Source organism: Devosia sp. XK-2 (assembly GCF_037113415.1).
In the GTDB taxonomy this organism is placed as follows: Bacteria; Pseudomonadota; Alphaproteobacteria; order Rhizobiales; family Devosiaceae; genus Devosia.
This window is the reverse complement of record NZ_CP146608.1, coordinates 450,172-904,177: the sequence shown is the minus strand read 5'-3', so window position 1 is coordinate 904,177 and position 454,006 is coordinate 450,172. Positions and strand designations below refer to the sequence as shown.

Sequence of the window (454,006 nt, the reverse complement as noted above, 5' to 3'; positions counted from 1 at the left end):
GATGATCGGGACTAGCGCCCCTGTCCGCTGGCTCAAGGCAAGGCGGATGGCCTTGAGCTCTGCATCATCGCCGAACCAGGCGACCGCGTCGAACTGACTTCCCGATTGGAGCCGCTCGATATCCATTGGGGCCGTTTCGGCCCGGCAGCCGGCCTTTTTGGCTATTTCAATCTGCGCCGCCACGTCATCAGCCGTCGGCCCCAGGCACAAAAGCGTGCCGCGCGGCGCGACATGCAGACAATTGTTCTCGCCGGTCGGGCCGGGCAGGTCCCGCACGCCGTCCTGCAGGTCGCTGCCACCCTGGGTGAAGCGCGGCAAATAGTGCGGCCCGCCCGCCTTGGGGCCCGTTCCCGACAGACCCTCGCCACCGAAGGGTTGGCTGCCGACAACGGCGCCGATCTGGTTGCGGTTCACATAGATATTGCCGGCATGGACCATTTCGGTCAGCCGTTTCACGCGCGAGGAAATGCGGGTATGCATGCCAAAGGTCAGGCCGTAGCCGGAGGCATTGATGGCCGCAATGACCCTGGGGAGCTCGTCGCCCTTGAATGTTGCCACATGCAGCACCGGGCCGAATATTTCCTCAGGCATCTCTTGGATGCCGCTCACTTTGAGCACTGTGGGCGCCACGAAAGTGCCGCCCTCGGGCGCGCGCAATTGATGCAGGACGCGATCCTTCCGTGCCTCGATATAGGCCATGATCTTATCGCGGGCCGTCGCATCGATGATCGGGCCGACATCGGTCGAGAGGTTCCAGGGGTCTCCCAGTACCAGCTCATCCATCGCACCCCTGAGCATGTTCAGAGTATGTTCATAAACGTCCTCCTGGACGTAGAGAACGCGCAGCGCCGAGCACCTTTGCCCCGCGGACTGGAAGGCCGAGGCAATAATGTCGCGAACCGCCTGTTCCGTCAGCGCGGTGGTATCGACCACCATCGCGTTCAAGCCGCCCGTCTCGGCAATCAATGGGGCATGGGGCGAGAGATGCTCGGCCATGGCTTGCTCGATCCGCCTCGCCGTCGGCAGTGAGCCGGTAAAGGCGATACCGGCGACCGACGGATTGGATGTCAGCCGGGCGCCGACCGCCGGGCCACCCGGCAGGAGTTGCAGCGCGTCTGCGGGCACACCGGCCTCATGCATCAATTGCACAGCGCGGAAAGCGACAAGAGGCGTCTGCGGCGCGGGCTTGGCGAGAACTGGATTGCCCGCTACCAGCGCAGCGGCGATCTGCCCGGTAAAAATGGCGAGCGGAAAGTTCCAGGGCGAAATACAGACAAAAGGCCCGCGTGGCGGTGCCGTCAATTTGCCGGCCTCATCGGCATAATAGCGCAGGAAGTCCACCGCCTCGCGCAACTCGGCCACCGCATCGGCCCAGGTTTTCCCAGCTTCACGCGCGAGCAGGGCGAAGAATTCGGCGCTATTGGCCTCGTAGAGATCCGCGACACGTCGCATTACGGCGGTCCGCTCGGCCACGGGCACCATCGCCCAGGTCGAGCTCGCTGCCGCCACTACAGCCTCATCAACTTGTGTGGCGCTGGCTTCGGCAACACTGCCAACAAAGTCGCCATATCTGGCCGGGTTGATCACCCGTTCGGCAGTTCCGTTGCCCGCAATCATGGCGCCGAGCGGCGCGGCTCGCCATTGCGCGCCGGCAAACGTGCCGCGCGCATCTTCCATGGCCCCGAAGGCAATGGGGTCGGTCAGGTCAAGCCCCTGGGAGTTCCGGCGCTCGCCGAAAATGCGCTCCGGCGGGGCAATGGCCGCGTTGGGAATAGCCTGTCCCAAAGCCAGCAGTTTTCCGATGGGGTCTTCGGCAACCTTGGCGGCCGGAATATCCTCATCGGCGATCTGATAGACAAAAGAGCCGTTGGCGCCGTTCTCGAGCAGGCGGCGCACCAGATAGGCCAGGAGGTCCTTGTGCGCACCGACCGGCGCATAGATACGGGTGGTGGTCTTGTGGTTCTTGCGCAGCACTTCATGCAGTTGCTCGCCCATGCCATGCAGGCGCTGGAATTCATAGCTGTCATTGGACCGGCCCGCTTCCGCAGCCAGATGCAGCACGGCCGCCGCCGTATGCGCATTATGCGTGGCAAACTGCGGATAGATATGGGCGGCGTCGAACAGCCTGCGTGCCGCCGCGATATAGCTCACATCGGTTGCGGCCTTGCGGGTATAGACCGGATAGCCGGGCAGCCCCATCACCTGCGCACGCTTGATCTCGGCATCCCAATAGGCGCCCTTAACCAGGCGCACCATGATGCGCCGGTCCAGTCTGGCCGCCAAGGCTTCCAGCCAGTCGATCAGTGGCAGCACCCGCTTACCATAGGCCTGAACCACGACACCAAAGCCGTTCCAACCAGCCAACTCCGGCGTTTCCAGCACGGCCTCGATCACGTCGAGCGACAGATCAAGCCGATCGGCTTCCTCGGCGTCGATATTGAAACCCATATTCGCCTTGGCGGCAGCCAGGGCGAGTTGGCGCGTGGCCTGGACCAGTTCGGTCATGACCCGGTGGCGCTGCGCGACCTCATAGCGCGGGTGCAATGCGCTTAGCTTGACCGAAATGCCGGGATTATCCCGTACCGAGCCATGGATGCAATGCGGCGCCAGCGCGTTGATGGCATTGAGATAGGCATCGAAATAGCGGCGCGCATCGGCCGCCGTGCGTGCCGCCTCACCCAACATGTCGTAGGAATAACGGTAGCCGAGCGCTTCGGGCTTCCTGGCATGGACGATGGCCTCCTCAATGGTCCGCCCGAACACGAACTGGCCGCCCAGCAGCCGCATGGCATGGCTGACGGCGGTTCGGATCACCGGCTCGCCCAAACGGGCCACGGCGCGGCGAAGCGCGGATTTCGGTGCAATCTCTGGATCGCCCAGCACGTCGGATGTCAGGCTCAGCGCCCAGGACGAGAAATTGACCAGGGGGCTTTCGGAGCCGCCAAAATGAGCGGTCCAATCGGCACCACCGATCTTGTCATGGATGAGAGCATCGACGGTCTCGCTGTCCGGCACGCGAAGTAACGCTTCGGCCAGCGACATCAGCGCCAGACCTTCTTCGCTGTCCAGGCCATATTCGGCCAGAAAGCTCTCCATAAGCCCGAGTCTGGTGCTGGCCCGCACGGCTTCAACGAGGTCCACGGCCCTGCCCGAAATCCGGTCACGCTCGGCCTCGTCAAGGCCGGTCTCGACGATAAGATCGTGAACAAGAAGGGTTTCGTCGGCATAGAGCCTGTCGCGAAGGTGTTGGCGGGGCGAAGTTTCCGGCATGAGCGTCAATCCTGGTGAACAGAGCCATGATGCCAGAAGTGCTTTAGTCGTTTCGCCCTATCTGGTAACACTTTCCAGTCTCTTTGCTCTCAGATGAGCTTGATACTGAGTGAAATTCCTATGAAATCACCATCTGCCAGTCTATTGGACCATATCGACAAGCGCATCATTGCCGAATTGGCCAGCAATGGCCGCATCAGTGTGGCCGAGTTGAGCCGTCGGGTAAATCTCTCCAAAACGCCTTGCCAGGCGCGCATAAAGCGCCTCGAGCAGGAGGGCTATATTCTGGGTTATCGCGCGGTTATCGATCCGACCCGTCTGGGCCTGCCGCATGTGGCCTTTGTCGAGGTGCGCCTGAGCGACACGCGTAAGGCCGCGCTGGACGCTTTCAACAAGGCCGTGCGCGCGCTGCCCGAGGTCGAGCAGGCGCATATGATCGCCTCCAGCTTCGACTATCTGCTCAAGGTGCGCACCAAGGACATTGCCGCTTACCGCGAGGTGCTGGGCGAGAAGATTTCCGCCTTGCCCCATGTGGCACATACATCGACCCATGTATCCATGGAAGCGGTCAAGGACGATGCAGAATAGCATTGCCTTGCCAGGGCTTTGAGGGTCTGCCATTTCCAGATAATCACTGGTTCGAGGGCCAGCCATGAAAACCATTCTTGTCATCGGGATCGGCATGGGCAGTGCCGAACATCTGACCGTCGGCGCCGTGGAAGCGCTAAACCGGGCCGATGTGCTGTTCGTGCCGGAAAAGGGTGCCAATAAGTCCGACCTGGCCGACATACGCCGCAGCATTATTGCCCGTTTTGTCCGCAAGCCCAATCCGCGCCAGATCGGCTATATGGTGCCGCGCCGCGACGCGCAGAGTGCCGATTATGGCCAAGGCGTCGCCGACTGGCACCAGGCCCTCGCCGATATTTATGCCCTTCTCATCTCGGACATACCGGCCGATGGCACGGGGGCCTTTCTGGTTTGGGGCGATCCGAGCCTTTACGATTCCACCTTGCGCATTCTCGAATACGTTTCCGAGCCCATAGAGGTGGAAGTGGTACCCGGCATCACTGCTATCCAGGCACTCACCGCCGCGCATGGCATCACGCTCAACCGCATCGGCGAGCCGGTACTGGTCACCACCGGACGCCGCTTGGGCCGGGTCGAAACGGACACGGTCGTGATGCTCGATGGGCAGATGGCGTTCCGCGAGGCCGATCCGAACCTCGAAGTCTTCTGGGGCGCCTATCTTGGCTCACCCGATGAAATCCTGGTGGCCGGACGATTGGGCGACGTTGCCGAAACGATCGTGGAAAAGCGCACGCTCGCCCGCCAGCGTCATGGCTGGATCATGGACACCTATCTCCTGCGCAGGCCGGAGTAGTCCTGCTGCGCGCAGGCTGATAGAATTGCATTTATGCAGGACAGGTGAGTTCGGTGTGACGCAGCTCGGCGCAATCGTGGGTTCTTTCGGCGCCGCCCGGCGCGGCGCCTGCCCGACGCTGCACGAGCCGATGCAAACCGGCGATGGCTTGTTGGCGCGCCTGCGCGTGACACGGCGCGTGCTCGCCCCCCGGCAGCTTTTGGAGATCGCGCGGCTGGCGCAGATTCATGGCAATGGATTGGTTGAAATCACCGCTCGGGGCAATTTGCAGGTGCGCGGCCTAAGGCCTGATACCGCAAAGATATTTGCAGAAGCCGCCTCGCAGATAGTCGAGGTCGAAAGCGGTCTTGTCATTGACCTATCGCCCATTGCCGGAAACGATCCGCAGGAGCGGGCGGATCCCAGAGCGCTTGCCGGCCGGATCGGCGAGGCGGCCAAGGCGTTTGCCGGACGGCTTGGGCCAAAGGTAAGCGTTGTGCTCGACGGCGCTGGCCAGGTGTCGATGCACCGCTTGAAGGCAGATATTCGGCTCGTCGCCCAGGATGGGGAGCATTGGGTCATCACGCTGGGCGGCAGCAAGCCGCAGGTCGTGGATGAGGACGCAGCTATCGCGACCACCATAGCCGTGCTCGGCGCCCTGGCCGCGATCGGCCCCGACACACGGGCAACCGACCTGTTTGCGGGACCTGTCGGTCGCGATGCAGATGCCGACCCTGTGCAGGACTGGCGGGCGAAAGTGACGCTGGCACAAGGACATTGCCGCGCCGTGGCCCTGCCTTTCGGGCAAATGGAGAGCGCCGCTCTGGTGGCGCTTTGCGACAGGGCGGAAAGTGCCGGCCTATCGACATTGCGGCTGGCGCCGGACCACACGCTACTCGTCGACCATGCACCGGATCATTTCATCGAAGGCGCGGCCCGGCTCGGCTTCATCACCGATCCGAACGATCCCCGCTGCCGCATCAGCGCCTGCATTGGTAATAAGGGTTGCGCATCCGGCCTCATCGCGGCCCGCAAGATTGCCGCCAGGCTCGCGCCAAATGTCCCGCCGGGCCAGCATTTGCACGTATCGGGCTGCAGCAAGGGCTGCGCTCATCCACGCAGCACCGATATGACCCTGGTCGGTCGGGCGGACGGGATTGGTCTTGTCATCAATGGCCGGGCGGGCGATACGCCTCGCAGACTTCTGGACGAGGCGGCGCTTTTTGCCGGCACCGGTCCATTTCAGGACGGGCAATGACCCAATATGACTACATCAAGGATGGCGAGAGCATCTATCGCCAGTCCTTCTCCATCATTCGTGCCGAGGCCGATCTGACCGGCTTTGCCGGCGATGAGGCCGAACTGGCCATCCGCATGATCCATGCCGCGGGGATGATCGAAGCGGCGCAGCATTTTATGTTCAGCCCCGGTTTCGTCGCCGCTGCCCGCATCGCCCTCAATGCAGGCGCACCAATCCTGTGCGATGCGGAGATGGTGGCACGCGGCGTCACCGCCGCGAGGCTCCCGGCAGACAATGCCGTGATCTGCACCCTGCGCGATCCGCGCACACCGGCCATCGCCACGAGCATCGGCAATACCCGTTCGGCTGCTGCCCTGCATCTTTGGGACGAGCATATCGAGGGCGCCGTCGTCGCCATAGGCAATGCGCCGACTGCCTTGTTTCATCTGCTCGAAATGCTGCGCGATGGCGCTCCGAAGCCGGCCGCAATTCTGGGGATGCCGGTCGGCTTTGTCGGCGCCGCTGAATCCAAGGACGCGCTGGCGGCCAATTCTTACGGCGTGCCCTATGCCATTGTGCGGGGGCGTCTGGGTGGTAGCGCCATCACGGCAGCCTGTCTGAACGCTTTGGCGAGGGCGGGATTGTGAGCGGGAAGCTGTTTGGCGTCGGCACGGGTCCCGGCGATCCGGAACTGCTGACGCTCAAGGCCATCAGCGCCATAGCGTCGGCCGATGTCGTGGCCTATTTCGCCAAACGCGGCAATCCGAGCAATGCCCGCGCGATTGTCGCCGAATACCTGCGTCCCGACCACGTTGAGGAAGCGCTGGACTATCCAGTGACCACGGAGATCGATCGGCGTGAGAACGGCTACAAGATGCAGATAGAGGCCTTCTACGCCGAGGCGGCTGACCGTATTGCCATCCACCTCGATGCCGGCCGCACTGTTGCCGTGCTCAGCGAGGGCGATCCGCTGTTCTATGGCAGCTATATGCACCTGCACCTGCGCCTGGCGCCGCTTTATGATACCGAGGTCATACCGGGTATTACCGCCATGTCGGGCTGCTGGTCCGATGCCGGTCTGCCGCTGGTTCAGGGCGACGATATCCTCACCATCCTTCCCGGCACGCTGGACCGCGACGAGCTCGCGCGGCGGCTCGGCAATACCGAAGGCGCGGTGATCATGAAGCTCGGCCGCAACCTGCCCAAGGTTCGCGCTGCGCTGGCGGATGCCGGACGGCTGAACAACGCCGTCTATGTCGAACGCGGCACCACGGCCGCCGGACGGTCCATCGCCCTCAGCGACAAGCGCGATGACGAGGCTCCCTATTTCTCGTTGATCCTGGTGCCCGGCTGGAGCGCCAGGCCATGACCGGACGCCTCGTCATCATCGGCACCGGACCGGGCAATCCGGAACAGATCACGCCGGAGGCGAGCGCCGCCATTGCCACAGGCGAGCAGTTCTTCGGTTATGGGCCCTACCTTGATCGCCTGACACTCCGGCCCGATCAGCATCGTATCGCGTCCGACAATCGCGAAGAGATCGATCGCGCCCGCGCCGCGCTGGATGCGGCATCCAAGGGCGCATCGGTATGCGTCGTGTCGGGTGGCGACCCCGGTGTCTTTGCGATGGCTGCGGCGATTTGCGAGGCGGTGGAAACCGGTCCCGAGACCTGGCGGCGCCTCGAGATAAAGGTGTTGCCGGGCGTGACCGCCATGTTGGCCGCCGCGGCGCGGGCCGGTGCACCGCTCGGCCACGATTTCTGCGCTCTCTCGCTTTCGGACAATCTCAAGCCCTGGGAATTGATCGAGCGGCGGCTGCGCGCGGTCGCTGAGGCCGGTCTGGTCATCGCGCTTTATAATCCGATCTCCAAGGCCCGCCCCTGGCAATTGGCCACCGGCTTCAAAATATTGCGCGAGGTTCTGCCGGTGACGACGCCGGTCATTTTCGGCCGCGCCATCGGCCGTCCCGATGAGCATTTCGTGGTGGTGCCGCTGGGCGAGGCGCATCAGCAAAAAGCCGACATGGCCACCTGCGTCATCATTGGCTCGACACAGACTCGCATTATCGACCGGCCCGGCATGGACCCACTCGTTTATTCACCCCGGAGTGCCGAGCCATGACCGAACCATGGCTCTCCATTGTCGGTATTGGCGAAGATGGGCTCGACGGTCTGTCGCTGGGTGCACGCGCAGCGATTGCAGGGGCCACGCTGGTGTTCGGTGGCGAGCGGCACCTGGCCCTGATGGCGCCAATCATTTCGGGGGAGGCCCGTGCCTGGCAATCGCCCTTTTCGACCTCCATCGAGGAGGTGCTGGCGGCAAAGGACAGCAAGGTCTGCGTGCTCGCCTCGGGCGATCCGTTTCACTACGGGGTCGGAGCGACCTTGGCCCGACAGATCGATCCGACGCAAATGCAGGTTTTCCCGCAGCCTTCGGCTTTCAGCCTGGCCGCCGCGCGGCTTGGCTGGCCATTGCAGGAGGTTGTGAGCCTTTCCTTGCATGGCCGGCCGATTGACCTTATCCGCCCGCACCTGCATCCGGCGGCGCGCATTCTGGCGCTGACCTCGGACGAACATGGGCCGGGGGCTCTGGCGGCGCTTCTGGTGGAAGCCGGATTTGGCCGCTCGATCATCACGGTTCTCGAGGCCCTGGGAGGGCCGGATGAACAAATGCGGTCGCAAATGGCCGATGGCTTCATGCTGACCGATATCCATCCGCTCAATATCTGCGCCGTTACGGTCGCGCCCCTTCCCGGCGCGCATATTCTTCCCCTGACGCCGGGGATCGATGATGACCTGTTCGAACATGACGGACAGATCACCAAGCGCGATATCCGCGCTCTCACGCTTGCCGCCCTGGCGCCACGTCGCAATGAAACGCTCTGGGATATCGGCGCCGGTTCGGGCTCTATCGGCATCGAGTGGATGCTGGCCGATCCAAGCCTGCGTGCCATTGCCATAGAGACCGATCCGGATCGCGCCGCCCGCATTGCGCGCAATGCCCGCAAATTCGGCGTGCCGGAGCTGCGTGTGGTCAATGCCATGGCGCCGCTGGCCATGGCGGGCTTAGCCCCGCCGCATGCGATCTTTGTCGGCGGCGGCGGCACCGACCCGGGCGTCATGGACGCGGCGCTGGATGCCCTCCGCCCCGGCGGCCGGCTGGTTGCCAATGCTGTGACCCTGGAGATGGAGCATGTGCTCCTGACGCTCCTTGGCGAAAAAGGCGGCGACCTGGTCCGGCTGTCCGTCGCTCAGGCAGCTCCGCTCGGCACCATGCAAGGTTGGCGTCCAGCCATGCCGATCACCCAGTGGCGGTGGACGAAACCATGACCGTTCATTTCATCGGCGCCGGCCCGGGGGCCGCCGACCTCATTACCGTGCGTGGCCGCGACCTGCTGGCGCGCTGCCCCGTCTGCCTTTATGCCGGCTCCATTGTGCCGCCGGAAATGCTCGGCTGGTGTGGAACCGATACGCGCCTTGTCGATACCGCCCCCATGTCTCTCGACGAAATCGAGGCCGAATATGTCAGAGCGCATGAGGCGGGCGAAGACGTCGCGCGGCTGCATTCGGGCGATCTCTCCATCTGGAGCGCAGTGGCCGAGCAAATGCGGCGACTCGACCGACTCGGCATTCCCTATACGCTGACACCGGGGGTTCCGGCGTTCGCCGCTGCAGCCGCCGCCCTGGGACGCGAACTCACCATCCCAGCGGTCAATCAATCGCTCGTATTGACCCGCATTGGCGGCCGGGCTTCACCCATGCCAGAGGGAGAAACGCTTGGCGGTTTCGCCGCCACCGGCGCCACACTGGCTATTCACCTGGCCATCCATTCGCTGGCCCGCATCGTCTCCGAATTGACGCCGCTTTATGGTGGCGACTGCCCCGTGGCCATCGTCGCTCATGCCAGTTGGCCGCAAGAGGTGATCATCCGGGCGACGCTTGCAACCGTTGAAGAAAAGCTTGGCCCCGGCATCGAGCGCACCGCGATTATCTTCGTGGGCAGAGGCCTGGCCGCCGAGGACTTTCGCGAAAGCGCGCTTTACGACCCCGACTATCAACGCCGGTTCCGCGGACGCGATGGCCTATAAGAAGCTTTCATGGCGGCCTGGCCACCCCACCTCAAGGCCGTCCTCATCGCTGATGCCTCGGCAGGCATCAACAGGCATCCGCGCCTGTCAGAGCTTGGGATTTTTGGGCGGCACCGCCTTCAGGTGCTCCAGCAGATAGGTGTGGGTGGCCGCATTCGCAACGACAAGGCAACCAGTGCGTTCAAAGACATCCGGCCCCCTGCCCCACCAATCGGTAACAATGCCGCCCGCCTCTTCAACGAGCAGAATGCCGGCGGCGGTATCGACAAAGCCGGTTTCCTCGAAATAGCCGGTAAGCCGCCCGCAGGCGACATAGGCGCAGCTATTGGCGGCGCTGCCCACCACACGCACTGCGCCGATAGGGGCGCGAATAGCGTCGAGCCGATCATAGGCACCCGGATAGAGCTGCAGGTTCGGGGTCGGCAGGCCCGTGCCGATACACATCATGGCCACATCGCGCGAGGTGCTGACATGCAGGCGCTCGCCATTGAGGAAGGCTCCACCGCCCTTTTTGGCCGTGAACATCTCGTCGGCAACCGGGTTATAGACCAGACCGCATAGGGTCTGGTTGCCGCGCCTGAGAGCAATGGTGATTGTATAGTGCTGGCCGTTGAGGAAATTGGTGGTGCCATCAATCGGGTCGACAAGCCAGCGATGTTCGGGATCGGAGCCATCGACCGGGGCGAATTCCTCTCCCGTCAGGCTCCAGCTCGGGTCGATTTCAAAGAGTCGCTTGCGGATCAATTGTTCGGATTCCCGGTCCGCGTCCGAAACGAAGTCGCCGGGGCCCTTCACCCCGATCTCAAGATCGCGAAACCGCCGGAAATGGGCCTGGGTCAGCGCCCCGGCCTCGCGCGCCGCGGCGACCATGGTGTCGAGAGTGGCGTCGTAATCAATGCTCATGATGTGAGGGCCGCATGCAGCCCCTCCGGATCGTCGGTGGTTATCTGATCAACCTTGAGGGCTAGCAGCCGCTCGACCTGCGCAAGGCTTGTGGGCGTGACCTGGCGGATGGTCCAGGCATCGATCGCTTTGCCGGCCGCATGGATCGGCGCGACAATGTCAAACCCTGCATCCTGGGCGGCAAGCACCAGTTCAAAAGCCAGGTAGATCATGTCTGCCTGCGGAGCGGCCTCCACGGCTTCCCCTATGAAACCGGCGAAGTCGCTCGTGGCCTGCAGCCGTGCCAGGGATTCGCCATAGCATGGGTCATATCCGGTTCTGAGCGCGGGAACGGCGCGGGACAGCGCCCGAACGGCGCCTATATCTCCGCCCGACAGAATGAAGTGGTCCGCGATGGGGCCGACACTGTCGGCAAAATTGGCAATGGTTCGCTCGTCCAGCGCCGCCAGGTCTTCCTTGAAGTCCAGTTGCAGCAGCGCGCCTTGTTCAGGCTTCTGCCGGACCAGCAAAGCGCAAAGATCCTCGAGCAACATCACCTTGTCGGGCAAGACCTTGCCGTCATTGTCCCGCAGGTTCAGGGACCGGAGCGTCTCGGCCGAGGTCCTGCGGACCTGACCGCTGCCGGTCGTCTCCTTGTCCAGCTCGAAATTGTGCAGCACAGCGCAGCCGTGATCGGCATGTATGACCAGGTCGACCTCGACGCTGGCGCCCAGCCGCATGCCGTCGAGAATGCGGGCGCCGGTGAAAACCGGATCGGTCTGCCGGCGACGCGCCCTGTGCCATTTGAGCCGGGTCCTGTGCCCATGGCGGTCGATATGGAGCGGATCGGCCATGTCAGCTCCGATAAACGCGCGCATTGTCGCGATAGGCCGCAACGGCCTGCGGCAGCAGGTCTACCTTTTGACCTGCCTTGAACAAGTCGGGATGCGCGACCATGGATTTAAGGCGCGTGCCGTCCTGGAGATCGAGATCGACCAGTCCATGGGTGCCGTAATCGGTGACGCGGTGGACCATCGCCACGCCGGTATCGGAGGCGGACAGGTCCAGCGCTTCGGGACGTATGGCCAATGTGGCCGCGCCATTGGCAATGGGCACGTCTAGGCCGAAGCCGGCCCTGGCGAAGTGACCATTGCTGACCTCGCCCTCGATCAGGTTCATCGTGCCGACAAAGCCGGCGACAAAGGGCGTCTGGGGCTCACGATAAACCACATCGGGCCGGTCGATCTGCTCGATCCGGCCATCGCGCATCACCACGATACGGTCGGCCATCGCCAACGCTTCGTCCTGGCCATGGGTCACGAAAAGCGTCGTGATCTTGAGCCGCTGCTGGATGTCGCGCACTTCCTCACGCAGGCGCTCGCGCAAATGCTGGTCAAGGCTGGCAAAGGGCTCGTCGAGCAGCAGGATTTTCGGTTCCAGAACCAGCGAACGCGCCAGCGCCACGCGCTGCTGCTGTCCGCCGGAAAGCTGGTTGACGCCGCGCGTGCCATAGCCGGACAGGCCCACCAGATCGAGCACGGCCTCGACCTTGTGCCTGATCTCGTCAGAAGGCAGGCCGCGCAGCTTCAGGCCAAAGGCCAGGTTCTTGAACACATTCATATGGGTCCAGAGCGCGTGGCTCTGGAACACCATGCCGGTCGGCCGCCTTTCCGGCGGCAACTGGGTGATGTCTTCACCATCAATGGTCATGAGGCCGGAGGTGGGGCGCTCGAACCCGCCCACCATGCGCAACAGGGTCGACTTGCCCGAGCCTGACGGCCCGAGCAGGCAGACCAACTCGCCATCGGCGACGTCGAGCGAGAATTTGTCTACCGCGACCGTCGGACCGGCAAAGATTTTGGAGACGTCGGTGATTTTCAGAACGGACATATTATTTCCCTAGCCGCCAAAACCGCGGGCGAAGGCGCCGCCACCAATGACGCGGCGGGCGAACATGAGAGCGATGAAGGAAGGCACCCACAATATGACGGAAAGCACCGCGCCATATTGGATGACCATCTGATTGTTGATGAAGGAAATCATCAGTACCGGCATGGTGCGGATGCCTGGTGCCCCGATCAGCCAGGCGCCTTCGGTTTCGTAGAAGGTGCCGACGAAGCTGAGCAGCAGCGCTGCGGCGATTGTGGGGCCCGCCTGGGGCAGAGTGATCGACCAGAAGACGCGCAGGGGACCTGCCCCGACATCGCGCGCTGCTTCCTCCATGCGCCGGTCGACCGCTTGAAAGGCCGCCACCGGAATCCAGATCATGAACAGCAGGGTTCCGACCAATTGAATCAGTACGACGCCCCAGAAGGTACCAATGAGATTGAGCTGGAGGAAGATGGCGGCAATTGCGATCAGAAGACCGAATTTTGGGAAGGCGTGGCCGGCAAGGAACGAGAAAAACAGTATTGTCCGGCCGGGGAAGTCCATACGGGCAAAGGCATAGGCTGCCGGAAGGCATATGGCCGCCGACAGCAAGGTGACGACCGTGGACAATTGCAGGCTGAGGGTCAGCGCGGCCCAGACATCTGGCCGGGTGAGCGTCTGGTTCCAGAACCGCAGGCCGAATTGCTGCGGTATCACATTGGGATAGCGCCAGACCTCAGTAAATGCCCACGTGCCCACCACAACGAGTGGCAGGATAATGGCCAAGGACAGCAGGGCCGCAAATCCGACGCCGGTCCAGTCGAGAGGCGGGCGCGACGGCCTGGGGACCGTCGGGACAGTGGTAATTGGAGCAACGCGTTCCATCTCACTTCCCCTGATTGCGTGCGACCGAGCGCACGTAGAACAGCCCGAAGGCAATACAAAAGCCGAAGGTAACTACGGCCTGGGTGACGGCATTGATCGGGTCATTCACCTCGCGGAAGGTGCGGTTCATGAATGGCCCCATCATTTCGGGTGAGGCTGGCCCGAGCAGATAGGGCAGCGTGAAAGACGAGAAGATGCCCAGCACCGAGAAGGAAATGGCGACAAGGATCGAGTTCGAAATGCGCGGCAGGATGATGTGCCAGAAGACCTGCAGGCGGTTGGCGCCGACATCGCGCGCGGCTTCGATGGCATGGTTGGCAACAGAGCCAAGGCCGGAAAGCAGGATCAGCACGGTCAACGGAATATTGTCCCAGACGAGCCCGATCACTGGCCCCCAAGGGGTCAGGTAAGGCGTTCTGATCTTGGGCAGGCCCACCGCATTGAGCAGTATATCGACCATGCCATTGGGCCCCAGCACGCGAATGAAGGCGTAAGCCAGAATGATCGAGGGCACGAACATGGGAAAGATTGCCAGCGCCTGCACATAAGCGGGCAGCCGCCCCTGCGAGAAGCGCAAATAGAGCGCGATGGGCAGGCAGATGGCGAGCAGCAGGATGGCGCACATCAGTGTCGTCCACAGCGTGATCGCCAGATTGTCGATGCTGTACTGATCGGAGAAGAAGAAGATGTAGCTCGATAGATCGAAGCCGTAACTGCCCTCGGCGTCTGGCCGCCACATGGTGCGGCCAATGGCGTTGATGATTGGCCAGATGATCAGCCAGGCCATCAACAATACAGGGATGGCGACAAGCAGGAGGCCGGTTGGCCTCCTGCTGTCGGACTTTTCCATGAGCGGACGAACCGCTCCTTCAGCCGCTTCGGTGGTCACGAGTTGCGATCAACGTTTGGTGCAACATTGCGATACCAGCCATCGTTGATGGCGGCGCCCCAGTCCCCGCCCGGGAAGGTCGGGATGGAGGTGGGGACGATGTCGGCAAAGCGCTCGCGCAGTTCGGGGGAGACATAGTCCCAGCTGACGCCGGGGAAGCCGCCCAGTTCGGTCAGGATGGCGCTCTGGATTTCTTCGGTCAGCACGAAATCAGCCAGCTTGAGGGCAGCGTCGCGGTTGACGCCATTGTCGAGGACCACAGCGCGGGAGAAGCCGCCGGCCAGCGCAAGGTCCTGCAACTGAACCAGACCGGTATCTTCAGGCAGAACGCCCTGGCTGATGGCCTGTAGCACCTGGTCGGACCAGACCGGGGTCATGGTGACCACGCCCTGCGACAGCAGCTGGATCGACTGCGTATTGCCCGAGGAGTAAGCGCCATTATCGTAGAGCGACGGGGCGATGTCCTTGAGGATTTCCCAGGTCTTGCCCAGCGTCTCGTTGGCATATGCTTCCGAGTAATTGTCCAGGGTGAAGGCAGCCGGGTCGAGCCCATTGGCCTGATGGATGGCGCGACGAACGAAATTGCCGCCCGAACCACCCTTGTCGGGACGGTTGTAGACGAATTGGCCCGGATTGGCCTTGATCCAGGTGACCAGATCGTCCCAGTTTTTGGGTGCATCGGCGGCCTTGAGCTTGGTGCTGTCATAGGCGAGCAGAACCTGGCTGCCGCGATAGGGCAGCGAGTAATCGCCATCGAAGGCCAGCGGATTGACCTTGTCGTAGTTCGACAGGCCCGCTTCCTTCATGTTGACGTAAATGCCCGCGTCGATGGCGCCATTGGGCTGGTTGGGATCGTGGGTTTCGAAATAGTCGGCCTGCGGATCGGCACCGGACTGCTTGGCGGCGATGGCACGCTCGGCAATTGCGTTGATACCGGCACCGTCGCCTGCGTCCACCAGATTGATCGAAACGCCAGGATTGGCAGCCTCGAAAGCCGGCTTGACCGTATTGGTCCAGAAATCGAGAATATTGCTGTCCGAGCTGGTGTACCAGTCGATCACGCCTTCGGCAGCGAAGGACATGCGGGGCAGAAGGGCCATACCGGCCACTGTGCCCGCAGCGGAAATCATGAAGTCACGACGTTTCATGTTCTTTTCTCCCATCATGGCGACCGGGGCGGCCACCGCGCTAACTTGCTTGTCGCGCCTCCTGACCGGAAACGCTCCATCGTTGCCGAGTGCGGAGGCAGCGTATCGGCAAAGCCGAGATGACGACCCCGGATCGGCACCGGTTCGCCCGCCTCATGGGCCTCCTCCCTCTTGCTTTGGCGAACGGAAGGCGGTCCCAATCTCGTGCTGGGTTGCACCTGCCGCGACATGCCATCGCTTCAGCAAGACAACACCGATTAGCGATTGCACACAAGTGCATTTTCTCGCTGTCTCGAAGGAGTAAATAGGCGGCTTACATAACGCTTTGATGACACAGGAATTTTGCACACCTGTGCAAAATTTCAGGAACTATGTTGCAAGGCGCTCGTGACGCAGAAGAAATCGCGCATATTCGGGAGCCTATTGAGATACCCTAGGCCGCTCAGCAGGGACGCATACGAGGCCCTGACAGGCGGCCGACAAGCAGCCGCGTTTCACGTTCAGCCGGCCGCCATTGTCAGGCCCGCCCTCCCTTTGGGCGAGGGCGGCCGCGGGGCCGGGCCGAAGGTGGATGAACTAGAGCTTGCCCGGGCGAACCGACCGTCGCCAGACCGGTATGGGTTCGATCATGCGCCGCTCCGAAACGGCTCGACCAGGCTGGAGCAGCAGGTCCACGACTTCGTCAGCCATCGGGTCCAGCGGTTGGCGGAAAGTGGTCAATTGATAGGACGCCCAGCCCGCCTGCTCGATGTCGTCAAAGCCGATGACGCACAGGTCCTGCGGTATGGACAGCGCGAAATCCTGCCGCGCCACATCCATGAAGCCGAGCGCCAGCAGATCGGTAACGCAGAATACGCCGTCGGGCGCTTCGGATCGTCCGAAAACCCGACGGGCCGCTTCCTGCCCCGATCCATAGCTGGTCGGCCCGGCCTCGGTCACCACCACGGAAAGGCCCGCCGCCTGGGCGGTCTGTACAAAAACCTTCTCGCGCTCCACCAGGCTCGCGGTTCGGGCATTGGAGGTGATGAGGCCGAGCCGCTCGCAACCGGCGCGGCGCAGCAGGAACAGCGCCTCCCGCGCGGCCATGGCATTGTCGACGCCCAGATTACTGGACCCCTGCAACCGCTCGTCGCGGTTGATCAGCACCACCTGCTGACCATTGGCAAGGCAGGTTTCGATGAGCGAGGCGGGCGGTGTGCCGGACAGCACGACGGTCGCGTCAGCCCGATAATTGAGCGTCTGCCGGAGCGCGGCGGAGACGCTCTGGGTGTCGGTCCCGGTATTGATCACCATGGTGATCTTGCCCGCGGCCTGCAGCTTGCGCGTCAGGACATCGACCATGCGGGCCCTGATCGGCGTGGTCATGTCGGCCACAACGAGACAAACGATATTGCTGCGCTCCCGCAGCCCACGCGCCAGGTGATTGACGTGATAGCCCAGCGCATCGGCCGCTTCGAGCACTTTGCGCCGCGTGGCCTCGGAAACGCTGGCACCATCGGTAAAGGTGCGAGAAACCGCCGAGCGCGACACACCGGCCCGGTCGGCCACCATTTGCGCGCTGACAAAGGACGGAGGTTTCAAATCGCTCATGGAATAGCCGTGGCACAGGTTGGCCGCGATAGTGAAGTGAAAACCGCTGCACTCAGCAATCCCGCTAGAGCGGCAGCACTCGCGAGAATTTCACCGCGCCCAATGAAAAGCTGCTTTCGATCGAGGCGACGCCATCGAGCTGGGTCAGCTTCTCACGCAGAAAGTGCTCGTAGGATTCAAGGTCGGCGCAGACGACACGCAGCAGGAAATCGAACTGTCCGGTCATGAGATAGCATTCCATCACTTCCGGCCAGAGGCTGATGGCGGCGCCGAATGCATCGAGATTGCCGGCGCGCTGCTGCTCCAGCTTGATGGAAATGAACACCGAAACCGGCAGGCCGACGGCCTTTTGGTCAATATTGGCGCTATAGCCCGAGATCACCCCTGCCCGCTCGAGCTGACGCACACGGCGCAGGCAGGGCGAAGCGGAGAGACCAACCTTGTCGGCGAGCGCCTGAGCGGTCATGCGCCCGTCTTCCTGCAAGGCCCGCAGGATTTTCCGATCGGCTGCGTCGATCCCCGGCCTGGTTGATTCCGCCTCAGTTTGCGCCAATTTCGCTCATATCCTGCGCCGACTGCCATTTTGTTGGTCAGAATAGACGGAAATCGTCCTTCGACAAGTCGTAATGTCAGACATATCGATTGGAGGGGCGATATGGCAGGCAGGAGCATGGACCGCATCGAGGCCATTGAGGCGCTGACGAAGAAGTCGCTCTGGCTGGCAAGCTGGATGGTGCATCATGCCAATCATATCCGCCCCAATCCCGATGGGGTAAAGGTCGGCGGTCACCAGGCCAGTTCGGCATCCATGGCGGCCATATTAGCCACGCTCTATTTCGGCGTGCTGAAACCGGAGGACCGGGTTGCGGTCAAGCCGCATGCCGCCCCGATCTTTCATGCCATACAATATCTGATGGGCCGCCAGACCCGACAAAAGCTCGTCGATTTTCGTGCCTTTGGCGGCGCCCAATCCTATCCATCCCGCACCAAGGACACCGACGATGTCGATTTCTCGACCGGCTCGGTAGGCCTGGGCGTTGCCTTCACCGCCTTTGCCTCCATGGTGCAGGACTATGTGCGCGCCAAGGACTGGGCCGGGAAGGATCGCCCTGAGGGTCGCATGATTGCCCTCGCCGGAGACGCCGAGCTCGACGAAGGCAATATCTATGAGTGCCTGCTTGAAGGCTGGAAGCATGGCCTCAGAAATTGCTGGTGGGTCATAGACTATAATCGCCAGAGTCTCGATGGCGTGGTGCGCGAGGGTCTCTATGAGCGCATCGAATCCATTTTCAAGGCCTTTGGCTGGAAGGTGGTCACGCTCAAATATGGCGCCCTGCAGCGCACGGCCTTTGCCGAGCCAGGCGGCGAGAAACTCAGGGCCTGGATCGATAACTGCCCCAACGATCTCTACTCAGCGCTGATGTTCCGCGGCGGCGCGGCCTGGCGCGAACGTCTCAGCGACGAGATCGGCGATCAGGGCGAGGTGTCCGCCCTCCTTGCCCGCCGCAGCGACGAGGACCTGGCCACCCTCATGGCCAATCTGGGCGGCCATTGCGTTGGTAGCCTGCTCGACCAGTTCGAGAGCGCCGACAATGAACAACCGACGGTTTTCATCAATTATACCGTCAAGGGTTGGGGTACGCCCCTGGCGGGGCACAAGGACAATCATGCCGGGCAGATGACCTCCGCTCAGATCGAGCAATTGCGTGCCAGCCACAAAATCCGCGACGGGCATGAATGGGATCTCTTCGAGGGACTCGACGAGCCGGAGGCGCTGGCGTCCTTTGTTCAATCCGTCCCATTCAACACCTCTGCCTCGCGGCGCCTGACAGCCGCAGCCGTTCCAACGATCGGTCCCCAATTCATCGGCACCGGCACGACCTCCACCCAGGCCGCTTTCGGTCGCATTCTGGATGCTATCGCCAAATCGGACAGCGAGATGGCCCGCCGCATCGTCACCACCTCCCCTGACGTGACGGTCTCGACCGGGCTCGGCACCTGGGTCAATCGCCGCAATCTTTTCGCCCGCAAGGAGACAGCCGATCTGTTCCAGAAGGAGGCGATCCCCTCGACGCAGAAGTGGCGCTTTACCCCCGATGGGCAGCATCTGGAGCTGGGCATTGCCGAGATGAACCTGATGCTGATGCTGGGCGCCGCGGGTCTCTCCCACTCGCTCTTCGGTGAGCGGCTTTTGCCCATCGGCACCCTTTATGATCCGTTCATTTCGAGGGGCCTGGATGCTCTCAACTATGCCTGCTACCAGGACGCCCGCTTCCTGCTGGTCGGCACTCCATCGGGCGTGTCGCTGGCCGGCGAAGGTGGCGCGCACCAGTCCATTGCCTCGCCGCTGATCGGCATGTCGCAGGACGGGCTGGCCAGTTTCGAGCCGGCCTTTGCCGATGAACTGGCGGTGATCATGGATTGGGCTTTCGACTATATGCAGCGCTCCGGGGATGCCCGGCCTGACCTGGCGGACTGGCCACGCGATGTAACCGGGGGATCGGTCTATCTGCGCTTGTCCACACGGACACTGGATCAGGTGCCCCGAACGATCACGCCAGACCTGGCCGGTGACATCATACGCGGGGCCTATTGGCTGCAGCCGCCCTCCCCGCAATGCGAAGTTGTGATCGCCTATCAGGGCGTCCTGGCCAGCGAGGCCATCGAGGCGGCCGCGCGCATTGGCGGCGACAGGCGCAATGTGGCGGTGCTTGCCGTTACCTCGGCCGACCGGCTCAATGCCGGCTGGCAGGCCTCGCTGCGGGCGCATCTGCATGGCGACCATGCCGCAACGAGCCATATCGAAACCTTGTTGGCCAGCATCCCGCATCGCGCCAGGCTCGTTACCGCCATTGATGCGCATCCGGCCACACTGGGCTGGCTGGGCAGCGTTCTGGGTCATCGCACAATAGCGCTGGGTGTCGAACATTTCGGCCAGACGGGTACGGTCTCCGACCTCTACCGCCATTTCGGCATTGGTGCCGATACGATCGAATATGCCTGCCGGCGGGCTTTTAGCGGTTAGCCGGCAATTGCCCCGCCCGCCCTGGCCAACAGGCCATCACCGACCAGCGAGGAAAGGAAGATAGCAGACTTGCCAAGTTTGGATTGATTTGTCAGACATATGTCATATGGCAGATTTCGGGAACAATCTGCCTGTCGTGGCTACGGCGACGACAACACAAAGTGACCAGACCCGAGGGGAAGGGCCTGGCGCATCAGGGAACGCCTATTGCTCTGCACAAGGAGGGAGCTCATGCATATTTCACGGAAATTCGCCGCCACGCTGGCTATCGCCACGGCGCTGACGCTGCCGGCAATGGCCCAGGCCACAATCGTGGCGCCAGGCCAATCCACCACCGGCACCTATATGGACTACATGAAGACGGTCTATGACCGTGCTACCTTTGCCGAATTGCTGCAGGTGCCGATCGCAACCTTCGACAAGGAATTCGAGCTGACGCCCATGGCGGCGGAGAGTTGGAGCCAGTCCGAGGATGGCCTCACCTGGACGTTCAACCTGCGCAAGGACCTGGTCTGGTCCGATGGTGAACCCCTGACGGCCGAAGACTACGTCTTTGCCCTGCAGCGCGCTGCAACTTCCGGCTATGACTTTGCCTGGTATTGGGATTTTGCCGGCGGCATCAAGGGCTGGAAGGAAGTCACCGAAGGCACCGCCGATGTGTCCGCTCTCGGCCTTGTCGCGGTTGACGACCACACGATCGAGGTCACGACCACCGCGCCCAAGCCCTATCTGCCCTCGGTCACCAGCCTCTGGTACCCCGTGCCCAAGCACAAGGTCGATGAGCTGGGCGACGATTGGGCGCTCAATGTCGACACCATCGTTTCCTCTGGCCCCTTCGATCTCGAAAGCTGGGAGAAGTCCAACAATTCCGTCGCCCTGACCAAGTCCGACACCTATGTCGGGCCCTGGCAGGCCCAGATTGACCGGTTGGAAGTCGATCCGAGCCTCGGCGCGCCGGAAGTCGGTCTGCCCGCCTTCCTTGCCGGTGACACCGATTATTCCTTCCTCAATACCGGGCAGGTGCCGGTGGCCATGGCTGCCGATCCCGACGGCATCCGCAAGAACGCCGTCTTTGCGACCTCCTACCTCTCCTATGACCTGGAATCCGAGCCCTTCAACGACGTCAATGTCCGCCGGGCCTTCTACTATGCCATCGACCGCGACGAGCTGACCTCCACGGTTCTCAAGGACATTGCCATTCCGGCCGGCTCCATCCTGCCGCCCGGCTACCCTGGCTACAATCCGGACGTGGTCGCGCAGGCGACCTTCGACCCGGAGAAGGCCAAGCAGTTCCTGGCCGATGCCGGCTACCCGAATGGCGAAGGCTTCCCCGCGATCGAAATCTGGATTCGCGAGGAAGGCGGCTATAATGGTGCCATCGTTCCCGCCATGGCCCAATATCTGCAGGCCGAATTCAAGGATGTACTCGGCATTACCGTCGATATCCGCCAGCTACCGGGTGCGGATTGGATGGACGGATTGCGTGGCGCGAAGAATAATATCTTCATCGCCCCTTATGAATATGACTATCTCGATCCGTCCAACTTCTACGGCATCTTCTACAATGGCGGGCGCCACAATTATTTCGTGCCCGAATATGACGACCTGGTCGCCCAGGCGGATTCCGAGAGTGATTGGGACACCCGCTACGACCTCTATGCCCAGGCCGAACAGGTGATGATCGACCAGGGCCTGATCGTGCCGCTCGTGCATCCGATCACCACGGCGATCATTTCCAGCGATCTCGGCGGCGAGGCCTCCGAGCCCAATTCGCTGGGCTTTACGCCCCTGGACCGTCTCGGCCACTACTTTTTCACCCACCTGACGAAGTAATTGTCGATTGGCGCATCACACGATGCGTCAGCGTTCCAACAGGCGCCTCCCGGGCATTCCCAGTCGGGGGGCGCCGCCCAAGCGGGTCCCAGCCATGTCCCTCGTTGAAATCGAAGACCTGCGGGTCAGTTTCCGCCAATATGGCGGCACGATCGACGCCGTGCGCGGCATCAGCTTTACCGTTGAACCCGGCGAGAGCCTCGGGATCGTAGGGGAAAGCGGCTCAGGTAAATCGGTGTCATGCAGCGCGCTCATGCGGCTCTTGCCCGCCACGGCCGAGGTCAGTGCGAAAAAACTGGCGCTGGATGGCGTCGATGTCGGCAGGGCCAGTCGCGAAGACCTCGCCCGCCTGCGCGGCCGCTCCGCCGCCATGATTTTCCAGGACCCGATGACGGCCTTCGATCCGGTCTTCACCATCGGCCACCAGATCGCCGAGACCATTCAGGCGCATCGCAATGTCTCCAGGCGCGACGCGATCAGGGAAGCGGAGGAGCTCTTGCAGCGCGTCGAGATCAAGAACGCGGCAGACGTCCTTAACTACTATCCGCACCAGCTTTCCGGCGGCATGCTGCAGCGCGCCATGATCGCCATGGCCCTGTCCTGCCGGCCCAAAGTGCTGATTGCCGACGAGCCGACCACCGCGCTTGACGTCACCATCCAGGCGCAGATCCTGCAGCTCATCAAGAAGGTGCAGGCGGAGTTCGGCATGGCGCTGATCATGATCACTCACGACCTGGGCGTCATCGCCGAAACGGTCGACCGGGTGCTGGTCATGTACCGCGGCGAGGTCATGGAACAAGGGCCCGTGCAACAGATTTTCGATGCGCCGCAGCACGCCTATACCAAGCAGCTCCTCGCGAGCCTCCATGCCCGGTTCGAGCCATCGCGCGGCAGCGACAGCGACACACCCGCGCTCGAACTCAGGGGCCTCGCCAAGGCCTATCGCATCCGGCGCCGGCGCGGCCTGTTCACCGACTATGCTGATTTCCATGCGGTTAGGGAAATCAACCTGGCCCTGCCCAGAAACCGCATTGTTGCCATTGTCGGTGAGAGCGGATCGGGCAAGACCACGACCGGCATGATGGCCATGCGCCTCACCGATGTGACGCGCGGCCAAATCCTGGTCCATGGCCAGGACATTTCCACCTTGTCGCCCGAAGCGCTCAAACCCTGGCGCAGGAAAATGCAGATCGTCTTCCAGGACAGCTATTCGGCGCTCGATCCGATGATGACGCTGACCCAGATCATTGCGGAGCCGCTGCATATTCATGGGGTCGGCACTACGCGCGAGCAGCAGGAGATCGCCCTCTCCTGGCTGGAGCGTGTCGGCCTAGACCGATCCTTTGCCAATCGCTATCCGCACGAATTGTCTGGCGGGCAGCGCCAGCGCGTGGCCATAGCCCGGGCCCTCGTGCTGGAGCCTGACGTTCTGGTGGCCGACGAGCCGACGTCTGCGCTCGACGTCACGGTGAAGGCGCAGATCATAGGCCTATTGAAAAAGCTTCAGGCCGAGATGGGTCTTTCCATGCTGTTCATCAGCCATGACCTGTCCACGGTCAAATCCCTCACTGACAGCGTTGTGGTGATGTATCGCGGCCGCGTGGTCGAGGAAGCACCGACCGAACGCATTTTCTCGGACCCGCAGCACCCCTATACGCGCGCCCTGCTCGATGCTGTGCCGGCGACCAATCCACGCGACAAGCGCGCCCGCACGTTCCTCAGTGCCGAAGAAATCGATGCCCAGACCCCGCGCCTCACCACGCTGCAGGCGGGCGTGGCCCCGCATAGCGAACCCAAACTCGTTTCCATCGCCCCGGATCACCGGGTCGAGGCCTATGTGACCAATTGAGGGGATGAGGCCATGCTAAGCTATATCCTGCGCCGCCTCGTTTCGGTCGCCTTCACTTTCATTGTGGTCTCCCTCATCATCTTCCTGATGATGCATGCCGTGCCCGGTGGCCCGTTCGACGCTAATGACATGCCGGTTTCGGAAGCCGTTCGCGCCAAACTCATGGCCCAGCTCGGTCTCGATCAGCCGCTCTATGTGCAATATCTGCGTTACATGTGGGGCGTGCTGCAGTTCGACTTCGGCGTGCCCTATCAGAGTCCGGGCGAAAGCGTGCTGCAACTCCTTTCCCGTGCCTGGGTGCCCAGCCTCATTCTGGGCGGCCTCGGCGTGCTGATCGGCGCGCCACTTGGCATCCTCCTCGGTATGGCCGCCGCGCTCAATCGCAATAGCTGGATCGACTATCTCGCCTCGGCCGTCGCCACTTTGGGCCTCACCATTCCGGTCTTCGTCACCTCAATGCTGCTGATCCTGGTCTTCGCGGTCTGGCTCAAATGGCTGCCCGCCAGCGGCTGGCCGCAGCCGGAGCGTTGGATATTGCCGATTATCGCCTACGCGGCCATCCCGGTTGCCACCTATGCCCGCTACACGCGCTCGGCCATGCTCGACACGATGAGCCGGCCCTTCGTCACGGTGTTGCGGGCCAAGGGTCTCAGCGAACGCCGCATTGTCTTTCAGCATGTGCTGCGCAATTCGGCCATTCCGCTGGTTACGGTCTTCCTGCCCATGTTCATCGGCACGGCCACTGGCTCGATTTTCGTCGAGGCCATGTTCCGCGTGCCGGGCCTGGGCGCCTATTTCGTCTCCTCCATCGAGACGCGTGACTATCCGCTGGAAATGGCGCTGATGCTCATGATCACCTTCATGTACTGCATCGCTTATCTCGTCTCAGACATCGTCTATGCGCTGATCAATCCGCGTATCCGCGTAGGAGGCGCAGAATGACCGACACCATCGTTCCGCCAGCAGTTGAAGCCGCCCCGCCGCGCCAGCGCAGCCCGCTCTGGTTCGCCTGGCAGCGTTTCCTCTCCAACAGGGCAGCCGTCGCCGGCGGGATCGTGATGAGCGTGCTGATCCTGATGGCGATCTTTGCGCCGCTGATCACGCCGGTGCCGCCCGAGGCGCAAATGTTCCTCACCCAATCTCTGGCCTTTCCCTCGCCCGAGCACTGGTTCGGCGTCGATAATCTGGGGCGCGATTTTTATACGCGCATCGTCTATGGCGCGCGCGTATCACTTTCCATCGGCTTTATCGCCGCCGGCTTTTCGGTGCTGATCGGCATCCCGCTGGGGGCTCTGGGCGGCTATTTCGGTGGCCGGACCGACTGGGTCATCATGCGCGTGATCGAACTGTTTTCGGTGGTGCCGCCGCTGCTCGCCGCCATGCTGCTCGGCACCCTCACCCGCGGGGGCTACACTTCCATCGTCGCCATTGCCGCGCTGTTCGGCTGGGTGCAGGTGTGCCTTCTGGTGCGCGCGCAGGTCAAAGCCTTTCGTGAGAAGGAGTTTGTCCGTGCGGCCCAGGCGCTCGGTGCCTCACCCTGGTACATCATCCGCCGCCACCTCATCCCCAATTCCATCAGCCCGATCATCGTGGGCTTCGTGCTGGCCATCCCCCTGGCCATGATGCTCGAGGCTTCGCTGAGCTTTCTGGGCATCGGCGTGCCCCCGCCGACCCCGACCTGGGGGCAGATGATCAACGAGGGCATCAATTTCATGTTTTATTACTGGCATCTCGCCGTTTTCCCGACGGCGGCGCTGGCCATCACCGTGCTCGCCACCTCGCTTTTCGGCGACGGTTTGCGCGATGCTCTCGATCCCACCCTGAAAGGTCGCTGAACCGTGTCCGACAATCTCGCCCGGCATTTCCTCCTGCGTGAGGATGTGACCTTCCTCAATCACGGCTCGTTCGGCGCCTGCCCGCGTCCGGTATTCGAGGCCTATCAGGCCTGGCAGCTCGAACTCGAACAGGAACCCGTTGAGTTTCTGGGCCGGCGCCTGCATGACCTCTTGCGCGTGCCGCGTGAAGCGCTGGCGGAGGAACTCGGTTGCGATGCCAATGACATTGTCGGCGTGCTCAATGCCACGAGCGGCCTCAATATCGTCGCCCAATCGCTCGATCTCAAACCCGGCGACCAGATCCTCACCACCGATCACGAATATTCGGCGCTGGAAAAGACCTGGGCCTATATCTGCCGCAAGACCGGCGCCGAGATTGTCATGGTCAAGGTGCCCATGCCGCTCACAAGCGAGAAAGCCTTCACTGAGGCCATAGTCGGGGGCATGACGGAGCGCACGAAAGTGCTGTTCCTCAGCCATATCACCTCGCCCACGGCCCTGCTGTTCCCCATCGAAAATGCCATCAAGGAAGCGCGCCGGCGCGGCATATGGTCGGTGATCGATGGGGCGCATACACCCGGCCATATAAGGCTCGATCTCGACGCTATGGGTGCCGATTTCTATTCGGGCAATTGCCACAAATGGATGATGACCCCCAAGGGTTCGGCATTCTTGTATACGCGGCGCGACATGCAGGGCCTTCTTAATCCGCTGGTCATCAGCCACGGCTGGACCAAGGATTCCAAAGAGCCAGGCGCCCAGGGCGCCTTCGGCAATTCCCCCTATATCGACGAAATCGAAATCCAGGGCACGCGCGACCCCGCACCTTGGCTGACCGTCCCGGCGGCGATCCAGTTTCGTAATGACAATGAGTGGTGGGCGGTGGCCGACCATTGCCGGGCGCTGGCGCAGGACACGGCGCGACGCCTGGGCGAGTTGACCGGGCTCGCCCCCCTTAGCAGCCCCGAATTCTGCGCCCCACAAATGGTCGCCATGCCCATTCCCGAATGCGATACACTGGAGGTGCACAAGACCCTTTTCGATCGCTATGGCATCGAAATTCCGGTCTTTAAGTGGCAGGACACCTGCATCGTCCGTCTCTCGGTGCAGGGCTATAATTCACGACCGCAAATGGACAGGCTGATCGCCGCGCTGACCGAATTGCTCGACCTCAAAGCACCGCCGCTGGCGGCGCAAGGCTGACAAATCGGCAAAGATATGGTGTGAGTGGCCGATAAGCTGCCGCCACACCGGGAGGAATGGGCACCGATGAGTCGGGAAACCGCCCTGAGCTATCTTGAGCCGCTGGAGAACCGCACGCGCAATGTGGCGGTGCTGGATGCACTTGCCGAAATGGTGGAGCGTGCCGGGCTCAAGATCGGGGATCGCCTGCCGCCCGAAGTTTCATTGGCCGCCTCATTGGGCGTGGGGCGATCCACCATAAGAGAGGCGCTCAATCGCTGGGAGGGGCTAGGTATCATCCGCCGTCGCCGCGGCGATGGCACCTATCTTGCCGCCCGCGTCCAGACCTCGCGTGGCCTTGTGCCCACCATGGTGCGGCTGGAGGGCGAAGCGCTGCTGCGGCTGCTCGAAATCCGCCGGACGCTGGAAAATGACGTGGTTCGCAAGGCAACGCTGCATGCCACGGCCAATCAGCGCCGCGAAATCGGCCGTCTATGCGATGTGCTCCTGGCCGATGTGAATAGTGGCCGCCCCTGGCGCAAGGCCGATCATGCCTTCCACAACGCCATCTACGACGCCTCGGGCAATCCCATGTATGGCCAGATCCTGACCAATCTGGATCACGCCCTTGAGCGGGGTGAAATCTCGCCATTCAACCGCGACGCCTTCGGGCTTGATTCCTTCCCCATCCACCGCGATCTGGCCGACGCCATCGTCGCCGAAGATGCCGATCAGGCTGTCGCGGCCATCAATCGCATACTGGATTCGGTGGAAGATGAGGTCCGCGCCATCATCGCGGATGGCAAGCTGGTCTAGCTGTCTCCCAAGTCGCGTTTCCGAACCGCAAAACCGTTGCCACTTTTGCTGGAAACGCTCTACGGCAGCCAGCGCGCACTGCCGGGCAAAGGCATGCGCTCGACCTCGCGCAGCACCTCGATCATGCCGGCCACATTGCGCTCGGCGATGAGCCGCCCTTTCTCCGCCGTGGCCAGCGCCGCCTCGCCCACTGCCCCGCCCGGATTAATATCGGAGGCGATCCAGGCATAGACGTGCCCGAAAGCGCCGGTGGGCCGGAGATATTTGAACTGCTGCTCGTCCCGTGCGGCGATAGAGGGGAAATTTCCGGCGCGCGCCATATCCACCAGGTCGGGCCGGAAATGCAGGATCAGCGAGGTTTCCGAATCCCCGCCATGGATACCGTGGCGGCGTTCGAGATCGCTGAGCACCCCCTTAGGCGCGCCGAAGCGCCAGCCACTCTTGACTGCCAGCATGCCGGCCTCGACCCGCAGCTCGCGCGCGACGATGCCCATGATCTCTTCATTGCCGCCATGGGAATTGACGAAGACGATCTTCTTCACCCCGGCCCGCGCCACTTCGAGCCCGATCTGGGTCCAGGCATCGATCAGATTGGTTGCCTTGTGCGAGATTGTACCCTTGGCCCAGATATGTTCGTTGGACTTGCCCACGGCCTGCACCGGCAGGATGCGGATATCCATGTCGTCCGGTGCCTGCGCGGCGAGCAGTTCCATCATCGAGGTATTGATGATGGTATCGGTGCCCACCGGCAGGTGCGGGCCGTGCTGCTCTACCGCGGCAATGGGCAATATGGCGATGGTCTTTTCGGGGTCGAGATTGTCGAATTCGCGGGCGGCGAAATCGGTCCACCAGATCTTGCGCATTCTTGAAGTTCCTCAGGCAGGGCCGGCGGCAACAGCTTCGATCTCGACCAAGAATTCGGGGCGGGCGAAGCCGGAAACGATCATCAGCGTGGAGGCGGGATGGGGTTCGGCGAACAATGCATTGCGCACGGCCATATAGTCCGCCAGATGCTCCCGCCCGGTGACATAGGCATTGATGCGCACAATATCTGCGAGGCCCAATCCCGCCTCAGCGAGGATCGCAGCAATATTGTCAAAGCACAGTCGCGCCTGACCAGCACAATCAGGCGGAATGTCGCCGTCGGCTCCAATCCCCAACTGCCCCGAACAGAATACCAGCTTTTGCCCCGCAGGCACGACCACCCCGTGGCTATAGGGCGCGAAGGGCGGATGAATACTCTTGGGGGAGAGGGGTGTGAACATGTGGTCTCGTCAATTTAGACGCGAATGCTAGTGGCGCAATGCCGACCTGACCAGCCCTAGCGCTACCCACTGCACGCATAGCAGGCATTCCCTCAAAATGCCTAAATTTTAGCTTTCCATCTGCGCGCGCATGTCGAAAGGTAGGGTTTCGGCGGCCCCAGCCGTCAAACCACAAGCCGCGACGAGGGATTGCGGCACAGGGAGCGCAGAATGCAGATTTCAACCAAGACCATTCTCCTGGCCGCTTTGGCACTGGCTGCCTCGCCGGTTGCCGCCCAGGAACTGGACAAAGTCACCTTTGCCACCAATTGGCTCGCACAGGCCGAACATGGCGGCTACTACCAGGCCATTGCCGACGGAACCTACGCAGAATACGGCCTCGACGTCACCGTCATGCAGGGCGGACCACAATCGCCGGGCCGGCCGATGCTGGTCTCGGGCCAGGTGCAATTCTACATGGGCGGCGCGTCCGGCGCGATCAACGCCGTCAAGGAACAGATTCCCACCATTACCCTGGCCGCCATCTTCCAGAAGGATCCGCAAATCCTGATGTCGCATCCGGGCAAGTTCGCAAGCTTCCCCGAACTGGCGGGCGCCAGCAAGTACATCCTGGGCGCGGACGGGTTCACCTCCTATTTCTCTTGGATGAAGACCGAATGGCCTGAATTCGTGGAAGAGAAATACGAGCCCTATCAGTTTAATCCCGCTTCGTTCCTGGCCGACGACATGGCCATCCAGCAGGGCTATCTCACCTCCGAGCCGCTCGCCATCGAGCGCGAGGCCGGCTTTGCACCCGATGTGTGGCTACTGGCCGATCAGGGCTATACCCCCTATTCCACCACGATCGAAGCGATGAAGCCCTGGGTGGACGAGAACCCGGACATCGCCAAGCGCTTCGTCGAGGCTTCGATCATCGGCTGGTACAATTATCTTTATGGCGACAATGCCGCCGCCAATGAGCTGATCAAGGCCGACAATCCGGAAATGACCGATGATCAGATTGCCTATGGAATCGAGAAGATGAAGGAATACGGTATTGTCGTTTCCGGCGATGCCGAGACCAAGGGCATTGGTTGCATGACCGACGCCCATTGGACCGAATTCTACGACAAGATGGTGGAAGTGGGTGTCTACGAGGCGGGCCTCGACATCTCCACAGCCTACACGACCGAATATGTCTGCCAGGGTCTTGGCATGGACCTGATGTAAGCGATCGTCCTGCGATCCGAGGCGCGGGCAATCCCGCCCGCGCCACTCTGACCCTAGCCCGGGTTTGGTATTTTGACTGATCTGATTGAACCGGCCACGCAAACGGCCGCGACCGCTCCCGAGCGCACCGTCGTGTCGATGCGCAATGTGAGCAAGCTGTTTTCCAATGGAACGTTGGCGCTCAAGGATATGACCCTTGATGTGCGCCGCGGCGAGTTTCTCAGCCTTCTTGGCCCTTCAGGATGCGGCAAGTCCACCGCACTGCGCATCATTGCCGGTCTGGGCGCTGCCTCTTCGGGCAGCATCGACTGGCCCAGTTCCCGCATCAATGCCCGGGGACTGCCCGAGGGCGATGTCGGCTTTGTCTTCCAGGAACCGACGCTCATGCCCTGGGCAACTGTCTTGGACAATGTCTATTTGCCGCTCCGCCTGACCGGGGTCAGCAAGAGCGCCGCTCGCCCCCGTATCATGGAAACCTTGGCATCGGTTGGTCTGGCCGATTTTGAGAGCTCTTATCCGCGCGAGCTTTCGGGCGGCATGAAGATGCGCGTCTCAATCGCCCGTGCGCTGGTCACCAAGCCGCGCCTATTGCTGATGGACGAGCCCTTTGCTGCCCTCGACGAAATCACGCGGCAGAAGCTCAATGACGACGTGCTCCGGCTCTGGCGGGAGAGCGGCATCACCGTGATTTTCGTCACCCATTCGGTGTTCGAGAGCGCCTTTTTGTCCAACCGCATCGTCGTCATGCGCGCCCGGCCGGGCCAGGTTTGCGCTGACCTTTCCATCGAGACGTCGGCCACACGCGACGCCAATTACCGCACCTCGGAGGAATATCGCGCCACCACAGACCGTGTGTCGCGGGCCCTTCAGGACGCCATCATGCTGGGAGCGCAGGGGACATGACCGACGCCGTCCAGACCGCCAATATTGCCGAAGCCGGCACCGACAGCGCCGTCGCCATCGCCGTGGCGCGCACCAGCACGATCGAGAAGATCCTGCGCATCGCCATTCCGTTCATCATGGTGGTCCTGGCTATCGGCCTGTGGCAATTGCACATCGTGGTCAACCAGGTGCCGCGCTACATTATGCCAGCTCCGGGCGACGTGATTACCGCGCTCTACACCGACTGGAGCACGCTTTCGCCATCACTGCTCGTCACCCTGCGCATCACCTTTCTGGCCCTAGCCATCGCGTTGATCGGCGGCGTCGGCCTTGCCATCATTCTGGTCCAGAGCAAGTGGATCGAACTGGCGATCTTCCCATTCGCCGTCATCCTGCAGGTGACGCCGATGATCGCCATCGCGCCCCTCCTCATCATCTATATGCCGGACACGCAGTCGGCGCTGCTGACCTGCGCCTTCGTGGTCGCCTTTTTCCCGATCCTGTCCAATATGGTGGCGGGATTGAAAAGCGTCGATCATAACCTGCTCAACCTGTTCGAGCTTTATGGCGCCAATCGCTGGCAAACGCTTGTCTATCTCAAGCTGCCCGCCTCCCTGCCCTATTTCGCCGCCGGCCTCAGGATCGGTGGTGGTCTCTCGCTCATTGCCGCCGTTGTGGCCGAATTCGCGGCCGGTTCAGCCGGCAAGGGCTCGGGCCTTGCCTTCCGGCTGCTTGAATCGGGCTATCGCCTCAATTATCCCCGCCTCTACGCCGCTTTGATCCTTCTGATGATCACCGGTGTCGCGATCTTTGCCGCGACCTCGCTCATCGCCTGGCTGCTGCTGCATCGCTGGCACGAAAGCGCGATGAAGCGGGAGAATTGAGGATGACCCTACCCATTCCCGCTGACGGCCACTATGTCCTGGCCAATGCCGCCGTCCCGACGGCACTCATGGGTGATCCGGTCTCCGGGGCCCTGGAGCTGGTCGATATCACCATTGCCGATGCAAGGATCGCCGCCATCGGCCCCGCTGGTTCGGGTACCTTACCGCAACGTATCGATATGCGCGGCGATATCGTCCTGCCGGCCTTCGTGGACCTCCACACCCATCTCGACAAGGGCCATATCTGGCCGCGCAAGCAGAACCCCGACGGAACGTGGATCGGCGCGCTGATGGCCGTTCTGGAAGACCGCGAAGCCCATTGGGCCTCTGCCGATGTCGAGCGCCGCATGGATTTTTCCCTGCGCTGCGCCTATGCCCATGGCACAGCCGCCATCCGCACCCATCTCGACATGGCCCCACCCCAGCATGAGATTACCTGGGACGTGTTCGAGGCCATGCGCACCCGCTGGGCCGGGCGGATCGAGTTGCAAGGCGCCGGACTGCTGGGCCCCGACACCATCCTCGACGCGCCAAAGCTGCGGGCCGTTGCTGAGCGCACCAAGGCTGCGGGCGGCATATTGGGTGGCTCGACCGCCGTGCATCCAGAAAATCCCACCATTATGCGAACGCTGGTGGCCATGGCGGGAGAACTCGGCCTCGATATCGACCTCCACACCGACGAATCGCCCGATCCGACGGCCAATGCCCTCGAATGCCTCGCCGATGCCGTTCTCGAAAGCGGCTTCACTGGCTCGGTCGTGGCCGGCCATTGCTGCTCGCTGGCAGTGCAGGATGAGAAAACGGCAAAGCGGGTCATCGACAAGGTCGCCCGCGCCGGCATTGCCGTGGTCTCGCTGCCCATGTGCAATATGTACCTGCAGGATCGGGACAATGCGTCCGGTGTGCGCACGCCCCGCTGGCGTGGCGTGACGCTGCTCAATGAACTCAAGGCTGCGGGTGTAAAGGTCGCCATTGCCTCGGACAATACCCGCGACCCCTTCTATGCCTATGGCGATCTCGATGGCTTCGAGGTCCTGCGCGAAGGCGCCCGCATTGTCCATTTCGATCATCCGCAGATCGATGCTTTTGCCTGGACACGATCGGTCTCGGCCGATCCCGCGGCCATTGCCCGGTTTGCTTTTACCGCGGAGCTAAAGCCTGGCGCCCCGGCCGATCTAGTGCTGTTCAAGGGCCGCAATTGGACCGAGCTGATGTCCCGGCCACAATCTGATCGCACCGTGATCCGCGCCGGCAAGTCATTGGATACGACCCTACCCGACTATCGAGAACTCGACGACCTGATGGGATTATCATGAGCATTGCAGATTTCCGCGCTGAACTGGGTGACATCCCGCAGGAAGACAATCCCCGCATCGTCCAGCAACGCAGCCGCGACCATTACTGGTATTCACCGGTCCTGAAAGCCAAGCTCGACCACGTCACTGCCGAAGTCGTCGTTTCGCCACGCTCCACCGAAGATATCAAGACAGTGCTGCGCGCTGCGTATAAGCATAGCGTCGCTATTACCCCACGCGGCGCGGGCACCGGCAATTACGGCCAGGCCATGCCGCTCTCGGGCGGTGCGATGCTTAATCTGATGAACATGGACAAGGTGCTCGAGATCAAGTCCGACCGTGTTCGGGCCCAGGCTGGCGCTGTGCTGGAGAAGCTCGACCACGAGACCAGGGCCGCGGCGGGTGGGGAATTGCGCTTCCACCCCTCGACCTATCGCATGGCCTCGCTGGGCGGTTTCATCGCCGGCGGCTCCGGCGGCGTCGGTTCGGTCCGTTGGGGCGGGCTGCGCAATCTGGGTAGTATTCTTGGGTTGAAGATCGTCACCTGCGAGGCCGAGCCGCGCGAACTCGATCTCAAGGGCGAAGACATTCTCAAGGTCGCCCATGCCTATGGCACCAACGGCATTATCGTCGAGGCCGAAATGCCACTGGCCCCGGCCTATGACTGGGTCGACATGATTGTTGGCTTCGACCACTTCATGGATGCCGCCGCGTTCGCCGAGGCCGTCGCCTTGCAGGACGGGCTGCTGGTCAAGGAGGTCGCGCCCTGCGCCGCGCCCATTCCGGAAGCCTATTTCAACCGCCACAAGCCCTATCTCAAGGACGGGCAGTCGGTCGTCCTCCTGATGGTGGCACCGGTTTCGGTCGATGCCATGGAGCTCTTCGTCCAGCATCACAAGGGCGATCTGGTTTTTCGGGCTGACCAGGTTCCAGACGAGGAAAAGCGCCGCCTGCCACCGGTTTACGAACTGGCCTGGAACCACACCACACTGCGTGCCCTCAAGGTCGATCCGGCCATCACCTATTTGCAGACGCGCTATCCCAGCCTCGAACATGTTGGGAAAATCGTCGGCATTCTGGGCGACGAATTGCCCATGCATATCGAAATGACCCGCCAGGATGGCCAGGTGACCTTCGCCGGTCTGCCCCTGGTGCGCTATACGAGCGAAGAGCGCCTGGAAGAGATCATCCGCATCCATGAGGACAATGAGTGCAATGTCTTCAATCCACACCGCTATACGCTCGAGGAAGGCGGGATGAAGCGCACCGATCTTAAGCAGCTTGCATTCAAGCGGGAGGCTGATCCCAAGGGCATGCTCAATCCGGGCAAAATGGTTGCTTGGGAGAATCCTGATTTCGACTTCAACGCCGGCAAAGTCTGGCTGTTCGACGGGCTCAATACGGTGCGGCAGAGCGCCTGATGCGAGTTCACGTCATTCATGCTCATCCGGTCGAGACAAGCTTTAACCGCGCCTTGTTTCACGCCGCGGTCGACAGCCTGGAGCAGGCCGGGCACGGCGTGGATGCGCTCAACCTTTACGACGAGGATTTTCCGGCCGTGCTCAGCCGCGAGGAGCGGTTGGGCTATCACGATGTTCCGGGCAATCTGACCGAACTGACCAGGCCCTATGTGGACAGGCTTACCGCGGCTGAGGCTCTGGTCTTTGTCCATCCGGTCTGGAACTACGGCTATCCGGCGATCTTGAAAGGCTATTTCGACCGGATTTTCCTGCCGGGCGTGACTTTTACCATGCAAGGCGGCGGCGATCGCGGCAAATTGGTGCCCGGTTTGTCCAATATCAGGAAGGCCGCGTTCATCACCACCTATGGCGGCGATCGCTGGCGCACCCTGGTCATGGGCGATCCACCGCGCCGCCTCGCCATGCGCTGGGGTTGGGTGACGTTCCAGACCAGGCCGAAATATCTCGCGCTTTACGACATGAACAATGTCACGCAGCAAAAGCGGCAAGCGTTTCTTGGACGGGTTAAAAAGGAAATGGGACGGTTCTAGCTGGCTGCCCATCTCCCTTTGGAAATCTCGTTGGCGATCGCGGGTCGCCGCGCTCATGCCGCTGCCTCTCTTAGCAAACTGCCTGCCCGTCTCAGCACCCGCCCGGCCATTGCCCACATCGTTCAAATCGTTCAGTATGAATTGAACGATACTTAGAGGTTTGGATTGAAGGCGAGCACACGCTTCATCGAACAAATGGGATTGATGGCCCAGGAGCGTGGCGAGCCGCGGATTTCAGGGCGGATTCTGGGACTACTGACCGTGGAAGGGCGGGAGCTGAACCTGGTTCAGATCAGCGAGCGGCTGGAGATCAGCCGGGCCAGTGCCAGCACCAACGCTCGTGACCTGGCACGCAAGGGCATCCTCAAGCTGACAACCCGCACTGGAGATCGGCAGGACTATTACCAGCTCGCGGGCCTGTCTCCACTGGATGTGGTGGGCGACCTGGCCGCCCAGTTCGAGCGGCAGGCGCGATCCATCAAAGGCTGTGTCGAGGACATGCGAGCGGAAGATTCGGCGGCTGCGCAACGCGCCGCGGCGGTGCAGAGCTTTCTGGAGAAGTCTGCCGATATTCTTGCACATTGGGCGAAGGCGCTCGGCGAAGCGGAAGATCATGAAAAGGACGGGAAATGACCGACGCGCATAAGAAGCCTGAATGGGCGCAAAGCCGCCGCGAAAAGGAAAATGCCGCGCGTATTGCCCAAGGGCTGAAGCCAAAGCGGCGGATAACACCCTGGGTGGTACTGGCCATCATCGTCGCGGCCATTACCGGCTTCGTAGTGCTGCGGTTGCAGGACACGCCGGTTCCCGAGCCGGCGAACGCAGAACCTGTGACCATGCAGATCCGTCAGTCCGAGACGACAGTCATCGAACCTGCGACTTTACGTGAGACAGTCAAGGTCACTGGCACATTGGTGCCCGCCCGCCAGTCCGATGTGGCCTCGCAAGCCTCAGGCCGGGTGATGGCCGTGATGGTGCGTCCGGGTGACGAGGTCAACGAAGGCGATGTGCTGGCGCAGATTGACAGGGCGCCGCTCGAATTGCAGCTCAACCAACAGCGCGCCACCGCCAATGCCACCCGGGCTCAACTCAATTCGTCCGAACAGAGCCTGGAACGGACCGAGGAATTGGCCCGACAGGGGCTTGCCAGCCCTTCGACACTCGAACAGGCGCGCTCTGCGACCGAAGCGCTGCGCGCCAATCTGACAGCGCTCGAAAGCGCAGTGGCCGCTGCCGAACTAGCGCTTAACAATGCGACCGTGCGGGCGCCGCTCGACGGCATCGTTTCCTCGCGGTCAGTTGATACGGGCCAGACCGTGGCGGCCGGCACGGCGCTCTTTACCATCGTGAACCTGGATGAGATGGAGTTCGATGCGACCGCATCGGTCACCTCGAGCGCCCGCGTCACGCGCGGCCAACCGGTGAAAATCGGCGTTACCGGCCTGGACGGGCAAGACTTTGACGGCACGGTTACGCGCGTCAATCCGGTATCGTTGAGCGGCACGCGCACCGTGCCGATCTATATCGAGCTGAGCAATGAGGAGGGCATGTTGAGGGGTGGCATGTTCGCCACGGGGCACATCACGGTCGATCAGGCGGACAATGCCATTGCCGTTCCGGCCGCAGCGCTACGCGAGGACGCCGAAGGCCAATTCGTACTCAAGCTGGTCGAGGGCACGCTGGAACGCCAAGGCGTGGCGCGGGTGCGCGAATGGGAACGCGGGCGGTTGATTGAAGTCACCGGACTGGGCGTGGGAGACACCATCGTTTCGGCACCGCTGTCTGAGCTTGAGGCCGGAGATAGCTACACGCTCGTGGAGGGCTGATCGATGTTCCTGACCCGTATCAGCGTCAACCATCCCGTTTTTGCCACCATGATCATGGTGGCGATCCTGGTGTTTGGCATCTACTCGTATCAACGCCTGCCAATCGAGCAATTGCCCGATATCGATCTGCCGGTCGTTGCTGTGGTCGTGAGCTATCCGGGAGCCTCGCCCGAGGCTGTCGAGGCCGACGTCATCGAACCTATTGAAGATGCCGTCAACACCATAGCCGGGCTCGACACTATCCAGTCCACGGCCCAGTCTGGCCAGGCCATGGTACTGATGATCTTCAACCTGGAATCGGACTCCCAGCAGAAGGCGCTTGATGTTCGCGACAAGCTCGACCCGATCAAGGCCAGATTGCCGGACGGCGCGGGCGACCCACGCGTGCTGCGCTTCGACCCCAGCGCCTTGCCGATACTGTCCTTGGCGGTCAGTTCCAATACATTGTCGGACCGTGATCTGACGGCGCTGACGGAAGATGTCATCGCGCGACGCATCTCCAACATTGACGGCGTGGGGAGCGCCACGGTGGTGGGCGGCGTGCCGCGCCAGCTTAATATCGAGATCGATCCTGATCGCCTCGCCGCCTTCAATATCAGCCCTGGTGCCGTGGTTTCAGCCCTGCAGGCCGCCAACAAGGATCTGGCGGCCGGTTCCATCACCCAGGACAGCCTCGTGCAATCGATCCAGGTGCTGGGACGGCTGGAGGACGAGCAGGATTTTTACGATGTGACCGTCGGCAATCAAGGCGGCCAGCCAGTGACCCTGCGCGACGTGGCCACCATTGTCGATGGCACCGGCGAGGCGGCAAGTCTGGCTATCCTCAATGGCCAGCGCGCCCTGGCCGTGGACATCCTCAAGACCCAGGGTGCTAATACGGTGGGTGTCGCCGAGGACATTCGGCATACCATCGACCAACTCCTCGAGAAGGAATTGCCGGCCGGCGAAGTCCATATTGAGATCGTGGTCGACAATGCCGAACCGGTGGAGAACTCCTTCCATGCGGTTCAGAACATGCTGATCGAGGGCGCCGCCCTGGCGGTCGTCATCGTCTTCCTTTTCCTCAATTCCTGGCGGTCGACCGTCATCACCGGGCTGACACTGCCGATCTCGATCATCGGCACGATGATTGCGCTCAACTTTTTGGGCTTCACCCTTAACATGATGACGCTGTTGGCTCTGTCCCTGGCCGTGGGCATTCTGATCGATGACGCCATTGTAGTGCGCGAAAATATCACGCGGCATCTGCATATGGGCAAGTCGCATCGTCAGGCGGCATTGGACGGCACCAATGAGATCGGATTGGCGGTGATGGCGACGACGTTGTCCATCGTGGCCGTGTTCCTGCCCGTGGCCTTCATGGACGGGATCATGGGGCGCTTTTTCCTGCAGTTCGGCGTGACGGTCTCGGTTGCCGTGCTGATCTCGCTGTTCGTGGCCTTTACCCTGGACCCGATGATGTCGAGTGTCTGGCATGACCCAGCGGCTAATCCGAACACGAAGCGCGGCCCGGTCGGACGGCTAGTGGCGCAGTTCGACCGCCTGTTTACCTGGACTACCGGAGGTTATCGCCACCTGATCCGCTGGGGATTGAAATTCCGCAAAACGGTATTGCTCATCGCCCTGATGTCGTTTGTGGGCACGTTCATGTTGTTTCCCCTGGTGGGGGTCGAATTCGTGCCGGTAACCGACAACGGCAATTTTACCGTGGCGGTCGAAACATCGGCCGGTTCGTCCAAGGAGGCGACCGCCGCTAAACTTTATCAGGCGGAGACGGTCATCAAGACATTCCCGGAAGTCAAAACGATCTATTCGACCGTCGGGGGCGGTTTGTCGGCCGCGGGCGCCAATAGCGGTACCATGACCGTCACCCTGGTCGATAAGGCGCTGCGCAGCGTTACACCTGTCGAACTGATGCCAAGCGTCAGAGCGGCGCTGGAGGCTATTCCCGGCGCGAAATTCCAGGTGTCCGCAGCGTCCGGTGTCAGCGGCAACGCGGCCCCCGTTTCGGTGACACTCTATGGCGACAGTTTCGAAGTGCTTGGACGGTTGGCCGACGAGCTTGAAGCCAAGCTGGCGGAAGTGCCGGGCCTGATCGATATCACGTCGAGCCTGGATGAGGCTCAGCCAGTGGTGGGTATCCGGATCAATCGCGATCTGGCCGATAATCTGGGTGTGTCCATGGGGCAGATCGCAGCCACGCTGTCACCTCTGATCGCCGGCGAAGACGTGGCCGACTGGACGGCGCAGAACGGCCAGGTCTATTCGGTCGTGGTTCGCCTGCCTGAAGGGCTGCGCAACGATGCCTTGGCGCTTGGCAATCTGCCCATTGCGCAGTCGGGCGCTACCGGATCGAACCAAATGATCACGCTCGGCCAGGTCGCTGACATTGTCGAAAGCGTTGGCCCGGCGACGATTAGTCGCCAGGATCTGCAGCGCGGCGTGACGATCGAAGCCTATCTGGAGGGCGTCGAGCTGGGCTCGATCACGCCGCAATTGCAGGCTGTTGTTGCGGCGCTGGATCTACCGACGGGCTATCGCACATCGTTCGGCGGCGATGTCGAACAGATCGCCGAGACCATGGGCGCCGTCGGTTCGGCGCTGCTGCTGGCGGTCATCTTCATCTATCTCGTGCTAGCGAGCCAGTTCGGCAGCTTCCTGCAGCCATTGGCGATCATGGGGTCCCTGCCCCTGGCGCTGATTGGTGTGATGGCAGGCCTGCTGGTGGGCGGTTCGACGCTCAATATGTTCTCCGCGATCGGTTTCATTATGTTGATGGGCCTGGTGGTCAAGAATGCCATTCTTCTGGTCGACAATGCCAACCAGCACATCAGAGAGGGTTGGAACCTCTATGAGGCCCTTGTGGAAGCCGGAGCGACCCGCTTCCGCCCGATCATCATGACCACTCTGGCCATGATTTTCGGCATGCTGCCGCTGGCGCTCAACCTGCATGGCGGCAGCGGCGAGAACGCTCCGATGGCCCATGCGGTGATCGGAGGGCTCGTCAGTTCCACCGCTCTGACACTCTTGGTGGTGCCGGTGCTGCTGACCTATATCGACCAGTTCAGCGCCGCGACGCGCCGTTTCCTGCCCAAAGCGCCAGACGATGGCACGCACGTTCATTGATCCGCGCCTATCACCCTGATGCGGAGATCTATGTCGGCTGTGCAGACTATCGCGTTCTAGAATTTCAAGGCGCAGACTGGCCGCTGAAGACAAGCAGATTCCTGCAGGCTATGGCCTATATCCGGCCAATATCGCCGCCCTCAGCGCCTCTGCGGCGGCACGTGCAGCCACCTCACTGGCTCCTTCACCGGACGCGAGATCGACCGGCGTTAGCTTGCCACCCTGATAGGCCGTGTCGGCAAAGCGCCGGGCCTCGAACACGGTCTCATTGTTCCGCCTGATCGTCACCGTTGCCTCGACGCGCACATTGACGGGACGCGCCACAGCATAAGCGTCGGACATTGAATTTTGCGGCGCGCTGACGGCCGCAGCGATGTCCAGCGTCGGATCGGACGGGAGCGCCGGTTCGGGGAAGGAGAGTTTGAGCCGATTGAGGATGATCTGCTCGACGCGGCTGTCCGGCGCTGCAAAATTGAAGCGGGCGGAGGCCATGTCGCCACCCGTTCGATCGCCATAGACCGGCGCAAAGCTGGTGCATCCGGCCAGCGTTGCGGCAAGAATACCGCCTGCCAACGCCGCTCGAAGACCTCGACGCATCACAGCTCCCCCAGTCATTTGATCAGATTGCCCACGGGTACGGCCCCCGAATAGCCGACATCAAAGCCCGCGGGTGCCAAGAGACGGAAGGTCGCCGTCGCGCGCAGGTCATTGGGCGAACTATGGGTCGGACCGGTGCGGGTGATACCTGCGGCGACGACCAGATAGCCGTCATTATAGGTCAGGCCACCGCCCGCCTGCAGGTAGCTATTGGCCGAAAGATCCCAATAGGCATTGCCGTTGGCGCTCCAATATTCGGTCAGAGGCACCGATATCTCGGCGCCAATTTCGTGCATGTCACGGATATTGCCGGTAGCGGGTGTGGCGGCAGCGTATCGGTAATTCAGGGCGCCCGACCAGCCATCGTAACTATAGCTCATGCCGAGTCCGGCCCGCGCAATATCGAATGTGCTGGTGTCGATCTGCAATTTGCCGCCTGCCTTGAGGGTATCGGCGAGCGCACCATAGGCGCCGATCACGGCATAAGATGCTGCATTTTCGAGGCCCGATCCCACCCCGACCTGCTGCTGATTAGGGAGGTCAAAGACGTTGGTACCGGCCAGTTGGAACGATTGTCCGCCCACCAGTTCAAGATAGCTGCCATCGGCGAGGCTCGCCAGATAGCGGCCACCTAAATTGAGCCGCAGCCCCTCTTCCTGGCGGTCCATCCCGGTAAAGCGGTTGTAGGTGAAAATATTGTTGTCGTCGAAGATCACGCTCTGGGAATCTTCATTGGTGATGCCAGGCATATTGCTCGCGGCACCGCGATAAACGATCTGGCCAATAGGCTCCACCAGGTGGGTGACGCCATTGCCATAGGCGGCCAGCGGATAGCGCACATCGAGCGCCGCAATTGGCGTGACGCCCAGCATCGTCTGCGCTGCCGGCGCCGAGGCTAGCGCGCTGCCGCCATCATAGCCAGCACCGTCGAGCCTTAACCCCAGAAAAGGCGTCACGACGGCTCCTCCAGCAATCCATTGGTTCTGCCAGCTTGCCTGGGCCATGCCATGCACCCGACTGCCGGCATAGCCATAGTCATAGGGAATCCCGTTGACCGTGGTGGAATAGTCCAGTTGGCGCGTCATGCCCAGGAGCCGCGCTTCCACTTCAATCCGCCCGCTGCCAGGTGGCAGGGTGAAGCTGCGCTCAACGCGGATATTGGGCAGCGCGATGCCCTGCTGCTCGCGCACTGAGCTGGGATTGTCGCCCAGCATGTTAAATTGCTGAATGCGCGCATCGATATAGGTGTCGGCGGTCAGATGTGTAGCATAGACCTCGTTGACCGCGGAACGCCGTGGATCGAGCAGGTAGTCGGCGAAATAGGCGCTGTCGGTAAAGACCGAATAGGCCGCGCCAACGGTCCAGTCCTCAATCGGCCGGAACTCGCCCTGTGCCTGGACGGCACCGCGCCAGTCGCGCTTGGCATCGGCAAAGCTGAAAGCAGTTTGATCAAACTGGTAGAGACCCGAAGCCTTGATGCGGAACGAGCCCTTGTCGAAACGCTGGATCCATTCGGCACCCATCAAAAAGCCTTGTCGGCTCAACAGGGTGGGGGAAAGAATGACGCTGGTGTTCGCAGTCGAATAGACCGTAAAGGGGACTTCAACCTTGACGCCAATTTCCTCAGAGTAACCTAGGCTGGGCTTGGGAATGGAATCGAGCGCCTCATTGCTCATGTCGGGCAGCCAGAGATAAGGCAACCAGGCGACCGGAATGCCGAGCAATGCCAGGCTAGGCTGTTCTAGGGTTATGGAGTTGTCCTGGGCATTCTGGACGACCCTGGCGGCGCTGATGGACCAGCCGATCCGCTGCCCCGAGGAATCGATGCAATCGCCACAAGGGGCGTAGCGCATATTGGTGAGAATGGAATTGAGGACCTGATCGAATTCCGCGCTGTCGGCGGTAACGCGTGACCCGTCATGGGCGGTAAGGGTCATGCTGTCGAGGACGACGCGTTTCAATCCGCCTGTCAGGTCAAGCCGATCGCTATGGGAGGTATTGCCCGAGGGATCGATGACGACGACATTGCCGATTAGCTCCATCTCGCCGTCAGCGCGCCGATAGACAAGACGATCCCCGGATAGCACATAGCCGCTAACGCGCAGGACCACATCGCCGCGGGCCGTTATCTGGTTGTGCACCGAGTCAAAGACAAGTTCTTCAGCCTCCACCGCCGTTGGAGCGGCCGGATCGATTGGCGCGTTAAAAAAATCAGAAGGCAACAGGCCCTGCGCGCTAGCTGGGATAGTAGCGCCGGCAGACATCAGGGCCAGCATGCAGGCCCATGCCAGCAGAGCGCCCTTGCCGGACCCCATCAGCGGGTACCCCTTGCGTTTCGAGCCTCAGAGCTTGGGGTTGCCATGACCACACTACGCCAAAATCAGAATTCGCAACGCCGTCCAAAGCCGATACGCCCGTGGCCGACAAACTACCGACCAATCTAGGACCGGGCAATGAAGAATGTGCAAACTCCCGGGCAGTGTGACCCATATATCGCGATGGAGTGGCGATGTGACCTTGGGTCGGCGGCTCGCAAGGTTCAGCGCATGCTTGTGGATACTGGGAGGCGAGGCTAATGGGTTTGTCATGACCCTCACCTTTAAAAACGCCATTCCATTCATCTGCCTTATCGCCGCGCTGGCTATGGCGCCAGTCGCGCCCGAGGCCAGCAACGCTCTGTTTCTCGTCGCCAGCGCTATCGGGCTATTCCTGATCTGGCCGCAGGTTACGATCGAGTTCGGGCGACCGATTATGTGGATGCCATTGGCAGGCCTCCTGCTAATCGGCCTGGCCTATGTGATCAGTGCGGGGCCGGCTGGCCTGGAGGGCCTTCTCTATTTTCTCCCGCTGCTTGCCATTGTGCCGCTGGTGACATTGCTGAAAGGCTTCGAAAGTTCGTCGCTTGCGGCCTGGACAGGCTTACTTGCGCTATGTGGCACGGCGGGCGCAGCAGTGATGGCGATATTTGAAGTGCAAACGACCGGGACGAACAGGGCAGGAACACTAGTGGCCAACCCGATCCACTTCGCGGACGTTGTTCTTCTTGTCAGTTTCTGCGCCCTTGTCGGTGTGTTATCGAGCCGGCACTGGGCTCGCTACCTGTTCCTTTCTGTCCCGATCGTTGCCGTCGTCCCAATCATCCTGTCCGGCACGCGTGGCGCTATCGTTGCTGCCGTGGCGATGTTCGGCGTGATGGCTCTTGTCGCTGCCTTAACGCGCCTGTTGCCACGCAGGATCGTGCTGTTGGGCATTGTCGCGCTTGTCATTCTCGCGGTCCTGGCGCTCGCGCTGGGGGCCAGCAGCCTTTCGGGTGTGCAGAGGGTATTGATCGACATTTCGGACACCTTCGCCCACGGCGCTCCGACCGACTATTCGACGGACCTGCGCCTCCAGATGTATCTTGGTGGATTTCGCGCCTTTCTAGACGCTCCTATTTTTGGTCACGGACCATTTGCGTTCACTACCGTGGCAAATTCTATGGCCGATGGTTCTTTTGCCGGCACGCCCCACCTGCACAACGACCTGATTGATCTGGCGGCGAGCGCCGGCACTCTCGGGATCATTGCCTATGGGCTGATCGTCCTGGCTCCAATTGTCGAAGCATTGCGTATGCCAAAGTCGACGCTGCGCCGCTGGACCATAACGCTGACCACGACGTTGATTTCCGGATTTGTCGCCATGGGCCTGACCAATGCCATGTTTGGCATTTTGGCTGTGACTATCGCCTTCGCGACCATCTGCGTGCTCACCGGGGTCATAGCCGGCTGGGGAGGGAGCGAAGCAGAACACCACGCATCCTAGAACGGCCGCCACGGGTGCCACGCGGTGGGGAATAATCCAAGCACTCAGGACCGACGATCCTCGCCGGCGCCGTGATGTTGTGCATCGCGCTGAAACCAATGTTCATTTGAGCGCGTCTGAACGGTCTTTGCCGTTCAGTGTCGCAAATCTGTAGTCAAAGCGGCCTATTGCGGCTGCGTTCACACAGACAAAGACCTCTTATGACCCATCCTTCCGACATCGGCCCTGCCCCTGGTGAAGTCCAAGCGCATCGCGGCGCTTCTGCCATAGCCCCCGAAAATACGCTTGCGGCTTTTCGCCTTGCGGCCGAACAAGGTGCCAAATGGGTGGAGTTGGATGTAGCCCTGAGTGCCGATGGCACTTTGGTGGTTATTCACGATGACAGCGTGGACCGGACCAGTTCAGGCAAGGGCCCGCTTGGTAATCTGAGCCTAGCCCAGATTGCGGCGCTTGATGCGGGCAGCTGGTTCGACCAGCGCTTTGCCGGCGAACGCATTCCGACCCTGGCTGAAGTCATCTCGGCCCTTGGCGAACTCGGTCTCAGCGCCAATGTGGAGATTAAGCAGCACAAGCATCACAAGCATCACAAGCATCACAAGCATCACAAGTCGCTCGACCAACTGGTTCATGCGGTTCAAGCCGATATTTCCCAACGTTCGGCGCAGACCGAGATCATGATTTCGAGCTTTGATCCCGAGGCGCTCAGGGCCATGCATGGGCTCGAGCCCGATCTGGAAATGGCTATGCTCTGGGGCCGTCCACCCGAGGATTGGGCCGGCCAATTGGCGGCAATCCCAGCTACCACCATTCATATGCATTACAAGGCGCTTAGCATTGGCATGCTCGAGGAAACAACCCGGCGCGGTATCAAAGTGCGCGCCTGGACCTGCAACGATCCAGTGCAGTTGATTTCGTTCTGGGGCGCTGGCCTGACCGGGGTCATCACCGACAACCCTGCCCTCTTCCTGGAATAGCAAGACGATGGTGGCAGAGGTGATGCTGTCAGGGCGGCAACGCGACATCCTGGCGCTTATCGAGACAGAAGGCGCGCAATATATCGACCACCTGGCGGCGCGCTACGCGGTAACCACGCAAACTATTCGCCGTGATATCAACGCATTATGCGACCTTGGCTATGCGCGACGGTTTCATGGCGGGGTGGATGCTCCCGTCGAGGTGCGCAACATCTCCATCAATGCGCGTTCAATTCTCAATAGTGGCGCCAAGCGGCGCATAGCGCATCGTATTGCCACAACGATCGAACCGGGAGCGACCGTGTTCATGGGCATTGGCAGCACGGTGCAATTCGTGGCCGAGGCACTGCGCGGGCATAATGGGCTGCGCGTCGTCACCAACAATATCGATGTGGCGCTGGCCCTGTGCAATGCGCCGCAGATCGAGGTTCATATGACGGGCGGGCTGTTGCGGCACAATGACCGTGATGTGGTCGGCGCGGACTCACTGCTGTTTTTTGAGAAGTTTTACGCCACCTATGCCGTGGTCGGCGCCGGCGCTCTCGATCCGGAAAAAGGCCTTCTCGATTTCAGCTATTCCGAGGCACAGACCACAACAACCCTGATCGAGAATTCTCGGACCAGATTTCTGGCGGCCGATCACAGCAAATGGACAAGGGATGCTTCGGTCCGCGTGGCGCCGTTCAGCCGCATAACGACCTTCTTCACGGACCTTTTGCCGGACGACGGGCTTGCCGCAGCGGCGCTGTCGGCGGCCGGCACGGATGTCATTGCCTGCGGGGCAGAGGGCGTTTGAGTCGCGGAAATAGCCGCGCTCTTGCTACCCGGGCCCTATTCGCGCCTTTGGGCCTGCCCGGCGCTGATCTCTGACGGACCGAAAAAAGGTATTTCATTAACAGCCCATTAGCGCCATTCTGGACCCGACGAGACGGCAATGCCATCTGCGGACCCATGACATGGTGCCCAGCGTTGCTGCACGTAATATGGCGAGGTACGCCTGCGCCTGTGTGTGCGAGGTCGGGGAAGGTCATTGGGCAGGAAGAGTACGACGCTTATGGAAGTCGCGCGGCTCGCCGGGGTGTCGACCGCCACCGTGAATCGCGTCCTCAAGCAACAGGGCTATATTTCAAGCAAGGCGCGCGAAAAGGTGCTGGCCGCCGTCGAGGCGACGAACTATCGGCCCAATGTCGTGGCGCGCGGCCTGCGTATCCAGCGCACCTACACTATCGGCTTGATGCTGACGGCGATAACGGTCAATCCACTTTTTGCCGGCGTTGCCCGAGCGGTCGAGGCGGCAGCTATTGCGGCGGGCTATCGCGTGGTGATCTTCAATCACGGGGGCAGCGAAAGCCACGAGCGTCACGGCGTCGAAACCTTCATCGCCCAGCGCGTGGATGCGGTGCTGTTCTGCACCACCGCCAGCCCGGACAATGTGCACGTTTTAAGCGATGCCGGCATTCCCGCCGTCGAGCTTGAACGCTCGTTGACTGGCACGGCCAGATCCGTGCGCGTCGACAATTATGTCGGTGCGCGAGCGGCCGTCGACCACCTTGTTGGCCTTGGGCACCGCCGCATCGCCTTTGTAGGGGGCGATCCAGCGATTTATCCGCGCGATCTCGCGCGCCAGAGGTCGGTGGAGGACGACCGCCTCGCTGCTTATCGCGACGGCATGGCTGCGCACGGGCTCACACCCGATCCCGGCTATATTCGACTGGGCACCTATTATGATCTGGACGCAGAAGTTTCGGGGGTGGAGGGGCAACAGCATGCCGATGCACTGATGGCCCTGCCGAGACCGCCTACCGCGATCTTTGCAACCTGCGATATCCTGGCCACGGGTGTGCTGCAATCGCTGTATCGAGCCGGCCGGCGCGTGCCACAGGACGTGTCTGTGGTCGGGTTTGATGACACGATTGCAGCCTATCTTGCTCCGGAACTGACCACGGTGGCCCAACCGATGGCGGCGCTGGGGTCCAGCGGGTTCGAATTGGCCCTGGCGGCTATAGAGGATCGCGACGCGCCGGAGGAAATCGTTCTGGAGACAAGTTTGATCATCCGGCATTCGACGGGGCCCGCGCCTGACGGTGAGGCAGTTTGACACAGGTGTTAGGCGCGTGTTAACTATTCAATATGTCAACGATGACATATGCGCTTCTTGGGAGAAGGCGCCACTCGTAACGTTCGAGTTTCGTGGGAGGGACTTTATGCGGTATGCCCTGCTGGCGGCGACAGCGCTCGCCTCTACTCTGGTTGTGACCCCTGCCTTGGCGCAGACAGTCACGTTCTGGCAGTTTTCGACCAATCCCAATGACATTGCCGCCTGGGAGAACATTATCGAGGCCTTCGAGGCCAGCCATGACGGCGTCGATGTGGTGATGGAGATCGTGCCCTGGTCCGAGCAACAGCAGCGGCTGGTGACGGCGCTAACAACCGGCGGCCTGCCCGACGTGTCGATGCTGGGCAACAACGTCGTCGCCCAGTTCCAAGCCATTGGCGCCCTCGCGCCGCTCGACGATGCCTTTGCCGCCTACGACGCGGAACACGGCACAGATGTTGCCGCCAATATCTGGCCGGGTGACAAAGGCTATTACAATCTCGGCGGTCAGTGGTGGGCCTCCCCTATCGCAGTGGAAACCCGCGCGCTTTACTATCGCCGTGACCTTTTCGAGCAGGCGGGCCTGGACCCCGATATGCCACCGGCGACCTGGGACGAATTGCGCACAATGGCAAAAACCCTGACCGAGGGCACGCCGGACGGCATCTATGGCATCGGGCTTTCCACGAGCCTGGACTATTTCACCGTCCATAATTTCATGAGCGCCTATCTCGGCTATGGCGCGCGCATGCTTGCCGAAGACGGAACCTGCGGCTTCGATTCCCCCGAATTCAAGGATGCGCTTGCCATCTATACCGGTATCGCCTTGGATGGTTCGACCCATCCCGATGCGGCTAGCATGGACGGCAATACGTTCCAGCGCGGCTTCCTGGATGGGCGCTATGGCATGATCCTGATGCATCCCAGCCTTTATCGCGACCTGGTCGCCGAACAGCCGGAATGGTTCGATGCAGTCGACATCGCCATGGTTCCGGCCGGCCCCGTCAATCGTTCGGGTTTCCTGGGCGGCTGGCCGCTGGTGATGTGGAACGCGTCGGACGCTAAGGAAGCGGCCGGTCAGTTCATCATGTTCGCCACGCATGGGGAGGCATTCAAGGAACTCGCCATCGCCGGAGGCTTCATTCCCGGCAGCATATCGCTGGCAAAGGAAGCGCCTTGGACAGAGTTCCCGTACCCGCTCTTTGTCGAGCAGTTGCAGGATGCCCGGCCCTACCAATATCCGAGCGAAGCCATTGCCCAGATGGGGCAGCTTGAGGTTGATACCATCCAGAGGGCGGTTCAGGCCGTAGCCCTAGGCCAGAAAGATATTGACCAGGCGGTGAGCGATCTGTGCACCGACATCAATACGGTCCTCGCGCGCTAAGGCGCCCCCCGGACGGCTGCGACCTCCCGCTGTCCGGGGCTTTTTCTTCCTCACCCAAGACCGGTTCATGTTCACATCCGCTGCAGAGCACAAGCCTCGGGCCCTGAGCAAGCTGGCCCTGCCCTATATACTTGTGGCGCCGGCCGTTTTCGTCGCCCTCGCCATAGCCGGTCTCCCTTTGCTCTACGCGTTGTGGCTATCGTTTCAGGACTGGTATCTGCTGCGCAGTCCGCAACCAGTCTGGGGCGGACTGGTCAATTTTCAGGCCCTGCTGACCGATTCCGCGTTGTGGCGCGCCTTCTGGCGCACCTGGATATGGACACTGGGCACAGTTGCCGTCGAAATCGCGCTCGCCCTGCCGCTGGCCTTGCTGCTCAATCGCGACACGGCGATCGCCCGTCTGGCCTCGGCGCTGATCCTCCTGCCCTGGGTCACGCCCTTCATTGTCCTGGGCTATGGTTGGCGTTTCCTGCTCGACAGCGAAGTGGGCATTTTGCATGCCGTGCTGCAACTTCTCGGCCTGGCCGGCAACAGCTCCATTCTCAACGACCCGAACATGGCATTGGCGGTCATCACCTTCATTTCGGGCTGGAAGGGCATGCCGTTCATGGTGCTGGCGCTGTTGGCCGCATTGAAATCAATCCCAGTCGAACTCTACGAGGCGGCAGCGATCGACGGTGCCAGCCCCTGGCAACGATTTGTGGGCATCACTCTGCCCTCAATCCAAAATACCATACTGATCATAGGGTTGGTGCTGGGCATTCTGGCCTTTTACAGCTTCGACCTGCCCTGGATCATGACCCGCGGCGGACCGCAGGATGCAACCACCATACTGGGCATCACCATGTTCAAGGCGGTATTCACCGACCTGCGCCCCGCCTATGCGGCAGCCATCAGCATCGTCATGCTGGTCATTCTGGCCACGGCCTCCTTCCTTATTCTGCGATTGCGGAGGCAGGAATGACCGCACGCGGGAGGCGTTTTCGCGATATTGTTCTGGACCTGGTCACTGTGCTGCTGCTGGCGTTGGTGCTTTTGCCCATCACCTGGGTCTTTATTGCCTCGGTGCGGCCCGACGCCGACATTATGACGCGTAGCATGGTCCCCACGCGGGTCACCTTGGACCACTTCACCGCAATCTTTTCGCGCGGCGACTTCCTGATTGCGCTGCGCAATAGCCTGATCGTGGGCAGCATTGTTGCTGTCGGCACGATGCTGATAGCGGTCCCTGCGGCCTATTCGCTGAGCCGGTTCACCTATCGTGGCCGCGACGTCGTCGGCTTTCTGATCCTGGCCACGCAGATGCTGCCCGCCGTAGCCGTACTCGTTCCCCTAGTGGTCATCGTCCGCGCGCTGGGATTGGCCAACACACTGACAGCATTGACCTTCATGCATCTCGCCCTTGGCCTGCCGATCGCGGTCTGGATGCTCAAGGGCTATATCGATGCGGTGCCGCGCGAACTCGAAGAGGCGGCGGTCATCGATGGCTCGTCCCAACTCGGGGCTATGGTACGCATCACCCTGCCTCTGATCCGTCCGGCCGTCGTGGCCGTAGGCACATTTGCTTTTGTCCTGTCCTGGGGAGAATATCTGCTGGCCTTGGCGGTCATCACGAGCACCGAGGTCAAGACCTTGCCGCTGGCCCTGCAGACCCTGTTTGACCCCTATTCATTCAGCTGGGGGGTGGTCATGGCCGGCGGCGTGGTTATCGCGGCGCCGACGGTCCTGTTGTTTCTTCTCTTCCGCAATCAACTTGTCGGTGGCCTGACCGCTGGCGGCATCAAGGGGTGACGAACGTGTCCGTGACGACCCAATCGCTCTATTTTACCGGTCCGCGCGCTGTTGAGGTGCGCTCCGAAGAGCTTGCTGCCCCCGGACCGGGCGAAGTGCAGCTCGATCTGGTGGTCTCTGGCATCAGCGCGGGCACAGAGCTGAATGTATTTCGTGGTCTCGCGCCGCAATGGCGTCAATCCATGCACCCGAAAACGCGTCTATTCTCGGATGCCAATGGATCGGACTGGCACTGGCCAGCGCGCTACGGCTATGCAGCGGTGGGCCGCATCGCCACTTTGGGTGCAGGCGTCATCCATCTCGCGAAGGGCGAACTGGTATTTGCCTACGTGCCGCATGGCCGGAATGCGGTTATTGACGCGAAAGCCGTTGTGCCGTTGGGCGATATCGACGATCCTGAGATCGGTGTTTTCTTTGCCAATCTCAACACCGCCTATAATGGCCTGCTAGACGCCAATATCGCGCTGGGCGCTGACGTGGTGGTCAGCGGATTGGGTGTGATAGGGCAGTTGGTCACGCGGCTGCTACGGCGCAATGGGGCCCGACAGATCATCGCCGTCGATGGCATTGCAGGACGGCGGCAAGCCGCTCTTGCGGGCGGAGCGACAACGGTGATCGACCCGGCGTCGGGGGAAATTGCCGAACAGGTACGCGACCTCACGCAGGGTCGCGGCGCGGACACGGTGATTGAGGTGTCAGGTGCCGCTCCTGCGCTCAATGAAGCCATCCGTATTGCCGGCTTCAACGGCACGGTGGTCGCCATGTCCTGGTATGGCGGGACTTTTGAAGGCCTCAGTCTATCGGGCGAATTTCACCACAATCGGCCGCGTATCATCTCATCGCAGGTGGGTGCGGTGAACCCTTTCCTCGGACCACTCTGGTCTGTGGAGCGACGTGGCACAATTGCGCTGGAATATCTCTCTGCCCTGGCCCCCGACCTCAAGGGCTTCATTACTCACCGCGTGCCGCTTGCCGAAGCGGCGCAAGGTTATAGCCTGCTCGATCAGGGTTCGCCCGAGGTCATGCAGGTCCTGATCGATTATCGTTGAACGCGAACCTATTGGGTCGAGATGATACTGTCTGCCTGCATTGAATGGCTGTTTTCCGAGGCCAGCGACGACTTCGCTAACCGTATTCGCCTAGCCAAGACGGCCGGTCTTGACGCCGTCGAATTCTGGTTCTGGTCCAACAAGGACATTGACGCTGTGGAAGCGGCGCTCAAGGAAACGGGACTGCCGCTGAGTGGTTTTGTTGCCGAGCCAATGATTGCGCTGACCGATCCGGCAAATCACGCAGCCTTCCTTGCCGGCCTAGCCACGTCAGTAAAGACGGCGCAGCGGCTGGGCGCAAAGGTTCTGATCGCCCAGGCGGGTGACGATCTTGAAGGCCGAACGCGCGAGGAGCAGCACAAGGCTCTGGTGGACTGCCTGTCTGCGGCGGCGACTGTGCTGGAGGGCAGCGGGGTCAGGCTGGGTGTCGAGCCGCTCAATACCTTTATCGATCACAAGGGTTATTACCTCTCTTCGACCCGCGAGGCGCTCAACATTGTCGACGAGGTCGGGCGGCCGGAAATCGGCATCATCTATGACCTCTATCATTCCTATGTCATGGGCGAGCGCATAGAGGATGTACTGAACCAGCGCGTTTCACGCGTCGTCCACGCCCATGTCGCCGACCATCCTGGCCGCAACGACCCCGGTCTGGGTGAGATCGATCTCGGCCAGCGCCTCACCTGGCTCTATGCAAACGGCTATAATGGCGCTGTGGGACTTGAATATCGACCGGCCGAGGGGACGGCGCAGGGCCTTGATAAGGTTCGGGCCGCTTTGGGCGCAGCCGGCTAAATCCGGCATGCGCCCCCAAACCGATCAGATCAGACAGCGCGCTCGGTCTCGGCATCAAACAGGTGGACGCGCTCGGGCGCGATGGAGAGACCGACCCGGTCACCGGCCTTGATGTCACTGCGGCCAGTGATGACGACTGTCAATTCCGGCGTAGCGCCCGTGGTCAGATATGTGAGCGAGCCGGTCGATTCCACCACCGCCACAGGCTGACTAATCTGCCCCGTCGCGCCGGTGCCCACCTCAATGTGCTCTGGGCGCAGCCCCACAATCACCTTCCGTCCCGGCTCCAACTGCCTGCCAATTGGCAAGGCGCCGGTATCCTGCATATCGAGCAGGATGCTCCGGCCGTCGGCCGCGATGGTTCCGGAGATGAAGTTCATGGCCGGCGAGCCGATAAAGCCGCCAACGAAGCGCGTGGCGGGGCTGTCGTAAAGCTCGAGCGGGCTACCCTGCTGCTCGATCACGCCATCGCGCATGACCACAACATGGTCGGCCATGGTCATGGCTTCGATCTGGTCATGGGTCACATAGACGGACGTCGCGCCGAGCCGATCATGCAGCGCGCGGATTTCCTTGCGCATGTGGACGCGCAGCGCGGCATCGAGGTTGGACAATGGTTCGTCGAAGAGAAAGGCCTTGGGGTGCCGAATGATTGCCCGGCCCATGGCCACGCGCTGGCGCTGGCCGCCTGATAGCTCGCGCGGATAGCGATGCATCAATTGCTGCAGGCCGATCGTTTTGGCGACCTCGTCCGCGGCCTTTTTCGCCTCGCCCCTGGGGACGCGCTTGAGGCGCAGGGAATAGGTGAGATTCTGCTCCACGGTCATATGCGGGTAGAGCGCATAGGACTGGAAGACCATGGCCACGTCGCGCTTGCGCGGCGGTACGCCGTTCATGACCTCACCGGCAATCTTCATGGTACCGCCGGTAATGCTTTCCAGCCCCGCCAGGGAGCGCAGGAGGGTAGACTTGCCACAGCCCGAGGGGCCGACCAGCGCCACGAACTGGCCCTTGGGGATAACGAGGTCGATATTTTTAAGGGCGTGGAAATTGCCGTAGTGTTTGTCGATAGCGACGAGTTCGATCTGCGGTTGGGCACTCATTTGAGGGCTCCCGAAGTTAGGCCGGATACGATGCGGCGCTGCAGGATGACAAAGGCGGCCAGGATCGGTGTCACGTAGATGGCCGAATAGGCCATGATGCCGCTCCAGTCGCTGGAATTGGGACCGAGGAAGCCAGACAGACCAACGCTGGCGGGCTGCAAGTTGGGACTCTGGATGATCGACTTGGAGTAGATGTACTCGCCAAAGGCGCTCATGAAGGTCAGGATGGCGCAGACGAGAATGCCGTTCCGCGCCAGCGGCAGGACGATGGAGAAGAAGGCCCCGATGCGCGAGTTGCCGTCGACAAGTGCGGCCTCTTCCAGTTCACGCGGCACGCTCATAAACGTCGCACGCACCAGAACCACGAAAAAGGGCATGGCCTTGGCCGCCGCCGCCAGCACCACCGCGGTACGGGGATAGCTGAGCAGGCCAACCTGGTTGAAACCCACAAAGAGCGGCGTGACCATCACAGACGCCGGCAGAACCTGGAGCATGAGCACGCAGAACAGGCCGATATCGATCCAGACATTGCGGTAACGTGCCAGCACATAGGCGCAACCAGTGCCCAGGATCACGGTGATGGCCGTGACGCCCGAGGCGATAACAACCGAGTTCCAGAGATAGACCGGCATGGTGCGCCGCGCCCAGACCTCGGGATAAACGGACGTGTCGGGATCACGCGGCCAGAAGGTTGGTGGATTGGCGAAGATCTCCGAGCTGCCCTTGAGGCTGGTGACATACATCCAGTAGAGCGGAAACAGGTAGACCGCCGCCAGGGCCAGCGCCACGGCCAGCAGGAACCAAGGAGTATAGGGCTTGGTCATCCGCGCACCTCATGACGGGTCGATCGCACATAGACGACCGAGGCAAACAGAACGAGCAGGAACATCATGACCGACACGGTCGCGCCCTTGGCGAAATCGTAGAGCTGGAAGCTCAGCTGCCAGGACCAGAACCCGGCCACGTTGGACGTATTGGCCGGCCCGCCTTCGGTGAGCGCTGGAAACAGGTCGAATTGCTGCAGGGTGCCGATAAGACCCAGAGACAGCACAGCGCCAATGGTTGAGCGCATCATGGGCAGGGTAATGGTCCAGAAGCGCTGGAAAGCGTTGGCGCCATCGAGTTCGGCGGCCTCGTAAAGGTCGCGCGGAATGGCAGCCAGTCCGACGGACAACAGCAACATGTTGAAGGCCAGGCCGAGCCAGATATTGGCGATCACGACCGCCCAGATGGAGAAATTCGGATCCGACTTCCAGAAGATATTGGTGTCGATGATGCCGAAGGTCTTAAGGATAACGTTGAGCACGCCAAAGTCACCGGCCAAAATCCAGCTCCAGATGGCGCCGACCACGAGGCCGGGCATGACCCAGGACACCAGAAACAGGCCGCGAATGGTTGCCGCGCCGGGAAAGCGCTGCGCAAAAAACAGGGCCAGGGCAAAACCAAGCACGAATTGCCCAGCCATGGACCCAAAGACGAAGATGAAGGTGTTGCGCGTAACGAGCCAGAATTCAGGCTGCCGCACCACCGCGACATAGTTGTCGAAGCCGACAAAGGGCCGGAAGAGCGCACCCAGGGTGAACATGTCGACCTGCTGGAAGCTCATCAGCACATTATAGAGCAGCGGCGCCCCAGCCAGGGCGAGCAGGAAGATGAGGGCTGCACCGACCAGCAGGATATCAAATCCCACTCCATCGCGCAGGGCATTGAGAATTCGCGACACCGTACTCTCCAATAGGGTTGGAAAATGCTGGCCGGAGCGAGCCCCGGCCAGCCAGTCGGGAGGACGGATCAGTAAATGGTGTCGATCGTGGCCTGAGCCTGGTTCAGGGCGTCCATGGCAGACATCTGACCGGTCAAGGCTTGCTGCATCGCATCATAGATGGCTTTGGAGATCTTCTGCCATTCCGGATGCGGACCGCGCGGCTGTGCATATTGCAACTGCTCCTGGAAGACCTTGAGCGCAGCGTCTTTCTTTTCAATGCCGGTGGCGGGCAGCTCGATATCGCCACGTGCCGGCAGGTTGCCGAATTCAGGGAACAGGCGATCTTCCTGGCTCACATAATATTCGAGCAGGCGGAAAGCTTCATCCGGATGCTGAGTGCTGGCCATGATGCCCCAGTTAAAGCCACCCAGCGCCGAGGACCGTTCGCCACCTTCGGTAATGGTGGGCAGCAGCGCTACGCCCCAGTCGAAGTCGGCGTCTTCGAGCATGCGGTCGATTTCCCACGGGCCGGAAACGGCCATCGCGGCATTGCCGGAGTTGAACACACCGGTCGAATCCCACTGACCAAGGCTAAGGACGTCACGCGAGGCCCAGCCATTGTCAATAATGGTCTTCCACAGGTCGAGTACTTCAGCAGCGCCCTCGGTGTTGACCTTATTGGCGTCGCCACCCGACATCTGGATGATGGGCAGGAACTGGAACGTGCCTTCTTCGCCGGCGCGGGCCGAGAAGGTAACGCCATAGACGTTGTTGGCCGGATCGGTGAGCTTTTCCGCATATTCGGCCACTTCGGCCCAGGTAGTCGGCGGCTCGGTGAGGCCTGCGGCGGCCATGAGATCCTTGTTATAGAAGATGCCGATAGTGTCGGTATATTTCGGCACACCATAGAGCTTGCCATCCCAGGTCACCGAATTAAGCGGGCCCTGGAAATATTCAGCCTTGCCGATGATCTCGGAATTGGCGACCCGGTCGGTAATGTCGAGCATGGCACCGCGCGACGAGAACAGAGCAAAGTCGGGATTGTCGAATGAAACGATGTCGGGCGCATTGCCAGTGGCAAAGGCGCGCAGCGTTTCATTCACCAATTCGTCGAATGGAATGTACCGATATTCCACGACGATATCGTCATTGGCCTCGTCGAATTCCTTGGAGAAGGTATCGGCGATGCCCGGGCGGTCATTGCCATCGATGGACCAGACCTTGAGCGTCACCTGGGCCTGAACGGGCGTGGCTGCGACCAATGCGCTCGCCGCCAGGCTCGCGAATAGACCGAGTTTAACAAACTGCATTATATCCTCCCTTTGCGGCCCTCGGGCCGCGCTCTTGCCGCTCGGGTTTCCTCTTTCCCTTGCGGCCCTTCCTCGCTGCCATGGGCGGTGCAAACGCCCGTGGCAGCATCTCAACTCTCCTGAAGCGCCACTCCCTTTTCGCGACCAGCGAACATGTCGCCGCCGCAGGACTGACGCACCACGAGCTTGCAGGGCAGCGCGCGAATGCCTGGTTCGGCTGACTTGCCTTCGGCAAGAGCCAGGATCAGGCGGCCCGCTTCGCGGCCGAGTTCCTTAAGATTCATATCGACAGTGGTCAGCGGCGGACGCGTTGCCGCCGCCACGATCTCCCAATTGTCGAAACCGATTACCGAGACATCCCCCGGCACGGCGATGCCGCGCTCGCGGAGCGCGTCAACGACGCCCCGGGCGATCTGATCATTGCCGCAGAAGATGGCATCGGGGGGCAGATCGTTCGAAGACCAGAGCCTGGCGACGGCCTCATGCCCCCAAGCCTCGGACCAGGGACCATGCAAAACGGGCCGGCCGGCCCCGGCGACGGCGTGGAAGGCGGCAGCGCGGGCCGTCACAGAGGCGAATGCCTCGGGGCCGGTAATGTGAGCGAGGTGGGTTCGTCCCAGCTGCAGCAGCCACTCGCAGGCTTCCCGCGCGCCCTCCGCATCGTCGGAAACCAGGGTTACCGCATCCTCGGGCCCTTCGGTAAAAGCATAGACCACAGGAATAGGCAGATGAGACAGATCCACCGGCAGGCGCCGGTCAATACGTTTGCCGGTGGCGATGATGCCGTCGACCTGTTTGTCGAGCATGGCGTCGACATGTAGCTTGGCCAGCGCAGCGTCATCCTCGATGCCGCAAAGGAAAACCGAGACGCCTTCATCGACCAGCGCCTCGGAAATGCCCGCCATGACCGGCAGCGTGAAGCGACCATAGGTGTCATTGGTGAGAAGGCCGATGGCAAAGCTGCGCTGCTGGGTGAGTGCCCGGGCCATGGCATTGGGCCGGAAGCCCAGCGCCGCCGCCGTCTGCTTGACGCGGGTCCGGGTCTGCTCGGTCATACGACCCGTATCATTAAGCGCCTTTGAGGCCGTAGCGACGCTGACGCCAGCAACACGGGCGACATCGTAGATGCGGATGCGCTCAGCTTTTGCCACGTCCTCGTACCTCAAAGGAAAACCCTTTTCTCACATTTGATAAAACGGTTTCTCAACACCAGTCAATAGTCATACTTATCCCGCGACAGCTACATACTCACCGCCGCGCGCGGCTTTGAGATGGTTGAGGGCATGGATCTGACCGGTCATTTCCAACGCGTCGCGATAAACCGGGTCGTGCCAACCTTCGATGTCGATCGATCCGGACCAACCGACCAGACGCAGTTCGGAAATAACATCGGTCCAATTGCTGTCGCCAAAGCCCGGCGTGCGCATGAACACAAACGGATGCTTGCCGAAAATGCCATGTTCGCGGATCACATCCCAGCGGATCGTGGCGTCCTTGCCGTGCACATGGAAGATCTTGGGGGCCCATTTGCGGATCTGGGGGAGCGGGTCAATCAGATAGACCATCTGATGGCAAGGCTCCCATTCGAGGCCGATATTATCGTCCGGCGTCTCGTTGAACATCAGCTCCCAGGCGTCTGGATTATGGGCAATGTTCCAATCGCCGGTCTGCCAGTTGCCATCCATGGCACAGTTTTCGAAAGCAATGCGAACGCCTTTGTCGGCCGCACGCCTAGCCAGTTCAGACCAGACTTCCTTGTATTTGGGCAAACTGTCGGTCAGCGGCTTGCCACGGACACGTCCGGTAAAGCCAGCCACGCAGGTGGCGCCGAAATGGTGGGCATTGTCGATGCAGTCTTTCCAACCCTGCAGGGTCTGGCGGTCCAGTTCCTGGTCCTCGAGCGGATTTCCAAACATGCCGATGGTGGAAATGGTGATATCGCGATCGCCGATAGCGTCCTTGCAGCGCTTGCCGAGTTCGGCAATGTCCTGACCGCTGGTGGTCTGCCAGAAGAAAGGCTCAAAGCTTTCAAAGCCCAGATCGGCGATCTCGGCGATGCGCTCCGCTGCTTTTCCGGCCGTAGCCGAAACCATAGTGCCGATACGGATGGATTTTGCGGGGTCGCCCATTCAAAAAAGTCCTCAAACTGCAATGGAAACGCGCTGCCTGGTTCGCGCGCTCTCAATCGCGGCGAGAACCATGGCCAGGCTTTTGATGTTGTCGCTGCCGGCCGTTTCAGGCGTCCGGCCGGTTTCGATGGCGGCCAGAAAATCGGCAATGACGCTGGCGTGGCCGTGTGTCTGGTCTTCGTCGGCTGGTGGCGGAACCTCGATATCCTTGAGATCACGAAGGAAACCTGTGTCTCCAGCAACCACATGAGCCTCGAAGCGCTCATGACCGTCCCATAGCAGCGTGCCTTTGGTGCCGATGATGCGCCAGGCGCTTTCCCAACTGGTATTGGCCCCTTCCGCGCACCAGGAGCCGCGATAGTTGAAGACTAGGTCGTCCTCGAACTCGAAGATGGCATTGGCTGCCGCGCCATGGCGATACCATGAGCCGCGCGGATTGGTTTCGAGGCAATAGACTGCCTTGGGAGCCCTGCCCGCCATGAAACGCGCGGCATCGAGCGTATGAATGGCCATATCGAGCAGAAGAACATTGTCCATCTCCTCGCGGAACCCACCGAAATGCGCGCCAATGAAAAAATCGCAGTTGAGGCTGGTGATCTCGCCCAGCGCCCCGCTTTCGATTAGGTGGCGGATGCGGCGTACGCCGGAGATGAAGCGCCGGTTCTGGACGACAGCGTGCACGCGCCCGGCGGCCTGCGCCTGAGCGATCATCGCCTTGGCCTCCTGCAAGGAGGTTGCCATCGGCTTTTCGGTCAGCACATGGCAACCGTGGCGTAAGCCCGTTTCAACCAGCCCCGCACGCGCCGAGGGCACCACCACATCGAATAGGAGTTGGGGTTCGATCTCGGATAGAACGGCATCCAGATCGGCCCCGATAACGGCATCTGCCAGCCCGAACTCATCAGCCCGCGCGGCGGCCGTCGCCGGATCCAGATCCACCAGTCCGACGATTTTCACCCTGCCTTTGAGCAAGGGATGGTCGGATATGGCCGACAGCCAGCCTTTGGACATGCCGCCGCAACCGGCGAGCACAGCGGTGAATACCAAGATGACCTCCCACTGGACTTTGATGGCCCCTTGCCATCTTGTGTGGCCTGGGGGCAGAAAGTCCCGTAAACGTTTACGACGATATCGTTGACGTGTTTTGGCTGTCAACAGGATTCCATAAACGTTTTCGGAAGCCGCTCGGCCTGTGGGGAAAGACTGTAAAACATGACCGGCATCAAAGCGTTGGCGCAACATCTCAATCTGTCCATCGGCACGGTGTCGCGCGCCCTCAATGGCAAGCCGGATGTTAATTACCAGACGCGGCAGCGCGTATTGGAGGCTGCTTCGGCCATGGGTTATGTGCCCAACCAGGCCGGACGGGCGCTGCGCAAGGGGTCCACGGGGGTCGTCGGCTTCATGATGCAGACCGGCTCGGAAATCACCGGTGAAGGCGATGTGTTTTTTATGAGCGTGTTCGATGGTGTGCAGACCGTCTTTGCCCGCCACCAACTGGATCTCGTGGCCCTGCTCTGCTCGTCAGAGGAAGATCCCGATGCCTATATGCAGCGCGTCGTGGCGCGAGGTTTCGCCGATGCGCTGATCATTTCGGCAACCAAGCGAGAAGATCACCGCATCGACTTTCTTGCGGAACGCAAGATCCCTTTCATTGCTCTTGGCCGGTCGGAAACCGATGCCGGTCATCCCTGGCTCGACCTGGATTTCGAGGGCATGGCGCAGGTCGGCGTCGCCCGGCTGGTTGCCAGGGGCCATCGCCGCATTGGCATTTTCGCACCGTTGGACGACACCAATCTGGGTTATGTTTTCATCGACGCTTACAGGCAGGCCCTGGACCGGCACGGAATCGCCTTCGATCCCGATCTGATCTTCCGCGCCCATCCCAATGAACGTGGCGGCCATGACATTGCACATGCCATTGCCGCCATGCCGCCGGCCAAGCAGCCCACCAGCTTCATCCTGACCAACGAATTGATGATTCTAGGCTTTTACAATGGACTCAACCAGGTCGGACTGACGCCAGGTGAGAAATTCGCCGTCATCAGCCGGGACAGCCCGCAAGCACACTTCCTGGTACCCAAGCTTACCAGTTTCCGTCTGTCCCTGCGCGATCTTGGGATTACTCTGGCCGAGGCGTTGCTGGCGACCATGCCGGCTTATGCAGAGCATTATCCGCTTGGAGTGGTGCGCAAAATCGTGCCGCTCGAACTGGTCGAGGGCGACAGCGATATGCCCTTGGCGACGCGCTGATTAAGAGCGGCTCGACACTATCGGATTGACTCATTGCTCGCCTGAAGCGATGTTGGCGTGACTCGGAAAAGCTTTTCCGAACGAGTTTGAGGCGGTTTTCCGCACGCGTCGAGAATTGTATGTCCGAGGAAAAATCTCCGAATCGCCACACGCTGCGCGATGTTGCACGCCATGCCGGGGTCAGTCTGGGCACGGCGTCGAAGGCGTTGAACAAGTCCGGCACATTGCGCCAGGAGACCCGGGACCGGGTCCTGGCTGCCGCAGATGAACTGGGTTTCCGTCCCAACGACCTCGCCCAGGCCCTGCATCGGGGCCAGAGTTTTACCGTCGGCCTGATCTCCAATGACAGCTTTGGCCGTTTCACCATGCCGATCATGGAGGGATTGGAAACCGTGCTGCATGAAGCAGGCATTGCGCTGTTCATGTGCAATGCCACCGATGACCCGGAGCGGGAGAAGCGACATATCGACCAGCTTCTGGGAAAGCGGGTAGACGGCCTTGTCTTTACCGGCCGCCGCGCCGACCGGCGCCCTGTTCCGGGATTGGCATTGGGCAATCTGCCCAAGATCTATGTGTTTTCGCAAAGCGACGAGCCGGGCGCCGTCTGCCTGTTGCCCGACGACGAAGGGGGCGCGCGCCTGGCCACGGACCATCTGCTGGCCCTGGGCCGCAAGCGGATTGCGCATGTGACCGGCCCCGAAGATTTCGAGGCGGTGCGTCTTCGGCGATTGGGCTATGAAAAAAGCTTGGCCCGGATCGATCCCGACCTGATCTTGCATGGCGACTGGTCCGAGGCCTGGGGTCGTCAGGCGGCAGCGCAATTGCTCGCGCTGCCGGATCGGCCGGACGCGATCTTCGCTGGCAATGACCAGATCGCCCGCGGCATTGTCGAGGCCCTTGTCGAACAGAGCGTCGCTGTGCCGAACGATATTGCCGTTGTCGGTTTCGACAATTGGACGGTGATGACCGACGCGGCGCGTCCACCCCTCTCCAGCGTCGACATGAACCTCAAGCTGCTCGGCGAGGAGGCCGGGCATCGACTGATCCGCATGATCCAGGGCGAAGAGCATGCCGGTATTTCCCGCCTACCCTGCACGCTCGTCCCGCGTGCCAGCACCATTTCCACCCCATAAGCATGGCCGATCAAGGCCGGAGGAGAACCAAGAATGCGCCGCTATTCCCCTGTCGATTTTACCCGAGTAAGCCTTACCGGCGCTTTTTGGGCCGAACGGCTCGAAACCGTTCTCACCCGGACCGTGCCGAGCCAATATAAAAAGCTCGATGAAAGCGGGATCCTCGAGTCGCTTGAGTTGAAAGACCCGCCGCCGCCTCTGCGGATACCCCGCAATGCCGGTGGCTTCACGACCCAGTTCTTCTGGGATTCCGATATCGGCAAATGGATCGAGGCCGCCGGCTATGCCTTGCGCCACCGTCGCGATGCAGAAATCGAACGCCAGGTCGACGAGATCGTGGACAAGCTCGAAGCGGCGCAAATGCCCGATGGCTATCTCAATCTCTGGTATCAAGGGCATGAGATCGAGAACCGCTGGACCAATCTGCGCGACCGGCATGAGCTCTATAATATCGGCCACTTGCTCGAAGGCGCGATCGCCTATTACCAAGCCACGGGCAAGCGCAAATTCCTCGACGTGATGGAGCGCAGTCTCGAGCATATCCGCACCACATTCGGCACCGGACCGGGTCAGAAGCGCGGCTATCCCGGCCACCAGGAGATCGAGATTGCTCTGATCCGACTTTACCAGTTGACAGGGGACCGCAAACAACTCGACTTGGCTGCCTATTTCATCGATGAGCGGGGGCGCCAACCGCATTACTTTGATGAAGAAGCAATCGCCCGTGGCGATGACCCCAAGAAGTACCATTTCTACAATACCGGCAACTACGAATACGGGCAGGCCCATAAGCCCGTGCGCGAACAGGACAAGGTGGTCGGCCACGCCGTTCGCGCCATGTACATGTATACCGCCATGGCGGACCTGGCGGCGGAACTTGACGATGACAGCCTGCGCCACGCCTGCGAAGTGCTTTGGAAGGACGTGACCACCACGCGCATGTACGTCACCGGAGGCTTTGGTCCGTCAGCCTCCAATGAGGGCTTCACCACCGATTACGACCTGCCCAATGACACGGCCTATTGCGAAACCTGCGCCTCGATCGCTTTCGTGTTCTGGGCCCAGCGCATGCTCAACCTCGAACTCGACGGGCAATATGCCGAACTGATGGAGCTGGCGCTCTATAATGGCGTCCTCTCGGGCCTCTCCCGCGATGGCGAACTCTATTTCTACGAGAACAAGCTCGACAGCGACGGCAGCCATCGCCGCTGGCCGTGGCACCCCTGCCCCTGCTGCACCATGAATGTCTCTCGCCTGGTTGCCTCGGTCGGCGGCTACTTCTATTCCGTCGGGCCCGGCGCCATCGCTATCAACCTTTATGGCGGCAACAGCGCCGAGCTGGAGCTGGAGGGCCGCCGCGTTCGCATTGTCGAAGAGTCGAACTATCCCTGGTCGGGCAAAATCAAGGTCAGTGTGCATCCTGACGGGCACGGCCCTTTTGCGCTCAAGCTGCGTATTCCGGCCTGGGCCCGCCATGCCGTTGCAACGGTAAACGGCAACCCGGTCGATGTGCCCGGCCAACTGTCGGATGGCTATCTCGTTATCGAACGCGACTGGATCGACGGCGATGCGGTGGAGCTTGATCTGCCCATGGCCCCGCGCCGCATCTATGCCAATCCCAAGGTGAAGATGGACCGCCACCGCGTCGCCCTGGCACGCGGACCTTTGGTCTATTGCGCCGAGCAGGCCGATAATGAAATACCGGTGCCCGATCTCATGCTCTCGCGCGAGGTCGCAATCACCGAGGAGAACCGGGCCGATCTGTTCGACGGGATCGTCGCCCTCAAGGCGCCGGCAAAAACAATCGGCAATGACGATTGGGGACTGGACCTTTATCGAACGAGCCCGCCTGCGGCCTCCGCAGCCACGCTCACCGCCGTCCCCTATTATTTGTGGGCCAACCGGGAGGCAGGCCCCATGCAGGTCTGGTTGCACGAGGTATAGGCCGCAAGGCTAACGGCCGCTGCTGCCCCGGATCACGGCGTTCGGCGTTTTCTTGAGCGGGGCGGCGCGGCCTCTTCGCTCAGGAACCGGTCGATCAGTTTGGCCTGTAGGCCCAGCATATGTTTTTCAGCTTCGGCCATATGGTCGGCGAGGATGGCGGACGCCGCCGCGGCGTCACGGCGGCGCATGGCCGCGATAAGATCGCGCTGATGCTCGATGCCGGACTGGCGCAGGACCGGCTCCGGCTGCACATAAATGTCCTGAGCGATGGCTAGGTCCTTGAGCAGGCGCTGCAGGAAACGGCAGATAAAGGCCAGGATAGGATTGTCGGAATATTCGGCGACCACGCCATGGAAATCGAGCTCGGCCATGCGCTGGTTCCAGCGTTCGGTGGCGTCGGCTGGTTCGTGGTCATAAACCGAGATAATAGCCTCGAGACGGTTAAGGCCGGCCTCGTCGATATGCGGAGTGGCACTGGCGGCCACCAGAGGCTCGAGCGCTTTGCGCATCTCGTAAATATTGGCGATCGAGAGGTTCTTGGCGAAGAGGAAATTGGACAAAAGGCTCATGGCCCTGCCCTCGGACATACGCTCGATAAAGGCTCCGCCGCCGGGCCCCGTGCGCACCGAGATCAGGCCTTGAACCTCTAGTGCCTTGAGTGCCTCGCGCACCGTACCCTTGCTGGCGGCAAACTGGCTGATCAGCTCGCGTTCCTGCGGCAGCCGGTCGCCCGGTGCCAGTCCATGTTCCACGATCATCCGCTTGATGGCATCAACGATCTCGTCGGTCCGCTTGCGGCGGGGACGCTCGTCCATGCTTGGGTCTATCTCGTTCATGCGGCATCCGATGTAGTCAGGCGAGGCGCACTGGCAATCAGCGCCCGAGTATAGTCATGTTGCGGCGCGGCAAAGAGCTGCGCAGCAGGGCCAACCTCCACCACTTCTCCCAGATACATCACGGCGACACGATCGGAAATGGATTCGACCACGGCCAGATCGTGACTGATGAAGAGATAAGAGAGGTCCAGATCGTCGCGCAATTGCCGCAGGAGCAGCAGGACTTGAGCCTGCACCGAAACGTCGAGGGCGCTCACCGGTTCGTCCAGCACGAGAATGCGCGCTTCGGCCGCCATGGCTCGAGCAATGGCGATGCGCTGTGCCTGACCGCCGGAAAATTCGTGCGGAAAGCGCTCGAGCGTATCGAGCGGCATCTGCACGGCGTCGATCAGATCCTTCTTGCGGCGCTTGCGCTTGTCGCTGTCATAGCCGCAAAGAAGGTTCAGGGGCACGTCCAGAATGTCACCGATGGTCTTGCGCGGATTGAGCGAAGCAACCGGGTCCTGGAAGACATATTGGATGGTGCGCCCAAAAGCCCTGGACCCGGCCGATGCCAATTCCTCCCATGGCTTACCATCAATGGCCATGGCGCCTGACGTGGGTCTTTCGAGACCCACGAGCATGCGGGCCAGGGTCGATTTCCCCGAGCCGCTTTCGCCCACGATGCCGAGTGTTTCCCCGCGCTTGAGATCGAGTGAGATATTCCTGACCGCGTGAACTTCGCTGGCCTTGCGGCCGAAGAGATTGCGGCCCCCACCGAATGTCTTGACCAGATCGCGGATTTGAACGGCGTTTTCACTCATGACTTGGCCTCCGAAAACAGGGGGCGCACGCGCTCGAGGAAGGCCTGGCCTTCGCCCAGTTCCGGCACGCAGGCAATCAGGCGCTTGGTATAATCATGCTGTGGATCGCGCAGCACGGCGCCGGTATCGCCCTGCTCGACGATTTCCCCATTTTTCATGACGGCCACCCGGTCGCAGACCTGGGCAACGACGCCAAAATCGTGGGTGATGAGCAGGAGCGCCAGGCCGCGTTCACGGCGCAGATCCTGCAGCAGTTCGAGAATGCGGGCCTGGACGGTAACATCCAACGCGGTGGTGGGTTCATCGGCGATGATGATGTCGGGATCATTAGCCAGCGCCATGGCGATGCCGATGCGTTGTCGCTGGCCGCCGGAGAGTTCATGCGGATAGGCATCGGCACGACTCCGGGCGTCACGAATGCCCACGGTTTCCATCAGCTCGATGGCGCGGCGATAGGCTCTGGCCTTGCCGACGCTTTCATGCACCAGAATGGCCTCGGCAATCTGCTCGCCGACCCGAAACAGCGGATGGAGCGTGGTCAGCGGATCCTGGAACACATAGGCTACCCGGCCGCCACGCAAACCGATCAATTCCTGCTCGCGCAGGGCGAGCACGTCCCTGCCCTCCACATAGACACCGCCCCCGGTGATGACGCCAGGCGGCGAGGCCACCAGGCCCATGAGCGAAAGGGCCGTGACGGATTTGCCCGAACCGCTCTCGCCAATCAGGCCAAGGCACTCGCCCTTGCCGAGACGGAAGCTGATATTTTTGACGGCCGCTGCAATGCTGGCGCCGTCATCAAAGCCGGTGGAAAGATTGTCGACGACCAGGGCCGGCGCGTCTTCGAGCGTTGCTGCGGGTTTGGCCTTGCGGTCGATCCTGGTCACCGGCATTGGCCGATCCAACGCGCCTGAGCGCAAACGCGGGTCGAGCACGTCACGGATGCCGTCGCCGAGCAAATTGATGCTCATGACCAGCACGAAGATCATGATGCCGGGAATGATCGAGGCATGAGGTGCGGTGAAGAGTTGCGCGCGGGCCTGGCCGAGCATGGAACCAAGATCGGAAGTGGGCGGCTGTGCGCCAAGGCCAAGGAAGCTGAGGCCCGCAGTTTCAAGGATCATCCAGCCCACGGTAGTGGACATGGTAATGACGATGACGGGCAGCACATTGGGCAACACTTCGGTGAACAGGATCGCCGGATGGCTCTTGCCGGACAGGCGAGCCGCATCGACAAATTCGCGATTGCGGATCGAGACCGTGACGCCGCGGATGTTGCGTGCAAAGAAGGGGATATTGACGATGGAGATGGCATAAAGCGCGTTGAGCAGCCCCGGTCCCAAGGCCGCCACGATGGCTATGGCGAGCAGGATATAGGGAAAAGCCATGAGCATATCGACAAAGCGCATGAGCACGCTGTCGGTGGCGCCGCGCGAATAGCCGGCGACGAGGCCGATCAGCGAGCCGAAAATCGCCGCCAGGGCCGTGGCGCTGACGCCGACCAGCAGCGAGACCTGGGTGCCCCAGATGAGCCGCGAAAGAATGTCCCGGCCCAGATGGTCGGTGCCTAGCAGATGCCCGTCACTCAAGGGTGGCAGGAGCCGGTTGGGCTGGTCGGTAATGTCGGGATTGGGCAGCGGCAGGATTGGGGCGAGCACGGCCAGCACCACGATAAAGCCGAAAATGAAGAGACCCGCGGCAGCAAGCCGATTGGCCATGAGCAATTGCCAATTGGTACGGCGCTTGCGGGGCTCGGAGGCAGTCAGGGTCATGTCGGTCATGCTTTAAGCCTCGGATCGAGCATGGCCTGTGCGACATCGGCCAGAAGGTTGACGAGGACATAGACGGTGGCGGCGACCAGAACGCCGCCCTGGACCAGCAGCAGGTCGCGGGTGGACACGGCCTTGACCAGCATCTGCCCCAGGCCAGGCCACTGAAACACGGTTTCGATATAGACGGCGCCGCCGAGCACAAAGCCGGCCTGGATGCCGATCACGGGAATGATCGAGACCAGGGCCGCGCGGAAGGCGTGGCGATAGATCACCGCATTCTCACTCAGGCCCTTGGCACGGGCTGTGCGGACGAAATCCTGGCGCAGGACTTCGAGCATGGCAGCGCGAGTGAGGCGCGCGACAACACCAGTGGCGACAATGGCAAGGGTGCCGGCTGGCAGGATCAGATGGCGCAGCAGATCGGGCAGGTCGCCGCCGCCATAGACGGCATACATGCCCGAGGCGGGCAATAGGCGCCATTGCACCGCAAAGAGCAGGATCAGCACGAGGCCAAGGAAAAAGGCCGGCATGGAAATGCCGATCAGCACAAAAAAGGTGACGATGCGGTCAGTCCAGCCGAATTGGCGAACGGCCGAGACAATGCCGGCGAGAATACCGAGCACCGAACAGATAATCAGCGAGGAGCCGGCCAGAATGAGCGTGGCTCCAAAGCGCTCCAACACCTCATCGAGGACGGGGCGGTTGAGAATATAGGAGCGGCCGAAATCGCCCTGCAGCAGATTGCCGATCCAGATGACATATTGCTCGGGCCAGGAGCGGTCCAGACCCAGGGCGCGATTGATGCGTTCAACATTTTCGGGCGTGGCATAGGAGCCCAGGAGCGCCTGTGCCGGGTCGCCGGGGATGAGCTTCATCACCAGGAACACTATGATCGAGAGGCCCAGAATCACGGGGATCGCGGCCAGAAGCCGTTTGCCGATATAGGTGGTCATGTCTGATCCTCCTCTAATCCCGGGGCGTGGCGGCATCCCCTCGCCGACCAGCGTGGCCAAAGGGCCGGATGGAGGCTATGCCCCCACCCGGCAACAGCCCTAGGGCTTGCTCACGTCCCGAAGGACCAGACCGAAATCGGGCTGCAGCTCGAAGTTCTCCACGGCGCTGGTAACCACGGCATTCTGCTTCCAATTGGCCACGAAGAGCCATGCGGCATCTTCATGGGCAATTTCTTGCACCTTTTTATAGAGCGCGGCGCGTTCCTCCTGATCGGTCGAAACGCGGGCAGCGTCGAGCAGTTCGTCCACTTCCGGGTTGGAATAATAGGACGAGTTGAAGCCACCTTCTTCGGGCCACGCGGCGGTACGCAAGGTGAGGAAAGGCAGCGTATCGGGATCGGAGGTCATCCAGGCCATTTCGGCCATGTCAGCCTTGCCTTCTAGGCCCGGGTTCACTTCGGAGAGGAAGGTGTTCCACTCATAGGTCTGGATTTCGACGTCGAGCCCGACGGCGGCCAGATCGGCCTGGATGGCCGTGCCCATGGGCACCGGATCGAGCATGCCCGAACCGCCTTCGGTGACGAGGAAGGTCAGCGAAGCGCCTTCCGCGCCGGCTTCGGCGAGCAATTGCTTGGCCATTTCGGGATCGTAGGGATAGGGGTCGATCTCCTCATTGTAGGCCCAGTTGAAGGCCGGCGGGATGGGGCCGGCCGAAACCTCGGCGGTGCCTTGCAGCACGTCGTTGACAAGGCTCTCCTTGTTGACCGCGTAGTTCACCGCCTGACGGACACGCACGTCAGCGAAGGGACCTTCCTTGGCATTGAGCATGACGTACCAGACATGCGGCCCGACGGCCTCGACCACTTGATAATTGGCGTCATCGCGGAACTGGGCGACATTATCCGGCGGCGTTTCGAGCAGTACATCGATACCGCCCGAAAGCATTTCGGCCACGCGGGTATTGGCATCGGTGATCGGGCGGAAAATGGCGGCTTCCAGAGCCGGAGCGCCACCCCAGTAGTCCTGGTTGCGCGAGGCGACCACGCTTGTATTGGACTGCCATTCCTCGAATTTGAACGGGCCCGTACCGACCGGATTGCGGCCATAATCGGCACCGAATTGCTCGACCGCCGCCGGCGATACGATCAGGCCGGTTGGCGAGGCAAGGTTGGACATGAAGGGCGCATAGGGCTCGCTGAGCGTGAACTTGACTGTCAGGTCGTCGATCACCTCGACCTTGTCGACCGAGGAGAAAAAGAAGGATAGCGGGAATGGGCCCGTATCGGCGAAGGGATGGGTTTCATCCAGCATGCGGTCGAAATTGAACTTGACCGCTTCGGCATTGAACGGCGTGCCGTCGTGAAAGCTGACGCCTTCGCGCAGGTTGAAGGTATATTCCAGCCCATCGTCGGAGATGGTCCAGTCGGTTGCCAGCGCCGGTTCGATTTCGAGCGTGCCGGACTTGTTGCGCACCAGACCGTCATACAGGTTCACCGCAATGCGGAAATCATTGGCGGCGGTAGATACGTGCGGGTCCAACGATGCCGGCTCGGCAATCTGACCAACAACCAAAACGTTAGGCGGTGTTTGCGCGGCGACCGGCGATATGAGCGCCAATGCGGTGGCGGCAAGTAGCGGCGCCAAGCCGTACCATTTGGATTTCATCGAAACCTCCTTGCGTTCCCTCAACCATTGCCTCCCGGCCCTTACCGTGAGACAAGGCATTTGCAATTTATCATCATAAATACGCCATCCCGTCAATTTATGATGATAAATTTATAGGAGGAATTTCCCGGCATGACGTTTTCGATTGTTGCCCGCGATGCCCGAACCGGAGAACTGGGTGTGGCCACCGCAACGGCCGGTCCGGCAGTCGGCTCCCTTGTTCCCCACGCCCGGAGCAATAGTGCCGCTATCGCCACGCAAGCCATGACCAATCCCTATTTGGCCTTCGACATGCTCGAACAGGTTGACGATATGGGGGTGGAAGCGGCCATGACAGCTGCTTTGTCGGCCGATCCGGAAAGCGAAAGGCGGCAAGTCATCGCCATCGATGCGCAGGGCCGAATGGCGGCCTGGACTGGCGCGCATTGTCAGGACTACGCCGGGCACATCAAAGGCGACAATGTCGCCGTCGCTGGCAATATCCTGGCCGGTGAAAGGGTCTTGCAGGCCATGTTGGAGGCTGCATCCACCCCCGCCCCGTTGACCGATAGACTGCTCGCAGCACTACTCGCGGGCCAGTCCGCCGGCGGGGACAAGCGCGGCATCAACTCGGCCGCGCTCAAGATTTATGGCCGCGAGGCCTATCCCGATGTCGACCTGCGGGTCGACTGGTCTGCCGCACCCCTATCCGAGCTGTCCGGGCTCATGGAGCGCACCCTGAAGGGCGGCTATGCCGACTTTTTCGGCGAGGTCACCAGGCGCGGCATCCCCCATCCCCCGGTTTAGCGGAGCCCATGGCGGCGCGGTTCAGCTACCAACTCACCGCAATATATTTAGTCTCGCAGAATTCGAGAATGCCATGGTGGGCGCCCTCCCGGCCCAGGCCGCTTTGCTTGGTGCCGCCGAAAGGCGCCGCCGGATCGGAAGCCAGGCCACGATTGAGGGCGACCATGCCGGACTCGACCTTCTCCGACACCCGTAGCCCCCGCGCGAGATCGCGGGTGAACACATAGGCAATCAGGCCATATTCAGTGTTATTGGCCAGGGCAATAGCCTCTTCCTCGGTCTTGAACACCGCAATGGGCGCGACCGGGCCAAAGATCTCCTCACGCATCAATTTTGCCTCGGCCGGAACATCGGCAAGAACCGTGGGTGAGAGAAAGTAACCAGCGTTGCGGCCGGTTTGGCCGCCGGTCAGCACCCTGGCGCCTGCCCGGACCGCTTCATCAACCCAATTATCGATACGCGTGACCGCATCGCGGTTGATCAGCGGACCGCATTGGGTCGCGGGATCATATCCGGGGCCAACCCTTAGCGCCTTCATGCGTTCAACCAAGCCGGCGGAAAAGGCCTCAGCTATGCCCTCCTGCACATAAAAGCGATTGGCCGCGGTGCACGCCTCACCGCCATTACGCATTTTGGCGACCATGGCGCCATCCAGCGCTGCGTCGAGGTCGGCATCGTCAAATACGATGAAAGGCGCATTGCCGCCCAGTTCCATCGAGCAGGAAATGACCGTATCGGATGCCTCGCGCAGCAGGCGGCGCCCTACTTCGGTAGACCCGGTGAAGGACAGCTTGCGCACACGCGGATCGTGCAGCATGGCGCTCACCGTGGCGCCCGCCTGCGCTGTGGTGATGACGTTGACCACGCCGTCGGGAACGCCTGCCTCGCGATAGATTTCCGCCAGTGCATAGGCGGTCAACGGGGTTTCGGTCGCCGGTTTCAGCACACAGGTGCAACCGGCTGCTAGAGCCGGCGCGATTTTGCGCGTTGCCATGGCGGCGGGAAAATTCCACGGGGTGACGAGTACCGCCACGCCGATCGGCTGGTGTTGGACCAGAATGCGGTTGGCGCCGCTTGGGGCGATGGAAACATCCCCGTTAAGGCGCACCGCTTCTTCCGAAAACCACCGGAAGAACTCGGCGGCATAGGTTACTTCGCCTTGTGCGTCGCCGAGGGCCTTGCCGTTTTCAAGCGAAATAAGCTCTGCCAGCATTTGCTTGCGCTCGATCATCAGCTCGAAACAGCGGCGCAGAATTTCGCTGCGCCGGCGCGGCGCCGTGGCGGCCCATGCCGGCAAGGCATTGTGAGCGGCGGTCACCGCGTCCAAGGCATCCTCGACACTGGCATTGGCAACCCGGGTGATAACGGTGCCGGTGGATGGGTCAATAACATCAATATCATCGCCGCCTCGACCCTGTCGCCACTGGCCCCCAATGAACAAGCGGTCGGGTACGCCGGCAGGATCGAAACTCAGGTGTGGGGAAATCTGGGTGTCAGCGGTCATCTCATTTCGCCTCTCGTTCCAACTGGCCGTCTTGCAGCGCGTCGCGATCGCCGCGATATGCAGCCAAGACCAGCCGGGTCATGGATTGGGTGTCAAGCGGCCGCGCGTTGTTCTTGACGAGCCTAGTAGCGGCCAGCGCCTGTTCCACTACCCAGCCAAGTTTGTCCTCTTCAAGACCCAACGTCTTAAGGTCTGTGGGGATGCCGATATCGGCGAATAGCGCGGCCACGCCATCGACGGCGGCGAATGCGCGTTGCCTCTGGGTAAGGCCATCGACTACCAGGCCGAGCGCGACGGCGATTTCGGCCAGTTCGGGCGTGATGGCTGGCAGATTGAACGCCATGACATAGGGCATCATCGCCGCCACGCCCAGGCCATGCGCAGTGTGGGTCAGCGCGCCGACCGGATATTGCACCGCATGCGCGGCAGCAGTTCCAGCCGTACCGAAGGCCAGTCCCGCCAGGGTTGCGCCCAGCATCATGTCGGTCCGCGCCTTCTGGTCACTACTATCACGCACTGCTGGCGCCAGACTGCCACCGATCAGCCGGATCGCCTCAAGCGCATAAAGGTCGCTTAGCGCGTTTTTGCCCAGAAACACGTGATCGTGGGCGATTGACCCAGCCGGCTCGCGGCGTTTGGTGGTGAACGCCTCGATGGCATGGGTAAGCGCATCGGCGCCCGAAACGGCGGTTAGTCCGGGCGGGCAGCCATAGGTCAATTCCGGATCGCAGATGGCGGTGTGCGGAATAAGGTGCGGACTGGCAATACCGACCTTGACGGCCCTGCTCCGATCCGAAACCACCGCCACCGGCGTAACCTCCGAGCCGGTTCCGGCCGTCGTGGGCACGGCGATGAGCGGCACGATCGGGCCAGGCACCTTGAACTCGCCGTAATAGCTAGAAATATCGCCGCCATGGGCCAGCAACAGGGCGATGACCTTGGCGGCATCGAGGCAACTGCCGCCGCCTACGCCAATGATGACATCGGCGGCAATATCGGCGCCCTGGGCGAGGCCCTTCGCGATACAGTCGGCAGGAAGTTCGGCCTGGACGCCGCTGAAAACGGCGACGGAAGTACCGGCTTCTTCCACGTCGCGGACCATTCGATCAAAGACCGGTTCCCCAGCCATGCGGTCGTCGGTGACGAACAGGGCACGGCGCCCCAACGCCTTGGCATATTGTGCCAGCGCCGCGCGTTGCCCCGCACCGAAAACAAGGTTTCTAGGCCCTCTGACCACGCCAAATGGTGTTTCCATCGCCTAGGCCCCTTCCTGTTCAGCCGCCAGCCGCTGCAAGTCGCTCCACAACGGCTCGGCCAGCGGCACGCCAATGCGCAAACGCTCAGCCCGGCAGGCCCGTCCGCGCTCACCGGGAATGAGCACTTTTTCGACGCCTTCGGCAGGCTCGGCCTGGCGCAGCATATCCAGATAATCATCAAGCAAGGCGTTCGGGCCATCGATGACGATGAACAGATCGCCCTTATTGCAGATGGAGTGCGAATCCAGTGTTCCGTGCACGTCCCGGCCGAGCGCCGCGCCGGCAAGACTGGATGCAAGGAGCCCGAATGCCAGCCCCAGCGCATAGCCCTTGGCGCCACCAAAAGGTGCCAGCGCCCCGGCCTTTGCCGCGGCGGCATCGGTGGTGGGATTTCCTTGCGCATCAAGAGCCCATCCCTCCGGCAGAGGCTCGCCGCGGCTGGCATAATCATGGACCTCGCCCATCGATACAATGCTGGTGGCCGTATCCATGACGAAGGGTTCGCCCTGGGTGGGAACCCCTATCGCTATGGGATTTGTGCCAAGCATAGCCTTGCGACCGCCCCAGGGATGCACCAGGGCCTCGCTGGTGGAGAAGGCCAATATGGTTTGCCCGGCCTGGGCGATGCGTTCGGCATAATAACCGAGCATGCCGATATGGTTCGAATTGTGAATGGCGGCCACGGCAATTCCCGTTTGCCGGGCGCGGATCGCAATCTGATCGAGCGCGGCCAGGGCGACAACCGGCCCAAGCCCCATCTCTCCGTCGACCTCAAGAAAAGCCTCGCGGCGCCAATAATGCCGCCCGACACTCGCGGGATTGGCAACGCCGTTTCCAATGCGCTCGACGACGCGGCGCAGACGCAGCAGTCCGTGGGACGGCACACCACGCAATTCGGCCTCTAGAAGCAGATCCGTCTGCGAAGCCGCACTGGGCTCGGGAACCCCGGCATGGATCAGAATTTGCGTCGAGAGTCGGCGCAAGGTCTGCGCATCGATAAGGGGCACAGTAAATCCTATAGGATATTTGATTGTTCGCAGTGCATAGTGGTGGTAGCTTGTCGCTCATGTCAAGTTTGGGAACGCAGATGAATTCGCTGACCGATATCAGGCGGCCTGTCGCGTTGACCGAGGAGGTCTACGCCCGGCTCTTCGACCAGATGATGACGCATGGCATCGCCCCGGGCACCAAACTGTCGGTCGACGCGCTGGCTCGGACGCTCAATGTGTCCCAGACCCCCATTCGCGAGGCGCTAGCACGGCTGGAGGCGCAGGGTCTTGTGGTCAAGGTGCATCTGGTGGGGTATCGCGTGGCCGAGCGCCTGGAGCACGGCCGCCTGGATCAGATCTACGAGATGCGCCTATTGACCGAGCCTCATCTGGCGGCTTTGGCGGCCAGGAATATCGGCGAGAAGGAGCGGGCGGAGCTGTCCGCACTTTGGCAGAACATGGATACTGGTGCCGCCTTTCGAACCCCCGAGGATTACACCCGCTTTTCCCGTCTGGACGAGGAATTTCACGGTAGCATTGCGGCCGCCAGCGGCAATAAGGTTATCGCCGAGGCGCTTTCGGCCCTGCATGTGCATGTCCACCTGTTCCGCATGTCCCAACCGCTGACGGCGATCTCGGACGCTATTGTGGAGCATCGCCGAATAGCGGCGGCCCTTGCCGCCGCTGATCCCGATGCCGCCGCGATGGCCATGCGTGATCACATTCTCAATTCACAGAGGCGTTTTGCGCAGGAATGAGCGCCGGTATCCGCGACAGGCGCGCTTTGCTGCCGACATGCCGAAGAAAATTTCCCTGGGCTCTGGACCAAGAGGACAAGCTCACGCAATTTCTGCGGCGACGCATCATAGAGTTTAACCAATTGCCGATCATCCGTCCGAGTCTTGAAAGCGCCCTTCTCTGCGCTCGCATGCCCGCAAGGGACCGGGCTGTTGGATAGGTCTACGCCCAAAGGCCTGCGATCGTTGACGCTTGTCACCATTGCGCGACTGGGCGTCCTTGTCTTGCTAGTGCTCGGTTGGACACTTGCCTCGACACATGTCAGCCGCAATATCATCCCCTCGCCGCTCGACACCCTGGCGGCCGCCATGCGCCTATGGCAGCAGGGCCGTCTGCCCATGGCGATAGCGATAAGTCTGGGCACCTATCTCGGCGGCTTTGGCCTGGCCATCGTCGTGGCACTGCCGCTTGGGATCGTGATGGGCGCCTTCGGCCTTTTGGGCCGGACACTGGAAGTCTATGTCTATGCCCTGGCCGCGACGCCTCGCGTGGCCTTCATTCCACTGATCATTCTGTTTCTCGGCCTTGGCATCGAAGCCAAGCTGTTCGTGGTGTTTCTCGGTGCCGTGATGCCAATCGTCATCAACACCTATGCGGGGGTGCGTCAGGCCGATCCGGACCTGGTCGAAATGGCGCGCAGCGTGGGGGCCGGCCGATGGCGTATCTTTGCGGCAATCGTGTTGCCGGGGGCCTTGCCCTATATTCTGACCGGTCTGCGCATCGGCGCCACCATTGGCCTCATCAATACCGTGGTGGCCGAGCTTTATACCGCCGTGACCGGGCTTGGCGGACTTCTGGCGCTTTACGGCAATACATTCCGCATGGCCGAATATTTTGTCGTCGTGCTGACCCTGTCCCTGATTGGCGTGGTGGTCACCGAACTTTTGCGCCTGCTCGAAATCCGGCTGGCGCGCTGGTCTGACTGACCAGGGTCGATCCGGCGGGCTGGAATTGTCACCTGCCTTCGATTACTTTCCTTCGTCCACAAGCTCTTCGGCGACGGGATTACCTCTGCCATGGTCCAGAAGCACACCCGCCGCGCGTCGTCCCATCCCTGGATCGACACGGTCTGGCAAACCGTATCGCTCGAAGATGGGATCTATCGAGCCACACCGGATGGATCCTGGGACCTGATCCTGAGCTACGGTCCGGACGGACAGCCAAGCCTGTGGCTTACCGGGCAATCGACAGAACCAGTCGACGTCCCCTATCGGGGCGGGTCGCATGCCATCGTTATCTCCTTTGCCGCCCATGTATTTCTGGTGCACGAAAAGCAGGTTCTGACCGGCGCGACGGTGCGATTCCTACCCGTAGAAGGGGACCATTTCACGCTCGATGGCGTCGAACTGCCGCTCCCAACATTTCTCGAGGCAGAGCAGCTTGTCGACCAGATGATCGCTGCCGGCCTATTGCAGTCCAATGACGTGGTCGCGCGGGCTTTCAGCGAAAATCCGAGGGCGGCCTCCAGGCGGACGGTGCAACAGCATTTCAAGAAGACGACCGGGATCACCCAGAAGGATTTCGAGCTCATCCGCCGGGCGCAGGAAGCGGTGCGCCTGCTAAAGGCGGGTGCGAGCGCGGCGGCGGTGGCCGTTGAGCTGGGCTATACCGATCAGCCGCACATGATCAAATCTATCAAGAAGATCATGGGTCATCTCCCGTCCAACCTGGACCCGGTACACAAAATCTGAGCCGCGCGGGGCCGGGCTGACGTCGGTTATGCCTATTGGTTCTGACCGATCGGTTGTTCCCAGAAATGCGAGAGGCGCGCCAATTGCGCCTGGACCAGTTCAGACGCGACCACCTCAGGATCGCCAACAAAGTGCAGATCGACCCGCCCCGATTTTGTACCCAGCGTCTTTTGCCAGGAGCCGACGAGACGGCCATTGAGGAGGACGCTTGGTCTGAAGAAGGTGATCGCCTCGTCCGGCGCGCCAGGAACGCGATCATAGGCGGCACGGTCCTTATAGGCGACCAGCAGTTCGTCGAAGGGCGAAAGCAGGTGCAGCAGGCCATTTGGAGCAGGCCGGTCTGGCGGCGCCATGTCCAGCGACCACAGGGTCATGTCGCCCGAGACACTTTTCCGAAGTCGTTCGCCCACCAACGCCATCGCCTCGCGCGCCATTGTCAGGGTTAGGCCGGACCACCAGGCAAAATCCCGATCAGTCGCCGGCCCGTGGCTCTGGAAATAGCGCAGGGCCAGCATTTTCAGCGAGCCTTCACGATCAAGAGACCGGCTATCGACACCGGCAAGCCAATCATCGAGCAGCACAAAGGTCGGCTGCTTGCCCCGATGCGGTCCGAAGCAGATCAACCCCGCCTGCGCCCAATAGCCAAGAATGTGCAGGCCGGCGCCTTTTTCGGTGACAATCCCCTGGCTTTCGAAGTGGGCGTAGATTTCGGGCCGGGTCAGTGCATGGTCGCGCAGGGCCGTTTCAAGCACTTTGCGACCGGCCTCCAGGATCGCCAAATCGAGCCCCATGCTGCGCAAGACCGACCAGGAGCGCTCGTTCTGGCGAGCGCCCGTCAGCGCCAGCATCCAGCGCACATCCGCCGCCGGGACGAAGTGGATCGTCCCGCGCAAGGGCCAGGTCCGCACGATCTGCCGGTCGGCCACGGCCTGGTGGACCTGGCTAGCGGTCAGGTCCGCGGACCTCTGCCCGATAGCCCAGAGTGCACCACCAAAATCCTGCGCCTGGACGGCACCGAACCATTGAACCGCCTCGAGTACGGAAGCAAAGGGCGCTCCGGCGAGGCGCTGGGTGTGGCAGCGGATAAGGGCAAGGTCCATGGTCATGGTTTGGGGTCCCGGTGACGCAAGCCGAATTAGGCGCGAAGCGTGCCGAAAAACAAGCGCAGGTCACCAACCAGCCGATCGGGATGCTCCATTGCCGGGAAATGGCCACCATCTGCATATTCGGTCCAGTGCGACAGCGCTTGCATCGGGTCGATCAGCGGGCGCGTGAGATCGTCGGCATGAAAGGCAATGACACCTTTTGGCGTTGCGGTCTGCGCGCCCCAGCCCATGGCCCGGAAACTTTCCCAGATCGCGTTAGCCGAACCGGCGCCGCCGCCCCCAAACCAATAGGTCGAGGCGATCGCCAGGAACTGGTCGATATCGACAGCGTCCTCGATCAGGGCCTTGCCGGGATCGGTCCAGGCGGCAAATTTCTCGGCGATCCAAGCCAATTGCCCGATGGGAGAGTCGTTAAGGCCATAGCCAAGCGTCTTGGGCCGCGACGATTGGATGGCGAGATAGCCGTTCCTGTCCGCCATTCCGGCGAAGCGTTCGTTCAGAATGGCCTTCTGTTCCTCCGAGAGGTCCGGGCGGGCCAGGGTGACGTCCTTCATGAAGGACGCGACGGCTACGGCGGTATCGCTATCGGTGCCGGTATGGACACCAATGGCGCGACCGGCCGAGAGAGCATCGAGTTCGCCCGCTATGCCGGCGCCCATATCGGTGCCGTGGATGGCGAAACGCTCGTAGCCAAGCGCCGAAACCAAGGCCAATACGCCGCCGGCGACCCTGGCCATATTCCATCCGGGCGTCGTCGGGGCCGGTGACAGGCCAAATCCCGGAATTGTCGGGGCTATGATGTGGAAGGCATCACTGGCCTTGCCGCCATGGGCGGTCGGATTAGCCAGCGGCCCGAGAATCTTGAGATATTCCAGGCTGGAGCTGGGCCAACCGTGAAGCAGAACCAGCGGCATGGCTCCGGGTTCGGGCGAGCGAATGTGGAAGGCATGAATGTCTTGCCCCTCATGGGTAAACAGCACCTGCTCGAACCGATTGATCCGCTCTTCATGCTCCGCCCAATCGAGCCGGGCCCAGCGTTCTGCGAGCTGGCGGAGATAGCCGCCGGGAATACCGCGCTCCCAGCTTTCCGGCCCCACCTCAACGGGCCAGCGGGCCTGGGCGAGGCGGTCACGGAGCAAGACGGTGTCCTCGGTCGGTATAGACAGACGGTGGGGCTTGAGATTGGACATGGGGTTCTCCTGTGAGAATGCCGGCAGGCCCAGAAGGCTGCCCAGCACGGTTGATGCGGCGATGGCATTGAAATGGCGTCGCTTCATCTTGTTGCTCCTTGGTGGATCGTCCCCTGCAGACTAGAAAATGCCCCCTCGTGCGGCTTGTAAAAAAGCGCACACTTTCAGCGACGGCGCTATCGACGCCGAAAAGCCAACTTGTACCGGACAGGCCGGATGACCTTCGGCTTTGGTCGGGAAAGATGGCCATGCTCCGGGCATGACACGCGATCGTTCGGAGACCGGGCATAAGCGCGGTGAGGCACAGGCAGTAATTCTAAGGATTGCTGGCTGGGGCGCCAGGATTCGAACCTGGGAATGGCGGTACCAAAAACCGCTGCCTTACCACTTGGCGACGCCCCAACTTGGTGCCGGTTCCTACACGGTTCGAGCGCGCCGCGCAACACGATCTGAGCAGTCGATAAAAGGTTGTGACAACCGCTTGAACACGGAAGGGACCGCGGCTATAAAGCCGCCACATCGCGACGGGTCCGGTGCATTTCCGGTCTGATATTTCCCGATATGTCGCATGTCTGACGGAGTATAGCGCAGCCTGGTAGCGCACCTGCTTCGGGAGCAGGGGGTCGCGTGTTCGAATCACGCTACTCCGACCAATCAGCCCCGGCATCCTCGGATGTCGGGGTTTTTCGTGTCTTAAGGTACTCGGTAACTGCTGTGGCAGTTACATCGCCAATCGGCCCAGCGGGCGGGCTGATCGATCAGGTGAGACCCGGATTATGTCCGTTTCTGGCCATTTGGCGTTCGATTTCTGCCAGGAGGCCAGGCAGTTCGCCGGGGCTGCGGATGGTGAAGCGGGGCACCTCGTCGGCGCTGGCGGGCACACGGCTGCGTCGATGCGACCAGCTCTGCCAGATAGACACGATGCCCAGGCGATTGGCGCCGCCGATATCGCGCTCGAGATGATTGCCGACCATTACCACGGCGCCAGCATCCGTGGCCTCCAGGCCAAGACCCCGCAATGCCTTTTCGAACATGCGTCGATCCGGTTTCTGGCACCGTTCGGTCTCCGAAATCACCTTGACTTCGAAATGGGGATAGATGCCATGCCCTCCCAGCACGGTCTCGAAGCTGCGGACATGGCCATCGGCCACCAGGGCGAGGCGATAACCTTCCGCGGCCAGCGCCTCGACCATTTCCAGGGCGCCGGGAATGAGCTCGGCCCCGGTCACATAACCGTCTGCGTCCAACACTTCGCTGCCTTCATCAACCAGGGTGTCGCCGCTGTCGAGCAGCACCGCCTTGAGCAGGGGTTGCTCGGCCCGCACTTGGGCGAGCACGTCGCGGACGCGGCCGGGTATCCAACTCGCCAGTTCCGGCCAAGTGCAAACGTCCAGCTCGGCCAGATCGACGGCCTGACCGAAACGGAAGACCGGCGCGAAGGGCCGCGCCTGAAGATAGCGTTTGACTGCGCGATGGTCCTCGGCCGTGACCGGTCCAATGGCGGTGCGGAACATGTCATTGATCAGCACACCGCCACGGCCGGCCAGTTCGCCGCAGCAGAGTTCGGTCTGCTCGCGGGCTTTGTCCTGCCCGGCCACCGTGGCCGTGAAGGCATGCTTGCCCGGGGTCGATATCAGTGTGATGCGACCATCGACCAGCGGCAGACCGCCATCGGAGCCGGTCATGGCGAATTTCCCGCCATGAGAGCTTGCCTCAACCGCGACGATCCGGTCGGCGGCGTCCAGCATGAGCCAGATATGCTCCAGCTCGTAGAGGTGCTGCACGTCCCAATCCCACCAGATGGCGTATTCGATAATGCGATGAACACCTGACTCGAAAGCGATATCCAGCCCGGTCGAGGGCGACGGCCCCGGAGCGTCCAGCACGCTAACCCCCACCCTGCTGGGCAGGAACGGCTCATTGTCCGAAAACAGAATGACCGGCGCCAAATCTCGGGCCAAGGCAAGCTGGGCGGCAGAACTGGAGGCAGGCGACGTGTCCGTGACCTGGGCAATGGATTGCATGACAATGGCTCTTGAATACGTTTTGGCTGCGGTCTTCTAGTCGGGTTTGGCGGTTCCATACAAGGCGCAGAGCCGACGATGGAAATTAGCGGCCGCCTTCTCCCGGCCCCTGCCCTACAAGCGGCGGCAGGAGGTGCCCGGCACGAATTTTGGCGCAAACACAAAGTTCTGCGCCGGCTCGGCGCCTGCATCGGGATCGGTGATGCGGTGCAACAGGCGGCGAGCAATAGTATTGCCCAATTGCAGCGTATCTTGCACGACCATGGTGATGCGTGGCGTGATCACCGAACTCCACTGTACATTGTCGATCATGGCGAGCGAGATGTCGTCAGGACAGGAAAAGCCCAGCTCCTGCAGGGCCTGCAGGGCCGCCAGCGCCACTGCATTATTGGCACCCAATATTGCCGTGGGTCGCTCTGGCTGAATTAAGAGCCGCATGGCCGCTTCATAGCCGGCGGTCCGGGTGAATTGCCCATCGACGACGAAATTGGGATTCACCTCGACCCCGGCGCTGGCCATGGTTTCCACGAAGCCGCGATGACGCTCGCTGGCCGTGTGCATATGCTTGGGTCCGGCGATAAAGGCGATCTTGCGATGCCCCAGTTGCAGCAGATGCTCGGTCAGCATGGCGCCGGCCAAGTAGTTGTCCGAACCCACAAAGTCCCGCTCGATGCCCGCCACCTTCTGGTCGAAGCAGACCATGGGCACTTTGATGGACTGGATGAAGTCCACATAGTCCTGCCCGAAACTGGAGGGCGCCAGAGCCAGCCCCGCGACCTTGAGACCGATCAGATGCTCGAGCAATGCCCGTTCACGCTCAGTCTTGCCCGATGAGTCGGTGACCAGCACGAAATGATCGTGCTCAAGCGCATAGTTTTCCAGCTCGCGACGAATGTCGCCGAAAAAGGGATTACCCACATTGCCAACCACGAAGCCGATCATGCGGCTGCGGCCGCGCGCCAGGCTCTGCGCCAGCGGGTCGGCGACATAGCCCACGGCTGTCGCGGCGGCACGAATTTTCTCCAGCGTTCCGGCGCTGACCCGGCTCGGATTGCTGAAGGCCAAAGACACTGTCGAAACAGATACTTGGGCTAGTTTGGCGACGTCCCTGATGTTGGCCATTCAGCCTTTCTCGAACCGCTTCTACGCAACTGTAACATGGGCCAAAGGTCGTCTCCCGCGTCCCTTGGCAGCGAAATGCGTAGCATTTGCTGTCCTTTTTGCAAAGCAATATGCGTGGCGCAGCCGGTTTTCCGATTGCTGTTGACAAGCGCCATAACGGATTCAATGATATCTATCGAACCGGTTCGATCAAATCCGGAGGAGGAGCAGTTGGAAAACGCTATGACAATTGGCGGTGGCATGGATGCGAGCGAAGGCAAGGCTTGGTTCACTCAGGACCGGTTCGGGATGTTTATCCATTTTGGGCTCTATGCCCTGGCCGCACGACATGAGTGGGTGCAGCATCGCGAGGAAATTTCGCCGGCTGATTATCGGAAATACTTCGAGAATTTCGACCCGGACCTATACGATCCGCGCGAATGGGCGCGCCGGGCACGCGAAGCGGGCATGAAATATGTGGTGCTGACGGCCAAGCATCATGAAGGCTTTTGCCTCTGGGACAGCAAGCATACTGACTACAAGGCCACCAATACGCCATACGGCAAGGATCTGCTGAAGGCCTATGTGGAAGCGTATCGCGCGGAGGGCCTCAAGGTCGGGTTCTATTATTCCCTCATCGACTGGCACCATCCCGAATTTCCGATAGACGGCATCCATCCGCTGCGTAATCACCCCGATGCGCTGGAGATGAACAAGAGCCGCGATGTGCGCAAATATGCCGAATATATGCGCAACCAGGTCACCGAACTGCTGACCGATTTCGGTGAAATCTCGGTGATCTGGTTCGACTTCTCCTACCCCAAGCGCGACTATCGCGGCATGCCCGGCAAGGGGCGCAATGATTGGGAAAGCGAGGAGCTGGTCGGGCTGGTGCGCAAGCTGCAACCCAATATCATCGTTGGGGACCGGCTCGATCTGCCGACCGATGGCAATTTCCCCAAGGATCTGGCGACGCCCGAGCAATATACGCCGCGCGTGGCGCCAACGGTGAACGGCAAGCCCGTGCGTTGGGAGGTGTGTCACACCTTCTCCGGCTCGTGGGGCTATCACCGTGACGAGACCACGTGGAAGGATGCGGCCCAGCTGATCAACATTCTCGTGGATACCGTATCTCTGGGCGGCAATCTGCTGATGAATGTGGGGCCGACAGCTCGCGGAACCTTCGACGCACGCGCCAATAAGGCTCTTGAAACATATGGCGAATGGATGCGGCTCAACAGCCGGTCCATCTACGGGGCCGGCCCGTCCGAATACGTGGCGCCGACAGGCTGCAAGTTCACCCAGAGGGGCAATCGGCTCTATCTTCACATCCAGACTTGGCCGTTCCGCCATATTCATATCGAGGGGCTCGGGCGCAAGGTCAAATATGCCCAGTTCCTACACGATGCCAGCGAGGTTCACTGGCTCGATCCGGATGCGGACGTGGACTCCAACATTGGCGTTGCCGTGGGCAATGGCATGCTGACCCTGGAACTGCCGGTGCTCAAACCCGACGTGGTGTCGCCCGTGGTCGAACTGATCCTTAAGGACTGAGAGGAGAGCGGCCCGCCCGGTGCACAACGCCATGAGCCAGGAAGCCGAATTGATAGCCGCGATGACCCCGCTCATTGCGGACCTGGCCGAGAACGGCAGGGGCGCTGTCGCCCTTGCCGGCTCGCGGGGCAAGGGGCGGGCCGATGCGCAATCGGATTACGACTTCCGAGTCTATGCCCACGACTATCGGGCGCCGGACATCAGACACACCGAGCAATGGAACCGGTTCGAAGCGGCGCGGCTGGACTGGGAGGCAAAGGGCATTCGCATGGATGGCGTCTGGATGCGCTCCTATGCGGGTGTGCATCGCGACCTCGCCGCCTGGGTCGATGGCACGCCAGTGCCCAAGGAATTCGAATGGACGATCTGGGGGTATCAACTCCCCACGGACCTGTTCAACCAACAGATCATCTATGATCCGGAAGGGCAGCTTGCCGATTGGCGGGCGCAATTGGCCACCTATCCCGAACGATTGCGCACCGCCCTGTTGCGCCATTATCGCGAAATCCTGGCCTATTGGGCCGGTGACTATCATTTTGCCAGCAAAGTCGTGCGGCGGGACCTCGTGTTCCTGGTCGGCCTGACCGGCAAGCTCGCCAATGCCATTCTGCAGGTCGTTTTTGCGCTCAACCGCGTCTACTACCCCGGCGACGGGTGGAACCTGCCCATGGCGGCCGAACTGCCCCTTGTTCCCAAGGATTTCATATCGCGGATGGAGGCCATTGTGTCGCCGGGGCAAGACCCAGGCGCCTGGAGCCGCCAACGCCAGAACATCATCGCCATGGTCATGGACCTGGAGGCGCTGATCGTGGCCGTCGATGGCCAGAACTACCAAACCGGTCCCACAGAAGGCCGGACCATATCAACCAAACAGATTTCACATCACGCCGCTGAGGAGAAACTGCCGTGAAGTTCAATCTTTTGCTCGCCGCTGGCCTTTTGGCCGGCAGTTCGCTGATATCTGCCAGCCAGGCTCAGGACCAGATCAATCTGACCTGGCAGATGTGGGGCGATGAGAACGATACCGCCCTGTGGCAAAGTCTGGCGGACCTGGTGACCGAGGAATATCCCAATATCACCGTCACTCCGCAGATCTCGGGCTGGACCGACTATTGGACCCGCCTGCCGGTGCTAGCCTCGTCAGGCCAGATTGCCGACCTGGTCGCCATGCAGTCCATGCGTATGCCCAGCTTCTATTCGGTTCTGGAGCCTCTCGACCCCTATTTCGAAAGCGACGGCTTCGACACGTCGGTTTTTGAATCCTCAATTATCGCCGGTCTTGGGCATGACGGCACGCAATATGCCCTGCCCTACGATGTGGGCCCCTGGATGGTCTACTATAATCGCGACAAATTTGCCGAGGCCGGTCTGGGCGATCCGGCGCTTGACTGGACATTCGACGACTTCAAGGCCGCCGCCAACGCGCTCACCGAGGGTGAGAACTACGGCTATGCCGTTCAGGCCTTCGACTTCGTGGCCGGTCCGGTGGCCCTGGGCGCCGAATATTTCGATGACGGCAACAATTTCGCCGTGACCAATCCGGGCTATTCCGAAGCCGTCGGTAAATTCGTCGACCTCGTCGCGGTCGATCATGCCTCCCCGGTCTTTGCCTCGGGCACCGGTGCCATTACCGGCAGCGGCCGTTTCGCTTCGGGCAACGCGGCCATGTATATCGATGGGCCCTGGGTGCTGCTCAACACCAAGGACAGCGTGGATTTCGAAATCGGCGTGGCGCCGCTGCCGCGCGGTGAAGGCGAGTCCCGCTTCATTACCGCCGGTTCGGGGTGGGGCATTTCGGCCACCAGCCAGAACAAGGAAGCGGCCTATAAGGCCCTGCAGGTCCTGACCGGCCCGAAAGCGGCCGAAATCCTGGCTTCAGCGGGCCGAGCGCTGCCGGGCCGTCTGGCAGAACAATCCTATTGGTATGATGTGGCGGCGCAGGACGTGCACAGGACACACGAAGTCCTGGCCTATATGTTCGACCACTCCACCCCGTTCCGCCTCAACGAATATTGGAACGAGTTCGAGAACCTGATCACCCAGTATATGCCGCTGGCGCTCAACGGCGACTCCACCACCGATGCGGTGCTGACCGATATCCAGAACCAGTTGCCATTCTAAGGATGGGTGCCCGGCCGGCACGTCCGGCCGGGTTCCCGCACTGACCGGAGGGGAGGAGCCCAATGACGGCCATAGAGGACACTGCGGCGCCCGCGCCGCTCATACGATCCCGGCACAGAAGCCGGCTTGACCGGCGGGAAGGGCGCGCGGCGTTCTTCTTCCTGCTGCCCGGCCTTATCGGCATGGTGCTCTTCCTGATCGTACCGATCATCGCTTCGGTCGTTCTGAGCTTCACCAATTGGAAGCTGCTGGGCACGCCCGAATTCGTGGGCATCTCCAATTATGTCCGGCTCTTTACCGCCGACCCGCAATTCTGGCCGGTCGTGCGCAACACGCTGTTCTTCACCGCCGAATATCTGGTGCTGAACATCGTGATCTCACTGGGGCTGGCTGTGTGGATATCCAGCCTCAAGATGGGACAGCGATGGTTCAGGGTGATCTTCTTCCTCCCGACCTTCACCCCGGGCATCGCTGTCGCCATCGTCTGGATGCTCATCTTCTCGCCGGGCGGGTTCTTCGATTATGTGATGGGTGCGCTTTCGGTGCAGGTGCCCTCCATGCTGACCGACCAGACCCTGGCCATGCAGGCGGTCATCATCGTCTCGATCTGGGCCGGCGTGGGCTACAATACCGTGCTGTTCAACGCCGCCCTCGACATGGTGCCGCAAAGCTATCTCGAAGCGGCCCGCATCGATGGCGCGACCGCTTGGGACCGGTTCTGGAAAATCCGCCTGCCGCTGATCTCTCCCACCCTGTTCTTCGGCACGGTGATGACGGCGATCACATCGCTGCAGGTCTTCGACCAGATCTATGTGATGACGCGCGGCGGCCCCGGCAATGCCACCTCCACGCTCGGCTACGCTATCTATCAGCGTGGCTTCCAGAATTTCCAGATGGGTTACGCCTCGACCATCGCCTGGGTGATGTTCGCCATGATCATGGCACTGACGGCGGTGCAGTTCTGGCTCCAGCGCAAATGGGTGCATTATGACAACTAGAACCCGTTCCGGTCGCGCCCTGGCGCTCGATATTCTCAATCATGGCGCACTGACACTTGTGGCGCTGCTGTTCCTGTTTCCATTCTTCTGGATGGTGTCCAATGCCGTGCGCAGCAATGCCGAAGTGTTGGCCATTCCAGTTCGCCTGCTGCCCAATGTGTTCGAGTGGGACAATTTCGCCAAAGCCTGGACACAACTTCCGTTCGGGCGCTTCTTTCTCAACAGCATGATCGTTTCGGTCAGCGTTACCCTGATCACAGTGGTGGTCTCGTGCCTCTCCGGCTATGCCTTTGCCCGGCTGAAATTTCCGGGCCGTGACGCGCTGCTGATGGCCTATCTCGGCACATTGATGGTGCCGGCCATCATGCTGATCATTCCGCTTTTTCTGATCGTGAACAATATGGGCATGGTCAACACCTTCCAGGGCGTCATCCTGCCGGTCTCGTTTGGAACGTTCGGCGCTTTCCTGATGCGGCAGTTTTTCCTGTCCATCCCCATGGAGCTGGAAGAGGCGGCCCGCATCGACGGGGCCTCGCGCCTGCGGATTCTCATCAGCATCATCGTGCCGCTGTCCATGCCCGCCATCGGGCTGCTATCGCTCTTCACCTTTATCGGGCAGTGGAACAATTTCCTCTGGCCGCTGATCGTGATGACGGGATCGGACAATGCCACCCTGCCGGTGGGCCTGACCTATTTCCAGTCGCAGCAGGGCACGCAGTGGAACTTCATCATGGCGGGCGCCGCACTCTCGATGCTGCCCGGCATCATCCTGGCCATCCTGCTGCAGAAGCTGATCTACAACTCCATTGCGCTCAACGCCGGCATGGGCGGCCGCTGAAACATTGTTTTCGCGCCTCCGCTCAGGTCAGTTCGCGCCTGTCCGGAGACGCTCCAGGGAGAGGAGGCCGATATGGCCAGTGTTACAATCCGCAATGCCATCAAGACCTACGGCGCGTTCGAAATCCTGCATGGGGTTTCTCTGGCCGCACGGGACGGCGAATTTGTCGTGCTGGTCGGACCTTCGGGCTGCGGCAAGTCCACGCTTTTGCGCATGATTGCCGGGCTCGAAAGCATCACGGATGGTGAAATCGAGATCGGCCGCCGCGTCGTCAACGAGCTCGAGCCCAAGGAACGCGACATCGCCATGGTATTCCAGTCCTATGCGCTTTACCCGCATATGAGCGTGCGCGAGAACATGGCCTTCTCCCTGCGGTTGGCCAAGCGGCCTCGCCTGGAGATCGAGGCCGAGGTGAACCGCGCGGCTGAAATCCTAGCCCTTGAACCGCTGCTCGACCGCTATCCACGCCAGCTCTCGGGCGGACAGCGCCAACGCGTCGCCATGGGCCGCGCCATCGTGCGCAACCCGGCCGTCTTCCTGTTCGACGAGCCCTTGTCCAATCTCGATGCCAAGCTGCGCGTGCAGATGCGCGGCGAGATCAAGGCGCTGCATGCCCGGCTGGGCGCGACCATGATCTATGTGACCCACGATCAGATGGAAGCGATGACCATGGCCGACCGTATCGTGGTGATGCGGGCCGGCCAGATCGAACAGGTCGGCTCGCCGCTCGATATCTACGACAACCCTGCCAACAGCTTCGTTGCCAGTTTTATCGGTTCGCCATCGATGAATCTGATCGACGGAACCGTAATCGAGCACGACGGCGCTGTCGTCATGCGCGATGACAACGGCAGCAATTGGCACCTGCCCTCCGGCGCGCGCAAGCATATGGGCCGCGCGGTCACCATCGGCATACGCCCCGAACATATCGTGGCCGCCGATGGTGCTATTAGCGGCATCGTCAGCAGTATCGACCCGACAGGCTCGGAGACACATCTGCAGGTGGCTGTCGGCTCCGGCGAGATAACCGTGGTTCTGCGAGATCGGTTTACGGGCACGGTGGGCTCGACGCTCTCCATCGCCAACAATCCTGATCGTGTCAGCCTGTTCAGCCGCGAAACCGGCGCGCGCCTCGACTGGTGACGACGCCGTCTGCTGCCGCGGCGCTTTGGGGTCAGATCGTTTCACATTCGCCTGGAGCGCAGACCAATGGGACACGCCATACGCGTCGTGCAAGGCCCTGGTATCAAGGCCAGTTTTTCCCGACCCACATATGATACGGCGTCGATACTTCAGGCGGAACAAGAAAAGGCCCGCATCGCTGCGGGCCTTTCTCATTCGATTGTGTCTGCGCTTAGCGCTTGGCGCCAAACAGGCCCCAGAGCCCGGTGACGGTCAGTGCGGCAAAGGCCATTTTGAGCGTGTCCCAGACGAGGAAGGGCTGGACAGCCTTGGCAAAGGCGGAGGCCACGACATCGTTCTGGTCGACCCAGGTGGCCTGACCGGCCATGGTCACGAGCCAGGCAAAGCCAAAAGCATAAAGAACGGCGGTCGCGACAAGCATCGCCCCAAAGAGCGTAAGCGGGCGGCTGGAGGCGCCACGGTCGGCCGCGTAGCCGATGATAGCGGCCTGGGCCAGGAAGCCGATCAGGAAGCCGCCGGTCGGGCCGACGAGATAGGCCATGCCGCCGCCGGTCGCGAAGACGGGCAGGCCCATAGCACCTTCGATCAGGTACGCGGCGACGGTGGCGACGCCGATGCGCATGCCGAAGGCAGCGGCCAGCGCGGCGATGGCAAAGCTCTGCAGGGTCACCGGAACCGGCCAAACCGGGACGTTGACCTTGGCGGCAGCAGTGATGAGCATCGTGCCGAGCAGGACGATTGCGGCGTTGGTTGCCAGCTTGGCGACACTGCCCTTGGGCTGGAATGCACCGAGCAGTGTGTTGGGCGTGGTCAAAGTCACAGCCATTTCATACCTTCCGTAATTGATAGGGACCAACCCCCTCCCGGGGTGGTCTGGTCCGGACCAAAGCTTATTACGGTTTCGTTACACGGCGCGCAATGGCCAGCACTTTCAGACCCATCCAGTTCGATACCCGGTTCGACCCCCAAACGAGCCGGCCGGTCGCCCTGGCGGCCGGCATAGTCAGGGTCACCGCCCCCAATGCCTCGCCCTATACGTTCACCGGCACGAACTCATTTATCGTTGGGCACCATCGACTTGCGCTGATCGATCCCGGGCCTGACGATGCCGCCCATGAGGCCGCTCTTCTCGCAGCCATCGGGGGGCGTCCGGTTACAGCAATCCTTCTCACGCATACCCATCGCGACCACAGCGCATTGGCAAAAGCATTGGCACGTAGGCTCGATGCACCGCTCTGCTTCGGCGGACGGCATCGCCTCTCACGCCCTTTGCGGCGATTCGAACGCAATCCGATCCGCAATTCCTGCGATTGGGATCTGGCGCCGGACCGGACCTTGCGTGATGGGGAGACAATTATGGCGGGTGACTTGAACCTATCGGTCCACACGACGCCCGGTCATTGCGCCAACCATCTCGCCTTTGGCCTCACCGACCGCGACATCCTCTTTTCCGGCGATCATGTCATGGGCTGGAATTCCACTCTGGTTTCGGTGCCTGATGGCTCGATGGCGGACTATTTCGCCTCATTGGACAAGGTCATCGCCTTGCCCTATCACCGCTATCTGCCTGGCCATGGTGGCGAAATCGCCGACGGACCGGCACATGCAGCGGCCCTTAAAGCCCACCGAGAAATGCGAAATGAACAGTTGCTCGAGGCTGTCCGCAATGGGGCACACACAATTGGCGCTGTCGTCGACGCCATCTATCCCACCCAGCCGGTCAAGGTGCGAATGGCCGCGCGCATGACCATGATGGCGCATGTGGAATATCTGGAGGGGCTGGGGAAGCTGAAAGTGAGACGCGGGATTTTCGGGATGCGGCTCAGTCTCGCCTGACCACCAGAGCGCTCCCTCCCCTTAATGGGGAGAGTAGCGTCCCTTGGTCCACAGGACCGTAGCAAAGGGGGGCGGGTGACTCATCAGAGTGGAGTGCGAGGTTCACCACACCCTCATTCCCTCCCCATCAAGGGGAGGGAGGCGATGAACATGGGCATGGTCGCCGGACGCTCGTTCTGGCCCGCCATTCGAGCATAGCTCTCCTGGCCTTCTCGCCTTGCTGGGCTCCACTGGAGCCTTGCATCGGCTAGAGCCGACCGCCTTCGAAGCCCACCGCCCCCTCGCGCCCGGTCTGCCCGCGGTGCCGCAGCATGTGGTCGGCCAGAACCAGCGCCATCATAGCCTCGCCCACCGGCACCGCGCGGATGCCCACGCAGGGATCGTGGCGGCCTTTGGTGATGATGTCGGTGTCCTCATTGGTGGTGGTCACCGTCTGGCGCGGGGTCAGGATCGACGAGGTCGGCTTGACCGCGAAACGGCAGACAATCGGATCGCCATTGGAGACGCCGCCAAGAATGCCGCCGGCCTGGTTTGAGAGGAAATAGGGCTTGTCGGCCCCGGCCCGCATCTGGTCGGCGTTCTCGACACCGGTAAGGCTCGCCGCCTCGAAGCCGGCCCCGATTTCGACGGCCTTGACCGCATTGATGCTCATCATGGCCGAGGCCAGATCGGCACTCAATTTGCCATAGATCGGTGCGCCCCAGCCGGCGGGTACACCTTCGGCGACCACTTCGATGACGGCGCCGACCGAATTACCTTCCTTGCGCAGAGCATCGAGATAGTCCGCCCAGAGCACGGCGGCTTTGGGATCGGCGCAGAAGAACGGGTTTTCGCCAACGATGTCCCAATCGAAATTGGCATAGTCGATCTTGTGCGGCCCCATCTGTACCAGGCTTGCGCGGATGGTGATGCCGGCCAGCACCTGGCGCGCCACCGCGCCGGCAGCGACACGGGCCGCCGTCTCGCGGGCCGAGGTACGGCCACCGCCGCGATAGTCGCGAATGCCGTATTTCTGGTCGTAGGTATAGTCTGCGTGGCCGGGACGGTATTTGTCGCGGATGTCCGAATAGTCCTTGGAGCGCTGATCGGTATTCTCGATCATCAGCGAGATCGGCGTGCCGGTGGTGCGCGGCCCGTCGGTGCGTTCGTCCTCGAAAACGCCCGAAAGAATCTTCACCTCGTCCGGCTCACGGCGCTGGGTGGTGAACTTGGACTGGCCGGGCTTGCGGCGGTCGAGATCGCGCTGGATCATTTCAGGCGTCAGTGTCAGCCCCGGTGGGCAGCCGTCGATGACGACGCCGAGCGCCGGCCCATGGCTTTCGCCCCAGGTGGTGAAACGGAAAAGATGCCCGAAAGTGTTGAAAGACATGGCGCGGTCCCGGTTATGCGGGCGTTTTAGGCGGCGCTGCCTTCCCGGTCAATCGATGCCGGTGTCCCAGGTGTTTTCGGCCGAATACAAAACCATCCGCCCGCCGACGAAATGGGCGATCGCCCCTTGCGGCGGCGGCCAGTTGAGGACGTCGCCTCGTGAGGTCCCTTCCACGAGATGACGCAACACGCGCAGCACGCCGCCATGGGCCACAACCACGGCGTGGTGCGTCAGCGTATGGGCAAAATCGATGAGCCGCGCGGCTACGTCGTCGTAGTTCTCGCCGTCCTGCGGGCGGAATTGCCAATAGCTTTCGTCGCGCTCGCCCGGCGCAAGGACCGCATGCTCGCGCGCAATTTCGGCGTGCAGGCGTCCCTCGAATGTCCCAAAGGAGATTTCGATCAGCCGCTTATCATGAATGACGGGAGGCAGCTCGACGTCAAAAGCGGCGCGCATCCTGTCCATAGTCTCGGCGGCGCGGCTCAGTGGCGAAGCGAACCAGTTCAGCGAGGCGGGATCGACGCCTTCATGCTCGAGCAGGTCGCGCAGCAGCACGCCATTGGCATCTGCCTGCAATTGACCTGTGCGATTGAGCGGAATGTCCCGGCTGCCCTGGTAACGCTGTTCGCGATTCCACTCGGTCTCACCGTGGCGCGCAAAGTAGAAGTCGGGCCATTGAGGGGCAGTCATGGACATTTCCGCGCCGGACCAGCGCAGCCTTTACAAGTCTGGAGTCGTCGCCTCGCTTGTGGCACATGGAAGGTCGGGCGAGCAAGCGCAACGCCTTCATAGCTCATCTGTTTTGGAGTTCTGCCATGTCCCTGAGCACCGCGGAGATCGCCACCGCATTGGGTGAGCGTGTGGGCGGCGACAATGTCGTCACGGATCCTGCGCAGATGGGCGCCTGGCTCAACGAACCGCGAAAGCGTTTCCACCAGACGGCCGTGGCGGTGGCGACGCCATCCAGCGTTGCGGCCGTGCAGGCGGTTATGGGCTGGGCCCACGAGAACCATGTCGGCATCATTCCGCAGGGCGGCAATACCGGTCTTGTCGGCGCGCAGGTGCCCCTCTCGGGCAAAGAGGTAATCCTCAGCCTGCGCAAGCTTGACCGCGTCCGCTCGGTCGATGCCACCGCCGGCGTGATGGTTGCCGAGGCCGGCGTGATCCTTGAAAATGCGCATAAGGCCGCCGAGGCGGCCGGCGCCATGTTCCCGCTCTGGCTGGCCTCGCAAGGATCGGCAAGCGTGGGCGGCGTGCTGTCCTCTAATGCCGGCGGCGTCAACGTGCTGGCCTATGGCAATGCGCGCGAACTGACCATGGGCGTAGAAGCGGTCCTGGCCGATGGACGGCTTTATAAGGGTCTCAATGCCCTCAAGAAGGACAATACCGGCTACGATCTGAAGGATCTGCTCGTGGGGGCGGAAGGCACGCTGGGCATTATCACCGCGGCAAGCCTCAAACTGTTCCCACTGCCTGAGGACTATGAGACCGCCATCGTCAATGTGGCCTCGCCCGCGGCCGCGCTCGAGCTTTTCCAATTGATGCGCCAACGCATGGGCGCGCGGCTTAATGCTTTTGAACTGATCCCGCATATTGGCCTGGACATCCAACTGCGCCACGGCATGCTGGACGCCGACCCGACGGCCAGCGCTTCACCCTGGTATGCATTGATCGAATTGACCCGCATGGCGGGGACCGAGCCGGGATCCCTGCAATCGGCGCTGGAAGCGGCCTTCGAGGAAGCACTCATCTCAGACGCCGTGCTCGCCGAGTCGCTTTCGGACCGCACCCGCATGTGGGCATTCCGCGAGCAGATGAGCGAGTGCCAGTCCAGGGAGGGCGCCTCGATCAAACACGATGTTTCCGTACCCATTGCAGCTGTGCCGGCCCTGATTGCCGAGGGGAGCGCGGCGGCCGAAAAACTGGTGCCCGGCATTCGCCCGGTCCCGTTCGGGCATATGGGCGACGGCAATATTCACTTCAATTTTTCCATGCCGGTGGGTGCCGATCCGAAGGCCTTCATGGCCCAAAATGACGAGGCCATGCATGAAGTTATCTACGAGGTCGTGCTGCGCCATGGCGGGTCGGTTTCGGCCGAGCACGGCATAGGTCAACTCAAGGTGGACCTGCTCAGGCGGGTCAAGGACCCCGTGGCACTCGAGATGATGCGGGCGATCAAGACTGCGCTCGATCCCAGGGGAATTTTGAATCCCGGAAAAATGCTTGGTTAGCCGCCCTCATGGTGAGATGGGCGCGCAGCGGCCTTCGAAGCACGCGGGTGATTGAACTGGTCCCGGTCACTCCCATGTGCCTTCTTGCGCGGGGCCACTCCTGGACCCCATTTATGAACGCATGCTGCTTAAAGACATTCAGTTCCTCGACGACGCCACGCGTCCTGCCATTCCCAAACTCGATGGTGTGACCGAAGCGCAGAAACAGCCCGGCGAACATCTCAGGATGATCCACGACCATCTGCGTGAGAACATGACGGTGCTCGGGCGCCTGATCGAACGCGCCTTTGAAGGCAAGGCCAGCGCTGAAGAGGTCAGGACGGAAACCGCCGATCTGGTCATGGTTTCCAACTACCGGCGCTTCGGCACCCTTTGCGGGCAATATTGCCAGTTTGTGCACGGCCATCACTCCATCGAAGACTATGCGGTCTTTCCGGGCATTGCGGCGCAAGGTCCGGCCTTCAAGGCCATTGCCGACCGACTGCAGGCCGAACATGTGGTGGTCCACCAGCTCCTCGAACGCTTGATCGACGCCTTGATCAAGTTGGCCGATGCGCCTGGCCAATCCAATTTCGCGGATGCAGTGACCGTGTTCCGCGCATTGGAAAAAGTGCTGCTCAGCCATCTGAACTACGAAGAAGACGCCATCGGCGACGCGCTGGGCTATTTTGACATCGGCGTTTAGCCGCAGGCCTCCATACCATCTATTCTTCTGCCCTCGGGGAGAGGAATAAGGCCGCGGTCCAGCTAGAACAAATCCATCTGCCCGCCGCCGGCAAGCTTTTTCGGCTTCACCGCGGCCGGCTCGGGCTTCCCCAGCTCCACAGGTTCGATCAGGCCCGCATCGTCGTCACGGGCGGAATTGACCCGCGTCGAAACCGGATGGAATTTCAGCGCCCCATCCTCAAGCGGCAGCGCCATCTGCGCCGCTTCATGCGCCCGCACATCACGCACATTGAGCCAATTGTCCTGCTGGTTTTCGCTCAGCAGAATGGCTGGCATGCGGTCATGGATCACCGAAAGCTGCGGATTGGCGGCGACCGTGATGGTGGCAACCGTGTCGACCTCTTCGCCATTGGGGCCGATCCAGTTTGAATAGAGACCCGCCAGCGCCATGGGCTGCCCGTCGACGCGGGTGATGTAGTAGGGATGCTTTTTCTTGTCCGGCCCGGTGTGCCATTCGTAATAACCGCTGGCCGGGACGATGCAGCGGCCATGCTTGACGCGGTCGCGAAAGGCCGGCTTTTCGGACATGCTTTCGGCGCGGGCATTGATCAGAAGCGGAAATTCGCGGGGGTCCTTGACCCAATTCGGCACGAAACCCCAGCGCGCGAAATGCGCCTCGCGCCGCCCCTCGGCCTCCCAGATGGCCACGATGGGCTGGGTCGGGGCGATATTGTAGCGGGGCACCATCTCGACACGGTTCAGCAGCTTGAACAGTTCCGTCATCATTTCGGGTGGCAAGGTCGAGGCATAACGTCCGCACATGGCGTGTCTCCTTTGCTCGGGGAGAGGTAAGCTCTTGGCACACGAATCGCAAACCGGCATCCCATGACCCAGACCCATAAAGGCGCCAGCGTCGGCATTGTCCGCGATGGCAGGATTCTGCTTATCAAAAGAGCCTATGCCCCCTTCCAGCACTTGTGGAGTTTTCCCGGCGGCGGCTGGGAGGACGGGGAAAGCATAGAGGCCTGTGCCGCCCGTGAGGTCGGCGAGGAACTGGGACTGGCTGTCCGCAATCTGCGCCATGTCATGACCCAATCCGTAGGGCGCGAGGGCTCCTATCGCATCGCTGTTTTCACCACGACCGATTTTTCCGGTGTCATACGCCCCTCCGACGAGATCAGCGACCACAAATGGGTGGACCCCGGCATGCTCATCGCCCTCAGGACTACGTCGCGGCTCGATGAGGTGATCAAAGAGTGCTTCAAGGTGTTGGGGCAAAGCTGGTAAGAGGGCGGCATGGACGCGTTGAACTCTTCACTTCCGGCGTGCGGCCCCACCCCACCCACGGCACCTCCCCATCGAGGGGAGGGAAGCGCAGGGTGCCGACGCTTTGGTTCATCGTTTCCCTCCCCCTTGTGGGGAGGGATCAAGGGCGGGGGCCTGCTCGGCGTGCTCCTCGCCCTTCTCCTCGCCACCCCCGTCTTCGCCATAGACCCGCTTTACCAGCGGCAGATGGAGCGGCTGACCGAGATCATGGGCAGTCTCTATTTTCTTGAGCCGCTGTGCGGCACCGGTACCGAGGACTGGCGGCAACAGGCCGCCGAGCTGATCGATCTGGACGAGCCGGACGAGGACCGCCGGCAGCGCCTGGCCGGGGCCTTCAATACCGGCTATACCGCCTTTTCGCGCCTGCACCGGCAATGCACCCCCTCTTCCCGGGAGGCGTTGACGCGGCTGTTGAGCGAGGCGCAGAAGCTGGCGCGGGACATTCATACGCGCTTTGCCGAATAGGCAATCTCCGCAGGTCCTTGCAATTGCCTACCCGGCGTTAACCTTCGGCTTACTTCCCCCAAGCCGCGGCAGACAGGGCATGTTATGCCCGAGATATGAGTACGCCCAAGACCATTTTCTCGCCCGCATCCGGAATCGGCCCGTTCGACCGTAGCCAGTCGGAACGGCAATTGGCGCTCGAATATCTGGCGGAGGCCTGGAACAGCGCCGAAGACGATGGGCTCGAACCGGCCTCGCTGGCGCATGCCTCCCTGTTCGCGGCGCTCGCGACCTTCGTGAAATTGCATGGCGATGAAGCAACTGCCGACCTCGTGGCGCAACTGCCGGACCGCATTCGCAATGGCGAATACAATCTGGAGCGCATTCTGCAGTAGTGCCGGTTAATCCTGCTTGCCAGCCCGGATGATAGGCCCGATCCTTGGCGCAAGGAGGATTGCCCATGCGCCTGATCGCCCTGCCGCTTTTCGTGCTTTTCGCTGTGCCGGCCCCGGCCCAGGACGATATAGAGACCTATCCATATCCGCTCTATGAGATCAGTAGCGATCTCAGTGCCCTGCCCGCGCCGGTCGCACAGACGCGCCAGCGCCTTATCGATGCAGCGCTGAGCGGGGATATCGAAGCCTTGCGTCCCATTATTGCCGAGCAGAAATTTCCGCCCACCGTGTCCTATGGAGAACCGGACGACGCGGTGGACTACCTCAAGACCTATTCGGCCGATGGCGAGGGGCTGGAAAACCTGGCCATCCTGCTCGATCTGCTGAACGCGCCCTATGCCGTGTTCGACACAGAAAGCGACGATCCCAGCTATGTCTGGCCCTATCTCGCCGTTATGGAAGATCTTTCCGCGCTGACCCCGGCGCAGAAAGTCGACGCCTATCGCATCGTCACCCATGAGCAGCTCACCGAGCTCGTCGAGCTGGAGGCCTGGTATTACTGGCGCGTCTATATCGGCAAAGATGGCGAATGGCAGGCCTTCGTCGCCGGGGACTGAGGGCGCCGCGCGCCTTCGCGTCGCCCCCTCCTCTACAGCGCCTCCAAAAACCGCATGGGCTGGCCTTTGCTTGGGGTCACCAATTCGCCCTGCCACATGACCTTATTGCCGCGCACGATGGTGCCAACAGGCCAGCCGGTCACCGTCACGCCGTCATAGGGCGTCCAGCCGGCGCGGCTTTTGATCCAGTCATTGGTAATGGTCTCGCGGCGCTTCATATCGACAATGGTCAGGTCGGCGTCGTAGCCGACGGCGATGCGCCCCTTATTGGCTAGGCCGAAGAGGCGATTGGGACCGTGGCTGGTCATGTCGACGAAACGCTGCAGGCTCAGCCGCCCGGCATTGACATGGTCGAGCATGGTCGGCACCAGCGTTTGCACACCGGTCATTCCCGAATGGCTTTGAGGATAAGGATGGTCCTTTTCCTCGCGGGTGTGCGGTGCGTGGTCGGAGCCCAGGATATCGGCAACGCCATTGGCGACGCCCTTCCAGATGCCTTCGCGATGCTCCTTGTCACGTATGGGCGGGTTCATCTGCGCATAGGTACCGAGGCGGGTATAGGCGGTTTCGTCCAGCGTCAGATGGTGCGGGGTCACCTCGACCGAGGCCACGTCCTTATGGTCGGCGAGATAAACGATCTCTTCCTTGGTCGAGATGTGCAGCACGTGGATGCGCTTGCCGGTCTTGCGGGCAAGGTTCACCAGCCGCTTGGTGCAGCTCATGGCCACTTCCGGCGAGCGCCAGACCGGGTGGCTGGACGGATCGCCGGGAACCCGCAGGCCCTTGCGTTCTTCGAGCATATATTCGTCTTCCGAGTGGAAGGCAGCGCGGCGGGAGATGGCGCGCAGAATGGCTTCCACCCCGGCATCGTCCTGCACCAGCAGCGAGCCGGTGGATGAACCCATGAACACCTTTACGCCCGCGCAGCCAGGCAGTTTTTCGAGCATAGGCAGTTCGGCGACGTTGTCGTGGGTGCCGCCGATATAGAAGGCAAAATCGCAATGCATGCGATTGGTGCCGGCGGCAATCTTGGCCTCGAAGGTCTCGCGGGTGGTGGTCAACGGATTGGTATTGGGCATTTCGAAGACGCCCGTCACGCCACCCATGACCGCACCGAGCGAACCGGTTTCAAGATCTTCCTTGTGGGTCAGGCCCGGCTCGCGGAAATGCACTTGAGTGTCGATGACGCCGGGCAGGATATGGAGGCCTTTGCAGTCCACGGTTTCGGCGGCGCTGCCCTCGACCGAACCGAGCGCGGCGATCCTGCCATCCTTGACCGCAATATCGGCCAGACCCTCGCCGTCCTGATTGACCGCAGTGGCGTTCTTGAAAATCGTGTCGTACTGCGCCATGTCTCGGGTCCCGCCTGTCTGCTTTGTATGGTTTGTAAGCCTACAAGAGCGACATATCGGACGGCAGCTTTGCAAGGCAAGTCACTATGACCATTCATCTGCGGGCCGACCGCGCCCTGTTCCGCTTTTCGGGGCCTGATGCCCACAGGCTGCTCAACGATGTCGTGACGGGGGAAATCCCCAGCAGCGGCAAGGGGGACGGGGACGTGGCGGCCGCCTGGGCCCTGCTGTCCCCTCAGGGGAAAATCCTGGCCGAGGGGCTCGCAGGATATGCCGAGGATGCACTCTGGCTCGATGTCCACCAATCGGTGGCCGACGACTTCTTCAAACGCATGAAAATGTATCGGTTGCGCGCCCAGGTGGTGATCGACGATCTGCGCGAGACCCATCGCGTAGGATTTGCACAGGATGCCGAGCCCGACGGCATCCGCCACACCGACCGCATGGGTCCGATAGACATGGGGTGGCGCGCCATTGCACCTGTCGAGGCCACCGGCGGCTGGGTGCAGCACGATACACTCTATCAACAAGAACGCATCTCCTGCGGTATCCTGCATCAAGGCAATGACTTTCCCGCCAATGACGCCTTCGCCCATGATATCGGCATGGACCTGCTCGACGGCATCGACTTTGCCAAGGGCTGCTATGTCGGGCAGGAAGTCGTCTCGCGTATGAAGCATCGCGGCACAGCGCGGCGGCGACCAGTCATCGTCTCGGGGGTCGAGGCGCCAGCGGGCAGCGTGGTGATGGCCGGTGGCCGCGAGGCGGGGGCTGTCGGCCAGGTGGTCGATGGCCAGGCCGTCGCCATCGTCCGGCTCGACCGGATCACCGACCCCGACGACGTGACGGTCGCCGACAAGCCTGTGCAGGTCGCCTTGCCGGTCTGGGCAAATTACCAGTTCGGCGGGCCTCAGACGGACGAGTAGCCATCGTTCTCGAATCGGCGTCATCTGCTAAGGTCAGCGCCAACAGTCTGCTAACCCGTTCGTACCTGATGTCCCGCCAAAGCTCCCGCGCCTGGCAGCGTATGCTGTCTGGTCGCCGCCTCGACATTCTCGATCCCTCGCCGGTCGATGTGGAACTGAGCGATATTGCCCATGGCCTTGCGCGCGTGGCCCGCTGGAACGGGCAGACCGTGGGCGATTATCCCTTTTCGGTGGCGCAGCATTCGGTGCTGGTACTGGAGCTGTTCCGGGCGGCCAATCCGGAAGCCGAAGCCACCGCCCAATTGCAATGCCTTTTGCATGACGCGCCCGAATATGTCGTGGGCGACATCATCTCGCCTTTCAAGGCGGTGATCGGGGGGAGCTACAAGGATGTTGAGAAAGGGCTGCTCGCCGCCATCTTTCTGCGCTTCTCGCTGCCTGCCACCATGCCGGCAGCCATCAGTAAGCTGGTGAAGAAGGCCGATCAGGAAGCGGCCTTTTTCGAGGCTACCAATCTGGCCGGATTCGATCCGCCCGAGGCGCGGCGGCTGTTCGGCGTGCCCAGCCAGTCGGCCTTCGATGTCGACGCGTTCGACCGGCTCATTCGTCCCTGGCCGACCCAGCAGGCCCATGAGCGTTTTATTGTGGCGTTCGAGGAGATTAGCGGCAACATTCCGCCCGCCTGATCACCCTGTGCAGATTAACCCTAAGGCGGGTTTGCTGTTTGCGCGCGGGCTCCGAATGGTTACTGATCCGTTAAGGCCCCTGTGCCGAAGTGGAACAGTCAGGAGTGCTCGCCATGAACCTGCCAACGCGCCATATGCTGATGGGCATGACCCTGGGCGCCATTTGCGCGACCGCCCTGGCCGTGATCGGTCCGGGCTATGTGCTGGACGTTCTGGCCGACGAAATGCCGGCCGGCTTCGATACCGACAAACTGGTGAAGTTCGACGATCGCGACTATCGCATCGAATATGCCGACTGGGTTTCCACCGATCCCATTTCGAGCGCGGTGGTGAAGAAAATCGAGGCGGGCCGGGTGAGCTATGTCAATATTGCCACCACGGCCACCGGCACCTATTCGACCGACGGGCTGACCTCAAAGCATGTGCTTTATCCGGGGATCGATGTGACCGAGGTGGCGCCGGCGCCCCGCAATTTCGTGCGCTTCTGGTCCAATGGCGACTGGTTCGCCCTGACCACTCGTGCCGGCAATTCGGTGATCCGCCTGTTCGGACCGGCCCTGCCCTAGGCGCCTATCCGAACAGCCAGCCGCGCTTGAACTTGTAAAAGACGTGCAGGCCGATCTGGGTCACCTTGGACATGCGTGGTGCCCAGGCGGGCCGCACATAGGTGGCGTGATAGTGGGTCGCGTCGCCCACTTCGGTCAGATAGAGCTCGCCACTGGTCACCTTGGTGGCGATTTCTTCTGCCTGCTCCCAAGGCTTGCGCTCGGTCACCGTTTCGGGAATGCCGTCGCAGGCAAAGGAGAACTGGCAGGCGTTGCGGCGGTTCTGGTTCTGGAAAACGACGCCGCAAATGGTGTCGGGATAGCGATGGTCCTTGACGCGGTTGAGCACTACCTGCGCCACCGCCACCTGGCCGCGATAGACCTCGCCGCGCGCCTCGAAATAGACCGCCGTCGCCAGGCACCAGAGTTCCTTGTCCGAGAGACCGGCCATGGGCTCGCCCTGCAATTGCGTGACCGTGGCCGGAGCGGTGGCGCGGGCATAGGCCAATTGCTCTGGAACCGAGACCGGCAGGGCTACATCGGCAAGGGTCTCGCCATCCATTTTGGGGGCAATTCCGGCAATGGCATCAAGGGCCGCTGCAGCATTGGGGTGGAGCGAAGCCACGGAAATGCGGGGACCGCTTTCAGGTTGGGGGCTTTTGTCTGCGTCGGCGATGCTGGACTGGCCCAGCGCAGCCGGATCGGCGGGCGCACGCAAGGCGGCAATCTGCAGGCGCGCGGCTTCAAAGCTTTGGGCAATCGTCATGGCATCGACCACCGGACGCACCCGATCGGTCTTGATGGCGCGATTGGGGCCGGTAAAGCTGGCGCTTTCAAACAGATGATCGACCGAGCCGGTAATGATAGGATCGACGCCGGAATAGGTCAGGCTGGCATGCGCGACGGCCACGGGTTGCGGTGCTTTGCCGGGCAATCCGGCATTGCCGAGCGGCGCGGAGCCCGGGCCCAAAGCTGCGCCGGCCAGGCCGATATAGGCAAGCGGGGCCAGCAGCAGCATCGCAATCGTCCGTGCGACAACGGCTTTTCGGCTAACCGCTCTGACCGGGCGAATGGACGCCACCGGCCGGTGGGAAAGGGCCATAAACTTTACTCAACGCTACGCAACACAACTCAAGCGCGGCAAATGTGACGCTCAAATGCCGACAGTTGTGATGATCGGTTATTAAGGTTAGCGCTGGGTAAATGGGGTTCGGGGCGCGCAGAAGGCGCGTTTATGGCGCCGTCAAGGCGCGGGGTGCGGCAAAGTGTTGCCTGGTGACGCTATTGCCCGCAGGCGGCAATAACCGGCGCGACTTCCTGGGCAAAGGCATCGACGCGGAACCGCACCGAGAGCGTGCGGGTGCTGGCAGGCGTCACACGGACGGTAAGATTGGTGACACCAGCCAGGTTATCGATAAAGGCGAGGGCGTCGCGCGTATTGTCGATGAGCACGGCAGTATTTTCGGAATTGACCGGCAGAGTGCTGCTGCGGCGAGTAAGATCGTATTGCAGCGTGATGCCGGTATCGCGGCCCAGCGCCGACATGGTGTTGCCGGCAAAGCCAAAGGCGACCTTGAGCTCAGCCGCCTCACAGAACACGGTGATGGTGGCCGGCTGGCGTCCGCTGGGGTGGGCTGGGATCAATTGTTCCGACAGCAGTGTTACGGCGTCTTTGCCCTCGGTTGGGTTATCGGCTCTGAACACATTGTCGTAGCAGGCCAGGCGCTCGACATCATCGGCCAAGGCGGCGCACTGCGCGCCGGACTGGGCCGAGGCCGGCAGAGCGAGCCCCAAAACGAGCGGCAGCGCCAGGACAAGTGCTGAACTTCTGACCAATGCAGGGCCCTTCCCGTCTTTCCCGGCACGTCCCGGCCGGCTCTCTGTTACTATCGCATATAGGTATGCAACCGCAGCTATTTAAGCCGAAGTCTGGGCCAAGGTCAGCCGAGCCACGGGTACACGATAGGGTGAGCAACTGACATAGTCGACACCGAGCCCGGCAAAGAATTGCAGCGATACCGGATCGCCCGCATGTTCGCCGCAAATGCCCACCTTCAGACGCGGATTGGCGGCCCTGCCCCGGGCAATGGCAATCTCTATCATCTCGCCGACACCCTTTTCGTCGATGGTGACGAAAGGATCGCGCTCATAGACGCCCTTGCGCTGATAGGCTGCCAGAAAGGCGGGCGCATCATCGCGCGAAATACCAAAGGTCGTCTGGGTCAGATCGTTGGTACCGAAGGAAATGAAGTCCACCATGGAGGCGATATCGCCCGCGCGCAAACAGGCACGCGGCAATTCGATCATGGTACCGAACGAGAAACGTACGCGGTCCGAACGGGTCAGGCCGGAATTGTCCAGCATGGTGAACACACGCTCCCGCACCCATGAAACCTCGGTGGCAGTGGATACGAAAGGCACCATGACTTCGATGACCACGGGTTCTGCCTGCGCCTCGCTGGCAGCACGCGCGCCGGCAAGAACTGCCTGCATCTGCATTTGCAGGATTTCGGGATAGGTTATGGCGAGCCGCACGCCACGGTGACCCAGCATGGGGTTGATTTCAGCGATCCGCTCCAGCCGTAGGCGCAGGGCGCGGACGGCGACGCCGAGCGAGGCCGCCGTCTCCTCGATTTCCTCATCCGTGCGCGGCAGGAATTCGTGCAAAGGCGGATCGAACAGGCGCACCGTCACCGGCAGGCCCTTCATGGCCGAGAACAGCGCCGAATAATCCCCGGTCTGGTAATCCACGAGGCCCGCAATGGCGCGCGAACGCGCGTCTTCATCCTCGGACAGGATCATGCGGCGCAGGGCCACCATGCGTTCGGGCGAAAAGAACATGTGCTCGGAGCGCGCCAACCCGATACCCTCAGCCCCGAAGCTCAAGGCCGTTTGCGCGGACTCCACGGTTTCCACATTGGTGCGCACGGCGATCTTGCGGCTGGCATCGGACCAGCCCAGAAGTGTGCCGATAGCGCCGCCGATCTGCGGCTGAGCCAGCGGCAGATTGCCGAGATAAACGGCGCCATCGGTGCCATCAATGGTGAGGCGATCACCGGCGTGAAATTCCCGGTCGCCAATGCGGCAGACCATTTCGAGCGTGTCAACGCTGAGGCTGCGCACGCCGGCAACGCAGGGCTTGCCGGTAATGCGCGCGATGACGCCGGCATGGCTCGACATGCCCCCGCGCGCGGTCAGAATGCCCGTTGCCGCCTTCATGCCCTCAATATCGGCGGGGCCGGTCTCGTTGACCACGAGAATGCAATGTTTGCCCCGCGCCCGCAGCCGTGCCGCATCGTCCGGGTTGAAGGTGATGATGCCGCTGGCCGCGCCAGGCGAGACGCCCAGACCCATGGCGATAGGGGTTACCTCTTCGGGCGACTTGAGACGCGGATGCAGCATCTGGGCAAGCCGGCCCGCATCGACCCGGGAGACTGCACCCTGCGGTGTCCAGACCTTGCGTTCGACACGATCCACAGCCGCTTCGAGCTCAGCGCCGGCGCTGGCCTGCACCGGCCTTGCGGAGAGAAAGGTCACCTTGCCGCGATTAATAGCCACAAGGCAGGCCATGTGCCGACCCGCCTTGGCGTCAAGCAATTCGACCAATGCGTCGACGTCGGCCGGCAGGCGCGGCAGCGGACCGCCATTGAGTGGCGCCGGCCCCATGGCGCCGGTTGCGGCATTGCGAGTGAGAAATTGCTCGATTTCGCCTTCAGCGACGGCCTGCACCAGGACGATCTGGCGGGCGCGGTCATCCTCCTGGCGCGGTGCCGTCCAGCCACGCCCAAAAAAGCCGTAGCTCTCGAAGGCCTGCTTGATGGCCTTGGCCAAAGGCCGGGACGGATCGACCGAATCCTCGGGTGCGGCTGGCGCGGCAATGCCCAGGCGGGCAGGCGCCAATCCGCTATTGTGCGAGGAGGCCGAAGTGCGCACCACCAATTGCGGCTTGGGTCCGTCCCCCGTCACCAGCTTGTAGAGGCAGGCAACCCAATGGGTACGCAGGCGGGTGTCGCGTCGCGTGCGCTCGGCCTGCAACTCCTCCCAGGCGGCCCTGGTAATGGCGATGGTGGGAACGGTGGGGAAGCCCGCCTCGCAGACCCGGAAAATCCAGCGGGACTTGCCGGTGAGCAGCTTGAGCTGTCCAGCGCTCAGGTTCGCCTTCCCCGTTGCCGGGGCAATCGCAAACATTTCCTGCGCCAAACTCACCTGGAAACCGCCCTGGTCACACTCTTGAGATGCATATTGCCTATGCCCTGCCCCGGCTGCAACAGCACTTGACTTGTCGAGGCGAGGAAAGCATCTGATCTGGCATGGAAAAAAGGCCGCATCTCGACATTCTGCTCTGCGCCCCACGTGGATTCTGCGCCGGCGTGGACCGCGCAATCCAGATTGTGGAGCTGGCGCTCGAAAAATACGGCGCGCCGGTCTATGTGCGTCACGCCATCGTCCACAACAAATATGTGGTGGAAGGTCTCAAGGCCAAGGGCGCGGTGTTCGTCGAGGAACTGGACGAAATTCCGGAGACCGAGGCCCCAGTGGTGTTTTCCGCCCACGGCGTGCCCAAAAGCGTGCCGGCCGATGCCAAGGCGCGCAATATGTTCTTCCTCGATGCCACCTGCCCACTGGTGAGCAAGGTACATGTGGAGGCCTCGCGCCATTTCGAGGAAGGGCATGAGATCGTCTTGATCGGTCATGCCGGTCACCCCGAAGTCATCGGGACCATGGGGCAGCTTCCGGCCGGCGCCGTTACGCTGATCGAAACGGTCGAGGACGCCAATCGCTTCACCCCGAAAGATCCCGAAACCCTGGCCTTCGTCACCCAGACCACCCTTTCGGTCGACGATACGCGCGAAATCGTGGCCGCGCTCAAGGCGCGCTTCCCGGCGATCAACGGGCCGCATAAGGAAGACATCTGCTACGCCACCACCAATCGGCAGGAGGCGATCAAGGCGGTGGCGCCCTTGGTCGATGCCATGATTGTGGTGGGTTCTCCGCATTCGTCCAATTCGCAGCGCCTGGTCGAAGTGGCGCTGCGCAATGGGTGCAGGATCGCCACGCTTGTGGATCGCGCCAGTGAGATCGACTGGTCGATTTATGGCGATCTTACCTCGCTGGGCATCAGCGCCGGTGCCTCGGCCCCCGAAAGCCTGGTGGAAGAAGTGATCGACGCCTTTGCCGAGCGCTATGACGTCCGGGTCGAGACCAGGACCACCGCCGAGGAGAATATCGCCTTTAACATTCCGCGCATCCTGCGCAATCTCGAAGCGGCCTCGGGCCGATGAGCCTTGACCTTTTCGAGACCGAGCGGCTGGTGCTGTCCGGCTGGCGGATGGATCAGCTCGATGATCTGGTGGCGCTGCATGGCAATCCCAATGTCTCTCGCTATCTGACAGCAAGCGGCGCGCCCTGGACGCGGGAGCAGGCCGAATCCGCCCTCAAGGGCTGGATTGACCTGTTCGACACCCGGCAATTGGGCAAACTGCGTCTCACCCGGAAAAGCGACGGAAAATTTATCGGCCGGGCCGGCTTTGGCATTTATCCCCGCACGGGCGAACCCGAGATAGGCTACGCCCTGTTCGAGGACTTTCACGGGGCGGGGTATGCGATGGAAGCGGCGGCAGGCTTGCGGGACTGGATTTTCCGGGAAACCGACGCCCCCCATTTCATCGGCTTCGCCGACACAAGAAACGCCCCGTCCCTCGCCATCCTCAAGAAGATCGGCATGGAAGAAACGCATGTCGAAACCGAGCCGGGCGGGCTTACCTGCCAGTTCCATATCTACCGGCGGCCAGTCCATGGCTGATGGCGTCATCATTCACACCGATGGTGCCTGTTCGGGCAATCCCGGCCCTGGCGGCTGGGGCGCCATTCTGCAGTTTGGGCCGCACCGCAAGGAATTGAAGGGTGGCGAGGCGCTGACGACCAATAACAAGATGGAGCTGACCGCCGCCATCGAGGCCCTTAATGCCCTCACCCGCCCCTGCAGTGTGGAGCTCCATACCGACAGCCAATATGTGAAAAACGGCGTGCAGAGCTGGATGCATGGCTGGAAGCGCAATGGCTGGCGCACAGCCGACAAAAAACCGGTGAAAAATGTCGAGCTGTGGCAGGCCCTGGACGAGGCCACCAAGCGCCATGACATTTCATGGCACTGGGTAAAGGGCCATGCCGGCGACGAGCTCAACGAGCGCGCCGACGAGCTTGCCCGCGAAGGCATGGCGCCGTTCAAACGCAAAAAGGCCGAGGGCTTTGCACCGCCGTTCTGAGCTCTTGTTACCATTTTCGCAAGAATGGTAACAAGTGACTTGTTACCACCTTCACAAAAGTGGTAACAAGACAGCATGAAGCTTCTGGATCCGGCCTACGCTGTTCTCTACTCCGAACTGTCTCAACGGAGCCTCGATGCTGCGTTCGAGAGCGATTTCTCGATGAGTGGCAGATTCGTTCGCGTGACCGCCAATGAGCGGACCTATTGGTATTTTGATACCGCCAAGGACGGAAAAAAAATACGCCGCTATGTCGGTCCAACGGCCGATCCTGAAATCAGCAAGCGCGTGGAAAACTTCAAAAATCTCAAAGCCGATTTCCGCGCCCGGCGAAAACTGGTCTCCACCCTGATTCGCGACGCCTACCTGCCAGCCCCGCCGCCCAAAGTCGGCGCGGTCGTTGAAGCCATGGCCAATGCGGGCTTTTTCCGTCTACGAGGCGTTCTGGTCGGCACGGTAGCTTTTCAATGCTATGCGGCAGGGTTGGGGGTCAGGTTTCCGGGGGCGGCATTGCAAACCGGCGATGCCGATTTTGCGCAATTTCACTCTATCTCCGTCGCCGTCGGAGATAGCATGCCCGATATTCTTGAGGTCCTGCGGGGAATCGATCCCACCTTTCGGGCGGTGCCGCGTCTGGGACCCCACGAGGCCCCTACCCAATTGGCATCGCGAGACGGCTACAAGGTCGAATTCCTTACCCCCAACACGGGAAGCGAGGACCATAACGGACGGGCCGCCCCCATGCCTGCTCTTGGCAACATTGCGGCGGAGCCGCTTCGTTTCCTTGATTTCCTGATTTACGAACCGGTTCGGGCTGTTTTGTTGCATGGCGCCGGTGTCCCGGTTCTCGTCCCTGCGCCCGAACGCTTCGCCGTCCATAAGCTCATCGTCGCTACGAAAAGGCTGCAAGATGCAAACGGTCGCGACAAACGCCAAAAGGACCTGCGACAAGCCGGCCTGCTCATGCAGGCCATGATTGCCACCAATCAAACCCTCCCCCTCGCCGATGCTTTCATGGAGGCGTGGCACCGAGGACAATCCTGGCGGAATGCCGTCGCGCAAGGGCTGGCATCCGTGCCTGATACTGCAGAAATAAAAACGAAACTGGCTGAGGGCGTCAGAACTCTGGGGCATGATCCCAAGGAGTTCAATTTCTAAGCCCGCCTGGGCACCAGCCCCTTCACCACACGCCAGAGCGGGCTGATAGCGTAGCCGACAACTGGGATCAGCACCGCACCAAGGGCCAGGCCGATGATGAAATCGGCCAGCGCAGTGGCCACCCAGCCGGCGATGGACGCGATGGCGGGAAAAGCGCCTTCGGCCCAGTGGGCCGCAGCTTCGATGACATGTTCGGGGCCGGCGATGCCAAATTCATAAAGGCCATGGGCAATAATGCTGCCGCCGACCCAAGTCATGGCGGCGGTGCCGATCAGGCCGAGAGCGTGCATGAAAACCGGCATGGCCACCACAATGCTCCGGCCAAGAGCACGGCCAAAGCCGGTGCGCGCCACGCGGGCCAGCCACAGCCCGAAATCGTCAGCCTTGATGATCAGCGCCACCGCGCCATAGACGAGGATGGTAATGCCGACCCCGGCCAGGGCGAGCACGGCGGCGCGCGTCCAGAAATCGGGGACCTCGACAGCGGCGAGGATGATGGTCATGATCTCGGCGGAGAGGATGAAATCGGTCTTGATGGCGCCGGCCACTTTGCGATCTTCCAAAGAGGTCGCCGCCAGCGCGGTATGCTCGATCGAGGCCTCGTGCTGTTCGGCCTGGTGCGGCGCGAACAGGTGGAAGACCTTCTCGGCGCCCTCGTAGCACAGATAGGCACCGCCGATCATCAGCAGCGGGGTGATCAGCCAGGGCAGGAGGATCGAGAGCACGAGGGCAGCGGGCAGCAGGAACAGCAGCTTGTTGCGCACCGAGCCCCAGGCAATCTTGCCGATGATGGGCAATTCGCGGTCGGCAGTGAAGCCCTTCACATAGGCCGGCGTCACGGCCGCATCGTCGATCACGGCGCCTGCCGCCTTGGCGCTGGCCTTGGCCGCCTGGCCGGCGACATCGTCCAGCGAGGCGGCTGCGACCTTGACCAGGCCGGCCACGTCATCGAGAAGCGCAAGAAGACCGACCGACATGAAAAACCTGCATCCAGAGGGTTGGAAGGAAGACAAGCCGGGCCGAGGCCGCCCGGCTGTTCAGGCTAACCGGCGACCTTTCCAAAATCTGCCACCAGATGCATGGTGTCGCGCAGGCGCGCCAGCAGATTGAGGCGATTGGCGCGGACGGCCGCATCGGCGTCGTTGACCAGAACAGCCTCGAAGAAAGCGTCCACCGGACCACGCAAGGTAGCAAGCTCGGTCATGGCGCCCTTGTAGTCATCCTTGGCGACATGGGCCGCCACGGCCGTGTGAACAGCATCCACCGCAAAGGCGAGAGCCGTTTCTTCGGGCAGTTCCAGCGCCGCCTGGTCGACGGTGCCGGCATAGGCCCTGCCGTCCTTCTTCTCCTCGGCGGCAAGGATATTGGCGGCGCGCCTATAGCCCGCCAAAAGGTTGGCGCCATCGTCGGTGGCCAAGAGGGTCGAGAGCGCCTCGGCACGCTGGGTGATCTGGAGAATGTCGTTGCTGTCGGCGGAGATGACGGCATCGACGAGATCGTGGCGTGCGCCGGCGTCGCGCAGCGACACTTTCAGCCGATCGTGGAAAAAGGCCAGAAGGTCCGGCTCCACCTCGAGAGGGAATTTCAGGCCATTCTCGGTGATGATGCGGATGACACCCAAGGCAGCGCGCCTCAGCGCAAAGGGATCGCGCGAGCCGGTGGGCTTTTCGTCAATCGACCAGAAGCCGGAAAGCACATTGAGCTTGTCGGCCAGGGCCACCGCAATGGAGACCGGCTCGGTCGGCACGCGGTCGGAGGGCCCAAGCGGCTTGTAATGCATCTCGATGGCATTGGCGATTGCCGCCGGTTCCTTCTGCGCGGTCGCATAATAGCGCCCCATCAACCCCTGCAGTTCGGGAAATTCGCCAACCATGCCGGTGACCAGATCGGCCTTGGCCAGCATCGCGGCGCGTTTGGTCAGTTCGACATCGGCGCCCACCTTGGGGGCGATCTGGGCGGCGAGATGCACCAGGCGCTCGACCATGGCGAACTGGCTGCCCAGCTTGGCGTGGAACACCATGTCCTCGAGCTTGGGCAGGCCGTGCTCAAGCGGAATGGCAAGATCGCCCTGATAGAAGAACGCCGCGTCGGAAAGACGGGCGCGAATAACGCGCTCATTGCCCGCCACCACAACCGCACCGCCATCGGCGGGGATGGTGTTGGCCGTGATGATGAAATTGGGCGCCAGCTTGCCGGACGCATCGCGTAGGCAGAAGCATTTCTGGTTGGCGCGGATGGTAGCGATGATGACTTCCTCTGGCAGTTTGAGGAAGTCGGGATCGAACGATCCCATCATCACATTTGGCCACTCGACCAGCCCAGCCACTTCTTCAAGCAGCCCCTCGTCATGGATCACCGAAAGGCCCTGCGCGAAGGCGAGATTGTCCGCGTCGTTGCGGATGATGTCCTTGCGGCGGTCGATGTCCAGCACCACCTTGGCCCGCTCCAGCGCGATCTGGTAGTCCTCGAGTCGCTTTACGCGGATGGCGTCGGGCGCCAGGAAACGATGGCCGAAGGTGGTCTGGCCCGCTTCCAGCCCGGCAATGCCGAAGGGCACCACAACGGGTTCGTCATTTTCGGTGCCGAAGGTTGCGGTAATGGCGCGCAAGGGCCGCACCCAATTGAAACTGCCCGAGCCCCAGCGCATGGACTTGGCCCAGCCAAAACCGGTCATGACCTTTGGCAGAATGGCGGAAAGCAGGTCCACCGCGTCGGCGCCGGGCTTTTCGATGACCGCGACATAGAATTCGCCCTTTTTCGGGTCGCTTTCGATCTTGGCCTGATCGAGCGAAGCCAGCCCGGCGGAACGCAGGAAACCATCAATGGCGGGCTGGGGGGCACCAACCTTGGGCCCCTTCTTTTCCTCGCGCGTATCGGGTGAACGGGCCGGCAGGCCGGAAACGGAGAGTGCCAGGCGGCGTGGCGTCACAAAGGCCTTGGCGCCTTCATAGACCAGACCCGCATCCACCAGCGCATTGGTGACAGCTTTCTTGAGGTCCTCGGCCGCACGGCGCTGAAAGCGGGCGGGAATTTCCTCGGAAAAAAGTTCGAGCAGCAGTTCGGGCATGGAGAGCAACCGGTGTTTGAAGGCGTGTGCGTGCTTAGCGTGAGGGCGGTGCGTTGTCTACCAGCCGCCACCGCCGCCACCGCCACCGCCGCCGCCGGAGAAGCCGCCACCACCCGAACCCGAGGAGCTGGCCTGCACCGGCTGTGCCGCCACCATGGCCGCGGCCATGCCGGCGGAGGCGCCTGACACAGCCCTGGCGATATTGCCCGAATTGAAGGACCGGCTACCCGAATACCAGTGGGGTGAATATGTGCCACTCTCGGCGTCCGGCACGGCATGGCGCGCCAGTTCGGCCTCGAAATGCTCCGACCATGGCTTCTCGACGCCCAGCGCAATGGCATAGGGCAAGAGGCGCTCGAAACGCTCGATGGTCAGGGGCGGTTCATCGACAATATTGAGCCGGTTCTTTTCCGCCGTTTCCAGATAGAGCTTGAGGCCGTCGATCTGGTCCATCAGCTTGCGGCCCTGCACGGTGGGCGCGCGCAGCAATACGGTGAAAATGACGCAGATCAGCACCATGGACCCGGCAGCCAACGCCGCGGAATTGATGGTGATGCCGGTAAAGGTTTCGAGCGCCCCACCCGCGAAATTGAATCCGAAGATGGCGATAAAAGCCAAGGCGATAAACCGCTGAACGGCGCCGCCAGACTTGATCACACCAAAGACCACGCTGCCGATCACGCCCAGGAAGACGCCGGCGAAAATCGCAACGAACAGCCAGACCGGCTCAAGCACATCGAAAACGACCATGCCCAGGATCATCAGGGCGGCCAGCACAAAGCCGAAGCCGGCAAAACCCCAATTATTGTTGAACCAGGTCTTGCGGTTCTCGCTGGCTATGGCGCTGATAAATTCACCGCGCTTGGTGCCCAGGTCCTTGCCATTGACCTTGTCGAAGGTCACCGCCCCTTTGCTGTCAAAATAGGAAAACAGCACCTGTTCGCCTACCGGCAGCTTTTCGTCCGAATCTTTGCCGGTCACCACAACGGTCAATGTCTTGCCCGGATTGCGGATCGTCACCAGCCCTTTCACGCCCAGGTTGAAAATGGCGGCCGTCATGGCCGTCCAGCCGGAATTGGAGAAGCCCCATTTGTGCACATAATGGGTCAATGCCGGCGAGAAATCGCGTGGCGGATGAAAGAGTGGAATAACGGTGCCCTTGGGCGGATCGCGACCCACACGCATCCAGGCGGTGAAATTGTAGACCAGCAGCACGATCACCGCGAGCACCGGCAACCAGACTTCGCGCAGGTCGGACGCGGTCTGGAGCAAGGCGTCCACACCCTCTGGATAGCTGACAATGCCCTTCTGAAAGGACAGGGCGAAGCTCATGCCCTCTCCCGGCGCCAATTCGCGCTGTGTGCGAAAAATGGCAGTGTTGTCGCTTTCGCGCGTCATGGACACATCGCGCCCGGTCGATCCGGCCACGCCGGTATAGGCTGCCAGATCCTCGATGATGGCACCGTCAGGCAGACGCACCCGTGCCACCGAAGTCACGATGGGAAAATCCCAGTAATTGCCCGTGGCGTTCCAATAAAGCTCATCGCCCGTGCCGTCGGCCGTGGGGCGCGCCATACGATCCATGGCGTAATCAATTGTATAGCGGTGCTCGCCTATGCGCAGGAACACGTCCGGATCGCCAATCCAGATGCGCTGGAAATCGCCCATGCGTTCGACGCGGAACATTTCCGGCTGGCCGTCTCGCGTTACCGCATTCACCTCGAGATCGATGTGGATCTTGTTGCCGCGCTCCCCCACCATGGTCACGGGAATATCGCGATAGATACCACGCCGGATATCGATCCCCTCGGCATTGATATCGATGGTTTCGAGAACCTCGACCGACCCGTCGGCCAGCAATTGCACATCGCTGGCAAAGGCGCGGATTTCCTCTCGCGCCGAAGCGGGCACAGCCAGCGCAATAAACAGTGCAAGAGCAGCGATCAGGCGGTGCAGAACGGACATGCGGCTCAGAACTTGACCTGAGGCACGGCGCGGTCGGCCTCGTTCTCCAGCTCGAAATATTCGGCTTGCTCGAACTTGAAGGCATTGGCGACCAGGTTGGAAGGGAAGCTTTCCACCTGGATATTCAGATTGCGCACGGCGCCATTGTAATAGCGGCGTGCCATCTGAATTTCGTCCTCAACGCCCTGCAGCGCGGTTTGAAACTCAAGAAAGGTCGTATTGGCCTTGAGGTCGGGGTAGGCCTCGGCAATGGCGAGAAGGCGCCCCAGCGCCGCTGAAAGCTCGCCCTCCGCCTTGGCACGGACCTCAGGGCCGGCCGAGGCCGCGCTGGTGGCCTTGGCGCGGGCATTGACCACGGCGTCAAGCGTTTCGCGCTCATGGGCCATATAGCCCTTCACCGTCTCCATCAGATTGGGGATGAGATCGGTGCGGCGCTTCAATTGCACATCGATGCCCGACCAGCCTTCGCGCACCATCTGCCGGTTCGAAACCAGCCCGTTATAGATAACGATGGCGTAGCCGACGACGCCGACCACGATAAGCAGAATGACCCATTCCATGATTGCGCTCCCTCAAGCGATCGTGCGCCGCAAAATTGCATTGTGGCGATGGCTTTGCAATGTCGGCCTGATCGCCGGCCTTGACTTCCTGTCACCAATGCCTAGCTTTTGAAGCATGAACACGCGCCAATGGCATCGCTGCAGCTTCCTTCACGCAAGCCCATAACCCTAGGCATGCCCGCGCCGGAGCCTGCTTAGGGCTCCAGAACGCTTTACGTTCCCGCCGCCGGCGCACAGTTCTCCACTTCCCATTTTTCAAGCCTTTGAGCGCTGCGCCACCGCGCGCGCCGGGCGCCCTTTTTGAAAGGACACTTCAATGACTGAAATCCGCCGCGACCTGACGCCGCCGCTTACCTTGGGCAAGGCCGATCATGCAAAGCTCTATGCCTTGGGTGAGGCCGCGCTCGACCGCAATCCGGACCTGGCGGAAGTCCTGCTCACCGAGCTTGATCGCGCCAAGATCGTGAGCGACGACAAGTTGCCCGAAGGCGTGGTGCGCATGGGGTCGCGCGTATCCTATCAGACCAATGCCGGTCAGGAACAGACCGTAACCCTGGCCTATCCGGCTGACGCGGATATCGCCCAGGGCCGGATTTCGGTGCTGACGCCCATTGGCGTGGCCCTGATCGGCCTCAAGCCAGGCCAGTCCATCACCTGGCACGACCGCGCCGACAAGCGGCACAAGCTGACCGTGGCGGCGGTGGAGAGCCCCGCGCTGGTTTGACCAGTAGTCGGGCAGGCAAGGCCCCAAGCTGCCGGTCGCACACCTCATGTGAGCGACCGGCAATTTTTATGCTTGTATATTTAATGAGCACTCATTAAATATATGACCATGATGACAGAACCAAGCAGACGGGGCCGCCCCCGAAAGACAGAAGGCCCGGATACCCGCGAGAGGCTGCTGGCGGCAGCGCTCGACCTATTCGCGGCGCAGGGCTTTGCTGCCACCAGCGTGCGGCAGATTGCTGAGGCCGTCGGCGTTCGCGACAGCGCTATCTATGGTCATTTCGAAGGCAAGCAGGCCATTCTCGATGTGCTGATGCAGCGCGCAGGTCCGGGCGTACTCAAACTCTCGGGTTTCGATCCGGGGGCAATGGCTGCGGGGCCTCCGGACAAGACCCTGCCCGGCCTCTTCGGCCGCATCGTTGCGCACTGGGCCGAGCCAGAGGTGCGCAAATTCACCTCTATGATGCTGCGCGATGGCGCCGATGGCGCAGGCCAGGCCGTCGATAGTGTGGTGCAAACACTGACCCCGCTGTTTGGCGCCTGGCAGATGGGCGGGCATTTTGACGACCGGTTCGACGCCGGCTGGCTGGCCTGGGAGGCCATTGCGCCGCTGGCCACCATCCGCCTAACCCTCATGAGCAGCACAGCCACGCCCGACGATCTCAACCGCGCCCGACAGATGGCCGAGCGCCACGTCGCCCATTTTCTCGCCGTTCATCTCAAGTCAGGAGTTTTGCCATGAACAGCATGAACCATCCGCAAGAGGCGGACATCACAGTCGTCAACACCCATCTCAATTTTCCCAAAGTGCATCTGATCGCGCCCAAAAGGGCCGGCTATATCCACATTGCCGCCGAAATCGATCCGATCCGCCCTTTTGGCATCGGGCCGGAAAGCCCCCGCAAGGCGGAGGCAAGGGCGCTGGCCAAGCGGCTTGCCGCATGTCTGGAGCGGGAGGCCAATATTGTTCGTGCCACCGTCTTCGTCGCGCGCTTCATTCCCCCAGGGACTCATCATCCCGAAGGCGTGCATAAACCGGCATTCGACCTTGTCGTGCTGATCGAAACCATCGACACGGCTGCGGCCGAGGCGCTCACGGACACACCGCTCTATAGTGAACTCATCGAAGGCCTGAGGGCCCGGTCCAACTATCTGCACGTGGTGCGCGCCCATAATGGGCGGCGTATCGGCTCAGTCGATTTCTCGAAAGACGGGATCTTTCTGTTCAACTACTTCCACGGCGAGGCGCCCAATAAGCTCATCCCGATCTGGGAATATACCGCGGGCTGGTTCGAGGATCGCACCGCGCTCGACAATTCCGAACTGCTGGTACCCGAGCCCGGACAGCAAAGCGAATATGGCCTGATCAACCATTGCCGCTGGGATCATTGGCACGATGTCCTGCCGGACCTGGCGCTGCGGCCGACGTTCAAGAGCTATGTGCTGGACAATTTCGCCGCCAATGGCGTCTCGCCTATGCCCATTCTCTACTCGCTGGCCTGACAACACGCCAACCGGCGCGGATTTACTCCGCGCCGCCGCCCGCCGTCTGCAACCAGGCTTCGCCGCAGGCTTTGGCCAGTTCGCGGATGCGCAGGATGTAACTTTGGCGTTCGGTGACCGAGATCACGCCGCGCGCGTCGAGCATGTTGAAATTGTGCGACGCCTTGACGACGTGCTCATAGGCGGGAATGGCCATGGTCTGCCGATTGCCCTCGGCGCCCTTTTCGAGAATGGCGCGGCATTCCTTTTCCGCGTCCTCAAAATGGCGGAACAGCATGTCGGTGTCGGCCGCCTCGAAATTGTATTTCGAGCTCTCCTGCTCATTCTGCAGAAAGACGTCGCCATAGGTGACCTTTTCGTCGCCCGTCCGGCCATTGAAATTGAGGTCATAGACGTTTTCGACGCCCTGCACATACATAGCGAGGCGTTCCAGCCCATAGGTGATCTCGCCCGGCACGGGTGAACATTCAAAGCCGGCGACCTGCTGGAAATAGGTGAACTGACTGACTTCCATGCCGTCGCACCAGCATTCCCAGCCGAGACCCCAGGCGCCAAGGGTCGGGCTTTCCCAATCGTCCTCGACGAAGCGGATATCGTGAACGGACGCGTCGAGCCCGATGGCGGCCAGCGAGTCGAGATAGAGCTGCTGGATATTGTCCGGCGAGGGCTTCAGGATCACCTGGAACTGGTAATAATGCTGCAGTCGATTGGGGTTTTCGCCATAGCGCCCGTCCGTGGGCCGGCGGCTGGGCTGCACATAGGCAGCCTTCCAGCGCTTCGGTCCCAGAGCGCGCAATGTCGTCGCCGTATGGAAGGTGCCGGCGCCCATCTGCATGTCATAGGGCTGCAGAATGACACAACCCTGCTCGGCCCAGAATTGCTGCAGCGTCAGGATCAGACCCTGAAACGAATTTTTCGGGTCCATATGGGCGGGGCGGTCGGTCATGTCAAAAGTCCTGCAATGAAGCGGACAAAGCTCTAGTGGCGCGGGTCGCGGTGGTCAATGGCGCTTGTCGGCGTCGTCCTTGTTCCCCGGCCGGTAGGTACCGTCCTCGCCGCGCTTGAGGTCGATGACGCCGGGCTGGCTGCGTTCGGCGCGGTCGCGCTCGCGGGCGATGCGTTTGGCCTCTTCAGCGTCGTGGTTGAACTTGTGGGTCCAGTCCTTCCAGATGCGGCGGATGCCGAAATAGATGAGCAGGCCAAGACCGACAAAGAGCAGTATGCGCAGCAGCATTTGCGAAACCTAGAGACCCAGTCGCGCCCACCAGGCGCGATCCTCGAGGGAAATTGCGATGTCGTCTACCATGCCCTGGGCGGAAAATCCCAGACGCGGCAGAGCAAAGAATGGGCGCTTTGGTGCAATGGTCTTGAGCACCACGTCGGGCCCAAAGCGCTGGCGCAGGGTCGCGTGCAGATCGCCGATGGCATCGGCGAGCCCCAGTTCGATCCCGCGCAAACCCGTCCACCACTCGCCGGTGAAAAGCGTATCGTCATCGGCCTTCAGGCGACCCTGTCGTCCCGCCTTGACGTGGTCGATGAAGACCTCGTGAATATCGAGTTCGAACCGCTTGATCCGCTCCACGTCCTCTGCCTTTTCGGGCAGGAAGGGGTCGAGCGTCGATTTGTTGCGGCCTGCTGTGTGCACGCGACGCTCGATGCCCAGTTTGTCGAGCGCGCCGACGAAGCCGAAGGTCGCCATAATGACCCCGATGGACCCCACAATCGAGGATGGGTCGACGAAGATTTCATCTCCGGCAACAGCGATGAAATAACCACCGGAGGCGGCGGCATCCTCGACAAAGACCAGGACAGGCTTGTTGTGTTCGTTGGCAAGGTCGCGAATGCGCTTGGAAATGAGGCGGCTTTGTACCGGCGATCCACCGGGCGAATTGATAACAATGGCCACGGCGGGCGCCGATTTCATGCCGAAGGCCTTTGCCAGAAGCGGCTCGACCGTGGCGATATTGAGCCGGCCCGGGCGCTGGTCGGCAGCAATCACACCCTGGAGGCGGACCACGGGAACAACCGGCGGACGGTGGATCAGGCGGCTCAGCCAATTGCGTTTGCCGGCAGGCGTCTCGGTCATGTTCGCTCCCCAGGGATTTTGAGGTGATTTAGGCAGGCATGGCCGCTTTTACCAGTCCAGCACGGCCGTGCCGCGCAGAATCGCGTCGAATTCGGGCGCAAATCCATTGCCCTGGGGCCCATGCAGCGCTCGCGACGCCAATAGGGTCAGCGGCGCCCGCGACCCCTTGATACCGCGGACCAGGACACGCGTTGCCGAGGCGCCGGGGCGCGCCGTCAGCGGCAGCACTACCAGACCGCCGAAACGGCGGTCGAGGGCGGCAAGCAGCGGCGAAAGGCCCTGGGCTGGATAGATGAAGATGGCCAAGCCTCCCGCCTTGGCGGCCGATGCGGCGCATTTGACCCAGCCATCGAGCTCATCGGCGGCCATATGCCGGGCGGCGGCGCGCGACCTGTCGGGCGCGTTCGTCCCCTGCCCCGCGCCAAAGAATGGCGGATTGGCAATCACGGCGTCATAGCCATTGTCGGCGAGGCCCGACGCACGCCGGTCTTCGCCCTTGGCCAGAATATCGAGCATCAACACACGGGCCCTGCGGGAAAAACCGTTTTGTGCGACATTGTCACGCGCCAGGGTAGAAGCGGCTTCATCCCGCTCGACCAGGTCAACTCTTGCCGCGCGCTGTATGGCCAACGCCGCAAGTCCCGCCGTGCCGACACCAGCCCCGAGATCGAGCAGATTCTGCGTGTCTTTGGGGACCGCCGCAGCCAGGAGAACACTGTCCAAACCGGCGCGAAAGCCGCTTTGGGGCTGCGACAGAGTGAGCCGCCCGCCCAAAAAGGCGTCGCGGGTTATGGTTTGAGGTTTTACAAAATCGCTTGGCTGGTCTAGGGACATCGCATCCGGACGGCTGGTTTGCACGAGACCATATATGGCTCGGCATAACGGTCTCAACCCGAATTGCCCTTCAGGCATCAAGGACTTTATGGCGGTGTCAGTTCTGCCCCAGATCAATCAAACGCCAGAGATGAACCCGGTTGACCGGCTGATGGCCGCCACGGCCGAGGATATGGCGCGCGTCAATACGATGATCCTGGATCGCGCCAAAAGCCATGTCGACATGGTGCCCGAGCTGGCCCGCTATCTCATCGAAAGCGGTGGCAAGCGACTGCGGCCCATGCTCACGGTGGCCGCGGCGATCCTGTTCGGCAAGGGCAATGGCAGCGCCATCAATTTCGCCGCTGCCGTCGAGTTCATGCACAATGCCACTCTGCTCCACGACGATGTTGTCGATGAGAGCGATATGCGCCGCGGCAAGCCGGCGGCCCGCATGGTGTGGGGCAACAAGGCGTCGATCCTGGTGGGCGATTTCCTGCTCGGCCAGGCTTTCATGATGATGGTTGAAACGCGCGACGTGGACGCGCTCGGCGTGTTGTCAGCGGCATCGGCCGTCATGGCCGAAGGTGAAGTTTTCCAGCTTGCCAAAACGGGCGATCTCACGACCAGTGTCGACGATTATGCCGAGGTGATCCGCGCCAAGACCGCGGTGCTGTTCGAAGCCGCCTGTGAAGTGGGTGCCATGTCGGGCGGTGCGGACGAGGCCGGGCGCAAGGCCCTGGCGCTCTATGGGCTTGAGCTGGGCAATGCCTTCCAACTGGTCGATGATGCGCTCGATTATGGTGGTCAATCGGGCACTTTGGGCAAGAATGTCGGCGACGACCTGCGCGAGGGTAAGATGACGCTACCGGTCATCCTGGCCCTGCAATCGGCCAGTGAAAGCGAACGCACGCTCATTGCCTCGGCGCTGGGCAATGCGGAAGCGACTGATCTCGAAGTACATCAGGTGGTGGCGATCTTTAATCGCTATGACACACTGCAAAAGACGCTGGAAAAGGCACAGGACCATGCCAAGGCGGCGATTGCAGCGCTGGACGGTCTGCCGGAAAGCGAGATGAAGTCCATTCTCGCCGATGTGGTGGTGCATAGCGTCAGCCGCGCCAGCTAGGCGAATATTCCGCGCCGCCTCCGAATAGGGCTGCCCTTAGAAACCCTGGCGGTAGGACACCATCAGACCCGAACCGCTTTGCCCGGCAATGTGACCGGCACTGATGGCATGCTTGAGCCCAAAGCCAAATGAGGCCTGATTTGGCAAACTCGCCTGATAGGACAGGTTGAGATCAACCTGCCGGCCAGATGCGTTCAGTTCGGCACGCGATGTCTGGTTGACGATGCTGCCATCAGCTGTGCGAGCGATCGGGCGGGTCATCTCAATCGTTCCCGATTCGATGCGCAAGGGCTGCGACAGTGACAGGGTCAGACGATCGCCGCTGGTGAGGGTATCAGCAAAACTCGCTCCAATCTCCATGCCCGAAAATGTCAATCCCGACAGGTCCGAAACCAGGCCTGCCCCACCACCCTGACGTGCCGCTGCGCCGTATTCGAACCGCCCGAAGAGCGACACTCCGGGCGCTAAAGGCTGCTCCGTGCCCAGGCTCAACGCACCGATGGCGCTGCCGGAGCCAAAGTCGAAGGCAGACCCGCCATCGAGCCCCATGACCGCGCCCTGCTCTTCAGCAAAAGTCGCGCCGAGCCGAACCTGCCCGCTCCCCGTCGGCAGAGAAAGGGTAAGGCCAGCGCCTGTCAGGCTGCCATGGTCTGTTGCGCCATGCTCGGCGGCAAAGCCATAGGCGGTCAGTTCCGCTGTCGAACCAATAGGCGCAATGGAGGCAAAGAGCAGGCCCTCTCCCGCCATCGAGAGCACGGAGGCCCGCCCACCGACGCCGGAAAACCCGCTTACGGCACCGGCGAGGTCGCCCGTGTGGAGGAGATTAAGTCCATCCTGACCCTGGTCGATGCTGGCCCGGTCCAGCAGGTGCGGCAGCATGGCAACGGGCGTGTTCTGCACCGCCGTGGCCGAAGACACCGAAAAGGCCCGATTAAGAGCATCGAATACGGCGATCTCCTGCGGGGCCATCGCCAGGGTCAGCGAGTCACCGAAGCTCGACGGCGCGACAATGGTTGACTGAGGCAGGCTATAGCGTTCTGCGCTGGCGATGCTGGCGCCGCTCAGCACCGAGACCGAGCCGATGGGGCTGAGGGCGGCTTTGATGTCCAGGACACCATGGCCCCATTCAGTCGAATAGGCGTGGGTTACGCCATTGCCATAGTCAATGGTCCCGGCGACTGGCACGCCCTGCGCGCTGAACCATGAATTGTCGGCGCTGGCCAGAAGGCGCTGCGCCCATTCGGAGGGCGTCATATCCGGAAAGGCCTGGGCCAGAAGCGCCACGGCACCCGATACCTGCGGCGCCACGAAGGAGGTGCCGTAGCTGCTGACATAATCGGCATTGCCGGTGTTCCAGGCGCCGGTGGTAATGCCATCGCCGGCCAGACAGAACTTTGCTGCCAGGCCACAAGCCGCCGACAGGCGCACTGCCCGGGTAATGTCGCCGCTGCCATTGACCTCGAAATAGCCATTGGCCGCCGCGATCCAGGCCTCGGCCAATCGTGGCTCGAAATAGGGCAATGCGGCCATGACATCGCCCCCGGTATAGGCGTTGTTGTTGGACAGCGCCCAGACAATGACACCGCTATTCTGGAAGCTGTCCAGGGCGTAGATGTAGTTTTGCCAATTGGTCGTGCCATGGCCGACGATGGCGTTCAGCGCCTGCGCCGTGCTGGCACCGGGATTGCTGGCAAAATAGGTCTGTAAGTTTCCCGTTGGGACATCGAAGCCCCAGGAATTATTCTGGGCCACCGCGTTCAATCCGGCCGCCGCCAGGGTGCCCGCGGTGACATTGGCGATATCGAAGGCCGAGCCACCCGGCGCAAAAGAGGTCAGATGCAGGCTGGCGTCGGGCGCAACGCCGTGAATGCCCACACCGTCTTTTTTGCCGGCGGCCAGCGAGGCCACATAGGTTCCGTGTCCCTTAACAGGGATCGTGCCGGTGGTCCAAATTGTCTTGCCGGCCAATTCCTGATGCGTCTGCAAAAAGCCATCGTCGACAATGGCGATCGTTTTGCCGGCACCGGTCAGCCCCGCGGAATGCGCCCAGTTGACGCCATGCAAAACGAACGGGGACGACTGCGTTCCGGTGGGCGTCACGCCACAGGTATGCGCAGAGCAGGTTGCGTCCGTGGCGCGGAACTCGGCAGAGGCGGCAAAGGTGGCCGCCAGGGCCGCATTGAAGGTCACGCTTCGCGTGCCCCAATTGGCGCTGGGCGCCGGGGTAAAAACCGAAATCGGTCCGGTGCTGGAACTACTCGAACTGCCTCCGCCGGGCGGAGAGGAGCTGCCGCCCGAGCAGGCAGCCAGTGCCGTGGCAAAGCCCAGGCAGATCAGCGCCTTGGAAATGGTCTGGAAAGTCAACTTTACGGGGCCCACGCCTAGCTTGTCGCATCCGGCGCATGCCGGATGCCCTTCAATAAGTGCGCCCCGCGCACTTATTAGCATCAAGCCGGTATTTGAGAAATCATGTTCCGGTCACGAAACGATCACATTTGAACCCGGACTAACGCGCCGTGCTCAATAGCGGCGCCGTGCCCACCCAGAAGTCCGGATGCAGGCGCCGCATTTCGCTGGCCGCCTCATGAGCCTGCCCTTCTGAGCCAAAAAGCCCAAAAACAGTGGCACCAGAGCCCGACATGCGCGCCAGCATGCAACCCGGACTTTCGGCCAGTTCCTCGATGAGCAGGCCGATCTCAGGCACAAGCTTGACCGCTGGCGGCTGCAGGTCATTGCGCGTTTCGTTCAGCCACAGGCCGAGCTGGGCCGGGCGGGTCAAGGGTTCGGGCAGAGCCGGCAATGGATAATTGTCATGGGCCCGCAGACGGCGGAAAATATCGGCAGTCGCCACCGCAATGCCGGGATTGACCAGCGTCACATAGAGCTGCGGGAATTCGGGCAACGGCGAGAGAATTTCCCCCACGCCCCGCGCGACGAGCGGCCGGGAGAGCAGGCAGGCGGGTATGTCGGCGCCCAGCGTGGCGGCCAGATCGGCCAGATCCGCCACGGCGACCGGTTCTGGAGCAAGACCTGCCAGGATGCGTAGGGCCGCGGCGGCATCGGCAGAACCGCCACCAATTCCCGCGGCAACCGGCAGGTTCTTGACCAGATGCAGGCTGAGGCCGGGTGGCGCCAGGTCGGGCCAGCGCGCCCGAAAGGCGGCCACGGCCCGCAGGACCAGATTGGTCGGGCCAGCGCCAAGGCCGGCCGCAAACGGCCCGGAAATGGTCAGGCTATCGGCATCGGCGGGCGAGGCCTCGAGGTCGTCGAAAATATCGGCGAAGACGACAAGGCTTTCCAGGTCATGATAGCCGTCTTCGCGCCGGCGCGTGACGTGCAGCGCCAGGTTGATCTTGGCGGGGGCAGTCTGGGCAATGGCCTCGATCATGCCCGATTACGGCGTCTTGGCGGCCGGCGCCAATCCCTCGGCCAATTTGGGCCCGACCCGTTCGGCCACATTGCCGGTCTCGTCCACCGAGCGCGCAATATTCCATTGGAACCGTGCTTCGAGCTTGCGCCCGACCTTCCAATAGGCATCGCCCAAATGGTCGTTGATCTCGGGGTCATTGGGCAGCAGCATGACGGCGCGCTCGAGCGTTTCCACCGCTTCATCCATGCGATCGAGCTTGTAGAAGGCCCAGCCCAGGGAGTCGATGATATAGCCATCCTGCGGTTGGGCCGCGACGGCCTGCTCAATCATCTCCAGGGCACGATCGAGATGCATGTCCTGGTCGATCCAGCTATAGCCCAGATAGTTCAGGACCTGGGGTTGGTCCGGATTGAGGTCGAGTGCCTTGAGAAAATCGGCCTCCGCCTTGGACCATTGCTTGGCGCGCTCATAGGCGATGCCGCGCACGTAATAGAACCGCCAGTCGGCCGGCGATTCGCCGCCGGTAATTTCCAGCGCCTTCCCATAGGCGTCGGCGGCCGCCAGGTAATCCTCGTCATAGCGCAGCAGGTCGCCGAGCGCGGAAACGGCATCGAGGTCGTGCGGGCGCGTCGCCACGATATTCCTCAGCCGCCGTATGGCCTCGGCACGGTCCCCCGTTGCATCCAGATTCTGCGCCACGCGTACCACGGCCATGGGCTTCATCGGCGAATTGACCGGGATGGCATCGTAAATCCGGTTGGCGGCCTGGTGCTGGCTGGCCACGTCGAGCAACTGACCCAGCGCAAGGGAGATCACGTCGGAGCCAGGGTCGAGATAGACGCCGAGGCGGAGAAAGACCAAAGCGAGATCGGCGCTGCCATCGCGCGACAGGGCCACGCCGATACCATGGAACATTTCGGCGGCACCGACCTGCACATTGGCGGCGAAGACACCGGGACGGCGGCCGGCCTCGACCGATTCGCGTACGATGGAAATGATCGGATGGGTCAGCCCTTCGCTTTCGAAGGCATCGAGCACGTCGAGAGCCTCGTCGAACCGGCCGGCATTGGCGAGCATGCGGGCATAGACTTCGGCCATGCGGGCCACATAGGGCTCGGCCTCGAAGGCACGCCCTGCCAGTTCCAGCGCCAGTTCGGTATCGCCGGCAGCTTCGGCCATCAAGGCCCGGTGGAACACCAGGAATTCATCGAGTCCATTGGCACCGATTTCTTCCATCAGCGCCTGCGCTTCGTCGGCGCGATTGTCGCCGATCAGCGCCCAGGCGCGCAGGATTCCGGCGGTAATGCCGCTAAAGCTGTCCTGGGAAATTTTGCTCAACTGGCGCCCGGCGGCGCCATAGCGGCGCTCCTTGAGCGCCTCGGCGGCCACGACGAGTTCGGCCAGTTCATTGGCCGGATCGAGTTCGAGCATATGGCGCGCGGTCGAAGAGGCCTTGCCGATCTGGCCGTCTGCTGCCAGCGCGATGAAGGCGCGCTCGACAAGGACAGGATTGTCCCAGTCGCTCTGCGCCGCATCGGAAAAATACCGCGCGGCTTCGTCGGTGCGCAGGTCCTTGAGCGCCTGCTGGCCGGCCATATAGGAACCCGTGACACTGGGTCGGAACAGCTTGAGCATATCCTGCGCGGCCTGGCGCAGGCCCATGCTGGCGTCGCTCTGGGCCGCGAGGGGCGAGGCCAGAAGCGCAAGCAAGGCCGCCATGGTCAGGCGCCATGCCCGTCGATTGGAAAGCAGGGTCACGTGCTCAAATTCTCCCTATGCCGATACCGGCTGCATTTGGGCGCAAAGATTGTCCGTTTTGCGACTGCACCGCAAGGGCAGCGCGTCTTCGGCGCCGTCACATTCCGCTGTAATTGGGCCCGCTGCCACCCTCGGGCGGCACCCAGGTGATGTTGCGGGCCGGGTCCTTGATGTCGCAAGTCTTGCAGTGCACGCAATTGGCCGCATGGATGCGGAAAACCGGCTCTCCGCCCTCTTCGGCCATTTCATAAACGCCGGCAGGGCAATAGAGCGGCGCCGGCTCGCCATAAAGCGGCAGGTTTTCGCCCACCGGCACGGTCGGATCGGCTAGTCTGAGATGGATTGGCTGGTCCTCGTCATGGGCGAGATTGGACAGGAACACCGAGGCGGACCGATCGAAGGTCGTCTTGCCATCGGGCCGTGCATATTGGCGCGGCGTGACGGCATCGAGCGGCTTGAGCCTGGCCGAATCAGGCGTCGACCAGCGCTGTGTGCCAAAGGGAGAGAACCGCAACACGGCCTGGCACCACATGTCGAAACCGCCGAGAAAAGCGCCGAGCAAAGTGCCAAAGCGACCCCATAGCGGCTTCAGGTTCCGCACGCCGGTGAGCTCTTTTTCGATGCCGGTGGAGAGAACGTGGTGCCCGAAATCCTCGATGCGGTCGTGCTGCCGCCCGGTCGCTATGGCCGCGCCCACGGCGTCGGCCGCGCCAATGCCGGAAAGGATGGCATTATGAATGGCTTTGAGGCGCGGCGCGTTCATGAAACCTGCCGCACAACCGATCAATCCGCCGCCTGCAAAAGCCAGGTCCGGAATGGCCTGCAAGCCGCCGGCCGTCAGGGATCGCGCGCCATAACTGATGCGGGTCGCGCCTTCGAGTAGCCGGGCAATGGACGGATGGGTCTTGAAGCGTTGGAATTCGTCGAAAGGCGACAATGTGGGGTCGGTATAATCGAGATGCACGACCAGCCCCAGATAGAGCTTGTTGTCCTGGGCGTGATAGGCAAAGCCGCCGCCGCCCGTGCCATTGTCGAGGGGAAAACCGAGATAGTGATCGACCTTGCCCGGCGCGTGCCGGTCCGGGGCGATTTCCCAGACCTCCTTGATCCCGAGGCCGAATTTTTGCGGGCTGGCATTCTTGTCCAGCGTGAAATCGCCAATAATCTGCTTGGCCAGCGAGCCGCGCGCACCTTCGGCGATCAGCGTATATTTGGCTTCGAGCGCAATGCCCTGGGCGTGACCGGGTTTGGGATTACCCTGGGCGTCCAGACCCAGATCGCCAGTGATAATGCCGCGTACCGGCCCGTCGCCCGACCGCAGCACATCGACCGCCGCCGTCATCGGAAAGATATCGACGCCAAGCTCGGCCGCCTGTTCGCCGAGCCAGCGGACCAGATCGCCCAGACTGACGATAATACCGTTCCTCGTGCGCATTTGCGGCGGCACCAGCGCATGGGGAAAGGCAAAATCCCCCGTTCCGGTCAGAAAGTGATAGGTGTCCCTGGTGACGTCCGGACCGACCGGAGCGCCTTTGAGGCGCCAGTCAGAGATCAGCGCATCCAGGCCCACCGGGTCCATGACCGCGCCGGACAGAATATGCCCGCCGATCTCGGCAGCCTTTTCCACCACCGTCACGGCGAGGTCAGGATGGCGCTGCTTGAGCCGAATGGCCGCTGCCAGTCCGGATGGACCGGCACCAACAATCAGCACATCGGTGGGAAGCGTTTCACGATTGCCGGCATCTGCCATTGGAAATGCACCTTTGGGGCCTTTGGGGCGTCTGGTCGCCTCGCACGGGGTGTGACATAACAGGCCCAATGTCTCAAGATCGACCGCTCAACAATGCCGAATTGCTCTCGGTGCTCGACTGGTATCGGGCTGCCGGGGTGGATCTGGCTGTGGTCGATGAGCCGGTGGACCGCTTTGCCCAACGGCCTCCCGCGCCCAGCGCCCCGGCACAGCGCGCAGTCGCTGTGGCTGAGGTTACCCCGCCCGCCACGCCCTCGCCCGGCCCGATAGGCGGCGATCCCGGCGAAGCGCGGCAATTGGCGGCCTCGGCGCAAAATCTGGACGAGTTGCGCGACATTCTCGAACGCTATGACGGCTGCGGGCTGAAATTCCGCGCCACGCAGCTGGTCTTCGCCGACGGCAATCCGGACGCCAAGATCATGTTGATCGGCGAAGCGCCGGGCGCGGAAGAAGACCGCCAGGGCAAGCCTTTTGTCGGCCGCTCGGGCCAATTGCTCAATCGCATGCTGGGCGCCATCGGGCTGGACCGGACCAAGGTCTATATTGTCAATACCGTGCCCTGGCGCCCGCCCGGCAACCGCACGCCGACGCCTGAGGAAATGGAACTGTGCCTGCCTTTCCTTAACCGGCAGGTGGAACTGGTCGCCCCAAAGCTGGTCATGACGCTTGGCGGCCCCGCCATGCAGACGGTGTTCAAGACCACCAATGGCATCATCAAAATGCGGGGCAAGTGGCAGGAGGTCAGCATCGGTGCGCATGAGGTGCCGGCGCTGCCCACGCTGCATCCGGCATATCTCCTGCGCAATCCGGCGGCCAAGCAGCAGGCCTGGCGTGACCTGATCAGCTTCAGGCAACGGCTGGACGCGCTTGGTCTGGGCTGATCTTGGATTGAGGGGCTAGGCAGAGCAACTTGACGCGCTATGGTCGCGTTGAGCTGATTTGCAACGTTCCTCTATGTCATCCGAAGGCCGCATCGCGTCATGGCTTCCGTCATCAAGATTTATGCCCTGTTCCTGGGTTCCGCGCTGCTCATGTTCGGTGGTGGATTGCAGGGGCTCCTGTTGTCCGTCCGTGGCGCGGAAGAAAATTTCTCGTTGCTCGCACTGGGCCTGATCGGCACCGGCTGGTCGGCCGGCTTCGTCGCCGGCTCGCTGACCGTACCGCTCGTCGTGCGCAAAGTGGGGCATATTCGCGCCTTCTCGGTCATGGCCGCCATCGGCACCATTACCATTCTGCTCAACCTGCTCTGGATCAACGATATCGGCTGGATCGTGCTGCGCGCCCTTTCCGGCTTCTGTTTTGCCGGCGCGGCAATGATCGTTGAAAGCTGGCTCAACGAGGTGGCCGACAATCGCAGCCGCGGCACGATCTTTTCGATCTATGTGACCATCAATATGGCCGCCTCGACACTGGGCCAGGTCGCCATGTCGGTGACCGGCACAGCCGGCTATATTCCCTTTGTCATCGGCGCCATAAGTTTCATCTGTGCGGTCCTGCCGACGGCCCTCACCTCAAGCCCGCAGCCCAAGCCGCTGCAATCAGCCAAGCTCGATTTAGGCCTGCTCTATCGCACCTCCCCTGTCGCTGCCATTGCCGCCTTTTCCTGCGGCATGGCCAATGGCGCCTTTGGCACGCTGGCCCCGGTCTATGGTTATGAACAGGGCCTGGATGCGGGCGGCATTGCTCTGCTGTTCGCGGTTGCCGCCATTCTGGGCGCCATTGCCCAGGTCCCGTTCGGCCGCTTGTCGGATCGCATCGACCGGCGACTGGTGCTGATCGGCCTGTCGGGAACCGCGGCATTTGTGGGCGCGCTGACCGTGCTGATCAATCCGGGCGCTGGCTGGGGCATGTATGTGCTGTTCGCCGCCTATGGCTTTGCCGCCAATCCCATCTATGCCGTGGCCGTGGCCCACGCCAATGACTTTGCCCGCGACGGCGACTTCGCCAAGATCGCGGGGGGCATGCTGCTCATCCTGGGTATCGGTCTTGCCATCGGCCCGGCCCTGGCTTCCATCGTCATGGGCGCCTGGCATCCGGTGGGCCTGTTCGTGATCACGGCCACCTTCCACGGGGCCCTGGCGGGTGCGGCCTATCTGCGCATGCGGGTGCGCAAGGGCGTGGATGCGGCCGAACGGGCGCCATTCCAGGCCATGAGCGACAAGCAGGTGACACCAGAGAGCTTTGTTCTCGACCCGCGTGCTGATAATGAGGCGGACGATATCGAGGTCATGGGCGAAGCGCCTGTGCCCGAGGAACTGATCGAGACCCTGGAGGAGAATGGCGATGTTCAAGACGGAAAGGTTTGAGGATCGCCCGTTCAAGCCCCTCTCCATTGCCGTCATTGCCGTTTCCGATACGCGAACGCTCGAAACCGATACCGGCGGGGCCCTGCTCAAGTCCCTGCTCGAGGCCGACGGCCACACCTGTTTCGAGCGGCAAGTGGTCCGCGATGAAATCCAATTGGTGCGGGCGGCGGTCCAGGCCTATGTCGCCAACCGCCAGGTCGATGTGATTCTCACCACCGGGGGCACCGGCTTTTCCGGCCGCGACATCACGCCGGAAGCCATCGAGCCGCTGTTCGACAAACGCATGGAGGGCTTTTCCGTGCTCTTCCACCAATATTCTGCAACGACCGTCGGTACCTCTTCGCTGCAGTCGCGCGCCACGGCGGGCCTGATCGGCACCACCTTCGTGTTCTGCCTGCCTGGCTCGCGCGGCGCTTGCCGGGATGCCTGGGAAGGCATCCTGACACACCAGCTCGACTACCGGCACAAGCCGTGCAATTTCGTCGAACTGATGCCCCGGCTGGACGAACGCTGAAATTGAAGAAGGCGCCGGATCGCTCCGGCGCCTTGTTTTAGTCCGGGCATTGGACGCCTTAGTGCCCGCCATGCCCCGGTGCGCCGCTCTCAGGCTTGCGGATGAAGAAAGCCGCGACAATAGCAAAGAGCGAGATTATCGCGCCGACCAGGAAAGCGAGGCGGATACCGCCGGCCAAGGCCTCGACCGGGTCGACACCTTCGCCTGCCAGCGTCGCAGTGCGAATGGTCATCAGTGCGATGAACAGCGCAATGCCCGCCGCGCCCGCCAATTGCTGGATCGAGCCCAGCACGGCCGAAGCATGCGAATAGAGCTCCATGCGCACCGACCCCATGGACGAGGTGAAGACGGGCGTGAAGATCAGCGCCAGGCCGACACTGAGCACCATGTGACCGGCCAGGAGCGCCCATGGCGAAGTGTCCTGCCCCACCATGGTCAATGCCCAGAGCACGGCCGAGACCAGAATAGCGCCGGGCACGGCCAGGACCGTGGGACCCACGCGGTCGAACAGACGACCGACCACCGGGCCGAGAAGGCCCATAAGCAGGCCGCCGGGCAGGAGCAGCAGGCCGGTCTGCAGCGTATCGAGCCCAACCACATTCTGGGTATAGATGGGCAGCAGGATGACCGTGCCGAACAGCGTCATCATGGCGATCAGCATCATCGAGACCGAGACCGTGTAGTTGCGCGACTGGAAGACGCGCAGGTCGAGCAGGGCCTTGTCCTCGCGCTGCAGCACGAATTGACGCCAGATGAAAAGCGCCATAGCAACCAGACCCACGGCAATCGGCGCCCAAAGCGGCATGACCGTTGCTTCGCCGCCATGCGCAAAGCTCTCACCAAAGCTGGACAGGCCATAGACCAGGCCGCCAAATGCGAAGGCCGACAGGATCACCGACAGATAGTCCAGCGGCGCATAGCGCGGGGTCGAGACATTGCGAATGCGCAGCGCACCCAGAACCAGCGCCGCAATGGCGATGGGCAGGGTGAAATAGAACATGAAGCGCCAGTCGAAATTATTCAGGATGAACCCGCCAATGGTCGGGCCGATGGCCGGCGCCACCGACATGACGATGGAGATATTGCCCATGGTCTTGCCGCGCGCTTCTGGTGGCACCAGGGTCATGACCGTGGTCATGAGCAGCGGCATCATGATGGCCGTGCCCACCGCCTGGATGACGCGGCCAGCAACCAGGAATTCGAGGCCGGGCGACAGGGCGCAGACCAGCGTCCCGGCAGCAAAAATGCTGATCGCCAGAAGGAAGATCGGCCGCGTATTGAGCCGTTGCAGCAGGAAACCGGTGATCGGGATCACCACCGCCATGGTCAGGAGAAAGGCGGTCGTCAGCCATTGGGCGGCGCTGGCGGTAACACCCAGATCGCCCATCAGATGGGGAATGGCCACGCTCATGATGGTTTCGTTGAGAAACACCACGAAGGTCGATATCAGCAGGATGGCGATAACCAGCCGATTGCGGGCCGCATTATCAGGATGGTGTGGCGCGATTTCCATCGCGTCGTCCATGGTCGCTTGCATTGTCATTCTCAACATCCTCGGTTTGGTGCGGCGTGTCGCCCTCATGACGGAGCAGGCCGTCAGCTTTCGACACTGATTTCCAAAATTTCTGCGACAATGGCTGTCAGCAGAGAGCAGTATGGCGAATGTTCCGCCTCCCTTTGCGGGTGCGGGCTAAAATTTCGGTGGAATTGAAGGGCCTTTCGGGGCCCGGTTTCCTACGCTCACAAACGCGTGACGTAAAGTCTTGTAATGCATGGGTGCCATACCGATATCTGTTCCGGCAGCGGGTGAAACCGCATGCGTGTTCTTGTTCTGTTCTCAATAGCCTGATAGCATTTGCTGGTGCTGGAGGAATAGCGATTCCCTCCGGCGCGCAGTCAGGAGACAGGACCATGGCCCTTTATCAGGCGCCCTCTTTTGAAGCCCTTGAACGCTTGAGCCGCAGCCGCGATGCCGACCTGGCGCGGCGCGAACTCGTGCAGCCCGATCGCATTCGCGGTCGCGGCGCGCAGACCAATCGTTCGGGCCGGTTCGAGCCGCATCAGCGCGACAGTTTTGACGATGGCTGGGGGAGCGTCGAACCGCTGCCGCTGTTCGAGACCGTCGAGCATATCGAGCGCGCCAAGACTATCATCACCACCAATGACAGCCCCGATATCGGCTTTGAGCGCTCGATCAACGCCTATCGGGGTTGCGAGCATGGCTGCTCGTACTGTTTTGCTCGCCCCACCCATGCCTATCTCGGCCATTCGGCAGGCGTGGATTTCGAGCGCGACATCTATGTCAAAGCCAATGCGGTGGAAGCGCTGCGGGCCGAATTGTCCGCCAAGAGCTATCGCCCCAAGCCAATCGCCATGGGCACCAATACCGATCCCTATCAGCCGGCCGAGCGCACCCATAAGCTGACGCGGGGCATTCTCGAGGTCATGCTGGAAACCCGGCATCCGGTGATGATCACCACCAAGTCGGCGCTGATCGTGCGCGATCTCGATATCCTGACCGAGCTGGCAAAGCTGGGCCTGGTCAAGGTCGCCATTTCGGTGACCTCGATGGATCATAAGCTGAGCCGCAAGATGGAGCCGCGTGCCTCCTCCCCGGCACGGCGACTGGAGGCAATCCGGCTCCTGTCGGAGGCCGGCATTCCCACCGCCATTTTCGCCTCGCCCATGATCCCGGCGATCAATGATATGGAACTTGAGCGCATTCTGGATGCCGGCAAGGCGCAGGGCGCCATCAGCGCGTCGATGATCCTACTGCGCCTGCCCGGCGAAGTGCGGGACGTGTTCCGCGAATGGCTGCTCAGGCATTTCCCCGACCGGGTGCGCCATGTGCTCTCGCTGGTCCGCGACACTCGTGGCGGCAAGGACTATGACGCGCGCTGGGGGACACGCATGACCGGTGAAGGCCCATATGCGACGCTGTTGCGTCAGCGCTTCGAGAAAGCGCGGGAGCGCTATGGGTTGGACGCCAAGCTGCCACCTTTGCGGATCGACCTGTTCGAGTCGCCCAAGGTGGACAGCCCGCAGTTGAGCCTGTTCTAGACCCTAATATTGGGCCACTTTGCGCGCATAGGCCGACATGAAATCGAGTGAGGCGAGCACCCCGCGCAGCGACAGCCAGGTTTGGACCGGCTGCTCATGGCCCTTGAGCGGCACCGAAAGCGTCACTGCATTGCGATCCTTCATCATTTCGATGATCGCCTCGAGGCGGGCGGGATCGGCAATGAAAAACTGGTTGATCGTATTGTGGCGCGTCTCGATATCGGTGCCGAAATCGAGAACGATCGGTGCTTCGCCGCCAAATTGCAGGCTGATCGGCCGGGCGGGATCATACTCGCCGTCGTCGGAGGCGACGGTTATGGCTAGGTCGAGCGCGCCATCGAGCCGGTTGCGGATCAGGGTCAATTTATAGGCCGGCAGATTGGCGCCGTTCAGTTCCTGGCTGCCAGTGCTGGCAAAGCAGGAATGGAAGTAATAGCCGTCGGCATCTTCATTGATCAGGTCCGGGCAGGCAGCCAGCCAGTCCCGGTGGTATTCGCGCCATTCGCCAAAAGAGTGGTGGAAGGGTTCAGCCGAAACGGCACCGGTCAGCAGCACAAGTGCCGCAAGGCCAATTGCTTTGCGCATCAAAGTCTCTCTCGCCTTTGCCCCCCGGCTCAGACTCTTGTATCAGCTAGAGCCTGATCGGGAATAGTCCTGACCGGTAGAGCGGCCGTGCCGGATTGGCGGCACGACGTCTAGGCCGAATGGAAAGTCGTAAATTTATGTCCGTCCAGACCACAAACGGCACCAGGCTCTATTTTGTTGCGACCGAGGGTCCGGCCCTCAGCAGCGAGCAGGATGCGCTCGATCTCCTGGGCGAAATCTATGGCACGGAAGCCGACATGATCGTGGTGCCCGCCGGTCGTTTCGCGCCGGGCTTTTTCGATCTTTCGACCAAAATGGCCGGCCACTTCTTCCAGAAGCTGCAGAATTATCAAATGCGCCTCGCCATTCTGGGCGATATTTCCGCGCATACCGCCGCCAGCAAGGCGCTGCACGACTTTGTCGGCGAGACCAATCGTGTCGGCCATCACCTTTTTGCCCAGGACAGGACGGCGCTCGAGGCCCGCCTCGAGGGCAAGGATTGACCATGGCGCGGCGGAATAACGGCAATTCGGCCCTTGGGGAGCTGTTCGCCGCAGAGGCCGGCTATCCCGATTTCAGCCACGAGGAAATGTTGATGGCTCGTGGCGCGCGGTTCGTTGCCGGCGTGGACGAGGCCGGGCGCGGCCCCCTGGCAGGCCCGGTCGTGGTGGCCGCGGTGCGGCTCGATCCGGCCAATATCCCGGCCGGCCTCAACGATTCCAAGAAACTGACGGCGGAGAAACGCGACCTCCTTTTCGACGCCATCGTTCGCTCGGCCGAGGTGGCAATTGTCTCGGCACCGCCCAGTGACATCCTCTTGCGCAATATTCGTGGGGCCACCCTGGCCGCCATGGCGAGGGCTGTGGCCGCCCTTTCCTGCCGGGCCGACAGGGTGCTGGTGGATGGGCGCGATGTGCCGCCCGATCTCCCCTGCCCGGGCATTGCGCTGATCGGCGGGGATGGACGCAGCGTTTCCATCGCGGCGGCCTCAATCGTCGCCAAGGTCACCCGGGACAGGATGTGCGCCATCATGGATGGCGATGCGCCCCATTTCGGCTTTTCGGGGCATAAGGGCTATGGCACGGCGGCCCATCTCGCGGCCCTGGGCCTGCATGGACCCTGTCGCCACCACCGTCGCGACTTTGCGCCGGTCGCCGCGCTTCTGACCGACAAAAACGTCCTCGGGACAGTCGATTAACCCCTCGCTAATCCCTTGCGAACGCTCCATTAACCTCGGCGCTCTATAACGGTCTTGTTAGTACTGCGTTAGGGTTAAGTGCATGTTGCGTACCGCGCGTACGGCCCGTCAGGCCGATGCGGAAAGGCAGGCCACGCGCCTGCCGATCGATACTATTCTCATGGGCGATTGCATCGACCATATGAATAGCTTGCCGGCCGGCTCCATCGATCTCATTTTCGCAGATCCCCCATATAATCTGCAGCTCGAACAGGGTCTTACCCGCCCCGACCAATCCAAGGTCGATGCGGTGGATGACGACTGGGACAAGTTCGACAGCTTCGCCCATTATGATGAATTCACCCGCGCCTGGATGGCGGCGGCGCGGCGGCTGCTCAAGCCCGATGGCGCCATGTGGGTGATCGGCTCCTATCACAATATTTTCCGGGTCGGCACGGCGCTGCAGGACCTCGGGTTCTGGATGCTCAATGACGTCATCTGGCGCAAGGCGAACCCGATGCCCAATTTCCGCGGCACGCGCTTTACCAATGCGCATGAAACGCTGATCTGGGCCGCCAAAAGCCAGAAAAGCCGCGTCACCTTCAATTATGAAGCCATGAAGCTGGCCAATGACGACACGCAGATGCGTTCGGACTGGCTCTTTCCCATCTGCACCGGGTCGGAGCGCCTCAAGGACGGGGACGATGGCAAACTCCATCCCACCCAGAAGCCCGAGGCGCTGCTGTTCCGCATCCTCAATGCCACGACCAAGCCGGGCGATATCGTGCTCGACCCATTCTTCGGCACCGGCACAACCGGCGCCGTCGCCCGCAAGCTCGGGCGCCATTTCATCGGCATAGAGCGCGAACCCGACTATATTGCCGGCGCCCGCCAGCGCATCGCCACTATCCGTCCCGGAGTTTTCGAGGCCCTGCAATCGGTGACTCCAAAACGCAAGGAAGCCCGCATTCCCTTTGGCTCGCTGGTCGAGCAGGGCGTGCTCGATGTGGGCACGCAACTCTTTGACTCCGCGAAACGTTACTCGGCCATGGTTCGTGCAGACGGCTCGCTCGTCTCGGGCCCGCATCAGGGGTCGATCCACAAGGTTGGCGCCCTGGTTCAGGGTTCTGAGTCATGCAATGGGTGGACCTTCTGGCATCACGAACAATCAGGACGAATGGAGCCGATCGACACGCTTCGCGCCGACATTCGTCAAAAACTTGATTTGCTTTCTGCCTGATCCTGACCTCCAATCAAACTTCAGGCTCTAGAACTGGCCGCCGGGATAACCGGCGGCCTTTTTGTTTGGCTACTTATCCCCGGTACTGCGATGTGAACCGATACTGCTCTCCAGATTCCAAGGAGAGCAATATGACAGACGACTATGGTGAAAGGTCGAAGCGCCTAATTCTGGACTTGCGCGCAAAGATCGCGATCTGGCGCGCCGAAATGACGGTCAAGCGCTTCGACCCCAACCAGCCTCGCGTTCCGGCTGGCAGGCCCGACGGCGGGCAGTGGACTGATGATACTCGGACAGCAATGGGGAGGCGTTTGTCTGCGGCGGAGTGTGACGACCTGTTTGATAAGGACAACTTCCACTGTAAAATGGTGGGTCTGAGAAGCTGCTACCAACAAGCCACATTCAGGTACGGGGATTGTTTGGCGGGCAGAACGATACGTCCGTTGAGCTATTGAGGGCTGACGATGCTCATTGCTACCAGGACCCTATATGTCAGGACCGGTGCCGGAGCCGAAGAAGGGTTCGAGGTTCGTGTCTTCAAGCCTGAACAAGACGGCAGCGCCTGGCGCTGCCGATACGAAATCGACTGGCCGCGCGGCATGCGCAAAAGCTTCGGCCAAGGCGTAGATGGCGCCCAGGCGATCATCATCGCGTTGCAGAAGGTGGGAGCAGAGTTATACACCAGCAACTATCACGCCAAAGACCTGTTGCGATTTGAAAAACCAGGCGATGGCTATGGTTTTCCCGTACCGAAACCCATGCGCGACATGCTTGTGGGGGGCGACGCAGTATTTGAGGGCAACTAGAGGGATCACCCTCCTAGCCCAACCTCCGCCAAGACCTTCCTGAACAGCGTGGGCAGCGCTTCCCCCTCAAGCGCCCCGGGCGCTGCCCACCAGCCATTGTCCAGTCCAGCCGGTGCCACTTCGGCCGTCCATACCTCCAGCTCCAGCCGGAAATGGGTGAAGACATGGACGACCTGGCCATGGCGCCGCCAATCCCCTTTGGCGGGAAAGACCGGCTCGCCCGGTTCATCGCCCCAGTCCGAAGTCGGCACTTCCGTCATGCCAGCGAGCAGGCCCTTGCCCGGCCTTGACTGCAAATAAACATCTCCGCCCGCATCGCGCATGACGAAGGCGTGGCCCTTGCGCACCGGCCGCTCGGCCTTGACCGGCTTGATCGGATAGCGCGTCGGTTCCCCCTCCCGCCGCGCTTCGCAGCCATCATGCAACGGGCACACCAGGCACAGGGCGGCGCGCGGCGCGCAAATGGTGGCGCCCAGATCCATCATGGCCTGGGCAAAATCGCCCGCCCGTTCAGGCACGGCAATCTGCAGGGCGCCGCGCAATGCGTCCTTGGCCTCGCGCACCGGTACGCCCAGCGCATGATAGCGCGCCAGCACCCGGTCGAGATTGCCATCGAGCACGGCAACGCGTTCGTCGAAGCAGATCGCGGCAATGGCGGCACTGGTATAGGCGCCGATGCCGGGCAGGCTCTGCAATCCAGCGGCGCTATCGGGGAAAATGCCGCCATGCTCGTCCACCACCGCCTGGGCGCAGGCATGCAGGTTTCGCGCCCTGGCATAATAGCCGAGCCCCGCCCATTCGCGCAGCACGCTGTCGAGTGGTGCGGCCGCCAGGTCCTGGACCCTGGGCCAGAGCGTGGTGAATCTGTGGAAATAAGCCTTCACCGCCGCCACCGTCGTCTGCTGCAGCATGACCTCGCTCAGCCAGACGCGATAGGGATCGGGGCGGATGCCGGCCTGCCTGTCCTGCGGCGGCACCCGCCAGGGCAGGTCGCGGGCATGATTGTCATACCAGGCAAGGACGGCCGCGGAATCGATGGGATGGGGATTGGCGAGGGGCATGGCCCGTCATACCGTCTCCAGGCGATCAATGCGCGCCAAAAAATTCGGCCATGACAGGGGCGATTGCGTCGACGCTGACATCGTGCCCCTGCCCCGCCAATATGCGCCGCTCCGCCCCCGGCACGCCGGCCGCCGTCCACGCCGCTCCGGCTTCGATGAAGGGAAAACTGCTGTCGCCATTCACCACCAGGACGGGCACGGCGATATTCTGCCAGCGAGCCGGCTGTCGGTCCCCGTCAATGGCCTCGGCCATGACCCGATAATCGTGTTCGATGGTTCCGCCCACCGCGGCAAAGGCCGGCCAGGCGGGCGATTGCTTGAAGCCTGCAAGGTGCTCGGGCGGCATGAATGCGCTCATGAACCGGCTCATCATCTCCTCGGTCTCTCCGTGCTCGGCCAACGCCACCATTTCGGCATGCCGCCTCCAGGCGTCTGCCGAAGACTGTCCCACATCGATAGGCGGCTCGTAGAGCAGCACCGAGGCCACCTTGCCGGGCAGGGCGACCCCTGCCTCGAGCGCCAGCACCGCTCCGGACGACATGCCATAGAGATGGGCGCGACCGCCAAAGGCGTCGATCAGGGCCCCGATGTCCTCGATTTCCCGGGCGACCGCATAGGGTGCGGTATCGGTGGATTCGCCGCGGCCACGACGGTCGAAATTGACCACGGTAAACTGTGCCGACAGCCGGTCGATCAGTTTGGGCGTCGTCTGGTCAACAGCGCGATATTGGGTAGCGCCGGCTACCATGATGATAACCGGTCCGCGGCCTTTGGCTTCATAGCCGATAGTGGTGCCGTCCTTCGAGGTGAGCGTAGGCAATGTAGTCAACTCCTGTGCATTATACCAAAGCGACGAACCAGGGGCTCCAATTTCGACATGGATCGGTCAGGCTTGTGCTTGGGGCATTGGCGGCGATATCTGGTGTATGGCTAAAGAAGAGCTTCCAGAACCGAAACGTCGCAACAAGACATTGTCCGTGTCCGATGCGCTTTCTGGCGCGCTCGATCCAGTGCTGAAAAAGCGCGGCTTTGCCGGGCGCGACATTATCGCCCAATGGCGCCATATCGCGCCGCCGCCGTTCGACCAGACCACCTTGCCCGATAAATTAAGCTGGCCGCGCAGCAATCACGGCGCCGAGGGGGCGACGCTTTACCTGCGCTGTGCACCAGGACAGGCGCTTTTCGCCCAGCACGAGGCGCCCGCCATTGCCGCGGCGGTCAACCGCTATTTCGGCTATGTCCTAGTCAATGATGTCAGATTGTCGGCAGAGCCATTCACACCCGGTTCAGGCCAGGGGGTGCAAAAACGCTCTCAACCGAGCCAGAGCGATATTGCAAAGGTCGGCAAAGCGACCGAAATGGTCGAAGATGACGATCTGCGGGAAGCGTTGAGGACATTGGGTCTGGCGCTCTCCGGCAGGTCGCGGAAAAACGGCAATTAGCCCGTTCACCCCCAAGTGATGAGCATGCCTACTTGCCGACAGCATCCCCATGTGTAGTGTCGCGCAGCGAAAAAATTCAGGAGCCCGAAACGTGAAATTCAACCGCCGCGAAACCATTATCCTGGCCGCAGCCGCCTCGGCGGTCAGCCTTTCGGGCATTTCCGCATCGCAGGCCGCTGAAGGTGACATGATCGATGAGGCGGCGCTGATGGCGCCTGCCGGCGGCCTGACCGACAAGGTCGAGGGCAGCGCCGATGCGCCGGTCACGGTCATCGAATATGCCTCGCCCACCTGCCCGCATTGCGCTGCCTTCCACAACACGGTCTACGAACCGTTCAAGGAAGCCTATGTCGAGACGGGCAAGGTCAAGTTCATTGTCCGCCCCTTTGCCCGCAATGCGCTGGATGCGGCCATCTTCCTCCTGGCCGAGGCGGCCGGGGAAGAGAACTACCACAATGTCATCGCCACCTATTTCAAGACCCAGAACGAGTGGGGCATGTCCGACAAGCCGCGTGACGCCATCTATACGGTGGCCCAGCAGCTCGGTTTTACAGAGGAAAGCTTCTCGGCTGCCTTGACGAATCAGGAGGTGTTCACCGGGATTGAAGCGCAGCGCGAACAGGCATTGGATGAGTTCGGGCTGACGGGGACGCCGACTTTCTATGTCAATGGCAAGACGCTTTCGGGGGGCAAGACGATCGAGCAGCTCGCTGCCGAGATCGATCCGCTCGTGCCCGCCGATTTCGTTGCGCCCGCAGCCGCCGAGGAACCCGCCGCCGATGCAATGGCTCCGGCCGATGACGCCATGGCCCCTGCCGCCGACGCAATGGCTCCGGCCACTGACACAATGGCACCCGCGACCGATACGATGGCCCCTGCCAACGAGATGGCGCCTGCGCAATAGGCAAATGCTCCGGCCCCTGCGCCTCCCTCCCCTTGAGGGGGAGGGATTGAGGGTGGGGTGGGGCCGCCAGCTCCGGGCTTTGTGGCACAAATCACCCCACCCAGCTTTGCTACAGCCCTACGGGCCTAGCGACGCTACCCTCCCCCTCAAGGGGAGGGATACTGCAGCATCCGGGGCGGCGAACGCATGAAGTTCTCCCGCCTCAAGCTCCACGGCTTCAAATCCTTCTGTGACGAAACCGTCCTCGTCATGGAGCCGGGCCTGACCGGCATTGTCGGGCCCAATGGCTGCGGCAAGTCCAATCTGGTCGAAGCCATGCGCTGGGTCATGGGCGAAAGCTCATATAAGGCCATGCGCGCCTCGGGCATGGATGACGTCATCTTTTCCGGCTCGGGCAATCGGCCGGCGCGCAACAGCGCCGAAGTCACGCTCGTGCTCGACAATTCCGACCGCACCGCCCCGACCGCCCTCAACACTGCCGATGTGCTCGAGGTCACCCGTCGCATCGAACGCGAGGCGGGGTCGGTCTATCGCGTCAATGGCAAGGAAGTGCGCGCCCGCGACGTGCAATTGCTCTTTGCCGATGCCTCCACCGGCGCCCATTCCCCCGCCATGGTGCGCCAGGGCCAGATCGGCGAGCTGATCGCCGCTAAGCCCACCGCCCGCCGGGCCCTGCTCGAAGAGGCTGCCGGCATTTCTGGCCTCCATTCGCGCCGCCACGAAGCTGAACTCAGGCTGCGCGCGGCCGAAGGCAATCTCGAACGCGTCGACGACGTCATTGCCCAGGTCGAAAGCCAGCTTGAAACGCTCAAGCGCCAGGCTCGCCTCGCCAATCGCTATCGCGGCCTTTCGGGCGATATCCGACGGGCCGAAGCGACCTTGTTCCATATTCGCTGGGTCGCCACCCGCGCCGCGGAAAAGGAGAACGAGGCCAATCAGGCCGTGCTTGTGCGGCAATTGGCCGATGCGACCCATGCCGAGCGTGAAGCGCAAAAGGCGGTCGAAACCGCCGAGGCAGCGTTGACGCCATTGCGCGAACGCGAGGCGGTCACCGGCGCGGTGCTGCAACGCTATACGATCCTGCGTGAGCAATTGGCCGATGAAGCGCGCCGCATGAGCCAGCGCCGGGCCGAGCTGGAAGACCGGTTGCGCCAGATCGCCTCGGACGGCACGCGCGAGCGCGAATTGGTCGGCGAGGCGGAAATGACGCTGGCCGCTTATGCGGGCGAACAGGCCCAGTTGAGCGCCGAGCAACAGGCCGCCCAGGCCGAATTCGATGCGGCGCGCGTCGAGGCCGATGCGGCCAGGCAGGCGGTCGGCGAAGCGGACGCGGCTGCCCGCGAGGCCGCCGACGCCCTGGCGCAATTGCGGGCTCGCCGCGCCCAGGCCGGGCGCAATCTGAGCGATGCGCGCAGTCGCCGCAGCCGGCTTGCCCAGCAACTCTCCGAGATCGAAGCGGACCGCGCCAAGGTCGCTGCGGCGCTCGATGCCGATGAAACCGTTGCCGCGCGCCGTGCTGTACTCGACGCTGCGCAGGCCGAAACCGCCGCCGCCGAAAGTGCCGCGCTCGCTGCCGAGGAAGCGGCCGGAACCGCCCAGACCAGTCTCGATGCCGCAAGGCCGCGTCTGGCAGAACTCGACGCCCTGGTTACCCGGTTGGAAGCGGAAGCTTCGACGCTGGGCAAAATGCTCAATACCGGGGCCAGCCTCTGGCCAGCCGTAGTCGATGAATTGTCCGTCGAGCCGGGTTACGAAACCGCGCTTGGCGCTGCCCTGGGCGACGATCTCGAAGCCTCCTCCGATGCCGGCGCGCCCATGCATTGGTCCATTGCCATTGACCTCTATGACGATCCGCCCCTGCCCCAGGGTGCCGAGCCGCTGTCGCGCCATGTCACCGGCACCGAATTGCTCGCGCGTCGCCTGAACCAGATTGGTCTTGTCGATGCGGTAGACGGCCCCGCGCTGATGAAGGCGCTGAAGCCTGGCCAGCGTCTGGTGACGCTCGAAGGCGCGCTCTGGCGCTGGGACGGATTCGTGGCCGCCGCCGATGCGCCCAGCGCCGCCGCGCAACGCCTCGCCCAGCGCAATCGTCTCAACGAACTGGACGAGGAAATCCTGCGCGCCAAGGGCGAACGCAATAGCTGGAAGCGCGACGTCGATGCGCTGACCGCCACCCTCGACGAGGCCAGGCAGGCCGAGCGCGCCCGTCGCGAAGACTGGCGCAAGGCCCAGCACGCCATCAGCGCCGCACAATCCGAGCTAGACAAGGCGCAACGCGCCATGGGCGATCTCACCACCCGCCGCTCGACCCTGGAAGAGGCCCATGCCCGCCTCGCTGCCAGCGTGGCGGAGGCCGATACCATGCTGTCCGATGCCGAGGCCGCGCTGGCCGGCGCGGGCGATGAAACCGAAATGGCCGCCGCCGCGGCACAGGAACAGCAGCGCCTGACGGCCCTGCGTGAAAAGGCGGATCAGGCCCGTCTCAAATTGAGCACGGTGGAAGCGGCGGCTCGCATGCGCGGGGCCCGTCTGGACCAGCTCGGCCGCGATAGCGCGGCCTGGCAGCGCCGCCGCGATGGCGCGCAGGGGCAATTGGCCACGCTCGACCAGCGCATGGCCGAGGTCGAGGCGCAATTGACCAATCTGGCCGAGGCCCCCGAGGGTTTCGAGAGCCGCAAGGCCCAGCTGGACGACCAGATCGAAACGGCCCAGGCCGATCACAAGATGTCGGGCGACCGGCTTAACCAGGCCCAAACCGCCTGGCGCGAGGCGGACAAGGCCCTCAAGGTTGCAGGCGACAGTCTCAACGCCGTCCGCATCGAATTGACACGCATTGAAGAGCGCCTCAAGGGCGCCATTGCCCAGCGCCAGCAGATCGAGCGACAGGTCGAGGAATCGCTGGGCATTCCCGCGTCCCGCACGCTTGAAGCCTCCGGCATCCGCCCCGAAGAGGCGCTGCCCAATGAACATGCCATTGAACAGAAGCTCGACCGCCTCAAGGCGGAGCGCGAGCGTCTGGGTGGGGTCAATCTTTCGGCCGAAAAGGAGGCCGAGGAGGTTCAGGAAAAGCTGGACACCATGGTGCGCGACCGCGACGACATTATCGAGGCCATCGCCAAGCTGCGTGGCGGTATTGCCGCGCTTAATCGGGAGGGCCGCGCCCGCCTCAACGAGGCCTTCGGCAAGGTCAATGCGCATTTCCAGGAGCTGTTCACCACGCTGTTCGGCGGCGGCACGGCCGAATTGACCTTTGTAGAAAGCGACGATCCGCTCGAAGCGGGCCTTGAGATCATCGCGCGCCCGCCGGGCAAGAAGCCGCAGACCATGACTCTACTCTCGGGCGGCGAACAGGCGCTGACCGCGATGAGCCTGATCTTTGCGGTGTTTCTCACCAACCCGGCGCCGATCTGCGTACTCGACGAAGTCGACGCGCCGCTCGACGACGCCAATGTGGAGCGCTTCTGCAATCTCCTGGACTCGATGCGCCAGCGCACCAATACGCGTTTCATGGTCATCACCCACAATCCGATCACCATGAGCCGGGTCGATCGCCTGTTCGGCGTCACCATGGCCGAGCGCGGCGTCTCGCAACTGGTATCGGTCGATCTGACGACCGCCGAGAGCTATCGCGAAGCGGGGTAGCCCGATATCCGCGCGAAGGGCAGAATCCCCCCACCCTGCCCTGACTCTGCCATGATCGGCGTGTGGACAGCATGCCGCACCCCCGATACGGCCAAAATCCTCCTGCTAAAACAGATACTTACACATCACCCACCTGCCTTGACACCAAATGGGGCCACCACTATGTTGCGCGCGACTTAAAAGGGCGCCCCGGAATTACGGGATCTGCCGGCCAAAAGGGAGCAGCGGATGACCAGTTCGCCAGACGACCATGGCCAGCCAGACAGCGCCCGGGGGGTGACGCGTGATCTTGCATCGCGCATTGCCTCCGCCAAGCGGGAGCGCGACCGGGAGGACAACAGATCCGCCCGAGATGCTTCCCCGGAGATGAGCGGTCTGGCGCGCGGCATGCGCATCGGTACCGAATTCATCGCCGCGGTCCTGGTGGGTGCCGGTCTCGGCTACCTCATCGACCTTGGCCTGGGAACCAGCCCCTGGGGCTTGCTCATCCTTTTGCTGATGGGCTTTGCCGCTGGAATCCTGAACGTCATCCGAGTGGTGGCGGAAATGAATGCCGCCTCGCCTGCCCCCAAGGGTGCCGATCTTGGCCCCGAGGTGGAAGACGAAGAGCGGAATTGAGAATTGATGACGCTTAGAGGGCTCCATGGCCGGTACTGACCCGATCCACCAGTTTGTCATCACGGACATTTTCGAGCTGTTCACCCTTGGCGGTGACGGCACCGAAGGGTCGGGCACGACCTTCGCTTTCACCAATTCGGCACTGTTCATGGTGCTGACGGTGGCGACCATCGTTGCCTTCCTGCTGATTTCGACCTCGGGCAAGAAGCTGATCCCGACCCGCGCGCAGCTGACAGCGGAACTGCTTTACGAATTTGTGGCCGGAATGGTGCGAAGCAGCGCCGGCACTGCCGGCATGAAGTTCTTCCCGCTGGTGTTCTCGCTGTTCACCTTTATCTTTGTGGCCAACATGTTTGGCATGGTGCCCTACTTCTTCACCGTCACCAGCCACATCATCGTCACCTTCGCCCTTTCGATGCTGGTGTTCCTCACCGTCATCATCTACGGCTTCGTCAAGAACGGTCCGAAGTTCCTCAAGCTCTTCGTTCCCGCCGGTGTGCCGGGCTATATCCTTCCCATTGTGACGCCGATCGAGGTCATTTCCTTCCTCTCGCGTCCCATCAGCCTCTCGGTCCGTCTGTTCGGCAATATTCTTGCCGGCCACATCACTCTCAAGGTCTTCACCGGCTTTGCGGTCATGATGATCGGCGGTCTGGGTGCTCTGGGCTGGCTCGGCGCCACCCTGCCGGTTCTGATGGCAATCGCCCTTACCGGTCTCGAGTTTCTCGTCGGTGCGGTTCAGGCCTATGTCTTCGCGGTCCTGACCAGCATGTATCTGAACGACGCGATCCACCCGTCCCACTAACCACCCATTCCCGGTGGATGACCCACCGGAACCTAAAAAGTCGCTTGAAAGGACATTAAAATGGAAGCTGAAGCCGCAAAGTTCATCGGTGCCGGTATTGCTACCTTCGGTATGGCTGGCGCCGCCCTGGGCGTGGCCAACATCTTCGGCAACTTCCTCTCGGGTGCCCTGCGCAACCCGTCGGCTGCTCCGAGCCAGTTCGGTAACCTGATCTTCGGCTTCGCCGTGACCGAAGCTCTGGGCATCTTCTCGTTCCTGGTTGCCCTGATCCTGCTGTTCGTCGCCTAATTCGGCACGACACCAAGATTTCCGCAGCCGGACATAAGTTCGGCTGCGTTCCCTTCTTCAGTCAATAACGACTGGACGACCGGATTTAACGGGACCTCGACCAGATGGTAACGCAAGCCTACGCTCAAGAAGCGGAAACCCCGGTAGACGACCACGGCGCAGACGCCGCTGGCGCCACCGACACCATGCATGTCGAGGACGGCGTTCACGCCGATCCGACCGCCGACACGCATGCCACGACCGAAGCGCATGGCGATGCCGGCCATTCGGACGTGTTCCCGCCCTTCGACCCGGCCACTTTCCCCAGCCAGCTCCTCTGGCTCGCCATTACCTTTGGCGCGCTTTATTTGCTGATGAGCAAGCTGGCCCTGCCCCGCATTGGCAGCATTCTGGACAACCGCAAGACGCTGATCGACACCGATCTGGCGGCAGCCGATGCGGATCGCCAGAAGACCGACGCGGCCATTGCTGCCTATGAAAAGGCTCTGGCGGAAGCCAAGGCCAAGGCCCAGGGCATTGCCAATGAAACGCGTGAAGCCATCCAGGCTGATCTCAGCGCCAAGCGCGCTGCCGCCGAGGCCGGTCTTAGTGCCAAGGTCAGCGCTGCCGAAACCAGCATCGCCAAGACCAAGGCCGAGGCGCTCACCCATGTCGATGAGATCGCTGCGGAAACGGCCCAAGCCGTCGTCGGCCAGCTTGTCGGCGATGTCTCCGCCGACAGCGTTCGCGCTGCCGTTGCCAAGGTTAAGGGGTAAGTCCGATGCCCGAATGGTTAGATAACAGCTTCTTTGCCTTTGTCGGCCTGGTGATTTTCATTGCGCTGCTCGTCTATTTCGGCGTGCCGCGGATCATCGCCAAGATGCTCGATGGTAAGATCAAGCAGATCGAAACCGACATTGCCGAGGCCAAGCGCCTGCGCGAAGAGGCCGCCGCCCTGCTCGTGGAATATGAGCAGAAGCGTGTTGCTGCCGAAAAGGAAGCCGAGGGCATTGTTGCCGCGGCCAAGGAAGAGGCCGAGCGCCTGACCGTGGAAGCTCAGGCCTCGCTGGCCGAACTCGTCGCCCGCCGCACTGCTGCGGTGGAAGACAAGATCGCCCAGGCCGAAGCCCAGGCCGTCGCCGAAGTGCGTGCCCGCTCTGCGGACATCGCCATCGAGGCTGCCCGCACCGTTCTCTCCGACGAGATGAACAAGAATGGCGGCAAGGTCGTCGACGCCGCCATCGCCGATGTGGCTGGCCGGCTGAACTAATCCGGTTTCCAATAAACTGACTTTCCAATAAACTGACAAAGGCGGGCAGCGATGCCCGCCTTTTTTGTTCCGGTCAGATCGACCGCGCCTGCGCTGCCAGATGGCGTCTCAATCCTACCGCGTAGCCGTCGCAGATTTTCTGTACATTTGTTTCCGGCGATTGACGCCCGCCAGAATCTCCACCATGGTGCGCGGAACTGCGGGAGAGACTGGCTTTGCCAGCGCCGAAGGAGCAACCGCCCCGGAAACTCTCAGGCCAAAGGACCGCAGTTGGGTCACAAACTCTGGAAAGCAGGCTGATCCAGCCTCTCCGAAGGAGCAACCGGCGCTCAGCCGGGAAATCTCTCAGGGCAAGGACAGAGGGGGCACGCATATTCCGCCATATGGCGGAGCCTTGTCGTGTCGCCTTTGAACCCGAGTGTGCCCATGGCCGAAGCCAAACCCGAAGACCTCCAGCAGACCCCGCTTTTCGAGCGCCATCAAACCGCCGGCGGCCGCATCGTGCCTTTCGGTGGCTATGCGCTCCCCGTCCAATATCCCACCGGCATCATGGCCGAGCATAAATGGACGCGCGAGCAGGCGGGTCTGTTCGATGTCAGCCATATGGGTCCGAGCTTCCTGACACTCAACGCCCCCACCGGCGATGCGGAGGCTGACCACGCGGCCATCGCAGCCCTCATCGAGCCGCTGATCTGTGGCGACATTGCCGGCCTCAAGCCCGGCCAGATGCGCTACACGCTACTGCTCAACGCGCAAGGCGGCGCCATTGACGACCTCATGGTGGGGCGCCTCGCCGACAGCCCCGGCACCCTCTATATCGTAGTCAATGCCGGCACCAAGGAAAACGACTTTGCGTTGATCGCCAAAGCGGCCGGGGACAAGGCAGCGCTCAGGCGCGCCGATGATGGTGGTCTCCTGGCCCTGCAGGGACCGGAAGCCGTCGATGTCATGGCGGCGCTGATCCCCGATGCCACCCAGCTCGGTTTCATGCAGGTCCGAGAATTCGACTGGAACGGCGTACCAGTGACAGTTTCCCGCTCCGGCTATACCGGCGAAGACGGGTTTGAAGTTCTCGTCTCCAGCCATATGGCGGTGGCATTGTGGGATGAACTGCTGGTGGATCCCCGCGTCAAACCCATCGGCCTTGGCGCACGCGACAGCCTCCGCCTCGAAGCTGGTCTGCCGCTCTATGGCCATGACCTCGATGAAACGGTTTCGCCCATCGAAGCCGATCTCGGCTTTGCAGTTTCCAAGCGCCGTCGCGAGGCAGCTGATTTTCCCGGCGCGCAACGCATCCTTGCTGAGCGCGCCGGCCAGCTCTCGCGCAAGCGTGTCGGGCTGATCGTTGAGGGTGCACCGGCCCGCGAAGGCGCCGAGATCCTCGATGCCACCGGCACCGCCATTGGCGTGGTCACCAGCGGCGGCTTTGCCCCCTCGCTGGGCAAGGCCATTGCCCTGGGCTTTGTCCCACCCGACCATGCCGCCATCGGCAACAAGCTTCAGGTTTCGGTGCGCGGCCGCGCCCAGCCCGCCGAGATCGTGCCCACGCCTTTCGTCCCCCACCGCTATTTCCGCAAGTCAGCCTGAGGCCCCACCCATGACCACCAAATTTACCCCCGATCACGAATATATCCGCGTTGACGGTTCGACCGGCATTGTCGGCATCACCAATTATGCCCAGGAGCAATTGGGCGACATTGTCTTTGTCGAACTGCCCAAAGTGGGCAAGGTGCTCAAGAAGGGCGACGAGGCCGCCGTGGTGGAATCGGTCAAGGCCGCCTCCGAGATCTATGCTCCGGTCTCCGGCACCGTCACCGAAGTCAACGAAGCCCTCACCGGCGAACCGGGCCTGGTCAATGCCGATCCGGAAGCGGGCGGTTGGATGTTCAAGATCGCCATCAGCGATGCCGGCGAACTCGACACCCTGCTCAACGCCGACGGCTATGCCGAACTGACACTGTAGATCGAATTGAACGGTGCGGGCGCCTTCCCTTCTCCCCTGAAGGGAGAAGGTGGCCCGATAGGGCCGGATGAGGGGTTCAGCCTCGCGATCCTGCCGAGGGGCTTTCACCCCTCACCCCAACCCCCTCCCCTGGAGGGGCGAGGGGGCGGAAGAGCCGATCCTCCCGTTCGCCTGCAATTGCTCTCTGCTTTCAGCAAACTGGAACCTCCCATCCATGCGCTACCTCCCCCATTCCGATCATGAACGCGCCGAGATGCTCGGCGTGATCGGCGCCAGCGATATAGACGCGCTGTTCTCTGCCGTACCGAAATCGGCGCTCAAGAGCTTTGAACTCGACCTGCCGGACCATAGTCCCGAATTTCTGGTCGAGGCGCATATGCGCGCCCTTGCCAATCAGAACCATGCAGCGGGCGATGGCCCGTTCTTTGTCGGCGCCGGCGCCTATCGGCATCATGTCCCCGCCACCGTTGACCACCTCATCCAGCGGTCGGAATGGCTGACCGCCTATACGCCCTACCAGCCGGAAATCTCGCAGGGCACCTTGCAGATGCTCTTCGAGTTCCAGACCCAGGTGGCCAAGATCACCGGCATGGATGTGGCCAATGCCTCGCTTTATGACGGCTCGACCGGCACTGCCGAAGCCGTGCTGATGGCCCGCCGCCTCACCCGCCGCAACAAGATCGTGCTCTCGGGCGGGCTCCACCCGCATTATCGCGATGTGGTCAAAGCCTATCTCAAGGACGACCCGCATCTGGAATGCCTCTCCCCCTCCCCCGAGGGCCAGGGCGACATTCTCGACCATATCGACGCCGACACGGCGGCCATTGTCATCCAGACTCCGGATTTCTACGGCCATTTGCGCAATGTCGAAGCGGCCGCCGAGGCCGCCCATGCCAAGGGCGCGCTGCTGATCGTGGTCGTCACCGAAGTGGTGTCGCTGGGCCTGCTCGAAGCGCCCGGTGCTCTGGGCGCCGACATCGTTGTGGCCGAGGGCCAGTCCATCGGCAATGCGCTCAATTTCGGCGGCCCCTATCTGGGGCTGATGGCGACGAAGAAGGAATTCATCCGCCAGATGCCGGGCCGGCTCTGCGGCGAGACCGTCGATGCCGATGGCAATCGCGGCTTCGTCCTCACCCTCTCAACCCGCGAGCAGCATATCCGTCGCGAAAAGGCGACCTCGAATATCTGCACCAATTCGGGCCTCTGCGCCCTCGCCTTCTCGATCCATATGGGTCTGCTCGGCGAAGCGGGCTTTGTCCGGTTGGCGCGGCTCAACCACGCCAATGCGATTCTGCTGGCCGATGCCCTGAACGGCGTGCCGGGCGTCACCGTCCTCAACAAGACCTTCTTCAACGAAATGACCATTCGTGTCACCGAACCGGCCGCGGCTCTCGTCGAACGGCTCGCCCGGCGCGGCATTCTGGCCGGCGTGCACGCCAGCCGCCTCCTGCCGGGTGATCCGGACGTCGAAAACCTCATCATTCTGGCGGCGACCGAGTTGACGACCGAGACCGATATCGCGGCCCTCTGCGCGGCCCTGACGGAGGAACTGGCATGAGTTCTGTAGAAAATTGGAATGCTGAACTGGCTGCGGAACTCCCCGGCAAGACGGTTCTGGTTGGCATCACCTACGCAAAAGCCGATGGCACCAACACGGATGACCAGTTTTTTGGCGAGATAGTCTCTGCCACACCGAATGGGATCCTCTTGTCGCTACGAGGGGAGCGAACCGGTCAGGAGTGGAACATGCCGCCAATGCTTGATGGCCTACGGCCAGCGAACCCGGGAAACTATCGCCTCAAGAGCACGGGCGAGGAAGTTGTCGATCCCGACTTCACTGCGGTCTGGACTGTCCGCGACGCGGACAACTAGGAGGTTTGCCAATGAGCATGAACACACAAGGCCGCCCCACGGGCGTGGGCACTGCCGGCACTTCGGCCTCCGGCTCGGCCCTTTTGCCCGACGAACCGCTGCTGTTCGAAATCGGCGACAATGAACATTCGGGCGTCGATCTGCCCGAGGTCGATCTCGCCAGCGATCGCCTCGGCGGCTTTGCGCGCAAGAGCAAGCTCGATCTGGCAGGCCTGACCGAACCCGAGGCCATGCGCCACTATGTGCGCCTCTCCCGGCTCAACCATTCGATCGATAGCGGCATGTATCCGCTGGGCTCGTGCACGATGAAGCACAATCCGCGCCTCAACGAGAAGATGGCACGCCTGCCCGGCTTTGCCGATATCCACCCGCTGCAGCCGGTCTCGACCGTGCAGGGGACGCTGGAGCTGATGAACCAGCTGTCCTACTGGCTGATGACGCTCACCAACACGGCCGCCGTCGCCCTGTCGCCCAAGGCGGGCGCCCATGGCGAACTTCTCGGGATGATGGCCATCAAGGCCGCGCAGGAGGCCAGGGGCGAAGCGCATCGCAAAATCGTCCTGGTCCCGGAAAGCGCCCATGGCACCAATCCGGCCACCGCCGCCTTTCTCGGCTACAGCGTGAAGCCCGTTCCGGCCCGCGATGACGGCACGGTCGATGTGCAGGCGGTCAAGGATGCACTGTCATCTGACGTCGCCGCCATCATGCTGACCAATCCCAATACCTGCGGCCTCTTCGAGCCACAGGTGATCGAGATTGCCAAAGCCGTGCACGATGCGGGCGCGTTCTTTTACTGTGATGGTGCCAACTTCAACGCCATTATGGGTGTCGTTCGCCCGGGCGACCTCGGCATCGATGCGATGCACATCAATCTCCATAAGACCTTCTCGACGCCACATGGCGGCGGTGGTCCGGGTGCCGGTCCGGTGGTGCTCTCGGAGGCGCTTGCGCCTTTCGCGCCCATCCCGTTCATTCGCCGGGGCCAGGAGGGTGGCCTGGAGCTGGTCGAGCATATCGAAGGGGAGGCCCTGGGTCGCGTCACCGCCTTCCACGGGCAGATGGGCATGTATGTCCGCGCGCTGACCTATATGCTCAGCCACGGCGCCGACGGCCTGGCCCAGGCGGCGCAGGATGCCGTGCTCAACGCCAATTATGTCAAGGCGCGGCTGCAGCACCTCTTCTCGGTGCCGTTCCCCGATTATCCGACCATGCACGAGGCGCTGTTCGACGACAGTTTCCTCAAGGGCACGGACATCTCCACACTCGATTTCGCCAAGGCGCTGATCGACGAGGGTTTCCACCCCATGACCATGTATTTCCCGCTGGTCGTGCATGGCGCCATGCTGATCGAACCGACCGAGAGCGAGAGCAAGCAGACGCTCGATCACTTCTGTGACGTCATGGCGGAACTGGCCGATGACGCCAAATCCGGCAATGCCGAGCGTTTCACCGCGGCCCCGATGAAGGCACCGCGTCGGCGGCTCGACGAAACCCGCGCCGCGCGCCAGCCCATTCTCAAATGGGAAAAGCCGGCGGACTTGCCCTAGGCCGCCGAATAGACATCATTTCTGTTGTCAAAGCGTACCGCCCTCGGACACGATCCGAGGGCGTTCCTGTTTGGATAACCCCCGTTCTACTCCAGCTTCACTGCCCGCAAGCCGAGAAAGAGGGGGAATTCCCGCATGGCCCGTCTATCGGCCCGCGCGTCCTGTTTGCCGGGCAAATCCGCTACCTCCCTGATCGCCGTGACGACGAGACCCGCACCGGTCAAGGCGGCCATATAGTCTTCAAGTGGCCGATGATAGCTGCGTGTGCTGCCAGCGCCATGCACCTGCATAGGTATGGCGAGCCGCGAGAGATAGGTATCCACTCGCCGATAGGTCAGCCCCCGACCCTCGTCATGGCCCCAGCCGCTTTGCCGCGGAATGCGGAAACAGGGATGGAGCATGACGATACCGAGCCGCCCGCCGGGGCGCAGCAGCCGCGCAGCCTCGGCGACGGCTTGTTCGAGCGGATTGATATCCTGGATGGAGAGCAGAAAACTGGCCGCGTCAAACGCGCCTTGAGCAAGCAATTTGTGCTGTGGCAAGGCGGTTGCGTCGCCGACCAGGAAGCGGCCATATCGCGCCTGATTGCGTCGCGCCTCGGCGACGAGGCGGCCCGAGAGGTCCACGCCGAGATAGCGCGCGCCGGTACTTGCGATCGATGGTGCCAAAATGCCGTGGCCGCAGCCCAAATCCAGCAATTGCTCCCCACCCTTGGGTGCCAGAAGGTCGAGCATGAGCGGTACGGCAAACGTGCGATGATAGTGGCTGCCATTCTGGCCGGCCCAGCCGGCATACCAATGAGCAACAGGGTCCCAGCTCTGCGAGCGGGCGCGAAGAATTGTCTTTCTGGGTTTCATATTCGGTCTCGATGTTCTCGAAGCTGTCGAGGTACGAGACGGTGTCGTTTCGGAGGTCAGGCCCACAGCCCTTCGGCCGGAACCCCGCATGCCACATCACGCCGCTGGCTGATTAAGCCAGCGACTGGTCAATCATGGACCGACACCGCCCTCAGGCGCTGCGGATGCGGATGTAAAAAGTTGCCACGGGGGCCTCCGGGATCGAACTATCCCCTGGTGTCGAAGCCGACCCAGATGGTGATGCTCTCCCCGCCAAGATAGGGGATGGTGACGTTCTCAACAACCTTGACGAATTCCGCGGTCTGGCTGGGCGGTACGATCGGCACGATGAGCGTGTATTTTTCCGAGAAAATGGCCTGTCCATCGCGTTCAACGGCAAAGCGGATCGGGGCATTGATCGAGGTTTGCGACCCGGCGGGGCCGAGCAGAACGCGACCGGTAACACCCATATTGACGGTGATCTGACCGTTCGAGACCACGCAATTGCGCGAGGTCTCGTCGATCACGCCCTGATATTGCAGCGATTTGGCGTCACCAACGCGACCGCCGCCATAATAATACATGGCCTCGCCGCCCAGGCGCACTTTGATCGGCGGGCATTCGGTGGCAATCACCGGCAAGGCGCTGGTCTGGGCCTGCGCAACAGCCTGGGGCGTCGCCGTGGCATTTTGCAGATTGGCATTGGATGCGGTGCCACCGCCGAACATGGACCCCATGGAACATCCGGCCAAGAGCACAGCCAAGCCTCCAAGGGCAGAAAAACGCAGAGTGGACGTCAGGGTCAGGGTCATCGTCTTGTTTGGCTCCTGGCGACTAAGCAGCGGCTTCGAGAGCCATGAGAATAGCGGGTGCGCCGCTGGCCGTCACGCCGGGCGCATCTTCGACAAAAACGGCATCGACTATACCGTCTCGAATAATCATGGCCGCGCGGGCAAAGCGCCGGCCCAAACCGGTGCCCGACATGTCCTTGTCGAGCCCGAGCGCCTGGGCCAATGCGGTGTTCCCGTCGGCAAGGAAGACAATATCGTCCAGCGCATTGGTGGCCTCGGCCCATGCTTTCATAACGTGATGATCATTGGTCGCCGCGCAGACAATGCGGTCGACCCCCGATGCGCGCATCTTGGCCGCATTGGCAACGAAGCCGGGTAGATGATTGACGTGGCAGGTCGGTGTAAAGGCGCCGGGCACCGAAAAGAGTACGACCGTCCCCTGCCCCAGCGCCGCGTCGCTCGTGGTGTCTTCGACACCGGCCACAGTCACCAGCTTGATCCCGACGGACGGAATCCGATTGCCGCTTTCGATCATTGGTGGAATTCGCCCCATATCTGGCGGCCGGGCCGCCTACTCCATCTACTCTAGGCACATGCGATATGCGGCATTGCCGGCCGGCACAAGGGTGAGGCCCACTTTAGTCCAGCGCTTCCACATCCGCTTGGGTGCCGGCTTCTAGCGTCCGGCTGACCTGATAGGCCCCCATTGGCGTCATGAAGGATAGTTCGACCTCCATGTCATCCAGGGCACTATTGTCGGTTTTACCCAGTATGGGAAGCAGCACTATATCGTCTTGCGGGCTTTTTTGCGGCGCGCCGAACAGGGGACCGTCGGGATCGGCGGCGGCGATAAGGCTGTCGGGGTCGATGACGGCCTGATCGACCTGAACGGCGAGCGCGCTGCCATCGGGCATCAAATGGACCGCGCCAATGGGCTCCTCGCCCTGGTCCCAGGGGATCGGGACATTGGCGAGGGCCTGTTTAATGCGAAGGTCATTGGCCCGATCCGATCCGGGATCGGTGGCCGGCAGGCTGAGCCTGGCCTGTGCGGGCACGCAGATATCGGAACAGATCCCCAGCGTCGCCTCGAGCGCCACCATGCCGTCGGGATCGGCCACGTCCAGTTCGAGTGGCAGCACGGTATGGCCGAAATAGACATAGTCGAGATAACCCGAAACCTGCTCGCGTTCGGGGAAGGGCCAGAACTGGCCGTTCAGGCTCACGCCTTTCGACCCGGCAAAATTGAGCTCCAGGGGCAGGCCGGTCTCTCCGGGCACCCGCCAATAGGTCCTTGTATCCTCCGGCATATCGATTTCGAGCGCGAACAGGGCTTTGCCCTCTGCGTCGAGCGCACCGGCACTGATCAGCCGGACCGAAACGCCCGGCGCCAATTCCTGCCAGGCAGACTCGCCGGCTAGGACGGGCGCCGCGACAAGACTACTGGCTATGGCAAGAACGATTGAAACGCGCATGGCATGGCATTAGCGCAGCAAAAGATGAACGGCCAGATAGCGCCACATCAGGCCTTCGTGATAGCCGTGACGGCCCGCGTGCTTGGCAGGCCTGCGTCGGGAGCCTACAATTGTCCCATGAACTCGCTTGAAGGACAATTCCTGGTTGCCATGCCCGACATGGCCGATGAACGCTTCGCCGAAAGCGTGATCCTGATCGTGGGTCATGGCGCGGAAGGCGCCATGGGCCTGGTGGTCAATCACGAATTGGCCAATCTGCGCTTTGCCGACATTCTCGACGAACTCGACCTGGGCGATCCGGACGCGGTCATTCGCCTGCCCGACAGCATTCGCGACCGCGCCGTCATGCGCGGCGGGCCGGTCGAAAAAGGCCGCGGCTTCGTGCTGCATTCGGGCGATTATCACAGCGGCAATACCTATAAGGTCACCGAGGATATCGGGCTGACGGCAACGCTGGATATTCTCAAGGCCATGGCCTTTGGCCCGGTCCCGCGGGCGGCGCTGTTCGCCCTGGGATGCTGCGGCTGGTCGCCCGGCCAATTGGAAGACGAGATCAGCGCCAATGGCTGGCTGACCATCCCCTTCGATCGCCAATTGCTGTTCGAAGTTCCCGTCGAGCGCCGCTACGACAAGGCTTTGGCCAGCCTTAACATCACCCGAGCCACATTGAGCACCGAGGCCGGACACGGCTGAGCCTTGACCATTTGGCCTATTGGTTCCGGCGGCGCGCCCCGACGCAGGACGTTCGCCGCTATTTACCCATCTGTGTCGCGAGCTTCTTGCCCAGCTCTGCACCAACAATGGCAGTCCCGAAGGCAAAGCCCTGCGCATAGCGGCAATTGAGCTGGCGCAGGCGCTCGATTTCATCCAGGCTTTCGACGCCTTCGGCAACCACCATCATGTCCAGATCATTGGCCAGCGCCACGATAGAGCGGATAATCGGCGCCTGGGTATGGGCAATGCCATTATCTGTGCCCATGCGCACGAAAGGCGCCGGGATTTTGATGGTATCGACCGGGAAGCGGTGCAGATAGCTCAGCGAGGAGTGCCCGGTGCCGAAATCGTCCAGCGCCAGGCCCAGCCCCATATTGCGCAGCGCCTCGAGCATATAGGCCGAATGCTCGGGATTGGTCATCGCCTGGCTCTCGGTAATCTCAAGCTTGAGATGCCCGGCCAGATCGCGGTCCTGCGACACCAGATTGCGCATATCGGTGAGCAGCGTTTCGGTAGCCAATTGGGCTGGCGACAGATTGACCGAAATGAAGAACCCCTCCGGCAGCCCGATGGTAGCCAGCCAGTCCTTGGCCTGTGCGGCGGCCTGTTCGAATGCCAGCCGGCCCAGTTTTTCGATCTGGCCGGAGCGCTCGGCCAAGGGCACAAATTCGTCCGGGGTCACCACGCCGCGCGTGGGGTGGTTCCAGCGCATCAGCGCTTCGGCCCCGGCAATCCGGCCGGACTGGATATCCATGATGGGCTGGAATTGAACATGCAATTCCCCCTGCTTCAGACCGCGCTCGAGGTCTTCCTCGCTGGCCTTGCTATAGGAGGCGATCGAACGTGCCGAGGCGCGATAGGCTTCGATCCGGTCCCCGCCCAGGCGCTTGGCGTAATACATGGCCAGTTCCGCATCACGCAGCACATCGGCGGCGGTCGAGGGATTGCTGTCATAGATGGTGACGCCGATCGAGGCGGTCAGCACTAGGTCGCGGTCGCCAAAGTTGAACGGCGCTTTGAGCGCCTTGCGGATCTGCTCGGCGGTTTCGGCGATCTTGGCGGCAGCCTGTTCGGAGGCGAGGATCACCGCAAACTGATCGCCGCCGATGCGGGCGACAGTGTCGAGCGGACGCATGATGCGCGAAATGCGCCGGGAAATGGCGAGCAGGACGGAGTCGGCCGCCGAGTGGCCGATCCGTTCCTCGAGCTCCATAAAGCGGTCAATGTCGATGAGGAAAACTGCCGGCTTGGTGCCGCCGGGCGTGCGGGCGCGCACCAGGGATCGTTCCAGGCGATCCAGGAAAAGCTGGCGATTGGGCAGGCCGGTCAGGCTGTCATGCACCGCATCATGCAGCAGGCGCTCGCGGGCCGCACGATCCTCGGTCACGTCCTGCAATGTGCCGACGATGCGATTGACCTGGCCATCGCCGCCCAGAACCGGCTTCACGCGCATGCGGAAGGTGCGGAAATTGCCATCGTGCCCGGCAATGCGCATATCGGCCGAGACCTTGCCGCGCCGTAATTCCACCAGCGTATCGAAGGCCGTCCGGAAGCGGTCCCGGTCGTCAGGGTGCACCCGGTCGAGCCAGCGCTTGATGGCGCCGCGCAGGGCGCCGCGTTTCTCGCCAAGGCGGGTTGCCAGTTCATCGCTGACGCTGACGCGGTCGCGCTCGATGTTCCAGTCGAAAACAAAGTCGCCCGAGCCGGTCAGAGCTAGCGCCCGGCGCTCCACCTCGCTCAGCGTACCAATGGTCACCTGGCCCTCGGAGAAGGCATGCTGCACCGCCGTGAAGCCGAGCAGCATGACGATGAGCACGAGGCCGCCGCCCACCGCCGGCTGGGCCACGTCATTGGTCACCTGACCCGAAATGACCAGCCAGGAATAAAACAGCCAGGCGATGAAAATGATCCAGGTGGGCACCAGCAGCACAGCGCGGTCATAGCCGCGCAGCGCCAGCAGCAAGATAAGGAAGAAGCCCGAAACGCCCAGCAGGGCGAGCACCAGGCGGGCAATGGTTGCGGCTATGGCAGGCTGGAAGAAGGCAAAGAGGAACAGCGCCAGGAACAGAGCGGCAAGGCCCAGGGCCAGGTGGATAAAGCGCAGATGCCAGCGATGCAGATTGAGATAAATGAACAGGAACCCAGCCAACGTTGTGGCGATACCTGCCTCGGCCGCGGCGCGCCAGGGCTGCATGCCGCTGGCCGAGAGGCCCAGAATGCGCCCCAAAAGGCCGAAATCGATCAGCAGATAGACCAGCACTGCCCAGGCGAAGGCCGCCGTGGCCGGAAACACGCCCCTACCCTTGACCACGAACATGATGGTCAGAAACACCGAGGCCAGGGCCGCGACGCCCAAGACCACACCCCGGAACAGGGTGAAGGCGTTGACATAGTCGCGATAGGCGTTGGGTTCCCAAAGGTAGAATTCGGCCAGATCGTCCGAGGCCAGTTCCACAATCACCGTCATGGTGGCGCCGGGGTCGAGCGTCACCTCGAAGACATCGGCCTCCGGATCGGGCAGGCGCTCGGGGCGGATGCCGGCGCTTGGGGTGATGGCGGTGATGCGGTTCTCGCCCAGATCGGGCTGGAACACGCCCGAGCCGGGCAGCCTGAAAAACGGCGCCACGAGCAGGCGCTGGATCTGCTGGTCGCTGTCATTGCGCAACGCGATCAACGCGAAATAGGGATTGGTAGTGGTATCGCTGGCCAGCACTTCGATGCGACGGATGATACCGTCGGCGTCCGGAGCCGTGGACAATTGCACACGGCCGCCCTGGCCAGGGACGATTTCCACCACATCGGACAGGTTGACCGCGTTAACGTCTTCGGGAACCGAGATCACCTCGAAGCCCTGGGCGGGCGCAAGGCCGAACAGCGCGAACGCTAGACAGAACGCGAATGCAAGAAAATGACGCATCAAAAGCAGTTAAATCCGGCGCTAGGCTTCTTTGTGGCGGCAGTCCGGCAATAGCTTGATCGGGCCGGACAGGCCCTTGTCTTTTTGATCCTCCAGCGGAACGTTCACTTGGTACGGGAGATTGAGGCTTGCGACAAGCGCCCTTGTCTGTTGCCGAGGCGCAACACACAGACAATTGGTCTCAGGCCATCCAGGATTGACCGATATGGTGCCCGCCAAGCCGCATCGTGTCCCAGCGCTCCTTGGTGAGCCCCATCAGGACATGATCCTCCCAGCGACCATTGATCTGCAGATAATGCTTGGCAAAGCCCTCCTCGACAAAGCCGTTCTTTTCCAGCACTCGGCGCGAGGCGGTATTGGAGGGCAGGAAGGCGGCATGGATGCGATGCAGATCGAGCGCCTCGAAAATGAAGGGCACGACCACGCCCACGGCCTCGGTCATCAGGCCCTTGCCGGCATAGGCCTGCCCCATCCAATAGCCCAGATTGACGAATTGGGCGGCGCGGCGCCGGATGTTGGACAGGGTGATGCCACCCACCAATTGCGCCTGTTGCCCCTCGCCCAGGAAGATAAAGAAAGTGTAGTCGGTGCCCTCTTCTACCTCCTGGCGGGCCCGGCGGACCCGCATGGCATAGACCCGACGGGCTAGGTCAAGCTCGGTCCAGCGCGGCTCAAAGGGCCGCAGGAAGTCCTGGCTCTCCCGCCGCAATCTGGACCAGGCTTCGTAGTCGCGCATTTGCGGCAGGCGCAGCAATACCCGCGCGCCCCGCAGCGTGACCAGAGGCGCCGGCGAGGACCAGGGCCAGAACATGAGCTTAGCGCTTGAGGGTGTCGCCAATGCTTTCAACATCGGCGAGGCGGTTGATGGGGCCAATGCCGGCCAGGGTCGGCGTGCCTGCGGTGAAGATTTGCTCGGCCACGTCGCGGACCCGCTGGGCGGTGATGCGATTGATGCGCTCCACCGTCTCCTGCATGGGGATGGGCCGGCCCCAGAGGATCTGCTGGCGGGCCAATTGCCCAGCGCGAGCCGAGGGGCTTTCGAGCGACATCAGGAGACCCGCGCGAATCTGATTGCGCACCCGAACCACTTCCTCATCGGTGATGCTCTCGGTGGCCCGGCGCAGTTCGTCGAGAATGACGGGCACCAGTTCGCTGACTTCGTCTTCGCCTGTTGCCGCCGCAACGCCGAAAACGCCACTATCGGCAAAAGCCCAGTGGAAGGCATAGACCGAATAGCACAGGCCGCGCTTTTCGCGAATCTCCTGGAACAGGCGTGAGCTCATACCGCCACCCAGGATCGAGGCCAGCACCTGCGCGGCATAAAAGCCATCCGAATTATAGGCACGACCTTCAAAGCCCAGCACAATATGAGCCTGTTCGTGATCGGAAATCAGACGCTCCTGGCCGCCCTTATATTCGGCGCGTTGCGGATCAGGCGCGCCATTGGGCGCCAGTTCGGCAAAGCGCTGTTTGGCCACATGAACCAGTTCATCATGGTCGACGTGTCCGGCGGCGGCGATCACCATGTGGTCGCCCACATAATTGCGGCGCATATATTTGCGCACCGTTTCAGGCGAAAAGGCGCGCACCGAATCGACCGTGCCCAAAATGGTGCGGCCAATAGGCTGGGTGGGATAGGCCGCCTCCTGGAACAGGTCGAAGACGTGATCGTCGGGATTGTCGCGCGCTGCGCCGATCTCCTGCACAATCACCTGTTTCTCGCGCGCCAGCTCGCTTTCATCGAAGGTCGAGTTCTGCAAAATATCGGCCAGAATGTCGGCGGCCAGCACCACGTCATCCTTGAGAACTCGGGCGAAATAGCCGGTATGCTCGATGGAGGTCGCCGCATTGAGGTCGCCGCCGACATTTTCTATCGCCTCGGCAATTTCCAGTGCCGTACGGGTCTGGGTGCCCTTGAAGGCCATATGTTCGAGCAGATGCGAAATGCCGTGCTCGGCCTTGCGCTCGGAGCGGGCTCCCGCCTTCACCCAGACGCCAAGAGACGCGCTTTCCAAATGCGGCATGTCATCGGTGAGCACCACCATGCCGTTTTCCAGGGTCGTCGATCTTACGCTCACACTGGTCCTCCTGAACCGGCGGCCTGAAACGACCGCGGCTTTTCCGTGTCGTTCAGGCGCGGCTACGCGCCGCGATGAAGTCCTCAATCTGGCGCTGGTCATTGGCCAGCACCGTGACCCGTTCGGGCCGCTCATAAAGATCGCTCAGCCAGGCCGGCAGCGTCGGTTCGACGCCGGCGGCCTCGGCAACCGCCGCCGGGAACTTGGCCGGATGCGCGGTGGCAAGGGTGATCATAGGAATTCCACCATGCACCTGTTGCCGCGCCACGCCCACGCCCACCGCCGTATGCGGATCGAGCAGATAGGACGAGGCCTTGTGGGTCTCAGCAATCACCGCCCGTGTCGCCGCCTCATCGGTTGTGCCGGCGGCAAAGTCGCGGCGGATGGCGGCAATGGCGTTCTCCGGCAGCTCGAAGCCACGCGACTGCTTCAGGCCTGCCATCATGCGGGTGACCGCATCGGCATCGCGTCCGGCACTTTCGAACAGCAGCCGCTCGAAATTGGAGGAGATCTGGATGTCCATGGAGGGGCTGATGGTGGGGGCGACACCCGCCATCTCATAGCGTCCGGTATCGAGGGTCCGCCTCAGAATATCATTGGCATTGGTGGCGATCACCAGCTTGTCGATGGGCAGGCCCATCTGTCGGGCACAATAGCCCGCAAAAATATCGCCGAAATTGCCGGTCGGCACGGTGAAACTGACCTTGCGGTGCGGACTGCCCAGCGACACGGCCGCCGTGAAATAGTAGACGATCTGCGCAACGATGCGGCCCCAATTGATTGAGTTGACGCCGGACAGGCGCACTCCATCGCGGAAGCTATGATTGTTGAACATGGCCTTCACCGCGTCCTGACAATCGTCGAACGTGCCTTCGAGCGCGATATTGTGGACATTGGCGTCCAGTACCGTGGTCATCTGCCGGCGCTGCACTTCCGAGGTGCGCCCCAGTGGATGGAGAATGAAAATATCGGTGGTGTCGCGACCGCGAAAGGCCTCGATGGCGGCCGAACCAGTATCGCCCGAGGTCGCGCCGACAATGGTTGCCCGCAGCCCGCGCTCGGCCAGGATATGGTCCATGATGCGGCTCAGGAACTGCATCGCCACGTCCTTGAAGGCCAGTGTCGGGCCGTGGAACAGTTCGAGCACGAAATGGCCCGGCTCCAGCTCAACCAATGGCGTCACCGAAGGGTGGCGGAAGCTGGCATAGGCCTCCTCGATAATGGCCTTGAGTTTGTCCGCGGCAATTTCCTCGCCGGTAAAACGCGAGATGATCGTATAGGCCACATCGGCATAGGGTTTCCCGGCGAAGCCGGCAATTTCGTCGGCGCCGATCTGCGGCCAGGAGGCGGGAACATAAAGGCCGCCATCTGCGGCAAGACCTGCCAGAACTGCGTCGGAGAAGCCGAGCGCCGGCGCCTGGCCGCGCGTGGAAACAAACTGCATCGGGGGGAAGAGCCCTTTTAGAATTGGTGCAACCTAGTCAAAGCGGACCGTGGCCGCAAGGTTTTGGCGTCACTGAACCGTCTTGTCGGCCCGTCGCGACTGCCGCCACAGCCAGAATCCGAGCATGACCACGGCGACTATGGCAAAGCCATACCAGGTCAGGGCATAGCCGAAATGGTTGTTGGTAAAGGTAAAAACCGTCTCGCCACCTTGGGGCAGTGCATCGGCCCCGGACGACAGCAGATCGACATAGAAGGGCGCGATGGGCGCCAGGGCCGGATCGACCATGGCCGCCAGGCGCTCGGGATTGCGGACCCACTCGATACGATCGGACATATTCGCATCGGGCACCATGAAGCCGACCGCCTCGCCCGGCCGGAACAATCCCACAATGGTCACTCTGCCCGGATCGTCGCCATGCAGATCGCCCAGCGCCGCCTGTTCCTGGTATTCCTGCGGCACGAAACCACGATTGACAAAGACCGTGCCGCCCCCCGTCAACTCGAAAGGCGTCACCACCCAATAGCCGGGCCCGGAGAAGCGTCCGTGCGGATTGGCAAGGCTGGTGAAGACGGTCACAGTCTGCGTGTAGCGATAGCCGCCTGTCAGAGTAACGGGCCGGTAATTCCACTGATCGAGATCGAGGTCGTTCCATTCGGCCCGTCCTGGGACCGCGACCGGTTCGGCCGACAATCTGGTATCGACCGCGGCAATCAGCGCTTCCTTTTCCGCCAGGCGGGCCATCTGCCAATTTCCCAGGAACATGCATGCGACGGCCAGGGCCAGCATCAGCGCTGCAAAGAGCCAGTCGCCCCAGCGCAAACCACTCGGCCTGATTGCGCTCACAACCGGCCCTCATGGGCATCGTTGGAATATTGCAGATCGATCAGCACGCCTTTGAAAGGCGGCAGCAGCGCCAGGCTGAGAATGACCGTTGTTGGCAGCCACAGGACCAGATGCATCCAGGGTTGGATGGTCCAGAGCGAACCCACGATCAGAGCCAGAATGATCACCAGCGGCGCCACGAGAAAAATCACGAAAACCGCCGGCCCGTCGCCGCTATCGGCAAAGCTGTAATCGAGCCCGCATTGGGTGCAGGCCGGTGCCAGCTTGAGATAGCCGGAAAACAGCCGCCCCTTGCCACACCGCGGGCAGCGACAGGTCAGGCCGGCCAGGATCGGGTTTGGCGCGTCCATGGCATTCCCTCCAGGATCAACGAAAAAGGGCGCAGCCACGCCGCGCCCCTTGTGCATTTCTGGCTGGCCCTTAATGGCTCAGCGGCACGCCCCAGCTGCCCCAGACATAGATCGAGGCAAACAGGAACAGCCAGACCACGTCCACGAAGTGCCAGTACCAGGCGGCGAATTCGAAGCCCAGGTGGCGTTCGGGGGTAAAATGACCCATTTCGGCGCGCACCAGGCAGACCAGCAGGAAAATGGTGCCGATCAGCACGTGGAAGCCGTGGAAGCCGGTCGCCATGAAGAAGGTGGCGCCGTAGAAATTGCCCGAGAACGAGAAGGCGGCGTGGCTATATTCAAGGATCTGCACGCAGGTGAAGAGCGCGCCCAGGGCAACGGTCAGCACCAGGCCCCAGCGCAGGCCCTGGCGATCGTTTTCCAGCAGCGCATGGTGCGCCCAGGTTACAGTGGTGCCCGAGGTCAAAAGGATCAGCGTGTTGAACAGCGGCAGGTGGAACGGGTCGAACAGTTCGACACCCATCGGCGGCCAATGCCCGCCGGTAGCGGCGACGCGCGCATATTGTTCCACGTCATCGAGGCGGAAGAAGCCATCGAAATAGCCCCAGAACCAGGCCACGAAGAACATCACTTCGGAGGCGATGAACAGCATCATGCCATAGCGATGGTGCATCTGCACGACCGGGGTATGGCTATGCCCGTCATTGGCTTCCTTGATGACGTCGGCCCACCAGGCATAGAAGGTGTAGAGCACGCCAGCCAGGCCGATAAAGAACAGCCATGGCGTCCATTCCTGCATCCAGGCAACGGCGCCGATCATCATTACGAAGACCGAAACCGAAATTACGAACGGCCAGGGGCTGGGTTCGACCATGTGATAGTCATGGTTCTTCTCAATGGCAGCCATGGTCAGCTTCCCTCACTGTCTGAAGCGTAGAACGTATAAGAGAGTGTAATCTCTTTGATGGTGTTGAGCTCGTGGTTTTCCGCGATATCGGGATCGACGAAAAAGACGATGGGCATTTCGACGGTTTCGCCGGGCTGAAGCGTCTGCTCGGTGAAGCAGAAGCATTCGATCTTGTTGAAGTAGAGACCCGCCTGATCCGGCACCACGTTGAAAATCGCCTGGCCGGTGATCGGCTTGTCCGAATTATTGGTGGCTATGTAATTGACCGTATCCACCCGACCGATCTGATCGGTGATGGATGCGGCGGGGGTCACGGTCCAGGGCAGGCCATGATCGACATTGACGTCGAAACGCACCTTCATTTCGCGGGCGATAACACCCTTGGGGTTGTCGGTGGCGACCTGGGTAGTGCCGCCATAGCCGGTGACCTGGCAGAAGATCTGGTAAAGAGGCACGGAGGCGAAGGCCAGGCCCACCATGCTCGCCACCACGCCGGCCAATATCACGGCCACGCGCGTGTTGCGCTTGCCGTGCTCCGTCTCGTGAAACTGTGCGCTGGTATCGGCCATTACATTGCCCGGTCGAACAGGGCCGGACCCATCTTGACGATGGTCAGCACGTAAAAGGTCAGGGCGAACAGTGCCAATGCCGCGGCCAGGGCCAGCGAGCGCCGGCGGCGCTGTTTGCGGAAGGCAGCCTCCTGTTCGGGGGTCATGCCATTGGGGGCGAGCTTGGCGCCGGTTGGTTCGGCCATTTCAGATCACTCCCAGCCGCAAGGCGATATTGTCGGTCAGCAGCGCCAGAAACAGCACGAAGAGATAGCTCAGCGAGAAGGTAAACACGGTTCGCGCGGTCCGGCGCATCGACACATTGCCCTCCGCCCGCAGGAGCCGCAGGGCGAGCCAGACAAAGCTCAGGCCGCTTAGGGCGGCGACAGTGCCGTAAATCCAGCCCGAAAAGCCGAGCCAGACCGGCAGCAGGCTTGAGGCGGCCAGGACGACCGAATAGCCGAAAATCTGCCACTTGGTGGACTTTTCGCCCGCCACATTGGGCATCATGGGGATACCGGCGGCGCCGTAATCCCCCTGCTTATAGAGGGCCAACGCCCAGAAATGGGGCGGCGTCCAGAGAAAGATGATGAGAAAGAGTGCAAAGCTCTCCCAGCTCAGCGTGCCCGTAACGGCAGCCCAGCCCACCATGGGTGGGAAGGCGCCAGCCGCGCCACCGATAACGATGTTCTGCGGGGTCGAGCGCTTAAGCCACATCGTATAGACGACGGCGTAAAAGAAAATGGTGAAGGCGAGGAACCCGCCGGCAAGCCAATTGGTGGCGAGACCCAGCAGGGTCACCGAAAAGACCGAAAGCACGAGCCCGAACGCCAGGGCCTCGCCGCGGGTTGCGCGGCCTGCCGGGATGGGCCGGTTCTGGGTGCGGCTCATAATGGCGTCGATATCGGCATCGTACCACATATTGAGCGCGCCCGAGGCCCCTGCCCCGATGGCGATGCAGACAATGGCGATCAGACCGACAAAGGGATTGATGCCGCCCGGCGCTACCAGCATGCCCACCAGGGCGGTGAACACGACCAGCGACATGACACGAGGCTTCAGCAGCGCGAGGTAATCCTCGACGCGCGCACCGCCGGTCAGGGCGGGAACATCACTGCTGTTGTCGATATAGGCCACGGGTCTTTCCTTGAAAGGCGGACCGCGCCGGGGCGCGATCCGCTTATCTCGTCTCCGGAGCGCTTAGTGCGCGTCCTTGGAGTCGATCTTGGGCAGTGTCGAGAACTGGTGGAACGGCGGGGGCGAGGACAGGGTCCATTCCAGCGTCGTTGCACCTTCGCCCCAGGGATTGTCACCGGCGGGACGCTTTTTCCGGCTGGCTTCCCAGGTGGCATAGAAGAAAATGATCATCGCCACGAAGGTCACATAATAGCCGATCGACGACACGCGGTTCCACATCGCAAAGGCATCGGGATAGTCGATATAGCGGCGCGGCATGCCAGCAAGGCCCAGGAAGTGCTGCGGGAAGAAGATCAGGTTCACACCGATGAACATGACCCAGAAATGCAGCTTGCCCAGGAACTCGTTGTACATGTAGCCGAACATTTTCGGGTACCAGTAGTACCAGCCCGCAAAGATCGAGAACACGGCGCCCAGCGAGAGCACATAGTGGAAGTGCGCGACCACATAATAGGTGTCGTGCAGGGCACGGTCCGCACCGGCATTGGCCAGCACCACACCGGTCACACCGCCAACGGTGAACAGGAAGATGAAGCCGATGGCCCAGAGCATGGGAATGCGGAAGGTGATGGAACCGCCCCACATGGTGGCGATCCAGGAGAAGATCTTCACGCCGGTCGGCACAGCGATGACCATGGTGGCGGCCACGAAATAGCGCTGCACGTCGAGGCTGAGGCCGGTGGTGTACATGTGGTGCGCCCACACAACGAAGCCGACAAAGCCAATGGCGACCATTGCATAGGCCATGGCCATGTAGCCGAACACCGGCTTGCGGCTGAAGGTGGCCACGATGTGAGACACAATGCCGAAGCCGGGCAGGATCATGATGTACACTTCGGGGTGACCGAAGAACCAGAACAGGTGCTGGTAAAGCACTGGATCACCACCGCCATCGGGCGCGAAGAAAGTCGTGCCGAAATTGCGGTCGGTCAGCATCATGGTGATGGCGCCGGCCAGAACCGGCAGGGCCAGCAGCAGCAGGAAGGCAGTCACCAGCACCGACCAGGCAAAGAGCGGCATTTTGTGCAGCGTCATGCCCGGAGCGCGCATGTTGAGAATGGTGGTGATCAGGTTGATCGCGCCCAGGATCGAGCTCACGCCCGCCACGTGCAGCGAGAAGATCACGAAATCGGTTGCCGGGCCCGGATGACCGACCGTCGCCAGCGGCGGATAAGCCGTCCAGCCGCCACCAAAGCCGAGCATGCCCGCCGGACCTTCGAAGAACATCGACAGGACCGTCAGCAGCAGCGCCGGCGGCAGCAACCAGAAGGCCACATTGTTGATGCGCGGGAAGGCGGTATCGGGCGCACCCACCATCAGCGGGGCGAAATAGTTGGCAAAGCCACCCATGGTGGCCGGCATAACGGTGAAGAAGACCATGATCAGCGCGTGGGCCGAGACGAACACATTGAACATGTGCTTGCCAGCGTCGAGCGCCGAGTCCCCTTCCAGGCCGTAAGCCATGGCGGCCAGGCCGTGGAAAATCTGAATGCCCGGCTCCTGCAGTTCCAGACGCATGGCGCCCGAGAGCAGACCACCGATCACACCGGCAACAATCGAGAACACGAGATACATGATCCCGATGTCCTTGTGGTTGGTCGAATAGACCCAGCGACGCCACCCGGTGGGGGTGTGATGCTCGTGAGCGGAATGGCCGTGCCCGGTGGCATGGGCTTCGAGGTTAGCGGTATTTGCCATTGTCTTGTCCTCTGACCCTTTTCTTAGAGTGCCGGCAGCACGGCGGCTGCAGTGCTGTAATTGCGGCTATCCGCCAGGGCCTTGATGAAGGCGTCATATTCCTCGGCGGTCACAACCCGGACGGCGATCGGCATGAACGCGTGGTCCTTGCCGCACAATTCCGAGCACTGGCCGTAATAGATGCCGGTCTCACGCACGTTGAACCAGGTTTCATTCAGGCGACCGGGAACTGCGTCGACCTTGACGCCAAAGGAGGGAACGGCGAAGGCGTGAATAACCCCAGTCGGGCTAGCGGTGACCTGCATGCGGACCGTGGTATTGACCGGCACGACCAGCTCATTGTCGACCGCAAGCAGGCGCGGCTGATCGGGCTTCAGGGTCGGACGATCAACACCATCGGCGCTGGTTTCACCCAGAATGTTGGAGTCAAAGCCAATGCCCTGATCCACATATTCGTAATTCCAGTACCACTGCTCGCCGGTTGCCTTGATAGTGATCGAGGCCTCGGGAACGTCAACTTCGCCAAGCGAGAAGATGTTGGAACCCAGATATTTGCGCTGACCGTCCGGCACGGTCATCTGGTCGGTGAGTACGCCGAAGGACGGAATGGCGATCACCACCAGGATCAGGATCGGCACGACCGTCCAGATGATTTCCACCAGGGTATTGTGGGTGAAGCGCGCCGGCACAGGATTGGCCTTGGCGTTGAACCGCACGATCACGATGACCAAAAGGGCCAGCACGAAAAGCACGATCAGGGAGATGGTCCACATCAGGATTCCATCATGGAAGGCCGTGATGGAGTCCATGATCGGCGTAACGGACTGCTGCAGGTGGAACTGGCCCGGTTCAGGATGGCCACGACCGACTTCCTGGGCCGATGCCATTGCCGGCACCAGCGCCATTGCGGCCGCACTAACGGCGCCCATCTTGGTAAAGAACTGCCCGGTCACCATATACCCCCTATCGACACGTTCTGGCGGCGTGCACCGAAGCAGGATGGGTTTGATAGCGGCATAGCAAACGCCGCCCCGACTCAACTTCGGAGCGCAAAACTCGTGTTTGACCTAAATCACATTGCTCGACGTGAGTCTATTGCGGCCTTGGGCCTGTAGAGTGCGGCAAATTGGTGCCTGCGCAGGCCGATACCGCCTCATGCGCGCCGCAGTTTATAAGGACAAGGGGCCGGAATACCGGGGGTTTGGTTGACAGGTCCGGATGTCTGTCGGAAACAGGTCCAACCCACGGGCAAAACGTCGATTCGGCGGGAGAGTTGAAAGAAGTGATGGTCTGGGCAAAGCGGCTTGGTGTGATTGGTGCATGTGCAATGGCCCTGCTGGCTGCCCCAGTTCAGGCACAGGGCACGGTGCGCGCCGAATATGGCGACTGGCAGATGAGCTGCGATACACCGCCCGGTGCCAGTTTCGAGCAGTGCGCCATCATTCAGAACGTGCTTGCCGAAGACCAGCCCAATGTCGGCCTCTCCGTCATCGTTCTGCGCACGGCCGACCGCGAGGCGCGCCTGTTGCGGGTACTGGCTCCGCTGGGCGTCCTGCTCCCCAACGGACTGGGCCTTAATGTCGATGGCACCGATATGGGCCGGGTGGCCTTCGTGCGTTGCCTGCCCAATGGCTGCGTCGCCGAGGTCGAACTCGATGACGAGATCATCAATGTGCTGTCCGAAGGCACCAATGCCATTTTCGTGGTCTTCAAGACCCCAGAAGAGGGCGTGGGCATACCCGTATCGCTCAATGGCTTTGCCGAAGGCTTTGCGGCCCTTCCCTGACAGCGAGGCACAGGCCGGTGAGCCAGGACGAGCGCAAGACACAGCGGCACCGCACCCTCAAGGGCGGCAAGATCGTCTTTAACGATCGCCGCTCGGTCTACGACTGCACCGTGCGCAATCTTTCCGAGACCGGCGCCAAACTTGCGGTGACCAGCACCCTTGGCATTCCCCAGCGCTTCGCCCTGACCCTGGCGGACGGACGCAATTTCGATTGTGAAATTGCCTGGCACACCGAAACCGAAATCGGCGTCCGCTTCCTCTAGCCCGCGCTACCGAAAAAAAACCGGGCTCATGCAAGCGCATGGCCCGGTAAGTTTTCAGGAAACGGGGCCGGCGGGAAACCGACCCGGGAGATGAGACGCCCACAGGCAAAAGTGATCGTCCCAACTGGGGGAGGGAGCGTGGCCGCATGCCAGGCCGGCAATGCTGTCCGGAACGAGCGGAGGGTTGGCCACGCAGCCAAACGGGGGGTGGCGGCCGCCACGAACGGCCGCAGATTTTGACTGACTGAGTTAGCTCTTTGCGTTGCGCGACCGGGCCGCGTTCAGGATCATGCCGGCGGCCCGGCCATTGGTGGCCTGCATGGCATCCACGATATCGCTATGCTTGAGGCCGAGATCCTTGAGCCGCGCAGTATCGAGCGCCAGCAGCTCCTGGAGCGTTTTGCGACGGGCGCGCAGAGCCCGAGCCCGGGCAATCCAGGCAACGAGGGCGCGAACAGGGTTGACGCGCGAGCCGGCCGCAACTGACCGCTCGCCGGGTAGCGAGAGAGCCATTTTCTTCTCCAATGAGCAGGGCAAGCCGCCGGAGGGAGACCGGCGGTTTCGATACGGCTTTGTATCGATGGTCGATAGATAGGCTCTGGACACTCATTCGTCCAACAAATAGATTTCATCCCAACGATCAATTTGGGTGATGGAAAGTCATGACAGCTCCCCTCGACCTCGATCAATTGCAAAGTTTCTGCGCCATTGCCGATTGCGGCAGCTTCACCGAAGCGGCGCGGCGCGTGAACAAAACCCAGTCGGCCGTGTCGATGCAGATCAAGCGGCTCGAAGAAAGGCTGGGGCAAACCTTACTGACGCGGGACGGCCGCAGCGTCAGCCTGACCCATCATGGCGAAGTGCTCTATGAGCGGGCGCGCAAAATGCTGCGCACCAATGCCGAGATTCTGGACCACTTCAACGATAATGACCTGGCCGGCTCGATCCGTTTCGGGGTGCCGGACGATTATGCGGTGCGCCTGTTGCCGGTCATTTTATCCAGTTTCCAGCGTACCCATCCCAAGATCGCCGTGGACGTGTCCTGCATGGCTTCGGAACAATTGCTCGAGGGCATGAAGGCGGGGCGCTACGATCTGATCGTGTTCACGCAAGGCACCGATCACAATTTCGGCGAGTTGTTCCGCACCGAGAAGATGTTCTGGGTCTCGAGCCATGGCGGGCGGGCGCTTGCCAGCGACCCCCTCGCCATTGCCTGCGGTCCCAATTGCTGCATCTGGCGCAAGGACGCGATGGAGCAGCTCGACCGCAGCGGGCTCGATTACCGGGTGGCCTATACCTCTTCCAATGCGACGGCCATTTCCTCAGCGGTCCTGTCGGACCTGGCGGTCGGCTTCCTGCCCGAAAGCGCGCTGCAGCCGGGCATGCGGGTGGTCGGGGACGAATATGGCCTGCCTCACCTGGCCGATGCACAGATCGCGCTGACCCGCGCCAGCCATGCCTATGGTGGCATTTACGATGCGCTGGCCAATCACATTGTGCAGTCCATGGGCAATCTGGAAACAACCGTTCACGCAGAAGCCGCCGAGTAGCGACTTGACCCTGTGCCGGCTTTGTCGCACCAGAGACTCTAGTTTTGTCGCGTTTCCGAAACGCAAAACCGTTACCACTTTTGCTGGAAACGCTTCATGTCTCAGCCTCTGACCAATGCCGCCGAGTTCACCGTTTCCGAAATCGCCCAGGCGGTCAAACGCACGGTCGAGGACGAATTCGGCCATGTGCGGGTGCGTGGGGAGATTTCCGGCTTTCGCGGCCAGCATTCCTCCGGTCACGCCTATTTCACCCTCAAGGACGATGCCGCTTCCATTGATGCGGTGGTCTGGAAGGGCAATTATGCGCGCCTGGCATTCAAGCCCGAGGAAGGGCTTGAGGTTATCGCCACCGGGCGGCTGACCACTTTTCCGCGCTCGTCCAAATATCAGATCGTCATCGAAAATATCGAACCGGCCGGCGCCGGAGCGCTGATGGCGCTGCTCGAGGAGCGCCGTAAGAAGCTCTTGGCCGAGGGCCTGTTCGCGCGGGATCGCAAACGCCCCCTGCCCTATCTGCCCCGGGTTATTGGCGTGGTCACCTCCCCCACCGGCGCGGTTATCCGCGACATCCTGCATCGGCTCGATGATCGTTTCCCAAGCCATGTCCTGGTCTGGCCGGTGCGGGTGCAGGGCGACACCTGCGCGCCCGAAGTGGTCAATGCCATTGAAGGCTTCAACGCGCTTGTGCCCGGCGGCCCGATTCCGCGCCCCGACCTCTTGATCGTCGCCCGTGGCGGCGGCTCGATCGAGGATCTCTGGGGCTTTAACGAAGAAGCGGTGGTCCGCGCCGTCGCCGGGTCCGACATTCCGGTCATCACCGCTGTCGGGCACGAAACCGATACCACGCTTGTCGATTATGCCTCCGATATGCGGGCGCCCACACCGACCGCAGCAGCCGAGGCCGCGGTCCCCGTGCGTGCCGAGCTGATCGCCTATGTGGAGGACCAAGGCGCCCGGCAGCGTCAGACCATGCGACGCGGCCTGATGAGTCTCAAGGATCGATTGCGCGCCGCCAGTGCAGGCCTGCCCCGTCCCGCCGACCTGGCTTCAACGCAGCGCCAAAGCCTTGATCTGGCCAGCAGCCAATTATCGAGCGCATTGCGGCATTTTGTGCAGGCCCGGCGCATTGCCTTTTCCAATCTGGCTGCATCGGTGCAGCCGCGCCTGATCAGGCAAAGCCATGCCGAACTCTCAAGGGGGCTCGATGTGCTCGAACGGCGCGGCCGGGCTGGTCTTGCCGCCAACCTCGAGCGCGCCCGCCTGACCTTCGCGCCGCGGGCGCGCCAATTGCCCGCGGCGGCCGCCACGGCCTTGGAGCGCAAGCAGGCAGCGCTTGCGCGCCTCGTCCCCCGATTGTCCGATAAGCCCTTGCGGGCCGAATTGCGACATGCCCAGAGCCATATTGCGCCCCTGGGGGCACGGCTCGATGCCGCAGCCGGTCAAGCGGCGCGGGCCCGTCGCTCACACTGGGCGCAATTGGGAAAGCTTCTGGAAACCCTGAGCTATCGCAATGTCTTGGCACGCGGCTATGCTTTGGTGCAGGACGAAGCCGGACAGATTGTCACCAGCCAGGCGGGTGCCAGGCCGGGCGAGGCGCTCAAGCTCAGCTTTGCCGATGGCGAGGTTGGCGTCGTGGTCGCCGGTGCGCCGCCGACGCGCCGCAAGCCCAGCCGGTCCGGGCCCGATGACGGTTCACAGGAAAGTCTCTTTTGATGAGCATTTCGGTCCGATATAAGTGCAGAACAGCCGAGGACGAATGTCATGAACATCTTCGATAAGGGGTTTGCGCCCGCGGAAGCGAGCCTGCGCTATCTCGATGGCGACTATGTCGTGCTCAAGCCCGGCAGCTTCGTGCGCTGCGCGATTACCGGCAAGCCGATCCCGCTCGACGAGCTGCATTATTGGAGCGTTGACCGGCAGGAGCCCTATGTCGATGCCATGGCGGCAAACGAGGCGCTGGAACGCTTCGGACGGGGCAATTAAGGGTGATCGATGCGGCGCCGCGTCAGCGCTTCCTGATCATTTCCAACGGACATGGCGAGGATGCCATAGCGGCCCAGCTTGTGGCCCGCCTGCCCGATCATGTGTCGGCCGACGCCTATCCGATGATCGGCAGCGGCAAGGCCTATGACGGCATCTGCCCCGTTGTTGGCCCGCGCGCTACGCTGGCCTCGGAAGGCTGGCGCAATGTCAAGGGATCGCTGCGCCGAGACGTCATCAATGGCGGGCTGATGACTATACCGCCGGCCCTGCGTTTCCTGCGTTCGGTGCGTGGCCGCTACGATCGCGTGCTTGTCGTGGGCGACATGGTCGGGGTCTTGGCCTGCCTGGCCACCGGCCATCGCGACCTTGTCTATATCGATGTCTACAAGACCGGGTCGGCCCGGCTCTATTCGGCCCTCGAGCGTCTTGCCATCCGGCGCTCATGCGCATTGGTGTTCTGCCGCGCCGACAATCTGGCCGAGTTGCTGCGGCAGTCCGGTGTGGATGCGCGCAGCGCCGGCAATCTGATGATGGATACCATTCCATATGGCGATTACGACGCTGCCTCGCGCCGGACGCATCGGCTTGGCGTCACGTTGCTGCCCGGCAGCCGGGCGCTGACCTCGGAGAGCTTTGCGCTGCAGATTGCCGCCCTGCGCCAGCTTCCTCCCGATCTTCGGCCCGATATCTTTCTGGCCGTCGCCGGGAGCGTCAGCATTTCGGAACTGGCCAAGGCTGCGGGGTTGCAGCGCAATTCCATGCTCAGCGCCGAGCCCGACGATCTGGGGCAGTTGAGCGACGAAACGCTGACCGTTCACATGGCGCGTGGCCGGGCCATGGGCAATCTGCTGGCGGCCTCCGATCTGGTGCTGAGCCAGGCCGGCACCGCCACCATTCAGTCTTTGGGATTGGGCAAGCCGGCCATCACCTTCATCAATCCGCGCGACCGCCGGTCCCGTTTTGAGGATGAACAGCGCCTGTTCGGGCCGGCCCGGGTGGTGGTGGAGGCCTATCCCGACAAGCTCACGCCAGCGCTTGCGGCCCTTCTGGGCAATGACAGCGGGCGAGCCGAACTGGGCGCTGCAGGGCAGGAGCGGATTGGCGGCCCGGGTGCCTTGGCCGCCATTCTCGACGCTTTGGGGCTGGACGCGGCCTAACCCCTTGTGGTGTCGGTTGTGGGGTCCAGCAGGCGATGCAGATGCACGATGAAATAGCGCGTCTGGGCGCTATCCACGGTCTGCTGTGCCTTGGCGCGCCACACCTTTTCGGCCGCGGCGTAGTTGGGATAGACGCCAACGATATCGACCTGATCGAGATCGGCAAAGGTCACGCCCTCGCCGCTGGCGAGTTCGCCACCAATCACCAGATGCAAGAGTTGCTTGTCGGTCGTTTCAGCCATCGGTCAGTCCCGCGTTTGAGGCAATTGAGTTTGAGCTGCATCGGCACCATACAGGGTCTGGGGGCAACCATAGACCTTGATCAGCGCCGCATGCACGAGGGGTTTTAGGCTCATGTCGCCCAGGGCCGCAAGCGCCCCGTGGCGCACATCTCGTTTGTTCAATTGTGGGAACCCGGTGCACACATCGGCAAAGTCGAGGCCGCATTCGGCCAGAATGACCGCTGCTCCGGCAATGTCCCAGTCCTGCGAGCCGCGACGCGCCACGGCGGCGTCGAGCCGGCCCGTCGCCACCTGCACCAGCCGATAGGCCAGGGACGGGAATGCCGGTCCGCGCGTATAGTCGAGCCCGGCGGCCTGCAATTCCTGATGCACCGCACCCGGGGCGGGAATGAGCGGAGCCGTCCCGGCGCGGCGACTGCGCATGAGGGGCTTGCCATTGAGGCGGGCGCCACCGCCTTTGGAGGCTTCATAGAGCTCGTCGCGGGCCGGGGCATAGACAACGCCGGCAACCGGCACACCATGTTCCACAACGGCCAGCGAGACCGTCCAATAATCCTCCCCGCGCAAAAAGGCACGGGTGCCGTCAATGGGGTCGACGACAAAGACGCGCTCGCAGTCCAAACGTGAAGGATTGTCGACCGTCTCTTCACTCAGCCAGCCATAATTGGGGCGCGCCTGCAGGAGATTGGCGGCCAGAAACCGGTCCACCACGATGTCGGCTTCGCTGACCGGCGAGGCATTTTCCTTGGTCCAGGACTTGATATCGCGCCGGAAATAGCTCGAGGCGATGATGCCGGCTGCCACCGCGGTCGAGCGGAGCAGTTCGAGGTCATCATCGTAGGGTGGGGCGAAAGCCGGCATTATGCGGGCCTTTTAGGCTGCGGGCGGCCATTCCACAAGGGCGCATCCAGCGCCGGCAAATATGGCAGGGTAAACAGGCTCGCAAGACACGGGGTTAACCGCTTCTGACTAGGTGCAATACCCTGCTAACCCTCCGGGAAAACAACATAAACTTAACCCAACCGATTAAGGGCGTGGGTAAGGGGCTGGGGTAGATTGGCCTTACAAACGGAGCACAAAAACAAGCTCTCGAAGTTACAGGAAGGCATCAAAAATGGTTCATGGCGTTGCGATGGAAGGCTCGTCAGTCGTTCTGGCCTTTGGCCGCCCGGTCCTGGCCGAGCGCCGCTTCATGGCGGCAAACGACAATGGCCCCAAGGAGCCGGTCAAAACCGTCACGGTCCGCAAAATGCTCGAACAGAGCGGCGTGGCCATCAAGATCAAGGTGCCGGTGACTGAATTTATCGGCGTAGCCGTGGCCACCGCCATTTCGGAAGACGGCATGCTGACCAGCTCGATCGAACTGGTCCATTCCGATGCCGAGCTCAATTACAAAGTCTTCGAGGAAGAGGGCAATCACAACGTCGTCGCCGAATGGCAGAACTGGGGCAAGAAGCTCCGCCTGCCGCTGTTCATCAAGGCCGGCGATGGTGCCTATATGCCCTATAGCCAGCAAGTCGATGGGGTCATGCTGGGCAGTCCGACCCCGCGCCGCAAGCTTGCCGCCGATGCCTCGCGCCGCCCCCGCTTTCTCAATCGCCGCAAGCCCGGCCAGGCCGACGCGCACTAAATCATTGCTCTCCAAAGCAAGCCGAAAAGGGTCGACCGGTGGTGCGGTCGACCCTTTCGGCTTTTTTAGATCAATCGTCCGAACTGATATGCCGGTCCTTGCGCCCCTCGCCCCTCAGGGGAGAGGGACGGGGTGAGGGGTGAATGCCCTTCGGCAGGACCGCGAGGTCGAACCCTTCATCCGCCCCTATCGGGCCACCTTCTCCCCTCAAGGGCGAAGGGAGGGTGCCGCAGACGTTAGAAAGGCATTCCGAACCCTGCTACCAAACCCAATCGGCCAGCAGCGCCAGGGTCAGCGCCATGCCGACATAGTGGTTGTTGTAAAAGCGGCTGTACGGATTGAGCGGCACGTCCTTGTCCAGCGTCCAGAGCTGCCAGGCCATGAGACCGGCAGCGACCAACGAAATGGCGGCAAAGATGATGCCGCCGCCGGCCATGAGTGAAGCCACGTTCCAGAGCAGAAATGCCCCCGCATAGAGCACGGCAACGGCGGGGCGCACATTGTCACCGAACAGGCGCGCGGTGGATTTGACGCCGACCAGCGCGTCGTCCTCGATATCCTGCAGCGCGTAGATGGTGTCATAGCCGATGACCCAGAGGATGGTGCCGACATAGAGAACCACCGGCGCCCAGCTCAGGCCCCCGGTCTGGCTCGACCAGCCCACCAGCGCGCCATAGGAAAAGGCCAACCCGAGGAAAAGCTGCGGCCACCAGGTGATGCGCTTCATGAAGGGGTAGATGGCCACCAGCACCAGCGAGGCAATGGCAGCCCAAACGGTAAACCGGTTGAACTGGAACAGAATTGCCGAGGCGAGCAAGGCCTGGGCAATCAGGAAATAAAAGGCCTCGCGGGCCGTCACCTGGCCAGACGGGATAGGTCGCGACCGCGTCCGCGCCACCTGCATATCGATGTCGCGGTCGACAATGTCGTTAAAGGTGCACCCCGCCCCGCGCATCAGAATGGCGCCAATGAACATCAGGATCGCCGCCCACCAGCCGAAGCCGAATTCGGGCTGCGCCAGGGCCGCCAGCCCGATGCCCCAGGCGCAGGGCCAGAACAAAAGATAAAAGCCGATCGGCCGGTCCCAGCGCGCCAGGCGGCCATAGGGCTTGACCGGCTCGGGCGCATAACGATCGAGCCAATTGTCCTTTTGGGCGTCGGCGACGGTGCCAGTGGGATGGGGGGTGTTCATGCTTGCAGGCCTCGGCTTTAGTCGCGCAATTCATAACGGTCCAGCGCGCGACGCACCACCCCACCCTCATTCCCCCTTGTGGGAAGGGAATGAGGGTGGGGGTTGCCGGTCCGGTCACAACAACTATGTTGGGCCCGCAATTAACCAGCGACCATCCATGCCCCGCAGTCACGCCTCCCTTCCCCGCCTATTTGTCGAGCCGGACCTGGCCGCGAAGACACAGATTGCGTTGAACAAGGATCAGTCCCTCTATCTCGCCGCAGTGCTGCGCAAAGCTGTTGGCGACGAGGTAGTGTTGTTCAATGGCCGGGATGGCGCCTGGCTCTGCCGGCTGATCAGCGACTCGAAAAAATCGGTGACGCTGGACGCAGTCGAGCAAATCGCTCCGCAAACCCCGCCATCCGACCTCTGGTATGGTTTTGCACCGCTCAAAAGCGAGCGGCTCGATTATGTGATCCAGAAAGCGGTGGAAATGGGCGTCGGCATCATCCAGCCGGTCATGACCCAATTTACCCAATTGCATCGGCTCAAGCCCGAACGGCTCAGCGCCAATGCCATAGAGGCCGCCGAGCAATGCGAGGTCCTCTCGGTGCCGCAGATTGCGCCGGAAACCAGCCTTGAGGCTCTGCTCGACACCTGGCCGGGCGTGCATGGGGACCGGATATTGCTCTTTGCCGACGAGGCCGAGGCCTCGGCCTCGCCTGTTGCGGCGCTGGAACGTCTTGCGGACAGGCGCATTGGCCTTCTGATCGGTCCGGAAGGCGGTTTCTCCGATGCCGAGCGGGCAAAGCTGCGCGCATCGCCCTTCGTCGTTCCCATCAGCCTGGGCCCCAGAATCCTCAGGGCTGACACGGCTGCAGTGGCCGGCCTGGCTGTTATACAGTCGATCATCGGTGATTGGCGATAAAAGGCGATTGCTTTCCGCCTTGCTCTCGCTATTTTGCCGCCCCAGTCTCTATCCCTCAGCCAAGAGGACCACATGGCCGGCGTCGACACCCTCTCGCCCCAGATCGAATCGCGCAACGACCTGATCGAGGCGATGGAACGCGGCGCCAAGCCGGCGGACCAGTGGTGCATCGGCACCGAGCACGAAAAGCACGTATTCCACACCAATCCGCTGCGTCCGGTTGCCTATGAGGGTGAGCAGGGCATCAAGGCCCTTCTGGCCGGCATCGAGAAGGAGACCGGCTGGCACCCTTTCTATGATGGCGACAATCCCATTGGCCTGAGGAATAACGAGATTGCCGGCGGCATTTCGCTTGAGCCAGGCGGGCAGTTCGAGCTCTCCGGCTCGCCCATGACCGATCTGCATGGCACCGCGGCTGAACTTAGCGAACATATGCGCGTCACCAAAAAGGTCGCCGCACCGCTCGATATTCATTTTCTGGGCCTGGGCGTCACCCCGCTTTGGGCCGTTGAAGATATCAAGGCCATGCCCAAGTCGCGTTATGGCATCATGACCAAATATATGGGTGAAACCGGCACGCTGGGCACCTCGATGATGTACCGCTCGGCCACGGTGCAGACCAATCTCGATTTTTCGAGCGAGATCGACATGGTCAAAAAGCTGCGCGTCTCGCTGGCCTTGCAGCCGGTTGCAACGGCGCTTTTTGCCAATTCGCCTTTCGCCGATGGCCGCGATACCGGCTATCTCAGCTTCCGCAGCGAGATCTGGCGCAATACCGATGACGACCGCACCGGCATGCTGCCTTTCGTGTTCGAACCCGGTTTCGGCTTTGAGCGCTATGCCGATTATGCGCTCGATGTGCCGATGTATTTCGTCATCCGCGACAAGAAATATATCAATGTCGCCGGCGAGAGCTTCCGTGATTTTCTCGATGGCCGCCTGCCGCAATTGCCGGGCGAGAAGCCGACCATCAAGGATTGGGAGGATCACCTATCCACCCTTTTCCCCGAAGTGCGCTTGAAGCAGTTCCTCGAAATGCGCGGCGCCGATATGGGCGACGAGGCCCATGTGGTGGCCCTTTCCGCATTCTGGACGGGCCTGCTCTATGATGAGACCTCGCTGGAATCGGCGTGGGAACTGGTCAAGAACTGGACCGATGAAGACCGCGAGCATTTGCGTCGCGAGGTGCCGCGGCTCGGTCTCGATACGCCGTTCGACCGCTCATCGATCTTCGACATTGCCGCCCAGGCGGTCGGGATCGCCGAAGCCGGCCTTGTCCGCCGCAACCGGCTCAACGCCCAGGGGCAGGACGAAACCATTTATCTCGCCCCCCTCGAAGAAACCATCCGCACCGGCAAGGCCCCGGCCCAGCGCTGGCTCGAGAAGTTCCATGGCGAATGGAACCAGAGCGTGCTGCCCATTTTCAAGGAAGCCGAGCTCTAAAGCGCTTCGCACGGAAGGACAGGGAAGAGCCGAGCGCCCGCCTACTGCTGGTCAAACGGATCGTATTGCAGCAGCCAGGAATATAGCCACTTTTCGCCCGCGCCGACCGAGGCCACGTCGTCCACCTTCCAGGTGCCATCGTGTACCATGGAGACAGTGAGCACGGTGGGCTGTCCGGCGCGCTCAAAGCTGACCAGGGCAACGGCATTGTCCCCCTGCACGATGGGTTCGCTGACAAAGAGCGCATCGACTGGCGTTTCCGGCCCGTTCAGGAACGGATTGAAGGCGGGAATTCCGGGCGCACCCGGATCGACCTGGACACCGCTGGCGTCAACCACATTGGCCTGAAGATTATAGACCACCAGTGACTGCAGGTGATCGGTATAGTGTTCTTCGAGATTGATCTGCTGCCCGCTCTGGCGCGGCCGATAGATTTCGTCCAGCAGCGCGCGTGGTGAATCGGCAGGGGCGCCACCAAAAATCATCGGCACCAAGCCGAACAGCGTCCAATCCATCTCTTTCACTCCCACCGCGTCTGACCTCTGCGTTGCGCAAGAAACAAGCCAAAAGTGAGGCGAACTGCTTGCCTCACCTGCCCGTCTCGTGCATCACGCCCGCAACAGATCACGGAGGCAGGATATGCGCGTAATGGTCATTGGTTCGGGTGGGCGCGAGCACGCATTGGCCTGGAAGATCGCGCAGTCACCGCTGGTGGATGCCCTCTTAGTGGCTCCGGGCAATGGCGGCACCGGGGCGCTGGCCACCAATATCCCGGTCGACATTACCGACCATGCGGCCGTGATTGCCGCCGTAAAAGAGCACGCCGTGGATTTTGTCGTGGTCGGCCCCGACGCGCAGGTGGTGGCAGGCCTGGGCGACGATGTCCGCGCCGCTGGCATTACCTGTTTCTGTCCCTCCAAGGTTGCCGGGCAGCTCGAGGGCTCCAAGAGCTTCACCAAGGCGCTCTGTGACGAATTCGATATCCCCACCGCCGCTTATGGCCGCTTCGAGGACGAAGCCTCGGCCCTGGCCTATCTCTATACGCAAGGCGCGCCCATCGTGATCAAGGCCGATGGCCTGGCCGCCGGCAAGGGCGTCACGGTGGCCATGAGCATGGAGGAGGCCGAGGCGGCCATTATCGATTGTTTTGCCGGCACGTTCGGGCAATCGGGCGCTGCGGTGGTCATCGAGGAATTCATGGAAGGCGAGGAGGTCAGCCTTTTCGTGCTCAGCGATGGCGAAACCATCCTGCCGCTGACCACCGCCCAGGACCACAAGCGCGCCTTCGACGGCGACAAGGGCCCCAATACCGGCGGCATGGGCGCCTATTCGCCCGCTCCGGTAATGAGCAAGGCCATTTATGACCAGACCATGGCCCGCATTGTCGAGCCGACCATACGCGGCATGGCCCAGCGCGGCATGCCCTATGCCGGGGTGCTCTATGCCGGGCTGATGCTGACCGAGGATGGTCCCAAGCTCGTCGAATACAATGCCCGTTTCGGCGATCCGGAATGCCAGGTGATGATGATGCGCCTGGAAAGCGACATTGTTCCCCTGCTCCATGCCGTGGCCACCGGCACCCTGGCCGGGCATGACGTGGCCTGGAAAGACGACTTTGCCCTCACCGTCATTATGGCCACCAAGGGCTATCCGGGCGATTATGACAAAGGCAGCGAGATCAAAGGCGTCGACGGGCTCGACAGCGATACGCTGACCGTGTTCCACGCTGGAACGAAGCGTGATGGCGAACGTTTACTGGCCAATGGCGGGCGCGTGCTCAATGTCACCGCGCTCGGGGCATCGGTCAGAGAGGCACAGGAACGTGCTTATAGAGGCGTGGACGCAATTGTTTGGCCAGAAGGCTTTGCCCGACGCGATATCGGCTGGCGGGAAATCGCCCGCGAAAGCTGAACCTTTCTTCAATCTAAAAACCCTACCCTATCTACGAACCGTCTTTGATGCGCCGCCGCCCGAGCGCAAGTTGACGCCGCTGCAACGGCGTGGGCTGGCTTTGGCGGACAGGCTGCGCAGGAAAGGTGCGGAGCGTGGCAGGATGAACGAGAGCGGATTACCCAGAATCGGGGTCGCCCTGGGTGGCGGGTCGGCCCGTGGACTGACGCATATCCCCTATATCGAGGCCATGGATGAGCTTGGCCTCAAGCCTGCGGTCATTTCGGGCACCTCAATCGGCGCGCTGATCGGTTCGGGCTGGGCCGCCGGAATGAGCGGCAAGGAGCTGCGCGAGCATTCCTTTGAAGTGCTGGGCACCTTGCGCACCATTGCGAGCCGGCTCTGGGCGACCCAGATTCGTGGGCTTGGCGGCCTGTTGAAAAATGGCATCTCCATGCAGATCGAAGCCACCAATGTGGTGGACGCCTTTCTGCCCGACAATTTTCCGCTCGAGTTCCGCGATCTGAAAATTCCGCTCTATGTCGTGGCCACCGATTTTCAGTCCTGGCATCAGGTGGTGTTCAATTCGGGCCTGCTGCGCCCGGCCATTGCCGGCTCCCTCGCCATTCCCAGCTTTTTCAAGCCAGTCGTTTACAACAACCACCTTCTGGTCGATGGCGGCGTGGTCAATCCGCTGCCGCTCGATCAGGCCGATATCGACACCGATTTCCTGATCGGCATCGATGTGGCGGGCGATCCTTCGGCCAATCTCACCAAGACCGACCACAAGGCCATCGATATCTGGTTCGGTTCGGCCCAGATCATGATGCATTCGCTGACCGCCCATATGATGGCCGCCTATCCGCCGGACATCTATATCCGCCCGCGTGTCTCCCATATCGGGGCCATGGAATTCTGGCGCGTGCGGGAGATCATCGCCCATGCCGATGCGGAGAAAGACCGGTTCAAGCGCATGCTCGCGCATAAGATCGAGGCCTATATTCAGGACCGCATCGAGCCGATCGACTCCAATCCCAAGGACTGAAGGGGCAGGACTTCCCGGCGCTATTGCGCCAGGAAGGTTTCGCTCAGTTGGCCAACCTGGGTGGTTTCGAGGATATTGTAATGCGTGTGTCCCGGCACGATAGCCAGTTGCGCCTGGGCCCGCTGTGACCCGTCGAGCCCGCCATCGCGTTGAAAGCCGCCAAGCGCGCGATACATGGCCAATATATGATCGCCAGTCACGCTGTCGGCATCGGCAAAGACCAGAAGCGTGGGCGCGGTGATCCGGGCGAATTGGTCGCCATAGTCGTGGGACTGGCTCTGCAGCTCGCCCATTTTGCGAAACGCGGTTTCCCAATCGATGTCGGGATACATGCTTGCCAATGGCGAGGCGGCCATGCCGGCCCCGATCTGGGCGGCATTGTCGGCCATGGCCGGGAAAGCGGCCTGCACCTCGGGATATTGGCCGCCATTATCCATGGTGCCGCTCACCAGGATCAGCTTGCCAACCTTGTCGGGATGCTGGACCGCCAGATGGGCCGCCACGCTGGCACCCATCGAATATCCCAGCACATCGGCCTGCGGCATGTTCAAATGATCGAGCAGGCCTGCCGCGTCATCGGCGAATTGCTCGAGGTCATAGGGCCGATCGATATCCTTGGTAAAGCCGTGTCCCTGCATATGGGCGACGATAACCTGACGATTCTGGGCCCATAGCGCGATATTGGGGCCGAACTGTTCGGTGGCGCCGATACCGCCATGCAGCACCAGCAGGGGCGAGCCGGAGCCATGGATTTCGTAATAGAGCTCAAGGCCGTTAACGAGGGCAAAGCCGGTTTGGGGCTGGTCGGTCATGGCGGTTTGTTCCTCAGCAAAGGATGTGACCTGGAGCGAGAAGATCGCCGCCGTAGCAGCGAGAGCGACAAAGATTCTGCGCAACATCTTTATATCTCCATTTGGTTATATAGCTAATCGCTATTTCATAACCGAATGGTTGTCAACACCCTTTCACGCTCGGCGCTACTACCTCCACCACGACGCTGCCGCGCTTGTGCCCCGTATCGGCCAATGCATGGGCGGCGGGCATGTCCTTAAAGGCAAAGACCTTGCCTATAAGCGGCCGGAATTGCCCGAGAGCGGCCAGCCGTCCCAGTTCCTCGATATCCTCGCGGCGCTCGGCGGCAGGCCCGGCAATCATGCGCTTGCCCTGGGGACCCCGGCGCAGGCTGCCCAATAATTCCTTCATGCCGCCGGCAATGGCGAGGTAACGACCGCCCGGCTTGAGCAGTTTTTGTGCCCGCGCGAAATCGAGGGCCGCCACAGTGTCGGCAATCACGTCGAAGTCTTGTTCGAGCCCTGTCACATCGGTGCTCTTGTAGTCGATCACCGCATCCGCCCCCAGGACACGCAGCAGGTCCAGATTAGCGGCGCTAGCCGTGGCGTTCACATGCGCACCCCGCATCTTGGCCAATTGGACCAGCGCCGAGCCGACAGCCCCGGCGCCGCCCAGCACCAGCACCGTTTCCCCGGCATGCACATTGGCCTTGCGCAGATAATGCAGCGCTGTCGTACCGCCAAAGCAGAGCGCGGCGGCGGTCTGCATGTCCACACCCTCCGGAATAAGGGCGATGGGCCCGTCTTCCTTGAGCAGAACATATTCGGCATGGGCACCCTGTCTGGCACCGGTAAAGGCGTAGACCGCATTGCCGGGTTCAAACCGCATCACCCCCTGCCCCACGACCTCGACAATGCCGGCCAGCTCAGTGCCCAGAATAGGCTGGCGCGGGCCGCTCCAGCCGAGAGCCAGCCGGCCCATCAGCGTCATTCCCGACGGCAGGTCGCAGGCGCGGATGCGGTGGTCGGCGGAACTGACCGTGGTGACATGAACCGCAACCAGTACCTCGCCCGGTCCGGGAACGGGCTTGGGCAGCTCTTCAAGGCGCAGCACATCGGGTCCGCCATAGCGGCGGGCAAACCAGGCATTCATTGTTGAACTCCTTACGGGTCAGGAACCGGATTGCTGGCCGGCCTTCCACTGAAAAACCTCGCCGATGTCGACGCCAAACACTTCGGCAATCCGAAAGGCGGCCTCCAGGGACGGCGAATATTTGTTCTGCTCGATGGCCGCGACCGTCTGCCGGGTCATGCCGATGGCGTCAGCCAATTGCTGCTGGGTCATTTCGCCATGATCGAACCGCAGCCGGCGAATAGTGTTGGAAATGGGTGGAGGGGCCGGCATCAGGCGTATTGCCGATATTGGATGATGACGATGATCTCGCGCATCAGGGCCGCGAAGGCGCTGACCAAGAGGATGAGGTTGATCAGCATGACCGCCGTCGCCCCCACCGGATCGATGGTGAAATCGGCGCGCGCTATATCGGTGATCCATTTGCTCGCCAGCACGATGACGACCAGCAGGACTTCCAGCAGCGCCAGCCCGTAGCGGTTGGAGATGGCCTGGATCCGCACTTCCATCTCGTCAGCCGGCGGATCGAATTCCTGCCCGCCCAGGCGCGCCGCGATCAATGCCGCCGGCAGCATGATGACGAAGGCGATGCCCAGGCACCAAAGGAACCGCCAGAACAGCGCGTCGCCATCCAGCGTCCGCGCCGCGAAGTCGACCCAGACGCTCCAGAAATACCAGCCAAAGACCACCAGCGTGGTCAACACCGAGATCCAGGCCACTTTCTCCCGCATCGTCATGCGAAGCACTCCAAATGGAAAATTTCATTGCCTTGATATCGATCATCCCGAACATAATGTCAATAATTTTTAACATAGCGTTCGAAATTTCAGCCATTTGCCACCCTGGGGCGGCACCAAGGAATTGTCTTCCAATTCCTTCCCACCCACAGCGGTGCCCGGAGGGCTGCGGCGTTTGTCAGTCCCGGAGCTTGCGGAAAAATTGGGTCAGCATCGCCTCGGCCCGGCCGGCCGAGAGCCCGCCGACCACCTCTGGTCGGTGGTGACAGGTGGGCTGGTCGAACAGCCGAATGCCGTTTTCCACCGCCCCGGCCTTGATATCCTCGGCGGCAAAATAGACGCGGCGCAACCGGGCATGGGCGATGGCGCCGGCACACATGGCGCAGGGCTCCAGCGTCACATAGAGATCGCAACCGTCCAGACGGCCGCTGCCGCGGATTTCAAGCGCCTTGCGGATCGCGAGGAATTCGGCATGGGCAGTGGGGTCCTTGAGCGCCTGCATGCGGTTGCGCTCGGCCGCCAGCACGTGATCGCCCTCCATGACCACCGCGCCAACCGGGGCCTCACCATGGGCGGCGGCGTCTTCGGCCAGGGCCAGGGCCAGTTCCATGCGGCTAAGGCCTGTCTGGTTTGTCACAGGCTTCTCCTGCCTCATCCGGTTCGTTGGGCCCGCCTGCGCCCTGAAAGCAGCGTCGCCAGCGCAATGCCACCCAGAATCAGGACGGCAGCGATGACCAGCCTCAGGCTCGATGCCTCCCCCAGAAGGGGAATGGCCGCGACGGCGGCGATAACGGGCACGGAGAGTTGAATAACGGCAGCGCGCGTCCGGGACAATGCCGGGAGCGCGCCATACCAGACCGCATAGCCCAGGCCCGAAGCGATGGCGCCCGACATAATGGCATAGGTCACGCCATCCGCCTGCGGCAGCTGTCCCACCAGCCCCATGCCCAGGATTGCCAACGCCGGCGGCAGACAGCGCAGGAAATTGCCGGCCGTGTCCTCGAGCGGATGGGCGGAGCCGCGTCCGAGCAGCGAATAGGCGGCCCAGCACAGGCCCGCCAGGATCATCAAGGCGCTGCCCAATGCGTCCGGTGCACTGAGGCCGGGGGATACGAGATAGACAAAGGCACCGCCCGCCAGGGCCAGACCGAGCCATTCGAATGGACCGGGCCGGTCGCCCGCGACGATGGCGCGGGTCACCATGCCGATCTGGACGCTGGCAAACAGCACCAGCGCGCCCATGGCCGCGCCCAGCCGGACATAGGCCAGCGAAAAGGCCAGGGCATAGCCGAACAGGGCGAGCGCCTGTTTCCAAGTACCGGACCGATAGAGGGGACCGGCATGGTCACTCCGACGCAGTCGGACTAGCAACGCCAGAATGAGCGCGCCGGACAGCAATCGCAGCCCGGTATAGGTCAAGGGATCGGTGCCATTGCCGACCAGCGCCAGCCGCGCCAGGAGCGAATTGGCGGCAAAGGCGATCATAGCCAGGCTGGACAGCAAAAAGACGCGCATAAGCCCTCTTCATGCACCAGGCCCCAGCCTGTGTCACGGCGTAAATGGGGCGTAGTCCTGCGGGTCGATTGCCTGTTTCAGGGCTTCCAGGCCGGCGGTTGTCCAGCCCGGCGGCTGGGTCACCTGCACCCAGGCATCAATATAGTCGGCCGGCGCATAGACATGCCCATAGCCCACCGGCGCGGTCTGCGCCAATGCCGCATCCAGCGCCAATTGCAGGAAGGTCACCACCGGATACCAGTTGAGCGCCGGAGACACATCGGGTCCGCGCGGTGGGCGCAACCAGTCGGGGCTGCGCCAGTCGCTATTGAAGGAGAAAAAGACGATGGGGTCGGAGGCATATTGCAAAAAAACGATGCGCATAGGCCCCCAGGACAGGCCCTCCCAGCCTTTGGCGCCGGACTGGTTCATGAAGCGCACGGCCGAGGAATTGCCGAAGCGTGGCAGCCAGGCGGGGCTGCCGGGTTGGCGGTTCTCGGTCATGCGGCTCCAGATGGGGCTGGAAAAGGGCGGCCCGGCCCAAAGCGCGCCGTCGAAAGGATCGGCCAGCACATCGTAGACCGTGGTGGAATTCTGCGAGGCCTGCGCGCCCAGGCTCAGGCCGTGCAAATAGAGCCGGGGCCGCTTGTCCCTGGGCAATTGCGTCCAATAGGCATAGACGGTGTTGAACAGGACCTGGGCCGTTTCCGTCCCCAGTTCGGGCTCGATCCAAAGCGAGAGCACGCTGGTGAGATAGGAATATTGCACTGCAACGCTCGCCACATCGCCATGGTGCAGATATTCGAGCGTGTCGATGGCCGCGCGGTCCACCCAGCCGGTTCCCACCGGCATGACCAGCACCAGGGCCGAACGCTCGAAGGCGCCGATCCGCACCAGTTCGGCCAGGGCCAGGTCGGCCCGGTCCTGAATGGTCGGCGCAGATCGCAGGCCGATATAGGTGCGCAGCGGCTCCATGGCCGGTTTGCCAGTCATGGCCTCGATGGCGGCCGCATCGGGTCCGGACTGAATATAGACGCGCGAATCCCGCCCGATCGTATCCCAATCGACCAGTGAGGCGGCGCTGCCGGTCTGGTACCAATGGGCGGGCGGCTCACTATCGGTCGATACCAACGCATCGAGCCGTTCGTAGAAATTGTCGGCGGCGCGCAATGCGGCGCGCAGGAACAGGGTATTGACCAGAATGCTGGTCAGCATCAGCACCAGCGCGGTGGCCAGAACGAAGGCGGCCCGGGGTGGCATATGCGGCGTCAGCCAGCGCCAGACCAGCCGGATGATGGTCACCATTACCTTGCCGGCAATCAGGATGACCGCAGCAATGGGCAGCGCCGCCGAGGCAATGATCAATGGCTGGTTCTCATCGACCGGCGCCATGCCCATGACCGAGCGCACCGAATTCTGCCAGCTATTGGAATAAAGTAGCGCCGTCAGCACCAGCCCCAGGCAAACCAGGCCGACCAGCACGCCAAGCAGGCGCGTGACCCGTCCGGGCGGAACCTTGAGCCCCAGAAAACCCCAGAGCCAATGGGCCAGATTGCCAAAGCCATAGCCCACCGCAAAGCAGCATCCGGAGAGAATACCCTGCACCGCTTCGGTGCGCGGCAGAAGCGACGGCGTCAACGACAGCGCAAAGAAAATAGACCCCACCAGCAATCCGGGCGGCGAGAGATGATAGGCCACCGCATCCCATAGAGCATCCGCCCGCTGGGCCCAATCCTTCGGCACGCGGGGATGGGTGGTCGTCATGACCTTAGGTGAACCCGGATGGGGCGCCGGGTCAATGGCGGGGTTGGGGTGGGAAGGGGACTGTCCGATTCTGGACTTTCAAGATTAGTTAGCGGACGTATATCCAATCGGACACCGGGACGGCTCGGCCTCTATCGTCGCATCTGAGAGCCGTACGGGAGCGATTACCGGCACGTTTCACCGCTAGCGGCGAAGCGTCAATTGGTCAAGCTTCGGGATGGAGACTGGTATGTCAAACACATCGATAGTCGGCCGGATGCGCGATGTAGTTGACGCGCTAAGAAACCGAATGATCAGCAATGTGGAAGCAGAAGGCTCGCTTGAGAGCCACGCGTCGGCATTGGAGGGCATGCCAGAGGATCTGCGGCGTGAGCTCCGATCTCTCACGTACGAACTAGTACAATCCGATTGGGAAGAAGACAGGCAGTTCACACTTCCTCTGACCCAAGAGGTAATAGTTCGTCTTGAGAACTGGTTGGACAAGGTACCCTCTTGAAGAGCACGAAGCCGATCACCGCAGATGTATGTCTGGTGACCGGCGCCCGCAAGGTGGCCTTAAACGACCGCAATGGGGGCGATAGCTGCCATCTGGGTCACGGACAGCACCCCCACCCTTGGTCCCTCCCCACAAGGGGGAGGGAGAAGATGAGCACAAGCGCTGCGGCCCTGCGCTTCCCTCCCCTTGTGGGCTTCAAACCGGCCGGAGGCAATTTCGCTCCGGTGGAGCCGGGCCAGGCAAGAAGGCCTTGAGCGCTATGCGCGAATGGCAAGCGTTCCCAAGACGGCTTTCGTCTCAGTTTTTTAGTTTCAGGGACGGCAGCCGTCTCGGGACTCCGCGCTTTTCCTCACAACCGCGAGGCCACATGGCTGGGCGGTAATCTGGCTTGGGTACAAACACCGATGCGGGTCGGAATGGCGGACACCCTGCCTTATATTGCATCTTCAGGAGAATCGCCCTTGCCCATCCGCCAGCTACCCGAAGACCTGATCAACCGCATTGCCGCCGGCGAGGTGGTCGAGCGCCCGGCCAGCGTGGTCAAGGAACTCATAGAAAATTCCATTGATGCGCGCGCGCGCCGCATTACCGTGACCACGGCCAATGGCGGCATGGACCTGATCCGCATTGCCGATGACGGGCAGGGCATGGATCGCGACGATCTCTTGCTGTCGGTTGAGCGGCATGCCACCTCCAAGCTCGGCGCCGACGATCTCGACGATATCCGCACGCTGGGCTTCCGTGGCGAGGCGCTGGCCTCCATCGGTTCGGTGGCGCGGCTCTCCGTCGCCTCGCGAACAACCGACGCCGAAACCGGTCTGGTGCTCATGGTGGACAATGGCCGCCGGTCCGGCCCCATGCCGCAAGCCATGAATCGGGGGACGGTCATCGAGGTCAAGGACCTCTTCGCCCAGGTCCCGGCACGGCGTAAATTTCTCAAAAGCGCGCGGGCGGAAACCGGCGCCATCACCGATGTGGTCAAGCGTCTCGCCATGGCCAATCCGCAGGTGCATTTCGTGCTCGAAGGCTCGGACCGCACCGCCTCGAACTGGCCGGCGGTAACCGGCGAAGGCGCGCTTGGGGCCCGGCTCGGCCAGGTCATGGGCGCTGATTTCGTTGAAAACGCGGTGACCCTGGCCACAGCCCGGCACGGCATTGTGGTGGCTGGCATGGCGGGCCTGCCCACCTATACGCGCGCCAATTCCCTTTCGCAGTTCTATTTCGTCAATGGCCGCTCGGTGCGCGACAAGGTGCTGGTCGGCGCCGTGCGCGCCGCCTTTGCCGATTATGTGTTCCGCGACCGTTTCCCGGTTGTCGCGCTCTATCTCGCCATCGACCCGGCGGAGGTAGACGTCAATGTACATCCGGCCAAGGCCGAATTGCGCTTTCGCGATCAGGGCGCGGTGCGCGGCGCCGTGATTAAGGCCATTGGTACTGCCCTTGCCAGCGCCGGTTTCAAGGCGTCGACCAGTGTCGCCGAGGATATTCTGGGGGCCTTTTCGACACCCGAAATGGCCGAACCGGATGCGCCTGCGCCCGTGGCTCCAGCGGGTCAGGCCTATCAGCCGCAGCGTTACGCCATCCCCATGGACCGCGCGCCACTCAATCTCGACCGCCGGCCCGGCCAGCTCGTGGGCTTCACCGAGCCCAGCGCCCGGGTCGAACCGATCGAGATCCCGGCCGAACCGGCGGATTACCCGTTGGGCACCGCGCGGGCGCAGATGTTCGACAATTACATCATTGCCCAGAACGGCACCGGCCTATTACTGGTCGATCAGCATGCGGCCCATGAGCGGCTGGTCTATGAGCGGTTCAAGGCGCAGCTCGCCTCCGGCCCGGTGCCGAGCCAGGCGCAGCTCATTCCGGTGATCATCGAACTGCCCGAAGAGGATTGTGCCCGCCTCGAAGAGGCTGCGTCCGAACTTGAACGCTTTGGACTTTATCTTGACCGTTTCGGTCCGCGCGCCATCGCTGTGCGCGAGACCCCTGCTCTGCTCGGGAATACCGATATTTCCGGTCTCGTCCGTGACCTGGCCGACGGCCTTGCGGAATGGGATAGTACCGCGGCCCTCACCGAACGCATGGAGGCCATTATCGGCCGCATGGCCTGTCACGGCTCGGTTCGCTCCGGGCGGCGCCTGCGAGTGGACGAGATGAATGCCCTCTTGCGCGAGATGGAAGCCACACCCCATTCCGGCCAGTGCATCCATGGCCGCCCCACCTATGTCGAACTCAAGAAGGGCGATATCGAACGCCTGTTCGGCAGAAGTCGTTAACGATTTGTGATTGACTCATGAGAACAAAAGCGCAACCTTTGCTTTAGGAACAAAGGGGGTACAGAAATGCGCATAGTCTGGGGGCTGGTCTGTTTATTGTTGTTCTGCGCATCGGCAGGCGCGATTGAGGATATTGTCGTTCATGCGGGATGCAATGGTCCGGCGCCAAAGGTAATGCCCGGACCGGCCGGCAAAGACGGTGGAAATGGCAAAGATCCAAATCTCTGGCTGCCCAAGCTCGAACCGGTCATCAAGGCGCCTTTGCGCGCTGGCGGGCCCTGCTCCGGATGATATAGGCCGGCTGCAAAGACCGATTAAGCCGCCTTCGGACCCACATAGCGCGATTGCGGGCGGATGAGGCGACCGGTTTCGACCTGTTCGCATGCATGGGCGATCCAGCCGCCGACCCGGCCGGCAGCGAAAACGCCTGTGAATGCCTCGCGCGGGAAGCCAAGGGCTTCGAGCAGCAGGGCGGTGAAGAATTCCACATTGGTCTCGAGCACCCGATCGGGCTTGGCGGCGCGCAGGGCAAGCAGCGCCTCGCGTTCCACCGCCTCGGCCAGCGCCAGTCGATTGGGGTCCCAGCCGCCCGCGGCACCGAGCTGATTGAGCGCGGCCTTGAGTGCATCGGCCCGAGGGTCGCGCACCCGGTAAATGCGGTGGCCGAAGCCCATGAGCCGCTCACCCCGCGTCAGGGCTGCATCGACCCAGGGCGCGGCCTTGTCCGGCGCACCAATGGCATCGAGCATGTCGAGCACGGGTCCGGGCGCACCGCCATGCAGCGGCCCCTTGAGCGCCCCCAGGGCCGCCAGCACCGCCGAGGCATAGCCGGCGCGGGTAGAGGCGACGACACGGGCGGTGAAGGTCGAGGCATTGAGCCCATGGTCGGAGACCGTGACGAGATAGGTGTCGAGCGCCCTGACCTGTTCGGTGCTGGGCACATTGCCCGACAGCATGGCCAGCATATCGGCCGCGTGGCTCAGCCCCGGATGCGGCGGCATCGGCTTCTGCGCCCGTTTCGCGCGGACCAGCGCCGGCACGAAGACGGCAGGCGCCGCAATCTGCAGCAGGGCCACGGACTTATCCTCGCCATCTGGCAGGCGTGCCATAAGGGCACGAAGCGCTTCGGTGAGGGAGAGAGAGACTAGATCGGCATCCAGCCTTGAAACTTCCCGGAACGCCCGGAGCCGTGCCTGCGCCAGTTCTGCCCGCACCACCTCCCTATTGGCCGATAGCAGGCCGGGCAGCAACAGGGCCAGAACCGCCTCGTAACTGACCCGCCCGGCCAGTGCGTCCAGGCTATGGCCGCAGATCACCAGGCGCCCATTGGCGCCGTCGACCTCGCTGAGGCGGGTTTCAGCGGCAATGACGTCATCAAGACCGGACATACTGCGTCTCCTTGTTGTTCGGCCCTAGATCATGCTAAGCAAGATTGACGTCAATCTTGATGTTATTGATCAATGCGAGGCGGACATGAATTGGCTGACGGCGGACGAAGCGCTGGCACGGTTGGGCACCAAGCCGCAGACACTTTATGCCAATGTCAGCCGGGGGCGGATCACCGCGCGGCCGGACCCGAGCGATCCACGCAAAAGCCTCTACCGGCAGGACGATGTCGAGCGGCTGGCCAGCCGCCGACAGGGCCGCCGCCCGGCTCGCATCGTGGCTGCCGAGTCCATCGCCTGGGGCGAGCCGGTGCTGGAAACCGCGATTTCCACCATCAGCGCCGACCAATTGCTCTATCGGGGCGAAGATGCGGTCAAGCTGGCGGAGACCGCCACATTGGGCGCCGCAGCCCGGCTGCTCTGGGCTTCGGATGAGCGACCCGACTTTGCCAATCGGGCGCAGGCGCGACAGCCCGGCATTGCCGCGGCCTATCGGGCCATGGCCGAGTTGGCCGCCACGGCGATGCCGACAAGCGGGCGGCATCGGGCGGTGCTGCTTGAGGATGCGGCCCTGGTCGTGTCCTTCCTCAGTGGCGCCCTGGCCGCGCCCGGCAGCGATCCGCTGCATGAACGCCTGGCGCGGCAGTGGCAGCGGCGCGATGCCGCCGATCCGCTCCGGCGGGCACTGGTGCTGCTGGCCGAGCATGAGCTGAACGCCTCGACCTTCGCGGCGCGCGTCACCGCCTCGACCGGCGCGCCCCTGGCCGCCGCCGTCCTGTCCGGGCTGGCAGCCCTATCGGGCCCGCTGCATGGCAATGCCAGCCAGAGCATGGCAGGTCTGGTCGATCAGGCGCAGAGGCTGGGAGCCGATGCAGCGATTGCAGCGCATTTGCGCCAGGGCGGTGCCCTGCCCTGTTTCGGTCACCGCCTCTACGCCAAGGGCGACGCCCGCGCCGCGACCCTTCTAGCCGCATTCACCGTGCCGCAGGTCTTTGCCGAACTGGCCATGGCCGGCGAACGCCTGACCGGAGAGAAGCCGAATATCGACTTCGCGCTGGCCGCGATGACAGCCGCATTCGGTCTGCCGGACGATGCGCCGCTGCAGGTCTTCGCCCTGGCCCGCAGCGTGGGCTGGATTGCCCACGCGCTGGAACAGGTCGAAACAGGTACGCTGATAAGGCCACGGGCGCGATATACCGGCCCGAGGCCCCAGATCAGTTGAAAACGCTCGCGCCCTTGTCGGCCACGCCCACCAGGCTGCGGAAGCCGGCGAAAAGTTCGCGGCCCATGCCGAAATGCTGGGGCCGCAGGTCTTCGGTGGCCGGCGTGCGAGAGAAAAATTCTTTCTCATCGCCCAGGAAGGTCAAAGTGCCGTCATTGGCGTCAAGACGGATCATGTCGCCGTCGCGGATCTTGCTGATCGGGCCGCCATCCATGGCTTCTGGCGTCATGTGGATCGCCGCTGGCACCTTGCCCGAGGCGCCGGACATGCGGCCGTCAGTGAGCAGCGCCACCTTGAAGCCGCGGTCCTGCAGCACGCCAAGCGCCGGGGTCAGCTTATGGAGTTCGGGCATGCCGATGGCCTTGGGGCCAGAGAAACGGACCACGGCGATCATATCACCGGTCAATTCGCCGGCCTTGAAAGCGGCCTGCAGGCCTTCCTGGCCATGGAAGACACGGGCTGGGGCCTCGACCACGCGGTGTTCGGGCTTGACCGCCGAGACCTTGATGACCGAACGGCCCAGATTGCCCTTGAGCAATTTGAGACCGCCTGTCGGCTGGAACGGCGCCTTGGTGCTGGTGAGAACCTTGGGCAGGGCGCTTTCTTCGGGCGCCTGTTCAAAGCTCAGCGCGTCCTCGATCAGCTTGGCTTCAACAGTGTATCCCGAAAGCCCAGTACCCCAGACGGTCTTGACGTCTTCGTGGAGATAGCCGTCGTTCAGCAGTTCCTTGATGAGGAAGCCCATGCCGCCCGCTGCGTGGAAGTGGTTCACGTCGGCAACGCCATTGGGATAGACGCGCGCCAGCAAGGGGGTGGCATCGCTGAGGTCGCTCATGTCGTCCCAGGTGACCTGCAGACCGGCGGCGGCGGCCATGGCGATCAGATGCATGGTGTGGTTGGTCGATCCGCCCGTCGCATGCAGGCCGACCAGACCGTTGACGATAGCCTTCTCGTCCATGATATGGCCGATAGGCGTGTAATTATTGCCCAGAGCCGAGAGCGAAAGCGCGCGCTTGGTGGCCTCGCGGGTCAGAGCGTCACGCAAGGGCGTACCGGGATTGACGAAGCTGGCGCCGGGCAGGTGCAGGCCCATGATTTCCATGAGCATCTGGTTGGAATTGGCGGTGCCGTAAAAGGTGCAGGTGCCGGCCGAGTGGTAGGACTTGCTTTCGGCCTCGAGCAGCTCGGCGCGGCCGACCTTGCCCTCCATATAGAGCTGGCGGACCTTGCTCTTTTCATCATTGGGCAGGCCCGATGGCATCGGCCCGGCCGGGATGAACACCGCTGGCAGGTGGCCGAAATTGAGGGCGCCGATGACCAGACCCGGCACGATCTTGTCGCAGATGCCGAGGTAAACGGCTGCGTCGAACATGTTGTGCGAGAGGGAAATGGCGGTCGCCATGGCGATCACGTCGCGGGAGAACAGCGAGAGGTCCATGCCTGGCTGACCCTGGGTGACGCCGTCGCACATGGCCGGAACGCCGCCCGCCACCTGGGCGGTCGCACCGATCTCGCGGGCCGCTTCCTTGATGATTTCGGGGTAGAATTGGTAGGGCTGATGGGCGCTCAGCATGTCGTTATAGCTGGTGACAATGCCCAGATTGAGCGTCTTGTTGCCGGCGAGAGCCGCCTTTTCGGAGGGCGAGCAGGCAGCAAAGCCGTGGGCGAGATTGCCGCAGGACAATGCGGCGCGGTAGACGCCCTGCTCTTTGGCGGCATCGAGGCGTTCGAGGTAATCCCGGCGGCTGTCGCGGCTGCGCGCGGCAATGCGGTCGGTCACATCCTGGATGGCCTGGCGGACGGTCATGGCAAGTCTCCAAAGCTAGGCAAGGGCACGCCAGAAGGGGGCCGCTGGCGCGGTAATCCTTGCATCAACAAACCAGTATCCGTCAGCGGCCAGGGCGGTCGATTGGGGACCGCCCCAGGAGCGTCAAGGACACCAGTAAACGGTCACCGGCGCACCGGAGCGCAACACGGCACGGATCGGCATGTCTTCGGCCGGTCCATCGCCCAGCGCCGTCTCAAGCACCTCGGCTTTGCTCTCACCTTCGATATGAAGGTAGAGGCCGTCGGTCTCGAGCAGGCGCGGCAAAGTAAAGGTCACGCGCGGTTCACCAGCGCCCGGCGCGCGAATGGCAAGGGTCGGGCCCGCCTCAGTCAGCGCCGCGGCCAGTGTGTCGCCGCCGGGGAAGAAACTGGCCGTATGGCCATCATTGCCCATGCCCAGAATGACGGCTGCAAAGGGCTGCGGCAATTCAGCCATCAGCGCATTGGTCTTGGCAATGGCGGTATCTGTCGGCGCGTCGCCGCCCGAATAAAGCGGAAAGAAGCGGGCCGTGGCCGCTGGGCCCTGCAGCATCTTTTCATTGACCAGCGCCGCATTGGAGCGGTCACTAGTTTCATCGACCCAACGTTCGTCGACCAGCGTCACCACGACCTTGGACCAGTCTATATCCTTGGTCTTGCCCAGCGCCTGAAAGAACTTTCCGGGCGTCGAGCCGCCGCTGACGGCAATCGCCGCCGCACCACGTTCGGCAATAGCTGCGCGAATGCGGTCGGCAACGGCCTCGGCCAATTCCTTGGCCAGGGTCGATTTGTCGGCAAAGCTGCGGCGTTCGATTGTCATGCCCCGTATCTTTCGCTCATATGGGTTCCTGTGCCTCCTGCCCGATGGTGGGCAAGGCGGGCAGGAACAGGCCATCGGAGATGGCCAAACGCGTCACGAATTCGGCCCCTCATACCAGGTACGACCGTCACGCTCGATCAAGGCCACGGCGCCGCTCGGGCCCCAGGTGCCGGCAGTATAGGTCTGGGGCGGCTCGGGCGAACGGTCCCAGGCCTGACGGATCGGGTCGACCCACGTCCAGGCCGCTTCCAGCTCGTCGCGACGCATGAACAGGGTCTGGCTGCCGCGCACCACATCCATCAGCAAGCGCTCATAGGCTTCCGGCGTTCGCTCGGTAAAGGTCTCGGCAAAGCTCAGATTGAGAGGTACCTGGCGCAGGCGCATGCCGCCCGGGCCGGGGTCCTTGATCATCATCATCATCTTGACGCCCTCGTCGGGCTGCAGACGGATGATGAGCTTATTGGCCTTGGGCGCCCCCTCGGCATGATCGAAGATCGAATGCGGAATGGGCTTGAACTGGATGCAGATTTCCGAAACGCGCTCGGCCATGCGCTTGCCGGTCCGCATGTAGAACGGCACACCGGCCCAGCGCCAATTGTCGATCTCGGCCTTGAGCGCCACAAAGGTCTCGGTATGGCTGCCCTTCTTGTCCTCGGGCAATTCGTCCTGATAGCTGGCAACCGAGGCGGTTTCGGACGTCACGCCGCGATATTGGCCGCGCACGGTCTTGGTGGCCACTTCGCCATTGGTAATGGGGCGAAGCGCGCGCAAGACCTTGAGTTTTTCATCGCGCAGGGCATTGGCGTCGTCGCTGGCGGGCGGCTCCATGGCCACAAGGCAAAGCAATTGCAGCATGTGGTTCTGGATCATGTCCCTGAGCGCGCCGCTCTCATCGTAATAGCCGCGCGTACCGGCGCCGACGCTTTCGGCCACCGTGAGCTGGACATGGTCGATATGGGCCGAATTCCAGATCGGTTCGAACAGGGTATTGGCAAAACGCAGGGCGAGCAGGTTCTGCACCGTCTCCTTACCGAGATAATGGTCGATGCGGTAAACCTGATCTTCCTTAAAGATCTTGGAGACGCCGTCATTGATCTCGATCGACGAGGCCAGATCGTGGCCGAGCGGCTTTTCGATGACGACGCGCGCGTCGCGACGATAGACCTTGGTCTTGGCCAGTTGCTCGGCAATCGGTTCGAACAGGTCCGGCGCCACGGCGAGATAGAAGGCGCGCACCACATTGGAGTCGTCGCGCAGCGCCTTTTTGATATCGCCCCAGCCGGCCTCGTCGGAAACATCGTTGACCACATAGGAGAAGATGGTCAGGAAGCGCTTGATGATGGCGGCGTCCTGATAGTCTTCCTCGACAAACTGGGCAACGGCATCGCCGGCGAGCTTCTGAAATTCAGCATTGGTGAGCTTGGAGCGCGACACACCGATGATGCGGCTCTGCTCGTCGAACTGCCCGTCCTTGAAACGATGGTAAAGCGCGGGGATCAGCTTGCGCTTGGTCAGGTCGCCGGTGGCGCCAAACACCACATAGTCGAACGGCTGGACGGGAATGATGCGGCTGGACACGTGGGCAGGTCCTCTAGTTTGACGCGAAGTTCTGTTGGGCGAGGATCACCGCGCCGTGCAGAGGTTCGTATTTGGGCAGAGCGACAAAGTCACCATAGCGTTGCTGCAGGGCCGGGAACAGGCGCTGGCCCAGTCCGCCGACAATGGCCATGACCGTGGCGCCATGACCTTTGAACCAGCGCACATAGGTGTCGACATAGCCCAATTCGATGTCGAGAAGCTTGAGAGCCACCGGGTCGTTGCGCTCCAGGTGATCAAACCAGAGCGGCATCAACTTGCCGAATTCGCCCGGCGCGCGGCCGACCAGCGCATCGTCGCAGCCTTCGGTGCCGTCGCGGCTCAGCAGTTTCAGGTCCATTTCGGTGGCAAAAGACCATGTCATGACGGCCTGATTATTGCCGCCCAGAGCCGCGATCACCGCCTTGGTCAGGGGGGAGGTTTCGGCAAGGCCGTCTTCGGCTTCGATAGAATAGCGGACCAGTTCACGGCCCAGAATGGCGCCGCTCATCTGGTCGCCGATATGGAACCCCCAACCGCCGGCCTGGTGGCGGGTGCCGCCAACGATGGACATGGCGGCCGAGCCGGTACCGATAATGACCACGCCGCCCTCGCCGCCGCCCAGCGCGCCGGCATGGGCAATGTCGATATCGTCATAGACTTTGACGCCGGCAAAGGGCCATGGCCGGGCTGCAAAGGCGTGACGGGCCGAATCCATGCGCCCGCCTGCCATGCCGAAACAGGCATAGGTATTTGCGGCCTCGGCAAAATCGAGCCCGGCAGCCTCGAAGACGTCGCGGGCTCCGGCACTGATGGCCTTATAGGCCGGCTCGCCGCCATCAATCTGCAGGTTGGAGCGGCCGTTCTTGACCTCTGCCAGCGTTTCGAGCTTCTCGTTGGCCAAGCGTATGCGGCAATTGGTACCGCCTCCGTCAACGCCAAGGTAATATCGCAGCACGAAAAGCATCTCCGTGAGTGTGTGGGAATCAAAAGACGCCGAGCGCGAAAGCCCCGCCCTGTCGCTCCCAGACTAGGTGGTCAATTCGGCGCGGACCATAATGCGAAAGGCGCTAAGACGAAAGTAGTAGGCCCAAGAAAATGTCGTTGCCGTACCGCCCGCTTGCTTAACCCCTCTGCAAATGCGGAATCGAGCGGAACGGGTTGCCATCACCGTTCGTTTGGAGCCAAGATTATCAGGACGGGAATGGGCCGCAGCGGCGCCCGAAAGAGAGCTCTCCATGACGCGACATTGCCTTGTGCTGGGCGGGGCCCGCTCGGGAAAAACCGCATTTGCCGAAAGGCTGGCGCTGCATGCTGGCGCCAAACCTGCCTATCTGGCGACGGCCACCGTTCTCGATGCGGAAATGAATGAGCGGGTGAGCAGCCATCAGGCCGTCCGAGGCGAGCGCTTCACGACGATCGAAGAACCGCTCGAATTGTCCCATGCCATCCTCAAAGCGGGCAAGGCCCATGACGTCATCCTGGTCGACTGCCTGACGCTATGGATCACCAATCTGCTGCTGGCCAACGAGGATGTCGCAACCGCTGTCAGCGAACTCTATGCCACACTCGCGGAAATCCAGCAGGCCAAGGTGATTCTGGTATCGAACGAAGTGGGCCTCGGGATCGTGCCCGACAATGCCATGGCCCGCACCTTCCGCGACCTGGCCGGATCGACCCATCAGCGATTGGCCGAAATCTGCGACGATGTCTATTTCGTTGCCGCCGGATTGCCCTTGACCCTGAAGGGCAATGCGCCCGACCCGGTCAGCTGACAAGCAGCATCAGGGCAATGATACTGCCGAAACCGAGCAGCACATCGAGGGTGCGGCGATAGAGCAGCAGCGCCAGCATGATATCGCTGGCGCCCAGCGCCGCCTTGCCGGTTCCGAAGACCGGCAGGTCCACCAGTTCGCCCTCATAATAGCGCGGTCCGCCAAGTTGAAAATTCAGCGCACCGGCAAAGGCCGCCTCGGGCCAGCCGGCATTTGGAGAATCGTGCTTTGCAGCGTCCCGCCGGGCCGTCGCCCAGGCCTTGCCCGGACTGGCACCAGGGGTGAAAAAGCAGGCCAGCGTGATAAGCATGGCGGTCAACCGCGCCGGTATCCAATTGAACACGTCGTCGAGCCTTGCGGCGGCCCAGCCATAATCGCGGTAACGGTCATCGAGATGGCCGATCATGGAATCGGCTGTGTTGACGGCCTTGTAAACGGCAATGCCCGGCAGGCCGAAGAGCAGCAGGAACAGCCAGGGCGCAACGACACCGTCCGATGTGCTTTCGGCCAGTGTTTCGACCGCGGCCCGGGCGACACCCGCCTCGTCAAGGGTTTGCGGATCGCGCCCGACAACGTGGCTGACGGCTTCGCGTCCGGCAGCGAGGGATGTGCGCAGGGCCTCCGAGACCGCCTCGACAGCTCGTCCCAGTTCCTTCTGTGCCAGAAATGTGGTGGCCAAAAGCATTTCGACCACCCAGCCCAGCGGAATCCAAGACAGAATGGTGCGGATGCCGACAGTGACGATCAGGACGGACAGGAGCAACAAGCCCAGAGCTACAACGCCTGCAAGCTTGCGCTGGGAAGGTGTGCGGCTGGTGGTATTGAGGCGCTTCTCGCAGAAATCGATCAGGGTGCCGAACCACATGACTGGGTGGCCAATGGTATTGGCAAGCTTCTGCGGATAGCCAAACTGCCGTTCAATAGCGAGCGCCAAAGGCGATATCAGAGGGTCCATGGGCTAGATCTCTATCGGCGCGGCAAGCGCCAGCAACTGGTCAATATCGATATGGGTTTCGAGATGGTTCGCAAGACCATCCAGCGCCATTTCCACGCCCGCCTCGAAGGCCAGGTCGGCGTTGGCATGGGCCCCCAGAAAGGCGCGACGGAAGCTGTCGGCGGCAAAAAGCCCGTGGAGATAGGTGCCCATGACGCGGCCATCGGGGCTCACAGCACCCTCGGGTGTGCCGCCGATCTGGGCAAACGGTCTTTGCGTATCCGGACCCGAGGTTACCCCCATATGCATATGGTAACCGGTCAGCGGCTCATTGGTGAGCAGATGCACGGCCTGCTCGATCCGCAATTGCTTGGCCGGCGCCAGGACCGTGTCGACAGCGAGCAGGCCAAGACCCTCGCTCGTGCCAGGGGCGCCCTCGATCCCTTCAGGGTCGGCTATGGTTCTGCCCAGCATTTGATAGCCGCCGCAAATGCCCATGACCTGCCCGCCCGAGCGGTGGTGCGCGAGAATGTCGATGTCCCAGCCATTGGCGCGCAGGGCGGCCAGATCGGCGCGCGTGGCCTTGGAGCCCGGCAAAAGAACAAGATCGGCATCGCGCGGAATAGGCCGACCCGGTTGTACCAGGGTCAGCGTGATGCCCGCTTCGGCACGCAATGGATCGAGATCGTCGAAATTGGCAATGCGCGGCAGCCGCGGCACGGCGACGTGGAAACGGCCGGAGCCGCCGGAATAGGCATCGAGCGCCAGCGCATCCTCTGCCGGCAATTTCGCGGCATCGGCAAAATGAGGCACCGGGCCAAAGCAGGGCCGCGCCATGCGTTCGGCCAGAAACGACTTTCCCGCCTCGAACAGGGCCGGATCGCCAAAGAAGCGGTTGATCAGGCTGGCCCGGACCAGGTTTGCATCCGCCGGGTCGATCACCTCCAGCGTCCCCACCAGGGCGGCGATGACACCGCCGCGGTGGATATCGCCAATCAAAACGACCGGCACATGGGCCGCCTGGGCAAAGCCGAAATTGGCAATATCGCCCTCGCGCAGATTGACCTCGGACGCGCTACCGGCCCCTTCGACCAGGATATAGTCCACTTGCGCGGCCAGCTCCGAAAATGCGGCCAAGACTTCAGGCATGAGCTGGGCGCGGTCCGCCCAATATTGCCGCGCGCTGAGGCTAACGCGCCGCCGGCCGCGCACGACCACCTGGGAACCGGTCTCCCCCTCAGGCTTGAGCAGGACCGGGTTCATCGCCGTAACGGGATCGCGTCGCGCTGCCCGGGCCTGCAGCGCCTGGGCGCGGCCGATTTCGCCGCCATCGCTGGTGACGGCGGCATTGTTGCTCATGTTCTGCGGCTTGAACGGCGCGACCCTGAGGCCCCGATTGGCCAGGGCCCGGCAAAGACCGGCCACAATCAGTGACTTGCCTACATCGGAGCCGGTACCCATGAACATCAAGGCTTTGGTCATATTAACACCCCGCCATTTGAGCATAGCTCAAATGGCCTCCTTGCCTCCAATCGCGCCACCGGCCCGATTGGCCCTTCGGGACGGCGCGGAGCCCATGAACATCAAGGCTCTGGTCATGGTAGTCTTATGCACGTGAGATGACGTGGGCGTAAGACCCCATGACCCGGCCCGCAACCGCCCCCATAGACGGCTGCCGGATGCCTTCGGCATCGAGCGCTTCGAAAAGCGGCGGCAAGCCGGTCTGTTTGGCGGAGGAGTAGTGGAACTCATGGCCATTGAGCCCGGCGGGCCAAGGCAAGGCGCTGTCGTGCAACAACCGGCGATACCCCAATATGCGCTTGGGCCGGTCGATACGCGTGGTGACCGGCAAAAGGCCGCTCATGGTGTGTGTGGTCCCGTCCTTGTCGACCAGCGCCTCTCCCATAACCATGAAGCCACCGCATTCGCCATAAATCAGCGCCCCCCGATCTTTGGCCCTATGCAGACCCGCATGAAACCGGCCGGCCGCACTGAGGGCGCCACCATGCAGTTCCGGATAGCCGCCGGGCAGGAAGATGGCGTCCGCCGCATCGGGTGGGCCCTCATCGGAGAGGGGCGAGAAAAAGCTCAGTTCGGCACCCCCGGCGCGCCAACCATCGAGCAGGTGCGGATAGAGAAAGGCAAAGGCCTTGTCGCGTGCAATGGCCATGTGTTGCCCCAGGGGCGGCAAAGCCGCAGGTGGCATTCCCTCATCCGACAAGGACGTCGAGAGGGACAGAATGGCGTCGAGATCGACAAAGTCGCTGACCACCTGGGCGGCGTGGCCAAGAAAGGCGGAGAAGTGATCTATTTCCGCCGGCAGAACCAAACCCAAATGCCGTTCCGGCATGGCCAGTTCCGGCCGCCGGGGGATGGCGCCGAGACAGGGCAGGCCGGTCCCCTTCAATGCAGAAACCAGCATACGCTCGTGCCGGGCGCTGGCGACGCGATTGAGTATGACGCCCGCAAGGCGAACACCCTGCCGCCAATGAGCAAAACCCGAAACCAGCGGCGCGACCGATTGACTGTGCCGATCGGCATCGACGACAAAAACAACCGGCAGTCCAAGTATTTCGGCCAGATCGCCGGTGGACCCATTTCCGTCCGCAGCGGCATCGAACAGGCCCATGGCACCTTCGACCACCAGCAGATCGGCGCCGGTCGCCTGCTGGGCGGCGAGAGCCCGCAACTGGGGGTGAGACATGGCCCAGGGGTCGAGATTAATGGCCTCGCGCCCAGCGGCGAGGCCCGAAAAGTGCGGATCGATATAGTCAGGGCCCGACTTGGCTGGCGCCACCAGCAGCCCGCGACGGCGCAGCGCCGCCAGCAGCCCAAGGGTCAGAACCGTCTTGCCGGAGCCCGAGCGGGGTGCGGAAATGATAACGCCTTTAGCCAAAGACATGTCTGCGCACCTCAGCGACATACCAGTGTAATGCACCGCGATAGCGGGCAACCGGGCCTATAACGATGATGGCCGGAGTGGGCACATCGACGAGTGCGCCGGCTTCGCCCAAACTCGTTTCAAGAACCGACTGGTCTGGATGCGCGAGATTGGAAACAATGGTCACAGCCTCATCGGCCCTGCGCCCGGCGGCAAGCAATTGCGCCGCAATGGTTGGAAGGTGCCTGACCGCCATATAGAGGACAATGACCGGGGCAGCCTGGGCCACGGCCGGCCAGTTGACGGTGCCGGGAACGGCGCCGGTTTCGTCGTGGCCAGTTACAAAAATGACGGCGTGATTGGTTTCGCGGTGCGTGACCGGAAGGCCGGCATAGGCAAGGCCGCCCAAGCCCGCTGAAATGCCTGGGACAATACGAAAGGGAATATGCGCCTCGGCTAAGGCCCCGGCCTCCTCACCCCCGCGTCCAAACATGAAGGGGTCGCCGCCCTTGAGGCGCAAGACCCGCTTGCCCGCCCTGGCAAGTTCGATCAGACGTATGGTGATGTCAGCCTGTTTGGGCGAAGGCTTGCCGCCGCGCTTGCCGGCATGGATACGCTCAACGCGATCCGGCGCCAATGTCAGAATGTCAGTCGAGACCAGTGCATCATGTATGATGACATCGGCCTGGGCCAGCGCGTGAAGAGCCAGAAGCGTCAACAGACCGGGGCCACCCGGGCCAGCGCCGACCAGCCAGACGCTACCGGGTTCGAAAGGCGGAAAATCGGCTTTGTCCAGACGGGCGAAGAGTGCTTCAGCCATATCTGCGCTCCCGCACTTGAGCGTAGCAGGCGCCACGGGCAAATTGGGACCAAGCAATGGGTCGCGTAGAATGAAAATCCTTATCCTGGGTGGTACGAGCGAGGCGCGGCAACTGGCTGACCGCCTGACCAGCCTGGGCCACGACGTCATCACCTCGCTTGCCGGCCGCACGCAGGATCCGATATTGCCCGCGGGCCGGTTGCGCATGGGCCATTTTGGTGGCGTTCAGGGGCTCTGCGCTTTTCTCCGCGCTGCCAATATCGAGTGTCTGGTGGATGCTACCCATCCCTATGCCAGCCAAATATCCGGCAATGCCGTGGCCGCCGCAGCGGCGACGGGTATCAGGCTGGTGCGGTTGCTGCGGCCGGCCTGGGCACCGCTGCCGGGCCAGCATTGGACGGTCGTCCGCTCGGCTAAAGAGGCCGCAGATGCCCTGCCCCGCCACGCCAATGTCCTGCTGACCACCGGACATAGCGGGCTCGCAACCTTTCTCGAGCGGCAGGATTGCCAGTTCTTTGTGCGCCTCATCGAACCGCCCAATGTGGCGATGCCGAAAAATGCGCAACTGGTCCTCGACCGTCCGCCCTACAATCTGGCCGGGGAACTGACGCTCATGCAACGTCATGGCATCACCCATCTGGTCAGCAAGAATTCCGGCGGCGGGCAGACGGCGGCGAAGCTGGAAGCGGCGCAACAATTGGGGGTGGTCGTTTTGATGGTCGCACGTCCCATTTATGACCCCGCAGAAGAGGTGGAAACCGTCGAAGCCGCCATTTCTGCCTTGAGCGCGGCGGGGGCATAGCGGCATTGCGCCAAGGCGCAGGTGACATTGGCGCCGCGGCGTTTTTCGACCAGCAAAGGACCAAAGTGCAGGGCCGCAGCCTCGGCCACCGAGCCATGTCCGATATGACCGGCCACCTGCAAAGACGGGTTCGGGACGGGGGTGAGAAGGTTTACCGCCGCGACCGGCAGGATGGGCACATTCAGGAGGCCAGCCACCTCGGCCAATGCCGGATACGCCTGCTTGCGATCCAGCGTCGCCAAAGCCAGGATATCGGAACGGGCCAAACCGGCTTCGGCAAGGCAGGTGTCGAGCAGGTCCAGGAGGTCCGCGCCGCTGGCCTTCAGACGCAGGCCGATGCCGGCGACGATGCCAGCATTGGCGCGAGTGGAAAAAACCGGCCGACCACCGGAGATTTGATCGATCATGATCGCCTCGTTCGAACGAGGCAGCTTCACTCAAAAACCGGAGCAGCCCCGGGCTTGGCCCCGCAAATTGGTCGACCGCACCGGGCTCTGTTTCAGTTCCATCATGGGAACGCTGCGCTGGTTCCGGTTGTAAGAGGGGGAAAGTGCTTGGTCAATCAATGGCTTGCAACAAAGCCACGCAGATCGGAATGCTTCTGAAAATCGTTCGCAAATACAATGGCTTGCGAGCAGGCCAGGTGTCCGCTAAGGCCTCCATTCGGGACACAAGGAGAGCACCATGGCGGCCAACCGCACCCTGGCCATAGCCGCATCGAGCATTGTCGTCGGGCTGATCGTTCTGGGCCTGAAATTTCTCGCCTGGTGGCTGACCGGTTCTATCGCGCTCTATTCGGACGCGCTTGAATCGATCGTCAATGTAGTGACAGCGGTGGCTGCATTGATCGCGGTCCGCCTGGCCCAGCGGCCTGCCGATGCCAGCCTGCCCTATGGCTATCACAAGGCAGAGTATTTCTCCGCCGTGCTGGTTGGGGTGATGATCATCGTGGCTGCGATCCTCATTCTGCGCGAAGCGGTGAACGGCTTTATAGCGCCGGAAATGCCCGATGCGCCGGTGCAGGGCTTGGCCGTCAGCGGCGTGGCCACTGCGATCAACCTGGTCTGGGCGCTGGTGCTGCGGCGTCAGGGCCGAATTGCTAGATCGCCAGCCATTGCCGCCGATGGCAAGCATCTGATGACCGATGTGATCTCGACCTTCGGCGTGCTGGCGGGGCTGGCGCTGGTCTACCTGACCAGTTGGGCCCGGCTCGACGCCATTTTGGCCGTCCTGGTGGCGCTCAATATCCTCTGGTCTGGCTGGGGCGTCATCCGCGATAGCGTCGGCGGGTTGATGGATGTGGCCGTGCCCGAGGACACGCAGAAGGTCATTCGCGAGGTCATTTCGGTCAACGCTGACGGCGCCATCGAGGCCCATGACGTCCGTACGCGGCAGGCCGGCAAGATGACCTTCATTGACTTTCACCTGGTGGTGCCGGGAACGATGAGCGTGGATGCAGCGCATACGATCTGCGACACGATAGAGGCCAAGCTGCGCGAGGCCGTCAGGGACGTGCAGATCACCATCCATGTCGAGCCCGAAGAGAAGGCCAAGCATGCCGGAATTGTGGTTCTCTGATAGCCTTGCCGACAGGCGTGGCCGCAGGCACAATTCGCGCATGCGCGGCCTCGTCCTTTTTGCCCTATTGCTGGTCACCTTCCCCGCCCTGGCACAGTATTGGGATCACTACGCCAATGCGCGTTTCGGCTATGAAATCGACGTGCCGCCCGATTTCGTCGGGCAGGGCGCGAGCGACAATGGCGATGGCCAGCTATTTTACCGCCTCAGAGCGGAGCAGGAGCTTGCCATATGGGGCGGACAGCTCCTGGAAAGCTTCGAATCCGAGGTTGCGCAGCGGCAGAGCTTTGCCAGCGCGGAGAACTGGGCACTGACCTATCAGGCGTCGACGCCGCAATGGGCCGTATTTTCCGGCCAGAGAGACCATCGTATCTTCTATCAACGAATGATCGCGCTTTGCGATGAAGCAAGCTATGCGGCCTATCGCGTCGAGTACAATATCCGCGACCTGGCCGATATGAACGCTATTATCGATGGGCTGAATCGTTCTCTGCAGGCGACCGGCTGCTAGAATTCGACCCCTTTTTGCGCTTTCACGCCGGCGCGGAAATGATGCTTGATCTCGGTCATTTCGGTGACGAGATCGGCGATTTCGATCAACTCGTCCTTAGCATTGCGCCCGGTGACGATGACATGCTTGTCCACAGGCTTATTGCACAGGGTTTCGAGCACTTCGTCGAGCGGCAGGTAGTCGTAGCGCAGGCAAATATTGAGTTCGTCGAGCAGGACCATGTCGTAACCGGGATCGGCGATCAGCGCCTTGGCCTGATCCCAGGCCTTGCGGGCGGCGGCCAGGTCGCGCTGCCGATCGGCGACATCCCAGGTGAAGCCCTCACCCATAGCATTAATGGTCACCTGGTCGGGGAACTTGTCGAGGACCGTGCGCTCGCCGGTGTTCCAGACCCCTTTGACGAATTGCACCACGCCCACCCGCATGCCGTTGCCCAGCGCACGGAAAACCATGCCGAAGGCGGCCGTCGACTTGCCCTTGCCCTTGCCGGTATGGACAATGAGCAGGCCCTTTTCCTCGGTCTTAGTTGAGAGGATCTTGTCCCGCGCCGCCTTCTTTTTCTTCATCTTTTCAGCGTGATAGGCGTCACGCTCCGCCTCGGTCATGAGGTCGGTCTTCTTGGCGGGTTTGTCAGTCATGCAGAGTGCTCCGCGTGTTCGATGATCATTCGCGCCGCTTGTTCGGGCGCAATATCGGTCGTGTCGATGGTCAGGTGATGGGGATGGGCGATGCGCAGCAATTGGCGCGTCTCGCGCACATTTCTGGCACCAGCAGCGTCCGTCATTTTGAGGCGTTGCTCGCGCTCAGGGGACGGGATGCGGATGTCATGTGCCGAATCGGAAGCCACAAGGGTCACGGGCACAAAACAGGCGCGGCGTTGCTCGGCCGCACTTTGCACCTCGGCAAAGGCCTGCCTGTCCATTGGGTCAGCGTCCATCAGCGCGTTGGTCAGAACGAAGCTGGCATCCGGGCGAGCCAGTTCTGTCATGGCGATCAGGGCTTGGCGCCTGATGGTCATGATCAGGTCCCAGGCGCGCTGCGGTATCTTGGTTCGTCCATCTTCCCGGATCAGCGAAAAAATGACGTTGTTCGCCAAATGGTTGTCAAAGACGCGGGCGCCGGTGGCCTCGGCAATGGCGCGGGCAATCGTCAGCTTGCCGACACCATAGTGGCCAATGAGATAAATGACGGTGTTGTTCATGCGTCCCCCGACAGCAAAGCATAAGCGGAATTGGTCCGGGGCGACCAGAGTCCGCGTTCGCGCGCCTCATTGAACTTGGCAATCAGCTCTTCATAGCCATGGGCGTTCGCCTGTTTGAGCCAGTCGCGGACGGCGCTGTCGTCAATGAAGGCTTCGAAGGCGAGGTCGAAATGGTGTGTCTTGACCGCGCCGGTGGTGGCGGCGAAGGCGAACATGAAGTCGACCGTGGCGATGACTTCGAACGCGCCGCGATAGCCGTGGCGCATCACCCCGGCGATCCATTTGGGATTGACCACACGGCTGCGCATGACATGGCTAACCTCTTGTTCCAGCGAGCGGATTTTTGGCGTCTCCGGGCGGGAATGATCGTTGTGATAGGCTGCGGGCCTGTGGCCGGAAAGGGTTTCAGCGGCGGCAGAAAGGCCGCCTTCGAACTGGTAGTAATTGTCACTGTCGAGCAGATCGTGTTCGCGATTGTCCTGATTGTGAACGACCGCATCGATCCCGCCGAGGCGGGCGCGGAAACGGTCATGCATGGGGATGCCGGCGGCGGTGGCGCCATAGGCATATTGGCCCCAGGCGAGGACCTGATTGCCGAGGTCAGCCTTGTCCGACCAGTTACCGGTATCGATCAACTGGCCCAGACCGACGCCATAAGTCCCTGGTTTGGAACCGAAAATTCTCGCACCGGCGGCGAGTGACGCTTCACTTTCCGACTTACCCTCCGCCATCAAACCTAGTGCCTCGGTGCGCATTCTTGCGGCGATTGGGTTGTCGTCCTCGGGCTCGTCAAGGGCGCCGATGGCGCGGATGGCCCGATCGAACAAGGCGATCTGGGCTGGGAAGGCATCGCGAAAAAAGCCGGAAATTCTGAGGGTTACGTCGACTCTCGGCCGGCCAAGCCGGGGCAGAGGAATGATCTCATAGCCCGCGACGCGGAGGGAGCCGGGGTCCCAGGTGGGGTGGGCGCCGATGAGGGCCAGGGCCTGGGCGATGTCGTCGCCGCCAGTGCGCATATTGGCGGTGCCCCAGACCGAAAGCGCGACCGATCTGAGGTGGTGACCATGGTCCTGAAGGTGGCGAAGAACGAGGCTTTCGGCGGATTTTCTTCCGAGTTCCCAAGCACTTGGCGTGGGGACAGTGCGGGCGTCGATGGAGTAGAAATTGCGGCCGGTGGGCAAAACATCGAGGCGGCCGCGAGAGGGGGCGCCGGAGGGGCCGGGGGCGACGAATTTGCCGTCCAGCGCGTCGAGAAAGGCCACCATTTCAGCCGGCCCGGAGGCAGAAAGTCGTGGTTTTATAAGGGTTTCGACCGTATCGAGAACGGCACGGGTGACGGGCCAGTCGGGAGGGCAGGTGCGCGCGCCAGATACCAGGTCGGCAGCGATGAGTTCGAGCTGTTCGACCACATCGCCGACCCGGCGCAGGGGTCCTGGAGCTGCTTGATGAATGGATTGTGAATGCGGCAGGGCGGGACCCGACCACGGCTCGCCCAATTTGGCGGCGAGCGGGTCGAATCCAAGCTTGAGATCGTCGGCCAAAGCCCGGATCAGCGAGTTATCCCCGGGGGCGTCGCCGCGCGGTATTCTGGCCAATGCGACGGCAAGGTCTCGTGCGAAGCCTCCCGCGGGCGAGACCCCGAAGACATGCAGGCCATCGCGAATCTGCGCTTCCTTCAAGTCACACAGGAAGTTGTCGATCTTGATCAGGGCCTCGGTCTCGCTTTCGGGCAGGCCGATGTCCTGATCGAGCCGGCTGTCGCGAGTGAAATCGAGAATGCGGCGCTTGAGATCGTTCAGACGGCGCCGGTCCATGCCGGAGGCAGCGTAGTATTCATCAAGCAGGGCCTCAAGGTCCTTGAGGGGGCCATAGGTTGCAGCGCGAGTCAGCGGCGGCACAAGATGGTCGATGATGACCGCGCCGGTGCGCCGCTTGGCCTGGGTGCCCTCGCCCGGATCGTTGACGATGAAGGGGTAGAGGTGGGGCAACTGGCCCCAGAGTGCGTCCGGGTAACAGTCAGCGTCGAGGGCGGCGGATTTGCCGGGCAGCCATTCGAGCGTACCGTGCTTGCCATTGTGAACAAGCGCATGGGCGCTGAACCCGTGACGGAGCCAGAGATAGGCGGCGATATAGGCGTGGGGCGGGACCAGATTGGGATCGTGGTAGCTGGCGGTCTCGTCGAGGTGCCAGCCGCGCGCCGGCTGAAGCAGAATCACGACATTGCCGAAGCGGTGTGCAGGCAGATGGAAGGCTGCGTCGCGGACGAAGGGATCGGTTGCCGGATCACCCCAGCGGGTGGAGACGGCAGTGCGGATTTCTTCGGGGAGTTGCGCGAAGAGCTCGGTGTAGCGGGTGAGCGGGAGGATGGCATCGGAGGTGCCGCGCTGGGGGTTGGCGTTGGTGGGGCCGGATTGGAGGAGAGCGATGAGATCGGCGGAGGTGTGGGGGTAAAGTGCCGGCTCAGCACCCCCACCCCAACCCCTCCCCTCAAGGGGGAGGGGCTTTAGGCCGGTGGACGATAGCGCATACCCCGCCTTCTCCAGCTCCATCAGCATGCGCACCGTGCTTTCTGGGGCGTCGTAGCCGACGCCGTTGGCGAGGCGGCCGTCGCGGATGGGGTAGTTGGCGAGGACGATGGCGATGCGGCGGTTGGCGCGGGGCGTGTGCCGGAGGCGGGCCCAGTTGAAGGCGAGGTCGACGGCGCGTTTGATGCCGCCGCGATCGGGGGCATAGGCGGAGAGCGGGCATTGGGTGCGCTCATGCCAGACGGCATCGGATTTGTGACCGACAAGGATGCCGCCGATACGGCCGTCGACTTCGGGCATGACCAGATACATGGCCATGTCCTTGGAGGAGAGGCCCTGCGGATCGGCGGCCCACTGGGCCTCGGAGCGGCCGGACTGGATGAGCTGGATGACCGGGGCGTCGGTGCCGGAAAAGGGATTTGCTTTTTCGTCGAGATCGCCCACGCCCAAGGCAAAGGCCGTAAGGTTGAAAATGGCAGAGGGCGGGAAGGCAGCCAGCGCGTTCTGGACGAAGCGGGTGCAGGCGGCTTCCTTGAGCGACGAGACGAGCAAGGGCACGGGGGCCAGGCCGCGGGCTTCGAGTTCGGCAATGAGCGCTTCGAGGGTAGCGGTGCCGGCGCCTTCGAGGGCAGCACGATAGAAGAGGATGGGGATGTGGGGGGGCTTCTCCACGCTCGCAGTACCTGCCAATCGAGCAAAGCTCTCATGGCCTTCTCTCCTCAAATCGCTCCGCTGGAGCGATTTCCCCTCCGGGACGGCTCGAAGCCCCTCATCCGGCGCTGCGCGCCACCTTCTCCCCGAGGGGGAGAAGAATGGGCTGGTGCCTGCCGAGCTATCGTGGAGCGCGCGCAGACCCGCCTCGTCGGTGATGCCGGTGGCGGGATGCCAGAGGCCGAAGCGGGGGAAGGGTTGGGGTGATGTGTTGGTAAGGACCGCGCGCGTTTCACCCCCCACCCCATCAGCCAGTCGAGCACAGCTCTCCTGGCCTTCTTGCCTCAAATCGCTCCACTGGAGCGATTTGCCCTCCGGGACAGCTCGAAGCCCCTCAAGGGGGAGGGTGGGCAGGAGGGCGAGTTCGATGAAGCCCTTCAGAATCGCGTCGGCATTGTCGGGGCCGCCGGCGATGAACAGGCGGTGGAGCGTGGTCCAGTCGTCGGGGTGGATGCTGGAGCGATCGCGCAGGATGGGATCGGGATTGGCGTCGCCGGGGAGGAGAACGAGCGGAATTTTGCGGTTGGCGCAAAGGGCGGTGAGTTCATCGACGCCATATTGGAAATAGGCAATACCGCCGATGAGCCGCAGGACGACGAGACGGGCATGGGCCACCGTCTGCTCCAGCCACATATCGACCGAGAGATTATTGGAGAGCCGAAGGGTATTGGCTAGCCTGAGGCCATTCTCCCCTGCCCGGTCGGCGGCACCTGCCAACATGGCCAATTCGCTATCGGCCGAGGACGCGAATATATAGTCGCCGGGCGACTGCGCGAGGTCGATGGCCTCGCCCTCTTGCTGGATGGCACCGGCCTGGGCGGAGAGGAGATGCATCAGCGTTTCCGGCTATAGGGCATAGCGAGGATCGGGAGCGCCAGGGCGCCGCCAAGCGCAGACAAAAATCCGGCGGTGGGCTCGAACATGAAGAACTTCTCTGAAAATAGAGCGATCGGCAGTTGGGCGCCTAGTCCGCCGCAGAGTGCACCAATGGCCAAACACGCGCCAACGTGTTGCCAAACAGAGCCTATGACAGGCGAGACCCACCGATAGACAAAGGCGCCAACGAGCGCAGGTACTATCCCAAGCAGATAGGCGCCTGACAGCAACGCCCCGGCGGCTCCCCAGAGCGAGACCCAAATGCTGTACGACCAGCCAAAGAGAACCTGCATCCCGACGATGACCGGCAAGACTAAGGCAAAGATTATGCCCACCATTGGTCCAACCGCCACAATCAATGCCAAGCGCGCCTTGCCAGGCCGCACGATGTAGGCGCCAGGCGTCGTCACGCCGCCGCCTGCTCCAGGCTAGCCGTGATGGCAGCCCGATCAAGCGGCTGTTCGCCGATGACGACGAGGGCAGTCTCGCGCTTTTCGTCTTCCTTCCAGGGGCGGTCGAAATAGGCGGTGACGCGGGGGCCAACGGCCTGAATGGCGAGGCGGGCCGCGGCGCCGGGGATTGCGGCGAAGCCCTTCAGCCGCAGGACGTCATGGGCTTTGATGGTCTGCTCGATGGTGGCCAGCAGTTGATCCTTGCCCTGAATGCTGGGCAGGGTCAGCGAGAAGCTGTCGAAATCGTCGTGCTCATGGGTTTCGCCGCCATGCTCCAGTTCGTGATGGCTGGGGCGGTTGGCGATGTCGTCCTCGGAGGACATGCCGAGCCCTAAAAGCGCAGTGATATCGACATGACCATTGGCGGCGCGGACGATGCCGACGCCGGGACGCAGTTCTGCCTTGATGTTGTTCTCGACGGTTTCGAGCATGGCGGCATCGACAAGATCGGTCTTGTTGATGATGACCATGTCGGCGGCAGAAAGCTGATCTTCGAAGAGTTCGCCCAGGGGCGTTTCGTGATCGAGCATCTCATCCTTCCGCCGTTGTGCATCGACGGCGGCTTCGTCACTAGCAAAGCGACCCTCGGCCAAAGCGGCGGCGTCGGCGACGGTGACGACGCCGTCAATGGTAACCTGGGCCTTGATTTCGGGCCAGTTGAAGGCGCGGATGAGCGGCTGCGGCAGGGCCAGGCCAGAGGTTTCGATGACGATGTGATCAAACTTTTCGTCGCGGGCGAGCAAAGCCTGCATGGTGGGGATGAATTCATCGGCCACGGTGCAGCAAATGCAGCCATTGGACAGCTCGACCATATCCTCTTCGCGGCAGGTTTCGTCGCCGCAACCGGCCAGAATGTCCTTGTCGACGCCCAGATCGCCAAATTCATTGATGATAAGCGCTATGCGCTTGCCCTTGGGAGCGTGCGCCAGCATGTGGCGGACCAGCGTGGTCTTGCCGGCGCCGAGAAAGCCGGTGATGACGGTGGTGGGGATTTTGGCGCTCATGCGGTGGCTCCCTTTGCGGCGGTTGTTTCGGACATGGTCAGCCAGTCGTTGAGCTTGCCGAAGACCATGCCGAGAAGAAGCCAGAAGACCATGGATGTGCCCAGAGTGACGGCAGCAAATTCGGTGGCCAGATGGGCGGGAACGGCGCTGGGTTCATCGGGCGCGGCGGGCGCGCCGATGATATGGGGCGCGGCGACAAGCGCGACTGCCAGGGCGATAGCCCAGGCGGTCCGGGTTTTGGCCAGAACCAGGCAGGCCGCCCCGGTGGCCAGCACCGTGCCGGCCCACCAGACCTGGCGGGCGCCCAGATCGGCCGCGGGCATGCCGGGCAGTTCGGGTGCGAGGCCATAGGCGGGGGCCAAAGAGAAGGTGACGAAACCGGCAAAGCCCCAGAGCAGGCCATTGGCGAAGGTGATGGGAATCCCGGCGAACATGGAGACGGCGCCAATGATCAAGGCGAAGCCGGCAGCGGCCAGAACGGTGGCGAGGGTGGTATAAGCAGTGCGCTCGAAACCATCCTGCGGGACCCATTCTTCGGCCTCTTCTGTAGGCACTATGGCCTCGTCATGGCTATGCGCCGGCGTGCCCGCGCCATGGCTGTGGCCGCCTTCTCCCTCGAAGGTTTCGGCATGGAGGATCAGCGGGGTGACGCGGAAATGCTGGAGCGCCGCCGTGATCAGGCCAGCACAAAGGGCTGCGACCAGCGCAGCGAAAAACAGATTGCGAAACATTTTTATTCCCTGATTCTTTTGCTGTCGCGCGTGCAGAAGCCGGGCGGCATCCAACAGGCGCGATGGCCTGCCTTAGTGGCAGGGGAAGCCCATGGCGTGGCGGGTGTCGTGCGCGCCATTGTGCAGGCGATAATCACCAGCAAAGCCGGTGCCCACGAGCAGGGTCAGACCCAGCATGAGGGCAAGACCACCAGCAATGAGACGCTGGGACAGGGAAAGAGAGACCAGACCGGTCGAAACGGCGGAATTATTCATGTGGCACCCTCCGTGCACGGAATATGACAGGGCGAAATTGCCCGGTTTTCCTGAACTATCAGGGTGAAGGCAGGTCTCCTGGCTCACGGTGAATACAGCGCCCCCGCCTTCCCCGGCATATTGAATGCCGAGTGGCATTGGAGGGCGCCCACCGCTTACAGTTGCGGGGGCAGCCACGGAATTGGCCCCTGATGGGTACGCCACACCGTGTTCCCTATTAATCCCCTTGCCTTTTCGGGCGCGGGGAACCGTCACGGATCAAGACCTACGCCGGGGAGGGTTTGGGGTCAATCGCGGAAGTCGGGATGGGGATAGCCAATGGCGACGAAATCGACCCGCGCATTGACCGTTTCCAGCAGTGGATTGTCGGAACTGACCTCGCGATCGCCCGTGATGGCATCGATATCGACGCCCTGGGGATAGCTATCGGGGCTGAATGTCAGGGAGAGAATGCAGCCGCCGGGCAGGTCGGCCAGGGCCCCGCTCTGAAACCCGGCATGGCCGCCATAATCCCAGCCGAAGCCGCTCATGGTGAAGGGCTCGCCATTGATGGCCCGGACTTCGGCCACGCTCATGCCGGCGCGCACGCCACCGGGCCCGGCCAGCTTTGGCGGCAGTTCGGCAAAGCTGAGATCGGTGCGGTCTTCCTCGTTCCACCAGACAAATTGCAGGCGGCGCTTGGGATTGTCGCGGAAGACCTCGGTGGCGAGCATTTCGGTGCCTTCAGGGCCAGGAACCATGCCGGTCCAGACATTTTCAGCGCCATAAATCTCGATCAGCCTAGCCTCGGACGTATCGATGGCAAAGGCGCCCTCACAGGCGATTTCGGCTGCGGCGGCAGGCAGGGGCAGCAAGAGCAGTGCAACGAGGCAGGGGCGAACGGGCATGGCGTGATCTCCTCAGACGGCGCCAGAGTGGCGCGAAGCAAACTGGGGAACAAGAGGCGACTCGGTCTATGAACGGGCGCTGAAGAGAGGAGCCAGCCATGAAGCCGATTACGTTCAGCCGCGAGGAAACCAAGGCGATTGTAGCCGATATCCAGGACTATTTCCGCGAGGAGCTGGACCAGTCAATCGGCGCCATTCCGGCCGAAATGCTGATGCAGTTCTTTGCCGAGAAGATGGGGGCCTATTTCTACAATCGCGGGCTCTATGATGCGCAGGCGCTGGTGCGCAAGAAAATCGACGATGTGAGCGATGAGATCTTCTCGCTCGAGCAGGTGACCGGCTCGTCGCGCTAAAGAGCGAATGCAGGGCAGGTTTGCGCGGCGGCGCTTGCCAGCGGGACGGCGGAGGAGGAGATAAGCGAGACAGCCCCGGACCGGGGGCGATTCGGTTTTCCCTCAGGTGCATAATTGGGTTTCAACCTTGCCACGCTGGCCCCTATCGGGCTGCTGATTGCCTCGAACCTGTTCATGACCTTTGCCTGGTATGGGCATCTCAAATTTCCCGGCGCCACGCTGTGGATGGTGGTGCTGGTGAGCTGGGGCATCGCCTTTTTTGAATATTGGCTGGCGGTGCCGGCCAACCGGATCGGCTATGGGACCTATTCGGGGGCGGAGCTCAAGACCATTCAGGAGGTCATTTCCCTGACGGTCTTCGTCTTGTTCGCGGTGTTCTATCTGGGAGAGAAATTCACCTGGAACCACGGCATCGGCTTTGCGCTGATCGCGTTGGGCGCCTTTTTCATCTTCAAGGGCCCTTTGAAATAGGCCCCTCTCCCGCAAGGGGAGAGAGGCAACAGGGATATCAGCCCAGGCAATCGGCAATGCTGGCCGCCAGGCCACGCAAAAGCTCGGGATAAAGGTTCGGCCCTTCAGTGAGGGCGGCGCCCTCGGGATCGAGCGTGGCGGATTTGGCCCCGGTGCCTTCGATGATGGTGGCGACAATGGCCGGCTCGAAATTGGGTTCGGCGAAAACGCAGGTGGCGCCCAATTCCTTGACCCTGGCGCGCAATTGATCGATGCGGGCGGCGCCGGGCATGGCCTCGGGCGAGACGGTGATGGACCCGGCGACCGTCAGGTCAAAGCGGTTCTCGAAATATTGGTAGGCGTCGTGAAAGACGATGAAGGGCTTGCCTTCGACGGGGGCGAGGGTCTGCTGGAGTTCCTCGCTCAACAGATCGAGCCGCTCGAGCTCGGCCTCGGCATTGACCTGATAGGTCGTGGCATTGTCCGGATCGGCTTCGGCAAGGGTGGCGGCGATTTCCGTCACCATCAGCTTGGCATTGTCCGGGTCGAGCCAGAAATGCATGTCGCCTTCGCCGTCTTCGTGATCCGCGTGATCTTCGTCGTGGGCATGATCATGGTCGTGGTCATGGTCGTGGTCGTGGTCGTCGTGGGCATGGCCATCGTCATCGTGCATATGCGCTTCAAAAGTGCCGCCCTCGCGAACGGGGAGCAGATTGATGCCGGGCGCTTCGGCCAATTCGATGACCCTGGCATCGGTCGACAAAGTCTCAAGCGCATCAGCAAGGAAAAGCTCCATGCCGTGGCCGGTCCAGAAGACGATATCGGCGCTTTCCAGCGCAGCCGCATCGGAGGGGCGCAGGGAATAGGTGTGAGGGGAATTGGCACCCTTGACCAGAAGCGTGGGCGTGCCCAGATCGCCCATGACGGCGGCGACGAGCGAATGAATGGGCTTGGTCGAGGCGACAACGGCCGGCGCGGCCCAGGCGGTACCCGTCAACAGAATGGATGCGAACGCGGCGAGGGTGAGAGGGGTGCGGAACATCGTCTGGCCTCTTGGCAAGGGGGAAATCGGAAGCGATATGTTATGTTATTACGCTTGCGGCGGTGTTATGCTATAACGTATTCAATGCCGTCAAGAGTGCATTTGCGGTCGCGGGGTGATGTTTGCCCTCCAGGCGCCCGGCCGCAGCACCCCTACCCCGACCCTCCCCTTGAACGGGAGGGAACGAAGGAGCCGAGCCGCCCGATGCTGCAGCGAGCCGATAGAGAAACTCTCATTACCCTAGCCGGTGCCGGTGTGCGCCGGGGTGGGCGCGTGCTGGTGGAAGGGGTGGACCTGACCATTGCGCGCGGCGAAATCGTGACGCTGATCGGGCCCAATGGCTCGGGCAAATCGACCACGGCCAAGATGGCGACGGGCGTGCTCAAGCCGAGCACGGGCACAGTGACCCGCAAGCCCGGGCTGAGGGTGGGCTATGTGCCGCAAAAGCTCAGCATCGACTGGACCTTGCCGCTGACGGTGGAGCGGCTGATGACGCTGACGGGGCGATTTTCGCCCCAGGCCATTATGGCGGCGCTGGACGCGGTGGGCGCAACCCGGCTGCTCAAGGCCGCCGTGCAGGAACTTTCGGGCGGCGAGTTTCAGCGCGTGCTGTTTGCACGGGCGATGATCCGCAAGCCGGACCTGCTGGTGCTCGATGAACCGGTGCAGGGCGTGGATTTTTCCGGCGAAGTGGCGCTGTACCAGTTGATCCGGCAGATCCGCGACACGACACAGGCCGGTATATTGATGATTTCCCATGACCTGCATGTGGTGATGGCGGAGACCGACACGGTGATCTGCCTCAACGGGCATGTCTGCTGCCGGGGCACGCCCAGTGCGGTCAAGACCAGCCCCGAATATCTGCGCCTCTTCGGCGATCGCGCCGGCTCGGCGCTGGCGCTTTACGAGCACCACCATGACCATGAGCATCACGACGATGGGTGCGTGGTGGGCGCGGAGCATGGGCACGAACATGTGCATCACCACCATGAACATGGGGAGCATGGTCATGGGCATTGAGATGATCGTGTCACCCCCGCCCAACCTGCCATTGGACGAACAGCGCTCTAAATACAGCACGGCACTTTCCGCATCGCCTCCCTCCCCTTTGAGGGGAGGGATCGAGGGCGGGGGTCCGTCGGTGGAACACCGTACCACCCCCCACCCCAGCCCTCCCCCTCAAGGGGGGAGGGAGCAGCAGAACTCCGAGGTTTGGCGCGGAAGGGCAGAGCATGTTCGGTGATTTCTTCTCGCGAGCTCTCATCGCCGGTGTCGGCCTTGCTGCCGTGACCGGGCCGCTGGGCTGTTTTGTCGTCTGGCGGCGCATGGCTTATTTCGGGGATACGATGGCCCATTCCGCGCTATTGGGCGTGGCGCTCTCGATCCTCCTCTCGGTCAATGTGACGCTGGGCGTGTTCGCCGTGGCCGCGCTGGTGGCCGGGGCACTGCTGCTGCTGCAAAAGCAGAACACGCTGTCCACCGACGCTCTATTGGGCATCCTCAGCCATTCGAGCCTGGCGGTCGGCCTCGTCATTGTCGGCTTCCTGACGCAAGTGCGGATCGACCTGATGGGATTTCTGTTCGGCGACATTCTGGCCGTGTCGGTGGAGGACATTGCCATCATCTATGGTGGCGGCGCCGCGATCCTGGCCATTCTGGTGCTGAACTGGCGGCCCTTGCTGGCAGCAACAGTGAGCCCGGAGCTGGCCGAAGCCGAGGGATTGAAGCCCGAAGTCAGCCGGATCATTCTGATGGTGCTGATGGCCTCGGTCATCGCCATTGCCATGAAGCTGGTGGGCGTCCTGCTGATCACCTCATTGCTCATCATCCCCGCAGCGACGGCGCGACGGCTGAGCGCGACGCCGGAAATGATGGCCATGGTTGCGGCGCTGCTGGGCGGCCTGTCGGTTGTTGGCGGCTTGTTCGGATCGCTGACCTGGGATACCGCTTCGGGACCGTCCATCGTGGTGATGGCGCTAGCGCTGTTTCTCGTGTCGCTGGCGGTGCCGACGGCGCGGCTTTTTGGCAGGAGAGAACATAATGGCACATGACCATCCCATGCCGGCGGACCTGACCCGCAACCAGGAACTGGTGCTGGGCACGCTCAACCATGCCCCTGCGCCGCTTTCGGCCTATGACATTCTCGACCAATTGCGCGGCGAAGGCCTGCGGGCGCCACTACAGATCTACAGGGCACTGGACAAACTGGTTGAGCGCGGGCTGGCGCATCGGCTGGAATCGCTCAATGCCTTCGTTGCCTGCGCCGACGAACATTGCCATCGCAAAGGCCTGATTGCCTTTGCCATCTGCGAGGCCTGCGGCAAGGTGGACGAGTTCGCCGACGCTGTGATCGAAGAGCGGCTGGGCGACTGGGCCGGACGGACCGGCTTCAAGGTGGAGCGCACGACCATGGAAATTCGTGGGAAATGCGCGGAGTGCCTCAAGGCGGCCTGACGGGGAACGGTGCTGCCATTCTCGAGCAGAACGCTCCACCTTGCTCGCTCCAATGGATTTAGCCACGGCCAATTTCGGCCTTGCTACCAGCCATTCGAGCCGCCACTCGACCGCAGGTCTCGTGGCCTACTTCCCTCTGGGCATGCCACCGGCATGCCCAGCCCTGCGGGACGGCGCGGAGTCTCATGGCCTTCTCCCCTAGAGCTTGTTCGATTTGATCGGAATCGGTGGGTCCTGCGCCTCCCTCCCCCTTGAGGGGAGGGATCGAGGGAGGGGGTGGTTTTGTGGGTCACCGATGGCCCCCCACCCCCAACCCCTCCCCTCAAGGGGGAGGGGAGCAACTAACCGCGCGTTTCCGCCAGAAACTGACAGAGTCTAGCCGACAAAGCTCAGGAAACGTATCGCCGCCGCGCCATATTCGCGGGTGTCTTCCAGCTCGAAGCCGGGCGGAATGGTGACCTCGGCATCGACGGCTTCTTCCCAGACAATGGTGGCGCCAGGGGCGATCCAGCCATTTGATGCAAGTTCGGCCAGCGCCTTTTCGCCCAGGCCCTGATTGTAGGGTGGATCGAGAAAGATAAGGTCGAACTGTCCGAATGTGCCGGGCGTGCCGAGGGCCGTCGCATCGCGGCGCAGCAGCTTGGTAATGCCGGCGACGCCAAAGGCCTGAATGTGATCGCGGATCAGGCCGCGGGACTCAGCGCCGGTATCGACGAAGGTGACGTGGTCGGCGCCACGCGACAATGCTTCCAGGCCCAGGGCGCCTGTGCCGGCGAAAAGATCGAGCACACGCTTGCCAGCAAGGGCCGGACCGAGCCGTGAGCCCAATATGTTGAACATGGATTCGCGGGCACGGTCCGATGTCGGACGAATGCTATCGTCCGATGGCGAAGTCAGCTGCTTACCGCGAAATTTCCCAGCGACGATGCGCACGACCTAGCCCCGCGGCTTGCGGGGGCCTGTCGGGCGGCCTCCTGCGGGACGACCACCGGTGGGGCGATTGCCCGATGGGCGACCACTTGCGGGCCGGGCACCGGGCTTACCACCAAACGGCTTGCCGCCGGGGCGCCCGCCCTGGGGGCGATCACCAAAGGGTTTGGCGCCATCGCGCTTGCCGGCAAAGGGCTTGCGATCGCCGAAGGGCTTACCGCCCGGAGCACCATCGCGGCGCGGGGGACGGCCTTCAGATCGACCTTCGGGACGCGGACCGCGCGCCGGCTTATCGCCATAGGGGCGCTGGGACCGATCGCCAAAGTCGCGTTTGGGACGATCTGAAAAGCCGCCACGGGCCGGCTTGTCCCCAAAGTCGCGTTTTGGGCGATCGCCAAAATTGCCGCGAGCGGGCTTGTCGCCAAATGCACGTTTCGGTCGATCTTCGAAGCGACCTTCGGGACGCGGACCACGCGCCGGGCGGTCACCGAAATCGCGTCTTGGACGGTCGCCGAAATCACGCTTGGGGCGATCACCATCAGGCCGGCGGCCTTCGCCGCGATCTGGCCGATCCCCGCGGTCGGAACGAGCAGCGGGTCTGCCGAAGCTGCGGGCAGGCTGGTCGTCGCGATCGGCGCGCTGACGACCGGGTCCTTTGGGCTCGTAGGCCTCGGGGGCGCGGCCCTCATCGTTTTCGAAGTGTACGCGGCGGACGCGGACGGGCCGCTCTTCACGATCGTCGCGGGAACCGCGGGGACCGGCATCGCGGCCGGCAGGACGCGGACGCAGCGGCGCCCTGTCGCGCGGGGAGCGGACCGGACGGTCGTCGCGCGGGGCGGGCTGGACCATGTCGGGCGCTTCGCTTTCAAAATCGACGCCGGCGGATTCGGCCAGTTTCTTACCGAGCTGGTCGCGCAGCATGCGGGATTTGACCATTTCCACGCCGCCTTCGGGCAGATCGCCCAACTGGAACGGACCATAGGAGATGCGGATCAGGCGATTGACCTCGAGGCCGAGCGAACCCAGGACGTTCTTGACCTCGCGGTTCTTGCCCTCGCGCAGGCCCAGAACCATCCAGACATTGGAGCCCTGCTCGCGCTCGAGCGTCGCGGTGATCGGGCCATATTGGACGCCATCGACGGCGATGCCATGCTTGAGACTATCGAGCTGGGCCTGGGTGACCTGGCCAAAGGCGCGGACGCGATAGCGGCGCAACCAGCCGGTGGATGGCAGCTCGAGCACCCGTTTCAAACCGCCATCATTGGTGAGCAGAAGCAGGCCTTCGGTATTGATATCAAGGCGGCCAACGGTGAGCACGCGCGGCAGGCCCTTGCGATCCAGCTCCTCGAAAATGGTGGGGCGACCTTCGGGGTCCTTTTCGGTGACGACCAGACCGGCCGGCTTGTTGTAGAGCCAGACACGCGTGCCCTGTCGCGCTGCGAGCGGCAGGCCATCAACTTCGATCTTGTCACGGCTGGTGACGTTAAAGGCCGGGGTCAGGACGGTTTTGCCGTTGACGGCCACGCGGCCATCGGCAATCCAGCCTTCAGCATCGCGGCGGGAGCAGAGGCCGGCCCGGGCAATGACTTTTGCCAGACGATCGGCGGTTTCGGGCTGTTTGGATGTGTCGCTCATTGGAGCACTTTCTGACATGCGGGACCCATAATGTCCGCAGCGGGGATCGCTGGGACGGGCGGCGCGGTAAAAAGATAAAGCGGCCGGATGATCCGGCCGCCGATAGTCTTGAAAAGGCCCGGTGCCCTAAAGACCGGTTTCGGTCGTGCTCAACTTGGCATCCTGCGTGCCCAAAATTGACGAGGTTGGCCCCTGGACCTGCAGCGCCTTGCGCACATCGGCGGGGCAGCGGTCGTCGCGCAGCGAAACCAACTCGCCCGAGGCCGCGCGGCAAACCAACTGCGCATCGCCCACGCGGGTGAAATATTCAGCCGGCGGCAGATAGAGCGGACGATCATTATTGGCGGTGACGGTCATGTTGGCCCGCTGCATGCGCGCAGTGAGTTGCCGCGCTTCGGCTTCGGTCAAGGGCCGGCCGCCGAGCGTGCGCATATCCACCACGCGCGCATCGCGCAGCAGGCGAATGTCGGCTTCGCTGAGATTGGAGGTGTCGATCTGCACGGTGTCGCTATTGGCGGGCAATTGCGCCGCGGCCACCTGGGTGGTCGGTGCGGGCAGAGCGCCGGTGGATTTGGGCAGGACCAGAGGCGCGCGCGCCGCGGTCAAATCTTCCTTGGGCGGATCGCCGGGGATGAGGCCAACGCCGCGGGCCGTGGTATTGAGTACTTCGCGCTCGAAGGTGCCGAAGTCGCTGAGCGCATTGGTGCCTTCCACCGTGGTGCAGGCGCCAAGTGCCAGGGTCGCAACGAGCCCCAGGGCCGCCAGACCCGCACGCGCGGCGGCAGAAATGGCAGCACTCTGCCTGGACAATGCAATAGGCATGCAAATTCCCTTACGATATCGGCGGCTTCTATAGCGCATTCCCAGAGCTAAGACCAGATTCTGGCAGCATGGTGATTGCGGGCGCTAAAGCGCTTGCTTTGGGCGGCCTTTGAACAGGCCCAGAAGATCGACGAAGAGCAGGACCACACCAAGGGTGATGGCAACATCAGCCAGGTTGAAAATATAGAAGGACCAATTGCCCCAGTGGAAATGAAAAAAATCGGCCACGGCGCCAAAGATCAGCCGATCCAGGGCATTGGAGAAGGCTCCGCCGATGCACAGCGCCAGCGCCAGGCGGATGACGAAATCGCGGGCGCGCCACCACCAGACGGATAGGGCAAAAATGGCGACCAGCATGATAACGCCCAGGCTCCAGACCGGCAGGCTATCGAACAGGCCATAGGAAATGCCGGTATTCCACACCAGCACGTAGTCGAAGAACGGGGTTACGGACAGCATTTCGCCGCCGCGCCAGCCGGTCATTGACAGCGGCTCGAAGAAATAGGGCACGCTGGTGCATATGGCCTGGCCGATGGCGTAGCACTCGGCGGCGATATGATAGGCCTTTTGCGCGCGATCCAGGCCAAAGGCGATGATCGCCACCATGAGGGAGGCGATCACCGAGGGATTGAAGCGCTGGATTGCGGCCAAGGTCAGAGACCCGCAGCGGCGCGTTCGCGCAGCGCCTGGGCGTCGCGCGGGGAGACATCGGGATATTCGGGGTCCGAACCAACCTCGGGCAGCACTTTCCACGAGCGGGCGCAGCGCCGTCCTTCGGCCAGGGCCGGCACGACCGAGACCCCGGGCACGTCCTCAAGGCGGAAGGCCTCGGACGGGCCCTCGTTCTGCTTGACCGAAATGGCCGAGGTAATGGCGATTTCGGCCAGGTCCTGACCTTCCAGCGCCACGATATAGCGGGCGTCGGCGACATAGACCTGCGGGGCCGCTTCAAGCGAAGAGCCGATGCGCTTTTCACGACGCTCGATTTCGAGCGCGCCGGTGACGACGCGACGGACGGCGCGGATGAGCTGCCACTTGGCCGCTAGATCATTGTCGAGCCAGGTTTCCGGAATGTCGGGGAAGAGCCGGAGGTGGACGGACGAGCCCTCTTCGGGATGCCGTTCGAGCCAGCATTCTTCCATGGTGAAAACCAGGATGGGGGCGAGCCAGGCGGTGAGCGCGTTGAACAGGTGATCGAGCACGGTCAGGGCCGAGCGGCGCTTGATCGAGGAGATCGGGTCGCAATAGAGCGTGTCTTTGCGGATGTCGAAGTAGAAGGCCGAGAGCTCGATATTCATAAAGTTGGTAAGGAGCGTCACGACCTTGCGGTAGTCATATTCCTTATAGGCAGCGCGAACGCCGGCATCGAGCTGAGCCAGGCGATGCAGCATCAACCGTTCAAGCTCGGGCATGTCCTTGGCGTCGACAACATCGTCCTTCTTGAAATGGGCAAGATTGCCCAGAAGCCAGCGCAGGGTGTTCCTGAGCTTGCGATAGCTATCGACGGTGGTCTGGATGATTTCCTTGCCCAGGCGCAGGTCTTCCGAATAGTCGGACGAGGCGACCCAGAGCCGGAGGATATCGGCGCCGTATTGCTTGATGATATCCTGCGGGGCGACGGTATTGCCCAGCGATTTGGACATTTTGCGCCCTTCTCCATCCATGGTGAACCCATGGGTGAGGACGCTGTCATAAGGTGCGTAGCCATTGGTGGCGCAGCTTTCGAGCAAGGACGAATGGAACCAGCCGCGGTGCTGGTCCGAGCCTTCGAGATACATCGAGGCCGGGAATTTCAGATGCGGCCATTTCTGCTTGTTGCGCAGCACGAAGGAATGGGTCGAGCCAGAATCGAACCAGACGTCGAGAACGTCGCGGATCATCTCGTAGTCATCGGCCTTGTAGCCGGACCCGAGATAGCGCTCGGCGGCACCGGGCTTGTACCAGGCGTCGGCGCCCTCTTCCTCGAAGGACTGGGCGATACGGTGGTTGACCGTTTCGTCGCGAAGGATCTCGCCGCTTTCCTTGTGCACGAAGACCGTGATCGGCACGCCCCAGGCGCGCTGACGCGACAGCACCCAATCGGGGCGGTCGGCAATCATGGCCCGCAGACGGTTCTGCCCGGCAGCGGGGTAGAATTTGGTCTTGTCGATGGAGGCCAGCGCGCGGGTGCGCAGGGTATCGCCGGCAGCGCCGCCAATATCCTTGTCCATATAGACAAACCATTGCGGGGTGTTGCGGAAGATGACCGGCTTTTTGGAGCGCCAGGAGTGTGGGTACTGATGCTTGACGCGACCGCGGGCAATGATGTTGCCGTGCTCGGCCAAGGCGGTGATGACTTTGCTGTTGGCGTCGCCCTTTTTGCCATTGTCATCGATAACGCGGGCGCCATCGAAGCCGGGAGCGTCCTTGGTGTAGAAGCCGCCATCGTCCACGCAATAGGGGATGGTGGGGTCGATACCGCGATCCTGCAGGAGGCGGGTGGATTCCATCCAGATGCCAAAGTCGTCGAGGCCATGGCCGGGCGCGGTGTGCACGAAACCGGTACCGGCATCGTCGGTGACATGTTCGCCATCGAGCAGGGGCACGTCGAAATTGTAGCCATCGGCGAGGCCGCGCAGCGGGTGGTGCGCCGAGATGCCCGAAAGAACCGAGGCCGGAACAGACTGCAGGCGCACGAATGTGGCAACCTTGGCCTTGGCGAAGACTTCTGCGGCCAGCTTATCGGCAAGGATCAGCTTGTCACCGACCTTGGCCCAGTTTTCTGCTGGTGCATCGGTGACTTCGTAAAGCCCATATTCGATGCGGCTCGAATAGGAGATGGCGCGATTGGCCGGGATGGTCCAGGGGGTCGTGGTCCAGATGACGACAGAGGCGCCGGTGAGATGCTCGCGATGGGCGATGATCTCGTCGGTGTCGTGGCCGTCGACCGACTGGATGCGGGAGACGGGAAACTTCACCCAGATGGTGTCGCTCTCGTAGTCGGCATATTCGATTTCGGCTTCGGCGAGCGCGGTGCGCTCGACCACCGACCACATGACCGGCTTGGAGCCGCGATAGAGCTGGCCGGTCATCGAGACTTTCATCAGCTCGCGCGCGATCTGGGCTTCGGCATCGAAGCTCATGGTCAGATAGGGATTGTCCCATTCGCCCAGAATGCCGAGGCGCTTGAATTCCTCGCGCTGGACATCAACCCATTGCTCGGCAAAGGCGCGGCATTCCTGGCGGAATTCCACCACCGGAACCTCGTTCTTGTCCTTGCCCTTGGCGCGGTACTGCTCCTCGATCTTCCATTCGATGGGCAGGCCGTGACAATCCCAGCCCGGCACATAGGCCGAGTTGAACCCCAGCATCTGCATGGAGCGCGAGACGATGTCTTTCAGCGTCTTGTTGAGCGCATGGCCGATATGGATATTGCCATTGGCATAGGGCGGGCCGTCATGCAGGGTAAAGAGCGGGCGATCCTTGGCCTGCTCGCGCTGACGCTCATAAATGTCCATGTCTTCCCAACGCTTGAGCCAGTCGGGCTCGCGCTGGGGCAGGCCAGCACGCATCGGGAATTCGGTTTCCGGCAGGAAGAGCGTGGCCGAATAGTCTTTTTCGGTCGCGCTTTGAGCGGTGTCGTTCATGGATCGGCAATCGGTTTGGCAGAAGTCGCGCGCCTTTTAGCAAGGCGAAGCCAATGGGGCAAAGGGTGATTTGCCGCGATCAGGCCAGGAGCGGTTCCACCCTCTGACGCACGAGACCGGCAATATCGCCAAAAAGATCGGGATAGAGCGAAGCTGAAAGCTCCCGCACGCGCTTGTTGCGCGCAAGGTCGTGATAGAGCGACCGAACCCGGTCGACGATTTCGCTGGCATTCAAGCGCTCGTGCGGCACGATATCGACGGCGCCCAATTGGGCGGCGCGCTGGGCGTGATATTCGTGCTCAAGATGCTGGGGAAAGGCCAATTGCGGCAGGCCGAGCCCCAGACCCATGCAGAGCGAGCCGTGCTGGCCGGCATTGAGGGTAATGCGGCTGCGACGGGCGATCAACTCAACCGGAACCGGCGCGGTTTCGACCAGAACACCTGCGGCGGAGAGGCGTGCCGAAATGTCGGGCGCAACACCCGGCAGATAGGCGCGCGTGGGAAGACAGATCTGACAGAGGGCATCGACCAGCGGTTCATAGGCGGTTTCGGCGGTGGAGAAATAGACGAAGATTTCGTCGCCCCCCGGCTCGCCACGCGGTAGCGCCTCGTTGAGGGGCGGCAACAGCGGCTGGCTGCGCAACCCATCATAGGGGTCGAGCTGCCTTATGGTGCGCGGCATGGAAACCGACGCCTGATAGATATCGGCAAAGTGCTGGAGCGGCGGCACGCCAAACTCGGACAGGATGGCATTGGCATTATCGCGCAACAAGGCTTCGTCATGCACCAGCGTGTCGTATTGCGGGAGCAGTACGGGGAAGCTCGGCATGCCCGGGGGCGGCACTGAATAGCCCGTGCCGACACAGACAAAAGGTATATTCAGGGCGCGAGCGGCCAGCATGGACACGGGGGCAAAATCGGCAATGACCAGGTCGATCTGCCTTGTGCGCAGAACCTCAACCCACCAATCGAACTGGAGGCGCAAACGGTCGGGGAAAGCGAAGACCAAATCTCCCAGAAAATCGCCCCAGGTCGCCGTGCCGGGGGCGCCTGCCGCCTTGCGCATCTTGCGATGATTGTAGAGCGCGGCCGAGGGGTAGACCGCCGTGCAAAGATGGGAAAGCTCGGCGGCGTGATCCATTCGGCAGAGCGCCGCATCGTACTCATATTGCGGGCCCAGAGCCTCAGCCATGACTTTGAGGGTGACGATATGGCCACGGCCAGCGCCACCCTCCCAGGCGAGCAGAACACGCCGCTTCAAAATCAGGCTTCCGGATAAGCGCAACCGCAGGGCGTGGGCTCCTGACCCGATGGACACTCGTCGTCGTCTTCCTCGACCGGAGGCACCGGTGGGGTCGGCGCCGGCGGCAGTCCCGCACTGCCACCACTATCGGACAGCGAATTGGTTATCGTCGGAATGGGCTGCGGATTGCACACTTCGACATGTTTGGCCGGATCGGTCCACATGAGAAAGTAGCAATTAACCTGGAAGTTGATTTCGTCCGTGACGGCGGGATCAAAGGCTTTGGCTGGCATTGCCGTGCCCAGCATGAGCAGGGCAGCGACGGCCCTGATCAGCCGCGACCGGCGGGCAGCGTTATTCTGGTTCGGCATGGGGCGTTCCTTCACACTGACATTTGGAGTGAAGCCAAACTGGCTTCACACAACAAAAATCAGGCTGGCCGGCATAGAAACGCGCGTTAGAACTTCAGACCAGGGCGCCAATTCTTCTGTGCCGACTTAACCATTTGTTGACCATTTCACCCTAGCGGCCGCAAAAATCTGCTACATCGGACGTGTGTTCTAAGCCTCAGGACATGCTTAACGGCAGTGTGCGCGCATGGATTTGCTTGAGCGACTACGCGACGACCTTCATGCCATGGCAGCGTCAGCCACGACCTGGCCCGATGTCTTGATCAAGCTTGCCGATCTGATCGGTGCGACGGAGGCGGCGCTTGGTGGCGCGTTGCGCAAGGGACAGCTGGACATGTTCGCGCCGCGGACCGATCCAGCACGGATCAGTACCTATCGCGAGACATTTCATCAGCAGAACGCGATGATGCGCGCAGTCGCCAGACAGGGGATCGGCACAATAACGCTGGCCGATGACTTACCGGAGATCACCGATTTCTGGCGGAGCGACTTCTATAATCTCTGGTGCGTGCCGCAGAAGTTCAATCACGGTGTTGCCCTGAATGTTGCAAGCAGCACGGGCTGGGCTGGAACCCTGGTGATCAACACGAGAAACGCGGTCACATCGGCTCAGGTCGAGCAGTTACACTCCATTGCGCCAGAGATGCAACGCACGGTGGAACGATGGCAATGGTTGACGCAATTGCAGCTTGCCAACCGGGCCACATTGGACGCTTTGGATATAGCCGGCCAGGGCGCGATATTCCTTGACCATTTCGGACGGGTTCTGGACTGCAACCGGGCGGCGCAGGCCATGCTGACCGACGGACGGATACATATCCGCAATGGGCAGCTCGGGTGCACCGCTGCTGGGAACCACAAGAGCCTGACCGAACTGGTTGCGCGTTGCCTGACACGACCAGATCAGGACGCCGGCCGCGTGCAGATCGTGGGGGAGGACTGGGCGCTGAATGTGCAATGCGCGCCCTTCCCTGCAGAGCTCACCTATTCGTCGCCGCAGCGACCATCCGCGATCTTGATGATAACCGATCCAAAGCGGCGACTGCGCCAGCGCATGGTCGAGCTGACACATCTCTATGGACTGACCCGGGCCGAAATCGAGCTGGCCCTTGCCGTGGTTGAAACCGGCAGCCGCAAGGCCGCGGCGGATGCAAGGGGAGTATCAGACGCGACGGCGCGGGCGCAATTGACCAGCATATTCGACAAGACCGGCGTGCGCCGGCAAACCGAACTGGTTCGCCTGCTGATGTATGATGGCTAGAGTATTTCACAGTTTCGCTGAAACGCTGAAATTGCTCTAATTTCTTGTTTTATCGCGCTTCCGATCCTCGGGTCGAAGCCCGAGGAGCAAAACCGTTGCCACTTTTGCTGGAAACGCTCTAGCCGAAAAAGCCCAGGGCACGATCGAGCGAACTGATTGGCTGCGCGTCAGCCAACATGGCCCGGGCCTTTGTGCGGTCCCGATCCATGGCAGCGATCAGCTCGTCGAGGCCTGAAAACACTTCCTGACCGCGGATATGGCCAAGCAGGGCCACCTCAAGGGTCTGGCCATAAATGTCCTCGTCGAACTCGAACAGATGCGTTTCAAAAGGCGGACGCTGATTGTCGAACATTGGCTTGCCATAGGCGGCGACGCCATCGAGCAGACGACCCCCCAGCCGAGCCCGCACCGCATAGACGCCCTGGGCGAGCTGGAAGCCGGTGGGCGTCATGGTATTGGCGGTGGGAAAGCCAAGTTCCCTGCCCCGCTGGTCGCCTTTGACCACGCAACCTTCAAAGAACCAGTGATAGCCCAGAAGCCGGTTGGCTGCCGTAACCGCGCCTTCGCTGAGGGCGGCGCGAATGCGCGATGAGGAGATGGGCTCGTCGCCCTCGTCCATCAGATCAAGAATTTCGACATCGAAGCCAAGGCGCTCACCAGCGGCCCGCAGAAAAGCCGGCGTGCCGCGCCGCTGGCGGCCGAAGTGGAAATCGGCACCGACGGTGACACTGCGTACACCGAGCTGCTCGACCAGCATGCGTTCGACGAAGACTTCCGCCTCGTTCTGTGAAAAGGCGCGGTCGAAGGGCAGAATGATGATGCCATCGAGGCCCATGGCCTCGCCCAGGCGCGCCTTGGCATCGCCCTGGGTGAGGCGGAACATGAACGGAGCCGGCGCGAAGACATCGCGCGGATGCGGTTCGAAGGTCAGCATCAGGGCGGGGACACCGGCCGCCTCGGCACGGGCGCGCAGGGCGGCAATGATCGACTGATGGCCGCGATGCATGCCATCGAAATTGCCGATCGCCACGCAGGCGCCGCGCAGATGGTCCGGAAGGTCATCGAGGCTGGAGAGGCGAGTGAAGGTCAAGAGCGAAATCCTGGCAGACCAGAGGGACCCCCTCCCCAGCTTTGCTACGGCCTTCCGGCCTAGCGCCGCTACCCTCCCCTCAAGGGGGCGGGTGGGAAGGAGCGGCAAATTCGTTTCAGCTTACCACGAGAGCCGCGGCAGGTAGCCGGCGACGCGCGCCCGGCTCGGGGCGACCAGATCGGCGATTGCCTGCGGGTCGGGCTTGCCGAATGCGTCGAGTTCGGCGGCATGGATGGAGCCGGTGACGAACAGCAGATCGACACCGAATTGGGCCGCGCCGGCGGCATCGGTCCGCACGCTGTCGCCAATGGCCAGGACCCGCGACTTGTCGAGACTGTGGCCGGCAGCCTCCTCGGCCAGGGCGAAGGCCTGCTCATATATTGGGGGATAGGGCTTGCCGGCCATGTGCACCATGCCGCCCATGGCCGAATAGAGATCGCCCAGGGCGCCGCCGCAATAGATGATCTTGTCGCCATGTTCGACCACACGATCGGGATTGGCGCAAATCATGGGCAGCTTTCGCGACAACCAGAGCCTGGCGCGGTCGCGATACATTTCTGGGGTGTCGTCATCGGTATCGAGATCGGTCACCACCACGACCTCGGCTTCCTCCGCGCCGGTGCGGCGCACATCAAGACCTTCGTAAAGAGCATCGTCTTCGGTCGGCGGGCCAACATGATGGATGGGCTTGCCCCGATATTTCTCGATCATGGCGCGGGTCGCATCGCCCGAGGACACGATAGCGTCATAGGCGTCGCGCGGGACCCCAAGGCGGTCGAGCATGGCAATGATGGGCGCGGAGGGCCGCGGCGCATTGGTGATCAGGACCACCCTGCCCCCGCCCTGCCGGAACGTCCGCAGGGCCTCGACGGCTTCGGGAAAAGCCGAAACACCATTGTGAACGACGCCCCAGACATCGCTCAACACGGCATCATAGCGGCCGGAAAGATCTGAAAGGCCGGATATGGTCGGCAAGGGCGCAGTCATGGTTTGCCTTCGAACTGGTGGGGCACTGAGAGCCTGAGACCTATGTGGCAGTTTGCAGCGATGGATCAAGCAAAAAGCGGATATGGCAATGCTGTGACAATGGCAGAGTCGCTTCGTTAACCACTGACTTTTTATGGTTTGCCAATGTTTCGGCGGCGGAGGGAGGGCCGCTGCCGAAAAGGCTTATCCGGTGCACAGCAAAGTCAGGTACGACCCTTCTATGATCGGCAAATTGAAACTTTCGCTCCGTCTGCCCATTCTGGTGGTTGGCATTGCGGTGGCAACCGGCGCCGGCCTGGGGCTCGCGGCCTATTTCAGCGGCGATGCCATCGTCACCAGCCAGGCCGAGCAGAGGCTGAACTCGGCGGCGGATAATGCGACCGCGGCGCTGGATGCCTATCTCTCGGAAGTACGGCAGGACCTGACGCTGTTTGCGGGCCGCAAGGACGTGGCCGCGGCGATCTATTCGTTTACCGGGGCGGTGCATTCGCTCAAGAACCAGGGCGATCCTGCAGAGCTGTTGCAGAACGCCTATGTGGCGAACAATCCGCACCCCGAAGGCGAGCGGCTGCTGCTGGACACATCCGACAAGCTTTCGGTCTATGACCAGATCCACCGGGGCCAGCATAACGAGTTCCGCAATCTGCTGCAGACACGCGGCTATTACGACATTTACCTGTTCGACCTCAGCGGGCAAAATGTCTATTCGGTGCAGAAGGAAACCGATTTCGGCACCAGCTTTGCGGAAAATGGCGGGCCCTGGGCCGACACCGATCTGGGCAAGGTGGTGCGCGCGGCAATGGCGGGCAATCCGGGCGATGTGTTCCTGACCGATTTTGCGCCCTATGGCCCGGCCGGCAATGCGCCGGCCAGCTTTATTGCAGCGCCGGTTTACGACCAGGGCCTGCAGGCTGGGGTCTTGGCCTATCAGATGCCGCTGGGCCGCATCAGCGAAGTGCTGAGCCGCACCAAGGGACTGGGCGCAAGCGGCCAGGTTTACCTGGTGGGGCAGGACGGGCTGGCGCGCAACGATCCGCCGGAGACCGATGTCGATGAAGCGCTGAACCTGACGGTGAGCGGTCCGGCGATCACGGCGGCGCTGGCGGGGGAAGAGGGTATTGGCATCCTGCCCGATTTCAACGGCGCATCGCATGTGGCCTCGGCGCGCCCATTGTCGTTCGGTGGATCGGACTGGGCGGTTGTAGCGCTTGAAAACACTGCCGAAATCTTGGCGCCCTCGGCCGGGTTGCGCAATACCATGCTGGTTATCGGCGCGGTGCTGCTGGCGCTTTCGACCCTTCTCAGCGTGCTCATTGCACGCACGATCACCCGGCCAATCGGCCGTTTGACCAGCGCGATGACCGATATTGCGGGCAATGATCTGGACAAGGCGGTACCGGGGCTGGAGCGCGCCGACGAGCTGGGCGACATGGCGCAGGCGGTGGAAGTGTTCCGCCAGAACGGGCAGCGCATCGCCCAATTGCGGGCCAGTGAAGACAGCATGAACGAAGAGCGCGCCGATCAAGCCCGCCGCATGCAGGCCTTGCAGGCCGATATCGATCGCGTGGTGGGCGCGGCCATTGAAGGGGATTTCACCTTGCGCGCCGAAACCGCGCTTTCGGACCCGGATCTCGAGCGCCTGGCCGGCAATATCAATGAATTGTTGGCGACGGTCGATAGGGGCATTGGTGAAACCGGCGAGGTTCTCTCGGCGCTGGCCAGGGCCGATCTCAGCTTGCGGGTCACCGGCGAATATAAGGGCGCCTTTGACAAGCTCAAGACGGACACCAATGGCGTCGCCGAGCAATTGGGCGAGATTATCGTGCAATTGCGCGAAACCTCGGGCGCGCTGCGGACGGCCACGGGAGAAATCCTGTCGGGCGCCAATGATTTGAGCGAGCGTACCACGCGCCAGGCCGCCACCATTGAGGAAACCTCGGCCACCATGGAGCAATTGCGCGACACCGTGGCGCAGAATGCCGTGGAGGCCGCCAATGCGAGCAAACAGGCCCAGACGGTGTCCGCCGATGCAGAGGCCAGCGGCTCGGTAATGGGCGAGGCCAATCAGGCCATGGGGCGCATTACCGCCTCCTCGGAGAAAATCTCCAATATTATCGGGCTGATCGACGATATCGCCTTCCAAACCAATCTACTGGCGCTCAACGCTTCGGTGGAGGCGGCACGGGCCGGAGAGGCAGGCAAGGGTTTCGCGGTGGTAGCGGTGGAAGTGCGGCGCCTGGCGCAAAATGCGGCCGAAGCCTCGTCCGAGGTCAAAGTGCTGATCGAGCAAAGCGCCAATGAGGTGCAGGGCGGCTCCAAGCTGGTGGCGCAGGCCGCCGAGCGGCTGATTGCGGTGCAGAGCGGGATCAGCGCCAATGCGCGGCTGCTCGAAGGCATGGCCCGGGCCAGCCGGGACCAGGCCTCGGCCATAGAGGAAGTCAATGTCGCGGTGCGCCAGCTGGACGAAATGACCCAGCACAATGCGGCGCTGGTGGAAGAGACCAATGCGGCGATCGAGCAGACCGAGGCGCAGGCAAGCGAACTGGACCGAGTGATCGGCTCGTTCACCCTGAGCGAGGCAAGCGCTGCACATAAAGCGGGCGTGGAGCCGGCAGAAACCGGAGCGCGCGCCTTATTGGGCGGGCTCAAACGGGCCGTGAACGGATTGGGCCGGCGCTAGAGCTCGGCGCGCCGCAATTGCTGGCCCGCGGCGCGGGCCGGTTCCAGCAGAAGGTCGTTGCGTATGGGACCCGGGGCGGCAATGTAGTCGCCCTGAACCAGGACGATGTCGTTGTCGAGCAGCTCGACGATCTGCCGTTCATTGGCAATGCCGGTCGCCAGCAGTGACACCTCGAAACGGGCCATATAGTCCGCGATGTCGGACATGTGGAAATCGGTGAACTTGTCGGGCGCGGCGATGAAACGGGCGGCGTCGACGCGCATGGATCGCACGCCCAGCGCCGCCATATCGGCGATATCGACGCGCAGCGAATGCATGCGCGCAATGGAGAAACCGGCGCCCTTGCGCGTCATCTGCTCAACTATGGCGCGCTCGCGCGTTGTCAGTTCGAGCCATTGCGCCTCACTGACCAGGAAGGTCAACGCGCCGGCGATGGCCCGGTTGGCGTCGAGTGTGGCCAGAACCTGTTCCACCGCGCCATCGTCGCCCAGACTGGCGCGCGAGAGCGGAATATGCAGCATGGCCGGCTGACCGGCCGTGCGGGAGCGGCGGGCAATGGCGACCGCCTCGGCCAGTCCGGCGCCCTCGATGAGCCTGACAATATCCTTGCCGCCGCGGCGGGGCACGAAATCGGGCGCATCGGCCAGTTCGCCATCTTCCAGCATCAGCCTGGGGACGAGGTCGTAGGCCACGGCCCGGCGCTGCGGCAGGCGCACCACAGGCTGAATGTGGTGGATGAGGCGATTTTCCTCGATGGCCTGGCGCAGGACTTCGAGCGGAATGACGGGTTCGGGTTCAGAGGCGGCGGCGGGCGCCGCCGGGGCGGGCGGTGGTGCCGCAATCATGCGGGTATCGGCCGATTTCGGGTTGGCCGAGGACCTGGCATTGGCCTGTGCAACCTTGTCTTCGACTTCGGCCACGGCCTCGGCGACCTGCCGGATGACGGTGCCCAGGACCGAAATATCGGCTTCGACGGTCTCGAGGCGCTGGCCGGGATTGAGATCGGCTATGGCGTTGATCCGCTGACCGAGCACAGCCCCGGCCTGCGCATCGGTAGCCAGGAGCCGCGAGAGATCCTCAATGGCGCGCTCGAGGCGATTTTCGGCACGCTGGCGCAGGACGCGCTCCATCAATACGAAGCAGGCGCAGGCAAAGACCACCGCAACCAGAATCGCATTGGCCGGCGTGAAGGTCAGGCCGAAATAGGCCAAGGCCCCCAGTCCAGCGGCGGAAAGCGCAATGAATGAATATACAAGTGCCTGCACGGCGGCCCTGAAACCCCTCGTCATTCGCCGGGATTCGGCCCCGAATACTTAGCATCCTAAACAATAGGTAAAAAGCACCGCAAAGATGCTCTCCCCGGCCTATTTGTCCTGTTCGGGGTCGAACAAATCCCAGGCGCGGGAGAAATGCCGGCGGAACAGCAGCAATTGCGCCGCACCGAATGCGGCCGCCGACGGGCCGGCCAGACCCGCGGTCAGCCTTGGCAGATGCGGCAACAGGACCGGCAGGGCATCGAGATGGGCCTGGGTGGAGGCCAGGAGCCGGGTCAGAATCTGTTCGGGCAGATCGCCATTTAGGGTGACGATGTCGATTTCGGCCATGGCGGTGGTGGTCAGGATGGCCTGCGCCAAGCCGTGGCCGGCATCGTCCAGCCAGGCCGCCACCATGGGTTCGATGGCCCGCCAGTCCCACCGGCGGGGCGAACCGGCCGGCACGCTCTGGCCTGCATCGGCCACCCGCAGCACCAGGGCGTGGAGCGAGGCGATCAGGTGCAGATAGGCCGGGCGGCCGACCCGGTCATGAACGATGATGGCGCCCAGATCGGCGGCATTGCCGTAGGGCCCCTCCATCAATTCGCCCCGGGACACGATGCCGCCCCCCACAAAGGCGCCGACAAAGAAGCTCGCAATGCCCTTGGGACGGGGGGTGGGAAAGGCCATTAGTTCGCGCCAGGCGCCGGCGCTGCCATCATTGACCCAGAATGCCGGCAGTGCGGTTTCCAGCGCCAGGCGCGGTCCGATATCGATGCCGGCCCAGGCATCGACGACGCTTTTGGGGGCGCCGAGCTGGACAAGCAGGGGGCCGAAATTGCCCGGCGTGGTGACGCCAATGCCCGCCAGGCGGCTGCGCTGCTCATTGGGCAGGCTGGACAATACGGTTTCGACATCAGCCGCGATCTCGGCAAAGACCGTATCGGGATCGGGATAGTCGTAGCTGCGCCGGGTGACGGCAACCGGCTGGCCGGTGATGTTTTGCAGCAGCACCTCGAAATGCTGCCAGCCGATTTCCACGCCGAGCGAAAAACCGCCCAGAGGGTTAAGGCTATAGGGGGTGGCGGGTTGCCCGCGCCGCCCGCGCAATACCTCGCCGCGAATGATGAGATCGCGCGCTTCAAGATCGGCCAGGATGCGCGCCGTGGTCTGCGGCCCAAGCCCGGAGCGCCGGGCAATGTCGGCATTGGAAACGCCCGGAATGCCTGCAATCAAGGTCAAGACGGCGCGTTCATTGGCCAGCCGCACCCCCGATTGGGTAATGCCGCGCACGATTGGCTCGAAGACATCTTGTTCAGGCTGTTCACGCATGGCGCAGAGATAAACGCTGTTTGGACGGACGGCGCAAGAACGGAATATTTACCCTAAGCCGTAATTATTAGGGCAACGAGAAGAACGGTCCGGTTGCGGACGAAACCAGGATATATTGCGGCATGACGACGACGAGCGGAAGCGAGAATGCGCTGTGCGGCCGGCTCCTGCTGATCGACGGCGATGCCGCATCTGCCCGCCAGACCAGCATGGAGCTTTCCGGGGCCCTGCTTGTCACCCCCCAGATCACGCTTGCCACCAGGGGGCGGGAAGCGGCCGAATTGCTACGCAAGCTGCGCTTTGACGTGGTGATCTGCGAGCTTACCAGCCTCGATGACCTGGCCGAGAATGTGGAAGATGCCATGAGCCGCCTGGTGCGGCTGGCCAATGGCGCGCTGATTCTGGCCGTGGCCGATAGCGGATCGGTCAGCGCGGCCCTGGGCGCCATGCGGGCAGGCGCCCATGACTATGTGGCCAAGCCGGCCAATGGCAGCATTCTGGCGGGACGCCTGGCGGAACTGGCGCAACGCCATGGCCGGCCGCGCTCCCTGGGCGTCGAGGCCGGGCCCGAACCGGAAGTGGCCGACTTTGCGGGCTTTGTGGGCGCGTCCAGTGCCATGCAGTTTCTCTATGAGCAGATCGGCAGGGTTGCCGCCTCCTCCGCACCGGTCTTCATTACCGGCGAAAGCGGAACGGGCAAGGATGTGTGCGCCGAGGCGCTGCATGCCAAAGGGCCGCGCGCGGCCAGCCGGTTCGTCGCTATCAATTGCGCGGCCATTCCGCGCGACCTCATGGAAAGCGAATTGTTCGGCGTGGTGCGCGGCGCCTTTACCGGTGCGCATGAAGACCGCAAGGGCGCTGCCGAACTGGCCGATGGCGGCACGCTGTTTCTCGATGAAGTGGGCGAACTGGACCTGTCGCTGCAATCCAAGCTGCTGCGCTTCCTGCAGACGGGCAGCCTCTCCCGCGTGGGCGAGACAGCGACGCGAAAGGTCGATGTGCGCGTCATCTGCGCGACCAATCGCAATCCGATGCAGATGATTGCCGAGCGGCAGTTCCGCGAGGACCTATTCTACCGCCTGCATGTGCTGCCCATCCACTTGCCGCCGCTGCGGCAGCGGCCAAGCGACATCATATTGCTGGCGCGGCACTTCCTCGGCCATTATGCCCATGAGGAGCACAAGAGCTTTTCAGGGATTTCGCCCGAAGCGGCGCAGCAACTGACCGCCGCCGACTGGCCGGGCAATGTGCGCCAATTGCAGAACCTGATCCGCCGCCTTGTGGTGATGTTCGATGGTGGCGAGATTAGTGCCAGCATGCTGGCCGCCGCCGATATCGAGTCGCGGGTGGCCCCGCCCGCCCCGGTCGAGGCGCCTCGGGCCGAGCGCCGCCTGGTTCTGCCCATGTGGCAGCAGGAACAACGCATTATCGAAGAGGCGATTGCGACATTTGGCGGTAATATTTCCATGGCCGCCGCGGCACTGGAAATCAGCCCCTCCACCATTTACCGCAAACGCCAAAGCTGGTCGGAAATGGCCGCGGCCGGCTAAGGAGCCGCAGCTTCACCCCATACCGCGCGGCGTCGTCGGGCTTGTATCGAGGGTCCTTCACCCGGCGATGCTGTTCCAGGATCACCCCATTCGGGTTTTGTCGCTTCATAGCGCCCCCGCCAAAGTCCCAAAGTACAGAGCCCTCGGCTCAAGGCCGAGGGTGACAGCCGGTGGGGGAGCGATATCGGAGCAAGACTGGAGGGCGGGTTACGACCTCATCCCGACCATTCAGTGTCAGGGCGTGTTGGCTTCCCGCGATTTGGAGCGGTCGAGGCCAAGATAGCGTTCGCGCAGGATGACGGCGATGCCGGAGGCAACGATGATCAGGGCGCCAATAATCATGGCGATCGTGGGCACGTCGGCAAAGATAATGTAGCCGATGACCAGCGTGAGCAGGAGCGAGACATATTCAAAGGGCGCGATGACCGACATGTCGGCATAGCGATAGCACGAGGTCAGCAGCAATTGGCCGATGCCGCCGAAGAAACCGGCCCCCACCAGCAGCGCGGCCTGTTCGGGCGTTGGCCAGACCCAGCCGAAGGGAATGGTGAAGAGGCTGATGACACTGGCGCTGATGAAAAAATAGGTGACGATGGCCTCGGTCCGCTCGGTCTGGACCAGAGTGCGCACCTGCAGCATGGCAAAGGCAGAGAAAATTGCGCCGGCGAAGGAGGCCAGCGCCCCCACGGCCTCGGCATTGCCGATGCCCTCGCCCGAAAAAACGGTGAGGCGCGGCCAGAGGATGACCAGGACACCGGCCAAGCCGACCAGAACGGTGGTCCAGCGAAAGACATGCACCCTTTCATGCAGCAAGACGGCAGACAGGATAACGATAATCAGCGGCGCCGCGTAGCCGATAGCCGTCGTTTCGGGCAAAGGCAGGCGCGTGAGGGCGAAAAAGCCCAGGCTCATGGCCGATACACCGATCAGGCCGCGCAGAATGTGGCCCAGAGGACGGCTGGTGTGAAAGGCGAGGCCCAGATTGCCCTTCCAGGCCAGGAAAGCCAGGACCGGCAGCATGGCAAAGAAGGAGCGGAAGAATACCATTTGCCCAGAGGGCACGGTGTGCGTGGCCTTGAGCATGGTCGCCATGACCACGAAGCAGCAGACCGACGCGACCTTGAGCGCAATGCCGCGTAGCGGATCACCTTTAGCAAGCTCGGCGGATGGCGCGGTCAATTGGGTCCTGTCCCGGGGTGGAGCATTTTCTGTTTTGGCTGAAACAAAACAGATGCTCCGCCTCTTTGTCTGTCGCGTTTCCGAACCGGATAGGTGGTGGGCACCTATCCGGGAAACGCTTTATTTGCCCGCAGCTTCCAGCTTTTCCTTGGCGATGCGCGCGGTGGCAAAGGCCTTGTGCTCGGGACCAACGGCGCTGCCGGACTTGACGACCTTGCCCGCAGCGTCCTGGACCTGCCATTGCCAATTGGTGTTTGCACCCACGCCGCCAGTGCGGCGCAGCTTGATCTGATAGGAAGATTGTTCGCTCATGGCTGTGCTTATGGCCCAGACTGCGGGCCGGGGAAAGGGGGAATATGCGGCTTTGCCCCCCGCCGCCCTCAGACCTCGGACACCCGCAGCTCCACGCGGTCGCCGCCAAAGGTCAGCATATCGCGAATGGGCGCATAATCGCCATCGGCATAGGGGTAGTACCAGGCCTCGTCGGCGCCGTCGGCGGTCAGGGTCTTGATCGTATAGAAATGGGCCACCCCCGGACCATCATCCTGCCGCGTGGTGTCGGACGCTTCCAGAATGCCGGGATGCACGTCATCGAGCGGCACGAAAATGATCGGTTCGGCGCCCTTGCGCTCGAGCCGCATGGCCTTGACCGAGGAGGCGATCTCGGCGTCGTCAAAGCAAACATGCACCCGCCCCGCGACCGGGGCGATTTCGGGTGCTGATGGGTTCGCTTGAGCCATGGCAAATACCTCGTCGTGCTTGTGTCTTGCTGGGGTGATAACGCATGAGCAAAAAGTTCGGTTCACGCTTCTTGACTCAGAAGCAGGACGATCCCTATATCCCCGACAGCCTGTTAGCACTCGCCTTGCGTGAGTGCTAACAGGTCCGAAATTGCATTCAGAAATGATGCCAAGAGGAACAAGATATGGGCTTCCGTCCCCTGCATGACCGCGTGGTCGTCCGTCGCGTCGACAGTGAAGAAAAGACCAAAGGCGGGATCATCATTCCCGATACCGCCAAGGAAAAGCCCTCCGAGGGTGTGATTGTTTCCGTGGGCCCCGGCGCCCGCGATGAGAGCGGCAAGGTTGTCGCCCTCGACGTCAAGGCCGGTGATCGCGTGCTCTTCGGCAAGTGGAGCGGCACCGAGGTCAAGCTCAATGGCGAAGACCTGATCATCATGAAGGAAAGCGACATCATGGGCGTGATCGAAGCGTAATCCGGCTTCTCACGTCTTTTTTGTTGTCCCCAAAACCAGATATTCTCAAGGAGCCATAAATGGCCGCCAAGGAAGTCAAATTCTCGACCGATGCCCGCGAAAAGATGCTGCGCGGTGTCAACGTCCTCGCCAATGCGGTGAAGGTCACCCTCGGCCCCAAGGGTCGTAACGTGGTTATCGAAAAGTCGTTCGGTGCTCCGCGCATCACCAAGGACGGCGTCTCGGTCGCCAAGGAAATCGAACTGGAAGACAAGTTCGAAAACCTGGGCGCGCAGCTGCTGCGCTCGGTCGCGTCCAAGACCAATGATGTTGCCGGTGACGGCACCACCACCGCGACCGTTCTGGGCCAGGCCATCGTGGTCGAAGGCGTCAAGGCCGTCGCCGCGGGCTTTAACCCGATGGACCTCAAGCGCGGTATCGACCTGGCTGTGGCCGACGTCGTGGAGAGCCTGAAGGCTTCGTCCAAGAAGATCACCTCATCATCCGAAGTTGCCCAGGTCGGCACCATCTCGGCCAATGGCGAAACCTCGATCGGCGACATGATTGCCGAAGCGATGCAGAAGGTCGGCAATGAGGGTGTGATCACCGTCGAGGAAGCCAAGACCGCCGAAACCGAACTCGATGTCGTTGAAGGCATGCAGTTCGACCGCGGTTACCTCTCGCCCTATTTCGTGACCAACACGGAAAAGATGACGGCGACCCTGGAAGACCCGTACATCCTGCTACACGAAAAGAAGCTTTCCAACCTGCAGGCCATCCTGCCGATCCTGGAAGCCGTTGTGCAGTCGCAGCGCCCGCTGCTGATCATCGCCGAAGACGTCGATGGCGAAGCCCTGCCGACCCTGGTCGTCAACCGCCTGCGCGCCGGCCTCAAGGTTGCCGCCGTCAAGGCTCCGGGCTTTGGTGACCGCCGCAAGGCCATGCTCGAAGACATCGCCGTCTTGACCGGCGGCCAGGTGATCTCCGAAGATCTCGGCATCAAGCTGGAAAACGTGACCCTGGACATGCTCGGCACTGCCAAGCGCGTCGAGATCACCAAGGAAAACACCACCATCGTCGATGGTGCTGGTACCCAGGAAGACATCCAGGCCCGTGTCGGCCAGATCAAGGCCCAGATCGAAGAAACCACCTCGGACTATGACCGCGAGAAGCTGCAGGAACGTCTGGCCAAGCTCGCCGGTGGCGTTGCCGTGATCCGCGTTGGCGGTTCGACGGAAGTGGAAGTCAAGGAACGCAAGGACCGCGTCGATGACGCGCTCAACGCAACCCGTGCTGCCGTTGAAGAAGGTATCGTTCCGGGTGGTGGCGTTGCCCTGCTCCGCGCTGCGGCCGCCATCAAGGCCAAGGGCATCAATGCCGACCAGGAAGCCGGTATCTCGATCGTCCGCCGCGCCCTGCAGGAGCCGGTGCGTTGCATCGCCAACAATGCCGGCGCCGAAGGCTCGGTCGTGGTTGGCAAGATCCTCGAGAACTCGGCCGCGTCCTATGGCTACAATGCCGCTACGGGCGAATATGGCGACCTGGTGACCCTGGGCGTTATCGACCCGGTCAAGGTGGTTCGTACCGCTCTTGAAGACGCCGCTTCGGTTGCTTCCCTGCTGATCACCACCGAGGCGACCGTTGTGGAGGCCCCGAAGGAAGCTGCGCCGGCAATGCCGGGCGGCGGCGGCATGGGTGGTATGGGCGGCATGGATTTTTAATCCACGCTCAGCGCACAAGCTTCCAGGATCGTTTCTTCCCAGTCACGATCTTGGTGGAAAGCCCCGGTGGAAACACCGGGGCTTTTTTGCGTGCACGGAGCTATGGTGGCAGTATCAACCAGAAAGGACACCGGATGCGAACACCACGGCGTAGCAGCGCCCTCGATCAGGCCGAAGCCGCCTTCAAGGCTGCAACATCCAATCCCGAACGAAAGCCGGCCAAAATCACGCCGGCGCCAGAGGGTAAGGAAATGGTGTCCTTGCGGCTCGACCGTTCGGTGCTGGAGCATTTCCAAGAAGATGGTCCGGGCTGGCAAGACCGGATCAATGCCGCGCTGCGCAGGGCGGCGGGGCTGGAGTGATCAGGGGAACAGCAGCAGCTTTATCGCCATGGCGATCGAGACCAGGACGACCAGCGGCCGGATGACCTTGGCGCCATAGCGGATGCCGGTGCGGGCGCCGATATAGCCCCCGAGCAATTGCCCCAGCGCCATGACGATGGCGACCGGCCAGACGACATGGCCCTGGGGGATGAAGATGAAAAGCGCGGCGAGGTTGGAGGTGAAGTTGAGGGCCTTTGTGCTGCCGGTCGCGCGGGTCAGGCCCAGCCCGAAAAGCAGGACAAAGCCGATGGTGAAGAAGGAGCCGGTGCCCGGCCCGAAAATGCCATCGTAAAATCCCACAAGGAAGCCCATGACCGGCACGAGGGGGCCGAAGGGCAGCCGCGCGGCCTTGTCCGCATCGGACAGTTTGGGCGCAAACAGAAAATAGAGGGCAATGCCGATCAGGGCTACCGGGACGGCAATGTCGAGCACGCTGGTGTCCAGCCCACTGACCGCAAGGGCACCCAGCAGGCTGCCTGCAAAGGTCAGGGCGATAGCCGGAACAAGGCTGGAAAGCTTGATGAAGCCACGGCGCCAGAAGGTCAGAACGGCCATGGCGGTGCCAACCACGCCCTGCATCTTATTGGTGGCCAGGGCCGCGACGGGCGGCAGGCCGGCAGAAAGCAAGGCGGGCACAGCGAGCATGCCACCCCCGCCGGCAATGGCATCGACAAAGCCGGCCAGCATGCCGACCCCCATCAGGGCGAGAAGCGTGAAAGGATCGGGCATGGAGTGGTCAGGCCTTGTCGGAGCGGCGGCCGAAACGGTCGTCGGGAACGACCTGGTCGGCCAACCGACGTTCATAAATGGGAATATTGATCATCGAGGACATGAACGCACTCATCATCAGCTGGAAACCGGTGACCAGGGCGGTCATGGCCAGGATGACAGCGCGCAGGGTTGCCGAGGATGTCAGCGGGCCGAAATCGCGTTTGGCCCATTCCCAGAACCCCCAGCCCATGGCCGCGAAACCGCCCAGCATGAGCAGGACGGCAAAGAGCAGCAGGCGCTCGAGCGTGAGGCTTTCCAGCGCCTTGTCATAGACCCCGGATCGCGGAATGAAGCCATAGCGCGAGGCAAAGCGGCGGCCGATAATGGCAAAGGCAATCGACTGCGTGCCCATGATGACGCAGAGCGAAGCCACGAGCAGCGTATGGACACTGAAGGAGACGCGGCCGATCTGCACGGGCCCGCCGAGCAGCGCGGCGCCGACAACCAGGCCAACAAGCAGCAGGGCCAGGCCGGGATAGAGGAACAGCCAGCGCGGCGAGAACAGCAGCAGGAACCGCAAATGGCGCCAGCCGTCGCGGAAGGACCGCAGATGCGGGCGGCGCGAACGCCCGTCGGGCTTGAGACTGGTTGGAACCTCTCGAATATCGAGCCGCGCCAGCGTCGCCTTGACCACCATTTCGGAGGCAAATTCCATGCCGGTGGTGCGCAGATTGAGGCCCAGAATGGCATCGCGCGAAAAACCGCGCAGGCCGCAATGAAAATCGCGAATGGGGGTCTTGAAGAAGAGACGTCCCAGGAAGCTGAGCACCGGATTGCCGATATAGCGATGATGCCAGGGCATGGCGCCGGGTGCGATGCCGCCGGCAAAGCGATTGCCCATGACCAGATCGGCACCCTGCCGCAGCGCATGGATGAAAGCATCCAGATGGGCGAAATCATAACTGTCGTCGGCATCGCCCATGACGATAAACCGACCGCGCGCCGACGCTATACCGGCGGCCAGCGCCGCGCCATAGCCGCGCTGCTCCACATCGACCAGGCGCGCGCCATTGTCCCGGGCAATAGCCTGCGAACCGTCAGTCGAGCCATTGTCGGCAATCAGCACTTCGCCAGCAATGCCGGACCGCGCCAGAAAGGCCCGCGCCTTTTGAATACAGACGGCCAGCGTTTCCGCCTCATCAAGGCAGGGCATAAGGATGGTCAGTTCAATTGTCTCGGCCATGACGCCCCCTGCCGGACCTTTGCGCCCTTGTGCCGCGATTTGGCCATGGCGCGCAATGGTCCGTCTCAGTCGCCCTCGGCGCCACCGTCCGGCCCGTCCGCCGATGGGGCCGGGGGTGCAGGCTTGTCGCTATCAAGGTTCTGCCGGGCAAGCCCGGCATAGACAATCGCGCAGACGCCGCAAACGACCAGCAGCATGACAAAGGCCAGATCCACGTTCAGGCCTCCAATTGCGCCAGCAGCGCATCGAGGGTCTTGCGGCGGTCATCGGACCAATCGGCCGTGCGCGAGACGATGAGATTAGCCTCGCTTTTGAGCATAACCCCGTCTTCGAGCACGCGCAGGCCATTGGCGGCCAGGGTTGAGCCGGTCGAGGTGATATCGACCACAATATCGGCCACGCCAGAAGCCGGGGCTGCTTCGGTGGCGCCCAGGCTTTCCACGATGCGGTATTCGGCAATGCCGGCCCGGGCAAAGTGCTGGCGGGTAATGGTGATATATTTGGTGGCGATGCGCAGCCAGCGCCCGTGACGGGAGCGGAAATCGGATGCCACATCGGCCAGGTCGTGCATATGGGTGACGTCGATCCAGGCATCGGGCACGGCAATGACCACATCGGCATGGCCGAAATTCATATTGCGGGCAAAGGTGACCGAGGCCGGCCCGGCCTCGCTGGTCTCGTGGATCAGGTCACGGCCGGTGACCCCCAGATCGATATTGCCGCGGATCAGTTCGCGGGCGATCTCCGAGGCCGGGAAAAAGCGTACGGTGACATCGGGCATGCCCTCAATGGCGCCGAGATAGGAACGGGCGCCGCCGGGGCGGGTAATGGTCAGGCCGCGATGGGCGAACCAGTCACGGGTGAGCTCTTCAAGGCGACCCTTGGAGGGGACGGCGAGAGTGATGGTCATTTCGGCCACTCCGCTTCGAGACGGTCGACCCAGAGGGCGCAGCCGGAGGCAGCGATGGGGGCAGTGGCGCCCAGACGTTCCAGCAGGCGGTCATATTGCCCGCCCGAGGCAAGGACGGTGTCCCCCTGCCCGCGCATTTCGAAGACAATGCCGGTGTAGTAATCGAGGCGGGGCGAAAAGCTGGCGTCGAAGGTGACGCGGGCTTCGCCCAGGCCGTCGAGATGACGGCGGATGGCCTTGATAGGCGGGCCCAGGAACAGACGGTGCTGTTCGGCCAGCATCTCGACCTGGCGCAGGGCCGAAAGAGCGTCACCCTTGATGGCGAGAAAGTCGCGCAGCAGCTTCAGCGTCGCGGCCGGAACATGGGCGGCATCGAGCGCCTGCTGCTCGGAAAAGCGGTCGACAATTTCTTCGGGCGAGCGGCCTTCCGAAAGGCTGAGGCCGGCCGCAACCATGCGCGCGGTGACATCTTCAATGAGCTCGTCGCGGCCGGGCTGCTCGGTGCGGGGCGCGTCCGGCGCCTGCTCGAGCCGGGTCAACAGCCGGTCCATGGCCTCTATGTGACCGAAGCGATGGCGGATGCGCGGACGCCAGGCATCAGGCATATCGGCCTGGGCCAGCAGGGCCTCGAACAGGCCGACACCGCCCAGGGTTACCCGCGGGGTGATGCCATAGAGCGAGAGGGCGGCGCGGGCGAAGGTCAAGACCTGATCGAGCGCCACATCGCCATCGGGCTGGGCCAGAAGCTCGATGCCGGCCTGATCGAATTCGGCGGGGCCGCTGCTGCGCTGGCGAAAAATGGGGCCGAGATAGGAAAAGGCCGCCGGAGCCCCTGCCCCATCGGCAATGTAATCGGCGGCGATAGGCAGGGTGAAATCGGGCCGCAGGCAATATTCGGCGCCCGCCAGATCGGTCGTCAGCAGGAGACGGCGGCCGAATTCCTCTCCGGCAAGATCGAAATATGGATCGGCCTTGAGCAGGAGCGGCGGGGTGGCGCGGCAGCCGCCCTGGGCTTCGACGAGGGATTCGAGTTGGGACCGGCGATAGGCGGCGTTGGTCATGGGGTCGCTCCCAGGCCCGTCGGCGCCATCGCCTCCCTCCCCCTTGAGGGGGAATGAGGGTGGGGGTCCATCAGTGAACAACAGCACCACCCCCCACCCCAACCCTCCCCCTCAAGGGGGGAGGGAGCGCGGGAGCTGACAGAGCTTGCCTGGTCGAATGTCATTGCTCACTCAGCAGTTTCTTGACCGCCGAAACCAGGTCTTCGCGCTTGATTTCGAACTGGCCGGGACGAGCGGCTTTCCATTCGGCATTGTCGGTAATGGCCTGGGCGGCCTGCTTGCCGGCGATGAGGTCCTTGACCTGCAAAATGCCCTGCTCGCGTTCCTGGCTGCCCTCGATGATGACGGCGGGGGAATTGCGCTTGTCGGCATAGGCGACCTGCTTGCCGAAATTCTTGGTGGAGCCCAAAAACATTTCGGCGCGGATGCCGGCCTGGCGCAGCTCGGACACCATGGCCTGGTAGCGGGCGGTTTCGGCCTTGTCCATGACGAGGACGACGACCGGGCCGGCCGGTTCGGTGGCGCCAAGATTGCCAGTGAGTTTCAATGCATTGGCCAGGCGCGAGACGCCGATGGAAAAGCCTGTGGCGGGCACGGGTTCGCGGCGGAAACGGGAGACGAGCCCGTCATAGCGGCCACCGCCGCCGACCGAACCGAAGACCACGTCCTGGCCCTTCTCGTTCTGCACCTTGAAGGTCAGTTCGATCTCAAAGACCGGGCCGGTATAATATTCGAGGCCGCGGACGACGGAGGGGTCGATCTTGATGCGGTCGGGGCCGTAGCCACTGGACAAAAACAGAGTGGCCATCCTGCTGAGCTCAGCTAGTCCCTCAGTGAATGAGGAACTCACGCGTTCCAGATAGCTGTTAAGAGGGAAATGAACGTTTGGCCGCAACGCTTCACCGCCCTTAGGTCCACCGATGCGCTCGACGTTGCGTTCTCCGGCGATGCTTGAATGCAAGACACCAAGGATGAATGCGGATTGTTCATCGTCGAGACCCGCGCCCTCTGTATAGTCGCCGCTTTCGTCCTTTCGACCTGCACCCAATAGGAGCTTGACGCCCTCAGGCCCTAGGCGATCCAACTTGTCGATTGCCCGCATCACGACCAAGCGACGCGCCGGATCGTCTGCCAGACCGATCGCGTCGAGCACGCCATCCAGCACCTTGCGGTTGTTGACGCGGACGACGTACTTGCCCTGGAGGCCGAGCGCATCCATCACATCAGCCATCATCATGCACATTTCGGCGTCCGCTTCCGGGCCGGGGGCGCCGACGGTGTCGGCGTCGAACTGCATGAACTGACGGAAGCGGCCGGGGCCGGGCTTTTCGTTGCGGAAGACATAGCCCTGCCGATAGGAGCGGTAGGGCTTGGGCAGGGTTTCGAAATTTTCGGCAAAGAAGCGGGCGAGCGGCGCGGTCAGATCATAGCGCAGGCTCATCCACTGCTCGTCATCGTCCTGCAGGGAGAAGACGCCAGCATTGGGCCGGTCGGTATCGGGCAGGAATTTGCCCAGGGTCTCGGTATATTCGAAGAGCGGGGTTTCGACGGGGTCGAAGCCATATTTCTCATACACGGCCTTGATCTTGTCGATCATGGCGCCGACGGCGGCGATTTCGCCTGGGCTGCGATCTTCGAACCCGCGCGGCAGGCGGGGCGTGATGAGCTTGGTTTTTTCGGTCATTTCTTCGCCCTGGAAAGTCGGTCGTTTGCTTAGACGATCAAAGCCTGAGAGACAATGGCGGAGGTCGGCAGCCGGGGCGAACCCCGGCTGCCCTTATTCATCTCCTGATATCCTGGTCCGGCGGGTGGAACTGCCAGAGCTGCGCGGGCACCGAATAAAGATTGCGATATTCGTCCGCCGGCGGCAGGCCGACATCTGCACGCAGATAGTCGGGCACCTCGGGATAGCGCACGGGCCGCTGGGCCCACCAGGCACGGATGGCGGCCCCGACAACGGGGACCAGACCGCGCTGCTGGACGGCATCGGCAATGGAGAATTCAAGGCGCAGCACGACGCTGCGCTCATTGAGCACGTTCGAAGACATTGCTGGTTCCGGCAGATGGCTCTGCCGGCCTCTATGTTAAAGACGGAAGAGAAAGGCGGAATCCGGACGCAATAGGGGCCGGGTCAGCATTTCAGGTTTGAGTGGTGGGGGTGTCCGCGAGCCGCGATGCGGCCGAAGGTACCGTCAATGGGACGAGATCAGGCTCGACCGAGGTGATGGCAATTTGGCCCCGAGTGGCGGGCTACAGTTTTATACATGAAACGCCTCCCTCTCTTGGCTTTGCAGACAAGGGGGGCATAACTCACGACATCGTGAGCCGCAAGCATGGATGTGGCAGTCTGTCGCACATTCCATCAAGTGTTGCCCTGAGGACACGGTTGAGGCGCTGGGGTGTCAAGTTCTTCGTGGCACACAGCTTTATGGCAAGGCCGGACACACAGCCTGTGACTCGGCGCGCTGCCGGACTTCACCGGATTGACAGGCGCGCGACGGCTGCTATCCAGCAGCGCTATCTGCAGACCGGCGTATATTTTCCGATCGCTTCGAGGGGCGAGGCGCCGTGCAGCGCGGGGGGCGAGGCGGCATGATCATTCCGGGACAATTGCGGGCGCTGGTGGTGGACGACAACACCTATGCGCGCGCCATCTGCACGATGGGCCTGAAAAAGCTGGGCATCAGCAATGTGGAAGAGGCCGATGGCGGTGGCGAGGCCATTCTCAAGCTCATGCAGACGCCCTTCCATTTCATGCTGATGGATTGGTACATGCCGGATGTGAACGGGGCCGGCGTAATGCAGGTATTGCGCGATGGCCGGTTCGGCGCGCCATCGACTATGCCGGTTATCCTGATGACGGCCTACCCTTCGCAGGACAATCTGGCCCGCGCCCGCAAGTTGGGCATCAACGAAATCCTGCCCAAGCCCTTTACCACCGAGCAGTTGGGCATGGCCGTGCGGCGGGTGCTGCCACCGGCCGAGAGGCTGGACGATTCGGTCTTTCTCTAGAGCCGTATCCATTTCGATTGAATCGAAATGGAGCTCCAAGTCCTTGTATCGTCGCGTGATCGAACCGCAAAAGTCTGCAACTTTTGCTGATCACGCGGCTCCAAGTCCTTGTATCGTCGCGTGATCGAACCGCAAAAGTCTGCAACTTTTGCTGATCACGCTCTAGCAGGGGCATAACGCTTTGTTAGCCTTTCAGGCGCACGCGCGGTTAACCACGCGGCTTGACCTCTCCTTTGCGCTTGTCGGGGAAAATACGGCCAAACGCATCTTTGGGGGCTGCTGGCCATGACCGTTCACATTCTACGCAAGCTGGCCGTTGCGCTGGCCTGCCTGCCACTCCTGAGTGCAACGCTGCCCGTGCAAGCGGAAACGTTCCGTCCTGGCTGGCGCTTTGCGCCGCCACCGGGGGTCACCATAGTCCAGGGGCAACCGCGCCACGCGCTGGCAATGCAGGGCAATCCCTATGTCTCGCCGGTCTATCTGCGGCAGGTCGTGCCCTATCGCACTCCTGAACGCAGCGGCACGATCGTGGTCGATACGCGGACGCATTTTCTTTATTTCGTGCTCGGTGACGGGCGGGCGCTGCGCTATGGCATCGGGGTGGCGCGGGACGGCTTTGAATGGAGCGGCACCCACCGGGTGAGCCGCAAGGCGGAATGGCCGAGCTGGACCCCGCCGGACGAGATGCGCCGGCGCCAGCCGGGCCTGCCCGCGCATATGGCGGGCGGCCTCAACAATCCCTTGGGTGCGCGCGCGCTTTATCTGGGTTCAACGCTCTACCGTATCCACGGCACCAATGAGCCCTGGTCGATCGGTCAGAATGTGTCTTCGGGCTGCATCCGCATGACTAACGAGGATGTGATCGATCTGTATGGACGCGTACAGCTAAACACCAAGGTGGTTGTGCTTTCCTAACGGATTTGCGCGAGGGTGCACGCATCCGCGTTCCTGAGGCGAGCTAGGTGCCATAAATGTCTAATTTCGGTCCGCTGTTGCGGCGATTTGCCAGGGATGAGAGCGGCGTCTTCGCCGTTCTGTTCGGGCTCATGGCCATTGTGCTCATCGCCCTGGGCGGCGCGACGGTGGACTATGTGACCCTGGAACAGACCAGGCAGCGCGCGCAGGTGGCGCTGGACGCGGCGGCGCTGGCCCTGCAGCCGGAGATTTTCAAGCCGACCTATAGCGAGGCCAATGTAAAGGCCGCGGCCCTGGCCATGGTCAGGGAGCGCGTCGCCGACCCCAGAATCGTCGATAGCATCGCGATTTCCCAGGCCGTCGCCAATACCACCGATGGCTCGCTCTATCTGCAGGCCCGGTTCACCATGCCCACGATATTCGTTTCGCTGGTGGGCGTTCCCGAACTCAGCGCGAGCGTGGTGGCAGAGGCCACAAGGAAGAAGCTGGCGCTGGAAGTCATCATGGTGCTGGACAATTCCGGCTCGATGGCCAACGAAAGCCGCATGACCAATCTGGTCGCGGCAGCCAAATGCGCGACCAATATCCTGATGTATTCGGAGACCGTGGACAGCGGAAATACCTGTGTCCCGGCGCCCGGCGCAAAGCTGGTGGAAGACGTCAAGATCGGCATCGTGCCCTTCACCATGTTTGTGAATGTGGGCACCAGTAATGCCAATGCGAGCTGGATGGACCGGTTCAACAACGCCGCCATTGCCGACGACAATATGGACAATGATGACGACGACACGACCGGCCTGTTGTCGCTGCCGGGTTATTCGATGCCGACCTCGTGGGACCTGTTCAATGCGACGGGCGAACCCTGGCGCGGCTGCGTTGTGGCCCGTCCCCACATCAAGACCGGCTCATCGGCCTCCGAATATCTGGATACTGACGATACCCCGCCCAGTGGCGCTAATACCCTGTTCGTGCCGTTGTTTTCGCCGGACCTGGTCGATGGCGTGGGCAATAACAGCTATTTGTCGGACAGCCCCGCCGTGTGCGATCGGCCGGGCTCCCCGACAACAACCCGTTGCGACTTTGTGGAGCGCCGCACGGCGAGCTGGTGGGGCTGGAGCAGTCCCACGATCATCAGCAGCAAGCCTAAAGGTCCGGAAAACTTCCTCAGCACGGCGCTGTTTCCCAAGGGCATCTATGGCAAGCTTCCCGAAGGCTGCGCCTGCCGCAATCCGAGCTATTCGAACTGGACCGGCAATAGTTGGGAGCAGACGCGCAATGGCTGGTGCACCGGCAGCTTCATTCCGACCGGGTTGAGCTATCGCGAATTGCAGGAGCGTGTATGCAAGTATTACGCGGGAGTGGGTTCGACAGGCTACTCCTGGGGACCGAATGCGGATTGCACGCGCACCGCAATCCTGCCGCTGACCACCAATCCGGCCACGGTGATCAGCACTATCAATGGCATGCAGGCCCAGGGCGGCACCAATATTCACACCGGGGTTGTGTGGGGGTTCCGCGCCTTGTCGCCAACCGCACCCTTTAGCGAGGGCGCCCCTTATGACGAGGCCACAAGCAAGGTCATGATCGTCATGACCGATGGCGAGAACACGGCCTATCACTACAACTGCGGCACGCAGGCAAGCCTGAATGGCAATTGCTACCATTCGGCCTATGGATTCCAGTACAATTCAAACAATAGCTCGACCACCACGAGCAGTGGCGGCAACATTCCGCGCATGGGCAATCCAAGCAATGTGGACAACAGCGTATTGGTAACCGAGATGAACCAGCGTACGCTCGATAGCTGCATCAATGCCAAGGCTGCGGGCATCAGCGTCTACACGATTGGCCTGGCGACCGATTCCGTGTCGCAAAGCACGCCCGAAACGGTCCGCACGATGCTCAAGAACTGCGCGACCAGCGCCGCGGATGCCAAATTCCCCAACTCCGCAAGCGAGCTCAAGGGGACCTTCCAAGACATTGCCAATGAATTGTCGGCTCTGCGGTTGGCGCAGTAAGGCCATGTCCGGACACGCCACGAATAAAGGGAGTGGGTGGGTGGTACCGCCTCTCCGGATTGAACGGAGGACCTCTAGATCCACAATCTAGCGCTCTAACCAACTGAGCTAAGGCGGCAGGACCCGCAACGGAGCGCTGCCCGAGGGCGGCATCCGAAAGCGGGCGGAACATAGGTCGAGATCGCCCTGATGACAAGCACCGATTTTGACCTGTGGACAGAGCCATAAAATGGCGGCCGCGCCAGCAATTTATGTGAGCTGGCGTGACCAATCCTTAGGAAAGGGCACTTAACCATTGTCCCAGAGTTCGATCAGGGGCGAGCGGCCGGGCTGGATTCGCTCCGCGCCGCACTATATTGAAGAACACTTAAGGAACCTCGGACATTTGTGCCGGAATGGCACAAGCCAACGAGGTCGCGACCAGACAAAGGCAGTCCATGGATGACCGCTGGAACAATTTGCCCGATGCGCGCCGCGTGCAGCAGCATGAGGATGATTCACGCCCGGCCTGGCTCTGGTCGCAGGATGGCCAACGCCTGATCTGGTCCAATGCCGCCGCCGCGCTGTTCCATGCCAAGGTCAAGAAACATGGTCTCAAGCGCGCGGCGCCCGCAGCACCGATCAAGGGGCAGGTCGCACGGATCATCCGCCTGGGCTCGATGGGACGCACCAGCCTTGCCCGTATTCAGTTTCTGGCCGGAGAAAAGCCGCTATCGGCCACCTGCGCCACCACACCGCTCAATTGGGAGGACCATGAAGCGGTGCTGCTGATCGTGGGCGTCGACCCGATCGCGCCGGACGTGCTGGAGGCCGCGCAGGCCGAGAGCGCGCAACTGCCGGCCGCCGAGCTAGCGGAGAAGACCGACGCCGAACCGGGCGATAGTGCCGCAATGGCACAGGAGGCCGTGGCGCCCGAGGGCACAGCGGCGCCCATTGCCGAGGACGCCGCCTATTTACGCGAGCTGCAGAGCTGGCAGGAAGGCGATGCCGAAACCGCCTATGCGCCGGCTGAGCCGCACCAGCCGCCGGCGGGCACCGACGATCCCGAACACTGGTCCGACGCCCTGGACGAGCAGGAGGCGGACAGCGCGGCAGCGGCGCCCGCGGAAGTGACGAGCATTTTCGAGGCGATTGCGGCTGTGGCCGAAGACCAGGCGCTGGACGAGGACGCGCCCGAAGAAGCGCAGGAGACCGGACCGGCGCCGGACGGGGCGGAGGAAGACTTGCGGGGGGTATCGCGACGCCTGAGCGAGCTGGTGGAAAAGCTGGCCGACGACGAGGCGCTCTACACGCCGCTGACCGAGGCCGACGATACGCCGCCCATGCCGGTCGAGACACCCAAAGAGTCGGCGGAGCCGGAGACGGAGGCACCGGCCGATGACCTTGTCCAAGCACTGACGACGCAATTCTATAAGATAACCGGACGCGGATTTACGCCGGGCGCCGCGCATGAGGCCGAACCGGCCCAGACCGCCACCGAGCCGCCGCCGCCCGATCCCGAGCAGGTCGAGCGGGTATCGCGATACAATTTCGACGAGTTGTCGCGTATTCTCAACGACCGGGTGGGCGAGCGCAGCCAATCGGCCGCGGCGCCGGCCGAACCGGCTTTACCGGCGGGGCAATCGCCAGGCAATTCGGGCGCGTTGGTCAATCTGGGCGGCGAAACGCTGGTGCTTAACCGCTTGCCGCTGGGCATATTGGTGTTCCGCGACCAGCAGGTGCTGTTCGCCAATCGCGCCATTACCGAAATGGTCGGCTACGACTCGGTGGAGAGTCTGCGCCATGCGGGGCTGGGCGCCATATTCCCGGTGATGGGGACCGAAGGACGAGAGGCCGGTCCGGTCAACCATCTGGTACAGCGCGACGGCACGCTGGTGCCGGTTACGGCGCGGCTGCAATCGATCTCCTGGCATGGCCGCCCTGCCCTGATGCTGTCGGCCAGCACCACCGAGGTGCGCACCGGCCACGAGGATGCGGTCAAGGCCTTCGCCCAGACCTTTGCCGATATTCGCGGCGACGGATTTCTAGAGGCCAATCGCAATGGCATGGTGAGCGCGGCCAGCGCGGCGGCCACTGCCATGCTGAGCGGCGGCAAGCCGATGACGGGCCGGCCGATATCGGCGCTGGTGGCACGGGACGACGCGGTTGCCCTGAGAGCATTTCTGGAACGTCCGGCCCGCTTTGCCGAAACCGCCCGCCCCTGCCTGACCTTGCGTTCGGAAGACGGCAAAGCCGATATCCTGCTGTTTGCCCAAGGGCAGGCCGGCGTGGTCTCGGGCTATTTCGGGCTGGTCAAGCTGCGCGACATCTCCCCGGCCCGCATCGGCTCGGCCAGCGATATCGATCCGGCGCTATTGGGCCGGATCAGCCGTGGCGTGCGGCGCCCGCTCAATACCATTATCGGGTTCTCCGACATTATCCGCTCCAAGGCCTTCGGCGAATTGGAGAATGAGCGCTACGCCGCCTATGCGGACGATATTGCGCAGGCGGGCCAGGAAATCGCCGCCCTGGTGGACGAGCTGGACGATTATGCGCGATTGCGCGATGGCCGCTATCTGCCGCAGCGCGCGAGCCTGGACATGACCGGCCTGCTCGAGCAATGCGTGCTGCGCATTCGCGACCAGGCCAATGGCGCGCGGGTGATCGTGCGCAATGCCATTTCCGAAATGCTGCCGCGCGTCACCGCCGACCGCGCATCGCTGGCACAGGCGGTGTTGAACCTTTTGGCCAGCGCCATCGACCAGACGCCCATGGGCGGCGCGGTGGTTATCTCGGCGCAACGGCATGACGATGGCTCAATTGCCATTCATGTACGCGACGGATCGGCCAATGCGGTCGACATGGCTGAGCGCTTCGTGGTGTTCCGCGATGGCGTGGGACGCGAAGGACAGATTTTGCGGCCGGTGCGCTCAAGCGTGGGCCTGGCGCTGACCCGTTCCTTGCTGGCGGTCAATGCGGTATCGCTGTCGGTCGATCCGGCCGGTGCAGAGGGCATGCTGTTCACGCTCAAAATTCCCGCCGATCTGGTCGATGAACGGCGGCTGATCGAAGCGAGCGAGGACGCAGAAGAGGCCGAGTAGCCGCGCTACACATGGCCCCGTGCGTTCTCTATATCTGTTGTCCGGACACAGGCCTTTTGGAGGAACCATCATGATTGCGCGCAAGACCCTGGCACTGGCGGCGGCAGGCCTGATGCTGGCAGCAGGCCCGGTTCTGGCCCAGCCCACCGAAATCCGCATCGGGGTCGCCCTCGAGCCGCCGGCGCTGGACCCGACGGCGGGGACCGCCGAGGCTATCGACGTGGTGGTCTATCAAAATGTCTTTGAGGGGCTGGTGCGGATCGACCAGACCGGCGCGGTGCAGCCGGGGCTGGCGAAAAGCTGGACCATTTCCGATGATGGGCTGACCTATCGCTTTGACCTGCACGAGGACGTGACCTTCCATGACGGCACGGCATTTGACGCCGAAGATGTGAAATTCACCTTCGAGCGATTGCTGGCCGAGGACAGTGTCAACGCGCAAAAGGCGCTCTATGAGCCGATCTCTGCGGTGAGCGTGGTGGACCCGACCACTGTGGAATTTAACCTGTCGCGGCCCGATGGACTGTTTCTGTTCAATCTCGGGCGGGGCGATGCGGTGATCGTGGCGCCGGAAAGCGCAGAGAATAATGGCGCCGAGCCGATCGGCACGGGGCCCTTCGCCTTCATCCAATGGGATCGCGGCAGCCGGGTGGTGCTGGAGCAATATGGTCCCTATTGGGGCGAAAAACCGGCGCTGACCAAAGCCAGTTATGTGTTCATTTCCGATACGGCAACGCTGACCAATGCGCTTTTGGCCGGCGATGTGGATGGCACCAATAATTTCGCCACCGAGGCCCTGGCGGTGTTTGAGAACAATCCGCAATTCAAGGTGCTTGTCGGTTCGACCGAGGGCGAGACCATCCTGTCCACCAATAACCGGAAAGAGCCTTTCACCGATCTGCGGGTGCGCCAGGCCATGGCGCATGCGCTGGACCGGCAGGAAATCATCGATGGCGCCACCTATGGCTATGGCGTGCCTATCGGCACGCATTTTGCGCCGCACCATCCCTATTATCTCGACCTCGTCGACACCTATCCGCACGACGTGGAAAAGGCCAAGGCGCTCTTGGCCGAGGCCGGCTATGCGGATGGATTTTCCGCGACGCTGAAATTGCCGCCGGTCGCTTATGCGCGGCTATCGGGGCAGATCATTGCCAGCCAGTTCGCCGAGGTCGGCATCAGGCTGGAACTGATCAATATGGAATGGGCACAATGGCTGGAAGATGTGTTTGCCAACAAGGATTTCGACCTGACCATCATCAGCCATGTCGAGCCCTTCGATATTGGCATCTATGCCAACCCCGACTACTACTTCGGCTATGACAATCCTGAAGTTCAGTCGCTCAATGAGACGCTCAACGCCACGACTGGCGAGGCGGAGCGCAAGCGGCTGGCGCAGGCCATCCAGACCATTATCGCCAAGGATGCGGTCAACGGCTATCTGTTCGAACTGGCCCAGACCGGGGTGTGGAACGCCAAGCTCGAAGGCATGTGGCAGAACGCACCAGTGGAAGGCGTGGTGCTGCGCGATATTCACTGGGTGGAGTGATCCGCTCCGGCGCCACTCCGCCGTCGCCACAATTGCCGCGCCGCCCTCGGACGTGATCCGAGGGCGGCTCCGTGCTTATGCAGGCGAAGCCGCATGACCCTTTTCCTCATCCGCCGCATTGCCGGATTTATCGCAACGCTGCTTGTCGCAGCATTGATCATCTTCCTTCTCCTCGACCTGCTGCCCGGCGATCCGGCACGGTTCATTCTGGGCATCAATGCCACACCCGAGGCGGTCGCGGCACTGCGGACACAGATGGGGCTCGATGCGCCTGCGCATATGCGTTTCCTGCGCTGGGTCGGAGGGATGCTGGCGGGGGATTTCGGCCTTTCCACCACTCAGAGACTGCCCGTCGCCGGGCTGATAGCCGACCGGATGGCGGTGACCCTGCCGCTCTCGCTGATCGCCATGGTGGTTTCGGTGGCCGTCGGCCTGCCCATCGGCATTCTGGCCGCGATGCGGCGGGGCAAGGCGACCGATACCGCGCTTATGGTGCTGGCACAGACAGGTGTTGCAGTTCCCAATTTCTGGTTCGGCATGTTGCTGACGCTGGTCTTTGCGGTGACGCTGCGCTGGCTGCCTACTGGCGGTTTCGTGCCCTGGAGCGAGGATGCGGGGGCGGCTCTTAAAGGCCTGATCCTGCCTGGGCTGGCGCTGGCGCTGCCGCAAGCCTCGATCCTGGCGCGGGTGATGCGGACGGCGCTGGTCGATGTGACCGAGCAGGATTTCATCCGCACGGCGCGGGCCAAGGGCATGACCAAGAGCGAGGCGATCTGGCGGCATGGAGTGCGCAATGCCCTATTGCCGGTGCTGACCATATTGGGTCTGCAATTCGCTTATCTGATCGCCGGTACGATCATTGTGGAGAATGTGTTCTACCTGCCCGGGCTGGGGCGGCTGATCTTCACCGCCATTTCCGAAAGGGACCTGGTGCTGGTGGGCGGCGCGACCATGGTGCTGGTGGTGGTGACCACGGCCACCATGCTGGTAACCGATCTCTGCTACGCCCTGGTGGACCCACGACTGAGGGGGCGGGACGCATGAACTGGCAGACGATCCGGCACCATCCCGGTCTCGCGGCAGGCCTGGCTGCGGCCCTGATCTTTGCCCTATTGGGCGTCGTCTCGCTGTGGTGGACGCCCTATCCCATCGAACAGATCGCTATTGCGCGGCGCTTCATGGCGCCGGGGCCGGAGCACTGGCTGGGCACCGACCATTTGGGACGCGACATGCTTTCCCTGGTGATGAGCGGCACGCTGACCAGTTTCGTCGTCGCCTCGCTCGGGGTCGTGATCGGGGCGGGGATCGGGGTGCCGCTGGGGCTGGCGGCGGTGGCCTGGGGCGGCGCGGTGGAATGGCTGGTGTTGCGCCTTTCCGATCTCACCTTCGCCTTCCCGGCCGTTGTGGTGGCCATTCTGATCGCGACACTGGCCGGGCCGGGTGCGACCAATGCCACCATTGCCATCGGCATATTCAATGTTCCGGTTTTCGCGCGGGTGGCGCGGGGCGGCGCCCTGGCCATCGCGACGCAGGACTATGTGGCCGCGGCGCGGCTGGCCGGGTTGGGACGCGCCGCCATCGCCGCGCGGCACTTGCTGCCCAATATTATGAGCCTGTTGATCGTACAGGGCACAATTCAGCTCTCACTGGGCATTCTGGCCGAGGCGGGCCTGAGCTATATCGGGTTGGGAACACAGCCGCCCGAGACGAGCCTGGGGCTGATGCTGCGCGACGCGCAGAGCCTGTTTCTGATCCATCCCAGCCTCAGCCTGGTGCCGGGGCTGACGATCGTCTTGATCGTCATTGCGCTCAATATTGCCGGAGACGGATTGCGCGATGCCATGGACCCGCGCCTCAGACATGAAGGGCTGAGCCATGGCGCTGGTTGATATCACAGACCTCACCATTGCCTTTGGCCAGAACCTGGCGGTGGCGGGGCTGTCGCTGCAAATCGCGCCCGGCGAACGGTTCGGCATCATTGGGGAAAGCGGATCGGGCAAATCGCTGACGGCATTGGCGATTGCCGGGCTGGTGCCTGAGGCTGCGCGCCTTTCCGGCGCGGTTCGGTTCGACGGCGTGCCCCTGCCCCAGGCGGAGCGGGAGATGGCGCGGCTGCGCGGTAAGCGCATCGGCATGGTGTTCCAGGAACCGATGACCGCGCTCAATCCGCTGATGACGGTCGGCGCGCAAATCCAGGAGGCGATGGGCCTGGCCGGCGCCGATGACATGGCGGATCTGCCCGATCTGCTGGACGAGGTGGGGCTGGATCCGGCGCATGGCGGGCGCTATCCACATCAGCTTTCCGGCGGGCAAAGGCAGAGAGCGATGATCGCCATGGCCCTGGCCAGCCGCCCGGACCTGATGATCGCGGATGAGCCGACCTCGGCCCTCGATGTCATCACCCAGCGCAAGGTGCTCGATCTGATCCTGGAGGTATGCCGACGCCGGAACATGACCTTGCTCTTTATCAGCCATGACATAAGGGCGGTGGCGGCGCTGTGTACACATGTCGTGGTGATGCGCGCCGGGCAAGTGGTCGAGGAAGGCGAAGCCGACACGGTCTTTAAGAGCCCGCGGGCGGATTATACGCGCCAGCTTCTGGCCGCAAGCCGGATGGTGCGGCGCGACATAGCGCCCGCGGCACAGCAGACAGATGAGGCGCCGCTCCTGCAGGCGGAGGCTGTGAGCCGTGTCTATCGCCAGGGCGGGTTCTGGCTTTGGCGCAAGGCACCCGTACATGCCGTAAAGGCCGTGGACCTCGGAATCGCGACAGGCGAATGCGTGGCGCTTGTGGGCCCCTCGGGCTGCGGCAAAACCACATTGGCGCGCATGATCGTCGGTCTGGACGATGTGAGCGGGGGGCGCCTAGTTTTCGACGGCGCCGCCTATCGCGGCCGCGACCTGCCGCCGCTCCTGCGGGCCGGCATGTCGCTGGTGTTCCAGGACCCGTTCAGCAGTTTCGACCCGCGCATGACAATCGGGGCGTCCTTGGGCGAGCCGCTGCATCTGCTGGGCCAGATGTCGCGGCAGGCGCATGAGGCGCGGATGCATGAAGCCATTGAAGCGGTGGGACTGCCCAGGGACATGCTGGCACGCTATCCGCACGAATTTTCGGGCGGGCAGCGGCAACGACTGGCCATTGCACGGGCGCTGGTGACGCGACCGCGGCTTTTGGTGCTGGATGAACCGGTTTCGGCGCTGGATGTGTCAGTGCGCGGCGAGGTGCTCGCCCTCCTGTCCCGCCTGCGGGCGGAACACGGCCTGACCTATCTCATCATCAGCCACGACCTAGACATGGTCGCCGCCATGGCCGACCGGGTGCTGGTGATGGAAAAGGGGCGGATTGTCGAGGCGGCAACGCCGGAGCAGCTATTTGCCAAGCCGCAGCATCCACTGACCAAGGCCCTGATGGAGGCGCGGCTGCCCGAAGTCGCCTAGGGCATTTTGTTTGTCGCGTTTCCGATCCTCGGGTCGAGGCCCGAGGAGCAGAACCGTCGCCATTTTTGCTGGAAACGCTCTAGTTCTGCTTGTGCAGCCGATAGAGCAGCACGGCAACCTGCGCGAGCACTTCGGGCATGGCGCTCATGGCGGCGTCATATTGCGCCCAATCGTCGTCGCTCGCCGTATCGTCGGGATGGTTGGTCGGGTCGGACAGCATCAGGCCGGAGGCCAACCCCATGGCCGCCTCGCCCCGTTCGTCATCATCGGTGTCGCGCAGCAGCGCATCCCAAGCGTCATAGCGGAGCAGCATGGCCTGCTGGAAGCCTGCGATCCAGGCCTGCCAGATGATTTCGCCGGTGTCGTCGTCCACCTCATAGAGCGGGCCATATTCGCCGGCGGCCAATTCGGTTTCGATATCGACCAGGCGCGCATCGACCAAGGCCTCGAACTCTTCAAAGCCAGGCAATGGCATGCCGCGCTCATCGGCGGCCCAGTCAAAGGGCCAATATTCGGATTTGGCAATCGGCCCCGGACTGACCGCAATGGCGCAGAGAAAACCATCCAGCTCGGTGAGGAGCATGGCGTCATCGCCGCCATTGAGCAGCACGTCGTCGAGACGAAGAAGGGATTCTGGCAGATCGCCGAATTCTGATGTCATGACGGTCGGGCTCTTGAACGGAAAGCCCGACCTTAGACCTGATCAACGGGAATTGTGCAACAGGCCCTGGAACGCCCGATAGCTGGATTTGGGCGTGCGCTTCTGGGTCTGGTAATCGACATGCACCAGACCGAAGCGCTTGTTATAGCCCTCGGCCCATTCGTAATTGTCGAGCAGCGACCAGGCAAAATAGCCGCGCACATCGGCGCCGGCATTGCGGGCGGCGAGCACGGCCTTGAGGTGATCCTCGTAGTATTTCACGCGCCGCGGATCGTTATCGCCCTCGACTTCGGCCATGCCGTTTTCGGTGACGTAGATGGGCAGCTTCGTATAGTCGTTGGCGACGCGCATCAGCAGATCGGTGAGGCCCTGGGGATAAATCTCCCAGCCGATATCGGTCTTTTCCAGCGGGCCCTTGACCTGTTCCACCGGCCGGCCGGGCTGGGTCGATGCGGTATAGAGACCACGGGTATAATAGTTGATGCCCAGCCAATCGAGCGGGCGGGACACCACGGCCATATCGTCCTGGTAATTGGCCGGCAGATAGGGCGCCAGCCAATCGGTCATTTCCTTGGGATATTGGCCCTTGAGTACGCCGCCGAGATACCAGCGATTGAACGAGGCATCACCGAAATTGGCAGCCGACTTGTCGGCTTCGCTGTCGGTCGCCGGTTCGGCTTTTTCGAGGTTGAGCACGATGCCAAGATTTTTTGTCCCGGCCGCACGCAGGGCATCGATAGCGGTGCCATGGGCGAACAGCACGTGGTGCATCGCGCGGGCCGCAGCACGAAAATCGCGATAGCCGGGGGCGTGCACGCCCAAGAAGTGGCTGAGGAAGGCCACGCACCAGGGCTCGTTGATGGTGGCGGTGGCTTCAAGCCGATCGCCGAACTTGCTGGCGACGAGCGCGGCGTAATCGGCGAACCAATTGGCGATGTCGCGGTTCATCCAGCCGCCACGATCCTGCAGCGCCGAGGGTAGATCCCAATGATAGAGGGTGGCATAGGGCTTGATGCCGCGTTCGAGCATGCCGTCGATCAGGCGGTCGTAAAAGTCGATACCTGCCTGATTGATCGCGCCCGTGCCCTCGGGAATGAGGCGCGGCCAGGCGAAAGAGAAGCGATAGGCGTCAAAGCCGCCGTCGCGAATGAGATCGAGATCCTGAGGCCAAAGCTCGTAGTGGTTGCAGGCATTGAGGCCCGTATCGCCATTGTGCACATTGCCAGGTGTGGCCGAGAATGTGTCCCAGATGGATGAGCCGCGCCCGTCGCCCTGCCCGCCTTCAATCTGATAGGCGGCCGTGGCGACGCCAAAAGTGAAATCGGCACCGAAATCGCGGCGGTCAAACGAGAACATTTCCCCTCCATAGCGGCGGCTTGTCGCCTGTTGTTGGAAGGCCGATAGCATCGCTTGCGCGGCTTATGCAATCGATTTCAGCAATCGATACAAATGGTGTACGTGCCTCAACATTGCGGGAGATGAATCATGAGAGACTCGTCACTAGCCTATGGGCAATCAGGCGGTAGGCATTGGCCTCGGGGCCATCGGGGGCGGCCGACATCGGCGGTGTGCCGGCATCGGAGCCCTCGCGAATAGACATGACCAGCGGGATCGGACCGAGGAAGGGAATTTCGAGCCGCGCGGCTGCTTTTTCGGCACCGCCAGTGCCGAAAATGTCATACCGATTGCCGGTATCGGGGGCGATGAAATAGCTCATGTTCTCGACCAGACCGAGCACGGGCACGGACATGCGACGCAGCATGTCGATGGCCTTCTGCGCGTCGATCAGCGCCAGGTCCTGCGGGGTCGAGACGATGACGACGCCATCCACAATTGTCTGCTGGAATAGCGCGATATGGATATCACCAGTGCCGGGCGGCAGGTCGATGATCAACGCATCGAGCCCGCCCCAATCGGTTTCGCGCAGGAGCTGGCGCAGGCCGGAGGTGGCCATGGGCCCTCGCCAGACCACGGCCTGACCCGGTACCAGCATGGAGCCGATGGACATGACCTTGAGGCCGAAGGCCTCGTGCGGGGTGAAAATGCCATCGTCGCGAATGGCCGGCTTGCCCTCGATGCCGAGAAGCTTGGGCACAGAGGGGCCGTAAAGATCGGCATCGAGCACGCCCACCTTGAGGCCCTCGGCGGCCAGGGCCAAGGCGATATTGACGGCCGTCGTCGATTTGCCGACGCCGCCCTTGCCGGAGCCAACGGCGATGATGCGCTTGACACCATTGACCCGCGTTTTGCCCTGCGGCTGGGCGCCACCGTGACCGAATTTGGGGGCATTGGACTTTTCGGCGGTCAGCGACACCATGACCTTGCGCGCCCCGCCAAGGGCCTGGGCGCGCTTTTGCGCCTCTTCGCGGGCCGGGCCGAAGGCCGCCTCCATGCCGGGGGCCACCGCGATGGCGAAAGCGATGGCTCCGGGCGTGACGATGATGTCGGAGAGGCCGCCATAGCTGGCCAGATCGCCGCCGCCGGGGATTTCCACCTCGGCGAGAGCATTTTTGATCTGGGCAGAAAGGTCGGTGTCGGCCATGGCGAAATCTCGAAAAAGCAAGACCTCACCCATGCGCTTGTCGACGGGCGAGGTCTTTGTTCCGTCTCAAGGTTCGACAAGCGCGCCTTGAGGACTTCCGATAGGGACGGAGCCTAAAGGATCGACTGGCCGGTGGCCTTCCAATCCTTGAGGAAGCCTTCAATGCCCTTGTCGGTCAGCGGGTGCAGGGCCAGCTTCTTGATGACATCGGGCGGAATGGTGGCTACGTCCGCACCGGCGAGAGCGGCCTGAGTGACGTGGTTGGCCGAACGGATCGAGGCCGCCAGGATCTGGGTTTCGAACTGGTAGTTGTCATAGATCTGGCGGATGTTCTCGATCAGCTCCATGCCGTCGAGATTGATGTCGTCCAGGCGGCCGATAAAGGGCGAGATATAGGTCGCGCCGGCCTTGGCGGCCAGCAGGGCCTGATTGGCGGCAAAGCAGAGCGTGACATTGGTCTTAACGCCCTTTTCCTTGAAATATTTGGTCGCCTTGAGGCCGTCCATGGTCAGCGGCAGCTTGATGACCACGTTGGACGCGATCTTGGCCAGGGTTTCGCCCTCGGCGACCATGCCGTCAAATTCCAGGCTTGCCACTTCGGCCGAGACGGGGCCCGGCACGATGCCGCAAATCTCGGCGATGACTTCCTTGAAGTCGCGGCCGGATTTGGCGATCAGCGAGGGGTTGGTGGTCACACCATCGAGAAGCCCGGTATCGTGAAGCTCCTTGATGGCGGCGGTATCTGCAGTGTCGACGAAGAACTTCATCGTTCCCTCCTAAAAACTCGAATTCTGTCTGGCGCTTAGACCAGATGTAGACATGCCGGCGGGCCGCCGCAAGCGCTGGGATCAGCGTATGGCGGCCAAAACGGCATCGGCCAGATCACCGACGCGATCTTCGGGTATGCCGGCAACATTGATGCGACTATCGGAGGTCATATAGACCCCGTTTTCGGCCTTAAGATGGTCGACCGCCGCAACCGGAAGGCCGAGAAGCGAAAACATGCCGCGATGGTCGGCGACGAAGTCAAAATCGCTTGAATTGGAGCGTTGGCGGATCGCATCGGCCAGTTTCTGGCGCAGGGTGATCATGCGGCCGCGCATTTGTGCCAATTCCGCTTCCCAGTCGGCGCGCAGGTCGGCGTCCTCAAGAATGGTGCGGATGATCTCGGCACCATGGTCAGGCGGTTGCGAATAAGCTCCGCGAATGATGTTGAGAAGCTGGGAATTGGTGATATCGGCCTGTTCGCCATCGCGGGCGACGAGAATGGCGGCGCCGATGCGTTCGCGATAGAGCCCGAAATTCTTCGAGCCGGAGAAAGCGATGAGCGCTTCGGGAACGGCAGAGAGCACCTTGCGGGTGCCATAGGCGTCGGGTTCGATACCGTCGCCGAAACCGAGATAGGCCAGATCGATAAGCGGCAAGACACCGGTGCGCGCAAGCGAGGCGGCAACCTGATCCCATTGCGCCTCGGACAGATTGGCGCCGGTCGGGTTGTGGCAGCACCCATGCAGCAGCACGACATCGCCCGCGCCGAGCGCGTCGAGCGCGGCCAGCATCTCGTCAAATTTCACCGCTCGGGTGGCGGGATCGAAATAGGGATAGGTGGCGACCTTGAGACCGGAGCCGATGGCAATGGGATTGTGGTTGGCCCAGGTGGGATCGGACACGTGAATGGTGGCGCCGGGGCGTGCGCGGTTGATGAGCTGCATCAAAACCCAGAGCGAGCCGGTGCCGCCGGGCGCCTGGGCGACGCGGACACGGGCGCGATCGACGCTGCCAGCCAGCACCAGATCGAGCACGGCGGTGCCGAAGCCCTTATTGCCGGCAATGCCGAGATAGGTCTTGGTTTTCTGGTTCGAAAGCATGCGCTCTTCGGCCTTGCGGACCGAAGACATGACCGGGGTCACGCCTTTTTCGTCCTTATAGACACCGACGCCGAGGTCGATCTTGGTGGGACGCGGGTCGGCAGCATATTCGCCCATGAGCGCCAGAATCTTGTCGCCAGGGGCCTTGGAGAGGGTTTCGAACATTTTTTCCGAAGATCCGGTGAGAAGGCGCGGCCTTTATAGGCGGCTCATGACATTTTGCAATTGGAGTTGAGGAAAAGACCCCTTGGCGGACGCTAGCGTTTGAGGCCCGATTTCTCCAATTCGGCGGTCAGTTGCGGCAGAATCTCGAAAAGATCGCCGATCAGGGCCAGATCGGCGATCTTGACGATAGGCGCTTCGGGATCGGTATTGATGGCGATGATCTTTTTGGCGCCTTGAATGCCGGCCAGATGCTGCAGCGCGCCGGAAATGCCCACGGCGATATAGAGGTCCGGCGCGATGATCTTGCCGGTCTGGCCAACCTGCCAGTCATTGGGTGCGTAGCCCGCATCGACTGCGGCGCGGGTGGCGCCAATGGCCGCGCCCAGCACATGGCCGAGCTGTTCGACAAGCTTGAAGCCTTCGGCCGATCCGACCGAAACACCGCCACCGACAACGATCTGCGCGGTAGAAAGATCGGGAATGTCGCTTTGGGTGCGATGGGCGGCGATGAAGCGGGCCGCCGAGGCGATTTGGGCGTCCAGCGGCTGGATGGGTGCGGCATTGCCCGAGGCAGCCGGGCGGAAGGCCGAGGCGCGGAAGGTCAGGACATGCTTTGCCTGGCCGTCGGTGACGGTTTCGAGCGCATTGCCGGCATAGACGGGCCGCACGAAGCGGTTGGGCGCCTCGATGGCGACGATATCGGTGACAGGCTGGATGTCGAGCTTGGCGGCCAGGCGCGGCATGACGTCCTTGCCGGTGGTCGAGGCGGCGGCCGCGATGACCGTGTAGGGCTCGGCCAGTCCGGCGAGCAGATTGGCTAGGCCGTCTGCCAGCACGACCTCTTTGGCGTGAATGACCTTGGCAATGCCGGCAATTGTCGCGGCCTGATCGGCGGCGGCGGCGGGCCCGGGGACCAGGAGATCGACCGGACCGAGTTGGGATGCTGCAGCGACGATCCGGGCGGTGGACGCCGACAGAGCGCCATTATCGAGCTCGGCGAGAACCAGAACGCTCATCAGATCGCCTCCATCTCGTTGATGTCGGCAGCGATGGCGGTGGCGAGCTCGGCAACGGAATTGACCCTTTTGCCGGCGGCGCGCTCGGGCGGCGACGCAACCTGCTCGACCTTGAGACGCGGCGTCAGATCAACCCCGAATTCGGCGACCGGACGGACGGCCAGGGGCTTGGAACGAGCCTTCATGACCATGGGCAGGGCCGCGTTGCGGGGGGTATTGAGCCGCAAATCGGCGGTGACAATGGCGGGCAGCGGCAGGGCAATGGTTTCGCGGCCCGAATCGACCTCGCGGGTAACTTCGAGCGCATTGCCATCGAGCTTGATTTCGGACGCAAAGGTGGCCTGAGGACGATCGGTCAGGGCCGCCAGCATCTGGCCGACATGATTGCTGTCGTCGTCCACCGCCTGCTTGCCGAGCAGCACCAGATCGGGCTGTTCCTCATCGACGATCCTGGCCAGAAGCTTGGCGATAACCAGAGTTTCAAGCGACTGATCGCTTTCCACCAGAATGCCGCGATGGGCGCCCATGGCCAGAGCGGTCAGAATGACGTCATTAGCCGCTTTTGGACCAATGGACACGATCACGACTTCATCGGCCGAACCGGCTTCGGCCAATTGCACGGCCGCTTCCACGGCATGCTTGCAGAAGGGGTTCATGGACATGCGCACGCCATTGGTCTCAACGCCCGAGCCGTCGGGCCGGACCCGGATGCGGACATTGTGGTCAACCACGCGCTTGACGGCGACGAGGATTTTCATAGCCAACCTTTTTCTGGGCAAGACCCGGTCATGGCGCCTCAAATCGCAAAATCGGCCCGCCGGGGCAAGGCGCAGAGGGGGAAATTCGGTTCGGTCTGAAACGAAAGATTGGAAAGCGGTACCGGCGGGCGCAGGTGCCGCAGGGGGACCGCCTGCCCATACCCGCCCAAATCAGCTAAGGTTGACGCGCATGAAAAGGGCAGAAACATTGTCCTGCCCCTCCCGACCCCGGATTATTGAATGCCTGTTCTCAATCGCATTGCCGAATTCCAGCCCGAAATTGCCGCCTGGCGCAAAGATTTTCACGCCCATCCCGAAGTGCTGTTCGATGTGCACCGGACGGCGGGTATCGTTGCGGACAAATTGCGGGCGTTCGGCTGCGACGAGGTGGTGACCGGGATCGGCCAGACAGGCGTTGTCGCGGTTATCAACGGCCGCGGAAAGGGCGGCAGGACCATTGGCCTGCGAGCCGATATGGACGCCCTGCCCATGACCGAAAAAACCGGGCTGCCGCATGCCTCCACGGTCGCGGGAAAGATGCATGCCTGCGGCCATGACGGGCATACCGCCATGCTGCTGGGCGCGGCGAAATACCTTGCCGAGACCCGCAATTTCGACGGGCGGGTGGCGTTGATCTTTCAGCCGGCCGAAGAGGGCGGCGGCGGCGGCAAGGTGATGCTGGACGACGGGCTGATGGACAGGTTCGACATTGCCGAAGTCTATGGCATGCACAATTGGCCGGGCATGGCAGTGGGCACATTCGGCATTCGCGCCGGTGGCATCATGGCGGCCACGGACCGGTTCTATATCGATATTACCGGCAGGGGCGGCCATGCGGCCCGGCCCCATGTGACCGTCGACCCGATTATCGTGGCCGCCCAGATGGTGACGGCGCTGCAGACCATCGTGTCGCGCAATCTCGATCCGCTGGAGAGCGCGGTGCTCAGCGTGACCATGGTCGAGGCCGGGGAGGCCGACAATGTCATTTCCCGCACCGCCAAGATCACCGGCACCGTGCGCACGCTCGATGGCGATGTGCAGGATTTCATCGAAGCGCGGCTCAATGAATTCGTGCCGCAATTTGCCCAGAGCTTCGGCGCGGAGGCCAGCATGCGCTATGCGCGCGGCTATCCGGTGACGGTCAATGCCCCGGCGCAGACCGATTTTGCTGCATCAGTGGCGCGCGAGATCGTCGGCCCTGAAAGAGTGGATGCGGACGCTGCGCCCTCAATGGGCGGCGAAGATTTTTCCTTCATGCTCAACGAGCGCCCCGGGGCCTATATCTTCCTGGGCAATGGCGACTCGACCGAGCTGCACACCGACACATATGACTTCAATGACGAGGCCATTCCGGTGGGCGTGAGCTATTGGGTGCGACTGGTGGAAAAGGCGCTGCCCGCCGACGCAGGATAAAGGAGGTATCGATGAGCAACTGGCAGATCAAGCGGCTGGGACCGGACGATATCGGTCTGTTCCGGCAGATGAACGGCCTGTTTGCGGAGGTCTTCGAGGACGAGACGACTTACCTGGCCACGCCGCCCAGCGATCGTTATGTGCGAGAGCTCCTCGCAAAGGAGACGGTTCACGCGCTGATGGCGATCGAGGCTGGCGCCGTTATCGGCGCGTTGGTGGCCTATGAACTGTCCAAATTCGAAAGCGAACGCGCCGAGGTCTATATCTACGATCTGGCCGTTTCGGCAGCCCAAAGACGCAAGGGCATCGCCACCGAACTGATCGGGCAGCTATGCGATATTGCATCCCAAAGAGGCGCCTGGGTGGTCTATGTGCAGGCCGACTATGTCGATGAGCCCGCCGTTGCGCTCTATACCAAGCTGGGCACCCGCGAAGATGTGATGCATTTCGATATTCCGGTGCGTCCCGCCCCAGCGGGGCGGGCATCGGGGGCCGGGCGCCCATATTGATCCTTGCGATCAATCTTTTGCCCTGGATCGGGATGGGGTAAGGCCTCAGCCGTCATGCCCTTTCCGCTGAATATCCGTTCCGATGTCCCGGCCGTCCTGCTTACCCTCGTCATTTCCGCGGCGGGTGGAGGCCTGGCCATGTTGCTCGGGCTGCCGGCAGGCTGGCTGATGGGCGGCGCGCTGGCTGTCACTATTACCGCCATGCTGGGTGCGCCGGTGACCATGCCGGAGGGGCTGCGCAATGTAGCCTTCGTGCTGATCGGCATGTCCATGGGCGCCAGTGTTGCGCCGGACAGCCTGCGATTGCTGGGAAGCTGGCCCATTTCGCTCACCGCACTGGCCATCGAACTGGTGATCATTATCGCCACGACCGGCTGGATGCTGACCAAGATTTTCAAACTCGATGCCGGCACCGCCTATCTCAGCTCGTTTCCAGGACATTTGTCCTTCGTGATGGGGATTGCCGCCACCGGCGTGGGCAATGCGCGGCAGATCGTGATCATCCAGGTGATCCGCATCCTGATGCTGACCATTGCCGTCCCGATCGGCGCGGTTTTCCTGCCGATCGATCATTTTGCGACGCAAGCCGCTTCGGCCTTTCTCAACCCGCTGCAATTGCTGGTTCTGGCGGCAGGCTGCGTGGTCATGGGGTTGGTGTTCATGGGGCTCAAAGTGCCCGCCGGCATGGTCCTCGGCGCCATGGCAATGGCTACGGCAGCCAAACTGGGTGGCCTTTATACACAGGCCATGCCCGTACCGCTGGTGATCTGCACATTCGTACTGACCGGGGCGCTGATCGGGTCGCGTTTTGTCGGCATCACGAGACGCGAATTCATGGCCGCCGCGACCGGTGGGCTGATCGCCACGGCCATGACCGTCAGCATCGTGACCATGGTGGCGCTGGTGGTGACGCAATTGGTGGATATGCCGTTCGGGCAAATCTGGCTGGCGCTGTCGCCCGGCGCCCTTGAGGGCATGGGCGCGCTGGGCATTGCGCTAGGCTATGACACGGCCTTCATCGCCGCCCACCATGTCATCCGGCTATTGATGCTGAGCTTTGCGATACCGGCGGTGGTCATGCTGATCCGTTGGCAGGAAAAACGGACGCAAGGCAGCCACAATTTGCGGTGAAACTTGCCCAAAAGGAGACCCGAAGATGATCCGAACCGGCATTGCCCTCATGCTCACGCTGGCACTTGCAGGGGGCGCGCAGGCCTCCACCGTCCAGTGTCAGGTGTCCCGGCCGGGCGTCAGCATTTCCTTCGGCGTCAATATCGGCGGCAGCTTCACTGAAAGCGAGAAGAACGAGTTCAACCTGATGACGCTGCGGCGCCTTGGCGTTGATGCCACCTCGGCTGAAATGTGGGGCGGCTGCATCCGCGCCTTTGTGCGCAAGCCCGGCGGTGGAGAGGAAATGCAGTTCTTCCACCCCGACAGCTTCGAGCGGGTCTATATGTGAGGCGCCGTCCCGGAGTTTTCCCCGGGACGATATTCATTCAACCAAGGTTAGCGGGCCTTGAAGCTGACTTTGCCCTCTCCAGCCGGGGCGGGGAGAATGGCGAAGCCATTGGGGCCGAGCTTGAGACTGGCACCATCCAATCGGGCATTGTGGCTGACAGGCTCCAGCGTCAACTCGACCTTGGAGAGCTTCACGACGCGGTCTTGGGCCGACAAATTGAACACGCAGATCAGGTCCTTGTTTCCGGCGGAGCGCGAGAAGGCGAGGACCGGCTCGTCGCATTTGAAGAAACGGATATCTCCGGTGACCAGGGCGGGATGGCTTTTGCGCCAGGCCAGAATGGCGCGGTAGTAATTCAGCGTTGAATGCGGATCCTTGTCCTGCAGGTCGACGCTGAGAGCGGACTGGGCATGCTTGACGGGCAACCAGGGCGTGCCGCTGGTGAAGCCGGCATGAGCCAGGTGATGCTGCCAGGGCATGGGCGTGCGGCAGCCGTCGCGTCCCTTATCCTCGGGCCAGAAGCGCATGCCGCGCGGATCGGTCAACTCCTCGTAGAGAATATCGGCCTCGGGCAGGCCCAGCTCCTCACCCTGATAGAGACCCACCGAGCCTTTGAGCGTGAGGGCCAGCGCCGCGGCCTGGCGGGAGAGATCGGCCGGATTGACGCTATGCGGCGCCCAGCGCGTCACATGGCGAATGACGTCGTGGTTGGAGAAACTCCAACAGGGCCAGCCGGTCTCCCCGCCGGCAAAGAAGGCCTCCACCTTGGAGCGGAAGTGCTTGGCGGTGAATTTGGGGCCCAGAAAATCAAAAGAATAGCATTGGTGCAGCAGGTCGGTGCCGGAGGTATATTGCTTCATCAATTCCAGGCCACGCTCGTCGTCGCCGACTTCGCCCACGGTGGTGGCACCGGGATATTGGTCGAGAAGCTTGCGCACCTTTCTCAGCCAGCCGACATTTTCCGGCTGGCTCTTGGAGAATTTGTGGCTCTGCATGTCATAGGGATTGGTCGCCGGCTGGCCCTTCAAGGATTTGAGCGGCGGATTGGAGCGCAGTTTGGCGTCGTGGAAATAGTAATTGACCGTGTCGAGCCGGAAGCCATCGAGCCCGCGCTCGAGCCAGAAGCGCATGACTTCGAGCACCGCATCCTGAACGGCGGGATTGTGGTAATTGAGATCCGGCTGTGAGGTCAGGAAATTGTGCAGGTAATATTGCTTGCGCGCAGTATGCCATTCCCAAGCCGAGCCGCCAAAGACCGAGAGCCAGTTATTGGGCGGGGAGCCGTCTGGCCTGGCATCGGCCCAGACATACCAATCGGCCTTGGCATTGTCCTTTGACAGGCAGGATTCGCGGAACCAGGGATGCTGGTCGGAGGTGTGGCTGACGACCTGGTCCATAATGACCTTGAGGCCCAGGGCATGGGCGCGCTCGATCAGGAGATCAAAGTCCTGCAAAGAGCCGAAAAGCGGATCGACCTCGACATAGTCGGAGACGTCATAGCCCATATCGGCCTGGGGCGACTGGGTGATGGGCGAAAGCCAGATACAGTCCACGCCAAGGCCGGCAATGTGATCGAGCCGGTCGATAATGCCGGGCAGGTCCCCTATCCCGTCGCCATTGCTGTCCTGAAACGAGCGCGGATAAACCTGATAGATCACTCCGCCGCGCCACCAATCACTCATCAAACCGCTCCTTGGGCCCAAGGGGACCCTATCAAAGATGGGCCGAAATTACCGGGTTCCGGGCGCGGTGTTAATCGGAGAGAATGCAGCTCTAATCTGCGCGTGGCGAGAGGATGACGATTTCAACAGATTTACTGGCCGATCGCGCGGACCTGATTGCGCCCCTGACCCGGCTGATGGAACGGGAATGGGCGGACTGGTACGGGACGGGGCAGGCTTCGGCGCGGCACGACCTGGAACAAAGATCGGTGCGCGACCGGCTGCCGCTCGGGATTGTCGCCCATCTCGACGGAGGGCTGGCGGGCACCTGTGCGCTGACCGAGACGAGTGGCGAACTGGTCACCGACCGCAGGCCATGGATTGGCGGGCTGCTGGTCGACCCGGCGTGCCGCCGCCGCGGCGTGGCTAGAAGCCTGCTCAACCGCGCGATAGTGGAGGCCCGCAAGCTCGGTTTTGGCCGGCTTTTCGCCTTGAGCGCTCATGCCAGGCATCTGTTCGAGGCCGAGGATTGGCAATTGATTGAAACCATTACACTCGATGGTGAGCCACATGGCATCTACATGGTCGAGACAGCATGATGTCGAAAGCGGCCCTGGCCGCCCGTCATGTCGCAAAGGAGACATTTCATGACCCATATCCTGCGCGCTGCCGACCGGCCGAAGTCGAAAAGCCGGACTATCAAATTCGAAGGAGCGGCCTATGACACGCCGATTTCCTTTTTCGCGGTGGACAATGAGCCCGGACAAGGTCCGGTGCTGCATGTCCATCCCTACCCGGAAACCTGGGTGGTGCGGCGCGGCCGGGCCGAAGTCATTATCGGCGAGGAACGCTTCGAGGTCGGGCCGGGCGACATAGCCATTGCACCGGCCAATACCCCCCATAAGTTCACCAATCTGGGGCCGGACCGGCTCGATATTGTCTGCATCCACGCGGCGGGCACGATCAGCCAGGTGGACCTGGAGTGAGTGCAAGGCGAACGCTGTCTATTCTTCTGCCCCGATGGGGGGAAGAATAGAAGGCTAAACCACCGCTGAAATCAGCGGCTCGCCGGCGAAATGCCGTTCGAGATTGGCGACCAGCAATGCGCCCATGGCGTCGCGCGTCTGGTGAGTGGCGCTGCCCTGGTGGGGCGAAAGCACGACATTGTCGAGATCGAACAATGCGGCGGGGACCTGCGGCTCGTTTTCAAAGACATCGAGCGCCGCGCCGCCCAGGCCGCCATTTTGCAGCAGCTCCACCATGGCTTTTTCATCAATGAGCGTGCCGCGCGCCACATTGACCACGCAGCCTTTGGGGCCCAGGGCCTCCAGCACTTTTCGCGACACAATCCCCTCGGTGCCCTTGCCGCCGGGCGCGATGACCACCAGCCAGTCACTGTCGCGAGCCATATCCTCGAGATTGTCATAGTAAATATGGGGCATGGCCTTCTGGTGATGCCGGCCATAATAGACCACGCGCATTTTCATGGCCTGGGCACGGGTGGCAATTTCCTTGCCGATGCGGCCAAGCCCGAGAATGCCCACCGTCTTGCCGGTCAATTCGGAGAAGAGGCCAAAATTGGCATTGGGCCATTTGCCCTGGCGGACGAACTGGTCCGATTGCGGAATGCGCCGGGCGAGGGAGATCATCAAGCCGATGGTCAATTCGGCGACCGCATCATTGAGGACGTCGGGCGTGTTGGTGACACGGATATTGCGGGCCTTGGCGGCGGCAATGTCGATATTGTCGTAACCGACGCCGAAACTGGCGATGATTTCCAGATTGGGCAGCGCATCCATCAAATCGGCCCGCACGCCCGAGCCGGCATGGGCGCGGATGCGCGCGCCATTCTCGGCCAGCCAGCCAGCTTTGTCGGACATATCGTGGAGTTTGTGGACGACGTAACGCGCCGACAGGGCCTCTTCACAGGAGGCCAGCAGAGGCTGGGTTTGGAGAATTTCGATGGTCATAGCGGCGCGACTCCCTTTGACGGGGAGACTAACGACGGGGTGCGACCAGGCCAAGGGCGGGAGGTGGGAAATGGGTTCGGAAGGCCTCGCCCTCATCGAACACCGGGCCGCCCTCGGACTGGATCCGAGGGCGGCGCCGTGTATTTGGGATGACCAGTTTTCTACCCCACTCCAACGCTGGTTGGTGCCCGGTTTGCATGCTCCTGATCGGTGAAAACGCGCGACCGGGTCAGAAACCGCTGTTCCGTGCCGTTATCCAGACTGAACATGCCGCCGCGACCGGGAATAGCATCGATGATGAGCTGGGTGTGCTGCCAGTAGTCGAACTGGCTGGGCGACATGTAGAAAGGAAAACCGCCGATCTCGCCCATTTTCACATCGCGGTCGCCGATGATGAAATCGTCTTTGGGATAGCACATGGGCGAAGAGCCATCGCAACAGCCGCCTGACTGGTGAAATAGGATATCGCCATGGCGCGCGGTGATCTGGCTGATGAGGGCGAGAGCAGCATCGGTGGCGATGACACGTGGCACGGGATTGGTCATGACAGACTCCCTGGGAAGAAGGGCCATTCCGGCCTGCAACGCCAATGGGGGAGAGACGGGGTTGGTGTCTCGGGCGACAGGCCGGAATGGAGATGTGCGCCCGGGGGAGGTCGGCCCCGGGCGCTGCGCTACGGGAGGAGCGCGGCTTAGAAGAACCCGAGCTTTTTGGGGCTGTAGCTGACCAGCATATTCTTGGTTTGTTGGTAATGATCGAGCATCATGCGGTGGTTTTCGCGACCGATGCCGGACTGCTTGTAACCACCAAAGGCCGCGTGAGCCGGATAGGCGTGGTAGCAATTGGTCCAGACACGTCCCGCCTGGATGCCGCGACCGAAGCGGTAGGCGCGGTTGGCGTTGCGGGTCCAGACGCCGGCGCCAAGGCCGTAAAGCGTGTCATTGGCAATGGCGAGCGCTTCATCTTCATCCTTGAAGGTGGTGACCGAGACCACCGGGCCGAAGATTTCTTCCTGGAAGATGCGCATCTTGTTGTTGCCGGCAAAGACGGTCGGTTTGACGTAATAGCCACCGGCCAATTCGCCTTCGAGCATATTGCGCTCGCCACCCGTCAGCACCTTGGCGCCTTCCTGACGGCCGATATCGAGATAGGACAGGATCTTTTCCAATTGCTCGGATGAGGCCTGCGCGCCGATCATGGTTGCATCGTCCAAGGGTGAACCCTGCTTGATCGCCTCAACGCGCTTGATCGCCCGTTCCATGAAGCGGTCATAGATGCTTTCCTGGATCAGGGCGCGGCTGGGGCAGGTGCAGACTTCGCCCTGGTTGAGGGCGAACATGGTAAAGCCCTCAAGCGCCTTGTCGAAGAAGTCATCGTCTTCCTCGAGCACATCCTTGAAGAAGATGTTGGGCGACTTGCCGCCCAGTTCGAGCGTAACCGGGATGAGGTTCTGGCTGGCATATTGCATGATCAGCCGGCCTGTCGTGGTCTCGCCGGTAAAGGCGATCTTGGCGATGCGATTGGACGAGGCCAGCGGCTTGCCCGCTTCAAGGCCAAAGCCATTGACGATGTTGACGACGCCGGGCGGGATCAGGTCCTCAATCAACTCCATGAGCAAGAGGATGGAGGCCGGGGTCTGCTCGGCGGGCTTGAGTACGACGGCATTGCCTGCGGCCAGAGCCGGGGCGAGTTTCCAAACCGCCATAAGGATGGGGAAGTTCCAAGGAATGATTTGACCGACCACGCCCAAGGGCTCGTGGAAGTGATAGGCGACGGTGTCGTGATCGAGCTCGGAGATGCTGCCTTCCTGGGCGCGAATGGCGCCGGCGAAATAGCGGAAATGGTCGATGGCCAGGGGAATGTCGGCGGCCTTGGTTTCTCGGATCGGCTTGCCATTGTCCCAGGTTTCGGCGAGAGCGATGAGATCGAGGTTTTCCTCCATGCGATCGGCTATGCGATTGAGCATCAATGCGCGCTCTGCCGGTGACGTGCGACCCCAGGCCGGAGCGGCCTTGTGGGCCGCGTCGAGTGCACGCTCAATATCGGCGGCCTTGCCGCGGGCGACTTCACAAATCACCTGACCGGTGACGGGAGAAGTGTTGTCAAAGGTTTCGCCATCGGCGGCGTCCACCCATTGTCCGCCGATATAGTTGCCGTATTTGGCCTTGTAGGGTGACTTAGTGCGCTGGCCAATAAATTCGGGTTTGTTCAAGGCTTCCTCCCTTGGTTCTTGAATGGAAGCCTCATCAGCAATGGGCGTGCCAGTTCAGCCAAGGGCTTGATTTTAAAGCGCAAGTCTTGGTGACGCGGGTTTTGCTTTACGACCCCGATCCGTGGTGCAACACTTTGCAACAATCAGAGACGATGGGAGATGCAACACTTGTTGCAAACTGCCACATCTGAGGTGGAGGATTGGAATGGATATATCGTCTGATCTATCACTTGCGCGGGCGCGAGAAAAATTCTTCTCCGGGCAGACGCTGCCTGAAGGCCTAGTGCCAGCGCCGATCCTCAGATCGTGGCAGCGCTGCGCCGAACAGGGCCTGGACGTTGGCGACCGGTTCAGCGCCGAGCCCATGACTGCCGCCGAACTGCGCCAATTGCAGCAACAGAACGAAGCGCTGCGGCTCATGAGCCGCCCCGAACTGTCGACCTTGCGTGCCGAAGCCAAGCATACGTCCAGCGTGGTCATCCTGACCGACGCGAGCGGGACATTGCTCGACGTGGTCGGCAATTCGGAATTTGCCGGTGAGGCGGCACGCGTCGCTTTGCAACCGGGCGTCGCCTGGACCGAGCAATCCACCGGCACCAATGCTATCGGTACGGCACTGGCGGAACGGCGGGCCATAGCGGTGCATGGCGCCGAACACTTTTACGAGCCGCATGAAATTCTCCATTGCGCGGCGTCGCCCATTTTCGATCCGTTCGGCAAGCTGGCCGGGGTGCTGGACATGTCCGGTCACGCGTCAACCGAACATACTCATGCCTTGGGGCTGGTGCGGCTGGCGGTGGAACAGATTGAACACCGCTTCTTCGCCAAGGGCTTTGAGGGCAAGACCATTGTGCGCTTTCACAAGGCCGCCGATATGCTGGGGACACCCCGCGAGGGTGTGCTGGTGTTCGATGGCGAGCAGCTTGTAGCGGGCAATCGGCGAGCCCTGAACCTGTTGCGGCTCGAGCGCCTATCGTTCCGCAAGACCCGTCGTGGCGACCTGTTCGATGTCCTGGAAGAAAAGTTGCGCGGCGTATCGGGCGACAGCTTTGCCGCGAGCATTCAGAGGCCCGATGAAAAGGCTGGACACAAGCTTTATGCAACGGGCGCCGTGGTGCGGGACGCCGCGCCATATTTGACTGAAGAGGCGACAATCGCGCTCGACAAGGCGCTGCGGCTGATCGAAGCCGATATCCCTGTCCTGATCACCGGAGCGACCGGCACGGGCAAGGAAGTGTTCGCACGCCATCTGGCCAAGCGATCCAGCCGAGACGGCAAACCATTCGTGGCGGTCAATTGCGCGGCGCTCCCCGAAAGCCTGATCGAGTCCGAATTGTTCGGCTATGAGGCCGGCGCCTTTACCGGAGCCCGCAAAGGCGGCGCGAAGGGATTGGTGCAACAGGCCGAGGGCGGGATATTGTTTCTCGACGAAATCGGCGACATGCCACTGGCGCTGCAGTCGCGGCTGCTGCGGGTTTTACAGGACAAGGAAGTGGCTCCGCTCGGCAGCGGGCAAGCGCGTAAAGCCGACTTCGTGGCGATTTGCGCAACCAACCGTGATCTGCGCGCCATGGTGGAGACCGGGCAGTTTCGATCCGATCTTTATTTCCGCATCGCCCAGTTCACTGTCCGGCTGCCTTCAATCTCCGAACTGGCGAACCGGCGGGCGCTGATCGAGGCATTGTGGACCGGCACCAATGCGGACAATGGTCCATTGCCCAAAACCGTTCTGGACCGGCTCGAGAGCCATGACTGGCCGGGCAATTTCCGCGAACTGGTCAACTGCCTCAAGACCACGGCGGCATTGGCGGGCCCCGGACGGACCGTGACCCTGTCCGATCTGCCCAATCACATTCACGCCCCGACACGCGGGGCGGCGGCATCTGTTCCCGAGGGCGATCTGGGCGCCTTGACCGAGGCGGCGATGCGGCGCGCCGTTGAGCTGCACCGGGGCAATCTATCAGCCGCGGCGCGCGCGCTCGGGATCGATCGCTCGACCTTGTATCGGCGGCTGGTCTGGGCGGAAAAGGCACATTGAGGGTTCGTGCAGCCGCGCGAATGAGAGCACTTTCCACCCCTGCTGCGCAAGCTGGACCTGCACGAAAAAGCGGCGTGGCCGGCACTTGAGTGTCTGGACGGCAGGTTTCAAACGTGTAGCAATGGGCAGGCGAATGGGAAAGCCGCACTTCAGAAGCGGAGCAGAATGGGCGAGAAAACGCCATTTGACGAAATGTACAATCCGGACGGATCGGTCCGCGAACCCTACCGTGCGCTTTCGGAGTGGCTAGACGAGCAGCCCGACAAGGCCCTGGCGCTGATGCAGACCGACGCCGAGGCGATCTTCCGGAAGCTGGGTATTACCTTTGCGGTCTATGGGTCCGAAGAGGGCACGGAGAAGGTCATTCCCTTCGATGTCATCCCCCGCATCATTGCCGCCAATGAATGGCGCAGGCTGAGCAAGGGGATCGAACAAAGGGTCAAGGCGCTCAATGCCTTTCTCTACGACATCTATCACCGCCAGGAGATCCTCAAGGCCGGGCGGGTGCCGGAAAAGCTCATTTTGAACAATGAGGCCTTCTGCCCGCAAATGATGGGGCTGGAGCCGGCCAAGGGCGTTTATGCCCATATTATCGGGGTCGATATCGTGCGGGTGGGCCCGGACGAATTCTATGTGCTCGAAGACAATCTGCGCACCCCCTCGGGCGTCAGCTATATGCTGGAAGACCGCGAAGCGATGATGCTTCTGGCGCCCGACCTGTTCCACCGCTCCAAGGTGGCGCCGGTAGAGACCTATCCCGAAAATCTGCGCCGAACACTGGAGAGCGTGGCGCCGGAGGGCTTCAAGGGCAGCAGCCCCAATATCGCCGTGCTGACGCCGGGCATCTACAATTCGGCCTATTTCGAGCATTCGTTCCTGGCCGACCAGATGGGCGCCCAACTGTGCGAGGGGCCCGATCTTTTTGTCGATGGCGGCAAGGTCTATATGCGCACCACCACCGGCCCCGAACAGGTGGACGTGATCTATCGGCGCATCGATGACGATTATCTCGACCCACTGACCTTCCGCCCCGATTCAATGCTGGGTGTGCCGGGCCTGTTCGACGCCTATAGAGCGGGCAATGTGACGCTGGTCAACGCGCCGGGGACCGGGATAGCCGACGACAAGGCGGTCTATACCTACGTGCCCGATATCGTTGAATTTTATCTCGGCGAGAAGGCGCTGCTACAAAACGTGCCGACCTATAATTGCACCAACGAGGACCAACGCGCCTGGGTACTGGAGAATATCCATGATCTGGTGGTCAAGGAGGTGCACGGTTCGGGTGGCTACGGCATGATGGTGGGGCCGACGGCGACCAAGGCCATGCATGCCGAGTTCAAAAAGAAGATCGAAGCGCGGCCGGACAATTACATCGTGCAGCCAACGCTGAACCTCTCCACCTGCCCTACCCATATTTCCGGCGATGTGGCGCCGCGGCATGTCGACCTCAGACCCTATGTGCTTGTGGGCGACGAGGTGCGGATCACGCCGGGCGGACTGACCCGCGTGGCGCTCAAGAAGGGTTCGCTGGTGGTGAACTCTAGTCAGGGGGGTGGGACGAAGGACACATGGGTGCTGGAAGATTGATGCTCATGCTTTTGTCCGGTCTCTATACACTCGTCTTTGACACCCACTCGGCGTATGCCGTACGTCTGGGCCATTCGAGCATAGCTCTCATGGCCTTCTCGCCTCAAAACGCTCCACAGGAGCGTTTTGCCCTTCAGGAGGGCCCGAAGTGAGAATGCTCGGACGCACCGCTGCCAATCTGTTCTGGCTTTCACGCTATGTGGAGCGAGCCGAAAATATGGCCCGCCTGCTCGAGGTCGGCTATCGCATGAGCCTGACCAGCCGCCGCGAAGGCGGGGCCAGCGAACATCTTGTCTCCATGATGCAGGCCGCCGAAGTCGATGAGGGCTTCGATGCCAAGCATGAGGTGGCCGATGTCGATACGGTTGCCCATTACATGATGTTCGACCCGGACAATCCCTCGTCGGTTTTTTCGTGCCTGCAAGCGGCGCGCACCAATGCGCGCTCGGTACGCACCGCAATAACCGGCGATATGTGGGAAAGCATGAACGGGGCCTGGCTGGAATTTGCCCAAATCAAGCCGCGCGACGTGCGCGGGGCCAAGCTCTTGGGCCTATTGCAATGGGTGAAGCAGCGCAGTCACGAATTCCGGGGCGCCCTGTTAGGCACGATCCTGCGTGACGATGGCTTCAACTTCCTGCAGGTGGGCAATTTCGTTGAGCGGGCAGATAATACCGCGCGTATCCTCGACATGAAATATTACGTGCTGCTGCCGCGCGCGACGCAGGTGGGCGGCGATCTCGATATCCAGCAATGGACGCTGATCCTCAGGGCCGCGTCAGCGCATCGGGCCTATCGGCATGTCTATCACGACCGGTACAAGGCGCAGAACATTGCTGATTTCCTGATCCTCCGACCCGAAATGCCGCGGAGCCTGGTCTATTGCGCCAGCTTTGTGCAGCAGAATTTGGACAATCTGGGTAAGCTCTATGGCCGCAAGGAGAAATGCCAGGAGGCGGCAGACAGCCTGCTCGCCATGGTGGAAGGCACCAGCATGGAGGCCATTTTCACCGATGGTTTGCATGAATTCCTCAACGAATTCATTGCCCGCAACAACCGGGTGACCGATGCCTTGTCCGAATCCTATAATTTCTACTGAACCATGCGCATCGAGATTGATCATAGCCTGAGCTTTTCCCTTCCCCCCGGCACGGCGCAATTGGTGATGCACCTTTTGCTTACGCCGGGTGCCGGGCCGACACAGAATGTGGAAAGCTGGAGCGTAGAGGTCGCCGGGATCGGCAATGCCGGACGATTTCGAGATGGCTATGGCAATGCCGTGCACCTGGTCAACCAGGCGCGGGTTGAGGGCGACATCACCCTTGGCGCGCGCGGTGTGGTCACGACAAGCGACACCAATGGCGTTATCGGCAAGCCGCTGGGCGAGCCGGTTCCGGCGCTCTACAAGCGCGTAACGCCGCTGACCAAGGCGCCGGTAACGCTTTACGGGAAGTATCGCACGACCAGGGACAACCGGCTTGACGTGCTGCATGGACTGATGGCGCGCGTGGGTGAAACGCTGGGCCTGCCGGAAACCGCTGACACGCCGCGGCAAATGCAGGCGACCGGCGAGCAGACGCAAAACCAGGGGGCGGACGTCCCGCCCGAGTTACCGCCGGCAGCCGACTACGCACATCTATTCATTGGCGCAGCCCGGGCATTGGACATTCCGGCCCGGTTTGTCTGTGGCTATCTGGCGGCGGGCGACGGGTTTGCCGGTGGCCTGCATGCCTGGGCGGAAGCCTATGATGACGGGCTTGGCTGGATCGGCTTTGACGCGCAGCAGCAAATCTGCCCCACTGAGCGCTATGTGCGCCTTGCCGTGGGGCTGGATGGAGACAGCGCCCTGCCCTTGCGCGTAGTGCCTGCGGCTGAGGTTACACAACGGGCGTCGGTCAAGGCGGCGTAGTCCTTACAAGCTCAGCACGAATAGCCATCCCGAAATGGTCACCGCGGAAAGCACGGTGGCTATGAGGATGGTATTGGCAGCGACGCTGACGCCACGATCGTAGAAGGTGGCAAAGACATAGATATTGATGCCCGCTGGCATGGCCGAGAGCAGAATGCCATAGCGGGCGATCTCCATGGGCACCTGAAACAGCCAGATCATCAGCATATAAGCGATGGCCGGATGAATGATCAGCTTGATCAGTGAGGCAACCAGCGCCTGTTTCCAATTGTCGGAAAGCTTGAATTCGTTGAGCGCGCCGCCAATGCCGAACAGGGCGGCGGGCACCACCGCCTGACCCAGCATGGAGAAAAAGGCGGCGACCGGCTCGGCCAGCGTCTGCCCCGAAAGCGATAGGGCGATCCCCCCTAAAATACCCCAGATCAACGGATTGGAGGCCACCCGCCTGACGGCCAGCACAAGCGTTGCGGGCAATGGCTGCCCATCGCGGCGGGTGAGTTCCATGGTCACCATGCCCAGGGTCAGAAGAATGGCACCATGCAGCCCGATAATGGAGAGGGTGACCGGCAGCGATGCTTCGCCATAAGCCCGGCTCATGATGGGCAGGCCGACCAGCACGGTATTGCTGAAGGTGGAGGCAAAGCCAACCGCGACAGACTCGCCCGGCCTGTTGGCAAAGGCCCGTCGCGCCACAACGATGCCGATCGCAAAGCAGACGAACGCGCCGAAATAGAACGGTCCGATAATGCCGATATTGAAGGCCGAGCGAAAATCGCTGGTGCCGATGGAGTAAAACAGCAGGCAGGGGGTCGCGAAATTATTGACGAAACCGATCAGCGCTTTCACCCCATCGGCCGGATAAAGGCGGTAACGCACAGCCAGATAGCCCAGCGCGATGAGCGCAAAGATCGGCGCGATAACGGCAAGAATGGATAGCATCGGCCAGCGACCCGGGCCAGAAAAGGAACAGGCAAGCCCTACCCTCCGAGCCAGCGCAGGTCAATTGCCGCCTTTGCCTGGCGGACTAAAAACGAAACTAAAAACTTTCCAAAACGAAATAATATGATGTATAAATGAACCATCGATATCGATGGGGTGACGCATGCTGGACGTTTTTGTCATAGGCGGCGGGATTAACGGAACCAGCGTGGCGCGCGATGCCGTCGGGCGCGGCTATTCCGTGGCATTGGCCGAGATGAACGATCTTGCGTCGGGCACCAGTTCGGCGGCCACCAAGCTTATTCATGGCGGCCTGCGCTATCTCGAGCATTATGAATTTCGGCTTGTGCACGAGGCATTGGCGGAGCGCGAAGTGCTCTGGGCATCGGCGCCGCATATCATCTGGCCGCTGCGGTTCGTCTTGCCGCACCATAAGGGCCTGCGGCCGGCCATGGTGCTGCGCGCGGGGCTGGCGCTTTACGATCACATGGGCGGGCGACGCCTTTTGCCGCCGACAAAGACACTGGACCTGACGCGGGACGAAGCGGGCAAGCCGCTGAAACCGGGCTACAAGCTGGCCTTCGAATATTCCGATTGCTGGGTGAACGACGCGCGTTTCGTGGTGCTCAATGCGCGCGACGCTGCTGATAAAGGCGCGACCATTCATGTCCGCACGAAGGTGGTCTCGGCCAAGCGCGAGGACGGCGGCTGGACCATTGAGCTCGATGGCGAGGCCGGCAGGCAAACCGTTCGCGCCCGCATGCTGATCAATGCCTCGGGCCCATGGGTCGATGAGGTGATCAACCAGACCATGGGCAAGAATGCAGCGCACAATGTGCGCCTGGTCCAGGGCAGCCATATCGTTACGAAGAAGCTTTATGATCACGACCGCTGCTATTTCTTCCAGAACAGCGATGGGCGCATCTTCTTCGCCATTCCCTATGAAGGCGAGTTCACCCTGATCGGCACGACCGACAGGGATTATCGTGGCGATCCCAAGGATGTGGCGATCACGCCGGAGGAGACCGACTATCTGCTCAAGGCGGCCAATGAATATTTCGCACAGGGTGTCAGCCGGGACGACATCGTCTGGAGCTATTCGGGCGTGCGCCCGCTGTTCGACGATGGCGCCAGCGCCGCGCAGGAGGCGACCCGCGACTATGTGCTTAAGCTCGAGGGCAATGCAGCCGATGGCGCGGTGGTGAATGTGTTCGGTGGCAAGCTGACCACGTCCCGCCGGCTAGCCGAATCGGTGCTTGAAAAAATCGAAGAGGTATTGGGCAGGAAAGGGCCGGCCTGGACCAAGGGCGGCACCCTGCCCGGCGGCGATTTCGGGCCCAAGAGCTTCGATGCGGAAGTGCGCCGGCTGGGGCTGGACTATCCCGGATTGCCCGCGCCCCTGCTATCGCGCCTGATGCGGCTCTATGGCACAAAGGCCCGCGCCGTGCTGGGCGCAGCCAAATCAACGGCCGATCTGGGTGACCACTTTGGCACCGACCTCTATGGTGCAGAAGTGGACTATCTGGTTGCCAATGAATGGGCCCGGACGGCACAAGACATATTGTGGCGGCGCACCAAGCTGGGGCTGACAGTTGGGCCAGAGGACGTGGCGCGGCTCGAGGGATATTTGGCGGACCATGTTGCGTTGAGGCCATCGCCGGCATAACCGCTGGGACACCCCGACGCGACCCCGGCGGCCTTGTGGCCTGGCCTGGATCTCCTCCCCTCAAGGGAGGGCAAGCAAGGAGCCGGGAGAGCTCCTAAGAGGAGAATTCTATGCAGAAATTCATTCTGGCGATCGATCAGGGCACCACATCGAGCCGGGCCATCGTGTTCGACGGCGAGCGCAAGATCGCCGGCGTCGGCCAGAAAGAGTTTACCCAGCACTTCCCGCAGGACGGATGGGTCGAGCACGACCCTGAGGAAATCTGGGAGAGCGTTGTCTGGGCGGTGAAGACGGCGCTGTCCGAGGCCGGGATCGGAGCCTCGGACATTGCTGCCATTGGCATTACCAATCAGCGCGAAACAGTGGCGATTTGGGATAGGGCGACGGGCAAGCCGATCCACAATGCCATCGTCTGGCAGGATCGACGGACGGCGGCGCACTGCGCCAGTCTCAAAAAGGACGGGCATGAGCCGCTTTTCGTGCAGCGCACGGGCCTGTTGCTCGACCCCTATTTCTCCGGCACGAAAATCAAATGGCTGCTGGACAATGTCGAGGGCGCAAGGGCGCGGGCGGAAAAGGGGGAGTTGGCATTCGGCACCATCGACAGTTTTCTCATCTGGCGGTTGACCGGTGGCAAAGTGCACGCCACCGATGCCACCAATGCCGGACGGACGCTGGTGTTCGATATTGGGCTGAACCAATGGGATGCCGAGCTTTGCGCACTGCTTGACGTGCCCATGTCTGTCCTGCCTGAGGTCAAGGATTGTGCCGATGATTTCGGGACGACCGAAGAAAACCTGTTCGGCGCCGCGATGCCGATCCTTGGCGTGGCCGGCGACCAGCATGCGGCAACAATCGGCCAGGCCTGTTTCGAGCCCGGCATGGTCAAATCCACCTATGGCACCGGATGCTTTGCGGTGCTCAATACCGGCGACGAGATGGTGCCGTCGCAAAACCGGTTGTTGACAACGATCGCCTATCGCCTGGACGGCAAGACCACCTATGCGCTGGAGGGCTCGATCTTCATTGCCGGGGCAGCCGTGCAATGGATCCGCGATGGGCTGAAACTGGTCAAGCAGGCCAGCGAAACCGGCCCATTGGCCCGCACTGCCGACCCCAGCCAGAATGTCTATATGGTGCCAGCCTTTGTGGGGCTGGGCGCGCCCTGGTGGGATGCCGAGGCGCGGGGCGCCATTTATGGCATCACCCGCAATACCGGGCCGGCGGAGATCGCCAAGGCAGCGCTGGAAGCGGTGAGCTACCAGACCCGCGATCTGCTCGAGGCCATGCGCAAGGACTGGAAGGGCAGCAGCACAGAAACGGTTTTGCGCGTCGATGGCGGCATGGTCGCTTCGGATTGGACCATGCAATTTCTTGCCGACATTCTCAATGCGCCGGTGGATCGGCCCACTATTCTGGAGACGACCGCGCTGGGCGCGGCCTGGTTGGCCGGCATGAAGGCTGGTGTCTGGCCCGGCATGGCCGACTTTGCCCAAAGCTGGGCGCGCGACCGGCGCTTTGAGCCGCAGATGGACGATGCCGTGCGCAAGGCCAAGATTGCCGGATGGGACGATGCGGTGCAGCGCACGCTCAGCCGTCGCTGACCGGCCGGAGGGGCGCGGCGCCACACCCGTGTCAAAAAGCGCTTGGCAAGGCGCTGCGTGCCTGCAATAGAGCCTGACATGAGCCAAGACGACGATGACTATGTGTATGACGAGGCGACGGGCGAGTGGCGCCCGGCCTCGGAGATGAAGCAATCCCAGGACGCGGCGGGCCTTGTCGTGCGCGATGCCTCGGGCACCGAACTGGTCGACGGCGACGCGGTGGTGCTGATCAAGGACCTCAAGGTCAAAGGCGCCGGACAGACGCTTAAGCAGGGCACCGTCATCAAGTCGATCCGCCTCACCGACAATCCTGAAGAGATCGACTGCCGGCACGACGCCATAAAGGGCCTGGTGCTGCGCACCGAATTCGTGCGCAAGCGCTAGCAGGCCGCGCGACGCTCAGCGGCTCTCGGTCTCCACGGTCGGGCCGGGCTCGTCGCTTGGCTCGGCCGGGGCGTTGATATTTGGGTTGTCGCGCAGGAACGCGGTGACCTGGTCGTCCAGCGCCACCAGGAAAGCGCTGATACGATGACCGTTCGACCCCAGATCATGCAGGGCTCCGATGGAAGCGGAGCGCATATCGACCGATGACCGGCCGCCATTGCCCGATATGCGCAATACCGCCTCCTCCCGCCAGCCCATCAATGTGACAATGCGAGCATTGATGCGACCGGGCTCGCCACCCAGGCCGGGTTCACGCTTTTGCCGGATATCCCAGCCCTCCGCCTGAACCAGATGATCGACAATGGCGAAGAGTTGAAACGCATCGAGCGGATAGGTGCGCGTAGTCGCATTGGGGAAGAAGCGCTGCTGCTCCTGGCTGGTCAGTGTCCGCGGCGGCGGCATATTGGCGGTGTCGGGCTCGAAAATCAGCGGCAGCTCGCTGCGCGGCGCCGTGGCGATATCGGTGACAATGGGATAACGCAACGCCATGGCGCCGTAATAGGCGAAGGGGGCAAGACAGAGGAGCCCCAGAAAGAGCCCGGTCAGAGCCTTCCACCAGCCCTGATCACCGGTGTGCCACAACCGTACCAGCGCGACGCAGCCGGCCAGCACGGCCAAAGCAGCGATGAAGCAGGCAAACAGCGCCACCACCAGAAAGGCATTGGAATCGAGGTAGCGCGCGCGGTGCATGAACACCGGAATGATGGTGAGCGGCACAGCCAGACTGCCCAGCCGCCGCGCCAGCACCGCCCATTTCGAGGTTCTGATGAGAATGCGCACCGACGCTTAGAACTCCTGTACCAGGCACGACCATAAGGCCAAGGTGTTTCTCTTGTTTGAAGACAAGCGCATTGCCCAACACTCCCCTGCCCGCAGGTATTACCCGAAGCCAGGGATCGGCGCAAAAGGCCGCTGAAAGGGCGCGTGCGGACGGCGCATAAATGCGCTAAAAGCGCAATTACACATAGCGCAGTTGAGACAATGAAGAGCCTACTGCAGGGACTCGGCATATTCTGGACCTTGGTCCTGCTGGCAATTCATGCCGACATTGTTCCCGCGGCCACGCCCATCGTACCGGTTGCGACAAGTGGGCAAACGCAGCTGCACGGCAGCGTTGTTACGCACCATGCCGCGCAAGCCATGCCGGTAGCAGTGGCGGAACGGGCACAGCACCAATCGCCGCTCGTGCTGCCAACGGACTGCAAAACCCGCACCCGCCATAAACTCCACGCCATCGAGAGTACTAGAGGTGCGGTGGTAGCCTTGGACCGTCCGGTGCTCGGCTTCTGGGCCTGCGGACCACCGAGTGCGGCCTGACTGCCGGCAACGCCGGCACAACCAAATCCCTCATCCATAATCGAACGACCGCGCGCCAAGCGCCGCGGCGTCTCATGTCCTGTGGCTTTGAAATGAACGATATCGAACCAACGCCTGTCGCACGCTCGACGACGGCCGCGCTTCTGCATGCCATGCCGGCTATTTTGCTGATTCTGGGCTATCTCTGGCTGGCCGCGATCGGCCTGGCCTGGGTCTTGTCCCAAACACTGTTCGGGGGAGCGCTTTGGGCTCTCGTTGTGTGCCTGCTGGTGTTTTGCGGCGCCGCGCTGCTGATCACCATCAGGTTTGTTCCGCGGGCACTCGCCGCCGAACGTTATCCGGACTGAGACTTGTGGGGCGGGCTCCAATCCCGCCCCTTTTAATCAGGGGTAGAGCCTAGCGCTCGACCAGGCCGCGCCTGGCAGGTCACGGGTGAAACGCACCCGGTCATGCAAGCGGAACTCGCCATCCTTCCAGAATTCGATGCTGGTAGGCACGAGGCGATAGCCCGACCAATGCGGCGGACGCGGCATGTCTCCTTCGCCGATCATGGCGGTGAGCGCGGCCACTTCATCCATCATCTGCTGACGGCTCGCCAAGGGGCGCGACTGCTTCGACGTTGCCGAGGCGATGCGGCTGCCCCTGGCACGCGAGGCGAAATATTCGTCGGCCTCAGCACTGGTCACCGGCTCCACCGGCCCCCGCATGCGGACCTGTCGCCTCAGGCTCTTCCAATGCATAACCATGGCCGCCTGGGGGTTGGCCGACAATTGCTCGCCCTTGGTGCTTTCGAAATTGGTGAAAAAGCAGAAGCCCCTCGCATCGCGGCGATTGAGCAGCACCATGCGCACATCGGGCAGGCCCGAAGCGTCGGCTGTCGCCAGAGCCATGGCATGGGGATCATTGGGCTCGCTCTCCTGAGCCAGTGCGTACCATTCCTCAAAGATGGCGAAAGGGTCGAGATCGGAGCGGTCGCTATCGTCAAAGAGGCGTTCGGTGAGGGTCTGCAACATAGCAATATTTCCTGCGCACTGCCCGTGCCGCAACTGGACAAGGGCCGGGGGCGTGGCCATATAGGACTTCAAATACGGGGCGAACAATGCTCCAGATCAAAGATTGGACCCAATGCGCGATCCTTACACCGTACTTGGGGTGTCGCGGTCCGCAAGCGAAAAGGACATCAAGTCCGCCTATCGCAAGCTGGCCAAGAAATACCACCCCGACCAAAATCCCGATGACCCCACGGCGCATGCAAAATTCGCCGAGGCAACCCATGCCTATGACCTGCTGAACGACAAGGAAAAGCGGGGCCAGTTCGACCGCGGAGAAATCGACGCGGAAGGCAATCCGCGCTTCGCCGGGTTCGGCAATGGCGGATTTGGCGGCGGTCGCGGTGGTCCACGCCCCGGCGCGGGTGCCGGCGGCTTCTCGGCCGAGGACATTCTCAAGGAATTCATGAGCGGCTTTGGCGGCCAGCCACGTGGCGGCACTGCGGGACGGGGTCCGGCTGGCGGCGCACAATGGGATCCTTTTGCCGGTACGACGGCTGGCGGTGGCGCCCGCATGGGCAAGGGCGAAGACATCGTGGTCAACGTCACCATTTCCCTGGAAGACGCCCACAAAGCCGCTTCGGTGCCGGTGCGGATGCCTTCGGGCAAGGTGTTGTCGGTCAAGCTGCCCGAAAAGGTCGAGGAGGGTCAGCAAATCCGCCTCAAGGGCCAGGGCTCACCCAGCCCCTATGGGGAGCCGGGCGACGCGCTGGTGACTGTGCGTTTTGAAAAGTCGAAGACCTTCCGCAAAGATGGGCACGATGTGCGTACCGATGTGCCGGTGACGCTTTATGAGGCGGTGCTAGGCGCCAAGGTACGTGTGCCGACGCTGGACGGTTCTGTGGAACTGACCTTGCCCCCGGGCATGGACACCTCCAAGGCGTTCCGCCTCAAGGGCAAGGGCCTTTATGGCGATGGCGATCTCTATGTAAACATCCGCGTGGTGCTGCCGCCTGGCGGCGATGCGGACCTGGAGGCGCTGGCGCGTTTCATGCGGGACCAGAAGCCATACAAGGTGCGGGACTAGAGCTTCTTATTTCGTCGCGCTTCTGAAGCGCAAAACCGTTGCCACTTTCGCTGGAGGCGCTCTAGGTTCGAGGCGCCGCTGCGCGCCTGAGCCGATCGTTAATGGCTTCGCCCAGCCCGGTCTGGGGAATGGGCGCGACGGCGATGACTTTAGCGCCCATGGCATCGAGCTCGTGCAGCATGGAAAAGAGATTGCGGGCGGCCTCGTGCAGGTCGCCACTTTCCGACAGATTGCGTATCAGGCTGTTGTGCGGCGCCAATTTGCCGAAGGCCAGATAGGCCTCGCCCGGCATGGGCGTAGTATCGAGCCGCATATTGGCATTGGGCGCATAATGGCTCAGCAGCATTCCGGGCGCCGAAATGGCCGCGCCCTGTTTGACCTGCTCAAGCGGCCGGCCCATGGTCTCGGCGATGGTCTCGCGCGCAAGTGCGCCGGCGCGCAACTGGATCAACCGCTCTCCGTCGACCGCGACAATGGTGGATTCCACTCCCGACTTGCAGGGGCCGCCATCAAGCACGGGAACACGGCCGGCAAAGCCCCTGCGAACCTGCTCCGCGGTGGTGGGAGACAGCTTGCCGGAGGGGTTGGCCGAGGGCGCGGCCAGAGGACGGTCTGCGGCTCGCAGCAATTGCAGTGCCAGGGGATGGTCGGGCACGCGAAGGGCCACGGTGTCGAGCCCCGCCGTCGCGATGTCGGCCAGGCCATGACCGGGCCGCAGCGGCAGGACGATGCTGAGAGGACCCGGCCAGAAGGCTTCCGCCAATTTGCGCGCCAGTGGCGAGAAGATGGCCAGGCGCTCGGCCATGGCCAGATCGGCGCAATGGACAATCAGCGGATTAAAGCGCGGGCGGCCCTTGGTTTCATAGATGGACAGGACCGCATCGGCATTGGTCGCATCGGCACCCAGGCCATAGACCGTTTCGGTTGGAAAGGCGCAAAGCTTGCCCGCGCGCAACAGCGCGGCGGCCTCTTCAACCGTGGTGCGGAACGGATCGGACATGGGCGCTGTTTGACAATAGGCCATGCCCACGTCAAGACGAGATGACTATAGGCGCATCGCAAATACGAACACCGCGCGATGCTTTGCGGAGAACAAGGTGACGACGCTTCTGGTCAGCCAGCCCAATTTCGCCGATCACCAGACGCCCAAAGGGCATCCGGAGCGGGCCGATCGCATTCGGGTGGTCGAAGACGTATTGGCCGGACCGCAATTTGCTGCCCTGAAGCGCCGCAACGCCCCTTTTGGCGATCTGATGCTGGCCGAGCTGGTGCATGACGGAGCCTATCTGGCGCGATTGCGCGATGCCAGGCCGGCCGAAGGCATCGGCCAGATCGACGCCGATACCTTCATCTCTCATGGCTCGATGGACGCGGCCGCAACCGGGCTCGGTGGCGCCCTGGCGGGACTGGAGGCTGTGCTGCTGGGCGAGGTGGACAATGCCTTTTGCGCCATCAGGCCGCCGGGGCACCATGCCGAAATCGCCACGCCCATGGGGTTCTGCCTGATCAACACCATTGCCATCGTGGCGCGGGAGGCGCAGCGGAAATATGGGGCCGAGCGTGTCGCCATTGTCGATTTCGATGTGCATCACGGCAATGGCACGCAGGACATATTCAAGGACGATCCGAGCGTTTTCTACGCCTCGAGCCACCAGATGCCGCTCTATCCCGGCACCGGCCGGCCGGATGAGACCGGCATGGGCAATATCGTCAACGCCGCGCTCCCGGCCCATTCGGGCGGCGAGGCCATGCGGGCGGCCTATAGGGATATCATCCTGCCAGCGCTGGATAATTTTGCGCCCGATCTGCTGCTGATCTCGGCCGGTTTTGATGCGCATATCCGCGACCCGCTGGCACAGCTCGAATGGGTGGACGACGATTTCCACTGGGTTACGGGCAAGTTGATGGACATTGCCGAAAAGCGTTGCGCCAATCGCATTGTGTCGCTGCTCGAAGGTGGCTATGACCTCAAGGGGCTCGCCGGGGGTGTGCGCCAGCATGTGGCGACGCTCCAGGGGTAGCTTGATGAACAGATTCTGAACGAGCGGGGCACAGATGGCCGAAACTGCACATGACGATGTGAAATCGCTGAGCTTCGAGGCAGCGCTGGAGCAGCTCGAACAGATCGTGGCCAAGCTGGAAAGCGGCAAGGCGCCCCTGGCCGAGTCCATCGCCATCTACGAGCGCGGCGAAGCGCTCAAGGCGCATTGCGAAACCCTGCTCAAGACGGCCGAAGCGCGGATCGAGAAGATCACGCTCAACCGCGAAGGCAAGGCAGTCGGTACCGAGCCTCTGGACGCGGGCTGAGGCATTGAAGATACCCCCACCCGGCCTCAGCGCGCCAGTGGGTGACGGCGCGACTTGCCTCGAATGGACAATGAATTGACGACGAACAATACCCTTCGCAATTTTCGCATCGTGCTATGGGTGCTGGTGGCCGTGGCGGCCATAGGGGCGACGGCACTTTACGTGTTCCGCCCACCGCAGCGGCCCCTGGGCGTAACGGGGCAGGATTTCGCGCTGACCTCAACCCAGGGCGGTACGTTTACGCAGAACGACCTGCGCGGCACGCCGAGCCTGGTGTTTTTCGGCTATACGTTCTGCCCCGATGTCTGCCCGACGACATTGGCAGAAACGACGGCCTGGCGGGCGCAACTGGGCCTGAGCCCCGAGCAGTTGCGGATCGTTTTCGTCACGGTCGACCCCGAGCGGGACACGCCTGATATGGTCAAGGCCTATGTCGAAGGCTTCGATCCCAGTGTCATCGGACTGGTCGGCTCGCTCGAAGAGACCGAGAAGGCCAAGGCCGCCTTCGGCGTCTTTTCCGAAAAAGCGGGGGACGTCGATAGCGAGTTCTATCTGGTCAATCACACGGCTTTGACCTTCCTGATCGGCGGCGATGGCAGCTTTGAAGGCACCATTGCCTATGAAGAAGCAAGTGATAGCGCGCGCGCCAAGATCGAAAAGCTGGTCAAGGGGTGAGCCGTATCCGGCTCGACCTGGCGCTGGAGCAACGCGGGCTTATGCCCAGCCGGGCCCGGGCGCGCGACGCCATTTTGCGCGGCACGGTTTCGGTCAACGGTGCAGCGGCAAAGAAACCCAACCAGATGGTTGGTGCCGACGACATATTGACGCTGGACGATCCGGCCGCGGGTTATGTGTCGCGCGCGGCCCTCAAGTTGATTGCGGGGCTGGAGGCCGGCGCTGTCGATCCCAAGGGGAAAATCTGCCTCGATATCGGGTCTTCTACCGGCGGATTTACCCAGGCCTTGCTGGAGCGTGGGGCAGCCAAAGTCTTTGCCGTGGATGTCGGGCACGAGCAATTGCATCCGAGCCTGCGCGAGGACGACCGTGTGGTGAGCCTCGAGGGGGTCAATGCCCGGGATCTGAATCGATCAACCATCCCCGACCCGGTGACGCTGCTTGTTTCGGATGTGAGCTTCGTGTCGCTGACCAAAGTGCTGGCTGCCCCATTGGGGCTGTGCGCGCCAGAAGCCGAGGCGGTGATCCTGTTCAAGCCGCAATTCGAGGTTGGACGGGAATTCGTGGGCAAAGGCGGGATCGTGACGGACGCCGAGGCAACCGAACGCGCCCTGGCCGATGTGATTGGCTTTGTTGAAAGCGCGGGCCTCAAGCTGCGGACAAAGGTGACATCGCCGATTGCCGGGGGGGACGGGAATGTCGAGACGGTGCTGGTCTTCAGTCGGCGTTAAGTTCGTAGCCACGCCTCAAATGGTCCGCCGGCGATTAGCGCCCAATAGAGCTTGCCCGAATTGGTGCGGGCGAAAGCCAGACCGAATTCGGTGAAGCGATTGGAGAGCAGGGTATTGCGGTGACCTTGCGAGGCGAGCCAGCCTTCTATGGTGGCCGGCAAGGTCTTATAGCCCTTGGCGACATTTTCCCCCACGGCCAGGAGGTAGCCGGCCTCGGTGACGCGCTGGCGCAGGGTGACGCCGAGGTCGTGACTCAGCTTGTCCTGCCGGGCCATCAACCGGGCCTGCGAGCGCGCCGCCGCTTCGAGCTGGGGATTGTAGCTCCAATTGCCGGCGCCGTTGGCGCGGCGTACAGCATTGATCGTGGATACGATCTGCTCGCGCGTCAGATCTTCGGGCCGATCCGAGACCTTGGCGGGCAGGGGCGGGATCGTGGAGGCGCAGGCCGAAAGGAGCGCAGCAGCGCCCAGTGCCAGAACGGTGCGGCGGGAATGGTTCGGCATGGGTCAGGCCTGATCGTATGCGCTCAGCAGGTTGGGGAGACAGGCCAGAAGGCCGGTGATCGGTTTTTCATCGGCCAGGTCCCAGCAGGCGGATAGCGCGGCGTGCGCCGCCGCCCAACCCAGCATGCGCTTGCGCGGATAATCGAGGCGCTGGCTGAGAATATCCGCCCGGGCAGCAATGCGGTGCGGGTCGGCCGCCATATTGCCGGCGCGAACCGGATTGATGAAGACATTGGCCACATCATAGGCGGGATCGCCCAACACGCCCTTGGGATCGATGGCCAACCAGCCGCGATCGGACGAGAGGATATTGTCGTGGTGCAGATCGCCATGCAGCGGAATTTGCGCGGTGGGACGATCGAAGAGTTTCAGGGCAATGCCTGCGGCGCGCGCATAAAGATCGCGCGCCGTGTGCGGCCAGGCCCGCACATCGGTGTCAAAGAGAGGCTGGAAGCGCTCCCGAAGCGGCCGCAGGTCGGGCAGGTCCCCTTCGCGCGGGCGGTGCAGGCTGGCAATGACAGACGCTATGGCGATTGTGCCCTCATCGTCGCGGCCAGCACGCACCGGATCGCCCAGCGTGCCGCCATCGAGCCATTCCATGAAAATGGTGTCGCCATGCATGTCGAACACCGTGGCCGCGCCGATGCCGCCATACCATTGCAGCAGGCGGGACCCCCTGCCCTCTTCTTCGGCGACGACGGGCTTCAAAATTTTCAGGGCCGCAAAATTGCGCCCATTCTGCTCTACCCGAAAAATCCAACTGCGCGGTGTTTCGGCCACCGGCGTGGACTTGGTTAGCGACCAACGGATCATGGCGCGGCTAAGCGCCGTTTCGACGGGAGACTGATTCACCATGGCGCCATTAGAGCAGAAGCGAGACGACGATTCGACGGGTTCCGTGCAGTTGGCGCGTAAAGATGGTGGGAGTGGGGCGAACGCTATTGGTATCGAACATTGGAAAGACCGACACCCCCACCCCAGTTGCGCTACGGTCCTCCGGACCTAGCTTCACTACCCTCCCCTCAAGGGGGAGGGTGGGATGAACACCAGCGTCGTGGTCCTGCAGCTCCCTCCCCTTGAGGGGGAGGGATGAGGGTGAGGCGGGGTCGCTGGCACGGCCATCAAGGGATCCGATAAGCGTCCTTGGCGGCCTGGTAGCTCAGGTGCTTGGCAATCTGTTCGGCGGTCGATTTGCTCAGGCGATGCTCGGCGACCCAATTGGCCAGGAAGCCGCTGACCTCGCGGCGCCAGACATCGTGACGGGCCGGAATGGAAAGCAAGGCGCGGGTGTCGTCATTGAAACCGGCGAGATTGTAGAAACCTGCGGTTTCGACCACCTGATCGAGATAGCGGCGGATGCCTTGCGGGCTATCGTGGAACCACCAGGGCGGACCGATCATCAAAGAGGGCCAATAGCCTGCCATGGGCGCCAGCTCGCGCGCATAGGTGGTTTCGTCGAGCACGAACATGATCAGCCGCAGATTGGGCTCATTGCCGCAACGAGAGAGCAGCGCCCGCATGCCGCCGACATAATCGGTGGGGCCCGGTATGTCGGCACCCAGATCGGCCCCGCGCTCCTCGAAAAGCAGCGGGTCGGTATTGCGGCGCGAGCCGGCATGGACCTGCATGACCATGCCGTCCTCTACCGAAAGCAATGCCATTTCCGTCAGCATCTGCGCGCGGAACAGCTCGGCGTCGGCGGCGTCATGCTTGCCGGCCAAGACCTTGTCGAGCAGGGCCTGTTTGTCGGCCAGCGGCAGATCGGCCGTGTTGGCCGTTGGCACGCCGTGATCAGTGGCAACGGCGCCATATTTGCGGAAGACCTCGCGGCGCTTGCGGTGGGCGTCGATCAGCCCATCCCACTGGCTGACATCCTCGCCGGTCAGTTCGCCAAATTTATGCAAGTTCTCGACGATGGCGGCGCGGCTGGGATCGGTCACGTCGTCGGGACGATAGGTGGTGCGCACCTGCCCGATCAGGCCCTGATCGAGCATGGACTGGTGATGAGTCAGGGGATCGAGCGCGAATTCGGTCGTGGCGATGACCTCGACCTTGAAGCGCTCAAGAATGGCGCGTGGCAAAAGGTCGGGACTGGCCAGCCTCACGTCGATGGCATCGTAGATGCTGTCGGCCGTCGCGGCAGAAAGCTCCTCGGCCACACCGAAAACGGCATGGAGGGAATGATCGATCCAGGTCTTGGACGGTGTCCCGGCGAACACATGGTAATTTTCGGCAAAAAGCCGCCAGGCCTTTCGGCCATCGGTTTGGACCGGCGCGCCATCTTTGCGGGGTATGCCCAGGTCATCATAGGAGATACCCCGGCTCTTGAGCATGCGCAGAACGTAATGGTCCGGCGTGAGAAAAAGCGCCGTCGGACTGACGAAGCGGCCGTTTTGAGCGAACCAGGCCGGATCGGTGTGCCCGTGGGGACTGATCAGCGGCAATTGGCTCACCGCGCCATAAAGGTCGCGGGCTATTGCCCGGGCCGGCTCGGAAGCGGGGAACAAACGATCAGGGTGGAGATGGCTTGGCTGAGTCATGCCGCGGTTGTGCCACGTTCGCGGCAGTGTTTCAATATCTTCCATACAAGATGCACATGGTTCGCCTTTGAGGCAAATTAACCGCAATTGCAGGTGACGCTTTTCCGCCGGAGGCCTTGGCGTATCCTCCTGGCTGAAGAGGGTGAGAAACAGCCCATCAAGGCGGCTGCCCAGGCAAGCGAACCGCGTTGGACCAACGCGTGACCCGGAGGGCGGAGCCATGGCACATATCGATTTGCACAATGGCGGCACGGATCTGACGCGCTTGCGGCGCGCCATGCGCGAGGGTGCGCATGCCCGGCGGACACGGAGAATGCTGGCTTTTGCGGGGCTTGGCGCCTTCGGCATGATCGCGGTAGCCGCAGCATTGCTCGGCATTCTCTAGATCATTTCGCCGTTTCGTTGAAACGCTGAAATATCAGGCCATGGCGGCGACAGCGCCGCGGGCCTGCCGACGCTGGCCGAAGAGGCGCAGCAAGTGGGTGACATCAGCGGCAGGCATTGGCCGCGCAAATAGATATCCCTGCCCCATCAGGCATCCATATTGACGCAGCATGGCGACCTGATCGCTGGTTTCGATCCCCTCGGCAATGACCCGCATATTGAGCTGACGCGCTATATCGAGAATGGCATTGGTTACCACGCCGCTGGGTTCATCCACACCCAGCTTGGCCACGAAGGAACGGTCGATCTTGATGATATCGACCGGAAAGCTCAGCAGATGCGTGAGGGAGGCATAGCCGGTTCCAAAATCGTCGAGGGCCACCAGCAGTCCCTGCTCGCGAAGCGCCTCGACAGCATGGGGCACGGTCTGGTCGCTGCCGCCCATGAACACGGTCTCGTTCACCTCCAGCACGACATGGCTGAGCGAAACGTCCTCGGCCGCGAAAATGTTCTCGATCCGCTCGGTCAGATCGCCGCGCTGAAAGTCGCTTGTGGCCACGTTGATGCCAACATGCTGGAACGGTATGCCGGCCTCCAGCCAGCCGCGAATGTCCCGGGCGACCCGCTCGAGCATTTGCCCGGTCAATTGATAGGCGATGCGCGGGTCATCAAGACCGGCCTGAAAAGCGCCCGCCGAAACCACGGTTCCATCGGGCCTGACAAGCCGCGCCAGCGCCTCAACGCCAACGACCTCGGCCGTGTCGAGCCGGACAATGGGCTGATAATGGGGAATGAGCCGCCCCTCGGACATAGCCGCGCTCAGTTGGCGGACAGTGGCGATGCGTTCGACCATTGCGATCCGCAGGTCGGGCCTGAACCCGACATAACCGCCGCGATGGGTCTGTTTGGCCTGGTAGAGGGCAAAGTCGGCATTCTGGCACAAGGTGTCGGAATCGATGCCGTCGACGCCGAACAAGGCTCCGCCCAGGGTCACGTGGGCGTCAACGCTCTGATCGCCAAACGACACCATGCCGGACACGGCGGTCAGCACGCGCGTGGCGGCGGTCTGCAACTCGGGGTGCCCGGCGCAATCGGCAACCAGCAGGGCGATTTCGTCGCCCCCCAGCCGGCAGGCCAGAATATCCGGGCCGCAGGTTCCAAGGCGGGTCGCAATCTCGCGGATGAGGGTGTCGCCCGCTGCATGACCGATGCTGTCATTGACGAGTTTGAGGTGATCGATATCGAGCAGCAGCAGCCCGAACGGGTGACCAAGCAGGATACGTTCGGCCAGGGCCGCGTTGAAATGGCCGCGATTTGGCAGACCGGTCAAAGCATCGAAATAGGCCAGAAGATGATTTTTCGCGCGGACACGCTCATGCTCGATGGCCAGGGCGCAAAGATGCAGGCATGTCGCAACCAATTGCCGTTCGAGCTCGGACGGTCCTCTTTTGGTTTTGTAGTAGAATGCGAATGTGCCGACGACCCCGCCGTCATTGCTCAGGATGGGGCTGGACCAGCAGGCGTGCAATCCGAGCGGCAGGGCCAGGGCCTTGAAATCGGCCCAGAGCGGGTCGGTTTCGATATCGGTGACCATAACGGGTTCGCGCCGCCAGGCGGCAGTGCCGCAGGAGCCCGATTTCGGGCCGACGACCACGCCGTCAATGGCGTCGGAATAGCTCTGAGGCAGGCTGGGCGCGGCCAGGGGCCGGATGCAGCCATGCTCGATCAGCAGAATGGAGCAGACGGTTTCGGGTACGAACTTTTCGACCCAGCGGCACAGAATGGCACCAACCTCGGCCAGCTCTTCTCCGCGCGCTACGGCTTCCAAGACTTCCGTTTGTACGCGAAGCAATAATTCGGTATCGCTCGCCAAATTCCTGCCCCTGAAACTGTTGATCTCAGCCTAAACCCTTTCCGTAAATGGAGTGTTCGCGCATCAGATCATCTTGAATCAATTGCGCGCCAGCCGCGCCTTGGCGGCAGAGATTGATGCAGAAATATTGATCATGAGTGAAAGGCGGCGGCGGATCGCATCTGCGGCCATGCAGGGACGCATCACGTCGGGACCTGGCGCGGGCGATGTGAAACGCAGAACGCTGCGGTTTTCGGGCTGACCGGACAGCCGATTTCACGGGGGAGAACGAGTGGTGCCCAGAGCCGGAATCGAACCAGCGACACGCGGATTTTCAATAGCACCAGAAACCTGGGCCGCCCGTTTCATCGCGTTGTAGACTGAGCGAATACCCTATCGACGCCAAGAAGATGGATATTCCAACCTGTTTCGTCACCTGGCAATCTCGTGCATCCAAGCGCGCACCACTCGGCGCCCAGTCGGCACCCAGCGAGCCAAGACCACAGGTCGAGGGGCATCGCAGTCTCTTCCCGCGCAACTGTGCGCGTGGTCCCCTATTCCGCTCCAAACCATACCCTGACGCGCGGATATTGGGTGTCTTACGATACCCTTATGAAACAGACGCTTACCACTAAATCGATTGACGCGCTCAAGCCCGCGGAAGGCAAGCGGTATGAGGTCCGGGACATCAAAACTCCCGGCCTACAACTCCGAGTTTCGAACACCGGTGCCAAGATTTTTTGCTTGTCGATCCGTGTGGAAGGACAGCGCCGCCGAATTAGGATCGGTCCCTACCCCATCGTTTCACTGGCTGACGCCCGACGACGCGCTACTGAGATTGCCCGTGACATCGAACTCGGCATGTTTGGTCATGAGCAGACGCAGCAGGACGCAACCGCCCCAACGCTATCGGAAACCATATCCCTATTCATTGATCGCTATGCTAAGCCCAACACCAAGGACTGGAAGGGTTCGCGAAGCATCCTCGGCAAATTTGCGTCGCTCGGTGATACGCCCATCGACATGATCAGGCGCAAGGATGTCGTGGCGGTACTTGACGGCATTGTCGAGAGGGGCACGCCAACGCGGGCGAACCGGGCGCTAGCTGCGTTCAAGAAACTCATGAACTGGTGCATTGATCGCGGTGACATCGAAACGTCGCCTGTGGCGTCTCTGAGGCCGCCCACGCGGGAAGTCGCGCGGGATCGTGTGCTGGAAGGAGCCGAGATTGCCGCCCTATGGAAAGCGGCAGACGCCGAGGGCTTCCCCTTCGCTCATTTCGTCCACATGCTCATGTTGACGGGCCAGCGCCGCGGAGAGGTGGCTGCGATGCGATGGTCAGAGATCGATCTTGATGATGCGATATGGACGCTTCCCGCCCAGCGATCCAAGAACGGGCGGCTGCATATCGTGCCACTCACGGACGCGATGGTGGCAATCCTGAAGTCGCTTCCTCGCTTCATCGGCAGCGATTTCGTCTTCACCACGACTGGCGTCACACCGATTTCAGGGTTCGGGCGACTCAAGAAACGACTGGACGATGCGCTTCCGGAGGCTACCGAGGACTGGCGCTTCCACGACTTCAGGCGCACAGCCTCCACAGGTATGGCGAAGGTCGGGGTTCTCCCGCATGTGATCGACGCGGTAACCAACCACAAATCCGGTATCGTCTCCGGCGTCGCTGCAACGTATAACCGGTACAGCTACCTCGAAGAGAAGAGAGACGCCCTGGCGCGATGGGGAGAGACCGTCTCCACCTTGGTCAAGTCGAACGATGGCAAACTCGCAACTGCACAGCGCTGAATACTTCGTCGGGCCGAGAGACGCATTCCAAATCGTCGGAGAAGAGATCTTCGGCGATGCGTGGCGAACCGATTGCATCGATAAGCCCGCTGGAGATGACCACCGTGAAACGCTGAAGCTGCTCCGGCAAGTATTGAGGTCGGGAGTTGTCGCGGCCCATTGGGCGACGTTGGATGGTAGAAGCGACGGCGACCTTCGTCCACAGGACGCCGATCAAGAGTTCTTCCGCATTCAAATCAAAGATGACCTCGTGTTTCATCAGGGGGTCAACCAGCCGGTTCGATGTCGCATCCACGCCGAGCAGCTTAGGCGCTTCTTGCGCGGCCAAGAGATAATGCCCACGAAATTTTCACAGCTAGCAGCAAACCGCTGCTTCGATTGGCTCGTCAAAATGTTTGAGGACCCTAGCCGCGAAATCCCGAGGGCGGAAGCGCTTCGGCGGATGGCGAAGGAAGACATTCCTCACCTGTCTGATCACGCCTTTAAGGCGGCGCGCAAACGCGCCATTGAGAAAACGGGTCGACAGGATTTAGCCAAGCCCGGGCGACGCCGAAATCCAATCAGTGAGTGAACTGATTTCCTTCCAATTTTTTCCGCTGCTGGCATCCGCTAACCTCCTATTGCTAGCGGCTTAAACGGAATGCGCATTCCTTCACCCCTCTGATGAAGGAACTGAGGATGAACATCACGATGAGAAGGCCGGTCCTCGCCTCGCGCGCGGACCTAAAGCGCCTCGGCATCTCGGTCAGCAACAGCACGCTCTTGCGCTGGGAAGCGCGAGGTCGGTTCCCACGTCGCATTAGGATGGCGGGCACCAGCGTCGCATGGCTGCTGAGCGAAGTCGAAGACTGGGTCACCGCGCGGGCCGCCGAACGCGAGCACACCCACTACGCCGACTTCTGACCTGACGACCACACCACCCCACAACCGCATCGGCTCTGTAACGCGCTTTCGCGCGCATGACGCCGTGCGCCGACCCGAAAGCCAAGACAATGAAAACGCAACACAAGAAGAGAACCGAATTTCCGGCACTGAATGCCGAAGGCGCTTCTGAGCGCGCCGTGCTGCAAGACCAGTACGATTTCCTCTGTGACCTCTGGTACGGACCGGCGATGCCCGGCCCTGTCCTATTCGGAAATCTTTGCTTCCGCCAGAAGGGAACCACGAAGATGATCGACAAGTTCGTCATGCTGCAGGGAGCAATCAAAATTCCCGTGCTCCTGAAGCGGTACGACCGACACAACTACGATCAGTACTTCAGCCCCAATGTTTACACGCGGCCTAGCCGGAAACTGAGCGGCGTGCACATGACCAGCCTCGGGTGGTGCGACGTGGACGAGGCGGACCCTTTCGCCTTTGATCCACCCCCCTCGCTCGTGTGGCAGACATCGCCCGGTCGCACTCAAGCGCTCTGGTTCTGGGACCGCCCGCATTTGCCGGCGCTGGCGTCTGCCTATTCAAAGGCACTGGCATATCGGCATGGCGGCGACAAGGGCGGGAGCGCAGCGAACAAGCTCCTGCGTCTTCCCGGTTCGTTCAACCATAAACCGGGCTACGGAAAACCGTTCATTCCGCTGGTGCATTTCGACCCGCGCCCGCTCACGGCGCGCCCTCGCTTGCTCTCCGATCAAGATGGAAGCTACAGGGCCGAACCCTTGGTTCTGGACATGAGACCCAATGCGCATGACCGTCTCGCCGTCTTAAAAAAATACCGGTCCAAACTCGACACATCGACGCGCCACCTGATCCGGCACGATACGGTGCAGGCACCCGATCGGTCCAACCGCATCTTCGCTATGGTGGCGGGGTTGCACGAGGCGGGGGCGACACTTGACGAGATCGCCAGTGTGGTCTGGGGCAGCCCGTACTTCCGCGACAAGTATGGCGAGGACAGGAATGCGCTCGAGACCGAGGTGTCGCGCATCATCGCGAAGGTGGAGGGCCCACAATGAGCGGTGGCGACACCTTCGTTACGCTGTCGAGCGTCAAGCGGCGCAAGGTTCAATGGCTCTGGCGACCATACATTCCATTCGGAATGCTGACGATCCTCGAAGGCGACCCTGGTCTAGGCAAGTCGTTCCTCTCAATGTACCTCGCCGCAGTCGTCTCGACCGGTGGCAAGCTACCGGATGGGCAGAAGGTGGCGAGGGGCAATGTCCTCTATATCAGTGCCGAGGATGACCCGTCCTATACGACCGGTCCGCGCATCGATGCACTGGGTGGCGATTCCGAGCGAATACGGGTCTTGAATGGGCGCATCGCATTCGACGACGAGGGGCTAGAGACCCTTCGCGCCGAACTTGACGCGCACGAGCCGGAAGTCATCATCATCGACCCTTGGGTGTCCTTCGTGCCCGCCGATGCGCGGATCAAGGACTCTAACGCCGTTCGTGCCCTAATCGACAGGATCGAGTCCGTCGCCAAGGATTACGGCTGCGCGGTCATCCTGATCCGCCACCTGACCAAGATGAAGCACGACAACGCGCTATATCAGGGTGGCGGCACTATCGACATGATCGCGGCCGCTCGGTCGGCGCTCAGAATCGGCAAGCACCCGGAGCGGGAAGACCACAGGGTGATGGCGCACCTGAAACACAATGTCGGTCCCCGTGGACCGACCTGGGTCTACGAACTCACGCTCGGCGAGTCGGAGGACGATATTCCGCGCTTGCGTTTCATTGGAACGGATGACATCTCGGTCGATGACCTGAATGCCGGTCCTGATAGCGCTCGCCCGAGGGACGCCGCCGAGGAGTTCCTGAGGCGCGAGCTTCGCGACGGTCCGCGCAAGGCGAACGAGATGAAGGCGCTTGCCGACGAACTTGGAATAAGCGAGCGCACGCTGGATCGCGCCCGGTCGCGCATTGGTGTCAAATCCGTCCAGAAGAAGTCGGGGTGGGTGTGGTCTCTCCCGTCAGGCTGACTGGGCTGTCAGTGCGCCAGAATGCCAGTTCGCCATGACGACAAGTGGCGATCTGGCAGGGCGCCGCCGCGCGTTGTGACATCGTGGCGTTCTGGCGTCCTGAGACCGACACGCGGACTATTGATCGGCCTGTCGGACGCAGCGTCACCGCTAATTACCCAATCCAATCAACGTGTCCACTCTCGCACCCATCAGCGACCGCACGTCTTGGGTGAGATTTTGGGTGTCGCTGCTGGGATTTTGGGTGCCTCGGAGCGTCCTTCGCGCTCCACTCGGTCCCTCGTGCCCTCAGGATCATCGACATCGATGACGCGCCTCAACGAGCCAGCACCGCGCGGTTGATCGCGCACCGGTACACACCCTCGGCACATGGCGCTGCCGACGCTGCTGGCTCATTGTTACGCTGCCGCGCGCGCGTTTGTCCGTGTAGAGCGCCGGTTGGTTGCAGGTCCTATTCCCACTCGCCGGCGTGATAGCGCCGCCACAACTCGCGCCTGACCCGACGCCACTTGCCCTGCTCGTAGGTATCCGACCTGTACCACTGCTCTTCCTCATAGCCGCGTGCCCAGTCTTCGGCATCCGGCCCATGCCGGGCAATCAGGTCGTCAACGATGGCGTTGATCTTCGCCTTAGGGATCGAAAGCGGCTTTAGGCGAAACTCCCAAGCGTGCCAAAGCCCAACCGCCAGTATCATGGCGATGAAGACCACAAGTGGAAGGTAGTCGATAAAGAACTGCCCCATAGCGTCCGCTCCAACAGCGATGCGAACACGATAACCCAAAATGGGATAATTCTAAAATCGGATTAGCTCTCGGCGCACACTATTGGGGTGATGCGTGCCAAGGTCGATCCACTCAGACGAATACCGGAAGCTGACCGCGATCCTCTTGGATGCGCGCAATGCCGCTGAACTGACGCAGCAGGAAGTTGCCGACCGGCTGCGCAAGCCCCAATCCTACATCGCCAAGGTCGAGCGCAACGAGCGCCGCATTGACGTTGTTGAGTTCATCTCACTGGCAAAGGCCCTCGGCGTCGATCCCGCACGCCTGTTCGCCGCCGTCTTGACCGGCATCGATAAACTCCAGAGATGATCTGGGATTTTCCCTGACACGCCCTTTGTGGTCGTCTTATTGGATAGATCGTCTTGAAACCCAAGGAGACGATCAATGACCGACAAGACCCCCGAAATCGTGACGCTCAAGCAGCTCTGCGCCGAACTGCAGCTCGACCCGCGCGAAGCCCGCGAACGCCTGCGCGCCGCTGTGCGCGATGCCCAGAAACACCCGGAGCTCGCCAAGATGCACAAGCTCCGCACACCGTGGAGTTGGGTCAAGGGTTCAGGAGGCGAAAAAGAGGCCCGAGTGGTCGTGAAGGGGTAACATGCTCCCGCTGAAGGGAGAGGCACGGTAGCACCGAGCCTCTCGAAGCCGCGCGCCAACAAACGACAAATCGCAAAAATCCTTGAGCAAGACCGCCTTATCGTGGAGGTTGCCCCACATTAGTAGTGTGGGGGATTCGACTTGGCCAATTCCGATAGCGAGCTCAATTTTGAAGCGGACCTGTTCAAAGCCGCTGACAAGCTCAGGGGCAATTTGGAACCCTCCGAGTATAAGCACGTCGCGCTCGGTCTCATCTTCCTGAAATACATCTCTGAGGCCTTCGAAGCACAACGTAAGAAGCTTGAGCAGGAAGAGTTCGCGGACCCGGAAGACCCCGAAGAATACACCGCCGCGCGCGTATTCTGGGTGCCTGAGATTGCCCGCTGGTCCTACCTGAGGGACAACGCCCGTGCTCGCGATCTTGAGATCACCGATCCTCTCACTGGGAACAGCAAGAAGGTCGACATCGGCGGGCTAATCGACGCCGCCATGGAGGCCATCGAGAAAGCCAACGCGACCACGCTCAAGGGCGTCCTGCCGAAGGATTATGGCCGCCCGGCGCTCGACAAGACCATGATCGGCGACCTTGTGGTGCTCTTCTCCGACGTCACCATGCACACAGAGGGCGAGAAATCGCGCGATCTTCTGGGTCGGGCCTACGAGTATTTCCTCTCGGGTTTTGCCGGAGCCGAAGGACGACGGGGGGGCGAGTTCTTCACCCCCCGCTCGGTCGTGCGCGTCATGGTCGAGATGCTGGAACCATATCGTGGCCGCGTCTACGACCCTTGCTGCGGCTCGGGCGGCATGTTCGTGCAGTCGGAAAAGTTCATCGAAGACCATTCCGACCAGCGCCACGTCGAAGAGGCCAAGCGGCAAATCTCGATCTACGGTCAGGAGCGCAACCACACCACGTGGAAGCTCTGCAAGATGAACCTGGCCGTCCGCGGGATTGACGCGGATATCCGCTGGAACAACGAAGGTTCGTTCATCCGCGACGAGTTCTCAAATACCTATTTTGACTACATCCTCGCCAATCCGCCCTTCAACGTATCGGACTGGTGGCGGGAAAGCCTAGCCGAGGATATCCGGTGGGAGGCATTCGGCACACCCCCTCAGGGCAACGCCAACTATGCCTGGCTGTCGCATATCTACCACCACCTCGCCCCGCGCGGCACGGCGGGGGTGGTGCTGGCCAATGGCTCCATGTCCTCGCAGCAATCGGGCGAGGGTGAGATGCGTAAGAGGATGGTGGAACAGGACGCGGTAGACTGCATGGTCGCGCTACCCGGCCAGCTTTTCTATTCCACGCAAATCCCCGCATGCTTGTGGTTTCTGGCCAAAGACAAGAGCGCGAACGGCCATCGCGACCGGCGCAGCGAATTCCTGTTCATCGACGCGCGCAAACTGGGCGTGATGGTCGACCGCACGCGGCGCGAGTTCACGTCCGAGGACATCGCCAAGATCGCGGACACCTATCACAGCTGGCGTAACAAGGATGGCGGATATGTGGACGTCCCGGGATTTTGCAAATCGGCAAACAAGGAAGAGGTGGCCAAGCACGGCTACGTGCTGACGCCGGGCCGCTATGTCGGGGCCGGGGACGCCGAGGATGACGGCGTGCCGTTTGAGGAGCGGATTGCGGGGCTGAGGACGCAACTAGACGACTTGTTCCTGCAGTCCCGCGAAATGGAAGACAGCATCAAGAGCAAGCTTGCAGGTCTTCATTGATGTCTACGCTTTCCGAAAACATCGGCGGACGCAAACGACTCGTTGGAGGGCCGTTTGGCTCCAAGCTCGTCCAATCTGACTATCAGGAAACGGGCGTTCCCGTAATCCGCGGCGGTAACATGGAATTTCTCAATCGATGGATTGGCGGAGAGTTTGCATATGTGAGTGAGGAAAAGGTTGATCGTGACCTGTCGGCCAATCTTGCTCAACCCGGCGACATTATCGTCACTCAAAGAGGAACACTGGGGCAAGTCTCGATTGTGCCGCCTTATCTTCCGCACAGGAAGTACGTGATATCCCAAAGCCAGATGGCCATCAGCGTAGACACGCAACGTGCCGATCCAAGTTTTGTGTACTATTTCTTGCGGTCACCTGACTTTTTGCAATACGTCGAGAACTCAGCCATCAAGACAGGCGTCCCGCACATAAACCTCGGGCTTTTACGTGATACACCCGTTCAATGGCCAGATTTGGAGGCTCAGCAGCAAGTCGCAGCCGTCCTCTCCGCCCTCGACGACAAGATCGAGTTGAACCAGCGGATGAATGAGACGCTGGAGGCTTTGGCGCAGGCGATCTTCAAGGATTGGTTCGTCGCCTTTGGCCCCACCCGCCGCAAGATGGAGGGCGCAACTGACCCCGTCGCCATCCTTGGTGGCCTAATCCCCGAGCCCGCAAAAGCCGCCCCCCTCGCCGCCCTTTTCCCCGCCCGCTTCTGTGAGGACGGTCTGCCAGAGGGGTGGGAACGGCTACCACTAGAAAAGACTATCGTCCTGCAACGTGGATTTGATCTCCCCAAAACAGATAGGACCGACGGGCTCTTTCCTGTGATTGCTGCCAGTGGTCTAAACGGCACTCACAATGAATTCAAGGTCAAGGGACCGGGAGTATGCACCGGACGAAGTGGCGTTCTTGGGGGTGTGTTCTTTGTGAAAAGAGATTTTTGGCCTCTTAACACGTCACTCTGGGTAAAAGAGTATCCAAATGCTACGCCCCTTTATGCTTTTTATTTGCTGAAAACTTTGGACCTGCTTTCCCTAAACGCTGGGTCAGCAGTCCCGACACTTAACCGAAATCACGTCCACAAACTGCAGGTTCCTACGCCCAGAATTGCAGTAGTTTTAGAGTTCGAAAAACTAGCATCCACTCTCTACGATAGGATCGATACGAGCGAGGTCGAGAACCACACCCTCGCCGAAACACGCGACTACATTTTGCCCAAGTTGATGTCCGGCGTTGTACGCGTGCGGGAAGCAGAAAAGGCGGTACCTTGATGCTGCGCTACCCAAACTGGTGCCGATCATTTGCGGATGAATCGCGCGAAGTCTGGAGCGATATGAGCGATGCGCTCCGCCTCGGCATTTCGCGCCAGGAGGAAACAACAACAGAGAACCTGCTTCTTAGTCTTGCTCGTAAACACGATGGGCGCGGACTTAAGATTCAGACATTTACACGGTCTGAAGAGGCCTCAAACGGTGCGGACTGGGCATTTTGGTTCGCCAGCAAGTCTCGGTTGGGCATTGAGCTACGGGTGCAGGCAAAGCGGCTGTTTTCACATAGCGGCCGCTATGAATCGCTTTTTCATCAAAGTCCCTCCCAACAGAAAGCCGCAAAGGCCCGAGGTGGCGAGACCCCAAACCAGTGTGAAGCGCTGATTTCCAATCGCGGAAATGCCATTCCTGTCTATGTTTTCTACAACTCGAATGCACTGTCGTTAACCGCTGGCCAAGTTGCGCTTGCTGCGTGCTCGCCTCTTAGCGTTTTTGTTGATGAAGCGGTCTGGGGGATCAGTGTCGCAAGTGCCTTCGCCGTGAGGTCAGCGGACTGGGGCAAAAAAGACCGGCCCCATGATTTCCTGAATGTCCCGTGGCACTTGCTGCTCTGTAGTTGCTATTGGCCGGATCGATCAATCGATGCATCCTTGCCCGCACTGATTGGCAATGGGTTACGTCATCTCTTCGGCGATCACGCTTTTGACGACGAACGGGATATCAACTTCGAGCCTCACGAAAATCAACCTGATTGGGTTGGCCTTTTACGCGAACGCGAAGCGGCTCGTGAAACCCTTACTGACTTCATGCGCGAGGCCAACCTCAAGGGCGTTGCTGTGTTCTCCGAAAGGCCGATCGATGAGTGACGGAACCAAGCCGTCCGCAAATGCCTACTACAAACAGCTGCCGCTCTGGCCTGACTTCGAGTTCCAGAACAACGATATCGATGGCCGGGTGCCTGTCTGCCATGTCGAGGACTGGCAGAGCTTTGAACGCCTGATCGAAAGCGAGCACGAACACCTCGGCGCAGGTGAGCGCATCTATCGCGGCCAGCGCCGCTTTGATTGGCAGATCGCCGCGACTTTGACCCGCGAATTCGGCGGCGGCGCCATTCCGACCGACGTATCGCGGCGAATGCTGAACCGTTTCCAGCTTGCAATGCGCGGGCGCGGCACAGATATGAACGGAAACGACCAGAACGAAGTCTGGGCCTTCGGCCAGCATTTCGGCCTCGCGACCCCACTTCTCGACTGGACCGAATCCCCTTTCGTCGCTCTGTTCTTTGCCTTCGCTCAGGAGGACGATCCAGCCGAGAAAGCGAACGAAAGCCGTGCGGTTTTCACGCTCAACCGCGGCCTGATCGAGGACTTGTTGCCGGACCTGTTCTTTGAGCCCGCGCTGGGGGAAAATGCGCGGCTCGTGAACCAGGCGGGGCTGTTCACTGTCACCCCATCGGGCGACGACAACCTCGTCTCCGCCATCATCGATGCGGTGATCGACAGCGGCGCGGTGGACCCGGACGACCCGAAGCAAATCGCGCGCTACATCTACAAGGTGCATATCCCCAATCAGGGACGCCTTGCCTGCTTGTCGATGCTGCGACGCATGAACATCCATCACGCGAACCTCTTCCCTGACCCGTCTGGCGCTTCGGAATACTGTAACGATTGGCTCCGACGCGAGATTGCCGAAGCGCGACGGGAAGAGGCCGCCAAGAAGACGCTTGAGGCGAAGGCGACTATGTCCCAGCCAGTCGATCATGGCCCGCCACTCTCCGTGGTCGGCGCGCCGGACTCGGTAGAGGAAATCATCAAGGCGTTGACCGTCGAAGAGGACGGTATTTCCGGAACCACTATCACTGAATGGGCTGGCCGCGTTGCAAAGACCTACGAGGAATTTGCCTCACTCGATTGGCCGTTGCGTGAAAGCGGCAGAACTGAAGTAACGGTTCGCATCCGCCGCCTAATGAACGCGCTTGGCTTCCCAGAATTGAGACGCGAAGCTGCCGTGAGCGCCATAGTCAACTTCTACGCCCAGGAATATCGCGCCCAGCATGGGCTGACTGAACCACAAGCGGAGGGAGGGCAAGATGCCTAACGTGTGGTGTGTCCGTGCCGAGTTTGGAAAATACGCGCAGGCGTTCCTCAAAGGCGGCTACGCCGCCATAGGCTGGATAGAGGACAACAGCCTTGCCAATTGCAAAAGCCGCGATGACATCCAGCTTCTCTACCGCGCGACCTACCCTCACGAAACCAGCAATATCGTGATCGGCCAACAAGTCGGCCAGATCGCCCGCTTCCTTATCGAAATCCAGCCGGGGGATATCGTCATCACCCCCGACGGCAATACCGAACTTCTGCATCATGGTATTGTCGAGGAAGGCTATCGCTTCGAGCCGAACGATCCCGCTTGCCCCTACATGCACCGTCGCAACATCAAGTGGCAGCCTGAACCCTTGCTGCGTTCCGGACTTTCCGTGCCGCTTCAAAACACGATGCGCTCATCGCTGACTGTGTTCTCCGTTTCCCAGGTTGAAGAGATTTTGCGCCTGGTTGGACGTGAGAAGGAAATACCGCCGACCAAGGCCAAGCCCTATGACCCCACAAATGCGGTGCTCGAACAGGTGCTTAAACTGGACGACAAGGAGTTCGAGATTCTTGTCGGACACCTTCTGACGGCACTTGGATTTGAGGGTTCGGAGGTTGTCGGTAAGACTGGCGACGGCGGGGTCGATGCGACCGGCGAATTGAACGTCTCGAATCTCGCCAAGATCAGGATTTTCGTACAGGCAAAGCGCTACAAGCTGGGTACCAAGATCAGCGCCAATACGGTGAAGTCTCTCAGAACCGCCATTCCCTTTGGCGGGCAAGGGGCATTCATCACCACCGCCGACTTTCAGCGTTCAGCCTTCGATGTCGCCTTGGAGAACGGGTTCCCCCGGATCGGCCTGATCAATGGTGAGCAACTCGTCGATCTACTCGTTGAGCACTGGGATGACATCCCCAGCGAGTTCCAGGATCAACTGTCCCTCAAGCGAGGCCTGGTTCTGTCATGACGAGCTTCTCAGAAGACACCGTCGAACTGGCCGGCATCGAGACGCTCAAGTCCCTTGGCTGGCTCTATCTACATGGCAGTGTGATCGCACCAGACGGCGCGTCGCCGCAGCGCCCGTCCTATGCCGACGCCTTTCTGGTGAAGCGACTGGAAGCTTGGGTGGAACAGATCAATCCGCACATTCCCGAAGAGGTACGGTCAGAAGCGATCCGACAGGTTCTGGTAAGCCAGACGAATGACGCCGTAGAGGAAAACCGGCGCATCCATTCGCTGATCACCGAAGGGGTGACCGTCGAATACCGAGCAGGCGACCGGATCGTCGGCGAAAAGGTCTGGTTGATCGACTTCGAAAATGTGGACGCCAACGATTGGCTGGTCGTCAACCAGTTCACCCTGATCGAGGGGCGCAGGAACCGTCGCCTGGACCTTGTTCTGTTCGTCAACGGCCTGCCTTTGGCGGTTCTCGAACTAAAGAACCCTGGCAATGAGAACGCGACCCTTACGGCCGCATTCAATCAGATCGAAACCTACAAAAGAGACATCCCCTCCCTGTTTCGCACCAATGCCGTTCTTGCGACCTCGGACGGGATCAAGGCGCGTATCGGTTCTGTGACCGCATCCGAAGAACGTTTCATGCCGTGGCGCACGGTGGACGGCAACGACTACGCGCCGCCTGGCACCCCGGAACTGGACACTCTATTGCAGGGTGTATTCGAGCGCAGTCGGTTCCTGAAACTCATCCGAGATTTCACAGTCTTTGGAGATCGCGGCGACGGCCCGTTCAAGATCATCGCGGGCTACCACCAGTTCCACGGTGCACAGAAGGCGGTAAAGGAAGCGATTGACGCCTCACGCCCGGACGGAGACCGCAAGATCGGTGTGATCTGGCACACGCAGGGCTCCGGCAAGAGCTTCCTCATGGCGTTCTTCGCTGGTCTTGCCGTTCGTTCTGTCGAGCTGCAAAACCCCACACTGGTCATCCTGACGGACCGGAACGATCTCGACGATCAGCTCTTCGGGACGTTCAACCTGTGCCGTGACCTGATCCGCCAGAAGCCGGAACAGGCCGAGAACCGCGACGACCTGAAGCGGCTTTTGGAACGGTCAGCCGGTGGGGTGATCTTCACAACTGTTCAAAAATTCCTCCCAGCAGGTTCAGAAGAGAGCTTTCCGCTCCTCACCGACAGACGAAACGTCATCGTGATTGCCGACGAAGCTCATCGCACCCAATACGGCCTGGACGCGAAGCTCGACGCGAAGACGGGTATCAGGCGCTATGGCTACGCGCACTACATCCGCCAGGCCCTGCCGAATGCGTCGTTCATCGGATTTACGGGCACACCTGTAGAAGGCGCGGATCGCAATACGCCAGCGATTTTCGGCGACTACATCGATGTCTATGACATCTCCCGTGCCGTCGAAGATGGGGCTACCGTCCCGATCTATTACGAGAGCCGCTTGGCACGCATCGAACTGGACGAAGACGAGAAACCCAAGATCGATGCCGAAGTGGAAGCGCTGGTTGAAGATGACAACCTGACTGAAGCCGAAAAATTCAAAGCCAAGTGGGCGACGGTCGAAGCCCTGGTGGGCGCAAGAAAACGGCTCAGCCTTGTAGCAGCTGATCTTGTCCAGCACTTTGAAGCCCGGCTGAAGGCTTTGGACGGCAAAGCCATGGCCGTTTGCATGAGCCGTCGCATTTGCGTCGAACTATACGATGAAATCATCAAGCTGAGACCAGAGTGGCATTCCGAAGATGACGCCGCTGGTGCCGTAAAAATCGTCATGACGGGCGCCGCATCCGACCCCTTGAATTGGCAGCAGCACATTGGCAACAAGCGTCGGCGCGACCTGATTGCCAAGCGCGCCCGCGATCCCAACGATCCGCTCAAATTGGTGATCGTCCGCGACATGTGGCTGACGGGCTTTGACGCGCCATCCATGAACACGATGTATGTCGACAAGCCGATGCGGGGTCACGGTCTGATGCAGGCCATTGCCCGCGTCAACCGCGTGTTTCGCGACAAGCCGGGCGGACTGATCGTCGATTACATTGGCATTCTTCAGAATCTGAAGAGCGCACTCAAGGACTATAGCCCGAACGACCAAAGCAAGACTGGCATCCCGGAGGGCGAAGCTGAAGCCGTCATGCAAGAGGCTTTCCAGCGGGTAAGAGCTGTCTTTCATGGGCACGACTACCAGGCCGGCTTGACGGGAGCCCCGCAGAACCGCCTAAAAGCTCTGGCAGGCGCCATTGATTGGGTGCTTAAGTGGCAGGAGCAGCAGGCCGGAAAGGCAGCAACCGATGAAAGCCGAAAGCAGGCGCATCGTGCTTACCAAGATTTGGTTCTATCTCTGACCAAGGCTTACGCTCTAGCATCCGCTAGTGATGAGGCGGCGGCGATCCGCGACGAGGTTGGCTTCTTCCAAACCGTCAGGGCGGCAATAGCGAAGTCCACCGCCACAGGAGCGATCTCGCAAACAGACCGCACGTTCGCAGTTCAGCAGCTTATCGACAGAGCGGTTGCCTCAACAGAAATCATTGATGTTCTCCATGCAGCAGGGATTGAAAGCCCCGATATCTCAATTCTGTCAGATGAATTTCTCGCTGAGCTACAGGGCATGGAGCAAAAAAACCTTGCCCTAGAAGCATTGCGAAAGCTGCTGAACGGCGAAATTCGCAGCCGACTCCAATCAAACGTTGTTGAAAGCCGCACCTTTTCCAAACGATTGGAAGAAGCGGTCGCACGGTACCATTCCAACGCTATTTCAGCTGTGGAGATGATCAACGAGCTAATCGCCCTCGCCAAGGACCTGCAAGCAGCAAGAAAGCGCGGCGAAGATCAAGGGTTGTCGGGCGAGGAAATCGCCTTCTACGACGCACTGGCACAGAATGAGAGTGCCATTGAAGTGCTTGGAAACGACACGCTTCGCCTGATTGCCCATGAGCTCCTTGAGCAGCTGAGACAAAACGCAACGGTCGATTGGCATAAGAGGGAAAGCGCGCGCGCCAGAATGCGGGTGCTCGTCAAGCGCATCCTAAAGAAGTACGGCTACCCACCCGATCTCGCAGAGGACGCCGTGAAGCTTGTCCTGGAACAGGCAGAGGCGCTTCTGCGGCAGTTTGGCTGACAAGTGATTGCAGAGCCTTCGCGACACCCAAATGGAACCCAGCGCGGAAGATCAACGCTGCGACTTACATCGCCAGTCGCTTAATGTGTTGATAGCGTTATGAGAAAATGGTGTCCAGAGCCGGAATCGAACCAGCGACACGCGGATTTTCAATCCGCTCTTGATGCCTTTGCACAATGCGCTTCCGGCCTCATGTTGCATCCTTGTTGCGTCCACCGTGCCGCAGTCCGTCGATTATCTCTGGTCCCGACTTGCGTGTTGGATCTTTCAACCTTCGAGCAAGCCAAGCGAGAGTCTCTTTCGGCTCCCGGCTCAGGACATATCGGTCGCACTGGTGAGCGCTGTCGACGTTTAGCATGTTGACCAGCCTTCTAGACGGAAGTCGTTCTAGCCGGCGAAGGAGATTTACATTGGGGGAACCGAACCAGGCGGCGGTTGGTGAAAGCGGAATTGCCCATAGTGTATTCGGATCGTTAGCCGCGAAGTGACGGATCAGCGGCCGATCAGAGAGGACCAAAGCTTGCAGATCGCGGCGAACCATCCATGGCCAACTGACAAGATTGCTCGCCATTTCCTTGTTCATGGTCAGGGACTGCACCGAGAGTAGGGCCTGATCTTCCATCGGATGCCCCGACAGTCGCTCCCACACGTCCGCAGGATTAGCATTTTCACCCAATTCCGCCAACTTGGCGACGAGTTCAGCATCCTGATTTAGCCCCTCTTTGTAGTGCTCCGTAACCAAACGGATGAGTTCGGAAACATTTCGGGGGCGGCGGGCATCCAGAGAGAAAAGGAAGCCAGAAAATTCCAACTTCTGCTGCGGTGACAGTCCGGCGCCTGGCTCATTCAACATGCGCGATACAATCCTTGCGGCGGAGTTGTCGACGTCTCGGAAAAAAGTCGTTTCGATGGCGTCCCGGCCGCTGGGATGATCTGCCTGGAAGGCAAGCAAGCCGTCGGCGGCACCGATCTGATCGAGCCCAGCCGGAAACATTTTGAGATCGCTGACGCGACTGTTCCAATAGTAAGCTGGCAGCCGCAGCTGGCCTTTATCGGTGGTAAACAGCCATCGACGCATCAACAGCTTCGGGACGTAATGATGCTTCAACCCAGCAGCGACCTCTCTGCCGCCGCTAATTCGTCCTGGTCCTCGCCGCGCGGGAAAAGATGCGAGTAGGTGTCCATGGTCAGGTTGATCGTGGAATGACCAAGTCTCTCCTGCACCACCTTTGGCGGAAGGCCGAGGCCACCATCCTGAGGACGATTGATGCACCAGGAGGCATAGAAGTGCCTCAGGGCGTGCATGCCGGTATAGCGGGCGGCAAGGATCGGCTGGCCCTCTACATCGAGCTCGCCAGTCTCCACCGTCACCCCCGCCCGGATCTGGACCGGCAGCAAGCCGCGGTTGATCATGTTGGCCAGGCTCTCGACCTTCCCCTTGCCGTTGGGGAATACCAGGTCCAGTTCCTTGATCGGCTGGCCGTCGTCATCCTTGCGACCGGTATCGCGCCGGGGGCACACCAGGCGCCATTCCCGCAGCGTGTTGACCACGATAGGCGGCAACGGGACTTCCCGCTCACCTGCCTCTGATTTCGGCTGTCCGATATCATTGAAGCGATCGGCACGCTGGCGAACGTGCAGCACTTTCCGGTCAAGGTCGAAGTCATCCCAGCGCAGGCCGCGCAGCTCAGAAGCACGCAGACCGGTGAAGATGGCAGTAAGCAGCACCGGGCGCCAACGGCCCTGTAGAGCCCCTACAATGGCCTTGACCTCTGCCGGCGTCGGAATGTCCACCCCAACCCGTAGCTTGCCCTTGGCCCGCTTCTCTGTCCGCCTGTCTGACGATCCGCGCCGCCCCCTCATCTCCCGCACCACGTTTCTGGCCACAAGGCCGCGCTCCTGGGCGTCGGCAATGAGCGAACCGAGACTGACCACCACCTTTCGCACCATCGCCGGCGAGCGGCCCTTGTCCAGCAACCGTTCCTCGAAATGGCGTAGCGCTGGCAGTGTCAGGGCATTGAGGCGGGTTTCACCGATAAGGGGCCCGATATGCAGCTCGAGGTGTTGCCGATACTGGTCGACGGTGGAGCGCTCCCGCCCTGCCCTGCTCTTGGCGGCAATCCAAAGGCGGCCGGCCTGGTTGACTGTGGCGCTGGCGGAATCGGCAACGTGCACGCCCTCCCGCACCTCAACCGTGGCGGTGGCTGAAAACTGGTCGGCTTCTTTTTTGCGCTCGAAGGTCTTCAGGCGCCGCTTGCCCTGGCTGTCGATATAGTCGACCACCCAGGCGGATTTCTCGACGCCCTTGCTGGTCCAGGTGCGCTTACGGACTGACATTTGGCGGCGCTCCCCCGTTGAAGAGTGCAGCGATGGCAACTGCCAGACTGAAAAGACTGATAATCAGCGCCGACCAGTTCAGCCAAGGCTTATGGGCAATCTCCACTTCAGCTGCAATCTCGTGCCGCAGTTTCATCTTTCCCTCATCGGAAAGTGCCCAGGTCCAAAGCTGTCCGGACTTGTACCAATACGGGCTGTCATCCGAGCGTGGCGGAATTGGCACCCCCCATCGTTGGGCCCGAGCAATCAGGCGCTGGCTTTCCAATTCGTCTAGACGGTCAGCATAGGCGCCAAAATCCCAGAAAAGCTCGTCGCTCAACCGGTTCAACTCATCGGCCTTCATGCCCTCGGCCTTGGCTTTTTCCAGTTTTTCATGCGCCTCGCGACGCAAACGAGCAACTAGCTTTCTCTGACCGCGGAGATACCACCACTGCTGAATTGCTCCACCCTTCAGTCTGACCATGGCTATTCCTCGCGCGCGTGCACGTGCACGCGTATGCGCGTCGCGCGGGAGGCGGTGGCATTAGTGCGATTGCGGGCGCTCACTTGTCGCCCTTTGGCGGGTCTACCTCGTAACCCTTTTCGCGCAACCGCTCTCGAATCTCATTTCGCGTCTTATCGATTGCGTTGCTGGCGCTGTGCATTTTGGAGCTGAGCGTTGCATGCGATGGGTTTTTCATCTGGTCCATCCAGAACCGTTGCTCCTTCAAGTTGAGCTCTAAGATCAAAGCGAGGTCGAGAAACTCCATCAGTGAATTGATGGAAAGCCACAAAGCCTCTTTGGCGCTCAGATGCTCTTTTTCTGGGTCATCGAGATCGGCCATCATCTCGATCTGATCCTCTGCCTCCGCATCGATCCGCTCCAGCAACTTGCCGAGATGTGAGAGTGCGCCAGGAACAATCACTTCGTCCGCACCCATGCCAATCTGGCATAGGCGGCGTATCGCCTCCGCTCTGGACCGCATGCGGTTGGCGAACATCCAGTCATCGAGGCCTTTGGCCTCGGCCGGCGACATCATCATCTGAAATTTCAGCGTCTTTTTTTCGTCTGCCATGGCCACCCCCTGAGCACCAACTTATCCCAAGACATCCTCATGTACGTCAATAGATGGATGTTCCGTTACTTTCTGGCTTGACGAGGCCGCGCAGCGTCGGCATGGTTTACCCGTTACTAACGGAAGTAACGGAGGAAATGTGGTGGAAGCCAAATCAGCGAAGGTCCAAATCATGATCGAGCCGAGCCTCGTTGCTCGTATCGACGACTGGCGCTTCGAAAACCGCGTTGGCTCACGGTCAGAAGCCATGAGGAATCTGATCAGCAGAGCAATGGACGCCGAAAATGAAAAAGGTCCGGCAGCGACGGCAATCGCTCCGGACCATGAACCGACCAACCCGTGACAGGATAGATCAATGCTCAACCAGCAGAATAGCACCGGCGCGCTCAGAGAAGCAAGCCGAGAGGATGCCGAACAGCGTTTCATCGAGGCGGTTATCGCCCTTGGAAAGGCCGCGCAGGCAATAGACCCATCAATCGATCATTGCGCCGTTTCGCGCATGGTCCGCCCTGGGGAAGTGACTGACGGGATGCCCCGATACGTCATGTTTGAGCGGAAGGCGGTGGCAGCATGAGCCCCGTAGAGCGCCGCTATCTCGAAGACCTCATTGAGGCCGCTATCAAATTGCTCGACCAGGACGATGGCGAACCCGACCAGGAGGATGACGGCACGGCCGAACCGTGGCTGGGCTGGACCAAGACCGGGGCAATCGGCAACGGCCAGGACCTCGAAATCAGCATCATCGAACTGGAGGGGCCAAGCCATGCAGCCTGACCAGCAAGCCCAGCCCCTCGACGTCCTCTGGGGCGCGCAGGCTATTGCAGAGGTGATCAACCGTACCGAGCGGCAGACAAAGCACATGCTTTCCAAAGGCGAGCTGCCGGGCAAGAAAGTGGGAGGGAGGTGGTGTGCCTCCCGTTCCCGGCTCAAGGCATACTTCGAAGGGGAGGCGGACCATGCGGCATAGCCACGCCCGCCCGCGCCGCTATCGCACGCTCTGGCCGCCGGCGCCGCCCAAGCCCTTCCAGCCCGCCCCCAGCCCCGAGCGTGCCCGTTTGGCGGTGGCCGTTGCCTTGCGTGATGGCAGGATCGAACGCAGCCCCTGCGAGACCTGTGGAACGGCAGAAGGCGTTGAGGCGCATATCCCCAACCCCGCGCAACCCTTTGCCCTGTTCTGGCGCTGCCCAACCCATATGCCGGGGGTGCAGCATTGAGCCGGTCGGAAACAGTCACCAACGGCCATGACACCATAGGCATGGTCATCAGCAATGAGCGTGGGCATGAAGCCTACGGCGATGGCGGCAAATATCTCGCCACCTATCCGACGCTCCCAGCAGCCCGCAAGGCGGTCTTCCTGCACTCTAAGGAGGCCGCCAGTGCCCAGACGCAACCGTCATCCTAAGCGGTCCGGCGGCGCCCGGTTTTGGGTGCAGCTCGAGCATTGGCTTCTCGACACCCCGGCGTGGCGGCATTTGTCGGCAAACGCCAAGGTGATCTATGTCGAGTTGAAGCGGCGCTACAACGGCAAGAACAATGGCGAAATCTCCCTGAGCGCGCGGGAGGCCGGGGACGCCATTGGCGCAAGCCAGCAGACCGGCGCCCGGGCCCTGACCGAGCTTTCCACGCATGGGTTCGTCGAAGTCACCGAGGACAGCTCATTCAATCGCAAGGTCCATGTAGCCCGCCGGTATCGTCTGACCGAGGTGGCAGACGATCGCCCAGGCCTGCCCAGGACCGCCAGCAAAGACTTCCTTAGATGGTCTGGCGAGACCGCTGCGAAATCCAAAACTCAGTTCCATGGGTGTGACGCCACAGTATCATCCATGGAACGCCACTCGACCAAAAAGCCGACTTTGGCCGCGAACAGTTCCACCCATGGAACCGTAAAGGTCGAGAAGGCGATTTCACAGTTCCATGGACGGAACAGTATCAGATATCAGCCAGCCAGCCCCTCGAAGCGGGAGGCGTCGTAATGGAATACGACCCTCGCCAGATGGACTTGTTCGCCGATGCTGGTGGAGAAGGGGCGGCGCAGCGCGCTACCAAAAAGCGCCGTAGCAAGCCGGCCCTTCCTGCACCGGCGCCAGCATCTAAAGCCCCTCTTGAAAGCGATGCGCAGCAGCGCCCTGGCCGGGACGGAATAATTCTCCGTTTCCCGACCGAACAATGGGCGCCGCGTCTATGGCAACCCAAGGTCGAAAAGGTCAGCAGCTTGCTCCAGGAGAGGAAGACCGAGCGCGGCCGGCAGAACCTTTGGACCACCACTGTCAACACGCTCTTCGCCCAGATGCGGCGGCGCGGCGCCACGCCTGATGAGTGTCAGCAGCAGATCAATGATTTCCATGCCGCCGTGGCCTGGCAGCTCTCGCAACAGCAAAGTGGTCCAGGTGCAGCATGAAGAAACGTTTCATCATGACTTATGCTCGAATGGGTATCTCCCGCGACATGGCTTCGGGTTTTTCCTGTCGTCGCTGCGGCGCGGCCGGTGGCCTGCCGTGCATTGGCTCCAAGGGCCAGTTCAGGATCCAACCCCACATTGACCGGTATAAAGCCGCTGCGAAGGCGCTGGCAGGTGGGCAATGAGGCCTTCGGAAAGGCATCAGGGCTTTACCAGCTTCTCCGACATCGCGTTGAGCGCATGGGTATCGAGTAGGCTTTCGTCGTTACGCTTTCGGCACCCGGCGAAGGATAGGCCCTGGAGCGACGAGGCTCTTTTGGACAGGAACATCATCGGCCATTGGCTCCCACACCTTCAGTCCCCTAGCCGTCGTGCGGTCCACCCGACCGGAGCCCTTGTAGAGCCCCATGTAACCGGTCAAAGCGCTCACATTTCTGATCTCGGGTGGGGTCTCATCAAACCAACATTTGTCGATGGTGGCGTCAGACGAGCCACTGATCTTGGCGCCGTCAAGCTTACAGTTTTCAAAGGTTATTTCAGTGGAGCCGAACGAGTAGATGTAGGCTCCGGAAAGGTCGCAGTCCTTGATATGGACATCGGCGGAGCTGTCTCTGGAGAAGCGAATTCGTCCTTTGGAAAGGTCGCAGTCCTCCCAGGCCAAGGCGCCAAATGCTGCGCCTCTGATAATGCTGTTCCGAAGGTCGGTTCCAACGAAATCAGCATCGTAAAGAAGGCAATCCAGAGCCCTGATGGACGCCAGCCGGTGCCCCGCAACGAACGCCTTGCTGAGATAGAAGCTTCTCAGGAACGCGACTGGCGGCGACTCGTCTCGTATCTTGCTGAAGGCGGCAAGTGCCCTCAGGGTAATCTCATCCGTTTTGTCAAAGTCGGCTGCAGTAACAGGGCGGCCGACCAAAGACATCTGAGCCAAGTTCCACTGATTTATAGCGTGGATGAGAAACTCTCGTATCCATTCCGCCCTACGTCCTTCAGCCTCAGTGGTTGCAAGGTCTTCAAGGACAATTATACCCGCAGCCCTTTGCGCATATCCCGGGCTTTCAAAGAGCGCCACGCCCTTCTCGAACCGCTCAGTGCTGTCCTTTTTCTGCCCAAGCAGATAGTTGCGCCAGGCCAGCCAGGCCGCGGTAGTTGCCGCTGCAAATGTGCCCAGCCCCGCCAGAACATCCAGCCAGCCACGTTCACCCCGCCAAAACGCTTCCGTCCTCATCGGCTCGTAAAGAAAAAAGCCGACTACAACCATACAAAACACTGCAGATCCTGCGAGAACCAGCGCTTCCCGCACCGTCTCCCAACGCGCTTTCATGATCGCCCCCATAGCCCCTTGCGTTCTAATAGGCCGCATCGTGCCTCATTTGGTCAATGGGGTCGCTGGTACATGGGGGGCGTGGTGCCAACTGCGCAATTGGCCAAGTGGTGCACCGGCGCTGGTCTGAATCTTTCGCAAAGCCAGATTAAAGTTTTGAGTTGCTCAATGTGGCTTTTAGGACCTGTGACACCGTGTTGGGAGCCAGGCCGTTGAACAGCAGCGATCTCAAGAGCGCTGGCCGGTGTAGCGTCATCCTGGAACAGGCCCTAGCAGAAATGAAGGGGAGCGGCGCGCCGCCCCATATCATCATCGACCGGTTGATCAGCTACGGCGCCTTTCTGGCCGTGGCGTCGACCAGCAAGGCCCACGCAGCCGATCAACTTCGCCAAATTGCCGATGCCGTAGAGGCCGGGGTGTTCGATGGCATCGGCGCCAGCCGTGTTGGCAGAGGTTGACCGCATGAGCTCAGCCAAGAATTCCCGAGAGTATCGGTCCAGACAGAAGGCGGGAGAGGTCGTGCTCAAGATCCGGGTGCCAGAGATAGACCTCATCGAGGCGCTGGCCGAAATCGACTATATCGACCCTTCCAAGGTGGGAGACGATAATCGCGAAGCACTCAGCCTAGCCGTTCAGGAACTACTGGCCTTTCTCATCACCACGTGCCCAGACGAGTAAACGTCACCGGTGACGGCAAGCCTTTTCGGCACCTGCTATCGGTCGACCATGACTGAAGCCAGCAAATCGACCCGGATCCTGACGCGCATGATGGAATCCATCCGTGCGCCGAAGCTCGACCCAATGGCCAGCAAAGAGTTGCTGCGCCCCAAGACCGTCACCCGCACCTTTGATGCCCCGGGCGAGGATGACGATGAAGACGTCGAGGGCAAGAAATGATTGAGGCGGCCGGCACCCACCACAATGCCGTGGTCAAAGTTGTCCGTCTGAAGGCGCTGGATACGGCCCAGCGCATCATCGAGGGCACAGCCACCACACCGAAGACCGATCGCGTGGGCGACATCGTCATGCCGCTTGGGGCCAAGTTCAAGCTGCCTCTGCCTCTGCTGCTGGACCATGATCACAAGCAGGCGGTAGGCGAGGTGGAATGGGCCAGCCCCACCAAGGCAGGCATCAAATTCAGGGCTCGTATTGCCAAAATCGATGAGCCTGGCGCTGCAAAGGATCTGGTCGACCATGCATGGCAGCTGGTCGAAAGCGGACTGCGCAAGACCGTAAGCATCGGTTTCCGAAGCCTTCCCGGCGGGTCGGAACTGATGGCCGATGGCGGCATCAAGTTTTCGTCCTGGGAATGGCTCGAGCTCTCATTGGTCGCGGTGCCGGCGCAGGCAGACGCGACAATCGACAGCTTCAAGGCGGCGCCACTGGCTCAGCCCAAGCGCAAGACACCCTCTCGCGTGGTGGCCTTGCTGACCCCTGCAGAGCGCCAGCTGAAGGAAGGCCAGGAAAAGCTTGCCCGGCTCGGGAAACGGCGAAAAGGCGAGGCCGACCAGAACGCCGGCAACGGCAAGCGTCGGGCGGTAGTCCATATCGCTCCGCCCGCCCAGCGAGAAGCGGAGCGCATTCAAACGCGGCTGCGTGAGATCGAAGCCGCCATCCGAAAGAACGAAGGTCAACAGCGAAAGGCTGGCGAAGCCTATGACGAAGCCCTTCGCGGCGCCCTTATTGCGGTGGGCAAGGGGCTGGAGAGCGAGCGGCGTTTTCTGCTCGAGCGGAAGCTCGGAATCGAAAACGGCTTGATCGACGTCAGCGAAAAGGAAGTCCGCGCGCCTCTGGCAAAGGCTCACAGGCCGGCGGAGGAGGCGACCAAGCCGGCTGCTGAGCCCAAAGCTGCCCCACCCCGCCCCTGGCCGTCCCTGCAGGCGACCGATGATGGGTCGGCATGGGATCATGCCTGCAACTTCGGAATGCGATCGATGCAGGCCATCCTGGAGAAAGGCGGCCACTCGCCTGACACGGTGGTCCGGGCCGATACCATCCGCACTGTCGTCGGCATGGCGATGGGGTTGGCAACAGTGGCCTTCCGATCGGTGGAGGCGCTGCAGGCCAAGGTGATTGAGATCGAGGCCGCCGGGATCAAATTCGCAGGCGTCTGGCAGCGCGCTCAAAGCTATGAGCGCGGCGCCATCGTGACGTCGGCCGGGTCGGCATGGGTGGCGCTCAAAGAAGTCCCAGAAGGTACGGTGCCCGGCCAGTCACCCGAACATTGGCAACTGATGGTCAAGGCTGGCCGCGACGGCAAAGACGCCAACCTCACCGAACGCAAGGGAGAGGCCCGTGCCGTCAAGCTCTAACACCACTCCGGACCACAGCAACCCAGTGCCCCTCTCACCATCTGATGCGCTGAAGGTGCTTTCCGAACAGGCTTTGCAGGCCTTCTATGCGTACGCGGCGGAATTGGATCTGAGCGACCCGGAGAGCGCTTCGATGCTCACCGCCTATGCCGAACGGCTGGCCGATTGGTTGGAAGCCAGCATGGCGCCGATCATCGAGGCTGCCACGCCCCGCGTGTTGCACTGATGGGGGGCGTAGTCTCGACATTGTCGCAAGCCCGGTCGCGGACCGGTGGGGCAGTTCCGTTCGCACTGCAAGCAATTTTAGGGGGGAGGGTTTCGCCCCATGACACTGCGCACCATTGAAGGCGGCGATGGCCTCCCACCTGAACCTGACTGGTCGGCAACCTATAACGACGTTCTCGACCAGGCGCTGGCACGCGAAACATGGGGCCAGGTGACGCGGGAGATGATGGATGCGGGAACGCTGGCGGTAGTGAACGGTCACGCCATTCAGCGCCTGGTAAATTTCCGCATCATTTACGAACGCGCAGCACGCGCGGCGGCAGAGCAAGGCGCCGTCATAAAGGCCAAGAAAACGGGCGTTCTCCAATACAGCCCCCACTGGATTGTCAGCCGCCAGGCCGATGACGCAATGCGCGCCCTTGAGGCTGAGCTTGGCATATCACCGCTTCGCAGAAGCCGCGCCGGCAAGGCGGTCAGTCGTGGCCGCAAATCTCGGCCGGCCGATCGCTACCTCGGCGGCAAATGACCACCACCATGAGGAACTGAAATGGCTCTGCGAGTTCGAGTTCGAAATTTGAATGTGCGGGAGTGCAGCGGAGACAACGGCGCCGGTCGGCTAGCCGTCTTCGATTGCGACATCGGTGCCATCTCAATTTTCGGCTGCACCCTCATGCGGGGTGCGGACGGCACGCTTTTCGTCGCCATGCCTCGACGCAATCATCACGGCGAGCCAATGCCAGCAGTGAGGGTAATCGATGGTGAGATCCTTCACTCGCTGATGGTCAAGGCCCGTGACCTTTACCACGCCGCGGGTGGCCAGATGGCCCGTACATCAAACCCGACAAACTAGCACCACTCAAGAGGAGCGCATTCAATGTCAATCCTTTCCCCAAAAACCGTCTATGCTCCTGGCAGGTTTCCGCCCAAAGCTGAAATTATCCAGTTGCTCGAGCAGATAGCTGGTGGCACGGCAGGTATCGGCGACTACCGAGGGGCTTGGTCCGCCGCCGGGGAATATGTCGAAAAGGACTTCGTACGGCACGCCGGCAACATCTGGTATGCCCTTCGAGACAACACTACAGTGACGCCAGTGGAAGGTGATGACTGGACCCTTTTGCTGCCCGGTGTAACCGTCGCTGATGGCGCTATCGACTTGCTCCAGATGGCCGATGCTGCCAAGGCAGACTTTCGCCGAGTGGGCCCGGGGTTGAGCGAGCCGTTCCGTTGCGTATGGCGCACCGAGACGGAGGTCACGTTCCAACATACGGCTAACCTCGCTATGTGTGGCCATTTCCACATGGGGAACTGGGAGAAAGCCACGGCCACGCTATTCCCCACACCGACGCCGCTTACGAATGGCGGCCTGACCTATGCCACAGTCGGCGACGGAATATCGACCCAAGGCGACTTGCTCTACGAGAACTGGTGTTCGGTGAACGTCTGGGAAAACCTTTGGTTTGTCGCTGATGATGGTGACGCTGCAGGGCAATACAAGTTCACGCCCAGCCTACGTGTCGGATCTGTGGCAGGAAGCGTTGTTACCCTCAACGCCTGCGGCGAGAACAGCCATGCTATGATCGGCGCCACACCGAAAACCTTTCAGTGGGCGAACAATGCTCTCGTTGGTGTGCGGGTGCTGGTGGTGACGGAGACTGTTGAGAGCCGGGAAAACTCTTGGTCAGGACGCACCGCGACAATCACGGCCAACACCAACGGCACAATCACGCTGGATGAAATCGGCGGCCTTTCGGTGGGCGACTACTTCATCTTGCTGCCCAACACCGACCACTACGTCTGGCTATTTGATGCGTACTTCGAGGACAATGGCATCAATAGCCCGCCCGCCCCCATGGTCTCGGTGCGAAACATTGGTTCTTCTGGATTGGGTCGGCGAGCCACATATAGCTCGAATGTCACCGTAAACTATCCATCTGCGGGCACGGCCTTGGCGGCACCTGGCAACCGAGTGCCGTATGCGGGCAACATTTCCCCGCTGGCTCGTGCATTGATCGCGCAGGTATCTCAGACGTTCAACTCTAGTTCCACCGGCGACTATGCCGAATATTTCGACCAGGACGGTGCTAACCACATCATCGCGCAAACCTACCATCAAAAGACACAGGCCGACATTTCCGAAACGCACGTGGCCAGCCAACTGGTGATGAGTGGTTCCTACGGTCCGCACGTCTATGTGTACAACGCAGGAAGCAATGTCGCGAACGTGTCAGCGCATTCGATGCTGACACTTGGGTGGATATACTAGGGGGGGGGCGCCTGCAAAGTTGGCTAGACAGCCTCGGCCCGCACCCACGACGGCCTCATTCGCAGTACATGCGCGCGCGGTTGGAATAAACTGGAAACCCCTACCGAAACCCCGACCGGAATCTGAAATGCCATACAAACCAACGGGTAAGAAGGCGGGGCGACCCAGAAAAACCCCTACCAAAACCGCTACGCCCAAGCTGGCACCAGTGGAGCCGGTCGAGATCGATCCGCGCGCTGTCTTGGCAGAGATCGCCGCTGACAAGGAAGCTCCCGCTGGCGCCCGCGTCCAGGCCGCCAAGGCGCTAATGGGGCGGCCTGGTCAGCCGCCGGCACAGCCCGACGACGAACCACCCATGGACGAGGTGACGCGCCGCGCCCTGGCAATCATGCAGAGATCAGGAAGGCCAAACTGATGACCCAAGCCGAAGACCGAATCCCCATTGTCGAGACCTACCGTGGTGTCGGCATCCATGATCAGCAGCCCCGAGAGCGCATCGACGGGGTGGTGAAACCTGCCATCGATCGCGTTCTGGGCATTGGCGACGTCAAGCGCCTGGCGGACTATGCGGCCGATACCGGCAATCCGCCCGAGGCCCGCTTGCTGGCTTCGGCACGGGTAGAGGCAATGTGGGAGCTTGCCGCCGAAAACCGAGAGCTGCGTCCAGGCATCGACCTGGCGGTGGTGAAAGCCAGTGTGGCAGGTCTGCAAAGCGTTCGGTGGCGTAGCTCGCAATACTACGGGAGCTTACTGGACAAGCCCGATGGTCCTGGGCTGCGGCGGCAAGAGAAGCGCAAAACCTTAGTGCCACGAGTTTTCACTTAGGTAGGATACCGACTAACCACTCAACGGCGTTGGGTAAGCTCTCAAGTCCAGCCTCTAGGGCTCGCTCGGCAACCTTCCCCAGCGCGTCAGCAGGCAGGTTCCTGATCTTTTCCACCAGTGAGGCTTTGACTCCCTCTTCGCCCTGGGATTGCGCGATCTTCTCTAGCAACATGCCCCTGACCGTGTCCTCGTGGAATTTTACCACAACGACCCCGAGTATTGCTGACAGGCCACCGTCGTCTGCCAGAAAGTCCATGCCCTTCGCGGTGATCTTGGCATGATGAGGCTTGATTGACCCATCCACGAACTGCGTGGCTTTCAGATCGATCAATTCGTGTTCGTCCAAATAGTATAGGTTCACAAGAAGTCGATTGTCGCTTTGCTCTCCATAGCTCCGCTTGATGTCTGCGGCATGCGGGTAGAGGTTCCGTAGGTCAGATAGAAGTTCCCTCTGGAATGCGCGGTCCAGCAACTCTCCCATGGCTCACTCCATCTCATCGGCCAGTTTTTTTGTTCCTCGCCTGCCCAGCTCGAATTCAGCTCCCCCTGGTCCGATCTTGGCCCGTGCAGAAGCCCTTAGCAGCTCCGCAATAGCATCTGACTTTGCATCGGCCTTCTGCTCCTGGGTGCCAAACAAGTTGCGCGAAACGCCTTCGATCATGATTTCAGGAATCTGAACGCCTTCTTTTGAATTCGCCTCGAGAATGGTCTCAATTGCCCAGCTGGCCCGGTTAAGGTCGATGGCATAGCGCTCCAAATCCCGATGTGCGCGAAGGTCGTCATTGTAGGATTTTCGAAGCCAGTTGATTGCGTAGACGAGGAAACCAAGGGCAGCGAGTGAGCCGATCGATCCCTTCCCAAACAGCATCCAGGTAGTAACTACCTGACTCCATGTCGGCTCTGTCTCCATTGCGGCTTGCTGCGCCCAAGTGGCGGAGAAATCGCCGTAGGAAAGTAGTGCGAATGCTGCCGAGATGGCGGCGCCGCTCAGAACCGCAATCAGAACAGCGAGCCGATAGACGAGAGAGGTGCGCGGGATGAGCGCCCTTGCCAGTTTGTCCTGTATGTCGCTTGTGATCGCTTCCCGAAGGCTTCGGCGCGCATGCATATGGTCCCGATCATCGAGGGTCTTCTTCAGCGCCTCAAGCTCTTCCATCCGTGCAGCATGCAGAGCCTCCAACTCGGCCTGGCGAGTTTCAAGCTCAGTCTCGCGTGCCCGCATGTGCGCCTCAAATTCCTGCTGGCGCTCCTTGTACTCTCGATCGACCTCAGAACGACGTGCCTCAGCCTCTGCATTGAGATCAGAAAACCTGTCGTTTAGCTTTGCAAACGTCTGAGCAAGTGCGCCCGCCGCGGAATCGGCAGGTTCGCTGGTGAGTGAAGGCTCAGCCAGTAGGATCTTGCTTTCGATCAGGTCTACCAGCTTATGAACCGTCGCCCGGTCTGGCGCCACGTTCTCATTCGGGCGCCGCCGGACAGTGTTGGCCTGAAATTGGACTTGGTCGAAATGAGGAGAGGGCACACGAGGCGACCCGAAGTTACTTTCGTCCTTCGCCAATCCCCGACGGAACTCTATTACGAACGCTCCATCTTCGGAGTGCACAGAGGCCTCAGAAAGGACATGCGAGCCCTTGGCTCTAAAGTCGTCCCTAGAGGTTTCATCCGGGTACGCTGAACGGACACCGGCGATAGCAATGCGGCACTTTGAGGCCGGTAAAGCTGCCAGTAGGGCGTCCATCAGGTCCAAGACCTTCTTGTCAGTTAGCCGGACGGTCGTAAATATCTGCAATAATCAGCCCCCCATTTTCAGCCCAAGAGAACTTGGGGGAGAATCGAGGGCTCAGCAAGGGTGGAGGCTATGTGGGAACTGGCGGCCGAAAGCCGGGAGCTACGGCCAGACATTGATCTGGCGGTGGTCAAGGCCAGCGTGGCAGGGCTGCAAACCGTTCGATACCGGCACCCGGAGTATTACGGAAGCCTGCTTGACAGGCGCGACCCGCCGGGGCAGCGCCGGCAGGTGAAGCGGGAAGTGGCACTGACCAGATCATAGGGTCGGCGCTTGGCCGGCATAGGCCGCGTGAAAACCCCATGCCAAGTAAACTGACCCTGTCAAAAACGCCACTATCGACAGCAAAATGAGGACCAACCCGATCGCCTGAAAGCGGTTGGACGTGACTCGATGCGCATCAATTTTCTCATCAAGCCACTTGTCGACATAGCGCGTTGACACGAAGGCAGCCACCCAGGCCAGCATGGCAACAGCTAGGCCCGCTGCCCAACACACCATAGAAACCAGCGTGGCCCCGGCGATGGCCTGGGGAATCGCGGAAATCTGAGTTAGGAGGGCGACGGCCGCACCTCCGTTTAGCAACGTAGCGCCCTTGATGGCGCCCCGAGCGTTTTCGATGGACTCTGCTCGATAATCGACCACAACGCGCCCTCGCTCTATGTGCCAGACGCCGCAGTAACCCCAACAAACGGCTGAACTGCAAACCACATCAAGCTGCCGAACCCGAACAGCATCAGGCCCAGCATCGCAAATAGCATCCATTTCGGCATTACCCGCATCGGGGCCATTATCACTTCTTTGCCCAAACCTGACTTGGACCTGGCGCTCAGCACAATCGGCAGGTCTCCGATCGTGTCGAGCATCGAGAGGGTGAAGTGCTCGTTTGCCGATAGATACGGGAACGTAAGCACCAGCCTGCCGTCATCGAGCTTTGATTTCGAGTAGCCACGAGGATTCCAGACCTCGAAATGTTGCGGCTCCCAATTTAGCACTAGCTCTACGTCCTCGATCGGCGCCCGACCAACATTCTGAAACCAAAGCTGCTGTGTGCGGACGGGGAAGCTGCCGCCCTCAAGGTTTCGCATCGAGTAGTAGTGCTGGTGCGAGGTTGACCACACTAGGCGCCCCTTAGGTGTCACCAAACGGGCAATGATCGCAGAGATTGCAGCGATGATGATCGCCTGCAATAGCCCGTTGCTCGACGTGATGAACGTCCACACACTGCCAATCATGCTGCCCTCCCATGTCGCGCCCTTGTCGCGTGGCGCAGCCGTACGATAGCGGACGGTGCTGGATTCTCAATGACTTAGCTGAACGCAACATGCGCGACATGAAACTCGTCGGACGACGCCGAGGTCTTCGATCAACCTACTGATTTCATTGGAGAAATAATGGTGCCCAGAGCCGGAATCGAACCAGCGACACGCGGATTTTCAATCCGCTGCTCTACCAACTGAGCTATCTGGGCATCGGGCCGATGCGATGGGTATCGCGAGCCACGGGCCTTATAGGGGAACCGATTTTGCCGCGCAAGCGCGAAAACGCGATGTGGATAAAGGGAATGGGGAGGCGAGTGATGGGCTTGCTATATCAGGCCGATGGCGCGCCACCCCTACCTGGCTCTGCCAAGGCCCCATGGGCCCAGCTGCGTTACCTTCCCCATCCATGGGGGGTGTGAAGGGCCAATAGGCCTAGTCTTGGTCCTCGCCATCATCGACCGGCTCGTCATCCCTGGCGGGAATGACGTAATTGCCGGTGAGCCAGCGATTGAGGTCGATATCGGCGCAGCGCTTGGAGCAGAAGGGCTTATGATCTTCCACCGCCGGCTTGCCGCAAATGGGGCATTTCTTTTGCGTGGTTTGCGGCATCAGACGCCAGACAGGCTCGATTGATTGAGCCAGTTGAAATGCACCGGGTAACCTTCGCCAGCCAGAAGCTGGGTGGTTTCATGCAAAGGCAGGCCGACGACGGCCGAGTAGGAGCCCACGAGCTTTACGACAAAAGCACCGGCTATGCCCTGAATGGCATAGCCGCCGGCCTTGTCGCGCCATTCGGCGCTGGCAAGATAGGCTTCCATCTCGCGCGACGAGAGACGCTTGAAGCGAATGCGCGTTTCGACCAGGCGGTGGCGCCGCGCGCCCGATGGGGTGATCAGGGTAACGCCGGTATAGACGCGGTGCGCACGGCCGGACAGCAGGCGAAGGCAATCGGATGCCTCCTCCATGGTTTCGGCCTTAGGCAGGATGCGGCGTCCTACAGCAACGACCGTATCGGCGGCCAGCACGATGGAATTGGCGCCGAACCCGGCGACACTGGCCTTGTGCCGGGCCGTCAGGGCCTTCAAGTCCGCCAGGCGCTGGGCCAGCTTGCGCGGCAATTCGCCCTTTTCAGGGGTTTCATCGACATGGGCCGGCACCAGATGTTCGGGCTCAATGCCGACCTGGTTGAGCAGAGCCAGCCGGCGCGGTGAGGCCGAAGCCAGAATCAGGTCGGGGCGGCCGGCCATTTACATCGTGCTCCTGGATGGGCTGGGCCCTTCGCATGGCTCAGGGCGTTCGTTGCTCAAAACGATCCACCGGATCGTTTTGCCCACCTGCGGTGGTCGCGCCTCACTTGAAGCGGTAGGTGATGCGACCCTTGGTGAGGTCGTAGGGGGTCATTTCGCACAGCACCTTGTCGCCAGCGAGAACGCGAATGCGGTTCTTGCGCATGCGCCCGGCGGTGTGGGCGATGATTTCATGGTCGTTTTCAAGCTTCACGCGGAAGGTCGCGTTGGGAAGCAATTCGGTGACCACGCCCGGAAATTCGAGCACTTCTTCCTTGGCCATACTTTCTCCTGAGAAGGCCCCATGCGCCATTGTGGCTGGCCGGGGCCGCAAAATCGGGCGGAACCTACTTCAATTCATTGGTTTTGTGAACCACTTGCTACAAGAGGCTCAAGCCGGGCCCGGACGCGCTTACGCAAACCGTCGCGCAGATCCCGATAGGCATTGAGGACAAGCTCGCGATTGCCCTCAACCAGGGAGGGGTCATCCACTTTCCAATGCTCGATGGCGCCGGCTTCGAGACCCTTCCTGGCGACCGCCTCGGGGGCGTCGTCGGAGAGGGTAATGACAAGATCGAAATGGTTGGCGACCAGTTCATCGAGGATATGGGGCGTGTGCACGCTCATATCAATGCCGATCTCCTCCATGACCTCATGCACGAATTGATCGGCCTTGCCGCCGTTTACACCCACCGAACGGGCGATAAGGCGGCCGGGAAAGGCCTGCCGCGCCAGTGCCGCCGCGATGGGGGAACGCACCGAATTCATCGAGCAGACAAAAAGCACGCTGGGCAATTCGCTGGTCGCCTCGTCGATGCGGCTGGCATAGGGCTGCACGGCGCAGATGAGTGTGAAAAGCCGACGGGCCGTATTGAGATCGATGATGATCTTGTTGGTGAGGCGCGTGCGCAGAAGCTCGGCGGCCTCATTATGCATGCCGCGCCTGGCCATATCGACCGTTTCGATCTGAAATGGCTGGGCCGACCGAATGGCTTCGTAATAGGCGTCACGGATGCGGAAATAGTCGCGGATCAGCCGCCGGAACGGGGTGAGCGAGAGATAATGCGCGGCGATGGGCTGGAAGGTTTCCGGATTGCGCACGTCGAGCAGGATATAGTTGCCGATGATCGACATATGCAGGGCATAAGGACCTTCGGCACTGACGCGGGCAGGCCTGAAGCTGTTTTCCTCCAGCAGATCATAAATGGCGATGCGCCATTCGTGCACCTCGTCAGGGTCGATCGAGGTGATGGTATTGGGGTCGAGCGTGACGGTGACCAGCCTATCCTTGTCGGTCGCTGCCAGCTCTTTGCCCATTGTAATGCTCACCGATTGAGCCGGATCGAAATCGACCGGCCGTGACCGTCGAGGTCTTCCACGCCGGCTATGGTGACAGCCGGTTCGGCCAGTGCAGACAGTGACGAGGGCGTACAGCCGAGCAGCGAAGTCCGCTTCATGAAATCGAGCACGCCCAGGCCCGAGGCGAACCGCGCCGAGCGGGCGGTGGGCAGGACGTGGTTGGAGCCACCAACATAGTCGCCAATGGCCTCAGGCGTGTGGTGCCCCAGAAAGATTGCGCCGGCATGCCGGATTTTCGGCACCAGCGCCTGCGGATCGTCGGTGGCGATTTCCACATGTTCGGAGGCAATGCGATTGGCCAGGGCCGCGGCCTCGTCGAGCGAGGACACGGTGATGATCGCACCAAGCTCGTCCCAACCTTCGCGCGCCAATGTCTGCTTGGGCAGCAGCGAGAGCTGACGATCGACTTCGGCCGTAACAGCATCTGCCAATCGCGGATCGGTGGTCACGAGGATAGATTGCGCCCCTGCCCCATGCTCGGCCTGGGCAATGAGATCGGCGGCCACCCAGGCCGGATTGGCTGAATGGTCAGCAATGACGAGCACTTCAGAGGGGCCGGCGATCATGTCGATGCCGACCTGGCCGAAAACCTGGCGCTTGGCCGTGGCGACAAAGGCATTGCCCGGGCCAGTGATCTTGTCGACACGAGCGATGGACCTGGTGCCATAGGCCAATGCGGCAACGGCCTGGGCGCCGCCAATGCGATAGATTTCGGTGATGCCGGCGATCTGGGCAGCCGCGAGAATAGCCGGGTTGGCCTCGCCATTGGGAGTGGGCACCACCATGGCGATGCGGTCGACGCCGGCAACGCGCGCAGGCACAGCGTTCATCAGCACCGAGGAGGGATAGGAGGCCAGGCCGCCGGGCACATAGATGCCCACGGCATCGACCGCCGTCCAGCGGGAGCCGAGGGTGACGCCCAGCGCATCGGTATAGATATGGTCCTGCGGCTTCTGCTTTTCGTGGTGAGCCTTGATGCGGTCATGCGCGGTTTGCAGGGCGGCGCGCACATTGTCCGGCACGCGAGCCGCCGCTTCGGCAATTTCACCGGGCGCAAAGGCCAGCGTCTGTGGCGTGACATTGGCCTTGTCGAACCGATTGGTCAGTTCGGCCACGGCTATATCGCCGCGCTCGCGCACATCGGCAATGATGGCCGCCACCGTGTCGTTCACATCCTTGCTGGATTCGCGCTTGGCACCGAGCAGGCCGGTGAAGCGCTGTTCGAAATCGGACTGTGCGCTGTCGAGGCGAAGAGGCATGAGGAGCTTTCAGTCGAGGACGTGTTTGGGTTTGGCCGAGGCGGCCCAGGCGGCGCCAAGATCGGCAAGGCGGGCCTCGAGATAGTCGACCGTGAGGCGAACCGTGCCGCCACCGGCAAAGCGCAGTTCGACAATGCCGGACGGGGCTGAGCTTGGTGCGAATGTGATGGCTAGCAGTTCAACCACACCTTCGGGCGCAGTGGGATCGAAACCGGCAAAGGCGACGTGGGTAACACCACTGAAATGCAGAGCGGCGCGCTTGCGAACACCCTTGCCGCGGGGCTTGTCGGCCGCCCAGTCAAAACGGTTCATCAGCAGGGCAAAACGCTTGTCGCGGCGGGCAAAGCCCATATCGGCGACGCGAATAACGGCATCCTGCAGATGGGCGGAGATAACTTCGAGGTCTTCGGTATCAAGCGCAATCAGCTTGAGATCGGTCATGTTCAAGGCCCTGTTGGGTGGCGATGACCCTATCTGGTCGCCGCATGACCGATCTACAAGTTTGTGCCGCATCGGGCAATGCGCAGTGACCGATCGTGCAGACTTTACTTGCTAACTGACTGGTCAGTTAGTTATAGTAGCCTCATGAAACAGGAAAAGAAATTCAGCCGCAGGGCCGATGCGCGACCGGACGAGGTGCTGGATGCCGCCATCGCCGTGTTTGCGCAAAAGGGCTATGCCCGCACAAAAATGGACGATATCGCCAAGGCAGCGGGTATCTCGAAGGGGACGGTTTATCTCTATTTTCCCTCCAAGGACGCGCTGGTGGAGGGGATTGTACGCCGCGCCGTGACACCCATTGCCGAAGGCGCCCTGCCCCAGCTCGCGGCTTTTCAGGGCGACCCGCGCCTTCCCATCACTATGCTGATCAAGGTTCTTGTGGGCCTGCTGGGCGATCCGGAACGGCTGGCGGTCCCGCGCCTGATACTGCGCGAAGGCATGAATATTCCGGCCATCGCCGAAATCTATCGCCGCGATGTGCTGGACCTGGCTATTCCCACGCTAACGGGGCTGGTTGAACGCGGCATTGCCTCGGGCCATTTGCGGCCCCTCGACCCTGAATTGACCGTGCGCTCGATTATCGGTCCGGTCATAGCCCATCTCATGCTCAGCGAAGTGTTCGGCATTCGGCCTGAAGGCAAGCTGTCGTTCGACCGGCTGATGGAGAACCACCTCAATATCCTGTTTGACGGGATATCCGCACAAAAGGCGGAGGACGCCCCATGAACGAATTTCTCGCGGGTCTTATGGCAGCAATCCTCTCGTTGCTGCCCCATCAGGAGGACCCCATAGGCTATAATGGCTATCTTGAGGCCGATTATGTCTATGTGGCGCCGGTCAGCGCGGGCCGCATTGACGCGGTGATGGCCATGGAGGGGCAAAAGCTGGCGCCCGGCGAGGTGGTTTTCACGCTCGACAAGACCCAGCAGCAAAACCTGTTCAATGCCGCGCAAGCCCGGGTTTCGGCAGCGCGCGCGACGCTGGCCAATCTGGAAACCGGCGGCCGAAGCGAGGAACTGGATGTGATCAGGGCCTCGCTGGCCAAGGCGGAGGCCGACCTGGCGCAGGCGCAATCCAACCTGGCGCGCAGCGAACGGCTGGCCGAGGCCGGCACCGTGCCGGCGGTGCGGGTGGAGCAGGATCGCACGGCGCTGGCCAGCGCCAAGGCGCAGGCCGATCAATTGCGGGCGCAACTGGCCGTTGCCGAACTGCCGGCGCGCAATGCCCAGCAGGTTGCGGCGGAAGCCAATCTCAATGCAGCGGAAGCCGATGCCGAACGTGCGCGCCAGGACCTTGAGGACCGCGAGGTAAGCGCGCCCGTCGGCGGCACGGTGGATAAGGTATTTTATCGCGTGGGCGAGGTGGCGGGCGTGGGAAGCCCGGTGGTGTCAATTCTGCCCGACGGGCCGCTCGAGGCCTGGTTCTTCATCCCCGAAGGGCAACGGGCTGCGTTTGGCGTGGGCCAGGCCGTCACCGTGACCTGCGATGGCTGTGCCGCGCAGCAGGCCAGCATCGTCCATATTGCCAGCGAACCGCAGACCACGCCGCCGATCATCTATTCACGCGAGGAGCGCAGCCGGCTGGTTTATCTGGTCAAGGCCCGCCTAGCAGATGTTAGTGACCTGCGGCCAGGTCAACCGGTAACGGTGCTGCCATGACCACGGATGCGGTCATCGATGTGCGAGGCCTGACCAAGCGCTTTGGCGACAAGACGGTGGTCGATCACTTCGATATCGCCGTGCCAAAAGGGGCGATCTACGGGTTTCTAGGGCCCAACGGCTCGGGCAAGACGACGACGATCCGCATGCTGTGCGGGCTGCTGACGCCGGACGAAGGGGCCGGCCAATGCCTGGGTTTCGACGTGCGACGGGAAGCGGCGCGCATCAAAACCCAAGTCGGCTACATGACGCAGAAATTCAGCCTTTATGAGGACCTGACCATTCGCGAAAATCTCGATTTCGTGGCGCGCATGTATGGGGTGGCCGCCCGGCGCAAACGTGTCGGCGCGGCCCTGGACGAGCTCGGATTGGCAGACCGTTCCAAGCAGTTGGCCGGCACCCTGTCAGGCGGCTGGAAGCAGCGCTTGGCCCTGGCCGCCTGCCTGATCCACGACCCCAAACTGCTGCTGCTCGATGAGCCGACGGCGGGGGTCGATCCCAAGGCGCGGCGCGATTTCTGGGATGAAATCCGGCGGCTGAGCAAGGCAGGCGTCACCGTATTGGTCTCGACCCACTATATGGACGAGGCCATCCAGTGCGATTTCATCACCTATATCGCCTATGGCAAGAAACTGATCGATGGGCCTGCGGCGCAGATTCCCACCATGGTCGGGCTGACGACCTGGCGGGCGGAAGGCACGCATCTGGTCGCGTTGGAGACCGAGTTGCAGGGGCAGGACGGGGTTGATCAGGTGGCCCGGTTCGGGTCCGCGCTGCATGTCTCAGGCACCGATGCATCCGCGCTGGAGGCGACGGTGCGTCGCTTCGAGGCAAAGGGGCCGCAACACTGGAGCAAAGTGCCAGCGGGGCTGGAAGAGGCGTTTATCTACCTCATGGCAGGGTCGCGGGACAATTTCTCGCGCGATGCGGCATGAGCATCGGATTTTCCTTGAGCCGGTTTCTGGCGGTCCTGTTTAAAGAATTCATCCAGATGCGGCGCGACCGCGTCACCTTCGTCATGATGATCGGCCTGCCGATCATCCAGCTCATGCTGTTCGGTTTTGCCATCAATGCCGATCCGCGGCATCTACCGACGCTGGTGGAGGTCAATGATGAAGGGCCGCTGACCCGCGCATTGCTGGCCGGCATGCATACATCGGGCTATTTCGACTTCATTGGCGAGGTGCGCGGCCCGGCCGCCGGCGAGGAGGCCTTGCGGCGGGGCGAGGCCAATTTCGTCGTTGTCATTCCGGACAATTTTGCACGTGACGTCGTGCGGGGGCTCAGACCCACCGTGCTGGTGGCGGCCGATGCGTCGGACCCTTCGGCCGTGGGCGGCGCGGCGGCTGCGATGAGCGGTATAGTCGCCAATGCCATAGGCCAAACCCTGACCGGACCGCTCGCCCCGGCCGCCGGCTCGCCCGCGCCGTTCGAGGTCGCCATCCACCGCCAGTATAATCCCGAGGGCCGGACATCGACCAATATCGTGCCGGGGCTTTTGGCCATCATCCTCTCCATGACCATGGTGATGATCACCGCGGTCGCCATCGTCAAAGAGCGTGAGCGGGGCACCATGGAGATGCTGATTTCCACGCCTGTGCGCCCCGCCGAGGTCATGCTGGGCAAAATCCTGCCCTATGTGCTGGTGGGCTATGTGCAAACGGCGGTGTTCATGCTGGCGGCCTTCGCCGTGTTCGGAGTTCCGTTTACCGGCACGTTCCTGGCGTTCTTCTATGGCTTCAACCTATTCATCCTGGGCAATCTGGCGCTGGGTTTCCTGATTTCGACGCTGGCGCATAATCAGATGCAGGCCATGCAGTTGAGCTTTTTCACCATTCTGCCCTCAATCCTGCTCTCTGGTTTCATGTTCCCCTTTGCCGGCATGCCCGGCTGGGCGCAAACCATAGGAACAGCCGTACCGGCCACCCACTTCATCCGCCTGATCCGCAAGGTGATGCTCAAGGGCGCCGATACGCTGGATGTGTCGCCTGAGCTGCTGGCGCTGGGGGCGATCGTCCTGGTGATCAGCATCATAGCCATGTTGCGCTACCGGCAGACGCTGGATTAAGCGCAAAAGAAAGCCCGGCCGGGGCCGGGCTTGTTGGAACCTGGACCGAGACCCGGCCTATTCCCGCTGCCACTCGAGCGTAGCTCTCGTGGCCTTGCGCACTCAAATCGATCCACCGGATCGATCTGCCCTGCGGGACGCGCGCAAGCCGGAGCGATTTTGCCTTCGGCGCGCGTGCTAGCCCGCAACCCTCTCGATTTCGGCGCCGCAGCGGGAGAGCTTGTCTTCCAGCCGCTCGAAGCCACGATCGAGGTGATAGATGCGGTTGACCACGGTCTCGCCCTTGGCAGCGAGGCCGGCAATAACGAGCGACACCGAAGCGCGCAGATCGGTGGCCATGACCTGGGCGCCCTTCAATTGAGGTCGACCGGTCACCGTAGCCATCTGACCATTGACCGCGATATCGGCGCCGAACCGGGCCAGTTCGGCCACGTGCATATAGCGGTTCTCGAAAATGGTCTCGCGGATCTGGCTGACGCCGTTGCTCATGGTCATCAGGGCCATGAACTGTGCCTGCAAGTCGGTTGGGAATCCCGGGAAGGGATCGGTTTCCACATCCACAGGCAATATGCCATTGCCATTTCGCGTGACGCGAATGCCATTGGCCTCATTGGACAGCTCGGCGCCGGTTTGGGCGAGAATGTCCAAGGCGGCCTGCAGGTGTTCGGCCCGGGCCCCCTTGAGCAATACATCGCCGCCGGTCATGGCGGCTGCCATGGCGAAGGTGCCGGTTTCGATACGGTCGGGGATCACCTCCACGGTCGCGCCGTGAAGCTTTTCCACGCCCTCGACCGTAAGGGTACGCGTGCCGATGCCCGAAATCCTGGCGCCCATGGCAACGAGACATTCGGCAACATTGGTGATTTCGGGTTCCTGCGCCGCATTTTCAATAATTGTCGTGCCGCGCGCCAGAGTGGCTGCCATCAGGATCGTATGAGTCGCACCCACCGAGACTTTCGGGAAGCTGACCTTCGCCCCGATCAACCCGCCTTTGGGCGCGCGCGCGACCACATAACCTTCATCGATATCGATCTCGGCGCCGAGTTCCTTGAGGCCATAAAGGAAAAGGTCGACCGGCCGTGTGCCGATGGCGCAACCGCCGGGCAGCGAGACGCGGGCCTCGTGGCAGCGAGCCAGAAGCGGCCCGATGACCCAGAAGCTGGCGCGCATCTTGGACACCAGATCATAGGGCGCGGTGGTATCGACAATGTCGGCGGCGTGAAAGGTCATGCGTTGACCCACGCCCTCTTCCTCGCCGCGACGGCGGCCATGTACGGCAATATCGACGCCGTGATTTTCAAGAATGCGTTCGAGCTGTTTGACATCGGCCAGGCGCGGCACATTGTGCAACACCAGCGGCTCGTCGGTGAGCAGCGAGGCAATCATCAGTGGCAATGCGGCGTTCTTGGCGCCGGAAATGGAGATTTCTCCCCGCAGTTCATTGCCGCCGACCAAACGAATACGATCCATAAGAAGTCCTCAGAATAGGCCCTTGGGCCTGCTACCTGTTGGGTGGTAGGCGAGGTCTTCGTTGCCGCGTGAGCCAGACCAGCCGCACTTTGAAAAGGGTGACGAATAAGAATCGCCCGAAAATGGTTTACGGTTTCTTGTCCGCGCCCGGTTCGGGGGCCGTCAGAGCCGATTCGGACGCATCACCGGTGGCGCGCGCCTTTGCCTGCTCTTTCCGACGCTTGAGGTTTTCCCGCAGCTTTGCGGCTAATCTTTGCTCGCGCAGTACGGTTTGTTCCGATTTGCCCATGGCCCTTCGGCACCTCGATTCCATTGCTGGCGTTGATAGGCTGTTTTTGGTCTTGCGTCGAGTGAGGCACTATGGCAAAGGAGCCCCCGTCGCCGCGCCGGACCACCGCGCATGCGACTTGATAGAGTGATCGCGCTCTCGAACCGAAAAAGTGGATGCCACTTTTTTCTGAGAACGCTCCGGATGCTGCCGTAGCTCAGTGGTAGAGCACTCCCTTGGTAAGGGAGAGGCCGACAGTTCAATCCTGTCCGGCAGCACCATTTTCTCCCAAAGCATTGCTGGCTCCAGGAAGACCTCGGCCCGTCCGTTGCGGGGCGGCATTCGCTTGGTGGCGCTTTGGCACGACAGGCGCCGCGGGCCGCGCCAGGGCGACGCAGCTGCTTCATGCGACCGGCGGCGATCCCGGGAAACTGGCCGCTGGCGCGGGGTTTCGGATCAGGGCCTCAAGACGGTTGGCCGCAAGGAAATTGCCCTATCCGGTGCTTTCGCCAAGCAGTTGGGTTTTCTTGATGCGTGTGCGCTGACGATACCGCTCGAACTGCTGGTCGGCCAGGACGCCGAGCAGAATGACAGCGCCCATGACGGCAAAGTTGAGCGAAGAAGGAATGCCGAGCAGATTGACCAGGTTTTGCAGCTCTTGCAGCAACAGGGCCCCCAGCATGACACCAATGATCGACCCCTCACCGCCGCGTAGTGAAAATCCGCCCAGAACGGCGGCGGCAATGGCGTAGAGTTCGTAAAAATTGCCGTGCGAGGAGGGCTGTACCGATCGGGTGAACATAGCGAAATAGATAGCCGCTATCGCAGTCAAAACCGCGCAGATCAGATAGGCGCCGATGATCACCCGGTCGGTCCGAATGCCGGAATAGCGCGCCGCATCTTCGTTCTTGCCTACAGCGTAAAGATGCCGGCCATAGACGGAGCGGTGCAATATTATCCAGCAAATGAGGCCGGCCAGCAGCATGGCAATAAAGGAGTGCGGTATTCCAAGCGTTCGGCCGACCGTCAGCCATTCCACCTCAGGAAACGATGCGCCAAACGGAAACCCCGCGGTTGCCTCGCCCGTATAACCACGGGCAATTCCGCGATAGATCAACAGGCCGCACAGCGTCACCACAAAGGGCTGCATTTTGAGCTTGGTGATCAATAGACCATGCGCCAGGCCCAGCATGGCACCGATACAGATGATGGCCAGCATGGCTATGGGCCAGGGAACGGCATATTTGCCGATAAGCTCAACGAAAATTACGCCCAGCAAGGCGATCATCGAGCCGACGGACAGATCGATCCCGCCGGTCATGATGACAAATCCCTGGCCGATGGCGAAGAGACCGAAGAGACCGATCAGGTTGGCCGTATTGGCCAGATTGATGGGCGAGAGAAACAGCGGGTTCCTCAGATAGACGACAAAGCCGACGACGATGATCAGGACGGCAAGCCCCATATCCTTTTTCTGCATAGCTCTATTCCTGGTTTGCGCCGACAGCGAGCTGGAGCACATTGTGCTCTGAAAATTCCGACCGATCGAGCGAACCGGAAACAGCGCCTTCGCGCATGACGATAATCCGGTCCGAGACGCCAATGACCTCTTCCATATCCGACGAGATCATCATCACGCCGACGCCCGCATCGGCGAGACCGCGCATGAGCAGATAGATTTCGGCCTTGGCACCGACGTCGATGCCACGGGTAGGTTCATCGAAAATGACCATACGCGGGCGCATGGACAGCCATTTTCCCAGAACGACCTTTTGCTGATTGCCGCCGGATAGCTCAGCCGCGCTTCGCCAGATATCGGCGGTCTTGATGCCGAGCTTGCGCCGCTGCTGTTCGGCGCGTTCGTCCATGACACGGCTGGATACCAAGCCGTTTCTGGACACGCTCCTGAGGTCAGCCATGGAAATGTTTTCGCAGATGGAGGCTTCCAGCACGAGGCCGGTCCGCTTCCGGTCTTCGGGGACCAGATAGACACCGGCGCTTATGACCGAATGGGGCGAAGTGGTATCAAGCGGCGCATCGTGAAGCCACACATGGCCGCCACGTATGCCCGTCACCCCGAAAATGGCCTCGGCCAACTCGGTTCTGCCCGCCCCGACCAGACCCGCCACACCAAGTATCTCGCCAGCCCGCACCTCGAGATTGACCTCGACATCGGGATGGGCATCGTTTCTGACCCCGCGCAAGGCGAGCACCACCTCGCCGGGAGCCTGCCTTGGAGGGGTGTAAAGGCTCTTGAGGTCGCGGCCTATCATCAGCCGGATCATGGCATCGTGCTCGATTTCGTCGCGGGACAATTGCCCGACCGTGCGTCCATCGCGCAGCACGACGACACGATCGGCGCATTGCTTCACTTCACCAAGGCGATGGGAGATGTAGATGACGGCAATACCGTCAGCCTTCAGCTCGCTTATCACCCGCATCAAAACATTGGTCTCATTGATGGTGAGCGAGGATGTCGGCTCATCCATGATTACCACCCGCGCATCGATCGAGAGGGCCTTGGCGATCTCTAGTAGCTGGCGTTCGGCAAGCGAAAGGTCGGCCACCGGGGTGTCCGGACCGAAGCCGGCTCCCACCTTGCGCAGCAAGGGAGCGGCCGCCTCGCGCATGGCCCTGATATCGACAAGACCCAGGGGCCCGGACCGTAGCTCGCGGCCAAGGAATATATTGGCGGCGCTGTCGAGGTTATCGAAGACGTTCAGTTCCTGGTGCACGAAGGCAATGCCTGCGGCCTGCGACTGCTCGACCGACAGACGCGCATGTTCCTTGCCGTCGATCCAGATTGTTCCGGAGGTGGGCTCGATCACGCCACCCAATATTTTCATCAAGGTGGATTTGCCGGCGCCGTTCTCCCCGATCAGCGCCAGCACTTCGCCAGGCGATACCGACAGAGACACATTGGTCAGGGCGGCAACGCCGGGGAAGGTCTTTGAAATATTATCCAGGACCAGCAGAGGCCGGTCCGAGGGCTGATTGGTCGTCATAGTCAGTCGATTTCCTGGTGCGGCCTCGATTGGCGAGGCCGCAGACTCGTGAACCAAAAGCGCGGCCACACCGGGCCCAGACATGAGCCCGGACCCGGTGCCACCACATTGGTCGGGAGGATTACCCACCAATGCGCTCTTTGAGCTCGGCCTCGAAGGCATCGACATTGGATGCATCGATGACCTTGGTCGGCACGATGATCAGCCCGTCTTCGGGAACGCCCGACATATCGCCTTCGAGATAATCCGCCATCAGGTGCATGCCCTGATAGCCCCATTGATAGGGGTCCTGAACCACGGTGCCGGCGAAGCTGCCCTCGCGCACTGCACCAAGGGTGATGGGGTCCTCGTCGAAAGCAATGACCGTGATCTGGCCCAGCTTGCCGGCGGCCTGGAGCGCCTCATAGATTTTGGGCGGGTTATAGGAATAGAAGCCGACCATGCAGGTGATGTCAGGATTGGCGGCCAGCACATCGTCCACATTGGAGCGTGCGCGACCGAAATCCACATCGTCGCCACGCACGTCGACCAGTTCGACGCCTGATCCCTCGACCGCCTGGCGGAAGCCGGCTATGCGCTCAACCGCGTTGTCGGCGCCGAGAAAGCCCACAAAACCCATGCATTTGCCGCCATCGGGCAGCGCGGCAACAGCGATTTCGCCCGCCTGAATACCAGCAGCGGTGTTGGACGAGCCGAGATAGGCAATGCGGTCGCTGGAGGGCGCGTCGCTGTCGGTGGTGAAGAGCGGCACCTGGGCGGCGATGCGGTTGAAGGCATCGATCGAATTCTTCGGGTCCGCCGAGGAAATCATGATTGCATCGGTGCCCGAAGCCACAAGGTCGTCCATCAGGGCGTTCTGCAGGGCCGCCGTGCCCTGGACCGGATAGCGGAATTGCAGCTCGTAATCGGGCAGCTCTTCCTGGGCCTTGCTGACGCCCGCTTCGGCAAGCTTCCAGAAGTCGGAGGCCGCATTGACCACGAAGGCCAATTTGGGCTTGTCCTGGGCCATGGCTTGCCCGGCAAGCGTGGCGGCCAGGGCCACGAGCGACACAGACAATATAGTCTTCATAAAATACCTCCCCGCCGGCGGGGCATTTGCGGCTGCCACCTGCCGGCTCGTTGATTTTCCCCGCAGCAACCATTTGCCACGGGCAGGCATATCCATTGATCGGTGCAGTGGACGCATCCACATCGTCCGAACGCCGGATAACGGGTGTCGCATCGCCTAGCCTGGATACCAGACGATGCGCGGATCATCGGGCGCGCGCCGGTAATCCCAGGCGCGATCGATGAGCAATTGGGTGTCCACTGTCGGCCGCCAATTCAGCAGCAGGCCGGCTTTTGAATTATCGAGCCAGTTGCTGTGATAGGGCGTCTTGATCTCCACCACCGGCAAGTTGCGCGTTGCCCGCAAATGAGCCGCCACATGGGCGTAGTCGACGGGCTGGTTCATGCCGATATTGAACAACTGACCGCGGGCGGCGGGATGATCGAGCGCGTGAAGGATGGCGCAGACCAGATCGCTGACATGCACGAAATTGCGCCTGAGCGGAGCGCCCGTGACATCGCGCAGGAGCGGCACGGCGCCTGACCTGGCGTGAGCCTCGATTTCGTCCTCCGGCAGCAGGTCAGACCAGGCGGGGCCGCCGAACTGGTCGCTAAAACTCAGTGCGTAGCGGAAGTCATCTTTCTCCATGATCCAAGGGGCGCGAAGGCAGCAGCCATTGATGCCGTATTGGATGCCGTATTGTTCGAGCATGACCTCTTCGATCACCTTGGTCAGCGCGTAGCAGCCCGGATAGGCGCGGCGCGGCGAGACCTCGGTGATGGGTGCGTCATAGGGATGGAAGATGTGGCCCACCGAACAATCGCCGCCGATGAGAATGAATTGCTTTGCCGTGGGTGAGACACGGAAGGCTTCGAGCAGGTTGAACATGCCCTTGACCCCGACATCGATGGCAAGGTCGGGCGATTCCTTGACCGCCGCCATATGCAGCACGTGGGTAATCCCGTCGAGCGCGGAGCGGACGAGCTCCGCATCAGCCAGGGAGCCGCGTATGACCTCGACGGACGGATGCTCCAGGACGCGGTTGTTGCAGATGGCCCGAACCGTCCAGCCGGCAAACTTGCCGGCCGACAGAAAGGCTGGAAGAAAATTGCTGCCCACCTTGCCGGTGATGCCTGTAACCAGAAGTTTCACTGAACTATCCCTGGGATCTGCCCGATCCCTGCCAGCAGACTGGCGTGGCGCACAAAGCGCCACGCCCTGTTAGGGGTGCTTACTGTGCGCAGAAGCCCGGTTCTTCGCGAGTGCAGACGTCGAGCCCGGTATAGAGCGGGTCGTCAACGGCTTCCCCATTGATCAGCTGAATCATCACATCGGGTGCGCGCTGGCCCATTTCGAATGGACGCTGACCGATCTGGGCGTGACTGCGCCCCTCGTTGAAGGCCTGCACCTGCGGCGGAAGGGTGTCGCCCGCCACAATGATCAGCTCATTGCTGTCGAGCTTGTCCATGACCTGATCGGTGACCTGGGCATAGGCCTGTGGGGCGAACTGCGCCCAGCCGCCGATCAGGATGAAGGCATCGAGATCGGGATTGGCGGTAAAGACGTCCGCCATCTGCTGGTTGGCAAGATCGGCCTGGTCATTGGTGAAGACCGGACAGCCCTCAATTTCTGTCCAGCCGCCCTCCCCGTTCAACCGGTCGGTTCCCTCGGCGCCGGCAATAGCGTCGCGGAAACCCGCGGCACGGGCATTGATATTGTCGGCCGCGACATTGCCAAGCTGCAGGCAGACGGTGCCGCCATCCGGCTTCAGGCGCCGCGCCTGTTCGGCCATCTTGACGCCCATCAGGTAATTATCCGTACCCAGATAGGTCTGGCGCAGATCGCGATCGGCTTCGCCCAGATCGGCGTCGACAGTCATGACCGGGATCTGCGGGGCGATTGCACGCAGTCGATTGGCCATTGCCGGCGCATTGGACGGCGAGATGGCAATCGCAGCTACACCCTTGGTGATCAGATCGTCCACCAATTGCACCTGCCCGGCTTCGTCCGTGCTCGATGCAGGGCCGGTATAGAGACACTCGTATTCGGAATCGGGATTGTTGGCGGCCCAATCCTGGCAACCAAGATTGATTTGCTCAAAGAATGGATTGTCGAGGCCCTTCACGACAATGGCCAGGGTCTTTTTCTCCTGCGCCTGCACACCAGTGGCCGCAATGGCGAGCAAAGCCGCAGCGGCGGTTAACTGACTTACGTACCTCACAATTAGGTCTCCTCCCGTGACGTTGAATTCCAAAGGTTTCCCATGCATGGGCCGATCACCCTTTGGCTGTGATTGCCGCTTCCGGGTCTCCTCCCTGCGGCAAGCATCTGCGGCCACCCCTCAAAGCGGACCACAAATCTGAAAACCCTCTTTCGCGAAGAGTTTGATCATATTATGTGATAATATCAGCATTCAATTAGCGTCACCGTCAAGCCGGATTTTGAGCATAAGGACGATGAGGCCAATGAGAGGGCGAAAAACGTCACGATTGCTGCCATTCGTGGGCTTTCGGGGTGCCTGAAAGCGCCATGCAGACGACGTAGAGGACGAAGGGGAGGCGTATGAGCGCTTTAAAGCTCACCAATATTAGCAAGCATTTCGGGGCCATTCAGGCGCTGAACGAAGTGTCACTGGAAATCGCTCCGGGACAGGTGGTCGGCCTGATGGGAGACAATGGGGCGGGCAAGTCCACGCTCGTCAAGGTGATCGCGGGTAATTTTGCACCGACTGCCGGCGAGATGTTCATTTCCGACACCAAGGTCGAATTTCACCGGCCTCTCGATGCCCAGAGGGCCGGTATAGAGGTGGTTTATCAGGACCTTGCGATCTGCAACAATTTGTCGGCCGCATCCAATGTGTTCCTGGGGCGCGAACTCACGCGGCAGTTCGGGCCGCTGCGGATCATCGACTATGCGGCCATGCGGGAGCGCTCGGCCGAGCTGTTTGCCCGGCTCAAATCCGAGACCCGCCCGAGAGACCTCGTCAAGCATATGTCGGGTGGCCAGCGTCAGGCCGTGGCCATTGCACGCACCCTGCTGACGGACGCCAAGATCGTGCTGATGGACGAACCGACCGCCGCCATTTCGGTGCGCCAGGTCGCCGAAGTGCTCAATCTCATCCGCTTCCTGCGGGATCACGGCATAGCCGTGGTTCTCATCAGCCACCGCATGCCGGATGTGTTTGAGGTGGCCGACAATATTGCCGTCCTGCGGCGCGGAAAGCTGGTCGCCAACAAGAAGGCCAGCGCGTCCTCACCCGAAGAGGTCACTGGCCTCATTACCGGCGCCATCGAAGCGGCCTGAAGCGGAGCATCGGAAGATCAATGTCTACATCCAACAACACCCTGGCCGCCGCCATCGATCGATCGGAACATCGAGGCCTGGTGTCCAGGCTCACCAGCTATCAGACCTTCTGGGTCTTTCTGGCCGCCATTCTGGCCTGCCTCGCCCTGGCGCTGCTGACGGACACATTCGCCACCGAGCGCAACCTGTTCAATGTTTCGCGCAATTTCGCCTTTGTCGGCATCATCGCGCTGGGAATGACCGCGGTCATCGCCTCGGGAGGCATCGACCTGTCAGTCGGTTCGACCGTGGTGCTGTCGGCCATGACGGTGGCCGTGCTGATGTCGGGCGGCTTTCCCGCCTGGATCGGCATTCCCGCGGCCCTGCTGGTCGCGGCCCTTGTGGGGCTCGTGAACGGGCTGCTGATTGCCTATGCGCGGATGCCGCCCTTCGTCGTGACCCTGGGCATGCTATCGGTTGCGCGGTCGCTGGCCATGGTTTTGTCCAATAACAAGATGATCTATGAGTTCGGGCCCGATCATGGCTTCTTGCTCGCACTGGGCGGTGGATCGACCCTGGGCCTGCCAAACCCGCTCATCGTGCTGGCGGTGCTCGCCCTCTTGACTGGGTTCCTGTTTAAGTGGACGCGCTGGGGGCAGCATCTGTTCGCCCTGGGCGGCAATGAGCAGGCCGCCAAGTTGACAGGTATTGCGGTCGGGCGCCTCAAGGTTTCGGTCTATGTGTTCTCAGCACTGATGGCAGGGGTGACCGGCGTGCTCGAAGTGGGCTGGCTGGGCGGCGTGACGACCAATCTGGGACAGGCCATGGAATTGTCCGTGATTGCGGCAGCCGTCATCGGTGGCGCCAATCTGGCCGGCGGTGTGGGGACGGCCTTCGGCGCCGTCGTGGGCGCCCTGCTGATAGAGGTGATCCGCAATAGCCTCATCCTGCTTGGCATCAGCACATTCTGGCAGGGAGCCTTTGTGGGCTCATTCATTGTCATCGCGGTCGCGTTCGATCGCTTCCGCAATTTCCGCAGCTCCGAATAGGCTGGCAGCGGTGGGCTCCGGGCTATCGTAAAGGCGACCGGAATGGTGGAGCCCTGGCGATGAACGACCCGCGGTGGAGTGACGGATAATCAATTCGCACTCCACCTTGGTCCGGCTCGGCGATGCCTTCTGGCCGCCCACTGCATCGAGGAGTAATTCGACAGCCGTCCGCCCCATCTCGTAATGTGGAAGCACGAGCGTCGACAGCGGCGGATGCATGGACTGGGCGATATCCCGGTCGTCGAACCCGATGACCGCCACGTCGTGGGGAATGGATTTCCCCAATTCCTTGAGCGCGTCATAGCATCCCACGGCCATCATGTCGTTGGCACAAAAGATGGCGTCGGGCGGGTTTGGCAGAGCCATCAATTCCTTTGTCATGAGATATCCTGCCGAGGGCTCCCAATTGCCGGGACGGACCAGGGCAGGATCAAAACCAATATCGGCGCTGGCCAAGGCCTGGCGATAGCCTTTGAGGCGGTCGCGTGCGGCATCGACCCCCTGTTGTCCGTTGATGTAGCCGATCCGCCGCCGGCCAACCGCAATCAGATGTTCGGTGGCGGCGCGCCCGCCCACCAGGTCTCCGGGCAGGACGGCGCTGAACGCCCGCCCCACGTCGTAACAATTGACCAGAACAGTATGGTGCCGGGAAAAAACCTCGGGAAGCTGGACCTGCCGGGTCAGGATGGTGCCATAGATCAGGCCTGCCAATTGTTGCCTGCCGGCGCTACCCACCAGGCTGGTTTCGACATCCGGATCGCCATGGCTGAGGCCCAGGGTGAGATTCACCCCCTGTTCGAGGGCCCGGTCGCGCGCGCCCTCGAAGGCGAGGGACATCCAGGGATCAGCGGAAATTTCGTCGGCAATGAACAGGATGCTCATGGCATTGCCATTGCTCGAGCGCTGACCGCGCCGGACGAATTTGTATCCCAGCGCCTCGGCGGCCTCCACGACGCGCTTTCGGGTGCTCTCGGCGAGCCTAGCACCTTTGCTGCCACTCAGGACGAGCGACACGGTCGCCTGGGAAACACCTGCTGCAGCGGCGACGTCCATCATTGTGGGCCTGGACGTGCCCGCCTGGCGTTTGGGCTTGCGCATGGTCTTTTTGATCTCTTGTGAATAGCGGAGGATGAGTGGTGCAGGGCGCAGGTGGGAAAGCCTGGAACAGGCCGGAGCTGAAAGAAACCGGACAATCCCGATCTCCAGCACTAGCAAACGCGACCTTGATTCTGATTTCAAGATAATATTAGCACCGACCGCATGGCGCAATCGCCGGCCCTATCATGGCCGGTGGTGGCGCGAAGCCTGCCAGAGGCCGCGTGGAAGGCGCTGGCGACAAAACTGACGGCAACCATGGATTTAGGGCTCTTCGCTAATTTCAACCGCCGGCCAAACCACTCGGGCGCGATCTGCCTGGTGCTGCCCGCGATGGTCTTGTCGCCGGACCCGGTCCGCTCTATGCCTTTTACCGCATTGGAGGGGATGATGGCCGAACAAGATCTTTACGAAATCATCGATCCGCGTTTTGCGCACAAGATCGTTGGCAGTGCGCGGCTGGAGGAGGTTCATTCCGGGTGCCGGTGGACCGAGGGGCCGGTTTGGTTCTCGGACCATGACTGCCTCTATTTTTCCGACATTCCCAACCAACAGGTGCTGCGCTATCTGCCGCGCGACAATTCAGTCAGCGTCTTTCTCGAACCCTCCGGCTTTGCCAATGGTCACACGCGCGATGGCCAGGGCCGGTTGATCTCCTGCGAGCATGGGGAGCGCCGGGTGACCCGCATGGAGATCGATGGATCGATCACCGTGCTCGCCGACAGTTTTGAGGGCAGAAAACTCAACTCGCCCAATGATGTGGTGGTCAAATCGGACCGGTCGATCTGGTTCACCGATCCGACCTACGGCATCCTCTCGGATTATGAGGGCTATATGACCCCGCCGGAGCAGCCTGTCCGTGGGGTCTATCGCATTGATGGCGATACCGGCGCGATCAGCCTGATGGTCGGCGATTTCGTGCAGCCCAATGGACTGGCCTTCTCGCCCGATGAAAGCCGCCTCTATGTGGCCGATTCAGGCGCCAGCCACAATCCGGATGTGCCGCGGCACATCCGAGCCTTTTCAGTTGAAAATGACGGTCAGTCCGTGCGCGATGAGGGGCCGTTTGCCGTGATCGATGCCGGCGTTCCGGACGGCTTCAGAGTCGATAGCGAAGGCTGGCTCTGGTGTTCGGCGGCCGATGGCGTGCATATCTTCGACGAAACCGGCAAGCTCTGTGGCAAGATCCGCGTGCCGCAATGCGTATCGAACCTGACATTTGGCGGGCCGCGGCGAAATCGGCTGTTCATCACCGCCACGACCTCTGTTTATGCGCTTTACGTCACGGCGCGGGGTGCGCAGACCCCTTGAGCCGCGCACCGACCAGACCGCCCAAGAGCCGATCGGCCGAGAGCGTTCCCCCGCCATAGACCAGCAGTGCCAGTGCCATGGCGAACCAGGGCAGATGAAAATTGACCAGGCCATCGGGCACGGTGAGCTGGATGATGATGGTCATGCCGATAATGCCGAGCGCGGCCAGGCGCGTGCCGAGACCGAGAACGAGCAGCACAGGCAGAACGAGCTCCCCTATTCCGGCCAGGAATGCCATGGCCAGCGGCGCCGGATAGGGAAAGGCCTGGCCAAGAATGTGCAAGCGAAACTCCTGCTCGAACAGGTAGCGCGCGCCGGTCGACAGGTTGAAAAACCCGTCCCATTTGGTCAGACCCGAACGCCAGAACGGGATGGCCAGAGCGACACGCAGCGCGAGCAGGGGCAGCGCCGAGGGCACGCTGCCCAAGCCTGTGTCGAGCCGCTGCCAAAAGCCATGAAGACGATCGATAATCATGTCAAAGCTCCGTTGATGGCCGCAAAGGCCCCGAGGCCGGCCAACCCCACCAGTGCGGCGCCAGGATCGAAATCGGGAAAACCGGCTATTGCGGCCTCCGAGGCCGATGCAAGGCTGTTGCCCTCAGACAGCGCCGAGAGAAACGCGGCGGCGGAAGCGGGAATGACGGTGACGCGAACCTCCGCCTGCGGGCGGGTCAGCAGCACGCATTCCCCACCCGAGATTGAGGGGATATTGGCTGGCGACGATTGGTGAGCGGACCAGATCGATCCAACCGGGTAGCGGGAACGGACGCTGCGAGACGCCGGCGCCAGGACCAGGGTCAAAGCTCCCAGCGCGGCGGCATCAATACGCCCCAAATCGGCGGGTGCAAGGGTAGCAGCATCAGCGGCATTGTAGACGTCCGACCAGGCTGCCTCCAACCGCGCCAGGTCTGGCAGGTATGGCAGGCTCGAGGCAGGCGGAAAGCTGGCGATGAATTCAGCAAAGCTATCACCGTAGTGTAGCAGGATGGGACTTTTCGGCTTGTTCTGCCCCACATAGACCCGCGCCATGCCCGCGAAGAATGTTTCGCCGACCACTTGCCGCACAACCGGGAAACGGGCGGCAATGGCGCCGGTCAGGCTCACGTGAACATTGTTGCGATAGACGGCAAAGCGCTTTGCGTCGGTGGTACCGCGTGGCGATACCAGACCGGATGGCACGGGCTCAGCCGGGTTCGTCAGGGCGCTGGTGAACTGGCTCTGGCTGGTCACGACGCGAGCCTTTGCGCCAGGGTGCCATCGAGCACTTCGTCGACCAGCCGCACCTCGTCCATCAGCACATCGAAGGTGGGGACATCATTGTCCCATTCAATCAATGTCGGCAGCGGGCCGGTGCGAGAGATCGTATGGCGGTAAAGTTCGAACACATCGGGGCGGACGCGGCTGCCATGGGCATCGATCAATAGACGTTCGCCAGCATCGTCAGTGGTTTCATCATAGCCGGCGAGATGAATTTCGCCGACATGGTGGATGGGAAAGCGGTCAATATAGCGCACCGGATCCAGCCGGTGGTTGACCGCCGAGACCATGACATTGTTGACGTCGAGCAGCAGGCCGCAGCCGGTGCGGGTGGCGATGGCGTCGAGGAAGTCGACTTCGTCGATCGTACTCTCCGCAAAGAGCACATAGGTTGAGGGATTTTCCAGCAGCATGCGCCGCCCCAAAGCCTGTTGCACCTCTTCGACATGGGCGACGACGCGATCCAGCGTCCGGGACGTATAGGGGACCGGCAGGAGATCGTTGAGATAGCCTTCGTCGTGGCTGGACCAGGCCAAATGCTCCGAAAACGAGGCGGGGGCATAGCGATCGACCAGCACTCTCAGACGGTCAAGATGGGCACGATCGAGCGGGCCCTCCCCACCGATGGACAGGCCAACGCCGTGAAGCGACAATGGATAATGCTCGCAAATGGCGGTCAGGTAACGATGCGGCGGGCCGCCGTCGCCCATATAGTTCTCAGCGTGAACCTCGAAAAAGCCAAGGTCAGGCTTTTCGGCAATGATCTGCGTGTAGTGCTGGGATTTCAGGCCCAGGCCGGGGCGGGCCGGCAAACTATCGAACGGCATTGGAACCTCCCTTGAAATGCAAGGCGGGAGGCTCGCAAGCCTCCCGTATTGAAGCGGTCAGCTTGCCATGGGGAGATCGCGATCGAGCGGCTCGAGCGAACCCATGCGGTCGCCTTCGATCATCATGGTTTCACAAGTGCCTGCAGGCACAGCCTTCCAGGCATTGCCCTGATAGTCGATGGTGGATGTGCCGGCGCAGGTGGTGCCGGGGCCCGCGGCGCAATCATTGGCACCGGCCAGGGCCACGCCATAGCATTTCTCGGTTGCTGCCATGGCATCGCCGCCCATCGCATCCTGAGCGATTGCGGTGCCGCCGAGTGCAGCGCTGAGCGAAGCGGCGAGAGCGAAAGTGGTCAGGCGGTTCATTGGATTCTCCTCTGGTGGGGAACCTTTGCGGTTCCAACACGAGGACATTCGTCGCCGGCCCGAAGGCGTTACATGTTCACGCGCTCGTGAACGCAAAAAAGACCGGCGCCGTAAAGCCGGCGTCGGCCCTTGCAATCATTTGGTCATTGAAAAGCCTGGCCTGGATCAGATCCAATATGGGGTCACGCCATAATAGTCATGGACGCGACGCCCATTCTCGGCCGTCCAGAAATTGTCGTCGTCGCTTTCGTAATGCGGGGCGCCTTCGAGCTGTTCCCTGGTGATATCGACGCGGTAGCCGCCGAGATTTTCGTCATAATCGAGCTTGGACCAGGGCAAAGGATAGTGGTCATGTCCAATGCCCAGAAAACCACCGAAGCTCAGCACGGCATAGGACACCTTGCCGCCGCGCTTCTCGACCAGAATGCGCTCGATCGAGCCGATATGCTCGCCGTTCGGATCGTAAACCTTAGTGCCCTCGACCTTGTCCGAAGCGATCAGGTCATGGGTTTCTTTTACGTCCGCGGTGGCGACGCGTTTGTCATCATAGGCCATTTAATCCTCCTCATTTGGGGGTGTGGAGGCAGAACGCGAGCATCCATGACCGGTTTCCGCAAACGGAAAATGTGATCGCGCGAGCGGCGCCTTCAGACGTTCGGCCGCCGGAACCAGGCGCATCCCACGGCATTGAGCTTATGGACAACCATAGAGTTCGACACAAACCGCGGGAGAGAACAATGATATTGGATAGCCTCAAGGAACGCATGGGCGGCAAAGACCAGCTCAACCCCATGCAGATCGCCCACCACACTCTATTTACGGCGCGCGAGAAGATCGCGCTCCTCAACCAGCTCAAAGCCGAAGCGACCGGCGCGCCGGTCGAGGGCGGCGCGGTGGCCTTTGAGCCCGAGGAAATCGACCAGGCCATCGCCGAAGTGCGCGAGGGCGTGGAAGAGGGCGTGGGCACAGAAACCGTATTGAAGGGAGATTACTGATGGCCGAAGCCAAGGAAAAACACTCACCACAGGTCGCCAAGGTCGACTATCTGGTCGATGAGAACGCCGCCAAGCTGGACGTGCCGGACGGATCTGGCCTCAAAGTCGCCGGTGAGCACGACCCGACCGTGGGTTCGACCGGGCCCACCAATTGGTGGCTCTATGGTCTGGGCGCGCTGGCAATAATCATCGCCATCCTGCTGGTCATGCAGGTTTTCTCGGGCGCGCCGGGGACCGATATGCAGCCGGGCACACCGACCTCCGACCCCGTGATCGAGACGCCAGTGCAATAATAAAGGCGCGATCCGAAGATCGCGCCTCTGGCATGATTTGAAGCTCTATCAGCCGCGAATCGGGGAGAGCTGGATTTCCACGCGGCGGTTTTGTGCGCGCCCGGCTTCGGTGGCGTTGGAGGCAATGGGAGAGCTTTCGCCCTTGCCTTCGATGTAGAAGCGGCGCTGGTCGATACCCTGATTGGCCAGGATGGTGGCGACAGAAACGGCGCGGCGCTGGCTGAGAGCCAGGTTATAGGCGTCGTCGCCCTGGCTGTCGGTGTGGCCATAGACATCCACGATCGTCTTGTCGAACTTCTTGAGCACGAGAGCAACCGAAACCAGGGTCTGGTTGAACTGAGGCTGCACGGTCGACTGATCGGTCGCAAAGGTGATGTTGGAGGGCATGTTGAGAATGATCTGATCGCCCACGCGGGTAACCGAAACACCGGTGCCCTGCAGCTGGGCGCGCAGTTCGGCTTCCTGCTGGTCCATGTAATTGCCGATGGCCGCGCCGGTCAGGCCACCAACACCGGCGCCAATCAGCGCGCCAACGCGCGGGTCACCACCAACGGCGGCACCGACAATAGCGCCAGCAACAGCACCGCCGCCAGCACCCAGCAGGCCACCGCCAGCGGTGTTGGAGAGGCGGCTCTGGCCTGTATAGGGATCGGTGGTGGTGCAGGCGCTCAGCGCCAGGGTCGCGGCAAGGGCGACGAGAACCTTCGACTTCATATGGCTTCCCCCAAAAGGATTCGCGGTTATTGGCCTTGTGTTGCCCCTGAATAAGGCAGGAGCGTGATGAGGGGAAGAGGCTGAACGGGAGATGAACGGTCAGCTATTGGCCCAGCCCGCATCGACCAGGAATTGCTGGCCGGTGACCATGGCGCTGTCCTCGGCCGCCAGGAACAGGGCCATGCGCGCGCAATCGGCGGGCTTTACATGGCCCGAGAGCGCCTGCTGCGCCTCGATCTGTTCCAGCCCGCCCGGCTTGATCCAGAGATCGAGCTGGCGCTGGGTGATGACCGCTCCGGGAACCAGTGTATTGACGCGGATGCCCGACCGACCCAATTCACGCGCGAGGGATCGGGTAAGGCCATGAGCGGCGGCCTTGGCGGTTTCGTAAACCGGCAGGCCCGGCGTCATGATCATCCAACTGATCGAGCCATAGTTGATGATCGACCCCTGCCCCGCCTTTGCCATGCCCGGCGCTACCGCCTGAGCGGCGAAAAAGGCGTGCTTGAGATTGACAGCCATGCGCTCGTCCCATTCATCAGGTGTCACCTCGGCCCAATTGTGCCTTTGGTCGTGCGCGGCATTGTTGACGAGGACCAGCGCGTCGCCGTGAAGGCGCGAAAATTCAGCAATGACAGCCTGATAGGCGGCAATGTCGGTGATATCGCAAGCGATAAAATGGACTGTCCGGCCGGCCTGCTGCAACTCTGCTGCCAGGGCTTCTCCGGCCTCTACGGCGATGTCGACAAAGCCTACTTTTGCGCCCTGTTCGGCGAAGGCGCGGACCATGGCCTCGCCAATGCCGGAAGCGCCGCCAGAGATGATGACGGGGCGATCGTTGAGACTTGGATAGGTGGCGAAGCGCGTCATGGTCGGGTCCGAAAGAAGCCAGGAGTGAGGCCAGGATGGCCTTCATGAACACTCCCTTAACCCGAGGCGCCCCATTCCGGCAAGTTGTTTTGAGGTACGTACATCATGCCTCAATTGACGTGGATGGGGACCCGCGCCATCGGGGCGGCCGCGTCAGATTGCACGCACAATCAGCGCAGACGTTCGACGGCGGGCGCCATGGTATGAGGGGTCACGTCGCGACGCTCGATTTCGTCGAGCAGGGCGGACACCTTCTCGACATTGTCGATGTGGCGCTGCTCCATGGAGAAGTTGAAGGTCACATAGTCACGGCCCGGACAGAAGGTGCAGATATTCACCTCGGAGTGCCAGGCGCCGCAGTAAAGCGGCTCGACCATGCCGTGGGTCATGGGGCCATAGGTGCGGTGCGGCGGCACCAGGGTGAGAACGATGTGGGTGCCTCCATTGAAGCGCCAGAAGCGCTTATTGGGCAGGAAGGGAAACACGCGATTGAGGGCGCGCATGACCTTGAACATCGAATTGATCACCACCTGGAAAGATGTGATGTCCTTCTGCTCAATGCCTGCCACGGTATTGTCGACCGCCCGGACATAGTCGACAAAGTCATCCATGACGGTGAATTTTGCCTCCAGCGCCCGCACCCGGAAGAAATCATCGTCAGTATCGTTTCGCCTGGTGTCGAGCATCGTATAATTGGCGCCGATCACCTTCTTGCTCATAGCCTTTTCGCTGCCCTCGCCATTGAGGGCGTGGGTGACCAGGGCGAACATGAGAGAGCGTTGGCGGACGCCGAGTTTATTGGCGAGTTGACGCAGGCGATGGCGCTCAACAGCCAGGGTCTTGAAACCCCAGGGCTGCGCCTTGGGTGCCAGGACATTGGCCAGGACCAGGTAGATGAGCGAGGTCAGCCCGCCGCGCATGGCGCTCCTGAAACGGTCGACCCAGGGCAGCTTGTTAGACTTGTCGGATTGCACGCCATGACCGGCCGCGGCCGAACGTGTCAACAGGGCCGAGTCCGAACCCTCGAGCAGGGCATGGCTGGAGCGCACCTGCAGGATGGCAGCACGCCCCTGCGCGTCCGGACCATCGCGCCGCACGGCGGCCATGACACGAAATAACGGCAAATCCTCACGCTCGAAAATGTCGGAGGATTTGCCCAGCCATTTATCGGGATAGCCGTCAAACTCGTCGACGATATCGACCGAGGTAATGGCATCGAGCAGATGCTTGGGAAAAGGCTGGCCCGGCCGGGCGCCAACAAAGCCGTGCGTGAGTTGGGGCGCCAGGGCGATCATTTCGGCAACCATGTTGCCCAGGGCATCCTTGTCGTAACTCTGGGTGGAAAAGGCGGTAAAAAAGACCGTGTCCCGCCCCTGGTAGAGAAACCACTGGAAATCGGTGAACAGGGCGCGCGGATTGTGTTCCACCGCGGCCCGCGCCAGGGCCAGCGCATCGGCATGCTGGCCGGCAAAACTTGAAGATGAAAAGCTCTTCATCCCTAAACTCCCCTCATTACTCTCCCCAGAGTCACTCGATCTAAGCGCAGTCAAAGCAAACTATCAACAAATACACCGCGATCCGGTTAATCGACAAAAGGACGGTAGCGGCAATACCGACCCGGCGCATCGGACACTTGTCCGAGGCGAGCCCCATATGCGCGCATGCGGTAGTTCCCGGAGTTGGCAGGGCGCGTCGCTTACTTTAGAATGGCTCTGATGTTTGCTGATCAGCCCCAATGCGCAGAAGGGGTTAGCCAGGTCAGCGCGTCGAATTGACCTATATCAATGCGACGTCACGGGGATTAGATAGAGCATTAAAGAGCAGGTTCGGCCGCCCCGCCGTCCCCACGCTCGCAAAGGAACGGCTCCCATGGATTATCGCGGAATTTTCGAGGATGCAGTGGACACACTGCGGTCGGAGAAGCGCTATCGCGTCTTTGCAGACCTCGAACGGATCGCCGGACGCTTTCCCAAGGCGGTCTACCGCGACGATGCCGATAATGCCCGCGAAATCACCATCTGGTGCTCCAATGATTATCTGGGCATGGGTCAGCATGAAAAGGTCGTCAAGGCCATGCAGGACACCGCAGCCAGCATGGGCGTAGGCGCCGGCGGCACCCGCAATATTTCGGGCACCAACCGCCCATTGGTGGAACTGGAACGTTCGCTTGCCGATCTGCACCGCAAAGAGGCGGCGCTGGTGTTCACTTCGGGCTTTGTCTCCAATGAAGCCGCGATCGCCACCATTGCCCGGCTGATGCCGGACTGCATCATTTTCTCGGACCAGCTCAACCACGCTTCGATGATCCAGGGCGTGCGCCAGTCCGGCGTGGAAAAGAAGATTTTCCGGCACAATGACGTGGCACACTTGCGCGAATTGCTGAGCCAGGTGGACCGCAAGCGGCCCAAACTGATTGCCTTTGAAAGCGTTTACTCGATGGATGGCGATATCGCCCCCATCAAGGACATCTGCGACCTGGCCGAGGAATTCGGCGCGCTCACCTATATCGACGAGGTCCATGCGGTGGGCATGTATGGCCCGCGCGGCGGCGGCATTGCCGAGCGCGAAGGGCTGATGGACCGGATCGACGTGATCGAGGGCACATTGGCCAAAGGATTTGGCGTGATGGGCGGTTATATTGCCGCCAACCGCTCCATTATCGACGCGGTACGCTCCTATGCGCCTGAATTCATCTTCACCACCGCCCTGCCCCCAGCGCTTTGCGCCGCCGCGCGCGCTTCGATCGAGCACTTGAAGGGCAATGGCGAAGAACGGGCCATGCATCAGCGCCAGGCAAGGCTGACCAAGGCGATCCTGGCCGATGCCGGCCTGCCGGTCATGGAGACAGACACCCATATCGTGCCGCTGATCGTGGGCGACGCGCGGGCCGTGAAGGCGGCCAGCGACATGCTGCTGGACAAGCACAATATCTATATCCAGCCGATCAATTACCCCACAGTGCCCAAGGGCACGGAGCGACTGCGCATTACCCCCACGCCATTGCATACCGACGAGATGATCTTTGAGCTCAGGCATGCGCTGGTGAGCGTGTGGACGAGCCTGGAATTGCCGCGCGAGCGGGCCGATGCGGCCATTACCGCGAGCAAGCTGACCAGTGGTGATCTGACCCTGCCCAGCCTGGGCGGCTAGTTATCGACTTCAACCGATAGCGCTATGGGGATGAATCCGGCAAAGGCGACGTGCCCTTGCTGCGTCGGCCGGTGAACGGCGAGCCGTATCCCCGCCAGGATAGCGAAGCTTTCCAATAATTCACGCAGATTACAGCACGATAAGTTGGTTGCGACCCGATGCTCATGCACCTTTTTAGGGCAGCGACATCAGGAGCATCAACATGGCCGAGAGCCCCGAAAATGAACGATATGACGGTGTGACCGTCGGCTTGCACTGGTTGAGTGCCATTCTGGTGCTGGCGCTTTTCGGATCAGCCATGGCGTGGACCTATCTGCCGCGTGATATGGGCCTGCGCTGGCTGTCGGGCACACATGTGTCGCTAGGGGTGGCGCTCGCCCTCACCGTCATTGCCCGGCTGATCTGGCGCCTGACCGCAGGGCGTCGTCTCCGCCCGGTGCCCGGCAAACCGCTGAGCCATATCGCGGCACGCATCGTCCATATGGCGCTTTATGGTCTGCTGCTGGTGCAGATCGGACTTGGCTTCGGCATCGAGTGGCTTGGCGGCGGCGCAATCTCATTCTTCGGTCTGTTCGAGCTACCGAGCCCATTTTCGGCCTCGCGTGAACTCAGCGGCCGGCTCGAAAACGCACACGGTCTTGTAGCCTGGATGATGATGACGCTGGTGGGCGGCCACGCCGCGGCGGCCCTCTGGCATCATTATGCGGCCAGGGACAGCGTATTGACGCGAATGGTCCCGGGCCTGGTTCGACCAAGCCCAGGCCTGCCCGGCAAAACGACCGACTAGAGACGTAACGCAGATGCCTGTCCCTGTTTGACCGAGGTCAAAACCCTGCCGCAGTTATGAGTCTATCCTGCCTGGACAAGGCCGGGAGCATGCGCCATGTCCATCCTGATTGTCTATGACAGCATTTTTGGCAATACCGGCCAGATTGCACAGGCAATGGCCGATGAATTATCGCGCACCCATGACACCAGGCTTGCCTCGGTGCAGGATGCCAGAACACTCGACATGTCCGGGGTAGACCTGCTGATTGTCGGCTCGCCGACACGCGGCTTCCGGCCAACGCCGGAGATCCAGGAATTTGCGTCGCGGCCGGACCTGGCCGGCGCGGCGGCATCTTTCGACACACGCATCGATCTCGAGACGATCAATCCCGCACCATTGCGCTGGGTTGTGCAGGCCGGCGGCTATGCCGCCGAACGCCTGGCGCGGGAGCTTTCCGAGCAGGGGTGCCACCTGGTCGGGGAGCCGGCAGGCTTTGAAGTCACCGGCCAGGAAGGGCCGCTCAAGAATGGCGAAACCGAGCGGGCCGCCCAATGGGCCCGCGGCCTTGTCGATTTATTGCCGCGGACTGAAGGGCCCTGAACCGCTCGATATCGACGATGGAGAGACGGCCTTTAGAGCATGTTCGATTTGATCGGAATCGGCGGGTCCTTCGCCTCCCTCCCCCTCGAGGGGGGATCGAGGGTGGGGGTAGTTTTGCGGGTCGCCGATAGACCCCCACCCCCAGCCCCTCCCCTCAAGGGGGAGGGGAGCAACCAACCGCGCGTTTCCGTCAGAAACTGACAGAGTCTAGCTCGTGAGCACGATGCGCATGAGGTCGGCGGTGTTGCGGGCGCCGAGCTTTTCCATGACCCGGGCGCGATGCACCTCGATGGTGCGGGGCGATATCCCCAACTCGCGGCCCGCCTCCTTGTTGGACTGCCCATTGGTGATCAATTGCAGCACTTCGCGTTCGCGCGGGGTGAGCTGGGAAAAGCCACGGACTTCGACAGGCCGGCCGCCGGCCTGCATGGCTCCTAAATGAATATCCTTGCGCAGAGCGTCCCGCACCACGGTCAGCAGCAATTCGCTGTCGATGGGTTTGATCAGAACATCGGTCGCGCCCATTTTCATGGCCGCCACTGCTGCCTCGACCTGGGGTTCATTGGCCAGCATGACCACGGGCGCCCCGGTGCGCAGCGCCTTGACCCGGCGCAGCAATGCCAATCCGCTTTCGCCGGACTGGACAAAGTTGATCACCGCGACATCGGGCGGGCGCCGCTCCAGCCCGGCGATAAACTGAGCCGCATCGAGCGAAAAGACCGTCTGAAACCCTTCGAGCCTGAACAATACACTCAGCGCCTCGCAGGTGCCCGGATCGGGATCGGCAATGTGCACCAGCCGGTCCCGGTTGAGAAAAGCGTGATAATAGGAATGCGTATTCATGCCATGGCCCCTTCTCGGCAAGTTCGCTTCTGAGCCGGACGCCAGGGCAAGACGGTCCGCACGGGGCGGATGCAATTGCCCGCCTCGCTGCACCTCTGCCCAGGTGTCCCGCAAGTGTAGTTTGCTCTAAGTGGTCGCGCCGTCCGATACGATGAATCCGTAGGATGGACTACCTATGAAGAGGTATATTTTCTTCAATCAGAAAGTCAAGGACATTATTCCTAGCTTCTGACCAGAGAAAAGGCCGGCAGTCGATGCCGGCCCGGCTGATATACGAAGGCGCTCAGGCCTTGGAGTTGGCGCGGATGGCGTCGCGAATTTCGGTCAAGAGCACTTCTTCCTTGGAAGGAGCGGGCGTGGTTTCGACCGGCTCCTTGGCCGCCTCGCGCTTCATGGAGTTGATGGCCTTGACCACCATGAACAACACAAAGGCAATGATGGTGAATTTGACCACGGCATTGATGAAGAGCCCGATATTGAGCGTGGCCACACCCGCCTCATTGGCCGCGGCCACCGAGGGCACGGGCACGTCATTGGGGTTGGACAGCACGATGAACAGGTTGGAAAAGTCGACGCCGCCGATAACCAGGCCGATCAGCGGCATGAAGATGTCATCAACGATGGAGGAGACAATGGCGCCAAAGGCGGCGCCGATGATCACGCCAATGGCCAGATCGATCATATTGCCCTTGATGGCAAAGTCCCGGAATTCCTTGAACACGCTCATTTTTGCCCTCTTCTTGAAATTGGTCCGCCCCACTCCGGCGAACACCATGATTGTCCACACCGATCGATTGAACGGCTTTTGGCGCAAAAGGCAATGGGCCCAATGGTGGACTTGCGCGGCAATGGGGCCGGGCCGATAAGGGGACACAGAACCAAAGGCCATCCAAAACAGACAGAATGAGCCTAGTCGGCCACGACCCCGCCAGCGCAATCGCCCTGGCAATCGACCATATCCCGCAAGGTGTCGCCGTGTTCGATACCGGGCTGCGGCTGGTCGCGTCCAACCAACGCTACAGCACGCTGCTGCATCTGCCCGAGGACCTGATGCGGCCCGGTTCGGCGCTGTTCGACATTGCCCTTTACCTGGCCGAGCGCGGCGATCTGGGCGCTGGCGATGCGGCGCAATTGGCCATAGAGCGGATCAAGGTTCTGACCTCGGCGCCGACCACGGTGACGCAGCGCATCGGCCAGAGCGGGCAAATGCTGGAATTCCATTCGAGCCGATTGCCCAATGGCGGGCTGGTCATCAGCTTTTCGGATGTGACAGCGCGGGTGCATGCTGAACATCAGCTTGAGCAGGTCAACCAGACGCTGGAAAAACGGGTGGAGGAACGCACGGCGGCGCTCAAACAGGTCAATACCGAACTCGAGACGGCGCGGGCCAAGGCCGATGCGTCCAATCACGACAAGACCCGCTTCCTGGCGGCGGCCAGCCATGACCTGCTGCAGCCGCTCAATGCGGCGCGGCTCTATACCTCGACCCTGATCGAGCGGGCGAAATCGACCGGATTTGCCGAACTGGCCAATTCCATCGAGGCCTCGCTGACGGCGGTGGAAGACATCATGTCGGCCCTGCTCGATATTTCCCGTATCGACAGTGGCGCGCTGAGGCCTGCCCCGGCCCCGATCCAGGCGCAGGACCTGCTGAAAAAGACCGAGGTGGAATTCGCGCCCATGGCGCGCGAGCGCTCGATATCGCTGCGCATTGTAGGTACCGGGGCGACGGTGATGGCGGACCGTTCGCTGGTGGGACGGATCGTTCAGAACCTGGTGTCCAATGCGATCAAATATACGCCGGTGGGCGGCAAGGTGCTGGTGGGGCTGCGCAAGCGGGGCAATCGGTGGCGGCTCGATGTGATCGACACCGGGATCGGGTTTAACAGGGACCAGCATCGCCTCGTCTTTGCCGAATTTTCGCGCCTTGAACGCGGCGCGCGCATGGCGCAGGGGCTGGGGCTGGGATTGTCGATCGTGCAGCGGCTGGTGACGGCGCTAGGGCTGACGCTGGAGCTCGACAGCCGCGAGGGACATGGATCGCGCTTTTCGCTCTATCTGCCCGCGGTGCGCAATGCGCGGCCGGCCAGCGTGGCGCAGGTGCCGGCGCCCGAGCCCGCCTTCGGCGCGCTCAGCCTCAAGGTTCTGTGCGTGGACAATGAACTGGCCATTCTCGAGGCCATGGAAGGCCTGCTGAGCCATTGGGGCTGCGAGGTGCGCACCGCACTTTCGCTCAAGCAGATCGACAGGGAGCGGCTGCTCGAGGGCTGGTATCCGGACCTGGTGCTGATGGATTATCACCTGGACCAGACATCGGGGCTGGATGCCATTGAATGGCTGCGCCACAATATTGGCGGGCACCTGCCGGCGGCGCTGGTAACGGCGGATCGCAGCCCGGCGGTCAGGACCCTGGCCGAAGAGCGGGGGATTGCCGTGATCACCAAGCCGGTCAAACCGGCGGCCTTGCGGGCCACTATCAGTGGGCTGGCCAACCAGAGCGGCGGTCCGCGCGCTGGCTGAAAAGATGGCCGGGCGGCGAAGGGGGCCGGTTCGGCCTTCAGCCGCCACGCCAGGTGGGCTCGCCCATTTCAGGCAGATTGTAGAACTGGCGCACCACGTCCCAGCCTTCCTTGGCCGTATCCACAAGCGTGAACAGGTCCGGATCGTCCGGCGAAATCGTGCCCGCTTCCGCCAGCGCATCGAGATTGATGACCTTGGTCCAGAACTCCTTTCCGAACAGCAGGATTGGAATGCGCTCCATGCGGCCGGTCTGGATGAGGGTCAGACTCTCGAAGAATTCGTCGAGCGTGCCGAAGCCACCGGGAAAGACGGCAACGGTCTTGGCCCGCATGAGGAAGTGAATCTTGCGGGTGGCGAAATAGTGAAAATTGAAGCTGAGATCCGGCGTGACATAGAGATTGGGTGCCTGCTCGTGCGGCAGCACGATATTGAGCCCGATGGTGGGCGCCCCCATATCGGCCGCGCCCCGATTGCCCGCCTCCATGACACCGGGCCCACCACCGGTGGTCACCACGAATTCCTTGAAATCCAGGGACGCCGATGTCTGGGAGGCAAATTGAGCGAATTTGCGTGCTTCGTCATAATAGCGCGAGGCCAGCTCGAGATTGCGGCGCTGGATTTCGTTCTTGGCCGCCCAGGCCGGTTTGCCGGGCTCGGGGATGCGGGCGCCGCCGAACAGAACGACTGTCGAATTGATGCCATGCTCGCGCAGGCGAAACTCGGTCTTGAGATATTCAAGCTGAAAGCGCACGCCGCGCGTGTCTTCGGACGTCATGAACTCATCGTCGGCAAAGGCCAGCCGGTAGGCGGCGCTGCGCGTCTGGGGCGTATCGGGCGCCTTGCGCGAAACGGCAATGTCCTGGCTGGAGGTACGCAATGAGGTCGGGTGGCGGCGATTTGCCAAGGCGAGCTCCCTTTCGGCCGGCGCCACAATTCGGCGCTTATGCCAAGGGCATAACCAGCCAAGGGTATTCGGGCAAGGGCGGGCATGGCCAATCAGTTCACGAGTGTGGAAGCAATCATCGACCAGGCCGCCCATGGCGTTCTGGCCAAAATGCCGCGCGGACGGCTCGCCGACCGCTCAATCGAGTTTTTGGTTTTCGGGCTCAAACAAGCCTGGGCGTGCCTGTTTGGCGGACTGATGCTGGCCATGATCCTGATGACGCGCCTGTGGTGGCCCGATATCGGCCTATACCGGTACGATTTCTGGTTTCTGGCGGCGCTGAGCATCCAGCTCGGCATGATCGTTTTTCGGCTCGAAACCTTGGAAGAGGCGCGCGTCATCCTGATCTTCCATGTGGTGGGGACCGGCATGGAAATTTTCAAAACCGCGATGGGTTCGTGGGTTTATCCCGACCCGGCGCTGCTCCGCATTGCCGGCGTACCGCTGTTTTCGGGTTTCATGTATGCCTGTGTCGGCAGCTATATGGTGCGCATTCAGCGCATCTTCGATATCAGCTTCACCCGCTATCCACCGGTGTGGATGACGGCCTTTCTGGCGCTGGCGATCTATATCAACTTCTTCAGCCACCACTATTTGTTCGACATGCGCTGGGTGCTGTTCGGCATCACCATCGTGCTTTATGGGCGCAGCTGGATGCATTACCGCGTCTTTCGCTTCACCCACCGCATGCCGATGCTGCTGGCCTTTTTCCTGGTGGCTCTGTTCATCTGGATCGCGGAAAATATCGCCACATGGGGCCGGGCCTGGATTTATCCCGGCCAGGAGCATGGCTGGGCCATGGTGAGTTGGAGCAAGCTCGGCTCGTGGTATTTGCTGATGCTGATCTCGGTGGTTCTGGTGACGCTTGTGCATAAGCCAAGGCGGCACGAACCGGCCGTTGAGGCTCCGCATCTTCGCCATAACGCGGCTGGTCTTGCGCCCACCGCGCGCCACCCTTCGAGCCGTCCCGAAGGGCAAATCTCTCCGGTGGAGAGATTTGAGGGGAGAAGGCTATGAGCGCTATGCGCGAATGGCGCAGGCCTGAGCCGCGAGCTCTTCACGTGACGGTGTCTGTCCCGAGATCGCAGCGGTGGGGATTGTGTCGCTCTGTAGCGCCCTGCCGAAATCCCAAAGTCCAGAGCCCTCGGCTCAAGGCCGAGGGTGACGGCCAGTGGGGGAGCGACATTAGAGCAATACTGGAGGACCGGCTTCGACGCCTTATGAGTCATTTGCGGGCTCGCTCCGAAATCCCAAGAGCAGCCATTTCGCTCAGGCTCCGACGTCCTCCTAGACCACCACCGCTGTGCGCTTGAGGTCGTCCAAGATATCGATGGGAGCATCCTTCGTCGATAGTACGCCGATCCGGCGCAACCAGGACCACATCGTTAGGCGGTGCAACAGAGTATAAAAGGCCAAGGCACGGGCGGGGTCGGGGTGATCTATGGGGCCGTAGCCCTCCAAGATATACGGTGCGCTGCCAGGAGCGTCGTGCTCCGAACAGAACAGGCACTTGGCCAAATCAGATATGGCATCGGCGGCATGAGCATTGCCAAAGTCAACCAGGCCGCTGAGGTGGAGCAGACCATCTGTCTCGGTGGCCAGGATGTTGTTGGGGTGCAGGTCATCGTGTGCCAGGACCGCGCCGCGGCTGTGCGGAACGACGGCATCGAAATCGGATTCGGCAATGTCGCGCAGGCGTGCCGCAAGCTCTGGGTCGGCGCCATAGTCCATAAATCGGCTCAACGCGCTATCGAGACGACTGCGAACGAATTCGGCGTTGGTGCTGACCGGGTCAGCAATTCCGTCGGTGTCAAAGCGACCATAAGCTGACATGCCGATGGTGTGCATGGACCTCAGTAGACTTCCCATCTGCTTGTACAGGTTGGCGATGTCGCGATGGTTTCGGAGGCTTCCGGCGGTTAGGCCTGGCAGGTAGTTGGTGACGACATACCGAAACGGCAAACGGGACCGAGAGTGGTCGACCAACAGGTATCGGGCCACCGGGAGACCGACGGCATGTGCCCGCGCAGTGGCGTAACTGTCGCTGCCGACGATCTTGGTTTCGTCGTCTTGGTAAACCTTCAAGACGAGCGCAATATCCGTATCGAGGTCGAGCCTGAACACGTCCGCACTGCCACCAGCAAGCGGTATGACTGCTGAGGCCTTGCCCAAGTCGAGTGGCGCGATGGCATGGTTGGCCATTAATGCGTCCAAGATAACCTGCCTCCGAGCGGTCGTGCCCGCAGACCATCTTGGGTCTGCTTCTGTCCCATCATGCAACATAAGCGGCCATTCCTCCACCCACCCCCATCCAGCCCCACACTCCCCGTTAATCCGCTTCCGCCAATATACCTCCCGCAGGAGGATGCGCCGTGGCCAGGAAAAAGACGCAAAGTTCCAATGTTATTGGCTGGGCGATTCTGGGCGCCATGGCTTTTGGCATCTATCAGTTCGGGATTTTGGGCAGCATGGATCGACCTGCCGCTGCAGCGGCGCGGCCGGCGGGTGTCGTGGCCACGGCCAGCCCGCGGCCGGCGTCGGTCCCGCTCGATGCGCCGCGCTATGTCGATGTCGCCATGCTCAATGTCCGTCATACGCCCGGCACGTCGGGGCCGTTGGTTACGACCCTGCCGCGCGGCACGGCGCTCAGGGTGCTCGACCGGCGCGAGGGGTGGCTACTGGTCGATTTGAGCCCCACGCTCGAAGGCTGGGTGGCCGAGCACCTGACGACGACTGCGGCGCCCGCGCCGTCCTATCGGCCTCCGGCGCCCGTGAAAGCCTCGCGCTAGCGGTCGGTTCCAAGCATGTTGCCCGACAGTGGATGCCGGTTTCGGCACCAAGGCATGCGCAAGAACAACAGACCGAAGCGCATGGAGCAAATCTGAAAGATTGCGAATTGCTTTGGCGAAACCTTAACGCGGCAGTGCCGGCGGAGCCCAGCTGCGTATGGAACTATGGTTTGCTCCGGTCATCTGGCGGCCGCTTGAGCCACCGCCAGCTGTGCCGCAAAGGCGCGCTGATAGGCCGACCGGGCCTGTGCGCGGGCGCAATAGGCGGCGAGATTGGCAAATTCGTCCAGCAGGCCCGAAGGTTTCAGTCGCAACAGCACATGCACCATCATGATGTCGGCGGCGCTGAAGGCGCCATCGAGCCAATCGCTGTCGCCGAGCCGCAGGGCAAGCTGGCCCAGCCGGACCCGGATGCGATCCTTGACCTGAGGCAAGCGCTGTTCCGTCCAGCTCTCCTGGCCTTCGGCGAACCGGGCCGTCTGCAATTCCAGAATCGGCGGTTCCACCGTGCCGACCGCGGCGAACATCCAGCTTATCGCCCGCGCCCTGGCATCCGGATCGTCCGGCAGCAGGTGAGGATGCCGTTCCGCAATATGCAGGATGATCGCCCCCGTCTCGAACAGCACGAGGTCACCTTCTTCATAAGTCGGAATCTGGCCGAAAGGCTGCCGTGCCAGATGCGCCGGTTCTTTCATCTGCCTGAATGAAACGAGCCGCACGTCATAGGGCTGGCCCACTTCCTCCAGGGCCCAGCGCACCCGCATGTCGCGCGAGAGCCCGGCGCCACGATCGGGCGAGTTGGCGAAGGCGGTGATGGTCGGGGTCATGGCCGGCTCCAAGATCTGAATCATCTGTATGAACGACGGGCATCACGCCACTGGTTCGACACCGTACCGATGTTTTCTGCTCCCGCAGTGTCCCCGACAGTACATTGCGGCAGGCGTGGCGGCCCGTATCCTCAACCGCCAGCGCGTCGCCTCTCGCCCGAGGTGGCAATGCGCAATGACATTGTTGTAACGAGTTGCCATTTGGCGCCTTGAGGCCTTGCATCCGTGGCCCAAAATCCGCATATAGGCCCTCGGGAGGTTGGCGCGGACGTGTTCCTCGCCAACCGGGTCAGGTCCGGAAGGAAGCAGCCCCAACGAGATCCTCACGGGTCGATGCCAGCCTCCTACGCAATTCCCTGTTCAGAATCGGGCGATCAGCGACCCAATGCGGCTTTGGCCTTTTGCGGGATGGGTTGGCATGCCCTATGTTCGGGTCATGACTATCGGCAGATTCCCCGGCGAGAAGGACAAGGACAGGCAGCATGGCTGACACTCAGACCACGCCCTATCTGGTCCTGGCCCGCAAATACCGCCCGCGCGACTTTTCCACCCTGGTGGGGCAGGACGCCATGGTGCAGACGCTGGGCAATGCCTTTGCGCAGAACCGCATCCACCATGCCTTTATCCTGACCGGCGTGCGCGGCGTGGGCAAAACCACCACGGCCCGCATCCTGGCCCGCGCCTTCAACTATGAAGACGAGACCGGCCGGCATCCCACGCTCGAGCTGGAAACCGAGGGCACGCATTGCCGCGCCATTATCGAGGGCCGGCATGTCGACGTGGTGGAAATGGACGCCGCGTCCAATACCGGCATCAACGATATTCGGGAGATCATCGACTCGGTCAAATATGGCCCGGTTTCGGCGCCCTATAAGGTCTATGTGATCGACGAGGTGCATATGCTCTCCACGGCCGCCTTCAACGGGTTGTTGAAGACGCTGGAAGAGCCGCCGCCCTATGTGAAATTCATCTTCGCCACCACCGAAATCCGCAAGGTTCCGGTGACGATCCTGTCGCGGTGCCAGCGCTTCGATTTGAGGCGCATTCCGGCCGATGTGATGACGGCCTATCTCGAGAAAATCCTCGGGCAGGAGGGCATCGGCTTCGAGCCCGACGCGCTGGCCATGATCGTGCGCGCGGGCGAAGGCTCGGCGCGCGACAGCCTTTCGCTGCTCGACCAGGCCATTGCCCATGGCAATGGGGCGGTGAACACGGCAACGGTCAAGGCCATGCTGGGGCTGGGGGACCGGGCGCGGATCATCGATCTCTTTGAAGACTTGATGGGCGGCCGTATTGCCGAAGCGCTGACGGCCCTCAAGGAGCTTTATGATCTGGGTGCGGACCCGCAAACCCTCTTGGCGGACCTGGCCGAATTCACCCATCTGGTGACGCGGATAAAGGTAGTGCCGGCGGCGGCCGATGATGCCTCGCTGACCCCCGACGAAAGGACGCGTGGCGCCGATCTGGCGCAGCGACTGCCGATGCGGGCGCTGACGCGGGCCTGGCAAATCCTATTCAAGGGCAATGAGGAAACCGGGCGGGCCGGCAATGCGCTGCAGGCCGCCGAAATGACGCTGATCCGCCTTGCCTTTGCGGCGGACCTGCCGAGCCCGGATGAGGTGATTTCCAAGCTAACCCAGCAAGGGCAATTGCCGCAATCGGGACCGAGCGCAGCGCCGTCGCCGCGCGGTCCTTCGGGCGGCGCTTCGGCCATGCGGGTCGAAGCCCTGCAGACGAGCCCGGCGCCGACCGCCGTCGCGGCGCCATCACCGGCCGTTCCGGCAGCGCGGCCACAGGCGGTGGCGCAGCCGGCCCTGGCCACAGTGGCCAGCTACAAGGACCTGATTGCCCTGGCCGCGGCGAAGCGGGATGTGCTCGTCAAGCTGGCGCTGGAAAGCCAGATGCGGCCGGTTTCGTTCGAGCAGGGGCGGATCGAGGTGGCGCTGAGCGATGGCGCCGATCCGGGCATTATCGCCACGCTTTCGGCCCGGTTGCAGACGTGGACCGGACAGCGCTGGCTGGTCATGGTCTCGACCAAGGCCCCGGAGGGCCTGACCATCCGCCAGGAGAAAGAGCAGCGCAAGGAGGCGGCCACGGCCGCCGCCCATGACGACCCTTTGGTCAAGGCCATATTGGAAACATTTCCGGGCGCCAAGCTGGTGAATGTGACGGTGCGCGACGATGAAACAGCGCCGGCTGAACTGGCTCCGCCCCCACCCGAAGAGGATGACGAATGAAAGACATCATGAACATGATGAAGGCCGCCGGCGAAATGAAGGCCAAAATGGAGGCCATGCAGGCCGAACTGGCCGAGCTGATGGTCGAGGGCCAGTCCGGCGGCGGCATGGTGAGCGTATCGCTTTCCGGCAAGGGCGAGATGAAGGGGCTCAAGATCGACCCCGCGCTCTTGAAGCCGGAAGATACCGAGGTGGTCGAAGACCTGATCATCGCCGCCTTCAACGATGCCAAGGGCAAGAGCGAGGCCGAAGCGCAGCGCAAGATGGCCGAAGTCACCGCCGGCCTGCCCATTCCCCCGGGCATGAAGCTGCCGTTCTAGGCTGGCGCCGCTATGGCCACTGGCGGACCTGAAATCGAACAATTGATCCAGCTCCTGGCACGCCTGCCGGGGCTTGGGCCGCGCTCGGCGCGGCGGGCGGTGCTGCATCTGATCAAGAAAAAAGAGCAACTCATGCTGCCGCTTTCGGCGGCGCTGGACCGGGCCGTTGTGGCGGTGAAGAGCTGCGAGGTGTGCGGCAATGTCGACACCCAGAGCCCTTGCTCGATCTGCGCCGATCCGCGCCGGGGTGAGGGCGGCATTCTCATTGTCGTGGAAGATGTGGCCGACCTCTGGGCGCTGGAACGGGCGGGGGTGGGACAGGTGCGCTACCATGTGCTGGGCGGTGTGCTGTCGCCGCTCGATGGGGTGGGGCCGGACGATCTGAACCTGGAAGGACTGATCGGGCGGTCGCAGGATTATGCGGAAATCGTACTGGCGATGAATGCCACGGTGGAGGGCCAGACCACGGCGCATTACATTACCGACCGGCTGGCGGGCAGCGGGATCAAGGTCACGCGGCTGGCCCATGGCGTGCCGGTGGGCGGCGAACTGGACTATCTCGACGAGGGGACGCTGAGCCAGGCGCTCAAGGCACGAACCGAGATTTAGGGAATAGTTGGGCAGCCCCCACCCTTGATCCCTCCCCACAACGGGGAGGGAGACGATGAACATTGAAGCTGCGGCCCTGCGCATCCCTCCCCTTGATGGGGAGGGAACGAGGGTGGGGTGACAGCCGGCCCCTGCACTTCCTACAGACGCTCAATGCAGATGCGGGTCGAACTCCTCGCTGCCGTGCCAGACATGGTCGTCGTCGACCGGTCCGTCCTCATCTTCTTCGTAGAATTCATCCTCGCCGATCAGCACATCGCGCGCATCGGTATCGTCGGGTGAAAGCGCATCGAGATGGTCAGCCGGATCGGCAGACATGGACGCGTCGATATTGCCGGTCTCGTCGGTATTTTCGAGGTCGCGCTGCAACTCGGCGATCGCGCGGTCCAGTTCCTCGAGCATATAGGCGGGGTCCTGACCGCCAAAATCACCGCTTTCGCGCTCGGCAGCTTCGTGACGCATTTCCCATAGGCGATCGAGGCGGTCCCGCGCGGGCCGGTCATTGCCATAGAGCAGGTCCTCGATTTCACTTTGGCTATAGGGCTGGGCGATGCCGGGCGTGTCGGCATTGTCGAAGCTGGTTTCCTGGGGCACGAGGCTCCCTGGATGATCGTGGTTCTGCACCATGACGGGCCTCCCTTATGCAGTTACACAATGGGGAAACGCAGCAAGGCCGCGAGAGTTCGATCACGGGATCGATTTCAATTGAGATCGCCCGGCTCGTCCTTGACCAGACGCAGGGCCGGCGTTTCATCGGCGGAACTTTCCCAGCCCGGCGGGATGGGCTTATTGGATTTGGCACCCAGTTCACGCAGCATTTCGACCTGGCGCACCACATTGCCGCGCCCGGAGGTCAGCTGGTCCCTGGCCTTGGCATAGGCGCGCTGGGACTTGTCGATCGCGTCGCCGACCTGGTCCATGGTGCCCAAAAAACCAGCGACCTTGTCGAAAAGCTGGCCGGCGCGCTCGGCGATCTCCTCGGCATTCTGGTGGCGCTTTTCGATGTCCCAGACATTGCGCACGGTGCGCAGCACCGTCATCAAGGTGGTCGGCGTGGTCAGCATGACGCCCTTGCCCATGCCGAACTCGACCAGCTTGGTATCGTGCTGAATGGCCGTGGCGAGAGCACTCTCGATGGGTACGAACATCATCACATAGTCGAGGCTCGACTTGGCCGCGCGGTGATAGGTCTTGTCGCCCAGCGTGGTGATATGGCCGCGCACCGAGGTGATGTGGGCCCGCAAATGCTGATCGCGGTCATCTTCGGGGCTGTTCACAAAAGCCTCAAAGGCCGTGAGGGACACTTTGGAATCGATGACCAGCCGGTCGCCATTGGGCATGAGGATTTCAACGTCAGTGCGGACGCGCTGCCCGTCCTCGCCGGTATGGCTTTGCTGGGTGAAATATTGCTCGCCCTCACGCAGGCCGGATTGTTCGAGAATGGTGGAAAGGATCATTTCCCCCCAGGCGCCCTGGGTCTGCGAATTGCCCTTTAGCGCCCGCGTGAGGTTCTGCGCCTCGGTGGTAATCTGCAGATTGCTCTCGGCCAGGGCGCGGATGCGCTCGCCCATGGCGGAGCGGTCCTCCACCAGGTTCTTGTGGAACTCGGTGATCTTGTCCTGCAGGGGCTTGAGCAGGGTATCGACCTGTTCGCGGTTCTGCTTGGTGAAGGTCTCGCTATGGGACCGCAGCACGTCGCCGGCGATGGATTTGAACTCATCCGTCATCTGCTGGCGGGCTTCGGTGAAGCGCTTCAAATTGGCCTCGTTCTGCCGCGCCTGTTCGTCGAGCCGGGTGCGCATGGCTGCGAGTTCGGATTGCAGGCCGCCGGACTTTTCCCGCTCGGCATCAAGCAGATCGGCCGCGCGCTCCCGCTCGCGCTCGACCTGAGCCTCAAGGTCGCGAATGCGGGCATCGCGGCCGGCAATCTGTTCAAGGAAATTGGCGCGCAGACCTTCGGCCGCCTCACGCGCCTGCAATTCGGCGCGCGCAGCGCCGGCCCGGGCCGAAACAACCAGCCAGACGATCAGAAGGACAATAATGACCACGCCGACGGCCAGCATGGCCGTGGCGGTGGTGACTGGGAGAGAGCCCAGGGAGAACAGAACGGCATCGAGATCACGCATTGGTCCACCTTAACCCGATTCTTTTGTTCGCAAAATGTTCCAGGCGAATGGTGGATTGAACCGGCCCGCAGTTGACCCAGAGGCCGGAAATCGCCATATCGGAGACAATCCATTCTTCGCCGGACTTTTTGCCATGGCCGTTCGCCCAATCCTCATCATTCCAGACGCGCGCCTGCGCGCCGTTGCCGACCCGATCATCGAGGTCGATGACGAGATCAAGGCGCTGGCCAAGGATATGCTGGACACCATGTATGATGCGCCGGGCATTGGCCTGGCCGCGCCCCAGATCGGGGTGATGAAGCGCATTGTAGTGATGGACCTGGCGGGCGAAGGCGAGCCCCCTGCTCCGCTGGTGATGATCAATCCCGAGATCACGCATTTCGGCGAGCAGATGCAGGTGACCGAGGAAGGATGCCTTTCCATTCCCGAACTCTATTACGAGGTCGAGCGCCCCAATGACGTGACGGTGAAATATACCGATCTCGAGGGCAAGGAGGTCACCAAGGAGGCCGAGGGCAAGCTGGCCGTCTGCATCCAGCACGAACTCGATCACCTCGATGGCGTGCTCTATATCGACTATCTCAGCCGTCTGAAGCGCGACCGCGTGATCAAGAAATTCGACAAGGCCGCCAAGCGGGCGGCTGGCTGATTTTTCTTCTCCCCATCGGGGAGAAGATGGCGCCCCCGGGCCGCGTCGCGCCCGAGGGCAGGCTGCGCACCGGATGAGGGGAGTTGCCGAACGCCCCCTCACCCGTCTCGCCCTCCGGGCGATCCACCCTCTCCCCGATGGGGAGAGGAATAAGAGGAATCTCCCAAATGCGCGTCGTTTTCATGGGTACGCCGGACTTTTCCGTTCCGACGCTGACCGAGATCGTCTCGGCCGGGCATGAGGTGGTGGCCGTCTATACGCGCGCGCCAAAGCCGGCGGGGCGCGGTCAGGCCGAGCGCAGGAGCCCTGTGCATGAAACGGCAGAGGCTTTTGGCATTCCCGTTTTCACGCCGCGCTCGCTTAAGGGTGAAACCGAACAGGCCCAATTTGCCGCGCTTGGTGCCGAAGTGGCGGTGGTGGTGGCCTATGGGCTATTGCTGCCCAAGGCCGTTCTCGATGCGCCTGAGCATGGATGCCTGAACCTGCACGGATCGCTGCTGCCGCGCTGGCGGGGCGCCGCGCCGATCCAGCGCGCCATTATGGCCGGGGACAAAGAGACCGGCATTGTGGTGATGAAAATGGATGAGGGGCTCGATACCGGCGCCATGGGGCCGACCGAGATCATTCCCATCACCCCTGACATGACGGCGGGCGAATTGCACGACCAGATGAAGCTGGTTGGTGCCGACCTGATGGGCCGGGCGCTGGCGGCGCTGGAACGGGGGAGCCTCGATTTTACCCCGCAGCCCGAAAGTGGCGAAACCTATGCGACCAAGATCGACAAGGCCGAGGCGCGGATCGATTTTTCAAAGGGCGCGGAAGAGGTCCACAATCTGATCCGCGGATTGTCGCCTTTTCCTGGGGCCTGGTTCGAGATGCAATTGGCGGGTAAGCCGGTGCGCATCAAGGCGCTGCGATCGAGCCTTGCTGATGGCACGGGGGCACCGGGCGCATTGATCGGGGAGGACTTGACCATTGCCTGCGGGACCGGAGCGTTAAGGCTGACCCAAGTGCAGCGCGAGGGCAAGGGCGCCATGGATGCGGCGACATTCCTGCGCGGTGCGGGGGCGTTGCCGGAGGCTGTAGGTTAGGACGAACGATGCCTTTTACGTACTCGGTGGGTTCCCTCCAATGCCGCAGCCTTGCTGGTCCGCCTGAACCCCGCCCCCTCCCCGCAAGGGGGAGGTGAGGTAGATGCCACGCTATAAGCTCACCATCGAATATGACGGAACCCCCTTCTGCGGTTGGCAGCGGCAGGCGGACCGGATGAGTGTGCAGCAGGCGCTTGAAGAGGCTATCGGGCGCTTTTCCGGCGAGACCGTGACCACGCAGGCGGCGGGGCGCACCGATGCCGGCGTGCATGCGCTGGGCCAGGTTGCGCATTTCGATCTTGGCAAAGAATGGGACCCGTTTCGCATCCGCGAGGCGCTGAACTATCACCTCAAACCTTATCCGGTGGTGATCGTGGAGGCCGAGGCCGTTCCCGAAACATTCGAGGCGCGGTTTTCGGCCACGGCCCGGCATTACGAATATCGCATTCTCAACCGGCGAGCACCGGCGGCGATCGAGCGCAACCAGGTGTGGCATGTGCCGGTCAAGCTGGACGCGAGCAAGATGCATGAGGCTGCCCAGCGCATTTTGGGCCAGCACGACTTTACCACTTTCCGGTCATCGGAATGCCAGGCCAATTCGCCGATCCGGACGCTGGATGCGTTCGAGGTGACGGGGGATGGCGAAATTATCGCCATTAGCGCCAGCGCGCGAAGCTTTCTGCACCACCAGGTGCGGTCCATGGTGGGTTCGCTCAAACTGGTGGGGGAAGGCAAGTGGAGCCCGGACGATTTTCGCGCGGCGCTGGACGCCGCCGATCGCAAGCGCTGCGGCGCCATGGCGCCGGCTGCCGGCCTGTTTCTGACCGGGGTGGACTATTAGAGCATTTCATCGTTTCGTTGAGACGCCGAAATTGCTCCAAGCTCTTGTTTTGTCGCGTTTCCGGCCGGAAAATTGTTAAGGCACCAGCGAGCCGAACAGCATCGACAGGAGCAGTGCGCTGCTCAACAGGCTGACGAGAAAGATTGCAATATGGGCGGGCCGCAGCGTCATGATCCGCCGCGCTATATTGAACCAGACGACCAGCACGAGGATCGACAGCACAAAGTAAGGCAGGCTGCCAGTGGTCAATTGGGCAAGCCCATCGGGTCCGATGGCCATGGGGGCCCCCAATAGGGCAATGATGGTGACCGCGACAAAGGACTGGACCAATGTCGCCCAGTTCTGCACCACGACAAAGGGCACAAAACTATCGGCGCGGCCCAATTGGCGCAGGACCAGAAAAATCACGCCGTATTGGGCGGCCTGGACGGCCAGCGCGACAAGCACCACGCTCAAAGACATGACCGGCGGCGCCGCCATATCCACCGGGTGAGGCCCAAAGGCCTGCAGCGCCACGGCCAGGATCAGCGCGATGAACGAGCCGACCAGCCCGCGCTGGGAAAAATCGAAATATTGCGCGCTATCGTGCCGGCCAAAGACCAGCGCCCATACGCCCTGGGCTGCGTCGCGTGCTTCCTGGAAAAAAGTTGGCATGGGCTGGGGCAAGGCACTTACTCGTCTCAAGCCGCGGGAACGGGCGCTGGCATGATGTAGAGCGCGATTGGCGTCCCGGCAAGGAGCAGAACGGTCAATAGTGCAAAGGCCGCGGATACGCCGATGGTCCAGCCACCCGCCATGCGCCCGAGCCGGAACAACATATAGACCAGGCCCAGCCAGAGCAGCGGCAGGAGGAAGGCAACGGTCAGCGAGAGCAAGGCTCCCAGCACGACATAAAAGACCAGGGCATAGAGGCCGGGCACCAGAACGGACAGCACCGGGCCGCGATCGCGCACAGCGTAGCGGGTGCCGAAAGTGCCGATGACGAGGGCCAGCAAAAACAGCGACTGCAGCGCCAGTGTGGCGACAAGGCCTCCCGGGGTCGGCACGCCATAATTGAGCGAGCCCAGCACCACGGCCAGAAAGGCGAAGAGATAGAACAGCACCAGCGCCGTGGCCGCACCGGGGAGCGTCAGGCGAAAATGCTCGGCCCAACCAGCCTCGCCCCTGAGGATCATCATCCAGCCATAGATGGATTGGCGCAGGGCGCTGAAAATCGTCATGCGGTCTCCAGGGCAAAGTAACGCTGCATGAAGGATATGTAGATGTCCCTCAGCCCGGTGAGGTCGGCCAGGGCGATATGTTCGTCGGCCTTGTGCATGGAGGGACCAACCAGGCCACATTCGACCACCGGCCCGTATTGTGCGATGAAGCGCGCGTCGGAGGTGCCGCCGCCGGTCGAGTATTCAGGCGGTTGGCCATTGCGCTGGGCAATGACAGCCGAGAGCGTTTCGATATCGGGGCCCAGCGGCGAGAGGAATGCGCGAGATGGCGTGCCGGAGACCTCAAAGTCGATCGCCGTATGCCGGGCATCGACACTGGCAATGCGGGCGCGGACCCAGTCGGCCAGGGCTTCGGGAGTCCAGCTGTCATTATAGCGGATGTTGAAACGCAGCGTGCCGCTCATGGGAATGACATTGGAGACCGGATTGCCAGTGTCGATGGTCGTCAGTTCCAGATTGGAGGCCGGGAAATGTTCGGTGCCGGTATCGAGCTTTTCGGTGGAGAGGGCTGTGGCAATTGCCGCAAGAACCGGCAGGGGATTATTGGCCTTGTGCGGATAGGCGACATGGCCCTGGGTGCCGGTGACGGTGACCTTGCCAGAAAAGGAGCCACGGCGGCCGATCTTGATACTGTCGCCCAAGGTTTCGGCGGAACTGGGCTCGCCGACAATGGCGAAATCGAAATGATGGCCATTGTCGGCCATCCAGCGCATCAGCTTTTCGGTGCCGTTGACGGCATCGGCTTCTTCGTCATTGGTGATGGCGAGGTGAATGGTGCCGGCTTGGGGCGGGATATTTGCGCAAGCCGCGACGAAGGCGGCAATGCCAGATTTCATGTCAGCGGCGCCGCGACCGAAGATTTTTCCGTCCGTAATGCGGGGCGCAAACGGATCCGCGGTCCAATGCGCGAGGTCGCCGGGCGGCACGACATCGGTATGGCCGGCAAAGAGCAGGCGGCGGCCACCCTGCCCTCTGGTGGCGAAAAAATTATCGACCGGGTAGGAGCCGTCGCCCGTAAAGCGCAGCCTAGTCACGGCAAAGCCGATGGCCTCAAGCTCGGCCTCAAGCAGGTCGAGCGCACCGGCCTCGTCGGGGGTAACCGAGGGGCAGGCGATGAGACGGGCAAGCAGATCGGCAGGGTCGATGGTCACGACGGCTCCAGTTTGGTTCAGGCGGCGGCGTCCAGCGGATCCGGGCCATAGCTATTGGCGCCGGTGGTTCCTTTGAGAAAGCCGAGCTGGACCAGCATATAGATGGCAAAGATCGCGAAGATAAGGTTGATGGCGCCAAGCCAGATGGAGGGCACCGGCACCATGGTGCCGCCCATATCGGTCATGGTGCTGCCGATGCCTGTCGCGGTGAGCAGATTAAGAAGGACCGAACCGGCAATCAGGATTTTGAGGTCGGTGCCGTTGTTGTCGCGATCGTGGCGGCGCTTGATGCCCACGCAGTAGCTGGGCCAGACCAGCGCCAGATTGAGAATGACGGCGAGCCAGGCAAAGAGCGTGGCATTGCCCATACTGATAAGGCCCAGCACGATGCTGGCAACGATCGATATGACGACAAGCGTGACGATGCCGATCCACCATTGCTGACGGCCGATGCGGCCCTCGGTGGTGGTAAGCAGTGAAATCAAATTGTCCATTTCTATCCCCCTCAATGAACCGGAATCAGTTCCGGCTCATCAAAGAGTAGGACGCCAGCGCGAAAGGGGCCAGCATTGGCGGGTTTCTCAATCGCGCAGCAGGTCGTTGATGCCGGTCTTGGAGCGGGTCTGGGCGTCGACGGTCTTGACGATGACGGCGCAATAAAGGTTGGGGCCCGGCGTGCCATCGGGGAAGGGCTTGCCGGGGAGCGAGCCGGACACGACCACCGAATAGGGCGGCACATAGCCCATATGGATTTCGCCGGTTGCGCGGTTCACCACCTTGGTGGAGGCGCCGATGAAGACGCCCATGGAAATGACCGACCCCTCGCCCACCACCACGCCCTCGACGATTTCGGAACGGGCGCCAATGAAGCAATTATCCTCGATGATGGTGGGGCCGGCCTGGAGCGGCTCGAGCACGCCACCAATGCCGACACCGCCGGAGAGATGCACATTCTTGCCGATCTGGGCGCAGGAACCGACCGTGACCCAAGTATCGACCATGGTGCCCTCATCGACAAAGGCACCGAGATTGACGAAGCTGGGCATGAGGATAGCGCCCTTGCCGATATGGGCCGAGCGGCGCACTATAGCGCCGGGTACGGCCCGGAAACCGGCCTCGCGCCAGGTATTGTCGGTCCAGCCCTCGAACTTGGTGGGCACCTTGTCCCACCAGGTGGAATTCTGCGGGCCGCCGGTCATGGGCTCATTGTCGTTGAGGCGGAAGGAGAGCAGAACCGCGCGCTTGAGCCATTGATTGACCTGCCACTTGCCGTCGACCTTTTCGGCAACGCGGGCCTTGCCGGTATCGAGTAGGTTCAGCGCCTCGTTGACGGCATCGCGGATTTCGCCCGTCGTGTTGAAGTTGACCTCGGCGCGGTTTTCGAAGGCGGTGTCGATGGTCTGGGCGAGCTCGGCGTGCGACATGGGGGGTCCTGGCGGGTTGAGGTTCGCGCGGACCATAGCCGGGACGGTCGGGGAGTCAACGGGCCTGACGAGGAGCGGGACCGTAAAGACTATATCAAATCGGGCATGAAGAAATTGGGGAGAAAACGGCTGGACACGTTTACACGAAATTTCTTGAATGAGTGCAGAATGCAAATTTGGCGACACGGAGCATCAAAATGAAGAATATCGCTCTTCAGCTCTCGATTGTTCTGCTGACCACCGCTTCTATCCCGCCTGCGGCGCTGGCGCAATCGGATGCTGTTATTCTGACAATTGACGGACAGATCGAGGGAGGGGTGCCGCGCGATTTCACGGCGGCCGAGCTCGAAGCAATCGGATGGGGTCAAATAGCGACCGCCACGCCCTGGCATGATGGGGTTCCTGTGTTCGAAGGCGTCCCAATGGCCACGCTATTGTCCTATGTGGGGGCAGAGGGCGAAGAGGCGGACGTGTTGGCCTTGAACAATTATCGCACGACGATCCCCCTCACCGATTTCATGACCTATCCGGTGTTGCTGGCGCTCAAACAGGACGGCGAATACATGTCCGTCCGCAACAAGGGCCCGCTGTTCATCATCTATCCTTTTGACGATTTCGATGAGCTGCGGACCGATCTCTATCAGGCCAGGTCGGCGTGGCAGGTTCGCAGCATCACGATCCGGTAAACGGGAAGGCTGGGCTGATCATGCTCCCTGCCGTCTGGTTCCGGCAATTTGCGATCGTGATCATTGTCGTGCTGGGCGTTGCCACGGTGCTGCAAGCACGGGTGGTGCAGGACACGGCCGAGGCCGTGCGCAATTCCATGCGTTTCGACGTGTCCTGGATCGGAGCGCATGGCCGCATCGAGGCGGCGCAGCTTGAAGCCTATCTGGCGCGCTATGCGGCCATGCGCCGGCCGGCCGACGCCGAGCGCGCTGAACTGTTCTACCAAATCCTGCTCGGGCGGCTCGATAGCTGGAATGTCGGCGGCTACCGGGAATTCCTGGCGTCCAGCCCAGAGAGCCGAAAAGCCTATGACGAGTTGCTACGGCTCCTAGAGTCGATCGAAGCCGATATGTCCGACCTGGAGAATGCCGGCTCGATTACGGCTCTGTTGGACACGCTGGAACCGGTCGGCACGATCATCGAGACTATCGGCGCCGAGGCTACGAATTCGGCGGTCAACAGGGCGGCCGAGATTCGACAAACGCTGACCGACCAGCAGACGATACAGCATTATCTGCTGGTGACGGCGCTGATCTCGGCGGGCATCATGCTCATTGTATCGGCCTTTCAGAACCGAACCCTGCGCCGGGCCCACCGCGATGCCGGACAGGCCGCAGACAAATTTGCCTATCTCGCCCATCACGACCCGCTGACCGGGCTGCCGAACCGAACGGCATTCTCCGATGCCGACCAACCTGCAGCAAGCGACGGCCACCAGACGGCGGTGATCGTGATCGACCTGGATGGTTTCAAGCTGATCAACGACACCTGGGGGCATATATTCGGCGACAAGCTGCTCATCGCCGCGGCGCGCAGGCTCGAAGAGGTGATTTCCACCGGATCGGGAAATGTCGTGGCACGGCTGGGTGGGGATGAATTTGCAGCGCTGCTCAGGCTGCGCGACGAGGCAGAGGCAGAGGCGCTCGCCAATCGCGCGCTGGAGGCGCTCAGGCAGCCCTTTGAGATCGACGGCAGTTCGGTGACGATCAGCGCGACTGCCGGCGTGGCCACCACGGCGAGTGTGATGCAGAACGCGCGCGGGTTGCTAGCGGATGCGGATCTGGCGCAGAGCGAGGCCAAGGCCCGAAGAAAGGGCTCTGTGGCCATTTATGATCAATCGCTTCGCGAAATGGTGGAGCGCCGCCTGACATTGGAAAATGATATGCGGCGTGCCATTGCGCGCGGCGAAATCACGCCGCATTACCAAATCCAGGTCGATATCGGGACTGGGGCGGTGGTGGGCGTGGAAGCCCTGGCCCGCTGGCACCACTCGCAATTGGGCCCGATCGCGCCCGCCGAATTCATTCCCATTGCCGAGGCCTCCGGGCAAATCGTCGATATCGGCAAGCATATGATCGCCCGCGCCTGCCGGGACGCGCTCCGGCTGCCACCAGAAGTGCAGGTGGCGGTGAACCTTTCGGTCATCCAGATCATGCAGGGCGAAGTGATGGAAGCGACGGCGGACGCCCTGATGGCAGCAGGACTACCACCAGAAAGGCTGAAGCTGGAGGTGACCGAGTCGGTGATGATGGCAGATACCAAGCAGCCGATCGCCGTGCTTTCCGAGCTGCGCTATCTGGGTGTGTCCCTGGCGCTGGATGATTTCGGCACGGGCTATTCGTCGCTGTCATATCTGACGAAATTTCACTGGGACGAAATCAAGCTCGATCGCGTCTTCGTGCAAAATCTCGATACCGACTCGGTGGGTCGCTCGGTAATCGAGGCGGTGCTGATCCTGGCCCGAAAAACCGGCGCGAAGGTTGTCGCCGAAGGCGTGGAAACGCGCGAGCAACTGGACCTGCTGCGGGATACCGGCTGCGACATCGGGCAAGGCTATTTCATCGGCAGGCCGGTGCCCATCGACGTGGTGTGTGCCCAGATAAGGGACATCAACCCGTCGCAGCCGGCCGGATCGTATTCCACGGACCAGCCGGGCGAGGGTAAGCGCCCGTCGCGGTGAGCGGATGGACGGAGCCCCCGACCCGTGCGGGGGCTCCGAACCTGTCAGGGCTTGCTGACCGTCTCTACGACAGTCTTGAAGAAAGCGAGATTGTCCACGCCCCAGCCCAGTGGGTTGGCCGGCGAGGACAGCTTGACGATGACCGTCGCCGTATCGGGATCGACATAGATATACTGATTGAACAGCCCCTGGGCGGTGTAGGCCGAGCCGCCCGGAACGGTCCACCATTGGTAGCCGTAGCCAAGGTTATCGGCTGGATCGACAACGTCCATCCCCTCGACAGCCGAGGTCGACACCTCGACCCAATCCTGCGGCACCACCTGATTGCCATTGGATCGCCCGCCTTCGAGCATCATCAAGCCAAACCGGCCGTAATCGCGCAGGGTCGCATTGTAGCCGGCGCCATAGAATTCGCGGCCGACCGAATCCGGGCCATCCATCAAGTAATAGGCGTCTGCCTCCATGCCCGCCGGCTTCCAGATCTTCTCGCTCATATAATCGGCACCGTTCATGCCCACGGCCGCTTCCAGCACGCAGCCCAAAACGGAGGTATCCATGGTCGAATAGTTGAAGGCAGTGCCGGGTTCGCCTGCAGTTTCGGCACGATCGCGGGCATAATCGCACCAGCGGTAATTATAGGCGACCAGGGCATTGTCATGGACCTGGGTCAATTGGGTATCGCTGCCAAACTCATAGACCTCCAGCCAATCGATGCCTGAACGCATTTCGAGCAGATCGCGGATGGTGACATCGGCATAGACCGAGCCGGTCCAGTCCGGCAGGTAATCGATTACCTTGTCATCGATGCTGGCAATGTCGCCCTCCTCAAGGGCAATACCGACCATGGTGGCCAGGAAAGACTTGGCCATTGAGAATGAGATGTGCCGGCCATTTTCGGACAGGCCATTGCGGTAAATCTCCTGGATGATTGTGCCGTCCTTGATGACCAAGAGGCCGTTGGTCGAGGTGGCTTCCAGGAACTGTTCGAGCGACAGGGTTTCTTCGCCAAAGGTGAAGCTGTCGCCGATATCGCGCAGGTCGACAGGCAGCGGCCGAACCTTGTCGCCCGCAGCAACAGGGCGCGTGGCGAACATGGTGTCGATATGCTGGAAGGTCAGGTAGTTGAGGCCGGGGGCCATGAACTCGGCCCGGGCATTGACCATTGTATCGGTGAGCCAACGGGCGTCGTCCGCCATGGCCGATCCGCCTGCGCTCAGCGCGGCCAAGGCCAGGGCGGTCATAAATGCCTTGCTCATTTTGTCTCTCCTCCAGATTTTTTGCGGCCAACAGCTCCTCCCAGAACCGTTGCGCCGCGAGACCCGCGGTGTCGCCCATCGGCCGATTTCGGCCCTGACGGAGCCCCGCGATGTTTCGACCATGCCATATATTTGTTATGCTGTATAACAAAAAACAGCGCGATTGATCAGCGACGCCCCGGCGCCAGGTCTGGGCCGCGGTCAGAATGCCGGGCAGAGGAAGATATGGTTGGAAGACTTTTGCGCGGACCCAAAGGGGTACCAGAGGGGCCGCGCTCAAATGGGAGGCAAGCCTCCCTGCGCTCAATCGGCTGCCGGATAGACGCCCAGAATGCGGAAATAGTCGGTGAAGAAACCCAGCTCTTCAAAGGCATGCCGCACGCCGATATCGTCCGGATGGCCCTCGATATCGGCATAGAACTGAGTGGCCGTGAAGGCACCGCCGACCATATAGCTTTCGAGCTTGGTCATATTGATGCCATTGGTGGCAAAACCGCCCATGGCCTTGTAGAGCGCGGCGGGCACGTTGCGGACGCGAAAGACGAATGTGGTCTTGATCTTGCCCTGATTGGCGGCCTGCTTTTCGGTCGGCGAGAGCACCAGGAAGCGCGTGGTATTGTGGTCGGCGTCCTCGATATTTTCGGCCAGGACGTTGAGACCGTAGATTTCACCGGCGAAGCGCGAAGCAATGGCGGCAACGGACTTGTCGCCTTTTTCCGCCACTTCCCGGGCCGAGCCGGCGGTATCCACCGCATTGATGGTGCGCAGGCCCCGGCCGGCAATGAACTTGCGGCACTGGCCCAGGGCCACCGACAGGGACTGCACGGCCTTGACGTCGTCCAGCGTGGCGCCGGGGACACCAAGAAGCGTCATTTCCACCCGCAGATAGGTTTCCCCGATTATGTGCAAGCCACTTTCAGGCAGCAGATGGTGAATGTCGGTGATGCGGCCATAGAGCGAATTTTCGACCGGTACGACGGCAAAATCGGCCTTGCCGGTCTGCACGGCATTGAGCGTTTCCTCGAAGGTCACGCAGCCCAGAAAATCCTCGCCAGGAAAGACATTGGCCGCAGCAGCATGGCTGAAGGCGCCGGGTTCACCCTGGAAAGCGATTTTCTTGGTCATGGATAGGGTCCGTGAATGCGTCAGGCAGGCGGGTTGTGGCGCGGGGATGGGGGGAAGTCAATGTAGACAAAGCCCGGCAAGGACATCCAAAATGGCGCCGCGCACCTGCGTCCCGGCGCGTATGGCGTCGCCGGGCAACGCGCCGCGACGATTTGACGGTGCGCGGCCGGCTTTGGACGGTTGCGCCATAAGGGGCTTGATACTATCTTCCGCGCGCGTCGAACCGGCCGGTTGAGGCGGATAGCCCTATTGGGTATCTAAAAGTTGGGCTGGTTTGGATAAATGTCCACAGGGGATGGACCGGCAGAGAGACCAAATGGATTCGTTTGAGCTAAACAAGATTATCGGCGCCGTGCTCGGCACCCTGTTGTTCATCATGGGTGTGGGCTTTGTTGCCGAAGCCATCTATCACCCGATCGAGGATCGCGGCCCCGGCTATGCGCTTCCCGAACCGGAAGTGGCCGAAGGCGGTGCGCCGGTAGAGGAAGCACCGGAGGTTCCGCTGAGCGCCCTATTGGCCAATGCCAGCGCCGAGAATGGCGCGTCGGCCGTGCGCAAATGCCAGAGCTGCCACACATTCGGTGAAGGCGAAGGCAATAAGCAGGGCCCGAACCTTTATGGCATTGTGGGCAATGCCCAGGCGCATCTGGAGGGCTTTGCCTATTCGGACATCCTGACCCAGCACCATAATGAAGGGCTGACCTGGACCTACGAAAATCTCGACGCCTTCCTGACCAATCCCAAGGGCTATGCGCCGGGCACCAAGATGGGTTTTGCCGGTGTCCGCTCGCCCGAAGAACGCGCCGATATCCTGGCCTATCTGCAGACCCTGTCCGCCAGCCCCGTCCCCTTCCCCGAACCCGAAGCCGCGCCGGCGGAAGAGGCTGCGGGTGAAGAAGAGGCCGCGGGCGAGGCAGAGACCGTGACCACTGCACCCGAAAGCGCCGTGGAAACGCCGACCGAAACGCGGGACGAAACCCCGGTGGAGGGCACCCCGGTGCAGGAAACCACGCCCGCTGCGCCTGAATCGGGCACGACGAGCGCCCAGTAAGGCCGCCCCGCGGACGGCAATTCAGATCATAAAGCCGTGCCCATGGGTGCGGCTTTTTCTTTTCGGGGACCATCCATGCTGCTACTGCACCTTTCCGATGTCGATGAGGCGAGCTGGGCGAAGGCGTTTGCCGAAGCTCTTGCCCCCTACCCCGTGGTACGGCAATCCGACGAATTCGACCCGGCCGATATCCGCTACATTTTTGTCTGGAAGCCCAAGGCCGACGCCTTCAACGGACTCGACAATCTCAAGGCGGTGCTGTCGCTGGGGGCGGGTGTCGATGCGCTGCTCAAACACCCAAAGCTGCCCGACGCACCGATCGTGCGCTTTGTGGACGAGGATCTCAGCCAGCGCATGAGCGATTATGTGGTAGCGCATGTGACCATGCATCACCGCCAGTTCACGCGCTTCCAGGCCGACCAGAAAGCGCGGCGATGGAACCAGTATTACCCGCCGGCGGCAGGTGAAACGAGCGTGGGCATTATGGGCATGGGCGTGCTCGGGCAGGATGCGGTGAGCCGCCTACGCCCACTCGGCTTCGATCTTCGGAGCTGGAGCCGCACGCCCAAGGCCATAGAAGGTGTCACCGGCTTTGCCGGTGATGCAGAGTTCGAGGCCTTTCTTAGTGGCACCGACATTCTGGTCAACCTGCTGCCACTGACGCCGGAAACCACCGGCATCCTCAATAGGCAGACCTTCGCCAAGCTGCGGCGGGACCGGCTGGCGGGTGGTCCGGCGATCATCAATGCGGCGCGGGGCGGGCATCAGCGGGAGACGGATATCGCCCAAGCCCTGGCCGACGGCACGCTGGGCGCGGCGAGCCTGGACGTGTTCGAGGTCGAGCCGCTGCCGCAGGACAGCCCGCTTTGGGAGATCGAGAACTGCTATATCACCCCGCATATCGCGGCGATCTCGAACGAGCAGAGCGGCGTGCGCTATTTTTCGCGCCTGCTCAAGGCGCATGAAGCGGGCGAGGCCCTGCCCAATGTGGTAGACCGATCGCGCGGCTATTAAGACGACACGCAAAATTCACTGGTCAGACGCCATGCTGTCGTTCAAGCAGGCAGAGGCGAAACGAGAAGACAGGCAGGGGCATGAGCGATACCGCAGAGCAGGCTAAGCCGGGACTTTACGACAGGCTCAAGGCGGCCACCGGACATCCGATGGCGGAGCCGATCCTGGCGTTGATCTGTTTTCTGGAAGCCATGATCGTGCCGGTCTTTCCCGAGGTCATGCTGGCGCCAATGATCCTGGCGGACCGGCGCCGCGCCTGGCGGCTGGCCACCATTTGCACCGTGTTTTCGGTCTTTGGCGGTGTCTTCGGCTATGCGATCGGCTATTTCCTGTTCGATACGATCGGCAAGGGGATCGTCGAATTCTATGGTGCCGGAGCCGGGTTCGAGCAATTGCGGGAAAGCTTTGCGGCCAATGGCCCGTTCATGATCATGATCGGCGCGGTCACGCCTATTCCGTTCAAGGTGATCACCATTACCAGTGGCGTGGCGGGCGTGGATATCTGGACCTTTATCCTGTTCAGCCTGATCGGACGCGGGATCCGGTTCTTCTTTCCCTGCGGCCTCTTCTATTTCTTCGGCCCGGTGGCCAGTGAGTTCATCGAAAAGCACAAGAAATGGGCGGGCTGGGTCATGCTGGTGGCGGTGATCGGCGGGTTTGCGGCCGCTCCGCTGCTCTTTCCCAAGCATGGTGCGGAGGTGACCGACCGGGTGATCGAGCGGACCACCGGCACCGATGTCATTCCGGGCAATTCCTGAGGCGTGGGCGCGTCCGGGGCTGCGCTCTAGAATTCCAGGGCCCAATATTGTCCGTTGAGATCAGCGCCGAAGGAATGGTGCCTTTCTTCACGCGTCAGGGTGAAACCAGCGGCCTGATAGAGGCGGCGGGCCGAGACCAGGCAATCCTGGGTCCAGAGCATCATCCGGCGATAGCCGGCTTCGCGCGCGAAGCGGACGGCCTGATCGACGAGCCGGGCGCCAATGCCCTGGCCGCGGAACATGGGCTCGACATAGAGCATGCGCAATTGGGCCGTGCCCTCCGGCTCGGCCGCAGCGGGCAGAACGAAGACCGAGCCCGCGACCTCGCCGCCCTGCTCGGCGACCCAGAGCCCTTTCGGCGGTGTGGCGGGCGCTTCTTCATATTCGGCATAGATGCGGGTGATCAGGGTTTCGAATTCGCCATTCCAGCCCTGCTCAAGATGGTAGAGCAGGGCCTGGCGATGGATCAGCCAGCCTAATTCCCCGACCTTGTGCGACCGGATGATGAGCGGTTCATCATCCGGTTCGGCCAGGATGGTCTGGATGCGGCGCATGGCGCTCACCAGATCGCGTTGCTCAAAAGGGCTGAACGGATCGAGCAGGGTGCGCGCCGCCGCCTCGTCGCTCATCTGGTTGAAGCGGGCGGCAATCGCGCGGCCTTCTGCCGTCAGCGCAACCGGCGCGGCGCGGGCATCGCCCGAGCGCGGCAGCAGCGCGACGAGCCCTTGATTCACCAGGCGCCCCATGAGCCGGCTCATCTGGCCACGATCCATATTCAACGTCGCCGCGATCTGGGCGGCGGTGGTGACGCCATCCTTGTCCAACTCATAGATGACGCGTGCTTCGGCCAGAGTATGAATTGTCTGATGCATGCCCTCATCGAGCAGGCCAATGACGCGGGTATAAAAGCGGTTGAAGGTGCGGACCTGGATGATGTCGGTGGCGTTGGCCATGGGAGCCTCCTAATTGGTTGACTAAATCATCCAATTAGTTGCCATAGTCAACTATTTTTAGTTCAGGTTCTATAGCGCTGCCGCAAAAGGCCATAGATCGCCCTGATGCCTTGATCGGTGCCACCGACCGGACGCCCCGGGCGCGCATCGGGCGCCCAGCCGAAAATGTCCAGATGCACCCAGGCCCGTGCATTGTTGACGAAGCGCCGCAGGAACAATGCGGCGGTGACCGACCCGGCATGACCGCCGGCGGCGGCATTGTTGACGTCGGCAACGCGGGAGGCGAGCAGGCCGTCATAGCCGGTCCAGAGCGGCATAGGCCAAAGCGGGTCTTCGGCGGAGAGGCCCGCGGCAACGATGGCCGCAGCCACAGAGTCACTGCTTGAAAAGAGCGCCGGCAGCTCGGGGCCCAAGGCGACGCGGGCGGCGCCGGTCAATGTGGCCATGTCGAGCAGGAGATCGGGGCTTTCCTCATCGGCGAGTGCCAGGGCATCGGCCAGGATCAGCCGGCCTTCGGCATCGGTATTGCCGATCTCTATGGTGATACCTGCGCGGGACCGCAACACATCGCTCGGGCGGAAGGCATTACCGGAAATGGCATTTTCGACCACCGGCAGCAGCACCCTGAGGCGAACCGGCAGGCCGGCATCGATAATGGCATGGGCCAGACCCAGCACATTGGCCGCGCCGCCCATATCCTTCTTCATGGTCAGCATGCCGGCGGGAGACTTGATGTCGAGCCCGCCCGTATCGAAGGTAACCCCTTTGCCCACAAGGGTGACTTTAGGGTCGGTTTCCCGGCCCCAGCGCAGATCGATAAGGCGCGGCGCCTGGGCGCTGGCGCGGCCCACGGCATGGATCAACGGGAAATTGGCCTTGAGCAGGTCCTCGCCGCGCGTGACCTCGACTTGCATGCCATGCCGCTCGGCCAGTTCCAGGGCCTGCGCCTCGAGCGCGTCGGGCCCCAGATCGTTGGCCGGCATATTGATCAGATCGCGCGCCAGGGTTGCGGCCGTAACCTGGCGTTTGACCTCGCCGGCATCGGCGCTGTCGGGCAGGATCAGCCGTGGCGCCGGACGGGCGGCCTTGCGATAGGTTTCAAAGCGATAGGCGCCGAGGCGAAAGGCGATGGACGCAAGTGTCGGGTCGCCGTAATCCCCCTGCAATTGGTAATCGCCCTCGGGCAGACCGGCCCCGGCCAGCCCGGCAACGAAGACCGGCCGCCCTTCTGGAGTGCCGATACCGAACAGCCAGGCCCCGATGCCGCCAGCCGCACCGGGCACGGCAAGCAGGCGGCCCTGCTGGCCGGTAAAACCATTGGCTTCGGCCCAGGCCCGCTGATCGGTGCTGAGAGGCCCGGTCTTCAGCCCATCCTCGGGAACGAATATGAGCGGGATCGCGGATGGGTTGGCCATGGGAAACTCCATTATTGCCTAGCTTGTTTAGCCGGGTCGAGGAGCGGGTACAACGCCAGGCGCCCGGCATTTAACCGGGCGTTAGGGTTAATGATCTATTGCTTCTGGCAGGATAAGGACGGCCCAGCGCGGCCGGGAGCAGGCATTGATCGAAAAAGGGCGGATTGGCGGAACAATGCGGGTCCTGCTGTTGGCGGGACTGGCAGCGCTCGCCCTTTCGGCCTGCGCCTCCAATCGCGGCCAGATGGGTGCGGCCGATTATTCAGGCATGAGCGCCGCAGAAGGCCATGCCAATCTGGGAGAACTGACGGCCCGCTACCGCGCCAACCCCAAGGACCGGGGAATTGTCATCCACTATGCCGCGGCCCTGCGCGCGGCGGGCCAGCCGCAACAGGCCGCGGCGGCCCTGGAACAGGCGATTGCCGCCTATCCCGGTGACGTCGCCCTGACCGTGGCCTATGCCAAGGCGCTGACGGCAGCGGGCCGTTTCGACCAGTCCATCCAGGTCCTGCGCAATGTCATCCGGCCGGACGCGCCGGACTGGAACGCCCTGCTCGTTCTGGGCGCCACGCTGGACCAGACCGGACGGCATGACGAGGCACGACAGGTTTATGAGCAGGCCGCGGTGATTGCGCCGGGCGAGGCTTCCATCGAGACCAATCTCGGGCTCTCCTATGCCATGACCAATGACCTGGTGTCGGCCGAAAAGCACTTGCGCCGCGCCGTGCAGATGCGCGGGGCGACCACGCAGACACGGCAGAACCTGGCGCTGGTAGTGGGACTGCAGGGCCGGTTCGACGAATGCCGGGCCATTTATGCCGCCGAATTGCCTCCCGAACAGGTGGAGGCCAATATGGCCTATGTCCGGGCCCTGCTGACCCAGCAGAACCGCTGGGATTTGATCGCCAAGAGCTAGGCGAGCCGACAGCAGACGTCGCTACGATCAACTAGATGGCAACCCGTGCTCGGGTGATCTTGATCGAGGTCCTACCGAAATATTCGTTGGTCGTCCAACTAGTCAGGCGCGCTTGCCAGCTAGCCTGACCAGCGCTCTCGCTCGTCTAGAGGAACTAAGCTCTCGCTGCGAAGCGTACGCGGGCCTGGCCAATTTCGTGCCGGTGCGCGAGCGCCCAACGCGCCATTTCCAGGGCCGGCTCCAGCATAGAGTGGCCCAACTCCGTCAGCTCATAGTCAACGCGAGGCGGGATTGTTGGAGTGACAATTCGCGTAATCACCCCGTCTCGCTCCAGGTCCCTCAATGCTGCCGTGAGCGACTTCTGCGTGACCGGACCGAGGGCGCGTTTCAAGTCGGAGAAGCGCTGGGGATGCTCGACCAGAAGCTCCACAATCGGCATGGCCCATTTGGACGAGACGGCAGGAAATATATCGCGGACCGACTTGCAGGTGAGGTCGTCGTGGTCTGAGGCTGGTTTCATTTTGGGTACCACCGTATCGAAAAAGTGCCGTCTTGAGAGCCTTCGAGCAAGGCACATATGGTTCGTCAGTTACTACTTGTAACCACCATGACACTAAACCGGAAGCCAACCCATGCCCAAACTTTACCGTCTCGATGCCTCCATCCGCACCGACGGATCCGTGACCCGCAGTCTAGCCGACGCATTCGTTGCCGGCTCCGATGGCGCTTTCTCGAACGTGATCCATCGCGAGGTGGGAACCACTCCGCTGCCCGCACCAGCGTGGCGCGATGCCGTCACCTCGATGTGGACACCACCCGAGCAACGCACGGTGGGTCAGGAGGACGCGCGTGCCCTCGCCGCTGAGCTGGCCGACGAGCTCATTTCCGCCGACGCGTTCCTCTTCGCCATTCCGCTCTACAATTTTGGTGTTGCGCACCATGCAAAGGCATGGATCGATCTCGTGCTTTCCGAGCCACGCTTCGTACCAGGTGCAACGCGGCCGCTTGAGGGACGTCCGGGTTACCTCATGACCGCACGCGGCGGCGGATACGGCCCGGGAACGCCCAGGCATGGCTGGGACCACTCGACGCCCTACCTGCAGCGCATTCTGAAGGACCAGTGGGGACTCGACCTCACCTCTGTCGAGGTGGAACTCACTCTGGCCCACGTGACCCCCGCCATGGAGCCGCTGCGCCCATTGGCGGCTGAAAACCTCCGCGACGGACTTGCTCAGGCCAAGCGCCTCGGTGCGACCGCAGCAGACCAAGAAAGTTCGAACGCAGCCTGAGTCTGCATCGCCTCGCTTTGCCCCTGCATAAGCGAGCACGACCTGCCGACTTGAAGCTATCGAGCCCAGCGAATGCCGGCTGGCGAAGCTCAAAGCTTGCCGCAGCACCCGAATCTCGAGGGTGGCTTGTTGCCTGCGCTAAACGTCCACAGATGGAGTGCCCTGGATGAAAGCTGCCAGCCTGCTTGCCACCCCCTCCCCCACCCTTCGAGACTGACCGGTGAGCGGGATGACAGATGATGGATGTTGCGCCAAAGTGAACGCGACACCAACCAGCATCGAGAGGACGCAGTCATGGCCATCAAGCGCATGGACAATATGGGCATTGTGGTTGCCGATCTCGAGGGCGCAGTCGCCTTCTTTCGCGCGCTGGGCCTCAACCTTGAGGGGCAGGCCACGATCAAGGGGGAATGGGCCGGCCGCGTTACCGGCCTGGGCGACCAGCATGTCGAGGTCGCCATGATGTCCACGCCCGACGGCCATAGCCGGCTGGAGCTTTCCCGCTTCATCGACCCGCCCGTCGAGGCCGATCACCGGACCGCTCCGGTCAATGCACTGGGCTATCTGCGCGTCATGTTCACCGTGGACGATATCGATGAAACGCTGGCGCGCCTGGGCGACCAAGGGGCGCAATTGGTCGGCGATATCGTCCAATATGGCGAGACTTATCGGCTCTGCTATATCCGCGGCCATGAAGGGCTGCTGATCGGGCTAGCACAGGAATTGTGAAGCGCCCAAGGGCGGCGCGCTGATCGCCTTGGGAAGACGGTTGGTCAAATCGCGATGACTGACCGGCCTTAGCCTCCACTCACCGTCGAAGCTACGGAGCCGGAGAAGACCTGGATCATGGCCGGGGAGAGAATGACGATGAACAGCACCGGCAGGAAGAACAGGATCAACGGCACGGTGAGTTTTGGCGGGAGCGATGCGGCCTTCTTTTCGGCGTCCATCATGCGGGCCTCACGGCCTTCCTCGGCCATGACGCGCAGGGCTTGACCCACCGAGGTGCCGTAGCGGTCGGCCTGGATCAGCGCCGTCATCACTGATTTGACGCCGTCCAGGCCGGTGCGGCGGCCGAGATTTTCGTAGGCGCGGGTCCGATCTTCGAGGAAGGACAGTTCGGCGGTCGTCAGCGTCAATTCTTCTGCCAGTTCGGCAGACTGGGCGCCGATTTCCTTGGCGACGCGCTTGAAGGCGTGTTCCATGGACATGCCCGCTTCCACGCAGAGCAGCAGGAGATCGAGACAATCGGGCCAGGAGCGCTTGATCGACGTCTGGCGTTTCTGGGTCTTGTTCTTGAGCAGCAGCAGCGGCAGATAGGCGCCGAGCAGGCCCGCGCCGATGGCATAGACCAGATTGAGATAGAGCGGCCGATCGCCTGGCGACAGGATCAGCGTGTAGAAGGCCGCAATGACGAAGATAGCGATGGGATAGCTGAAGCGCTGAAACAGGAATTTGGTCAACTCGCCCTGACCGCGCAGACCGGCCATGGCCAGCTTGTCGACCGTGGTATCGTCCTGAAAGGCCTTTTTGAGATCGAAGCGATCAACGGCCCGCTTCATATAGGACTTGGCTTCGGAGCCGCGCCGAATGGAGGCGCGTCCCTCGACATTGCCGCCGCCCCGCAAGCGCGCCATCTCCTCGGCCCGCATCTTGTCGCGCTCGACCGCAACGCGCTGAATGCGCTTCTTCATGTCCTGGCGGACAATCAGGGACGAGCCGAAGGTGAACACGACCGCCGCAGCGGAAACGGCCGCCAGGACAGCGATGAGAAATTCGCGCTGGGTCAGAAGCTCGACAAGATTCACGACGCCAGCCTCCTAGACTTCGAACTGAACCATGCGGTTCATGACGAAAACGCCCGTGGCCATCATGACCACGCCAACCCCGAGACAAATATTGCCCACCGGCGTGGAGAACAGCGGCGCCAGATAGCTCGGTGAGACCAGCGACACCAGAATGGACACAACGATGGGCAGCGAGCCGATAATGCTCGCCGAAGCCTTGGCCTCGGAGGACATGGCCTTGACCTTCTGCTTCATCTTCTTGCGGTTGCGCAGCACGCGGGCCAGGTTGCCCAAGGCCTCGGACAGATTGCCGCCGGCCTGCTGCTGAACCGAGATCACCACCACGAAGAAATTGACCTCGGGCAGCGGCACGCGATCGAGCAGCACCTGCACGGCCTCGGTCATGGACATGCCGAAGCTCTGCTGATCGAGCACGCGCGCGAATTCGGACCGCACCGGCTCCTTGGTATCCTTGGCCACCACGCGCATGGAATCGTTGAGCGGCAGACCCGTCTTGACGCCGCGCACGATTGCTTCGATGGCATTGGGCAATTCATCGAGAAACCGGTCCTGGTACCGCTTGCGACGGTACGAAACGAACATGCGAGGCAGCAGGTAACCGCCGGCAAGCGCGAAGATGCCGGCAAAATAGAAGGGCACCTGCGCCAGGATCAGGACGACGAACAGGCCCACGCCGAAAATGACGCTATTGCGAATGAACGTGGCCGGCTTGATGGTCATGCCGGCCTGAAAAATCATGTCGGACAGGCTCAGGCGCTTTTTGGCGTTGAGCTCGTCGGCCTGCGACTTGAGCGCCTTTTGTACGCTTTTGCGCCGGTCTTCCCTGGTGCGATTGGCATCGGCCTCGCGGCGATTGGCCCGGATATCGCCCCGGAACGCCTTCATGCGCTGCTGGGCGCGCTTATTTCCCAGCGCCGAGGGCACCAGAGCAAAGCCGGCGGCGCCGATGGTGACAACGAAAAGCGCGACGAGCAGGAGCGTGGTCATGATCAGCGGCCCAATATCTCGTGCTGTTCGGTATTGGCCTTTTCGAGCGCCTCGACCAGGTTGGCTTCTTCGTTGAAGTAGCGGGCGCGCTCGGTGAATTGGGGCTTGGTAATGCCCGTGGACCGATGCCGGCCGACCAGCATGCCATTGGCGTCTTCACCCATGATGTCATAGAGAAAGACGTCCTGGGTGACGATGACATCGCCTTCCATGCCCAGCACTTCGGAAATATGGGTGATGCGGCGCGAGCCGTCGCGCAGGCGCGCCGCCTGCACGATGACGTCAATGGAAGAGACGATCATTTCGCGGATGGTGCGGCTGGGCAGGGCATAGCCGCCCATGGTGATCATGGATTCAAGACGGCTCAGCGCCTCGCGCGGGGAGTTGGCGTGCAAGGTGCCCATGGAGCCGTCATGGCCAGTATTCATGGCCTGCAGGAGGTCGAAGGCTTCGGGGCCACGCACTTCGCCCACGATGATGCGTTCGGGACGCATACGCAGGCAGTTCTTGATGAGATCGCGCATGGTGATCTCGCCTTCACCCTCCAGATTGGGCGGGCGGGTTTCCAGGCGCACCACGTGAGGCTGCTGGAGCTGGAGTTCGGCCGAGTCTTCACAGGTGATGACGCGCTCGTCCTTTTCGATGAAGGCAGTCAGGCAGTTGAGCAGCGTCGTCTTGCCCGAACCGGTACCGCCCGAGATCAGCACATTGGCGCGCACGCGACCCAAAATGCGCAGCACCTCGGCCCCTTCGGGCGAAATAGAATTGTATTTGACCAGCTGCTGGAGGGTCAGCTTGTCCTTCTTGAACTTACGGATGGTGAGCGCAGCGCCATCGATGGCCAGGGGCGGGGCGATGACGTTGACACGGGAGCCGTCGGGCAGGCGGGCGTCGCAGATGGGCGAGCCTTCATCGACCCGGCGGCCGACCTGGGAAACGATGCGCTGACACACATTCATCAGGTGCGCGTCGTCACGGAAGCGCACATTGGTGAGGCGTACCTTACCACCCACTTCGATGTAGCACTTCTGCGACCCGTTCACCATGATATCGGCAATGTCGTCGCGGGCCAGCAAGGGTTCGAGCGGGCCATAGCCGAGCACGTCGTTACAGATGTCCTCAAGCAGATCTTCCTGCTCGGAAATGGACATGACGATGGACTTGAGCGCGATGATTTCGGCGACGATGTCGCGGATTTCCTCTCGCGCAGCCTGACTCTCCATAGTGGCGAGCTGGCTCAGATCGATCGAGTCGATCAGCGCGTTGAAGATGGCCGATTTGGTCTGGAAATATTCCTTGGCGCGCTGGGCGTCGGCGGGGGCGCGGACATCGAGCACTTCGTCGGTGGTGCGCATGCGCGCGCCCATGCCGTCGCCGTCATTGGAGCGGCGCTGCGGCGGGGTGGGCGTGGCGGCAGGCGGCGGACTGGCGACCGGCCGTGGCGGCTCGCTCAGTCCCGGCGTATTGCCTCCGAAAGTCGTGCGCTTCCCAAACATCAATTACCTACCGTTCCTGGTCCCTGCCCCGCCTTCGATCAGGCCCGTTTCTTGAATAGAGACGGGAGCTTTAACAGGCTTCCCGATTTCGCAACGCCGTGGCTGACCTGCCGGCCAGTGACCTGCATGCCAATGGCGCGATATGTGTCGTTGACCTTGTTGTTGGCGGCGACCTCGGCAATCATCTGCCCATTATTGGCCGCAGTGCCGAAAAGCTGGGCGTCAAAGCCGATCTGACCGATCAACTCGCATTCCACCGAGGCCGCGAATTCACCCGCGGCGATCTCGGGCCGGCGCGGAACGCCCAGCTTGTTCAGGACCAGGCTGGGGGCGCCATCGGTGGGGCGCATGGACTTGATGGCATCTGCCAGATTTTTGGCATTGCGCAGATTGGCCAGGTCGGGCTCGGCAACAATGACGACATCGTCGATCGAGGCCAGGGTCTGGCGGGTCCAGCTGGTCCAGCCATGGGGAATGTCGAGCACGATGACCGGCACGCTTTTCTGGCAGATCTCGATGACCTGTTCGAAGTCGCGTTCCTCGAAATCCCAGGTGTGATCGAGGGTGGCGGGCGCCGTGAGCAGGTTGATGTGATTGGCCGCCTTGCTCATCAGGCGGTCGAGCATAGTCTGGTCGACCTTCTGATTGGCCAGAACCGCGTCGGCCAGGCCGTGCGGCGGGTCCTGGTTGAAATTGAGCCCGGCCGTGCCGAAGGCCAGGTCCATGTCGACGATCAGGCAATCCTGCCGGAGGCTGGTGGCAATGGCCCAGGACACATTGTGGGCAATGGTGGAACTGCCCGCACCGCCCTTGGCCGAGATGAAACCGATTGTCCGCCCGATAGGGGCAGCGCCTTCGGCCGCATAAAGCTCGGTAATCGAGGTGACGATTTCGGCCGAGGTGGTCGGCAATACGACATATTCGGAAATGCCCGAGCGGATCAGCTCGCGATAGAGCAGCACGTCGTTGACGTGACCAAGGACGATGACCCGGGTCGAGGCGTCGCAGACCTCGGCCAGCTTTTCCAGCGCCTCGGGTATCTCTGCCGGAGACAGAGTGGTTTCGACAATGATCAGATTGGGCGTGGGATTGGACTTATAGGTCTCGACCGCGCCATCGATGCCGCCATTATGCGTGGTCAGGGCCACCTTGGACATGCGCCGGTCATGCATGGCGCTTTCGACCAATTGGGCGGTCTGGGAATGCTCGCAGAAGGCCTGGATGGTGATGCGCGGCACAAGGCGGGCGCCCGAGGCGATTTCGGCGGCCGCTTCTTCGGCCATTGCGGGCTGCTCAGGGGTAAGGAAACTCATGACAAACGCTCTCCTGATCCGCGATCAATCCAGAACGAAACCGACCGAGCCGGAAAACCCGCCCCGGAAACTGCCGGTCTGGCCGACACCGTACTGCCGTTCGATGGCGCCGAGAAAAATGCCCTCGGCATCAGTGGCAGGAAGCGAGGTGTCGGTCGGCAGGGTGATGGCATTGGCTGGACTGGGGCTGACCAGATAGGGCGTGACCAGAATGACCATTTCGGTTTCCAGGTTCTGATAGTCGCGCGACCGGAACAGGGCGCCCAGGATGGGAATATTGCCCAGGCCCGGAATCTGGCTGATGGTGGATGTCGTCCGCCGATCGAGCAGGCCACCAATGGCCAGGGTCTGCCCCGCACCCAGTTCGACCGAGGTAACGGCCTGGCGCTTGGAGATCGAGCCATCGGCCTGCGGCTCGGACACGGCGGTGTTGACGGAGAGGCCGATCAGGCCATTGGACTTGATGACCGGCGTGAATTCGAGCTCGACACCATAGGGTTTCCAGGTGGTCTGGCGGACATTGTCCACGATTTCGGTATAGGGCAATTCGCCACCGGCCAGGAAATCGGCGGTCTGACCGGAAATGGCGGTCAGCACCGGTTGCGCCAGGACATGGACGGCGCCCCGATCCTCAAGCGCGCGGATGGCTGCATTGATCTGCAGGTCGGCACCGGCATAACCGGCAGACAGGCCATTGGTCAGGTCTGTCTGTGTGCTGTTGAAACCGAGGCTGACATTGCCAAGGGTTGCCGAACCGGAGAGGTTGATGCCGAGTTGCTTGGCAATATCGCGGCGCACCTCGGACACGGTGACCTGCAGCATGACCTGCTGGGCGCCGGCCACGTCGATGATATTGGCGACATTTTCGGGGCCACCGGCAAATTGCACAGCCACAGCCTGGGCGCGGTCCCGGTCTTCGGCGGAGGGCACAGAGCCGGTGAGAACCACACGATTGGTCGCGCCGCCCAGGGTGACCGATTCAACATTGATGCGAGAGCCGGGAATAATTCTGGCCAGCGCATCCTCCAGGGCATTGCCGACCTGCGACGGCTGCTCGATGACCCGCAGATCCAGCACCTGGATGGTGCGGCCATTGTCATCGAGGAAAAAAACATTGGTATTGCCGCCGGTGACACCCTGAATGATGGCCCGGGTGCGGGAACGCATGATGGCGGCGGCCACATTGGGCTGCGAGACGATGACTTCGGCTACTCCGGCGGGCAGATCGACAATCACCGACTTGTTCAATTCGACATCGAGCGAACGTGTGGCACCATAGGCGGAGGCGGCAATGGCCAATTGGGCCGGGCCCGATTGCGCCAGCGCCGGGGGCATGAATGTGGTCGTGCCCATTAGCGCCGCAAGGCCGATGACGCTTGCCGTTCTGGCAAGGCCGCGCACTCTCGATCCGGTTGGCATATTTATCATAACCTCGCCCCTATTGCGGCAGGACCTGGGGCGCTTCTGGCGCCACCAGAGCCGGGGAAATTTCCGGCATATTGGTTGTATCGGTCGCATCGGCAGACATGGTGCTGCCGGCCATGACGCTTTGCTCCTTGCCATAGCGGATCAGCCGCACGGCCTGATTGGCTCGGGCCGTGCCCGCATCGGCGCGGTTGAAATCGAGCACCGAACGCAAGGTGAGGCTGAGCTGACCCCGGGTGGAGGCGTTGACCAGCGTTTCGGCCTGGGCCGGATCAAGCTCGAGCGTGGCGATGGTGGTGGCATCGAATGTGGTCGGTGTCGGGCTGGGTGCGGAACCGGTTTCGTCGCCGCCGCTCGCGCCCATTTCACCCAGGCGCTTGCCCAGGGCAAGCACGCGCACATTGGAGAGGATAACCTCGGAGCGCTGCCCCATTGCGCTCGAGGTGGTGAGCAGCACATCGACATGGTCATTGGGCACGACGAAGCCGCCGGCGCTGGAGGCTGCGGACACGGTGACCGACACGCCGCGCTTGCCCGGGGCCAGGACGGCCGAAAGATAGCCCTGTTTGGTACGGACCAGCTTGGCCTCGCGGATGGGCTCGCCGGGGAAAAATTCAAAGCGGGCCACTGCGCCCGTCAATTGCGTGGGCGCATCGGGCATGGCCGAAACAGTGACATATTCGGGGCGCAGGGCCCCTTCGGGCCAATCCTGCCACTCCACGCGGTCGATGCCGAGCCGCTCGCCCACGCCGATCGGCGTTCTGGCGACCAGAATCCGGGTCTTGGCTTCCTGCACAACTTCGGTCCTGACCTCGGCGGTGGGAGCAGGGGTCCGATTGCCGCGCGTTACCAGGAAGGCCGCCAGCGATCCGGCCACCAGGGCCACCAATATCAGGACAATACGCGCCGGTCTCATGACCCACTCCGGTAATACGCGGGCAAAATGCCCATTTCCACCGGCTGAACTATGGAAGCAAAGGGTCAAAGTTTAGTTAATCAGGGCTTTGCAAAAGGCGTTAACGAGTTATGAAAGCTCGCGTTTTGCAAATGCGCCACGAATACAAAAAAAGCGCCCGCGTTTATTTCGCAGGCGCTCGCTCGAAACCGGATGGCAACTTGCTGATCAGGCGGTGAGGCGCTCGAAGATAACGGTGTGGGAATAGGTCATAAGACCGGCAAGCGCCATGGCAATGCCATAGGGAACGCCCTGTTTGGGATCGCGCAGGCGATTGAGCCATGCGAACCGCGCCATGAACGGGGTGAGCGGCACACGGCGCAGCGCCAGAATGAGCAAGGTCAGCGCTCCACCAAACAAGCCGGTATAGAACAGATAGGGCAAGGTGAGGCCGAAACCGAGCCAGAGCGTGGTGGCCGCGGCCAGTTTGGCGTCGCCGCCGCCGATCCAGCGCAGGGCGAACATGGCGAAGGCCACGACCAGAACGATAAAGGCACAAAGCACATGCATGGCAAATTGCTGCAGCGGCAATTCGACGATGAGTGCCATAGCCACAAAGCCGGCGGCCAGAAGCAGGACGAGCTTGTTGGAGATGCGCATGGTCAAGAGATCGGAAGAGGCCGCAAAGGCCATGGCCAGCGGAAAGAATAAAAGAGCGATATAGAGCATGTGACCAATCCCCGACCAGGCGAAGTTGGGTTTCGATTATGCGTTGGCGGTCTTAAAAAACAGAAAAGGGGAAGGCTTGCGCCTTCCCCTTTTCGTCGAACTGTGCCGCGCTATTACGGCGTGGTGGTGGTGGTGCCGCCACCGCTATTCGGAACGGTCACGTTCAGCGTGTTGGCGATATTGTTGAACAGGGTTCCGAGGTTGCCACCCAGCGTCGTTGCCGCCAGAATAATACCAACGGAGATGAGCGCGGCGATCAGGCCGTACTCGATTGCAGTCGCGCCCGACTCATCCTGCGCGAAACGTGCGAAAATTTTCATTCCCAGGCTCCTTTTGACACGTCCTTAAGTGACCGCAGCGTCGGACCACGTCACACGTCGAACATGAGCTGACGCTAGCCACCACAGGTTGAAATAGCGTTAATTGCTGTGGCGTCCGCTCGACTGCCGAGGATCGGTATTTTTCTGGTAAGCGCTGATTTATATAAATAGATACAAGTCTAACTAAAGACCGCCCCCTCCATTTCTTCGTAATGACCGCACCTTAACGCGGCCGCTTGGGTCAGCCGATCACTGCGCGAATGGGTTCTATTCTCCGGCTCCTGAAAACCGATGGACAATCGACCTCTACGACGATGTTTGCCAAGTATTTACCATTCGGGTGGATGCTGAAGGGACAGCGTATCAGTACCCGGATTTGTCCCATGTTCCGTTCTGCCCTCACTGCCCTGTTGCTGGCTGCAACGCTCGCGGTGCCCAGGCCTGCCCTGGCTCAGGACGGCGCGCCGATCAATGTGAATGTCAATATGGCCCGGGTGCTGCGGATCAGCGCTCCCGCCGCAACGGTTATCGTGGGCAATCCCGGTATTGCCGACGTAACCATTCAGGATCCGCAGACGCTGATCCTGACCGGCAAAAGCTACGGACAGACCAACCTTATCGTTCTGGATAGCCGCGGCGAGCCCGTTGCCGACACGCTGGTCGAGGTAGTGCAGATGACGGCCGGGATCATGACGGTCTATCAGGGCCAGAGCCGCACGACCCTGGCATGCGCCCCGGTATGCCAGCCCGTGGTGATGATGGGTGACGATGCGGGCTTTTCGGGGCAGACCCTTGCCTCGTCGCAATTGGTGCAGTCGGCCGCCAACTGAACCCATGGCACCGGCCGGTCCGGCATTAGGGATCGGTTAACCCTGGCGCGTAATCGAGATTGCCGCGCGCAACTTCCTAACCATTGGGTGAGGGTATCTGCCTAGTGTACCTGCGGATGCAGATCTGCGGGAGCCACAGGCGTGTTGGGCAAGCCCTGGCGAGAAATTAAGCGAAAGGGCCGTTTGTTGGCGCGCCATGAGCGCGGCGTAACGGTGGTCGAGTTCGCCCTGCTCGCTCCGGTCTTTTTCGCCATTATCGGCGCAATCCTCCAGACATCCATAATCTTCCTGTCGTCCCAGGTTCTGGAAAGCGCTTTGCATGACGCCTCGCGCGCTATTCGAACCGGGCAGGCCCAGGCCGTCGGCACCTCGATCGAGCAGTTCCGTGCCGATGTCTGCGGCCGCCTCTATGGCCTGTTCCCCGATTGCTCGGGCCTGCATATCCGGGTCAATACGATAACCGATTTTCAATCGGCGACCGTGGTTCCGCCGGTGGATTCCACCTGCGAAGCTCCCTGCGACTGGACTGTCGCGGAATCCTGGTCACCCGGTGACAGCAAATCCGTGGTGCTGGTGCAGATTTACTACCGCTATCCAGTCCTGCTGCAACTCGGTCCATTGGGCATGTCCAATCTGGGCGATGGCAGCCGGCTCATGGGGTCGATCACCGTGTTTAAGAACGAGCCATTCTCATGAGCTTTCGCAAGGACATCCTGGACCGGGTGAGACGTCTCATCCGCGCCGAACAGGGCGTGGCGGCGGTGGAATTTGCGCTGGTCCTGCCCATTATGCTGTTCGTCTATCTGGGGACGCTCGAAGCCAGTACGCTGATCACAATGGACCGCAAGGTGCAGTCGGTAGCCGGCGCTGTCGGCGATCTCGTCGCCCGCGCCAATGGCACGATCACATCGAGCGAGCTACAGGATTATTTCCAGGCAGCAAGCGGCATTATGATCCCCTATTCGGCTGACGAGGTCGCGCAGGTCGTGACGGCAATTCAGGTCAGCAGCGACGGCAAGACCGCCACAGTCGTTTGGACCCGGAAACTCGAAGACGGGAACTATACCAGCCTCACGCCCTATACGGTGGGCGGTACATATCCCCTGCCTGAGGCCATGACCAATATCGCCAAGGGCCAAATGGTGATTGCCGCGGAGGCGAGCTACACGGCCAAGCCGCTGGTTGGGGTCATTTTCGATGTGCCGGTCAATCTTTACCGGGCCAGCTATTTCCTATCGCGCTTCGGGGAGCCGATCGGGATCAGCTAAGCTGGCTTGCCGGACCCCGGCGGCGCATGCCACAAGCCGCTGATCGACCATTTCCCTACAAACAAGCGGACCAGCGCATGAACGACCACATCATTCCTGTATTCGACCTGGGCGGCGTCTTCGTCGACTGGAACCCGATGTATCTGTTCCGCACGCTGTTCGACAGCGAGGAGGATGCGCAATGGTTCCATGACCAGATCTGCACCAGCGATTGGAACCTGGAATTCGATGCGGGCGAAATCTATGCCGAGGGTGTGGCCAAGCTGGTGACGCGGTTCCCGAAATATTGGCGGGAAATCCAGGCCTTCGACAAGCGCTGGAACGAGACCGTTGGCGGGTTCATCCAGGGCACGATCGACATCCACAATGAGTTGATCGAGCAGGACATTCCCACCTTTGCCATTACCAATTTCTCCTGGGAGAAATGGATGAGCTGCCTGGGCGAATGGCCGTTTCTGGAAAAGTTCGACGGGGTGGTGGTGTCAGGCCTTGAAGGGCTGGTCAAGCCCGACCCGCGGCTCTATCGCGTGTTCTGCGAGCGCTATGCGCTGGCGCCGGAGAGCTGCGTGTTCATTGACGACAGCGAACCCAATATCGTGGCCGCGCGCAAGTTCGGCATGAAGGGCATCCACTTCAAGGACCCGGTGCATTTGCGGACCGACCTGATCGCGCTGGGGCTGCCGCTCAAGGCGAAGTAGGGGCCCCCATCTGCGCCTGGACAGGCCCCCTCACCCGTCTCGGCCTGCGGCCAATCCGCCCTCTCCGAGGGGTGAGGAACTGGGCACCCCACCCGGCGCGTGAACGCCTAGCGCGTGCCGTACATGCGGTCGCCGGCATCGCCGAGACCGGGGACGATATAGCCCTTTTCATTGAGATGGTCGTCGATGGCGGCGGTATAGACCGGCACGTCGGGATGGGCCTCGGTGAAATGCTTGATGCCTTCGGGGGCCGCCAGGAGGCAGAGGAAGCGGATATTATTGGCGCCGCGCTCCTTGAGCTTTTCAATGGCGGCGGTGGCCGAATTGGCCGTGGCCAGCATGGGATCGACCACGATGATCAGGCGGTCCTCAAGGCTTGAGGGGGCCTTGAAGTAATATTCGACCGGCTCAAGGGTTTCGTGATCGCGATACATGCCGATATGAGCCACGCGGGCGGCGGGCACCAGATCGAGCATGCCGTCGAGCAGGCCATTGCCGGCGCGCAGGATGGAGGCAAAAACCAGCTTCTTGCCCTTGATGGCGGGCGACTTCATCGGCGCCATGGGCGTCTCGATATCGATCAGTTCCAGTTCGAGATCGCGGGTGACCTCATAGCACATGAGATGAGCAATCTCGCGCAACAGGCGGCGGAAACCGGCAATGGAGGTCTCCTTGTTGCGCATGATGGTCAGCTTGTGCTGGATCATGGGGTGATCGATGACCGTCACATTGCCTTCGGTTCTGCTCATCGAAACACCTCTTGTCTGTTGGGTCAGAGAAAACTCTTGCCGTGGGGGCCGGGGGCAAGACCGAGCCAGGCGGCTATGCTTTCCCCTATATCAGCGAAGGTGGAGCGAATGCCAATCTCTGCTGGCAGCAGCGCTGGGGAAAACACCAGGATCGGCACCTGTTCGCGCGTGTGATCGGTACCGGGCCAGGTGGGATCATTGCCGTGATCGGCTGTGAGGATCAGCAGATCGTCATGCCGGAGCTTTGCAATCAGTTCGGGCAGGCGGGCGTCGAACAGTTCGAGCGCCGCCGCATAGCCCGACACATCGCGGCGATGGCCATATTCGCTGTCGAAATCGACAAAATTGGTCATGATGAAAGCGCGATCCCCGGCCATTTCCATGGCTTCGAGCGTGCGGTCGAAGAGCTGTGGGATGCCGGTGCCCTTCAATTTGTGGGTCACGCCTGAGCCGGCATAGATGTCGGAAATCTTGCCGATGGCAAAAACCTGATTGCCCACGGCCGCATTGCGATCGAGCAGGGTTGGCTCGGGCGGGGCAATGGCGAAGTCGCGACGATTGCCGGTGCGCTTGAAGGTTTCGGCAGTTTCGCCGATGAAGGGTCGGGCGATGACGCGACCTATCTTGAGCGGCTCGGTCAGTTCAAAGGCGATTTTGCAGATTTCGTAGAGGCGATCGAGGCCGAAATGGGTTTCGTGGGCAGCGATCTGAAACACGCTGTCGATCGAGGTGTAGCAGATCGGCATGCCGGTGCGGATATGCTCTTCGCCCAATTCGGCGATGATGGTCGTGCCCGAGGCGTGCTTGTCTCCGAGAATGCCGGGCAGACCGGTTCGCTTCAAGAACTCGGCAATGAGTTCAGGCGGAAAAGTCGGTTCGGTTTGCGGGAAATAGCCCCACTCGAACGGCACCGGCACGCCGGCGATTTCCCAATGGCCCGAAGGGGTGTCCTTGCCCTTGGAGACCTCACGCCCGACGCCAAAACGGCCGCCCTTGGGCGTGTCCGAGAGATTGGGCGGCAGGGTGCCGGTGGACAGCTTGATGGCGGCGCCAAGGCCCATGGCATCCATGTTCGGCACGTGAAGCGGCCCGGCGCGGAGGCCGTCCCGATCCGCCTTGCCGGCAGCGGCCCATTGAGCAATGTGACCGACCGTGTTCGAGCCTTCATCGCCATAGGCGGCAGCATCGGGGGCGCCGCCGATACCAACGCTGTCGAGGAGGCACACAATGGCGCGGGGCATGGTTTTACTCCTTGAATTCCTCTCCCCCTTGAGGGAAGGGAGGCGATGGATTCTAGGCCGGCGGATTGATCCGGCCGGCGACAATTGGGTTCTCAATGGCTGCTTCGCCAACTTCATAGGCGCGCTGGAGCCGCGCTTCGGCGTCGGCGGCGCTGGCTTCGTCGCCTGCGTGAATACGAGCAATGGGTGTCTGACCATCAGCGATCGCGCCCAATGGGGCGAGATGATCAAAGCCCACGCGATAATCGATGCTGTCCGTCGGCGTGGCGCGGCCCCCGCCCAGCGCCACCACGGCCATGCCGACGCCGCGGGTATCGATGGATGAGATTGTCCCCTGCCCTTCGGCAAAGATATCGCGGATGATGGGGGCCGGGGCGAGATGCGTGTCCATGTTGTCGATGAAGTCGGCAGGGCCGCCAAGGGCCGTGACCATTCTGGCGAAATGTTCGGTGGCGCGGCCGGAATCGAGGGCATGGTCCACTTGCTGGCGGGCCAGTTCAAGGGTTGGGGCCTTGCCCGTCATCAGGGCGATTTCGGCGCAGAGGGCCAGCGTCACCTCGCGCAGGCGCGCGTCCTGATGGGTGCCGGTGAGGAAATCGACAGCGTTGCGCACTTCGAGCCCATTCCCCGCCGCTGAGGCCAGAGGCTCGTTCATATCGGTGATCAGTGCCCCGGTTTTCAGGCCTGCGCCATTGGCCACCGTGACGAGACTTTGCGCCAGGTCGCGGGACTGTTCCAGTGTCGGCATGAAGGCGCCGGAGCCGGTCTTGACGTCGAGGATCAGCGCATCGAGGCCCGCAGCAAGCTTTTTCGAGAGGATCGAAGCGGTGATCAGCGCAATGGATTCGACCGTGCCAGTGACGTCTCGAATGGCGTAGAGCGTCTTGTCGGCAGGGGCGAGGTCGGCGGTCTGGCCGATGATGGCGCAGCCGGCTTCCTTGACCACCTTGCGGAAGAGAGCATTGTCCGGCTGGGTCTGGTAGCCAGGGATGGCGTCGAACTTGTCGAGCGTACCGCCGGTATGGCCGAGGCCGCGGCCGGAAATCATGGGCACGTAAATGCCGATGGCCGCCAGTATCGGCGCCAGCATCAGGGAAACATTGTCGCCGACGCCGCCGGTCGAGTGCTTGTCGGCCACGGGTCCATCGAGGTCGGACCAGTCGAGCACGGTGCCGCTATCGCGCATGGCCAGCGTCAGCGCCACGCGCTCGTCCATGGTCATGTCCTGGAAATAGACCGCCATGGCAAAGGCGGCCGCCTGGGCATGCGAGACCGTGCCATCGGCAAAGCCGGCGATGAACTGGGCGATGTCGTCCTTGGCGAGGATCTCGCCATTGCGCTTCTTGAGGATGACTTCTTGGGGAAGGAAGACCATTTGCGTGCCTTAAGGAAGGCCCCCTCACCCGGCCCGTTGGGCCGACCTCTCCCCCAAAGGGAGAGGTGAAGAGGGCTCTGTGCCACACCTCTCCCTTTGGGGGAGAGGTCGCCGCGTAGCGGCGGGTGAGGGGGCCTTTCGTTACGCCCCGTAGGGGATCCAGACGTTCTTGATCTGGGTTGCCTTGGAAAGGAAATAATCCCCGGCAAAGCGCGGATCGGCGAGGTCGTAATAGAGACCGCGGCTGGTCCAGGTCTGCTTGAGGTTCCCCACCGAGGCCTTCTCGACCATGGCGGAGGCTTCGGCATTACCCGCGAACCACATGCCGTCGACACCATCATGCTCGGCCAGGGTTTTGGCGAGCGTGACACTCTCTCCGGTGACGATATTGACGACGCCCGAGGGCATGTCGGAGGTTTCGAGCACCTGGTAGAAGTCGGTCATGGAGAGCGGCGAGCGCTCGGACGGTACCAGCACAATGGTGTTGCCCATGGCAATGGCCGGGGCAAGCAAGGCGACCGAGCCCAGCAATGGGCGGCTCGGCGGGGCGACGATACCCAGGACACCGAGCGGCTCGACCAGAGCGGTAGCAATCATGCGCTGGGGCGGATTGTGCACGGCGCCGTCATATTTGTCGGCCCAGCCGGCGAAGGAGAAGAGCCGTTCGACCGATAGCGCGACTTCTTCGGCGCCATCTTCGCCGGTCTGCGCCTTGATTCGGGCGGCAAATTCATCGCGGCGATAATCGAGGTTTTCGGCCAGGAAATAGAGGATTTGCGCGCGGGTATGGGCGGGGGTCGTGCCCCAGCTCAGCGCCTTGCGCGCAGCTTCGACGGCATTGCGGATGTCCTTGCGATTACCTTCGCCCACTTCGCCGACCAGCTCGCCCCTAGGGCCAAGGACGGGACGATTGTAACCGCTATCGGGTCGGGCCTGCTTGCCGCCGATATACATCTTGGCGGTCTGGTCGACATGGCCGGTGTCGAGCGGATTGGCGGTAGCGGGGTTGGCGGGCGCGGTGGCAGGAGCGGCCTTAAGCGTCTTCTCCCAGCTCGGCTTGAGATAGACAGCCATGCCCTCCCGGCCACCTTCGCGGCCAAAGCCACTTTCCTTGTAACCACCAAAGCCAACGGCGGCGTCGAAATTGTTGGTGCCGTTGATCCAGATAACGCCAGCCTTGAGCTGGGGCGCGATATCCAGGGCCAGATTGATGTTCTCGCTCCAGAGCGTGGCGGCAAGGCCATATTTGGTGTTGTTGGCCAGCGCCACTGCCTCCTCGGGGGTGCGGAAGCTCATGGCGACCAACACCGGCCCGAAGATTTCTTCACTGACCAGCGTATTGGCGGGCGAGACATTGGTGACGAGCGCGGGCTTGAGGTAGCAGCCCGCGGCGGGGAGCTGCCCGTCAGGCTCATAGACCACGGCGCCTTCGGCGACGCCCTTTTTCATCAGGTCGCGGATGCGTTCGACCTGCACCGGGGCGACCAAAGCGCCGATATCAACGGATTTGTCGAGCGGGTCGCCGACGCGCAGCTTTTCCATGCGCGCCTTGACCTTGGCGATGAAGCGCTCCTCGATACTCTCCTGCACGAGCAGGCGCGAGCCGGCGCAGCAGACCTGACCCTGGTTGAACCAGATGGCGTCGACCAGGCCCTCGACGGCACTGTCGAGATCGGCATCTTCAAAAACGATATAGGGAGACTTGCCGCCCAGTTCGAGCGAGAGGCCCTTGCCCGAGCCAGCCGTGGCGGCGCGGATGATCTTGCCCACTTCGGTCGAGCCGGTGAAGGCGATCTTGTCGATATCGGGATGGTTGACGATGGCGGCGCCCGTGTCACCCTCGCCAGTCACGATATTGACCACGCCCTTGGGCAGGCCAACGCGTTCGCAGATTTCGGCGAAGAGCAGGGCAGTGAGCGAAGTGAATTCGGCGGGTTTCAGCACCACCGTATTGCCGGCGGCCAGGGCCGGCGCGATCTTCCAGGCCAGCATCAGAAGCGGGAAATTCCACGGAATGATCTGGCCGCAAACGCCATAGGGCACATGGTCGGGAAATTCACGGACAATGTGGGTGGCCCAGCCGGCATGGTGGTAGAAATGGCGAGCGACCAGCGGGATATCGGCATCGCGGGTTTCGCGGATCGGCTTGCCATTATCCATGCTTTCGAGCACGGCGAAGAGCCGGGAATGCTTCTGGATCATCCGCGCGATGGCATAGAGATATTTGCCGCGCTCGTAGCCCGAGAGCGCGCTCCAGCCCTTGAACGCGGCGCGGGCCGCTTTCACTGCCGCGTCCACATCAGCCGCGGTGCCATCGGTGATTTCGGCCAGCGAAGCGCCGGTCGCCGGATTGTCGGCGGTGAAGGTCTTGCCCGGCTTGGTCCATTTGCCGTCGATGAAATGGCCGAATTTGCGGGACTTGCTGTCGAGCCAGGCAATGGCCTGGTCGGGCGCTTCGGGCGCCGGGCCATATTCGAGACTATCGAAGATTTGCGCGATCTTGTTCATGTGTGGCCTCCTTCAGAGTGCCGGTAAATCTGCGAAGGGACCTTGCGACCCCCTCCCCTGTCCCCTCCCCTCAAGGGGGCGGGTGACCCTCCCAGTCAATTGACCCAACACGACCACGAAGTAGCGAAACCATCGCCCCCTCCCCCTTGAGGGGAGGGCCGGGGTGGGGGTCGTCCGACATCACACCATTGGCTGGCGATAATCGGCGGCGTAATGACCCGTCAGCCCATGCTCGAGCTGCCGTTCGATGTCGGTCAGCAGCGACGATGCGCCGAAGCGGAACAGGTGCGGCTGCAGCCAGTGGGTGCCCAGCTCTTCTTTCATCAGCGCCATGTATTTGAGCGCATCGCCGGCCGTGGCGATGCCACCAGCGGGCTTGTAGCCGATCTCAATGCCGGTTTCCTCGGCGAACCAGCGGATCATGCGGATCATGGTCAGCGAGGTGACGAGGTTGGCATTGACCTTTTCCTTGCCGGTCGAGGTCTTGATGAAGTCGGCGCCGGCCAGCATGCAGACCAGCGAGGCCTTGGCGATATTGGTTTGCGTAGCCAGTTCGCCCGTGCCCAGGATGGTCTTGATGTGAGCGTCGCCACAGGCCTTGCGGAACGCTTTGACCTGGTCGTAAAGCGCCTGCCAGTCGCCGCGCAGGACCATGCCGCGCTCGATGACGATGTCGATTTCCTTGGCGCCATCCTTCACCGAAGCCTCGATTTCGGCGATCTTGGTTTCGACTGGCGCCAGGCCATGAGGGAAGGCTGTGGAGACGGCAGCCACCGGAATACCACTACCTTCCAAGGACTTAACAGCCGTGCTGACGAAGGTGTGATAGACGCAGACGGCGCCGGGGAGGATGCGGCGGTTGGCCATTCCGAGCTGGTCGAGGATGTCGCGGCGGATGGGATTGCGGGCCTTGGCGCAGAGGCGCTCGACGCGGCCGGGGGTGTCGTCGGCGTTGAGCGTGGTCAGGTCAATCATGGTTATGGCCTTGAGAAGCCACGCTAATTGGTAGTCCTTTTTGACCGTGCGGCGCGCGCCGATGGTGCCGGCGCGGCGCTCGAGGGCCGAGCGGTTCATGCGCACGCGTTCGACCCAATCGAGGTCGAGGGGGTAGCCTGGATTGCGTTGATGAACGGCTTCTGAATGGGTAGCGTCGACGACCTTGAGACTCATAGTTCCTCCACCAATGCGGGGATCAGTTTCTTGAGTTTTTCAGCCCCCTGAACGGCCATGATCTTGGTGTGCTCATGGCTGATATTTTCACTCGACAGGCCGGCGCCCATATTGGTGATGGACGAGCAGGCCCCGACCCTCATCCCCAGAAAACGGCCGAGGATGACTTCAGGCGCCGTGGACATGCCAACGGCATTGGCGCCGAGGCGGATGGCCATCTGGATTTCGGCCACGGTCTCGAAACTGGGGCCAGAATACCACAGATAGACCCCCTCCCCCAAAGCATAGCCGAAGCGCTGGGCCAGTTCGGTGGCCTTGGCGCGCAGATCGAGATCGTAGCAATTGACCATGTTCACAAAGCGGCGGTCAGTTGGCTCGCCGATCAGCGGGTTCATGCCGGCATAGTTGATGTGATCGGCAATCAGCATGAGGTCGCCGGGTGCGAAGCGCGGGTCCACCGAACCGGCCGAATTGGTCAGGAGCAGGGTCTCAGCGCCCAGTTCTGCCATGGCCTCGAGCGCCGGGCGCATGGCGGCGGCATTGCCGTGTTCGTAATAATGCTGGCGGCCGGTGAGCACAGCAACGCGCCTGCCGCCCATCTGGCCGATCAGCAGGTCGCGACCATGGCCGGATACGCCGCCGCCGGGAAAGCCCTTCAATTCTGCATAGGGAATGGTGATCTTGTCTTCGAGCAGATCGCCAATGCCGGAAAGGCCGGAGCCGAGCACGATGGCGGCGCTTATCGGTTCCTTGCCGGCAATCTTGCGGATGGTCTTTGCGGCTTTGGTCATTTGTCCAAAAACTCCGGACCGAAACTGTGTGGCAGCAATTGTCCAAGCGTCTGCACCAGCGGCTCGCCATCGACGCCGTGCGAGATGACCTCGACATCGAGGTCGGCAAATTCGCGGATGCGCTGGCGGCAGCCGCCGCAGGGGGTGACGGGCATGGTACCGGGGCCGGTGACATAGATGCGCTTGATGCGTTTGCCGCCGCCCGCCAGCATGGCGGCAATGGCGCTCGGCTCGGCGCAATTGCCCACCGGATAGGCGGCATTTTCCACATTGCAGCCGGCGTAGATATTGCCATCGTCGGCCAGGATAGCGGCCCCAACCTGGAATTTCGAATAGGGCGCATAGGCCTTGGCGCGCACGGCCTCGGCGGCAGCGAAGAGCAGTTTGTCGGTGTCGGTTGTATTCATGGCTTCAGTTCAACTCATTTCGGCCCGGGACACCCTTCCCTTCTCCCCTGAGGGGAGAAGGTGGCGCACCAGCGCCGGATGAGGGGTTCGGTATCGTGTTTCCATCGTCAGACCTTCACCCCTCACCCCGACCCTCTCCCCTGAGGGGCGAGGGGGCGAAAGAGCCAATCGTCTCATGCAAGGAACGCGTTAGCGCTCCTTGGTATAGGGCACGCCCGCCGCCTTGGGCGCCACCGCGCGGCCGATAAAGCCGGCAAGCAGCACCACGGTCAGGATATAGGGCAAAGCCTGAATGGCCTGGACCGGCACTTCGCCAATAATGGGGAAGACTTGGCCCTGGATGCGGAACTGCACCGCATCGAGGAAGCCAAACATCAGGCAGACCAATAGAGCCGGCCCCGGCCGCCATTTGGCGAAAATCAGCGCCGCCAAAGCGATATAGCCACGACCGGCCGACATGTTGTTGTTGAAGCCGGCGGACTGGGCGATCGAGAGATAGGCGCCGCCAATGCCGACCAGGACGGCGGTGATGATCAATGCCTGATAGCGCAGGCGCGCCACCGAAATGCCGGCCGTATCAATTGCCTTTGGATTTTCGCCCACGGCACGCAGCCTCAAACCGAAGCGGGTGCGGAAGAGCACCCAGGCGGTCACAGGCACGGAGAGGAAGGCGAAATAGGTGATGATATTGTGGCCCGATATCAGCTCGCCATAAATCTGGCCCAGCACCGGCACGTCGCGCAATTGATCGGCGAACGGCAAGGTGATGGGGTTGAAGCGCTGATCGCCAGAAAGCTGTGGCGTATAGCCGCCGCGGTGGAACCAGGATTGGCCGAGAAAGGTGGTGAGACCGGCGGCAAGGAAGTTGAGCGCCACACCGGAAATGGTCTGGTTGCCTTTGAAATTGATCGAGGCCAGACCGTGAATGCCGGAGAACATGAGCGCCGCCCCGATGCCGGCGAGCAGGCCGAGCCAAGCGGACCCCGTTACCGCGGACATTGCGGCAGCCGCAAAGGCAGCTGCCAGCAATTTGCCCTCAAGACCAATATCAACAATGCCGGCGCGCTCGGAATAGAGCCCGGCCAGACAAGCCAGGATCAGCGGCACGGCCAGGCGCGTGGTGGAATCGAGAATGAGGGTGATATCGACCAGATAGTTTTCCATCACTTGCCCCCCGTCGCGGCGTCAGGTTGTCCGAAGAGGCGAGATACCGGACCGCGCAACATGTCGCCCATGGCGCCTGTGAACAGGATGACCAAGGCCTGGATGGTGACGATCATTTCGCGGGTAATGCCGGGCATCTGGAAGGCCAGTTCCTGCCCGCCCTGGTAGAGCATGCCGAAAAGCAGCGCCGAAAGCCCCACGCCGATGGGATGGCCCTTGCCCATGAAGGCCACGGCAATACCCACAAAGCCGGCACCATTGACGAAGTTGAGAATGAGACGGCCCTGCACGCCGCCGACATTGTTGACCGCAACCATGGCGGCGAAGGCGCCAGCCAGGGCCATGATGATCATGATCATCTTCTGGTTGGAGATGCCGGCATAATTGGCGGCCACGGGATTGTGGCCCAGGGCGCGGATGGCATAGCCGAATTTGGTGCGCCAGATCAGCCAATAGACAAAGATCAGCGCGACAATGGCCAGGAAGAAGGTGAGATTGACCGGCGAATTCTTGAACAGCTCGATAAAGCCACGCAATTGCGGCACGCGCGTTATGGCCTCAAGCGGCGCGCTTTCGTCGGAATTGACCCCTTCGGGCTTCAAAATGCGGCTGATGATGTAGCCCATCATCGAGGCGGCGATGAAGTTAAAGAGAATGGTGGTGATCACCACATGGCTGCCGCGCTTGGCCTGGAGATAGCCGGGAATGAAGGCCCAGGCCGCGCCGAACAGCGCGCCGCACACGATCATGAGCGGAAAGACCAGGGCCCAATGCATGCCATTGAGCGCCAGGCCAATGAGGATGACGCCCAGGCCGCCTACATAGGCCTGGCCTTCGGGACCGATATTAAAGAGGCCCGCATGATAGGCGAGCGAAACGGCCAGCCCGGCAAAGATGAAGTCGGTCGTGTAATAGAGCGTATAGCCAAAGCCCGAGCCATAGCCAAAGGCGCCATAGAGCATGATGCCCACGGCCTGGAGCGGGTTTTGCCCGACAGAGAGAACGATCAATCCGCCGACCAGAAAGGCCAGGACAACATTGAGAAGCGGCAGGAGGACGACATCGGCCCAGCGTGGCAATGGTGTCATCAGTTCGTATCCCTGCCGGAATTGTCTTTGGGGCTCATTTCAACCAGCGTTTGCTGCACGGGGGTCTCGTGCTCGGACAAGGTGCCCGGCGTTGTGACCACATTGTCGCTATGCGAGCCTGTCATGCGCAGGCCCAGTTCGGTCTCGTCGGCCGTTGCCGGATCGGCTTCACCGACGATCTGACCATCGAAGATCACCAGAATGCGGTCCGAGAGGGAGCGGATTTCGTCGAGTTCCACCGAGACGAGCAGGATGGCCTTGCCGGCATCGCGCATCTTGATGATCTGATTGTGGATGAACTCGATGGCGCCGATATCGACGCCGCGCGTCGGCTGACCGACGATGAGCACATCGGGATCGCGTTCCATTTCGCGGGCCAGGACCAGCTTTTGCTGATTGCCACCGGAGAAATTGGCGGTCTTGAGGTCGAGCGCGGCGGGGCGCACGTCGAACTTCTTCATATATTGCTCGGCCGTGTCGCGAGCCTTGGCGATATCGAGGCCGGGACCTTCGCCATATTTGTCCTGATAGCCCAGAATGGCATTTTCCCAGGCGGCAAAATTGGTGACCAGCCCCATGCGCAGCCGATCCTCGGGCACATGGGCGAGGCCGGCGAGACGAGCGCGGGCAGCGCCATCGTCGCCATCGAGCGAGAGCGGATTGCCATTGACCCGGATGGTGCCCGATTTCTGGTCGCGCATGCCGGCGATGGATTCGAGCAGTTCGGACTGGCCATTGCCGGCCACACCGGCAATACCCACGATTTCGCCGGCGCGAACCTGGAAATTGACCCCCTTGACCCGCGGCACACCAAAGTCGTCGGTGACCACGAGGTTTTCGACCTCGAGCAGCACCTCGCCGGGATTGGCGGCGCCCTTTTCGACGCGCAGCAGCACGCGGCGGCCGACCATAAGCTCGGCCAGTTCCTCGGGGCTGGTATCGGCCGTGTTCAGGGTCCTGACCATTTCGCCCTGGCGCATGACCGAGACCTCGTCGGTGATGGCCATGATTTCGCGCAGTTTATGGGTGATCAGGATGATGGTTTTGCCCTCGTCCCGCAGCTTGCGCAGAATGCGGAACAGGTGATCGGCCTCGGCCGGCGTCAAAACGCCAGTGGGCTCGTCCAAAATGAGGATTTCGGCGCCGCGATAGAGCGCCTTCAAGATTTCGACGCGCTGCTGCTGGCCGACCGAGAGATTGCCGACGATGGCATCGGCGTCGATATCCAGCCCGTAGTCGCGGGCCAATTCCTTGAGGTGATCGCGCGCCCGATTGAGCGTCGGCGTCAACAGCGCCGAATCCTCGGCACCCAGAACCACGTTTTCAAGGACGGTGAAATTGTCGACCAGCATGAAATGCTGGTGCACCATGCCGATGCCGAGCGCCAAGGCGTGGCGGCTGTCGGCAATGTCATGCGGCACACCATCAACCATGATGGTGCCGCTATCGGCGGTATAAAACCCATAGAGGATCGACATCAATGTCGATTTGCCGGCGCCGTTCTCCCCGACAATGCCATGCACCGTGCCGCGTTTGACGGCGAGATGAATGTCGCGATTGGCGTGAACCGGGCCGAAATGCTTGTTGATGCCGACAAGCTCGATAGCGAGCGCAGAGGCAGCGGCCCCGGAGGACCGCTGCTCGTTTGTCGGGTTAAGACCTGTCATTGCAGTCTAACCCCTTGTTATGCGCCTTAGAGGGCGTCGCAGGTCTTGTCGGTGCGGAAGTCGTGCACGACGACCTCGCCCGAGATGATGTCGGCCTTGGCCTCTTCGAAGGCGGCCATCATCTCATCGGTGATGAGCGAGGCATTGTTCTCGTCAAAGGCGGCGCCAACGCCGTCTTCAGCCAGACCCAGAACGATCACGCCCGGCTCCCAGGTGCCATCGGCAACGCCCTTCATGGCGTTATAGGTGGCCACATCGACGCGCTTGAGCATCGAGGTCAGGACGGAACCGGGATGCAGATGGTTCTGGTTGGAATCCACGCCAATGCCGTATTTGCCGGCATCGGCAGCGGCCTGGAGTACGCCTGCGCCGGCACCACCGGCGACCTGGAAGATCACGTCCACGCCCTGATCGAGCTGGGAGCGGGCAACTTCGGTTGCCTTGACCGGGTCGTTGAAGGCTTCAAAGCCGGTGCCGACATAGGTTTCGACAACTTCAATGTCCGGATTGACCGACTTGGCACCCTGGGCATAGCCGCAGGCAAAGGCCTCGAGCAGGTCGAAATTGAAGGCCGGCACAACGCCGATCTTGCCCGATTCGGACTGCATGGCCGCCAGGACGCCCACGAGGTAGGAGCCTTCGTGCTCCTTGAAGACCACGGACTGCACATTGGGCAGGTCGACGACGGTGTCGATGATGGTGAACTTGGTATCGGGGAATTCCGGAGCAACGGCGCGCAAAGCGGTTTCCCAGGAGAAGCCCGGCAGCACGATGGGGTTGTTGCCGCGCGCGGCGAACTGGCGGACGGCCTGTTCGCGCATGGCGTCGCCGGAGATTTCCAGATCCTGGTAAGCGCCGCCTTCGGCCTTGAACATCTCGGCGCCGTTATAGGCCGCTTCGTTGAAGGATTTGTCGAATTTGCCGCCACCGTCATAGACGAGTGCGCCATCAGCAAAGGCCGCACCGGCCAGAATGGCGCTCAGAGCAACACCACCGGCAAAGGCCTTGGTAAGGCTGGAAATTTTCATTGATTTATGTCTCCCTGTCTCGCAGCAGCACCGGGCAAGGCCCGAAGGTCAATCTGCCTGCGCTAACAGCGGATAAAATCGTGCAATGGCCTTTGCTGCAAGAGGGAAGGCGCAAATTTTTCCCAATTGGTCAAAAATGGTTGAGAGAGCCCGACCGGCAGGCCTATGGCGCCCCGGGGCTAGAGGCGCGCCAGCACCATTGCGAAGAGATCGCCCAGATCGATATCGGCGAACAGGGTCGCCAACACGGCGGCGGCGGCAATGACATAAAGGGCAAGACTGTCGCGAGTATCGGAGGTCATGATGGGATTTGAAACAAATTGCGTTGAACCGCGACCTGTGTAGCCGATCCCCGGCGGCAAAATCATGGCCTTGTTGGGGCCGTTTCGGGCGTGGTTAAGAAAGGGTTTCGATGCCCGGTCAGGCCGGACCGAGCGGCTCGATTTTGGCGCCCATGGCGGCGGCAAAGCGCTCGAAGAAACCATCGATGATCTTTTGCGCGGAATTGCCGATGACGGCTTTGCCCAGCTTCATGATCTGGCCCGAAGCGCCGCCTTTGGCCGCAAAGGCGAGAAGGGTCTGGGTGCCGTCATCGGTCAGCACGATATCGGCTGCGCCCTCGGCCAGGCCCAGAAGGCCACCCTTGCCCTTGCCGGCCAGGGTATAGCTGGCGGCGGGCACGACATTGGAAAGCACCAACTCGCCTTTGAAGGTGGGTTTGACCACGCCCAGATTGACGGTGATCGCCAGATCGAGCGTTTCGGGGCCCGTCCAGCCGATATGGCTGCAGCCGGGAATGGCGGCTTTAAGCATTTCGGGATCGTTGAGCGCGGCCCAGACGGCCATGCGCCCGGCGGCGATGCGATAGCGTCCGCCAAAATCCATCAGGTGGCGTGCCCCGCCCGGCGTGGTGCTGAAGCGAAACTGTCGTCGTTTACGGCCATGGTGCTGGTTCCAAATCTTTACGTGCGGCTTTTTCGCACCAATATGGACTAAATAGTTGCCGCGGCGTGCAGTTGCAATTGTCAGCCGGGCCAGTAGACGCAATCTAGGGCGGACCGGCAGCTTCGCCAGATCGCCCTAGTCTATTCGAGGAGCCAGGGATGACCGACCAAGTGAATACAGCCACGCAGACCGCAGCCGCCAATGTTTCGGTATTGGCCGAAAAGCCGCTGCAATATCTGGACAAGGCGGTCAATGCGATCCGGGACCTGGGCATCTGGCCCGAGAACCAGGCTGAAGCTCCGATCACCGGGCTGTTGCAGCAGATCACCGAACTGGACGAAACCCGCGTCATCCTGATCGGCCGGACGCTGAGCCAAGCCAGCGCCTTTAATGAAGTGGTGCGCGAGCAGGTCGCGGCCATGAAAATCGGCGAGCGCTATGAGGATATCACCAAGGGTTTCGACTCAATCCGCGACGATGCCAAGGGCATGGTCGACCAGCTCGCGGACAACAAGATCGACCTGTTCGAGCGCGCCTCCAATGTGTGGATGAAGGTGAGCCGGGGCGATATTGCCACGCGCTTTAACAAGATCCGCGACACCTATCTCGAGGTCACGTCCGACACCAAGGACCAGATCGACCGGGAACACACCATTCTCGAGGCCTATCGCGATTTCCGCGGGGCGCTGAAACAGTCCGAGGTGATGGCGCTCGAAGTGCTGCAGACCGCCGAAGCGCGGTTGAAGGAAAAGAAGGACATTCTGCAAAAGGCCGCCGAGGAACTGGCCGGCTATGCCGGCGATGTGCCGGCGGACCGGGCGCGGCTGGAAATGGCGCGCGACGAACGGCTGCGCGAAATGCAGAATGAGGAAAAGCGCTACCAGATCGCCAAGGATCTCTCGGACAACCTCACCATTTCCTACAATACGAGCGAAGTGGTGATGGCGCGTCTGATGCAGACGACCAATGCCAAGGAACGCGTCTATCAGCAGTCGATCTCGTTCTTTTCGACCAATGAAACGGTGCTGACGGCGCTTTCGGCCTCGTTCACCGGCATGTTTGGCCTGCATGAATCGACCGAAACGCTCAACGCCATGAAGGAGGGCATGAGCAAATCGCTCGAGACCCTGTCCGAGATTGGCGACAAGGTGCAGGAAGAGGCGATCAAGGCCGGTTATGGCCCGACCGTGCGCGCCGATGCGGTCAAGAAGCTGGTCGATAGCGTGGTCAATTTCCAGGAAAAGAGCCGCACCATCATCAATGAAATGCGGGTGGCCTCGACCAAGAATTCGGCGGAAATCCGCGATGCGGTCGAGGACGGCAAGAAGCGCCTGGCGACGCTGGCAGCAGAGGGCAATGCGCTCCTGCTTGAAACCAAGGGTTGAGGCCATAGGGCGACTGACACAGGCACCGCATGGCTGACGCAACGGCAAAACCTGCTGCCCCCCTGGATGAAGTGATGCTGGCGATGGACGTGGTCGACACGCTCCGTCACCGGCAGGACCTGGTGACGCGCGAGCTCGATGGCGTGGCGCGCGAGAAGCAGCTGATCGACAAGCTGCGCGATCTCTATCACCAGCAGGGCATCGAGGTGCCCGACCATATCCTGAAAGAAGGCGTGTCGGCCCTGGCCGAAAGCCGCTTTGCCTATGAGCCCCCTGCCCCCGGCTTCGGCACGACATTGGCCCGGCTCTATGTAGGCCGCAAGCAATGGGGCCGGCCGGTTATGGCCGGGCTGATCGCGCTTTTGGTGCTGGGCGTGGGCTATTTCGGAGTGTGGCAACCCTATCAGCGTGGGCAGGCCGAACAGGCACGGCTGGAATTGAGCGAGGGGCTGCCGGCGCAGATGGATGCGCTCTACCAGACCATCTACGACGAAACCAAGGTGCAGCAGGCCGTGACCGAAGCCGAGGCCCTGGTCAGCCGCGGCAAGGCCTATGCGGCCGAGGGCAATCGCGCCGGGGCCGAGGATGCGGTGGCGGACCTGGAAGCCCTGCGCGACCAGTTGCGACTTGAATATATCCTGCGGGTGGTCAATCGCGAGGGTGTGCAATCGGGCTTCTGGACCTTTCCCGAAATCAATACCGACGCCACCAATTATTATGTGGTGGTCGAGGCGCTCGATCCGGACGGCAATGCGCTGACCCTGCCCATTCTCAACGAGGAGAATGGCGAGACCGAAATGGTCAATATCTGGGGCGTGCGCGTGCCCGAAAGCGTCTATGACAGTGTGGCAGCCGACAAGCGTGACGATGGCATCATCCAGGCCAATATTCTGGGCCGCAAATCCAATGGCTTTCTCGATGTCGCCTATACCGTGCCGGTATTGGGCGGCGCGGTGACCAGGTGGTAGGCCCATGAGCATTCGCGGACCCCAGGCATTGGCGAGCCTTGAAGAGGCGATGCGCGACATTCGGCGCGAAGAGGACGAATTGTCCAAGCGCGTCTCGCGCGCAGCCGAACGCGCCAGCAAGATTCGCGAGCATGAGGCGGAATTGTTCCGCCAATTGGCGCGGCTGCGGCTCGATCCGGCTGTGCAGTCAGAGCTGGACGGGCGCATCTCGGCGGCCGAAACCAGGGCGCGCGACACGCTCAAGGCGCATTCCAAAGATGTCAGCAAAGCCGAAAAGACCATCAGCGCGCTCGATGCCAGCCGCGCCGAGCTGACCGAGAAGCGGCGCCTGGCCGCCGCGCTGCTTGAAGAGCAGCAGGCCCAGCTCAAGAGCCTGACCGCGGCCCAGGCCGGCAAACTGGCCGCAGACCCGGCCTATGCCGCCAAGCGCGCCGAGACCGAAGAGCTGGACCGGATTGCCGAGCAATCCATGCGCAAGATGGAAATGGCCGAGGCCGATCGCGAGGAGAAGGGGCGTCCCTATCGCGAGGATCCGCTGTTCATGTATCTCTGGGATGCCGGCTTTGGCACTTCGAGCTACAAGGCGAGCAATCTGATCCGCTATCTGGACGGGCTGGTGGCCAATCTCGTCGGCTTTGCCAAGGCAAGGCCCAATTACGCCATGCTCAATGAAATTCCGCTGCGCCTGCGCGAACATGCCGAACGGCAGGAGGCCAATGTGAGCGCGGCAGAGGCCGAACTGGCCGCGCTGGAAGTGGCGGCGGTGGATGCGGCGGGTGGCAAGCCCCTGCGCCAGGCCATAGCCCTGGCCCAGACCAGCCTCGAAACGCTGGATGCCGAAATAGCGCGGATCGAGGACGAGCGTGACGCGGCCGCCGACGCGCTGCAAGCGCTGGCCGAAGGCAAGGACCCGGCCTTCGAGAACGCAGCGGCAGAACTGGCAGCGGCGCTGGGACGCGAGGATATCCAGACCTTGCTGGCCGAAGCGCGCCAGACCCGGACCGGTCAGGACGACACGCTGGTGGCCCAGATCGACGAAGCGCGCGCCCGGCTGCGCGAAGAGGAAGAGGAAAGCCGCGAACAACGCGAGCGCCTCAAGACCCTGGCGGCGCGTCGCCGCGAGCTGGAAGACATTCAGTGGGAATTCAAGAAGCAGCGCTTCGACGATCCCGGCTCGAGCTTCAAGGAAGACCGGCTGGTGGGTGACCTGCTCAACGATTTCCTGCGCGGCGGGATTTCGGCGGCCAGCTATTGGGACCAGTGGCGCAAGAGCCAGAACTGGGCGCCGGGCAGCGAATGGGGCGCGGGCTATAAAAGCACGCGCAGCTCGCAAAGCAATCGCAGTTCCAGCCCCTGGTCGCCCAGCGGCGGCGGCTTCCAATGGCCCGATAGCAGCATTGGCGGCTCAGGCCGAAACAAGAGCAAACCATCACGCGGTGGTTTTGGTGGCGGCTTTGGTGGCGGCTGGGGCGGCGGATCATCCAGCGGCGGCGGTTTTTCGCGGCCGCGGACAGGGTCGTCAGGTTCGCGCAAGCATGGCGGGTTCAAGACCGGCGGGGGATTTTAGGGGGGCGGCGGGCGCGGTCCGAGGCTGCTTTGGGGTGGGTTGCGGAGTGGCGGCTTTTGGGAGAATTCAAAGGCATTGCAGACACGCATCTCTACTGTTGCAGACGCCCTATTGCACAGGAAATGGATGGCAGAGCTGTAAACCCGTCCCGTGATCGCTCCGGGTTCTGACTCTCTGTCTCACCTGATTTAGAGCAGTCCAGAAGTGCGGTTAGGATTGCGAGTCGTACCAACCGAGGTGGCGCGTCCTGGTACCCCACGTCCTTGGGTATAGGGAAGCCAGTGATGTAGTCCATCGCAACTGAGAGGCAATCCGATAGGCTCTTTTGGGGAACACGGTCGAGGTCTATGAATACCGCTGACTGAGCAGCCCAGGTTTTCCGATCTCTGCTGACGGTAAAGGCACAAGGATCGAAGGTGAAATCCAGTGTGACTAGGTAGGCGCGATAGTTCGCTCCGATGTTGGTGAGTTGCGCAAACTCTTCCATGTGGTCCCCGAGCCGACGGTAAAAATTGAACGACACCAAAGGGAAAGCGCCGTATTCCTTGAACTCCAGTCTTCCCCCCAGATCGGAATTGAACCGTTGAACAGCTTGCTCGAACTCCTCGGGGCGCTCTCCAATCACCTCATAAGATAGCGTGCGGTTTGGCCTGACGAATATGTCGGTTGCCGAGCTCAACCCATTTAGAAACGCGACAGCGCTTTCGTTGTCGATCTGTGCCGAAGAATTGCTCGAAAAGGTTGGCGTTGTGTCTTCAGCACTAGCAAATGAATGCATATGCAGGACCCCACAGAGGATGAGGCAAAGCCCAACTTTGATCGAAGGTTGATTGTTCAAGCGTGGCTCCTGGAGTGGATTGCACGACATAACTTTGTCGATGGTCGCACCCATGAGCAAGTTCTCTTCTGTTATAAGTCGCTGCTCCAGCGAAATTCGCTAGCGTCGATGCCAAATGGCAGGTTTCAGGACATGGCTTGGCTCACGTGAATGGCTACAATGGGGTCGAAACTGGTCGGCGCACTTTGGATGGAACACCCCCACCCAACCTCCCCCTGAAGAAGAGGGAGGAGTAGATCTGTGCGTTCATCAAGCTACGGATTTTCGCGGCGCCTGTCGCAATCCCGATGCGCACCGCCATGAGCGCTACGCGCGAATAGCTGGCTGCGACGCTAGGCTTATAAAGGCCGTAGCAAAGCCGGGAGGGGGTATCTTCGAGATGTCGCGGCTAAGGTCAAAGCACCATCGCTCATCGGGCCGCCCTCGGGCTCGACCCGAGGGCCAGTTGCCACGCATGCCGGCCAGGTGGTGGTCTCGACAGGTCCTCGGATCAAGTCCGAGGACGGATCGGTGGTGAAACGAAGTCTGTGAGCACCCTCCACCCAACCTCCCCCTTAAACAGAGGGAGGAGTGGGGTTGCGGGCTTTCGTTGGGGAACGAGCACACCCACCCTGTTCGATTCCATGGACTTAGGCGAAGGCTACGGCAGGACACCCCCACCCCAGCTTCGCTAGCGCCTGAACGGCGCAGCTGCGCTACCCTCCCCACAAGGGGGAGGGAGCGAAGGAGCCGACGCTCGGGTGTTTTGCGACTGGATCGCCGCAGGTTGTGCTCATCGTCTCCCTCCCCCTTGTGGGGAGGGACCAAGGGTGGGGGTGCGGGCCTCCGCCTGGTCGGTGTTCACGAATAACGCGACAGCCCTACCCTAGCTTTGCTAGCGCCTGATCGGCGCAGCTGCGCCCCGCCATTCGCGCATAGCGCTCATGGCCTTCTCGCCTCAAATCCCTCCACTGGAGGGATTTGACCCTTCGGGCCGGGTCGAAACCCACAAGGGGGAGGGAGACGATGAACATTGGCCCTGCGGCACCTCAATTCGCCGTCGGCTGCGCCATCAGTTCCCAGACATTGCCTTCGCTGTCCTCGAAATAGGCGGAATAGCCCCATTCGGACTGGGTGCCGGGGGTGATGACGGCGCCGCCGGCGACCAGCACGCGTTCGAGGATGTCGTCGACTGCTTCGGGGCTTTCGGCGCGGTGGCTCAGCACAAAGCCGGGCGTGCCATCGAGGCTTTCGGGCTTGCCGGCGGTCTGGGCGATCTGTTCGCGCGGGAACAGCACGAAGGAGAACTTGTCGTCGAAGAAGAAGGCGACATGATCTTCGCCGGCGCCGATCTGTTCGTCGGAAATATCGAACAGGGTCCGATAAAAGGCGAAGGCGCGTTCCAGATCGTCGACGCCGATGGTGATAATGGAAATTTCGGGCTTCATGGGTCAGGCCTTGGCGGAGCCGGTGGAAAACAGGGCTTCGAACTGTCCGTCCTCGATGCGGGAGGCGGCGATAACCGCCTGGGTGCGGCTATCGACATCGAGCTTTTGCAGGATGGCCGAGACATGGGCCTTGACCGTGGCCTCGGAGATGGAGAGCTCATAGGCGATCTGCTTGTTCATCAGCCCATCGCTGAGCATCATGAGGACACGCACCTGTTGCGGGGTAAGCGTTGCCAGGCGCTTCATCAGCGCGGTTTGTTCGTCTTCGCCCCCGAGGGTTGTGCCCGAGGGCACGAAGACTTCGCCCGAAAGCACCGTCTCGATGGCCCGGCGGATTTCGGTGGGGCCTTCGGATTTATGGAGATAGCCGGCCGCACCCAGTTCGAAAGCGCGGCGGATCACCGTGCCATCCTCGACGGCGGAAATGATCATGACGGGAATGTCGGGATATTGGGCGCGCAGCAGCAGGAGCCCGGAAAAGCCGCGAACGCCGGGCATGTTGAGATCGAGCAGGACCAGATCGCAGTCCCGATCGGCATCGAGGGCGGCGCTGAGGCTATTGAGATCGCCCGCCTCTTCAACGCTGACCGTTGCATCACCGCCGGACAGGGTCTGGCGCAGGGCCGCCCGGAACAGGGGGTGATCGTCGACGATGATGATGCGGCGGCGCGTCATGAAACTGAACCCATTTCTGGTCTAAGACCCGTATCTGAATCGCACGGATTCCCGGCATTGGCCCTTGCATATTGCGGCAATGCTTAACGGGTTCTTTACCATGTTTTCTCAAGAGTGAGGGTTATACCTTCGTGTTGAATCGCGAGGGGTCCGTCTATTGTGACGAAGGACCTGTCATGCCGCGCGCCCACACTCATGCCGATTTTGCCGACACGGTCCGCGACCCCAATGCAGGCGAATGGCAGGCTCTGCGCGGCGAATTGGTGGCCTTGCTCGACAAGGTCGAGAGCCATTATGGGCAAATCGAGGACGAGCCTTCGGCCCCGCCCTCCAATACGCTGGCGCAGCGTGTCCGCAATCTGCGCGACCAGGTCAGCGGCTCGGAAACCAGCACGCGCCGCCGCGAGGCCCTGCGCAGTGTCAAGCGCGCGGTGGACCGGTTTACCGACCGGGACCTGCCGCCGGGCGAAATGGATGAGCCGGACGACCTGACCGCCGCCATTGCCGAAATCCGCAGCCGCCAGGGCGCCGCCCCCATGCCGATGCGCCGGGCCACCGATATTCCGGAAATCCGCGAATTGGGCAATCTGGTCGGGGGCATGAGCCAGCGGCTCGAACGGCTCGAGGGCGAACTCAAATCGCAACGCTCCAGCGCCGGCCATGTGCGCGAAGTGGCCAGCCAGGTCGAGCAATTGACCCAGGTGGTCGAATTGCTGGCCGGTGCGGTGGGCGAAACCGGCCAGGTCAAGCGGCTCGAAGCCCAGATTGCAGCGCTCGGCGCGATGATAGAGGACGGGCCGCGCAACGATCTCGGCATTCTCAATGCGCGGCTCGACGATGTGTCGGCCACGGTGGGCAAGCTTGCCGAATTGCAGGCGCAGCAGATGGAACGCGAAATCGCGCGCGACCAGCGCCAGCACGAAGAGGGCCAGGCGGGCGCCGAAACGCTGGCACCGGCCATGCGCTCCATCGAGGATGGGGTGCGCAATGTCTATGACCGGATCGATGCGATCGAGCGCAGCGTGTCGCTGTCCTCAGCCGATTTCGAGCGCCTGACCAGCGAGATGGCCGCCTTTACCCACGCCATGCAGAGCAGGGGCGACGGGCCGGATGTGCTGGCGGGCCGGATCGACACATTGGTGGCGCGGCTAAACAATGACAGCGAGCCGGTATTGGCGCTCAAGGCCGAGATGGGGGCGCTGCGCGAGAGCCTGCTCATGGGCATCGAGCCCCGCTTCGCCCGGCTCGAGGACAAGCTTGAAATTTTGAGCGACCGCATTGTGCCCATCGATACGGCGGTCGTCGAGGATCAGCTCAAACGTCTGATGACGCGCATGGACGAGGCCGGAGCGCAATTGGATGCACTGGCCCGCCAGCAGGGCGCTGCAGAACAGCCCGATTTTGAATCGCTGGCCAATATGGTGGCCGAACGCACCAGCGAAGCGGTGAGGAGCAAGGCGCCGGCGCCGGTCGCCATGTTTGGGCCCGATAGCCTGAAAAGCATAGAGGACCGCATTACGGGCCTGATCAAATCGGCCGGCAAGACGCCCGATTACGAGCAATTGGCCGATCTGGTTGCGGCGCGGGCCACCGAGGCCCTGAGCCATGCGCCGGCAAGCAAGGGCGAGACCTTCGACGCGCTGGAAAAGCGCATGGCGGCGCTGCTCAATACCGCCGGCCGGGAAACGGCCGAGCGACTGACCCGGCTTGAGGCCATTCTGTCGAACAGGCAGGAGTCGGCGCGCGCCAGTGGCCCGGGCAGCGCAGAAACGGCGCGCATTGCGGCTGCGCCGGAAACCAGAGCGGCAGCGCCCAAGGCCCCGCCGCCCTCATCGCCATCAGTGGAAGCGGATGCGGACAACCAGTTCCTGCAGGCGCTCCAGGCCTCGGCGCCCGATACGGGCAAACTCGATTCCATTCTGGCCGGGCTGACCAATGACCAGCGTGATAGCATGCCGGAAAATCCGGCTGATGATGCGCCGCTGGTGGACAAGGGCTTTGGCGACAAGACGCCGGTTCGCTCTGCGCTGAGTGGCGCGGCAGGCCGGAGTTCGGTGCCGCTTGCGCCGGCGACCCGTTCGGCGCCGGAGGCAGCACCCTCCTTCGATCCGAGCAAGGTAGAGCGTCCGCCACGGCCGCGTTCGAGCTTTGCCGAGCTTGACGCCGATCCTTTTGCGCGTGCCGCACAGCCGGTGGAAAGCAAGGCCGAGCAGGCGCCCGCCACAAGCTCGAATACCAGCACTTTTGTGGCGGCAGCGCGCCGGGCACAGCGGGCCAGGCAGGAAGAAGACGCCCAAGGCCAGACCAATTCGATTATCGGCCGGGCCCTGGCGCGTGTGCGTTCGCGCAAGGACATAGAGACCGCCGAGCCGGCCATGGCACCCAGCGCGCCCAAGGCCGACGCGGTTCGCGAACCCGAACCGGAAAAACCGAAGCGCCGCGAAAAGAAGGCCAAAACGGAGAAGGCCCCGCCGCATATAGAGGCTCCGGGGCTGACTGAGACGGACGAAGCGAAACAGCCGGGCTTTCTCACCCGCCACCGCCGACCCTTGCTGCTTGCCGCTACGCTTGTCGCTGTATCGATGCTGGCGCTCAATCTGGTCATGCAGCGCATGGCGCCGGCACCGGCTACCGCCACGCCCGCCGCGACGGTCCCGGCCCAGCCTGCAACGGACAATCCGGCGCCGTCCGATGACGTTTCAAGCGTCATACCGCCGCGCGTTATCGATCTGGTCGATACCACCGCGACCGGCTCGATCAATCCCGGTGAGCCGATGAGTTTTTCGCGCGCCAACAGAACCGCGCCGACCACGCCCATACCACCGACGCTGACGGCCAGCAGCGGGCGCATTGCCCTTGCATCGGTCGAGGCGAGTGAGGAGGCGCCGGCGGTTACCGGTTCCATCGGGCCGGCCGCGAACCCGGCGCCGGCCGAGGCTTTCGATCTGCCGCCCGAGGCGATCGGGCCGCTCGAATTGCGGCAGGCGGCGGCCAATGGCAATGCCAAGGCGCAATTCGAGGTTGCCGCCATTCTGGGTGAAGGCCGGGTGATGGAAAAGAACCTCGAAGAGTCGGCGCGCTGGTATGAGCGGTCCGCTGCGCAGGGGTTCGTGCCGGCGCAATACCGCCTGGGCAATCTCTATGAGATGGGCAATGGCGTCGAAAAAGACCTTGAACAGGCCCGGCTCTGGTATCAGCGCAGCGCCGAGGCGGGCAACCGCATGGCCATGCACAATCTGGCAGCGCTCTATGCCGGTGGCGAGCTTGGCGATCAGGAATTCGAGCTGGCCGCAGAGTGGTTCACTCAGGCCGCTAATCACGGGATGACCGACAGCCAGTTCAATCTGGGCATGCTTTATGCCCGCGGATTGGGCGTGGAGCAGGATTTCGAACAATCCTATAAGTGGTTCTCGCTAGCGGCCCGCAATGGCGATCAGGATGCGGCCAAGGCCCGCGACGACATTGCCAAATCGCTCACCGCCGAGGCGGTCAGCCGCATCGGCGATGAGGTGGATAATTGGCGTATCGAGACGGTGGACCTGGCGGCCAATTTCGCGCCGATCGGGACCTGGTCGGATGCGTTCGACCCCGGCGAGGCCATTGGCAGCAGGGATGTGATTGCCAGGGTGCAGCAGGCGCTGGGCAAGCTGGGCTTTGACGTGGGCACCGCCGACGGCGTTGCCGGGCCCAAGACACGCGAGGCGATCAGGGCCTTCGAGCGCGGCACCGGGATGAGCGAAAGCGGGACAATCAATCCACGCCTGCTGGCCGTATTGGGCAGCCAGCCGGTTTAGCCGATATCTGCATTTGACAGTGTCATGGCCCGGACGTAAGCCCGGGCCACAATGTTTTTTTGCTGGCTGGTGCGGGGCCTTACCTCTTGTTGACGGACCGTCCTGTAGGATGACCGGCGACATCCATTTACGGGACCCTGGTCTTGCAGATCTATCTGCCGATAGCCGAGCTTTCCGTGAACCTCTTCTTTCTCGTGGGGATCGGAGGGGCCGTGGGCTTTTTGTCCGGGCTGTTCGGCGTTGGCGGCGGGTTTTTGCTGACGCCCCTGTTGATCTTCTCCGGCGTGCCGACCGCGGTTGCGGTGGCCTCGGTGACCGGACAGGTGGTGGCGGCCTCGACATCAGGGGCGCTCAGCCATTACCGACGGGGCGGGGTAGACCTGCATCTGGCCATGTATCTGGTGCTGTCGGGCATATTGGGCGCCTTTGGGGGCGTCGCCGCTTTCGATCTGCTGCGCAGCGCGGGCCAACTCGATCTGATCATCGCCCTGGGCTTTCTGGTTCTGCTCGGCTTTGTCGGGGTGCTGATGCTGCAGGAATCGGTGCGGGCGCTACTCAAGCGCCGCCAGGGCGTGGTGGTGCGCGAGCGCCTGCCCAACCAGCATAGCTGGATCCATGGTCTGCCCATGCGGGTTCGCTTCAAGAAGAGCCGGCTCTATATCAGCGTCTTGCCAGTGCTGCTGATCGGGCTGTTCATCGGTTTTGTCGGTTCGCTGCTGGGTATTGGCGGCGGCTTCATCATGGTGCCGGCGCTGGTCTATCTTTTGCGCGTGCCCGGCTCGGTGGTTATCGGCACCTCGCTGGCGCAGGTGGTGGCGATGATGGCCGCAACAACGGTGCTGCATGCCGTCCAGAGCCAGAGCGTGGATATTCTTCTGGCCTTCTGCCTGATGGTTGGCGGCGTTGCCGGGGCCCAATTTGGCGCAGCGGCGGGCAAGCATTTGCGGGGCGAACAATTGCGCGGATTGCTGGCGCTGCTGGTGCTCGCGGTCGCCATCCGCTTCGGCCTGTCACTGGTGCTGGCGCCGGAGGATATTTTCTCCATGGCCGTGACGAGTATCGTGCCATGATCCGTTGTCTCCTCGCACTGCTTCTGCTTGTCAGCGCTGCTTTGCCGGCAGCCGCCGAGAGGCTGTTTTCCAGCGTTTCCACCGAAACGGTGCAGATCACGTCCAGTTTCGACGGCGAGAAGCTGACCTTTTTCGGCTCGATAGCGCCCGATGCAGGGGCCGAGCAGAAATATGTGGAGGGTCCGTTCCAGGTAGTAGTGGTGGTGCTTGGTCCCCGGCAGGACCGCGTGGCCCGCAAGAAGACCAATAATTTCGGCATCTGGCTCAATACCGAACAGGTCGAGTTCGACAGCTTTCCGAGCTATTTCCACGTGCTTTCCAGCAACAGGCTGCGTGACATTACCGATGTGAACACGCTGACCACCAATTATATCCTGCCCGAGTCCCATGCCATTTCGCCCAATCCTGCCGGCTGGTGGCAGACGCTGACCTTTGGGCATGAGCTGATCCGCCTGATGGCGCAGGACGGATTGTTCGGCGTGCAGGAGACCGGCGTGCTCTTCCATTCGGACACTTTTTATTCGGCGCAGCTCACGCTGCCCAGCAATGCCCCGCCGGGCCCCTATATCGCCCAGACCTACGTGTTCAAGAATGGCGAGATCGTTGCGCGAAAGTCGGACGGATTTGCGGTGCGCAAGATCGGGTTCGAGCGTTTTCTCGCGCTCTCGTCGACGCAACAGCCGCTGCTATACGGCCTGGCCTGCGTGGTGCTGGCCCTGTTTACCGGCTGGCTGGGCGGGGTGTTGTTCCGGCGGTAGGCCTATTCTTCTTCCCATTGGGGAAAGGTGGCGCGATGGGACCGGATTGAGGTCAGCTTATCGCCTCACTTGATGGGCCTCACCCCTCACCCTGGCCCTCTCCCCTGGAGGGGCGAGGGGACGCAGGAGCCGAAATCCGGTTCGCGGCCAACCAGTTCACCCGCCAACCAGGCGTTTGACCGGCACTGGATAGGTGCGGTCGCGGCCCAGCATGACCACTTCGAGCGCCGGCCAATTGAATAGGCCCGTAAAGGCGGGGGATAAAATGTTGAGAGCACCGGTGGAAGCGCCATAAGCGGGCAATATCAGCAGGCGATTATCGTGCACGAAGCAGGGTTTTCGTGTGACGCGGCCATTGATGGCAATGCGGGCGGCCGGGTGCAGATGGCCGGCGACAAGCCCGGTGCGCCCTTTTTGCGGCTCGTGAGTGAGCCGCAGGCCATCCAGTTCAAGTTCGGGCAAGCAGGTGCCGCCGATGGCGTGCGGCGCCGGATCGTGATTGCCGGAGAGCCAGACGCAATCGAGCGCATCGGTGATGGCGTCGAGCCGCATCCGATCGGCAGGTGTGAGCCAGGTGGCAGCCTCAGGCCGGTGGAAGCTGTCGCCCAGCGCGATGAGCCGCCGCGCCCCGGTGCGGCGAAGATCGGTTTCGAGCCGGGCCAGCGTCATGCCCGTATCGTAGGGTGGCAGCATTTGGCCCCGCCGGGCGAAACTGGCCATTTTCTCAAAATGAAGATCCGCCACGAGCAGCGTTTCGCGCGCCCGCCAATAAAGGGCACCCGAGGGCAAAGGCTCGAAATTATGGCCGGCAAAGCGCAGCACGGGGGTCTCAATGAGTTCAGAGGCTGCGGCTAGGTTATGCACTGACTGTGTTCTCTTTGAAGGCCCCTTCACCCAGCGCCATGCGCCGACCTCTCCCCCAGAGGGAGAGGTGAAGAGGGATCAAACTTCGCCAGTCGCTTCCCTGAGAAGCTCCTCGGCTGCATCAGCCATAGCTGATTCTCGGGCCTCCCCGAAAATCGGTTCCTTGCCGATATCGAGCATGACGGGCACGGCCAGCGGGGAGATTTGCGCAAGAGGCTTGTGGACGATGTGATGGCGGATGCGGGCCAGCATCTGGCCCAGGCGCTCGATATCGAGCAGGCCGCGGGCAGCATCGCGGCGGGTGGCTTCGATCAGGATGTGATCGGGCTCGTGCTGGTAGAGCACGTCATAGATGATGTCCGAACTCATGGTGATCTGCCGCCCGGTCTTTTCCTTGCCCGGATGACGGCGCTCGATAAGACCGGCGATGATGGCGCAATTGCGGAAGGTACGCTTCATCAGCGCTGACTCATCGAGCCAGGCTTCCAGATCATCGCCCAGCATGTCTTCGGAAAACAGCTCATCAAGGCTGAGGCGATTGGTGCGGATGAGGGCGGAGAGATCGCCCAACCCCCAGATGGCCAGCGCATATTCGGATGCGACGAAGCCGAGCGGGCGGGCGCGCAGACGTTCCAGCCGCCTTGTGAGGAGCATGCCCAGGGTCTGATGGGCCAGCCGCCCCTCGAAGGGGTAGCAGACCAGGAAATTATTGGTGCCGCGCGGGAAGGTCTCAACGAGCAGGCTATCGCGACGGGGCAGGACGGAAAGATCGCGTTGCAGGCGCAGCCAATCGCCGACCTGATCAGGCAGTTTGCTCCATTCGCCGGGACTATCCATGATGCGACGCACGCGCTCGGCCAGATAGGTGGAGAGCGGGAATTTGCCGCCCATATAGGACGGGATTTTCGGGTCCTTGGAAAAGGCGCGGGAGACGAAGGCCTCATTGTCCTTCATGCCCTCGAAGGCGACGATTTCGCCGCCGAACATGAAGGTATCGCCGAGCGAGAGCGTGCCGAAGAAATATTCCTCCATTTCGCCCAGCACCCTGCCCCCGGCGCCGATGGGTCCGGTGGTGCGGCCCTGTTTGAGGCCGCGGGCGCGGACCAGACGCACGCGGACCATGGGTTCTTCAATGATGGTGCCGATATTGAGCCGGTATTGCTGGGCCACCTGCGGATTGGCGATACGCCAAAGCCCGTCCTGGGTGCGCTTGAGGCGCGCATAGCGCTCATAGGCCCTGAGGGCATAGCCGCCGGTGGCGACGAAATCGAGCACGCGATCGAACTTTTCGCGGGTGAGGTCGCGATAGGGCCAGGCGCGCGTCACCTCGGCATAAAGATCGTCGGCCAGAAAGGGCTCGGCGCAGGCCATGCCCAAGACATGCTGGGCGAGCACATCATAGCCGCCCGGCAGCGGGTCCTCGCTATCCTGATGGCCTTCGGCCACGGCCTCGACCGCCGCTTCGCATTCGAGTACCTCGAAGCGATTGGAGGGCACGAGGAGGGCCTGGGACGGGTCATCGAGCCGGTGATTGGCGCGGCCAATGCGCTGCAGCATGCGCGAAGAGCCCTTGGGGGCGCCGACCTGCACGACGAGATCGACATCGCCCCAGTCGATGCCGAGGTCCAGAGTGGAGGTGCAGACGACGGCCTTGAGTTTGCCCGAGGCCATGGCTGCCTCGACCTTGCGGCGCTGTTCTACCGAGAGCGAGCCATGGTGCAGGGCTATAGGCAGCATGTCCTCGTTGATGTCCCACAATCCCTGGAACAGCATTTCGGCCTGCGAGCGGGTGTTGACGAAGAGCAAGGTGGTCTTGTGCCGCTTGATCGTTTCGTAGAGCTCGCGATGGGCATAGGTGGCCGAATGGCCGGCCCAGGGCAGACGCTGCTCGGTTTCGAGAATGGCCAGTTGCGGTGGCGCACCGCCCTTCATAGTCAATAGATCGGTCTGTCGGTCCGGCAGCGGCCGGGCGATCCAGTCGCGCAGCAGGTCGGGCCGCGCCACAGTGGCCGAGAGGGCGGTTATCCGCAGATCGGGCGCCAGTTTCGCCAGTCGGGCGAGGCCGAGCGCCAATAGATCGCCGCGCTTGGAGGTGACCAGGGCATGCAGCTCGTCCAGCACCACGCGGCGCAGCGAGCCGAACATCAATTCGGCCTGCGGATGGGAGGTCAGCAGGGCCAATTGCTCAGGCGTGGTTAAGAGGATTTGCGGCGGCTTGACGCGTTGTCGGGCGCGCTTGGCCGCGGAGGTATCGCCGGTGCGGGTTTCGACGCTGATGGGCAGGCCCATTTCAGCGATTGGGTTGGAGAGATTGCGCTGGACGTCGACGGCCAGAGCCTTGAGCGGGGAAATATAAAGGGTGTGGAGCCCGTCGAACCTGCCATCCACCAGGTCGCTGAGCGTGGGCAGGAAACCGGCCAGGGTCTTGCCGGCACCGGTCGGGGCGATGAGCAATTGGCTGGCGCCGGACTGGTAGGAGGCCAGAACGTCGAGCTGGTGCGGGCGCGCAGACCAGCCGCGCGCGGCAAACCAGCCGGATATGACGGTGGGAAGAGAGACGTTTGGCACCACTCACCTGCTGCAAATCAGGGTGGAGCCTATATGATCGTTGCCGGCCATACCAAGGAGGAACCAGGCGTGCCCGAAACCATTCGTCTGACACCGCCCGAAATGCTCTCGCGCCTGGTGCCGCATGTTCTGGACATGGAAAGCAAGGCAGAAGGCAAGCGCATCGCCATCGGCATTGCCGGCGGCCCGGGCACCGGCAAATCGACTTTGGCCGCCGAACTGGTGGCCATGCTCAACGCGGTCAGGCCCGGCAGCACCGCATTGGTGCCCATGGATGGCTTTCACATGAAGCATGCCAAGATCGAAGCCATGGGGCAGACCGACTTCAAGGGCGCACCGCACACTTTCGAGGGCGCGGAATTTGTCAGCTTCCTGCATCACCTCAGGCATGCGACCGAAGCGGTGAGCGGACCGGGCTATAGCCGCAGGATTGAGGACACTGTGGACAATGCCTTCACCGTGGCGCCGGAGGCGAAAGTGCTGATCGTGGAGGGCAATTATCTGTTGCTGACGCAGGGGCCGTGGGCCGGGGTGAAGTCGCTGCTCGATTATGCGGTTTTCATTCACGTGCCGCGCGAGACGGTCAGGGATCGGCTGATGAAGCGGCATGGCGAGGAAGGGCTTTTCACCCAGGAGCGCAATCGCGCGCATATCGCGCGCAACGATCTTCCAAACTATGATCTGGTGGAAGGGTCGCGCGACCGGGCGGACGTGATCTTTGCGCTCGAGGTGGCGGGGTAGAGGATCGGGATTGATCCGGCGATTGGATGGCGCCTAAAAGCTATTTCCGCCTTTTCGAGTTTTCCCCATGACCACCCGTCCGCAATATCCATTCGACGTCCGTAGCAAGGATGTCTGGTCCATCGCCCTGCCCGCCTCCATCGCCTTTATCACCGAGCCGGTGGTGGGCCTGGTGGATATTACGGTTGTCGGGCGGCTGGGCGATGCGGCGCTTCTCGGCGGGCTGGTGCTCGGGGCGCTGGTCTTCGACGTTCTGTTTTCGATGGCCTATTTCCTGCGCATCGGCACAGCGGGCCTGGTGGCGCAATCGGTGGGCGCGCGTGACCCGCGGCATGGACTGCTGCATGTGAGCCGGGCGCTGATCCTTGGCCTCGGGATCGGCGCGGCCATGATCGCACTGGCCGGTCCGATCCTGTGGGCCGCCAATGGACTATTAGCGCCTGAGGCGGGCGTCGGCACGGCCCTTGCGGACTATTACTTCGTGCGCATCTGGTCCGCGCCCTTTTCGATGGTAAATTATGCGCTGCTGGGCTGGTTCTACGGCCGGGCGGCGGCCCGCACCGGCATGCTGCTGCAATTGGTGCTGCATGGCATAAACATCGTGTGCAGCATTGCATTCGTCTATGCCCTGAACTGGGGCGTGGCCGGGGCCGCCATGGGCACGCTGGCCGGACAGGCGGTGGCAGCCACGCTCGGCCTTGCCATTCTGGTGCGGCACTATGGTGGCATGGCAAATCTGGTTTCCCGCATCGCGCCGGGGGAACTGGGCGATGCGGTGGCCGTCAGACGCATGTTTGGCCTCAGCCGCGACCTGATGATCCGCTCGCTGGCGCTGATGGGCGCCTATGCCTGGTTTGCTGCCCAGGGCTCGCGCATGGGCGAGGTGGCGCTGGCCGCAAATGCGCTGCTGCTGAACCTGCTCATGATCGTTGCCTTTTTCCTGGACGGTATTGCCCAGGCGGCCGAGCAACTGACCGGCAAGGCGGTCGGTGCCAATTGGGGGCCGGCCTATGACCAGGCCTATCGTCTGTCGATGCTTTGGGGGCTGGTGATAGCGCTTGGACTGGGTGCGGCATGGTATCTGGGCGCGCCCTGGGTCATCGGCTTCATGACCACCAATGAAGAAGTGCGCGCCTATGCCCTGGAATTCCTGCCGGTGGCGGTGCTGTGCACGCTGACCTTCATGCCGGCCGTGGTCTATGATGGTGTCTTGATCGGCACCACGCAGAACGTGGTGATGCGCAACGGCATGCTCGTGTCGCTGGTGGTGTTTGTGGCCGCGGCCCTAGCATTGCGCGACTGGGGCAATTGGGGCCTGTGGGCAGCCATGCACGCCTGGTTCCTGGCGCGCGGCGGCATTTATTGGTGGGCGCTTGAGCGCAAGAAGACCACGCTATTCAGCGCGGCCTGAGCTCCAGTCCTCGACCCTGGTCCCCACCAGTTCGGAAATGTTTTTCTTGCCCGCGGCGCGAATACCGGCGAGCAGGCCCCGCTTGATACGATCGAGCAGATCGAGGCCGCCGAAGACCAGCGCCGAATACAGCTGGATGGCGTCGGCTCCGGCCTCGAACTTGGCCAGGGCCGATTGGGGAGAATGAATGCCGCCGACGCCCACAATGGGGAGCGTGCCAACGCGCTGGCGCATCTGCGCAAGGCGCCGGGTGGAGAGCGCAAAGAGCGGTTTGCCGGAGAGGCCACCGGCTTCGGCGGCATTTTCCAGGCCCAGCACGGGATCGCGCGAAATGGTCGTATTGGAGACGATCAAACCGTCCAGGTCGGTGTCCAGAATGACCCGGGCAATGCCATCCATGCCCGCCTCATCCAGATCGGGCGCAACCTTGAGCAGCACGGGCACGCGGGTTTTCGCCTTGGCGCGGGCCGACAGCACCTCGCCCAGAAGGCGGCGCAGAGCCTCGTCGGCCTGGAGATTTCTCAGCCCCGGCGTATTGGGCGAGGAAATATTGACCGTGAGATAATCGGCCAGATCGGCGAAGCGCCGAACGCCCAGAACGTAATCGGCGACGAAATCATCGCTATCCTTGTTGGCGCCGATATTGACGCCGAGCGCCGCAGGCACGCGCAGGCCTTTGAGGCGCGCAAAGACGGCCTCGTGACCCTCATTGTTAAAACCCATGCGGTTGATGACGCCCTCGGCCGGGGCGACACGGAAGAGGCGCGGCTTGGGATTGCCCGTTTGCGGGCGCGGCGTCACCGTGCCGATTTCGACCATGCCAAAACCCATCAGCGCCAGGGGGCGCGGAACCTCGGCATTCTTGTCGAAGCCGGCCGCCATGCCGACGGGGTTCTTCAGATCCAGCCCGCACAGATTTATCGCCAGTTCCGGCGGATCGGCATGCTCCTGCTGCGGGGCGAGGCCCAGGCGCAGCGCCGTGATGGTCGCGCCATGGGCCGTTTCAGGGTCCATGCGCAACAGGGTGTCGCGCGTCAGACTGGCCAGGCCCGCGTTCCGCAGCAAGGGCGAAAGTGCCGAGAAGATCATTTGACGGCCTCCGGCAGAACGCAATGGCCGTCGGCTTCAACGCTGATGGCCTCCTCCCAGGCCACGGCGCCAAGATCGAGCGGACCGCCATAGAGGTGGGGAAATAACTGCCCGCCGCGAGACGGCTCCCAGACCAGATCGTCGCCTAGATCGGCGGTGCGCACGGCCAGCAGCACCAGATCGGCCTCGCCCTTGAAATGCAGCCGCAAGGTTTCGGCCAATTGCGCGGCTGTCGAAAAATGCATGTAGCCATCGGTTGCATCGATCGGCATGCCCCTGAAGTGGCCGGACAGACGCGCAGGCGCAAAACTGGCGCCGGTCGCGACCTTGTAGATCAGATCGGGCATTTTCAACATGGAGACCCTCGGACACACGATGCGCACTGATGGCGGGGTAAAGCGGATGGAATGTCTTTACAAGATGTATAGGCGTCCCTAATGTAGGATTGTTTTCCGCGCTAAGATAAATTTCCTCACTTCGGCATTGGCATGCTTTCACACCGGTCCATCTGGGATGGTATTGACGCCTTGGCGCGCCGGCAGGGCGTGTCGGTATCGGCGCTGGCCAAGCTGGCTGGCCTTGATGCCACGGCATTCAATGTCTCCAAGCGAATCAGCAAGGACGGGCGCGAGCGCTGGCCCTCCACCGAAAGCATTTCCAAGATACTGGAAGCCACGGGCGAGAGCTTCGACAGTTTCCTGACCGGCACGGGGTCGTTCAGCGCGATGCCGCGTGGCTTTTCGGAAACGCATTTGCGCAATATTCCGCTGCTGGGTCTGGCGCAAGCGGGCCATGGCGGCTTCTTCGATAGCGCCGGACATCCGGTGGGCCATGGCTGGGACGAGGTGGCGCTGCCCACGCCGGACGAAGACGGCATTTACGCACTGGAAATATCGGGCGACAGCATGGAGCCGCTCTATCGTGAGGGCGACCGGATCGTCGTCTCGCCGACCGAGCAGGTCCGTCGCGGCGACCGCGTCGTGGTCAAGACGCGCGAGGGCGAGGTGATGGCCAAAATCCTGGCCCGGCAGAGCGCCAAGCAGATCGAATTGCATTCGATCAATCCGGCCTATGAACCACGCCTGTTCGATATTGCCGATATCGAGTGGATGGCGCGGATCATCTGGGCGAGCCAGTGAGGATCGCGCGGGCCGTAGCGGCGGATGCCGCAGACTGGGTGGCCATGCGGACAGCGCTATGGCCGAGCGGCGGGAACGGCGCGCATGCGGCCGATATTGCCCGATTGCTGGCGGATGCCGGAGAGACGGTCAACCTGATCGCCCGCAGTGACGAGGGGACGGCGCTGGGCTTTACCGAGGCGGCGCTGCGACGCGATTATGTGAATGGCTGCAAGACCTCGCCGGTGGCGTTTCTCGAAGGAATTTTCGTGAGGCCGGAGGCGCGGGGGCAAGGCGTGGCGCGGGCACTGGTTTCGGCCGTTGAAGATTGGGCCCGGGAACATGGCTGCACGGAATTTGCCTCGGATACCTCGCCGGACAATTTTGTAAGCCAGGACATGCACCGCGCGCTGGGCTTTGAGGAAACCCAGCGCGTGGTGTTTTTCAGAAAGGTACTGGTTTAGTCAGCGCACGCCGCTAGTCACACCCCGCCCGTGCCAGCATGTCGGTGACGATGATCGGTGTTGCCGGTGTAGTTTGCCACTGACTGGCATCTGGCGCCGCGGCCCTGAGGGCATCAGCAACGCCGTCCCAATTGAGACTCATCGACCCGCCGCAACCGACCGGCAGCAGGCCCTCGCTCCGCGCCTGCCTGAACAGGACGCCAGTGGTTTCCCCGATCCCCGAGAAATAGGCGGTGAGAACCTGCCGGGCGTGATCATTGTGCGGCGCGTTCTCCATGGCGTCCATCACCTGGGCAATGGTGATGCTGCCCGAACTTTGTTGCGCTTGAACCGGCAGGGGCAAAACGGCCAGTGCCAGTGCGGCCGCGACCAGGACGTATCGTTTGCATATCATCGTCTCAATCTCCGTTTGATAACGGCGCCATTTCGTGCTGCGAAAATTTCTTATTGTCAAACGATAATTTTTGGGGTTGTTTCCGTCTATGCAAACCGGAGACCGATGATGATTGAAGTTATGTCCACGCCCCCCGCGGCCCTGCCGTCCCAAAGGGAAAAACGGTTCTTTCTGACATTGGCGGTCATAGCCGGCATCATCGCCGCACTGCTGCCAATCGGGCTGATCGGGTTCTGGGCCGGTATCGTTCCCGACGATCTATGGGGTCGCGCGGTGCCAGGACTGCCGGTGGGTCTAGAACTGGATTTAGGCAAGCGCGCGGGCGCGGCAATTCTGGGCCTGATCCCCATGGGACTGCTGGTCTGGGGCCTATTGCGGGTCCGCCAGACATTCATCGCCTTCGCGGCCGGTGAAGTGTTCTCGGCCAGCGCCATTGCCGGTCTGCGCGACTTTGCCATTGGTGTCGGCGCCAGCGCGTTGATCCAGCCATTGATCGGCGCCCTGCTCAGCCTTTACCTCACTTGGGACGCGCCGGCAGGCGGCCGCCGACTGGTGCTGCAATTGGGCAGCGACACGGCGCTGTTCGTGCTGTTCGCGGCCACCTTTCTTGCGGCCACCTGGACAATGCGACGCGCAGCGGCCCTGGCCGAAGAAAACAGCCAATTCGTCTAGCCATGCCGATCAAAGTCAATCTGGCCGTCGTGCTGGCGCAACGTGGCGTCAAGTCCAAGGATCTGGCTCAGGCTATCGGCATTACCGAAGCCAATCTGAGCCTGCTCAAGCAAGGCAAGGTCAAGGGCATCCGATTTGAGACGCTGGAGGCCATCTGCCAATATCTGCAGTGCCAACCGGGCGACCTTCTGGCCTTTGAAGGGAGTCGCGAGGCGGGAGAGTAACCTCCCGCCCTATGCTTGTCAGGCCGCCAGCAATTCGCCAGCCAGCGCCTTGCCGATCAGCTTGCGGGTGTTCTCAACGCCATAGAGCGCGGCGAAGGAGCCGAAGCGGGGACCGCGTTCCTGCCCGATCAGCACCTGGTAGAGCATCTGGAAGAAGTCGCCGGAGACGCCGGGACCGCCGGTGGGGCTCTTCTTGGAATGATCCTGGTAGCGCTCGATATGGCGCGCCACGTCCAGCGCCGCGTTCTGGATGGTCTCGTTGGTCGCATCGGCCGGCAGGGCGGCAAAGGCGTCCGAGAGGGCCTCGAGCGCGGCACGTTCGACATCGTCGGGCGCCCGATAGGTCTTTTCGACGAAATCGCGGAAATAGCGCATGGCGTAGCCGACCAGGGCATCGAGATGCGGATGGGTCTTGGCCGAGACGCCCGGCGCATAGGCCGAGATATAGCCCCACATGACTTCGGGCGTTTCCGGGTTGGAGGCCGTCGCCAGATTGAGCAGCAGTGCGAAAGTGACCGGCATATCGACCTTGGGCACATTGCCGTAATGGACGTGGAAGGCCGGGTTCTCGAGGCGCTGAGCCGCATCCTGCCGCTCATAGGCGGCGACATGGGCGAAATATTCGTCCACGGCGCGCGGAATGACGTCGAAATGCAGGCGCTTGGCGACGCGCGGCTTCTGGAACATGTAGAGCCCCAGGCTTTCCGTCTGCGCATAGGTCAGCCATTCGTCAATGGTCAGGCCATTGCCCTTGGACTTGGAAATCTTCTGCCCTTCGGCATCCAGGAACAGCTCAAAGACATAATGCTCTGGCGGCGTGCCACCCAGGATCGCGCAAATCTTGTCGTAGATATGCTGATTGGTCTGGTGGTCCTTGCCGAACATTTCGAAATCGACATCGAGCGCGGCCCAGCGCATGCCGAAATCGGGCTTCCACTGCATCTTCACATGGCCGCCGGTGACCGGCAGGGTGGTGTCGCGTCCATCCTCGTCTGCGAAGGTGATCGTGCCGTCCTTGGCGTTGATCTCCTTCATGGGCACATAGAGGACGCGCCCGGAAATGGGGGAGATCGGCAGGAAGGGCGAATAGGTGGCCTGACGCTCGGCGCCGAGCGTGGGCAGCATCACCTGCATGATATCGTCATAGCGTTCGACGGCGCGCAGCAGCACCTCGTCAAAGCGGCCCGACTTGTAATAGTCGGTGGCGCTGGCGAATTCGTAATTAAAGCCGAATGTGTCCAGGAACCGGCGCAGCATGGCGTTATTGTGCTCACCGAAGCTGGCGTATTCATTGGTCCAGGGATCGGGCACCGCAGTCAGCGGCTTTTGCAGATGCGGCTCCATCGCCTCCTTGGAGGGGACGGTGTCCGGTATCTTGCGCATGCCGTCCATATCGTCGGAAAAGCAGATGAGCCGCGTCGGGATTTCATCGCGCGTCAAGAGGCGGAAAGCGGTCCGCACCATGGTGGTGCGCGCCACTTCGCCGAAGGTGCCGATATGGGGCAGACCCGAGGGACCATAGCCGGTTTCGAACACGGCTTCGCCCTTGCCCGACTTTTCCAGGCGTTTGACCAGTTTGCGCGCTTCCTCGAACGGCCAGGCGCGCGCATTCTCAGCGGGCGCGAAGAAATCGGGGTCCAGGGCGGGCAAAGTGGCGGGCGACACGGGGTGGCAGCCTTTCGAAGTAATCTGGGAAAAGACGGAGCCCGGTCATTGCACCGGAACCGGGCGGACGTCAATGTCGCAGGTGGTTGCGCAGACCGGTGCGAGGGCCTAGTTCTTGGTCTCGACCGCAATCGGGAACCACAAGATGACTACCGCTCAAGACGCCCTCATTCACCTGATGATCGTTGCTGCCTCGTCCGACAGCGCCATGAGCGAGAAGGAACTGGTCCGCATTGCCGCGCTGATCGACCGGCTGCCGGTCTTTGAGGGTTTCGAGAGAGACCGTCTGGCAGCGGTGGCCAATGATTGTGCCGATATCCTGAACGGGCCCGATGGGCTGGACCGGGTGATTGAAAACGCCATCGACGCGCTGCCTGAAAAACTGCAGGACACCGCCTATGCGCTGGCCGTGGAAGTGACGGCGGTGGACCTGCATCTGGAGCAGGAAGAATTGCGGTTCCTGGAAATGCTGCGCGACCAGCTGAGCCTTGATCGGTTGACCACCGCGGCCATCGAAGTGGCCGCCCGGGCCCGGCACAGGCGCCTGCCGGCCTAGACGCCTAGGCCGGCAGTTCCAGGCGCTGCAGAAGCGCCAGCACTTCGGCTACGGGAACAATGGGCCGATTGGCACCCAATTTGCCCACCAAGACCAGCACGGCATAGCCGTGAATGAGCGACCAGACCTGGGACTCAACCACGCCCGGATCGGTGCCGGGCGGCACAAAGGGCGCGCAGGCGCTGACCAGCACACCATAAGCGCGGGCGCCGGCCACGCCCAGCTCCTCGGCGCGCCCGCCAATCGGCCAGACCTGACGGAACATCAGGTCGAACAGGTCAGGATGGGCTTTGGCGAACTCAAAATAGGCGACACAAATTGCCTCAAGACGCGCGCGCGGCTCGTCCGGACCGCGCGCGGCTTCGGCCTCCATGGCATCGGCAAAAATAGTAAAACCACGCGCCGCAATGGCGTCGAGCAGTCCCGCCACGCCATCGAAATGGTGTGCCGGAGCGGCATGGGACACGCCCGCCAGTGCCGCACATTTGCGTAGAGTAAGCCCGGAAAGGCCATCGCGTTTTAGCAGGGTCAGGCCAGCTTCGATCAGGGTTTCACGCAGATTGCCTTGGGGACGGGGGCGCAACTTTTCAAGAGACATAGTCATAGTGCCACTAAACAAGAGCACTTGACAGTGTCAAGGCAGTTCAGCTTTACACTGTCAAGCGCCAAGCGGAGGAGCAGTCAATGTTGGTGACGGGTATGGTTTGGGGGCGCAATGCGCTGCTTTGGATCTTTGCACTTGGAATTGCCGTTTTTTCCTGGCGCTTCATGGTCGGCGGCGTAGAAGCCACGATGGCCTTTGTTGCCTATCACGCCGAAGCGCGGCCGCTGGCCTTTTTCGCCCATGTGGGTTTCGCACCAGTGGCACTGGCCCTGGTGCCATTTCAGCTTTGGCAGGGCCTGCGCCAAAAGCGCCCATTTGTGCATAGGCTCATCGGACGTCTCTATGGACTGGCCATTTTGATCTCGGGCGTGGGCGGGCTGTGGCTGGCGCTGAATACGGCAGCGGGCCCCGTCGCATCCTGGGGGTTCGGCATCCTCGCGGTTTTGTGGCTGAGCACCACGGGTTGGGGTATCGGCCTTGCCATGCGCGGAGACCGGGTGGCGCACCGCCGCTGGATGATCCGCTCCATCGCCCTAACTCTGGCTGCGGTGACGCTGCGCATCCAATTGCTGGTGAGCATGATGTTCGACATCCCGATGGATGTGGCCTATCCGGCAATTGCGTGGCTCTGCTGGGTGCCCAATCTGCTCATAGCCGAATTGATGCTGCGCAATCCGCGTCGAGTGGCCGCAATCGCCTGAGGGCCGGCCCTCAAATCCTGCTTAGTAGAACCCGACGGGGAACCAACGGAGGTAAAGCTCGTCCAGGGCCCCGTTTTGCTTGAGGCGGACGAGAGCCCAGTCGATGGCATGGCGCACAGGGTCGTGTCCGGCCGGCAGGGCGATTGTGAACCCTTCACCGAAGAGGGCGGGACGGAAATAGGCTTCGCCAGCAAAGCCGCAGCAGGCCAGATTGTCATTGAGCCAGAAGGCGCCGCGCATGGCATCGCCAAACCAGGCATCGACCTGGCCGGATTTTACTGCGTCCAAACCTGCCAGTTCGCTGTCGAACGGTACGGCCTCAACACCGGGCAGATAGCGCTGGAGAAAGGTGGCATGGGCGCTGCCATCACGGACCGCGACCTGCTTGCCCGCCAGACCCTCGGGGCGGAAACCAGCTATGGCATCTTTCCGCGTGACGAAGCGGCCGGGAAGCGCCAGATAGGTCGCGGAAAAATCGAACAATTCGCCATTTTCCGGCGTCATGGCGAGACCGGCGATCAGGGCGTCGCCCAGATTATCGGATAGTGCCGCGGCGGCCTGATCCCAGGGCCAGACCTGGATGGTACAGGCCACATCAACCTCGGCGCAGATGCGCCGTGCCAGATCGATATTGAAACCGACCAGTTCGCCGCTCTCATCGCGATAGTTGAACGGCGGAAAGTCGGCTGTGGTGAGGAAACGGATGGCCGGAATGGGCGTGAGGCTGGGGAGTATTTCGCGCGCATCGGGATCGGCATGATAGGGCAGCGGCTGAGCCGAAATAGGGGTATACGTCATACTCGCCACAACCGACGCCAGCAGCGGCAAAAGCCATCTAGCGCGCCGAAGGCGAGGTGCCCTCCCTCGGTCCCTCCCCCTTGAGGGGAGGGACCGAGGGAGGGGGTCCCTCAGCGACGCACCGAACCACCCCCCACCCCAACCCTCCCCCTCAAGGGGGGAGGGAGACGCAGAGTCGATAGTTTCGCGCCGCGCCAGCACCATGGTTAAACCTGATCCAACCCATACATGAGATCGGCGATCAGATCGTCAGGGTCTTCAAGGCCCACCGAGAGGCGCAACAGGCCTGGGGTGACGCCGGTTTCAAGGCGAACCTCTTCGGTCAGGCGCTGGTGGGTCGTAGTGCGCGGATGGGTGATGAGCGATTTGGCGTCGCCAAGATTGTTGGAAATCAGGATCACCGCCAAGCTGTCGGAGAGGGTGAAGGCAGCGTCCTGACCGCCCTTGAGGTCCAGCGCCAGAAGGGTTGAGCCGCGCTTCATCTGGCGCTTGGCCAGATCATATTGCGGGTGGCTTTCAAGGTGGGGATAGATCACCCGGTTGACCTTGGGATGGGAGGAAAGAGCCGCCGCGACCTTTTCGGCGCTATTGGTCATCTGCTCGACCCGCAGGGCAAAGGTCTCAAGGCCCTTGGTCAGCACCCAGGCGTTGAAAGGCGAGAGCGTTGCACCGGTATGGCGCAAGAAGGTGTGGACATCGCCCTCGATAATCGCCTTGGAACCCAGCACGATCCCGCCCAGGACCCGGCCCTGGCCGTCAATGTGCTTGGTGGCCGAATAGGTGACGATATCGGCGCCCAGTTCCAGCGGCTTCTGGTAGAGCGCTGTGGCAAAGACATTGTCGACAATGAGCTTGGCGCCATGAGCGTGAGCGATTTCGGCCACGGCGGCGATATCGACCAGTTCCAGGGTCGGATTGGTCGGGGTCTCAATGAAGACTACCTTGGTATTGGGCTGCATGGCGGCGGCAAAATTGGCCGGATCGCGACCATCGACCAGCGTCGAAGCAACGCCGAAACGCGGTGCGAAATCTTCCACCACATAGCGACAGCCACCGAACAGCGCCTGAGACGCCACGATATGGTCCCCAGCCCGCACCTGGCTCATGACCGCGTTGGTGACCGCAGACATGCCAGTGGCGAAACAGCGGGCCGCCTCGGCACCTTCGATCAGGGCCATGCGATCCTGGAACATGTCATAGCTGGGGTTGGCGAAGCGCGAGTAATTGTGTCCGCCCGGCACCTTGCCCTGGAACAGCAGTTCGGCATGTTCGGAAGAGGGATAGGAAAAACCGGAATTGAGGAACAGGGCCTCACTGGTTTCGTGAAACTCAGTGCGCTTGCCCCCGCCGTGCACCATCTGCGTGGCCGCCGAGAGCTTCTTCGGATCGCGGAGGGGATTGTTCGCCTTGGACATTGCACTGCGCCTTCTAAACAAAAAACCGGCCCGCAAATGGCGGCCGGTTCCATAACGGTCTTTAGCTATTTCTTTTAAGTGGCTGCAAGCGACCGGCCAAATCACCACTGGGCTGTGATCTAAGGCCAATTGGCAGTTGGCGTCAATTGCCGAAGGTTGCTAGGGAAGAGCAGTCGCGGGGATGGGATCGATTATCATGGCTGACAGCTGGCCCAGGGGCGTTTTTCCGGCGCGGTTGATCGAAAGGCTGCATCGGGAGGGGGCGATCCGGGTGTCCCTGCCTTTCGACGAGGACCAGGTGCAGCCAGCAAGCCTCGACCTGAGATTGGGCAAAACCGCCTATCGCGTGCGGGCAAGCTTCCTGCCCGGTCCCGATCATTCGGTCGCCGAACGCATCGAAGCCCTCAAGCTGCACGAAATCGACCTCAGCCAGGGCGCGGTGCTGGAGCGCGGCTGCGTCTATCTCGTGCCGCTCGAAGAAAGCCTGGACTTGCCGGAAGATGTGAGCGCGTCGGCCAATCCGAAGAGCTCGACCGGCCGGCTCGATGTATTTACCCGGGTGATCGGGGACCGGGCGCGCGGCTTTGACCAATTGCCAGCAGGCTATACCGGACCGCTTTATCTCGAAATCAGCCCGCGCACCTTTCCTGTCCTGGTGCGCACGGGATCCCGCCTGTCGCAAATGCGGTTTCGATGCGGGGACAGCCGGCTCAGCATTGCCGAACACAGAGCACTGCACGCCACAGATACATTGGTGATCGGCGGAGACATGCCGGTGGGCGAAGGCGTTGCCCTGTCTATCGACCTTGAAGGTCAGGGTCGTGATGGGCTGATCGGGTTTCGCTCCAAGCGCCATACTGCGGTTGTCGATGTGGACAAGAAGGCGGCGCTCGATGTGCTCGATTTCTGGGAGCCGCTTCATGCCCATGGGCAAAGCGAGCTGATCCTGGACCCGGATGAATTCTACATTCTGGTGAGCCTGGAAGCGGTGCATGTGCCCCCTACCCACGCAGCCGAAATGGTGCCTTTCGATCCGCTGGTGGGCGAGTTCCGCGTCCACTATGCCGGTTTTTTCGATCCCGGCTTCGGCCATTCGGCGGCCGGAGGCACGGGCAGCCGCGCGGTTCTGGAAGTCAGGAGCCGCGAGGTGCCGTTTTTGCTCGGGCACGGCCAGATCATTGGCCGGCTGATCTATGAGGAACTGGCAGAAAAGCCGGACCGGCTCTATGGCACTGATCTGGGCTCAAATTATCAGGCGCAAACGCTCAAGCTCTCCAAACATTTCAAACCGTTTCCAGGCTAGGCCACGGCCCGATCCCGGTCGCTGAAAAAAGTTCGGACATAGTCGAGAAAAGTCGAGATCGGCTCGTCCATGTCCGGATTCATGATCTTGATGCCAAGTCCGTCCTCTCCCAGAGGGCAGGACCGGTTCATCTCGGACAGCAAGACGAGGCCCTTTTCGAGATACCATTTTGGACCCACGGTAATAGCCAGCCCTTCGCGCACGACCGCCCGCAAAAGCGAGGCATTGGATGTGGTGTGCATGACGCGATAGGGCCGGCCGGCCTCAGCGAGCGCAGCCAGAGCCATGCTGCGCCAGCGGCACCCTTCGGACCACATGGCCAGGGGCAGACGCGGTTCCAGATGGGTCGTGTGGTCCTCCGCTCCGATCCAGTAAAGCTGATCCAAGCGCAGCAATTCAAGCCCCTCAACACCCGACTTCGTCGAAACGATAATGGCATCGAAGGAGTCGACAACCGCCCGACGACGTAGCGTGGGACTATCGGCAGTGACGACTTCAACCTCGATCTGCGGATAGCGACGCGCGAAGCGCGCAAGGGCTGGCAACAAGAAGGTCTGGCCATAGTCGTCACAGATGCCCAATTTGATTGAGCCACCCAATCGCGGCGCCCTGAAGGCGTTCAGGGTCTCCTCATTCAGCCGCACGATTGAGCGCGCATATTCGAGAAGGCGCAGGCCTTCGGGCGTCAACAGATTGCGGCGCCCCTCCTTGGCGAACAGGGGAACGCCGAGGGTCTCTTCGAGCCGCTTCATCTGCGCGGAAATAGTGGATTGGGTCTTGTTCACCTTCTGCGCGGCAGCACCAAAGCTGCCCGTGTCGGAGATGGCGAGGAAGGACCGCAGGAAATCGGTATCAAGAGCGTGCATGACGCCATGATACATCTACTTTTTCGATGATAAACCAGCAAAACATTCATTTGATGAATGTGACTTCTCTTGGCAGGTTGCCGCCAATCTTTGGTTTGAGGAGTGATCCATGCAGGAAATATCCAAGAGAGGCGCTGCCGCACGCGATGGAGACGGCAGGCGCGCAACGATGTGGTCGCAGATTGCCAGTACAATGTGGAGCCTGTTCGGTCCTGCGGAGGCCAAGCCCAAGCTGCCTTGTGAATTGACGAATGCGGAAGACTGGTTGCTGGACGATCTTGGTGTGGGCCGTACAAAGGCCCAGCACATCGAAGCACCGCTACCCCGGTCACGACCTGAGCATGGCAGGCCGCTTGTGGAAAGCACGTCGCGTGTTCAGGACTGATCGATCAGGCGCCCGCGCGCCTGCCGACTTTCGTGGCCAAGGGGACGCGCCGACCGGCCGTCAACGCAGGCGCTGACCATCCCTATTGAAAACCAGCAGCGCTGCGGGGTCGAAATGGGCTTTGTAGCGATCACCAGTCTTGAGATCGCGATCGTTGCCAGTTGCGATGGTGATGACCTCTGCCCCCTTATCGCGCGCATAGGCATAGGTTTCACCGCCGAGATGTTCGATGATCTCGACATTGACGTCCAGCGCAGCTGAGCCCTGACGTGTGAAATGCTCGGGGCGAATGCCGATGGTGACCTCCGTGCCGACCTCCAGGGAGACTGGCGAGGGAATGACCTGGCCCGGGAAATCCTTGAGGCGGATGCCGTCGGCCTCGGCCGTGCCGTCGAGAAAGTTCATTTTCGGCGAGCCGATAAAACCGGCGACAAAGAGATTGTCGGGATCGTCATAGAGTTCGAGCGGCGAACCGACCTGTTCGATGCGCCCGTCGCGCAGCACCACGATCTTGTCGGCCAGGGTCATGGCCTCGACCTGATCGTGGGTGACATAGATGATGGTGGTGTTGAGTTCCTTGTGGAGCCGCGCCAACTCGATGCGCATATGCACGCGCAGCTCGGCGTCGAGATTGGAGAGCGGTTCGTCGAAGAGGAACACGTCGGGATGCCGCACGATGGCGCGACCAATGGCGACGCGCTGGCGCTGTCCGCCCGAGAGCTGGCCCGGGCGGCGATCGAGCAGCGGTTCGAGCTCGAGGATGCGGGCGGCCTCGGCGACCCGGCTCTCGATCTCGGATTTGTTGGCGCCGGCAAAGCGCAGGGCGAAACCCATATTCTCTCGCACACTCATATGCGGATAGAGCGCATAGGACTGGAACACCATGGCGATGCCGCGCTTGGACGGATCGACATCGTTCATGCGGTTGTCGCCGATGAACAGATCGCCGCCCGAAATCTGCTCAAGCCCCGCGATCATGCGCAGCAGGGTGGACTTGCCGCAGCCCGAGGGACCGACAAAGACCACGAATTCCTTGTCGGCAATGTCCAGATCAACGCCCCGGATCACCTCCACAGTGCCGAAGGACTTTTTCACATTGGTCAGCTTCAAACCGGACATGGGATTTCCTCAGCTTGCTGTGAGCGTGACAGTAGCGCGGCCGAGCCGCTCATTGGACACCGTAACCGTGATGGGGCCCTTGCCGGTCGAGCGTAGCCAGAAGCCGGTCGAGCCGGCGCGCAAGGGAACGATGCCCGGACCCAGCCTTTCGGCAGCGCCGGACACTTCGATAGCCACAGGCTCGGGGAAGAAGGGCAGCTTCTTGCCCGACTGATCCAGCGCACGGATCATGACACGGGTGGTGTCGCCCTCGGTGCCAATTTCGGTCGCGTCCGGCGCGACTTCAAGCGCATGGGCGATGGGATCGGCGATGAAGTTGACCGTCTTGACGGGTTTGCCAGCGATATAGCCGGTGATGGTGGCGTCTTCCCAGCTCATGCCCCACAGGCCCAATTCTTCGTCGGTCAGGTGCTCGCGCTTGATAACGACTGGGGCATGCGGCAGATGGGGGAAGGCTTTGCGATCAGGCGTGAAGCGCTTGGGCGTATTCGAGCCATAGGTCAGTTCGACCTCGTCGCAATTGGTGAGGATCATCAGCGGCAGCACGCCGCCGATATTGCGTTCGCCACGCGCCCAGAAGGTCACGGGTTTCAGGATCACCTCGTCGCTCGGCTCGCATTGGCTGATATAGGCATAGGCGGCAAATTTCGGCTCCCGGAACATGTCCATCACGCCATGGTGGCAGATGCGATCGCCCGAGCCGAAATCCTTATGGGTATTGTAATCGAAGGCGCACCAGCCGATGCACCCGGCAATCTGCGGATCGCCATAGGCGGCGTTCATGACTTCGAGATGCCTCAAAACGTGCTCAGCCTGGCGCTGCTCCTGATCCCAGGACTTGGTCGGGTACATGTGCCCACCATATTCGGTGATCATATAGGGCACCACGCGATCGAGGCCGGTGACTTCCTGCTGCGGGCGCAATGGCGTACGCGGGCGATTGCCGCCCCATTCCTCCAGCCCGAGGATGAAGTCGTTCATGGTGTAGACGTCTTCGAGCAATTCGCTATCGGTGATGTAGCGGACGCCGCCGGTCTGGCGGGTCGGGTCTAGCTCATGGGCCAGCTTGTTGGTGCGCACATAGAAGTCGTGGTCGTCCTGGCTTTCATTGATCCGCACGCCCCAGATGACAATGGAGGGGTGGTTCCAGTCGCGCGTGATCATGCGGCGGACGTTCTCGACGCTCTCGTCCTTCCAGCTCTCGCCACCGATATGCTGCCAGCCCGGAATTTCCTCAAAGACCAGCAGCCCCAATTCATCGCAGCGGTCGAGGAAATAGTGGGATTGCGGATAGTGC

447 protein-coding genes, 7 tRNA genes, 1 other RNA gene, 2 pseudogenes and 3 riboswitches (2 of these 460 running past the window's edge) are annotated in these 454,006 nt (G+C 61.9%); of the genes and pseudogenes, 223 read left to right on the top strand and 234 right to left on the bottom strand.

Going from position 1 to position 454,006, the window contains the following annotated elements:
- Positions 1-3,270, bottom strand: partial view of a bifunctional proline dehydrogenase/L-glutamate gamma-semialdehyde dehydrogenase PutA gene (gene putA, locus V8Z65_RS04385; RefSeq protein WP_338722798.1) — the 5' portion only. 102 nt of this gene lie to the left of the window's left edge; the window shows 3,270 of its 3,372 coding nt (coding positions 1-3,270); its start codon is at positions 3,268-3,270; its stop codon lies beyond the left edge, outside the window.
- 120 nt (positions 3,271-3,390) lie between these two features.
- On the opposite strand from putA, the gene V8Z65_RS04380 reads away from it, so the two are divergent.
- The 8 genes from V8Z65_RS04380 (at position 3,391) to cobM (ending at position 9,957) form a co-directional block, all read left to right on the top strand.
- Positions 3,391-3,858, top strand: a complete 468-nt coding sequence (locus V8Z65_RS04380) for an Lrp/AsnC ligand binding domain-containing protein (RefSeq protein WP_338722797.1) — start codon at positions 3,391-3,393, stop codon at positions 3,856-3,858.
- 64 nt (positions 3,859-3,922) lie between these two features.
- Positions 3,923-4,651 carry a precorrin-6A synthase (deacetylating) gene (gene cobF, locus V8Z65_RS04375; RefSeq protein ID WP_338722796.1) on the top strand — a complete coding sequence of 243 codons (729 nt, stop codon included), beginning with the start codon at positions 3,923-3,925 and terminating at the stop codon, positions 4,649-4,651.
- A 55-nt stretch (positions 4,652-4,706) separates the two neighbouring features.
- Positions 4,707-5,888 carry a precorrin-3B synthase gene (gene cobG / locus V8Z65_RS04370; RefSeq protein ID WP_338722794.1) on the top strand — a complete coding sequence of 394 codons (1,182 nt, stop codon included), beginning with the start codon at positions 4,707-4,709 and terminating at the stop codon, positions 5,886-5,888.
- On the top strand, positions 5,885-6,517 hold the full coding sequence (locus V8Z65_RS04365) for a precorrin-8X methylmutase (protein WP_338722792.1): 633 nt from the start codon (positions 5,885-5,887) through the stop codon (positions 6,515-6,517). The genes cobG and V8Z65_RS04365 overlap by 4 nt, the downstream gene beginning before the upstream one ends.
- A complete protein-coding gene (locus tag V8Z65_RS04360) occupies positions 6,514-7,239 on the top strand; it encodes a precorrin-2 C(20)-methyltransferase (RefSeq protein WP_338722791.1) in 726 nt (241 codons plus the stop codon). The genes V8Z65_RS04365 and V8Z65_RS04360 overlap by 4 nt, the downstream gene beginning before the upstream one ends.
- On the top strand, positions 7,236-7,991 hold the full coding sequence (locus tag V8Z65_RS04355) for a precorrin-3B C(17)-methyltransferase (protein ID WP_338722790.1): 756 nt from the start codon (positions 7,236-7,238) through the stop codon (positions 7,989-7,991). The genes V8Z65_RS04360 and V8Z65_RS04355 overlap by 4 nt, the downstream gene beginning before the upstream one ends.
- Complete coding sequence (cbiE, locus tag V8Z65_RS04350; RefSeq protein WP_338722789.1) at positions 7,988-9,199, top strand: precorrin-6y C5,15-methyltransferase (decarboxylating) subunit CbiE; 1,212 nt, start codon at positions 7,988-7,990, stop codon at positions 9,197-9,199. The genes V8Z65_RS04355 and cbiE overlap by 4 nt, the downstream gene beginning before the upstream one ends.
- Positions 9,196-9,957: a precorrin-4 C(11)-methyltransferase gene (cobM, locus tag V8Z65_RS04345; RefSeq protein ID WP_338722788.1), complete on the top strand. Its 762-nt coding sequence runs from the start codon at positions 9,196-9,198 to the stop codon at positions 9,955-9,957. The genes cbiE and cobM overlap by 4 nt, the downstream gene beginning before the upstream one ends.
- A gap of 87 nt (positions 9,958-10,044) precedes the next feature.
- On the opposite strand, the gene V8Z65_RS04340 is transcribed toward cobM, so the two are convergent.
- The 8 genes from V8Z65_RS04340 to V8Z65_RS04305 form a co-directional block, all read right to left on the bottom strand.
- Positions 10,045-10,860 carry an inositol monophosphatase family protein gene (locus V8Z65_RS04340; RefSeq protein ID WP_338722787.1) on the bottom strand — a complete coding sequence of 272 codons (816 nt, stop codon included), beginning with the start codon at positions 10,858-10,860 and terminating at the stop codon, positions 10,045-10,047.
- Complete coding sequence (locus tag V8Z65_RS04335; protein ID WP_338722786.1) at positions 10,857-11,693, bottom strand: glycerophosphodiester phosphodiesterase family protein; 837 nt, start codon at positions 11,691-11,693, stop codon at positions 10,857-10,859. Before V8Z65_RS04335 ends, V8Z65_RS04340 begins: the two co-directional genes overlap by 4 nt.
- 1 nt (position 11,694) lies before the next feature.
- A complete protein-coding gene (locus tag V8Z65_RS04330) occupies positions 11,695-12,729 on the bottom strand; it encodes an ABC transporter ATP-binding protein (protein WP_338722784.1) in 1,035 nt (344 codons plus the stop codon).
- Positions 12,730-12,738: 9 nt separating this feature from the next.
- Positions 12,739-13,593 carry an ABC transporter permease subunit gene (locus tag V8Z65_RS04325; protein WP_338722782.1) on the bottom strand — a complete coding sequence of 285 codons (855 nt, stop codon included), beginning with the start codon at positions 13,591-13,593 and terminating at the stop codon, positions 12,739-12,741.
- A gap of 1 nt (position 13,594) precedes the next feature.
- The gene (locus V8Z65_RS04320; protein WP_338722781.1) at positions 13,595-14,443 is read right to left on the bottom strand and encodes an ABC transporter permease subunit; all 849 of its coding nucleotides are present in this window, start codon (positions 14,441-14,443) and stop codon (positions 13,595-13,597) included.
- Positions 14,444-14,478: 35 nt separating this feature from the next.
- Positions 14,479-15,630 carry an extracellular solute-binding protein gene (locus V8Z65_RS04315; RefSeq protein ID WP_338722780.1) on the bottom strand — a complete coding sequence of 384 codons (1,152 nt, stop codon included), beginning with the start codon at positions 15,628-15,630 and terminating at the stop codon, positions 14,479-14,481.
- A gap of 576 nt (positions 15,631-16,206) precedes the next feature.
- Complete coding sequence (locus tag V8Z65_RS04310) at positions 16,207-17,220, bottom strand: substrate-binding domain-containing protein (protein ID WP_338722779.1); 1,014 nt, start codon at positions 17,218-17,220, stop codon at positions 16,207-16,209.
- Between the two features lie 64 nt (positions 17,221-17,284).
- Positions 17,285-17,773: an Lrp/AsnC family transcriptional regulator gene (locus V8Z65_RS04305; protein WP_338722778.1), complete on the bottom strand. Its 489-nt coding sequence runs from the start codon at positions 17,771-17,773 to the stop codon at positions 17,285-17,287.
- Positions 17,774-17,875: 102 nt separating this feature from the next.
- On the opposite strand from V8Z65_RS04305, the gene V8Z65_RS04300 reads away from it, so the two are divergent.
- The 7 genes from V8Z65_RS04300 (at position 17,876) to V8Z65_RS04270 (ending at position 27,760) form a co-directional block, all read left to right on the top strand.
- Positions 17,876-20,245, top strand: a complete 2,370-nt coding sequence (locus tag V8Z65_RS04300; protein ID WP_338722776.1) for a transketolase — start codon at positions 17,876-17,878, stop codon at positions 20,243-20,245.
- A gap of 231 nt (positions 20,246-20,476) precedes the next feature.
- Complete coding sequence (locus V8Z65_RS04295) at positions 20,477-22,078, top strand: peptide ABC transporter substrate-binding protein (protein ID WP_338722775.1); 1,602 nt, start codon at positions 20,477-20,479, stop codon at positions 22,076-22,078.
- 94 nt (positions 22,079-22,172) lie between these two features.
- Positions 22,173-23,927 carry an ABC transporter ATP-binding protein gene (locus V8Z65_RS04290; RefSeq protein WP_338722774.1) on the top strand — a complete coding sequence of 585 codons (1,755 nt, stop codon included), beginning with the start codon at positions 22,173-22,175 and terminating at the stop codon, positions 23,925-23,927.
- Between the two features lie 12 nt (positions 23,928-23,939).
- Positions 23,940-24,869: an ABC transporter permease gene (locus V8Z65_RS04285; RefSeq protein WP_338722773.1), complete on the top strand. Its 930-nt coding sequence runs from the start codon at positions 23,940-23,942 to the stop codon at positions 24,867-24,869.
- On the top strand, positions 24,866-25,762 hold the full coding sequence (locus V8Z65_RS04280) for an ABC transporter permease (RefSeq protein WP_338722772.1): 897 nt from the start codon (positions 24,866-24,868) through the stop codon (positions 25,760-25,762). Before V8Z65_RS04285 ends, V8Z65_RS04280 begins: the two co-directional genes overlap by 4 nt.
- A gap of 3 nt (positions 25,763-25,765) precedes the next feature.
- Positions 25,766-26,965, top strand: coding sequence for an aminotransferase class V-fold PLP-dependent enzyme (locus tag V8Z65_RS04275; protein WP_338722771.1), 1,200 nt, complete (start codon positions 25,766-25,768; stop codon positions 26,963-26,965).
- Positions 26,966-27,031: 66 nt separating this feature from the next.
- Complete coding sequence (locus V8Z65_RS04270; protein WP_338722769.1) at positions 27,032-27,760, top strand: FadR/GntR family transcriptional regulator; 729 nt, start codon at positions 27,032-27,034, stop codon at positions 27,758-27,760.
- A 59-nt stretch (positions 27,761-27,819) separates the two neighbouring features.
- Here the strand turns inward: V8Z65_RS04270 and V8Z65_RS04265 are convergent, their stop codons facing one another.
- Positions 27,820-28,623: a creatininase family protein gene (locus tag V8Z65_RS04265; RefSeq protein WP_338722767.1), complete on the bottom strand. Its 804-nt coding sequence runs from the start codon at positions 28,621-28,623 to the stop codon at positions 27,820-27,822.
- A 12-nt stretch (positions 28,624-28,635) separates the two neighbouring features.
- Entirely contained in the window at positions 28,636-29,025 is a 390-nt protein-coding gene (locus V8Z65_RS04260; RefSeq protein WP_338722766.1) for a Rid family hydrolase, read from the bottom strand.
- Positions 29,026-29,235: 210 nt separating this feature from the next.
- Between V8Z65_RS04260 and V8Z65_RS04255 the strand changes: the two genes are divergently transcribed.
- The 9 genes from V8Z65_RS04255 to V8Z65_RS04215 all read left to right on the top strand — a co-directional run bounded on the left by V8Z65_RS04255 (position 29,236) and on the right by V8Z65_RS04215 (position 40,258).
- Positions 29,236-30,234, top strand: a complete 999-nt coding sequence (locus V8Z65_RS04255; RefSeq protein WP_338722765.1) for an ABC transporter substrate-binding protein — start codon at positions 29,236-29,238, stop codon at positions 30,232-30,234.
- 138 nt (positions 30,235-30,372) lie between these two features.
- A complete protein-coding gene (locus V8Z65_RS04250; protein ID WP_338723947.1) occupies positions 30,373-31,137 on the top strand; it encodes an ABC transporter ATP-binding protein in 765 nt (254 codons plus the stop codon).
- The gene (locus V8Z65_RS04245; RefSeq protein WP_338722764.1) at positions 31,134-32,000 is read left to right on the top strand and encodes an ABC transporter permease; all 867 of its coding nucleotides are present in this window, start codon (positions 31,134-31,136) and stop codon (positions 31,998-32,000) included. The genes V8Z65_RS04250 and V8Z65_RS04245 overlap by 4 nt, the downstream gene beginning before the upstream one ends.
- Before the next feature lie 2 nt (positions 32,001-32,002).
- Entirely contained in the window at positions 32,003-33,316 is a 1,314-nt protein-coding gene (locus V8Z65_RS04240; protein WP_338722763.1) for a cytosine deaminase, read from the top strand.
- Positions 33,313-34,716 carry an FAD-binding oxidoreductase gene (locus V8Z65_RS04235; RefSeq protein WP_338722761.1) on the top strand — a complete coding sequence of 468 codons (1,404 nt, stop codon included), beginning with the start codon at positions 33,313-33,315 and terminating at the stop codon, positions 34,714-34,716. The genes V8Z65_RS04240 and V8Z65_RS04235 overlap by 4 nt, the downstream gene beginning before the upstream one ends.
- Positions 34,716-35,306 carry an NAD(P)H-dependent oxidoreductase gene (locus tag V8Z65_RS04230; protein WP_338722759.1) on the top strand — a complete coding sequence of 197 codons (591 nt, stop codon included), beginning with the start codon at positions 34,716-34,718 and terminating at the stop codon, positions 35,304-35,306. Before V8Z65_RS04235 ends, V8Z65_RS04230 begins: the two co-directional genes overlap by 1 nt.
- A 204-nt stretch (positions 35,307-35,510) precedes the next feature.
- Positions 35,511-35,939, top strand: coding sequence for a hypothetical protein (locus V8Z65_RS04225; RefSeq protein ID WP_338722758.1), 429 nt, complete (start codon positions 35,511-35,513; stop codon positions 35,937-35,939).
- Positions 35,936-37,132 carry an efflux RND transporter periplasmic adaptor subunit gene (locus V8Z65_RS04220; RefSeq protein ID WP_338722757.1) on the top strand — a complete coding sequence of 399 codons (1,197 nt, stop codon included), beginning with the start codon at positions 35,936-35,938 and terminating at the stop codon, positions 37,130-37,132. Before V8Z65_RS04225 ends, V8Z65_RS04220 begins: the two co-directional genes overlap by 4 nt.
- Before the next feature lie 3 nt (positions 37,133-37,135).
- A complete protein-coding gene (locus V8Z65_RS04215) occupies positions 37,136-40,258 on the top strand; it encodes an efflux RND transporter permease subunit (protein ID WP_338722756.1) in 3,123 nt (1,040 codons plus the stop codon).
- Between the two features lie 108 nt (positions 40,259-40,366).
- On the opposite strand, the gene V8Z65_RS04210 is transcribed toward V8Z65_RS04215, so the two are convergent.
- Positions 40,367-40,855, bottom strand: a complete 489-nt coding sequence (locus V8Z65_RS04210; protein WP_338722755.1) for a hypothetical protein — start codon at positions 40,853-40,855, stop codon at positions 40,367-40,369.
- A 14-nt stretch (positions 40,856-40,869) separates the two neighbouring features.
- On the bottom strand, positions 40,870-43,170 hold the full coding sequence (gene lptD, locus V8Z65_RS04205; protein ID WP_338722754.1) for an LPS assembly protein LptD: 2,301 nt from the start codon (positions 43,168-43,170) through the stop codon (positions 40,870-40,872).
- Between the two features lie 196 nt (positions 43,171-43,366).
- Here lptD and V8Z65_RS04200 point away from each other — a divergent pair, with 196 nt between their 5' ends.
- The 9 genes from V8Z65_RS04200 (at position 43,367) to V8Z65_RS04160 (ending at position 52,744) form a co-directional block, all read left to right on the top strand.
- On the top strand, positions 43,367-44,656 hold the full coding sequence (locus V8Z65_RS04200) for an O-antigen ligase family protein (protein ID WP_338722753.1): 1,290 nt from the start codon (positions 43,367-43,369) through the stop codon (positions 44,654-44,656).
- Positions 44,657-44,856: 200 nt separating this feature from the next.
- Complete coding sequence (locus V8Z65_RS04195; RefSeq protein WP_338722751.1) at positions 44,857-45,630, top strand: glycerophosphodiester phosphodiesterase family protein; 774 nt, start codon at positions 44,857-44,859, stop codon at positions 45,628-45,630.
- 10 nt (positions 45,631-45,640) lie between these two features.
- Positions 45,641-46,426 carry a DeoR/GlpR family DNA-binding transcription regulator gene (locus tag V8Z65_RS04190; protein WP_338723946.1) on the top strand — a complete coding sequence of 262 codons (786 nt, stop codon included), beginning with the start codon at positions 45,641-45,643 and terminating at the stop codon, positions 46,424-46,426.
- Positions 46,427-46,660: 234 nt separating this feature from the next.
- Positions 46,661-47,728, top strand: a complete 1,068-nt coding sequence (locus V8Z65_RS04185; protein WP_338722750.1) for a LacI family DNA-binding transcriptional regulator — start codon at positions 46,661-46,663, stop codon at positions 47,726-47,728.
- A gap of 106 nt (positions 47,729-47,834) precedes the next feature.
- Positions 47,835-49,109 carry a sugar ABC transporter substrate-binding protein gene (locus V8Z65_RS04180; protein WP_338722749.1) on the top strand — a complete coding sequence of 425 codons (1,275 nt, stop codon included), beginning with the start codon at positions 47,835-47,837 and terminating at the stop codon, positions 49,107-49,109.
- Positions 49,110-49,176: 67 nt separating this feature from the next.
- The gene (locus V8Z65_RS04175; RefSeq protein ID WP_338722747.1) at positions 49,177-50,073 is read left to right on the top strand and encodes a sugar ABC transporter permease; all 897 of its coding nucleotides are present in this window, start codon (positions 49,177-49,179) and stop codon (positions 50,071-50,073) included.
- On the top strand, positions 50,070-50,900 hold the full coding sequence (locus tag V8Z65_RS04170; protein ID WP_338722746.1) for a carbohydrate ABC transporter permease: 831 nt from the start codon (positions 50,070-50,072) through the stop codon (positions 50,898-50,900). The genes V8Z65_RS04175 and V8Z65_RS04170 overlap by 4 nt, the downstream gene beginning before the upstream one ends.
- Before the next feature lie 5 nt (positions 50,901-50,905).
- The gene (locus V8Z65_RS04165) at positions 50,906-51,949 is read left to right on the top strand and encodes a zinc-binding alcohol dehydrogenase (protein ID WP_338722744.1); all 1,044 of its coding nucleotides are present in this window, start codon (positions 50,906-50,908) and stop codon (positions 51,947-51,949) included.
- Positions 51,950-51,970: 21 nt separating this feature from the next.
- On the top strand, positions 51,971-52,744 hold the full coding sequence (locus V8Z65_RS04160; protein ID WP_338722742.1) for a TIM barrel protein: 774 nt from the start codon (positions 51,971-51,973) through the stop codon (positions 52,742-52,744).
- Positions 52,745-52,773: 29 nt separating this feature from the next.
- Here V8Z65_RS04160 and V8Z65_RS04155 read toward each other — a convergent pair whose 3' ends face one another.
- The 7 genes from V8Z65_RS04155 to V8Z65_RS04125 all read right to left on the bottom strand — a co-directional run bounded on the left by V8Z65_RS04155 (position 52,774) and on the right by V8Z65_RS04125 (position 60,038).
- Positions 52,774-53,847 carry an ABC transporter ATP-binding protein gene (locus tag V8Z65_RS04155; RefSeq protein ID WP_338722740.1) on the bottom strand — a complete coding sequence of 358 codons (1,074 nt, stop codon included), beginning with the start codon at positions 53,845-53,847 and terminating at the stop codon, positions 52,774-52,776.
- Positions 53,844-54,671: a carbohydrate ABC transporter permease gene (locus V8Z65_RS04150; RefSeq protein WP_338722739.1), complete on the bottom strand. Its 828-nt coding sequence runs from the start codon at positions 54,669-54,671 to the stop codon at positions 53,844-53,846. The genes V8Z65_RS04155 and V8Z65_RS04150 overlap by 4 nt, the downstream gene beginning before the upstream one ends.
- Positions 54,668-55,570 (bottom strand): sugar ABC transporter permease, encoded by a 903-nt coding sequence (locus tag V8Z65_RS04145; RefSeq protein WP_338722738.1) that lies wholly within the window; start codon positions 55,568-55,570, stop codon positions 54,668-54,670. The genes V8Z65_RS04150 and V8Z65_RS04145 overlap by 4 nt, the downstream gene beginning before the upstream one ends.
- A 68-nt stretch (positions 55,571-55,638) precedes the next feature.
- Positions 55,639-56,862, bottom strand: a complete 1,224-nt coding sequence (locus V8Z65_RS04140; protein ID WP_338722737.1) for a sugar ABC transporter substrate-binding protein — start codon at positions 56,860-56,862, stop codon at positions 55,639-55,641.
- A 110-nt stretch (positions 56,863-56,972) separates the two neighbouring features.
- The gene (locus tag V8Z65_RS04135; RefSeq protein ID WP_338722736.1) at positions 56,973-58,013 is read right to left on the bottom strand and encodes a LacI family DNA-binding transcriptional regulator; all 1,041 of its coding nucleotides are present in this window, start codon (positions 58,011-58,013) and stop codon (positions 56,973-56,975) included.
- A 75-nt stretch (positions 58,014-58,088) separates the two neighbouring features.
- Complete coding sequence (locus V8Z65_RS04130) at positions 58,089-58,991, bottom strand: sugar phosphate isomerase/epimerase (protein ID WP_338722735.1); 903 nt, start codon at positions 58,989-58,991, stop codon at positions 58,089-58,091.
- Between the two features lie 12 nt (positions 58,992-59,003).
- Entirely contained in the window at positions 59,004-60,038 is a 1,035-nt protein-coding gene (locus V8Z65_RS04125; protein WP_338722734.1) for a Gfo/Idh/MocA family oxidoreductase, read from the bottom strand.
- Positions 60,039-60,203: 165 nt separating this feature from the next.
- On the opposite strand from V8Z65_RS04125, the gene V8Z65_RS04120 reads away from it, so the two are divergent.
- The 3 genes from V8Z65_RS04120 (at position 60,204) to V8Z65_RS04110 (ending at position 64,321) form a co-directional block, all read left to right on the top strand.
- Complete coding sequence (locus V8Z65_RS04120; RefSeq protein ID WP_338722733.1) at positions 60,204-61,244, top strand: LacI family DNA-binding transcriptional regulator; 1,041 nt, start codon at positions 60,204-60,206, stop codon at positions 61,242-61,244.
- Positions 61,245-61,363: 119 nt separating this feature from the next.
- The gene (locus V8Z65_RS04115) at positions 61,364-62,377 is read left to right on the top strand and encodes a LacI family DNA-binding transcriptional regulator (protein ID WP_338722732.1); all 1,014 of its coding nucleotides are present in this window, start codon (positions 61,364-61,366) and stop codon (positions 62,375-62,377) included.
- A gap of 33 nt (positions 62,378-62,410) precedes the next feature.
- Positions 62,411-64,321, top strand: a complete 1,911-nt coding sequence (locus V8Z65_RS04110; RefSeq protein ID WP_338722731.1) for a beta-L-arabinofuranosidase domain-containing protein — start codon at positions 62,411-62,413, stop codon at positions 64,319-64,321.
- A 32-nt stretch (positions 64,322-64,353) separates the two neighbouring features.
- On the opposite strand, the gene V8Z65_RS04105 is transcribed toward V8Z65_RS04110, so the two are convergent.
- From V8Z65_RS04105 to V8Z65_RS04085, 5 genes are all read right to left on the bottom strand, one after another.
- Positions 64,354-65,157 (bottom strand): FCD domain-containing protein, encoded by an 804-nt coding sequence (locus V8Z65_RS04105; protein ID WP_338722729.1) that lies wholly within the window; start codon positions 65,155-65,157, stop codon positions 64,354-64,356.
- On the bottom strand, positions 65,154-65,960 hold the full coding sequence (locus V8Z65_RS04100; protein ID WP_338722727.1) for an ATP-binding cassette domain-containing protein: 807 nt from the start codon (positions 65,958-65,960) through the stop codon (positions 65,154-65,156). Before V8Z65_RS04100 ends, V8Z65_RS04105 begins: the two co-directional genes overlap by 4 nt.
- The gene (locus V8Z65_RS04095) at positions 65,957-67,732 is read right to left on the bottom strand and encodes a dipeptide/oligopeptide/nickel ABC transporter permease/ATP-binding protein (protein WP_338723945.1); all 1,776 of its coding nucleotides are present in this window, start codon (positions 67,730-67,732) and stop codon (positions 65,957-65,959) included. Before V8Z65_RS04095 ends, V8Z65_RS04100 begins: the two co-directional genes overlap by 4 nt.
- 5 nt (positions 67,733-67,737) lie before the next feature.
- A complete protein-coding gene (locus V8Z65_RS04090; protein ID WP_338722725.1) occupies positions 67,738-68,685 on the bottom strand; it encodes an ABC transporter permease in 948 nt (315 codons plus the stop codon).
- Between the two features lie 99 nt (positions 68,686-68,784).
- The gene (locus tag V8Z65_RS04085) at positions 68,785-70,350 is read right to left on the bottom strand and encodes an ABC transporter substrate-binding protein (RefSeq protein ID WP_338722724.1); all 1,566 of its coding nucleotides are present in this window, start codon (positions 70,348-70,350) and stop codon (positions 68,785-68,787) included.
- Positions 70,351-70,482: 132 nt separating this feature from the next.
- On the opposite strand from V8Z65_RS04085, the gene V8Z65_RS04080 reads away from it, so the two are divergent.
- Positions 70,483-71,136 (top strand): DUF1028 domain-containing protein, encoded by a 654-nt coding sequence (locus tag V8Z65_RS04080; protein ID WP_338722722.1) that lies wholly within the window; start codon positions 70,483-70,485, stop codon positions 71,134-71,136.
- A 25-nt stretch (positions 71,137-71,161) separates the two neighbouring features.
- On the opposite strand, the gene V8Z65_RS04075 is transcribed toward V8Z65_RS04080, so the two are convergent.
- The 3 genes from V8Z65_RS04075 to V8Z65_RS04065 are packed head-to-tail and all read right to left on the bottom strand — an operon-like array spanning position 71,162 to position 74,903.
- Positions 71,162-72,640, bottom strand: a complete 1,479-nt coding sequence (locus tag V8Z65_RS04075) for an NAD-dependent succinate-semialdehyde dehydrogenase (RefSeq protein ID WP_338722720.1) — start codon at positions 72,638-72,640, stop codon at positions 71,162-71,164.
- A 1-nt stretch (position 72,641) separates the two neighbouring features.
- A complete protein-coding gene (locus V8Z65_RS04070) occupies positions 72,642-73,895 on the bottom strand; it encodes an iron-containing alcohol dehydrogenase (protein ID WP_338722718.1) in 1,254 nt (417 codons plus the stop codon).
- 3 nt (positions 73,896-73,898) lie between these two features.
- Positions 73,899-74,903: an Ldh family oxidoreductase gene (locus tag V8Z65_RS04065; RefSeq protein WP_338722716.1), complete on the bottom strand. Its 1,005-nt coding sequence runs from the start codon at positions 74,901-74,903 to the stop codon at positions 73,899-73,901.
- 80 nt (positions 74,904-74,983) lie between these two features.
- Between V8Z65_RS04065 and V8Z65_RS04060 the strand changes: the two genes are divergently transcribed.
- From V8Z65_RS04060 to V8Z65_RS04050, 3 genes are all read left to right on the top strand, one after another.
- Positions 74,984-75,643, top strand: coding sequence for a GntR family transcriptional regulator (locus tag V8Z65_RS04060; protein WP_338722714.1), 660 nt, complete (start codon positions 74,984-74,986; stop codon positions 75,641-75,643).
- Positions 75,644-75,835: 192 nt separating this feature from the next.
- Complete coding sequence (locus V8Z65_RS04055) at positions 75,836-76,609, top strand: ABC transporter permease (protein WP_338722712.1); 774 nt, start codon at positions 75,836-75,838, stop codon at positions 76,607-76,609.
- A 90-nt stretch (positions 76,610-76,699) separates the two neighbouring features.
- Positions 76,700-77,374, top strand: coding sequence for a helix-turn-helix domain-containing protein (locus V8Z65_RS04050; RefSeq protein ID WP_338722710.1), 675 nt, complete (start codon positions 76,700-76,702; stop codon positions 77,372-77,374).
- Positions 77,375-77,406: 32 nt separating this feature from the next.
- On the opposite strand, the gene V8Z65_RS04045 is transcribed toward V8Z65_RS04050, so the two are convergent.
- From V8Z65_RS04045 to V8Z65_RS04035, 3 genes are all read right to left on the bottom strand, one after another.
- Positions 77,407-78,480: a winged helix DNA-binding domain-containing protein gene (locus V8Z65_RS04045; RefSeq protein WP_338722708.1), complete on the bottom strand. Its 1,074-nt coding sequence runs from the start codon at positions 78,478-78,480 to the stop codon at positions 77,407-77,409.
- Between the two features lie 29 nt (positions 78,481-78,509).
- Complete coding sequence (locus tag V8Z65_RS04040; protein ID WP_338722706.1) at positions 78,510-79,757, bottom strand: epoxide hydrolase family protein; 1,248 nt, start codon at positions 79,755-79,757, stop codon at positions 78,510-78,512.
- 240 nt (positions 79,758-79,997) lie between these two features.
- Positions 79,998-80,072: transfer RNA gene (locus V8Z65_RS04035), tRNA-Gln, on the bottom strand.
- 174 nt (positions 80,073-80,246) lie between these two features.
- On the opposite strand from V8Z65_RS04035, the gene V8Z65_RS04030 reads away from it, so the two are divergent.
- Positions 80,247-80,323 (top strand) — tRNA-Pro (locus V8Z65_RS04030).
- Positions 80,324-80,428: 105 nt separating this feature from the next.
- Here V8Z65_RS04030 and V8Z65_RS04025 read toward each other — a convergent pair.
- Complete coding sequence (locus V8Z65_RS04025; RefSeq protein ID WP_338722704.1) at positions 80,429-81,694, bottom strand: HAD family hydrolase; 1,266 nt, start codon at positions 81,692-81,694, stop codon at positions 80,429-80,431.
- 114 nt (positions 81,695-81,808) lie between these two features.
- The gene (locus tag V8Z65_RS04020; RefSeq protein WP_338722702.1) at positions 81,809-82,816 is read right to left on the bottom strand and encodes a LacI family DNA-binding transcriptional regulator; all 1,008 of its coding nucleotides are present in this window, start codon (positions 82,814-82,816) and stop codon (positions 81,809-81,811) included.
- Between the two features lie 222 nt (positions 82,817-83,038).
- Here V8Z65_RS04020 and V8Z65_RS04015 point away from each other — a divergent pair, with 222 nt between their 5' ends.
- The 6 genes from V8Z65_RS04015 to ugpC (V8Z65_RS03990) all read left to right on the top strand — a co-directional run bounded on the left by V8Z65_RS04015 (position 83,039) and on the right by ugpC (V8Z65_RS03990) (position 89,449).
- Positions 83,039-84,349, top strand: a complete 1,311-nt coding sequence (locus tag V8Z65_RS04015) for an alpha-L-fucosidase (protein WP_338722700.1) — start codon at positions 83,039-83,041, stop codon at positions 84,347-84,349.
- A gap of 31 nt (positions 84,350-84,380) precedes the next feature.
- On the top strand, positions 84,381-85,259 hold the full coding sequence (locus tag V8Z65_RS04010; protein WP_338722698.1) for a DUF4037 domain-containing protein: 879 nt from the start codon (positions 84,381-84,383) through the stop codon (positions 85,257-85,259).
- Positions 85,256-86,470: a sugar ABC transporter substrate-binding protein gene (locus V8Z65_RS04005; protein ID WP_338722696.1), complete on the top strand. Its 1,215-nt coding sequence runs from the start codon at positions 85,256-85,258 to the stop codon at positions 86,468-86,470. Before V8Z65_RS04010 ends, V8Z65_RS04005 begins: the two co-directional genes overlap by 4 nt.
- A 62-nt stretch (positions 86,471-86,532) precedes the next feature.
- On the top strand, positions 86,533-87,468 hold the full coding sequence (locus tag V8Z65_RS04000; protein WP_338722694.1) for a sugar ABC transporter permease: 936 nt from the start codon (positions 86,533-86,535) through the stop codon (positions 87,466-87,468).
- Positions 87,458-88,306, top strand: coding sequence for a carbohydrate ABC transporter permease (locus tag V8Z65_RS03995; protein WP_338722692.1), 849 nt, complete (start codon positions 87,458-87,460; stop codon positions 88,304-88,306). Before V8Z65_RS04000 ends, V8Z65_RS03995 begins: the two co-directional genes overlap by 11 nt.
- 72 nt (positions 88,307-88,378) lie before the next feature.
- The gene (gene ugpC / locus V8Z65_RS03990) at positions 88,379-89,449 is read left to right on the top strand and encodes a sn-glycerol-3-phosphate ABC transporter ATP-binding protein UgpC (protein WP_338722690.1); all 1,071 of its coding nucleotides are present in this window, start codon (positions 88,379-88,381) and stop codon (positions 89,447-89,449) included.
- A 211-nt stretch (positions 89,450-89,660) separates the two neighbouring features.
- Here ugpC (V8Z65_RS03990) and V8Z65_RS03985 read toward each other — a convergent pair whose 3' ends face one another.
- Entirely contained in the window at positions 89,661-90,275 is a 615-nt protein-coding gene (locus tag V8Z65_RS03985) for a biotin transporter BioY (protein WP_338722689.1), read from the bottom strand.
- A gap of 92 nt (positions 90,276-90,367) precedes the next feature.
- Here V8Z65_RS03985 and V8Z65_RS03980 point away from each other — a divergent pair, with 92 nt between their 5' ends.
- Positions 90,368-91,285 (top strand): MBL fold metallo-hydrolase, encoded by a 918-nt coding sequence (locus V8Z65_RS03980; RefSeq protein WP_338722688.1) that lies wholly within the window; start codon positions 90,368-90,370, stop codon positions 91,283-91,285.
- A 247-nt stretch (positions 91,286-91,532) separates the two neighbouring features.
- Here V8Z65_RS03980 and aroC read toward each other — a convergent pair whose 3' ends face one another.
- Both aroC and V8Z65_RS03970 read right to left on the bottom strand, forming a co-directional pair.
- Complete coding sequence (gene aroC / locus V8Z65_RS03975; protein ID WP_338722687.1) at positions 91,533-92,654, bottom strand: chorismate synthase; 1,122 nt, start codon at positions 92,652-92,654, stop codon at positions 91,533-91,535.
- Positions 92,655-92,702: 48 nt separating this feature from the next.
- The gene (locus V8Z65_RS03970; protein ID WP_338722686.1) at positions 92,703-93,344 is read right to left on the bottom strand and encodes a histidine phosphatase family protein; all 642 of its coding nucleotides are present in this window, start codon (positions 93,342-93,344) and stop codon (positions 92,703-92,705) included.
- Positions 93,345-93,469: 125 nt separating this feature from the next.
- Here V8Z65_RS03970 and V8Z65_RS03965 point away from each other — a divergent pair, with 125 nt between their 5' ends.
- A complete protein-coding gene (locus V8Z65_RS03965) occupies positions 93,470-94,885 on the top strand; it encodes an FAD-binding oxidoreductase (RefSeq protein WP_338722685.1) in 1,416 nt (471 codons plus the stop codon).
- Between the two features lie 121 nt (positions 94,886-95,006).
- Entirely contained in the window at positions 95,007-95,570 is a 564-nt protein-coding gene (locus V8Z65_RS03960) for a hemerythrin domain-containing protein (protein WP_338722684.1), read from the top strand.
- 62 nt (positions 95,571-95,632) lie between these two features.
- Here V8Z65_RS03960 and V8Z65_RS03955 read toward each other — a convergent pair whose 3' ends face one another.
- The gene (locus tag V8Z65_RS03955; protein ID WP_338722682.1) at positions 95,633-96,373 is read right to left on the bottom strand and encodes an SOS response-associated peptidase; all 741 of its coding nucleotides are present in this window, start codon (positions 96,371-96,373) and stop codon (positions 95,633-95,635) included.
- Between the two features lie 63 nt (positions 96,374-96,436).
- On the opposite strand from V8Z65_RS03955, the gene V8Z65_RS03950 reads away from it, so the two are divergent.
- From V8Z65_RS03950 to V8Z65_RS03935, 4 genes are all read left to right on the top strand, one after another.
- Positions 96,437-96,838, top strand: a complete 402-nt coding sequence (locus tag V8Z65_RS03950) for an NUDIX domain-containing protein (protein ID WP_338722680.1) — start codon at positions 96,437-96,439, stop codon at positions 96,836-96,838.
- Positions 96,839-97,000: 162 nt separating this feature from the next.
- Positions 97,001-97,342: a TIGR02301 family protein gene (locus V8Z65_RS03945; protein ID WP_338722678.1), complete on the top strand. Its 342-nt coding sequence runs from the start codon at positions 97,001-97,003 to the stop codon at positions 97,340-97,342.
- A 95-nt stretch (positions 97,343-97,437) separates the two neighbouring features.
- A complete protein-coding gene (locus V8Z65_RS03940) occupies positions 97,438-97,716 on the top strand; it encodes a hypothetical protein (RefSeq protein WP_338722677.1) in 279 nt (92 codons plus the stop codon).
- Positions 97,717-97,781: 65 nt separating this feature from the next.
- On the top strand, positions 97,782-98,333 hold the full coding sequence (locus tag V8Z65_RS03935) for a hypothetical protein (protein WP_338722676.1): 552 nt from the start codon (positions 97,782-97,784) through the stop codon (positions 98,331-98,333).
- A gap of 32 nt (positions 98,334-98,365) precedes the next feature.
- Here V8Z65_RS03935 and V8Z65_RS03930 read toward each other — a convergent pair whose 3' ends face one another.
- Positions 98,366-99,685, bottom strand: coding sequence for a dihydroorotase (locus V8Z65_RS03930; RefSeq protein ID WP_338722674.1), 1,320 nt, complete (start codon positions 99,683-99,685; stop codon positions 98,366-98,368).
- Positions 99,686-99,771: 86 nt separating this feature from the next.
- Here V8Z65_RS03930 and V8Z65_RS03925 point away from each other — a divergent pair, with 86 nt between their 5' ends.
- The 3 genes from V8Z65_RS03925 (at position 99,772) to V8Z65_RS03915 (ending at position 101,863) form a co-directional block, all read left to right on the top strand.
- Positions 99,772-100,611, top strand: a complete 840-nt coding sequence (locus V8Z65_RS03925) for a folate-binding protein (RefSeq protein ID WP_338722673.1) — start codon at positions 99,772-99,774, stop codon at positions 100,609-100,611.
- 68 nt (positions 100,612-100,679) lie between these two features.
- Positions 100,680-101,297, top strand: coding sequence for an HD family hydrolase (locus V8Z65_RS03920; RefSeq protein ID WP_338722672.1), 618 nt, complete (start codon positions 100,680-100,682; stop codon positions 101,295-101,297).
- 113 nt (positions 101,298-101,410) lie between these two features.
- Complete coding sequence (locus V8Z65_RS03915; RefSeq protein ID WP_338722670.1) at positions 101,411-101,863, top strand: hypothetical protein; 453 nt, start codon at positions 101,411-101,413, stop codon at positions 101,861-101,863.
- 4 nt (positions 101,864-101,867) lie between these two features.
- Here the strand turns inward: V8Z65_RS03915 and V8Z65_RS03910 are convergent.
- From V8Z65_RS03910 to V8Z65_RS03900, 3 genes and pseudogenes are all read right to left on the bottom strand, one after another.
- Positions 101,868-102,281, bottom strand: a pseudogene (locus tag V8Z65_RS03910) (cell wall hydrolase); the annotation flags it as partial.
- Between the two features lie 842 nt (positions 102,282-103,123).
- Complete coding sequence (locus tag V8Z65_RS03905; RefSeq protein WP_338722669.1) at positions 103,124-103,678, bottom strand: hypothetical protein; 555 nt, start codon at positions 103,676-103,678, stop codon at positions 103,124-103,126.
- 81 nt (positions 103,679-103,759) lie between these two features.
- The gene (locus V8Z65_RS03900) at positions 103,760-106,030 is read right to left on the bottom strand and encodes a putative PEP-binding protein (RefSeq protein WP_338722668.1); all 2,271 of its coding nucleotides are present in this window, start codon (positions 106,028-106,030) and stop codon (positions 103,760-103,762) included.
- A 122-nt stretch (positions 106,031-106,152) separates the two neighbouring features.
- Here V8Z65_RS03900 and ispH point away from each other — a divergent pair, with 122 nt between their 5' ends.
- From ispH to V8Z65_RS03880, 4 genes are all read left to right on the top strand, one after another.
- Complete coding sequence (gene ispH / locus V8Z65_RS03895; RefSeq protein ID WP_338722667.1) at positions 106,153-107,124, top strand: 4-hydroxy-3-methylbut-2-enyl diphosphate reductase; 972 nt, start codon at positions 106,153-106,155, stop codon at positions 107,122-107,124.
- Positions 107,121-107,645, top strand: coding sequence for a GNAT family N-acetyltransferase (locus V8Z65_RS03890; protein WP_338722666.1), 525 nt, complete (start codon positions 107,121-107,123; stop codon positions 107,643-107,645). The genes ispH and V8Z65_RS03890 overlap by 4 nt, the downstream gene beginning before the upstream one ends.
- On the top strand, positions 107,638-108,108 hold the full coding sequence (rnhA, locus tag V8Z65_RS03885) for a ribonuclease HI (protein WP_338722665.1): 471 nt from the start codon (positions 107,638-107,640) through the stop codon (positions 108,106-108,108). Before V8Z65_RS03890 ends, rnhA begins: the two co-directional genes overlap by 8 nt.
- 75 nt (positions 108,109-108,183) lie before the next feature.
- Positions 108,184-109,266 carry a GSU2403 family nucleotidyltransferase fold protein gene (locus V8Z65_RS03880; protein ID WP_338722663.1) on the top strand — a complete coding sequence of 361 codons (1,083 nt, stop codon included), beginning with the start codon at positions 108,184-108,186 and terminating at the stop codon, positions 109,264-109,266.
- Here the strand turns inward: V8Z65_RS03880 and V8Z65_RS03875 are convergent.
- The 4 genes from V8Z65_RS03875 to V8Z65_RS03860 form a co-directional block, all read right to left on the bottom strand.
- Positions 109,263-110,243 (bottom strand): DUF808 domain-containing protein, encoded by a 981-nt coding sequence (locus V8Z65_RS03875; RefSeq protein WP_338722661.1) that lies wholly within the window; start codon positions 110,241-110,243, stop codon positions 109,263-109,265. The genes V8Z65_RS03880 and V8Z65_RS03875 overlap by 4 nt on opposite strands.
- Positions 110,244-110,308: 65 nt before the next feature.
- A complete protein-coding gene (gene glyS, locus V8Z65_RS03870; RefSeq protein ID WP_338722660.1) occupies positions 110,309-112,333 on the bottom strand; it encodes a glycine--tRNA ligase subunit beta in 2,025 nt (674 codons plus the stop codon).
- Positions 112,334-112,390: 57 nt separating this feature from the next.
- Positions 112,391-114,298 (bottom strand): DUF2207 domain-containing protein, encoded by a 1,908-nt coding sequence (locus tag V8Z65_RS03865; protein WP_338722659.1) that lies wholly within the window; start codon positions 114,296-114,298, stop codon positions 112,391-112,393.
- 5 nt (positions 114,299-114,303) lie between these two features.
- Entirely contained in the window at positions 114,304-114,858 is a 555-nt protein-coding gene (locus V8Z65_RS03860) for a LemA family protein (RefSeq protein WP_338722658.1), read from the bottom strand.
- Between the two features lie 316 nt (positions 114,859-115,174).
- Here V8Z65_RS03860 and rnk point away from each other — a divergent pair, with 316 nt between their 5' ends.
- The 3 genes from rnk (at position 115,175) to V8Z65_RS03845 (ending at position 117,087) form a co-directional block, all read left to right on the top strand.
- On the top strand, positions 115,175-115,582 hold the full coding sequence (gene rnk / locus V8Z65_RS03855; protein WP_338722657.1) for a nucleoside diphosphate kinase regulator: 408 nt from the start codon (positions 115,175-115,177) through the stop codon (positions 115,580-115,582).
- Between the two features lie 108 nt (positions 115,583-115,690).
- Positions 115,691-116,326 (top strand): TetR/AcrR family transcriptional regulator, encoded by a 636-nt coding sequence (locus tag V8Z65_RS03850; RefSeq protein ID WP_338722655.1) that lies wholly within the window; start codon positions 115,691-115,693, stop codon positions 116,324-116,326.
- On the top strand, positions 116,323-117,087 hold the full coding sequence (locus V8Z65_RS03845) for a hypothetical protein (protein WP_338722654.1): 765 nt from the start codon (positions 116,323-116,325) through the stop codon (positions 117,085-117,087). Before V8Z65_RS03850 ends, V8Z65_RS03845 begins: the two co-directional genes overlap by 4 nt.
- A gap of 22 nt (positions 117,088-117,109) precedes the next feature.
- Here V8Z65_RS03845 and V8Z65_RS03840 read toward each other — a convergent pair whose 3' ends face one another.
- From V8Z65_RS03840 to V8Z65_RS03825, 4 genes are read right to left on the bottom strand one after another with little or no spacing between them, the layout of a single operon-like run.
- Positions 117,110-118,033, bottom strand: a complete 924-nt coding sequence (locus tag V8Z65_RS03840) for a glycine--tRNA ligase subunit alpha (RefSeq protein ID WP_338722653.1) — start codon at positions 118,031-118,033, stop codon at positions 117,110-117,112.
- A gap of 54 nt (positions 118,034-118,087) precedes the next feature.
- Positions 118,088-118,321 (bottom strand): hypothetical protein, encoded by a 234-nt coding sequence (locus tag V8Z65_RS03835; RefSeq protein ID WP_338722652.1) that lies wholly within the window; start codon positions 118,319-118,321, stop codon positions 118,088-118,090.
- A 9-nt stretch (positions 118,322-118,330) separates the two neighbouring features.
- A complete protein-coding gene (locus tag V8Z65_RS03830; protein ID WP_338722650.1) occupies positions 118,331-119,173 on the bottom strand; it encodes a S49 family peptidase in 843 nt (280 codons plus the stop codon).
- A gap of 48 nt (positions 119,174-119,221) precedes the next feature.
- Positions 119,222-119,896: a methyltransferase gene (locus V8Z65_RS03825; protein ID WP_338722649.1), complete on the bottom strand. Its 675-nt coding sequence runs from the start codon at positions 119,894-119,896 to the stop codon at positions 119,222-119,224.
- A gap of 205 nt (positions 119,897-120,101) precedes the next feature.
- On the opposite strand from V8Z65_RS03825, the gene V8Z65_RS03820 reads away from it, so the two are divergent.
- On the top strand, positions 120,102-121,115 hold the full coding sequence (locus V8Z65_RS03820; protein WP_338722648.1) for a polyprenyl synthetase family protein: 1,014 nt from the start codon (positions 120,102-120,104) through the stop codon (positions 121,113-121,115).
- A gap of 36 nt (positions 121,116-121,151) precedes the next feature.
- Here the strand turns inward: V8Z65_RS03820 and V8Z65_RS03815 are convergent, their stop codons facing one another.
- From V8Z65_RS03815 to V8Z65_RS03800, 4 genes are all read right to left on the bottom strand, one after another.
- Positions 121,152-123,494, bottom strand: a complete 2,343-nt coding sequence (locus V8Z65_RS03815) for a S8 family peptidase (protein WP_338722646.1) — start codon at positions 123,492-123,494, stop codon at positions 121,152-121,154.
- 127 nt (positions 123,495-123,621) lie between these two features.
- On the bottom strand, positions 123,622-124,503 hold the full coding sequence (locus V8Z65_RS03810; RefSeq protein WP_338722645.1) for a 4-(cytidine 5'-diphospho)-2-C-methyl-D-erythritol kinase: 882 nt from the start codon (positions 124,501-124,503) through the stop codon (positions 123,622-123,624).
- A gap of 6 nt (positions 124,504-124,509) precedes the next feature.
- Positions 124,510-126,243 (bottom strand): tetratricopeptide repeat protein, encoded by a 1,734-nt coding sequence (locus V8Z65_RS03805; protein WP_338722643.1) that lies wholly within the window; start codon positions 126,241-126,243, stop codon positions 124,510-124,512.
- 97 nt (positions 126,244-126,340) lie between these two features.
- Positions 126,341-127,993, bottom strand: a complete 1,653-nt coding sequence (locus tag V8Z65_RS03800) for an electron transfer flavoprotein-ubiquinone oxidoreductase (RefSeq protein ID WP_338722642.1) — start codon at positions 127,991-127,993, stop codon at positions 126,341-126,343.
- 68 nt (positions 127,994-128,061) lie between these two features.
- Here V8Z65_RS03800 and V8Z65_RS03795 point away from each other — a divergent pair, with 68 nt between their 5' ends.
- The 3 genes from V8Z65_RS03795 (at position 128,062) to moaB (ending at position 130,813) form a co-directional block, all read left to right on the top strand.
- Positions 128,062-128,874 carry a uracil-DNA glycosylase gene (locus tag V8Z65_RS03795; RefSeq protein ID WP_338722641.1) on the top strand — a complete coding sequence of 271 codons (813 nt, stop codon included), beginning with the start codon at positions 128,062-128,064 and terminating at the stop codon, positions 128,872-128,874.
- A gap of 99 nt (positions 128,875-128,973) precedes the next feature.
- On the top strand, positions 128,974-130,299 hold the full coding sequence (locus V8Z65_RS03790) for an MFS transporter (RefSeq protein ID WP_338722640.1): 1,326 nt from the start codon (positions 128,974-128,976) through the stop codon (positions 130,297-130,299).
- Positions 130,277-130,813 (top strand): molybdenum cofactor biosynthesis protein B, encoded by a 537-nt coding sequence (gene moaB, locus V8Z65_RS03785; RefSeq protein ID WP_338722638.1) that lies wholly within the window; start codon positions 130,277-130,279, stop codon positions 130,811-130,813. The genes V8Z65_RS03790 and moaB overlap by 23 nt, the downstream gene beginning before the upstream one ends.
- A 58-nt stretch (positions 130,814-130,871) precedes the next feature.
- Here the strand turns inward: moaB and V8Z65_RS03780 are convergent, their stop codons facing one another.
- Positions 130,872-132,356: an MDR family MFS transporter gene (locus tag V8Z65_RS03780; RefSeq protein WP_338722636.1), complete on the bottom strand. Its 1,485-nt coding sequence runs from the start codon at positions 132,354-132,356 to the stop codon at positions 130,872-130,874.
- A gap of 368 nt (positions 132,357-132,724) precedes the next feature.
- Here V8Z65_RS03780 and V8Z65_RS03775 point away from each other — a divergent pair, with 368 nt between their 5' ends.
- Entirely contained in the window at positions 132,725-133,873 is a 1,149-nt protein-coding gene (locus V8Z65_RS03775) for a PA0069 family radical SAM protein (RefSeq protein ID WP_338722635.1), read from the top strand.
- A gap of 3 nt (positions 133,874-133,876) precedes the next feature.
- Here the strand turns inward: V8Z65_RS03775 and V8Z65_RS03770 are convergent, their stop codons facing one another.
- Positions 133,877-134,458: a hypothetical protein gene (locus tag V8Z65_RS03770; protein ID WP_338722634.1), complete on the bottom strand. Its 582-nt coding sequence runs from the start codon at positions 134,456-134,458 to the stop codon at positions 133,877-133,879.
- Positions 134,459-134,595: 137 nt separating this feature from the next.
- On the opposite strand from V8Z65_RS03770, the gene V8Z65_RS03765 reads away from it, so the two are divergent.
- From V8Z65_RS03765 to V8Z65_RS03745, 5 genes are all read left to right on the top strand, one after another.
- The gene (locus V8Z65_RS03765; RefSeq protein WP_338722633.1) at positions 134,596-134,961 is read left to right on the top strand and encodes a DUF4180 domain-containing protein; all 366 of its coding nucleotides are present in this window, start codon (positions 134,596-134,598) and stop codon (positions 134,959-134,961) included.
- A 2-nt stretch (positions 134,962-134,963) separates the two neighbouring features.
- Positions 134,964-135,656: a ribonuclease HII gene (locus V8Z65_RS03760; protein WP_338722632.1), complete on the top strand. Its 693-nt coding sequence runs from the start codon at positions 134,964-134,966 to the stop codon at positions 135,654-135,656.
- A gap of 160 nt (positions 135,657-135,816) precedes the next feature.
- Complete coding sequence (locus V8Z65_RS03755) at positions 135,817-136,875, top strand: site-specific DNA-methyltransferase (protein WP_338723944.1); 1,059 nt, start codon at positions 135,817-135,819, stop codon at positions 136,873-136,875.
- A 131-nt stretch (positions 136,876-137,006) separates the two neighbouring features.
- Complete coding sequence (locus tag V8Z65_RS03750) at positions 137,007-137,330, top strand: hypothetical protein (RefSeq protein WP_338722631.1); 324 nt, start codon at positions 137,007-137,009, stop codon at positions 137,328-137,330.
- A gap of 9 nt (positions 137,331-137,339) precedes the next feature.
- A complete protein-coding gene (locus V8Z65_RS03745) occupies positions 137,340-137,681 on the top strand; it encodes a hypothetical protein (protein ID WP_338722630.1) in 342 nt (113 codons plus the stop codon).
- 5 nt (positions 137,682-137,686) lie between these two features.
- On the opposite strand, the gene V8Z65_RS03740 is transcribed toward V8Z65_RS03745, so the two are convergent.
- Positions 137,687-138,718, bottom strand: a complete 1,032-nt coding sequence (locus V8Z65_RS03740) for an A/G-specific adenine glycosylase (protein ID WP_338723942.1) — start codon at positions 138,716-138,718, stop codon at positions 137,687-137,689.
- A gap of 49 nt (positions 138,719-138,767) precedes the next feature.
- Positions 138,768-139,562 carry an alpha/beta hydrolase gene (locus V8Z65_RS03735; RefSeq protein WP_338722629.1) on the bottom strand — a complete coding sequence of 265 codons (795 nt, stop codon included), beginning with the start codon at positions 139,560-139,562 and terminating at the stop codon, positions 138,768-138,770.
- Between the two features lie 157 nt (positions 139,563-139,719).
- On the opposite strand from V8Z65_RS03735, the gene V8Z65_RS03730 reads away from it, so the two are divergent.
- The 13 genes from V8Z65_RS03730 to gcvPB all read left to right on the top strand — a co-directional run bounded on the left by V8Z65_RS03730 (position 139,720) and on the right by gcvPB (position 153,072).
- Entirely contained in the window at positions 139,720-140,184 is a 465-nt protein-coding gene (locus V8Z65_RS03730; protein WP_338722628.1) for a DciA family protein, read from the top strand.
- A 91-nt stretch (positions 140,185-140,275) separates the two neighbouring features.
- The gene (locus V8Z65_RS03725; RefSeq protein WP_338722627.1) at positions 140,276-141,088 is read left to right on the top strand and encodes a thioredoxin domain-containing protein; all 813 of its coding nucleotides are present in this window, start codon (positions 140,276-140,278) and stop codon (positions 141,086-141,088) included.
- Positions 141,089-141,274: 186 nt separating this feature from the next.
- Complete coding sequence (locus V8Z65_RS03720) at positions 141,275-144,730, top strand: AAA family ATPase (RefSeq protein WP_338722625.1); 3,456 nt, start codon at positions 141,275-141,277, stop codon at positions 144,728-144,730.
- Positions 144,731-144,958: 228 nt separating this feature from the next.
- Complete coding sequence (locus V8Z65_RS03715; RefSeq protein WP_338722624.1) at positions 144,959-145,348, top strand: AtpZ/AtpI family protein; 390 nt, start codon at positions 144,959-144,961, stop codon at positions 145,346-145,348.
- A 25-nt stretch (positions 145,349-145,373) separates the two neighbouring features.
- Positions 145,374-146,153 (top strand): F0F1 ATP synthase subunit A, encoded by a 780-nt coding sequence (locus V8Z65_RS03710; protein ID WP_338722622.1) that lies wholly within the window; start codon positions 145,374-145,376, stop codon positions 146,151-146,153.
- Positions 146,154-146,213: 60 nt separating this feature from the next.
- Positions 146,214-146,441, top strand: coding sequence for a F0F1 ATP synthase subunit C (locus V8Z65_RS03705; RefSeq protein WP_067459640.1), 228 nt, complete (start codon positions 146,214-146,216; stop codon positions 146,439-146,441).
- 104 nt (positions 146,442-146,545) lie between these two features.
- A complete protein-coding gene (locus tag V8Z65_RS03700) occupies positions 146,546-147,196 on the top strand; it encodes an ATP F0F1 synthase subunit B (protein WP_338722616.1) in 651 nt (216 codons plus the stop codon).
- A gap of 5 nt (positions 147,197-147,201) precedes the next feature.
- Positions 147,202-147,690: an ATP F0F1 synthase subunit B gene (locus V8Z65_RS03695; protein WP_338722615.1), complete on the top strand. Its 489-nt coding sequence runs from the start codon at positions 147,202-147,204 to the stop codon at positions 147,688-147,690.
- A gap of 190 nt (positions 147,691-147,880) precedes the next feature.
- Positions 147,881-147,967, top strand: a riboswitch (glycine riboswitch).
- Between the two features lie 149 nt (positions 147,968-148,116).
- Positions 148,117-149,277, top strand: coding sequence for a glycine cleavage system aminomethyltransferase GcvT (gcvT, locus tag V8Z65_RS03690; RefSeq protein WP_338722613.1), 1,161 nt, complete (start codon positions 148,117-148,119; stop codon positions 149,275-149,277).
- Positions 149,278-149,287: 10 nt separating this feature from the next.
- Positions 149,288-149,653, top strand: a complete 366-nt coding sequence (gene gcvH, locus V8Z65_RS03685) for a glycine cleavage system protein GcvH (protein ID WP_338722612.1) — start codon at positions 149,288-149,290, stop codon at positions 149,651-149,653.
- A gap of 214 nt (positions 149,654-149,867) precedes the next feature.
- Positions 149,868-151,211, top strand: coding sequence for an aminomethyl-transferring glycine dehydrogenase subunit GcvPA (gene gcvPA / locus V8Z65_RS03680; RefSeq protein WP_338722611.1), 1,344 nt, complete (start codon positions 149,868-149,870; stop codon positions 151,209-151,211).
- A complete protein-coding gene (locus V8Z65_RS03675; protein WP_338722610.1) occupies positions 151,208-151,525 on the top strand; it encodes a hypothetical protein in 318 nt (105 codons plus the stop codon). Before gcvPA ends, V8Z65_RS03675 begins: the two co-directional genes overlap by 4 nt.
- 11 nt (positions 151,526-151,536) lie before the next feature.
- Positions 151,537-153,072 (top strand): aminomethyl-transferring glycine dehydrogenase subunit GcvPB, encoded by a 1,536-nt coding sequence (gcvPB, locus tag V8Z65_RS03670; protein ID WP_338722609.1) that lies wholly within the window; start codon positions 151,537-151,539, stop codon positions 153,070-153,072.
- A gap of 86 nt (positions 153,073-153,158) precedes the next feature.
- Here gcvPB and V8Z65_RS03665 read toward each other — a convergent pair whose 3' ends face one another.
- The 4 genes from V8Z65_RS03665 to V8Z65_RS03650 all read right to left on the bottom strand — a co-directional run bounded on the left by V8Z65_RS03665 (position 153,159) and on the right by V8Z65_RS03650 (position 156,171).
- A complete protein-coding gene (locus V8Z65_RS03665; RefSeq protein WP_338722607.1) occupies positions 153,159-153,929 on the bottom strand; it encodes a class I SAM-dependent methyltransferase in 771 nt (256 codons plus the stop codon).
- Positions 153,930-154,135: 206 nt separating this feature from the next.
- Entirely contained in the window at positions 154,136-154,720 is a 585-nt protein-coding gene (locus tag V8Z65_RS03660; protein ID WP_338722605.1) for a hypothetical protein, read from the bottom strand.
- Positions 154,721-154,742: 22 nt separating this feature from the next.
- Positions 154,743-155,234, bottom strand: coding sequence for a peroxiredoxin (locus tag V8Z65_RS03655; protein WP_338722603.1), 492 nt, complete (start codon positions 155,232-155,234; stop codon positions 154,743-154,745).
- A gap of 103 nt (positions 155,235-155,337) precedes the next feature.
- Positions 155,338-156,171, bottom strand: coding sequence for a protein-disulfide reductase DsbD domain-containing protein (locus V8Z65_RS03650; protein ID WP_338722602.1), 834 nt, complete (start codon positions 156,169-156,171; stop codon positions 155,338-155,340).
- 117 nt (positions 156,172-156,288) lie between these two features.
- Between V8Z65_RS03650 and V8Z65_RS03645 the strand changes: the two genes are divergently transcribed.
- The gene (locus V8Z65_RS03645) at positions 156,289-156,864 is read left to right on the top strand and encodes a YqgE/AlgH family protein (protein ID WP_338722601.1); all 576 of its coding nucleotides are present in this window, start codon (positions 156,289-156,291) and stop codon (positions 156,862-156,864) included.
- 58 nt (positions 156,865-156,922) lie between these two features.
- Here V8Z65_RS03645 and V8Z65_RS03640 read toward each other — a convergent pair whose 3' ends face one another.
- From V8Z65_RS03640 to coxB, 12 genes are all read right to left on the bottom strand, one after another.
- Positions 156,923-159,802 (bottom strand): EAL domain-containing protein, encoded by a 2,880-nt coding sequence (locus V8Z65_RS03640; RefSeq protein ID WP_338722600.1) that lies wholly within the window; start codon positions 159,800-159,802, stop codon positions 156,923-156,925.
- 181 nt (positions 159,803-159,983) lie between these two features.
- Positions 159,984-160,613, bottom strand: coding sequence for a GNAT family protein (locus tag V8Z65_RS03635; protein WP_338722599.1), 630 nt, complete (start codon positions 160,611-160,613; stop codon positions 159,984-159,986).
- Positions 160,614-160,617: 4 nt separating this feature from the next.
- Entirely contained in the window at positions 160,618-161,880 is a 1,263-nt protein-coding gene (locus V8Z65_RS03630) for a pitrilysin family protein (protein ID WP_338722597.1), read from the bottom strand.
- A gap of 52 nt (positions 161,881-161,932) precedes the next feature.
- Entirely contained in the window at positions 161,933-163,324 is a 1,392-nt protein-coding gene (gene thrC, locus V8Z65_RS03625) for a threonine synthase (protein ID WP_338722596.1), read from the bottom strand.
- A gap of 69 nt (positions 163,325-163,393) precedes the next feature.
- Positions 163,394-164,170 carry an SURF1 family protein gene (locus V8Z65_RS03620; protein ID WP_338722595.1) on the bottom strand — a complete coding sequence of 259 codons (777 nt, stop codon included), beginning with the start codon at positions 164,168-164,170 and terminating at the stop codon, positions 163,394-163,396.
- Positions 164,167-164,520, bottom strand: a complete 354-nt coding sequence (locus V8Z65_RS03615) for a DUF983 domain-containing protein (RefSeq protein ID WP_338722593.1) — start codon at positions 164,518-164,520, stop codon at positions 164,167-164,169. Before V8Z65_RS03615 ends, V8Z65_RS03620 begins: the two co-directional genes overlap by 4 nt.
- Positions 164,521-164,590: 70 nt before the next feature.
- Positions 164,591-165,427 carry a cytochrome c oxidase subunit 3 gene (locus tag V8Z65_RS03610; protein WP_338722592.1) on the bottom strand — a complete coding sequence of 279 codons (837 nt, stop codon included), beginning with the start codon at positions 165,425-165,427 and terminating at the stop codon, positions 164,591-164,593.
- 2 nt (positions 165,428-165,429) lie between these two features.
- Positions 165,430-165,996 (bottom strand): cytochrome c oxidase assembly protein, encoded by a 567-nt coding sequence (locus tag V8Z65_RS03605; protein WP_338722590.1) that lies wholly within the window; start codon positions 165,994-165,996, stop codon positions 165,430-165,432.
- Positions 165,996-166,181 (bottom strand): hypothetical protein, encoded by a 186-nt coding sequence (locus tag V8Z65_RS03600; protein WP_338722588.1) that lies wholly within the window; start codon positions 166,179-166,181, stop codon positions 165,996-165,998. The genes V8Z65_RS03605 and V8Z65_RS03600 overlap by 1 nt, the downstream gene beginning before the upstream one ends.
- A 1-nt stretch (position 166,182) precedes the next feature.
- Complete coding sequence (locus V8Z65_RS03595; RefSeq protein WP_338723940.1) at positions 166,183-167,076, bottom strand: heme o synthase; 894 nt, start codon at positions 167,074-167,076, stop codon at positions 166,183-166,185.
- 99 nt (positions 167,077-167,175) lie between these two features.
- Complete coding sequence (gene ctaD, locus V8Z65_RS03590; RefSeq protein WP_338722587.1) at positions 167,176-168,870, bottom strand: cytochrome c oxidase subunit I; 1,695 nt, start codon at positions 168,868-168,870, stop codon at positions 167,176-167,178.
- Positions 168,871-168,893: 23 nt separating this feature from the next.
- The gene (gene coxB, locus V8Z65_RS03585; protein WP_338722586.1) at positions 168,894-169,823 is read right to left on the bottom strand and encodes a cytochrome c oxidase subunit II; all 930 of its coding nucleotides are present in this window, start codon (positions 169,821-169,823) and stop codon (positions 168,894-168,896) included.
- A gap of 374 nt (positions 169,824-170,197) precedes the next feature.
- Here coxB and V8Z65_RS03580 point away from each other — a divergent pair, with 374 nt between their 5' ends.
- Both V8Z65_RS03580 and V8Z65_RS03575 read left to right on the top strand, forming a co-directional pair.
- Positions 170,198-170,656, top strand: coding sequence for an invasion associated locus B family protein (locus V8Z65_RS03580; RefSeq protein ID WP_338722585.1), 459 nt, complete (start codon positions 170,198-170,200; stop codon positions 170,654-170,656).
- 17 nt (positions 170,657-170,673) lie between these two features.
- Positions 170,674-170,919: a PilZ domain-containing protein gene (locus tag V8Z65_RS03575; RefSeq protein WP_338722584.1), complete on the top strand. Its 246-nt coding sequence runs from the start codon at positions 170,674-170,676 to the stop codon at positions 170,917-170,919.
- Between the two features lie 249 nt (positions 170,920-171,168).
- Here V8Z65_RS03575 and V8Z65_RS03570 read toward each other — a convergent pair whose 3' ends face one another.
- Positions 171,169-171,432 (bottom strand): DUF1127 domain-containing protein, encoded by a 264-nt coding sequence (locus tag V8Z65_RS03570; protein WP_338722583.1) that lies wholly within the window; start codon positions 171,430-171,432, stop codon positions 171,169-171,171.
- A gap of 149 nt (positions 171,433-171,581) precedes the next feature.
- Here V8Z65_RS03570 and V8Z65_RS03565 point away from each other — a divergent pair, with 149 nt between their 5' ends.
- From V8Z65_RS03565 to V8Z65_RS03550, 4 genes are all read left to right on the top strand, one after another.
- Positions 171,582-172,469, top strand: coding sequence for a LysR family transcriptional regulator (locus tag V8Z65_RS03565; protein WP_338722581.1), 888 nt, complete (start codon positions 171,582-171,584; stop codon positions 172,467-172,469).
- A 96-nt stretch (positions 172,470-172,565) separates the two neighbouring features.
- Entirely contained in the window at positions 172,566-174,182 is a 1,617-nt protein-coding gene (gene xseA / locus V8Z65_RS03560; RefSeq protein WP_338722580.1) for an exodeoxyribonuclease VII large subunit, read from the top strand.
- Between the two features lie 48 nt (positions 174,183-174,230).
- Complete coding sequence (locus V8Z65_RS03555; RefSeq protein ID WP_338722579.1) at positions 174,231-174,452, top strand: DUF2093 domain-containing protein; 222 nt, start codon at positions 174,231-174,233, stop codon at positions 174,450-174,452.
- A gap of 2 nt (positions 174,453-174,454) precedes the next feature.
- Positions 174,455-175,609 (top strand): hypothetical protein, encoded by a 1,155-nt coding sequence (locus V8Z65_RS03550; protein WP_338722578.1) that lies wholly within the window; start codon positions 174,455-174,457, stop codon positions 175,607-175,609.
- On the opposite strand, the gene V8Z65_RS03545 is transcribed toward V8Z65_RS03550, so the two are convergent.
- Complete coding sequence (locus V8Z65_RS03545; protein ID WP_338722577.1) at positions 175,606-175,851, bottom strand: DUF4170 domain-containing protein; 246 nt, start codon at positions 175,849-175,851, stop codon at positions 175,606-175,608. The two genes, V8Z65_RS03550 and V8Z65_RS03545, sit on opposite strands and share 4 nt — an antisense overlap.
- Before the next feature lie 3 nt (positions 175,852-175,854).
- Entirely contained in the window at positions 175,855-176,712 is an 858-nt protein-coding gene (locus V8Z65_RS03540) for a 3'(2'),5'-bisphosphate nucleotidase CysQ (RefSeq protein ID WP_338722576.1), read from the bottom strand.
- A 253-nt stretch (positions 176,713-176,965) separates the two neighbouring features.
- Here V8Z65_RS03540 and V8Z65_RS03535 point away from each other — a divergent pair, with 253 nt between their 5' ends.
- A complete protein-coding gene (locus V8Z65_RS03535) occupies positions 176,966-177,481 on the top strand; it encodes a DUF6101 family protein (RefSeq protein WP_338722573.1) in 516 nt (171 codons plus the stop codon).
- A gap of 259 nt (positions 177,482-177,740) precedes the next feature.
- On the opposite strand, the gene ubiA is transcribed toward V8Z65_RS03535, so the two are convergent.
- Positions 177,741-178,673, bottom strand: coding sequence for a 4-hydroxybenzoate octaprenyltransferase (ubiA, locus tag V8Z65_RS03530; protein WP_338722571.1), 933 nt, complete (start codon positions 178,671-178,673; stop codon positions 177,741-177,743).
- 157 nt (positions 178,674-178,830) lie between these two features.
- Between ubiA and V8Z65_RS03525 the strand changes: the two genes are divergently transcribed.
- Together V8Z65_RS03525 and V8Z65_RS03520 are read left to right on the top strand one after the other, a co-directional pair.
- Positions 178,831-179,580: a 16S rRNA (uracil(1498)-N(3))-methyltransferase gene (locus V8Z65_RS03525; RefSeq protein ID WP_338722570.1), complete on the top strand. Its 750-nt coding sequence runs from the start codon at positions 178,831-178,833 to the stop codon at positions 179,578-179,580.
- A gap of 72 nt (positions 179,581-179,652) precedes the next feature.
- Positions 179,653-181,023 carry a glutamate--cysteine ligase gene (locus V8Z65_RS03520; protein ID WP_338722569.1) on the top strand — a complete coding sequence of 457 codons (1,371 nt, stop codon included), beginning with the start codon at positions 179,653-179,655 and terminating at the stop codon, positions 181,021-181,023.
- A gap of 41 nt (positions 181,024-181,064) precedes the next feature.
- On the opposite strand, the gene V8Z65_RS03515 is transcribed toward V8Z65_RS03520, so the two are convergent.
- Positions 181,065-181,538, bottom strand: a complete 474-nt coding sequence (locus V8Z65_RS03515; protein WP_338722568.1) for a hypothetical protein — start codon at positions 181,536-181,538, stop codon at positions 181,065-181,067.
- Between the two features lie 124 nt (positions 181,539-181,662).
- On the opposite strand from V8Z65_RS03515, the gene purD reads away from it, so the two are divergent.
- The gene (gene purD / locus V8Z65_RS03510) at positions 181,663-182,934 is read left to right on the top strand and encodes a phosphoribosylamine--glycine ligase (RefSeq protein WP_338722566.1); all 1,272 of its coding nucleotides are present in this window, start codon (positions 181,663-181,665) and stop codon (positions 182,932-182,934) included.
- A 142-nt stretch (positions 182,935-183,076) separates the two neighbouring features.
- Positions 183,077-183,958, top strand: coding sequence for a patatin-like phospholipase family protein (locus tag V8Z65_RS03505; protein ID WP_338722565.1), 882 nt, complete (start codon positions 183,077-183,079; stop codon positions 183,956-183,958).
- 20 nt (positions 183,959-183,978) lie between these two features.
- Here the strand turns inward: V8Z65_RS03505 and V8Z65_RS03500 are convergent, their stop codons facing one another.
- From V8Z65_RS03500 to V8Z65_RS03470, 7 genes are all read right to left on the bottom strand, one after another.
- Positions 183,979-184,857: an alpha/beta hydrolase gene (locus V8Z65_RS03500; RefSeq protein ID WP_338722564.1), complete on the bottom strand. Its 879-nt coding sequence runs from the start codon at positions 184,855-184,857 to the stop codon at positions 183,979-183,981.
- Positions 184,858-184,912: 55 nt separating this feature from the next.
- Positions 184,913-185,902 carry an NAD(P)-dependent alcohol dehydrogenase gene (locus V8Z65_RS03495; RefSeq protein ID WP_338722563.1) on the bottom strand — a complete coding sequence of 330 codons (990 nt, stop codon included), beginning with the start codon at positions 185,900-185,902 and terminating at the stop codon, positions 184,913-184,915.
- Between the two features lie 18 nt (positions 185,903-185,920).
- Entirely contained in the window at positions 185,921-186,154 is a 234-nt protein-coding gene (locus V8Z65_RS03490; protein ID WP_338722562.1) for a helix-turn-helix transcriptional regulator, read from the bottom strand.
- The gene (locus V8Z65_RS03485; protein ID WP_338722561.1) at positions 186,154-186,618 is read right to left on the bottom strand and encodes a hypothetical protein; all 465 of its coding nucleotides are present in this window, start codon (positions 186,616-186,618) and stop codon (positions 186,154-186,156) included. Before V8Z65_RS03485 ends, V8Z65_RS03490 begins: the two co-directional genes overlap by 1 nt.
- Before the next feature lie 178 nt (positions 186,619-186,796).
- Positions 186,797-187,228 (bottom strand): nucleoside deaminase, encoded by a 432-nt coding sequence (locus V8Z65_RS03480; protein WP_338723939.1) that lies wholly within the window; start codon positions 187,226-187,228, stop codon positions 186,797-186,799.
- 41 nt (positions 187,229-187,269) lie between these two features.
- Entirely contained in the window at positions 187,270-188,133 is an 864-nt protein-coding gene (locus V8Z65_RS03475; protein WP_338722560.1) for a DMT family transporter, read from the bottom strand.
- Positions 188,134-188,166: 33 nt separating this feature from the next.
- Complete coding sequence (locus V8Z65_RS03470) at positions 188,167-189,876, bottom strand: alpha/beta-hydrolase family protein (protein ID WP_338722558.1); 1,710 nt, start codon at positions 189,874-189,876, stop codon at positions 188,167-188,169.
- 957 nt (positions 189,877-190,833) lie between these two features.
- On the opposite strand from V8Z65_RS03470, the gene mutL reads away from it, so the two are divergent.
- Positions 190,834-192,648, top strand: a complete 1,815-nt coding sequence (gene mutL / locus V8Z65_RS03465; protein WP_338722557.1) for a DNA mismatch repair endonuclease MutL — start codon at positions 190,834-190,836, stop codon at positions 192,646-192,648.
- Between the two features lie 314 nt (positions 192,649-192,962).
- On the opposite strand, the gene V8Z65_RS03460 is transcribed toward mutL, so the two are convergent.
- A complete protein-coding gene (locus tag V8Z65_RS03460; RefSeq protein WP_338722555.1) occupies positions 192,963-194,036 on the bottom strand; it encodes a citrate synthase/methylcitrate synthase in 1,074 nt (357 codons plus the stop codon).
- A gap of 31 nt (positions 194,037-194,067) precedes the next feature.
- Between V8Z65_RS03460 and V8Z65_RS03455 the strand changes: the two genes are divergently transcribed.
- Positions 194,068-195,255: a citrate/2-methylcitrate synthase gene (locus tag V8Z65_RS03455; protein WP_338722553.1), complete on the top strand. Its 1,188-nt coding sequence runs from the start codon at positions 194,068-194,070 to the stop codon at positions 195,253-195,255.
- Here the strand turns inward: V8Z65_RS03455 and edd are convergent.
- The 4 genes from edd to V8Z65_RS03435 all read right to left on the bottom strand — a co-directional run bounded on the left by edd (position 195,248) and on the right by V8Z65_RS03435 (position 200,414).
- The gene (edd, locus tag V8Z65_RS03450; protein WP_338722551.1) at positions 195,248-197,062 is read right to left on the bottom strand and encodes a phosphogluconate dehydratase; all 1,815 of its coding nucleotides are present in this window, start codon (positions 197,060-197,062) and stop codon (positions 195,248-195,250) included. The two genes, V8Z65_RS03455 and edd, sit on opposite strands and share 8 nt — an antisense overlap.
- 123 nt (positions 197,063-197,185) lie before the next feature.
- Positions 197,186-197,881 carry a 6-phosphogluconolactonase gene (pgl, locus tag V8Z65_RS03445; RefSeq protein ID WP_338722550.1) on the bottom strand — a complete coding sequence of 232 codons (696 nt, stop codon included), beginning with the start codon at positions 197,879-197,881 and terminating at the stop codon, positions 197,186-197,188.
- A gap of 93 nt (positions 197,882-197,974) precedes the next feature.
- On the bottom strand, positions 197,975-199,459 hold the full coding sequence (gene zwf / locus V8Z65_RS03440) for a glucose-6-phosphate dehydrogenase (RefSeq protein WP_338722549.1): 1,485 nt from the start codon (positions 199,457-199,459) through the stop codon (positions 197,975-197,977).
- 13 nt (positions 199,460-199,472) lie between these two features.
- The gene (locus V8Z65_RS03435) at positions 199,473-200,414 is read right to left on the bottom strand and encodes a BadF/BadG/BcrA/BcrD ATPase family protein (RefSeq protein ID WP_338722547.1); all 942 of its coding nucleotides are present in this window, start codon (positions 200,412-200,414) and stop codon (positions 199,473-199,475) included.
- Positions 200,415-200,694: 280 nt separating this feature from the next.
- Between V8Z65_RS03435 and cobU the strand changes: the two genes are divergently transcribed.
- A complete protein-coding gene (gene cobU / locus V8Z65_RS03430) occupies positions 200,695-201,231 on the top strand; it encodes a bifunctional adenosylcobinamide kinase/adenosylcobinamide-phosphate guanylyltransferase (protein WP_338722546.1) in 537 nt (178 codons plus the stop codon).
- On the opposite strand, the gene cbiB is transcribed toward cobU, so the two are convergent.
- The 4 genes from cbiB to cobA form a co-directional block, all read right to left on the bottom strand.
- Positions 201,224-202,186: an adenosylcobinamide-phosphate synthase CbiB gene (cbiB, locus tag V8Z65_RS03425; protein ID WP_338722544.1), complete on the bottom strand. Its 963-nt coding sequence runs from the start codon at positions 202,184-202,186 to the stop codon at positions 201,224-201,226. The two genes, cobU and cbiB, sit on opposite strands and share 8 nt — an antisense overlap.
- A gap of 3 nt (positions 202,187-202,189) precedes the next feature.
- A complete protein-coding gene (locus V8Z65_RS03420; protein ID WP_338722542.1) occupies positions 202,190-203,647 on the bottom strand; it encodes a cobyric acid synthase in 1,458 nt (485 codons plus the stop codon).
- A 124-nt stretch (positions 203,648-203,771) separates the two neighbouring features.
- Positions 203,772-205,067 (bottom strand): cobyrinate a,c-diamide synthase, encoded by a 1,296-nt coding sequence (locus V8Z65_RS03415; protein WP_338722540.1) that lies wholly within the window; start codon positions 205,065-205,067, stop codon positions 203,772-203,774.
- Complete coding sequence (cobA, locus tag V8Z65_RS03410; protein ID WP_338722538.1) at positions 205,054-205,866, bottom strand: uroporphyrinogen-III C-methyltransferase; 813 nt, start codon at positions 205,864-205,866, stop codon at positions 205,054-205,056. The genes V8Z65_RS03415 and cobA overlap by 14 nt, the downstream gene beginning before the upstream one ends.
- A 70-nt stretch (positions 205,867-205,936) precedes the next feature.
- Here cobA and V8Z65_RS03405 point away from each other — a divergent pair, with 70 nt between their 5' ends.
- On the top strand, positions 205,937-206,668 hold the full coding sequence (locus V8Z65_RS03405) for a cobalt-precorrin-6A reductase (RefSeq protein WP_338722537.1): 732 nt from the start codon (positions 205,937-205,939) through the stop codon (positions 206,666-206,668).
- On the opposite strand, the gene V8Z65_RS03400 is transcribed toward V8Z65_RS03405, so the two are convergent.
- Positions 206,599-207,075, bottom strand: a complete 477-nt coding sequence (locus tag V8Z65_RS03400; RefSeq protein WP_338722535.1) for a cobalamin biosynthesis protein — start codon at positions 207,073-207,075, stop codon at positions 206,599-206,601. The genes V8Z65_RS03405 and V8Z65_RS03400 overlap by 70 nt on opposite strands.
- 277 nt (positions 207,076-207,352) lie before the next feature.
- Here V8Z65_RS03400 and V8Z65_RS03395 point away from each other — a divergent pair, with 277 nt between their 5' ends.
- Positions 207,353-208,246: a cation diffusion facilitator family transporter gene (locus V8Z65_RS03395; protein ID WP_338722533.1), complete on the top strand. Its 894-nt coding sequence runs from the start codon at positions 207,353-207,355 to the stop codon at positions 208,244-208,246.
- Between the two features lie 40 nt (positions 208,247-208,286).
- Entirely contained in the window at positions 208,287-208,757 is a 471-nt protein-coding gene (locus V8Z65_RS03390) for a hypothetical protein (RefSeq protein WP_338722531.1), read from the top strand.
- Here the strand turns inward: V8Z65_RS03390 and cobO are convergent.
- The 8 genes from cobO to V8Z65_RS03350 form a co-directional block, all read right to left on the bottom strand.
- On the bottom strand, positions 208,754-209,395 hold the full coding sequence (cobO, locus tag V8Z65_RS03385; RefSeq protein WP_338722530.1) for a cob(I)yrinic acid a,c-diamide adenosyltransferase: 642 nt from the start codon (positions 209,393-209,395) through the stop codon (positions 208,754-208,756). The genes V8Z65_RS03390 and cobO overlap by 4 nt on opposite strands.
- Entirely contained in the window at positions 209,392-209,958 is a 567-nt protein-coding gene (locus tag V8Z65_RS03380) for a hypothetical protein (RefSeq protein WP_338722529.1), read from the bottom strand. The genes cobO and V8Z65_RS03380 overlap by 4 nt, the downstream gene beginning before the upstream one ends.
- Positions 209,955-214,028, bottom strand: coding sequence for a cobaltochelatase subunit CobN (cobN, locus tag V8Z65_RS03375; RefSeq protein ID WP_338722528.1), 4,074 nt, complete (start codon positions 214,026-214,028; stop codon positions 209,955-209,957). The genes V8Z65_RS03380 and cobN overlap by 4 nt, the downstream gene beginning before the upstream one ends.
- Positions 214,028-214,480, bottom strand: a complete 453-nt coding sequence (locus V8Z65_RS03370; protein ID WP_338722527.1) for a hypothetical protein — start codon at positions 214,478-214,480, stop codon at positions 214,028-214,030. The genes cobN and V8Z65_RS03370 overlap by 1 nt, the downstream gene beginning before the upstream one ends.
- Positions 214,477-215,526: a cobalamin biosynthesis protein CobW gene (cobW, locus tag V8Z65_RS03365; RefSeq protein WP_338722526.1), complete on the bottom strand. Its 1,050-nt coding sequence runs from the start codon at positions 215,524-215,526 to the stop codon at positions 214,477-214,479. The genes V8Z65_RS03370 and cobW overlap by 4 nt, the downstream gene beginning before the upstream one ends.
- Positions 215,523-216,257, bottom strand: a complete 735-nt coding sequence (locus V8Z65_RS03360; protein ID WP_338722524.1) for a CbtA family protein — start codon at positions 216,255-216,257, stop codon at positions 215,523-215,525. The genes cobW and V8Z65_RS03360 overlap by 4 nt, the downstream gene beginning before the upstream one ends.
- A 72-nt stretch (positions 216,258-216,329) precedes the next feature.
- On the bottom strand, positions 216,330-216,512 hold the full coding sequence (locus V8Z65_RS03355; protein ID WP_338722523.1) for a CbtB domain-containing protein: 183 nt from the start codon (positions 216,510-216,512) through the stop codon (positions 216,330-216,332).
- A 50-nt stretch (positions 216,513-216,562) separates the two neighbouring features.
- Positions 216,563-216,780: riboswitch (cobalamin riboswitch) on the bottom strand.
- 19 nt (positions 216,781-216,799) lie between these two features.
- Positions 216,800-217,399, bottom strand: coding sequence for a hypothetical protein (locus tag V8Z65_RS03350; protein ID WP_338722521.1), 600 nt, complete (start codon positions 217,397-217,399; stop codon positions 216,800-216,802).
- A 98-nt stretch (positions 217,400-217,497) separates the two neighbouring features.
- Here V8Z65_RS03350 and V8Z65_RS03345 point away from each other — a divergent pair, with 98 nt between their 5' ends.
- Positions 217,498-217,752 (top strand): DUF2164 domain-containing protein, encoded by a 255-nt coding sequence (locus V8Z65_RS03345; protein WP_338722519.1) that lies wholly within the window; start codon positions 217,498-217,500, stop codon positions 217,750-217,752.
- 114 nt (positions 217,753-217,866) lie between these two features.
- Positions 217,867-218,223: a DMT family protein gene (locus tag V8Z65_RS03340; RefSeq protein ID WP_338722518.1), complete on the top strand. Its 357-nt coding sequence runs from the start codon at positions 217,867-217,869 to the stop codon at positions 218,221-218,223.
- Between the two features lie 37 nt (positions 218,224-218,260).
- Here the strand turns inward: V8Z65_RS03340 and V8Z65_RS03335 are convergent, their stop codons facing one another.
- Positions 218,261-219,244: a zinc ABC transporter substrate-binding protein gene (locus tag V8Z65_RS03335; RefSeq protein WP_338722517.1), complete on the bottom strand. Its 984-nt coding sequence runs from the start codon at positions 219,242-219,244 to the stop codon at positions 218,261-218,263.
- Positions 219,245-219,448: 204 nt separating this feature from the next.
- On the opposite strand from V8Z65_RS03335, the gene V8Z65_RS03330 reads away from it, so the two are divergent.
- The 3 genes from V8Z65_RS03330 to V8Z65_RS03320 all read left to right on the top strand — a co-directional run bounded on the left by V8Z65_RS03330 (position 219,449) and on the right by V8Z65_RS03320 (position 221,698).
- A complete protein-coding gene (locus V8Z65_RS03330) occupies positions 219,449-220,264 on the top strand; it encodes a metal ABC transporter ATP-binding protein (RefSeq protein ID WP_338722516.1) in 816 nt (271 codons plus the stop codon).
- A 212-nt stretch (positions 220,265-220,476) separates the two neighbouring features.
- Positions 220,477-221,295 (top strand): metal ABC transporter permease, encoded by an 819-nt coding sequence (locus tag V8Z65_RS03325; protein WP_338722515.1) that lies wholly within the window; start codon positions 220,477-220,479, stop codon positions 221,293-221,295.
- Positions 221,285-221,698, top strand: a complete 414-nt coding sequence (locus V8Z65_RS03320) for a Fur family transcriptional regulator (protein ID WP_338722514.1) — start codon at positions 221,285-221,287, stop codon at positions 221,696-221,698. The genes V8Z65_RS03325 and V8Z65_RS03320 overlap by 11 nt, the downstream gene beginning before the upstream one ends.
- 375 nt (positions 221,699-222,073) lie before the next feature.
- Here the strand turns inward: V8Z65_RS03320 and rsmD are convergent, their stop codons facing one another.
- The 7 genes from rsmD to V8Z65_RS03285 all read right to left on the bottom strand — a co-directional run bounded on the left by rsmD (position 222,074) and on the right by V8Z65_RS03285 (position 230,325).
- Positions 222,074-222,631 (bottom strand): 16S rRNA (guanine(966)-N(2))-methyltransferase RsmD, encoded by a 558-nt coding sequence (rsmD, locus tag V8Z65_RS03315; RefSeq protein WP_338722513.1) that lies wholly within the window; start codon positions 222,629-222,631, stop codon positions 222,074-222,076.
- Positions 222,632-222,634: 3 nt separating this feature from the next.
- Positions 222,635-224,263 carry a pseudouridine synthase gene (locus V8Z65_RS03310; RefSeq protein ID WP_338722511.1) on the bottom strand — a complete coding sequence of 543 codons (1,629 nt, stop codon included), beginning with the start codon at positions 224,261-224,263 and terminating at the stop codon, positions 222,635-222,637.
- Between the two features lie 126 nt (positions 224,264-224,389).
- On the bottom strand, positions 224,390-225,085 hold the full coding sequence (locus V8Z65_RS03305) for a hypothetical protein (protein WP_338722509.1): 696 nt from the start codon (positions 225,083-225,085) through the stop codon (positions 224,390-224,392).
- A gap of 84 nt (positions 225,086-225,169) precedes the next feature.
- Positions 225,170-225,736 carry a signal peptidase II gene (gene lspA, locus V8Z65_RS03300; RefSeq protein WP_338722507.1) on the bottom strand — a complete coding sequence of 189 codons (567 nt, stop codon included), beginning with the start codon at positions 225,734-225,736 and terminating at the stop codon, positions 225,170-225,172.
- 2 nt (positions 225,737-225,738) lie between these two features.
- Positions 225,739-228,711, bottom strand: a complete 2,973-nt coding sequence (gene ileS, locus V8Z65_RS03295; RefSeq protein ID WP_338722505.1) for an isoleucine--tRNA ligase — start codon at positions 228,709-228,711, stop codon at positions 225,739-225,741.
- 79 nt (positions 228,712-228,790) lie between these two features.
- On the bottom strand, positions 228,791-229,972 hold the full coding sequence (locus tag V8Z65_RS03290) for a hypothetical protein (RefSeq protein ID WP_338722504.1): 1,182 nt from the start codon (positions 229,970-229,972) through the stop codon (positions 228,791-228,793).
- A gap of 2 nt (positions 229,973-229,974) precedes the next feature.
- Positions 229,975-230,325, bottom strand: coding sequence for a hypothetical protein (locus V8Z65_RS03285; protein ID WP_338722503.1), 351 nt, complete (start codon positions 230,323-230,325; stop codon positions 229,975-229,977).
- Positions 230,326-230,551: 226 nt separating this feature from the next.
- On the opposite strand from V8Z65_RS03285, the gene V8Z65_RS03280 reads away from it, so the two are divergent.
- Positions 230,552-231,625, top strand: a complete 1,074-nt coding sequence (locus tag V8Z65_RS03280; protein WP_338722501.1) for a hypothetical protein — start codon at positions 230,552-230,554, stop codon at positions 231,623-231,625.
- A 118-nt stretch (positions 231,626-231,743) separates the two neighbouring features.
- Here the strand turns inward: V8Z65_RS03280 and V8Z65_RS03275 are convergent, their stop codons facing one another.
- Together V8Z65_RS03275 and V8Z65_RS03270 are read right to left on the bottom strand one after the other, a co-directional pair.
- Positions 231,744-232,715, bottom strand: coding sequence for a bifunctional riboflavin kinase/FAD synthetase (locus tag V8Z65_RS03275; protein ID WP_338722499.1), 972 nt, complete (start codon positions 232,713-232,715; stop codon positions 231,744-231,746).
- Between the two features lie 120 nt (positions 232,716-232,835).
- The gene (locus V8Z65_RS03270) at positions 232,836-233,702 is read right to left on the bottom strand and encodes a TIGR01459 family HAD-type hydrolase (protein ID WP_338722498.1); all 867 of its coding nucleotides are present in this window, start codon (positions 233,700-233,702) and stop codon (positions 232,836-232,838) included.
- A 232-nt stretch (positions 233,703-233,934) separates the two neighbouring features.
- Between V8Z65_RS03270 and V8Z65_RS03265 the strand changes: the two genes are divergently transcribed.
- Positions 233,935-236,382: a methyl-accepting chemotaxis protein gene (locus V8Z65_RS03265; RefSeq protein ID WP_338722497.1), complete on the top strand. Its 2,448-nt coding sequence runs from the start codon at positions 233,935-233,937 to the stop codon at positions 236,380-236,382.
- Here the strand turns inward: V8Z65_RS03265 and V8Z65_RS03260 are convergent.
- Positions 236,379-237,647: an EAL domain-containing protein gene (locus V8Z65_RS03260; RefSeq protein ID WP_338722496.1), complete on the bottom strand. Its 1,269-nt coding sequence runs from the start codon at positions 237,645-237,647 to the stop codon at positions 236,379-236,381. The two genes, V8Z65_RS03265 and V8Z65_RS03260, sit on opposite strands and share 4 nt — an antisense overlap.
- A 99-nt stretch (positions 237,648-237,746) precedes the next feature.
- The gene (locus tag V8Z65_RS03255) at positions 237,747-238,967 is read right to left on the bottom strand and encodes an ROK family transcriptional regulator (RefSeq protein ID WP_338722494.1); all 1,221 of its coding nucleotides are present in this window, start codon (positions 238,965-238,967) and stop codon (positions 237,747-237,749) included.
- A gap of 122 nt (positions 238,968-239,089) precedes the next feature.
- Here V8Z65_RS03255 and V8Z65_RS03250 point away from each other — a divergent pair, with 122 nt between their 5' ends.
- Positions 239,090-240,517, top strand: a complete 1,428-nt coding sequence (locus tag V8Z65_RS03250) for a sigma-54 dependent transcriptional regulator (protein WP_338722492.1) — start codon at positions 239,090-239,092, stop codon at positions 240,515-240,517.
- A gap of 234 nt (positions 240,518-240,751) precedes the next feature.
- Here the strand turns inward: V8Z65_RS03250 and V8Z65_RS03245 are convergent, their stop codons facing one another.
- The 3 genes from V8Z65_RS03245 to V8Z65_RS03235 all read right to left on the bottom strand — a co-directional run bounded on the left by V8Z65_RS03245 (position 240,752) and on the right by V8Z65_RS03235 (position 242,436).
- Positions 240,752-241,696 carry a DMT family transporter gene (locus V8Z65_RS03245; RefSeq protein ID WP_338722490.1) on the bottom strand — a complete coding sequence of 315 codons (945 nt, stop codon included), beginning with the start codon at positions 241,694-241,696 and terminating at the stop codon, positions 240,752-240,754.
- Between the two features lie 120 nt (positions 241,697-241,816).
- Positions 241,817-242,008: a hypothetical protein gene (locus tag V8Z65_RS03240; protein WP_338722489.1), complete on the bottom strand. Its 192-nt coding sequence runs from the start codon at positions 242,006-242,008 to the stop codon at positions 241,817-241,819.
- Positions 242,009-242,076: 68 nt separating this feature from the next.
- Positions 242,077-242,436, bottom strand: a complete 360-nt coding sequence (locus tag V8Z65_RS03235) for a DUF427 domain-containing protein (protein ID WP_338722488.1) — start codon at positions 242,434-242,436, stop codon at positions 242,077-242,079.
- Positions 242,437-242,621: 185 nt separating this feature from the next.
- Here V8Z65_RS03235 and V8Z65_RS03230 point away from each other — a divergent pair, with 185 nt between their 5' ends.
- The 3 genes from V8Z65_RS03230 to V8Z65_RS03220 all read left to right on the top strand — a co-directional run bounded on the left by V8Z65_RS03230 (position 242,622) and on the right by V8Z65_RS03220 (position 244,974).
- The gene (locus tag V8Z65_RS03230) at positions 242,622-242,912 is read left to right on the top strand and encodes a co-chaperone GroES (protein WP_104891883.1); all 291 of its coding nucleotides are present in this window, start codon (positions 242,622-242,624) and stop codon (positions 242,910-242,912) included.
- 59 nt (positions 242,913-242,971) lie between these two features.
- Entirely contained in the window at positions 242,972-244,612 is a 1,641-nt protein-coding gene (groL, locus tag V8Z65_RS03225) for a chaperonin GroEL (protein WP_338722486.1), read from the top strand.
- A 134-nt stretch (positions 244,613-244,746) separates the two neighbouring features.
- Positions 244,747-244,974: a BrnA antitoxin family protein gene (locus tag V8Z65_RS03220; RefSeq protein ID WP_338722485.1), complete on the top strand. Its 228-nt coding sequence runs from the start codon at positions 244,747-244,749 to the stop codon at positions 244,972-244,974.
- Here V8Z65_RS03220 and V8Z65_RS03215 read toward each other — a convergent pair whose 3' ends face one another.
- The 7 genes from V8Z65_RS03215 to V8Z65_RS03185 all read right to left on the bottom strand — a co-directional run bounded on the left by V8Z65_RS03215 (position 244,975) and on the right by V8Z65_RS03185 (position 250,968).
- A complete protein-coding gene (locus V8Z65_RS03215; RefSeq protein ID WP_338722484.1) occupies positions 244,975-245,724 on the bottom strand; it encodes a TSUP family transporter in 750 nt (249 codons plus the stop codon).
- 7 nt (positions 245,725-245,731) lie between these two features.
- On the bottom strand, positions 245,732-246,949 hold the full coding sequence (locus tag V8Z65_RS03210; RefSeq protein WP_338722483.1) for a glycosyltransferase family 2 protein: 1,218 nt from the start codon (positions 246,947-246,949) through the stop codon (positions 245,732-245,734).
- A 65-nt stretch (positions 246,950-247,014) separates the two neighbouring features.
- Positions 247,015-247,164 (bottom strand): hypothetical protein, encoded by a 150-nt coding sequence (locus V8Z65_RS03205; RefSeq protein ID WP_338722482.1) that lies wholly within the window; start codon positions 247,162-247,164, stop codon positions 247,015-247,017.
- Positions 247,165-247,166: 2 nt separating this feature from the next.
- Positions 247,167-247,859: an ATP phosphoribosyltransferase gene (gene hisG, locus V8Z65_RS03200; protein WP_338722480.1), complete on the bottom strand. Its 693-nt coding sequence runs from the start codon at positions 247,857-247,859 to the stop codon at positions 247,167-247,169.
- A complete protein-coding gene (locus V8Z65_RS03195) occupies positions 247,856-248,920 on the bottom strand; it encodes an ATP phosphoribosyltransferase regulatory subunit (RefSeq protein ID WP_338722479.1) in 1,065 nt (354 codons plus the stop codon). The genes hisG and V8Z65_RS03195 overlap by 4 nt, the downstream gene beginning before the upstream one ends.
- Positions 248,921-249,080: 160 nt before the next feature.
- Complete coding sequence (gene hisS / locus V8Z65_RS03190) at positions 249,081-250,604, bottom strand: histidine--tRNA ligase (protein WP_338722477.1); 1,524 nt, start codon at positions 250,602-250,604, stop codon at positions 249,081-249,083.
- Positions 250,605-250,701: 97 nt separating this feature from the next.
- Positions 250,702-250,968, bottom strand: coding sequence for a hypothetical protein (locus V8Z65_RS03185; RefSeq protein WP_338722475.1), 267 nt, complete (start codon positions 250,966-250,968; stop codon positions 250,702-250,704).
- Between the two features lie 544 nt (positions 250,969-251,512).
- Here V8Z65_RS03185 and V8Z65_RS03180 point away from each other — a divergent pair.
- From V8Z65_RS03180 to V8Z65_RS03170, 3 genes are all read left to right on the top strand, one after another.
- Positions 251,513-251,932 (top strand): response regulator, encoded by a 420-nt coding sequence (locus V8Z65_RS03180; protein WP_338722474.1) that lies wholly within the window; start codon positions 251,513-251,515, stop codon positions 251,930-251,932.
- A 285-nt stretch (positions 251,933-252,217) separates the two neighbouring features.
- Positions 252,218-252,847, top strand: coding sequence for a L,D-transpeptidase (locus V8Z65_RS03175; protein WP_338722473.1), 630 nt, complete (start codon positions 252,218-252,220; stop codon positions 252,845-252,847).
- Positions 252,848-252,903: 56 nt separating this feature from the next.
- Positions 252,904-254,865 carry a pilus assembly protein gene (locus tag V8Z65_RS03170; protein WP_338722472.1) on the top strand — a complete coding sequence of 654 codons (1,962 nt, stop codon included), beginning with the start codon at positions 252,904-252,906 and terminating at the stop codon, positions 254,863-254,865.
- A gap of 41 nt (positions 254,866-254,906) precedes the next feature.
- Here the strand turns inward: V8Z65_RS03170 and V8Z65_RS03165 are convergent.
- Positions 254,907-254,983, bottom strand: a tRNA-His gene (locus tag V8Z65_RS03165).
- Between the two features lie 277 nt (positions 254,984-255,260).
- Between V8Z65_RS03165 and V8Z65_RS03160 the strand changes: the two genes are divergently transcribed.
- From V8Z65_RS03160 to V8Z65_RS03140, 5 genes are all read left to right on the top strand, one after another.
- On the top strand, positions 255,261-257,945 hold the full coding sequence (locus tag V8Z65_RS03160) for a histidine kinase dimerization/phospho-acceptor domain-containing protein (protein ID WP_338722471.1): 2,685 nt from the start codon (positions 255,261-255,263) through the stop codon (positions 257,943-257,945).
- A 70-nt stretch (positions 257,946-258,015) separates the two neighbouring features.
- Complete coding sequence (locus tag V8Z65_RS03155; RefSeq protein ID WP_338722470.1) at positions 258,016-259,494, top strand: ABC transporter substrate-binding protein; 1,479 nt, start codon at positions 258,016-258,018, stop codon at positions 259,492-259,494.
- A 93-nt stretch (positions 259,495-259,587) separates the two neighbouring features.
- Positions 259,588-260,538: an ABC transporter permease gene (locus V8Z65_RS03150; protein WP_338722469.1), complete on the top strand. Its 951-nt coding sequence runs from the start codon at positions 259,588-259,590 to the stop codon at positions 260,536-260,538.
- Positions 260,535-261,383, top strand: coding sequence for an ABC transporter permease (locus V8Z65_RS03145; protein ID WP_338722468.1), 849 nt, complete (start codon positions 260,535-260,537; stop codon positions 261,381-261,383). Before V8Z65_RS03150 ends, V8Z65_RS03145 begins: the two co-directional genes overlap by 4 nt.
- Entirely contained in the window at positions 261,370-262,932 is a 1,563-nt protein-coding gene (locus tag V8Z65_RS03140) for an ABC transporter ATP-binding protein (protein ID WP_338722467.1), read from the top strand. The genes V8Z65_RS03145 and V8Z65_RS03140 overlap by 14 nt, the downstream gene beginning before the upstream one ends.
- A gap of 79 nt (positions 262,933-263,011) precedes the next feature.
- Here the strand turns inward: V8Z65_RS03140 and V8Z65_RS03135 are convergent, their stop codons facing one another.
- From V8Z65_RS03135 to V8Z65_RS03105, 7 genes are all read right to left on the bottom strand, one after another.
- A complete protein-coding gene (locus V8Z65_RS03135; protein WP_338722466.1) occupies positions 263,012-263,593 on the bottom strand; it encodes a UPF0149 family protein in 582 nt (193 codons plus the stop codon).
- A 42-nt stretch (positions 263,594-263,635) separates the two neighbouring features.
- Complete coding sequence (locus V8Z65_RS03130; protein WP_338722465.1) at positions 263,636-264,949, bottom strand: GH1 family beta-glucosidase; 1,314 nt, start codon at positions 264,947-264,949, stop codon at positions 263,636-263,638.
- A 127-nt stretch (positions 264,950-265,076) separates the two neighbouring features.
- Positions 265,077-266,135 (bottom strand): Mrp/NBP35 family ATP-binding protein, encoded by a 1,059-nt coding sequence (locus V8Z65_RS03125; protein ID WP_338722464.1) that lies wholly within the window; start codon positions 266,133-266,135, stop codon positions 265,077-265,079.
- 113 nt (positions 266,136-266,248) lie between these two features.
- Positions 266,249-266,902, bottom strand: a complete 654-nt coding sequence (fsa, locus tag V8Z65_RS03120; RefSeq protein ID WP_338722463.1) for a fructose-6-phosphate aldolase — start codon at positions 266,900-266,902, stop codon at positions 266,249-266,251.
- Positions 266,903-266,983: 81 nt separating this feature from the next.
- Positions 266,984-268,168: an amino acid aminotransferase gene (locus V8Z65_RS03115; RefSeq protein ID WP_338722461.1), complete on the bottom strand. Its 1,185-nt coding sequence runs from the start codon at positions 268,166-268,168 to the stop codon at positions 266,984-266,986.
- A 92-nt stretch (positions 268,169-268,260) separates the two neighbouring features.
- Positions 268,261-269,184: an electron transfer flavoprotein subunit alpha/FixB family protein gene (locus tag V8Z65_RS03110; RefSeq protein WP_338722460.1), complete on the bottom strand. Its 924-nt coding sequence runs from the start codon at positions 269,182-269,184 to the stop codon at positions 268,261-268,263.
- Positions 269,184-269,942: an electron transfer flavoprotein subunit beta/FixA family protein gene (locus V8Z65_RS03105; RefSeq protein WP_338722459.1), complete on the bottom strand. Its 759-nt coding sequence runs from the start codon at positions 269,940-269,942 to the stop codon at positions 269,184-269,186. The genes V8Z65_RS03110 and V8Z65_RS03105 overlap by 1 nt, the downstream gene beginning before the upstream one ends.
- Positions 269,943-270,182: 240 nt before the next feature.
- Here V8Z65_RS03105 and V8Z65_RS03100 point away from each other — a divergent pair, with 240 nt between their 5' ends.
- Genes V8Z65_RS03100 through V8Z65_RS03085 form a run of 4 tightly spaced genes read left to right on the top strand, consistent with a single transcriptional unit; the run spans position 270,183 to position 273,323 of the window.
- Positions 270,183-271,355, top strand: coding sequence for a M20 aminoacylase family protein (locus V8Z65_RS03100; RefSeq protein ID WP_338722457.1), 1,173 nt, complete (start codon positions 270,183-270,185; stop codon positions 271,353-271,355).
- Between the two features lie 11 nt (positions 271,356-271,366).
- Positions 271,367-271,864, top strand: a complete 498-nt coding sequence (locus V8Z65_RS03095; protein WP_338722456.1) for an AAC(3)-I family aminoglycoside N-acetyltransferase — start codon at positions 271,367-271,369, stop codon at positions 271,862-271,864.
- Positions 271,865-271,918: 54 nt separating this feature from the next.
- Positions 271,919-272,995 carry an AbrB family transcriptional regulator gene (locus V8Z65_RS03090; RefSeq protein WP_338722454.1) on the top strand — a complete coding sequence of 359 codons (1,077 nt, stop codon included), beginning with the start codon at positions 271,919-271,921 and terminating at the stop codon, positions 272,993-272,995.
- 25 nt (positions 272,996-273,020) lie between these two features.
- Positions 273,021-273,323, top strand: a complete 303-nt coding sequence (locus tag V8Z65_RS03085; protein WP_338722453.1) for a hypothetical protein — start codon at positions 273,021-273,023, stop codon at positions 273,321-273,323.
- 47 nt (positions 273,324-273,370) lie between these two features.
- Here V8Z65_RS03085 and V8Z65_RS03080 read toward each other — a convergent pair whose 3' ends face one another.
- Complete coding sequence (locus tag V8Z65_RS03080; protein WP_338722452.1) at positions 273,371-275,005, bottom strand: alpha-glucosidase family protein; 1,635 nt, start codon at positions 275,003-275,005, stop codon at positions 273,371-273,373.
- Between the two features lie 113 nt (positions 275,006-275,118).
- Between V8Z65_RS03080 and V8Z65_RS03075 the strand changes: the two genes are divergently transcribed.
- Both V8Z65_RS03075 and V8Z65_RS03070 read left to right on the top strand, forming a co-directional pair.
- Positions 275,119-275,583: a GNAT family N-acetyltransferase gene (locus V8Z65_RS03075; protein WP_338722451.1), complete on the top strand. Its 465-nt coding sequence runs from the start codon at positions 275,119-275,121 to the stop codon at positions 275,581-275,583.
- Between the two features lie 48 nt (positions 275,584-275,631).
- A complete protein-coding gene (locus V8Z65_RS03070) occupies positions 275,632-275,970 on the top strand; it encodes a cupin domain-containing protein (protein ID WP_338722450.1) in 339 nt (112 codons plus the stop codon).
- 54 nt (positions 275,971-276,024) lie between these two features.
- On the opposite strand, the gene V8Z65_RS03065 is transcribed toward V8Z65_RS03070, so the two are convergent.
- The 3 genes from V8Z65_RS03065 to adh all read right to left on the bottom strand — a co-directional run bounded on the left by V8Z65_RS03065 (position 276,025) and on the right by adh (position 279,166).
- Positions 276,025-276,954, bottom strand: a complete 930-nt coding sequence (locus V8Z65_RS03065; protein WP_338722448.1) for a 2-hydroxyacid dehydrogenase — start codon at positions 276,952-276,954, stop codon at positions 276,025-276,027.
- Positions 276,955-277,115: 161 nt separating this feature from the next.
- Positions 277,116-277,499: a DUF779 domain-containing protein gene (locus V8Z65_RS03060; RefSeq protein ID WP_338722446.1), complete on the bottom strand. Its 384-nt coding sequence runs from the start codon at positions 277,497-277,499 to the stop codon at positions 277,116-277,118.
- 146 nt (positions 277,500-277,645) lie between these two features.
- On the bottom strand, positions 277,646-279,166 hold the full coding sequence (adh, locus tag V8Z65_RS03055; protein WP_338722444.1) for an aldehyde dehydrogenase: 1,521 nt from the start codon (positions 279,164-279,166) through the stop codon (positions 277,646-277,648).
- A gap of 205 nt (positions 279,167-279,371) precedes the next feature.
- On the opposite strand from adh, the gene V8Z65_RS03050 reads away from it, so the two are divergent.
- The 4 genes from V8Z65_RS03050 (at position 279,372) to V8Z65_RS03035 (ending at position 284,703) form a co-directional block, all read left to right on the top strand.
- Positions 279,372-281,204 carry a sigma-54-dependent Fis family transcriptional regulator gene (locus V8Z65_RS03050; protein WP_338722443.1) on the top strand — a complete coding sequence of 611 codons (1,833 nt, stop codon included), beginning with the start codon at positions 279,372-279,374 and terminating at the stop codon, positions 281,202-281,204.
- 165 nt (positions 281,205-281,369) lie between these two features.
- Entirely contained in the window at positions 281,370-282,794 is a 1,425-nt protein-coding gene (locus V8Z65_RS03045; RefSeq protein WP_338722442.1) for a circularly permuted type 2 ATP-grasp protein, read from the top strand.
- Between the two features lie 154 nt (positions 282,795-282,948).
- Positions 282,949-283,893, top strand: coding sequence for an alpha-E domain-containing protein (locus V8Z65_RS03040; protein WP_338722441.1), 945 nt, complete (start codon positions 282,949-282,951; stop codon positions 283,891-283,893).
- A 3-nt stretch (positions 283,894-283,896) separates the two neighbouring features.
- Positions 283,897-284,703: a transglutaminase family protein gene (locus V8Z65_RS03035; RefSeq protein WP_338722440.1), complete on the top strand. Its 807-nt coding sequence runs from the start codon at positions 283,897-283,899 to the stop codon at positions 284,701-284,703.
- A 3-nt stretch (positions 284,704-284,706) separates the two neighbouring features.
- Here V8Z65_RS03035 and V8Z65_RS03030 read toward each other — a convergent pair whose 3' ends face one another.
- On the bottom strand, positions 284,707-285,642 hold the full coding sequence (locus V8Z65_RS03030; RefSeq protein ID WP_338722439.1) for an AEC family transporter: 936 nt from the start codon (positions 285,640-285,642) through the stop codon (positions 284,707-284,709).
- Between the two features lie 163 nt (positions 285,643-285,805).
- Between V8Z65_RS03030 and glpD the strand changes: the two genes are divergently transcribed.
- The 3 genes from glpD to V8Z65_RS03015 all read left to right on the top strand — a co-directional run bounded on the left by glpD (position 285,806) and on the right by V8Z65_RS03015 (position 289,296).
- A complete protein-coding gene (glpD, locus tag V8Z65_RS03025) occupies positions 285,806-287,308 on the top strand; it encodes a glycerol-3-phosphate dehydrogenase (protein ID WP_338722438.1) in 1,503 nt (500 codons plus the stop codon).
- Between the two features lie 110 nt (positions 287,309-287,418).
- Positions 287,419-288,912 carry a glycerol kinase GlpK gene (gene glpK, locus V8Z65_RS03020; RefSeq protein ID WP_338722437.1) on the top strand — a complete coding sequence of 498 codons (1,494 nt, stop codon included), beginning with the start codon at positions 287,419-287,421 and terminating at the stop codon, positions 288,910-288,912.
- Between the two features lie 78 nt (positions 288,913-288,990).
- Positions 288,991-289,296 carry an alkylphosphonate utilization protein gene (locus V8Z65_RS03015; RefSeq protein WP_338722436.1) on the top strand — a complete coding sequence of 102 codons (306 nt, stop codon included), beginning with the start codon at positions 288,991-288,993 and terminating at the stop codon, positions 289,294-289,296.
- 15 nt (positions 289,297-289,311) lie between these two features.
- Here V8Z65_RS03015 and V8Z65_RS03010 read toward each other — a convergent pair whose 3' ends face one another.
- Complete coding sequence (locus V8Z65_RS03010; RefSeq protein WP_338722434.1) at positions 289,312-290,136, bottom strand: DUF1499 domain-containing protein; 825 nt, start codon at positions 290,134-290,136, stop codon at positions 289,312-289,314.
- A gap of 629 nt (positions 290,137-290,765) precedes the next feature.
- On the opposite strand from V8Z65_RS03010, the gene V8Z65_RS03005 reads away from it, so the two are divergent.
- Positions 290,766-291,020, top strand: coding sequence for a hypothetical protein (locus V8Z65_RS03005; protein WP_338722433.1), 255 nt, complete (start codon positions 290,766-290,768; stop codon positions 291,018-291,020).
- 36 nt (positions 291,021-291,056) lie between these two features.
- Here V8Z65_RS03005 and pdxH read toward each other — a convergent pair whose 3' ends face one another.
- The gene (gene pdxH, locus V8Z65_RS03000) at positions 291,057-291,686 is read right to left on the bottom strand and encodes a pyridoxamine 5'-phosphate oxidase (RefSeq protein WP_338722432.1); all 630 of its coding nucleotides are present in this window, start codon (positions 291,684-291,686) and stop codon (positions 291,057-291,059) included.
- 112 nt (positions 291,687-291,798) lie between these two features.
- Here pdxH and V8Z65_RS02995 point away from each other — a divergent pair, with 112 nt between their 5' ends.
- The gene (locus tag V8Z65_RS02995) at positions 291,799-292,749 is read left to right on the top strand and encodes a DnaJ C-terminal domain-containing protein (RefSeq protein WP_338722431.1); all 951 of its coding nucleotides are present in this window, start codon (positions 291,799-291,801) and stop codon (positions 292,747-292,749) included.
- 61 nt (positions 292,750-292,810) lie between these two features.
- Here the strand turns inward: V8Z65_RS02995 and V8Z65_RS02990 are convergent, their stop codons facing one another.
- On the bottom strand, positions 292,811-293,773 hold the full coding sequence (locus tag V8Z65_RS02990) for an L-threonylcarbamoyladenylate synthase (RefSeq protein ID WP_338722430.1): 963 nt from the start codon (positions 293,771-293,773) through the stop codon (positions 292,811-292,813).
- A 73-nt stretch (positions 293,774-293,846) separates the two neighbouring features.
- Here V8Z65_RS02990 and V8Z65_RS02985 point away from each other — a divergent pair, with 73 nt between their 5' ends.
- The 4 genes from V8Z65_RS02985 (at position 293,847) to V8Z65_RS02970 (ending at position 296,462) form a co-directional block, all read left to right on the top strand.
- Entirely contained in the window at positions 293,847-294,770 is a 924-nt protein-coding gene (locus V8Z65_RS02985; RefSeq protein WP_338722429.1) for a histone deacetylase family protein, read from the top strand.
- Positions 294,771-294,804: 34 nt separating this feature from the next.
- Positions 294,805-295,056, top strand: a complete 252-nt coding sequence (locus V8Z65_RS02980) for an exodeoxyribonuclease VII small subunit (RefSeq protein WP_338722427.1) — start codon at positions 294,805-294,807, stop codon at positions 295,054-295,056.
- 75 nt (positions 295,057-295,131) lie between these two features.
- Positions 295,132-295,731 carry an SCO family protein gene (locus tag V8Z65_RS02975; protein ID WP_338722426.1) on the top strand — a complete coding sequence of 200 codons (600 nt, stop codon included), beginning with the start codon at positions 295,132-295,134 and terminating at the stop codon, positions 295,729-295,731.
- Positions 295,728-296,462 carry a TlyA family RNA methyltransferase gene (locus tag V8Z65_RS02970; RefSeq protein ID WP_338722425.1) on the top strand — a complete coding sequence of 245 codons (735 nt, stop codon included), beginning with the start codon at positions 295,728-295,730 and terminating at the stop codon, positions 296,460-296,462. Before V8Z65_RS02975 ends, V8Z65_RS02970 begins: the two co-directional genes overlap by 4 nt.
- Here the strand turns inward: V8Z65_RS02970 and V8Z65_RS02965 are convergent.
- The 3 genes from V8Z65_RS02965 to uxaC all read right to left on the bottom strand — a co-directional run bounded on the left by V8Z65_RS02965 (position 296,459) and on the right by uxaC (position 299,505).
- Positions 296,459-296,965 carry a CAP domain-containing protein gene (locus V8Z65_RS02965; RefSeq protein WP_338722423.1) on the bottom strand — a complete coding sequence of 169 codons (507 nt, stop codon included), beginning with the start codon at positions 296,963-296,965 and terminating at the stop codon, positions 296,459-296,461. The genes V8Z65_RS02970 and V8Z65_RS02965 overlap by 4 nt on opposite strands.
- A gap of 3 nt (positions 296,966-296,968) precedes the next feature.
- Positions 296,969-297,820, bottom strand: a complete 852-nt coding sequence (locus tag V8Z65_RS02960; protein ID WP_338722422.1) for an aminoglycoside phosphotransferase family protein — start codon at positions 297,818-297,820, stop codon at positions 296,969-296,971.
- A 266-nt stretch (positions 297,821-298,086) separates the two neighbouring features.
- Positions 298,087-299,505 (bottom strand): glucuronate isomerase, encoded by a 1,419-nt coding sequence (gene uxaC / locus V8Z65_RS02955; protein ID WP_338722420.1) that lies wholly within the window; start codon positions 299,503-299,505, stop codon positions 298,087-298,089.
- 220 nt (positions 299,506-299,725) lie between these two features.
- Between uxaC and V8Z65_RS02950 the strand changes: the two genes are divergently transcribed.
- Complete coding sequence (locus tag V8Z65_RS02950) at positions 299,726-299,890, top strand: hypothetical protein (RefSeq protein ID WP_338722419.1); 165 nt, start codon at positions 299,726-299,728, stop codon at positions 299,888-299,890.
- A gap of 33 nt (positions 299,891-299,923) precedes the next feature.
- Here V8Z65_RS02950 and V8Z65_RS02945 read toward each other — a convergent pair whose 3' ends face one another.
- Both V8Z65_RS02945 and V8Z65_RS02940 read right to left on the bottom strand, forming a co-directional pair.
- Complete coding sequence (locus V8Z65_RS02945; protein ID WP_338722418.1) at positions 299,924-301,762, bottom strand: EAL domain-containing protein; 1,839 nt, start codon at positions 301,760-301,762, stop codon at positions 299,924-299,926.
- Positions 301,763-302,034: 272 nt separating this feature from the next.
- Positions 302,035-302,098, bottom strand: a tRNA-OTHER gene (locus V8Z65_RS02940).
- Between the two features lie 255 nt (positions 302,099-302,353).
- Between V8Z65_RS02940 and V8Z65_RS02935 the strand changes: the two genes are divergently transcribed.
- Positions 302,354-303,544 carry a tyrosine-type recombinase/integrase gene (locus tag V8Z65_RS02935; protein ID WP_338722417.1) on the top strand — a complete coding sequence of 397 codons (1,191 nt, stop codon included), beginning with the start codon at positions 302,354-302,356 and terminating at the stop codon, positions 303,542-303,544.
- Here V8Z65_RS02935 and V8Z65_RS02930 read toward each other — a convergent pair.
- The gene (locus V8Z65_RS02930; protein WP_338722415.1) at positions 303,504-303,872 is read right to left on the bottom strand and encodes a hypothetical protein; all 369 of its coding nucleotides are present in this window, start codon (positions 303,870-303,872) and stop codon (positions 303,504-303,506) included. The two genes, V8Z65_RS02935 and V8Z65_RS02930, sit on opposite strands and share 41 nt — an antisense overlap.
- Positions 303,873-304,222: 350 nt before the next feature.
- On the opposite strand from V8Z65_RS02930, the gene V8Z65_RS02925 reads away from it, so the two are divergent.
- The 3 genes from V8Z65_RS02925 (at position 304,223) to V8Z65_RS02915 (ending at position 306,467) form a co-directional block, all read left to right on the top strand.
- Positions 304,223-304,447 (top strand): AlpA family phage regulatory protein, encoded by a 225-nt coding sequence (locus tag V8Z65_RS02925; RefSeq protein WP_338722414.1) that lies wholly within the window; start codon positions 304,223-304,225, stop codon positions 304,445-304,447.
- Positions 304,448-304,536: 89 nt separating this feature from the next.
- Positions 304,537-305,496 carry a DNA-primase RepB domain-containing protein gene (locus V8Z65_RS02920; RefSeq protein ID WP_338722413.1) on the top strand — a complete coding sequence of 320 codons (960 nt, stop codon included), beginning with the start codon at positions 304,537-304,539 and terminating at the stop codon, positions 305,494-305,496.
- On the top strand, positions 305,493-306,467 hold the full coding sequence (locus tag V8Z65_RS02915; protein WP_338722412.1) for an AAA family ATPase: 975 nt from the start codon (positions 305,493-305,495) through the stop codon (positions 306,465-306,467). The genes V8Z65_RS02920 and V8Z65_RS02915 overlap by 4 nt, the downstream gene beginning before the upstream one ends.
- Positions 306,468-306,918: 451 nt before the next feature.
- On the opposite strand, the gene V8Z65_RS02910 is transcribed toward V8Z65_RS02915, so the two are convergent.
- Complete coding sequence (locus tag V8Z65_RS02910; RefSeq protein WP_338722411.1) at positions 306,919-307,248, bottom strand: hypothetical protein; 330 nt, start codon at positions 307,246-307,248, stop codon at positions 306,919-306,921.
- Positions 307,249-307,354: 106 nt separating this feature from the next.
- On the opposite strand from V8Z65_RS02910, the gene V8Z65_RS02905 reads away from it, so the two are divergent.
- The 8 genes from V8Z65_RS02905 (at position 307,355) to V8Z65_RS02870 (ending at position 317,028) form a co-directional block, all read left to right on the top strand.
- The gene (locus V8Z65_RS02905; RefSeq protein WP_338722409.1) at positions 307,355-307,558 is read left to right on the top strand and encodes a helix-turn-helix transcriptional regulator; all 204 of its coding nucleotides are present in this window, start codon (positions 307,355-307,357) and stop codon (positions 307,556-307,558) included.
- Positions 307,559-307,633: 75 nt separating this feature from the next.
- On the top strand, positions 307,634-307,846 hold the full coding sequence (locus V8Z65_RS02900; RefSeq protein WP_338722408.1) for a hypothetical protein: 213 nt from the start codon (positions 307,634-307,636) through the stop codon (positions 307,844-307,846).
- Positions 307,847-307,987: 141 nt separating this feature from the next.
- Complete coding sequence (locus V8Z65_RS02895; RefSeq protein ID WP_338722407.1) at positions 307,988-309,574, top strand: class I SAM-dependent DNA methyltransferase; 1,587 nt, start codon at positions 307,988-307,990, stop codon at positions 309,572-309,574.
- Positions 309,574-310,845 carry a restriction endonuclease subunit S gene (locus tag V8Z65_RS02890; protein ID WP_338722405.1) on the top strand — a complete coding sequence of 424 codons (1,272 nt, stop codon included), beginning with the start codon at positions 309,574-309,576 and terminating at the stop codon, positions 310,843-310,845. Before V8Z65_RS02895 ends, V8Z65_RS02890 begins: the two co-directional genes overlap by 1 nt.
- Complete coding sequence (locus V8Z65_RS02885; protein ID WP_338722403.1) at positions 310,845-311,708, top strand: DUF6615 family protein; 864 nt, start codon at positions 310,845-310,847, stop codon at positions 311,706-311,708. Before V8Z65_RS02890 ends, V8Z65_RS02885 begins: the two co-directional genes overlap by 1 nt.
- Entirely contained in the window at positions 311,701-312,939 is a 1,239-nt protein-coding gene (locus V8Z65_RS02880; RefSeq protein ID WP_338722402.1) for an FRG domain-containing protein, read from the top strand. Before V8Z65_RS02885 ends, V8Z65_RS02880 begins: the two co-directional genes overlap by 8 nt.
- Positions 312,932-313,897, top strand: a complete 966-nt coding sequence (locus tag V8Z65_RS02875) for a restriction endonuclease (RefSeq protein ID WP_338722401.1) — start codon at positions 312,932-312,934, stop codon at positions 313,895-313,897. The genes V8Z65_RS02880 and V8Z65_RS02875 overlap by 8 nt, the downstream gene beginning before the upstream one ends.
- A complete protein-coding gene (locus V8Z65_RS02870) occupies positions 313,894-317,028 on the top strand; it encodes a type I restriction endonuclease subunit R (RefSeq protein ID WP_338722399.1) in 3,135 nt (1,044 codons plus the stop codon). The genes V8Z65_RS02875 and V8Z65_RS02870 overlap by 4 nt, the downstream gene beginning before the upstream one ends.
- Before the next feature lie 108 nt (positions 317,029-317,136).
- Here the strand turns inward: V8Z65_RS02870 and V8Z65_RS02865 are convergent.
- From V8Z65_RS02865 to V8Z65_RS02845, 5 genes are all read right to left on the bottom strand, one after another.
- Positions 317,137-317,206: transfer RNA gene (locus V8Z65_RS02865), tRNA-Phe, on the bottom strand.
- A gap of 12 nt (positions 317,207-317,218) precedes the next feature.
- The gene (locus tag V8Z65_RS02860; RefSeq protein ID WP_338722398.1) at positions 317,219-318,136 is read right to left on the bottom strand and encodes a DUF4238 domain-containing protein; all 918 of its coding nucleotides are present in this window, start codon (positions 318,134-318,136) and stop codon (positions 317,219-317,221) included.
- A complete protein-coding gene (locus tag V8Z65_RS02855) occupies positions 318,133-319,365 on the bottom strand; it encodes a site-specific integrase (protein ID WP_338722397.1) in 1,233 nt (410 codons plus the stop codon). Before V8Z65_RS02855 ends, V8Z65_RS02860 begins: the two co-directional genes overlap by 4 nt.
- Positions 319,352-319,828: a hypothetical protein gene (locus tag V8Z65_RS02850; RefSeq protein ID WP_338722396.1), complete on the bottom strand. Its 477-nt coding sequence runs from the start codon at positions 319,826-319,828 to the stop codon at positions 319,352-319,354. The genes V8Z65_RS02855 and V8Z65_RS02850 overlap by 14 nt, the downstream gene beginning before the upstream one ends.
- 79 nt (positions 319,829-319,907) lie before the next feature.
- Positions 319,908-320,420 (bottom strand): hypothetical protein, encoded by a 513-nt coding sequence (locus tag V8Z65_RS02845; protein WP_338722395.1) that lies wholly within the window; start codon positions 320,418-320,420, stop codon positions 319,908-319,910.
- 142 nt (positions 320,421-320,562) lie between these two features.
- Between V8Z65_RS02845 and V8Z65_RS02840 the strand changes: the two genes are divergently transcribed.
- Genes V8Z65_RS02840 through V8Z65_RS02805 form a run of 8 tightly spaced genes read left to right on the top strand, consistent with a single transcriptional unit; the run spans position 320,563 to position 322,818 of the window.
- Positions 320,563-320,763, top strand: coding sequence for a hypothetical protein (locus tag V8Z65_RS02840; protein ID WP_338722394.1), 201 nt, complete (start codon positions 320,563-320,565; stop codon positions 320,761-320,763).
- Between the two features lie 12 nt (positions 320,764-320,775).
- A complete protein-coding gene (locus tag V8Z65_RS02835) occupies positions 320,776-320,994 on the top strand; it encodes a hypothetical protein (protein WP_338722393.1) in 219 nt (72 codons plus the stop codon).
- Positions 320,991-321,194, top strand: a complete 204-nt coding sequence (locus V8Z65_RS02830; protein WP_338722391.1) for a hypothetical protein — start codon at positions 320,991-320,993, stop codon at positions 321,192-321,194. Before V8Z65_RS02835 ends, V8Z65_RS02830 begins: the two co-directional genes overlap by 4 nt.
- Positions 321,184-321,387 carry a DNA-binding protein gene (locus tag V8Z65_RS02825; RefSeq protein WP_338722389.1) on the top strand — a complete coding sequence of 68 codons (204 nt, stop codon included), beginning with the start codon at positions 321,184-321,186 and terminating at the stop codon, positions 321,385-321,387. Before V8Z65_RS02830 ends, V8Z65_RS02825 begins: the two co-directional genes overlap by 11 nt.
- A complete protein-coding gene (locus tag V8Z65_RS02820) occupies positions 321,377-321,634 on the top strand; it encodes a hypothetical protein (RefSeq protein WP_338722388.1) in 258 nt (85 codons plus the stop codon). Before V8Z65_RS02825 ends, V8Z65_RS02820 begins: the two co-directional genes overlap by 11 nt.
- On the top strand, positions 321,631-321,822 hold the full coding sequence (locus V8Z65_RS02815) for a hypothetical protein (RefSeq protein WP_338722386.1): 192 nt from the start codon (positions 321,631-321,633) through the stop codon (positions 321,820-321,822). Before V8Z65_RS02820 ends, V8Z65_RS02815 begins: the two co-directional genes overlap by 4 nt.
- Positions 321,797-322,393 (top strand): hypothetical protein, encoded by a 597-nt coding sequence (locus tag V8Z65_RS02810; RefSeq protein ID WP_338722385.1) that lies wholly within the window; start codon positions 321,797-321,799, stop codon positions 322,391-322,393. Before V8Z65_RS02815 ends, V8Z65_RS02810 begins: the two co-directional genes overlap by 26 nt.
- Entirely contained in the window at positions 322,393-322,818 is a 426-nt protein-coding gene (locus tag V8Z65_RS02805; RefSeq protein ID WP_338722384.1) for a DUF6074 family protein, read from the top strand. Before V8Z65_RS02810 ends, V8Z65_RS02805 begins: the two co-directional genes overlap by 1 nt.
- Before the next feature lie 265 nt (positions 322,819-323,083).
- On the opposite strand, the gene V8Z65_RS02800 is transcribed toward V8Z65_RS02805, so the two are convergent.
- Positions 323,084-324,142 carry a hypothetical protein gene (locus V8Z65_RS02800; RefSeq protein ID WP_338722383.1) on the bottom strand — a complete coding sequence of 353 codons (1,059 nt, stop codon included), beginning with the start codon at positions 324,140-324,142 and terminating at the stop codon, positions 323,084-323,086.
- Between the two features lie 212 nt (positions 324,143-324,354).
- Between V8Z65_RS02800 and V8Z65_RS02795 the strand changes: the two genes are divergently transcribed.
- From V8Z65_RS02795 to V8Z65_RS02755, 9 genes are all read left to right on the top strand, one after another.
- Positions 324,355-324,600 (top strand): hypothetical protein, encoded by a 246-nt coding sequence (locus V8Z65_RS02795; RefSeq protein WP_338722382.1) that lies wholly within the window; start codon positions 324,355-324,357, stop codon positions 324,598-324,600.
- Between the two features lie 61 nt (positions 324,601-324,661).
- Positions 324,662-324,820 carry a hypothetical protein gene (locus V8Z65_RS02790; RefSeq protein ID WP_338722381.1) on the top strand — a complete coding sequence of 53 codons (159 nt, stop codon included), beginning with the start codon at positions 324,662-324,664 and terminating at the stop codon, positions 324,818-324,820.
- 48 nt (positions 324,821-324,868) lie between these two features.
- Positions 324,869-325,039 carry a hypothetical protein gene (locus tag V8Z65_RS02785; protein WP_338722380.1) on the top strand — a complete coding sequence of 57 codons (171 nt, stop codon included), beginning with the start codon at positions 324,869-324,871 and terminating at the stop codon, positions 325,037-325,039.
- Positions 325,036-326,454, top strand: a complete 1,419-nt coding sequence (locus V8Z65_RS02780) for a hypothetical protein (RefSeq protein ID WP_338722378.1) — start codon at positions 325,036-325,038, stop codon at positions 326,452-326,454. The genes V8Z65_RS02785 and V8Z65_RS02780 overlap by 4 nt, the downstream gene beginning before the upstream one ends.
- 25 nt (positions 326,455-326,479) lie before the next feature.
- Positions 326,480-326,680: a hypothetical protein gene (locus tag V8Z65_RS02775; RefSeq protein ID WP_338722377.1), complete on the top strand. Its 201-nt coding sequence runs from the start codon at positions 326,480-326,482 to the stop codon at positions 326,678-326,680.
- A 99-nt stretch (positions 326,681-326,779) separates the two neighbouring features.
- Positions 326,780-327,205, top strand: a complete 426-nt coding sequence (locus tag V8Z65_RS02770) for a P27 family phage terminase small subunit (RefSeq protein WP_338722376.1) — start codon at positions 326,780-326,782, stop codon at positions 327,203-327,205.
- A 348-nt stretch (positions 327,206-327,553) separates the two neighbouring features.
- Positions 327,554-328,942 carry a hypothetical protein gene (locus V8Z65_RS02765; protein WP_338722375.1) on the top strand — a complete coding sequence of 463 codons (1,389 nt, stop codon included), beginning with the start codon at positions 327,554-327,556 and terminating at the stop codon, positions 328,940-328,942.
- A gap of 127 nt (positions 328,943-329,069) precedes the next feature.
- Positions 329,070-329,357, top strand: a complete 288-nt coding sequence (locus V8Z65_RS02760) for a hypothetical protein (RefSeq protein WP_338722374.1) — start codon at positions 329,070-329,072, stop codon at positions 329,355-329,357.
- On the top strand, positions 329,357-329,767 hold the full coding sequence (locus tag V8Z65_RS02755) for a hypothetical protein (protein ID WP_338722373.1): 411 nt from the start codon (positions 329,357-329,359) through the stop codon (positions 329,765-329,767). The genes V8Z65_RS02760 and V8Z65_RS02755 overlap by 1 nt, the downstream gene beginning before the upstream one ends.
- Here the strand turns inward: V8Z65_RS02755 and V8Z65_RS02750 are convergent.
- The 11 genes from V8Z65_RS02750 to V8Z65_RS02700 form a co-directional block, all read right to left on the bottom strand.
- Positions 329,760-330,248 carry a hypothetical protein gene (locus tag V8Z65_RS02750; RefSeq protein WP_338722372.1) on the bottom strand — a complete coding sequence of 163 codons (489 nt, stop codon included), beginning with the start codon at positions 330,246-330,248 and terminating at the stop codon, positions 329,760-329,762. The two genes, V8Z65_RS02755 and V8Z65_RS02750, sit on opposite strands and share 8 nt — an antisense overlap.
- A 3-nt stretch (positions 330,249-330,251) precedes the next feature.
- Positions 330,252-331,325 carry a hypothetical protein gene (locus V8Z65_RS02745; protein ID WP_338722371.1) on the bottom strand — a complete coding sequence of 358 codons (1,074 nt, stop codon included), beginning with the start codon at positions 331,323-331,325 and terminating at the stop codon, positions 330,252-330,254.
- Positions 331,326-331,811: 486 nt separating this feature from the next.
- Positions 331,812-332,198, bottom strand: a complete 387-nt coding sequence (locus V8Z65_RS02740; protein ID WP_338722370.1) for a hypothetical protein — start codon at positions 332,196-332,198, stop codon at positions 331,812-331,814.
- Positions 332,199-332,212: 14 nt separating this feature from the next.
- Positions 332,213-332,788 carry a hypothetical protein gene (locus tag V8Z65_RS02735; protein WP_338722368.1) on the bottom strand — a complete coding sequence of 192 codons (576 nt, stop codon included), beginning with the start codon at positions 332,786-332,788 and terminating at the stop codon, positions 332,213-332,215.
- A 160-nt stretch (positions 332,789-332,948) separates the two neighbouring features.
- Positions 332,949-333,024 (bottom strand) — tRNA-Phe (locus V8Z65_RS02730).
- Between the two features lie 223 nt (positions 333,025-333,247).
- Entirely contained in the window at positions 333,248-333,424 is a 177-nt protein-coding gene (yacG, locus tag V8Z65_RS02725; protein WP_338722366.1) for a DNA gyrase inhibitor YacG, read from the bottom strand.
- Positions 333,424-334,062 carry a Maf-like protein gene (locus tag V8Z65_RS02720; protein ID WP_338722364.1) on the bottom strand — a complete coding sequence of 213 codons (639 nt, stop codon included), beginning with the start codon at positions 334,060-334,062 and terminating at the stop codon, positions 333,424-333,426. Before V8Z65_RS02720 ends, yacG begins: the two co-directional genes overlap by 1 nt.
- Positions 334,063-334,165: 103 nt before the next feature.
- A complete protein-coding gene (infA, locus tag V8Z65_RS02715) occupies positions 334,166-334,384 on the bottom strand; it encodes a translation initiation factor IF-1 (protein ID WP_046103343.1) in 219 nt (72 codons plus the stop codon).
- 74 nt (positions 334,385-334,458) lie between these two features.
- Positions 334,459-335,418 (bottom strand): UPF0262 family protein, encoded by a 960-nt coding sequence (locus V8Z65_RS02710; protein ID WP_338722357.1) that lies wholly within the window; start codon positions 335,416-335,418, stop codon positions 334,459-334,461.
- Between the two features lie 8 nt (positions 335,419-335,426).
- The gene (hisD, locus tag V8Z65_RS02705) at positions 335,427-336,719 is read right to left on the bottom strand and encodes a histidinol dehydrogenase (protein ID WP_338722355.1); all 1,293 of its coding nucleotides are present in this window, start codon (positions 336,717-336,719) and stop codon (positions 335,427-335,429) included.
- A gap of 9 nt (positions 336,720-336,728) precedes the next feature.
- The gene (locus V8Z65_RS02700; protein WP_338722354.1) at positions 336,729-337,160 is read right to left on the bottom strand and encodes a DUF2948 family protein; all 432 of its coding nucleotides are present in this window, start codon (positions 337,158-337,160) and stop codon (positions 336,729-336,731) included.
- Between the two features lie 144 nt (positions 337,161-337,304).
- On the opposite strand from V8Z65_RS02700, the gene V8Z65_RS02695 reads away from it, so the two are divergent.
- Genes V8Z65_RS02695 through V8Z65_RS02680 form a run of 4 tightly spaced genes read left to right on the top strand, consistent with a single transcriptional unit; the run spans position 337,305 to position 340,946 of the window.
- On the top strand, positions 337,305-337,946 hold the full coding sequence (locus tag V8Z65_RS02695; protein ID WP_338722353.1) for a TetR/AcrR family transcriptional regulator: 642 nt from the start codon (positions 337,305-337,307) through the stop codon (positions 337,944-337,946).
- A complete protein-coding gene (locus tag V8Z65_RS02690; protein ID WP_338722352.1) occupies positions 337,943-338,878 on the top strand; it encodes an HlyD family efflux transporter periplasmic adaptor subunit in 936 nt (311 codons plus the stop codon). Before V8Z65_RS02695 ends, V8Z65_RS02690 begins: the two co-directional genes overlap by 4 nt.
- A complete protein-coding gene (locus V8Z65_RS02685; RefSeq protein ID WP_338722351.1) occupies positions 338,875-339,813 on the top strand; it encodes an ABC transporter ATP-binding protein in 939 nt (312 codons plus the stop codon). Before V8Z65_RS02690 ends, V8Z65_RS02685 begins: the two co-directional genes overlap by 4 nt.
- On the top strand, positions 339,810-340,946 hold the full coding sequence (locus V8Z65_RS02680) for an ABC transporter permease (protein ID WP_338722350.1): 1,137 nt from the start codon (positions 339,810-339,812) through the stop codon (positions 340,944-340,946). The genes V8Z65_RS02685 and V8Z65_RS02680 overlap by 4 nt, the downstream gene beginning before the upstream one ends.
- Before the next feature lie 177 nt (positions 340,947-341,123).
- Here the strand turns inward: V8Z65_RS02680 and murA are convergent, their stop codons facing one another.
- Entirely contained in the window at positions 341,124-342,416 is a 1,293-nt protein-coding gene (gene murA / locus V8Z65_RS02675; RefSeq protein WP_338722348.1) for a UDP-N-acetylglucosamine 1-carboxyvinyltransferase, read from the bottom strand.
- A gap of 127 nt (positions 342,417-342,543) precedes the next feature.
- Entirely contained in the window at positions 342,544-342,705 is a 162-nt protein-coding gene (locus V8Z65_RS02670) for a hypothetical protein (RefSeq protein WP_338722347.1), read from the bottom strand.
- A 185-nt stretch (positions 342,706-342,890) separates the two neighbouring features.
- Here V8Z65_RS02670 and V8Z65_RS02665 point away from each other — a divergent pair.
- Positions 342,891-342,965 (top strand) — tRNA-Thr (locus V8Z65_RS02665).
- 212 nt (positions 342,966-343,177) lie between these two features.
- Here V8Z65_RS02665 and V8Z65_RS02660 read toward each other — a convergent pair.
- The 5 genes from V8Z65_RS02660 to V8Z65_RS02640 form a co-directional block, all read right to left on the bottom strand.
- Positions 343,178-344,164, bottom strand: coding sequence for an ABC transporter permease (locus V8Z65_RS02660; RefSeq protein WP_338722346.1), 987 nt, complete (start codon positions 344,162-344,164; stop codon positions 343,178-343,180).
- Between the two features lie 4 nt (positions 344,165-344,168).
- On the bottom strand, positions 344,169-345,689 hold the full coding sequence (locus V8Z65_RS02655) for a sugar ABC transporter ATP-binding protein (protein WP_338722345.1): 1,521 nt from the start codon (positions 345,687-345,689) through the stop codon (positions 344,169-344,171).
- Positions 345,690-345,810: 121 nt separating this feature from the next.
- Complete coding sequence (locus tag V8Z65_RS02650) at positions 345,811-346,758, bottom strand: sugar-binding protein (RefSeq protein ID WP_338722344.1); 948 nt, start codon at positions 346,756-346,758, stop codon at positions 345,811-345,813.
- Between the two features lie 156 nt (positions 346,759-346,914).
- The gene (locus tag V8Z65_RS02645; RefSeq protein ID WP_338722343.1) at positions 346,915-347,889 is read right to left on the bottom strand and encodes an NAD(P)-dependent oxidoreductase; all 975 of its coding nucleotides are present in this window, start codon (positions 347,887-347,889) and stop codon (positions 346,915-346,917) included.
- Positions 347,890-347,968: 79 nt separating this feature from the next.
- On the bottom strand, positions 347,969-349,006 hold the full coding sequence (locus V8Z65_RS02640) for a sugar-binding protein (protein WP_338722341.1): 1,038 nt from the start codon (positions 349,004-349,006) through the stop codon (positions 347,969-347,971).
- A 293-nt stretch (positions 349,007-349,299) separates the two neighbouring features.
- On the opposite strand from V8Z65_RS02640, the gene V8Z65_RS02635 reads away from it, so the two are divergent.
- Entirely contained in the window at positions 349,300-350,040 is a 741-nt protein-coding gene (locus V8Z65_RS02635; RefSeq protein ID WP_338722340.1) for an ATP-binding cassette domain-containing protein, read from the top strand.
- Between the two features lie 20 nt (positions 350,041-350,060).
- Complete coding sequence (locus V8Z65_RS02630; protein WP_338722339.1) at positions 350,061-351,068, top strand: ABC transporter permease; 1,008 nt, start codon at positions 350,061-350,063, stop codon at positions 351,066-351,068.
- Here the strand turns inward: V8Z65_RS02630 and V8Z65_RS02625 are convergent.
- Positions 351,009-352,166 (bottom strand): LacI family DNA-binding transcriptional regulator, encoded by a 1,158-nt coding sequence (locus V8Z65_RS02625; RefSeq protein WP_338722338.1) that lies wholly within the window; start codon positions 352,164-352,166, stop codon positions 351,009-351,011. The two genes, V8Z65_RS02630 and V8Z65_RS02625, sit on opposite strands and share 60 nt — an antisense overlap.
- Positions 352,167-352,553: 387 nt before the next feature.
- Here V8Z65_RS02625 and V8Z65_RS02620 point away from each other — a divergent pair, with 387 nt between their 5' ends.
- Positions 352,554-353,474 (top strand): SMP-30/gluconolactonase/LRE family protein, encoded by a 921-nt coding sequence (locus tag V8Z65_RS02620; RefSeq protein ID WP_338723938.1) that lies wholly within the window; start codon positions 352,554-352,556, stop codon positions 353,472-353,474.
- Here V8Z65_RS02620 and V8Z65_RS02615 read toward each other — a convergent pair.
- The 5 genes from V8Z65_RS02615 to V8Z65_RS02595 form a co-directional block, all read right to left on the bottom strand.
- A complete protein-coding gene (locus tag V8Z65_RS02615) occupies positions 353,446-353,949 on the bottom strand; it encodes a DoxX family protein (protein ID WP_338722337.1) in 504 nt (167 codons plus the stop codon). The genes V8Z65_RS02620 and V8Z65_RS02615 overlap by 29 nt on opposite strands.
- The gene (locus V8Z65_RS02610) at positions 353,946-354,704 is read right to left on the bottom strand and encodes a DNA-binding domain-containing protein (RefSeq protein WP_338722336.1); all 759 of its coding nucleotides are present in this window, start codon (positions 354,702-354,704) and stop codon (positions 353,946-353,948) included. The genes V8Z65_RS02615 and V8Z65_RS02610 overlap by 4 nt, the downstream gene beginning before the upstream one ends.
- Complete coding sequence (locus V8Z65_RS02605) at positions 354,701-355,558, bottom strand: DUF692 domain-containing protein (protein WP_338722334.1); 858 nt, start codon at positions 355,556-355,558, stop codon at positions 354,701-354,703. Before V8Z65_RS02605 ends, V8Z65_RS02610 begins: the two co-directional genes overlap by 4 nt.
- Positions 355,559-355,615: 57 nt before the next feature.
- On the bottom strand, positions 355,616-355,924 hold the full coding sequence (locus V8Z65_RS02600) for a DUF2282 domain-containing protein (protein ID WP_338722333.1): 309 nt from the start codon (positions 355,922-355,924) through the stop codon (positions 355,616-355,618).
- Positions 355,925-356,089: 165 nt separating this feature from the next.
- Entirely contained in the window at positions 356,090-356,479 is a 390-nt protein-coding gene (locus V8Z65_RS02595; RefSeq protein ID WP_338722332.1) for a PRC-barrel domain-containing protein, read from the bottom strand.
- 182 nt (positions 356,480-356,661) lie between these two features.
- On the opposite strand from V8Z65_RS02595, the gene V8Z65_RS02590 reads away from it, so the two are divergent.
- Positions 356,662-356,919: a hypothetical protein gene (locus V8Z65_RS02590; RefSeq protein ID WP_338722331.1), complete on the top strand. Its 258-nt coding sequence runs from the start codon at positions 356,662-356,664 to the stop codon at positions 356,917-356,919.
- Positions 356,919-357,212, top strand: coding sequence for a hypothetical protein (locus tag V8Z65_RS02585; protein ID WP_338722330.1), 294 nt, complete (start codon positions 356,919-356,921; stop codon positions 357,210-357,212). The genes V8Z65_RS02590 and V8Z65_RS02585 overlap by 1 nt, the downstream gene beginning before the upstream one ends.
- Before the next feature lie 48 nt (positions 357,213-357,260).
- Here the strand turns inward: V8Z65_RS02585 and V8Z65_RS02580 are convergent, their stop codons facing one another.
- The 3 genes from V8Z65_RS02580 to V8Z65_RS02570 form a co-directional block, all read right to left on the bottom strand.
- Entirely contained in the window at positions 357,261-357,926 is a 666-nt protein-coding gene (locus tag V8Z65_RS02580) for an OmpA family protein (RefSeq protein WP_338722329.1), read from the bottom strand.
- A 99-nt stretch (positions 357,927-358,025) separates the two neighbouring features.
- Complete coding sequence (locus V8Z65_RS02575) at positions 358,026-358,796, bottom strand: SDR family oxidoreductase (RefSeq protein WP_338722328.1); 771 nt, start codon at positions 358,794-358,796, stop codon at positions 358,026-358,028.
- A 170-nt stretch (positions 358,797-358,966) separates the two neighbouring features.
- Entirely contained in the window at positions 358,967-360,292 is a 1,326-nt protein-coding gene (locus V8Z65_RS02570; protein WP_338722326.1) for a hypothetical protein, read from the bottom strand.
- Between the two features lie 373 nt (positions 360,293-360,665).
- On the opposite strand from V8Z65_RS02570, the gene hemA reads away from it, so the two are divergent.
- From hemA to V8Z65_RS02555, 3 genes are all read left to right on the top strand, one after another.
- Complete coding sequence (gene hemA / locus V8Z65_RS02565) at positions 360,666-361,946, top strand: 5-aminolevulinate synthase (protein WP_338722324.1); 1,281 nt, start codon at positions 360,666-360,668, stop codon at positions 361,944-361,946.
- A gap of 202 nt (positions 361,947-362,148) precedes the next feature.
- Positions 362,149-362,733 (top strand): cytochrome b, encoded by a 585-nt coding sequence (locus tag V8Z65_RS02560; protein WP_338722323.1) that lies wholly within the window; start codon positions 362,149-362,151, stop codon positions 362,731-362,733.
- 96 nt (positions 362,734-362,829) lie between these two features.
- Complete coding sequence (locus V8Z65_RS02555; RefSeq protein WP_338722322.1) at positions 362,830-363,315, top strand: flavodoxin domain-containing protein; 486 nt, start codon at positions 362,830-362,832, stop codon at positions 363,313-363,315.
- A gap of 207 nt (positions 363,316-363,522) precedes the next feature.
- Here V8Z65_RS02555 and V8Z65_RS02550 read toward each other — a convergent pair whose 3' ends face one another.
- Both V8Z65_RS02550 and mscL read right to left on the bottom strand, forming a co-directional pair.
- Positions 363,523-364,158, bottom strand: coding sequence for a LuxR C-terminal-related transcriptional regulator (locus tag V8Z65_RS02550; RefSeq protein ID WP_338722320.1), 636 nt, complete (start codon positions 364,156-364,158; stop codon positions 363,523-363,525).
- Between the two features lie 283 nt (positions 364,159-364,441).
- Positions 364,442-364,879: a large conductance mechanosensitive channel protein MscL gene (mscL, locus tag V8Z65_RS02545; protein WP_338723937.1), complete on the bottom strand. Its 438-nt coding sequence runs from the start codon at positions 364,877-364,879 to the stop codon at positions 364,442-364,444.
- A gap of 182 nt (positions 364,880-365,061) precedes the next feature.
- Between mscL and V8Z65_RS02540 the strand changes: the two genes are divergently transcribed.
- Complete coding sequence (locus V8Z65_RS02540) at positions 365,062-366,678, top strand: PAS-domain containing protein (protein WP_338722318.1); 1,617 nt, start codon at positions 365,062-365,064, stop codon at positions 366,676-366,678.
- Between the two features lie 37 nt (positions 366,679-366,715).
- Here the strand turns inward: V8Z65_RS02540 and V8Z65_RS02535 are convergent, their stop codons facing one another.
- On the bottom strand, positions 366,716-367,582 hold the full coding sequence (locus V8Z65_RS02535; protein WP_338722316.1) for an LOG family protein: 867 nt from the start codon (positions 367,580-367,582) through the stop codon (positions 366,716-366,718).
- A gap of 84 nt (positions 367,583-367,666) precedes the next feature.
- On the opposite strand from V8Z65_RS02535, the gene V8Z65_RS02530 reads away from it, so the two are divergent.
- Entirely contained in the window at positions 367,667-368,638 is a 972-nt protein-coding gene (locus V8Z65_RS02530; protein WP_338722315.1) for a DUF817 domain-containing protein, read from the top strand.
- Between the two features lie 270 nt (positions 368,639-368,908).
- Here V8Z65_RS02530 and V8Z65_RS02525 read toward each other — a convergent pair whose 3' ends face one another.
- Positions 368,909-369,823, bottom strand: a complete 915-nt coding sequence (locus V8Z65_RS02525; RefSeq protein WP_338722314.1) for an aminoglycoside phosphotransferase family protein — start codon at positions 369,821-369,823, stop codon at positions 368,909-368,911.
- 170 nt (positions 369,824-369,993) lie between these two features.
- Here V8Z65_RS02525 and V8Z65_RS02520 point away from each other — a divergent pair, with 170 nt between their 5' ends.
- Positions 369,994-370,410 carry an SH3 domain-containing protein gene (locus V8Z65_RS02520; RefSeq protein ID WP_338722313.1) on the top strand — a complete coding sequence of 139 codons (417 nt, stop codon included), beginning with the start codon at positions 369,994-369,996 and terminating at the stop codon, positions 370,408-370,410.
- 179 nt (positions 370,411-370,589) lie between these two features.
- Here V8Z65_RS02520 and V8Z65_RS02515 read toward each other — a convergent pair whose 3' ends face one another.
- On the bottom strand, positions 370,590-371,237 hold the full coding sequence (locus V8Z65_RS02515) for a glutathione S-transferase family protein (protein WP_338722312.1): 648 nt from the start codon (positions 371,235-371,237) through the stop codon (positions 370,590-370,592).
- A gap of 253 nt (positions 371,238-371,490) precedes the next feature.
- On the opposite strand from V8Z65_RS02515, the gene ffs reads away from it, so the two are divergent.
- From ffs to recR, 4 genes are all read left to right on the top strand, one after another.
- Positions 371,491-371,586, top strand: an RNA gene (ffs, locus tag V8Z65_RS02510) — signal recognition particle sRNA small type.
- A 133-nt stretch (positions 371,587-371,719) separates the two neighbouring features.
- Positions 371,720-373,474 (top strand): DNA polymerase III subunit gamma/tau, encoded by a 1,755-nt coding sequence (locus V8Z65_RS02505; RefSeq protein ID WP_338722311.1) that lies wholly within the window; start codon positions 371,720-371,722, stop codon positions 373,472-373,474.
- Positions 373,471-373,794, top strand: a complete 324-nt coding sequence (locus V8Z65_RS02500; RefSeq protein ID WP_338722310.1) for a YbaB/EbfC family nucleoid-associated protein — start codon at positions 373,471-373,473, stop codon at positions 373,792-373,794. The genes V8Z65_RS02505 and V8Z65_RS02500 overlap by 4 nt, the downstream gene beginning before the upstream one ends.
- A gap of 12 nt (positions 373,795-373,806) precedes the next feature.
- Positions 373,807-374,403, top strand: coding sequence for a recombination mediator RecR (gene recR / locus V8Z65_RS02495; protein ID WP_338722309.1), 597 nt, complete (start codon positions 373,807-373,809; stop codon positions 374,401-374,403).
- 150 nt (positions 374,404-374,553) lie between these two features.
- On the opposite strand, the gene V8Z65_RS02490 is transcribed toward recR, so the two are convergent.
- Positions 374,554-375,030: a hypothetical protein gene (locus V8Z65_RS02490; RefSeq protein WP_338722307.1), complete on the bottom strand. Its 477-nt coding sequence runs from the start codon at positions 375,028-375,030 to the stop codon at positions 374,554-374,556.
- Between the two features lie 74 nt (positions 375,031-375,104).
- Complete coding sequence (gene rmuC / locus V8Z65_RS02485; RefSeq protein WP_338722305.1) at positions 375,105-376,529, bottom strand: DNA recombination protein RmuC; 1,425 nt, start codon at positions 376,527-376,529, stop codon at positions 375,105-375,107.
- A 133-nt stretch (positions 376,530-376,662) separates the two neighbouring features.
- Here rmuC and def point away from each other — a divergent pair, with 133 nt between their 5' ends.
- The 3 genes from def to truA all read left to right on the top strand — a co-directional run bounded on the left by def (position 376,663) and on the right by truA (position 379,110).
- Positions 376,663-377,178 carry a peptide deformylase gene (gene def / locus V8Z65_RS02480; RefSeq protein ID WP_338722304.1) on the top strand — a complete coding sequence of 172 codons (516 nt, stop codon included), beginning with the start codon at positions 376,663-376,665 and terminating at the stop codon, positions 377,176-377,178.
- Between the two features lie 167 nt (positions 377,179-377,345).
- Entirely contained in the window at positions 377,346-378,269 is a 924-nt protein-coding gene (fmt, locus tag V8Z65_RS02475; protein ID WP_338722303.1) for a methionyl-tRNA formyltransferase, read from the top strand.
- A gap of 103 nt (positions 378,270-378,372) precedes the next feature.
- A complete protein-coding gene (gene truA / locus V8Z65_RS02470) occupies positions 378,373-379,110 on the top strand; it encodes a tRNA pseudouridine(38-40) synthase TruA (protein WP_338722302.1) in 738 nt (245 codons plus the stop codon).
- A gap of 75 nt (positions 379,111-379,185) precedes the next feature.
- Here the strand turns inward: truA and V8Z65_RS02465 are convergent, their stop codons facing one another.
- From V8Z65_RS02465 to dapD, 5 genes are all read right to left on the bottom strand, one after another.
- Entirely contained in the window at positions 379,186-379,764 is a 579-nt protein-coding gene (locus V8Z65_RS02465; RefSeq protein WP_338722300.1) for a hypothetical protein, read from the bottom strand.
- 26 nt (positions 379,765-379,790) lie between these two features.
- The gene (locus V8Z65_RS02460; protein WP_338722299.1) at positions 379,791-380,330 is read right to left on the bottom strand and encodes a hypothetical protein; all 540 of its coding nucleotides are present in this window, start codon (positions 380,328-380,330) and stop codon (positions 379,791-379,793) included.
- A complete protein-coding gene (dapE, locus tag V8Z65_RS02455) occupies positions 380,327-381,481 on the bottom strand; it encodes a succinyl-diaminopimelate desuccinylase (RefSeq protein WP_338722298.1) in 1,155 nt (384 codons plus the stop codon). The genes V8Z65_RS02460 and dapE overlap by 4 nt, the downstream gene beginning before the upstream one ends.
- Before the next feature lie 17 nt (positions 381,482-381,498).
- Positions 381,499-381,975, bottom strand: coding sequence for a DUF805 domain-containing protein (locus tag V8Z65_RS02450; RefSeq protein WP_338722297.1), 477 nt, complete (start codon positions 381,973-381,975; stop codon positions 381,499-381,501).
- Between the two features lie 87 nt (positions 381,976-382,062).
- Positions 382,063-382,905, bottom strand: a complete 843-nt coding sequence (gene dapD, locus V8Z65_RS02445) for a 2,3,4,5-tetrahydropyridine-2,6-dicarboxylate N-succinyltransferase (protein ID WP_338722296.1) — start codon at positions 382,903-382,905, stop codon at positions 382,063-382,065.
- Positions 382,906-383,102: 197 nt separating this feature from the next.
- Between dapD and V8Z65_RS02440 the strand changes: the two genes are divergently transcribed.
- The gene (locus tag V8Z65_RS02440) at positions 383,103-383,591 is read left to right on the top strand and encodes a molybdopterin-dependent oxidoreductase (protein ID WP_338722295.1); all 489 of its coding nucleotides are present in this window, start codon (positions 383,103-383,105) and stop codon (positions 383,589-383,591) included.
- A 20-nt stretch (positions 383,592-383,611) separates the two neighbouring features.
- Positions 383,612-385,591, top strand: coding sequence for a bifunctional diguanylate cyclase/phosphodiesterase (locus V8Z65_RS02435; protein ID WP_338722294.1), 1,980 nt, complete (start codon positions 383,612-383,614; stop codon positions 385,589-385,591).
- Positions 385,592-385,635: 44 nt separating this feature from the next.
- Here V8Z65_RS02435 and V8Z65_RS02430 read toward each other — a convergent pair whose 3' ends face one another.
- Entirely contained in the window at positions 385,636-386,847 is a 1,212-nt protein-coding gene (locus V8Z65_RS02430) for a serine hydrolase (RefSeq protein ID WP_338722293.1), read from the bottom strand.
- A 303-nt stretch (positions 386,848-387,150) separates the two neighbouring features.
- On the bottom strand, positions 387,151-387,972 hold the full coding sequence (locus V8Z65_RS02425) for a prephenate dehydratase (RefSeq protein WP_338722291.1): 822 nt from the start codon (positions 387,970-387,972) through the stop codon (positions 387,151-387,153).
- Positions 387,973-388,288: 316 nt separating this feature from the next.
- Here V8Z65_RS02425 and V8Z65_RS02420 point away from each other — a divergent pair, with 316 nt between their 5' ends.
- The 3 genes from V8Z65_RS02420 (at position 388,289) to V8Z65_RS02410 (ending at position 390,795) form a co-directional block, all read left to right on the top strand.
- Positions 388,289-389,023, top strand: coding sequence for a cytochrome c family protein (locus tag V8Z65_RS02420; RefSeq protein ID WP_338722290.1), 735 nt, complete (start codon positions 388,289-388,291; stop codon positions 389,021-389,023).
- A gap of 75 nt (positions 389,024-389,098) precedes the next feature.
- Complete coding sequence (locus V8Z65_RS02415) at positions 389,099-390,037, top strand: glyoxylate/hydroxypyruvate reductase A (protein WP_338722288.1); 939 nt, start codon at positions 389,099-389,101, stop codon at positions 390,035-390,037.
- Positions 390,038-390,117: 80 nt separating this feature from the next.
- Positions 390,118-390,795, top strand: coding sequence for a YqaA family protein (locus V8Z65_RS02410; RefSeq protein ID WP_338722286.1), 678 nt, complete (start codon positions 390,118-390,120; stop codon positions 390,793-390,795).
- 26 nt (positions 390,796-390,821) lie between these two features.
- Here V8Z65_RS02410 and V8Z65_RS02405 read toward each other — a convergent pair whose 3' ends face one another.
- Together V8Z65_RS02405 and V8Z65_RS02400 are read right to left on the bottom strand one after the other, a co-directional pair.
- Positions 390,822-391,748: a helix-turn-helix domain-containing GNAT family N-acetyltransferase gene (locus V8Z65_RS02405; protein ID WP_338722285.1), complete on the bottom strand. Its 927-nt coding sequence runs from the start codon at positions 391,746-391,748 to the stop codon at positions 390,822-390,824.
- Between the two features lie 62 nt (positions 391,749-391,810).
- Positions 391,811-393,163, bottom strand: a complete 1,353-nt coding sequence (locus V8Z65_RS02400; protein ID WP_338722284.1) for a leucyl aminopeptidase family protein — start codon at positions 393,161-393,163, stop codon at positions 391,811-391,813.
- 175 nt (positions 393,164-393,338) lie between these two features.
- Between V8Z65_RS02400 and V8Z65_RS02395 the strand changes: the two genes are divergently transcribed.
- On the top strand, positions 393,339-394,079 hold the full coding sequence (locus tag V8Z65_RS02395; protein WP_338722283.1) for a tetratricopeptide repeat protein: 741 nt from the start codon (positions 393,339-393,341) through the stop codon (positions 394,077-394,079).
- Between the two features lie 154 nt (positions 394,080-394,233).
- Here V8Z65_RS02395 and V8Z65_RS02390 read toward each other — a convergent pair whose 3' ends face one another.
- Entirely contained in the window at positions 394,234-394,599 is a 366-nt protein-coding gene (locus V8Z65_RS02390; RefSeq protein ID WP_338722282.1) for a helix-turn-helix domain-containing protein, read from the bottom strand.
- A gap of 112 nt (positions 394,600-394,711) precedes the next feature.
- Here V8Z65_RS02390 and V8Z65_RS02385 point away from each other — a divergent pair, with 112 nt between their 5' ends.
- Entirely contained in the window at positions 394,712-395,368 is a 657-nt protein-coding gene (locus V8Z65_RS02385) for an NAD(P)H-dependent oxidoreductase (protein WP_338722281.1), read from the top strand.
- A 294-nt stretch (positions 395,369-395,662) separates the two neighbouring features.
- On the top strand, positions 395,663-396,097 hold the full coding sequence (locus V8Z65_RS02380; protein ID WP_338722279.1) for a VOC family protein: 435 nt from the start codon (positions 395,663-395,665) through the stop codon (positions 396,095-396,097).
- Positions 396,098-396,165: 68 nt separating this feature from the next.
- On the opposite strand, the gene V8Z65_RS02375 is transcribed toward V8Z65_RS02380, so the two are convergent.
- The 8 genes from V8Z65_RS02375 to V8Z65_RS02340 form a co-directional block, all read right to left on the bottom strand.
- Positions 396,166-397,176, bottom strand: coding sequence for a type II secretion system F family protein (locus V8Z65_RS02375; protein ID WP_338722278.1), 1,011 nt, complete (start codon positions 397,174-397,176; stop codon positions 396,166-396,168).
- A gap of 12 nt (positions 397,177-397,188) precedes the next feature.
- The gene (locus V8Z65_RS02370; RefSeq protein ID WP_338722276.1) at positions 397,189-398,163 is read right to left on the bottom strand and encodes a type II secretion system F family protein; all 975 of its coding nucleotides are present in this window, start codon (positions 398,161-398,163) and stop codon (positions 397,189-397,191) included.
- Between the two features lie 2 nt (positions 398,164-398,165).
- Positions 398,166-399,659 carry a CpaF family protein gene (locus V8Z65_RS02365; protein WP_338722275.1) on the bottom strand — a complete coding sequence of 498 codons (1,494 nt, stop codon included), beginning with the start codon at positions 399,657-399,659 and terminating at the stop codon, positions 398,166-398,168.
- Positions 399,660-399,697: 38 nt separating this feature from the next.
- A complete protein-coding gene (locus V8Z65_RS02360; RefSeq protein ID WP_338722274.1) occupies positions 399,698-400,972 on the bottom strand; it encodes an AAA family ATPase in 1,275 nt (424 codons plus the stop codon).
- Positions 400,973-400,996: 24 nt separating this feature from the next.
- Positions 400,997-402,400, bottom strand: coding sequence for a type II and III secretion system protein family protein (locus V8Z65_RS02355; protein WP_338722273.1), 1,404 nt, complete (start codon positions 402,398-402,400; stop codon positions 400,997-400,999).
- A gap of 10 nt (positions 402,401-402,410) precedes the next feature.
- The gene (cpaB, locus tag V8Z65_RS02350) at positions 402,411-403,313 is read right to left on the bottom strand and encodes a Flp pilus assembly protein CpaB (RefSeq protein WP_338722272.1); all 903 of its coding nucleotides are present in this window, start codon (positions 403,311-403,313) and stop codon (positions 402,411-402,413) included.
- A gap of 207 nt (positions 403,314-403,520) precedes the next feature.
- The gene (locus V8Z65_RS02345) at positions 403,521-404,021 is read right to left on the bottom strand and encodes a prepilin peptidase (RefSeq protein WP_338722271.1); all 501 of its coding nucleotides are present in this window, start codon (positions 404,019-404,021) and stop codon (positions 403,521-403,523) included.
- 113 nt (positions 404,022-404,134) lie between these two features.
- The gene (locus V8Z65_RS02340; protein WP_338722270.1) at positions 404,135-404,341 is read right to left on the bottom strand and encodes a Flp family type IVb pilin; all 207 of its coding nucleotides are present in this window, start codon (positions 404,339-404,341) and stop codon (positions 404,135-404,137) included.
- Positions 404,342-404,724: 383 nt separating this feature from the next.
- Between V8Z65_RS02340 and V8Z65_RS02335 the strand changes: the two genes are divergently transcribed.
- The 4 genes from V8Z65_RS02335 (at position 404,725) to V8Z65_RS02320 (ending at position 407,137) form a co-directional block, all read left to right on the top strand.
- A complete protein-coding gene (locus tag V8Z65_RS02335; protein ID WP_338722269.1) occupies positions 404,725-405,171 on the top strand; it encodes a pilus assembly protein N-terminal domain-containing protein in 447 nt (148 codons plus the stop codon).
- Positions 405,172-405,357: 186 nt separating this feature from the next.
- Positions 405,358-405,867 (top strand): TadE/TadG family type IV pilus assembly protein, encoded by a 510-nt coding sequence (locus V8Z65_RS02330; protein WP_338722268.1) that lies wholly within the window; start codon positions 405,358-405,360, stop codon positions 405,865-405,867.
- Positions 405,864-406,439: a TadE/TadG family type IV pilus assembly protein gene (locus tag V8Z65_RS02325; RefSeq protein ID WP_338722266.1), complete on the top strand. Its 576-nt coding sequence runs from the start codon at positions 405,864-405,866 to the stop codon at positions 406,437-406,439. The genes V8Z65_RS02330 and V8Z65_RS02325 overlap by 4 nt, the downstream gene beginning before the upstream one ends.
- Positions 406,440-406,516: 77 nt before the next feature.
- The gene (locus V8Z65_RS02320; protein ID WP_338722265.1) at positions 406,517-407,137 is read left to right on the top strand and encodes an HAD family phosphatase; all 621 of its coding nucleotides are present in this window, start codon (positions 406,517-406,519) and stop codon (positions 407,135-407,137) included.
- 107 nt (positions 407,138-407,244) lie between these two features.
- On the opposite strand, the gene upp is transcribed toward V8Z65_RS02320, so the two are convergent.
- The 13 genes and pseudogenes from upp to V8Z65_RS02255 all read right to left on the bottom strand — a co-directional run bounded on the left by upp (position 407,245) and on the right by V8Z65_RS02255 (position 421,210).
- Positions 407,245-407,886: a uracil phosphoribosyltransferase gene (upp, locus tag V8Z65_RS02315; protein ID WP_338722263.1), complete on the bottom strand. Its 642-nt coding sequence runs from the start codon at positions 407,884-407,886 to the stop codon at positions 407,245-407,247.
- A 23-nt stretch (positions 407,887-407,909) separates the two neighbouring features.
- On the bottom strand, positions 407,910-409,127 hold the full coding sequence (locus V8Z65_RS02310; protein ID WP_338722261.1) for a phosphopentomutase: 1,218 nt from the start codon (positions 409,125-409,127) through the stop codon (positions 407,910-407,912).
- A 52-nt stretch (positions 409,128-409,179) separates the two neighbouring features.
- Positions 409,180-410,502 carry a thymidine phosphorylase gene (gene deoA, locus V8Z65_RS02305; protein WP_338722260.1) on the bottom strand — a complete coding sequence of 441 codons (1,323 nt, stop codon included), beginning with the start codon at positions 410,500-410,502 and terminating at the stop codon, positions 409,180-409,182.
- A 141-nt stretch (positions 410,503-410,643) separates the two neighbouring features.
- On the bottom strand, positions 410,644-413,010 hold the full coding sequence (locus V8Z65_RS02300) for an aldehyde dehydrogenase family protein (RefSeq protein ID WP_338722258.1): 2,367 nt from the start codon (positions 413,008-413,010) through the stop codon (positions 410,644-410,646).
- A 180-nt stretch (positions 413,011-413,190) separates the two neighbouring features.
- A complete protein-coding gene (gene deoC, locus V8Z65_RS02295) occupies positions 413,191-414,180 on the bottom strand; it encodes a deoxyribose-phosphate aldolase (RefSeq protein WP_338722256.1) in 990 nt (329 codons plus the stop codon).
- Positions 414,177-414,971 carry a purine-nucleoside phosphorylase gene (locus V8Z65_RS02290; protein ID WP_338722254.1) on the bottom strand — a complete coding sequence of 265 codons (795 nt, stop codon included), beginning with the start codon at positions 414,969-414,971 and terminating at the stop codon, positions 414,177-414,179. The genes deoC and V8Z65_RS02290 overlap by 4 nt, the downstream gene beginning before the upstream one ends.
- Positions 414,968-415,378 (bottom strand): cytidine deaminase, encoded by a 411-nt coding sequence (locus tag V8Z65_RS02285; RefSeq protein ID WP_338722253.1) that lies wholly within the window; start codon positions 415,376-415,378, stop codon positions 414,968-414,970. Before V8Z65_RS02285 ends, V8Z65_RS02290 begins: the two co-directional genes overlap by 4 nt.
- A 189-nt stretch (positions 415,379-415,567) precedes the next feature.
- Positions 415,568-416,542 carry an ABC transporter permease gene (locus V8Z65_RS02280; RefSeq protein WP_338722252.1) on the bottom strand — a complete coding sequence of 325 codons (975 nt, stop codon included), beginning with the start codon at positions 416,540-416,542 and terminating at the stop codon, positions 415,568-415,570.
- A complete protein-coding gene (locus V8Z65_RS02275; protein ID WP_338722251.1) occupies positions 416,542-417,630 on the bottom strand; it encodes an ABC transporter permease in 1,089 nt (362 codons plus the stop codon). Before V8Z65_RS02275 ends, V8Z65_RS02280 begins: the two co-directional genes overlap by 1 nt.
- A gap of 116 nt (positions 417,631-417,746) precedes the next feature.
- Positions 417,747-419,297, bottom strand: a pseudogene (locus V8Z65_RS02270) (ABC transporter ATP-binding protein); the annotation flags it as partial.
- Positions 419,298-419,323: 26 nt separating this feature from the next.
- Positions 419,324-420,325, bottom strand: coding sequence for a BMP family ABC transporter substrate-binding protein (locus V8Z65_RS02265; RefSeq protein ID WP_338722250.1), 1,002 nt, complete (start codon positions 420,323-420,325; stop codon positions 419,324-419,326).
- Positions 420,326-420,504: 179 nt separating this feature from the next.
- Positions 420,505-420,627 carry a hypothetical protein gene (locus tag V8Z65_RS02260; RefSeq protein ID WP_338722249.1) on the bottom strand — a complete coding sequence of 41 codons (123 nt, stop codon included), beginning with the start codon at positions 420,625-420,627 and terminating at the stop codon, positions 420,505-420,507.
- A 118-nt stretch (positions 420,628-420,745) separates the two neighbouring features.
- Positions 420,746-421,210: an SRPBCC domain-containing protein gene (locus V8Z65_RS02255; RefSeq protein WP_338722247.1), complete on the bottom strand. Its 465-nt coding sequence runs from the start codon at positions 421,208-421,210 to the stop codon at positions 420,746-420,748.
- Between the two features lie 218 nt (positions 421,211-421,428).
- On the opposite strand from V8Z65_RS02255, the gene V8Z65_RS02250 reads away from it, so the two are divergent.
- From V8Z65_RS02250 to V8Z65_RS02240, 3 genes are read left to right on the top strand one after another with little or no spacing between them, the layout of a single operon-like run.
- A complete protein-coding gene (locus V8Z65_RS02250; protein ID WP_338722246.1) occupies positions 421,429-422,655 on the top strand; it encodes a cell surface protein in 1,227 nt (408 codons plus the stop codon).
- Positions 422,656-422,684: 29 nt separating this feature from the next.
- Complete coding sequence (locus tag V8Z65_RS02245; RefSeq protein WP_338722245.1) at positions 422,685-423,623, top strand: DUF6384 family protein; 939 nt, start codon at positions 422,685-422,687, stop codon at positions 423,621-423,623.
- A 4-nt stretch (positions 423,624-423,627) separates the two neighbouring features.
- Complete coding sequence (locus V8Z65_RS02240) at positions 423,628-425,190, top strand: hypothetical protein (protein WP_338722244.1); 1,563 nt, start codon at positions 423,628-423,630, stop codon at positions 425,188-425,190.
- 91 nt (positions 425,191-425,281) lie between these two features.
- Here V8Z65_RS02240 and V8Z65_RS02235 read toward each other — a convergent pair whose 3' ends face one another.
- The 3 genes from V8Z65_RS02235 to V8Z65_RS02225 form a co-directional block, all read right to left on the bottom strand.
- Positions 425,282-426,028 (bottom strand): hypothetical protein, encoded by a 747-nt coding sequence (locus V8Z65_RS02235; protein WP_338722243.1) that lies wholly within the window; start codon positions 426,026-426,028, stop codon positions 425,282-425,284.
- A gap of 1,028 nt (positions 426,029-427,056) precedes the next feature.
- A complete protein-coding gene (locus V8Z65_RS02230; RefSeq protein ID WP_338722242.1) occupies positions 427,057-427,455 on the bottom strand; it encodes a VOC family protein in 399 nt (132 codons plus the stop codon).
- A gap of 3 nt (positions 427,456-427,458) precedes the next feature.
- The gene (locus tag V8Z65_RS02225; RefSeq protein WP_338722241.1) at positions 427,459-428,130 is read right to left on the bottom strand and encodes a response regulator transcription factor; all 672 of its coding nucleotides are present in this window, start codon (positions 428,128-428,130) and stop codon (positions 427,459-427,461) included.
- Between the two features lie 176 nt (positions 428,131-428,306).
- On the opposite strand from V8Z65_RS02225, the gene V8Z65_RS02220 reads away from it, so the two are divergent.
- From V8Z65_RS02220 to V8Z65_RS02210, 3 genes are all read left to right on the top strand, one after another.
- On the top strand, positions 428,307-431,924 hold the full coding sequence (locus V8Z65_RS02220) for a peptidoglycan-binding protein (protein WP_338722239.1): 3,618 nt from the start codon (positions 428,307-428,309) through the stop codon (positions 431,922-431,924).
- A 143-nt stretch (positions 431,925-432,067) separates the two neighbouring features.
- Positions 432,068-432,994 (top strand): sulfite exporter TauE/SafE family protein, encoded by a 927-nt coding sequence (locus V8Z65_RS02215; protein WP_338722238.1) that lies wholly within the window; start codon positions 432,068-432,070, stop codon positions 432,992-432,994.
- Entirely contained in the window at positions 432,991-433,752 is a 762-nt protein-coding gene (locus V8Z65_RS02210) for a TIGR02186 family protein (protein ID WP_338722236.1), read from the top strand. Before V8Z65_RS02215 ends, V8Z65_RS02210 begins: the two co-directional genes overlap by 4 nt.
- Before the next feature lie 156 nt (positions 433,753-433,908).
- Here V8Z65_RS02210 and pdeM read toward each other — a convergent pair whose 3' ends face one another.
- Positions 433,909-434,574: a ligase-associated DNA damage response endonuclease PdeM gene (gene pdeM, locus V8Z65_RS02205; RefSeq protein ID WP_338722234.1), complete on the bottom strand. Its 666-nt coding sequence runs from the start codon at positions 434,572-434,574 to the stop codon at positions 433,909-433,911.
- A gap of 120 nt (positions 434,575-434,694) precedes the next feature.
- The gene (locus V8Z65_RS02200; protein ID WP_338722232.1) at positions 434,695-437,184 is read right to left on the bottom strand and encodes a ligase-associated DNA damage response DEXH box helicase; all 2,490 of its coding nucleotides are present in this window, start codon (positions 437,182-437,184) and stop codon (positions 434,695-434,697) included.
- Positions 437,185-437,217: 33 nt separating this feature from the next.
- Between V8Z65_RS02200 and V8Z65_RS02195 the strand changes: the two genes are divergently transcribed.
- On the top strand, positions 437,218-437,925 hold the full coding sequence (locus tag V8Z65_RS02195; RefSeq protein ID WP_338722231.1) for a nucleoside/nucleotide kinase family protein: 708 nt from the start codon (positions 437,218-437,220) through the stop codon (positions 437,923-437,925).
- A gap of 67 nt (positions 437,926-437,992) precedes the next feature.
- On the top strand, positions 437,993-439,336 hold the full coding sequence (locus V8Z65_RS02190; RefSeq protein WP_338722230.1) for an MATE family efflux transporter: 1,344 nt from the start codon (positions 437,993-437,995) through the stop codon (positions 439,334-439,336).
- Here V8Z65_RS02190 and V8Z65_RS02185 read toward each other — a convergent pair.
- Together V8Z65_RS02185 and V8Z65_RS02180 are read right to left on the bottom strand one after the other, a co-directional pair.
- Entirely contained in the window at positions 439,319-440,425 is a 1,107-nt protein-coding gene (locus V8Z65_RS02185; protein WP_338722229.1) for a quinone-dependent dihydroorotate dehydrogenase, read from the bottom strand. The genes V8Z65_RS02190 and V8Z65_RS02185 overlap by 18 nt on opposite strands.
- The gene (locus tag V8Z65_RS02180; protein ID WP_338722228.1) at positions 440,422-440,781 is read right to left on the bottom strand and encodes a DUF952 domain-containing protein; all 360 of its coding nucleotides are present in this window, start codon (positions 440,779-440,781) and stop codon (positions 440,422-440,424) included. The genes V8Z65_RS02185 and V8Z65_RS02180 overlap by 4 nt, the downstream gene beginning before the upstream one ends.
- Positions 440,782-440,913: 132 nt before the next feature.
- Here V8Z65_RS02180 and V8Z65_RS02175 point away from each other — a divergent pair, with 132 nt between their 5' ends.
- Both V8Z65_RS02175 and aac(6') read left to right on the top strand, forming a co-directional pair.
- Positions 440,914-441,564 carry a helix-turn-helix transcriptional regulator gene (locus V8Z65_RS02175; protein WP_338722227.1) on the top strand — a complete coding sequence of 217 codons (651 nt, stop codon included), beginning with the start codon at positions 440,914-440,916 and terminating at the stop codon, positions 441,562-441,564.
- Positions 441,561-442,007 carry an aminoglycoside 6'-N-acetyltransferase gene (aac(6'), locus tag V8Z65_RS02170; RefSeq protein WP_338722226.1) on the top strand — a complete coding sequence of 149 codons (447 nt, stop codon included), beginning with the start codon at positions 441,561-441,563 and terminating at the stop codon, positions 442,005-442,007. Before V8Z65_RS02175 ends, aac(6') begins: the two co-directional genes overlap by 4 nt.
- 13 nt (positions 442,008-442,020) lie before the next feature.
- Here aac(6') and V8Z65_RS02165 read toward each other — a convergent pair whose 3' ends face one another.
- Positions 442,021-442,401 (bottom strand): chlorophyllide reductase, encoded by a 381-nt coding sequence (locus V8Z65_RS02165; protein WP_338722224.1) that lies wholly within the window; start codon positions 442,399-442,401, stop codon positions 442,021-442,023.
- Between the two features lie 108 nt (positions 442,402-442,509).
- On the opposite strand from V8Z65_RS02165, the gene V8Z65_RS02160 reads away from it, so the two are divergent.
- Together V8Z65_RS02160 and V8Z65_RS02155 are read left to right on the top strand one after the other, a co-directional pair.
- Positions 442,510-443,073, top strand: a complete 564-nt coding sequence (locus V8Z65_RS02160; RefSeq protein WP_338722223.1) for a DUF2975 domain-containing protein — start codon at positions 442,510-442,512, stop codon at positions 443,071-443,073.
- 2 nt (positions 443,074-443,075) lie between these two features.
- Entirely contained in the window at positions 443,076-443,297 is a 222-nt protein-coding gene (locus V8Z65_RS02155) for a helix-turn-helix transcriptional regulator (RefSeq protein WP_338722222.1), read from the top strand.
- An 18-nt stretch (positions 443,298-443,315) separates the two neighbouring features.
- On the opposite strand, the gene V8Z65_RS02150 is transcribed toward V8Z65_RS02155, so the two are convergent.
- Positions 443,316-444,962 (bottom strand): lysine--tRNA ligase, encoded by a 1,647-nt coding sequence (locus tag V8Z65_RS02150; protein ID WP_338722221.1) that lies wholly within the window; start codon positions 444,960-444,962, stop codon positions 443,316-443,318.
- A 145-nt stretch (positions 444,963-445,107) separates the two neighbouring features.
- Between V8Z65_RS02150 and V8Z65_RS02145 the strand changes: the two genes are divergently transcribed.
- Positions 445,108-445,518 (top strand): tellurite resistance TerB family protein, encoded by a 411-nt coding sequence (locus V8Z65_RS02145; protein ID WP_338722220.1) that lies wholly within the window; start codon positions 445,108-445,110, stop codon positions 445,516-445,518.
- A 4-nt stretch (positions 445,519-445,522) separates the two neighbouring features.
- Here the strand turns inward: V8Z65_RS02145 and V8Z65_RS02140 are convergent, their stop codons facing one another.
- Positions 445,523-446,116 carry a TetR/AcrR family transcriptional regulator gene (locus tag V8Z65_RS02140; protein WP_338722219.1) on the bottom strand — a complete coding sequence of 198 codons (594 nt, stop codon included), beginning with the start codon at positions 446,114-446,116 and terminating at the stop codon, positions 445,523-445,525.
- 86 nt (positions 446,117-446,202) lie between these two features.
- Here V8Z65_RS02140 and V8Z65_RS02135 point away from each other — a divergent pair, with 86 nt between their 5' ends.
- On the top strand, positions 446,203-446,823 hold the full coding sequence (locus tag V8Z65_RS02135) for a DUF2306 domain-containing protein (protein WP_338722217.1): 621 nt from the start codon (positions 446,203-446,205) through the stop codon (positions 446,821-446,823).
- A gap of 21 nt (positions 446,824-446,844) precedes the next feature.
- Here the strand turns inward: V8Z65_RS02135 and V8Z65_RS02130 are convergent, their stop codons facing one another.
- Together V8Z65_RS02130 and metZ are read right to left on the bottom strand one after the other, a co-directional pair.
- Positions 446,845-447,621, bottom strand: a complete 777-nt coding sequence (locus V8Z65_RS02130) for a transporter substrate-binding domain-containing protein (RefSeq protein ID WP_338722216.1) — start codon at positions 447,619-447,621, stop codon at positions 446,845-446,847.
- Positions 447,622-447,827: 206 nt separating this feature from the next.
- Positions 447,828-449,036: an O-succinylhomoserine sulfhydrylase gene (metZ, locus tag V8Z65_RS02125; RefSeq protein WP_338722215.1), complete on the bottom strand. Its 1,209-nt coding sequence runs from the start codon at positions 449,034-449,036 to the stop codon at positions 447,828-447,830.
- Between the two features lie 42 nt (positions 449,037-449,078).
- A riboswitch (SAM riboswitch) is annotated at positions 449,079-449,154 on the bottom strand.
- A 78-nt stretch (positions 449,155-449,232) separates the two neighbouring features.
- Here metZ and V8Z65_RS02120 point away from each other — a divergent pair.
- Entirely contained in the window at positions 449,233-450,339 is a 1,107-nt protein-coding gene (locus V8Z65_RS02120; protein WP_338722213.1) for a 2'-deoxycytidine 5'-triphosphate deaminase, read from the top strand.
- On the opposite strand, the gene V8Z65_RS02115 is transcribed toward V8Z65_RS02120, so the two are convergent.
- From V8Z65_RS02115 to V8Z65_RS02105, 3 genes are all read right to left on the bottom strand, one after another.
- Positions 450,336-451,220 (bottom strand): LysR substrate-binding domain-containing protein, encoded by an 885-nt coding sequence (locus tag V8Z65_RS02115; RefSeq protein WP_338722211.1) that lies wholly within the window; start codon positions 451,218-451,220, stop codon positions 450,336-450,338. The genes V8Z65_RS02120 and V8Z65_RS02115 overlap by 4 nt on opposite strands.
- Before the next feature lie 430 nt (positions 451,221-451,650).
- On the bottom strand, positions 451,651-452,709 hold the full coding sequence (gene ugpC / locus V8Z65_RS02110; protein WP_338722210.1) for a sn-glycerol-3-phosphate ABC transporter ATP-binding protein UgpC: 1,059 nt from the start codon (positions 452,707-452,709) through the stop codon (positions 451,651-451,653).
- Between the two features lie 9 nt (positions 452,710-452,718).
- Positions 452,719-454,006, bottom strand: partial view of a glycoside hydrolase family 2 TIM barrel-domain containing protein gene (locus tag V8Z65_RS02105; RefSeq protein ID WP_338722209.1) — the 3' portion only. Its footprint extends 914 nt past the window's final position; the window shows 1,288 of its 2,202 coding nt (coding positions 915-2,202); its start codon lies beyond the right edge, outside the window — the gene reads right to left on this strand; the stop codon is at positions 452,719-452,721.

Coding starts and splice junctions, on each gene's coding strand:
- V8Z65_RS04260 (WP_338722766.1), bottom strand. CDS start 29,025: ATGTTCACACCCCTCTCCCCCAAGAGTATTCATCCGCCCTTCGCGCCC.
- V8Z65_RS02130 (WP_338722216.1), bottom strand. CDS start 447,621: ATGACGTATACCCCTATTTCGGCTCAGCCGCTGCCCTATCATGCCGAT.
- V8Z65_RS03940 (WP_338722677.1), top strand. CDS start 97,438: ATGAGTACGCCCAAGACCATTTTCTCGCCCGCATCCGGAATCGGCCCG.
- V8Z65_RS02825 (WP_338722389.1), top strand. CDS start 321,184: ATGCAGCCTGACCAGCAAGCCCAGCCCCTCGACGTCCTCTGGGGCGCG.
- V8Z65_RS03485 (WP_338722561.1), bottom strand. CDS start 186,618: ATGACGATGCGGGAGAAAGTGGCCTGGATCTCGGTGTTGACCACGCTG.
- V8Z65_RS03285 (WP_338722503.1), bottom strand. CDS start 230,325: ATGCCGAACCAGAATAACGCTGCCCGCCGGTCGCGGCTGATCAGGGCC.
- V8Z65_RS04140 (WP_338722737.1), bottom strand. CDS start 56,862: ATGCAGTTTGTTAAACTCGGTCTATTCGCGAGCCTGGCGGCGAGCGCA.
- V8Z65_RS02830 (WP_338722391.1), top strand. CDS start 320,991: ATGAGCCCCGTAGAGCGCCGCTATCTCGAAGACCTCATTGAGGCCGCT.
- rnk (WP_338722657.1), top strand. CDS start 115,175: ATGACTGAAATCCGCCGCGACCTGACGCCGCCGCTTACCTTGGGCAAG.
- V8Z65_RS03915 (WP_338722670.1), top strand. CDS start 101,411: ATGAACCTGCCAACGCGCCATATGCTGATGGGCATGACCCTGGGCGCC.
- V8Z65_RS02680 (WP_338722350.1), top strand. CDS start 339,810: ATGAGCATCGGATTTTCCTTGAGCCGGTTTCTGGCGGTCCTGTTTAAA.
- V8Z65_RS03415 (WP_338722540.1), bottom strand. CDS start 205,067: ATGTCTTTGGCTAAAGGCGTTATCATTTCCGCACCCCGCTCGGGCTCC.
- V8Z65_RS03850 (WP_338722655.1), top strand. CDS start 115,691: ATGATGACAGAACCAAGCAGACGGGGCCGCCCCCGAAAGACAGAAGGC.
- ugpC (WP_338722690.1), top strand. CDS start 88,379: ATGGCCAGTGTTACAATCCGCAATGCCATCAAGACCTACGGCGCGTTC.
- V8Z65_RS03270 (WP_338722498.1), bottom strand. CDS start 233,702: ATGACTGCGCCCTTGCCGACCATATCCGGCCTTTCAGATCTTTCCGGC.
- V8Z65_RS02175 (WP_338722227.1), top strand. CDS start 440,914: ATGCTTTCACACCGGTCCATCTGGGATGGTATTGACGCCTTGGCGCGC.
- cobO (WP_338722530.1), bottom strand. CDS start 209,395: ATGACTGACAAACCCGCCAAGAAGACCGACCTCATGACCGAGGCGGAG.
- V8Z65_RS03075 (WP_338722451.1), top strand. CDS start 275,119: ATGACGATTTCAACAGATTTACTGGCCGATCGCGCGGACCTGATTGCG.
- V8Z65_RS04080 (WP_338722722.1), top strand. CDS start 70,483: ATGACGTTTTCGATTGTTGCCCGCGATGCCCGAACCGGAGAACTGGGT.
- murA (WP_338722348.1), bottom strand. CDS start 342,416: ATGGATCGTATTCGTTTGGTCGGCGGCAATGAACTGCGGGGAGAAATC.
- V8Z65_RS03355 (WP_338722523.1), bottom strand. CDS start 216,512: ATGAATAATTCCGCCGTTTCGACCGGTCTGGTCTCTCTTTCCCTGTCC.
- metZ (WP_338722215.1), bottom strand. CDS start 449,036: ATGTCCAAGGCGAACAATCCCCTCCGCGATCCGAAGAAGCTCTCGGCG.
- V8Z65_RS03135 (WP_338722466.1), bottom strand. CDS start 263,593: ATGACATCAGAATTCGGCGATCTGCCAGAATCCCTTCTTCGTCTCGAC.
- V8Z65_RS02540 (WP_338722318.1), top strand. CDS start 365,062: ATGAGCCTAGTCGGCCACGACCCCGCCAGCGCAATCGCCCTGGCAATC.
- V8Z65_RS04300 (WP_338722776.1), top strand. CDS start 17,876: ATGGCAGGCAGGAGCATGGACCGCATCGAGGCCATTGAGGCGCTGACG.
- V8Z65_RS02140 (WP_338722219.1), bottom strand. CDS start 446,116: ATGTCTCTTGAAAAGTTGCGCCCCCGTCCCCAAGGCAATCTGCGTGAA.
- cobU (WP_338722546.1), top strand. CDS start 200,695: ATGACGCGACATTGCCTTGTGCTGGGCGGGGCCCGCTCGGGAAAAACC.
- V8Z65_RS03145 (WP_338722468.1), top strand. CDS start 260,535: ATGAACTGGCAGACGATCCGGCACCATCCCGGTCTCGCGGCAGGCCTG.
- V8Z65_RS02660 (WP_338722346.1), bottom strand. CDS start 344,164: ATGCAGAAAAAGGATATGGGGCTTGCCGTCCTGATCATCGTCGTCGGC.
- V8Z65_RS02310 (WP_338722261.1), bottom strand. CDS start 409,127: ATGCCCCGCGCCATTGTGTGCCTCCTCGACAGCGTTGGTATCGGCGGC.
- V8Z65_RS02855 (WP_338722397.1), bottom strand. CDS start 319,365: ATGTCAGTCCGTAAGCGCACCTGGACCAGCAAGGGCGTCGAGAAATCC.
- V8Z65_RS03745 (WP_338722630.1), top strand. CDS start 137,340: ATGCTCATTGCTACCAGGACCCTATATGTCAGGACCGGTGCCGGAGCC.
- V8Z65_RS03475 (WP_338722560.1), bottom strand. CDS start 188,133: ATGCGCGTCTTTTTGCTGTCCAGCCTGGCTATGATCGCCTTTGCCGCC.
- V8Z65_RS02490 (WP_338722307.1), bottom strand. CDS start 375,030: ATGGTGCAGAACCACGATCATCCAGGGAGCCTCGTGCCCCAGGAAACC.
- V8Z65_RS04210 (WP_338722755.1), bottom strand. CDS start 40,855: ATGCGTCGAGGTCTTCGAGCGGCGTTGGCAGGCGGTATTCTTGCCGCA.
- V8Z65_RS03710 (WP_338722622.1), top strand. CDS start 145,374: ATGGCCGGTACTGACCCGATCCACCAGTTTGTCATCACGGACATTTTC.
- V8Z65_RS02700 (WP_338722354.1), bottom strand. CDS start 337,160: ATGACCGATCTCAAGCTGATTGCGCTTGATACCGAAGACCTCGAAGTT.
- V8Z65_RS04075 (WP_338722720.1), bottom strand. CDS start 72,640: ATGACCGCTGACACCCAGATTTCCCCACACCTGAGTTTCGATCCTGCC.
- V8Z65_RS03085 (WP_338722453.1), top strand. CDS start 273,021: ATGATCCGAACCGGCATTGCCCTCATGCTCACGCTGGCACTTGCAGGG.
- V8Z65_RS03770 (WP_338722634.1), bottom strand. CDS start 134,458: ATGCGCAAAGCAATTGGCCTTGCGGCACTTGTGCTGCTGACCGGTGCC.
- V8Z65_RS04130 (WP_338722735.1), bottom strand. CDS start 58,991: ATGGGCGACCCCGCAAAATCCATCCGTATCGGCACTATGGTTTCGGCT.
- V8Z65_RS02605 (WP_338722334.1), bottom strand. CDS start 355,558: ATGCCGTTCGATAGTTTGCCGGCCCGCCCCGGCCTGGGCCTGAAATCC.
- ispH (WP_338722667.1), top strand. CDS start 106,153: ATGGAAAAAAGGCCGCATCTCGACATTCTGCTCTGCGCCCCACGTGGA.
- V8Z65_RS03460 (WP_338722555.1), bottom strand. CDS start 194,036: ATGTCCGGTCTTGATGACGTCATTGCCGCTGAAACCCGCCTCAGCGAG.
- V8Z65_RS02530 (WP_338722315.1), top strand. CDS start 367,667: ATGGCCAATCAGTTCACGAGTGTGGAAGCAATCATCGACCAGGCCGCC.
- V8Z65_RS02195 (WP_338722231.1), top strand. CDS start 437,218: ATGATCGTTGCCGGCCATACCAAGGAGGAACCAGGCGTGCCCGAAACC.
- V8Z65_RS02935 (WP_338722417.1), top strand. CDS start 302,354: ATGAAACAGACGCTTACCACTAAATCGATTGACGCGCTCAAGCCCGCG.
- V8Z65_RS03015 (WP_338722436.1), top strand. CDS start 288,991: ATGAGCCAAGACGACGATGACTATGTGTATGACGAGGCGACGGGCGAG.
- V8Z65_RS03650 (WP_338722602.1), bottom strand. CDS start 156,171: ATGCGCGTTTCAATCGTTCTTGCCATAGCCAGTAGTCTTGTCGCGGCG.
- V8Z65_RS02710 (WP_338722357.1), bottom strand. CDS start 335,418: ATGGGCAAAGAGCTGGCAGCGACCGACAAGGATAGGCTGGTCACCGTC.
- V8Z65_RS04060 (WP_338722714.1), top strand. CDS start 74,984: ATGAATTCGCTGACCGATATCAGGCGGCCTGTCGCGTTGACCGAGGAG.
- V8Z65_RS04195 (WP_338722751.1), top strand. CDS start 44,857: ATGACCCATCCTTCCGACATCGGCCCTGCCCCTGGTGAAGTCCAAGCG.
- hisG (WP_338722480.1), bottom strand. CDS start 247,859: ATGACCATCACTCTCGCCGTCCCCTCCAAGGGTCGCCTTGAAGAGCTC.
- aroC (WP_338722687.1), bottom strand. CDS start 92,654: ATGTCTTTCAACACTTTCGGGCATCTTTTCCGTTTCACCACCTGGGGC.
- rnhA (WP_338722665.1), top strand. CDS start 107,638: ATGGCTGATGGCGTCATCATTCACACCGATGGTGCCTGTTCGGGCAAT.
- V8Z65_RS03235 (WP_338722488.1), bottom strand. CDS start 242,436: ATGGCTCAAGCGAACCCATCAGCACCCGAAATCGCCCCGGTCGCGGGG.
- V8Z65_RS04365 (WP_338722792.1), top strand. CDS start 5,885: ATGACCCAATATGACTACATCAAGGATGGCGAGAGCATCTATCGCCAG.
- V8Z65_RS03845 (WP_338722654.1), top strand. CDS start 116,323: ATGAACAGCATGAACCATCCGCAAGAGGCGGACATCACAGTCGTCAAC.
- V8Z65_RS04255 (WP_338722765.1), top strand. CDS start 29,236: ATGCAGATTTCAACCAAGACCATTCTCCTGGCCGCTTTGGCACTGGCT.
- V8Z65_RS03170 (WP_338722472.1), top strand. CDS start 252,904: ATGTCTAATTTCGGTCCGCTGTTGCGGCGATTTGCCAGGGATGAGAGC.
- V8Z65_RS02285 (WP_338722253.1), bottom strand. CDS start 415,378: ATGAATACAACCGACACCGACAAACTGCTCTTCGCTGCCGCCGAGGCC.
- V8Z65_RS04180 (WP_338722749.1), top strand. CDS start 47,835: ATGCGGTATGCCCTGCTGGCGGCGACAGCGCTCGCCTCTACTCTGGTT.
- V8Z65_RS03580 (WP_338722585.1), top strand. CDS start 170,198: ATGGCCCTGCTGGCTGCCCCAGTTCAGGCACAGGGCACGGTGCGCGCC.
- V8Z65_RS03755 (WP_338723944.1), top strand. CDS start 135,817: ATGGGCGATTGCATCGACCATATGAATAGCTTGCCGGCCGGCTCCATC.
- V8Z65_RS02550 (WP_338722320.1), bottom strand. CDS start 364,158: ATGAATACGCATTCCTATTATCACGCTTTTCTCAACCGGGACCGGCTG.
- V8Z65_RS02515 (WP_338722312.1), bottom strand. CDS start 371,237: ATGACCCCGACCATCACCGCCTTCGCCAACTCGCCCGATCGTGGCGCC.
- V8Z65_RS03920 (WP_338722672.1), top strand. CDS start 100,680: ATGTCCCGCCAAAGCTCCCGCGCCTGGCAGCGTATGCTGTCTGGTCGC.
- V8Z65_RS02595 (WP_338722332.1), bottom strand. CDS start 356,479: ATGGCCTATGATGACAAACGCGTCGCCACCGCGGACGTAAAAGAAACC.
- V8Z65_RS02325 (WP_338722266.1), top strand. CDS start 405,864: ATGAGCTTTCGCAAGGACATCCTGGACCGGGTGAGACGTCTCATCCGC.
- V8Z65_RS03500 (WP_338722564.1), bottom strand. CDS start 184,857: ATGTTGCGCAGAATCTTTGTCGCTCTCGCTGCTACGGCGGCGATCTTC.
- V8Z65_RS03490 (WP_338722562.1), bottom strand. CDS start 186,154: ATGCCGGCCCCTCCACCCATTTCCAACACTATTCGCCGGCTGCGGTTC.
- V8Z65_RS04020 (WP_338722702.1), bottom strand. CDS start 82,816: ATGGCCAACATCAGGGACGTCGCCAAACTAGCCCAAGTATCTGTTTCG.
- V8Z65_RS03765 (WP_338722633.1), top strand. CDS start 134,596: ATGTCCGTCCAGACCACAAACGGCACCAGGCTCTATTTTGTTGCGACC.
- V8Z65_RS03325 (WP_338722515.1), top strand. CDS start 220,477: ATGTTCGGTGATTTCTTCTCGCGAGCTCTCATCGCCGGTGTCGGCCTT.
- V8Z65_RS03005 (WP_338722433.1), top strand. CDS start 290,766: ATGAACGATATCGAACCAACGCCTGTCGCACGCTCGACGACGGCCGCG.
- ileS (WP_338722505.1), bottom strand. CDS start 228,711: ATGAACGACACCGCTCAAAGCGCGACCGAAAAAGACTATTCGGCCACG.
- V8Z65_RS03835 (WP_338722652.1), bottom strand. CDS start 118,321: ATGCTGCTGCGCATACTGCTCTTTGTCGGTCTTGGCCTGCTCATCTAT.
- V8Z65_RS02785 (WP_338722380.1), top strand. CDS start 324,869: ATGACTGAAGCCAGCAAATCGACCCGGATCCTGACGCGCATGATGGAA.
- cobN (WP_338722528.1), bottom strand. CDS start 214,028: ATGCATCTCCTCTCCGCCCAGGCCGGTGCCATCCAGCAAGAGGGCGAG.
- V8Z65_RS03660 (WP_338722605.1), bottom strand. CDS start 154,720: ATGACCCTGACCCTGACGTCCACTCTGCGTTTTTCTGCCCTTGGAGGC.
- V8Z65_RS03195 (WP_338722479.1), bottom strand. CDS start 248,920: ATGACCAACGCCGCCTATCGCCGGTCCCAACTCGAATCCCTCGTCGAA.
- V8Z65_RS03070 (WP_338722450.1), top strand. CDS start 275,632: ATGACCCATATCCTGCGCGCTGCCGACCGGCCGAAGTCGAAAAGCCGG.
- V8Z65_RS02950 (WP_338722419.1), top strand. CDS start 299,726: ATGGCACATATCGATTTGCACAATGGCGGCACGGATCTGACGCGCTTG.
- V8Z65_RS02765 (WP_338722375.1), top strand. CDS start 327,554: ATGTCAATCCTTTCCCCAAAAACCGTCTATGCTCCTGGCAGGTTTCCG.
- V8Z65_RS02300 (WP_338722258.1), bottom strand. CDS start 413,010: ATGAACAAGATCGCGCAAATCTTCGATAGTCTCGAATATGGCCCGGCG.
- V8Z65_RS04295 (WP_338722775.1), top strand. CDS start 20,477: ATGCATATTTCACGGAAATTCGCCGCCACGCTGGCTATCGCCACGGCG.
- V8Z65_RS02965 (WP_338722423.1), bottom strand. CDS start 296,965: ATGCCGAACCATTCCCGCCGCACCGTTCTGGCACTGGGCGCTGCTGCG.
- V8Z65_RS03860 (WP_338722658.1), bottom strand. CDS start 114,858: ATGGAATGGGTCATTCTGCTTATCGTGGTCGGCGTCGTCGGCTACGCC.
- V8Z65_RS02750 (WP_338722372.1), bottom strand. CDS start 330,248: ATGGGAGAGTTGCTGGACCGCGCATTCCAGAGGGAACTTCTATCTGAC.
- V8Z65_RS03790 (WP_338722640.1), top strand. CDS start 128,974: ATGGCTTCCGTCATCAAGATTTATGCCCTGTTCCTGGGTTCCGCGCTG.
- V8Z65_RS02925 (WP_338722414.1), top strand. CDS start 304,223: ATGAACATCACGATGAGAAGGCCGGTCCTCGCCTCGCGCGCGGACCTA.
- V8Z65_RS03040 (WP_338722441.1), top strand. CDS start 282,949: ATGCTCGGACGCACCGCTGCCAATCTGTTCTGGCTTTCACGCTATGTG.
- V8Z65_RS03635 (WP_338722599.1), bottom strand. CDS start 160,613: ATGTTCTGGCCCTGGTCCTCGCCGGCGCCTCTGGTCACGCTGCGGGGC.
- V8Z65_RS02600 (WP_338722333.1), bottom strand. CDS start 355,924: ATGAACCGCCTGACCACTTTCGCTCTCGCCGCTTCGCTCAGCGCTGCA.
- V8Z65_RS04325 (WP_338722782.1), bottom strand. CDS start 13,593: ATGGAACGCGTTGCTCCAATTACCACTGTCCCGACGGTCCCCAGGCCG.
- V8Z65_RS03105 (WP_338722459.1), bottom strand. CDS start 269,942: ATGAAAATCCTCGTCGCCGTCAAGCGCGTGGTTGACCACAATGTCCGC.
- V8Z65_RS03515 (WP_338722568.1), bottom strand. CDS start 181,538: ATGGATTGGACGCTGTTCGGCTTGGTGCCGATGATTTTTGGTGGCGCC.
- V8Z65_RS02560 (WP_338722323.1), top strand. CDS start 362,149: ATGGCCGAGAGCCCCGAAAATGAACGATATGACGGTGTGACCGTCGGC.
- V8Z65_RS03535 (WP_338722573.1), top strand. CDS start 176,966: ATGGTTCATGGCGTTGCGATGGAAGGCTCGTCAGTCGTTCTGGCCTTT.
- V8Z65_RS03255 (WP_338722494.1), bottom strand. CDS start 238,967: ATGCGTGAACAGCCTGAACAAGATGTCTTCGAGCCAATCGTGCGCGGC.
- V8Z65_RS03930 (WP_338722674.1), bottom strand. CDS start 99,685: ATGGCGCAGTACGACACGATTTTCAAGAACGCCACTGCGGTCAATCAG.
- V8Z65_RS02760 (WP_338722374.1), top strand. CDS start 329,070: ATGCCATACAAACCAACGGGTAAGAAGGCGGGGCGACCCAGAAAAACC.
- V8Z65_RS02585 (WP_338722330.1), top strand. CDS start 356,919: ATGGCCGAAGCCAAGGAAAAACACTCACCACAGGTCGCCAAGGTCGAC.
- V8Z65_RS02460 (WP_338722299.1), bottom strand. CDS start 380,330: ATGACGATTTTCAGCGCCCTGCGCCAATCCATCTATGGCTGGATGATG.
- V8Z65_RS02190 (WP_338722230.1), top strand. CDS start 437,993: ATGACCACCCGTCCGCAATATCCATTCGACGTCCGTAGCAAGGATGTC.
- V8Z65_RS02980 (WP_338722427.1), top strand. CDS start 294,805: ATGGCCGAAACTGCACATGACGATGTGAAATCGCTGAGCTTCGAGGCA.
- ugpC (WP_338722210.1), bottom strand. CDS start 452,709: ATGTCCGGTTTGAAGCTGACCAATGTGAAAAAGTCCTTCGGCACTGTG.
- V8Z65_RS03640 (WP_338722600.1), bottom strand. CDS start 159,802: ATGCGTCATTTTCTTGCATTCGCGTTCTGTCTAGCGTTCGCGCTGTTC.
- deoC (WP_338722256.1), bottom strand. CDS start 414,180: ATGAGTCTCAAGGTCGTCGACGCTACCCATTCAGAAGCCGTTCATCAA.
- rmuC (WP_338722305.1), bottom strand. CDS start 376,529: ATGCGTGATCTCGATGCCGTTCTGTTCTCCCTGGGCTCTCTCCCAGTC.
- V8Z65_RS03555 (WP_338722579.1), top strand. CDS start 174,231: ATGAACATCTTCGATAAGGGGTTTGCGCCCGCGGAAGCGAGCCTGCGC.
- V8Z65_RS02260 (WP_338722249.1), bottom strand. CDS start 420,627: ATGACCTCCGATACTCGCGACAGTCTTGCCCTTTATGTCATTGCCGCC.
- cobF (WP_338722796.1), top strand. CDS start 3,923: ATGAAAACCATTCTTGTCATCGGGATCGGCATGGGCAGTGCCGAACAT.
- V8Z65_RS04170 (WP_338722746.1), top strand. CDS start 50,070: ATGACCGCACGCGGGAGGCGTTTTCGCGATATTGTTCTGGACCTGGTC.
- V8Z65_RS03720 (WP_338722625.1), top strand. CDS start 141,275: ATGAAGTTCTCCCGCCTCAAGCTCCACGGCTTCAAATCCTTCTGTGAC.
- V8Z65_RS02850 (WP_338722396.1), bottom strand. CDS start 319,828: ATGGTCAGACTGAAGGGTGGAGCAATTCAGCAGTGGTGGTATCTCCGC.
- V8Z65_RS03310 (WP_338722511.1), bottom strand. CDS start 224,263: ATGAGCGACACATCCAAACAGCCCGAAACCGCCGATCGTCTGGCAAAA.
- V8Z65_RS02180 (WP_338722228.1), bottom strand. CDS start 440,781: ATGTTGAAAATGCCCGATCTGATCTACAAGGTCGCGACCGGCGCCAGT.
- V8Z65_RS04380 (WP_338722797.1), top strand. CDS start 3,391: ATGAAATCACCATCTGCCAGTCTATTGGACCATATCGACAAGCGCATC.
- V8Z65_RS03350 (WP_338722521.1), bottom strand. CDS start 217,399: ATGCCCGTTCGCCCCTGCCTCGTTGCACTGCTCTTGCTGCCCCTGCCT.
- V8Z65_RS02640 (WP_338722341.1), bottom strand. CDS start 349,006: ATGCATGGGAAACCTTTGGAATTCAACGTCACGGGAGGAGACCTAATT.
- V8Z65_RS02885 (WP_338722403.1), top strand. CDS start 310,845: ATGCTGCGCTACCCAAACTGGTGCCGATCATTTGCGGATGAATCGCGC.
- V8Z65_RS02620 (WP_338723938.1), top strand. CDS start 352,554: ATGGCCGAACAAGATCTTTACGAAATCATCGATCCGCGTTTTGCGCAC.
- ubiA (WP_338722571.1), bottom strand. CDS start 178,673: ATGAACACCCCCCATCCCACTGGCACCGTCGCCGACGCCCAAAAGGAC.
- V8Z65_RS03985 (WP_338722689.1), bottom strand. CDS start 90,275: ATGGCTGTGACTTTGACCACGCCCAACACACTGCTCGGTGCATTCCAG.
- V8Z65_RS03950 (WP_338722680.1), top strand. CDS start 96,437: ATGACCCAGACCCATAAAGGCGCCAGCGTCGGCATTGTCCGCGATGGC.
- V8Z65_RS04285 (WP_338722773.1), top strand. CDS start 23,940: ATGCTAAGCTATATCCTGCGCCGCCTCGTTTCGGTCGCCTTCACTTTC.
- V8Z65_RS04270 (WP_338722769.1), top strand. CDS start 27,032: ATGAGTCGGGAAACCGCCCTGAGCTATCTTGAGCCGCTGGAGAACCGC.
- V8Z65_RS02615 (WP_338722337.1), bottom strand. CDS start 353,949: ATGATTATCGATCGTCTTCATGGCTTTTGGCAGCGGCTCGACACAGGC.
- V8Z65_RS04310 (WP_338722779.1), bottom strand. CDS start 17,220: ATGAGCGATTTGAAACCTCCGTCCTTTGTCAGCGCGCAAATGGTGGCC.
- V8Z65_RS03565 (WP_338722581.1), top strand. CDS start 171,582: ATGACAGCTCCCCTCGACCTCGATCAATTGCAAAGTTTCTGCGCCATT.
- V8Z65_RS04245 (WP_338722764.1), top strand. CDS start 31,134: ATGACCGACGCCGTCCAGACCGCCAATATTGCCGAAGCCGGCACCGAC.
- cobA (WP_338722538.1), bottom strand. CDS start 205,866: ATGGCTGAAGCACTCTTCGCCCGTCTGGACAAAGCCGATTTTCCGCCT.
- V8Z65_RS03715 (WP_338722624.1), top strand. CDS start 144,959: ATGACCAGTTCGCCAGACGACCATGGCCAGCCAGACAGCGCCCGGGGG.
- V8Z65_RS02900 (WP_338722408.1), top strand. CDS start 307,634: ATGACCGACAAGACCCCCGAAATCGTGACGCTCAAGCAGCTCTGCGCC.
- V8Z65_RS03175 (WP_338722473.1), top strand. CDS start 252,218: ATGACCGTTCACATTCTACGCAAGCTGGCCGTTGCGCTGGCCTGCCTG.
- V8Z65_RS04315 (WP_338722780.1), bottom strand. CDS start 15,630: ATGAAACGTCGTGACTTCATGATTTCCGCTGCGGGCACAGTGGCCGGT.
- V8Z65_RS02345 (WP_338722271.1), bottom strand. CDS start 404,021: ATGCTCTATATCGCTCTTTTATTCTTTCCGCTGGCCATGGCCTTTGCG.
- V8Z65_RS03615 (WP_338722593.1), bottom strand. CDS start 164,520: ATGGACGCGCCAAACCCGATCCTGGCCGGCCTGACCTGTCGCTGCCCG.
- V8Z65_RS03140 (WP_338722467.1), top strand. CDS start 261,370: ATGGCGCTGGTTGATATCACAGACCTCACCATTGCCTTTGGCCAGAAC.
- V8Z65_RS02290 (WP_338722254.1), bottom strand. CDS start 414,971: ATGACCAAAGCCGCAAAGACCATCCGCAAGATTGCCGGCAAGGAACCG.
- V8Z65_RS04335 (WP_338722786.1), bottom strand. CDS start 11,693: ATGGCCGATCCGCTCCATATCGACCGCCATGGGCACAGGACCCGGCTC.
- V8Z65_RS03380 (WP_338722529.1), bottom strand. CDS start 209,958: ATGAACAACACCGTCATTTATCTCATTGGCCACTATGGTGTCGGCAAG.
- V8Z65_RS03995 (WP_338722692.1), top strand. CDS start 87,458: ATGACAACTAGAACCCGTTCCGGTCGCGCCCTGGCGCTCGATATTCTC.
- V8Z65_RS03900 (WP_338722668.1), bottom strand. CDS start 106,030: ATGTTTGCGATTGCCCCGGCAACGGGGAAGGCGAACCTGAGCGCTGGA.
- V8Z65_RS03480 (WP_338723939.1), bottom strand. CDS start 187,228: ATGGAACTGGCCCTGGCCCTGGCCGAAGACGCCGCCGCCCATGGTGAG.
- V8Z65_RS02875 (WP_338722401.1), top strand. CDS start 312,932: ATGCCTAACGTGTGGTGTGTCCGTGCCGAGTTTGGAAAATACGCGCAG.
- V8Z65_RS03335 (WP_338722517.1), bottom strand. CDS start 219,244: ATGTTCCGCACCCCTCTCACCCTCGCCGCGTTCGCATCCATTCTGTTG.
- V8Z65_RS03240 (WP_338722489.1), bottom strand. CDS start 242,008: ATGAGCGAACAATCTTCCTATCAGATCAAGCTGCGCCGCACTGGCGGC.
- V8Z65_RS04090 (WP_338722725.1), bottom strand. CDS start 68,685: ATGACCACCTATATCGGCAAACGGCTTCTGGCCGCGATCCCCGTGATT.
- V8Z65_RS03400 (WP_338722535.1), bottom strand. CDS start 207,075: ATGATCGATCAAATCTCCGGTGGTCGGCCGGTTTTTTCCACTCGCGCC.
- thrC (WP_338722596.1), bottom strand. CDS start 163,324: ATGCAGTTTGTTTCCACGCGCGGCCAGGCGCCGGCGCTCGGCTTCTCC.
- V8Z65_RS04320 (WP_338722781.1), bottom strand. CDS start 14,443: ATGGAAAAGTCCGACAGCAGGAGGCCAACCGGCCTCCTGCTTGTCGCC.
- V8Z65_RS03215 (WP_338722484.1), bottom strand. CDS start 245,724: ATGCCCGATCCTTTCACGCTTCTCGCCCTGATGGGGGTCGGCATGCTG.
- V8Z65_RS03150 (WP_338722469.1), top strand. CDS start 259,588: ATGACCCTTTTCCTCATCCGCCGCATTGCCGGATTTATCGCAACGCTG.
- V8Z65_RS03080 (WP_338722452.1), bottom strand. CDS start 275,005: ATGAGTGATTGGTGGCGCGGCGGAGTGATCTATCAGGTTTATCCGCGC.
- V8Z65_RS03220 (WP_338722485.1), top strand. CDS start 244,747: ATGCGAACACCACGGCGTAGCAGCGCCCTCGATCAGGCCGAAGCCGCC.
- V8Z65_RS03800 (WP_338722642.1), bottom strand. CDS start 127,993: ATGGCAGATGCCGGCAATCGTGAAACGCTTCCCACCGATGTGCTGATT.
- V8Z65_RS04220 (WP_338722757.1), top strand. CDS start 35,936: ATGACCGACGCGCATAAGAAGCCTGAATGGGCGCAAAGCCGCCGCGAA.
- V8Z65_RS04265 (WP_338722767.1), bottom strand. CDS start 28,623: ATGCGCAAGATCTGGTGGACCGATTTCGCCGCCCGCGAATTCGACAAT.
- glyS (WP_338722660.1), bottom strand. CDS start 112,333: ATGCCCGAACTGCTGCTCGAACTTTTTTCCGAGGAAATTCCCGCCCGC.
- V8Z65_RS04240 (WP_338722763.1), top strand. CDS start 32,003: ATGACCCTACCCATTCCCGCTGACGGCCACTATGTCCTGGCCAATGCC.
- V8Z65_RS02685 (WP_338722351.1), top strand. CDS start 338,875: ATGACCACGGATGCGGTCATCGATGTGCGAGGCCTGACCAAGCGCTTT.
- V8Z65_RS02570 (WP_338722326.1), bottom strand. CDS start 360,292: ATGAAGAGCTTTTCATCTTCAAGTTTTGCCGGCCAGCATGCCGATGCG.
- V8Z65_RS03095 (WP_338722456.1), top strand. CDS start 271,367: ATGAGCAACTGGCAGATCAAGCGGCTGGGACCGGACGATATCGGTCTG.
- V8Z65_RS04155 (WP_338722740.1), bottom strand. CDS start 53,847: ATGAGTGCCCAACCGCAGATCGAACTCGTCGCTATCGACAAACACTAC.
- V8Z65_RS03540 (WP_338722576.1), bottom strand. CDS start 176,712: ATGCCGGCTTTCGCCCCACCCTACGATGATGACCTCGAACTGCTCCGC.
- V8Z65_RS02210 (WP_338722236.1), top strand. CDS start 432,991: ATGATCCGTTGTCTCCTCGCACTGCTTCTGCTTGTCAGCGCTGCTTTG.
- V8Z65_RS02770 (WP_338722376.1), top strand. CDS start 326,780: ATGACACTGCGCACCATTGAAGGCGGCGATGGCCTCCCACCTGAACCT.
- V8Z65_RS02655 (WP_338722345.1), bottom strand. CDS start 345,689: ATGACGACCAATCAGCCCTCGGACCGGCCTCTGCTGGTCCTGGATAAT.
- V8Z65_RS02720 (WP_338722364.1), bottom strand. CDS start 334,062: ATGGCCGGCCGCCCCGACCTGATTCTGGCTTCGGCCTCACCGCGCCGG.
- V8Z65_RS02870 (WP_338722399.1), top strand. CDS start 313,894: ATGACGAGCTTCTCAGAAGACACCGTCGAACTGGCCGGCATCGAGACG.
- V8Z65_RS03065 (WP_338722448.1), bottom strand. CDS start 276,954: ATGACCATCGAAATTCTCCAAACCCAGCCTCTGCTGGCCTCCTGTGAA.
- V8Z65_RS02240 (WP_338722244.1), top strand. CDS start 423,628: ATGAGCATTCGCGGACCCCAGGCATTGGCGAGCCTTGAAGAGGCGATG.
- def (WP_338722304.1), top strand. CDS start 376,663: ATGGCCGTTCGCCCAATCCTCATCATTCCAGACGCGCGCCTGCGCGCC.
- lptD (WP_338722754.1), bottom strand. CDS start 43,170: ATGGGGTCCGGCAAGGGCGCTCTGCTGGCATGGGCCTGCATGCTGGCC.
- V8Z65_RS02805 (WP_338722384.1), top strand. CDS start 322,393: ATGGAATACGACCCTCGCCAGATGGACTTGTTCGCCGATGCTGGTGGA.
- V8Z65_RS04355 (WP_338722790.1), top strand. CDS start 7,236: ATGACCGGACGCCTCGTCATCATCGGCACCGGACCGGGCAATCCGGAA.
- V8Z65_RS02450 (WP_338722297.1), bottom strand. CDS start 381,975: ATGGACAATTTGATTTCACTGCTTACCACCACCGAGGGCCGCATCGGC.
- hisD (WP_338722355.1), bottom strand. CDS start 336,719: ATGCCTCTTCGCCTCGACAGCGCACAGTCCGATTTCGAACAGCGCTTC.
- V8Z65_RS03695 (WP_338722615.1), top strand. CDS start 147,202: ATGCCCGAATGGTTAGATAACAGCTTCTTTGCCTTTGTCGGCCTGGTG.
- V8Z65_RS03115 (WP_338722461.1), bottom strand. CDS start 268,168: ATGTTCGAAACCCTCTCCAAGGCCCCTGGCGACAAGATTCTGGCGCTC.
- fmt (WP_338722303.1), top strand. CDS start 377,346: ATGCGCGTCGTTTTCATGGGTACGCCGGACTTTTCCGTTCCGACGCTG.
- V8Z65_RS04215 (WP_338722756.1), top strand. CDS start 37,136: ATGTTCCTGACCCGTATCAGCGTCAACCATCCCGTTTTTGCCACCATG.
- glpK (WP_338722437.1), top strand. CDS start 287,419: ATGCAGAAATTCATTCTGGCGATCGATCAGGGCACCACATCGAGCCGG.
- V8Z65_RS02135 (WP_338722217.1), top strand. CDS start 446,203: ATGTTGGTGACGGGTATGGTTTGGGGGCGCAATGCGCTGCTTTGGATC.
- V8Z65_RS03330 (WP_338722516.1), top strand. CDS start 219,449: ATGCTGCAGCGAGCCGATAGAGAAACTCTCATTACCCTAGCCGGTGCC.
- V8Z65_RS02505 (WP_338722311.1), top strand. CDS start 371,720: ATGGCTGACACTCAGACCACGCCCTATCTGGTCCTGGCCCGCAAATAC.
- V8Z65_RS02525 (WP_338722314.1), bottom strand. CDS start 369,823: ATGGCCAACCATGCCATCGCGCCACTCGACTTGGGCAAGGCCTCAGCA.
- V8Z65_RS02120 (WP_338722213.1), top strand. CDS start 449,233: ATGGCTGACAGCTGGCCCAGGGGCGTTTTTCCGGCGCGGTTGATCGAA.
- V8Z65_RS03675 (WP_338722610.1), top strand. CDS start 151,208: ATGAGTTCTGTAGAAAATTGGAATGCTGAACTGGCTGCGGAACTCCCC.
- V8Z65_RS02155 (WP_338722222.1), top strand. CDS start 443,076: ATGCCGATCAAAGTCAATCTGGCCGTCGTGCTGGCGCAACGTGGCGTC.
- V8Z65_RS04095 (WP_338723945.1), bottom strand. CDS start 67,732: ATGACCCTGACTGCCTCCGAGCCCCGCAAGCGCCGTACCAATTGGCAA.
- edd (WP_338722551.1), bottom strand. CDS start 197,062: ATGACCGTCCGCCAGGCCATCCAGGATGTGACCGACCGCATTGCCGCG.
- V8Z65_RS04050 (WP_338722710.1), top strand. CDS start 76,700: ATGGTCCAGAAGCACACCCGCCGCGCGTCGTCCCATCCCTGGATCGAC.
- V8Z65_RS02670 (WP_338722347.1), bottom strand. CDS start 342,705: ATGGGCAAATCGGAACAAACCGTACTGCGCGAGCAAAGATTAGCCGCA.
- V8Z65_RS03390 (WP_338722531.1), top strand. CDS start 208,287: ATGCGCGGCCTCGTCCTTTTTGCCCTATTGCTGGTCACCTTCCCCGCC.
- V8Z65_RS04230 (WP_338722759.1), top strand. CDS start 34,716: ATGCGAGTTCACGTCATTCATGCTCATCCGGTCGAGACAAGCTTTAAC.
- cbiB (WP_338722544.1), bottom strand. CDS start 202,186: ATGGACCCTCTGATATCGCCTTTGGCGCTCGCTATTGAACGGCAGTTT.
- cobW (WP_338722526.1), bottom strand. CDS start 215,526: ATGAGCGCCAAAATCCCCACCACCGTCATCACCGGCTTTCTCGGCGCC.
- V8Z65_RS02255 (WP_338722247.1), bottom strand. CDS start 421,210: ATGGATTTTGGCGGACGCTATCGCATCGCCGCCGGGCGCATGGCCGTC.
- V8Z65_RS02420 (WP_338722290.1), top strand. CDS start 388,289: ATGGATTCGTTTGAGCTAAACAAGATTATCGGCGCCGTGCTCGGCACC.
- V8Z65_RS02800 (WP_338722383.1), bottom strand. CDS start 324,142: ATGAAAGCGCGTTGGGAGACGGTGCGGGAAGCGCTGGTTCTCGCAGGA.
- pdxH (WP_338722432.1), bottom strand. CDS start 291,686: ATGTTGCAGACCCTCACCGAACGCCTCTTTGACGATAGCGACCGCTCC.
- V8Z65_RS02435 (WP_338722294.1), top strand. CDS start 383,612: ATGCTCCCTGCCGTCTGGTTCCGGCAATTTGCGATCGTGATCATTGTC.
- V8Z65_RS03795 (WP_338722641.1), top strand. CDS start 128,062: ATGTCTCAAGATCGACCGCTCAACAATGCCGAATTGCTCTCGGTGCTC.
- V8Z65_RS02580 (WP_338722329.1), bottom strand. CDS start 357,926: ATGAAGTCGAAGGTTCTCGTCGCCCTTGCCGCGACCCTGGCGCTGAGC.
- V8Z65_RS03655 (WP_338722603.1), bottom strand. CDS start 155,234: ATGATCGAAAGCGGCAATCGGATTCCGTCCGTCGGGATCAAGCTGGTG.
- recR (WP_338722309.1), top strand. CDS start 373,807: ATGGCCACTGGCGGACCTGAAATCGAACAATTGATCCAGCTCCTGGCA.
- V8Z65_RS04000 (WP_338722694.1), top strand. CDS start 86,533: ATGACGGCCATAGAGGACACTGCGGCGCCCGCGCCGCTCATACGATCC.
- V8Z65_RS03645 (WP_338722601.1), top strand. CDS start 156,289: ATGAACTCGCTTGAAGGACAATTCCTGGTTGCCATGCCCGACATGGCC.
- V8Z65_RS04115 (WP_338722732.1), top strand. CDS start 61,364: ATGTCCGAGGAAAAATCTCCGAATCGCCACACGCTGCGCGATGTTGCA.
- truA (WP_338722302.1), top strand. CDS start 378,373: ATGCCACGCTATAAGCTCACCATCGAATATGACGGAACCCCCTTCTGC.
- V8Z65_RS03470 (WP_338722558.1), bottom strand. CDS start 189,876: ATGACGACCACCCATCCCCGCGTGCCGAAGGATTGGGCCCAGCGGGCG.
- V8Z65_RS03125 (WP_338722464.1), bottom strand. CDS start 266,135: ATGGCCGACACCGACCTTTCTGCCCAGATCAAAAATGCTCTCGCCGAG.
- V8Z65_RS03305 (WP_338722509.1), bottom strand. CDS start 225,085: ATGCCTATTGCATTGTCCAGGCAGAGTGCTGCCATTTCTGCCGCCGCG.
- infA (WP_046103343.1), bottom strand. CDS start 334,384: ATGGCCAAGGAAGAAGTGCTCGAATTTCCGGGCGTGGTCACCGAATTG.
- V8Z65_RS02410 (WP_338722286.1), top strand. CDS start 390,118: ATGAGCGATACCGCAGAGCAGGCTAAGCCGGGACTTTACGACAGGCTC.
- V8Z65_RS03280 (WP_338722501.1), top strand. CDS start 230,552: ATGGATTTGCTTGAGCGACTACGCGACGACCTTCATGCCATGGCAGCG.
- V8Z65_RS03455 (WP_338722553.1), top strand. CDS start 194,068: ATGCTAAGCAAGATTGACGTCAATCTTGATGTTATTGATCAATGCGAG.
- V8Z65_RS02400 (WP_338722284.1), bottom strand. CDS start 393,163: ATGGCCAACCCATCCGCGATCCCGCTCATATTCGTTCCCGAGGATGGG.
- gcvPB (WP_338722609.1), top strand. CDS start 151,537: ATGAGCATGAACACACAAGGCCGCCCCACGGGCGTGGGCACTGCCGGC.
- V8Z65_RS03030 (WP_338722439.1), bottom strand. CDS start 285,642: ATGCTATCCATTCTTGCCGTTATCGCGCCGATCTTTGCGCTCATCGCG.
- V8Z65_RS02280 (WP_338722252.1), bottom strand. CDS start 416,542: ATGGAAAACTATCTGGTCGATATCACCCTCATTCTCGATTCCACCACG.
- V8Z65_RS02990 (WP_338722430.1), bottom strand. CDS start 293,773: ATGGCCTATTGTCAAACAGCGCCCATGTCCGATCCGTTCCGCACCACG.
- V8Z65_RS03130 (WP_338722465.1), bottom strand. CDS start 264,949: ATGTTCTCGTTTGACCGCCGCGATTTCGGTGCCGATTTCACTTTTGGC.
- hemA (WP_338722324.1), top strand. CDS start 360,666: ATGGATTATCGCGGAATTTTCGAGGATGCAGTGGACACACTGCGGTCG.
- V8Z65_RS02250 (WP_338722246.1), top strand. CDS start 421,429: ATGACCGACCAAGTGAATACAGCCACGCAGACCGCAGCCGCCAATGTT.
- V8Z65_RS02425 (WP_338722291.1), bottom strand. CDS start 387,972: ATGACCAAGAAAATCGCTTTCCAGGGTGAACCCGGCGCCTTCAGCCAT.
- purD (WP_338722566.1), top strand. CDS start 181,663: ATGCGCGTAATGGTCATTGGTTCGGGTGGGCGCGAGCACGCATTGGCC.
- V8Z65_RS03100 (WP_338722457.1), top strand. CDS start 270,183: ATGCCTGTTCTCAATCGCATTGCCGAATTCCAGCCCGAAATTGCCGCC.
- moaB (WP_338722638.1), top strand. CDS start 130,277: ATGTTCAAGACGGAAAGGTTTGAGGATCGCCCGTTCAAGCCCCTCTCC.
- V8Z65_RS03420 (WP_338722542.1), bottom strand. CDS start 203,647: ATGACCAAAGCCTTGATGTTCATGGGTACCGGCTCCGATGTAGGCAAG.
- V8Z65_RS03980 (WP_338722688.1), top strand. CDS start 90,368: ATGGCCAGCACTTTCAGACCCATCCAGTTCGATACCCGGTTCGACCCC.
- V8Z65_RS03360 (WP_338722524.1), bottom strand. CDS start 216,257: ATGTTTCGCAATCTGTTTTTCGCTGCGCTGGTCGCAGCCCTTTGTGCT.
- V8Z65_RS03395 (WP_338722533.1), top strand. CDS start 207,353: ATGGCGGCCAACCGCACCCTGGCCATAGCCGCATCGAGCATTGTCGTC.
- pgl (WP_338722550.1), bottom strand. CDS start 197,881: ATGACAATCGAACGCCGCAGCTTTGCCGACAAATCGACCCTGGCCAAG.
- V8Z65_RS03185 (WP_338722475.1), bottom strand. CDS start 250,968: ATGTCTTCGAACGTGCTCAATGAGCGCAGCGTCGTGCTGCGCCTTGAA.
- V8Z65_RS02835 (WP_338722393.1), top strand. CDS start 320,776: ATGCTCAACCAGCAGAATAGCACCGGCGCGCTCAGAGAAGCAAGCCGA.
- V8Z65_RS02415 (WP_338722288.1), top strand. CDS start 389,099: ATGCTGCTACTGCACCTTTCCGATGTCGATGAGGCGAGCTGGGCGAAG.
- V8Z65_RS02365 (WP_338722275.1), bottom strand. CDS start 399,659: ATGTTTGGGAAGCGCACGACTTTCGGAGGCAATACGCCGGGACTGAGC.
- V8Z65_RS02355 (WP_338722273.1), bottom strand. CDS start 402,400: ATGATAAATATGCCAACCGGATCGAGAGTGCGCGGCCTTGCCAGAACG.
- V8Z65_RS02275 (WP_338722251.1), bottom strand. CDS start 417,630: ATGACACCATTGCCACGCTGGGCCGATGTCGTCCTCCTGCCGCTTCTC.
- fsa (WP_338722463.1), bottom strand. CDS start 266,902: ATGAAGTTCTTCGTCGACACTGCAGATACCGCCGCCATCAAGGAGCTT.
- V8Z65_RS03865 (WP_338722659.1), bottom strand. CDS start 114,298: ATGTCCGTTCTGCACCGCCTGATCGCTGCTCTTGCACTGTTTATTGCG.
- V8Z65_RS03405 (WP_338722537.1), top strand. CDS start 205,937: ATGAAAATCCTTATCCTGGGTGGTACGAGCGAGGCGCGGCAACTGGCT.
- V8Z65_RS04070 (WP_338722718.1), bottom strand. CDS start 73,895: ATGGAAACACCATTTGGCGTGGTCAGAGGGCCTAGAAACCTTGTTTTC.
- V8Z65_RS03570 (WP_338722583.1), bottom strand. CDS start 171,432: ATGGCTCTCTCGCTACCCGGCGAGCGGTCAGTTGCGGCCGGCTCGCGC.
- V8Z65_RS02335 (WP_338722269.1), top strand. CDS start 404,725: ATGTTCCGTTCTGCCCTCACTGCCCTGTTGCTGGCTGCAACGCTCGCG.
- V8Z65_RS04250 (WP_338723947.1), top strand. CDS start 30,373: ATGCGCAATGTGAGCAAGCTGTTTTCCAATGGAACGTTGGCGCTCAAG.
- V8Z65_RS03880 (WP_338722663.1), top strand. CDS start 108,184: ATGAAGCTTCTGGATCCGGCCTACGCTGTTCTCTACTCCGAACTGTCT.
- V8Z65_RS03810 (WP_338722645.1), bottom strand. CDS start 124,503: ATGATCGAGGCCATTGCCCAGACTGCCCCCGCCAAGATCAACCTGGCG.
- cbiE (WP_338722789.1), top strand. CDS start 7,988: ATGACCGAACCATGGCTCTCCATTGTCGGTATTGGCGAAGATGGGCTC.
- V8Z65_RS03345 (WP_338722519.1), top strand. CDS start 217,498: ATGAAGCCGATTACGTTCAGCCGCGAGGAAACCAAGGCGATTGTAGCC.
- V8Z65_RS03210 (WP_338722483.1), bottom strand. CDS start 246,949: ATGGCCGAGACAATTGAACTGACCATCCTTATGCCCTGCCTTGATGAG.
- V8Z65_RS03525 (WP_338722570.1), top strand. CDS start 178,831: ATGCCCCGCAGTCACGCCTCCCTTCCCCGCCTATTTGTCGAGCCGGAC.
- V8Z65_RS02245 (WP_338722245.1), top strand. CDS start 422,685: ATGGCTGACGCAACGGCAAAACCTGCTGCCCCCCTGGATGAAGTGATG.
- V8Z65_RS04015 (WP_338722700.1), top strand. CDS start 83,039: ATGACAATTGGCGGTGGCATGGATGCGAGCGAAGGCAAGGCTTGGTTC.
- V8Z65_RS03050 (WP_338722443.1), top strand. CDS start 279,372: ATGGATATATCGTCTGATCTATCACTTGCGCGGGCGCGAGAAAAATTC.
- uxaC (WP_338722420.1), bottom strand. CDS start 299,505: ATGACTCAGCCAAGCCATCTCCACCCTGATCGTTTGTTCCCCGCTTCC.
- V8Z65_RS02650 (WP_338722344.1), bottom strand. CDS start 346,758: ATGAAGACTATATTGTCTGTGTCGCTCGTGGCCCTGGCCGCCACGCTT.
- V8Z65_RS02465 (WP_338722300.1), bottom strand. CDS start 379,764: ATGCCAACTTTTTTCCAGGAAGCACGCGACGCAGCCCAGGGCGTATGG.
- V8Z65_RS02360 (WP_338722274.1), bottom strand. CDS start 400,972: ATGAGTTTCCTTACCCCTGAGCAGCCCGCAATGGCCGAAGAAGCGGCC.
- V8Z65_RS03495 (WP_338722563.1), bottom strand. CDS start 185,902: ATGAATGCCTGGTTTGCCCGCCGCTATGGCGGACCCGATGTGCTGCGC.
- V8Z65_RS03890 (WP_338722666.1), top strand. CDS start 107,121: ATGAGCCTTGACCTTTTCGAGACCGAGCGGCTGGTGCTGTCCGGCTGG.
- V8Z65_RS02635 (WP_338722340.1), top strand. CDS start 349,300: ATGAGCGCTTTAAAGCTCACCAATATTAGCAAGCATTTCGGGGCCATT.
- V8Z65_RS02225 (WP_338722241.1), bottom strand. CDS start 428,130: ATGACGCGCCGCCGCATCATCATCGTCGACGATCACCCCCTGTTCCGG.
- V8Z65_RS04105 (WP_338722729.1), bottom strand. CDS start 65,157: ATGAACGAGATAGACCCAAGCATGGACGAGCGTCCCCGCCGCAAGCGG.
- V8Z65_RS02440 (WP_338722295.1), top strand. CDS start 383,103: ATGAAGAATATCGCTCTTCAGCTCTCGATTGTTCTGCTGACCACCGCT.
- gcvPA (WP_338722611.1), top strand. CDS start 149,868: ATGCGCTACCTCCCCCATTCCGATCATGAACGCGCCGAGATGCTCGGC.
- V8Z65_RS04150 (WP_338722739.1), bottom strand. CDS start 54,671: ATGACCAAGCCCTATACTCCTTGGTTCCTGCTGGCCGTGGCGCTGGCC.
- V8Z65_RS03090 (WP_338722454.1), top strand. CDS start 271,919: ATGCCCTTTCCGCTGAATATCCGTTCCGATGTCCCGGCCGTCCTGCTT.
- V8Z65_RS03060 (WP_338722446.1), bottom strand. CDS start 277,499: ATGACCAATCCCGTGCCACGTGTCATCGCCACCGATGCTGCTCTCGCC.
- V8Z65_RS03970 (WP_338722686.1), bottom strand. CDS start 93,344: ATGACTGCCCCTCAATGGCCCGACTTCTACTTTGCGCGCCACGGTGAG.
- V8Z65_RS03965 (WP_338722685.1), top strand. CDS start 93,470: ATGTCCCTGAGCACCGCGGAGATCGCCACCGCATTGGGTGAGCGTGTG.
- V8Z65_RS02690 (WP_338722352.1), top strand. CDS start 337,943: ATGAACGAATTTCTCGCGGGTCTTATGGCAGCAATCCTCTCGTTGCTG.
- dapD (WP_338722296.1), bottom strand. CDS start 382,905: ATGTCGCACGCCGAGCTCGCCCAGACCATCGACACCGCCTTCGAAAAC.
- V8Z65_RS04045 (WP_338722708.1), bottom strand. CDS start 78,480: ATGACCATGGACCTTGCCCTTATCCGCTGCCACACCCAGCGCCTCGCC.
- V8Z65_RS02780 (WP_338722378.1), top strand. CDS start 325,036: ATGATTGAGGCGGCCGGCACCCACCACAATGCCGTGGTCAAAGTTGTC.
- V8Z65_RS03700 (WP_338722616.1), top strand. CDS start 146,546: ATGGTAACGCAAGCCTACGCTCAAGAAGCGGAAACCCCGGTAGACGAC.
- cpaB (WP_338722272.1), bottom strand. CDS start 403,313: ATGAGACCGGCGCGTATTGTCCTGATATTGGTGGCCCTGGTGGCCGGA.
- V8Z65_RS03705 (WP_067459640.1), top strand. CDS start 146,214: ATGGAAGCTGAAGCCGCAAAGTTCATCGGTGCCGGTATTGCTACCTTC.
- glpD (WP_338722438.1), top strand. CDS start 285,806: ATGCTGGACGTTTTTGTCATAGGCGGCGGGATTAACGGAACCAGCGTG.
- V8Z65_RS03610 (WP_338722592.1), bottom strand. CDS start 165,427: ATGGCTGCCATTGAGAAGAACCATGACTATCACATGGTCGAACCCAGC.
- V8Z65_RS04280 (WP_338722772.1), top strand. CDS start 24,866: ATGACCGACACCATCGTTCCGCCAGCAGTTGAAGCCGCCCCGCCGCGC.
- V8Z65_RS02430 (WP_338722293.1), bottom strand. CDS start 386,847: ATGAGCAAGGCATTTATGACCGCCCTGGCCTTGGCCGCGCTGAGCGCA.
- V8Z65_RS03960 (WP_338722684.1), top strand. CDS start 95,007: ATGCTGCTTAAAGACATTCAGTTCCTCGACGACGCCACGCGTCCTGCC.
- V8Z65_RS03160 (WP_338722471.1), top strand. CDS start 255,261: ATGGCACAAGCCAACGAGGTCGCGACCAGACAAAGGCAGTCCATGGAT.
- V8Z65_RS03830 (WP_338722650.1), bottom strand. CDS start 119,173: ATGACCGAGACGCCTGCCGGCAAACGCAATTGGCTGAGCCGCCTGATC.
- V8Z65_RS02380 (WP_338722279.1), top strand. CDS start 395,663: ATGGCCATCAAGCGCATGGACAATATGGGCATTGTGGTTGCCGATCTC.
- V8Z65_RS02230 (WP_338722242.1), bottom strand. CDS start 427,455: ATGAAGCCCGAAATTTCCATTATCACCATCGGCGTCGACGATCTGGAA.
- ctaD (WP_338722587.1), bottom strand. CDS start 168,870: ATGGCAAATACCGCTAACCTCGAAGCCCATGCCACCGGGCACGGCCAT.
- V8Z65_RS02845 (WP_338722395.1), bottom strand. CDS start 320,420: ATGGCAGACGAAAAAAAGACGCTGAAATTTCAGATGATGATGTCGCCG.
- V8Z65_RS03545 (WP_338722577.1), bottom strand. CDS start 175,851: ATGGCTGAAACGACCGACAAGCAACTCTTGCATCTGGTGATTGGTGGC.
- V8Z65_RS03505 (WP_338722565.1), top strand. CDS start 183,077: ATGAACGAGAGCGGATTACCCAGAATCGGGGTCGCCCTGGGTGGCGGG.
- V8Z65_RS03605 (WP_338722590.1), bottom strand. CDS start 165,996: ATGGCCGATACCAGCGCACAGTTTCACGAGACGGAGCACGGCAAGCGC.
- V8Z65_RS04175 (WP_338722747.1), top strand. CDS start 49,177: ATGTTCACATCCGCTGCAGAGCACAAGCCTCGGGCCCTGAGCAAGCTG.
- V8Z65_RS02145 (WP_338722220.1), top strand. CDS start 445,108: ATGACTACCGCTCAAGACGCCCTCATTCACCTGATGATCGTTGCTGCC.
- V8Z65_RS02265 (WP_338722250.1), bottom strand. CDS start 420,325: ATGAAAATTTCCAGCCTTACCAAGGCCTTTGCCGGTGGTGTTGCTCTG.
- V8Z65_RS03840 (WP_338722653.1), bottom strand. CDS start 118,033: ATGACCGACCGCCCCGCCCATATGGACCCGAAAAATTCGTTTCAGGGT.
- V8Z65_RS03520 (WP_338722569.1), top strand. CDS start 179,653: ATGGCCGGCGTCGACACCCTCTCGCCCCAGATCGAATCGCGCAACGAC.
- V8Z65_RS03875 (WP_338722661.1), bottom strand. CDS start 110,243: ATGTCGGTCGGTCTTCTTGCGCTTCTCGATGACGTGGCCGGCCTGGTC.
- V8Z65_RS02165 (WP_338722224.1), bottom strand. CDS start 442,401: ATGATATGCAAACGATACGTCCTGGTCGCGGCCGCACTGGCACTGGCC.
- V8Z65_RS03155 (WP_338722470.1), top strand. CDS start 258,016: ATGATTGCGCGCAAGACCCTGGCACTGGCGGCGGCAGGCCTGATGCTG.
- V8Z65_RS03230 (WP_104891883.1), top strand. CDS start 242,622: ATGGGCTTCCGTCCCCTGCATGACCGCGTGGTCGTCCGTCGCGTCGAC.
- V8Z65_RS02995 (WP_338722431.1), top strand. CDS start 291,799: ATGCGCGATCCTTACACCGTACTTGGGGTGTCGCGGTCCGCAAGCGAA.
- V8Z65_RS04330 (WP_338722784.1), bottom strand. CDS start 12,729: ATGTCCGTTCTGAAAATCACCGACGTCTCCAAAATCTTTGCCGGTCCG.
- V8Z65_RS04225 (WP_338722758.1), top strand. CDS start 35,511: ATGGCCCAGGAGCGTGGCGAGCCGCGGATTTCAGGGCGGATTCTGGGA.
- V8Z65_RS02960 (WP_338722422.1), bottom strand. CDS start 297,820: ATGGTGAATCAGTCTCCCGTCGAAACGGCGCTTAGCCGCGCCATGATC.
- V8Z65_RS03665 (WP_338722607.1), bottom strand. CDS start 153,929: ATGAAACCCAGAAAGACAATTCTTCGCGCCCGCTCGCAGAGCTGGGAC.
- V8Z65_RS02115 (WP_338722211.1), bottom strand. CDS start 451,220: ATGTATCATGGCGTCATGCACGCTCTTGATACCGATTTCCTGCGGTCC.
- V8Z65_RS02385 (WP_338722281.1), top strand. CDS start 394,712: ATGCCCAAACTTTACCGTCTCGATGCCTCCATCCGCACCGACGGATCC.
- V8Z65_RS03775 (WP_338722635.1), top strand. CDS start 132,725: ATGGCCCTTTATCAGGCGCCCTCTTTTGAAGCCCTTGAACGCTTGAGC.
- V8Z65_RS03035 (WP_338722440.1), top strand. CDS start 283,897: ATGCGCATCGAGATTGATCATAGCCTGAGCTTTTCCCTTCCCCCCGGC.
- V8Z65_RS04100 (WP_338722727.1), bottom strand. CDS start 65,960: ATGAGTGAAAACGCCGTTCAAATCCGCGATCTGGTCAAGACATTCGGT.
- V8Z65_RS02555 (WP_338722322.1), top strand. CDS start 362,830: ATGTCCATCCTGATTGTCTATGACAGCATTTTTGGCAATACCGGCCAG.
- deoA (WP_338722260.1), bottom strand. CDS start 410,502: ATGGTCTTCCTTCCCCAAGAAGTCATCCTCAAGAAGCGCAATGGCGAG.
- V8Z65_RS02220 (WP_338722239.1), top strand. CDS start 428,307: ATGCCGCGCGCCCACACTCATGCCGATTTTGCCGACACGGTCCGCGAC.
- gcvT (WP_338722613.1), top strand. CDS start 148,117: ATGGCCGAAGCCAAACCCGAAGACCTCCAGCAGACCCCGCTTTTCGAG.
- V8Z65_RS02160 (WP_338722223.1), top strand. CDS start 442,510: ATGATTGAAGTTATGTCCACGCCCCCCGCGGCCCTGCCGTCCCAAAGG.
- V8Z65_RS02590 (WP_338722331.1), top strand. CDS start 356,662: ATGATATTGGATAGCCTCAAGGAACGCATGGGCGGCAAAGACCAGCTC.
- V8Z65_RS02390 (WP_338722282.1), bottom strand. CDS start 394,599: ATGAAACCAGCCTCAGACCACGACGACCTCACCTGCAAGTCGGTCCGC.
- V8Z65_RS02820 (WP_338722388.1), top strand. CDS start 321,377: ATGCGGCATAGCCACGCCCGCCCGCGCCGCTATCGCACGCTCTGGCCG.
- V8Z65_RS02695 (WP_338722353.1), top strand. CDS start 337,305: ATGAAACAGGAAAAGAAATTCAGCCGCAGGGCCGATGCGCGACCGGAC.
- V8Z65_RS04290 (WP_338722774.1), top strand. CDS start 22,173: ATGTCCCTCGTTGAAATCGAAGACCTGCGGGTCAGTTTCCGCCAATAT.
- V8Z65_RS02500 (WP_338722310.1), top strand. CDS start 373,471: ATGAAAGACATCATGAACATGATGAAGGCCGCCGGCGAAATGAAGGCC.
- V8Z65_RS03600 (WP_338722588.1), bottom strand. CDS start 166,181: ATGGCCGAACCAACCGGCGCCAAGCTCGCCCCCAATGGCATGACCCCC.
- V8Z65_RS02370 (WP_338722276.1), bottom strand. CDS start 398,163: ATGACCACGCTCCTGCTCGTCGCGCTTTTCGTTGTCACCATCGGCGCC.
- V8Z65_RS04085 (WP_338722724.1), bottom strand. CDS start 70,350: ATGAAATCCAAATGGTACGGCTTGGCGCCGCTACTTGCCGCCACCGCA.
- V8Z65_RS02755 (WP_338722373.1), top strand. CDS start 329,357: ATGACCCAAGCCGAAGACCGAATCCCCATTGTCGAGACCTACCGTGGT.
- V8Z65_RS04025 (WP_338722704.1), bottom strand. CDS start 81,694: ATGCAATCCATTGCCCAGGTCACGGACACGTCGCCTGCCTCCAGTTCT.
- yacG (WP_338722366.1), bottom strand. CDS start 333,424: ATGCCGCAAACCACGCAAAAGAAATGCCCCATTTGCGGCAAGCCGGCG.
- gcvH (WP_338722612.1), top strand. CDS start 149,288: ATGACCACCAAATTTACCCCCGATCACGAATATATCCGCGTTGACGGT.
- V8Z65_RS04040 (WP_338722706.1), bottom strand. CDS start 79,757: ATGAAGCGACGCCATTTCAATGCCATCGCCGCATCAACCGTGCTGGGC.
- V8Z65_RS04120 (WP_338722733.1), top strand. CDS start 60,204: ATGACCGGCATCAAAGCGTTGGCGCAACATCTCAATCTGTCCATCGGC.
- V8Z65_RS03045 (WP_338722442.1), top strand. CDS start 281,370: ATGGGCGAGAAAACGCCATTTGACGAAATGTACAATCCGGACGGATCG.
- V8Z65_RS04160 (WP_338722742.1), top strand. CDS start 51,971: ATGATACTGTCTGCCTGCATTGAATGGCTGTTTTCCGAGGCCAGCGAC.
- V8Z65_RS02890 (WP_338722405.1), top strand. CDS start 309,574: ATGTCTACGCTTTCCGAAAACATCGGCGGACGCAAACGACTCGTTGGA.
- V8Z65_RS02735 (WP_338722368.1), bottom strand. CDS start 332,788: ATGATTGGCAGTGTGTGGACGTTCATCACGTCGAGCAACGGGCTATTG.
- V8Z65_RS02405 (WP_338722285.1), bottom strand. CDS start 391,748: ATGGCCAACGCCACCGACATCATCCAGGTCCGCACCTTCAACCGCTTT.
- V8Z65_RS03320 (WP_338722514.1), top strand. CDS start 221,285: ATGGCACATGACCATCCCATGCCGGCGGACCTGACCCGCAACCAGGAA.
- V8Z65_RS02320 (WP_338722265.1), top strand. CDS start 406,517: ATGAACGACCACATCATTCCTGTATTCGACCTGGGCGGCGTCTTCGTC.
- V8Z65_RS02185 (WP_338722229.1), bottom strand. CDS start 440,425: ATGATCTTCTCGGCACTTTCGCCCTTGCTGCGGAACGCGGGCCTGGCC.
- V8Z65_RS04340 (WP_338722787.1), bottom strand. CDS start 10,860: ATGAGCATTGATTACGACGCCACTCTCGACACCATGGTCGCCGCGGCG.
- cobM (WP_338722788.1), top strand. CDS start 9,196: ATGACCGTTCATTTCATCGGCGCCGGCCCGGGGGCCGCCGACCTCATT.
- V8Z65_RS02625 (WP_338722338.1), bottom strand. CDS start 352,166: ATGCGCAAGCCCAAACGCCAGGCGGGCACGTCCAGGCCCACAATGATG.
- V8Z65_RS02920 (WP_338722413.1), top strand. CDS start 304,537: ATGAAAACGCAACACAAGAAGAGAACCGAATTTCCGGCACTGAATGCC.
- V8Z65_RS02880 (WP_338722402.1), top strand. CDS start 311,701: ATGAGTGACGGAACCAAGCCGTCCGCAAATGCCTACTACAAACAGCTG.
- V8Z65_RS03935 (WP_338722676.1), top strand. CDS start 97,782: ATGCGCCTGATCGCCCTGCCGCTTTTCGTGCTTTTCGCTGTGCCGGCC.
- V8Z65_RS02575 (WP_338722328.1), bottom strand. CDS start 358,796: ATGACGCGCTTCGCCACCTATCCAAGTCTCAACGATCGCCCCGTCATC.
- V8Z65_RS03955 (WP_338722682.1), bottom strand. CDS start 96,373: ATGTGCGGACGTTATGCCTCGACCTTGCCACCCGAAATGATGACGGAA.
- V8Z65_RS04110 (WP_338722731.1), top strand. CDS start 62,411: ATGCGCCGCTATTCCCCTGTCGATTTTACCCGAGTAAGCCTTACCGGC.
- V8Z65_RS02340 (WP_338722270.1), bottom strand. CDS start 404,341: ATGAAAATTTTCGCACGTTTCGCGCAGGATGAGTCGGGCGCGACTGCA.
- V8Z65_RS04010 (WP_338722698.1), top strand. CDS start 84,381: ATGAGCCAGGAAGCCGAATTGATAGCCGCGATGACCCCGCTCATTGCG.
- V8Z65_RS03780 (WP_338722636.1), bottom strand. CDS start 132,356: ATGACAATGCAAGCGACCATGGACGACGCGATGGAAATCGCGCCACAC.
- V8Z65_RS03925 (WP_338722673.1), top strand. CDS start 99,772: ATGACCATTCATCTGCGGGCCGACCGCGCCCTGTTCCGCTTTTCGGGG.
- V8Z65_RS02630 (WP_338722339.1), top strand. CDS start 350,061: ATGTCTACATCCAACAACACCCTGGCCGCCGCCATCGATCGATCGGAA.
- upp (WP_338722263.1), bottom strand. CDS start 407,886: ATGAGCAGAACCGAAGGCAATGTGACGGTCATCGATCACCCCATGATC.
- V8Z65_RS02395 (WP_338722283.1), top strand. CDS start 393,339: ATGCGGGTCCTGCTGTTGGCGGGACTGGCAGCGCTCGCCCTTTCGGCC.
- V8Z65_RS03180 (WP_338722474.1), top strand. CDS start 251,513: ATGATCATTCCGGGACAATTGCGGGCGCTGGTGGTGGACGACAACACC.
- V8Z65_RS02915 (WP_338722412.1), top strand. CDS start 305,493: ATGAGCGGTGGCGACACCTTCGTTACGCTGTCGAGCGTCAAGCGGCGC.
- V8Z65_RS03760 (WP_338722632.1), top strand. CDS start 134,964: ATGGCGCGGCGGAATAACGGCAATTCGGCCCTTGGGGAGCTGTTCGCC.
- xseA (WP_338722580.1), top strand. CDS start 172,566: ATGTCTCAGCCTCTGACCAATGCCGCCGAGTTCACCGTTTCCGAAATC.
- groL (WP_338722486.1), top strand. CDS start 242,972: ATGGCCGCCAAGGAAGTCAAATTCTCGACCGATGCCCGCGAAAAGATG.
- V8Z65_RS04235 (WP_338722761.1), top strand. CDS start 33,313: ATGAGCATTGCAGATTTCCGCGCTGAACTGGGTGACATCCCGCAGGAA.
- V8Z65_RS03110 (WP_338722460.1), bottom strand. CDS start 269,184: ATGAGCGTTCTGGTTCTCGCCGAGCTCGATAATGGCGCTCTGTCGGCG.
- V8Z65_RS03250 (WP_338722492.1), top strand. CDS start 239,090: ATGACGACGACGAGCGGAAGCGAGAATGCGCTGTGCGGCCGGCTCCTG.
- hisS (WP_338722477.1), bottom strand. CDS start 250,604: ATGACCGAAAAAACCAAGCTCATCACGCCCCGCCTGCCGCGCGGGTTC.
- V8Z65_RS03750 (WP_338722631.1), top strand. CDS start 137,007: ATGACAGACGACTATGGTGAAAGGTCGAAGCGCCTAATTCTGGACTTG.